The organism is Klebsiella sp. WP3-W18-ESBL-02 (assembly GCF_014168815.1).
Classification (GTDB): Bacteria; Pseudomonadota; Gammaproteobacteria; order Enterobacterales; family Enterobacteriaceae; genus Kluyvera; species Kluyvera ascorbata_B.
Genome location: NZ_AP021972.1, coordinates 1492077 through 1953449, shown reverse-complemented (window position 1 = coordinate 1953449; position 461373 = coordinate 1492077). Strand labels below are relative to the sequence as shown.

The 461373-nt window shown below is 55.0% G+C and carries 391 protein-coding genes, 12 tRNA genes, 4 pseudogenes, 1 riboswitch and 1 other annotated feature (1 of these 409 cut by a window edge); of the genes and pseudogenes, 146 read left to right on the top strand and 261 right to left on the bottom strand.

Annotated elements, in window-relative coordinates; translation table 11 throughout:
- Window positions 1–8: 8 nt before the first annotated feature.
- Window positions 9–98 (bottom strand) — tRNA-Ser (locus H7R56_RS09140).
- A 92-nt stretch (window positions 99–190) separates the two neighbouring features.
- Here H7R56_RS09140 and mtfA point away from each other — a divergent pair.
- From mtfA to H7R56_RS09125, 3 genes are all read left to right on the top strand, one after another.
- Complete coding sequence (mtfA, locus tag H7R56_RS09135) at window positions 191–985, top strand: DgsA anti-repressor MtfA (RefSeq protein WP_106930001.1); 795 nt, start codon at window positions 191–193, stop codon at window positions 983–985.
- Between the two features lie 100 nt (window positions 986–1085).
- A tRNA-Asn gene (locus H7R56_RS09130) sits at window positions 1086–1161 on the top strand.
- A gap of 139 nt (window positions 1162–1300) precedes the next feature.
- A complete protein-coding gene (locus tag H7R56_RS09125; RefSeq protein WP_106930003.1) occupies window positions 1301–2413 on the top strand; it encodes a PD-(D/E)XK nuclease family protein in 1113 nt (370 codons plus the stop codon).
- A gap of 15 nt (window positions 2414–2428) precedes the next feature.
- Here H7R56_RS09125 and cbl read toward each other — a convergent pair whose 3' ends face one another.
- Both cbl and nac read right to left on the bottom strand, forming a co-directional pair.
- Window positions 2429–3379, bottom strand: a complete 951-nt coding sequence (gene cbl, locus H7R56_RS09120) for an HTH-type transcriptional regulator Cbl (protein WP_106930005.1) — start codon at window positions 3377–3379, stop codon at window positions 2429–2431.
- 102 nt (window positions 3380–3481) lie between these two features.
- On the bottom strand, window positions 3482–4399 hold the full coding sequence (gene nac, locus H7R56_RS09115; protein WP_106930007.1) for a nitrogen assimilation transcriptional regulator NAC: 918 nt from the start codon (window positions 4397–4399) through the stop codon (window positions 3482–3484).
- 307 nt (window positions 4400–4706) lie between these two features.
- On the opposite strand from nac, the gene H7R56_RS09110 reads away from it, so the two are divergent.
- Window positions 4707–4782 (top strand) — tRNA-Asn (locus H7R56_RS09110).
- Between the two features lie 50 nt (window positions 4783–4832).
- Here the strand turns inward: H7R56_RS09110 and H7R56_RS09105 are convergent.
- A complete protein-coding gene (locus H7R56_RS09105) occupies window positions 4833–6167 on the bottom strand; it encodes an aminotransferase-like domain-containing protein (RefSeq protein ID WP_106930018.1) in 1335 nt (444 codons plus the stop codon).
- Between the two features lie 87 nt (window positions 6168–6254).
- On the opposite strand from H7R56_RS09105, the gene H7R56_RS09100 reads away from it, so the two are divergent.
- Window positions 6255–7136 (top strand): DMT family transporter, encoded by an 882-nt coding sequence (locus tag H7R56_RS09100; RefSeq protein WP_106930016.1) that lies wholly within the window; start codon window positions 6255–6257, stop codon window positions 7134–7136.
- A gap of 22 nt (window positions 7137–7158) precedes the next feature.
- Here the strand turns inward: H7R56_RS09100 and H7R56_RS09095 are convergent, their stop codons facing one another.
- From H7R56_RS09095 to ldtA, 3 genes are all read right to left on the bottom strand, one after another.
- Window positions 7159–8100, bottom strand: a complete 942-nt coding sequence (locus H7R56_RS09095; protein WP_106930014.1) for a Gfo/Idh/MocA family protein — start codon at window positions 8098–8100, stop codon at window positions 7159–7161.
- On the bottom strand, window positions 8097–9077 hold the full coding sequence (locus H7R56_RS09090; RefSeq protein ID WP_181358040.1) for a Gfo/Idh/MocA family protein: 981 nt from the start codon (window positions 9075–9077) through the stop codon (window positions 8097–8099). Before H7R56_RS09090 ends, H7R56_RS09095 begins: the two co-directional genes overlap by 4 nt.
- Before the next feature lie 98 nt (window positions 9078–9175).
- The gene (gene ldtA, locus H7R56_RS09085; protein WP_106930010.1) at window positions 9176–10108 is read right to left on the bottom strand and encodes a L,D-transpeptidase; all 933 of its coding nucleotides are present in this window, start codon (window positions 10106–10108) and stop codon (window positions 9176–9178) included.
- 194 nt (window positions 10109–10302) lie between these two features.
- Here ldtA and H7R56_RS09080 point away from each other — a divergent pair, with 194 nt between their 5' ends.
- Window positions 10303–11751 carry an AMP nucleosidase gene (locus tag H7R56_RS09080; RefSeq protein ID WP_106930009.1) on the top strand — a complete coding sequence of 483 codons (1449 nt, stop codon included), beginning with the start codon at window positions 10303–10305 and terminating at the stop codon, window positions 11749–11751.
- An 84-nt stretch (window positions 11752–11835) separates the two neighbouring features.
- Here the strand turns inward: H7R56_RS09080 and H7R56_RS09075 are convergent.
- From H7R56_RS09075 to H7R56_RS28035, 3 genes are all read right to left on the bottom strand, one after another.
- Window positions 11836–11911 (bottom strand) — tRNA-Asn (locus tag H7R56_RS09075).
- Between the two features lie 141 nt (window positions 11912–12052).
- The gene (locus H7R56_RS09070; protein ID WP_106930020.1) at window positions 12053–13519 is read right to left on the bottom strand and encodes an EmmdR/YeeO family multidrug/toxin efflux MATE transporter; all 1467 of its coding nucleotides are present in this window, start codon (window positions 13517–13519) and stop codon (window positions 12053–12055) included.
- Window positions 13495–13674 carry a DUF5951 family protein gene (locus tag H7R56_RS28035; protein ID WP_219906275.1) on the bottom strand — a complete coding sequence of 60 codons (180 nt, stop codon included), beginning with the start codon at window positions 13672–13674 and terminating at the stop codon, window positions 13495–13497. Before H7R56_RS28035 ends, H7R56_RS09070 begins: the two co-directional genes overlap by 25 nt.
- Before the next feature lie 6 nt (window positions 13675–13680).
- Between H7R56_RS28035 and H7R56_RS09065 the strand changes: the two genes are divergently transcribed.
- A tRNA-Asn gene (locus H7R56_RS09065) sits at window positions 13681–13756 on the top strand.
- A gap of 118 nt (window positions 13757–13874) precedes the next feature.
- Here H7R56_RS09065 and cobT read toward each other — a convergent pair.
- From cobT to dacD, 6 genes are all read right to left on the bottom strand, one after another.
- Window positions 13875–14927, bottom strand: coding sequence for a nicotinate-nucleotide--dimethylbenzimidazole phosphoribosyltransferase (gene cobT, locus H7R56_RS09060; protein WP_182928584.1), 1053 nt, complete (start codon window positions 14925–14927; stop codon window positions 13875–13877).
- A 25-nt stretch (window positions 14928–14952) separates the two neighbouring features.
- Window positions 14953–15693, bottom strand: coding sequence for an adenosylcobinamide-GDP ribazoletransferase (gene cobS, locus H7R56_RS09055; protein ID WP_106930024.1), 741 nt, complete (start codon window positions 15691–15693; stop codon window positions 14953–14955).
- Window positions 15690–16235, bottom strand: coding sequence for a bifunctional adenosylcobinamide kinase/adenosylcobinamide-phosphate guanylyltransferase (gene cobU, locus H7R56_RS09050; RefSeq protein ID WP_106930067.1), 546 nt, complete (start codon window positions 16233–16235; stop codon window positions 15690–15692). The genes cobS and cobU overlap by 4 nt, the downstream gene beginning before the upstream one ends.
- A gap of 198 nt (window positions 16236–16433) precedes the next feature.
- The gene (locus H7R56_RS09045) at window positions 16434–16754 is read right to left on the bottom strand and encodes a DUF496 family protein (protein WP_106930025.1); all 321 of its coding nucleotides are present in this window, start codon (window positions 16752–16754) and stop codon (window positions 16434–16436) included.
- Between the two features lie 200 nt (window positions 16755–16954).
- Window positions 16955–18013 (bottom strand): FUSC family protein, encoded by a 1059-nt coding sequence (locus H7R56_RS09040; protein ID WP_106930069.1) that lies wholly within the window; start codon window positions 18011–18013, stop codon window positions 16955–16957.
- 98 nt (window positions 18014–18111) lie between these two features.
- Window positions 18112–19278 carry a serine-type D-Ala-D-Ala carboxypeptidase DacD gene (gene dacD, locus H7R56_RS09035; RefSeq protein ID WP_106930027.1) on the bottom strand — a complete coding sequence of 389 codons (1167 nt, stop codon included), beginning with the start codon at window positions 19276–19278 and terminating at the stop codon, window positions 18112–18114.
- A 214-nt stretch (window positions 19279–19492) separates the two neighbouring features.
- On the opposite strand from dacD, the gene sbcB reads away from it, so the two are divergent.
- A complete protein-coding gene (gene sbcB, locus H7R56_RS09030) occupies window positions 19493–20917 on the top strand; it encodes an exodeoxyribonuclease I (RefSeq protein WP_106930029.1) in 1425 nt (474 codons plus the stop codon).
- Between the two features lie 101 nt (window positions 20918–21018).
- Here the strand turns inward: sbcB and tsuB are convergent, their stop codons facing one another.
- The 4 genes from tsuB to H7R56_RS09010 all read right to left on the bottom strand — a co-directional run bounded on the left by tsuB (window position 21019) and on the right by H7R56_RS09010 (window position 25025).
- A complete protein-coding gene (gene tsuB / locus H7R56_RS09025; protein WP_106930031.1) occupies window positions 21019–21243 on the bottom strand; it encodes a thiosulfate utilization sulfurtransferase TsuB/YeeD in 225 nt (74 codons plus the stop codon).
- Window positions 21244–21253: 10 nt separating this feature from the next.
- Entirely contained in the window at window positions 21254–22309 is a 1056-nt protein-coding gene (gene tsuA, locus H7R56_RS09020; protein WP_106930071.1) for a thiosulfate utilization transporter TsuA/YeeE, read from the bottom strand.
- A gap of 189 nt (window positions 22310–22498) precedes the next feature.
- Window positions 22499–23857 (bottom strand): putrescine/proton symporter PlaP, encoded by a 1359-nt coding sequence (gene plaP, locus H7R56_RS09015; protein ID WP_106930033.1) that lies wholly within the window; start codon window positions 23855–23857, stop codon window positions 22499–22501.
- 346 nt (window positions 23858–24203) lie between these two features.
- Entirely contained in the window at window positions 24204–25025 is an 822-nt protein-coding gene (locus tag H7R56_RS09010; protein WP_106930035.1) for an SDR family oxidoreductase, read from the bottom strand.
- Between the two features lie 178 nt (window positions 25026–25203).
- On the opposite strand from H7R56_RS09010, the gene hisL reads away from it, so the two are divergent.
- The 10 genes from hisL to H7R56_RS08960 all read left to right on the top strand — a co-directional run bounded on the left by hisL (window position 25204) and on the right by H7R56_RS08960 (window position 33676).
- Window positions 25204–25254, top strand: coding sequence for a his operon leader peptide (hisL, locus tag H7R56_RS09005; RefSeq protein WP_071594744.1), 51 nt, complete (start codon window positions 25204–25206; stop codon window positions 25252–25254).
- Window positions 25230–25351, top strand: a sequence feature (His leader region). (Overlaps the previous gene by 25 nt.)
- Window positions 25352–25385: 34 nt before the next feature.
- Window positions 25386–26285: an ATP phosphoribosyltransferase gene (gene hisG / locus H7R56_RS09000; RefSeq protein ID WP_106930037.1), complete on the top strand. Its 900-nt coding sequence runs from the start codon at window positions 25386–25388 to the stop codon at window positions 26283–26285.
- A gap of 127 nt (window positions 26286–26412) precedes the next feature.
- Window positions 26413–27717, top strand: a complete 1305-nt coding sequence (gene hisD, locus H7R56_RS08995) for a histidinol dehydrogenase (protein ID WP_106930039.1) — start codon at window positions 26413–26415, stop codon at window positions 27715–27717.
- Window positions 27714–28775 (top strand): histidinol-phosphate transaminase, encoded by a 1062-nt coding sequence (hisC, locus tag H7R56_RS08990; protein ID WP_106930041.1) that lies wholly within the window; start codon window positions 27714–27716, stop codon window positions 28773–28775. The genes hisD and hisC overlap by 4 nt, the downstream gene beginning before the upstream one ends.
- Entirely contained in the window at window positions 28772–29839 is a 1068-nt protein-coding gene (hisB, locus tag H7R56_RS08985; RefSeq protein WP_106930043.1) for a bifunctional histidinol-phosphatase/imidazoleglycerol-phosphate dehydratase HisB, read from the top strand. The genes hisC and hisB overlap by 4 nt, the downstream gene beginning before the upstream one ends.
- The gene (hisH, locus tag H7R56_RS08980) at window positions 29839–30429 is read left to right on the top strand and encodes an imidazole glycerol phosphate synthase subunit HisH (RefSeq protein WP_106930045.1); all 591 of its coding nucleotides are present in this window, start codon (window positions 29839–29841) and stop codon (window positions 30427–30429) included. Before hisB ends, hisH begins: the two co-directional genes overlap by 1 nt.
- Entirely contained in the window at window positions 30429–31166 is a 738-nt protein-coding gene (gene hisA, locus H7R56_RS08975; protein ID WP_106930047.1) for a 1-(5-phosphoribosyl)-5-[(5-phosphoribosylamino)methylideneamino]imidazole-4-carboxamide isomerase, read from the top strand. Before hisH ends, hisA begins: the two co-directional genes overlap by 1 nt.
- Entirely contained in the window at window positions 31148–31924 is a 777-nt protein-coding gene (hisF, locus tag H7R56_RS08970; RefSeq protein WP_106930049.1) for an imidazole glycerol phosphate synthase subunit HisF, read from the top strand. Before hisA ends, hisF begins: the two co-directional genes overlap by 19 nt.
- Window positions 31918–32517, top strand: a complete 600-nt coding sequence (gene hisIE / locus H7R56_RS08965) for a bifunctional phosphoribosyl-AMP cyclohydrolase/phosphoribosyl-ATP diphosphatase HisIE (protein ID WP_106930051.1) — start codon at window positions 31918–31920, stop codon at window positions 32515–32517. The genes hisF and hisIE overlap by 7 nt, the downstream gene beginning before the upstream one ends.
- Window positions 32518–32671: 154 nt before the next feature.
- Window positions 32672–33676, top strand: coding sequence for an NAD-dependent epimerase (locus H7R56_RS08960; protein WP_182928583.1), 1005 nt, complete (start codon window positions 32672–32674; stop codon window positions 33674–33676).
- Window positions 33677–33757: 81 nt separating this feature from the next.
- On the opposite strand, the gene ugd is transcribed toward H7R56_RS08960, so the two are convergent.
- The 38 genes from ugd to H7R56_RS08770 form a co-directional block, all read right to left on the bottom strand.
- The gene (ugd, locus tag H7R56_RS08955) at window positions 33758–34924 is read right to left on the bottom strand and encodes a UDP-glucose 6-dehydrogenase (RefSeq protein ID WP_106930055.1); all 1167 of its coding nucleotides are present in this window, start codon (window positions 34922–34924) and stop codon (window positions 33758–33760) included.
- 208 nt (window positions 34925–35132) lie between these two features.
- Window positions 35133–36539: an NADP-dependent phosphogluconate dehydrogenase gene (gene gndA, locus H7R56_RS08950; RefSeq protein ID WP_106930057.1), complete on the bottom strand. Its 1407-nt coding sequence runs from the start codon at window positions 36537–36539 to the stop codon at window positions 35133–35135.
- A 110-nt stretch (window positions 36540–36649) separates the two neighbouring features.
- Window positions 36650–37063: a divergent PAP2 family protein gene (locus H7R56_RS08945; protein ID WP_106930059.1), complete on the bottom strand. Its 414-nt coding sequence runs from the start codon at window positions 37061–37063 to the stop codon at window positions 36650–36652.
- A 31-nt stretch (window positions 37064–37094) separates the two neighbouring features.
- A complete protein-coding gene (locus H7R56_RS08940; protein ID WP_182928582.1) occupies window positions 37095–37946 on the bottom strand; it encodes a decaprenyl-phosphate phosphoribosyltransferase in 852 nt (283 codons plus the stop codon).
- Window positions 37946–39067 carry a glycosyltransferase family 4 protein gene (locus H7R56_RS08935; RefSeq protein ID WP_106929577.1) on the bottom strand — a complete coding sequence of 374 codons (1122 nt, stop codon included), beginning with the start codon at window positions 39065–39067 and terminating at the stop codon, window positions 37946–37948. The genes H7R56_RS08940 and H7R56_RS08935 overlap by 1 nt, the downstream gene beginning before the upstream one ends.
- Before the next feature lie 7 nt (window positions 39068–39074).
- Window positions 39075–39443: an EamA family transporter gene (locus tag H7R56_RS08930; RefSeq protein ID WP_106929575.1), complete on the bottom strand. Its 369-nt coding sequence runs from the start codon at window positions 39441–39443 to the stop codon at window positions 39075–39077.
- 18 nt (window positions 39444–39461) lie between these two features.
- A complete protein-coding gene (locus H7R56_RS08925) occupies window positions 39462–41615 on the bottom strand; it encodes a hypothetical protein (RefSeq protein WP_182928581.1) in 2154 nt (717 codons plus the stop codon).
- Window positions 41616–41702: 87 nt separating this feature from the next.
- Window positions 41703–42830 carry a glycosyltransferase family 4 protein gene (locus tag H7R56_RS08920; RefSeq protein WP_106929570.1) on the bottom strand — a complete coding sequence of 376 codons (1128 nt, stop codon included), beginning with the start codon at window positions 42828–42830 and terminating at the stop codon, window positions 41703–41705.
- A gap of 5 nt (window positions 42831–42835) precedes the next feature.
- Window positions 42836–43972: a glycosyltransferase family 4 protein gene (locus H7R56_RS08915; RefSeq protein WP_106929568.1), complete on the bottom strand. Its 1137-nt coding sequence runs from the start codon at window positions 43970–43972 to the stop codon at window positions 42836–42838.
- Window positions 43972–44868: a GDP-mannose 4,6-dehydratase gene (locus tag H7R56_RS08910; RefSeq protein ID WP_106929566.1), complete on the bottom strand. Its 897-nt coding sequence runs from the start codon at window positions 44866–44868 to the stop codon at window positions 43972–43974. Before H7R56_RS08910 ends, H7R56_RS08915 begins: the two co-directional genes overlap by 1 nt.
- Window positions 44868–45902 (bottom strand): GDP-mannose 4,6-dehydratase, encoded by a 1035-nt coding sequence (gene gmd, locus H7R56_RS08905; RefSeq protein ID WP_106929564.1) that lies wholly within the window; start codon window positions 45900–45902, stop codon window positions 44868–44870. The genes H7R56_RS08910 and gmd (H7R56_RS08905) overlap by 1 nt, the downstream gene beginning before the upstream one ends.
- A gap of 136 nt (window positions 45903–46038) precedes the next feature.
- A complete protein-coding gene (locus tag H7R56_RS08900; protein WP_106929562.1) occupies window positions 46039–48528 on the bottom strand; it encodes a glycosyltransferase family 4 protein in 2490 nt (829 codons plus the stop codon).
- 10 nt (window positions 48529–48538) lie between these two features.
- On the bottom strand, window positions 48539–50476 hold the full coding sequence (locus tag H7R56_RS08895; RefSeq protein ID WP_106929560.1) for a methyltransferase domain-containing protein: 1938 nt from the start codon (window positions 50474–50476) through the stop codon (window positions 48539–48541).
- 20 nt (window positions 50477–50496) lie between these two features.
- Window positions 50497–51834 (bottom strand): ABC transporter ATP-binding protein, encoded by a 1338-nt coding sequence (locus H7R56_RS08890; RefSeq protein WP_106929558.1) that lies wholly within the window; start codon window positions 51832–51834, stop codon window positions 50497–50499.
- Between the two features lies 1 nt (window position 51835).
- Window positions 51836–52621, bottom strand: a complete 786-nt coding sequence (locus H7R56_RS08885; RefSeq protein WP_106929556.1) for an ABC transporter permease — start codon at window positions 52619–52621, stop codon at window positions 51836–51838.
- A 12-nt stretch (window positions 52622–52633) separates the two neighbouring features.
- The gene (gene cpsG, locus H7R56_RS08880) at window positions 52634–54007 is read right to left on the bottom strand and encodes a phosphomannomutase CpsG (RefSeq protein ID WP_106929554.1); all 1374 of its coding nucleotides are present in this window, start codon (window positions 54005–54007) and stop codon (window positions 52634–52636) included.
- A gap of 22 nt (window positions 54008–54029) precedes the next feature.
- Complete coding sequence (locus tag H7R56_RS08875) at window positions 54030–55445, bottom strand: mannose-1-phosphate guanylyltransferase/mannose-6-phosphate isomerase (RefSeq protein ID WP_106929552.1); 1416 nt, start codon at window positions 55443–55445, stop codon at window positions 54030–54032.
- Window positions 55446–55772: 327 nt separating this feature from the next.
- Window positions 55773–56666: a UTP--glucose-1-phosphate uridylyltransferase GalF gene (gene galF, locus H7R56_RS08870; protein WP_106929550.1), complete on the bottom strand. Its 894-nt coding sequence runs from the start codon at window positions 56664–56666 to the stop codon at window positions 55773–55775.
- 133 nt (window positions 56667–56799) lie between these two features.
- Entirely contained in the window at window positions 56800–58197 is a 1398-nt protein-coding gene (gene wcaM / locus H7R56_RS08865; protein WP_106929548.1) for a colanic acid biosynthesis protein WcaM, read from the bottom strand.
- Between the two features lie 9 nt (window positions 58198–58206).
- Complete coding sequence (wcaL, locus tag H7R56_RS08860; RefSeq protein ID WP_106929546.1) at window positions 58207–59430, bottom strand: colanic acid biosynthesis glycosyltransferase WcaL; 1224 nt, start codon at window positions 59428–59430, stop codon at window positions 58207–58209.
- Window positions 59427–60707, bottom strand: coding sequence for a colanic acid biosynthesis pyruvyl transferase WcaK (wcaK, locus tag H7R56_RS08855; protein ID WP_106929544.1), 1281 nt, complete (start codon window positions 60705–60707; stop codon window positions 59427–59429). Before wcaK ends, wcaL begins: the two co-directional genes overlap by 4 nt.
- Window positions 60708–60737: 30 nt before the next feature.
- Complete coding sequence (locus H7R56_RS08850) at window positions 60738–62219, bottom strand: MOP flippase family protein (RefSeq protein ID WP_106929542.1); 1482 nt, start codon at window positions 62217–62219, stop codon at window positions 60738–60740.
- Window positions 62220–62228: 9 nt separating this feature from the next.
- Window positions 62229–63623 carry an undecaprenyl-phosphate glucose phosphotransferase gene (wcaJ, locus tag H7R56_RS08845; RefSeq protein WP_106929540.1) on the bottom strand — a complete coding sequence of 465 codons (1395 nt, stop codon included), beginning with the start codon at window positions 63621–63623 and terminating at the stop codon, window positions 62229–62231.
- Between the two features lie 115 nt (window positions 63624–63738).
- Window positions 63739–65109: a colanic acid biosynthesis phosphomannomutase CpsG gene (gene cpsG / locus H7R56_RS08840; protein WP_106929538.1), complete on the bottom strand. Its 1371-nt coding sequence runs from the start codon at window positions 65107–65109 to the stop codon at window positions 63739–63741.
- Window positions 65110–65213: 104 nt separating this feature from the next.
- Window positions 65214–66653: a mannose-1-phosphate guanylyltransferase/mannose-6-phosphate isomerase gene (locus H7R56_RS08835; protein WP_106929536.1), complete on the bottom strand. Its 1440-nt coding sequence runs from the start codon at window positions 66651–66653 to the stop codon at window positions 65214–65216.
- Window positions 66654–66655: 2 nt separating this feature from the next.
- Complete coding sequence (locus H7R56_RS08830) at window positions 66656–67879, bottom strand: WcaI family glycosyltransferase (RefSeq protein WP_106929534.1); 1224 nt, start codon at window positions 67877–67879, stop codon at window positions 66656–66658.
- A complete protein-coding gene (locus H7R56_RS08825; protein ID WP_106929532.1) occupies window positions 67876–68355 on the bottom strand; it encodes a GDP-mannose mannosyl hydrolase in 480 nt (159 codons plus the stop codon). Before H7R56_RS08825 ends, H7R56_RS08830 begins: the two co-directional genes overlap by 4 nt.
- Window positions 68355–69323 (bottom strand): GDP-L-fucose synthase, encoded by a 969-nt coding sequence (fcl, locus tag H7R56_RS08820; RefSeq protein ID WP_106929530.1) that lies wholly within the window; start codon window positions 69321–69323, stop codon window positions 68355–68357. The genes H7R56_RS08825 and fcl overlap by 1 nt, the downstream gene beginning before the upstream one ends.
- A gap of 2 nt (window positions 69324–69325) precedes the next feature.
- A complete protein-coding gene (gene gmd / locus H7R56_RS08815) occupies window positions 69326–70447 on the bottom strand; it encodes a GDP-mannose 4,6-dehydratase (RefSeq protein ID WP_106929528.1) in 1122 nt (373 codons plus the stop codon).
- A gap of 24 nt (window positions 70448–70471) precedes the next feature.
- Window positions 70472–71026, bottom strand: a complete 555-nt coding sequence (gene wcaF, locus H7R56_RS08810; RefSeq protein ID WP_106929527.1) for a colanic acid biosynthesis acetyltransferase WcaF — start codon at window positions 71024–71026, stop codon at window positions 70472–70474.
- 9 nt (window positions 71027–71035) lie between these two features.
- Window positions 71036–71782 carry a colanic acid biosynthesis glycosyltransferase WcaE gene (wcaE, locus tag H7R56_RS08805; protein WP_106929525.1) on the bottom strand — a complete coding sequence of 249 codons (747 nt, stop codon included), beginning with the start codon at window positions 71780–71782 and terminating at the stop codon, window positions 71036–71038.
- An 8-nt stretch (window positions 71783–71790) separates the two neighbouring features.
- Window positions 71791–73014: a colanic acid polymerase WcaD gene (gene wcaD / locus H7R56_RS08800; protein ID WP_106929523.1), complete on the bottom strand. Its 1224-nt coding sequence runs from the start codon at window positions 73012–73014 to the stop codon at window positions 71791–71793.
- Complete coding sequence (wcaC, locus tag H7R56_RS08795) at window positions 72989–74206, bottom strand: colanic acid biosynthesis glycosyltransferase WcaC (RefSeq protein ID WP_106929521.1); 1218 nt, start codon at window positions 74204–74206, stop codon at window positions 72989–72991. Before wcaC ends, wcaD begins: the two co-directional genes overlap by 26 nt.
- Window positions 74203–74694 (bottom strand): colanic acid biosynthesis acetyltransferase WcaB, encoded by a 492-nt coding sequence (gene wcaB, locus H7R56_RS08790; protein ID WP_106929519.1) that lies wholly within the window; start codon window positions 74692–74694, stop codon window positions 74203–74205. Before wcaB ends, wcaC begins: the two co-directional genes overlap by 4 nt.
- The gene (gene wcaA / locus H7R56_RS08785; RefSeq protein ID WP_106929517.1) at window positions 74694–75536 is read right to left on the bottom strand and encodes a colanic acid biosynthesis glycosyltransferase WcaA; all 843 of its coding nucleotides are present in this window, start codon (window positions 75534–75536) and stop codon (window positions 74694–74696) included. Before wcaA ends, wcaB begins: the two co-directional genes overlap by 1 nt.
- A 90-nt stretch (window positions 75537–75626) precedes the next feature.
- Window positions 75627–77789 carry a tyrosine-protein kinase Wzc gene (gene wzc / locus H7R56_RS08780; RefSeq protein WP_106929515.1) on the bottom strand — a complete coding sequence of 721 codons (2163 nt, stop codon included), beginning with the start codon at window positions 77787–77789 and terminating at the stop codon, window positions 75627–75629.
- Between the two features lie 2 nt (window positions 77790–77791).
- The gene (gene wzb / locus H7R56_RS08775; protein ID WP_106929513.1) at window positions 77792–78235 is read right to left on the bottom strand and encodes a low molecular weight protein-tyrosine-phosphatase Wzb; all 444 of its coding nucleotides are present in this window, start codon (window positions 78233–78235) and stop codon (window positions 77792–77794) included.
- A 5-nt stretch (window positions 78236–78240) separates the two neighbouring features.
- Window positions 78241–79374: a polysaccharide export protein gene (locus H7R56_RS08770; RefSeq protein ID WP_106929511.1), complete on the bottom strand. Its 1134-nt coding sequence runs from the start codon at window positions 79372–79374 to the stop codon at window positions 78241–78243.
- Between the two features lie 641 nt (window positions 79375–80015).
- On the opposite strand from H7R56_RS08770, the gene H7R56_RS08765 reads away from it, so the two are divergent.
- A complete protein-coding gene (locus H7R56_RS08765; protein WP_106929509.1) occupies window positions 80016–81596 on the top strand; it encodes a TerC family protein in 1581 nt (526 codons plus the stop codon).
- A gap of 57 nt (window positions 81597–81653) precedes the next feature.
- Here H7R56_RS08765 and asmA read toward each other — a convergent pair whose 3' ends face one another.
- The 3 genes from asmA to udk all read right to left on the bottom strand — a co-directional run bounded on the left by asmA (window position 81654) and on the right by udk (window position 84831).
- Complete coding sequence (gene asmA / locus H7R56_RS08760) at window positions 81654–83504, bottom strand: outer membrane assembly protein AsmA (protein ID WP_106929507.1); 1851 nt, start codon at window positions 83502–83504, stop codon at window positions 81654–81656.
- A gap of 26 nt (window positions 83505–83530) precedes the next feature.
- A complete protein-coding gene (gene dcd / locus H7R56_RS08755) occupies window positions 83531–84112 on the bottom strand; it encodes a dCTP deaminase (protein ID WP_106929505.1) in 582 nt (193 codons plus the stop codon).
- 77 nt (window positions 84113–84189) lie between these two features.
- The gene (udk, locus tag H7R56_RS08750) at window positions 84190–84831 is read right to left on the bottom strand and encodes a uridine kinase (RefSeq protein ID WP_106929504.1); all 642 of its coding nucleotides are present in this window, start codon (window positions 84829–84831) and stop codon (window positions 84190–84192) included.
- A 353-nt stretch (window positions 84832–85184) separates the two neighbouring features.
- Here udk and H7R56_RS08745 point away from each other — a divergent pair, with 353 nt between their 5' ends.
- The gene (locus H7R56_RS08745; protein ID WP_182928580.1) at window positions 85185–87455 is read left to right on the top strand and encodes a PAS domain S-box protein; all 2271 of its coding nucleotides are present in this window, start codon (window positions 85185–85187) and stop codon (window positions 87453–87455) included.
- On the opposite strand, the gene alkA is transcribed toward H7R56_RS08745, so the two are convergent.
- On the bottom strand, window positions 87407–88249 hold the full coding sequence (gene alkA / locus H7R56_RS08740) for a DNA-3-methyladenine glycosylase 2 (protein WP_106929500.1): 843 nt from the start codon (window positions 88247–88249) through the stop codon (window positions 87407–87409). The two genes, H7R56_RS08745 and alkA, sit on opposite strands and share 49 nt — an antisense overlap.
- A 148-nt stretch (window positions 88250–88397) precedes the next feature.
- On the opposite strand from alkA, the gene yegD reads away from it, so the two are divergent.
- The gene (yegD, locus tag H7R56_RS08735; RefSeq protein WP_182928682.1) at window positions 88398–89750 is read left to right on the top strand and encodes a molecular chaperone; all 1353 of its coding nucleotides are present in this window, start codon (window positions 88398–88400) and stop codon (window positions 89748–89750) included.
- 82 nt (window positions 89751–89832) lie between these two features.
- Here yegD and H7R56_RS28030 read toward each other — a convergent pair whose 3' ends face one another.
- Window positions 89833–89892 carry a type I toxin-antitoxin system Ibs family toxin gene (locus tag H7R56_RS28030; protein WP_106929583.1) on the bottom strand — a complete coding sequence of 20 codons (60 nt, stop codon included), beginning with the start codon at window positions 89890–89892 and terminating at the stop codon, window positions 89833–89835.
- A gap of 252 nt (window positions 89893–90144) precedes the next feature.
- Here H7R56_RS28030 and H7R56_RS08725 point away from each other — a divergent pair, with 252 nt between their 5' ends.
- From H7R56_RS08725 to yegS, 10 genes are all read left to right on the top strand, one after another.
- A complete protein-coding gene (locus H7R56_RS08725) occupies window positions 90145–91404 on the top strand; it encodes an MdtA/MuxA family multidrug efflux RND transporter periplasmic adaptor subunit (RefSeq protein ID WP_182928579.1) in 1260 nt (419 codons plus the stop codon).
- Window positions 91404–94526, top strand: coding sequence for an MdtB/MuxB family multidrug efflux RND transporter permease subunit (locus H7R56_RS08720; RefSeq protein WP_106929497.1), 3123 nt, complete (start codon window positions 91404–91406; stop codon window positions 94524–94526). The genes H7R56_RS08725 and H7R56_RS08720 overlap by 1 nt, the downstream gene beginning before the upstream one ends.
- Window positions 94527–97604, top strand: a complete 3078-nt coding sequence (mdtC, locus tag H7R56_RS08715) for a multidrug efflux RND transporter permease subunit MdtC (protein ID WP_106929495.1) — start codon at window positions 94527–94529, stop codon at window positions 97602–97604. It abuts the gene before it with no gap.
- 2 nt (window positions 97605–97606) lie between these two features.
- Window positions 97607–99019, top strand: a complete 1413-nt coding sequence (locus H7R56_RS08710; protein ID WP_106929493.1) for an MFS transporter — start codon at window positions 97607–97609, stop codon at window positions 99017–99019.
- Between the two features lie 3 nt (window positions 99020–99022).
- Complete coding sequence (gene baeS, locus H7R56_RS08705; protein ID WP_106929491.1) at window positions 99023–100489, top strand: envelope stress sensor histidine kinase BaeS; 1467 nt, start codon at window positions 99023–99025, stop codon at window positions 100487–100489.
- Window positions 100486–101208 (top strand): envelope stress response regulator BaeR, encoded by a 723-nt coding sequence (baeR, locus tag H7R56_RS08700; protein ID WP_106929489.1) that lies wholly within the window; start codon window positions 100486–100488, stop codon window positions 101206–101208. Before baeS ends, baeR begins: the two co-directional genes overlap by 4 nt.
- 122 nt (window positions 101209–101330) lie before the next feature.
- Window positions 101331–101663 carry a YegP family protein gene (locus H7R56_RS08695; protein ID WP_106929487.1) on the top strand — a complete coding sequence of 111 codons (333 nt, stop codon included), beginning with the start codon at window positions 101331–101333 and terminating at the stop codon, window positions 101661–101663.
- 153 nt (window positions 101664–101816) lie between these two features.
- On the top strand, window positions 101817–103178 hold the full coding sequence (gene yegQ / locus H7R56_RS08690) for a prephenate-dependent tRNA uridine(34) hydroxylase TrhP (RefSeq protein WP_106929485.1): 1362 nt from the start codon (window positions 101817–101819) through the stop codon (window positions 103176–103178).
- Between the two features lie 220 nt (window positions 103179–103398).
- Entirely contained in the window at window positions 103399–104430 is a 1032-nt protein-coding gene (locus tag H7R56_RS08685) for an IS630-like element ISEc33 family transposase (RefSeq protein ID WP_032425611.1), read from the top strand.
- Between the two features lie 145 nt (window positions 104431–104575).
- Window positions 104576–105475 carry a lipid kinase YegS gene (yegS, locus tag H7R56_RS08680; protein ID WP_106929483.1) on the top strand — a complete coding sequence of 300 codons (900 nt, stop codon included), beginning with the start codon at window positions 104576–104578 and terminating at the stop codon, window positions 105473–105475.
- Here yegS and H7R56_RS08675 read toward each other — a convergent pair.
- From H7R56_RS08675 to H7R56_RS08620, 12 genes are all read right to left on the bottom strand, one after another.
- A complete protein-coding gene (locus tag H7R56_RS08675; RefSeq protein ID WP_223878959.1) occupies window positions 105472–106761 on the bottom strand; it encodes an ABC transporter substrate-binding protein in 1290 nt (429 codons plus the stop codon). The two genes, yegS and H7R56_RS08675, sit on opposite strands and share 4 nt — an antisense overlap.
- Before the next feature lie 119 nt (window positions 106762–106880).
- Window positions 106881–107654, bottom strand: coding sequence for an ABC transporter ATP-binding protein (locus H7R56_RS08670; RefSeq protein ID WP_106929481.1), 774 nt, complete (start codon window positions 107652–107654; stop codon window positions 106881–106883).
- A 10-nt stretch (window positions 107655–107664) separates the two neighbouring features.
- Window positions 107665–108531 (bottom strand): ABC transporter ATP-binding protein, encoded by an 867-nt coding sequence (locus H7R56_RS08665; RefSeq protein WP_106929479.1) that lies wholly within the window; start codon window positions 108529–108531, stop codon window positions 107665–107667.
- Window positions 108503–109408 carry an ABC transporter permease gene (locus H7R56_RS08660; protein WP_106929477.1) on the bottom strand — a complete coding sequence of 302 codons (906 nt, stop codon included), beginning with the start codon at window positions 109406–109408 and terminating at the stop codon, window positions 108503–108505. The genes H7R56_RS08665 and H7R56_RS08660 overlap by 29 nt, the downstream gene beginning before the upstream one ends.
- The gene (locus tag H7R56_RS08655; protein WP_182928578.1) at window positions 109405–110442 is read right to left on the bottom strand and encodes an ABC transporter permease; all 1038 of its coding nucleotides are present in this window, start codon (window positions 110440–110442) and stop codon (window positions 109405–109407) included. The genes H7R56_RS08660 and H7R56_RS08655 overlap by 4 nt, the downstream gene beginning before the upstream one ends.
- A complete protein-coding gene (locus H7R56_RS08650; protein ID WP_106929473.1) occupies window positions 110439–112061 on the bottom strand; it encodes an ABC transporter substrate-binding protein in 1623 nt (540 codons plus the stop codon). Before H7R56_RS08650 ends, H7R56_RS08655 begins: the two co-directional genes overlap by 4 nt.
- 118 nt (window positions 112062–112179) lie before the next feature.
- Window positions 112180–113334 carry a mandelate racemase family protein gene (locus H7R56_RS08645; protein WP_106929471.1) on the bottom strand — a complete coding sequence of 385 codons (1155 nt, stop codon included), beginning with the start codon at window positions 113332–113334 and terminating at the stop codon, window positions 112180–112182.
- 268 nt (window positions 113335–113602) lie between these two features.
- Window positions 113603–114655 (bottom strand): class I fructose-bisphosphate aldolase, encoded by a 1053-nt coding sequence (fbaB, locus tag H7R56_RS08640; RefSeq protein ID WP_106929469.1) that lies wholly within the window; start codon window positions 114653–114655, stop codon window positions 113603–113605.
- Between the two features lie 145 nt (window positions 114656–114800).
- A complete protein-coding gene (gene thiD / locus H7R56_RS08635; protein WP_106929467.1) occupies window positions 114801–115601 on the bottom strand; it encodes a bifunctional hydroxymethylpyrimidine kinase/phosphomethylpyrimidine kinase in 801 nt (266 codons plus the stop codon).
- Window positions 115598–116383: a hydroxyethylthiazole kinase gene (gene thiM, locus H7R56_RS08630; protein WP_106929465.1), complete on the bottom strand. Its 786-nt coding sequence runs from the start codon at window positions 116381–116383 to the stop codon at window positions 115598–115600. The genes thiD and thiM overlap by 4 nt, the downstream gene beginning before the upstream one ends.
- Window positions 116384–116417: 34 nt before the next feature.
- A riboswitch (TPP riboswitch) is annotated at window positions 116418–116514 on the bottom strand.
- Window positions 116515–116762: 248 nt separating this feature from the next.
- On the bottom strand, window positions 116763–118109 hold the full coding sequence (locus H7R56_RS08625) for a sensor domain-containing protein (RefSeq protein ID WP_106929463.1): 1347 nt from the start codon (window positions 118107–118109) through the stop codon (window positions 116763–116765).
- Between the two features lie 323 nt (window positions 118110–118432).
- Window positions 118433–119392: a LysR family transcriptional regulator gene (locus tag H7R56_RS08620; protein WP_106929461.1), complete on the bottom strand. Its 960-nt coding sequence runs from the start codon at window positions 119390–119392 to the stop codon at window positions 118433–118435.
- A 127-nt stretch (window positions 119393–119519) separates the two neighbouring features.
- Here H7R56_RS08620 and H7R56_RS08615 point away from each other — a divergent pair, with 127 nt between their 5' ends.
- The 3 genes from H7R56_RS08615 to speG all read left to right on the top strand — a co-directional run bounded on the left by H7R56_RS08615 (window position 119520) and on the right by speG (window position 123403).
- Window positions 119520–121301 carry an adenine deaminase gene (locus tag H7R56_RS08615; protein WP_106929459.1) on the top strand — a complete coding sequence of 594 codons (1782 nt, stop codon included), beginning with the start codon at window positions 119520–119522 and terminating at the stop codon, window positions 121299–121301.
- 18 nt (window positions 121302–121319) lie between these two features.
- Window positions 121320–122663 carry an NCS2 family permease gene (locus H7R56_RS08610; protein WP_106929457.1) on the top strand — a complete coding sequence of 448 codons (1344 nt, stop codon included), beginning with the start codon at window positions 121320–121322 and terminating at the stop codon, window positions 122661–122663.
- A 182-nt stretch (window positions 122664–122845) separates the two neighbouring features.
- The gene (gene speG, locus H7R56_RS08605; protein ID WP_106929455.1) at window positions 122846–123403 is read left to right on the top strand and encodes a spermidine N1-acetyltransferase; all 558 of its coding nucleotides are present in this window, start codon (window positions 122846–122848) and stop codon (window positions 123401–123403) included.
- Window positions 123404–123519: 116 nt separating this feature from the next.
- On the opposite strand, the gene H7R56_RS08600 is transcribed toward speG, so the two are convergent.
- Window positions 123520–124425: a LysR family transcriptional regulator gene (locus tag H7R56_RS08600; RefSeq protein ID WP_106929453.1), complete on the bottom strand. Its 906-nt coding sequence runs from the start codon at window positions 124423–124425 to the stop codon at window positions 123520–123522.
- A 157-nt stretch (window positions 124426–124582) separates the two neighbouring features.
- Between H7R56_RS08600 and H7R56_RS08595 the strand changes: the two genes are divergently transcribed.
- A complete protein-coding gene (locus H7R56_RS08595; protein WP_106929451.1) occupies window positions 124583–124900 on the top strand; it encodes an RcnB family protein in 318 nt (105 codons plus the stop codon).
- A 42-nt stretch (window positions 124901–124942) separates the two neighbouring features.
- Here the strand turns inward: H7R56_RS08595 and H7R56_RS08590 are convergent, their stop codons facing one another.
- On the bottom strand, window positions 124943–125269 hold the full coding sequence (locus H7R56_RS08590; RefSeq protein WP_106929449.1) for a hypothetical protein: 327 nt from the start codon (window positions 125267–125269) through the stop codon (window positions 124943–124945).
- A gap of 286 nt (window positions 125270–125555) precedes the next feature.
- Window positions 125556–126665: an iron-sulfur cluster carrier protein ApbC gene (gene apbC, locus H7R56_RS08585; RefSeq protein WP_106929447.1), complete on the bottom strand. Its 1110-nt coding sequence runs from the start codon at window positions 126663–126665 to the stop codon at window positions 125556–125558.
- A 137-nt stretch (window positions 126666–126802) separates the two neighbouring features.
- Here apbC and metG point away from each other — a divergent pair, with 137 nt between their 5' ends.
- Window positions 126803–128836: a methionine--tRNA ligase gene (metG, locus tag H7R56_RS08580; RefSeq protein WP_106929445.1), complete on the top strand. Its 2034-nt coding sequence runs from the start codon at window positions 126803–126805 to the stop codon at window positions 128834–128836.
- A gap of 181 nt (window positions 128837–129017) precedes the next feature.
- Complete coding sequence (locus H7R56_RS08575; protein ID WP_181358033.1) at window positions 129018–129431, top strand: DUF1307 domain-containing protein; 414 nt, start codon at window positions 129018–129020, stop codon at window positions 129429–129431.
- Between the two features lie 143 nt (window positions 129432–129574).
- On the opposite strand, the gene H7R56_RS08570 is transcribed toward H7R56_RS08575, so the two are convergent.
- From H7R56_RS08570 to H7R56_RS08560, 3 genes are read right to left on the bottom strand one after another with little or no spacing between them, the layout of a single operon-like run.
- The gene (locus H7R56_RS08570; protein WP_106929442.1) at window positions 129575–130045 is read right to left on the bottom strand and encodes a YehS family protein; all 471 of its coding nucleotides are present in this window, start codon (window positions 130043–130045) and stop codon (window positions 129575–129577) included.
- Window positions 130046–130096: 51 nt separating this feature from the next.
- Entirely contained in the window at window positions 130097–130816 is a 720-nt protein-coding gene (gene btsR, locus H7R56_RS08565) for a two-component system response regulator BtsR (protein ID WP_106929440.1), read from the bottom strand.
- Window positions 130813–132498, bottom strand: a complete 1686-nt coding sequence (locus H7R56_RS08560) for a sensor histidine kinase (protein WP_106929438.1) — start codon at window positions 132496–132498, stop codon at window positions 130813–130815. Before H7R56_RS08560 ends, btsR begins: the two co-directional genes overlap by 4 nt.
- A gap of 210 nt (window positions 132499–132708) precedes the next feature.
- Here H7R56_RS08560 and H7R56_RS08555 point away from each other — a divergent pair, with 210 nt between their 5' ends.
- Both H7R56_RS08555 and H7R56_RS08550 read left to right on the top strand, forming a co-directional pair.
- Window positions 132709–133428, top strand: a complete 720-nt coding sequence (locus H7R56_RS08555) for a MerR family transcriptional regulator (protein WP_106929436.1) — start codon at window positions 132709–132711, stop codon at window positions 133426–133428.
- Between the two features lie 59 nt (window positions 133429–133487).
- On the top strand, window positions 133488–133601 hold the full coding sequence (locus tag H7R56_RS08550; protein WP_074398756.1) for a protein YohO: 114 nt from the start codon (window positions 133488–133490) through the stop codon (window positions 133599–133601).
- Here the strand turns inward: H7R56_RS08550 and H7R56_RS08545 are convergent.
- The 7 genes from H7R56_RS08545 to H7R56_RS08515 form a co-directional block, all read right to left on the bottom strand.
- Window positions 133576–134313 carry an ABC transporter permease gene (locus H7R56_RS08545; RefSeq protein WP_106929434.1) on the bottom strand — a complete coding sequence of 246 codons (738 nt, stop codon included), beginning with the start codon at window positions 134311–134313 and terminating at the stop codon, window positions 133576–133578. The two genes, H7R56_RS08550 and H7R56_RS08545, sit on opposite strands and share 26 nt — an antisense overlap.
- Window positions 134297–135244: an ABC transporter ATP-binding protein gene (locus H7R56_RS08540; RefSeq protein ID WP_106929432.1), complete on the bottom strand. Its 948-nt coding sequence runs from the start codon at window positions 135242–135244 to the stop codon at window positions 134297–134299. Before H7R56_RS08540 ends, H7R56_RS08545 begins: the two co-directional genes overlap by 17 nt.
- On the bottom strand, window positions 135237–136391 hold the full coding sequence (locus tag H7R56_RS08535) for an ABC transporter permease (RefSeq protein ID WP_106929430.1): 1155 nt from the start codon (window positions 136389–136391) through the stop codon (window positions 135237–135239). Before H7R56_RS08535 ends, H7R56_RS08540 begins: the two co-directional genes overlap by 8 nt.
- 12 nt (window positions 136392–136403) lie before the next feature.
- Window positions 136404–137315 carry a glycine betaine ABC transporter substrate-binding protein OsmF gene (locus H7R56_RS08530; protein ID WP_182928577.1) on the bottom strand — a complete coding sequence of 304 codons (912 nt, stop codon included), beginning with the start codon at window positions 137313–137315 and terminating at the stop codon, window positions 136404–136406.
- Window positions 137316–137383: 68 nt separating this feature from the next.
- Complete coding sequence (locus H7R56_RS08525; RefSeq protein WP_106929426.1) at window positions 137384–138619, bottom strand: MFS transporter; 1236 nt, start codon at window positions 138617–138619, stop codon at window positions 137384–137386.
- A gap of 83 nt (window positions 138620–138702) precedes the next feature.
- A complete protein-coding gene (locus H7R56_RS08520; RefSeq protein ID WP_106929424.1) occupies window positions 138703–140265 on the bottom strand; it encodes an MFS transporter in 1563 nt (520 codons plus the stop codon).
- Between the two features lie 61 nt (window positions 140266–140326).
- The gene (locus H7R56_RS08515) at window positions 140327–141667 is read right to left on the bottom strand and encodes a glycoside hydrolase family 28 protein (protein WP_106929422.1); all 1341 of its coding nucleotides are present in this window, start codon (window positions 141665–141667) and stop codon (window positions 140327–140329) included.
- A 1042-nt stretch (window positions 141668–142709) separates the two neighbouring features.
- On the opposite strand from H7R56_RS08515, the gene H7R56_RS08510 reads away from it, so the two are divergent.
- Window positions 142710–145376 carry an autotransporter outer membrane beta-barrel domain-containing protein gene (locus H7R56_RS08510; protein WP_182928576.1) on the top strand — a complete coding sequence of 889 codons (2667 nt, stop codon included), beginning with the start codon at window positions 142710–142712 and terminating at the stop codon, window positions 145374–145376.
- Window positions 145377–145469: 93 nt separating this feature from the next.
- Here H7R56_RS08510 and bglX read toward each other — a convergent pair whose 3' ends face one another.
- A complete protein-coding gene (gene bglX / locus H7R56_RS08505; RefSeq protein ID WP_106924432.1) occupies window positions 145470–147767 on the bottom strand; it encodes a beta-glucosidase BglX in 2298 nt (765 codons plus the stop codon).
- Between the two features lie 199 nt (window positions 147768–147966).
- Between bglX and dld the strand changes: the two genes are divergently transcribed.
- Window positions 147967–149688 (top strand): D-lactate dehydrogenase, encoded by a 1722-nt coding sequence (gene dld / locus H7R56_RS08500; protein ID WP_106924431.1) that lies wholly within the window; start codon window positions 147967–147969, stop codon window positions 149686–149688.
- Window positions 149689–149820: 132 nt separating this feature from the next.
- Window positions 149821–150375, top strand: coding sequence for a GNAT family N-acetyltransferase (locus H7R56_RS08495; protein ID WP_106924430.1), 555 nt, complete (start codon window positions 149821–149823; stop codon window positions 150373–150375).
- Between the two features lie 7 nt (window positions 150376–150382).
- On the opposite strand, the gene pbpG is transcribed toward H7R56_RS08495, so the two are convergent.
- A complete protein-coding gene (pbpG, locus tag H7R56_RS08490) occupies window positions 150383–151336 on the bottom strand; it encodes a D-alanyl-D-alanine endopeptidase (protein WP_106924429.1) in 954 nt (317 codons plus the stop codon).
- A gap of 179 nt (window positions 151337–151515) precedes the next feature.
- The gene (locus H7R56_RS08485) at window positions 151516–152103 is read right to left on the bottom strand and encodes a Yip1 family protein (RefSeq protein ID WP_106924428.1); all 588 of its coding nucleotides are present in this window, start codon (window positions 152101–152103) and stop codon (window positions 151516–151518) included.
- 153 nt (window positions 152104–152256) lie between these two features.
- On the opposite strand from H7R56_RS08485, the gene H7R56_RS08480 reads away from it, so the two are divergent.
- Entirely contained in the window at window positions 152257–152829 is a 573-nt protein-coding gene (locus H7R56_RS08480; protein ID WP_106924427.1) for a DedA family protein, read from the top strand.
- Window positions 152830–152906: 77 nt separating this feature from the next.
- Here the strand turns inward: H7R56_RS08480 and H7R56_RS08475 are convergent, their stop codons facing one another.
- On the bottom strand, window positions 152907–153563 hold the full coding sequence (locus tag H7R56_RS08475) for an oligogalacturonate-specific porin KdgM family protein (RefSeq protein WP_106924426.1): 657 nt from the start codon (window positions 153561–153563) through the stop codon (window positions 152907–152909).
- Window positions 153564–153922: 359 nt separating this feature from the next.
- Window positions 153923–155362 (bottom strand): multidrug resistance outer membrane protein MdtQ, encoded by a 1440-nt coding sequence (gene mdtQ, locus H7R56_RS08470; RefSeq protein ID WP_106924425.1) that lies wholly within the window; start codon window positions 155360–155362, stop codon window positions 153923–153925.
- 131 nt (window positions 155363–155493) lie between these two features.
- Here mdtQ and H7R56_RS08465 point away from each other — a divergent pair, with 131 nt between their 5' ends.
- A complete protein-coding gene (locus H7R56_RS08465) occupies window positions 155494–156228 on the top strand; it encodes a class I SAM-dependent methyltransferase (protein WP_106924424.1) in 735 nt (244 codons plus the stop codon).
- A gap of 103 nt (window positions 156229–156331) precedes the next feature.
- Here the strand turns inward: H7R56_RS08465 and H7R56_RS08460 are convergent, their stop codons facing one another.
- The 4 genes and pseudogenes from H7R56_RS08460 to dusC form a co-directional block, all read right to left on the bottom strand.
- Window positions 156332–157726 (bottom strand): glycoside hydrolase family 1 protein, encoded by a 1395-nt coding sequence (locus H7R56_RS08460; protein ID WP_106924423.1) that lies wholly within the window; start codon window positions 157724–157726, stop codon window positions 156332–156334.
- 15 nt (window positions 157727–157741) lie between these two features.
- Window positions 157742–159680: pseudogene (bglF, locus tag H7R56_RS08455) on the bottom strand (PTS beta-glucoside transporter subunit IIABC).
- A 26-nt stretch (window positions 159681–159706) separates the two neighbouring features.
- Window positions 159707–160540: a transcriptional antiterminator BglG gene (gene bglG, locus H7R56_RS08450; RefSeq protein WP_106924421.1), complete on the bottom strand. Its 834-nt coding sequence runs from the start codon at window positions 160538–160540 to the stop codon at window positions 159707–159709.
- A gap of 155 nt (window positions 160541–160695) precedes the next feature.
- A complete protein-coding gene (gene dusC / locus H7R56_RS08445; protein WP_106924420.1) occupies window positions 160696–161634 on the bottom strand; it encodes a tRNA dihydrouridine(16) synthase DusC in 939 nt (312 codons plus the stop codon).
- Window positions 161635–161734: 100 nt separating this feature from the next.
- On the opposite strand from dusC, the gene H7R56_RS08440 reads away from it, so the two are divergent.
- On the top strand, window positions 161735–163126 hold the full coding sequence (locus tag H7R56_RS08440) for a M24 family metallopeptidase (protein ID WP_106924419.1): 1392 nt from the start codon (window positions 161735–161737) through the stop codon (window positions 163124–163126).
- 171 nt (window positions 163127–163297) lie between these two features.
- On the opposite strand, the gene H7R56_RS08435 is transcribed toward H7R56_RS08440, so the two are convergent.
- Genes H7R56_RS08435 through H7R56_RS08415 form a run of 5 tightly spaced genes read right to left on the bottom strand, consistent with a single transcriptional unit; the run spans window position 163298 to window position 168279 of the window.
- Entirely contained in the window at window positions 163298–164491 is a 1194-nt protein-coding gene (locus H7R56_RS08435; protein ID WP_106924418.1) for a 3-hydroxybenzoate 6-monooxygenase, read from the bottom strand.
- Window positions 164492–164510: 19 nt separating this feature from the next.
- Window positions 164511–165155 carry a maleylacetoacetate isomerase gene (gene maiA, locus H7R56_RS08430; RefSeq protein ID WP_106924417.1) on the bottom strand — a complete coding sequence of 215 codons (645 nt, stop codon included), beginning with the start codon at window positions 165153–165155 and terminating at the stop codon, window positions 164511–164513.
- An 8-nt stretch (window positions 165156–165163) separates the two neighbouring features.
- A complete protein-coding gene (locus H7R56_RS08425; RefSeq protein WP_106924416.1) occupies window positions 165164–165865 on the bottom strand; it encodes a fumarylacetoacetate hydrolase family protein in 702 nt (233 codons plus the stop codon).
- 15 nt (window positions 165866–165880) lie between these two features.
- Window positions 165881–166909, bottom strand: coding sequence for a gentisate 1,2-dioxygenase (gene gtdA / locus H7R56_RS08420; protein WP_106924415.1), 1029 nt, complete (start codon window positions 166907–166909; stop codon window positions 165881–165883).
- Between the two features lie 11 nt (window positions 166910–166920).
- Complete coding sequence (locus tag H7R56_RS08415; protein WP_106924414.1) at window positions 166921–168279, bottom strand: 3-hydroxybenzoate transporter MhbT; 1359 nt, start codon at window positions 168277–168279, stop codon at window positions 166921–166923.
- A gap of 172 nt (window positions 168280–168451) precedes the next feature.
- Between H7R56_RS08415 and H7R56_RS08410 the strand changes: the two genes are divergently transcribed.
- The 7 genes from H7R56_RS08410 to preA all read left to right on the top strand — a co-directional run bounded on the left by H7R56_RS08410 (window position 168452) and on the right by preA (window position 175398).
- Entirely contained in the window at window positions 168452–169375 is a 924-nt protein-coding gene (locus H7R56_RS08410) for a LysR substrate-binding domain-containing protein (protein ID WP_106924413.1), read from the top strand.
- A gap of 124 nt (window positions 169376–169499) precedes the next feature.
- Complete coding sequence (locus tag H7R56_RS08405) at window positions 169500–169898, top strand: CidA/LrgA family protein (RefSeq protein WP_106924412.1); 399 nt, start codon at window positions 169500–169502, stop codon at window positions 169896–169898.
- Entirely contained in the window at window positions 169898–170593 is a 696-nt protein-coding gene (locus H7R56_RS08400; protein ID WP_106924411.1) for a CidB/LrgB family autolysis modulator, read from the top strand. The genes H7R56_RS08405 and H7R56_RS08400 overlap by 1 nt, the downstream gene beginning before the upstream one ends.
- Window positions 170594–170722: 129 nt before the next feature.
- On the top strand, window positions 170723–171607 hold the full coding sequence (gene cdd / locus H7R56_RS08395) for a cytidine deaminase (RefSeq protein WP_106924410.1): 885 nt from the start codon (window positions 170723–170725) through the stop codon (window positions 171605–171607).
- A gap of 196 nt (window positions 171608–171803) precedes the next feature.
- A complete protein-coding gene (gene sanA, locus H7R56_RS08390; RefSeq protein ID WP_106924409.1) occupies window positions 171804–172538 on the top strand; it encodes an outer membrane permeability protein SanA in 735 nt (244 codons plus the stop codon).
- A 389-nt stretch (window positions 172539–172927) separates the two neighbouring features.
- Complete coding sequence (locus H7R56_RS08385; protein ID WP_106924408.1) at window positions 172928–174160, top strand: NAD(P)-dependent oxidoreductase; 1233 nt, start codon at window positions 172928–172930, stop codon at window positions 174158–174160.
- Between the two features lie 2 nt (window positions 174161–174162).
- Entirely contained in the window at window positions 174163–175398 is a 1236-nt protein-coding gene (gene preA, locus H7R56_RS08380) for an NAD-dependent dihydropyrimidine dehydrogenase subunit PreA (protein WP_106924407.1), read from the top strand.
- A gap of 75 nt (window positions 175399–175473) precedes the next feature.
- Here the strand turns inward: preA and mglC are convergent, their stop codons facing one another.
- The 7 genes from mglC to H7R56_RS08345 all read right to left on the bottom strand — a co-directional run bounded on the left by mglC (window position 175474) and on the right by H7R56_RS08345 (window position 183660).
- Window positions 175474–176484, bottom strand: coding sequence for a galactose/methyl galactoside ABC transporter permease MglC (mglC, locus tag H7R56_RS08375; RefSeq protein ID WP_106924406.1), 1011 nt, complete (start codon window positions 176482–176484; stop codon window positions 175474–175476).
- A 15-nt stretch (window positions 176485–176499) separates the two neighbouring features.
- Window positions 176500–178020, bottom strand: coding sequence for a galactose/methyl galactoside ABC transporter ATP-binding protein MglA (gene mglA / locus H7R56_RS08370; RefSeq protein ID WP_106924405.1), 1521 nt, complete (start codon window positions 178018–178020; stop codon window positions 176500–176502).
- Between the two features lie 74 nt (window positions 178021–178094).
- Window positions 178095–179093 carry a galactose/glucose ABC transporter substrate-binding protein MglB gene (mglB, locus tag H7R56_RS08365; protein ID WP_106924404.1) on the bottom strand — a complete coding sequence of 333 codons (999 nt, stop codon included), beginning with the start codon at window positions 179091–179093 and terminating at the stop codon, window positions 178095–178097.
- 291 nt (window positions 179094–179384) lie between these two features.
- Complete coding sequence (gene galS / locus H7R56_RS08360) at window positions 179385–180407, bottom strand: HTH-type transcriptional regulator GalS (protein ID WP_106924403.1); 1023 nt, start codon at window positions 180405–180407, stop codon at window positions 179385–179387.
- Window positions 180408–180564: 157 nt separating this feature from the next.
- Entirely contained in the window at window positions 180565–181722 is a 1158-nt protein-coding gene (yeiB, locus tag H7R56_RS08355; RefSeq protein ID WP_182928575.1) for a DUF418 domain-containing protein YeiB, read from the bottom strand.
- 20 nt (window positions 181723–181742) lie between these two features.
- The gene (gene folE / locus H7R56_RS08350) at window positions 181743–182411 is read right to left on the bottom strand and encodes a GTP cyclohydrolase I FolE (RefSeq protein WP_106924401.1); all 669 of its coding nucleotides are present in this window, start codon (window positions 182409–182411) and stop codon (window positions 181743–181745) included.
- A gap of 115 nt (window positions 182412–182526) precedes the next feature.
- Complete coding sequence (locus H7R56_RS08345) at window positions 182527–183660, bottom strand: YbfB/YjiJ family MFS transporter (protein ID WP_106924447.1); 1134 nt, start codon at window positions 183658–183660, stop codon at window positions 182527–182529.
- Between the two features lie 138 nt (window positions 183661–183798).
- On the opposite strand from H7R56_RS08345, the gene fghA reads away from it, so the two are divergent.
- Window positions 183799–184635: an S-formylglutathione hydrolase gene (fghA, locus tag H7R56_RS08340; protein WP_106924400.1), complete on the top strand. Its 837-nt coding sequence runs from the start codon at window positions 183799–183801 to the stop codon at window positions 184633–184635.
- Between the two features lie 82 nt (window positions 184636–184717).
- On the opposite strand, the gene H7R56_RS08335 is transcribed toward fghA, so the two are convergent.
- Window positions 184718–185596, bottom strand: a complete 879-nt coding sequence (locus H7R56_RS08335) for an AraC family transcriptional regulator (protein WP_197974893.1) — start codon at window positions 185594–185596, stop codon at window positions 184718–184720.
- A 186-nt stretch (window positions 185597–185782) separates the two neighbouring features.
- Between H7R56_RS08335 and H7R56_RS08330 the strand changes: the two genes are divergently transcribed.
- From H7R56_RS08330 to H7R56_RS08320, 3 genes are read left to right on the top strand one after another with little or no spacing between them, the layout of a single operon-like run.
- Window positions 185783–187564, top strand: coding sequence for a DUF2264 domain-containing protein (locus tag H7R56_RS08330; RefSeq protein ID WP_106924399.1), 1782 nt, complete (start codon window positions 185783–185785; stop codon window positions 187562–187564).
- 31 nt (window positions 187565–187595) lie between these two features.
- Window positions 187596–188861, top strand: coding sequence for an oligosaccharide MFS transporter (locus H7R56_RS08325; RefSeq protein WP_106924398.1), 1266 nt, complete (start codon window positions 187596–187598; stop codon window positions 188859–188861).
- A gap of 17 nt (window positions 188862–188878) precedes the next feature.
- Window positions 188879–190072 carry a glycoside hydrolase family 88 protein gene (locus H7R56_RS08320; RefSeq protein WP_181357952.1) on the top strand — a complete coding sequence of 398 codons (1194 nt, stop codon included), beginning with the start codon at window positions 188879–188881 and terminating at the stop codon, window positions 190070–190072.
- A 101-nt stretch (window positions 190073–190173) separates the two neighbouring features.
- On the opposite strand, the gene cirA is transcribed toward H7R56_RS08320, so the two are convergent.
- On the bottom strand, window positions 190174–192141 hold the full coding sequence (cirA, locus tag H7R56_RS08315; RefSeq protein WP_106924397.1) for a catecholate siderophore receptor CirA: 1968 nt from the start codon (window positions 192139–192141) through the stop codon (window positions 190174–190176).
- A 303-nt stretch (window positions 192142–192444) separates the two neighbouring features.
- Window positions 192445–193914, bottom strand: coding sequence for an amino acid permease (locus tag H7R56_RS08310; protein WP_106924396.1), 1470 nt, complete (start codon window positions 193912–193914; stop codon window positions 192445–192447).
- A 126-nt stretch (window positions 193915–194040) separates the two neighbouring features.
- Here H7R56_RS08310 and H7R56_RS08305 point away from each other — a divergent pair, with 126 nt between their 5' ends.
- Entirely contained in the window at window positions 194041–194601 is a 561-nt protein-coding gene (locus tag H7R56_RS08305) for a hypothetical protein (RefSeq protein WP_106924395.1), read from the top strand.
- Window positions 194601–195113 carry a hypothetical protein gene (locus H7R56_RS08300; protein ID WP_223878895.1) on the top strand — a complete coding sequence of 171 codons (513 nt, stop codon included), beginning with the start codon at window positions 194601–194603 and terminating at the stop codon, window positions 195111–195113. Before H7R56_RS08305 ends, H7R56_RS08300 begins: the two co-directional genes overlap by 1 nt.
- Here H7R56_RS08300 and yieE read toward each other — a convergent pair.
- On the bottom strand, window positions 195073–195939 hold the full coding sequence (yieE, locus tag H7R56_RS08295; protein WP_106924394.1) for a DNA-binding transcriptional regulator YeiE: 867 nt from the start codon (window positions 195937–195939) through the stop codon (window positions 195073–195075). The two genes, H7R56_RS08300 and yieE, sit on opposite strands and share 41 nt — an antisense overlap.
- Before the next feature lie 118 nt (window positions 195940–196057).
- Here yieE and H7R56_RS08290 point away from each other — a divergent pair, with 118 nt between their 5' ends.
- Window positions 196058–197110 (top strand): YeiH family protein, encoded by a 1053-nt coding sequence (locus H7R56_RS08290; RefSeq protein ID WP_106924393.1) that lies wholly within the window; start codon window positions 196058–196060, stop codon window positions 197108–197110.
- A 140-nt stretch (window positions 197111–197250) separates the two neighbouring features.
- On the top strand, window positions 197251–198108 hold the full coding sequence (gene nfo / locus H7R56_RS08285; protein ID WP_106924392.1) for a deoxyribonuclease IV: 858 nt from the start codon (window positions 197251–197253) through the stop codon (window positions 198106–198108).
- 104 nt (window positions 198109–198212) lie between these two features.
- On the opposite strand, the gene fruA is transcribed toward nfo, so the two are convergent.
- Genes fruA through fruB form a run of 3 tightly spaced genes read right to left on the bottom strand, consistent with a single transcriptional unit; the run spans window position 198213 to window position 201986 of the window.
- Window positions 198213–199901 carry a PTS fructose transporter subunit IIBC gene (gene fruA, locus H7R56_RS08280; protein WP_106924391.1) on the bottom strand — a complete coding sequence of 563 codons (1689 nt, stop codon included), beginning with the start codon at window positions 199899–199901 and terminating at the stop codon, window positions 198213–198215.
- A gap of 15 nt (window positions 199902–199916) precedes the next feature.
- On the bottom strand, window positions 199917–200855 hold the full coding sequence (gene fruK, locus H7R56_RS08275) for a 1-phosphofructokinase (protein WP_106924390.1): 939 nt from the start codon (window positions 200853–200855) through the stop codon (window positions 199917–199919).
- Window positions 200856–201986: a fused PTS fructose transporter subunit IIA/HPr protein gene (gene fruB, locus H7R56_RS08270; protein WP_106924389.1), complete on the bottom strand. Its 1131-nt coding sequence runs from the start codon at window positions 201984–201986 to the stop codon at window positions 200856–200858.
- Window positions 201987–202348: 362 nt separating this feature from the next.
- On the opposite strand from fruB, the gene setB reads away from it, so the two are divergent.
- Window positions 202349–203530, top strand: a complete 1182-nt coding sequence (gene setB / locus H7R56_RS08265) for a sugar efflux transporter SetB (RefSeq protein WP_106924388.1) — start codon at window positions 202349–202351, stop codon at window positions 203528–203530.
- On the opposite strand, the gene H7R56_RS08260 is transcribed toward setB, so the two are convergent.
- Window positions 203527–203781 carry a YkgJ family cysteine cluster protein gene (locus tag H7R56_RS08260; RefSeq protein ID WP_106924387.1) on the bottom strand — a complete coding sequence of 85 codons (255 nt, stop codon included), beginning with the start codon at window positions 203779–203781 and terminating at the stop codon, window positions 203527–203529. The genes setB and H7R56_RS08260 overlap by 4 nt on opposite strands.
- Before the next feature lie 153 nt (window positions 203782–203934).
- Between H7R56_RS08260 and yeiP the strand changes: the two genes are divergently transcribed.
- Entirely contained in the window at window positions 203935–204507 is a 573-nt protein-coding gene (gene yeiP / locus H7R56_RS08255; RefSeq protein WP_106924386.1) for an elongation factor P-like protein YeiP, read from the top strand.
- A 195-nt stretch (window positions 204508–204702) separates the two neighbouring features.
- On the opposite strand, the gene uxuA is transcribed toward yeiP, so the two are convergent.
- Window positions 204703–205893, bottom strand: a complete 1191-nt coding sequence (gene uxuA / locus H7R56_RS08250; RefSeq protein WP_106924385.1) for a mannonate dehydratase — start codon at window positions 205891–205893, stop codon at window positions 204703–204705.
- A 205-nt stretch (window positions 205894–206098) separates the two neighbouring features.
- Between uxuA and H7R56_RS08245 the strand changes: the two genes are divergently transcribed.
- The 9 genes from H7R56_RS08245 (at window position 206099) to yejF (ending at window position 217716) form a co-directional block, all read left to right on the top strand.
- Window positions 206099–207565, top strand: a complete 1467-nt coding sequence (locus tag H7R56_RS08245; RefSeq protein WP_106924384.1) for a mannitol dehydrogenase family protein — start codon at window positions 206099–206101, stop codon at window positions 207563–207565.
- A 119-nt stretch (window positions 207566–207684) separates the two neighbouring features.
- Window positions 207685–208662: a CobW family GTP-binding protein gene (locus H7R56_RS08240; RefSeq protein WP_106924383.1), complete on the top strand. Its 978-nt coding sequence runs from the start codon at window positions 207685–207687 to the stop codon at window positions 208660–208662.
- Between the two features lie 44 nt (window positions 208663–208706).
- Window positions 208707–209423 (top strand): phosphatase PAP2 family protein, encoded by a 717-nt coding sequence (locus H7R56_RS08235; protein ID WP_181357951.1) that lies wholly within the window; start codon window positions 208707–208709, stop codon window positions 209421–209423.
- 419 nt (window positions 209424–209842) lie between these two features.
- A complete protein-coding gene (gene mepS, locus H7R56_RS08230; RefSeq protein ID WP_106924382.1) occupies window positions 209843–210415 on the top strand; it encodes a bifunctional murein DD-endopeptidase/murein LD-carboxypeptidase in 573 nt (190 codons plus the stop codon).
- Window positions 210416–210538: 123 nt separating this feature from the next.
- On the top strand, window positions 210539–212104 hold the full coding sequence (locus tag H7R56_RS08225; RefSeq protein WP_106924381.1) for a cyclic di-GMP phosphodiesterase: 1566 nt from the start codon (window positions 210539–210541) through the stop codon (window positions 212102–212104).
- A gap of 71 nt (window positions 212105–212175) precedes the next feature.
- The gene (locus tag H7R56_RS08220) at window positions 212176–213999 is read left to right on the top strand and encodes an extracellular solute-binding protein (RefSeq protein ID WP_106924442.1); all 1824 of its coding nucleotides are present in this window, start codon (window positions 212176–212178) and stop codon (window positions 213997–213999) included.
- A 9-nt stretch (window positions 214000–214008) separates the two neighbouring features.
- Window positions 214009–215100, top strand: a complete 1092-nt coding sequence (locus H7R56_RS08215) for a microcin C ABC transporter permease YejB (protein ID WP_106924380.1) — start codon at window positions 214009–214011, stop codon at window positions 215098–215100.
- Between the two features lie 2 nt (window positions 215101–215102).
- Window positions 215103–216125: a microcin C ABC transporter permease gene (locus tag H7R56_RS08210; protein WP_106924379.1), complete on the top strand. Its 1023-nt coding sequence runs from the start codon at window positions 215103–215105 to the stop codon at window positions 216123–216125.
- 1 nt (window position 216126) lies between these two features.
- Window positions 216127–217716 (top strand): microcin C ABC transporter ATP-binding protein YejF, encoded by a 1590-nt coding sequence (gene yejF, locus H7R56_RS08205; protein ID WP_106924378.1) that lies wholly within the window; start codon window positions 216127–216129, stop codon window positions 217714–217716.
- A gap of 3 nt (window positions 217717–217719) precedes the next feature.
- Here yejF and H7R56_RS08200 read toward each other — a convergent pair whose 3' ends face one another.
- From H7R56_RS08200 to rsuA, 3 genes are all read right to left on the bottom strand, one after another.
- The gene (locus H7R56_RS08200; protein WP_106924377.1) at window positions 217720–218061 is read right to left on the bottom strand and encodes a YejG family protein; all 342 of its coding nucleotides are present in this window, start codon (window positions 218059–218061) and stop codon (window positions 217720–217722) included.
- Between the two features lie 316 nt (window positions 218062–218377).
- Window positions 218378–219574, bottom strand: a complete 1197-nt coding sequence (locus tag H7R56_RS08195) for a Bcr/CflA family multidrug efflux MFS transporter (protein WP_106924376.1) — start codon at window positions 219572–219574, stop codon at window positions 218378–218380.
- A gap of 21 nt (window positions 219575–219595) precedes the next feature.
- Entirely contained in the window at window positions 219596–220303 is a 708-nt protein-coding gene (gene rsuA / locus H7R56_RS08190; RefSeq protein WP_106924375.1) for a 16S rRNA pseudouridine(516) synthase RsuA, read from the bottom strand.
- A gap of 152 nt (window positions 220304–220455) precedes the next feature.
- Between rsuA and H7R56_RS08185 the strand changes: the two genes are divergently transcribed.
- Window positions 220456–222213: a DEAD/DEAH box helicase gene (locus H7R56_RS08185; protein ID WP_106924374.1), complete on the top strand. Its 1758-nt coding sequence runs from the start codon at window positions 220456–220458 to the stop codon at window positions 222211–222213.
- On the opposite strand, the gene H7R56_RS08180 is transcribed toward H7R56_RS08185, so the two are convergent.
- A complete protein-coding gene (locus H7R56_RS08180) occupies window positions 222210–222743 on the bottom strand; it encodes a lipocalin family protein (RefSeq protein WP_106924373.1) in 534 nt (177 codons plus the stop codon). The genes H7R56_RS08185 and H7R56_RS08180 overlap by 4 nt on opposite strands.
- A 228-nt stretch (window positions 222744–222971) precedes the next feature.
- On the opposite strand from H7R56_RS08180, the gene rplY reads away from it, so the two are divergent.
- Window positions 222972–223256, top strand: a complete 285-nt coding sequence (gene rplY, locus H7R56_RS08175) for a 50S ribosomal protein L25 (RefSeq protein WP_106924372.1) — start codon at window positions 222972–222974, stop codon at window positions 223254–223256.
- A gap of 52 nt (window positions 223257–223308) precedes the next feature.
- Here the strand turns inward: rplY and H7R56_RS08170 are convergent, their stop codons facing one another.
- Together H7R56_RS08170 and yejK are read right to left on the bottom strand one after the other, a co-directional pair.
- Window positions 223309–225270: a glycosyl hydrolase family 28 protein gene (locus H7R56_RS08170; protein WP_106924371.1), complete on the bottom strand. Its 1962-nt coding sequence runs from the start codon at window positions 225268–225270 to the stop codon at window positions 223309–223311.
- A gap of 278 nt (window positions 225271–225548) precedes the next feature.
- A complete protein-coding gene (gene yejK / locus H7R56_RS08165) occupies window positions 225549–226556 on the bottom strand; it encodes a nucleoid-associated protein YejK (RefSeq protein WP_106924370.1) in 1008 nt (335 codons plus the stop codon).
- Between the two features lie 184 nt (window positions 226557–226740).
- Here yejK and H7R56_RS08160 point away from each other — a divergent pair, with 184 nt between their 5' ends.
- The 3 genes from H7R56_RS08160 (at window position 226741) to H7R56_RS08150 (ending at window position 228894) form a co-directional block, all read left to right on the top strand.
- Window positions 226741–226968 carry a YejL family protein gene (locus H7R56_RS08160; RefSeq protein WP_106924369.1) on the top strand — a complete coding sequence of 76 codons (228 nt, stop codon included), beginning with the start codon at window positions 226741–226743 and terminating at the stop codon, window positions 226966–226968.
- A gap of 18 nt (window positions 226969–226986) precedes the next feature.
- The gene (gene yejM / locus H7R56_RS08155) at window positions 226987–228741 is read left to right on the top strand and encodes an LPS biosynthesis-modulating metalloenzyme YejM (protein WP_106924368.1); all 1755 of its coding nucleotides are present in this window, start codon (window positions 226987–226989) and stop codon (window positions 228739–228741) included.
- Between the two features lie 76 nt (window positions 228742–228817).
- A tRNA-Pro gene (locus tag H7R56_RS08150) sits at window positions 228818–228894 on the top strand.
- Between the two features lie 162 nt (window positions 228895–229056).
- Here H7R56_RS08150 and H7R56_RS08145 read toward each other — a convergent pair.
- The gene (locus H7R56_RS08145; protein WP_106924367.1) at window positions 229057–229440 is read right to left on the bottom strand and encodes a hypothetical protein; all 384 of its coding nucleotides are present in this window, start codon (window positions 229438–229440) and stop codon (window positions 229057–229059) included.
- Window positions 229440–230009 carry a hypothetical protein gene (locus H7R56_RS08140; protein ID WP_106924366.1) on the bottom strand — a complete coding sequence of 190 codons (570 nt, stop codon included), beginning with the start codon at window positions 230007–230009 and terminating at the stop codon, window positions 229440–229442. Before H7R56_RS08140 ends, H7R56_RS08145 begins: the two co-directional genes overlap by 1 nt.
- 607 nt (window positions 230010–230616) lie before the next feature.
- On the opposite strand from H7R56_RS08140, the gene eco reads away from it, so the two are divergent.
- Window positions 230617–231108, top strand: coding sequence for a serine protease inhibitor ecotin (gene eco, locus H7R56_RS08135; protein WP_182928574.1), 492 nt, complete (start codon window positions 230617–230619; stop codon window positions 231106–231108).
- Window positions 231109–231208: 100 nt separating this feature from the next.
- Here the strand turns inward: eco and mqo are convergent, their stop codons facing one another.
- Window positions 231209–232861: a malate dehydrogenase (quinone) gene (mqo, locus tag H7R56_RS08130; RefSeq protein ID WP_106924364.1), complete on the bottom strand. Its 1653-nt coding sequence runs from the start codon at window positions 232859–232861 to the stop codon at window positions 231209–231211.
- 330 nt (window positions 232862–233191) lie between these two features.
- Here mqo and H7R56_RS08125 point away from each other — a divergent pair, with 330 nt between their 5' ends.
- Window positions 233192–234352: a SulP family inorganic anion transporter gene (locus H7R56_RS08125; protein ID WP_182928681.1), complete on the top strand. Its 1161-nt coding sequence runs from the start codon at window positions 233192–233194 to the stop codon at window positions 234350–234352.
- Here the strand turns inward: H7R56_RS08125 and mgtE are convergent.
- From mgtE to H7R56_RS08095, 6 genes and pseudogenes are all read right to left on the bottom strand, one after another.
- On the bottom strand, window positions 234315–235751 hold the full coding sequence (gene mgtE, locus H7R56_RS08120; protein ID WP_106924362.1) for a magnesium transporter: 1437 nt from the start codon (window positions 235749–235751) through the stop codon (window positions 234315–234317). The genes H7R56_RS08125 and mgtE overlap by 38 nt on opposite strands.
- 129 nt (window positions 235752–235880) lie before the next feature.
- Window positions 235881–237524: a multidrug ABC transporter permease/ATP-binding protein gene (locus tag H7R56_RS08115; RefSeq protein WP_106924361.1), complete on the bottom strand. Its 1644-nt coding sequence runs from the start codon at window positions 237522–237524 to the stop codon at window positions 235881–235883.
- Window positions 237525–237608: 84 nt separating this feature from the next.
- A complete protein-coding gene (gene alkB / locus H7R56_RS08110) occupies window positions 237609–238250 on the bottom strand; it encodes a DNA oxidative demethylase AlkB (RefSeq protein ID WP_106924360.1) in 642 nt (213 codons plus the stop codon).
- Window positions 238244–239311, bottom strand: coding sequence for a bifunctional DNA-binding transcriptional regulator/O6-methylguanine-DNA methyltransferase Ada (gene ada, locus H7R56_RS08105; protein WP_106924359.1), 1068 nt, complete (start codon window positions 239309–239311; stop codon window positions 238244–238246). The genes alkB and ada overlap by 7 nt, the downstream gene beginning before the upstream one ends.
- A gap of 73 nt (window positions 239312–239384) precedes the next feature.
- Entirely contained in the window at window positions 239385–240437 is a 1053-nt protein-coding gene (apbE, locus tag H7R56_RS08100) for an FAD:protein FMN transferase ApbE (protein ID WP_106924358.1), read from the bottom strand.
- Window positions 240438–240539: 102 nt separating this feature from the next.
- Window positions 240540–241709 (bottom strand): annotated as a pseudogene (locus tag H7R56_RS08095) (porin OmpC).
- An 835-nt stretch (window positions 241710–242544) separates the two neighbouring features.
- Between H7R56_RS08095 and rcsD the strand changes: the two are divergent.
- Window positions 242545–245220, top strand: a complete 2676-nt coding sequence (gene rcsD, locus H7R56_RS08090) for a phosphotransferase RcsD (RefSeq protein WP_106924354.1) — start codon at window positions 242545–242547, stop codon at window positions 245218–245220.
- Between the two features lie 15 nt (window positions 245221–245235).
- Window positions 245236–245886 carry a response regulator transcription factor RcsB gene (gene rcsB, locus H7R56_RS08085; RefSeq protein WP_064544005.1) on the top strand — a complete coding sequence of 217 codons (651 nt, stop codon included), beginning with the start codon at window positions 245236–245238 and terminating at the stop codon, window positions 245884–245886.
- 101 nt (window positions 245887–245987) lie between these two features.
- On the opposite strand, the gene rcsC is transcribed toward rcsB, so the two are convergent.
- The gene (rcsC, locus tag H7R56_RS08080; RefSeq protein ID WP_182928573.1) at window positions 245988–248834 is read right to left on the bottom strand and encodes a two-component system sensor histidine kinase RcsC; all 2847 of its coding nucleotides are present in this window, start codon (window positions 248832–248834) and stop codon (window positions 245988–245990) included.
- Between the two features lie 125 nt (window positions 248835–248959).
- Window positions 248960–251596, bottom strand: a complete 2637-nt coding sequence (gene gyrA, locus H7R56_RS08075) for a DNA topoisomerase (ATP-hydrolyzing) subunit A (protein ID WP_182928572.1) — start codon at window positions 251594–251596, stop codon at window positions 248960–248962.
- Window positions 251597–251757: 161 nt separating this feature from the next.
- Here gyrA and ubiG point away from each other — a divergent pair, with 161 nt between their 5' ends.
- The 7 genes from ubiG (at window position 251758) to glpC (ending at window position 261067) form a co-directional block, all read left to right on the top strand.
- Entirely contained in the window at window positions 251758–252486 is a 729-nt protein-coding gene (ubiG, locus tag H7R56_RS08070) for a bifunctional 2-polyprenyl-6-hydroxyphenol methylase/3-demethylubiquinol 3-O-methyltransferase UbiG (RefSeq protein ID WP_106924351.1), read from the top strand.
- 470 nt (window positions 252487–252956) lie between these two features.
- Window positions 252957–255242 (top strand): class 1a ribonucleoside-diphosphate reductase subunit alpha, encoded by a 2286-nt coding sequence (nrdA, locus tag H7R56_RS08065; RefSeq protein WP_106924350.1) that lies wholly within the window; start codon window positions 252957–252959, stop codon window positions 255240–255242.
- 149 nt (window positions 255243–255391) lie between these two features.
- The gene (gene nrdB / locus H7R56_RS08060; RefSeq protein WP_106924349.1) at window positions 255392–256522 is read left to right on the top strand and encodes a class Ia ribonucleoside-diphosphate reductase subunit beta; all 1131 of its coding nucleotides are present in this window, start codon (window positions 255392–255394) and stop codon (window positions 256520–256522) included.
- A gap of 1 nt (window position 256523) precedes the next feature.
- The gene (gene yfaE, locus H7R56_RS08055; protein WP_106924348.1) at window positions 256524–256778 is read left to right on the top strand and encodes a class I ribonucleotide reductase maintenance protein YfaE; all 255 of its coding nucleotides are present in this window, start codon (window positions 256524–256526) and stop codon (window positions 256776–256778) included.
- Window positions 256779–256996: 218 nt separating this feature from the next.
- Window positions 256997–258625 carry an anaerobic glycerol-3-phosphate dehydrogenase subunit A gene (glpA, locus tag H7R56_RS08050; protein WP_106924347.1) on the top strand — a complete coding sequence of 543 codons (1629 nt, stop codon included), beginning with the start codon at window positions 256997–256999 and terminating at the stop codon, window positions 258623–258625.
- A complete protein-coding gene (glpB, locus tag H7R56_RS08045) occupies window positions 258615–259874 on the top strand; it encodes a glycerol-3-phosphate dehydrogenase subunit GlpB (protein ID WP_106924346.1) in 1260 nt (419 codons plus the stop codon). The genes glpA and glpB overlap by 11 nt, the downstream gene beginning before the upstream one ends.
- A complete protein-coding gene (gene glpC / locus H7R56_RS08040) occupies window positions 259871–261067 on the top strand; it encodes an anaerobic glycerol-3-phosphate dehydrogenase subunit GlpC (protein ID WP_106924345.1) in 1197 nt (398 codons plus the stop codon). Before glpB ends, glpC begins: the two co-directional genes overlap by 4 nt.
- Window positions 261068–261131: 64 nt before the next feature.
- Here glpC and H7R56_RS08035 read toward each other — a convergent pair whose 3' ends face one another.
- From H7R56_RS08035 to H7R56_RS07995, 9 genes are all read right to left on the bottom strand, one after another.
- Window positions 261132–262328, bottom strand: coding sequence for a nicotinamide mononucleotide deamidase-related protein YfaY (locus H7R56_RS08035; protein WP_106924344.1), 1197 nt, complete (start codon window positions 262326–262328; stop codon window positions 261132–261134).
- A gap of 165 nt (window positions 262329–262493) precedes the next feature.
- Window positions 262494–263036, bottom strand: a complete 543-nt coding sequence (locus H7R56_RS08030) for a YfaZ family outer membrane protein (RefSeq protein ID WP_106924343.1) — start codon at window positions 263034–263036, stop codon at window positions 262494–262496.
- A 174-nt stretch (window positions 263037–263210) separates the two neighbouring features.
- Window positions 263211–264572, bottom strand: coding sequence for an o-succinylbenzoate--CoA ligase (gene menE, locus H7R56_RS08025; protein WP_106924342.1), 1362 nt, complete (start codon window positions 264570–264572; stop codon window positions 263211–263213).
- Window positions 264569–265534, bottom strand: a complete 966-nt coding sequence (menC, locus tag H7R56_RS08020) for an o-succinylbenzoate synthase (protein ID WP_106924341.1) — start codon at window positions 265532–265534, stop codon at window positions 264569–264571. Before menC ends, menE begins: the two co-directional genes overlap by 4 nt.
- The gene (gene menB / locus H7R56_RS08015; protein WP_106924340.1) at window positions 265534–266391 is read right to left on the bottom strand and encodes a 1,4-dihydroxy-2-naphthoyl-CoA synthase; all 858 of its coding nucleotides are present in this window, start codon (window positions 266389–266391) and stop codon (window positions 265534–265536) included. The genes menC and menB overlap by 1 nt, the downstream gene beginning before the upstream one ends.
- Window positions 266392–266399: 8 nt before the next feature.
- Entirely contained in the window at window positions 266400–267167 is a 768-nt protein-coding gene (gene menH, locus H7R56_RS08010) for a 2-succinyl-6-hydroxy-2,4-cyclohexadiene-1-carboxylate synthase (protein WP_106924339.1), read from the bottom strand.
- Entirely contained in the window at window positions 267164–268834 is a 1671-nt protein-coding gene (gene menD, locus H7R56_RS08005; RefSeq protein WP_106924338.1) for a 2-succinyl-5-enolpyruvyl-6-hydroxy-3-cyclohexene-1-carboxylic-acid synthase, read from the bottom strand. The genes menH and menD overlap by 4 nt, the downstream gene beginning before the upstream one ends.
- Window positions 268835–268913: 79 nt before the next feature.
- Window positions 268914–270206: an isochorismate synthase MenF gene (gene menF / locus H7R56_RS08000; protein WP_106924337.1), complete on the bottom strand. Its 1293-nt coding sequence runs from the start codon at window positions 270204–270206 to the stop codon at window positions 268914–268916.
- Window positions 270207–270353: 147 nt separating this feature from the next.
- Window positions 270354–270815 (bottom strand): GNAT family N-acetyltransferase, encoded by a 462-nt coding sequence (locus H7R56_RS07995; protein WP_106924336.1) that lies wholly within the window; start codon window positions 270813–270815, stop codon window positions 270354–270356.
- Between the two features lie 44 nt (window positions 270816–270859).
- Here H7R56_RS07995 and rbn point away from each other — a divergent pair, with 44 nt between their 5' ends.
- On the top strand, window positions 270860–271780 hold the full coding sequence (gene rbn / locus H7R56_RS07990; RefSeq protein WP_106924335.1) for a ribonuclease BN: 921 nt from the start codon (window positions 270860–270862) through the stop codon (window positions 271778–271780).
- A gap of 63 nt (window positions 271781–271843) precedes the next feature.
- Window positions 271844–272836 carry a chemotaxis protein gene (locus H7R56_RS07985; RefSeq protein ID WP_182928571.1) on the top strand — a complete coding sequence of 331 codons (993 nt, stop codon included), beginning with the start codon at window positions 271844–271846 and terminating at the stop codon, window positions 272834–272836.
- 20 nt (window positions 272837–272856) lie between these two features.
- On the opposite strand, the gene H7R56_RS07980 is transcribed toward H7R56_RS07985, so the two are convergent.
- The 6 genes from H7R56_RS07980 to H7R56_RS07955 form a co-directional block, all read right to left on the bottom strand.
- On the bottom strand, window positions 272857–274299 hold the full coding sequence (locus H7R56_RS07980; protein WP_106924333.1) for an alpha/beta hydrolase: 1443 nt from the start codon (window positions 274297–274299) through the stop codon (window positions 272857–272859).
- 148 nt (window positions 274300–274447) lie between these two features.
- The gene (locus tag H7R56_RS07975; RefSeq protein WP_106924332.1) at window positions 274448–275782 is read right to left on the bottom strand and encodes an HlyD family type I secretion periplasmic adaptor subunit; all 1335 of its coding nucleotides are present in this window, start codon (window positions 275780–275782) and stop codon (window positions 274448–274450) included.
- Window positions 275779–277551 carry a type I secretion system permease/ATPase gene (locus tag H7R56_RS07970; RefSeq protein ID WP_182928570.1) on the bottom strand — a complete coding sequence of 591 codons (1773 nt, stop codon included), beginning with the start codon at window positions 277549–277551 and terminating at the stop codon, window positions 275779–275781. The genes H7R56_RS07975 and H7R56_RS07970 overlap by 4 nt, the downstream gene beginning before the upstream one ends.
- 54 nt (window positions 277552–277605) lie before the next feature.
- On the bottom strand, window positions 277606–283038 hold the full coding sequence (locus H7R56_RS07965; RefSeq protein ID WP_106924330.1) for a peroxidase family protein: 5433 nt from the start codon (window positions 283036–283038) through the stop codon (window positions 277606–277608).
- Between the two features lie 638 nt (window positions 283039–283676).
- Window positions 283677–284525, bottom strand: a complete 849-nt coding sequence (locus H7R56_RS07960; protein ID WP_106924329.1) for a fumarylacetoacetate hydrolase family protein — start codon at window positions 284523–284525, stop codon at window positions 283677–283679.
- Between the two features lie 111 nt (window positions 284526–284636).
- Complete coding sequence (locus H7R56_RS07955) at window positions 284637–285542, bottom strand: LysR family transcriptional regulator (protein ID WP_106924328.1); 906 nt, start codon at window positions 285540–285542, stop codon at window positions 284637–284639.
- Between the two features lie 174 nt (window positions 285543–285716).
- Between H7R56_RS07955 and H7R56_RS07950 the strand changes: the two genes are divergently transcribed.
- Complete coding sequence (locus tag H7R56_RS07950; protein ID WP_106924327.1) at window positions 285717–286466, top strand: SDR family NAD(P)-dependent oxidoreductase; 750 nt, start codon at window positions 285717–285719, stop codon at window positions 286464–286466.
- Between the two features lie 52 nt (window positions 286467–286518).
- On the opposite strand, the gene H7R56_RS07945 is transcribed toward H7R56_RS07950, so the two are convergent.
- From H7R56_RS07945 to H7R56_RS07925, 5 genes are all read right to left on the bottom strand, one after another.
- Window positions 286519–287706 (bottom strand): MDR family MFS transporter, encoded by a 1188-nt coding sequence (locus tag H7R56_RS07945; protein WP_182928680.1) that lies wholly within the window; start codon window positions 287704–287706, stop codon window positions 286519–286521.
- A gap of 60 nt (window positions 287707–287766) precedes the next feature.
- Window positions 287767–288528 (bottom strand): siderophore ABC transporter ATP-binding protein EitC, encoded by a 762-nt coding sequence (locus H7R56_RS07940; protein ID WP_106924325.1) that lies wholly within the window; start codon window positions 288526–288528, stop codon window positions 287767–287769.
- A complete protein-coding gene (locus tag H7R56_RS07935; RefSeq protein WP_106924324.1) occupies window positions 288528–289565 on the bottom strand; it encodes a FecCD family ABC transporter permease in 1038 nt (345 codons plus the stop codon). The genes H7R56_RS07940 and H7R56_RS07935 overlap by 1 nt, the downstream gene beginning before the upstream one ends.
- A complete protein-coding gene (locus H7R56_RS07930; RefSeq protein ID WP_106924323.1) occupies window positions 289565–290563 on the bottom strand; it encodes a siderophore ABC transporter substrate-binding protein EitA in 999 nt (332 codons plus the stop codon). The genes H7R56_RS07935 and H7R56_RS07930 overlap by 1 nt, the downstream gene beginning before the upstream one ends.
- A 158-nt stretch (window positions 290564–290721) precedes the next feature.
- Window positions 290722–291594, bottom strand: a complete 873-nt coding sequence (locus H7R56_RS07925) for a LysR family transcriptional regulator (RefSeq protein WP_106924322.1) — start codon at window positions 291592–291594, stop codon at window positions 290722–290724.
- 132 nt (window positions 291595–291726) lie between these two features.
- Between H7R56_RS07925 and H7R56_RS07920 the strand changes: the two genes are divergently transcribed.
- A complete protein-coding gene (locus tag H7R56_RS07920; protein WP_106924321.1) occupies window positions 291727–292713 on the top strand; it encodes a zinc-binding dehydrogenase in 987 nt (328 codons plus the stop codon).
- A 42-nt stretch (window positions 292714–292755) separates the two neighbouring features.
- Here H7R56_RS07920 and H7R56_RS07915 read toward each other — a convergent pair whose 3' ends face one another.
- Complete coding sequence (locus H7R56_RS07915; RefSeq protein WP_106924320.1) at window positions 292756–293643, bottom strand: LysR family transcriptional regulator; 888 nt, start codon at window positions 293641–293643, stop codon at window positions 292756–292758.
- Window positions 293644–293807: 164 nt separating this feature from the next.
- Between H7R56_RS07915 and H7R56_RS07910 the strand changes: the two genes are divergently transcribed.
- Complete coding sequence (locus tag H7R56_RS07910; RefSeq protein ID WP_106924319.1) at window positions 293808–294659, top strand: Vmh family MBL fold metallo-hydrolase; 852 nt, start codon at window positions 293808–293810, stop codon at window positions 294657–294659.
- 101 nt (window positions 294660–294760) lie between these two features.
- Here H7R56_RS07910 and H7R56_RS07905 read toward each other — a convergent pair whose 3' ends face one another.
- On the bottom strand, window positions 294761–295936 hold the full coding sequence (locus H7R56_RS07905) for an MFS transporter (RefSeq protein ID WP_106924318.1): 1176 nt from the start codon (window positions 295934–295936) through the stop codon (window positions 294761–294763).
- An 81-nt stretch (window positions 295937–296017) separates the two neighbouring features.
- Between H7R56_RS07905 and H7R56_RS07900 the strand changes: the two genes are divergently transcribed.
- On the top strand, window positions 296018–296518 hold the full coding sequence (locus H7R56_RS07900; RefSeq protein WP_106924317.1) for an Lrp/AsnC family transcriptional regulator: 501 nt from the start codon (window positions 296018–296020) through the stop codon (window positions 296516–296518).
- Window positions 296519–296981: 463 nt separating this feature from the next.
- Here H7R56_RS07900 and H7R56_RS07895 read toward each other — a convergent pair whose 3' ends face one another.
- The 6 genes from H7R56_RS07895 to H7R56_RS07870 form a co-directional block, all read right to left on the bottom strand.
- On the bottom strand, window positions 296982–297959 hold the full coding sequence (locus H7R56_RS07895; RefSeq protein WP_106924316.1) for an ABC transporter ATP-binding protein: 978 nt from the start codon (window positions 297957–297959) through the stop codon (window positions 296982–296984).
- Window positions 297956–298936 (bottom strand): ABC transporter ATP-binding protein, encoded by a 981-nt coding sequence (locus H7R56_RS07890; protein WP_106924315.1) that lies wholly within the window; start codon window positions 298934–298936, stop codon window positions 297956–297958. The genes H7R56_RS07895 and H7R56_RS07890 overlap by 4 nt, the downstream gene beginning before the upstream one ends.
- Window positions 298933–299880, bottom strand: coding sequence for an oligopeptide ABC transporter permease (gene opp4C / locus H7R56_RS07885; RefSeq protein ID WP_181357950.1), 948 nt, complete (start codon window positions 299878–299880; stop codon window positions 298933–298935). The genes H7R56_RS07890 and opp4C overlap by 4 nt, the downstream gene beginning before the upstream one ends.
- Window positions 299880–300839 carry an ABC transporter permease gene (locus H7R56_RS07880; RefSeq protein WP_106924314.1) on the bottom strand — a complete coding sequence of 320 codons (960 nt, stop codon included), beginning with the start codon at window positions 300837–300839 and terminating at the stop codon, window positions 299880–299882. Before H7R56_RS07880 ends, opp4C begins: the two co-directional genes overlap by 1 nt.
- Window positions 300840–300884: 45 nt before the next feature.
- Window positions 300885–302510, bottom strand: coding sequence for an ABC transporter substrate-binding protein (locus H7R56_RS07875; RefSeq protein ID WP_223878898.1), 1626 nt, complete (start codon window positions 302508–302510; stop codon window positions 300885–300887).
- Between the two features lie 382 nt (window positions 302511–302892).
- Complete coding sequence (locus H7R56_RS07870; protein WP_106924312.1) at window positions 302893–303666, bottom strand: AraC family transcriptional regulator; 774 nt, start codon at window positions 303664–303666, stop codon at window positions 302893–302895.
- Window positions 303667–303785: 119 nt separating this feature from the next.
- On the opposite strand from H7R56_RS07870, the gene H7R56_RS07865 reads away from it, so the two are divergent.
- Window positions 303786–304511, top strand: coding sequence for a type 1 glutamine amidotransferase (locus H7R56_RS07865; protein ID WP_106924311.1), 726 nt, complete (start codon window positions 303786–303788; stop codon window positions 304509–304511).
- Between the two features lie 461 nt (window positions 304512–304972).
- Window positions 304973–305722 carry a glycosyltransferase family 2 protein gene (locus tag H7R56_RS07860; protein WP_181357948.1) on the top strand — a complete coding sequence of 250 codons (750 nt, stop codon included), beginning with the start codon at window positions 304973–304975 and terminating at the stop codon, window positions 305720–305722.
- 22 nt (window positions 305723–305744) lie between these two features.
- Here the strand turns inward: H7R56_RS07860 and H7R56_RS07855 are convergent, their stop codons facing one another.
- The 4 genes from H7R56_RS07855 to H7R56_RS07840 are packed head-to-tail and all read right to left on the bottom strand — an operon-like array spanning window position 305745 to window position 308682.
- The gene (locus tag H7R56_RS07855) at window positions 305745–306929 is read right to left on the bottom strand and encodes an aminotransferase class III-fold pyridoxal phosphate-dependent enzyme (protein WP_106924309.1); all 1185 of its coding nucleotides are present in this window, start codon (window positions 306927–306929) and stop codon (window positions 305745–305747) included.
- An 18-nt stretch (window positions 306930–306947) separates the two neighbouring features.
- A complete protein-coding gene (locus H7R56_RS07850; RefSeq protein WP_223878897.1) occupies window positions 306948–307802 on the bottom strand; it encodes a radical SAM protein in 855 nt (284 codons plus the stop codon).
- A 5-nt stretch (window positions 307803–307807) separates the two neighbouring features.
- Complete coding sequence (locus tag H7R56_RS07845) at window positions 307808–308278, bottom strand: NlpC/P60 family protein (protein WP_106924307.1); 471 nt, start codon at window positions 308276–308278, stop codon at window positions 307808–307810.
- Entirely contained in the window at window positions 308275–308682 is a 408-nt protein-coding gene (locus H7R56_RS07840) for a hypothetical protein (protein ID WP_182928569.1), read from the bottom strand. The genes H7R56_RS07845 and H7R56_RS07840 overlap by 4 nt, the downstream gene beginning before the upstream one ends.
- 156 nt (window positions 308683–308838) lie before the next feature.
- On the opposite strand from H7R56_RS07840, the gene H7R56_RS07835 reads away from it, so the two are divergent.
- A complete protein-coding gene (locus H7R56_RS07835) occupies window positions 308839–309678 on the top strand; it encodes a hypothetical protein (protein ID WP_146145685.1) in 840 nt (279 codons plus the stop codon).
- 480 nt (window positions 309679–310158) lie between these two features.
- Here the strand turns inward: H7R56_RS07835 and H7R56_RS07830 are convergent, their stop codons facing one another.
- Window positions 310159–310575, bottom strand: coding sequence for a transporter (locus H7R56_RS07830; protein WP_106924305.1), 417 nt, complete (start codon window positions 310573–310575; stop codon window positions 310159–310161).
- A 300-nt stretch (window positions 310576–310875) separates the two neighbouring features.
- On the opposite strand from H7R56_RS07830, the gene H7R56_RS07825 reads away from it, so the two are divergent.
- Both H7R56_RS07825 and H7R56_RS07820 read left to right on the top strand, forming a co-directional pair.
- Window positions 310876–311580: a response regulator gene (locus H7R56_RS07825; RefSeq protein WP_106924304.1), complete on the top strand. Its 705-nt coding sequence runs from the start codon at window positions 310876–310878 to the stop codon at window positions 311578–311580.
- Complete coding sequence (locus tag H7R56_RS07820) at window positions 311577–312659, top strand: ATP-binding protein (protein ID WP_106924303.1); 1083 nt, start codon at window positions 311577–311579, stop codon at window positions 312657–312659. The genes H7R56_RS07825 and H7R56_RS07820 overlap by 4 nt, the downstream gene beginning before the upstream one ends.
- Here H7R56_RS07820 and H7R56_RS07815 read toward each other — a convergent pair.
- Together H7R56_RS07815 and H7R56_RS07810 are read right to left on the bottom strand one after the other, a co-directional pair.
- On the bottom strand, window positions 312652–313566 hold the full coding sequence (locus H7R56_RS07815; RefSeq protein WP_106924302.1) for an ATP-grasp fold amidoligase family protein: 915 nt from the start codon (window positions 313564–313566) through the stop codon (window positions 312652–312654). The two genes, H7R56_RS07820 and H7R56_RS07815, sit on opposite strands and share 8 nt — an antisense overlap.
- Before the next feature lie 163 nt (window positions 313567–313729).
- The gene (locus H7R56_RS07810) at window positions 313730–314686 is read right to left on the bottom strand and encodes a LysR family transcriptional regulator (RefSeq protein ID WP_223878893.1); all 957 of its coding nucleotides are present in this window, start codon (window positions 314684–314686) and stop codon (window positions 313730–313732) included.
- A 52-nt stretch (window positions 314687–314738) separates the two neighbouring features.
- On the opposite strand from H7R56_RS07810, the gene H7R56_RS07805 reads away from it, so the two are divergent.
- Entirely contained in the window at window positions 314739–315488 is a 750-nt protein-coding gene (locus tag H7R56_RS07805) for a pirin family protein (RefSeq protein ID WP_106924301.1), read from the top strand.
- Window positions 315489–315573: 85 nt separating this feature from the next.
- Here H7R56_RS07805 and H7R56_RS07800 read toward each other — a convergent pair whose 3' ends face one another.
- The 11 genes from H7R56_RS07800 to H7R56_RS07750 all read right to left on the bottom strand — a co-directional run bounded on the left by H7R56_RS07800 (window position 315574) and on the right by H7R56_RS07750 (window position 323892).
- Complete coding sequence (locus H7R56_RS07800; protein WP_106924300.1) at window positions 315574–316533, bottom strand: YbgA family protein; 960 nt, start codon at window positions 316531–316533, stop codon at window positions 315574–315576.
- A gap of 13 nt (window positions 316534–316546) precedes the next feature.
- The gene (locus H7R56_RS07795; RefSeq protein WP_106924299.1) at window positions 316547–317077 is read right to left on the bottom strand and encodes a DUF3833 domain-containing protein; all 531 of its coding nucleotides are present in this window, start codon (window positions 317075–317077) and stop codon (window positions 316547–316549) included.
- The gene (locus H7R56_RS07790; protein WP_182928568.1) at window positions 317074–317598 is read right to left on the bottom strand and encodes a hypothetical protein; all 525 of its coding nucleotides are present in this window, start codon (window positions 317596–317598) and stop codon (window positions 317074–317076) included. Before H7R56_RS07790 ends, H7R56_RS07795 begins: the two co-directional genes overlap by 4 nt.
- Window positions 317595–318080, bottom strand: coding sequence for a DUF2878 domain-containing protein (locus tag H7R56_RS07785; protein ID WP_106924297.1), 486 nt, complete (start codon window positions 318078–318080; stop codon window positions 317595–317597). Before H7R56_RS07785 ends, H7R56_RS07790 begins: the two co-directional genes overlap by 4 nt.
- Complete coding sequence (locus H7R56_RS07780; RefSeq protein WP_106924296.1) at window positions 318077–319297, bottom strand: SAM-dependent methyltransferase; 1221 nt, start codon at window positions 319295–319297, stop codon at window positions 318077–318079. Before H7R56_RS07780 ends, H7R56_RS07785 begins: the two co-directional genes overlap by 4 nt.
- Window positions 319294–320016 (bottom strand): DUF1365 domain-containing protein, encoded by a 723-nt coding sequence (locus H7R56_RS07775; RefSeq protein ID WP_106924295.1) that lies wholly within the window; start codon window positions 320014–320016, stop codon window positions 319294–319296. Before H7R56_RS07775 ends, H7R56_RS07780 begins: the two co-directional genes overlap by 4 nt.
- The gene (locus H7R56_RS07770) at window positions 320016–321272 is read right to left on the bottom strand and encodes an NAD(P)/FAD-dependent oxidoreductase (protein ID WP_106924294.1); all 1257 of its coding nucleotides are present in this window, start codon (window positions 321270–321272) and stop codon (window positions 320016–320018) included. The genes H7R56_RS07775 and H7R56_RS07770 overlap by 1 nt, the downstream gene beginning before the upstream one ends.
- Window positions 321269–321988, bottom strand: a complete 720-nt coding sequence (locus tag H7R56_RS07765; protein ID WP_106924293.1) for an SDR family NAD(P)-dependent oxidoreductase — start codon at window positions 321986–321988, stop codon at window positions 321269–321271. The genes H7R56_RS07770 and H7R56_RS07765 overlap by 4 nt, the downstream gene beginning before the upstream one ends.
- Window positions 321985–322419 carry a nuclear transport factor 2 family protein gene (locus H7R56_RS07760; RefSeq protein ID WP_106924292.1) on the bottom strand — a complete coding sequence of 145 codons (435 nt, stop codon included), beginning with the start codon at window positions 322417–322419 and terminating at the stop codon, window positions 321985–321987. The genes H7R56_RS07765 and H7R56_RS07760 overlap by 4 nt, the downstream gene beginning before the upstream one ends.
- A 210-nt stretch (window positions 322420–322629) precedes the next feature.
- Window positions 322630–323358 (bottom strand): MerR family transcriptional regulator, encoded by a 729-nt coding sequence (locus H7R56_RS07755; RefSeq protein WP_106924291.1) that lies wholly within the window; start codon window positions 323356–323358, stop codon window positions 322630–322632.
- Window positions 323359–323460: 102 nt separating this feature from the next.
- Window positions 323461–323892 (bottom strand): organic hydroperoxide resistance protein, encoded by a 432-nt coding sequence (locus H7R56_RS07750; RefSeq protein ID WP_106924290.1) that lies wholly within the window; start codon window positions 323890–323892, stop codon window positions 323461–323463.
- A 140-nt stretch (window positions 323893–324032) separates the two neighbouring features.
- Between H7R56_RS07750 and H7R56_RS07745 the strand changes: the two genes are divergently transcribed.
- Window positions 324033–324512 (top strand): MarR family winged helix-turn-helix transcriptional regulator, encoded by a 480-nt coding sequence (locus H7R56_RS07745; protein ID WP_106924289.1) that lies wholly within the window; start codon window positions 324033–324035, stop codon window positions 324510–324512.
- A 42-nt stretch (window positions 324513–324554) separates the two neighbouring features.
- Here H7R56_RS07745 and H7R56_RS07740 read toward each other — a convergent pair whose 3' ends face one another.
- The 4 genes from H7R56_RS07740 to H7R56_RS07725 form a co-directional block, all read right to left on the bottom strand.
- Window positions 324555–329087 carry an AIDA repeat-containing protein gene (locus H7R56_RS07740; RefSeq protein ID WP_182928567.1) on the bottom strand — a complete coding sequence of 1511 codons (4533 nt, stop codon included), beginning with the start codon at window positions 329085–329087 and terminating at the stop codon, window positions 324555–324557.
- A gap of 77 nt (window positions 329088–329164) precedes the next feature.
- On the bottom strand, window positions 329165–330394 hold the full coding sequence (locus H7R56_RS07735) for an autotransporter strand-loop-strand O-heptosyltransferase (RefSeq protein ID WP_106924288.1): 1230 nt from the start codon (window positions 330392–330394) through the stop codon (window positions 329165–329167).
- A gap of 278 nt (window positions 330395–330672) precedes the next feature.
- On the bottom strand, window positions 330673–332457 hold the full coding sequence (locus H7R56_RS07730) for a diguanylate cyclase (RefSeq protein WP_106924287.1): 1785 nt from the start codon (window positions 332455–332457) through the stop codon (window positions 330673–330675).
- A gap of 115 nt (window positions 332458–332572) precedes the next feature.
- A complete protein-coding gene (locus tag H7R56_RS07725) occupies window positions 332573–333682 on the bottom strand; it encodes an AI-2E family transporter (RefSeq protein WP_106924286.1) in 1110 nt (369 codons plus the stop codon).
- 229 nt (window positions 333683–333911) lie between these two features.
- Between H7R56_RS07725 and H7R56_RS07720 the strand changes: the two genes are divergently transcribed.
- Complete coding sequence (locus H7R56_RS07720; RefSeq protein ID WP_106924285.1) at window positions 333912–334883, top strand: DUF1852 domain-containing protein; 972 nt, start codon at window positions 333912–333914, stop codon at window positions 334881–334883.
- 27 nt (window positions 334884–334910) lie between these two features.
- Window positions 334911–335942: a methionine synthase gene (locus H7R56_RS07715; protein WP_106924284.1), complete on the top strand. Its 1032-nt coding sequence runs from the start codon at window positions 334911–334913 to the stop codon at window positions 335940–335942.
- Window positions 335943–335990: 48 nt separating this feature from the next.
- On the opposite strand, the gene H7R56_RS07710 is transcribed toward H7R56_RS07715, so the two are convergent.
- From H7R56_RS07710 to lrhA, 15 genes are all read right to left on the bottom strand, one after another.
- Window positions 335991–336386 (bottom strand): VOC family protein, encoded by a 396-nt coding sequence (locus H7R56_RS07710; RefSeq protein WP_106924283.1) that lies wholly within the window; start codon window positions 336384–336386, stop codon window positions 335991–335993.
- Between the two features lie 101 nt (window positions 336387–336487).
- Window positions 336488–337945, bottom strand: coding sequence for an NADH-quinone oxidoreductase subunit NuoN (nuoN, locus tag H7R56_RS07705; protein WP_106924282.1), 1458 nt, complete (start codon window positions 337943–337945; stop codon window positions 336488–336490).
- Between the two features lie 6 nt (window positions 337946–337951).
- Complete coding sequence (gene nuoM / locus H7R56_RS07700; protein WP_182928566.1) at window positions 337952–339481, bottom strand: NADH-quinone oxidoreductase subunit M; 1530 nt, start codon at window positions 339479–339481, stop codon at window positions 337952–337954.
- 100 nt (window positions 339482–339581) lie between these two features.
- Complete coding sequence (gene nuoL, locus H7R56_RS07695; protein WP_106924280.1) at window positions 339582–341423, bottom strand: NADH-quinone oxidoreductase subunit L; 1842 nt, start codon at window positions 341421–341423, stop codon at window positions 339582–339584.
- Window positions 341420–341722 carry an NADH-quinone oxidoreductase subunit NuoK gene (gene nuoK, locus H7R56_RS07690; RefSeq protein ID WP_035892477.1) on the bottom strand — a complete coding sequence of 101 codons (303 nt, stop codon included), beginning with the start codon at window positions 341720–341722 and terminating at the stop codon, window positions 341420–341422. Before nuoK ends, nuoL begins: the two co-directional genes overlap by 4 nt.
- Window positions 341719–342273, bottom strand: a complete 555-nt coding sequence (gene nuoJ / locus H7R56_RS07685; RefSeq protein ID WP_106924279.1) for an NADH-quinone oxidoreductase subunit J — start codon at window positions 342271–342273, stop codon at window positions 341719–341721. Before nuoJ ends, nuoK begins: the two co-directional genes overlap by 4 nt.
- 11 nt (window positions 342274–342284) lie before the next feature.
- Window positions 342285–342827: an NADH-quinone oxidoreductase subunit NuoI gene (nuoI, locus tag H7R56_RS07680; protein ID WP_106924278.1), complete on the bottom strand. Its 543-nt coding sequence runs from the start codon at window positions 342825–342827 to the stop codon at window positions 342285–342287.
- Window positions 342828–342840: 13 nt separating this feature from the next.
- Window positions 342841–343818: an NADH-quinone oxidoreductase subunit NuoH gene (gene nuoH, locus H7R56_RS07675; protein WP_035892479.1), complete on the bottom strand. Its 978-nt coding sequence runs from the start codon at window positions 343816–343818 to the stop codon at window positions 342841–342843.
- Complete coding sequence (nuoG, locus tag H7R56_RS07670; RefSeq protein WP_106924277.1) at window positions 343815–346541, bottom strand: NADH-quinone oxidoreductase subunit NuoG; 2727 nt, start codon at window positions 346539–346541, stop codon at window positions 343815–343817. The genes nuoH and nuoG overlap by 4 nt, the downstream gene beginning before the upstream one ends.
- Window positions 346542–346573: 32 nt before the next feature.
- The gene (gene nuoF, locus H7R56_RS07665) at window positions 346574–347911 is read right to left on the bottom strand and encodes an NADH-quinone oxidoreductase subunit NuoF (RefSeq protein WP_182928565.1); all 1338 of its coding nucleotides are present in this window, start codon (window positions 347909–347911) and stop codon (window positions 346574–346576) included.
- Window positions 347911–348411 (bottom strand): NADH-quinone oxidoreductase subunit NuoE, encoded by a 501-nt coding sequence (gene nuoE / locus H7R56_RS07660; protein ID WP_002913160.1) that lies wholly within the window; start codon window positions 348409–348411, stop codon window positions 347911–347913. Before nuoE ends, nuoF begins: the two co-directional genes overlap by 1 nt.
- A 2-nt stretch (window positions 348412–348413) precedes the next feature.
- Window positions 348414–350219: an NADH-quinone oxidoreductase subunit C/D gene (gene nuoC, locus H7R56_RS07655; RefSeq protein WP_182928564.1), complete on the bottom strand. Its 1806-nt coding sequence runs from the start codon at window positions 350217–350219 to the stop codon at window positions 348414–348416.
- A 93-nt stretch (window positions 350220–350312) separates the two neighbouring features.
- Complete coding sequence (gene nuoB / locus H7R56_RS07650) at window positions 350313–350987, bottom strand: NADH-quinone oxidoreductase subunit NuoB (RefSeq protein ID WP_002913178.1); 675 nt, start codon at window positions 350985–350987, stop codon at window positions 350313–350315.
- 15 nt (window positions 350988–351002) lie between these two features.
- The gene (nuoA, locus tag H7R56_RS07645; RefSeq protein WP_106924274.1) at window positions 351003–351449 is read right to left on the bottom strand and encodes an NADH-quinone oxidoreductase subunit NuoA; all 447 of its coding nucleotides are present in this window, start codon (window positions 351447–351449) and stop codon (window positions 351003–351005) included.
- A 625-nt stretch (window positions 351450–352074) separates the two neighbouring features.
- Window positions 352075–353016 (bottom strand): transcriptional regulator LrhA, encoded by a 942-nt coding sequence (lrhA, locus tag H7R56_RS07640; RefSeq protein ID WP_106924273.1) that lies wholly within the window; start codon window positions 353014–353016, stop codon window positions 352075–352077.
- 196 nt (window positions 353017–353212) lie between these two features.
- On the opposite strand from lrhA, the gene H7R56_RS07635 reads away from it, so the two are divergent.
- The 3 genes from H7R56_RS07635 to yfbR all read left to right on the top strand — a co-directional run bounded on the left by H7R56_RS07635 (window position 353213) and on the right by yfbR (window position 356680).
- A complete protein-coding gene (locus H7R56_RS07635; RefSeq protein ID WP_000019402.1) occupies window positions 353213–354193 on the top strand; it encodes an IS5-like element IS5 family transposase in 981 nt (326 codons plus the stop codon).
- A 586-nt stretch (window positions 354194–354779) separates the two neighbouring features.
- On the top strand, window positions 354780–355997 hold the full coding sequence (gene alaA / locus H7R56_RS07630; RefSeq protein WP_106924272.1) for an alanine transaminase AlaA: 1218 nt from the start codon (window positions 354780–354782) through the stop codon (window positions 355995–355997).
- A gap of 83 nt (window positions 355998–356080) precedes the next feature.
- Window positions 356081–356680 carry a 5'-deoxynucleotidase gene (gene yfbR, locus H7R56_RS07625; RefSeq protein WP_106924271.1) on the top strand — a complete coding sequence of 200 codons (600 nt, stop codon included), beginning with the start codon at window positions 356081–356083 and terminating at the stop codon, window positions 356678–356680.
- A gap of 108 nt (window positions 356681–356788) precedes the next feature.
- Here yfbR and H7R56_RS07620 read toward each other — a convergent pair whose 3' ends face one another.
- The 4 genes from H7R56_RS07620 to yfbV all read right to left on the bottom strand — a co-directional run bounded on the left by H7R56_RS07620 (window position 356789) and on the right by yfbV (window position 360427).
- A complete protein-coding gene (locus tag H7R56_RS07620; protein WP_106924270.1) occupies window positions 356789–358621 on the bottom strand; it encodes an SLC13 family permease in 1833 nt (610 codons plus the stop codon).
- 102 nt (window positions 358622–358723) lie between these two features.
- Window positions 358724–359383 carry a sugar phosphatase gene (locus H7R56_RS07615; protein WP_106924439.1) on the bottom strand — a complete coding sequence of 220 codons (660 nt, stop codon included), beginning with the start codon at window positions 359381–359383 and terminating at the stop codon, window positions 358724–358726.
- A gap of 11 nt (window positions 359384–359394) precedes the next feature.
- A complete protein-coding gene (locus tag H7R56_RS07610) occupies window positions 359395–359889 on the bottom strand; it encodes a YfbU family protein (protein WP_035892491.1) in 495 nt (164 codons plus the stop codon).
- Window positions 359890–359971: 82 nt separating this feature from the next.
- Window positions 359972–360427, bottom strand: a complete 456-nt coding sequence (gene yfbV / locus H7R56_RS07605) for a terminus macrodomain insulation protein YfbV (protein ID WP_106924269.1) — start codon at window positions 360425–360427, stop codon at window positions 359972–359974.
- 335 nt (window positions 360428–360762) lie between these two features.
- On the opposite strand from yfbV, the gene ackA reads away from it, so the two are divergent.
- Both ackA and pta read left to right on the top strand, forming a co-directional pair.
- On the top strand, window positions 360763–361965 hold the full coding sequence (gene ackA / locus H7R56_RS07600) for an acetate kinase (protein WP_106924268.1): 1203 nt from the start codon (window positions 360763–360765) through the stop codon (window positions 361963–361965).
- A gap of 77 nt (window positions 361966–362042) precedes the next feature.
- Entirely contained in the window at window positions 362043–364187 is a 2145-nt protein-coding gene (gene pta, locus H7R56_RS07595; RefSeq protein WP_106924267.1) for a phosphate acetyltransferase, read from the top strand.
- Between the two features lie 93 nt (window positions 364188–364280).
- Here pta and yfcD read toward each other — a convergent pair whose 3' ends face one another.
- The 4 genes and pseudogenes from yfcD to H7R56_RS07575 form a co-directional block, all read right to left on the bottom strand.
- The gene (gene yfcD / locus H7R56_RS07590; protein ID WP_106924266.1) at window positions 364281–364832 is read right to left on the bottom strand and encodes an NUDIX hydrolase YfcD; all 552 of its coding nucleotides are present in this window, start codon (window positions 364830–364832) and stop codon (window positions 364281–364283) included.
- Window positions 364833–364889: 57 nt separating this feature from the next.
- Window positions 364890–365441, bottom strand: a complete 552-nt coding sequence (gene yfcE / locus H7R56_RS07585; RefSeq protein WP_106924265.1) for a phosphodiesterase — start codon at window positions 365439–365441, stop codon at window positions 364890–364892.
- 56 nt (window positions 365442–365497) lie between these two features.
- The gene (gene yfcF / locus H7R56_RS07580) at window positions 365498–366142 is read right to left on the bottom strand and encodes a glutathione transferase (RefSeq protein WP_106924264.1); all 645 of its coding nucleotides are present in this window, start codon (window positions 366140–366142) and stop codon (window positions 365498–365500) included.
- Between the two features lie 125 nt (window positions 366143–366267).
- Window positions 366268–367686: pseudogene (locus H7R56_RS07575) on the bottom strand (aldehyde dehydrogenase family protein).
- Between the two features lie 103 nt (window positions 367687–367789).
- Here H7R56_RS07575 and H7R56_RS07570 point away from each other — a divergent pair.
- From H7R56_RS07570 to H7R56_RS07545, 6 genes are all read left to right on the top strand, one after another.
- The gene (locus H7R56_RS07570; RefSeq protein ID WP_106924263.1) at window positions 367790–368698 is read left to right on the top strand and encodes a LysR family transcriptional regulator; all 909 of its coding nucleotides are present in this window, start codon (window positions 367790–367792) and stop codon (window positions 368696–368698) included.
- A 54-nt stretch (window positions 368699–368752) separates the two neighbouring features.
- Window positions 368753–369115, top strand: a complete 363-nt coding sequence (gene folX, locus H7R56_RS07565) for a dihydroneopterin triphosphate 2'-epimerase (protein ID WP_106924262.1) — start codon at window positions 368753–368755, stop codon at window positions 369113–369115.
- A 21-nt stretch (window positions 369116–369136) separates the two neighbouring features.
- Complete coding sequence (locus H7R56_RS07560; RefSeq protein WP_106924261.1) at window positions 369137–370033, top strand: TIGR01777 family oxidoreductase; 897 nt, start codon at window positions 369137–369139, stop codon at window positions 370031–370033.
- Window positions 370034–370255: 222 nt separating this feature from the next.
- Window positions 370256–370486: a hypothetical protein gene (locus H7R56_RS07555; RefSeq protein WP_106924260.1), complete on the top strand. Its 231-nt coding sequence runs from the start codon at window positions 370256–370258 to the stop codon at window positions 370484–370486.
- 17 nt (window positions 370487–370503) lie between these two features.
- On the top strand, window positions 370504–371061 hold the full coding sequence (locus H7R56_RS07550) for a helix-turn-helix transcriptional regulator (protein ID WP_106924259.1): 558 nt from the start codon (window positions 370504–370506) through the stop codon (window positions 371059–371061).
- A gap of 67 nt (window positions 371062–371128) precedes the next feature.
- On the top strand, window positions 371129–371674 hold the full coding sequence (locus H7R56_RS07545) for a GNAT family N-acetyltransferase (RefSeq protein WP_106924258.1): 546 nt from the start codon (window positions 371129–371131) through the stop codon (window positions 371672–371674).
- Here H7R56_RS07545 and nhaC read toward each other — a convergent pair.
- The 9 genes from nhaC to H7R56_RS07500 all read right to left on the bottom strand — a co-directional run bounded on the left by nhaC (window position 371662) and on the right by H7R56_RS07500 (window position 380437).
- Window positions 371662–373083: a Na+/H+ antiporter NhaC gene (nhaC, locus tag H7R56_RS07540; RefSeq protein WP_106924257.1), complete on the bottom strand. Its 1422-nt coding sequence runs from the start codon at window positions 373081–373083 to the stop codon at window positions 371662–371664. The two genes, H7R56_RS07545 and nhaC, sit on opposite strands and share 13 nt — an antisense overlap.
- Window positions 373080–374297 (bottom strand): trans-sulfuration enzyme family protein, encoded by a 1218-nt coding sequence (locus H7R56_RS07535; protein WP_106924256.1) that lies wholly within the window; start codon window positions 374295–374297, stop codon window positions 373080–373082. The genes nhaC and H7R56_RS07535 overlap by 4 nt, the downstream gene beginning before the upstream one ends.
- A 201-nt stretch (window positions 374298–374498) precedes the next feature.
- Entirely contained in the window at window positions 374499–375272 is a 774-nt protein-coding gene (gene hisP / locus H7R56_RS07530; protein WP_106924255.1) for a histidine ABC transporter ATP-binding protein HisP, read from the bottom strand.
- A 7-nt stretch (window positions 375273–375279) separates the two neighbouring features.
- Window positions 375280–375996, bottom strand: coding sequence for an ABC transporter permease (locus H7R56_RS07525; protein ID WP_106924254.1), 717 nt, complete (start codon window positions 375994–375996; stop codon window positions 375280–375282).
- Window positions 375993–376679 carry a histidine ABC transporter permease HisQ gene (locus H7R56_RS07520; protein ID WP_106924253.1) on the bottom strand — a complete coding sequence of 229 codons (687 nt, stop codon included), beginning with the start codon at window positions 376677–376679 and terminating at the stop codon, window positions 375993–375995. Before H7R56_RS07520 ends, H7R56_RS07525 begins: the two co-directional genes overlap by 4 nt.
- A 64-nt stretch (window positions 376680–376743) precedes the next feature.
- Window positions 376744–377526, bottom strand: coding sequence for a histidine ABC transporter substrate-binding protein HisJ (gene hisJ / locus H7R56_RS07515; protein ID WP_106924252.1), 783 nt, complete (start codon window positions 377524–377526; stop codon window positions 376744–376746).
- A gap of 222 nt (window positions 377527–377748) precedes the next feature.
- Window positions 377749–378531 carry a lysine/arginine/ornithine ABC transporter substrate-binding protein ArgT gene (gene argT / locus H7R56_RS07510; RefSeq protein ID WP_106924251.1) on the bottom strand — a complete coding sequence of 261 codons (783 nt, stop codon included), beginning with the start codon at window positions 378529–378531 and terminating at the stop codon, window positions 377749–377751.
- A gap of 281 nt (window positions 378532–378812) precedes the next feature.
- Window positions 378813–379382 (bottom strand): UbiX family flavin prenyltransferase, encoded by a 570-nt coding sequence (locus tag H7R56_RS07505; RefSeq protein WP_106924250.1) that lies wholly within the window; start codon window positions 379380–379382, stop codon window positions 378813–378815.
- Between the two features lie 41 nt (window positions 379383–379423).
- Window positions 379424–380437 (bottom strand): LacI family DNA-binding transcriptional regulator, encoded by a 1014-nt coding sequence (locus H7R56_RS07500; protein WP_182928563.1) that lies wholly within the window; start codon window positions 380435–380437, stop codon window positions 379424–379426.
- 345 nt (window positions 380438–380782) lie between these two features.
- Here H7R56_RS07500 and H7R56_RS07495 point away from each other — a divergent pair, with 345 nt between their 5' ends.
- Together H7R56_RS07495 and H7R56_RS07490 are read left to right on the top strand one after the other, a co-directional pair.
- Window positions 380783–382186 (top strand): MFS transporter, encoded by a 1404-nt coding sequence (locus tag H7R56_RS07495; protein ID WP_106924249.1) that lies wholly within the window; start codon window positions 380783–380785, stop codon window positions 382184–382186.
- 7 nt (window positions 382187–382193) lie between these two features.
- Window positions 382194–384155: a glycoside hydrolase family 127 protein gene (locus H7R56_RS07490; RefSeq protein WP_106924248.1), complete on the top strand. Its 1962-nt coding sequence runs from the start codon at window positions 382194–382196 to the stop codon at window positions 384153–384155.
- 103 nt (window positions 384156–384258) lie between these two features.
- On the opposite strand, the gene purF is transcribed toward H7R56_RS07490, so the two are convergent.
- From purF to pdxB, 9 genes are all read right to left on the bottom strand, one after another.
- Window positions 384259–385776, bottom strand: coding sequence for an amidophosphoribosyltransferase (gene purF / locus H7R56_RS07485; RefSeq protein ID WP_106924247.1), 1518 nt, complete (start codon window positions 385774–385776; stop codon window positions 384259–384261).
- 33 nt (window positions 385777–385809) lie between these two features.
- Entirely contained in the window at window positions 385810–386298 is a 489-nt protein-coding gene (gene cvpA / locus H7R56_RS07480) for a colicin V production protein (RefSeq protein WP_106924246.1), read from the bottom strand.
- 279 nt (window positions 386299–386577) lie between these two features.
- The gene (dedD, locus tag H7R56_RS07475) at window positions 386578–387252 is read right to left on the bottom strand and encodes a cell division protein DedD (RefSeq protein WP_106924245.1); all 675 of its coding nucleotides are present in this window, start codon (window positions 387250–387252) and stop codon (window positions 386578–386580) included.
- The gene (gene folC, locus H7R56_RS07470) at window positions 387242–388510 is read right to left on the bottom strand and encodes a bifunctional tetrahydrofolate synthase/dihydrofolate synthase (RefSeq protein ID WP_106924244.1); all 1269 of its coding nucleotides are present in this window, start codon (window positions 388508–388510) and stop codon (window positions 387242–387244) included. Before folC ends, dedD begins: the two co-directional genes overlap by 11 nt.
- Window positions 388511–388580: 70 nt before the next feature.
- Window positions 388581–389495, bottom strand: a complete 915-nt coding sequence (accD, locus tag H7R56_RS07465) for an acetyl-CoA carboxylase, carboxyltransferase subunit beta (protein ID WP_106924243.1) — start codon at window positions 389493–389495, stop codon at window positions 388581–388583.
- 196 nt (window positions 389496–389691) lie between these two features.
- Entirely contained in the window at window positions 389692–390351 is a 660-nt protein-coding gene (locus H7R56_RS07460) for a DedA family protein (protein WP_106924242.1), read from the bottom strand.
- Window positions 390352–390375: 24 nt separating this feature from the next.
- A complete protein-coding gene (truA, locus tag H7R56_RS07455) occupies window positions 390376–391188 on the bottom strand; it encodes a tRNA pseudouridine(38-40) synthase TruA (RefSeq protein ID WP_106924241.1) in 813 nt (270 codons plus the stop codon).
- A complete protein-coding gene (locus tag H7R56_RS07450) occupies window positions 391188–392201 on the bottom strand; it encodes an aspartate-semialdehyde dehydrogenase (protein ID WP_106924240.1) in 1014 nt (337 codons plus the stop codon). The genes truA and H7R56_RS07450 overlap by 1 nt, the downstream gene beginning before the upstream one ends.
- Window positions 392202–392264: 63 nt before the next feature.
- Window positions 392265–393392: a 4-phosphoerythronate dehydrogenase PdxB gene (gene pdxB, locus H7R56_RS07445; RefSeq protein WP_182928562.1), complete on the bottom strand. Its 1128-nt coding sequence runs from the start codon at window positions 393390–393392 to the stop codon at window positions 392265–392267.
- Between the two features lie 108 nt (window positions 393393–393500).
- Between pdxB and flk the strand changes: the two genes are divergently transcribed.
- Complete coding sequence (gene flk, locus H7R56_RS07440) at window positions 393501–394517, top strand: flagella biosynthesis regulator Flk (protein WP_106924238.1); 1017 nt, start codon at window positions 393501–393503, stop codon at window positions 394515–394517.
- Here flk and H7R56_RS07435 read toward each other — a convergent pair.
- The 3 genes from H7R56_RS07435 to H7R56_RS07425 form a co-directional block, all read right to left on the bottom strand.
- The gene (locus H7R56_RS07435; protein WP_106924237.1) at window positions 394497–395306 is read right to left on the bottom strand and encodes a Cof-type HAD-IIB family hydrolase; all 810 of its coding nucleotides are present in this window, start codon (window positions 395304–395306) and stop codon (window positions 394497–394499) included. The genes flk and H7R56_RS07435 overlap by 21 nt on opposite strands.
- Window positions 395307–395382: 76 nt before the next feature.
- Entirely contained in the window at window positions 395383–396714 is a 1332-nt protein-coding gene (locus H7R56_RS07430) for a PTS sugar transporter subunit IIC (RefSeq protein ID WP_106924236.1), read from the bottom strand.
- A 39-nt stretch (window positions 396715–396753) separates the two neighbouring features.
- On the bottom strand, window positions 396754–397062 hold the full coding sequence (locus tag H7R56_RS07425) for a PTS sugar transporter subunit IIB (RefSeq protein WP_106924235.1): 309 nt from the start codon (window positions 397060–397062) through the stop codon (window positions 396754–396756).
- Between the two features lie 195 nt (window positions 397063–397257).
- Here H7R56_RS07425 and H7R56_RS07420 point away from each other — a divergent pair, with 195 nt between their 5' ends.
- On the top strand, window positions 397258–397995 hold the full coding sequence (locus H7R56_RS07420; RefSeq protein ID WP_106924234.1) for a GntR family transcriptional regulator: 738 nt from the start codon (window positions 397258–397260) through the stop codon (window positions 397993–397995).
- 3 nt (window positions 397996–397998) lie between these two features.
- Here the strand turns inward: H7R56_RS07420 and H7R56_RS07415 are convergent, their stop codons facing one another.
- Window positions 397999–399174 (bottom strand): MFS transporter, encoded by a 1176-nt coding sequence (locus H7R56_RS07415; protein WP_106924233.1) that lies wholly within the window; start codon window positions 399172–399174, stop codon window positions 397999–398001.
- Window positions 399175–399383: 209 nt separating this feature from the next.
- On the bottom strand, window positions 399384–400595 hold the full coding sequence (gene fabB, locus H7R56_RS07410; protein ID WP_035895077.1) for a beta-ketoacyl-ACP synthase I: 1212 nt from the start codon (window positions 400593–400595) through the stop codon (window positions 399384–399386).
- Window positions 400596–400755: 160 nt separating this feature from the next.
- Between fabB and mnmC the strand changes: the two genes are divergently transcribed.
- On the top strand, window positions 400756–402756 hold the full coding sequence (gene mnmC, locus H7R56_RS07405; RefSeq protein WP_106924232.1) for a bifunctional tRNA (5-methylaminomethyl-2-thiouridine)(34)-methyltransferase MnmC2/FAD-dependent 5-carboxymethylaminomethyl-2-thiouridine(34) oxidoreductase MnmC1: 2001 nt from the start codon (window positions 400756–400758) through the stop codon (window positions 402754–402756).
- Window positions 402757–402796: 40 nt separating this feature from the next.
- On the opposite strand, the gene H7R56_RS07400 is transcribed toward mnmC, so the two are convergent.
- The 6 genes from H7R56_RS07400 to prmB are packed head-to-tail and all read right to left on the bottom strand — an operon-like array spanning window position 402797 to window position 407343.
- Window positions 402797–403072: a YfcL family protein gene (locus H7R56_RS07400; RefSeq protein ID WP_106924231.1), complete on the bottom strand. Its 276-nt coding sequence runs from the start codon at window positions 403070–403072 to the stop codon at window positions 402797–402799.
- A gap of 26 nt (window positions 403073–403098) precedes the next feature.
- Complete coding sequence (locus H7R56_RS07395; RefSeq protein ID WP_106924230.1) at window positions 403099–403644, bottom strand: elongation factor P hydroxylase; 546 nt, start codon at window positions 403642–403644, stop codon at window positions 403099–403101.
- Complete coding sequence (locus H7R56_RS07390) at window positions 403644–404453, bottom strand: sulfite exporter TauE/SafE family protein (RefSeq protein WP_106924229.1); 810 nt, start codon at window positions 404451–404453, stop codon at window positions 403644–403646. Before H7R56_RS07390 ends, H7R56_RS07395 begins: the two co-directional genes overlap by 1 nt.
- Window positions 404453–405277 carry a penicillin-insensitive murein endopeptidase gene (mepA, locus tag H7R56_RS07385; RefSeq protein WP_106924228.1) on the bottom strand — a complete coding sequence of 275 codons (825 nt, stop codon included), beginning with the start codon at window positions 405275–405277 and terminating at the stop codon, window positions 404453–404455. Before mepA ends, H7R56_RS07390 begins: the two co-directional genes overlap by 1 nt.
- A gap of 2 nt (window positions 405278–405279) precedes the next feature.
- Window positions 405280–406365 (bottom strand): chorismate synthase, encoded by a 1086-nt coding sequence (gene aroC / locus H7R56_RS07380; RefSeq protein WP_106924227.1) that lies wholly within the window; start codon window positions 406363–406365, stop codon window positions 405280–405282.
- Between the two features lie 45 nt (window positions 406366–406410).
- A complete protein-coding gene (gene prmB / locus H7R56_RS07375) occupies window positions 406411–407343 on the bottom strand; it encodes a 50S ribosomal protein L3 N(5)-glutamine methyltransferase (protein ID WP_106924437.1) in 933 nt (310 codons plus the stop codon).
- Between the two features lie 164 nt (window positions 407344–407507).
- On the opposite strand from prmB, the gene smrB reads away from it, so the two are divergent.
- A complete protein-coding gene (smrB, locus tag H7R56_RS07370) occupies window positions 407508–408059 on the top strand; it encodes an endonuclease SmrB (RefSeq protein ID WP_106924226.1) in 552 nt (183 codons plus the stop codon).
- A gap of 144 nt (window positions 408060–408203) precedes the next feature.
- On the opposite strand, the gene sixA is transcribed toward smrB, so the two are convergent.
- The 4 genes from sixA to H7R56_RS07350 form a co-directional block, all read right to left on the bottom strand.
- The gene (gene sixA / locus H7R56_RS07365) at window positions 408204–408689 is read right to left on the bottom strand and encodes a phosphohistidine phosphatase SixA (protein WP_106924225.1); all 486 of its coding nucleotides are present in this window, start codon (window positions 408687–408689) and stop codon (window positions 408204–408206) included.
- Window positions 408690–408876: 187 nt separating this feature from the next.
- On the bottom strand, window positions 408877–411021 hold the full coding sequence (gene fadJ, locus H7R56_RS07360; RefSeq protein ID WP_374956729.1) for a fatty acid oxidation complex subunit alpha FadJ: 2145 nt from the start codon (window positions 411019–411021) through the stop codon (window positions 408877–408879).
- 8 nt (window positions 411022–411029) lie between these two features.
- A complete protein-coding gene (gene fadI, locus H7R56_RS07355; protein WP_106924223.1) occupies window positions 411030–412340 on the bottom strand; it encodes an acetyl-CoA C-acyltransferase FadI in 1311 nt (436 codons plus the stop codon).
- Between the two features lie 185 nt (window positions 412341–412525).
- Window positions 412526–412810, bottom strand: coding sequence for a YfcZ/YiiS family protein (locus tag H7R56_RS07350; protein ID WP_106924222.1), 285 nt, complete (start codon window positions 412808–412810; stop codon window positions 412526–412528).
- A gap of 372 nt (window positions 412811–413182) precedes the next feature.
- Here H7R56_RS07350 and fadL point away from each other — a divergent pair, with 372 nt between their 5' ends.
- Entirely contained in the window at window positions 413183–414499 is a 1317-nt protein-coding gene (fadL, locus tag H7R56_RS07345; RefSeq protein ID WP_181357947.1) for a long-chain fatty acid transporter FadL, read from the top strand.
- A gap of 62 nt (window positions 414500–414561) precedes the next feature.
- Here fadL and mlaA read toward each other — a convergent pair whose 3' ends face one another.
- The gene (gene mlaA / locus H7R56_RS07340) at window positions 414562–415317 is read right to left on the bottom strand and encodes a phospholipid-binding lipoprotein MlaA (protein ID WP_106924220.1); all 756 of its coding nucleotides are present in this window, start codon (window positions 415315–415317) and stop codon (window positions 414562–414564) included.
- A gap of 285 nt (window positions 415318–415602) precedes the next feature.
- Between mlaA and H7R56_RS07335 the strand changes: the two genes are divergently transcribed.
- Together H7R56_RS07335 and H7R56_RS07330 are read left to right on the top strand one after the other, a co-directional pair.
- The gene (locus H7R56_RS07335; RefSeq protein ID WP_106924219.1) at window positions 415603–416511 is read left to right on the top strand and encodes a formate/nitrite transporter family protein; all 909 of its coding nucleotides are present in this window, start codon (window positions 415603–415605) and stop codon (window positions 416509–416511) included.
- Window positions 416512–416586: 75 nt separating this feature from the next.
- Window positions 416587–416661, top strand: a tRNA-Arg gene (locus tag H7R56_RS07330).
- 349 nt (window positions 416662–417010) lie between these two features.
- On the opposite strand, the gene H7R56_RS07325 is transcribed toward H7R56_RS07330, so the two are convergent.
- The 3 genes from H7R56_RS07325 to H7R56_RS07315 form a co-directional block, all read right to left on the bottom strand.
- On the bottom strand, window positions 417011–417397 hold the full coding sequence (locus tag H7R56_RS07325) for a hypothetical protein (protein WP_106924218.1): 387 nt from the start codon (window positions 417395–417397) through the stop codon (window positions 417011–417013).
- Between the two features lie 313 nt (window positions 417398–417710).
- Entirely contained in the window at window positions 417711–419855 is a 2145-nt protein-coding gene (gene pqqU, locus H7R56_RS07320; RefSeq protein WP_106924217.1) for a TonB-dependent receptor PqqU, read from the bottom strand.
- Window positions 419856–419924: 69 nt separating this feature from the next.
- Window positions 419925–421352, bottom strand: coding sequence for a glucose/sorbosone family PQQ-dependent dehydrogenase (locus tag H7R56_RS07315; protein ID WP_106924216.1), 1428 nt, complete (start codon window positions 421350–421352; stop codon window positions 419925–419927).
- Between the two features lie 705 nt (window positions 421353–422057).
- Here H7R56_RS07315 and H7R56_RS07310 point away from each other — a divergent pair.
- Window positions 422058–423584, top strand: coding sequence for an EAL domain-containing protein (locus H7R56_RS07310; protein WP_106924215.1), 1527 nt, complete (start codon window positions 422058–422060; stop codon window positions 423582–423584).
- A 65-nt stretch (window positions 423585–423649) separates the two neighbouring features.
- Here H7R56_RS07310 and yedF read toward each other — a convergent pair whose 3' ends face one another.
- From yedF to H7R56_RS07295, 3 genes are all read right to left on the bottom strand, one after another.
- A complete protein-coding gene (gene yedF, locus H7R56_RS07305) occupies window positions 423650–423883 on the bottom strand; it encodes a sulfurtransferase-like selenium metabolism protein YedF (protein WP_106924214.1) in 234 nt (77 codons plus the stop codon).
- Complete coding sequence (gene yedE, locus H7R56_RS07300; RefSeq protein WP_106924213.1) at window positions 423880–425100, bottom strand: selenium metabolism membrane protein YedE/FdhT; 1221 nt, start codon at window positions 425098–425100, stop codon at window positions 423880–423882. Before yedE ends, yedF begins: the two co-directional genes overlap by 4 nt.
- 213 nt (window positions 425101–425313) lie before the next feature.
- Window positions 425314–426699, bottom strand: a complete 1386-nt coding sequence (locus H7R56_RS07295; RefSeq protein ID WP_106924212.1) for a diguanylate cyclase — start codon at window positions 426697–426699, stop codon at window positions 425314–425316.
- A gap of 178 nt (window positions 426700–426877) precedes the next feature.
- Here H7R56_RS07295 and H7R56_RS07290 point away from each other — a divergent pair, with 178 nt between their 5' ends.
- On the top strand, window positions 426878–427354 hold the full coding sequence (locus tag H7R56_RS07290; RefSeq protein WP_106924211.1) for a WbuC family cupin fold metalloprotein: 477 nt from the start codon (window positions 426878–426880) through the stop codon (window positions 427352–427354).
- A 56-nt stretch (window positions 427355–427410) separates the two neighbouring features.
- Here the strand turns inward: H7R56_RS07290 and H7R56_RS07285 are convergent, their stop codons facing one another.
- Both H7R56_RS07285 and H7R56_RS07280 read right to left on the bottom strand, forming a co-directional pair.
- Window positions 427411–427749, bottom strand: a complete 339-nt coding sequence (locus H7R56_RS07285) for a hypothetical protein (protein WP_106924210.1) — start codon at window positions 427747–427749, stop codon at window positions 427411–427413.
- A 561-nt stretch (window positions 427750–428310) separates the two neighbouring features.
- Window positions 428311–428940 (bottom strand): helix-turn-helix transcriptional regulator, encoded by a 630-nt coding sequence (locus H7R56_RS07280; protein ID WP_182928561.1) that lies wholly within the window; start codon window positions 428938–428940, stop codon window positions 428311–428313.
- Between the two features lie 479 nt (window positions 428941–429419).
- On the opposite strand from H7R56_RS07280, the gene H7R56_RS07275 reads away from it, so the two are divergent.
- Window positions 429420–430445, top strand: a complete 1026-nt coding sequence (locus H7R56_RS07275; protein ID WP_040118421.1) for an IS630 family transposase — start codon at window positions 429420–429422, stop codon at window positions 430443–430445.
- Between the two features lie 56 nt (window positions 430446–430501).
- On the opposite strand, the gene H7R56_RS07270 is transcribed toward H7R56_RS07275, so the two are convergent.
- A complete protein-coding gene (locus H7R56_RS07270; protein WP_106924209.1) occupies window positions 430502–431377 on the bottom strand; it encodes an extended-spectrum class A beta-lactamase CTX-M-213 in 876 nt (291 codons plus the stop codon).
- Window positions 431378–431885: 508 nt separating this feature from the next.
- Here H7R56_RS07270 and ypdK point away from each other — a divergent pair.
- The gene (gene ypdK, locus H7R56_RS07265; RefSeq protein WP_100249902.1) at window positions 431886–431957 is read left to right on the top strand and encodes a membrane protein YpdK; all 72 of its coding nucleotides are present in this window, start codon (window positions 431886–431888) and stop codon (window positions 431955–431957) included.
- A gap of 64 nt (window positions 431958–432021) precedes the next feature.
- Here the strand turns inward: ypdK and alaC are convergent, their stop codons facing one another.
- Window positions 432022–433248, bottom strand: a complete 1227-nt coding sequence (gene alaC / locus H7R56_RS07260; protein WP_106924208.1) for an alanine transaminase — start codon at window positions 433246–433248, stop codon at window positions 432022–432024.
- Window positions 433249–433637: 389 nt separating this feature from the next.
- On the opposite strand from alaC, the gene H7R56_RS07255 reads away from it, so the two are divergent.
- The 3 genes from H7R56_RS07255 to H7R56_RS07245 are packed head-to-tail and all read left to right on the top strand — an operon-like array spanning window position 433638 to window position 436406.
- On the top strand, window positions 433638–435335 hold the full coding sequence (locus tag H7R56_RS07255; RefSeq protein ID WP_106924207.1) for a sensor histidine kinase: 1698 nt from the start codon (window positions 433638–433640) through the stop codon (window positions 435333–435335).
- Window positions 435336–435347: 12 nt separating this feature from the next.
- Entirely contained in the window at window positions 435348–436082 is a 735-nt protein-coding gene (locus H7R56_RS07250; RefSeq protein ID WP_106924206.1) for a LytR/AlgR family response regulator transcription factor, read from the top strand.
- 57 nt (window positions 436083–436139) lie between these two features.
- The gene (locus H7R56_RS07245) at window positions 436140–436406 is read left to right on the top strand and encodes a hypothetical protein (protein ID WP_106924205.1); all 267 of its coding nucleotides are present in this window, start codon (window positions 436140–436142) and stop codon (window positions 436404–436406) included.
- 50 nt (window positions 436407–436456) lie between these two features.
- Here H7R56_RS07245 and glk read toward each other — a convergent pair whose 3' ends face one another.
- Window positions 436457–437422, bottom strand: a complete 966-nt coding sequence (gene glk, locus H7R56_RS07240) for a glucokinase (RefSeq protein WP_106924204.1) — start codon at window positions 437420–437422, stop codon at window positions 436457–436459.
- Window positions 437423–437667: 245 nt separating this feature from the next.
- Between glk and H7R56_RS07235 the strand changes: the two genes are divergently transcribed.
- Complete coding sequence (locus tag H7R56_RS07235) at window positions 437668–438906, top strand: ion channel protein (protein ID WP_106924203.1); 1239 nt, start codon at window positions 437668–437670, stop codon at window positions 438904–438906.
- Here the strand turns inward: H7R56_RS07235 and H7R56_RS07230 are convergent.
- The gene (locus H7R56_RS07230; protein ID WP_106924202.1) at window positions 438903–440561 is read right to left on the bottom strand and encodes an alpha-keto acid decarboxylase family protein; all 1659 of its coding nucleotides are present in this window, start codon (window positions 440559–440561) and stop codon (window positions 438903–438905) included. The genes H7R56_RS07235 and H7R56_RS07230 overlap by 4 nt on opposite strands.
- A gap of 173 nt (window positions 440562–440734) precedes the next feature.
- Here H7R56_RS07230 and mgrA point away from each other — a divergent pair, with 173 nt between their 5' ends.
- From mgrA to H7R56_RS07205, 5 genes are all read left to right on the top strand, one after another.
- Entirely contained in the window at window positions 440735–441733 is a 999-nt protein-coding gene (gene mgrA / locus H7R56_RS07225; RefSeq protein ID WP_106924201.1) for an L-glyceraldehyde 3-phosphate reductase, read from the top strand.
- Window positions 441734–441858: 125 nt separating this feature from the next.
- On the top strand, window positions 441859–442179 hold the full coding sequence (locus H7R56_RS07220; protein ID WP_106924200.1) for a DUF2502 domain-containing protein: 321 nt from the start codon (window positions 441859–441861) through the stop codon (window positions 442177–442179).
- Between the two features lie 209 nt (window positions 442180–442388).
- Window positions 442389–443948 (top strand): PTS transporter subunit EIIC, encoded by a 1560-nt coding sequence (locus tag H7R56_RS07215; RefSeq protein ID WP_106924199.1) that lies wholly within the window; start codon window positions 442389–442391, stop codon window positions 443946–443948.
- A gap of 17 nt (window positions 443949–443965) precedes the next feature.
- Window positions 443966–445318: a class-II fumarase/aspartase family protein gene (locus tag H7R56_RS07210; RefSeq protein ID WP_106924198.1), complete on the top strand. Its 1353-nt coding sequence runs from the start codon at window positions 443966–443968 to the stop codon at window positions 445316–445318.
- Window positions 445311–446522, top strand: a complete 1212-nt coding sequence (locus H7R56_RS07205) for an N-acetylglucosamine-6-phosphate deacetylase (protein ID WP_106924197.1) — start codon at window positions 445311–445313, stop codon at window positions 446520–446522. The genes H7R56_RS07210 and H7R56_RS07205 overlap by 8 nt, the downstream gene beginning before the upstream one ends.
- Here H7R56_RS07205 and H7R56_RS07200 read toward each other — a convergent pair.
- Both H7R56_RS07200 and H7R56_RS07195 read right to left on the bottom strand, forming a co-directional pair.
- Complete coding sequence (locus tag H7R56_RS07200) at window positions 446515–448062, bottom strand: BglG family transcription antiterminator (protein WP_106924196.1); 1548 nt, start codon at window positions 448060–448062, stop codon at window positions 446515–446517. The two genes, H7R56_RS07205 and H7R56_RS07200, sit on opposite strands and share 8 nt — an antisense overlap.
- Before the next feature lie 90 nt (window positions 448063–448152).
- Window positions 448153–449388 carry an Nramp family divalent metal transporter gene (locus H7R56_RS07195; protein WP_106924195.1) on the bottom strand — a complete coding sequence of 412 codons (1236 nt, stop codon included), beginning with the start codon at window positions 449386–449388 and terminating at the stop codon, window positions 448153–448155.
- Between the two features lie 334 nt (window positions 449389–449722).
- On the opposite strand from H7R56_RS07195, the gene nupC reads away from it, so the two are divergent.
- On the top strand, window positions 449723–450925 hold the full coding sequence (nupC, locus tag H7R56_RS07190; protein ID WP_106924194.1) for a nucleoside permease NupC: 1203 nt from the start codon (window positions 449723–449725) through the stop codon (window positions 450923–450925).
- A gap of 35 nt (window positions 450926–450960) precedes the next feature.
- Here the strand turns inward: nupC and H7R56_RS07185 are convergent, their stop codons facing one another.
- Entirely contained in the window at window positions 450961–453162 is a 2202-nt protein-coding gene (locus H7R56_RS07185) for a sensor domain-containing phosphodiesterase (protein ID WP_106924193.1), read from the bottom strand.
- A gap of 186 nt (window positions 453163–453348) precedes the next feature.
- Window positions 453349–453424 (bottom strand) — tRNA-Ala (locus tag H7R56_RS07180).
- A gap of 216 nt (window positions 453425–453640) precedes the next feature.
- Here H7R56_RS07180 and H7R56_RS07175 point away from each other — a divergent pair.
- Window positions 453641–453988, top strand: coding sequence for a YfeC-like transcriptional regulator (locus H7R56_RS07175; RefSeq protein WP_106924192.1), 348 nt, complete (start codon window positions 453641–453643; stop codon window positions 453986–453988).
- A gap of 9 nt (window positions 453989–453997) precedes the next feature.
- Entirely contained in the window at window positions 453998–454393 is a 396-nt protein-coding gene (locus H7R56_RS07170) for a YfeC-like transcriptional regulator (protein ID WP_106924191.1), read from the top strand.
- Between the two features lie 41 nt (window positions 454394–454434).
- Here the strand turns inward: H7R56_RS07170 and gltX are convergent, their stop codons facing one another.
- On the bottom strand, window positions 454435–455850 hold the full coding sequence (gene gltX, locus H7R56_RS07165; RefSeq protein WP_106924190.1) for a glutamate--tRNA ligase: 1416 nt from the start codon (window positions 455848–455850) through the stop codon (window positions 454435–454437).
- Between the two features lie 247 nt (window positions 455851–456097).
- On the opposite strand from gltX, the gene H7R56_RS07160 reads away from it, so the two are divergent.
- The 4 genes from H7R56_RS07160 (at window position 456098) to H7R56_RS07145 (ending at window position 456497) form a co-directional block, all read left to right on the top strand.
- Window positions 456098–456173 (top strand) — tRNA-Val (locus H7R56_RS07160).
- Window positions 456174–456219: 46 nt separating this feature from the next.
- Window positions 456220–456295, top strand: a tRNA-Val gene (locus H7R56_RS07155).
- Window positions 456296–456341: 46 nt separating this feature from the next.
- A tRNA-Val gene (locus tag H7R56_RS07150) sits at window positions 456342–456417 on the top strand.
- A 4-nt stretch (window positions 456418–456421) separates the two neighbouring features.
- A tRNA-Lys gene (locus H7R56_RS07145) sits at window positions 456422–456497 on the top strand.
- 219 nt (window positions 456498–456716) lie between these two features.
- Here the strand turns inward: H7R56_RS07145 and H7R56_RS07140 are convergent.
- Entirely contained in the window at window positions 456717–457610 is an 894-nt protein-coding gene (locus tag H7R56_RS07140) for a LysR family transcriptional regulator (RefSeq protein WP_106924189.1), read from the bottom strand.
- Between the two features lie 105 nt (window positions 457611–457715).
- On the opposite strand from H7R56_RS07140, the gene H7R56_RS07135 reads away from it, so the two are divergent.
- The 3 genes from H7R56_RS07135 (at window position 457716) to H7R56_RS07125 (ending at window position 459863) form a co-directional block, all read left to right on the top strand.
- Window positions 457716–458696, top strand: coding sequence for an IS5-like element IS5 family transposase (locus tag H7R56_RS07135; protein WP_000019402.1), 981 nt, complete (start codon window positions 457716–457718; stop codon window positions 458694–458696).
- A 99-nt stretch (window positions 458697–458795) separates the two neighbouring features.
- Entirely contained in the window at window positions 458796–459440 is a 645-nt protein-coding gene (locus tag H7R56_RS07130; RefSeq protein WP_264991543.1) for a nucleoside-specific channel-forming Tsx family protein, read from the top strand.
- A gap of 81 nt (window positions 459441–459521) precedes the next feature.
- Entirely contained in the window at window positions 459522–459863 is a 342-nt protein-coding gene (locus H7R56_RS07125; RefSeq protein ID WP_106924184.1) for a FlxA-like family protein, read from the top strand.
- On the opposite strand, the pseudogene H7R56_RS07120 reads toward H7R56_RS07125, so the two are convergent.
- Window positions 459854–460780: pseudogene (locus tag H7R56_RS07120) on the bottom strand (LysR family transcriptional regulator). The gene H7R56_RS07125 and the pseudogene H7R56_RS07120 overlap by 10 nt on opposite strands.
- 89 nt (window positions 460781–460869) lie before the next feature.
- Between H7R56_RS07120 and H7R56_RS07115 the strand changes: the two are divergent.
- A protein-coding gene (locus H7R56_RS07115) for a bile acid:sodium symporter family protein (protein ID WP_106924182.1) crosses the window boundary here: on the top strand, window positions 460870–461373 show its 5' portion. 486 nt of this gene lie beyond the right edge of the window; 504 of the gene's 990 nt are visible here — the first part of the coding sequence; it begins with the start codon at window positions 460870–460872; the stop codon falls past the right edge of the window.

Below are 461373 nucleotides of genomic sequence, written 5' to 3'. Positions count from 1 at the left end.
TTGAATAGTGGCGGAGAGAGGGGGATTTGAACCCCCGGTAGAGTTGCCCCTACTCTAGTTTTCGAGACTAGTCCGTTCAGCCGCTCCGGCATCTCTCCGTTTTGTGGTTGCCATCATGCCAGGTATTTTGGCATTTTAACAGACCCAGTCTCTTCAATTGCGTTCAAGTGACGAGTTTACGAGCAAAACGATGATTAAATGGCCCTGGAAAGCGAGTGACACAGCCGAAAAAGCAGACATGCCGTGGGCGCAGGCCCTGGCGATTCCTCTGTTAGCTAATCTGTCCGCCGACGAACAGGTGAAGCTGGTTCAGCTTGCCGATCGCTTTTTACAGCAAAAGCGGATGGTCTTTTTACAGGGCCTCAGCGTAGAGCCCGTTACCGAAGCGCGCATCGCGCTGCTGTTCTGTCTGCCCGTTATGGAGCTTGGGCTGGAGTGGCTCGACGGCTTCCATGAAATTCTTATCTACCCTGCCCCATTCGTGGTTGACGACGAATGGGAAGACGATATTGGCCTGGTCCATAGTCAAAGGGTGGTGCAATCTGGCCAGAGCTGGCAGCAGGGGCCAATTGTGCTCAACTGGCTTGATATTCAGGACTCATTTGACGCTTCCGGCTTTAACCTGATCGTTCACGAAGTGGCGCATAAGCTCGATACCCGCAACGGCGATCGCGCCAGCGGCGTGCCGTTTATCCCACTGCGCGAAGTGGCCGGCTGGGAGCACGACCTGCACGCCGCGATGAACAACATCCAGGATGAGATCGATCTGGTCGGGGAAAACGCGGCCAGCATCGATGCCTACGCCGCCACCGACCCGGCGGAATGCTTCGCGGTGCTGTCTGAATACTTTTTCAGCGCCCCTGAACTTTTCGCCCCACGCTTTCCGGCGCTATGGCAGCGTTTCTGCACGTTCTACCGTCAGGACCCCCTGCAGCGGTTGCGCGATAACGGCCAGCAGGATGAAAATCAGCCTGTAGTACACTAAAACGGCAGTCTGCGCTAAATTCAGCCAATTGAATCAGCGAGTTAAATTTAGTGTTGACACAATTATCCGTGCCCAGTACTATGCGCCTCGTTCACACGATTCCTCTGTAGTTCAGTCGGTAGAACGGCGGACTGTTAATCCGTATGTCACTGGTTCGAGTCCAGTCAGAGGAGCCAAATTTAAAAAAGCCTGCTTTCGAGCAGGCTTTTTGCTTTTCATCTTTCTGCATCAATTTTTATCTTTCCGCACTTTCCCCACACGCGTAACATCACATTCTGGCTTACCAGAAAATCTGTCCAATCAGGATGTTATTGCATGGATATTTTAACCGATGCTTTCTTTCAACAGCTCGATGCGCTCAAGCCCGAAGAGGCCAAAGAGCACAATTTTTTCAGCATCGGCGGCGCGGGTTATTTCGAGAACCCCACTTCCAGCCTGCTGGCACTGTTTATGGGAATGCATGAAGATATTCCGCCCTGGCTTCTCAAGGCGCTGATGGTCTGCCTGAAGGTGGAGGCGGATATTGACCAGCTGGACGTCACCTCACTGACGGTAAGCCGTGAAGCGCGCACAACCGAAGGTAATTTTCTTGATATCGTGGTCTATCATCAGGATTTTATTATCGGTATCGAGCACAAAACTATCTCCGCGATTAATAACCCCTTCTGTAGCTACGAGCGTCATCTGCAGAATCTGGCAGACAATAGCCAGACAATCTATCGCTGTATCCTTGCCCCAGACGCCCTACCCTGTAAGCCGGTTGAGCGCTGGCCTCTGCTGCGCTATTCGCAACTGCTGTCATCCGCCAGAAACCGGCTCGGTCATGAACTTGCCGGGCTTCCCTTGAGTAAATGGCACATTTTCTACACTGAGTTTCTCAACCACCTTCATACCCTCAGCGGGGCCGATAGCACCATGACGATGAACCATGAAAATCAGACCTTCGTAGACGAGCATTTCGTCCAACTTCTGAGAGCCAAAAACCTGCTCAATGACTTCGAGTCGGCGATGGTAGAAGAGGCAAAGAATACGCTGTTGACGCTGCTGCCAGACACGCACATCGCGCACAGCATTAACAATTGGCGCTATGACTATAAAGCGATTCACCTCTACCCTGAATGCTGGGGCTCAACCTATCTTTCGCTGGTCTATTACCCTGATAAACGTACGGGCCGTATTCGCTACTATCTCAATGGCAGAATCAACGTGCGTGACCACGCCGATTTGCCTTGCGTACATCAATGGCTGATCGACAATGCCCTTCAGCCCGCTTTTCTCCCCTCGGCAAATAAAGCGGACCGGGAGATCAAGCTCAACGGTAAAGAACTGCTTATCTCATTTGGCACGCCGGACGGCACGCTGGACTCTGCAAAGCGCCTGATGGCAGAAATAGTCGACTTTATCAGCACGACGCTCAAGCAGAAATAACGCGTCGCCGTGGCGCTAAATCTGGTAATCCAGCACCGTTTCTTCCAGCTCCATGGCCTGGCGCTTAATCTCTTCCAGCGATAGCCCGGCGTTGCACAGCTCAATAAACCGCCAGACATAATTGCGCTGCAGCTGCCCGCGTTTGAGCCCCAGCCAGACCGTATTGGCATCGAAGAGATGGTGCGTATCCAGCCTCACGAGGTTGGCCGATTCCTGCCTATCGCCCGATTGCTCGGCCACAAGACCGATCCCCAGCCCCAGCTCGACGTATGTTTTAATGACGTCAGAGTCCTGCGCGCTCAGCACGATATCGGGAGCCAGACCTTTACGATTAAACGCCTCATCAATACGCGAACGCCCGGTGATACCCTGCCGGTAGGTAATCAGCGGCCAGCGGGCGATGGCCTCAAGCGTCAGCGGCGTGGTCTGCGTCAGCGGATGATCGGTCGGAACCAGCAGGCTGTGATGCCAGCGGAACCACGGGAAGGCCACCAGCGTGGCGTCGTTGCTGAGCCGCTCGCTGGCGATGCCGATATCGGCACCGCCGCTGTGCAGCAGCGCATCGATCTCCTGCGGCGTGCCCTGAATAAGCTCCAGGCGCACGTCGGGGAAAATTTCGCGGAAGGCTTTAATGACCGGCGGCAGACTATAACGTGCCTGGGTATGGGTGGTGGCGATGGTCAACACGCCGGAAGCATCATTGGTAAAGAGATCGGCCAGACGGCGCACGTTGCTGGCCTCATTCAGAATACGTTCAGCAATCACCAGCAGGGCTTTGCCTGGTTCGGTCATGCCTAATAAACGCTTGCCGCGACGAATGAAGATTTCAATGCCTAACTCTTCTTCAAGCTCGCGAATATGACGGCTTACGCCAGACTGCGATGTATAAAGCATATTGGCAACTTCGGTCAGGTTGTAATCCTGCCGTGCCGCTTCGCGAATAATTTTAAGTTGCTGGAAGTTCACGCGTCACCCCGATTCAGTCAGATATGACGCTATTGTTAAAGTCTGTTGAACCGACAAACAAATAATAAAAACCAGCAACATATACCTGAATGGAATATAAGCTTAGCTAACGAGCTGCAATTCACGGTTATCCAGCATCGGACGACTCACCAGCGACATCAGAATTTCCTTCACCGCCTGCGCCTGCGGAGACAGCTGCCCACGAGCCGATACGTTCAGCGACAGAGGCAGGCTCATCGACGGCGTGGTGATCCGCGCCATCCAGCCATTTGCCGCGCTGCACAGTGAACGCGCCGCTGACTCCGGCAGCACGGTAACGCCCATACCGCTGGCAATCGCCGCAGTCAGCGTTGAAATCGACTCAATCTCACCAATGATTTTCGCCGTCAGTCGGCGCAGGGAAAATGCTTCATCGACGCGAGCGCGCACGGCGCTATAGTCGCGGGGTAAAAACAGATTCATTTCCGCAACGGCGGTCAGGTCTACGCTCTGCCCCGGACAGTCGCGCGTACCGACCAGATAAAGATCCTCTTTGAGCAGCGGCTGGCTCACGATCCCGGCCAGCGGTGCCCGATCGTACAGCACCGCCATATCGAGCTGGCTATTGAGCAGCTTGTCGTTTAGCACGGTGCCGCTATTTTCATGCAGATACACCAGCACCTCCGGCAGTTCGTTACGCACCGCCTGCAGCAACGGCATGGTGATTGACGAAGCCGCCGTGCCCGGCGCAAGGCCGATAGACACGGTGCCGCTCAGAGTCTGCCCGACATTATTCACCGCCAGCTGCGCCTGCTCACACTGGCGCAGAATGGTACGGGCATGGGTATACAGCACCTTCCCGGCCTCCGTCGGCGTTACGCCGCGCTTGGTACGAATCAACAGCTGCTGATCGAGTTCACCCTCCAGGGTCGCGACCTGCTGGCTCAGCGCAGGCTGCGCGATATGCAACACTTCAGCCGCCTGAGTCAGGCTGCCGATATCGACGATTTTCACGAAGTATTTCAGTCGTCTTAAGTTCATTTTTGCCTCCGGTACGAGATCCACTGCCACGCTGGCGTTAAGTAATCGGAGGAGTTGCAAGATGCTTGCCAGTTTTTAAAAACGTGTTAAACCCAGTGAAACCTATTGCTGAAGCCCTTTTTTCGCCCAGTCAGAAGATTGCCGTATGCCCCATAAGGGGTAAATCTGCACTTTCACGGTGCAAAGCGCGGCGAAAATAATCAATTGGCGCACAATTGCTGAAATTGTCAGCAAACGAACAGATTTACGCTTTTCCCCCTTTGACAAGCCGGTAGGACATCGATAATATGCGCCCCGTTCACACGATTCCTCTGTAGTTCAGTCGGTAGAACGGCGGACTGTTAATCCGTATGTCACTGGTTCGAGTCCAGTCAGAGGAGCCAAATTTAAAAAGCCTGCTTTCGAGCAGGCTTTTTGCTTTTCGACTTTCCCTTCACCGACTCTGTTCATATTCAATGGTTTCACGCACCGCGATCATCGCGGCACGCAGCTGCGCTATCGATACCGAGCCTAACGCCACGCGAATTGCCTGCGGGATAGCCGTTGAAACGCAAAACGGTTCGGCGGTTGAAACTGAAATTTGCTTGTCCATCAGCATCCTGGCCACCCGGTCCGCCCGCCCCTCTTCTGCCAGTGGGATCCAGATATACCAGGAATTCGGGTGACTCACCGACGGTAACGCCCCCAGGCACTCGCGAGCAATACGCTGGCGCAGTCGCGCATCCCGCCGCTTCTGCGTTGCCAGGCGCGCAACGGTACCGTTCTCGATCCACCGACAGATCAGCGCCGTTATGAGCGAAGGCGTGTTCCATACGGTGGCACGAATGGCGCGTTCCAGCCCTTGCCGATAGGCGGCGGGGCATACCACTACCCCAACCCGCAGCCCGGTCGCGACATCTTTTGAAAAGCCGCTGACGTAGACCGTGCGTTCCGGCGCATAACAGGCCAGCGGTCGCGGCGGTTGGGTCACCAGATAGGCGTAGGCAGCATCTTCAATGATCAGCAAATCGTGCGCGCGGGCAATAGACGCCAGACGCTGCCGCTGGCGAGCGCTCAGCACCCACCCTAACGGATTGTGCAACGTCGGCATCGCATAAATAGCGCGAATATGACGACGCTGGCACAGGCTGGCCAGTGCGTCAAAATCAGGCCCCTCGTCCAGCGTCGGGATAGCGAGCAGCTCAAGCTGGTACAGCGCGGCCAACGCCTTGAAGCCGGGATAGGTCAACGCGTCTACCGCCACCACGTCGCCAGGGCGCAGCAACCCCATCACCGCCACGGCCAGCCCGTGCTGAGCGCCGTTGACGATCAGCACATTTTCCGGCTGCGTTGCCAGACCGCTGACGCGTAAATGCCGGGCGATAATCTCCCGCTCTGCCGCTCTACCCGCATGCGGCTGGTAGCGCAGATGTGATTCAATATCCCCCTCGGCGGCAAGCTGCCGTAGCCCTTCACGCAGCTGCTCGCCCTGGCCGGGGAGCGATGGATAGTTAAAGTTAAGATCCAGCACGTCGGCCGCGATCGCCTGCTGATCGATGCCGTGCCCAGCCGCCAACGCAATCTCACGCACAAAGGTACCGCGCCCGGTCTCACCGCTGACCAGCCCCATCCCCTCCAGCTCGGCATAAACCCGGGTTGCCGTCGCCAGCGAAATACGGTGTTCAGCGGCCAGCCGCCGATGCGTGGGGAGTCGGGTTCCCGCCGTCAGTTGACCGCTGCAGATCGCTCGCGCGTAATCGTCAACAAGGGTTTTATAGCGCGCCTTCATGCAATGTATCCATGACAATAATTTGATTGTATCAGATAGGAAAAACTACCATCGCCGCCACAATGACACAACGCTAAGGGGCGTGAGATGGAGACTGAAAAGCGAAATACACCTATCACCACCGGGTGGTTCAACGGCCTACTCGGGGTCATGATTTTTAGCGGCTCACTGCCGGCAACGCGGGTGGCTGTGCTGGAAATGGATCCGTTCTTTCTCACCTTTTTACGCGCCTCTATCGCCGGACTACTGGCCGTGACGCTGCTTCAGAGCTTTCGTCAGCCGCGCCCGAACGCCGGGCACATTATACCCCTGCTGACGGTATCATTTGGGGTGATCATCGGATTTCCGCTGCTTACCGCGCTCGCGCTACGCTACATCACCGCCGCCCACTCGATTGTCTTCATCGGGCTGCTGCCGCTGGCTACGGCAATTTTTGGCGTACTGCGCGGCGGCGAGCGACCTCGCGCGGCGTTCTGGATATTTTCGCTGTTCGGCAGCCTGTTGGTCGCCGGTTTTGCCCTGTCACAAAGCGCTTCGCTGTCATTCACAGGAGATATGTTGATGCTTGCCGCTGTTGCGGTCTGTGGCCTTGGCTACGCGGAAGGAGCAACCTTAACCCGCGAACTGGGTAGCTGGCAGGCGATCAGCTGGTCGCTGACGCTATCGCTGCCGTTCATGCTGGTTGCTACCTTTATTTACTGGCCCACCACCTTTGCAGCCTACACCCTGCCCACCTGGCTGGCGCTGGGCTACGTGTCGCTATTCAGCATGTTGATAGGTTTTATTTTATGGTACAAGGGGCTGGCGGCCGGGGGCATCGCCGCCGTGGGGCAGCTACAGCTACTGCAACCCTTTTTTGGCCTCGCGCTTTCCGCCGGGCTGATTCATGAGACGGTCAATCCGCAAATGTTTTGGGTCACCCTCGGCGTCATTTTGTGCGTTGTGTGTTCACGGCGGTTTGCCCGATAAAACCATACCGGGCAACCCTCGGCTACAGCGCGGCGCGAATCTGATCCAGCACCTGCATATTGCGCACCGTTTCCGTCAGCGGAATCAACCGCGATGGCTGATTGAGCACTGCGCTGGAGAAATGGCGAATCTCTGCCTGATAGCGATCGGACTCGCTAACCGGCAGCTCGCGTACGCCTTCGGCGGTATGCAGATGCAGCGCGCCGGCGTCATCAAGGAACGGTTTATCGATGATCAGCATCCCTTTACTGCCGATGATTTCCGCATAATTGCGACCAAAAGCGTTGAATCCGCAATGAATATTGGCAATCAGGCCGTCATCATACTGCAAAAGCGCCGAAAGATTGGTGTCCACCCCCTGCTCGGTTTCGCACAGCGCTCGCACCTGCGTCGGCAAGCGCCCGGTCACCATGCCGACAAAGTTCACCGGGTAGCAGCCCACATCGTACAGCGCGCCGCCGCCGAGCGTTGGCTGCATCTTAATGGTGTTAGGGCGATCGAGCAGGAAACGGAACGACACGTTAATATGGCGAAGCTCGCCCAGTACCCCGCTCTCCAGCACCTGTTTGATCACCCGCACGCGGTCGGTGTACTGATACATAAAGGCTTCCATCAGCAAACGATTATGCTGTATCGCCGCCTGCTGCATCTCCTGCGCTTCCGCCGCATTCAGCCCAATCGGTTTTTCGCACAGCACGTGCTTACCTGCCGCCAGCGCGCGAATAACCCACTCCTTATGCAGCGAATTGGGCAGAGGAATATAGACGGCCTGAATGGCCGGGTCCGCCAACAGCGCGGCATAGTCGCCGTAGTTCTGCGCCCACTCACCGGTCGGAAGTTCCGCCTGGTTACGCGAGGCGACGCCATACAGCCGCGCGTTCTCCGCGCGGGTAATCGCCGGAATAATCGAATTTTTGGCAATACGGGCGTAGCCCAGTACCCCCCAGTTCACCACGTCACTCATTCCACTCTCCTTTTATAAATCTGCAACACCAGCTCGGTTGCCCGACGCGCGTCGCGGCCGCTGCACAGCGGAGCCGCGCCGCTGACCACCGCGTTGGCGAAATCGCGCAGGATAGCCTGGTGACCGAAGGTATCGGTGACCACGGCGCTGTGCGCCCCTTCGCTACGGGTTTCCGGCAAGCCCTCACTCGGGTTATCAATGCCGTCAATATACCATTGGGTGATGCGGTCATCTGTAACGGTGAAGGAACCCTTTTCACAGGAAAACTCCAGGCGCGCAGAAAAGCCGGGACGTGCACAGGTGGAGGCGACGAATGTCCCGATCATGCCATCGGCGTGGCGAAATATCGCCGCGCCGTGATCCTCGGCTTCCATCTGATGCGCGAAGGTCGCCAGTTCGCTGGTGACGCTTACAGGCATGCCGAAGAGCCAGAGATAGTTATCGATATGGTGTGCGCCCTGCTGAATAAACACGCCCCCGCCATCGATCGCGTATCCCCCGCGATAGTCAGCGCTGTCGTAATAGGCCTGATCGCGCCAGAAGCGGCACGAGACATCCACCGAATAACGTTTTCCCAACGCCCCGCTTTCCAGTAGCGCCTTGAGGGCCATGTTATCGGGCCGCGTCCGCCGTTGATACGCAACGGCCAGCACCACGCCCGCTGCTTCGGCGCTGGCAATCATACGATCGGCGGCGGACAAGGTTATCTCGAGAGGCTTCTCCACCAGCACGTGTTTTCCCGCCTCAGCAGCCTGGATTGCGCTCTGATGATGCAGGCCATTAGGCGTCGCCACGATGACCGCGTCATAGTCACGATCAACGGCGGACAGATCGGGCCAACACGGTAGATCGCCCGCGGCCTGCGGCGTTCTGCCGCGGCGAGAGATACAGCCGACAATGGTGGAGCCCTCAATATGCTCCACGGCACGCAGGTAGGTATTGCTGATATTTCCGCTACCAACGATGACGTATTTCATGGCGTTCCTCATAATAAAAAAACCCGCAGTGCAGCAATGCGGGTCAGTGAAGGGCTTTGGCGAGCAACAGGCGGGCTTTTTCGTTTCATCAAAACGGGTTACAGCGTGGCGTGCGAAGCGCTGATATTCACCGGCATCCCGGAGCGTCGATCCAGAACCGCCTGTGCCCGGCTCACGTCCACGCCTGCCTGTTGGGTAAAACTACGCAATGCAGGCGTCATCGGCAACGGAACTTTGTTATCGGATTCAAATTCTGTGCGGTTGCGCGACAATGGCTCGTGCGCCTCCACCCAGCGGCTACCGTCCGGCTCGGTGGTATATTTCACCGGCTGATCGATAATTTGCACCCGCGTCCCCACCGGCACATTGTCAAACAGGTATTTAATATCGTCGTTGCGCAGGCGAATACAGCCCTGACTGACGCGCAGTCCGATCCCGAAATTCGCGTTAGTGCCATGAATGGCATAAAGCCGCCCAATATAAATCGCGTACAGCCCCATCGGGTTATCGGGCCCGGCGGGAACGAACGCGGGCAGACTTTCACCGCGTTTAGCATATTCACGGCGGGTGTTGGCGGTCGGAGTCCAGCTTGGGGCTTCCTGCTTACGCTCAACGGCGGTGACCCAGTTACGCGGCGTCTCTCGCCCGGCCTGGCCAATCCCAATCGGTAGCACCTCCACGGTATGACTACCCGGCGGGTAGTAATAGAGACGCATTTCAGCAACGTTAACCACGATCCCCTGGCGCACGGTATCAGGCAAAATGAGCTGCTGTGGGATCGTCAGCGTCGAGCCTGATTTCGGCAGGAATACGTCCACGCCGGGATTGGCCTCCAGCATATTACTCAGCCCCTGCCCATACTGCGCAGCAAAGGATTCCAGCGGCAGGCGGTTATCCGCCGGTACCGTGATGTGCAGCGTGCTGCCCACTAAGCGACTCCCTTCCGGAGGCAATGGATAAGTCACAGCCAGTACGCTTTGGCTAGCCATCAGCAGCATCAGCGCGCATAAACGTTTTCTACGAGGTCCCATGTCCCTTTCCTCATTCACGGCAGATATCGGTTAATTATAGCTTTTTTCCCCCGCCGCGCCGCAAAAGCCTTCTCACGGCAGGAATATGGTTAAAGGTTAATCAGTTGTTATAAGTGAGCGGCCTGGCGCTTTTGTTTCATCAGCCGCTGACATACTATCGGGAAAAGCCGCAGACCTGACACAAGGAGCGAACGATGAGTAACACGGGCGTGAGTCTGACCCCAGAGCAGGCGCTGGAAAAACTCCAGTCGCTGTACGATCAATCGGTAAGTGCATTACGTGACGCGATTCGTCTGTTTATTGACCATCGCTCGCTGCCCAGCGCCGAGGCGCGGGCCAACGGACTTTTTGTCTATCCTCAGCTTTCCGTCTCCTGGAGCGGCTGCGCGCACAAGGCGCAGAAAACGCGCGCCTTCGGCCGATTTACCCACTCAGGCTGCTACACCACAACCATCACTCATCCAGCGCTGTTCCGCGGCTATCTGCTGGAGCAATTATCATTACTGTATGAAGACTACGACGCGCATATCGAAGTAGGCCTGTCGCAGCATGAGATCCCCTACCCTTACGTTATTGACGGCCTGAATCTCGATCGCTCCATGAGCGCCGATCTGACCCGCGTTTTCCCGACGACTGAACTCTCGCAGATTGGCGATGAAACGGCGGACGGCTTAACCCACGCCACCGAGTTTTACCCGCTGTCGCACTTCGATGCCCGCCGCGTAGACTTCTCGCTGGCGCGTCTGCGCCACTACACCGGGACGCCGGTCGAGCACTTCCAGCCGTTTGTGCTGTTTACCAACTATACCCGCTACGTCGATGAATTTGTGCGCTGGGGCTGTAGCCAGATCCTCGACCCGGACAGCCCATATGTCTCCCTTTCCTGCGCCGGGGGGATCTGGATCACCGCCGATACCGAAGCGCCAGAAGAGGCGATCTCCGACCTGGCGTGGAAGAAACATCAGATGCCGGCCTGGCACCTGATGACCAAAGAGGGTCAGGGGATTACGCTTATCAATATTGGCGTAGGCCCTTCTAATGCCAAAAACATCTGCGATCACCTGGCAGTGCTGCGCCCGGATGTCTGGCTGATGATTGGTCACTGTGGCGGTCTGCGTGAAAGCCAGTCTATCGGCGATTATGTGCTGGCGCACGCCTATCTGCGTGATGACCATGTCCTTAATGCCGTGCTGCCGCCGGATATCCCGATCCCCAGCATTGCAGAAGTACAGCGCGCGCTGTACGACGCCACCAAGCAGGTCAGCGGGATGCCGGGAGAAGAAGTCAAACAGCGTCTGCGTACCGGTACGGTCGTGACGACCGACGACCGCAACTGGGAGCTGCGCTACTCGGCTTCCGCGCTGCGCTTCAACCTCAGCCGCGCGGTGGCTATTGATATGGAGAGTGCAACCATTGCCGCACAGGGTTATCGCTTCCGCGTACCCTACGGCACGCTGCTGTGCGTGTCAGATAAGCCGCTGCACGGCGAGATCAAGCTGCCCGGTCAGGCCAACCGTTTCTATGAGGGTGCAATTTCCGAACACCTGCAAATTGGCATTCGCGCCATTGATCTGCTGCGCGCAGAGGGCGATCGCCTGCATTCACGTAAGCTGCGGACCTTTAACGAACCGCCTTTCCGCTAAATACTGCCCCCGGTCACGCGACGCCGGGGATTTTCCTGAACGCAGGAAAGCAAAAAGCCTGCTCGAAAGCAGGCTTTTTAAATTTGGCTCCTCTGACTGGACTCGAACCAGTGACATACGGATTAACAGTCCGCCGTTCTACCGACTGAACTACAGAGGAATCGTGTGAACGAGGCGCATATTATCGGGGTGCCCCGTGGTTGTCAAAGCCTGATTTGCAGAAAATTACGCGTTTGCTGATTTAATCTGCAATCAGGTTGAAAACTGACTTTTTTTGCCGATTTTCACCGCAATCAGGCGGTTATGCGGCATCCTCTTTCTTCGCTGGCGCATATTTCCACGCCCAGCGCCCGGTAATCAGACGGCGATAGAACAGCGCGGCGCGGGTAGCCCAGTCGAGGAACATCCCCATCCAGACGCCGACGACCCCCCATCCCAGCACGATACCCAACACGTAGCCCACCACCACGCGACAGCCCCACATGCTCAGCATAGACACCCACATCGCAAAGCGTACGTCCCGAGCACCTTTAAAACCGGCTGGCAGCACCCACGAAGCAGCCCAGATAGGCATAAAAGCAGCGTTCATCCACAGCAGGATTTTCACCACGTCTTTAACATCCTGCTCATGGGTATAGAACGAGGCAAACAGTCCGGCAAACGGTGCGGTTCCCCATGCAATCACCGTGAGCACAATCGTCGACATCCAGAATACATGGCGCAGCTGCCGTTCCGCCTGCGCCAGTTGGCCGGTACCAAGACGTTTACCGGTAATAATGGTCGACGCTGAGCCCAGCGCGTTACCCGGCAGGTTAATCAATGCCGCCACCGAGAAAGCGATAAAGTTACCGGCGATAACGTCAGTCCCCATCCCGGCGACGAACATTTGCGTCAGCAGCTTGCCGCTGTTAAACAGCACCGACTCTACGCTCGCCGGAATGCCAATGCCCATGACCTCCCAGATGATGGCGAAGTTCAGGGGTTTGAAGTAGCTTTTAAGCGGAATGCGCAACGCCGGATTAAAGCCGACCATCAGCACGTAGATAGTCACCACCGCGCCGATATAGCGCGAAATCGTCAGCCCCAGCCCGGCTCCGGCGAACCCCAGGCCATCCCAGCCAAAGGCCCCGTAAATCAGCACGCTGCTGATCATAATGTTCAGGATATTCATGCCGCCGTTTATCATCAGCGGGATCTTGGTGTTTCCCGCACCACGCAGCGCACCGCTGCCAATCAAGGCAATCGCCGCCGCCGGGTAGCTCAACACGGTCAGTTCAAGGTAGGTTAACGCCAGCGCTTTCACTTCCGGCGTGGCATCTCCGGCCACAATATTGATAATTTCCGCGCCGAAATAGTGAATCACCGCCGCCAGCACGATGGCGAACAAGGTCATGATGACCAGCGACTGACGCGCCGCCGCCCGCGCCTTGCGCCGGTCGCGTCGGCCCAGGCTGAAGGCCACCACCACCGTGGTCCCAAGGTCAATCGCGGCGAAGAACGCCATGATCACCATATTGAAGCTGTCGGCCAGGCCCACGCCGGCCATCGCTTCTTTGCCTAACCAACTGACGAGGAATGTACTCAGTACACCCATCAGTAAAACGCAGGTATTTTCCAGAAAGATGGGCACAGCAAGGGGGGTGATTTCACGCCAGAAGAGAACTCGATAACTTTTGCGTTTTTTATACCAGGGCGTGCGTGAGACGGCCTGGCGAAGCACGGCGGTGACGTTCAAAATGGGCCTTAGTTCTGAAAGTTGAAACTCCATTTCAAATGATGAGGGAGAAACCGCGTTCCTGCAAAACATTTTTCCTTAATTTTTGTCTGCAATGGCGACAAATTGTTGATGGAATAGGCAACTGCACCACAAAGCGTGAATTGGGGTTTGACAAAAGTTTTTTCGCCGCTAAGATACGACTCCACAACGATTCCTCTGTAGTTCAGTCGGTAGAACGGCGGACTGTTAATCCGTATGTCACTGGTTCGAGTCCAGTCAGAGGAGCCAAATCTGAAGATCCCGCTTAAGGAAACTTAAGCGGGATTTTTGTTTTTGTGGTTCAGACGCCCGAAAATGAGCAACGGCCAGAATAGCTGCGCCGACAGGCGTCGGCGCAATGACGTTCTTAAACCGGCAGGACGATATTACTGCCCGCCAGCGTGCCCATGCGGTTATACATCGTGCAGGCGGACTCAACAATATACATCGCCATCGCCGCGCCGCTGCCTTCCCCCAAGCGCATATCCATATGTAAATACGGCTCCAGCGCCAGATGCGTCAGCGCAATGCGCGCCCCTTTCTCGGCGGAGAAGTGCGAAGGAATCAAATACGGCTTCACGCCCGGCGCAATCCGGCAGGCTGCCAGCGCCGATGCGTAAGAAAGGAAACCGTCCAGCACGACCGGTAGGCCACAGGAGGCCGCGCCGAGCATCACGCCGGTCATACCCAGCAGATCGTAGCCGCCCACTTTCGCCAGCACGTCGAGACCGTCATCGGCATCCGGTTGGTTTGCAGCGATAGCGCGGCGCACCACGTCAACTTTATTCGCCAACTGCGCCTGCGGCAGGTTCGCGCCGACGCCAACCACCGCCTCTGGTTCACTGCCGGTCAGTACGCTGACCACGGCCGCCGCTGGCGTTGTATTTGCCATCCCCAGTTCACCCACGCCGAACAAAGTAACGCCCTGCTCCGCCAGAGTGCGGGTATAGTCAATCGCAGCCATCAGGACGGTCTGTGCCTGTTCTGCGCTCATGGCTGGCCCGCGGGCAATATTGCCGCTGCTGCGCGCCACCTTCATCTCCACCAGTCCTGGGATAGGGTCAGCATCAATGCCCACGTCAATCACGTGCACCTCAGCCCCCGCCTGAGCGGCCAGCACGCAGACGCCGGTATTGTGTCGGGTCATATTAACCGCCTGAATCGCCGTAACCACCTGAGGCGAAACGGCAACCCCCTCATGCCAGACGCCGTGATCGGCACACATAACAAGCATGGCTTTCCTGGCGACATGTGGCGTGCCGCGCAGACCCGGCATCCCCGCCAGCTGTACCGCCAGCGCTTCCAGCCGCCCCAGACTGCCCGTTGGTTTTAAGAGCCCATCAATATGCTGCTGCGCATGCGCCATGGCGGCGCTGTCGACGTCAGGAATAGCCGCCAGTCGTGAAGTCAGTGTTTGCATTATCTCTTTCCGGTTAATCGCTGGCTTACAGGAGCGCCAGCAAGAAAATCACTTCGCCCAGTTCAATTGCCGCGCCCAGGGTGTCTCCGGTCTGCCCTCCCAGCGTGCGCTTGAGCAGCAGCCCCAGGATAAAGACGCCGATAAACGCCACCAGCAACGCAAGCAGACCGTGCATGCCTAACAGGGCAGCTACCAGCGCAGCGCCGATAACTAGGGTAACCCAGGTCTGACGGAAGGTGATTTTACCGATGAACAGGTTACCCAGCCCCTCTTCACGCGCGTAGCGATGACGGTACATCATCAACACCGAAGCAGAACGGCCGGCAATACAGGCACCGGCCATCGCCGCCAGCATCGGCGTGTCGCGCAGGGCCAGTTCGCTCACCGCCAGCACTTTCGCCAGCAGCACAAAAATCAGCGCCAGGCCACCGTGGGTGCCCAGGCGGCTGTCGCGCATGATTTCTAACATCTTTTCGCGGCGACGGGCGGAGAAAACACCGTCACAGGTATCGGCCAGACCATCGAGATGAAAGCCTCCGGTCAGCAGGGCCAGCGTCAACACGGCAAAGAAAGCCGCCAGCGGAATCCCGCACCAGGCCTGTACAATCACAAAGACCAGGCCGCTCAGCGCGCCGAGCAGCAACCCGATAACGGGAAAGGTCAGCACACCACTGACATAGCGATCCAGATCCAGCCCCTGCGACCAGCGCTGTGGCACCGGCAGACGGCTCATAAAAGAGAGTGTGGCGAAAAACAGTCGGCTCATTTTATTTTGACTCCAATCCCTGATACCACCAGCCAGACGTCGTCCGCCGCCTGTGCCAGCTTTTGATTCACGCGCCCAGCAATATCGCGAAAATGCCGGGCCAGACGATTCTCGGGCACAATGCCCATCCCCACTTCATTAGTGACCAGCACCACCGGCGACGGACAGCGTTCGCAAGCAGCAATCAGCGCGTCAATTTCAGCGCTGACCTCAGCCTCAAGGGCGGCAAAATCCCAACGTTCGATAGCTTGTGCATCACCAGAGGCAAATAAAATATTGGTGATAAGCGTCGTGATGCATTCCAGCAAAATGGCTTCGTTGGGATCGTTGTGCGGGGTAATGATGTCGGCAAGGTGCTGCCAGCGTTCTTCCGTACGCCAGTGCGCGGGGCGGCTATCCCGGTGGTGCTGAATACGCTCGGCCATCTCGGCGTCAAAAATTTGCGAGGTGGCGATATAACAAACCTGAGGATACTGGCTGAGTAACGATTCAGCGTGACGGCTCTTGCCGCTGCGCGCGCCGCCGGTCACCAGCATCATGATTGCGCTTCCTGATGTTGCTGCATTGTTCGCGAGTTCCTTTGATATCAATACGTTCCCACATAACTGTGGCTTATATATCAAACAGAGAGCTTTATACTCCGCATTGCTCGCAATGTCACTGAGGTTGTATCGGCGGGAAGAGGAAGGACGGTATTCAGGGGGCCAGGTGACGGCAGCGCCGCCACCTGAGAACGACGGTTACTCGCTTTTCTGCTCGCCCATCACTTTCAGTTTTTTAGAGATGTCGCGGCGTTCTTTGGACAGCTCGGCATTTTTGATGATGTAGTCATCAACGCGATCTTCGTAGTCGCCCTTCATGCTGGCAATGATGCCCTGAATAGCTTCAACGCTCATGCCCGGTTTGATGTAGTCGCTGAGGTTGTCCAGCAGCAGGACGCGCTTCTGGTTGTCACGGATCTTTTTCTCTACGTCCTGGATTTCGCGCTGCAGCTTGTTCTTACGACGGAACAAACGCACAAACTCCAGTACGTCCTGAAACGAAGGTTTCGTGGTTTCCATTTTTATACCCCTGATAGTTGAGAGTCGGATTCGTTAAAACAACGGCTACACGATAAGGTACACATTACTGATATGCCCTTCAACCGGTAAGATTTATGCGCCGCCGTTGTCGCAAACATTCTTTTTTGCTTTGGCTTCATCATAACCCTAAAGCGTGCTGAATCGAAACAACCAGACGCAAAACCGCGCGCATCTGTCTTTTATTTACGCAAAGCGCGGCACATCAGACTCGACAGCAGCTCCAGCTGGCGGGCAAGCTCCATGCTCAGCCAGACGTAGCCGTGAATCGGCGTTTCCGCCAGATTCTCGCCCGGGTGCTCCTTCACCAGCTGGCGCAGCTCCGCCACAATGTCGTTCAGCTTTTCGCTATTGGCTTTGATTGGCCGCGGGTTACCCTCATACAGCGCATGGGCAATCGCCAGCAGCGTTTGCTGGGTCATCATCTGCGTTTCCCGCAGCGTATGAGCGTTCAGCATCAGCAAATGGCTTGGGCGGGTCGCCCAGTGGGCGTTGATTTGCAGCTCCAGCATGCAGACAAGGTTACGGCTGACGGTCTGGATGGCTTCGAAGATACCTTTATGAATATGCGTTTCTTTGCTGGCAGGCGTAATCAGCCCGCGCATTTTCACCACATCGTTAAGCACCGTTTGCAGATGTTTTTCCAGCCGCGGCCGCTCTATCAGGTTCGGCGACAAACCCGCCTGGTAGATCCGATTAAACTGCGTCACAAACGTCGCCATCTGGATGCGCCAGTGAATAAACGCCCGCTGCGGATAAATACCGGTAAACAGCATAGCCAGCAGACAGCCGAAAATGACGTCGCCGCTTCGCCAGAGCGCGGTAGTAATGTCGCCAGGCGGAGCCCCAACCACCACGCCCAGGGTGATACCAATCAGCAGAGCCTGATAGGGCTTTTTGCCTAGCGCCAGCCAGCCGCACAGGAACATCGCGGCCGCACACCAGATAATCATCAGCGGCAACGAGATAAGCTCCAGCTTGAGCGCCACCAGCCCCAGCGCCGAGCCAAGAATGGTGCCGCCAATACGCTGAAACGCGCGCGGTACCACGTTGCCCCAGAAGGAGATAGGCCCCATCACGACGACCAGGGTAATCAGCGGCCAGGAGCCTTCGGGGATCCCCGCCAGGCGGACGATGATAAACGCCAGCGCGAATGCCAGCGCAATGCGCGCGCCGTGCACGGTACGATAGTGGCGATAGAGACGAATTTCAAAAGGGCTGAGTGACTTATCCGGGCGCACACCCATTCTCCAACAAAATGAAAGGCTGAATTGTAACGATTCTGCCCTTAGGCGACTACAGCGAGATAAAAACGCCCCACTTTGTGGGGCGATCGTCATTACACTTTATGGTGCAGATAGTCACTCAGACGGGAGAAGATTCCGCCTTTATCGACGCTTTCCAGCGTCACCAACGGCCACTGCGCGACCACTTTATCGCGGTCGAGCAGTTGAATTTCCCCCACCCGCTGATGCGCAGCAATAGGCGCTTCGAGCTCTTTTTTATCCAGCACGTATTTGGCTTTGATATTGGGTACTTCGGCCTTAGGCAGCGCGAGCCAGAAGTCCTGATCCGTACCCAAATCGATCTTCTCTTTGTCGCCGTACCAGATACGCTCGGTACCGACTTTTTTACCGCTGTGCAGAATCTGCACGGTGTCAAAATTCTGTTGTCCCCAGCGCAACAGCGTGCGCGCCTGGTCTTCGCGGCCTTTTGGGCTATCGGCGCCCATCACTACGGCAATCAGGCGACGTTGGCCATCGACCGCAGAAGCGATCAGATTGAACCCGGCGCCGGAGGTGTGGCCGGTTTTCAGGCCGTCGATATGCATGGTTTTTTCCCACAGCAGGCCGTTACGGTTCTGCTGGGTAATGCCGTTCCACGTCAGGCTCTTTTCGCTGTACATGTGGTAGAACTCGGGCTCGCCGTGAATGATGGCGCGTGAGAGAACGGCCAGATCGTAAGCCGAACTGTGCTGGCCCGGCGCATCCAGGCCGTGAACGGTTTCAAAATGAGTGTCGCGCAGGTTTAGCTTTTGCACATAATCATTCATCATTTTGACAAACTGCGGCTGGCCTCCGGCCACGTAGTCCGCCAGCGCCACGCAGGCATCGTTGCCGGAATCGACGATCAGGCCGCGGCTCAGATCGCGCACCGACACGCGATCGCCGGCTTTCAGAAACATCAGCGAGGAGCCATCAAACACCGGGTTTCCGGCCGCCCACGCATCGCGACCGACGGTGACGATATCATCAGGCGTAATACGATGGCTATCGATCGCGCGATCGACCACGTAGCCGGTCATCAGCTTGGTCAGGCTGGCGGGATTGCGCTGCTGATGTTCATTACCTGCGGTTAAAATTTGCCCGGTTGTGTAATCCATAAGAACCCAAGCGCCGGCTTTAATGGCTGGTGGGGTGACGGAAGGCATTGCGACGTTGTCGGCAAACGCACAAGAAACGCTCGAAGCGAGCAAAGATACGGCAACAAGAAAACGGGCTTTCAACGGTACATCCTCAACTTATACAAATTCGTCGTCCTTTTTACGGAACTTCGCGCTTCCTGGCTGGCATAAATTGCAAGAAAATATGACATAACGCTATTTACGCATTAAAAAATACGCTGCGCGGCCGGTTCCAGAATTCGCCGCCGCCCTTCTGATGCTCGGCGAAATCGTTTACCATGAGCATTCAATGCCATACACGGACACAGTAAACGCTATGCAAGAGACCTCCAGCGCGCCGGGATTCCTGTTTCACGACTACGAAACCTTTGGAACCAGCCCTTCCCTCGACAGACCCGCGCAGTTCGCCGCTATCCGTACCGATAAAGACTTTACTATCATCGGTGAGCCAGAGGTCTTTTACTGTAAACCTGCGGACGATTATCTGCCGCAGCCAGAAGCGGTGCTGATTACCGGCATTACGCCGCAGGAGGCGCGTGCGAAAGGGGAAAATGAGGCCGCATTTGCCAAACGCATCCACGACATTTTCACCGTGCCGGATACCTGCGTGGTGGGCTACAACAACGTCCGCTTCGATGATGAAGTGACGCGCAATATCTTCTATCGTAACTTTTACGACCCCTATGCCTGGAGCTGGCAGAATCGCAACTCGCGCTGGGACCTTCTTGATGTGATGCGCGCCTGCTACGCCCTCCGCCCGGACGGCATCAACTGGCCGGAAAACGAGGACGGCCTCCCGAGTTTTCGTCTGGAGCACCTGACCAAAGCCAACGGTATTGAGCACAGTAACGCCCACGATGCGATGGCGGATGTTTATGCCACTATCGCCATGGCAAAGCTGGTAAAAACGCAGCAGCCGAAGCTGTTCGACTACCTGTATGCCTACCGCGGCAAGAACAAGCTGATCACGCTGATTGACGTGCCGCAAATGAAGCCGCTGGTTCATGTTTCTGGCATGTTCGGCGCATGGCGTGGCAATACCAGTTGGGTCGCGCCGCTGGCCTGGCATCCGGATAACCGTAATGCGGTGATTATGGTCGATCTGGCAGGCGACATAAGCCCGCTGCTGACGCTGGACGCCGATGCGCTACGCGAACGGTTATATACCGCCAAAGCCGATCTCGGCGACAATGTGCCGGTGCCGATTAAACTGGTGCACCTGAACAAATGTCCGATACTGGCGCAGGCGAATACTCTGCGACCGGAAGACGCCGATCGCCTGGGCATCAACCGCCAGCACTGCCTGGATAACCTCAAGCTGCTGCGCGACAACCCGCTGGTACGTGAGAAAGTGGTCGCCATTTTTGCCGAGGCAGAGCCATTTGTTCCGTCGGACAACGTCGATGCGCAGCTCTACAACGGTTTCTTTAGCGATGCCGACCGCGCAGCGATGAAAATTGTACTGGAAACCGAGCCGCGTAACCTGCCGGCGCTGGATATCACTTTCGCCGACAAACGAATTGAAAAACTGCTCTTTAACTTCCGGGCGCGCAACTTCCCCGGCACGCTTGATGAGACCGAGCAGCAGCGTTGGTTGGAGCACCGCCGACAGATTTTTACGCCGGAATTTTTACACGCCTATGCTCAGGAGCTGGAGACGCTGTACGGTCAGTATGAAGGAAATAACGAGAAGCTGACTTTGTTGAAGGCGCTGTATCAATACGCGCAGGAGATAGTGTAAGCACTGACTGGTAGGCGTAGCGCCATCAGGCGCTACAGCGCCGCTTGCCGGATAAGAGCGTTGGCATATTCGACAAGCGGCATCACGTTATGCTGATAGCATTATTTCTGTACGGTAATCGTCCACGCCGCATCGCCGGACTGCTGATAGTCGGTCACCGTAAACCCCTCTTCTGCCGCCCACTGTGGGATGGCCTCCGTCGCCTGAGTACAGTCAAATTCAATGACCAGTTGGTCGCCGCGGGACAGCTCCGCCATCGCCGCTTTCGCTTCAATTAACGGGAACGGGCAAACCTGCGTGACAACATCCAGTTTCTTAATAACCATTTTCTACTCCTTAAGCCGCTGCGGTTTTCAGCTTAGCTTTCCGCTGCGGGCGAACATACAACATCCACGACGCAGACCACACGCCGAGGATCATAAATACCAGGCCAATCCAGCCCTGCCAGGTCATCATCGCGGTCATCACCAGACCATTACCGATGGAACAACCGCCAGCAATGCTTGCGCCAAAGCCCATCAGGACACCGCCACCGGCGCTACGCAGCGTGGTGCTGGCGTCCGCGGCGCGAACGCGAAACTCACGGCTGGCTTTTGCGGCAATAAACGAACCGATAAAGATACCCAGCACCAGGAAGACGCCCCAGTTGAGGAACTTCGCATTGCCGCCGACCAGAAACTGCAGAATATTGGCCGTCGGTGAGGTGATCCCCAGGCCAAACATACGGCCGGTGGCTTCGCTCAACGGCCAGGCCAGCAGCGCAATCAGGCCAATCAGCACGGCCGTTACGAACGGATGCCAGCGTTTTTCAAACAGAATATGCGCCAGCCCGCGGCGGCGCGGCGGCAGCGAGGCCACCTTTAGCTTCGGCTTACGCAGTTCTTTACGTACCAGCCACAGCGTCACCACCACCAGCAGCGCAATCATCGGCCACACGGAAATATTGAGGGTTTCGGCAATACCGTTGTGGGCCGTCGTGTGCTGGCCAAGAAAGGCGTTCAGCCCCGCCGCATGTGGAGAACGCATGACCGCACTCATAACCATATAGGTCACCAGAGCAATCCAACTGCCGATCAGCCCTTCCCCGGCGCGATACCAGGTGCCGGTAGCGCAGCCGCCCGCATAGACGATACCCATACCGAAAACAAAGCCGCCAACTACCGTGCCCAGCCACGGGAATGCTCCGGCATCGTACTGCACCAGCCCAAGCTGAATGAGCGAGAAAACGCCGATACTCTGGATACAGATAGCAATCAGCAGCGCATAAAACATACGGTTATTTTTGGCGATATACATGTCGCGAAAGCCGCCCGTCAGACAGAAACGACCGCGCTGCATAACGAATCCCAGTAAGGCCCCGCAAATTATTCCGCTTATTATCATGTGCAACATAAGAATCAATTAACTCAATATAATCAGGTCTGAAATTATTCCTGACCGAGCCTGACCGCACCAATAACCAAAAGCTCTATATTATTACCGGTGGTTATTAATGAAGTTTTTTTTAGTCGCTCATGACATGAAAGCAAAAAAAAACCGGAGGCCCAGGCCTCCGGTTTTGCAACCATCGTTTTAATTCAGTTATGCAACATCTTCGTACTGCGGAACCGGGTTACGGAAGCTTTTGGTCACACAGGCCAGGTAAATCAGGCCGATACCGGCCCAGATCAGGCCCAGAACCATTGAGCTCTCTTCCAGGTTCACCCACAGTGCGCCAACGGTCAGCGCGCCGCAGATCGGCAGGAACAGGTACTGGAAGTGATCTTTCAGCGTCTTGTTACGCTTCTCACGGATCCAGAACTGAGAAATCACGGACAGGTTGACGAAGGTGAACGCCACCAGCGCACCGAAGTTAATCAGCGCGGTTGCCATCACCAGGTCGAAGTTAATCGCCAGCAGCGCAATCGCCCCCACCAGGATGATGTTCATCGCCGGCGTACGCCAGGTCGGATGCACGTAACCGAAGAAGCTTTTCGGGAACACGCCGTCACGGCCCATCACGTACATCAGGCGCGCCACGCCAGCGTGCGCCGCCATACCGGAAGCCAGCACGGTGATGGTCGAGAAGATCAGCGCGCCAACCTGGAAGGCTTTACCCGCCACGTACAGCATGATTTCTGGCTGTGAGGCGTCCGGATCTTTAAAACGAGAGATATCCGGGAAGTACAGCTGCAGGAAATAGGTGGAGAAGATGAAGATCATGCCACCAATCAGCGCCGTCAGGAAGATAGCACGCGGAATCACACGCTCAGCGTCTTTGGTTTCTTCAGACAGGTTGCTGATACCGTCAAAGCCGGTAAACGAGAAGCACAGAATCGTTGCCCCGGTAATCATCGGGATCACGTGTGCGTCACCCGACCAGAATGGACGGTTGCTTGCCAGCGTACCGGCACCTTCGCCGTGCGCCACACCATAGATAACCATGCCCAGAATGACGGCAATCAGCACCACCTGGAACAACACGATAACGGTGTTGAAGTTGGCGACAGATTTAATGCTGCGCAGGTTAAACGCGGTCATAAAGGCCACCAGTGCAATGACGAATACCCATGACGGAATCGACGGCACCAGCGCTTCAAAATAGATTTTTGCCAGCAGGATGTTGATCATCGGCGCGAACAGATAGTCGAGCAGAGAAGACCAACCCACCATAAAGCCAACGGTCGGGCTAATGGATTTCTGGGCATAAGTGTAGGCAGAGCCCGCCGACGGATAGCGGCGTACCAGCTTACCATAGCTCAGGGCAGTGAACAGAATCGCCACCAGAGCGAAAGCATAAGCTGTTGGCACATGACCGTCGGTCATGCCAGATACGATACCGAACGTATCAAACAGCGTCATCGGCTGCATATAGGCAAGGCCCATCATAACAACCGGAATAAGCGTAAGCGTTTTACGTAATTCCACGCGAGAGGTGTTTGGAGTAATGTTATGCGACACGGTTAGTCCCCTTGACGGCGATAGCCGGTGCAAAATTGAAAAATTGCCCCATTTTTTTTCTGTTTCCTCAGCGACAACGACTGTCGTTTTTTAAGTAAGTATCTATCCGGTACGAAGCCCGGCCTCTTTTATTTGATGGTTGTTTTGATGTAAAAAAATAACCGACGCGGCAAGCACGTCGGTTAATCTCAATTTTTTACATTCGGCACATTTTGCCCCAATCGGTAGCAAAAATACAAGCCGCTGAAAGCAAGATCGCAGCACTAACTCATCTAAATGTCTGATAATTCAGCAACTGCTGAATTATAAATCTCATCTATAGCACTATTTGCTAAAACAACGGCGATTATTCCATCGGCATACGCAGCGGGTCCGGATACTGATACTCAAACCCCAGCTCACGGCAGATAAGATTACCGTCGATAATTTTGCCTTTTCCTTTGCCGCTATCGCTAAAGACCGGTACCGCCAGCCCCAGTTCACGCGCCATTTGCGGATAGAAAATACCGCGCGCCGGATGTAAAGGAGCACAAATGTTATAAATGTGTCCCCCCTTCGGCGCCTGTAATAAAAGCGTAATAGCGGAGATCACATCTTCCAGATGCACCAGATTGACACCCTGTTGGCCGTCCGGCGCCGACTTCCCGGCAAAGAACCGTCCCGGATGTCGACCCGGTCCCACCAGCCCAGCCAGACGCAGAATATCAACGGACGTCCCTGGAAGTTGATGCAGCCAGTCTTCCAGCTCTTTCAGCACGCTGCCGCTGGCGGTGACCGGTTCACGCGGCGTGCTCTCTTTCACCATGCCTTCTTCTTTACCGTACACGGACGTCGAACTGGTAAAGATGATACGCGGAATATGATACGCCAGCGCGGAATCCACAATCTCCTGCACCGCCTGATGATAGAAATCTTCACCCGGCCCGCTACGGCGCGCCGGTAGCGTAATCACCAGCGCATCCACGTTCATTAACGCGTCGAGATCGTCCGCCTCGCACACCAGCTGCGGATCAAGCCGCAGCGGATAGCTATCAATGCCGCACATACGGGCCGCCTCAACGCCATCGGCGGTTGTTTTGCTACCGGTTACCTGCCAGCCGCGCGCCATCAACGACAGCGCCAGCGGCATACCCAGCCACCCTAAACCGACAATTGCCACCTTCTTCATTGCGCTATCTCCTGATTCCTACTGCACTCCTCTATTAAGGCTACGCCACCGGGCGAAAACTGACAATTTATAGTGGCAACATGAATTGATTTAATGAATGAAAAAAGCGCTTGCACTCAACGACAAAAGTGGTTTAGGTTAAAAGACATCAAGTGAATAGTCATTCAACGAGAAATTTATGAGCCGCGTTCAATTTAAACACCACCATCATCACCATCACCCTGACTAGTCTTTCAGGCGATGTGTGCTGGGAGACATTCAGATCTTCCAGTGGTGCATGAACGCAAGAGAGCCCCCGGAAGATCATCTTCCGGGGGCTTTTTTTTGAACCAAATTCAGCAGGGTAATGAGGAATACAGAATGTTAGATAACAGCCGTTTACGCATAGCTATTCAGAAATCAGGCCGTCTTAGCGACGATTCACGCGAATTACTGGCCCGTTGTGGCATTAAAATTAATCTCCACACCCAGCGCCTGATTGCGATGGCGGAAAATATGCCTATCGATATTCTGCGCGTCCGTGACGACGATATCCCGGGTCTGATTATGGATGGCGTGGTCGACCTCGGCATCATCGGCGAAAACGTGCTGGAAGAAGAACTGCTGAGCCGCCGCGCGCAGGGCGAAGACCCGCGCTACTTTACCCTGCGTCGTCTTGACTTCGGCGGCTGCCGTCTGTCGCTGGCTACCCCAGCAGATGAAGCATGGGACGGCCCGGCAGCGCTCGACGGCAAACGTATCGCCACCTCTTACCCACACCTGCTCAAGCGTTACCTCGATCAGAAAGGCATTAGTTTTAAATCCTGTCTGCTGAATGGTTCTGTCGAAGTGGCTCCGCGCGCGGGCCTGGCCGACGCCATTTGTGACCTGGTCTCAACCGGTGCGACGCTGGAAGCCAACGGCCTGCGTGAAGTGGAAGTGATGTTCCGCTCCAAGGCCTGCCTGATTCAGCGCGACGGCGAAATGAGCGAGGCGAAACAGCAGCTGATTGACCGCCTGCTGACCCGTATTCAGGGCGTCATTCAGGCCCGTGAATCAAAATACATCATGATGCATGCACCGACCGAACGTCTGGACGAAGTGATTGCACTGCTGCCGGGCGCTGAACGCCCAACGATTCTGCCGCTGGCGGGCGATCAGCAGCGCGTCGCCATGCACATGGTGAGCAGCGAAACCCTGTTCTGGGAAACCATGGAAAAACTCAAATCCCTGGGGGCCAGCTCAATTCTGGTGCTGCCGATTGAGAAAATGATGGAGTGATCGGCTGCCTGATGGCGCTGCGCTTATCAGGCCTACAAGTATTGTCACACGCATTAATACTACGGCCCCTGTAGGCCGGATAAGGCACCGCCGCCATCCGGCATGGCCCCATGATGGAGTAACGACTTTGAGCTTCAATACCCTGATTGACTGGAATAGCTATAGCCCCGAAGAACAGCAGACGCTGCTAATGCGCCCGGCCATCTCCGCCTCTGACAGCATCACGCGTACGGTGGCCGAGATCCTTGAGAACGTCAAAAGCAACGGCGACAAGGCCCTGCGTGAATACAGCGCAAAATTTGATAAAACGGAAGTCGCCGCACTGCGCGTCTCCGAGGATGAAATTCAGCAGGCAGGCGCGCGTCTGAGCGACGAGCTGAAGCAAGCCATGCAGGCGGCGGTGCGCAATATTGATACCTTCCACAACGCGCAGATTCTGCCGCCGGTGGATATAGAAACCCAGCCGGGCGTGCGCTGCCAGCAGGTTACCCGCCCAATCGCGTCCGTGGGTCTCTATATTCCTGGCGGTTCAGCCCCGCTGTTTTCAACGGTGTTAATGCTGGCTACCCCGGCACGTATTGCCGGCTGTAAAAAGGTGGTGCTCTGCTCACCGCCGCCAATTGCCGATGAAATTCTCTATGCGGCGCAGCTGTGCGGCGTTAAAGAGGTGTTCAACGTCGGCGGCGCGCAGGCGATTGCCGCGCTGGCGCTGGGCACCGAGTCCATCGCTAAAGTGGACAAAATCTTCGGTCCAGGCAACGCCTACGTCACCGAAGCAAAACGCCAGGTGAGTCAGCGTCTCGACGGCGCGGCAATTGATATGCCCGCGGGCCCGTCGGAAGTGCTGGTTATCGCCGACAGCGGCGCGACCCCGGACTTTGTCGCCTCGGACCTGCTTTCACAGGCCGAACACGGCCCGGATTCACAGGTTATTCTGTTAACCCCGGACGCAAAACTTGCCGCCGACGTGGCCGACGCGGTAGAACGCCAGCTCGCCGAGCTGTCCCGCGCCGATACCGCGCGCCAGGCGCTCTCCGCCAGCCGTTTGATCGTCGCCCGCGATCTGGCGCAGTGTGTGGAAATTTCGAATGCCTACGGCCCGGAGCACCTGATTATTCAGACCCGCAACGCCCGCGACCTGGTTGATGAAATCACCAGCGCCGGTTCGGTGTTCCTCGGCGACTGGTCGCCAGAATCCGCCGGTGACTACGCCTCGGGGACCAACCACGTTCTGCCGACCTATGGCTACACCGCAACCTGCTCCAGCCTGGGGCTGGCCGATTTCCAGAAACGGATGACCGTGCAGGAACTGTCGCGCGAAGGTTTTAGCGCCCTCGCCTCCACCATTGAAACGTTGGCCACCGCCGAACGGCTGACCGCCCACAAAAACGCCGTCACCCTACGCGTCAACGCCCTGAAGGAGCAAGCATGAGCATCGAACAGTTAGCCCGCGACAACGTTCGCGCCCTGACCCCCTATCAGTCGGCCCGCCGTCTGGGCGGTAAAGGCGACGTGTGGCTGAATGCCAACGAATTCCCAACAGCAGTACCGTTTGAGCTCAGCCAGCAGACGCTGAACCGCTACCCGGAATGCCAGCCCAAAGCGGTCATTGAGAACTACGCCGCCTACGCAGGCGTGAAGCCGCAGCAGGTGCTGGTTAGCCGCGGTGCCGATGAAGGCATCGAGCTGCTGGTGCGCGCTTTTTGCGAACCGGGCCGCGACGCGGTGCTGTTTTGCCCCCCCACCTACGGCATGTACAGCGTCAGCGCGGAAACCATCGGCGTTGAGTGCCGCACCGTACCAGCGAAAGCCGATTGGCAGTTGGATCTTCCGGCCATTGCCGACAGCCTGAACAACGTCAAAGTGGTATACGTGTGCAGCCCGAACAACCCAACCGGGCAGATTATCAACCCGCAGGACTTTCGTACGCTGCTGGAGATGACCCGCGATAAAGCGCTGGTCGTCGCCGACGAGGCCTATATTGAGTTTTGCCCGCAGGCCACGCTCGCCGGCTGGCTGGCGGAGTATCCAAATCTGGTTATTCTGCGCACGCTGTCGAAAGCCTTTGCGCTGGCAGGGCTGCGCTGCGGCTTCACGTTGGCGAATGAAGACGTGATTGCGCTGCTGCTGAAAGTGATTGCCCCCTACCCGCTTTCTACCCCGGTTGCCGATATCGCGGCCCAGGCGCTTAGCGCGCAGGGCATCGCCGCGATGCGCCAGCGAGTGGCGCAGATCCTTGAGGAGCGCGAATATCTGGTCACCGCCCTGCGCACCATTGATTGCGTCGAGCAGGTATTCGATTCCGAGACCAATTACGTACTGGTACGGATGAAAGCCTCAACCAGCGTATTTAAATCTTTATGGGATCAAGGCATTATCTTACGTGACCAGAATAAACAACCTTCTTTAAGCGGCTGTTTGCGCATCACTATCGGCACTCGAGCAGAGAGCCAGCGCGTGATTGACGCTTTGAAAGCGGAGACCGTATGACCCAGAAGTTTCTCTTTATCGATCGCGATGGCACCCTGATTTCCGAGCCGCCGAGCGACTATCAGGTAGACCGTTTTGATAAACTGGCCTTCGAGCCGGACGTGATTCCCGAGCTGTTGAAGCTGCAAAAGGCGGGCTACAAGCTGGTGATGATTACCAATCAGGACGGGCTGGGCACCGCCAGTTTCCCGCAGGACGATTTTGACGGCCCGCATAACCTGATGATGCAGATATTTACGTCACAGGGCGTCGCGTTCGACGATGTCCTGATCTGCCCGCATCTGCCGGCCGATAACTGCGCGTGCCGGAAGCCGAAAACGCAGTTGGTCACCGCCTGGCTGGCCGATGGCGTGATGGACACCGCCAACAGCTATGTTATCGGCGACCGCGCCACCGACGTCGAGCTGGCCAATAACATGGGTATCACCGGCCTGCGCTACCACCGTGACACCCTGAACTGGGCGGCCATTGGCGAGCAGTTGACCCGCCGCGATCGCTACGCGCGCATCGAACGTAATACCCGCGAGACCCAGATTGACGTGGAAGTCTGGCTGGACCGCGAAGGCGGCAGCAAGATCAACACCGGCGTTGGTTTCTTCGATCATATGCTCGATCAGATTGCCACCCACGGCGGCTTCCGCATGAACATTACCGTGAAAGGCGATCTGTATATCGACGATCACCACACGGTTGAAGATACCGGCCTGGCGCTGGGCGAAGCGCTGAAGGCGGCGCTGGGCGACAAGCGGGGCATCAACCGTTTCGGTTTTGTGCTGCCGATGGACGAATGCCTGGCGCGCTGCGCGCTGGATATCTCCGGTCGGCCACACCTTGAATATAAAGCCGAATTTACCTATCAGCGCGTAGGCGATCTGAGCACCGAAATGATCGAGCACTTCTTCCGCTCGCTCTCCTATGCGATGGGCATCACCCTGCACCTGAAAACCAAAGGCAAAAACGATCACCACCGCGTGGAAAGCCTGTTTAAAGTCTTTGGCCGCACGCTGCGCCAGGCCATTCGCGTGGACGGCAATACCCTTCCCTCCTCGAAAGGAGTGCTGTGATGAACGTGGTTGTGCTTGATACCGGCTGTGCCAACCTTCACTCGGTGAAGGCGGCAATTGCCCGCCACGGCTACGAGCCGGTGGTAAGCCGCGATCCGGACGTCGTCCTGCGCGCGGACAAACTGTTCCTGCCGGGCGTTGGCACCGCGCAGGCCGCCATGGATCAGATTCGTGAACGCGACCTGGCGGATTTGATCAAAGCCTGCACTCAGCCGGTGCTCGGCATTTGCCTTGGAATGCAGCTACTGGGCCGCCGCAGCGAAGAAACCCACGGCGTCGACATGCTGGGGATTATTGACCAGGACGTGCCGAAAATGACCGATTTCGGCCTGCCGCTGCCGCACATGGGCTGGAACCGCGTTTATCCGAAGGCGGGCGATCGCCTGTTCCGCGGCATTGAGGACGGCGCGTATTTCTACTTCGTGCACAGCTACGCGATGCCGGTCAATGAAAATACCATCGCCCAGTGCCATTACGGTGAACCGTTCACCGCGGCGGTACAAAAAGATAACTTTTACGGCGTCCAGTTCCACCCGGAACGTTCGGGCACCGCGGGCGCACAGCTGCTGAAAAATTTCCTGGAGATGTGATGATCATTCCGGCTTTAGATTTGATTAACGGCACCGTAGTACGCCTGCACCAGGGCGATTACGGTCAGCAGCGCGACTACGGTACCGATCCGCTGCCGCGTCTTCAGGACTATGCGGCCCAGGGCGCAGAAGTGCTGCATCTGGTCGATTTAACCGGCGCCAAAGACCCGGCGCAGCGGCAGATTCCGCTGCTGAAAACGCTGGTTGCTGGCGTGAACGTGCCGGTGCAAGTAGGCGGCGGCGTACGTACAGAAGAAGACGTCGCCGCGCTGCTTGATGCCGGCGTCGCGCGCGTGGTGGTAGGTTCGACGGCGGTGAAATCGCCGGAGATCGTGAAGGGCTGGTTTAAGCGCTTTGGCGCGGAACATCTGGTGCTGGCGCTGGACGTGCGAATTGATGAAAACGGCGCAAAACAGGTGGCGGTAAGCGGCTGGCAGGAAAATTCCGGTGTGACGCTGGAGGAACTGGTGGAAACCTATCTGCCGGTAGGTTTACAGCACGTGCTGTGCACCGATATTTCGCGCGACGGTACGCTGGCGGGCTCTAACGTCTCGCTGTATGAAGAAGTCTGCGCTCGCTACCCGCAGGTGGCGTTTCAGTCCTCCGGCGGCATTGGCGATCTCAACGATATCGCCGCCCTGCGCGGTACCGGCGTGCGCGGCGTGATCGTCGGTCGCGCGCTGTTGGAAGGTAAATTCAACGTAACGGAGGCCATCCAATGCTGGCAAAACGGATAATTCCTTGTCTCGACGTACGTGATGGCCAGGTGGTTAAAGGCGTGCAATTCCGCAATCACGAAATCATTGGCGATATCGTGCCGCTGGCCAAACGCTACGCCGATGAAGGCGCGGATGAGCTGGTGTTTTACGATATTACCGCTTCCAGCGACGGCCGCGTGGTGGATAAAAGCTGGGTTTCTCGCGTCGCCGAAGTCATTGATATTCCGTTCTGCGTCGCTGGCGGCATTAAGTCCATCGACGATGCGGCGCGCATTCTCTCCTTTGGTGCGGATAAAATTTCCATCAACTCCCCGGCACTGGCCGACCCGGAGCTGATTACGCGCCTGGCAGATCGCTTTGGCGTGCAGTGCATCGTGGTGGGTATTGATACCTGGTATGACGCCGACAGCGGAAAATATCACGTCAATCAGTACACCGGCGATGAGAGCCGCACGCGCGTCACCCAGTGGGAAACGCTGGACTGGGTACAGGAAGTGCAGAAACGCGGCGCAGGTGAAATCGTCCTCAATATGATGAACCAGGACGGCGTGCGCAACGGCTACGATCTGGAACAGTTGAAAAAAGTGCGCGAGGTTTGTCGCGTGCCGCTTATCGCCTCCGGCGGCGCGGGCACCATGGAGCACTTCCTGGAAGCCTTCCGTGATGCCGATGTTGATGGTGCGTTGGCGGCTTCGGTATTCCACAAACAGATTATTAATATTGGTGAACTAAAAGCGTACCTGGCAGCTCAGGGCGTGGAGATTCGGGTATGTTAACTGAGCAATTAGACTGGCAAAAAACCGACGGACTGATGCCCGCCATTATCCAACACGCGGTATCCGGCGAAGTGCTGATGCTGGGCTATATGAATCAAGAAGCGCTGGCTAAAACGCAGGAAACGGGCAAAGTCACCTTTTTCTCGCGCACCAAGCAGCGCCTGTGGACCAAAGGTGAAACGTCCGGCCACTTCCTGAACGTGGTCAGCATGGCGCCAGACTGTGACAACGATACCCTGTTGATTCTGGTCAACCCAATTGGCCCGACCTGCCATAAAGGCACATCCAGCTGCTTCGGCGACACCAGCCACCAATGGCTGTTCCTGTACCAGCTGGAACAGCTGCTGGCCGAGCGGAAAACCGCTGACCCGGCCAGTTCCTATACGGCAAAACTGTATGCCAGCGGAACAAAGCGTATCGCGCAGAAAGTGGGTGAAGAAGGCGTCGAGACTGCGCTCGCTGCGACGGTACACGATAAGTTTGAGCTGAAAAATGAAGCGTCGGATTTAATGTATCACCTGCTGGTGCTGCTGCAGGATCAGGAACTGGATTTGACGACGGTGATTGAGAATTTGCGCGAGCGTCATCAGTAACCCCTCCCCCCGAACCCGGCCATCGTGCCGGGTTTTATCTTTAGTCTTCCTTCCGATAACCTTAATGACAGATAACGATTATATTTTTCAGCGCGCAGACGGTATGATCGCGCCAGAAAAAGACGTTCGCACTGAATGAGTTTTAAGGAATGCTATGAAATATTTGGTCACCGGTGCCGCTGGGTTCATCGGTTTTCACGTCTCCAGACGCCTGCTTGCCACGGGCCATCAGGTTGTTGGTATTGATAACCTGAACGATTACTACGACGTTAGCCTGAAGCAGGCGCGTCTGGATCTGCTGCAATCCGCAGATTTTCGTTTTGTGAAGCTGGATCTCGATGATAACGCCGGCATGGCCGCGCTGTTTGCCGACGCCCGATTCGATCGTGTGATTCATCTGGCCGCTCAGGCGGGCGTTCGCTATTCGCTGGAAAACCCACACGCCTATGCGCAGGCTAACCTCATAGGCCACCTCAACGTACTGGAAGGTTGTCGGCACAACAAGGTGCAGCATCTGCTGTACGCCTCCTTCAGCTCGGTGTATGGACTGAACCGCAAAATGCCGTTCTCTACCGATGACAGCGTCGATCACCCGGTTTCCCTGTATGCCGCCACCAAAAAGGCCAACGAGCTGATGGCGCACACATACTCCCATCTCTACGGTTTGCCGACCACCGGGCTGCGTTTCTTCACCGTGTATGGCCCGTGGGGGCGCCCGGATATGGCGCTATTCAAATTTACCAAAGCGATGCTCGAAGGGAAAAGCATCGACGTCTACAACTACGGCAAGATGAAGCGTGACTTTACCTACATTGACGACATCGCCGAAGCGATTATCCGTCTGCAGGATGTGATCCCAGAAGCTAACGATCAATGGAGTGTGGAAACCGGCTCTCCGGCGACCAGCTCCGCGCCGTATCGCATCTATAACATTGGCAACAGCTCGCCGGTGGAACTGATGGACTACATCACGGCGCTGGAAGACGCGCTGGGAATTGAAGCACAAAAGAATATGATGCCGATGCAGGCGGGAGACGTGCTGGAAACCAGCGCAGAGACGCAGCCGCTGTACGATCTGGTGGGCTTCCGCCCGCAGACGTCGGTAAAAGACGGCGTGAAGCAATTCGTGGATTGGTATCGTCAATTTTATAACGTATAAAGAAAAGCCCTCATCGTGAGGGCTTTTTCTCTTATCGCCCGGCAGGCAATGTGCCGCCGGGAACCACACGGTAACTCACGTTTAATCGTTACCAAACAAATCGCGGGTATACACCTTCTCTTCCACGTCCGCCAGCTCTTGCGCCATACGGTTGGAAATAATCACATCGGCTTCCTGCTTAAAGGCGTCAAGGTCGCGCACCACGCGGGAGTTAAAGAACTCGTCTTCTTTCATCACCGGTTCATAAATGATCACCGGGATCCCTTTCGCCTTAATACGCTTCATGATCCCCTGAATCGAGGACGCGCGGAAGTTGTCTGAACCGGACTTCATGATCAGACGATACACGCCCACCACCTTCGGCTTACGCGCGAGGATGGAATCGGCGATAAAGTCTTTACGCGTGCGGTTGGCATCAACGATGGCACCAATGATGTTATTCGGCACCGATTCATAGTTAGCCAGCAGCTGCTTGGTATCCTTCGGCAAGCAATAGCCGCCGTAGCCAAATGACGGGTTGTTGTAGTGGTTGCCGATGCGTGGATCCAGGCATACCCCTTCAATTATCTGCCGTGAGTTAAGCCCCAGGCTTTCGGCATAGCTGTCGAGTTCGTTAAAGTAAGCGACGCGCAGTGCCAGGTAAGTATTGGCGAACAGCTTGATGGCTTCCGCTTCGGTAGAGTCAGTAAACAGCGTTGGGATATCTTTCTTCACCGCCCCTTCCTGCAGCAGCGCAGCAAACCGCTCCGCACGTTCGGAACGCTCGCCGATTACGATGCGCGACGGGTGCAGGTTGTCGTACAGCGCGCGGCCTTCTCGCAGGAACTCCGGCGAAAAGAAGATATTGTCGATCCCCAGCTGTTCTTTAATCGTATTTGTAAATCCCACCGGAATGGTGGATTTAATGACCATCACCGCATTCGAGTTGATTGCAACCACGTCGCGGATAACAGACTCAACGCTTGAGGTGTTGAAATAGTTGGTCTTCGGATCGTAATCGGTAGGCGTGGCGATGATAACAAAGTCGGCATCGCGGTAGGCGTCATGCTTGTCAGTCGTTGCGCGGAAATTCAGCGGTCGGGTCGCCAGATATTCTTCGATCTCTTTATCGACAATCGGCGATTTCTTTTGATTCAGCATGTCGACCTTTTCCTGAACGATATCCAGGGCTACCACTTCATGGTGCTGGGCGATCAGAATGCCGTTCGACAGGCCTACGTAACCTGTTCCTGAGATAGTTATCTTCATTCTTTCTGTAACTTCTTCCGGTTAAACATTTGAAGGTGAACGCATCACCACCGTAAGACCCAACGTTTTCGTTTCGGATCGGCGTGAGCTCAGTATATCGTGAATTACTGCAACAACGCCTATCAGACCTGACTGAATGCTGTTTTCAGACAATAAAAAAGCCCGGAGGTGCGCTCCGGGCCTGAGTTTAGCGGTTGGCTATTTCAGATTAATCCAGCCATTCGGTGTGGAACACACCTTCTTTATCAGTACGTTTATAGGTATGCGCACCGAAGTAATCACGCTGAGCCTGAATCAGGTTGGCTGGCAGTACCGCAGAGCGGTAGCTGTCATAGTAGGCCACGGCCGCAGAGAACGTTGGTACCGGAATACCGTTCTGAACCGCGTAAGCCACGACATCACGCAGCGCCTGCTGGTATTCGTCGGCGATATTCTTGAAGTAAGGCGCCAGCAGCAGGTTAGCGATGCCTTTGTTTTCTGCATAGGCGTCGGTGATTTTCTGCAGGAACTGTGCACGAATAATGCAGCCCGCGCGGAAGATCTTCGCGATTTCGCCGTAGTTCAGATCCCAGTTGTATTCGTCAGACGCTGCGCGCAGCTGTGAGAAGCCCTGCGCATAGGAGACGATTTTGCCAAGGTACAGCGCGCGACGCACTTTCTCAACGAACTCAGCTTTATCGCCAGCCAGTTTTGCCTGCGGGCCGGACAGCACTTTAGATGCTGCAACGCGCTGGTCTTTCAGGGAGGAGATATAGCGCGCGAAGACGGATTCGGTGATCAGGGACAGCGGTTCGCCCAGGTCCAGAGAGCTCTGGCTGGTCCATTTACCGGTACCTTTGTTTGCGGCTTCGTCCAGGATCACATCGACAAGGTATTTACCCTCTTCATCTTTTTTGGTGAAGATGTCTTTGGTGATGTCGATCAGGTAGCTGCTCAGCTCACCTGCGTTCCATTCGGTGAAGGTGGTTGCCAGCTCTTCGTTAGACAGGTTCAGACCGCCTTTCAGCAGAGAATAGGCTTCAGCAATCAGCTGCATATCGCCATACTCAATACCGTTGTGAACCATTTTCACGTAATGACCCGCGCCGTCAGCGCCGATGTAAGTCACGCACGGTTCGCCATCTTCCGCTACCGCAGCGATTTTGGTCAGAATCGGCGCAACCAGTTCGTACGCTTCTTTCTGACCGCCAGGCATGATAGACGGGCCCTTCAGCGCGCCCTCTTCACCGCCGGACACGCCCGTACCGATGAAGTTAAAGCCTTCAGCAGACAGCTCACGGTTACGGCGAATGGTGTCCTGGAAGAAGGTGTTACCGCCATCAATAATGATGTCGCCTTTATCCAGATACGGCTTCAGGGAATCGATGGCCGCATCAGTGCCAGCGCCCGCTTTCACCATCAACAGGATACGACGCGGGGTTTCAAGAGATTCTACGAACTCTTTGACCGTGTAGTGAGGAACCAGGTTCTTGCCCGGGTTCTCAGCGACAACTTCTTCGGTTTTTTCACGGGAGCGGTTGAAGATAGAGACGCTATAACCACGGCTTTCGATGTTGAGCGCAAGGTTGCGCCCCATCACTGCCATACCGACAACACCGATTTGTTGCTTGGACATTACATACTCCTGATTAACGGTAATAACCTGACTGTATCATAGCAATTTACACTTACTATACAATCACGGCAATCTAAACGGCACATTAAGACACATGAGGATATTTACATTTAAATATGGTGGTTAATAATTAAGTGCATTATATAGCCGATAAATACGCCAACAAAAATACCACCTACAAGTTCCCACTTTGTATGGCCGATTCTCTCTCGCAATTGCGCGGATTTATCAATATGGTTGATGGCCTGAGCCTGTTTCCCTATTTGACGACGAAGACTATTTGCATCTAGCATAACTATGAATGCGAAAGTAATTGCAAGACCAAAAATAGGGTTGTCAATTCCGTTTTGGAACCCTATTAATGAGGCCATACTTGTTACGATAGATGTATGATTACTAGGAAAACCACCATAGCCAACATTTTTAAAAGCAAATTGTTTTTCTCTGATACTATTCGTAATAAACTTTATGATCCCTGTAAAAAACCAGGCAACAAAAGGAGTAATGCAGTAGCCAAATTCCATAGAATCACTCATTGAAGAATTAATAAAACAGTTAATGCGGATATAGAACGTATAGACTCAGAATCAGCCATATAAATACTGTCACCAAAAGCAATTTATCTTCATATAATACATCCGTGGGTGACTCTCCACCTTCTAGCTGCTCAACCACGTACCAATACCGGTATAAACCGAATAGTACTAACGGTATTGAAATTACCAGTTCTTCTTTTGCTGACATAACAAAGAGACTATAGAAAATAACAGTACCAGTTGCCGACATTTCTGCATATTTATCAATTAACGATATGGAGTATTTATCTAAAACATTTCGGCTTTCACTTCCCGCTTGAGATAATTCTTGCCTACGTTTAATAGATGCAAGATAGAGAGCAAGACACAGTGTAGTCACGAACATCCATGATGACAATGGAACATTGAGTGCGACTGCACCAGCATAGACACGTAAAACAAACCCTATAGAGATGCAGAATATGTCTATGACAGGTTGATGCTTGAGATAATAGCTGTAGAAAACATTTAATATAATATAAGAAAAAATCACATAGAAAACATGCAAATTAATGAAGGCGTTAGCTATTAAACACATGTAAATAATAACAAGAAGAATAATCGCGCCAGACTTAGAAACATCACCTGCAGCCAATGGCCGTTTTTTTGATTTGATCGGGTGTAGTCTATCCTTTTCTATATCATTAAGGTCATTAAGAATATAAACAGCAGAGGAAGCGATACAAAATAAAAAGAACGCCTGCAATGAACTATTTATTGCTTGAATATGAAGGAAACCACCCGAGAAAATAAGTGGTATCAACACAAAACAGTTTTTTATCCATTGTTTCGGGCCAATCAGTTTAACTAGCCCTATAATTTTCGTGCTCATTACTCAGTCTCACATGAAAGAAATAAATGCTCAAACTTATCTATTGTATTTTGTAGTGAGTAAAGTTCAATTGTTTTTTCTATGCCTTTGTTCTTATCAATATTTGAATTCAATAGAGTATAAAGTGCTTCAGTAATCGAATTTGCATCACGAGGTTCTACAATAGCACCCATTCCGGTCAATATTACAGGTTGACGAACACCAGGCATGTTTGATGCAATAGCGGGAATACCTAACATCATCGCTTCTACCTGAACGATACCAAATGCTTCAAAAGGGTTAACTGATGGTAAAGCAAAGACATCAATCGATGCATAAAAATCGTTCAATTCAGCATCATCTAAGAAACCTAATAATTTTATTCTACTATCATTACCTAGCTTAGATTTAACGCGTTCAATTACTGAACCACCTGCAATGTTTGAAAAATCACCGGCGATCAATAAACGGGCCTCAGGATTGTTAAATCGTCGAAAACCATCAACTAAATATTCAATGCCCTTTTCTTCTACGATCCGGCCAAGGAATCCGACGTGCATTCCATCGCCATCTCTGAAAGTTGGCGAGCCAGATGGGCGTAGATGGCATGTTGGAGGTATTACAACACGCTTATCTTCAATGTAATCTACAATTCGAGATGAATTTATATAGTCATCACTACTAACAGTTATAAATTTGGAGTATTTTATACATTTTTTAGTGGAAAAATCCATGATAAAATTCTGTAATCTCCCCATTAATGTCGGAGGCAGACTAACATCACACTGATAAGTAGTAACAACCGGACATGAAGCAAATTTTGCAATAATACCAGCTTCGAGCATTGGGCTGTGAATATTAATTAGCTTTGATGTTTTTGATACCCGGGCAACTGTAGAAATCAAAGATGGACTAATAACACCTTTACCAATTTTTAAAATAACGGGGGTTCTAATGACCTCTACCCCGTTAATAAACTCATGTAACATTAATTCCTTTGTATGCTGGGTAGCAATAACAGCAACTGTTTTCCCTCGTTTAACAAGTTCTTCAGCCAGATCCCGTGCAACATTAGTTAACCCGCTAACATAAGGATAATAATAAGTCAGGACAAAAGTTACATCATATTTTTTATTAACCATATGAACCTCAATTCTGCGCAACAAGTATCACACCAAAAACAATAACAAAAATACCGACCCACCTTAAAACAGAAACATGCTCATGAAGTAAAAATACAGCTAATAAAGCAGATATGACGTAGGTAAGTGATAATGCAGGTTGTAATAATGTTAATGGCATGGTTCTCAACAACCATATCCATATCGCCGCAGGAATAGCATAGAGAATAATGCCAAGCATCAGCAAGGGATTTATCAGTATATTATAAATTAAATTAAAAACATTCCCAGTTAAGTCCTGAGGCATTTTAATAGCACCCCATTTCATAAATAACGAACCGAGAGAGCCCATAATAACACCCACTGCAACTAAAGCCCAATTAAATAGAGGATACATTTATTTTCCCTTGAAATATTATTGACATTTGGATGCATGGATGGATTTAATTCCGTACGACAAATACCGATCGTCAGAAGACATGTTTAGGTCTTTCGGCGATTTAACTTCCCCATCAGCAGTAATATATACCTCAGGGAACTCAGATGAGATTGGAACCGTGATATTTAGGGTTTCGCCATCATGGTAATTATAAGTTTTTTCATGGCTACCTACCCTGATATGGATAATATGATTTGTTCCCATACCTTCGAATCTTCGTACGACATCAAAACTTGCAGTCCGAGAGCAACTAGTATCGAATTTGATACTGGCATTTTTGCCGATCCATGCCCCCCATCCTTCCTGATTAGAAAAGCCATTAAGTTGGAAATTTTCATAATAATCTGGTGATATCCGTTTTATCGCGTAAGTATTATTTTTAAAGATAACATCGTCATGAGTTCCTAATGATTCAGTCAGAACTAATTTCAGCTTTGCTTCCGATTTATATTTCTCGTAAACATCTTTTAAATTATAAATATACCCCCCAGCCTGTAACGAGGGTGCAAAGATGACAGGTCGACCATTTAAAAAATAACTAATCCAACGACTTTTCATAAAACCGAAATCGCCTAGATTGTCTTCCACCAAAAGAATATCATCTCTTGTGTTATTTAATGAGGAACCAAGTGAGACAATATCACGCGAAAGATGTTTTACGCTCGATATACGAATTGACTCAGTGAGCGTTTTACTAAATCCATAACCCATGCCGAATACTAAGATAATAACAGCTGATAGATCCACCCATCTGCATTTATCTTCATTCTTTCTTTTATGTTTACCTAACGAACAATATACAAAGCATGAAAGAAGAACCATTAGAGGAAGTGAAATAAATTCAACAGCCTTAACTGCACCGTATGGGTAATTTTTTAAGTACATAGCACCATAAATTAATAGAGATGACAGAAGTACAGGTAATATTGTTTTCTTCTGATTACTATCAACTCTGAATATTCCATACAGAATAGAAAGAGAGAATAACACCAATAATATTTTTTGGTACCAATGATCATCACTAGAAATATATAGAGTTGAGATAAAAAATATCCCATTATATACATTCAGCAAATCAAAAAGACCGGGATATTGATTATTACCTTCATTAACGGCACTTGAGGTAGTGATGAATGTATTAATTGCATCATAAGTACCAAATGGAGCCAAGCAAACAACCAGTAGTGCAATCAATAAATTAAATTTAATTATATAAATAAAATTCTTATGTATAAACAAATGAATACCCAAGAATATAATTATTGATGGGATTGCAACAGATAGTAATTCAGGGTACGTAGAAAGAAGAGTTGCGAATAACAACCCAGTAATAAAGCAATCGACCCCATAACGCCCTGAATTAATTGATTTAGTATAGAAATAATATCCTAAACCAAAAAATACCATTCCCCATAGGGTAGCATAGTTACCATTAGCCCAGACGTATAGCATCGATGGCGATATCGATACAACCGCGCCGACCAATAACAATAAATAATAATGCTTTTCTTTTGTATTAACAAATGCACATGCTGCACTTACTAAAAGTAATGCCGCAAGCGCGAAAACCAGAGGATAGCTCTGATATACCTCAAATCGAGTTAGTGTTGAAAAGAACACAAGCACGAGTTCACTACCAATTCTTGGAAGTGAATCAAAAGTCACTGCCGTGGTAGCTGCGAGATAATCGAATATGGAAGAAGAAACCCGAGCATTTACTGAATAATCTTGAAGCCTAAGGGCTCGAAAAATATACCATAAATCATCATGATTCCCTGTCCCCTCGAGTGGAACCAAATCCTTTATGATATAAAGACCATATACTCTAGGCAAAATAACGAAAAGAGATAACACGACGGCAAATATTAGAACTGGCTTTTTATTGTTATTAGCAAAATAGGAATTTATTGCTAAAAATAATAACACACAGCCAACAATGTAACTCGCAACGCTGCCGTTTAAAAATTGAACCAATACATGCATCGCACACACAGATAATGCCAGCATGACAGTAACTCGAACCGGAGTTTCAACGAATCCATTATCAATGGATATGTTACTAAAAACAAAACTTGAACGATAAAGAATGAAAATGACAATTAAAAAAAGAACAGAACTGATAATTTCCATTAACAAACCCATATGAAGAATAAAATATTAGCAACTTTCTAAAACCAATAATATTTGTTATATTTTGAGAAAAACAACACGTTAAGGCTATTTATTTTCACTATCTATAAGTAATGAACGATATAAATCATTATATCTTTCTGCCATTCGTTCCGCTGTAAATAAGGCTTCGAAACGAGCTCGAGCATTCTTACCATACTTTGTTGCTAACTGTTTATCTTCCCAAAGTGTCAACATTGCATCATGTAAAGCCGTACTATCTGAAGGCGGTATTACAATACCTGTTTGATTATTCTGATTAATATAACTTGTACCTGTGCCTATCTCACAGGAGATTAATGGTTTCCCGTACATTGCTCCTTCAAGTAAAGTTATACCGAAAGCTTCAGAGCGCAAATGTGATGGAAAAACCACACTAAAACAAAGTTGCAATAATGCCGCTTTATCTTTGTCTGGTAGTGCACCAACAAAGTGAACGTTCGGCAGTGATAATCCTTCCGCCTGGGCTTTCAATTCTTTTTCGATCACACCAGAACCCACTATCACGATCGGTAATGATGTATTATGCGCGGCATTAAGTAGTGTATGTAGTCCTTTATAATAACGGAACGCACCTATAAATAGGAAGAAATCTTTGCCAACCTTATTTTCCCAGAATTGAAGCCTATCATTATCTTCTCTAAGATAGGGGCGCTCATCTAAACCATATGGTATAACCTGAACCTTGTCTTTGTATTTCTGAAGCACATAGCTAGTTTCTGCATAATTTGGCGACGCTGCGACAATACAGTCCACTGAATCCAAAAAATGCTCCATAAGAGGAGTATACAAACGTAAAATAGACTTCTGTTTAACTATATCAGAATGATAACTCAAAATTGTAGGTTTTTTTACGCCACAAATAAAGTGAAGCATATCCATAAATGGAAAAGGAAAATGATAATGAATAATATCAGCCTTCTCAACCAAAGATTTAAATGTTTTGATACAGGAAAGTGAAAATGGCGTTGAGGCTATCTCAAAATCCGTTTTACTGTAAAAAACATGTTGATTGCCAATAGTATCGTCCTTACTATTACCGCGCCTACTAAGTGATAAAACCGTTGATTCTATATTGAATGATATACTCGACTCGCTCAGTTGATAAATAACTTGCTCAATACCACCAAATGTATCTGGGTAATATGTTTTATAAAAATGTAGTACTTTCAACATTACTTTTATCTAACCTGTTTGTATGCTGCAATCGTCTCCGCCGCGCATCTTTCCCATGAGAACTTACCTGCATGTATTTTCCCGAGTTCTACGGCATGCAACTGCCAGACATCGTCATCAAGACTTTTTATAATTAAACTTGTTAATGTTTCAACATCCATAGCATCACACATTAATGCGCCCGGCCCTGCAACTTCCGGAAGTGAAGAACTATCTGAACAGACTACCGGTGTGCCAGAGGCCATTGCCTCTAAGACAGGTAGTCCAAAACCCTCATACAGCGATGGAAACAAGAAACTTACAGCTCCGGCATAAAGAGCAGGCAAATCTGAAGAAGCGGTAAAGCCAAGATACCTAAGCCAACCTTCTCGCTCGCCTTTTTCGAAACGAAAATGAAGATTTTCACTTCTCCAACCTTTGAAGCCACTGATCACTAACGGAGTCTGTTGCCTGCGCTTGAGTGGTATTCGCTCATACGCATCAAGCAAAGTAGAAATATTTTTTCTTGGTTCGATCGAACCCATAAATAAAGTATACTGCTTGAACTTCAGGTTAAATTTATTAAGTATGGGCTCAATAGTTTCTTTTTTATATGGCCTAAATTGATCGCTGCAAGCCAACTTTGCTGTAAAGACTTTTTTTTCAGATAAATTAAAAAAATTAATCAGCTCATTTCTTGTAAAATCAGAATCTGAAATTATTACTTCCGCACGTTTTATTGTTTGCAACAATTCTTTTTGCATATAGCGAACACGTTCAGGCGGGTGACAATGAGGCAAAGTAAAAACAGATAAATCGTGAAAGGTAACCACACAATTATCTACCCTGGGAGGAAGGTAGAAATTCGGCCCATGATAAATAGCATCTTTATGCTTTCTTAAAACATTCGTCTTTAACCACGGTGCCGAAACCCGATATATTTCAGAAGCCAAGCGATTTTTTTTTAGATATTGCTTAATGCCATCTGTGCTGAGACTTGACTCACGCGCAACAGGGAGTTGCGTTGTTAATTTATGCGCACGTAAAAAGCAAAGTTCGGATATATCTTGGCTGCGGGAAAGGCATTTAGCCAACTCGAAAGCATAACGACCAATTCCGGTCAACGGATATTTAATTGCATCGGTTCCAAATATAACTTTCATTAATCACTTTCCAGCATCCAGCGCAAGGTATCTTCAAGCGGAGGGACATTCCAGTCAGGAATAAATGACTGAAGTTTTGTTGTGTCACCACACAGAGTTTTTACTTCATTATGACGAACAAAAGCTTGATTAACACGAATATCTATATGCTGACCAGTAATCTTCTCACATAGCTCGATCACTTTTCGTAAAGAGTAAGTGCGGCCAGAACAAATATTAATAATTTCACCATAAGGTCTAGCTGCTAATAGTCTCACATAGGCCTGGCTAAGAGCTCGAACATCAGTAAAATCTCGCCAAACGTCAATATTTCCCAACTCTATAGTTGGTGATTTATTTTTAAAATGCTTAACAATTTTTGGCAACAGAAAATTATCAGCCTGCCCTACTCCGGTATAATTAAATGGCCGAGTAATAAATATAGGTAAACGGTCCATCCATAAACGAGACATATACTCCATGCCGAGTTTACTTACTGCATAGTCATTTGCAGGGTTTGCCGGTGTGTTCTCATTCAACCGCCCCCCAAGGCTATTACCATAAATATTGGCACTACTAGAGAGGAGAATACCATCTAATTCAGAATGACTAGTACACAATGCTTGCAGCAGATTTCGCGTGCCTAATAAATTTATATTATAAAATCCATCTGCATCTCCATGCCCAACATAGGCTATTGCCGCCAGGTGAATAACTACATTTGGTTTTATTTGTTTAATAACATTTGTTAGCCCAGAAATATCAGTTAAATCAACCTGGAAATAATCTAGCTGGTTAGAAGGCGTAGAGCCAAGACCGAATACCCGATATCCGGCAGCGGATAATTCCGCTGCCACATAGCGGCCGGTAAATCCATTGAGTCCTGTGACCAGGGCATGTTTTCCGGCGGTAAACATCAGTACGTCGATCCTTGCTGGTTACGGCGTAAGTCAGCATCAACCATCATTTGACATAATTGTTCCAGTGAAGTTTGAGGTTCCCAACCAAGAATTTCTTTCGCTTTAGCGGGATTGCCAATCAACAAATCGACTTCAGCAGGTCGGAAAAATTTAGGATTTACGCGGACTAAGGTCTTTCCTGTAGCAACATCAATCCCAATCTCCTGTTCATCCTTACCTTCAAATCGTAAAGTGTAACCAGCAGCTTTAAAAGCCATACTAACGAAGTCACGGACCGTTTCCGTGCGATTAGTAGCCAGTACAAAAGTATCTGGTTTTTCAGCCTGAAGAATACGCCACATCCCTTCCACATATTCTTTTGCGTATCCCCAATCACGTTTGGCATCCATATTGCCCAGCTCAAGAACATCCAACATTCCAAGTTTAATTTTGGCTACCGAATCAGTGATCTTACGAGTAACAAATTCCTGGCCTCGTAATGGGGATTCATGATTAAAGAGAATACCGCTAGATGCAAAAATATCGTAACTTTCTCGATAGTTTACTGTCATCCAGTGCGCATATAATTTTGCCACCCCGTAAGGGCTTCGTGGATAAAACGGAGTATCTTCTTTCTGAGGCACTGCTTGGACTAAGCCAAACATCTCTGAAGTCGACGCCTGATAGTAGCGAGCCTTAGGATTAACAATACGAATAGCCTCCAGTAGATTAACTGGGCCAATTCCTGTGATTTCTGCAGTGGTGATCGGCTGATCAAAGGAAACACCTACGAAACTCTGTGCGGCTAGGTTATATACTTCAGAAGCGGCAGTAGTTTGAAGTAGACGAATGCTTGCTGAAAGATCAGTTAAGTCATATTCAACGAGGGATAAATTAGGGTCATTTTTGATACCTAACTCCTCAATTCGCCAAAAATTAACAGAACTCGTACGACGATAAGTTCCATATACTTTATAACCTTTGCTTAATAGTAACTCAGCCAGGTACGCCCCATCTTGTCCAGTGATACCAGTAATAATTGCAGACTTCATTATATTGACCTTTAATTAAAACAAATTAGACTTTAGCAAGCAGAGATTATATCAACCTTTATGTTGCTTTTCCAGATTAGCGACATAATACCATGAATGAATCATGTCGATACACGAGAGTGCTAGCATTGTTAGCTTAGCTTATTAATGGCAATTTACTCAGAAGTTGCTCGACACTCTGACGCCAAGTCAACCATTTAACATCAATTGATTTAGGATGCTTATCACATTGGTACAGTGAATACCATTCAATAATCGCCTGACTAATATCATTAGGATTTTCACCCTTGAAATAATATGCATGCGAACCGACTACTTCTCTAAAAACAGGAATGTCCCTGATGATAAGAGGTATATTCTTTTGAGCAGCTTCGATCAATGGAAGGCCAAAACCTTCACCTTTTGATGCAAAAATCAACGCGCATGATTTAGTATAAATTAATTCAAGATATTCATCACTTATATCTTGAAGCCAGAATAAATGTTTGTTGTACTCAGAACTGGTATTAATTTTTGATACTAGATCCTCAACATTCCACCCTTGTTTGCCGATGATACATAATTGGAATTGATGGCCATCAGCCCAAAGTTTATTGAATGCTGCAAGCGTCTGTTCATGCCCTTTTCTTGGCTCTAATGTACCTACCATTAGGAACGTAGGTAATTCTTCCATTTTTTTTATAAACATGGTTGCAGAATCTGGGAGACCACTTGATGGCATGCTACCATCAATGTCTGCACCTAAGTGGAAGCTAGAAACTTTAATAAATGGGTTAATATATTTTTGCTGGTTTTGGAGCCAATTTCGAGTTTCATTGGCAACACTTTCGGATATGCAGATAAGTTGATCACCATGAGCAGCAATACCTTCCAACCATGAGGGGAATGCAAGCCTTATACTTTCAGCACACCATTCAGGATGAAGAATAGGTAAAATATCGTAAACAATAAAATTGACATTCACACCTACTTTTCTTATTTCATCAATTTCAGGAAGAATAGCAGGGAACAAATGGGCAGTAAGATCGGCAACTAGCAGAATATCATCTTTCGTAAATAATACTGCTTTATCCTCAGTTTCATTAACACCGAAGCTTCTGGCTTTATATTTATTCGCATAGCGGTAACATTCACCTATAGTGTAGTACACAGGATGAATGTTGTAACCTTCAATTTGCATTGCCATTAGTTGACTAAGGATACTGCGTGAAACGCGTTGAATTCCTGTTTTAGCATCATGGTGAACCAATACAGATATATCAACCAACAATTTACGTTTGTGCATCCTATAGTTATTTCGCACAAGCGACCATGCAAATTTCAAATAATCCTGTTTGGATACACCAGATGATATTTCAAGTGAATTAATAAAATCATCAAAGATAAAACCTTTGCTTGACGAAGTTTTATTATTAACAAGTTTTGCCATCGTATCAATAGCACGCGTTGCCGATAAATCCCAAGAAAATTTAATAACTTGAGTTTCAGCATTTGCTTTAAGTTGTTCATAGAAATTGCTATCAGTCAGAGCCTTAGCAATCTTATTTGACATATCCTCAGGATTTGTAGGATCAAACATTGCCTGATCCCACCCCATTACCTCAGGCAAACTTGTTGTATTTGAGCTCAATGTTGCTGCACCACACTTCATTGCCTCTAATGGTGGCAAGCCGAATCCTTCATGAAGAGATGGGAAAACAAAAAGAGTACATAGATTATATATTGCAATAAGTTCATCATCACTTAGGTAACCGGTAAAAATTAATGATGATTCGACTACTCCGTTATCCTTTGCTAAATCGATGATCTGTTGCTTCTCAGCAGAATTTACGTTATAAGCCAAAACAAGTTGGTAATTATTTCGCAAAGTCTCCGGTAATTTACTGTAAGCAATTACCATCGTCTCGATATTCTTTCTAGGTTCCATCATAGCGAGAGCAAGAATAAATTTCTTCGGCAATTTAAGTTTGTTTATCAAACCTGAGAAATATTCATCTGTCGAAGCTATTTTTCTGAATGAATCGCTGGCAGCAGACGATATATTTGTTACTTTCTCAGCTGGAATTCCAGTATGAATAATTGCTTCTTGTCGAGACGACTCAGATATGGCAAGTAGCCCATCTGAACCCGCTAGCTCCGCTAATTTATTCATATAAAACTGTTCAAAAACTGGATCGCACAAATATCGTTCTTTGTTAAGAAGTGGAATTAGATCGTAACAAATTACAAATGTCTTCCAGTCAGTACTTTTAGATATATTTACTGTAAAATTATCTGTAAAACCTTCAAAGAAACTACTTACCAGAACAATATCTGGGGAAATATTCTCGATTGCCAGCTCACGACACTGCTGAGTTAATTTTGAACGATAGAGATTATTTTTATCACGATTTGCGGTCGGGCTAACTCCTGAAAAAATATAACACTCATGCTCAGGAAGAATGTCACATAGCTTAGACTTGACTTCGTTGATATTATTAATTGGATATAGTCCATTAATAAGAACACTGATGCGGTGCTCTCCCCTATTAAGGATTATCGCACGAGTAAGTTCTAATGTATAACGACCGATACCCCGGCTTTTACTTTCTGACTGTAATCCCTGGACATCAATTAGAATATGCAAAATAGTATCCTCAATTATTTTTTTTAATCATTTTATGAATTTTTGCAACTTCCTCAGGTACCAACTCAGAACTGTTTAATTGAGCATTAATTTTGCTATCTAACCAAACGTCTGAATCTTCGGTATTTATTAAAACTGGAAACATTCGACGATATATTTTGAAAGCTAAGTTGTACGTCCCAGTTTTATACAGTATTTTACGGGTGAAATTTTTTAAATTGTGGTTAGCCTGAAATACTTTAGCAACTTTAAGTAACAATCGCTTAACCAAATGTTTAATTCTTTTTTTTAACCCGTGCTGTCTTAATAATTTTAATTGTGTACTAATATAACGGAATGGTTTTATTATTTTCAGCTTAGAGATATTAATAAGTGCAGAATTTAGGCGTTGTAAAGATGAATATTGCTCTTTAACGTTTAGTAATTCTTGTCGCAATGCTGCAATTTGCCTAAAACTCTCCTCAGAAGTTGCTGATAAGTGGTCGACTCGTTCACTATTAATGAGACCTAAATTTTGCATATCGATGGCAAGTTGTTCCTGGGCTACAACCCATAATTCTGCACCCGTTATGCTTGCTGAAAAGTTTGGTAAAGTATGCCTTATTTCAAATAATTCAGCTACCAAAGCAAAATTCCAGTCTTCCACTGGTTTACGCCATAATTCCCCCAACCAATTTTGATATAACGGAGGAAGCGTGAATGGGTTTATATAGCCTTTACGCCAAATAACCTTTTTATCAGTGTGATTCTGAATGATTTCATTAATAAAAACAAAGAAAGAAAGAATGGGATCATATGGCCAGCCACAATCTTTTTTCTTTTCTGAAATAGAACCATAATCAATCAATCGATAACAATCATTACTACTATCATAAATAATATTCCAAGTACGGATATCATCATGATATAGGCCTTCATTTTCTAATATAACAAGCTCCGCTAATATATCTTTTAAAACTTTCTCAATATTAACATTATGTTTTTCAGCCAAAAGTTCACATAATAGTGAACCCTGAATACGCTCCATAGCCAACCAGCCATCATGCCTATTTATTTTACTTTCTATAAGCTGCGGAGCCTTAAACGCGGCAGGTGGTTTGCTAAGAAATTCCGCTTCATGCATAATCTCAGTTCGATTTCTTTTACTTTGGAAGGTTTCAACACCTCCTCTAGTTGGGAAAGTACATTTTTTACAGACAAATGAATCACCAAAATAGTAACGTCTGGTACCCTCATGTGGCACACTATCACTCATATTATGTGGTGCTTTGCGCCATGAATTAAATGTTCCTACAAAGTTATCCAGAACTACTCGCTTGTTACTGATGACGTACATTGGCCTGTTTATCATTGAAAGATGAGTTTCAAATTCGCCAATTAAACGATAAAAGGAACAGTAATCAATAAGGTCAGCCGGATTTTCAGGTAATGAGTTTCCCCAGTAAAGCGGCTCTTCACGTAAAGCCAGCTCCATAATAATAATTTCTGTGCAATCGCCCAAATGTTTGAGCCATTGCTTCACCTGTTCAAGTCCATGTTCATGAACAATATGATGGAAAACACTTAAACCTATTACGAGATCGTAGTCATTTACATTCGATGTTTTAATAATATCTTCAATGCGTCCAACTTCAAAAGTACATTTATACGTTGGATTTTCTGCAGCCAAAGCTTGGCAGACCTTAATATTAGCGGGCAAGAAATCCACACCACGGACGGTTGCCCCTAACGCGGCAAGACTTAAACTAAAAAAGCCTTGAGCACAGCCTAAGTCGAGAACTCGCAATGGTCTCCCGAGCACTTTTTCTAGTTTGCAGTATTGTTCAGTAATTAAACCTAAACGAACGTTGCAGTCTCGTGAAGATGCATCTGCCCATTTATTATGACCATAAATAGTCTGGTAAATTTCTGGCAGTTGTGAAACTAGATACTCTAAATCGGTATTCATAACCTAATTACATCTCCGGCTTAATTACAACAAGAAAAAGAAGATTTTAGGTCGACAACACCCCAGAACTCCATCTTCTTGTTGATATGCAAAATAATCGAATCATAACGACGGTCTAGAGGAACCATTTCCCCCCGGGGATCTCCGGCAGAAACCCCAAATGACAGCATATAATCTCCGCTGTTTAAATTGAGAGGGAAACTGAACTTAAATATTTTTACGTCACCGCGTTGTACTGAGCAGCTTTCACGACCTGATGATGCAAGAAATGAATTCGTTCCATATAGAAATAATCCATCAAGTGTCTTAATCAAAATACCCGGTACAACATTATCAAATGACTCATCAAAAATAACTTTTATAATGAAATCAGTATGCTGATTACTTTCAATACTAGTGGGGTAATATTTATTGTTTACTCGGATTATATAGTCGATAATTCTAGCCCCGCCCTGACCCCAGCGGTATTCCTCCGGGCGATATCCGATGCGCGTATGGTATAGATCCGCTACCCCAGCAGGATCAAATTCATTAAAATCTGATTCAGCCTTTTGCGATTCAGCCTTTTGCGATTCAGCCTTTTGTGATTCAATCCTCGGTGATTCAGATAAATCAAGATTTGAATCATCAGACTTTCCAAATAATTCATCCATATAGCGATTTGTCACGTCTCGAGATGAACCATCTAGTTCAATATGCCCGTTTTTCAGGAAGATACCCCTATCACAGTGTCGAACAATATCACTTGCACTGTGAGAAACAAGCAGAAGCGTGGTACCTGCCTTTTTGAACTCAGCTATCCTCGCAAAACATTTAGCCTGAAATCGAGAATCACCTACCGATAATGCTTCATCAACGATTAAAATATCAGGTCTGGATGCAGTAGCAACTGCAAACGCAAGACGCATTTGCATGCCGCTGGAATACACACGTACAGGCTGGTCGATGTAATGTCCAATATCAGCAAATGCCTCAATCTCGGGCATAAGTTGCGTAACTTGGTATCGAGTCAATCCCATCATAAGGCCAGACATATACACATTTTGACGGCCAGTAAAATCCGGGTGAAAACCCATGCCAAGTTCTAATAATGCCGCAACGCGCCCAACGGTAGTTATTGATCCTTCAGTCGGTTGCGTAGTCCCTGTCAACAGTTTTAAAAGCGTGCTTTTTCCTGCGCCATTGACCCCAACAATCCCCACTGACTCACCGGGATTAATCGTGAACGAAATATCTTTAAGAACCCACTTTTTTGAGTGTAGTACCCGATTCCCCGGGCCTAGTTTCTCAACTAATCGCTTCCATTTGGAATTATAGTATTTATATGCTTTCCCGACATTACTTACAATTATACTCATGTCAAATCTCGTCAACAATATCAGCCGAATGTTTTCTAAAAATCTTCCATGCAAATATAAAAATTAACGCAGAGACAACTCCAACAGGAAGTATTTTTAGCCAATCAGGTTGTTGCTGAAAAAGAAGAATTTGTTGATAGGCTTCGATTAGAACAGCCATTGGGTTCAGGATTAATAATTTCCTTGCCCAATCTGGTATGATATTACTTACATAAACAATAGGAGTAAACCAAAACCAGAATTGTGTTAGTATAATAATAAACTGCCCAATATCACGAACAAAGACATTCATCACCCCCAATAACATGCCTAAACCTACAGTGAAAATCATTTGTATAAATAGGACAGGGATGATTGATAGTATCACCCAGCCGGGAAAACTACCTGTAGCAACCAAGAAAATAAGAAATAAAGAGAATATAATTAGAAAATTTAGAAATGCAGATGCTGAAACAATAATAGGCAAACATATTTTAGGAAAATTTATTTTCTTTAAAATATTCGAATTATTGATGAATACATTAACTAAATTTGTTAAAGTTTCGGAAAAAAGTCCCCATGTCAAAACTCCTGAGCAAAGGTATATGCTATATGCATACTGCCCTCCACCTCCTGAAAATTTTGCCCTCATCAATTCTGAAAATATAAGTGTATATACCGATATCATTGCAATTGGTTGTAAAACTAACCATGCAGCACCTAAAAAACTGGTTTGATAGCGAGATTGAAAATCCCTTTTTATGCTATCAATAATAAAGCCGCGATATCGATAGATTGCGGAAAACATTGATGTCACAGATCACTCGCTCAATAATGTTAGTATTTCATTAGTTTTGGTTTGCATCAATTGTGCATCCGCTTTCGATTCTACATTAAGCCTAACCACTGGCTCTGTGTTTGACGTTCGGACATTAAAACGCCAATCATTGTATTCAATGCTTACGCCATCAGTAGTATCAACAACGATGGAATTTGGTTCATATTTCTGTCGGATAAGATCAATAACACGATCTGCGTTTTCGAGTTTGCGATTGATCTCACCAGATGCAGGAAATGCCTGCATGCGTGAAGATACTAAATCTGACAAAGACTGATTCATGACACACAACATTTCAGCAACTAGTAACCATGGAATCATGCCACTGTCGCAATACGCAAAATCGCGGAAGTAATGATGAGCACTCATTTCACCTCCATAAATTGCATCCTCTTTGCGCATGCGTTCTTTAATAAATGCGTGACCAGTTTTCGACATTACAGGAATACCACCAGCCTTCTTAACAATATCAATTGTATTCCATGTTAGACGTGGGTCATGAATTATCTTAGCCCCGGGTTCTTTTTTTAAGAAAGCTTCTCCTAATAAACCAACAATATAGTAACCTTCAATAAATTGGCCTTCACCGTCAAACAGGAAGCAACGATCGAAATCACCATCAAATGCAATACCAAAATCAGCATTATTATCTTTCACTGCATCAGAGGTATCCTGTCGACATTCAGGTAAGAGAGGGTTAGGTATTCCATTAGGAAAAGTACCATCGGGCTGATGGTGGACCTTAATAAAGGTTACGGGAATCCTGGCATCATTGAAGCGTTTTTCAATTGCATCAATAACATGACCTGCTGCTCCGTTTCCGGAATTGACCACTAGTTTCATTGGGCGAGTGAAATTTGCAAAATCAATGTAACCCATTAAGTGATCAACATATGCATCCAGAATTGAGATGTGCTTATAGCTGCCACGCTGATGAGGTATCACTTCAGAGAAATTATTAGCCTCAGCGAGACGCTGTACATCGCGCAGGCCAGTATCTCCACTGATTGGTTTTGCGTTTTCACGAACAAGTTTCATCCCATTGTAATCCATTGGATTATGGCTTGCAGTGACCTCAATACCACCATCGATGCCCAGATGGAAGGTTGCAAAATATATCTCCTCAGTACCACTTAAGCCGATATCAATTACATCCGTACCCGCATCCATCAGGCCGTTCGCCAGTGCGGTTTTAAGACTTTCGCTGGTTAAACGCACATCGCCACCAACAACAATAGTTTTTGGCTTTAAAAATTCACCGTATGCACGACCAATACGATATGCAATATCTTCATTTAATTCTTCACCTAATTTTCCACGGATGTCATAGGCTTTAAAACAAGTTAATGTAGACATAAACCTCAATTACCTTAAAATATTAGCAACGACCATATTGGTCTTTAATACGAATAATGTCATCATCGCCCAAATAAGAACCGGACTGAATTTCGAGTAATTCTAATGGTATTTTGCCTGGATTCTCGAGACGATGGTGTGCCCCAATAGGAATAAAGGTGGACTGGTTTTCAGTTAACAAGAATTTTTGGTCTTTAATTGTAACTTCACCGGTCCCGGATAATACGACCCAGTGTTCAGTACGATGGTGGTGCATTTGCATCGAAAAAGCCGCACCGGGTTTGACCGTAATTCGGTTTACATTAAAACGCTCGGTCTGAACAACGACATCGCACCGTCCCCATGGGCGATAAATTTCACGGTGGCGTTTATATTCACTACGGCAATTCGCTTTTAAATACTCAACAACTTTTTTAACATCCTGAACCTGATTTTTATCTACAACTAACACTGCATCTTTTGTATTTATGATAACCAGATTATCTACACCTACAGCTGCAACGAGTTTTTCATCAGTATTGATGTAGCAGTTATTCGCATTATGAAGATATGTGTCACCTGTAAGTACATTTCCCTTACTATCCTTAGGACTCACTTCCCAAAGTGCGGACCAGGAACCAACATCACTCCATTCAGCATCCAAACCGACAACAACTGCATCGGTCGTTTTTTCCATTACGGCGTAATCGATCGAATCATCAGGGCACGCAATAAAAAGCTCTTTATCAATTTTGATAAACTCATCGCCATCCTTTCCTTTCTTAATTGCCGCTTTGCAAGCATTAAGAATGTCAGGGCGGAATTTCTCTAGTTCTTCGAGATAGCGTTTGGCGCGGAACATAAACATACCACTGTTCCAATAATATTCCCCTGAGGCAACGTATTCTTCAGCGGTTTCTTTATTGGGTTTTTCAACAAAACGACTAACCTGGTACGCTACATCATTATTAATGACTTCTTGCTGGCCACGCTGGATGTATCCATAACCGGTTTCAGCGCCAGTCGGTACAATACCAAACGTCACTAGTTGTCCACGATTAGCGAATGTTAATGCTGATTCAACCGCCTGATGAAACGCTGCTTTATTATTAATGATGTGATCGGCAGCTAAAACCAGGAGTATTGGATCCTCATTTGTCGTAATTGCATTCAACGCGGCTAATGCGATTGCCGGTGCTGTATTTCTACCCACAGGTTCTAAGATGATATTCTGCGATAACTTATTGAGTTGTCGTAACTGCTCTGCCACCAGAAAACGGTGTTCTTCGTTACAGATAACCACAGGTTCCAGGGCATCAACATCGTCCAGGCGGAGTACCGTTTCCTGAAGCATTGATTGTTTTCCGTACAAGCGCAGAAACTGCTTCGGGTACAGCTCTCGTGACATCGGCCACAAACGACTACCGGTACCACCGGCCATAATCACTGGAAGTAACATTTTAATTCCTTAATATTTCACAGCTATCTGAACTGCAGCTCACGAGAAATGGGCACGCTACCGCCCCTGGCTCAACAGCTACCAGAACACTAGAATTTTTGAAATGTATTGTAACTCTGACGATTTTATCACTAAGCTAAAATACGTCGTTGATTGTCATCTGATTTTGTATGAAATGTCGTCAACTTACGTCATTAAATGACAAACTAACATGATTTGCTTGTTACTAATTAAAAACGGCAGTTACATCCCTTGCTAATTAGAATCTGGCTAAGAATGTCCACCACCGTTATTTTTATTCGCAGCTAATTTTACCTTCGAGGCATCTTATTTCACGAGTAAAGCCTCAATCGACTTCCTGAACTTCGCCCCTTCCTTCAAATTCCGCAGCCCATACTGCACAAACGCCTGCATATACCCCATCTTCTTGCCGCAGTCGTAGCTCTCGCCCGTCATCAGCATGGCATCAACAGACTGTTTCTTCGCCAGCTCGGCGATAGCGTCCGTCAGTTGAATACGGCCCCACGCCCCCGGAACGGTCTTCGCCAGCTCCGGCCAGATATCGGCAGACAGCACATAGCGGCCCACGGCCATCAGATCAGAGTCCAGCTCCTGCGGCTGATCGGGTTTTTCAATAAAATCAACGATACGGCTAACTTTACCCTCTGACTCCAGCGGATCTTTCGTTTTGATCACAGAATACTCAGAGAGATCGCCCGGCATGCGTTTTGCCAGCACCTGGCTACGCCCGGTCTCGTTAAAACGCGCGACCATCGCGGCGAGGTTATAGCGAAGCGGATCTGCGCTCGCGCTATCCAGCACAATATCCGGCAGCACAACCACAAACGGATTGTCCCCGACAATCGGGTGCGCACAGAGGATCGAGTGGCCCAGGCCCAGCGGCTGTGCCTGACGTACGTTCATAATAGTCACGCCAGGAGGACAGATAGACTGAACTTCAGCCAGCAGCTGGCGCTTAACGCGCTGCTCGAGCAGGGCTTCCAGTTCATACGAGGTGTCGAAGTGGTTTTCCACCGAGTTTTTCGATGCATGTGTGACCAGAACGATTTCTTTGATCCCTGCAGCAACCACTTCGTCGACGATGTACTGTATCATCGGTTTATCGACAATCGGCAGCATCTCTTTAGGGATGGCCTTCGTGGCGGGTAGCATATTCATACCCAATCCCGCTACCGGAATGACTGCTTTCAAATTAACCATTATCTTGTCCACCTATATTCGGTTGATGAATTATAGCGATTAAACATGTTTAATCCACTCTGTTTTGTCATAGTACTGATTTGGGTAGGGAAGATCCCTGGATGTAATCTGAGAATTCAGTGGATTAAGGCGTTCAACGGCGCGGCAGTGCGAAATTCAGCCGCTCGGTGTTGACAACATGCTGGTCGATAAGGTCTATATCCGCCGACGGCTGCCCCTTCTCGTTAACGGCATTGATGTGGGCCAGTGACAGCAGCGTATCCTGCTTCGCCATAAATTTCCCTCGCACATCCTGACGTAAGTCAAAGTTGAGCCTCAGCGCCGGCCCGCGCTTTGAGTCCTGCATCACATTGATATTACGCAGGAAAATATGCTGAGGTTTGTTGTGAATCTCCAGCGACGCGCGTTTCATGGTCAGATTGGTGAGAGAGACGAACGAGGGGTTATTGCCTGAAGAGATTTGTATGCCCCGCAGGTTGTTAGCCAGCAGACTGTTGTCCAGCTGTATATTATTCAAGCGGAAGTTTTGTGGTATCGACAAATAGTTACCTTTGATAACACCATAGCCAATTAGCATTCCCGCGCTATTAACCATATCAACACCATCAATAACGAAATTATCACATCCATAGATCGCCACCGTGGCGTTATCTATTCCCGCCTGCTTACTGAAGTCTGGCGTAATATTGCTGGCCTTCACGTTGCGAATAATAAAATGCTTACCGTTTTCGACGTGTATCAGCTGGCGACAGTGGCTGCCGGTGATGTTGGCGACGACAAAGTTCTTCACCGCCTGCTCTTCCGGATAGCCGTTGTCGTAGGTGCTGCCAGCAAGACCAATGCCAATACCCCAGTTCACCTTGCCGTTGGTACAGTCGATATGGTCAATCACGTGATCGGAAATGAGGATATTGCGGTCGTTGATCGCCACATTCCACTCAATGGCATCGCCCTGTAAGTAGCTAAAGCGGCAATGGGTGATGTTCACATCCAGCCACTGGTTATGGTAGCCCTGGCGCAGGATGCCGTAATTAGCCCGCGTGATGGTCAGGCTGGTGAGCGTCAGGTTGCGCAGCGTGTTTTTCTCTTTGCCGCCAATAAAAATCTGCGCTACCGGCCCATAGCCGCTCATCGTAAGCCCGGCAACGGTGCAATCGCCGCCGCGGATATCCAGCGTGATGTTATAAAGACTCGCCTCGCCGCTGCCGATCACCTGGCAGCCTTTTTGCAGGATAAAGCGCCCTCGCCCATTGCCCTTCAGCGCGCCGGCAATGGCCAGCGTCTTCCCCGGCGGCAAAGTTATCGCCGTATTAATGTTATCGCAGACAACCTCTGAAGGAACGCTGACGATATCGGCGGCGCTGAAAGCCGCGTTAAACGCGCGGATCCAGTCACCGTCATGCACAAAGTCGCGAATATCCGCCGTAGTGCGCTTCTCAGCCGCCCGGGCGCTCTTCCCCGAGAGCACCGGCAGCGCTGCGGCAAGCGTTGCGCCTGCGGTCAAAAAATAACGTCGGGTTAAGGTATGCATCGCCCCTCCTCAACAAAGCGTATGCAGCAGGCTGGCAAGCTGCCGGTTGATAACCTGCTGGTTAAATTCAGTTTCCACTTTAGCCCGCGCGCGCGTCAGCACCGGCTGAAGGCTATGGGTATCCATATGCCCTAACGCCTGCAGTTTATCGGCCAGCGCCTGCGCATCATTCTCCGCCACCAGCCAGCCGGAATGGCCGGAATCAATCAGCTCCGGGATACCGCTGTGTTCAGTCGACAACACCGGGATGCCCACCGCCATTGCCTCCATCAGTGCCACCGGAATACCCTCCATGTCGCCGTCAGCACCGGTCACCGAAGGCAGCAGAAAGACATCCGCGGCATCCAGCATCGCTTTAACCTCATGGCTTGGCTTGAACCCGGGCATCTCAACCCGGTCTTCCAGCTGGTACTGCTCGATTAAAGTGCGCAGACGCCGCTCCCACGGCCCGATGCCCAGAATGCAGTAGCGAAAATTCACGCCCCGCGCTTTAAGCTGGCGGCAGGCTTCAATCGCCACGTGCAGCCCCTTTTTCTCGGTTAAGCGGGCGACAGAGATAATCTGCAGGCGCTCATCCGGTGCTTTCAGCGGCCTTAGCGAAAAGCGATCCATATTGACGCCCATCCGCGAAACGCTGATTTTCTCCTCCGGGCAGCCCATCGCCCGCAGGCGCTCCGCCCACAGCTGGCTGATGGGCAGCATCATGTCGCCGCGGCGAAACAGCTGCTGATACTCGCCGGCGTAATGGTTTAAAACCTCACGGCTCGAAATATCAATGCCGTGAAACACGGTAGCGATCTTGCCGCGAATGACGCCCAGTTCACGTAGCTTCGCCGCCGTGACGCCCGCAGGACCAAAATGTGCGATAAACACATCGGCGATATACGGCTGCGGCGTGCGGCTACATATAGAAGAAAGAATCAGATTGCGCGCTTCCTGCCCATACCGACGCACATTTAACGCCCGCCATACGGCAGGGCGATGCAGCCCTCGCAGAGTGCCGCACGCCCGGTAACACAGTTTCTCGCGCGCCGTCGGCGGCTCATCCTGTAGCCAGCGGACTTTGTCCGCCAGCCGATACTGGGTGTAGGCAGCATGCGTATTATTCAGGTCGCCTTTTTGCAAGGCGACGATCTCCACCTCATAGCCCATCTCAATAAAAGCCACGATCTGGTTTAAGACAAACGTCTCTGACGAGAGGGGGAATTTCAGCAGGAAGAAGCTGACTTTCATCGGCCCTCCCGGATACGGTTGAGCACGGACTCAATCATCGCAAAGCCTTTCTGCCGCTCGCCTTCCACCGCCGCAGTAACTTTCTCGCCCAGCGCCGGAAGCTGGTTCAGCATGTCAGCCACCACGCCCTGCATGGATCCATCCAGCAGATGACGAATATCAATAGCCATCTCCGGCATGCCTAGCTGCTGCATAATCCCGGCGGATTTGTGCTCGTAGTTAATCGCAATCGCCGGCGTGCCAAAGTTCATCGAAATAATCGCCGAATGCAGACGGGTACCGATGGTCAGTTCGCAGGAAGCCAGGATCTTGCCGATTTCCACATCGTTCAGTTCATCCATCGCAATATGGAAGTGCTCACGGTTGTTCACGTACTGCGCCATACGCAATGCAACCATGCGATCATCGCGGTTGTAGCGGTCGATACTGGTACAGGTCGAGAGCGCCAGCACCTGATAGCCATCGGCGATTATCCGGTTTACCACCTCGGCGAACGCTTTCTCATAGGCCTGTTGGGTGGTGCCCAGACGCTTATCAAATGGCTCAAGTTCGCGCAGGGTAATCGCCACGGTTTTACGCTGAGCGGTCAGGTTCAGCCAGTGCTGCACCGCATAGTCTGGCGTAAAGCTGTCATTGCGATGTTCCACCAGCCAGGCGGTGTCTACGCCCTGCTCCACTTTGCGGGTATCAATCTGTGCTTTAGCCATCAGCTCCCGGCTTACCGTCTCACGCAGGATCAGCGCATTGGTGCGGCCAAAAACATAGTTCGCCAGTTGGTTAAAGTCCGGATTCTGGAAAGGGCCGACGCTGTGGCCAATCATATAGATGGGTTTGTTTGCCATAAACGCGCACAGCGGGTACTCAAAGTGGGTCAGCCCGTAGAGGTCGACATAGTTCGACCCGCCCACCTGGATAATGGCGTCATAGTTGTCAAGGAAACGCACAAACTCATGGAACTCCGGGGCAATCTCAAAATTGCGCAGCTTACCTTCACCTGTCACCTTCGCCAGCAGGATCTTGTGCTGGAAACGACGGCGCAGCACCTTCTTCACCCGTCCGCTCATGCCCCCCACCGCCTGCTGCTTCTGGCTCAGCTGATACAGCGGGTCAGCGATAATCTCACGCCCTTGCAGCCAGGAGGAACTGATCGGGAAACGGCTCATCACGTCCATCTCCACGTCCGGTTGCTGGCGAAGTATGGCGTCAAGCAGGCCACGCATAATGGCGCTATCGCCACGGTTGCCGCAGGTGTGGTTTCCCAAAATAAGTAATTTCATCATGGCCTCATCAAAAGGGGTTCAAGCAAATCAATCAGGAACGCGTAATAACGTTTTCAGTTTTCCGCTCCGACAGAGCGGTCTTTTAAGTTCAAGCAACAAGCTGTCACGCGACAGCATGATGACCAGCACGAAGCTCGCCACGCCCGCCAGCACCTGTAAGGCCAGCAGCGCCGAAAGCGAAACGCTGCCCTCAAGCCCCCGGCCCACCGCATAGCTGGTTATCAGCGTTGGCAAAGAGAGGCGGAACGGTAGCCACAGGCTCAGCAGGTAATCCCGGTATCCCGGCCCCAGCACCGGTTTAATCATCACGAAGTAGCTGAGGATGGTATTGATGATTTGTACCAGCAGGAAGCCGAGCGTCACCCCCATGGCGCCGCCAAGCTGGCCGCCGATAATCACCGCGGGAATAAACAGGAAGGTTTTGAAGATGTTGAATTTAAAGCTGATGTCTACCCGCGCTTTTGCCATCAACAGCGAACCAATAGGATTCCCCACCGAGCGCAGCAGCCCCACTATGCACAGCAGTTGAAGGATGGGCACGATGTGCGCCCATTTCTCACCAAACGCCAGCGGCACAAAGTTATTGCTGACCACCATCAGCCCCAGCAGCGCCGGGAAGTTGATAATCCCCACCACCGACAGCAGCTTGTAGAAGTTCACCCGCAGCTTATCGGTATCGTCCTGAATCTTGGCAAATGCCGGGAACAGCACGCGGGTGATGATCGGATTGAGCTTCATCGGCGGCACCACCGCCACGTTGTACGCCAGGTTATAGCCCCCCGCGACGCTGGCGCCAAGAATACGCGCCAGGGTCAACGTCGAAAGGTTAGTGTTGACGTAGTTGATGATGCTGTCAGCCGTCAGCCACGCGCCAAAACGCAGGTTCGGCATCACCGAGGCCAGCGAAAAATGCAGGCCCGGGCGGTAGATTTTGCGGCCAAAATAGCCAAACAGCAGTGTACGTACGGCGCTGTTCACCAGGTAACCCAGGATCGCCGTCATCGCCAGCGGCCAGAAACAGGCGCTAACGACCGTAAAGGTAAAGCCAGACAGCACCGCCGCCGTCTCAATGGAGCCAATTTTGTTGAACTCCAGCTCTTTTTGCATCAACGCGCGGAACTGCTGCCCGTGGGGGATCACCACAAACGCCAGCGACAGCGTCTTAATCAACGGTGCCAGGTCCGGGTTATGCAGCAGGCGGGCGATGGTATCGCTTAACAGAAATACTGCCACAAACACAACAATCCCCAGCCCCACGTTCAGCCAGTAGAGCGTCGTCAACTCAAGCTGACTGATTTCCTTGCGCTGAATAATCGAGTTGGCAATGCCAAAATCCGACAGCGTGTCCGCCAGCGCGATAATCACCAGCGACACGGTCAGCAGGCCAAACTGGTGGCCATCGAACAAGCGTGCCAGCACGGTCATCTGCGCCAGCCCCAGGCCAATAATCACCACCGTCGCCATCGCCGACCACTTCGCGCCGTTGAGGGTTTTCTGTCTCAGGCTCATGTCACGTCCTCAATAGGCAGCTTTGTTGACAAAGCCTTTAAACACCGTCAGGAAAACAATCCTGATATCGAGCCACAGGCTCCACTCGCGGATGTATTCAAGGTCGAACTCCACCCGTTTTTCCATTTTTTCCAGGGTATCGGTTTCCCCGCGCCAGCCGTTGATCTGCGCCCAACCGGTAATGCCGGGCTTCACTTTGTGGCGCAGCATGTAGCCTTCAATCAGCTGACGGTACTGCTCGTTATGCGCCACCGCGTGTGGGCGTGGGCCAACGATGGACATACCGCCGGTGAGTACGTTGATAAACTGCGGCAGTTCATCCAGCGAAGTACGGCGCAGGAAGTTGCCTACGCGGGTCACGCGCGGGTCGTTTTGCGTCGCCTGCTTAACCACCTTGTCGTTCTCCATCACCCGCATGGAGCGAAACTTCCACACTTTGATGGGCTTACCGTCCATGCCGTAGCGAGTCTGGCGGAAGATAATCGGCCCCGGCGAGCTCAGCTTCACCGCCAGCGCAATGCAGGCCAGCGCGGGCGAAATCAGCAGCAGAATGCACAGCGCCAGGACAATATCCTCCAGCCGCTTGATGAGGCGGTTCACGCCGGACAGCGGCGTGTCGTACAGCGGTACCAGCGGAATACCGTTCACCACCTCAACCCGTGAATGCAGAATGTTGAAGGTGAAGACGTCGGGGATCAGCAGCACTGAGCAGGTGGTATCGGCCAGATCGCGCACCAGATGCTTAATCTGGCACTCTTCCTGCATCGCCATCGAGATATAAACGTTGTGGATTTTGCCGCTACGCGCGTCGTCGCGCAGCTGCGCCAGGTTGCCCATCCAGTCGGCATTCACGCCGCCCGGCTTCGCATCGTAATAGCTGCCAATCACCTCGTAGCCCAGCCACGGCTGATTGCGGAAGCTCTCCAGCAGCGCCTGCCCTTCCGGCAGATCGCCCGCCACCGCGACATAGCGGGTGTTATAGCCACGGTGGCGTAGCACCCCCGCGCCGTAGCGAATAAACACCCGGCTGGCCAGCATGCCGATGGTGCTCAGCAGGTACCACGCCAGCCACATGCCGAAGTTGGTATTAAAATCATCGTTAAAGGCCAGCAGCCCGGCGGCAAACACCAGACTCAGCGTCCAGTTTTGCAGCAGCAGCAGCAGTTCGGTCGTCATGCGCACGCCGCGCCACGAACGGTAGAAATCGGTAATGCCGCCAATCATCTGGAAAACGACCAGCGTCACCAGCGCCATCAGCAGATGCAGGTACAAGAACGGCAGCGCGACGGCTTTGCACACCAGCCACAGGCCACCCAGCATGATGGTGATGTCAGAAAAACGCTGCACCATGGAGATTAACGATGCATTCGTTTTAGCTCGTTCGCGCTTTTTTAGAGTCGTCATCGTTGGTCCTATTCGTCATTTTCCCCTCACCCTGCTCCTCTCCCCAAAAGGGAGAAGGAATAGTCGGCTTTCTCCTTCGCCCCATTGGGGAGAGGGTCGGAGTGAGGGGCAATAATTACTGATTAAGCAGCGCCAGAATGTCCTGCGTTCGCGCCTGCATCAGCGGCGTATTCCCGCGGGACTCCACGTTCAGGCGCACCACCGGCTCGGTGTTGGAGGAGCGCAGGTTGAAGCGCCAGTCGGCAAACGCCAGGCTGATACCGTCGGTGCGGTCAATTTCCAGCGCGCTGCCGGCAAAATGCGCTTCGACGCGGGCGATGGCTTCCGACGGTGCCACCAGTTGGCTGTTGATTTCACCGCTGGCCGGAAACGCCGCCATGCGATCGCGTACCAGCTCGCCGAGGGTTTTGCCCTTCAGGCACAGCAGCTCGCTCACCAGCAGCCATGGGATCATGCCGCTGTCGCAGTAGGCAAAGTCGCGGAAGTAGTGATGGGCGCTCATCTCGCCGCCGTACACTGCGTCGTCCTGTCGCATGCGTTCTTTAATAAAGGCGTGGCCGGTCTTCGACATGACCGGCGTACCGCCCGCCGCCGTGACCACATCCACGGTGTTCCACGACAGTCGCGGGTCGTGAATGATCCGTGCGCCGGGGTGCTTCTCCAGAAACGCTTCCGCCAGCAGGCCAACAATGTAATAGCCCTCAATAAACTGCCCTTTTTCGTCAAACAGGAAGCAGCGGTCGAAATCACCGTCAAAAGCGATGCCCATATCGGCGCCGTACTTAATCACCGCCTCGCGGGTATCGGCGCGGCATTCCGGCAGCAGTGGATTAGGAATGCCGTGCGGGAAGGTGCCATCCGGCGTGTTGTGTACTTTTATCAGGCTTACCGGCACGTTGAGTGCAGCGAAGCGCGCCTCCAGCGCATCAATCACCGGGCCCGCCGCACCGTTGCCGGAATTCACCACCAGCTTGAGCGGGGTGAGATTCTTAACGTCGATATAGCCCAGCAGGTGATCAATGTAGGCATCCCGCAGATCGATTTTGCGATAGCTGCCACGCGCGGCAGGGTTCACTGGCGGAAAGTCGTTGGCCTCCGCCAGGCGCTGCACGTTGCGCAGGCCGGTATCTCCGCTGATCGGGCGCGCGCCCTCGCGCACCAGCTTCATCCCGTTGTAATCCATAGGGTTATGGCTGGCGGTGACTTCAATGCCGCCGTCAATGCCAAGGTGGAAGGTGGCAAAGTAAATCTCTTCGGTGCCGGACAGGCCAATATCCAGCACGTCGACGCCCGCATCACGCAGGCCGTTAGCCAGCGCCAGCTTCAGCGCTTCGCTGGTCAGGCGCACGTCACCGCCCAGCACGATCGTTTGCGGTTTCAGGTATTCACCGTAGGCGCGACCAATGCGCCAGGCGATGTCTTCATTCAGCTCTTCGCCAAGCTTGCCGCGGATGTCGTAGGCTTTAAAACAGGTTAATTTTTTCATGTTGTACCTTTTGTAGGTAATAGAGCACCTGTCCAACCGTATAAATGGACATAAACTTAATTAACTATTCTGGAGAAGATGAAAAACTATTTAATCAAATTTAATTACAGATAATCACTCGTGGAAAATCTTACAATATCATCTTCTTCAAGATATGTTCCTGAACGAACTTCAATCATTTCAAGGGGTACTTTACCCGGATTAAGAAGACAATGAGCCGTTCCCTGTGGGATATAAATAGATTGGTTCTCACATAATAAATGGGTACTACTATTAATAGTTACCTCTGCTGTACCCGCCACAATAATCCAATGCTCTGCACGATGATGATGCATCCGCATTTCAAAGCCACTTCCAGGTTTAACTGTGATTCGTTTAACCTGGTAGCGATTTCCATCATCTATCGAGTCATATTTGCCCCAAGGGCGATAAACCTCACGGTGAATATGATGCTCATTTCTGCCTTCAGCTTTGATTCTTTCAACGATCTTTTTTACATCCTGAACTTCGCTTTTGTTGGCAATCAATACGGCATCTTTCGTTTGTACAACAATGAGATCTTTCACCCCTACGGTCGTTACCAAACCAGACTCAGCATATACATAGCTATTTTCGGTGTTATGGCTGATCACATCGCCGTGCTGGACATTGCCCTCAGAGTCATGATGGCTAATTGCCCAAAGGGACGACCATGAGCCGACATCGCTCCATCCCACGTTCATAGGCAACACCACAGCATCACTCGTTTTTTCCATAACGGCATAATCGATTGATTCATCAGGGCACATCTCAAAAGCCATTTTATCCACGCGGATAAAGTCATTATCAATTTCGGCGTTAGCCACGGCCTCCTGGCATGCCTGTAAAATATCCGGTCGATATTTTTCCAACTCCTCCAGATAACGCCTGGCCTGGAATAAAAACATACCGCTATTCCAATAGTAATTTCCACTTGACAGGTATCTTTCTGCCGTTTTCTGATCGGGTTTTTCAACAAAAGCCGCAACATCAAACGCTACAGAATCCACGTTTATTTCTGTACTATTAACATCGCCACGAAGAATATATCCATATCCTGTTTCAGGGGCATCTGGAACTATGCCAAAGGTAACTAATTTACCATTTTCAGCCAATGGAATTGCAGAGTTCACTGCGTCCTGAAATGCTTTTCGTTCCTCCACAACATGGTCTGCTGCAAGAACAAGCAGCAATGGGTTATGGTCAGGTTCGTTTTTACACGCTATCAATGCGGCTAAAGCAATAGCTGGAGCAGTATTACGAGCTGCTGGCTCAAGAATCACATTTCCGGTTAATTGGCCTACATTCTGTAATTGCTCCGCAGCAATAAAACGGTGTTTTTCATTACAAATAACAAACGGTGGTACGCAGTCTAATCCATGCAGTCGACCGATCGTCGATTGAAGCATAGACCCCTCGCCATTAATGCTTAAAAATTGCTTGGGATATAGCGTTCTGGATAATGGCCATAATCGACTCCCGGAACCACCAGCAATGATAATTGGATAAAGTTTATTCTGATTCATAATCATTCCTGCATATCCGAAATAAATTTATTAAGAATGCTTTCCTTATCGAAGGCATTCTCTGCATAGGCTTGAGCGACAGTATTATTTACAGGGTATTTCAATGCCAATTCGATACCGTGGATCAACGCGTCAACGGATTCTGGTTCTACGCACACCGCAATACCGGGATGTTTTTGACAAAGGAGTCCAAGTTCAGTGTCTGATTCTGCAGTAATCACAGAATTACCGCCAACAGCTAAAATATTGGTCAATTTCGAAGGTAACACGGCATCAGCAGCACCTCGCCGCTGAATAATCAAATGGCAATCCGCCATTTTAAGTAATGCGGGTAAAAATTCATAAGGTTGTAGCGGATAGAATTTAACATTTGTCAATTCACGATCAGCAACCATTTTTTCAATTTTATTTTTACCGCCTCCTTCACCAACAATAACAAATACCCACGGTGTATCCAGCTTACGCGCAGCAGCCTCAACGATAATTTCCATACCCTGTTTTTCGCCGATATTTCCAGAATAAAGAATTATCTTTTTATTTTTTGGAAGATTAAGCTGTTGCCTCATTGATTCAATATCGGTTGAACAAACCTGACGGAAGCGCGAAACCTCAGTCCAATTAGGAAAGAAAATGATTTTGTCTTGCGGCACACCTTTATCTTGTGCCTTTCTCATCATGGCATGAGAGATAGTTGAAATATAATCGACGCCAAGTAAACCAGTACGTTCAAACGCGCTGGCAAGACGTGCCATATTTCCTGTCTTTCTCTTTCCTGAAAATCGCAGTCCGATCATCGCGTCAACCTCATAATCCTGAATATGTAATAAGGTTTTCGCGCCCGTTAGCTTAGCCAGAAGACGCATCCCCGGAGTACAAAACAACGTTGGTATGACGCCGATAATCAAGTCAGGTTTCCAGCCTCGTTGTGCCAGTAATGGGAAGATGCTGCTTACTGCAAAACTGCTGAGATGTAACATCCGCTTCAGCATTGTTAGCTTTTTCGGGACATAAATCGGGCATCTCCAGACAATAGAATCGCCTTCCTCGCGACGATACTGCCATGAAGAATACGCCTGATGTACACGCCACTCTGGATAATAAGGCGGGGCTGTAATAACACGTACATCATGCCCTTTATTTACCATCCATTCGACCATCTCCCCGGTATACTTGCCGATCCCAGTAAGTTCCGGTGAATAATTGATGCCATACACAAGAATCTTCATAGTCCAAATACCTGATGCTGAAGATTTTTATCAAAATAGGCCCGCGTATTCTCATGAACGTTCTCATCGGTAAGCAACTCTGCGGCAGTCATCCACCGCCATGAATCATGCTGACCCGACGGAAAGTACCTCTGTCCGGTATTAATTTTAAGACGAAAGCCAAGCACAATATAATGAGTAGTAAACTCAGAAGAAGAAAAATTATCATTATAAAAATGCTGCCATACCCCAAAAAAATTTCCATCTAAAATAGAAAATCTTTGATTTAATTCCTCTTCGGCAAGACGAGTGAAGGCAAAACTTAGATCTTCATCTTTTAACACTCTACCGCCAGGAACAAACCAATACCCTTGAGCAGGTCTATTTTTTCTTCGGCCAACAAGAAATTCTCCTTGTTCATTTTCAAGAATAAAATCAATTGAAATAAGAGGGGTTTTACTGACAACCTGTGAAAACTCTTCTGGATTAAGAAACATTACTCCCCCCTGAATTGATGCTGATTATCAAGGAACCATCGGTAGGTTAAGATGAGCCCCTGTTCAAGAGCAATCTCATGATGCCAACCCAATTTTCTAAGACGGCTAACATCAAGTAGTTTACGTGGCGTGCCATCAGGCTTAGAAGGATCAAATTTAATTTCACCTTGAAATCCTACTACTTTCGCAATGGTGTCCGCGAGTTCGCGGATCGTACAATCTTCGCCAGTGCCAACATTTACATGTGACAACATCGGATTTGTTTGTTCCTGCCAAACTTCATCATCAAGTTCCATAACGTGAATACTTGCTGCCGCCATATCGTCAACATGCAAAAATTCACGCATTGGTTTTCCACTTCCCCAAACCACCACGGTCTTATCGTTACGGTACACCGCGTCATGAAAACGACGTAATAGTGCAGGAATCACATGAGAATTATGTAAGTGGAAGTTATCATTTTGCCCATACAGATTTGTTGGCATCACCGAGCGATAATCTCGACCATATTGGCGATTGTATGATTCACATAATTTTATCCCGGCAATTTTAGCAATTGCATAAGGCTCATTTGTGGGTTCTAACGTTCCTTGTAGAAGTTCGCTCTCCTTGATCGGCTGCTCCGCAAATTTAGGATAAATACATGAAGAACCAAGAAAAAGAAGTTTCTGAACATTAAAACTATGCGCCGCATGGATAATATTATTTTCCATCATCATATTTTCATAGATGAAATCTGACGGATAAGTATTATTAGCCATAATCCCACCCACCTTTGCCGCTGCAAGGTATATTTCATCCAACTGTTCGCTCGCGAAAAACTCATTCACAGCGCGGGTATCCAATAGATTAAGTTGCTCACGACTGCGTACAACAAGCTCTATATCTTCACGTTCAGAAAGTTGTCGATAAATAGCAGATCCCACCATGCCGCGATGACCAGCGATATAAACACGTTTCTTATTCATAATCAGCTCCCTACCGCAATCGCAACGTCATAACCATGTGACTTTAAGAGTGAGTATTTCTTCGCCGCCTCAAGATCCTTAGCCACCATTTCAGACACCATTTCCTGCACGGTCGTTTCCGGCTTCCAGCCCAGCTTCTCATGCGCTTTGGTTGGGTCGCCGAGCAGGGTTTCCACTTCCGCCGGACGGAAGTAGCGTGGATCGACCGCCACCATCACATCACCCGGCTTCACGCCCGGCGCATCATGGCCAGTCACGGAAACCACGATGCCTTTCTCTTCAACGCCCTTCCCTTCGAAGCGCAGTTTGATGCCCAGCTGAGCCGCCGCCATTTCGACAAACTGACGTACCGAATACTGCACGCCGGTGGCAATCACGAAATCTTCCGGATGGTCCTGCTGCAGCATCATCCACTGCATTTTGACGTAGTCTTTCGCGTGGCCCCAGTCACGCAGGGAATCCATGTTGCCGAGGTACAGACACTTCTCCAGACCCTGAGCAATGTTGGCAATCGCGCGGGTGATTTTGCGGGTGACGAAGGTTTCGCCGCGGCGCGAAGATTCATGGTTAAACAGAATGCCGTTACAGGCGTACATGCCGTAGGATTCACGGTAGTTGACGGTGATCCAGTAGGCATACAGTTTGGCCACGGCATACGGCGAGCGCGGATAAAACGGCGTGGTCTCTTTCTGCGGAATTTCCTGCACCAGGCCATACAGCTCAGAGGTTGACGCCTGATAGAAACGGGTTTTCTTCTCCAGCCCCAGGAAGCGAATCGCCTCCAGCAGGCGCAGCGTTCCCATGGCATCCACATCGGCAGTATATTCCGGAGACTCGAACGACACGGCGACGTGGCTCATCGCCCCGAGGTTATAGACTTCATCCGGCTGTACTTCTTGCAAAATACGCGTCAGGTTGGAGCTGTCGGTTAAATCGCCGTAGTGCAGATGGAACTTCGGATTACTGCTGTGCGGATCCTGATAGATGTGATCGACACGTTCGGTATTAAAGGAGGAAGCACGGCGCTTGATCCCGTGAACTTCATAGCCTTTCTCCAGCAGCAGTTCCGCCAGATAAGAACCGTCTTGCCCCGTTACGCCGGTAATAAGTGCAACTTTTGACATGCTATTTTCCTCAATTTGTCCCGTTTAGGGATTCACTTTCTCTACGCGCTCACGCGTAACCACTGCGGGATTGCCACGGCAAATCGTATTTGCCGGTAGCGATTTAAATACACTGCTGCGGGCACCGACGATCGTGCCATGGCCAATCGTTATACCGGGTGCGACAAAAACATCCGTTGCCAGCCAGCATTTTTCACCGACCACAATTGGCGCAGCGTTAATATCAAAATGCGCGCTTTGATAATCATGACTGCCGGTGCATAAATAACATTTTTGCGATACGACCGAATTCGCCCCAAGGGTAATGTTCCCAAGGGTATATAACACCGCGTCATCCCCCACCCAGGCGTAATCACCAATGGTTAATTTCCACGGATAGGTAATTTTCACCGACGGGCGAATCACTACGTTTTTTCCTATTTTCGCGCCAAACAGGCGTAATAAAAATGCACGCCAGCGATACAGAATCTGTGGCGACCACGCAAATAATGTTGCCTGTACCGCCCACCAGATTTGAACTTTAATGCCCCCGGCACCGCGAAAACCTTTCGGTACTGAAAATCCTGATAATTCCTGCATCCTGACCCCTTATGCTTTGTGATATAAGGCTTTGGTTTTACCGGTCGTGCGCAGGCGTAATAAATATGATAATTCCGTCAACAGCGTCGGCATTCGCAATATATCGCGCTGTACCTTTTTGGCATCCTGGCACAGTTGCATATTATTCGTGGTGGAAACACCGCCCATGGAAAATTCGGACACCAGCCCTTTAATACGCTTAAAGGTATAGCCTGATTTATACATCCGGGCAGCCAGCGCATAGTCAGAAGAAACGCGGTACTGCACATCGTACGGATAATGTTGTAAGCCACGCAGCGGGAAGAAAATCGCCTGATGGCTCGCCGGTAGGCTGTGATAAATGTACCAGCCGCGCTTTGCGCTGCGCCGGATACGATGACCGTCGCCGAAGTCCAGCATCGCGTCGCCGAGGTACATCGCATCATCGTTTTTAGCGCGCAGCTGGCGGACAAACTGCGAAACGTCAGGATGGAAACTGTCGCCGGAGTTCAGGAACAGAACAAACTTGCCCTGCGCCATGCGGATGCCTTTATTCATCGCATCGTACAGCCCTTTATCCGGCTCGCTGATGTAGCGTAATCGGTACTGGCCATTGCGTTTCTCAAGAAATTCCGCCGTCCCGTCCTGTGAGCCGCCGTCGACGACAATCCACTCAAAGGTGAGGCTCGGATCGTTCGCCAGATGCGCCAGCGAACGCCAGGTTTTGACCACTCCGTCTACGTTACGAAACGCCACGGTTACCACGCTCAACAACATGTTTCACCTCATCGACTGTCGGCAATATTCAGCGCTTTACGCAGAATAAAAGGACAAACAATTAAAAATGCATATTCCGGGCTAAATATCGAACCGGTAAAAAACAACGATATCGGCGTAAAAAGATACAGCTGCACAGAAAAATTACGATTATTCCCAAATGCGTTAATGAACATTTTAAAGACGTAATATAGATAACCGGCAGTTAATACCACAGCAAACCAGGAAAAATAAATCATTAACAGATACAAACCATTGTCTATGGTTTTACCGACATCCGCACCGTTAAATATTCCGAATGATGCCACATATTCGTAAAGTGAACCAAAACGCACAACCCCATCAACGCTGGTTAATGAATAGCCGACCATCACCAGCGGACCTATAATACGATAATATGACGATGAGCCTTCCGTACCCAAATCGCCAATACGTTCCGCAATATACGGGAACGCAAATACCAGGCCGATAAAAAACGCCCCTAATGAGATAATCGCCAGCGGCAACTTTTTCTTAATCGCCTCTTTGTTCAGATACTGAAAAGCCCACTCAAGCAGGTAAAACAGAATAAATGTCATTACCCCTGAAAAGGACCCGGAAAGAATTATCCCTGCCATAATCATAGCATCAGACTTTGGCGTTTTGATACCAAACTGTTTGATGCAGAGCCAAATTGAGATTAATGCCAGAGCGAAGAATGCGGGTTCAAAATATAGCGCAGTGGTTCGCTTTCCGCCGAATTTGATAAAATTCAGAACATAGCTATTGCTGTAAATAAGATATTTGGAAATTGTCGCAATCAGGCTGCTGCCGCCGGTTAAAATAATCTGCGCCATCTCCAGCGCCGCCAGCATCACCACCAGGGTAATCACCACGTAAAAGAAGCGCAGAATTTTGCGGTGGTTATGCGGTGAAATGGTTTTAAAGCGAATGCTCCAGACCATACCGATGATAATCACGATATAGACAAACAGCATCGTCGACGTGACGTACTTACCGGGATCCAGCGATTGGCCAAAGGCGTAGTTGAACAGCGTGAGCGCGACGCCGATACCAAGGGCAATCATCAGCTTTTTGAGATTGATGCGCTCAACAAACAGCAGCAGCAGCGCCGGCAGAAAGGTCACGATGGTAATCGGGAAACTTTCCCCGAGCTGTGCCAGCTTGACGTTGACCAGCAAGTAAATAAGCGGCAGCAGCAGATAGCTACAGACTCTGATAGAACGAGACATATTCCTCCAGCATCTGTTGTCCGCTATAGGCCTTGCGGCTGCGCGCGCTAAAGTTTTCCAGTGACGTGCCAAAGATGGATTCGGCGATCTCCGCTTTCGGCTGCTGCACCAGCGTCAGTACGTCGGTCTCATCCACCGTTCGGCCACCGGATTTCGCCAGCACCTCTTTTGCCGCCTCGCTGTGGGTGGCAATCACCGGCACGCCGATGGACAGTGCTTCGCACAGAATCAGCGGGTAGTTATCCACCCGCGAACTGAACAGCAGTGCGTCCAGTGGATTCAGTTCACTCATTAGCTGACGCTTATCGGTCAGAAAGCCGTGGTTCACCACGTTACTGCCGGAAAACGGCGAGAATTTGCCGAAGGTATGCACCTCGACCTTGTCGCCAAGGGCGATGATGTCACGCACCAGCTGCTGGTTCGTTTTACCGTCATAACGCAGATCGTGGGCCACCACGGCGATTTTAGGACGCGATGAATGGCGTTTTACCGGCGTCAGCTCGGCCAGAATGGCCTCAGTGGCAACATCGATACCGTTATTAATAATCTGGCAGCGCCCGATACCGTAGAGGCCGTTAAATGCATCGGCAACGTGCTGGCTGGGCGAAATAAAGCGGCAGCCGAGCGCCAGCATCTGGCGGAATAGCCGGCGTTTTTCCTCTACCTGCTGATGCGCACGGTCGACCTTCACCGGCGGATAGTTGCCGAGCGTCGGGCACTTCTGACAGCCGGTTTTCCAGCCATCACAGCCATCGGTAAACGCGCAGCGCCCCGTAACGCTCCAGTGATCGTGCAACGTCCAGATAAGCGTGACATCGCGTTTATGCGCCCTCAACCGGGTGCAGAAGTTCACCACCTCCGCCAGATTCAGCCAGTAGCTGTGCATCACGTGAAAATGCAGCACCACCGGCCCTTCGATTTCGCTCACCTGGCGATACAGATTGTTCAGGTTGCCGAACAGATCGCGGTTAAACAAACGGAACAGCGCCAGGTTCGCCATCGACGTTAGTCGCCCGGTCTGCTTGACCACCTGCGGATAACAATCGTGGCTCACGCTCTTTTTGCCGCCCTTGCCGTAACCGTAGATAAATTTCGACGCCAGCCCCTGGCGCAGCGCGCGCTGATGCAAATCCAGCGCTACGCCCGCCGCACCGCCTTCGGCCAGGCGGACGTTAAATTGCATAATTTTCATTTGATGACCTTGACTCGCGCTTTTTCGCCGGTAACCAGCGCGTGGTCGGGAATGTCGTCCAGCACGACGCTCCCCGCGCCAATAGTGACGTGATTGCCAACGGTGATGCCACCAATGATGACCACGTTGGCCCCCAGCTCGACGCCGTTGCCGAGCGTCGGACAGGCCAGGCTTCCCGGACCTCGATTGCCGAGGGTGACGCCATGGCGGATGGTGAAATCGTCGCCGGCCACGACGTTTTTATTGATAACCACCGCGTAGCCATGGTGGATGGTGAAACGTCGGCCGATGGTCGCTGCCGCCTGAATTTCGTAACCAAACACACATTCGGTTATCAGCCGATACAGCACCAGCACCGGCGCGGCCCACAGGTTGTTGAGGATGTTTTTTTTGCGCCACACCGAGCAAAAGTGGGCGATGCGATAGGCGATAACCATGCCGCACGGGCGCAGGCTCCAGCCGTTTGCGCGTAAATCTTCCAGTAGCATTATTTACTCCGCAGTCCGTCAACCCAGCGCTTTCCGTTACGTACCGACAGCAGCGTCAAAAACGTTTTCCATGTCATGCGTTTATTACGAATCTGATACAGCGTAAACAGCTGATATTTCTTGCTGGCGCGGTCAAACCTGGCTTTGTGTTTGCGGTAGAAACGGAAGTAGCCCGAGAACTTCTTCGGCGATGAGGTAATCTGCATTTCGCCGTGATTAATGTGCAAAATCTGCGTTGCCGCTTCAATTTTCCACGGCTCACCGTAGGCCATGACCATGCGCAGAAAGATGTCATAGTCCTGCGCCGCCTTGAGTTCGGTATCAAAAAGGCTCTCTTTAAAACGCCAGGCCCAGCTAAACACCTGATTACCGACGATGTTGCGCTTATAGAACAGCTGACGGGAGAACGGCGACTTGGGGTACAGCGGCAGGCTGGCCGGCTGCGAGTAAACTTCGCCTTCGCAGACGTAGTCATTGGCATATAAAAACGCGTGATTCATCAGCTGATGCTTATGCTCAAGGAACAGCGACAGTCGGTTCGGCGTCCACTCATCGTCGTCGTCGATGCCGGTAATAAACTGCCCTTTGGCCTGCAAAATTGCCTGATTGCGCACCGCGCAGGCGCCGCTGTTAATAGCGTTACGCGTATACTGCACGCGGCTATCGTTTAGCCCGTCAACGTATTGCTGGAGCTGCTCATACTGGCTGGAACAATCATCGACGATAATCATTTCCCAATGGGGGTAGTCCTGACGGAGAACAGATTTGATGGCGCGAATCGCCAGCTGCTGTCGGTTCCAGGTCGGCATATAGATAGAGATCAACGGGTTGTCTATTGTCATGGTATATCCCTGAATAGGCAGTTGAGCGGTTATTCCCCTCACCCAGGCCCTCCCTCCACAGGGGTAAGGGTCGGGATGAGAGGGAAAAGACTATTTCGAATCCGACTGATACTCATACTCGTAGTAGCCGTAATCCTGATAACCGGTGGCACGGCGGAAGATCGAGTTAAGAATCACCCCTTTGACGACAATGCCGTTTTGCTCAAAGCGGCTCAGGCTGGTCTCCACCTCTTTCAGCGTGTTTACCGCGTAGCGCGTCACCATCAGCGTGGTGCCCGCATGGCGGCCCACGATAGCGGCATCGGTTACGGCAAGAATCGGTGGGGTATCAATCAGCACCAGGTCGTAGTTCGCACTCGCCCATTTCAGCAGTTCGCTAAAACGCTCGGCCATCAGCAGTTCAGACGGATTCGGCGGGATCTGTCCACGCGGCACGAGGTCAAGATTTGTGACCGCGGTTTTCTTCACGCAGTGCTCAATCGCCGTTTTGCCCACCAGCACCTCTGAAAGGCCGTTATCATTAGCGGTGCCAAGCAGCTCGTGGGCGTACCCTTTACGCATATCGCAGTCGATCATCAGTACCCGTTTATGGGTCTGGCTAATGACCGCCGCCAGGTTGGCGCAGACGAAGGTTTTACCGATAGACGGGCTGACCCCGGTCATCATCAGCACGTTGTTAGACGCCTGCATCATGGCGAAATGCAGACTGGTACGCAGGCTGCGGATGGCCTCAATCGCCAGATCGGTCGGGTTGCCCACCGCCAGCAGTTGGCTTTGTTTGTAGCGCTTCACGCCGTTCACGCTTTTGACGCTATCGCGCGATTTCTGCCATTCCGACAGCGGGATGCTCGCATAGACGTTGATACCGCGCTCTTCCAGCGTCTGCGGGCTTTCAATCCCTCGGTTAAACAACGAGCGCAGCAGTACGCCGACAATCGACAACATCAGGCCGAGAATAATACTGCCCAGAACGATCAGCGCTTTCTTCGGCTTCACAACCCCCGGCTGAGCGATCGCCGGATCGACGATGCGCACATCGCCGACGGTGCTGGCGCGGGTAATTTTCAACTCCTGCTGTTTATTCAGCAGCTGCATATAAACCTGTTGACCAGACTCGACGTCGCGGGTCAGGCGTACGATTTCCTGCTGGGTTTTCGGCATTGCCGTCACCCGTTTGCTCAGCTTCGCCTTTTCTTCTTCCAGCGCACGGCGCTTTTCCAGCAAAGTACGGTAGGCCGGGTGAATACGGGTATAAAGCTTGGAGATTTCCGCTTCGCGGAAGGTCAGTTCGTTCAGTTGGGCATCGATGTTAACCATCGAGTCCAGCACCGACTTCGCCTCCAGCGGCAGGTCAACGGAGTCTTTCTGCTGACGGTAGGCGTTGAGCTTGTTCTCCGCGACATCCAGCTGACTGCGCACCTGCGGCAGCTGGACTTCAAGGAACTCGAGACTTTTGGCCGCTTCTTCCGATTTACGTGCCACGTTTTGCGCGACATAGTTATGGGCGATGGTGTTGAGGATGTCGCGGATCCGATCCTTATCCTCCCCCACCATCGTCAGCGTCAACACGCCGGAATCTTTGCCATCTTCCGTCACGCTCAGGCTGTTTTGCAGCGTGTTAATCATCCCCAGCGTGGAGTACTTAGTGACGGTAAAACGCGCGCCCTCACGGGCGGTAATCCCGGCGACTACCAGCGATACACCATCTTTATTTAACGCTTCCCCCACTTTGCCCTCTGCGCTAAAGCCGTCATCATTGCTCAAGCGGTAGGCGGTGGGGCTCAGGACTTCCAGCGTAAACGTGCTGTCGGCCATCGCGACCGGACGATTGAAGGTCGTGACTTTCACCGTCTCATTCTGGCGTCCCATCAACCGCTCCCACCCGGCCCCGATGACAGGCAAGGTGTTCTTGCTGACTGCGATGTCCAGATCCAGATCGTCAACGGTTTTGCCCAGCACCAGGCGGGAGGTAATCATCTGGATTTCCGCCTCAGAGGCCGGGGGTTTGCTGGTCAGCGCGTTGCTGATATCCTGCACCAGCGCGCTGCCCTGATTTTGTTCAATACGCACCAGCGCATCGGCGCTGTAAATCGGCGTCGCGAACAGGGTGTAGATAATCGCCGCCACGGCAAACGCCGCGGTAACGCCAATAACCCACCACTTTCCCTCAACAACGGTGCCCACCAGGCGGCCAATATCAATCTCATCACCGCCCGAAGCCGGCGGACTTATCTGTTTTACTTTATCTGTCATGGTTATCCCTGCTGAGCTTTCAGTGCCTGCGCCCACTGGCTGGCAGACCTGTCGAGTAACTGGTACACCGCTTCAAACGCCTCCAGGCTTTTGCGATACGGATCGGGAATTTCGCGTTCGTTATCCCAATGCCCAAACAGCATCACTTTGCCGCGCATCTCGGGCGCCATTTCATGCAGGGTGGCAACGTGACGTTTCTCCATCGCCAGAATCAGATCGTAATCCCGACACATGCGCCCGGAGAGCTGCCGCGCACGGTGCCCCTCAAGTGAAACCGCATGTCCGGCAGCAACGCTGGCGGCACGCTCATCCGCCGCTTTGCCCACCAGCGCCCCCAGCCCCGCCGACTCGATGGTCATCGTCGGCAGATGACGGCGCAACAAGCGTTCCGCCGTCGGGGAACGGCAGATGTTCCCCACGCACACCACAAGAATTTTGTTAAACATGATGGTTACCAGGTATGAATGTCTTTCGCCGTGTCGGTCATGTAGCGAACGCCACTGATGGTCGGCAACAGTTGGTTGATCAGACGGTTCCAGCGGGCAACCGGTGCGGTCGTGACGTAAACCACGTCGTAAGGCTGCAGCACAAAGTTGGTCGCCATCACCAGCGAGGTCGCATCGGACATATCAAGCTGATAAATATTGGCCATTTTGCCGCCGTTACCCGCTTTGGTTGGACGAATCACGAAGATGCCGCTGGCGTCGGAGGTGGTCAGGTCGATCCCCTCGGCCTGGCCAAGCGCTTCGGTGAGCGTCATGCCGCTGAAGTCCATTTTGAGCGTGCTCTGTTTTTTCACTTCGCCCATCACGAAGACTTTCAGATCATCGTTGCGCGGGACGAACAGAATATCGCCCGGGTAAAGCAGCCGGTTCTGGCTCAGATCGCCGTTTTGCATCAGCGCCTGTACCGAGATGCGCTGCTCTTTGCCGTCATGCGTCAACACCACGTTGCGCCAGTCCGCCAGCTCGCTCAGTCCGCCCGCGGCGTTAAGCGCATCCAGTACGGTCAGCGGTACGTTGGTGATCGCCTGCTGTCCGGACTTGTTCACCTGCCCGGAGACATACACCTTTTGCGAGCGGAAGGCGGCAACGTTCACATCCACCTGAGGATCGGTAATGTAGGCGGCGAGACGTTGGGTGATGGTCTGACGAATTTCCGCCAGCGTGCGGCCTTTAACCTGCACCTTGCCAATGTAGGGATAGAAAATAGTGCCATCCGGCTGTACCCAGTTGCCGGTGTCGCTGGAACTACGATACTGCCCCGCCGGCGTCGTCAGCTCGGGGTGATCCCAGACGGTGACGTTCAGCACGTCGCCGGAGCCTACGCGGTACTGGTAATTGCTTAACTCCTGATCCAGCGACATGTTCGGCTGCGCGACGTTGGGACGCGGGCGTAATTGTTCAATCAGGCGCGGGGTCAGCGGATAAACATTCACCATCCGGCCAATGTCATAATCAGCATCCTGCTGCTTAATCACATCTTTTCCGTAGGTAGACATATTGCTGCCGGGAAGGATGGTGCAGCCACTCATCAAGGTTACCGACACCAATAATGGCATCAATTTTAGTTTGGATTTCATCATTGATTATTTATCACTTTGGCAGAAAATTATCCTGTGCGAATTAAATTAATCCGTACTCTTTGATTACCTTTAAATCCACGATGCCGATATTCCCCATGAAATGTAATTGGCATATATCCTAAAAAGACAGGGATTCATCCGCAGGCTATTGACAGAATAATTCAGGCTTTGCGTCACGCCTTCAGGCACGCTACCGCCCTTGGCTTCCAGCTACCAATTCACATAAAATTCATATTGTTATAGAAAGCACGGTCATTGCGAAATGAGCAGAAAATATTCCTGGATATATAATTACAGGAATTATCTCATCCGCATGACTATTTTATGCCGTACGTAAATGATTATTCCATTCAGCGTCGGAAGAATTGTTGCAGCTAAGTGAATAGCAGGCAAGGTTACCGCTGCTTAAAAAATATTTTTAAGAATAATATTAAGACCTAATAACGTTGAAGTTTTAGGATTTTCTTTATATTGACAATATAGGCTATTTATCTTTTTCGTTATTTATTTTAATTCAATTCAGCCGATTATTTTCGTCATATCCATAAGGTTTATCGTGATAAATCACCGGCAGACGTTGCATTTTGCCGCGGCTTTATCCATGATCAAATCGTCTTGTAACATAAGGTTTTAACCAACGTATGGAATGGATTGCCGATCCCTCTATTTGGGCGGGACTCGTGACGCTGGTCGTCATTGAGCTGGTTCTCGGAATTGATAATCTGGTGTTTATCGCCATCCTGGCGGAAAAACTGCCGCCTGCCCAGCGCGACCGGGCGCGCGTCACCGGGCTGATGCTGGCGATGGTCATGCGCCTTCTGCTTCTGGCCTCTATTTCGTGGCTGGTCACCCTCACCAAGCCGCTGTTTAGCCTCCGCGACTTCACCTTCAGCGCTCGCGATCTGATTATGCTGGTCGGCGGCTTCTTCCTGCTGTTTAAGGCTACGGTGGAGCTCAACGAGCGTCTGGAAGGCAAAGACAGCGATAGTCCAACGCAGCGGCGCGGAGCACGTTTCTGGCCGGTCGTTTTGCAAATTGTGGTGCTGGATGCGGTCTTCTCGCTCGATTCGGTGATCACCGCCGTCGGGATGGTTGACCATCTGGCGGTCATGATGGCTGCGGTCATTATCGCCATCAGCCTGATGCTGCTGGCCAGCAAGGCGCTGACCCGCTTTGTGAACAGCCACCCCACTATCGTTATTTTGTGCCTGAGCTTCCTGCTGATGATCGGCTTTAGCCTGGTCGCGGAAGGCTTCGGCGTCATCATTCCGAAAGGCTACCTGTACGCTGCGATTGGTTTCTCGGTGATGATCGAGTTTCTCAACCAGCTGGCAATCTTCAACCGACGCCGCTTCCTGAGCGCCAATCAGTCGCTGCGCAGCCGCACCACCGATGCGGTGCTGCGTTTATTAAGCGGCAAAAAAGAGGATGCTGAACTGGATGCTGGCACCGCATCGCTGCTGGTCGATCAGGATGACCAGCAGGTCTTTGACCCGCAGGAACGACGGATGATTGAGCGCGTGCTCAATCTCAATCAGCGCACCGTCAGCAGTATTATGACCTCGCGCCATGATATTGAGCATATCGACCTTAGCGCCCCGGAAAGCGACATTCGCGCCCTGCTGGAAAAAAACCAGCATACGCGTCTGGTGGTCACCGGCGGCGAAGATGAAGAAGACCTGCTCGGTGTGGTGCACGTTATCGATCTGCTGCAGCAGTCGCTGCGCGGCGAACCGCTGGATCTGCGCGTATTAATCCGCCAGCCGCTGGTCTTCCCGGAAGCGCTGCCGCTGCTGTCGGCGCTGGAGCAGTTCCGCAACGCGCGGACCCACTTCGCCTTTGTGGTGGATGAGTTCGGTTCCGTTGAAGGGGTGGTCACCTTAAGCGACGTGACGGAAACCATTGCTGGCAATCTGCCTAACGAGGCGGAGGAGATTGACGCCCGCCACGATATTCAGAAAAATGCCGACGGCAGCTGGACGGCCAACGGCCACATGCCGCTGGAAGACCTGGTGCAGTATGTGCCGTTGCCGCTGGATGAAAAGCGCGAGTATCACACCATTGCCGGGCTGCTCATGGAGCATCTGCAGCGCATTCCTAAAGCCGGCGAAGAGGTACAGATTGGCCGGTGGACGCTGAAAACCTTACAGGTTGAGAGCCACAGGGTGCAAAAAGTCCAGATTATCCCGCAGCCGCAGGAAGAGTGGGATTACGAAGTGTAAAGTGCGTTTCCGGCGTCGCGCGGTTGAACGCTGCGACGCCGGGTTAACGGCAGCGGGTTAAGGCTGATTTAACAGCTGTTTGACGTCCTTACCGGACTGCGTATTTTTATTACGCTCCGCCCAATCATTTAAGCGGCGTTTCGCTTCGTTTTGCAGCTGGCGACGCAGAATTTGATCAACCTGCAGGCTGTAATTTAGCGCCTCCCACTTACCGTAAACGCGCAGTGGGATGGCCGTCGATTTCAGAATATCGATGAGTCGGCCCTGACCCTGCCAGCCGTCAACAACCTGAATACCAAACTGCATGTCACCTTCTTCTTTCACCAGATTGAGCGTCCCTTTACCGGTTAACTGAATCAGCGACGATTTGCCCTGCAGGTTATTGAGCGTCAGCACGCCGTTATCGAGATCGATGTCGGTGCTCATTTCATCCAGACGCGTAGCGTTGTCATCGTTCTCCTGCGCGCGCACGTCGGTGCTGCGCTCAACGGCCTGCTGCACCAGCTGCTGGAAGTTCAGCCCCTCGGTGCGGGTATTTTTCATCTCAAGGTTCGCCTGCCCCTGCCAGTCGCGGCGGAAGTGGTTGGCATCAATCACCGAACCGGAGAAGTCCCCTGCCAGCGACATTTTACCGGTCATGTTAATGGCGTAATTAAAGGCCTTTAACAGGCTGCCGATTTCAATATTATCGAGCTTCGGCTGGAACGTCGCCTGCGGCGTACCGTCGCGGGCGTCCAGCGTGCCCGGCAGCGAAATCTGCCCGCCGGCCAGCGAACCTTCAAGCTGGGAAACACGCAGCAGACCGCGCTGGTTATCCGCCTGGATAGCCACATCGCTGAACGGCAGACCGCGCCAGATAACCTGTTTGGCCACCATGGACAGCGTACCGCTGAACCCGGTTAAACCGCTGTAAGGCGGTACATTGACGCCGTTGGCAATCACCGGACGCGGCAGCTTCGGCGCCGACTGCGCCTGCTGCGCGCCGCCGCCACTGCCGCTGAAGATATCGGCCCGCACCAGCAGATTATCGAGATTAAGCTTGTCAGACTGCAGTTTCAGCGACCAAACCGGCGCGTCGCCGAGCACCACGCTGCCCTCGCCTGCCAGCGAGCTGTCGTTGGCCGTCATATTCAGCGCGCTGAAGCTCAGCATCTTGCTGGCTTCCTGCCAGCTGGCATTAACGCTGCCGCTGCCGCTGATACCCTGCGACGGGAGATCGGCGCCCTGCAGCTGCCAGCTGATTTGCGACAGTTGGGCCTCAAGACTTTGCGGATAGTTGCCGGCCTGAACCTGAGCGGAGAAATTAAGGGATAAATCACGCTGGTCGCGATTAATGCGACCGGAGAAATCGACGCTCGCCTGGTGATGGGCATCTTGCTCCATTTGCAGGCGGATATCGCGCACGGTGATCTGCTCGTCATCCTCATGCTGGAACACCAGCACGCTATCAACAACCTGCAGCCCGGCAACATCAAACGACCAGCCGCGCTCGCCCGGCTCCTGCGGCAGCGTGGTGCCTTGCGGTGCCACCGGTGCGTTTTGGTCGCGAATAGCTTCGGTTTGCGGCGTTAGCTGCACCACCGCACCTTTCAACATCACCTGCTTCACCTGCAGCTGATGTGAAAGCAACGGCAGCAGCGCCACGTCAAGACGCATGTTATCAGCGCGCACCAGCGGCGCGCTGGCGCCGGGCGCGGTAAGGGCCATCCGGCCGGCCAGAATGCTCAGCCGCGGCCAGACGTGCCAGCGCAGGCCGCCCTCAAGCTGCAGCTGGTATCCGCTGCGCTCGGCCACCTGCTTCACCATATAGCTGCGGAAGTCGTTAGGATTGACCAGCAGCACCAGCGATGACAGGCCGGCAACCAGTACCACCAGCAGAATCATCAGCGTCGTTAATATTCTTCTCATGGCACCCTCACCCGCGTTGCGCTGGTTCAGTCTTTATCAATACGACTGGCAACCGCACCCTGCTGATCGCGATATTTAGCGTCTTCACGACGGTTATACGGGCGATCCGCCGGACCCGACAGCGGTTCGAAGCTCAGCGCGCCAATCAGCATTCCCGGACGCAGCGCCAGCGGCAGCTTGCCGGAGTTGTAGAATTCAAGCACGATGCAGCCCGACCAGCCGGGATCGATGCGGTGCGCGGTGACGTGCACCATCAGCCCCAGACGCGCCAGCGAGGAACGGCCGTCAAGCCAGCCCACCAGATCCGCCGGCAGCGTCACCGACTCCAGCGTGACCGCCAGCGCCAGTTCACCCGGATGCAGGTAGAAGGCATCGCCTTCGGCCAGCACAATCTCTTCGCTCATTACGCGATCCAGCGCCGCGCTAACTTCCGCCTTCGGCCCGCTTAAATCAATATAGGCGGCGGTATGGCCGCTGAAGGTGCGAAACTTGTTGCCTAACCGCACGTCAACGGTGGCACCATTGATACGCTCAATCGGCGGACGCGGGTTAATCGCCAGTCGGCCTTCATCCAGCCAGGCTTCTATATCTCGGTCACACAGACGCATATCACTCTCCTTTTGTACGACTGCCCTCTTCCATCACGGTTAAGGGCCCTTATTGCACGTTACACAATTCGTGTGAGTTATTCAAAAAACTGGCTAATTTTCGCTTTCAGAATGTCGATAGCAATACGGTTTTTGCCGCCGCGCGGAACGATGATATCGGCATACTGCTTCGACGGTTCGATAAACTGCAGGAACATCGGGCGTACCGTTTTCTGATATTGCGCCATCACCGAGTCCATCGAGCGACCACGCTCGTTAACATCGCGCTTGATGCGGCGCATCAGGCAGATATCCAGCGGCGTATCAACGAAAATGGAGAAGTTCATCTCTTCGCGCAGACGCGCGTCGGTCAGCAGCAGGATCCCCTCAAGGATGATCACTTTTTTCGGTTCGATGTGGATCGTTTCCTGCGTGCGGGTGTGGTCAACGTAGCTGTAAACCGGCAGTTCAATAGGGTTGCCGCGTTTCAGCGTTTGCAGATGCTGAAACAGCAGGCTGTGGTCCATCGCGTTCGGGTGGTCGTAGTTGGTTTTAACCCGCTCTTCCATGGACAGATGACTTTGGTCTTTGTAATAGCTGTCTTCAGGAATGACACCAATGTGCTCATCGCCCACCTGCTCGCGCAGTTCGCGATACAGCGTACTAGCAATAAGACTTTTACCTGAAGCCGATGCGCCGGCAATGCCTACAATGACGCACTGATGAGACTTATCAGTCATAAATTTTGCGACCCGATTAACCTGGATGATAGGAAGGACGGCACGAATAGACAATATTATTCAAGAGGAAACGATCTGAATAGACACGTGTATCAGCGCCAAACGCGGCAATTATAGGGATTTCGTCGCAACGATACCAGTCGAATGCATCGATCGGTGATGACAAAAGATGAAACGTCCGCGCGTCGGTTTCTGCTGCGCAAGACATTGATGAAATTAATATTACGGATGTAACTAATTGACGATTATTGTCAATTAGTGTCACAGATCTGATAAATAGCGCTAAAGTTGTTGCATAATCGGCACTCATCTCGGCATGGCCGGAGAGCGGTTGCCTCCGGAAAACAGTGGTAATGAAGAAAGAAACCAGCTTTATCCCTCTCCTCCCCGCCTCGCGGCAACGCACGTTGCAGATACTGTTTGGTCTGACTGTCGTGACGTTTTTATTCACCCTGTTTTCACTGTCGTTAATGCGCGTACCCAACGAGCTCTCGCCGGTCTGGTTCCCAACGGCCATCATGACGGCGGCGTTCTACCGTTTTAACAGCACGCTGTGGCCCTGTATTGGCATCGCTGGCGTACTGGGGATCATCGCCGCTACCGCCGTTGATGGCCCTGCACAGGTCGGGCTGTTTTATCCGCTGGCAAATCTGATGGAGGCGCTGGTGGGTGCGCTACTGCTGCGCCGCTGGCTGGTGGATGATAATCCGCTGAAAAATTTAGCCGACTGGACGCAAATGGCGATTGCCGCGGCGCTGATTCCCCCGTTCCTGGGCGGCATCCTGGTCGCCAGTTGGACGCCCGGCGACAACGCTTTCCAGACCCTGGTAGTGTGGATGCTGTCGGACGCCGCCGGTGCGCTGGCGCTGGTGCCGCTGGGGCTACTGATCCGCCCGGATTATTTCCAGCGCTATCGCAACCGCACGCTGCTGGCATCAACCCTACTGACCGCCATCCTCACGCTGGCACTAAGCGTGATTGCCATGCTGTACATGCCCTGGCCGTTCACCTTCATTATGGTGCTGATGATGTGGAGCGCAGTGCGGCTACCGCGCATTGAAGCCTTCCTGATTTTTCTGCTGACCATTATGACGGTATTGACGCTCTCTGCGCAGCACCCGTTGGTGCAGGAGATCATCGTAAACACACTTAACAGCTACCGGTTAAGCAATATGCTGGGGCTGCCGTTCCTGATGGTGCTGCTGCCTACCGGCGTGATGAGTATCGCCATGTACGCGGTGTACAGCGAGCGACGCCGTATTACGGAAAGCGAAACCCGTTTTCGCAACGCGATGGAATACTCGGCGGTCGGTATGGCGGTGGTCGACGCCTATGGTCAGTGGCTACAGGTGAATAAAGCGCTGGGCGTCTTTCTGGGTTACACCCCGGACGAGCTGCATCACATGACCTTCCAGCAGGTCACCTGGCCGGAAGATTTACCGCAGGACCTGGTACAGTTAGACCGTCTGGTGCGCGGTGAAATTGAGAGCTATTCGCTGGAAAAACGCTACCGCACGCGTCAGGGTGAAGCGGTCTGGGCGCTGCTGGCGGTCTCGCTGGTACGCAACAACGACGGTACGCCGCTGTACTTTATCCAGCAGATTGAAGACATCAACGACTTGAAAAAAAGCCGCGAGGCCAACAAGCGCCTGATGGCAGAGATTACCCACAACAACGAAGCGCTGTTCCAGGAAAAAGAGCGACTGCACATTACGCTGGATTCCATTCGTGAAGCAGTGATCAGTACCGACAGCCAGCAGAACATCACCTTTATGAACCCGGTCGCCGAGAAAATCAGCGGCTGGTCGCAGGCGGAAGCCCAGGGAAAATCGCTGCGCGAGGTGCTGAATATTACCTTTGGCGATAAGGGGCCGTCGCTGGAAAATCTGTACAGCGACGAAAACCTCGATAGCGATATCGAACTGAATAAAGTGCTGCATAACCGCTACGGAGGCAGCTTCGATATTCACCACAGCATGACGCCGCTCAGCACCCAGGAAGGCGAGCATATTGGTTTTGTGCTGGTTATCCAGGACGTAACCGAGTCACGCCGCCTGCTGCGTCAGCTGAGCTATAACGCCAGTCACGATGCGCTGACCGGCCTGCCCAACCGTTCAAGCTTCGAAAGCCAGCTTAAAGCGCTGCTGACGGCGCTACCGGGCGGCCACCAATCGCACGCGTTGATCATGCTGGATCTCGACTTCTTCAAGGCGGTCAACGACAGCGCTGGCCACGCCGCCGGTGATGCCCTGCTGCATGAAATCGCCGGGCTGATGCGCTCACAGCTGCGGCCGAGCGATATTCTGGCACGCCTCGGCGGCGATGAGTTCGGCTTTATTTTGCGCCACTGCTCTACCGAGCAGGCGCTGAATGCAACCGAGCGCATTGTTGAAGCCATCAAACATTACGAGTTTACCTGGGCCGGCCGTCGGCACCGCATCGGCGCCAGTGCCGGACTGACGTTGATCCATGAGCACAACGCTCAGTTGGCCGACGTGCTTGTGCAGGCCGATTCCGCCTGCTATGCCTCGAAGCATAACGGCCGCGGCATCGTGACGGTGTACAGCCCGCCGCGTCAGGTCGGCGACCAGCCGTCTGCATACCAGATATGCAATAACGCGTAGGAGCGCCACGGCTGCCAGCGCTCGGCGTAGCGGCGAATCTGCGCGGGCGTCATACCGGGAAAGCGCTGTTTAATCAGATAATCGTCCGGCAGGAAAATATCCTGCGCCTGCCAACCGCGCAGCGCAAAGTAGTTTGCAGTCCAGCGGCCGATTCCCGGGTACTGCTGGAGCGCACGAAGCGCCTGCTCGACATCATCCGGCAGGGTCAGCGGCAGTTCGCCGCTGGCCGCCGCGCGGGCAAAATGGATTAGCGCTTCAGCGCGCTTGAGCGGCATTCCCAGCGCCTTCAGCGCCAGTGGGTCACCCGCCGCCAGCCGCTCCGGTGTAGGAAATAAAGCAAAGCCGTCCGTCTGCGCCAGCGGTTCGCCGTACAGCGCCACCACTTTTGCCGCCAGCCGCGCGGCCATTTTCACGCTCACCAGTTGGCCAAGAATCGCCCTCACGCCCTGCTCGAAGGCATCAAATGCGCCGGGCAAGCGCAGCCCCGGCCTCCCTGCCGCCAGCGCCCCCAGCGCGCGCTGCACCTGCTGCGGATCGCAGTGCAAATCCAGCAGCCTCGTGACGCCTGCTAAGGCCTCGTCCGCCACCGGCAGCAGCCCGGCGGACAGCGTCACCCGAAGCCGTTGCTGCACGTCGTCCGGCGTCATGGTGATAAGCCCACAATGTGGCCCGCAGCGCCAGCTACGGGTATAGCTGTGCGCATGAAAATGCTCGATTCCCGCAACGGCACGCGCCTGTAAAAAACCAAACATCCAGCGCCAGTCGTACGGCGCTCGCCAGGGCAGTTCAAACATCGAGTCTCCTTATCTTAAGACAACGGGCGTAGCGTGACAGCATAGCCGCTAATCAACGCGAAAACCTTGCTTTCATATTCCAGTTGCCGCCATCCCCACATTCCGCTAAAGTCGCCCCCCTTTCTTCACTGGCATGGGGATGATTGACGTGTTTATTGGTTTTGACTACGGGACGGCGAACTGCTCTATCGCCGTGATGCAGGACGGCGCGCCGCGCATGCTGATGATGGAGAACGGCAGCACCCTGCTGCCGTCGATGCTGTCAGCGCCGACCCGCGAAGCGGTCAGCGAATGGCTGTATCGCCATCATCAGGTACCGGCCACGGGCGATGAAACCCTGGCCCTGCTGCGCCGCGCGATGAACTACAACCGCGATGAAGATATCGACGTCCTGAGCAACAGCGTGCAGTTTGGCCTGGCATCGCTCAAACAGTATATCGATGACCCGGAAGAGGTGTACTTCGTGAAGTCACCGAAATCCTTCCTCGGCGCCAGCGGCCTGAAGCCGCAGCAGGTTGCCGTTTTCGAAGATTTAGTGTGTTCGATGATGCTGCATATTCGCCAGCAGGCGCAGTCGCAGCTGCAGGATACCATCGAGCAGGCGGTGATTGGCCGCCCGATTAACTTCCAGGGGCTGGGCGGCGATGAAGCCAACGCGCAGGCGGTAGGTATTCTGCAGCGTGCGGCGAAACGCGCCGGTTTCCGCGACGTGGTTTTCCAGTATGAGCCAGTAGCTGCCGGGCTGGATTTTGAAGCCAGCCTCAGCGAGGAAAAACGGGTGCTGGTGGTGGATATCGGCGGCGGGACAACCGACTGCTCGGTGCTGCTGATGGGGCCGCAGTGGCGCGCCCGTCACGACCGCGAGCAGAGCCTGCTCGGCCACAGCGGCTGCCGCGTTGGCGGTAACGATCTGGATATCGCGCTGGCGTTCAAAAGCCTGATGCCGCTGCTCGGCATGGGCGGCGAAACGGAAAAAGGCATCGCCCTGCCGATCCTGCCGTGGTGGAACGCGGTCGCGATTAACGACGTGCCGGCGCAAACCGACTTCTACAGCGCCGCCAACGGCCGCCTGCTGCGCGATCTGGCGCGTGACGCCCGCGACGCCGATAAAGTCGCGCTGCTCTATAAAGTGTGGCAGCAGCGGTTAAGCTACCGTCTGGTGCGTAGCGCGGAAGAGAGCAAAATTGCATTGTCCGAAAGCGAACACATCGCAACCTCACTGCCGTTTATCAGCGATGAACTGGCGACCGCCATCAGCCAGGACGGTCTTGAAACGGCGCTGAACCAGCCGCTGACCCGCATTCTTGAGCAGGTACAGCTGGCGCTGGAAAACAGCAGCGAAAAACCGGACGTCATCTACTTAACCGGCGGCAGCGCCCGCTCGCCGCTGATTAAGAAAGCGCTGGCCCAACAGCTGCCCGGCATTCCGATTGCCGGCGGCGACGATTTTGGCTCGGTAACCGCCGGTCTGGCACGCTGGGCGCAGGTGGTCTTCGCCTGATGGTTCGCCGTTGACTTCGTTGTTTTTTCGACCTATGGTAAAGGAATGAGGGTAAGGGAGGATTTCTCCTCCCCCTGGTGTCTTAGTAAGCCGGTAAGCTAATCACTAAGAGTATCACCAGTATGATGAAGTACCTCATCATAACCCTTTCCTTATAAAAGGCCCCTTCGTCAGGAGGGGCTTTCCTGTTTTAGCGCCCTGCTAAACGCCGCCGACGGTAGCACGTGCGGCGGCGGCGCGGTTTTTCATCGTTGGGGATTGCGAGGCGGCTCGTAAAGCTGACGCGATTCAGACGATTCCTTCCGTCTTTCATATTTCCTCCATTTTTTCTGAGCGTTCCGTTACTAAACTAGTATCATTTCGTGGAATGATTCAGGACGAGACACGTATAACAATGAAAGGCAGTCATAAGATTCGCTGGCGAGTAGCGCTGGCCGTGCTGGTAGTGGCCGCTGGGGCGATAGGCATCTGGCATTTCAGCAGCAATTCCGACACTTCAGGCGCAGCGAAACCGGCAGGGGCCGCCCCGGCCGGTGGTGGACGTCACGGCGGGCGTTTTGGCGGCGCACTCGCGCCGGTACAGGCCGCAACCGCCACCAGCGAAGCCGTTCCGCGCTACCTCAGCGGGCTGGGTACCATTACGGCCGCCAACACCGTGACCGTGCGTAGCCGCGTCGACGGGCAGCTCAAAGCCATTCACTTCCAGGAAGGCCAGCAGGTCAAAGCCGGCGATCTGCTGGCAGAAATCGATCCTAGTCAGTTTAAAGTCGCGCTCGCTCAGGCGCAGGGTCAGTTGGCTAAAGACAAAGCAACGCTGGCCAACGCGCGCCGCGATCTGGCCCGCTATCAGCAGCTGGCAAAAACCAACCTGGTTTCGCGCCAGGAGCTGGATACCCAGCAGTCGCTGGTCAGCGAAACCGAAGGTACGATTAAGGCCGACGAAGCCGCCGTCGCCAGCGCGCAGCTGCAGCTTGACTGGAGCCGTATCACCGCACCGATCGACGGCCGCGTAGGTCTGAAACAGGTCGATATCGGCAACCAGATCTCCAGCGGCGACACCACCGGCATCGTGGTGCTGACGCAAACGCACCCTATCGATCTGGTCTTCACCCTGCCGGAAAATGATATCGCAACCGTCGTGGCGGCACAAAAAGCCGGGCAAACGCTGGCGGTGGAAGCGTGGGATCGCACCAACAAACGCAAACTCAGCGACGGCACGCTGCTGAGCCTCGACAACCAGATTGACGCCACCACCGGCACCATCAAGCTGAAAGCGCGTTTTAACAACCAGGACGATGCCCTGTTCCCGAACCAGTTTGTTAACGCCCGTATGCTGGTCGATACCCAGCAAAATGCGGTGGTAATCCCTGCCGCTGCGCTGCAAATGGGTAACGATGGCCACTTTGTCTGGGTGCTGAACAGCGACAACAAGGTCAGCAAACACACCGTGACGCCGGGGATTCAGGATAGCCAGAAAGTGGTCGTCGACGCCGGGCTCTCCGCGGGCGATCGCGTGGTGACCGACGGTATTGACCGCTTAACCGAAGGTGCGAAAGTGGAAGTCGTTACCGCCCACGATGCCGCTACCGCCAATGCGGAGAAACCGGCCGCCGCCGAGGGCCGCTCTGCGGGCCATAAAGGAGCGCGTGGCTGATGCAAGTATTACCGCCGAGCAATACTGGCGGCCCATCCCGCCTGTTTATTATGCGCCCGGTCGCCACCACCCTGCTGATGGTGGCGATCCTGCTGGCCGGGATCATCGGCTACCGTTTCCTGCCCGTTTCCGCGCTGCCGGAAGTGGACTATCCGACCATTCAGGTCGTCACCCTGTATCCGGGCGCCAGCCCGGATGTGGTGACGTCGGCGATTACCGCGCCGCTTGAGCGTCAGTTTGGCCAGATGTCCGGCCTCAAGCAGATGTCGTCGCAGAGCTCCGGCGGCGCATCGGTCGTCACCCTTCAGTTCCAGCTGACGCTCCCGCTGGACGTCGCCGAGCAGGAAGTGCAGGCGGCGATTAACGCCGCCACCAACCTGTTGCCGAGCGATCTGCCTAATCCACCGGTTTACAGCAAGGTCAACCCGGCGGATCCGCCGATAATGACCCTCGCCGTCACCTCGTCCGCCACGCCGATGACGGAAGTGGAAGATATGGTGGAAACCCGCGTAGCGCAGAAAATCTCCCAGGTCTCCGGCGTCGGGCTGGTCACGCTGGCGGGCGGCCAACGTCCGGCGGTGCGCGTGAAGCTCAACGCTCAGGCCATTGCCGCACTGGGGCTGACCAGCGAAGATATTCGCACCGCCATCACCAGCGCCAACGTCAACTCCGCAAAAGGCAGCCTCGACGGCCCGGCGCGCGCGGTAACGCTTTCGGCAAACGATCAGATGCAGTCCGCGCAGGAATACCGTCAGCTGATCGTCGCCTATAAAAACGGCGCGCCAATTCGCCTTGGCGACGTAGCGACCATTGAGCAAGGTGCAGAGAATACCTGGCTTGGCGCGTGGGCCAATAAAAAACAGGCCATCGTGATGAACGTGCAACGTCAGCCGGGCGCGAATATCATCTCGACCGCGGACAGCATTCGTCAGATGCTGCCGCAGCTGACCGAAAGTTTGCCGAAATCAGTCAACGTTGAGGTGCTCTCTGACCGCACCACCAACATTCGCGCTTCAGTGTCCGACACGCAGTTCGAACTGATGCTGGCGATTGCGCTGGTGGTCATGATTATTTATCTGTTCCTGCGTAACGTCCCGGCGACGATCATTCCCGGGGTCGCCGTACCGCTGTCGCTGGTCGGCACGTTTGCGGTCATGGTGTTTCTCGACTTCTCTATCAACAACCTGACGTTAATGGCGCTGACTATCGCCACCGGCTTCGTGGTCGATGATGCGATTGTGGTTATCGAGAACATCTCACGCTATATCGAAAAGGGCGAGAAACCGATGGCCGCGGCGCTGAAAGGCGCGGGCGAGATTGGCTTTACCATCATCTCACTGACCTTCTCCCTGATCGCAGTGCTGATCCCGCTGCTGTTTATGGGCGATATTGTCGGTCGTCTGTTCCGTGAATTTGCTGTCACTCTCGCGGTGGCGATACTGATATCCGCGGTGGTGTCGTTAACCCTGACGCCGATGATGTGCGCAAGGATGCTGAGCCACGAATCACTGCGCAAACAGAATCGGTTCTCACGCGCCAGCGAGCGATTCTTTGACCGGGTGATTGCCGTCTACGGCCATCTGCTGGCGCGCGTACTCAACCATCCATGGCTGACGCTGAGCGTAGCGCTGGGCACGCTGGCGCTGTCGGTTATCCTGTGGATAACGATTCCCAAAGGCTTTTTCCCGATTCAGGATAACGGCATTATCCAGGGGACCCTACAAGCGCCGCAGTCGGTTTCATTCGCCAGCATGGCGCAACGTCAGCAAACGGTGGCTGACGCCATTTTGAAAGACCCGGCGGTAGAAAGTCTGACCTCCTTTGTGGGCGTCGACGGCACCAACCCGGCGCTAAACAGCGCACGTCTGCAAATTAACCTCAAACCGCTCAGCGAACGCGATGACCGCGTTCAGACGGTCATCGGCCGCCTGCAGCAATCGGTTGACCGCATTCCCGGGGTCGAGCTGTATTTACAGCCGACGCAGGATTTAACCATCGACACCACCGTCAGCCGCACCCAGTACCAGTTTACGCTGCAGGCCAATTCGCTGGACGCGCTGAGCGAGTGGGTTCCGCAGCTGATGGCCGAACTGCAGACGCTGCCGCAGCTTTCCGACGTCAGCAGCGACTGGCAGGACAAAGGGCTGGTCGCCTACGTTAACGTTGACCGCGACAGCGCCAGCCGTCTCGGCATTTCAATGGCCGACGTCGACAACGCGTTGTACAACGCCTTTGGCCAGCGGCTGATTTCAACCATTTACACCCAGGCCAACCAGTACCGCGTGGTGCTGGAGCATGACACCCGCGCAACGCCGGGGCTGGCGGCGCTGGATAACGTGCGCCTGACCAGCAGCGACGGCGGCATCGTACCGCTGACCGCCATTGCTAAGGTTGAGCAGCGCTTTGCGCCGCTGTCGATCAATCATCTCGATCAGTTCCCGGTGACCACCATCTCGTTCAACGTGCCGGATAACTATTCGCTGGGTGACGCGGTGCAGGCAATCATGGACTCGGAGAAAACGCTGAATTTCCCGGCCGATATCCGCACCGAGTTCCAGGGCAGCACCCTCGCCTTCCAGTCGGCGCTCAGCAGCACCGTCTGGCTGGTGGTTGCGGCGGTCGTCGCGATGTACATTGTGCTGGGCGTACTGTATGAAAGCTTTATTCACCCGATCACCATTCTCTCGACCCTGCCGACGGCAGGCGTCGGCGCCCTGCTGGCGCTGATGATTGCGGGCAACGAGCTGGACGTGATCGCCATCATCGGGATAATTCTGTTGATCGGCATCGTGAAGAAAAACGCAATCATGATGATCGACTTTGCGCTCGCCGCCGAACGCGAACAAGGGATGGCGCCGCGAGAAGCTATCTATCAGGCCTGCCTGCTGCGTTTTCGCCCTATTCTGATGACCACGCTGGCCGCCCTGCTCGGCGCACTGCCGCTGATGCTGAGTACCGGCGTCGGCGCCGAACTGCGTCGCCCGTTGGGGATCGGTATGGTCGGCGGGCTGCTGGTTAGCCAGGTGCTGACGCTGTTCACCACGCCGGTTATCTACCTGCTGTTCGATCGTCTGTCGCTGTACCTGAAAAGCCGATTCCCGCACCGTGAAGAGGAAGCGTAAGTGAAATTTTTTGCGCTCTTCATTTACCGCCCGGTAGCGACGATTTTGATTTCCGTCGCCATCACGCTGTGCGGCGTGCTGGGCTTTCGTCTACTGCCGGTCGCGCCGCTGCCGCAAGTCGATTTCCCGGTGATAATGGTCAGCGCCTCGCTGCCGGGGGCCTCGCCGGAAACCATGGCCTCGTCCGTCGCCACGCCGCTGGAGCGGTCGTTGGGGCGTATTGCGGGCGTGAACGAAATGACCTCCAGCAGTTCGCTGGGCAGCACGCGAATCATTCTGGAATTTAATTTCGACCGCGACATCAACGGCGCTGCGCGTGACGTGCAGGCGGCGATCAACGCCGCGCAAAACCTGCTGCCGAGCGGCATGCCGAGCCGTCCGACCTACCGCAAGGCCAATCCGTCAGATTCGCCGATTATGATCCTGACGCTGACCTCGGACACCTACTCGCAGGGCGAACTGTACGATTTCGCTTCCACCCAATTGGCGCAAAGCATCGCGCAGATTGACGGCGTCGGCGATGTAGACGTTGGCGGTAGCTCGTTGCCCGCCGTTCGCGTCGACCTCAATCCGCAGGCGCTGTTTAACCAGGGCGTGTCGCTGGATGCGGTACGCACCGCCATCAGCAACGCTAACGTGCGCAAGCCGCAGGGGGCCATTGACGACAGTACCCAGCGTTGGCAGGTGCAAACCAACGATGAGCTGAAAAAAGCGGCCGAATATCAGCCGCTGATTGTGCACTATAACAACGGCGCAGCGGTGCGTCTGGGCGACGTGGCAACGGTCAGCGACTCGGTACAGGATGTGCGCAACGCCGGGATGACCAACGCCAAACCGGCCATTCTGCTGATGATCCGCAAGCTGCCGGAAGCCAATATTATCGACACCGTTGACCGGATCCGCGCCGAGCTGCCGGAACTTCAGCAGACCATTCCGGCGGCCATTGACCTGCAAATCGCTCAGGACCGTTCCCCGACCATTCGCGCCTCACTCGAAGAAGTGGAACAGACGCTGGTGATTTCGGTGGCGCTGGTGATTCTGGTGGTGTTCCTGTTCCTGCGATCCGGCCGCGCGACGCTGATTCCGGCGGTCGCGGTACCGGTGTCGCTTATCGGCACCTTCGCCGCCATGTACCTTTGCGGCTTTAGCCTCAACAACCTGTCCCTGATGGCGCTGACCATCGCCACCGGCTTTGTGGTGGATGATGCCATCGTGGTGCTGGAGAACATTTCCCGCCACCTGGAAGCGGGCATGAAACCGCTACAGGCAGCGCTGCAGGGTAGCCGTGAAGTCGGCTTTACCGTGCTGTCGATGAGCGTGTCGCTGGTGGCGGTGTTCCTGCCGCTGCTGCTGATGGGCGGCCTGCCCGGCAGGCTGCTGCGTGAGTTTGCCGTGACGCTGTCGGTCGCGATCGGGATTTCGCTCGCCGTCTCGCTGACCCTCACGCCGATGATGTGCGGCTGGATGCTGAAATCCAGCCGAGCGCATACCCCTAACCGTAACAAAGGCATCGGCCGCCTGCTGATTGCCATGCAGCGCGGCTATGCCAAATCGCTGCACTGGGTGCTGGCGCACGCCCGGCTGGTGGGCGTCGTGTTCCTTGCCACCATCGCGCTGAACATATGGCTGTACATCTCAATCCCCAAAACCTTTTTCCCGGAGCAGGATACCGGCGTACTGATGGGCGGCATTCAGGCCGACCAGAGCATCTCTTTCCAGGCGATGCGCGGTAAGCTTCAGGATTTTATGAAAATTATCCGTGAGGATCCGGCGGTAGATAACGTCACCGGCTTTACCGGCGGCTCGCGCGTGAACAGCGGCATGATGTTTATCACCCTCAAACCGCGCGACGTACGTCAGGCATCGGCGCAGCAGATTATCGATCGGCTGCGTAAAAAGCTCGCCAAAGAGCCGGGCGCGAACCTGTTCTTAATGGCGGTACAGGATATCCGCGTCGGCGGCCGTCAGGCCAACGCCAGCTACCAGTACACGCTGCTGTCGGACGATCTTAGCGCCCTGCGCGAATGGGAGCCTAAGATCCGCAAAGCGCTGGCCGCGCTGCCGGAACTGGCGGACGTCAACTCGGATCAGCAGGACAACGGCGCGGAAATGGACCTGGTCTACGATCGGGAAACGATGTCGCGGCTGGGCATCAGCGTGGAAGCCGCCAACAGCCTGCTGAACAACGCCTTCGGTCAGCGACAGATATCCACTATCTATCAGCCGTTGAACCAGTACAAAGTGGTGATGGAGGTCGACCCGGTCTATACCCAGGACGTCAGCGCGCTGGATAAAATGTTTGTCATCAACGGCGAAGGCAAAGCGATCCCGCTGTCCTACTTTGCTAAATGGCAGCCGGCAAACGCCCCGCTGTCGGTTAACCACCAGGGGCTGTCAGCAGCCTCAACCGTTTCCTTCAACCTGCCGACCGGGAAATCGCTGTCAGAAGCCAGCGATGCGATTAACCGTACCATGACGCAGCTTGGCGTCCCCTCAACGGTTCGCGGTTCGTTTGCCGGGACGGCGCAGGTGTTCCAGGATACGATGAACTCGCAGGTGATCCTGATTATCGCCGCCATTGCCACGGTCTATATCGTGCTGGGTATTCTGTACGAAAGCTACGTCCACCCGCTGACCATTCTCTCTACCCTGCCCTCGGCTGGCGTCGGGGCGCTGCTGGCGCTGGAGCTGTTCAATGCCCCGTTCAGCCTAATTGCCTTAATCGGGATCATGCTATTAATTGGCATTGTGAAGAAAAACGCCATCATGATGGTCGACTTCGCCCTTGAGGCGCAGCGAAACGGCAATCTGCCGCCGGAGCAGGCGATATTCCAGGCCTGCCTGCTGCGTTTCCGCCCGATTATGATGACCACGCTGGCGGCGCTGTTTGGCGCACTGCCGCTGGTGCTCTCGGGGGGCGATGGTTCAGAACTGCGCCAGCCGCTGGGGATTACGATCGTCGGTGGGCTGGCGATGAGCCAGCTGTTAACGCTCTATACCACGCCGGTGGTATATCTGTTCTTCGATCGTCTGCGTCTGCGTTTTTCACGTCAACCCCGACAATCGGCAACGGAATAACCATGACTGAGCTCCCGGCTAACGTACGCTGGCAACTGTGGATCGTGGCGTTTGGCTTTTTTATGCAATCGCTGGACACCACCATCGTGAACACCGCCCTCCCCTCAATGGCCCTGAGCCTGGGGGAGAGCCCGCTGCACATGCACATGGTGGTGGTTGCCTACGTGCTGACCGTCGCCGTTATGCTGCCAGCCAGCGGCTGGTTGGCTGACCGGGTTGGCGTGCGCAATATTTTCTTCACCGCCATCATCCTCTTTACCCTGGGGTCACTGTTCTGCTCGCTCGCCGGGACGCTCAACGAGCTGGTGATGGCTCGCGTGCTGCAGGGGATCGGCGGGGCAATGATGGTCCCCGTCGGCAGGCTAACGGTGATGAAAATCGTCCCGCGCGAGCAGTACATGGCGGCAATGACCTTCGTCACCCTTCCCGGACAGATTGGCCCGCTGCTGGGGCCAGCGCTGGGCGGGATACTGGTCGAGTATGCCTCATGGCACTGGATTTTCCTGATCAACATCCCAGTCGGCATCGTCGGCTGTATCGCAACTCTGATGCTGATGCCCAACTACACCGTGCAGACGCGGCGCTTCGATCTGTCCGGTTTTATCGTGCTGGCGCTGGGCATGGCCACCTTAACCCTCGCGCTCGACGGCCAAAAGGGGCTGGGCATTTCACCGTGGATGATGGCCGCGCTGGTCGGCGTTGGTCTGGCATCCATCCTGATCTATCTGTGGCACGCACGGGGCAACGACAGCGCGCTGTTTAGCCTCAAGCTGTTTCATACCCCCACCTTCTCTTTAGGGCTGGCGGGCAGCTTCGTCGGCCGTATCGGCAGCGGCATGCTGCCGTTTATGACGCCGGTATTTCTGCAAATTGGCCTCGGCTTCACCCCGTTCCACGCCGGCTTGATGATGATCCCAATGGTGCTAGGCAGCATGGGGATGAAACGTATCGTCGTGCAGGTGGTTAACCACTTCGGCTATCGCCACGTGCTGGTTGTTGCCACCCTCGGGCTGTCGCTAATCAGCCTGCTGTTTATGTTTACCGCGCTGGCAGGCTGGTACTACGCCCTACCGGTCGTGCTGTTTATTCAGGGAATGGTGAACTCCAGCCGTTTCTCGTCAATGAATACCCTGACGCTGAAAGACCTGCCGGACGACCATGCCAGCAGCGGCAACAGCCTGCTGTCGATGATAATGCAGCTGTCGATGAGTATCGGCGTAACCCTCGCCGGGCTCCTGCTGGGAATGTTTGGCCAGCAGCACATCGCCATCGGCAGCGCGGCGACGCATCACGTCTTTATGTACACCTATCTTTGTATGGCCATCATTATTGCGCTTCCCGCTCTCGTCTTCGCGCGCGTGCCGGACGACACCAGCAAAAACGTGGTTATTGCCCGACGCAAACTGAAGGAGTAGACCGTGAAATTATGGCGCCCGGGTATCTCCGGCAAACTGTTTCTCGTCATTTTAACCACCTGTATCGTGCTGCTTATCAGCATGCACTGGGCCGTGCGTGTTAGCTTCGAGCGCGGCTTTATTGACTACATTAAGCGCGGCAACGAGCAGCGGCTGCAGCTGCTGAGCGACGCGCTGGCGGAACAGTACGCGCTGCACGGAAACTGGCGTTTTTTACGCAATAACGACCGCTTCGTGTTCCAGATCCTGCGCTCCTTCGAGCACGATAACGGTGAAGATCGTATGCCGCCAGGCCCTCCCGGCCCCGACGGCGGGCCTGACCGCGCGCCCGATCGCGGCGGCCCGGATCGCGGGGGTATGCCGCCCCACGGCTGGCGAACACAGTTTTGGGTTGTCGATCAAAAAGCCCGCGTACTGGTCGGCCCGCGTGAAGCGGTGCCGATTGACGGCACCCGGCGCGGTATTATTGTCAACGGCGCTGAAGTCGGTGCGGTGATCGCTTCGCCGGTAGAACGCCTGACCCGCAACACGGATATTAACTTCGATCGCCAGCAGCGGCGTACCAGCTGGCTTATCGTCGGCCTGGCCACGCTGCTCGCGGCGCTGGCCACCTTCCCGCTGGCGCGCGGTCTGCTCGCGCCGGTGCGGCGGCTGGTTGAAGGCACCCACAAGCTGGCTGCGGGCGATTTTTCTACCCGCGTTCCGGTCAGCAGCGGTGATGAACTGGGCAAGCTGGCGCAGGATTTTAACCGCCTCGCCAGCACGCTGGAAAAAAACCAGCAGATGCGTCGGGACCTGATGGCCGACATATCCCACGAGCTGCGCACGCCGCTGGCGGTACTGCGCGGCGAACTGGAGGCAATTCAGGACGGCGTGCGCAAATTCACCCCGGAATCGGTCACCTCGCTACAGGCTGAAGTCGCGACGCTGACCAAGCTGGTGGACGATCTCCACCAGCTTTCGATGTCCGACGAAGGTGCGCTGGCCTACCAGAAAGCGCCTGTCGATATCATTGCGCTGGTTGAAATTGCCGCTGACGCCTTCCGCGAGCGTCTGGCCAGTCGTGGGCTCACGCTCAATCTGGCACTGGCAGAAAACGCCACCGTCTTTGGCGATCCGGATCGCCTGATGCAGCTGTTTAATAACCTGCTGGAAAACAGTCTGCGCTACACCGACAGCGGTGGGCAGGTACAGATTCGCAGCGAGCTGCTGGCGCAAAGCATCGTGCTGGAATTTGCCGACAGCAGCCCCGGCGTCAGCGATGAACAGCTAAGCCGACTTTGTGAACGCTTTTACCGCACCGAAGGCTCGCGCAACCGCGCCAGCGGCGGATCCGGCCTGGGGCTGGCTATCTGCGCGAATATTGTTGCCGCCCACGGCGGCCAGCTCCACGTCGGACATTCGCCTTTTGGCGGGGTTAGCATTAAAGTAGAATTACCGCTGGAACGCGTAATACCGAGAGAAATATGACCGAGTTACCGATTGATGAAAACGCCCCACGCATTCTGATCGTTGAAGATGAACCCAAGCTGGGGCAGTTGCTCATCGACTATTTACTGGCAGCCAATTATGCGCCAACGCTGATTAACCACGGTGATAAAGTGCTGCCGTACGTGCGCCAGACGCCGCCGGACCTGATCCTGCTGGATTTAATGCTGCCAGGCACCGACGGCCTGACGCTGTGCCGCGAGATCCGTCGCTTCTCCGAGGTCCCGATTGTCATGGTGACCGCCAAAATTGAAGAGATCGACCGCCTGCTGGGTTTAGAAATCGGCGCCGACGATTACATCTGCAAACCGTACAGCCCGCGCGAAGTGGTGGCACGCGTGAAGACCATTCTGCGCCGCTGCCGGCCGCGTCAGGAGCTGCAGGCGCTGGACGAACAGAGCCCGCTGGTGGTGGACGAAACACGCTTCCAGGCCTCATGGCGCGAGCGACTGCTGGATCTTACTCCCGCCGAATTCCGTCTGCTGAAAACGCTGTCGCAGGAGCCGGGCAAAGTGTTCTCGCGCGAACAGCTGCTCAATCACCTGTACGATGACTACCGCGTCGTGACCGACCGAACCATCGACAGCCATATCAAAAACCTCAGGCGCAAGCTGGAGTCGCTGGACGCCGAACAGTCGTTTATTCGCGCTGTCTATGGCGTAGGCTACCGCTGGGAAGCCGACGCCTGCCGTATGGCCTAACCGCTAAGAGCGGCACGTCTGCGCCGCTCTCGTTTTTCCCCGCTCGCATCTTCGCCAATATCTCCCATACTCATACTGTCAGTCGATACGTTTAACGAATGCAATCTAATCAAGGAGTCACCATGGCTGGTTGGTTTGAATTAAGCAAAAGCAGCAACGATCAGTTCCGATTTGTTCTGAAAGCGGGAAACGGGGAGATTATCCTGACCAGCGAGCTCTATACCACCCGAGCCGCGGCGGAAAAAGGCATCGCCTCCGTGCGCGTGAATAGCCCGCTGGACGCGCATTACGAGAAGAAAACGGCCACTAACGGTAAATTTCACTTCAACCTCAAGGCGGGCAACCACCAGGTCATTGGCACCAGCCAGCTGTATGCCACCGAGCAGTCGCGCGATAAGGGCATCGCGTCGGTAAAAACCAACGGTGCCAGCGAAACCGTGAAAGATAATACCTGACGGCTCCACCACCGCCGGGCGGTCTGCGACGGCCACCCGGCGCTTTACCTCGCCCCGCCACAGCGCTACAATGCCCGCCCTTAAAGTGGGGACACTCCCCAACTCGTCGCATCAGGTGCGGCGAATCTGACCTGTCATCAGAACGAGAAAATCATGTTTAAACCGGAACTCCTTTCCCCGGCGGGAACGCTGAAAAATATGCGTTACGCTTTCGCTTACGGCGCCGATGCAGTCTACGCGGGTCAACCGCGCTACTCGCTGCGCGTACGTAACAACGAATTCAATCACGAAAATTTACAGCTCGGCATCAACGAAGCCCACGCGCTGGGTAAAAAATTCTACGTCGTGGTGAACATCGCGCCGCACAACGCCAAGCTGAAAACCTTTATTCGTGACCTGAAGCCGGTAGTGGATATGGGGCCGGATGCGCTGATTATGTCCGATCCGGGGCTTATCATGCTGGTGCGAGAACACTTCCCGGAGATGGACATTCACCTGTCGGTACAGGCGAACGCCGTCAACTGGGCCACGGTGAAGTTCTGGAAACAAATGGGATTAACCCGCGTGATCCTCTCGCGCGAACTGTCGCTGGAAGAAATTGAAGAAATTCGCAGCCAGGTTCCGGACATGGAGATTGAAATCTTCGTTCACGGCGCGCTGTGCATGGCCTATTCCGGCCGCTGCCTGCTGTCTGGTTACATCAACAAACGCGATCCTAACCAGGGTACCTGCACCAACGCCTGCCGCTGGGAATACAACGTGCAGGAAGGCAAAGAAGACGACGTGGGCAACATCGTCCACAAATACGAACCGATTCCGGTGCAAAACGTCGAACCGACCCTCGGCCTCGGCGCGCCAACCGATCAGGTCTTTATGATTGAGGAAGCTAAACGTCCCGGCGAGTACATGACCGCTTTCGAAGACGAACACGGCACCTACATCATGAACTCCAAAGATCTGCGCGCCATCGCCCACGTTGAGCGTTTGACCCAGATGGGCGTCCATTCGCTGAAAATCGAAGGCCGCACCAAATCCTTCTACTACTGCGCGCGCACCGCCCAGGTGTACCGCAAGGCCATCGACGACGCGGCCGCTGGCAAACCGTTCGACACCAGCCTGCTGGAAACGCTGGAAGGCCTTGCCCACCGTGGTTACACCGAAGGGTTCCTGCGTCGCCACACCCATGACGACTATCAGAACTATGAGTACGGCTACTCCGTTTCCGAGCGTCAGCAGTTCGTCGGCGAATTTACCGGCGAGCGTAAAGGCAACCTGGCCGCCGTGGCGGTGAAAAACAAATTCCTGATCGGTGACAGTCTGGAGCTGATGACCCCACAGGGCAACGTCAACTTCACGCTTGAGCATATGGAAAACGCCAAAGGTGAGACGATGCCGGTCGCGCCGGGCGATGGTCACACCGTATGGTTACCCGTGCCGGAAGATATGGCGCTGGAGTATGGCCTGCTGATGCGTAATTTCTCAGGACAATCCACTCGTAATCCGCATAGCAGCTAGTACATTTATATTGTTTTTCAATAGCAAGGATTCTTAGAAATGGATCACAGACGGAATTATCGATTATCGATACTATTCTCTCGCTGAAAAACATAACCCATAAATGCTAGCTGTACCTAAATAGATGCGCGGAATAGTAGATCACTGAAAGGGAACTCAGCCCGGATTGTGCGATCTGATCAATCGCCAAACCAACCAAAACCACCAACCGGACTGAGCGATGCCGATCATAGCACCAATACCCCGTGGCGAACGACGCCTGATGCAGAAAGCTATTCATAAAACGCGCGATAAAAATCATGCCCGCAGACTCACGGCCATGCTGATGCTTCATCGGGGTGAACGGGTCAGCGATGTTGCCAGAACTCTCTGTTGTGCTCGTTCATCCGTTGGTCGCTGGATTAACTGGTTTACGCACTCAGGTATTGAAGGCCTGAAATCCTTACCCGCAGGGCGCTCCCGACGCTGGCCTTTTGAACATATCTGCACCCTGTTACGTGAGCTGATAAAGCATTCTCCCGGCGATTTTGGTTATCAACGTTCACGCTGGAGCACCGAATTACTGGCATTAAAAATCAATGAGATAACCGGTTGCCAGTTACATGCAGGAACCGTTCGCCGCTGGTTGCCATCTGCGGGGCTTGTATGGCGCAGGGCCGCGCCAACTCTGCGTATCCGTGACCCACATAAAGATGAAAAGATGGCGGTAATCCACAAAGCGCTGGATGAATGCAGCGCAGAGCATCCGGTATTTTATGAAGATGAAGTGGATATCCACCTTAATCCTAAAATCGGTGCGGACTGGCAGTTGCGCGGACAGCAGAAACGGGTAGTGACGCCGGGGCAGAACGAAAAATACTATCTGGCCGGCGCACTGCACAGTGGCACGGGTAAAGTCAGCTACGTGGGCGGCAACAGCAAAAGTTCAGCGCTGTTTATCGCTCTGCTGAAGCACCTGAAAGCCACTTACCGGCGGGCGAAAACAATCACGCTGATCGTTGATAACTACATTATCCATAAAAGCCGCGAAACACAGCGCTGGTTGAAAGCAAATCCCAAGTTCAGGGTAATTTACCAGCCGGTTTACTCGCCGTGGGTGAATCATGTGGAACGGCTATGGCAGGCACTTCATGACACGATAACCCGTAATCATCAGTGCCGCTCAATGTGGCAGTTACTGAAAAAGGTCCGCCATTTTATGGAAACCGCCAGCCCATTCCCCGGAGGAAAACATGGTCAGGCAAAAGTGTAGCGGTATTAGGCGCAGCTATTTAGGAACCACCTCCTTAGCCTGTGTAATCTCCCTTACACGGGCTTATTTTTTGCCCTTCCCTCCTAAAGCACACTGCCGTTTCCTTTGTTACACTCTTTGCATACCCCCTAAAGAGGTACCAAGGATGTCAGATTTTCCAGCAAGTTTACTGATACTTAACGGTAAAAGTGCCGATAACCCCGAGCTGCGCAAAGCGGTGACTCTGCTGCGCGACGAGGGCATTGTGATTCACGTGCGCGTCACCTGGGAGAAAGGCGACGCCGTACGCTATGTCGACGAAGCGGTGGCGCTTGAGGTGGCTACGGTGATTGCCGGCGGCGGCGATGGCACCATCAATGAAGTCGCAACGGCGTTGATCCACTGCGAGAGCAACGCGGTTCCCGCGCTGGGGATATTACCGCTTGGCACCGCCAATGATTTTGCCACCAGCGTGAATATTCCTGATGATTTAGCCAACGCCCTCAAGCTGGCAATTGCCGGGCGCGACGTCCCGGTGGATATTGCCCAGGTCAACCATAAAACCTGCTTTATCAATATGGCGACCGGCGGCTTCGGTACGCGTATCACCACGGAAACCCCGGAGAAACTGAAGGCAGCGCTGGGCGGCGTATCGTATCTGATTCACGGACTGATGCGCATGGATACCCTGAAACCGGACCGCTGTGAAATTCGCGGCGAGAACTTTAGCTGGCAAGGTGATGCGCTGGTTATTGGCATCGGTAACGGACGCCAGGCGGGAGGCGGCCAGCAGCTGTGCCCGGAGGCATTAATCGACGATGGGCTGCTGCATCTGCGTATTTTTACCGGTGAAGAGCTGCTGCCGGCGCTGTTTAACACGCTGGCCAGCAGCGATGGCAAAGAGAATCTGGTGGACAGCGTCTCGCCGTGGTTCGAAGTCACCGCACCGCATGAAATGACCTTTAACCTCGACGGCGAGCCGCTGAGCGGGACCGCCTTCCGGATGGAAATTTTGCCGGCGGCGCTGCGCTGCCGCCTGCCGCCGGACTGCCCGCTGCTGCGTTAACGCATTGCGCGTTTTAAGATTCGCTCAGACTGACGCTTGAAATCCGCCGCCGCTTCGGCGACGGATTTCTTGCCGTAGTCAATAGATTGCAGCGCGCTATCAAATTCCTGCACCAGCTGCGGATCTTCCAGATACGGCGACACGCCGACCTTCGCCGGTAGCGACAGCGCGAGCTTGATGCCAGCAACCGAAGGGTCTTTGTCGTTGATCACGCCAGATGCGGTCAGGGTCTCCGCGCCGCTTTTGCTCAGCGGCACGCCGCGCTCCAGCCCCAGCAGCGTCACGCCCTCTTTGCTGTTGAGCAGGAAGTTAATCAGCTTCGCCGCCGCCTGCGGGTGTTGTGTGGTTTTGCCAATCGACAGCATCATCGACGGTTTCATAAACAGCCCCGCGTCGGTGGCCCCAGGCAGCATGGGATAGCTCCCCAGCTCCAGTTTCGCGGGCGGTTTCAGGTTATCAGAATATTTGGTCACGGCGGTGTTCCACATATACACCCCGCCCCATTCGCCCTCGATCCACGGCTTCATCTCGTACATGTTGCCCTTGCCAAATGAGGCGTAATACTTCATGTCCGGAATAACATGATTATCGATAAGCGTTTTATACAGCTGGAAAAACTCCACCCACTGCGCGTCGCTGTAGGTAAACTTTTTGCTCTGTTCATCGATGGCCGGGATGTTGTACTTCTGCACCATATACGAATTGAGCAGCGCCAGCACGCCGAGGCTCTCCGGGGCAACCGGGTAGTACTGTTTGCCCAGCTTGCTCGCAAAGGTTTTCCCGGCGTGCATCAGCTCATCCCAGTTTTGCGGATAGCCTAAACCGGCTTTTTTCCAGGTCTGGTCGTTGTAATAGAAAATACGAGCGGTCATGGCGACGGGAATCCCGTTCAGTTTGCCCTTCACCGTCACCGGCTGAAGGTCTTTGGCGGTGAACTGGTCGAGACCAATTTCCGCTTTTACCTTGTTGAGATCGTAAAAGCCGTTACCGTCTTTCGAGAACAGCGTCAGCCAGTTCCAGTTGGTCTGCATGACGTCCGGCTCGGTGCCGCCCGCCAGCTGCGTGGTCAGGCGCGAGGTGTGGCCGTCCCAGCCGGTGTATTCCGCTTTCACGTTAATATCCGGATGCTGCTGATGAAAAGCTTCCAGCGCTTTTAAGGTCACCTGATGGCGACTGTTACCGCCCCACCACGACATGCGCAGGTCGACGGTTTCCGCTGCTACTGCGGAAGCGGTACAGGCACAAAGCACGAGCGGTAGAGCAATACGGAAAGAATTATTATGCATATTATTGATTTCCCAGAGGAAAATTGATCGGGTAGACCGGATAAGGCGTCCACGCCGCCATCCGGCACCTGCATCGGGCTGCCCGATGGCGCTACGCTTATCGGGCCTACAACATCCGGTTAATACGCCGCGACTTCGCGCGCCATTTCGCGCGTGTACTGGCGGCTGGCGTTCACCAGCATCTGCGTGTATGGCGTTTTCGCCTCGCCGTTCACCAACGCGTCAACGGTCAGCGTTTCGAGAATTTTGCCGTACTGCATCACCGCAACCTTCTGGCACAAATGGGCGATCACGCCCAGATCGTGAGTAACCATCAGGTAGGTCAGATTCGACTCTTTTTGCAGCTCCGCCAGCAGATTGAGGATTTCCGCCTGCACCGACACATCCAGCGCCGACGTGGGTTCATCCAACAGCAGCACCTGCGGCTCAAGGATCAGCGCGCGGGCAATCGCCACGCGCTGTCGCTGGCCGCCAGAGAGCTGGTGCGGATAGCGGTCGCGAAACGCCCGGTTCAGCCCGACTCTATCCAGCAGCGTGTTAATCCGCCGATCGCGCTCGCCGATGCCGTGAATCTGTAGCGGCTCTTCGAGAATATCGCCGATGGTATGACGCGGATGCAGCGAACCGTACGGGTCCTGAAACACCATCTGTACCTTACGGCAGCGTTGGCGGCTGATGGCGTGTTCCAACGGCTGACCATGAATGGTCAGTTCACCCTGCCAGTGGTTAAACAGCCCGGCCAGGCACTTCAGCACCGTGGTTTTCCCGGAGCCTGACTCCCCCACCAGCCCGTAAATCTCACCGGGCCTGACGTGAAAATTGACGTCGTACAGCACCTGGTTGCGCTTCTCGCCTTCGCCAAACGCCAGGTTCAGATTCTTCACTTCAATCATGATGCGCTCCTTAGTCCGTCAGCCAGCAGGCCTGACGCTGCAAAACCGGTAAGACCGGGCGACGACTGTGCATATCCGGCAGCGCGCTGATCAGGCCCTGCGTGTATGGGTGCTGCGCGCGGTCGAGATCGCAGGCGGCGATGGACTCCACCACCCGTCCGGCGTACATCACCAGCACGCGGTCGCAAAAGCTGCGTACCAGGTTGATATCGTGGCTGATAAAAATCAGCCCCAGCCCGCGCGATTTAACCAGATCATCCAGCAGGCCCAGCACCTGCAAACGCACCGAGACGTCCAGCGCGGAGGTCGGTTCATCGGCGATCACCAGCTCAGGGTCGGTAATCAGCATCATGGCAATCATAATGCGCTGCCCCTGACCGCCAGAAATCTCGTGCGGATAGAGCCCGTAAACGCGCTCGGGATCGCGAATGCGCACCACGTCCAGCATCTCCAGCGCTTTGGCCTTCGCCTCCGTTTTATGCCCCGGATGGTGCGTCAGCCAGGCTTCCGCTATCTGGTCGCCTACCCGCACTACCGGGTTCAGCGAATATTTCGGGTCCTGCATAATCATCGAAATACGCTTACCGCGGATGGTGCGCATCTGCGCTTCGCTGGCGTTGAGCAGGTCAATATCGCCAAACTGCATCTGGCTGGCGTCAATGCGCGCCTTTTTCGGGTGCAGGTGCAGCAGCGCGCGCCCGACGGTGGATTTGCCGGAGCCGGATTCGCCGACAATCGCCAGCTTCTCTCGCCCCAACTGGAAGGAGACGCCGCGTACCGCATGGGTAACCGCGCTGCCGTTAACGAATTTGACGTTTAAATCGCGCACGTCGAGCAGCGGTGCAGCGTTATTCGCTGCGAGGATCGAGGATGTCACGTAGGCCATCTCCTAAGAAGTTGAACGCAAGACTGTTGATCAGAATCGCCAGCCCCGGAATCGTCACCACCCACCAGCACTCCATCATGTAGGTGCGGCCGCTGGAGATCATCGCCCCCCATTCAGGCTCCGGCGGCTGCGCGCCCAGGCCAAGGAAGCCGAGACCGGCGGCGGTCAGGATGATCCCCGCCATGTTCATGGTGATACGGATAATCACCGATGGCAGGCACAGCGGCACAATGTGACGCCACAGCACCCGCGCCGGAGACGCGCCCTGTAAACGCACGGCGGAGATAAAATCCGCCTGACGCAGCGACAGCGTTTCGGCACGCGCCAGTCGCGCAATCGGCGGCCAGGCGGTGAGCGTAATGGCAATCACCACGTGCTCCAGCCCTGGGCCTAAGGCGGCGACAAACGCCAGCGCCAGCACCAGGCTTGGGAAAGAGATGAAAATGTCGGTGACGCGCATCAGCACCATATCGACCTTACCGCCGAAGTAGCCCGCGCAGACGCCGAGCAGCAGCCCCAGCGGGCCGACGGTGACCGACACCAGCAGCACGATGTACAGCGTGATGCGCGAGCCGTAGACCAGGCGGCTGAAAATATCGCGGCCAAACTCATCGGTACCAAACCAGTGCTGGGCGTTTGGCGCGGTGAGCGCATTGTTTAAGTCCTGCACCAGCGGGTTATAGGGGGCGATAAGCGGCGCGAAAATCGCCACCACCAGCAGCAGGAAAATAATCCCGCCACCAATCGCCGTCAGCGGATTGCGCGCCATCTTGCCGATAAACCCGCCGGCCCGCGCCAGCGCACGCAGCAGCCGCTGGCGGCCTTCACCGGACGCGCCTGAAAGAGAAGTATCCAGAGAAACCGTCATGATTTTGTCCTCGGATCGAAGAATTGATACAGCATGTCGGAGAGCAGGTTGAGCATCACGAAGATCACCCCTACCAGCAGTACGCAGCCCATCACCGCGTTCATATCACCCAGCAGCAGGCTGCCGGTGAGATAGGAGCCAAACCCGGGCCAGGAGAAGACGGTTTCAATCAATACCGCCCCTTCCAGCAGCGAGCCGTAGGCCAGCGCCACCACCGTCAGCAGCTGCACGAGAATGTTGCGAAACGCATGATTCCAAATCACCTGCCGCTCGGTTAAACCCTTCACTCGTGCGGTGATGATGAACTCCTGCGACAGCTGCGCCAGCATAGAGCTGCGGGTCATACGGCTGATGTAGGCCAGCGAATGGAAGCCGAGCAGCGCGGCGGGCAGAACCAGGTGGTTAATCGCGTTCCAGAACACCTCGCTGTTACCCGCCAGCAGCGCATCGACGGTCATGAGTCCGGTACGACGCGGCACAATGCCGTCCAGCCCCAGATCCACGCGCCCGGCGCCGCCGACCCAACCCAGCCAGGCGTAGAACACCAGCAGCCCCATCATCCCCACCCAGAAGATGGGGGTAGAGTAGCCGGCGAGGCTGATAATACGCACCACGTAGTCGGAAAGGCTGTTGCGACGCGCCGCCGCCAGTACGCCCAGCGGAATACCAAGACCCGCGCCGACGATAATCGCCATCGTTGCCAGCTCCATGGTCGCGGGGAAGACGCGAATAATATCGTCGATAACCGGTTTACCGGTCAGCAGCGCATTGCCCAGATCGCCGTGCAGCAGGTTGACAAAGTAAATGCCAAACTGGGTCATGAGCGACTGGTCGAATCCCAGCTGGTGATAGACCTGCTGGTAAGTACTTTGGTCAGCGTCCGGGCCGACAATCGCCAGCACCGGGTCAATCGGCATCACGCGGCCAATAAAGAACGTCAGCAGCAGCAGGCCAAACAGCGTCACCGCCACCTGCATCAACCGTTTTGAGAAGCGCCGGGTCCGGGAGCCGGGCGCAAGAATAGCCGTACTCATCCTTTATCTCCTTCGCTAACTTTGTAGACATCTCGCAGGAACGTGGTGGCCGATGGGTGCGGTTGGTAGTCTTTCACTTCATTGCGCACCACCACCGAATCCACCATCTGCGACACCGGGATCATCGCCGGGATCAGCGAATCAAAACGGGTTTGAATCGCCTGATAATCGGCAATCTGTTTTTGTGGGTCACGCTCCAGCAGCGCGCCGTCGATCATCTCGTTGAGCGGTTTGTCGTAGAAACCGGTGCGCCAGCCCTGGAAGTTGGTGAGCTTCGCCGCATCGCTGTTGTCCGGGTTGTACACCAGCGCGCGCAGGCTGGAGTGCGGGTGCGGCTCCATGCCGCTGCCGCCGCGCCCCACCAGCATGTCGAACTTGCGTTCACGCATCGCACCGTAAATCTGGTTACCGGTGCCGGTGATGATTTTGGCCTTAATGCCCGCCTGCATCAGCGTCGACTGCACGGCAATGGCAATGTTGAGGAACGGCTGATCGGCCAGCACCCGCAGGGTGGTGTCAAAACCGTCCGGGTATCCTGCCTCCGCCAGCAGCTTTTTGGCTTTTGCCAGATCGAAGGTGTAGCCAGGATCCGGCAGCGTTGACGGCATCCCGGCTTTAATCGGCCGCTGGTGCAATACGCCGTAGCCCGGCATCAGCGCTTTGTTAATACCCTGATAATCAATCAGGTAGCGCACGGCTTCACGTACTTTGGGATTGGCGAAGTGCGCCTCTTTCATGCTCATCGACACGTAATACATGGTGCCGCGTTGTACCGCATCGACGGTGAGCTGTGGGTCTTTACGCAGAGCGTTGATATCCGACACCGCCATATTGTTAGCGATGTCGAGATCGCCTTTTTCAATCATCAGACGCAGGGTCTGCGACTCCTGGAAGTGGCGCAGCACCACGCGGCTCATCTTCGGCTCGCCGCGCCAGTAGTCCGGGTTACGCTTCATGCGCAGCACGTCTTTCGCCTGCCAGGTTTCCAGCGTAAACGGCCCCGATCCGGCTTCGTGCGTGGTCAGCCATTTGTTGCCCCAGTCGTTATCCTGTTCGTGACTCTGTACGGTTTTACTGTCGAGCACGCCCAGGTTGCCGAGCGCGCCCAGCGAGTAAATCACCAGCTGCGGATCGTTATCCTTCGGCAGGACAATCTGCACCGTATAGTCGTCCGGCGCGGTCACCTGCTTGTCGACGTTCTTTTTGCTAAAGCCGTAGGATTTCCACACCGATGCCTGAGCGAGGTTGAGGTGCAAAATACGCCGCATCGACCACACCACGTCGGCGGCGGTCAGCGGGTTTCCGGAGTGGAACTTGACGTTGTTATGCAGATGAAAAGTCAGCGTTTTGCCGTCCGGACTGATATCCCAGGATTTGGCGAGTGCCGGTTTAACGTTGGTCAACTGCTGAGGATCCAGTTCCACCAGCGAGTCATAGAGATTCACCACAATACCGACCACCTCGTTACCGGTCATCGCGGCCGGGTCGAGGGTCAGCAGGTTATTCATGTTCATGCCAATGATGAGCTGGTCCGGCGGCGTTTTAGCCAACGCCGCCCCGCTCCCCATCGTCATGGAGAGCGCGAGCAAACACGCTCCCAGTAAGGAGGATTTTTTCATATCTCTATTTGCCTGTACTGTAGGGTACATGTTGCCGGATGGCGGCGTTTACGCCTTATCCGGCCTACCGGGCCGTAGGCCCGATAAGCGCAGCGCCATCGGGCATTTATTGTTTTATTCAGTCGTGGCTGACGGTATTGGCTTCGATATAGTCAAAATTGATGTCTTCGCCCAGTCCGGGGCGTTGTGACAAATGCACAAATCCATCGGCATCCATCGGGTCGATGATGCTGTTCAGGTAAGCGGCTGGCTGGTCGTAGTCGAGGAACGGGTGCAGCAGGCCGCGTTCGTACCAGCGGCAGTTCCGAATCGCCCCCACCGCCGCCAGGCTTGCCGCGCCGTTGCCGTGGACTTCGCAGTCCATGCCAAACGACTCTGCCAGCGCCGCCACCTTCATGGTTGGCGTGATGCCACCCACGCCATTGGCGCCCGCACGCAGAATGTCGCACGCGCCCGCTTTCACCCAGTCGGCGCGGCTGTGATGTTTACCGCCGAAGCTTTCCGGGCCGATAATCGGAATCGACAGATTCTCCGCCAGCCACGCGTAGGACGACATGCTGTCTTCTTCCATCGGCTCTTCAAACCACGCGAAGTTGAGTTTCTCCAGCTCTTTACCGATCCATAGCGCCTCGGTACGGCTGTACCAGTGATAACCGTCGATCATCAGGTCAATATCCGGGCCGACCGCTTCACGCACTGCCGCACAGGCTTTGATATCCATTTTCGGGTTCGGCGCAAAGGAGACCGGCGGCATCCAGGTGTGCAGCTTAATGGCCTTATAGCCGCGAGCGACCAGGGTTTCAGCAAATGCCGCATACTCTTCCGGGGTAGAGAGACCGCCTTCTAAGTCATCGCCGCACATGGTGCTGCCGTAGGCCGGCACCTTATCGCGATAGCCGCCGAGCAGTTTATACACCGGCACGTTGAGCTTGCGCCCAATCAGGTCCCACAGCGCCTGTTCAACAAACGACAGCGCGCGTTCGGTCAACTGATGGGCGCTGCCGCGCTGCCAGTGCACCAGATCCTGCCAGATGCGCTCACGGTTGAACGGGTCCTGGCCGACCAGCACTTTACGGAAGAAGGTATTCACCACAAACGGGCGCACAATTTCCGGCGGCGCGAACGAGTAGCCTTGGCTGCCATCATCGGCGGTAATGGTCAGCATCGCCATTTTTGCCATGCTTTCCGGCCCCGGATGGGAGTGCCCGGCGCTGTCGGAGACGCGGCGGGTAGGATGCTGGAAAACGGTGACATTTACAGATTCAATTTTCATTATGTGTCCTTAGTACAACATTCGAAATGGCGCTTTTTGCACCACAATCCTGTGTCCAACACTTATCCGATAAATCGGTTCCAGGGAATTGAAAAGGCGTTTCATGACTAATCTAAGCACAAAATATCAGCCCTTCCACGGACAAATTCCGCTAACACCGGGCTGTTTTTTGGGCATGCGCACAATGAGGCGTGACGTTTTTCACAAAAGGAGAGAGAAGTGTGAAGGGGATCGTCCTCCGTTCCCGGACGGGAACGGAGGACAAATATTACGCGAAGGTAATTTTGCTATCGAGGTAAACATCCTGCACGGCGTTAATCAGCTGTACGCCGTCGGCCATCGACTTTTTAAACGCTTTACGGCCCAGGATTAAGCCCATGCCGCCTGCGCGTTTATTGATCACCGCCGTACGCACCGCGTCAGACAGATCGGTTTCGCCACCAGCAGCGCCGCCAGAGTTAATCAGCCCCGCGCGGCCCATATAGCAGTTCGCCAACTGGTACCGCACCAGGTCAATCGGGTTCTCGCTGGTCAGCTTGCTGTACACGCGATCGTCGGTATAGCCGAAGTTAACGGCTTTATAGCCACCGTTATTCTCGGCCATCTTCTGCTTCACGATATCCGCACCAATCGTGGCCGCCAGATGGTTGGCCTGACCGGTCAGGTCGGCAGAGACGTGATAGTCGACGCCGTCTTTCTTAAACGCCGGATTACGCAGATAGGCCCACAGCACCGTCACCAGTCCCAGCTCGTGCGCACGCTCAAAGGCGGCAGAAATCTCTTCAATCTGGCGGCGCGACTCTTCCGAGCCAAAATAGATGGTTGCCCCAACGGCCACCGCCCCCATATTGAACGCCTGCTCAACGCTGGCGTACAGCGTTTGATCGAAGGTGTTCGGGTAGCTCAGGGTTTCGTTGTGGTTAAGTTTGACCAGGAACGGAATACGGTGCGCGTAGCGGCGAGACACCGACGCCAGCACGCCGTAGGTGGAGGCCACGCAGTTACAGCCGGCTTCAATCGCCAGCTCAACGATATTTTTCGGGTCAAAATAGAGCGGGTTGGCGGCAAATGAGGCCCCGGCCGAGTGTTCGACGCCCTGATCTACCGGCAGAATCGACAGATAGCCCGTTCCGGCTAAACGGCCGGTGTTGTAGAGCGTCTGCATGTTTCGCAATACGGCTGGCGGGCGGTTATTGTCTATCATCACCCGATCAACGTAGTCGTGGCCGGGCAGATAGAGCTGGTCGGCTGGAATGGTCATACAACGATGCTGTAAAAGGCTGTCGGCATCTTTGCCAAGCAACTGCGCAATATCAGTCATAGCTATGCTCCCGTAAGCGCCGACATCATGTCGGCTGGATGTCCTGCTCAACTTTTTTGAGCAGGATAAGCCTGGTACCGGGGGCGTAGAATGTCCAACTTTTGTCGGTTTTAGCACGCGCGCGGCTGGCACGCGGACGGGACAGCTACCACCATTCGTGGAAGTGGTGAACCGGACCAATCCCCTCGCCGACCTCCAGCGTATCGGCCTGCGCCAGCGCTTTCGACAGCCAGCCCTTCGCCACCGGCACCGTCTCCTGCCAGCTGGCGTAACGCGGTCTTAACGCTGCCAGCGCCGCCGATAGCGTACAGCCGGTGCCGTGGGTATTTTTGGTGTCCACGCGCGGCGCGGTAAAGCGCATTTCGCCGTCAGCGGTGAACAGCCAGTCCGGGCTTTCGGCATCGTCCAGGTGGCCGCCTTTCATCAGCACTGCTTCACAGCCCAACGCCCGCAGCGCGCGCCCCTGTTCCAGCATCTCCAGTTCATTGCGCGCGTGCGGCGCGCCGAGCAGCGCCGCCGCCTCCGGCAGGTTTGGCGTAATCAGCGCAACCTGCGGCAGCAGGCGCTGGCGCAGAGTCGCGACCGCCGACGCCGACAGCAGCGGATCGCCGCTTTTCGCCAGCATCACCGTGTCCAGCACCACGTTCTGGATACGATAGCGCTGTAAACGCTCGGCCACCGCTTCAACGATGTCGGTCTCGGCCAGCATGCCGATTTTGGTGGTGTCGATACGCACATCGCTGAATACGGAATCCAGCTGCGCGGCGACAAAGTCAGGTTCTATCCGGTAGACTGACTGCACGCCGCGGGTATTTTGCGCCACCAGCGCGGTCATCACCGAGCAGCCGTAGGCCCCCAGCGCCGAGAAGGTTTTCAGATCGGCCTGAACGCCCGCGCCGCCGCTTGGGTCCGTGCCCGCAATCGTCAATGCGTTGATACGTTTCATGCCGCCACCTCCCCGTGCATCGCGTACAGCGCGTCAAGGAAAGCCGGGGTAAAACTCCCCGGACCGCGGCCCTCTGCCGCGCGTTGCCCGGCGTGTTTCATCAGCAGGCAGGCGCCCGCCACGTTGAGCAGGCGATCGCCCGGCAGCGCGCAGCTGGCCGCAACAACCGCCGACAGTGCGCAGCCGGTGCCGACGATACGCGTCATCAGCGCCGCCCCGCCGTTCGCCGCCAGCGTGCGCTCGCCGTCGGTGATGTAATCCACCTCGCCGGTCACCGCCACAATCGCCCCGCTTTCTCGCGCCAGCTTCTGCGCCGCAGGCAGCGCGGCGGCAGCGGTATCGGTGGTATCGACCCCGCGCCCGCCCAGGCTCTCACCGGCCAGCGCCCGGATTTCGGAGGCGTTCCCACGAATGGCCGACGGCGTCAGGCGCAGCAGTTCGCGGCAGAAATCGCTGCGTAACGTCAGCGCCCCCACCGCCACCGGATCCAGCGTCCACGGCGTTTCTGCGCGATTGGCACTGTCAACCGCTGCGCGCATCGCCAGCGCACGCGAGTGGGTTAAGGTGCCCACGTTAACCAACAGCGCGCCGGCAAGCGCGGCAAACTGCGCGGCCTCTCCGGCATCAATAACCATCGCGGGAGATGCCCCCACGGCCAGGAGGACATTCGCCGTGAAGGTTTGCACGACGTCATTCGTCATACAGTGAACAAGGGGGGCATGCTGGTGAAGAAGAGAAGCGGTGTGCGCAGATTGCGCGGAATTAAGCAGGTCAACGTGCATGGTTTGCTCCTGCCATAACGCGAAGAAGCAATGGCCGGTCGGCCTCTGACTTCCCTACGCTGGCATTATCCAGATCAGGTGGTACGGGTATTTCTCAGCCTTCGCAAGGAAGGGCACCCCGAGTCATTCAAATCAATTGATTACGATTAACAGACTGTTAATCGCCGCGCAGAATAATGCCAGCAGGCAGCCGGACAAACAAGCCCAATAACCCGCTGGCAGTCAGACAGAGCGCATCGCGACGAGACACCCAAACGCCGCCAGGGCGAAAACGACCGGCGCATTTCATCGGGCCTATTTTGCAGCAAACGCGCGGAGGTCAGATATCTTCGCTGCGCCCCATTTAACACAACCCATTGATTTATTAATAAAGTAAAAATCATTTTCCATCAGGACGCTTTGCTTTTTTCGCCAGATACATCGCTTTATCGGCATAATCGAGCAGCTGACGTTCGTTGGTACCCTGTTCAGGATAGTGCGCAATGCCAATACTCGGGACAATCGCCAAACGGTGCTCTCCCAGCACAAAAGGAGAAGCGAAAGCCTCAACAATTTTTTCTGCCACCGCGAAAGCGTCGTCCGGCAACGCGCTGTTCTCAATCAAAATCACAAACTCATCGCCGCCGATACGCGCAACGGTATCGGATTTCACGACGCAGCGCGTCAGGCGGTCCGCGGCGGCTTGCAGGAGTAAATCCCCTATCCCGTGGCCCAGGGTGTCGTTAACCTGCTTAAATTTATCGAGATCGATATACAGCAGCGACAAATGCCCCCCTTCACGGCGCGCGGTAGCAAGCGCAGCCCTAAGGCGATCGAACAAAAGGCTACGGTTTGGCAGGTCGGTCAGCTGATCGAACTGTGCCATATGCTGTAACCGAGCCTGCATCTGCTGACGCTCAATAACCGTCGCAATCTGCGTCGACACAAACTGCAATAGCTCCTGGTCCTGTTCGTTATAGCGTACGCCGTCCGGGTAGCTTTTGACGACCAGAACACCGATGGTGCCTTTCTGTGACTTAAGCGGAACCCCAAGCCAGCAGGATGGATTCAGGCCAAACGAAATGCGCAGTTCTTCATGGCGGCCCGCCATTCTCTCGGGCGTCAGCAGTAGCGGTTGACCCGTTTGAATCACCTCCGCGTAAAATGTCCCGGGAATAAGCGTAAACGGCGCGGGTATTTCCTGAAACGCATCCACGTGATACGGGAAGGTCAGTTGGCCCGTTTGCGGGTCGTAAAGCGTGACCGAAAAATTATCGACGGGAAGCAGCGTACCGACGATCTCATGGATACGCTGAAATAGCTTGAGTAAATCTTCAGCCGTGTGTGCCGCTTCAGAAATAGCGTACAGTGCGGATTGTAATGATTCAGAGCGTTTGCGTTCGGTAATATCCCGCGCAACGCCAATGCGTAATTGATTAGCCGGGGACCAGCGTGCCGACCACATAATATTGACGGTCTGGCCATTTTTATGCACATAGCGGTTTTCAAAATGGAACTGCGGGCGGCCAGCCATGATTTCTACTACTGAATTTCGTGTTAATTCTCGATCTTCCGGTAGCATCATATCGAACATGTTTTTGCCGATGAGTTCTTGCGGCGTATAGCCAAAAATACGTTCACATGACGCGCTTGCATAAACAATGTTAGCGTGGGCATCTACTGCAAAAACAGCATCCAGCATGAGATCGATAAAACTGCTCAACGGCGCGTGAGGATTCGATTCCATAGAGAAAGTCAGGCCTGAATATAAGAGTGAGTGCGACTACATTAGAGTTCCGTCGCCCATTAGCACTACACTAAAGGTTAAAGATAGTACAACTTCAGGCTGATTTACAATCAAAAAGAGGCGTGTGGCGCGTGTTAAAAGAAGGGGCATATCGGCATTCGCAATAACAAGGAGATTGCCGATCGCTAAAAAAGAATCAGCGGCGAACTAACCCCCTGCTGCCGGGCGGCCCAGGAATAATCTTCCGTCATTATTCTCTTTATTTCACCGCCCGCTCTCCCCTCGTTTCTGATGATGATACGGCGAATTAACGGCCATGTTATTCAAGAGATAATTTGCTTTCCCGCCGCCCCGGGTAATTCCCCGCTGCTTTCGCGAAGCTGTTTCAGCAACAGGGCAAAGCAGGACTCAATCAGCGGCGGCAGCGCCTGCGACCCGCGCATCAGCGCCACCGTACGGGTTAAGGCCGGCTGCTGAAGCTGCGCAACTTTGAGCACAGGATCCTGCAAATGGGTGGTGTAAAGCTGTGGCAGAATCGCCACCGCCAGCCGCGAGCGCACCAGGCCATACAGCGTTTCAATATAGTCCACCTGATAGCGCGTATTCAGCGTCAGGCGCTGGCTTTCCACCAGCGCGCCGACCAGCCGCTGCACGTTTCCTTTTGAGAACACCGCGATATCGTTTCCAGCCAGCAGCTTCCACGGCAGGTGTGGCTGACCGGCCAGCGGATCGTCGGCATGGACGACCGCCACCAGCGGGTCTTCGCGCAGCGGGAACACCTGTAAATCTTTCGGCAACGAGCTATCGATGGCCCCGACGCCAAAGTCAATCTGGCCGCTGAGCAAATCGCTGACCATGGCATCGTTGGTGCGGTCGTGAAACTCAACGCGCAGGCGCGGGAAGGCCTGCGCCAGGAGGCTGGGCAGCATCGGAAACAGCAGCGAGCTCACCGAGGGCACCAGGCCAATACGCACCGTGCCATCACCGCCAGCCGCAACAATTTGCTGCATATCCTGAAACGCGGCCTGCGCAACGCTCAACACCCGCTGGGCGTGGGGTAATATGGCCGCGCCCAGCTCGGTCAGCGTCACCGACGACGCGGTGCGGTTTACCAGCTTGCCGCCCAGCACCGCTTCCGTCTGCCGCAGCGCGCTGCTGAGCGCGGGCTGGCTTATCGCCAGGCGGTTGGCGGTATCGGTAAAATGGCGCAGCTGCGCCAGCGTCACAAAATACTGGAGTTGTTTGAGCGAAAGCGCGGGTAGCCGCTGCCAGGGTTCGGTCATGTTGTTGTGCTCACCGGTGACGATCACGCAGAATAAGCCAAAGTTATCAGGTGATAAATTTAATCATCTGGGCAAACGTTTGCACTGCCCCTAAAGTAGCGCCCATTATCCCTGTGCCGGAGTTGTTATGTCCAGCAATGCTGAAAACCGCCGCCGCGCCGTCCAGGCCGCGCGCGGGGAAGTTCCCTTCGATCTGCTGCTGACCGACGCCAGCGTCGTCGATATGGCGACCGGCGAGATTCGCGAAGCCGACGTGGGTATCGTCGGCGAGATGATTGCCAGCGTCCACCCGCGCGGCAGCCGTCGCGACGCGCTCGAACGCCACGCTCTGCCCGGCGTATTTCTCTCACCCGGTCTGATGGACACGCATGTCCACCTGGAAAGCTCCCACCTGCCGCCGGAACGCTATGCCGAAATCGTATTGGCGCAGGGCACCACTGCCGTCTTCTGGGACCCGCATGAACTGGCCAACGTGCTGGGCGTGGCGGGCGTGCGCTATGCCGTAGAGGCTAGCCGCCATCTGCCGCTGCAGGTGATGGTGGCCGCGCCGTCCAGCGTGCCGTCGACGCCGGGGCTGGAAATGTCGGGTGCCGAGTTTGCCGGGGCCGAGATGGACACCATGCTCGGTTGGCCGGAAGTGCGCGGCGTGGCGGAGGTGATGGATATGCACGGCGTCCTGCACGGCAGCTGTCGTATGCAGGAAATTGTGCAAGCGGGGCTAAACAGCGGCAAGCTGATTGAAGGCCACGCCCGCGGGCTGAGCGGCGCCGATCTGCAGGCCTATCTGGCCGCTGGCGTCACCTCAGACCATGAATTGACTTCCGCCGATGACGCGCTGGAAAAGCTGCGTGCCGGTCTGACGCTGGAAATTCGCGGCTCGCACCCGTACCTGCTGCCCGATATCGTTAATGCGCTGAAAACGCTGCCGCATCTTTCCTCGCAGATCACCGTGTGCACCGACGACGTGCCGCCGGACATGCTGCTGGAAAAAGGCGGTATCATCGCCCTGCTGAATCTGCTGATTGAACACGGTCTTCCGGCAACCGACGCCCTGCGTTTTGCTACGCTGAACGCCGCCATTCGCCTCCAGCGCAACGATCTGGGGCTGATTGCCGCCGGTCGCCGTGCGGACCTGGTGGTCTTTGATTCGCTGGATACGCTCTGTGCGCGCGCCGTTTATGTCGCCGGGAAACAGATCGCCCGCGACGGCAAGCTGCTGGCGCCGATCGACGCCGCGCCGGGCGTCACGCCGCCGCGTGATACCCTGCGCCTTACCCCACTCAGCGCCGATGATTTTGCGCTACGGGTCGGCAATATTCGCCACGGCGTTGCCCGGCTGCGCCATATTCGCGGCGCGCGTTTTACCCAATGGGGTGAAGTGGACGTTGAAATCCGTGACGGCCAGGTACAGCTGCCGAGTGGGTTTAGTCTGATTTGGGTAAAACACCGCCATGGCCGTCATGAAGCGACGCCGCAGATTGCGTTGCTCGAAGGCTGGGGTGAACTGCGCGGCGCGATTGCCACCAGCTATTCACACGACTCACATAACCTGGTGGTGCTGGGGCGTCATCCTGACGATATGGCGCTGGCGGCCAATCAGCTGATTGCCTCCGGCGGCGGCATGGCGCTGGCGCAAAACGGCGGCATTCTGGCCCACGTGGCGATGCCGATAGCCGGGATGCTGTCAGACAAACCCGCCGACGTGCTGGCCGCTGAGTTTCGCCAACTGCGCGACCTCAGCGCGCAGGTCGCCGACTGGGAGCCGCCGTATCGCGTGTTTAAAGCGATTGAGGGCACCTGTCTGGCCTGCAACGCCGGACCGCATTTGACCGATTTAGGGCTGACCGACGGCACCACGCGACAGATTGTCGATCCGGTTATTTCGTCACAACACACAACACAACAATAAACATGGGAGCGCCACACAATGGCCGATAATACCCTTCAATCGCCAACCGCAAGCAGTTGGCTGGAGCGACGCTTTGCGTTGCATTCCCGCGGCAGTTCGCTGCGTACTGAGTGCCTGGCGGGCATCACCGGTTTTCTCGCCGCCTCCTATCTTCTGGTCGTGATTCCTGGCCTGCTGGCCGTGGGCGGTATGGATAAAGGCGCCGCGACTACCGGCACCATTCTGGTCTTCGTTGGCGGTACGCTGCTGATGGCATTTTACGCCAACCTACCGTTTATCGTTGGGCCGGGCATCGGGGGATCGGTGCTGGTCGGCGTCACGCTGGCGGGCAGCGAAGGCATTGGCTGGCAGATTGGCCTCGGCATTGCCTGCTGGTCGGGTATTCTCTTCTTTCTGCTCACCAAATTCGGCCTGCGTGAAGTGGTCACCCGTTCGGTGCCGCAGTCAATAAAACTGGGGCTCACCGCGTCAATCGGTCTGTTTGTGGCGGTGCTCGGCTTCCGTAACGCCGGGCTAGTGCTGGCAAATGCCAAAACTAACTCGCTGATGCTGGGCGATTTTATGGCACCGGGTGCCCTGGTGGCGCTGTGCGGCCTGTTTCTGGCTATTGCACTCCAGGCGCGACGCATTCCTGGCGCGATTTTATGGGCAATTCTGTTCGCCACCCTGGTGGGTATCCCGGTAGGCGTAACGCGCCTGCCAACCCACTTTATCGATATGCCGCACTCGCTGGCACCGGTGCTCGGTCACGTCGATATGCTGGGCGCGCTGAATATTGCGTTCCTGCCGTTCCTGTTCGTTTTCTTCGCCTCGGAATTCTTCTCCACCATGGGCACCACCCTTGCGGTAGGCGGCGAAGCCGGGCTGCTGGATGAAGAAGGCAATATGCCGCATATTAACCGCCCGTTTATGGTTGACTCCATTGCGGCCGCCATCGGCCCGTGGCTTGGCATTCCGGCGGCTACCGCGCTGATTGAATCCTCCGCTGCCGCCGAAGCGGGCGGAAAAACCGGGCTGACGGCGCTGTCGGCTGCAGTGATGTTCCTGCTGATGCTGCTGTTCACTCCGGTGGCGTTGATGATCCCGAAAGAAGCCACCGCGCCAGCGTTGATTCTGATTGGCCTGAACATGTTCAGCGGCCTGCGTAAGGTTGATCTGGCGAACTTCACCGACGGGCTGCCGGTGCTGATGATGGTGATGATCACGCTGATTGCCAACAGCTTTGGTACCGGCATCGCCGGTGGGCTGCTGTTCTATATCGTGATTAAAGCGATTGCCGGTAAATGGCGTGAAATCCCGGTGGGCCTGTGGATTCTGGCAATACCGCTGGTGTACTACTTTGCGACGCTGGTGAAGCACTAGTCTATTGCCCCCATCAGGCGAGCGTGACACGCACGCCTGATGGGGAGCACAGATATCACGAAAATAAGGCCACGCCTCCGCTGATTTGGGTCACTGAATTGATTGTAATTTTTTTCAAATCTTGATGACGCCCACCGCAAGCAGATAATATATTTTCAGTTTACAAAGAGGCTGAAAATATTATGCCAGAACAATCAGACATTAAACTAAGACCCCTTGAACGCGAAGATTTGCGCTTTGTCCACCAACTTGATAATAACGCCAGCGTAATGCGCTACTGGTTCGAAGAACCCTATGAAGCCTTTGTTGAGCTAAGCGATCTTTACGATAAACACATCCACGATCAGAGCGAGCGTCGTTTTGTTATTTCGTTTAATGGTAATAATGCGGGCCTGGTAGAGCTGGTTGAAATAAACCATATTCATCGACGCGCCGAGTTTCAAATTATCATTTCACCGGAATATCAGGGCAAAGGCCTGGCAACCCGCGCCGCTAAGCTGGCAATGGACTACGGCTTTACCGTCCTGAACCTCTATAAGCTCTACCTGATTGTGGATAAAGAGAATGCTAAAGCCATTCATATTTATCGTAAGCTTGGTTTTATCCAGGAAGGCGAGTTAATACATGAATTTTTCGTTAACGGTGAGTACCGCAACACGATACGTATGTGTATTTTCCAGCATCAATATTTAGAAAAGAATAAATCAACGGGCGGATTGCTGAAACCAACGGCGCAATGATAGCGAGTATCCTGGCACCGTATCGTTGATCTCAACGACCCGCACCGTCGCGGCTGGCGGCGCGGGCTCATCGGACGATGATTACCGTAGCGCAACGGCGGGTAACCCCGCCGCCCTTACACCGCGTTCAGCGTATCAACGCAGCGCGCTTTCACCTCTTCATAAAGCAACCTCACCGCAGCTGAGAGCTGTTTGCGATGCGGGCAGATCATATTCAGCGGTACCCGATCGCCCAGATATTCCGGCAGCAGCACCTGCAAACGCCCGGCCTGCAGATCGTCTTTTACGTCCAGCGCCGATTTAAACGCAACGCCCTCGCCGGCCACCGCCAGACGGCGGATCACTTCGGCGTCATCGCTGGTAATATTTCCGCACACCTGCACGCTGTGCTCTACGCCATCGCGGTGGAGCGGCCATCGGTCGAACGGTCGCCCGCGCAGCACGTAGGTTAACGCATTGCATTTTTCGAGATCGGCCAGCGTTTTTGGCTCGCCGTGACGGGCAATCCACGCGGGAGAGGCCACCAGCACGCGACGGTTATCGGGCGCAACCGGCAGTGAAACAAACGACGCATCATCGTTGTCGCCGTAGCGGAACGCAATATCCACCGGGTCTTTAAAAACGTCGGTCAGGTGATCGGAAAACAGAATGCGCAGCCGCAGCGCCGGATGACGGGTGCGGAACTGGCGAAAGACCTCCAGCAGCAGATTACGTCCAAGATCGGACGGCACGGCAATTTGCAGCGTGCCGCTGACTTCATCGTTTGGCGTCGTGAGCTGCTGAAGCCCGTTTTGCAGCGCATCGAGCATTTGCAGCGCGTACGGCAGCCAGGTTTCGCCTTCCACCGTCAGGCGCAGGCTACGGGTGGAGCGGGCAAACAGGCGCGTGTTGAGCGCCGTTTCCAGACGCTTAATCGCCGAACTCACCTGCGCCGGTGGGATACCGGCTTCGCGCGCGGCGTCGCTAAAGCTGCTCAGCGCCGCCGCGCGAACGAATAATGATAAATCTTCCAGCCTGAACATGGCGGTTCCTCAAAAATTGGGCGGCCAGGATAAACCTCAAAACGAACATCACCGCGGTTTGCTTACATTTTTTAAGAAAGCAGCGCTTGCCATTCGGCCCACGCATCAGGAATCATACGGAGCTGCAATTTTATATCCAGGATAATGTGGGGATAGTATGCGTAAAACAAAAATGATGCTTCTGGGCGTGCTGCTGGCAACGGCGAGCGCGGCATGGGCGGCACCGGCCACCGGCATCAAACAGTATGAATTAAAAGAGTTCACCGCAGATTTCACGCAATTTAAAATTGGCGACAACGCCCCTGCGATGTATCTCACGCCAGAGTACAACATCAAGCAGTGGCAGTTGCGTAATCTGCCCGCGCCGGATGCCGGCACGCGCTGGACGTACATGGGCGGCAACTATGTTCAGATCGGCGAAACGGACGGCAAAATCAGCAAAATTTTCGACGGCGAGATTTTCTATCACCGCTAAGCAAAAGCCAGCGGGTATTTCACCGCTGGCCCTTCCCTTACGCTAGCAATAATGTACGCCGTGCGGTGCCATATTATTCATCGTGTTTTCCACTGCCAGCTTTTCATATAACAGCAATATTCCCAGCATTAAATCGCCGCCGCTGCGTAACAGATCGTCCGGCGCAATAGAACGGTTTTCACTGGCAAGCTCTTCCAGGTGATCGACCATGTCACGGTATTCAGCGTAAATATTGATAGGCAGCGCGCCGTCGGCAATGTGTTCGCGGCAGTAGCGGAGCGCATCGGCAGATTTTTCAGGCAGCGTGCGGTTTTGCATCAGCAACACCAGCAGCTCACGAAGCGTTATCATCAGCATATTATTATCCATATCGCTCTCCATTATTGAATCAATAATTATCACGAATAGTCGCCAGCTCTATTTATTTATACCTCTCGTTGGGTAATAAAAGATAACCTCCCATAGCGCATGCGAAAAAACAATGTTATTAAATTGTTTACTTGATTAACATCAAGATAACGCAGCGAGCTGAATCCACGGGAAAAATAACATATAAAAAGTGAATTAAATGAAGGGGGATAATAAATAAGGCTGTGCTGAAAAGAGGCTTCATAATATCGTGCGGCAGCGGACCGCCGCACGGGAATATCAGTGCTTACACTGCGCGGAAGGCAATTTCGCTCGGGATCACTTCACCCTGCCAGTAAAGCTGCGCCGCAACGCGCCCCGCCAGCTGACGATAGATTTCGGTGAACTCGCTGTCCGGACGCGCGACGACCGTTGGCGTGCCGTTATCGAGGTCTTCACGCAGGTTGATGTGCAGCGGCATCTGGCCAAGCAGCTGAGTATGGTATTTCTCTGCCAGCTTCTCGGCGCCGCCGGTACCAAAGATAGGCTCGTGGTGACCACAGTTGCTGCAAATATGCATGCTCATGTTTTCCACGATGCCCAGCACCGGCACTTCCACCTTCTCAAACATGACGATGCCTTTTTTAGCATCGATCAGCGCGATGTCCTGCGGCGTGGTGACCACAACGGCCCCGGTCACCGGAATGTTCTGCGCCAGCGTCAGCTGGATGTCGCCGGTGCCCGGCGGCATATCGAGCACAAGATAGTCGAGATCCGGCCACATGGTCTCTTGCAGCATCTGCATCAGCGCCTTGCTGGCCATCGGGCCGCGCCACACCATGGCGTTGTCGTCAGTGACCAGATAACCAATGGAGTTGGTGGCCAGGCCATGGGCCATAATCGGCGCCATGTGGGTGCCGTCCGGCGAAGTCGGACGCTGGTTTTCCGCGCCCAGCATGTTCGGGATAGACGGGCCGTAGATGTCGGCATCGAGGATGCCCACTTTCGCCCCTTCCGCGGCCAGCGCCAGCGCCAGGTTCACGGCAGTGGACGATTTTCCCACCCCGCCTTTGCCCGAGCTGACGGCAATAATGTTTTTCACGCCGTTAACGCCCGGCTGATTTTTCACGCGCTTCAGCGTGGCGATGCTGTGCGACAGCTTCCAGTCGATGGCTTTCGCCCCGGTCACCCGCAGCAGTTCAGCGCTGGTCTGCTCTTTTAATTCTTCAAAAGCGCTGTGCCAGACAAACGGCATCTGCAGTTCAATGTGCACGGTGTCGTCAAGCCAGGCGACGTGGTGCAGCGCTTTCAGCGTCGTTAAGTTGTGCTTCAGGGTGGGGTGCTGGAAGTTTGCCAGCGTGCCGGCCACCATGGCACGTAGACGTTCAGGTGATTTGGCCTGGGATTCTGAGTTCATCCCGACTCCTTTGTTGTTTTAACATGCTTTCAGTACGCCTAAGTCTACCACAGGTACGGTCAAGCATGTATGGCGCCTCCCCTACCCTTTTGGTAATATCAAAACCCCTTTTTACAACTGAAGAAGTAAAATCCACTATGACTCAAGTCGCGAAGAAAATTCTGGTAACGTGCGCGCTGCCGTACGCCAACGGCTCAATCCACCTCGGCCATATGCTGGAGCACATCCAGGCTGATGTCTGGGTCCGTTACCAGCGAATGCGCGGCCACGAGGTTAACTTCATCTGCGCGGACGACGCCCACGGCACGCCGATCATGCTGAAAGCCCAGCAGTTAGGCATTACGCCGGAGCAGATGATTGCCGAAATGAGTCAGGAGCATCAGACTGATTTTGCAGGCTTTAACATCAGCTACGACAACTACCACTCGACGCACAGCGACGAGAACCGCGAGCTGTCCGAGCTGATTTACGGCCGCCTGAAAGAGAACGGTTTTATTAAAAACCGCACCATCTCTCAGCTGTACGATCCGGAAAAAGGCATGTTCCTGCCGGACCGTTTCGTCAAAGGCACCTGCCCGAAATGTAAATCACCGGATCAATACGGCGATAACTGCGAAGTATGCGGCGCGACCTACAGCCCGACCGAGCTTATCGAGCCGAAATCCGTCGTCTCTGGCGCGACCCCGGTGATGCGCGAGTCTGAGCACTTCTTCTTTGACCTGCCGTCCTTCAGCGAAATGCTGCAGGCATGGACCCGCAGCGGCGCGCTGCAGGAGCAGGTGGCGAACAAAATGCAGGAATGGTTTGAATCCGGCCTGCAGCAGTGGGATATCTCCCGCGATGCGCCGTACTTCGGTTTTGAAATCCCGAACGCGCCGGGCAAATATTTCTACGTCTGGCTGGACGCGCCGATTGGCTACATGGGCTCCTTCAAGAACCTGTGCGACAAACGCGGCGACACCACCAGCTTCGATGAATACTGGAAGAAAGACTCTACCGCCGAGCTGTATCACTTTATCGGCAAAGATATCGTCTACTTCCACAGCCTGTTCTGGCCTGCCATGCTGGAAGGCAGCAACTTCCGTAAGCCGACCAACCTGTTCGTGCACGGCTACGTGACGGTGAACGGCGCGAAGATGTCCAAGTCTCGCGGCACCTTTATTAAAGCCAGCACCTGGCTCAAACACTTCGATGCCGACAGCCTGCGCTACTACTACACCGCGAAGCTCTCTTCCCGCATCGACGACATCGACCTGAACCTGGAAGATTTCATCCAGCGCGTCAACGCCGATATCGTGAACAAAGTGGTGAACCTGGCTTCCCGTAACGCTGGCTTTATCGCTAAGCGTTTCGACGGCGTGCTGTCCGCTGAACTGGCTGACCCAGAGCTGTACAAAACCTTCACCGACGCGGCAACCAGCATTGGCGAAGCGTGGGACAGCCGTGAATTCGGTAAAGCGATTCGTGAAATCATGGCGCTGGCCGACGTCGCTAACCGCTACGTTGACGAGCAGGCACCGTGGGTTGTCGCTAAACAGGAAGGCCGCGATGCCGACCTGCAGGCTATCTGTACCATGGGCCTGAATATGTTCCGCGTGCTGATGACCTGGCTGAAGCCGGTGCTGCCGGAGCTGGCCGCGCGTACCGAAGCGTTCCTTAACACCGAGCTGAGCTGGGATGCGATCAACGCGCCGCTGGTGGGTCATAAGATCAACACCTTCAAAGCGCTGTATAACCGTATTGAAATGAAACAGGTGGAAGCGCTGGTGGAAGCGTCTAAAGAAGAAGTGAAAGCAGCCGCAGCCCCGGCTACCGGCCCGCTGGCGGATGATCCAATCCAGGAAACCATCACCTTTGATGATTTCGCCAAAGTTGACCTGCGCGTGGCTCTGATTGAAAACGCCGAGTTCGTGGAAGGTTCCGACAAGCTGCTGCGCCTGACGCTGGATCTCGGCGGCGAGAAGCGTAACGTCTTCTCCGGCATCCGCTCTGCTTACCCGGACCCACAGCCGTTGATTGGCCGCCTGACCGTGATGGTGGCCAACCTGGCACCGCGTAAAATGCGCTTCGGCATCTCGGAAGGGATGGTGATGGCCGCAGGCCCTGGCGGCAAAGATATCTTCCTGTTAAGCCCGGATGACGGTGCGCAACCAGGCCAGCAGGTGAAATAAACTGCATAAAAAAACGCTGCTTCGGCAGCGTTTTTTATTTATGAATTCTGAAAAAATCCACCTTTATGCCTTTTTTGTTCCGCCCAAAATTACCGCAATGTAGTATCTGATATCTCTCAATTCCTCTATTACCGAACACAAAATGCGCACTAAAAATATAATACCGATGGTAACAGCCATCATGATGATACTGACCTGTCTGTGCGGGTGCGACAACGCCGAAAAAAAGAAGGTTTTTATAAACAAGATCAATAAGGTAGAAATAACCACCACATTTATTTATAAGGGAGATAAAGTACTCAAGCAGATATCAAAAAATAGAATGTATTATTCCGATACCCCGGGTAAGACGAAAGAAGCATTCGAAAAAGACATGAGCCCAATGCAGCAGGAATATCGAAAAATAAAAGGATTAGAGGACGCAATCGTGTATTTCGATACTTATGCTGAAGAGACCGTCACGATGAATATCGATGAGCTCGATTTTGATATGCTGAAGAAAGTAACGGGCATCAGCACAACGGGCACCAGGGGATTAAGCATGAAAAAGACGCAGGAGCAATTTGAAGCATCCGGATTCACAGAAGTAAAATAGGAGCGCGATCGGGTCTTTATGACAACGACCGCAGCACCCGCATTTGTAAAATCGCAGGCCGGATAAGGCACCGCCGCCATCCGGCAGCAACGTGCGCCGGAATGCCTGATGGCGCTTCGCTTCTCAGGCCTACGAAGGCGGCGTTATGATTTTACCGCGTGCTCGCGAATCGCCAGACCGCGCAGGAAATAGCGCAGGAACTGGTCGCCGCATTCGCGGAAGTTTTTGTGGTCAGGGGCGCGCATCATGGCGGTGATTTCCGGCATAGAGACGCGGAACTGCTGCTGAGTCAGGATAGCCAGAATATCGTCGGTTTTCAGCGCAAACGCGATACGCAGTTTCTTCAGCATGATGTTGTTGTTAATACGGCGTTCTACCGCCAGCGCCGGCGCAGACTCGTCGCGACCGCGCTTTTCGTAAATCAGGCCGTTCAGGAAGCACGACAGCATAATATCAGGGCACCGTACGAAGCCTTCTTCATCCTCTTTGCGCAGCCACGGCGTCAGCTGTTCAGCGGTGACTTCGGCTTCGCCCAGCGCGAAAATGCGCACCAGATCGTTGTTGTTCATTTTCAGGATGTAGCGGACGCTGCGTAAAATATCGTTACTGACCATAGTGCCTTCGACGGTGGTGATGAAAAAATTTGATGGCTGATTCTACACGAATTACAGCCCCAGCGCCTCTTTCAGGGTCTTTAAATAGCGCCGGCTCACCGGCACCGTCTGCCCGTTGCGCAGCAGCAGTTCGGCCTGGCCGTTGTCTTCCAGACGAATTTCCTTCAGATGCGCCATGTTCACCAGATGCTGGCGATGGCAGCGGATGAGCGGCGTTCGGCTCTCCAGCGTGCGTAGCGTCAGCTCGGTAAACCCTTCTTTTCCTTCGCCGCTGGTGACGTACACCCCGCTCATCCGACTGCTGACAAAGGCCACATCATCCATTTGCAGCAGATAAATGCGGCTATGCCCGGTGCAGGGAATAAACTTCAACGCCTGCTTGCTCTCGCCGAGCAGCGACACATCCTGCGCCGCGCGCTCCTGGCGCAGGCGAGCGAGCGTTTTCTCGAGTCGTTTTTCTTCGATGGGCTTGAGCAAATAGTCAAAGGCATGTTCTTCAAAGGCTTTTACCGCATATTCGTCAAAAGCGGTCAGAAACACGATATAAGGCCGGTGTTCCGGGTCGAGCATCCCAACCATCTCCAGCCCGCTGATGCGCGGCATCTGGATATCCAGGAACAGCACATCCGGGTGCAGCCGGTGTACCGCGCCGATGGCCTCAACCGCGTTGGCACATTCGCCGACAATCTCCAGATCCTGCTGGGTTTGCAGCAGCACGCGCAGGTTCTCCCGCGCCAGCGGTTCATCATCGACAATCAGCACTTTAATCATGCACTCTCCTCCAGAGGTAACCGCAGGGTAACACGGGTAAAACGGTCCGGCTCGCAGGCCACCGAAATGCCGCACTCGTCGCCAAAGCGCATTTTCAGCCGCTTATCAACCAGACTCATGCCCAGCCCGCTGGACTGTGCGTTGGGCAGATACAGCCCGGCATTATCTTCAATCTCCAGCACCAGATGCTGCCCCTGCTGGCTCGCGCGCAGGGTAATTTCCCCCACGTCCATCAGTTGCGAAGTCCCGTGCTTAATGGCGTTCTCGACGATCGGTTGCAGGGTGAAGGCCGGAAGCTGGTGGTGGGCCAGCGCATCAGGAATCGCCAGGTGCACCTGCAGCCGCGACTGAAAACGCGCTTTTTCAATTTGCAGGTAGGCGTTCACATGCTCAATCTCGTCGGCCAGGGTGACAATTTCCGACGGCCGTTTGAGGTTCTTGCGAAAAAAGGTCGACAGATACTGCACCAGTTGGCTGGCCTGTTCGCTGTCACGGCGAATCACCGCCTTCAGCGTATTCAGGGCGTTAAACAGAAAATGCGGATTGACCTGCGCGTGCAGCAGTTTAATTTCCGATTGTGTCAGCAGTGCTTTCTGCCGCTCGTACTGCCCGGCCAGAATCTGCGCCGACAGCAGTTGGGCAATGCCTTCGCCAAGGGTTCGGTTGATGGAGCTGAACAGCCGATTTTTGGCTTCATACAGCTTAATGGTGCCGATGACCCGCTGATTCTCGCCGCGCAGCGGGATCACCAGCGTCGAGCCAAGCTTACAGTTGGGGTGAATCGAGCAGCGGTACGGCACTTCGTTACCGTCGGCGTACACCACCTCGCCGGTTTCAATCGTTTTCTGCGTATAGCGCGAGGAAATCGGCTTGCCGGGCAGATGGTGATCTTCACCAATGCCGGTAAAGGCGAGCAGCTTTTCACGATCGGTGATCGCCACCGCACCGATATCCAGCTCCTGGATCAGCACCTGCGCCACCTTCATGCTGTTTTCTTCGTTAAACCCTTTACGCAAAATACCCTCGGTAGAGGCCGCCAGCTTCAGGGCGGTTGCGGAAAACGCCGACGTATATTTTTCAAACATCGCCCGTTTATCCAACAGGATGCGCATAAACAGCGCCGCGCCCACGGTATTCGTCACCATCATCGGGGCGGCGATACTTTGCACCAGGTGTAGCGCATCCTCAAACGGGCGCGCAATCAGCAGGATGATAAGCATCTGCACCAGCTCGGCCACCAGGGTAATCGCCCCCGCCGTTAACGGGCTGAAAACCTTATCCGGGCGGCCGCGACGAATGAGAAAACTGTGCACCAGCCCACCCAGCAGCCCCTCGACCATCGTCGAAATCATACAGCTGAGCGCCGTCATCCCGCCCATCGAATAGCGATGCAGACCGCCGGTCAACCCGACCAGCCCACCGACCACCGGGCCGCCGAGCAGGCCGCCCATGACCGCGCCAATGGCACGCGTGTTGGCGATAGAGTCTTCGATATGGAGGCCGAAATAGGTACCGAGAATACAAAAAATCGAGAACGTGACATAACACAGCAGCTTGTGCGGCAGGCGGACGGTGACCTGCATCAGGGGAATAAATAGCCGCGTTTTGCTCATCAGCCAGGCGATGACCAGGAAAACGCACATCTGCTGAAGCAGCAGCAACACCAGATTAAACTCGTACATACCCAAACACCACAGCTGAAATAAAACTGCGTAACATACACATACTCGGCATAACTTTCTTTGAAACCTGGCAAAAAAAGTGCAAAAAAAGCGACCGATCACATTTTATCCACTTTCCATCGCCGAAAAGTGAATAAAAAACGACCGCTGCAGGTCACGACGGCAAACCCCGTCTAAAGTTAAATGGGGGACCGCATGCCGGAGGACAAGATGGCGCTTTACACAATAGGCGAAGTGGCTCAGCTTTGTGATATCAACCCGGTTACGCTGCGCGCCTGGCAGCGACGCTACGCGCTCTTAAAGCCGCAGCGCACGGACGGCGGCCATCGCCTGTTTAACGACGACGATATCGACCGCATTCGCGAGATCCAGCGCTGGATTGAAACCGGCGTTCAGGTAAGCAAGGTGAAAAGTCTGCTCAGCGAACCGGCCGACGGCTGGCGAGAGCAGCAGGAGACGGCGCTGCGCGACCTGCGTAATGGCAATCTCCAGCACCTGCGTCAGTGGGTTAAGGATCTGCGTCGAAGCCACGGCGCCCGCACGCTGGTCGATAACCTCTTTACCCCACTGCGCCAGCGCCTGCAAAGCGCGCAATTAACGCTCCCCACCCTACTTGGCCTGCTCGACGGCGTGCTGATCAATGATATTGCGCTGAGCCTTGCTTCCGCGCGGCGAAAATCCGGGCCGCAGGCGCTGGTGGTGGGCTGGAATATCACCGACGTTACCCGACTGTGGCTGGAAGGCTGGGTTGCCTGTGAACAAGGCTGGCGCGTTGACGTGCTGGCGCACCCGCTGGCGCAGATCCAGCCTGAACTGTTCCCTGGACAGACGCTGTTAATCTGGTGCGGCGCAGCCCCCAGCGCCCATCAGCAGCAGCAGTTGGCGCGCTGGCAGGAAGACGGCGTGGCCTTCGCACTTCCTGCCAATTAATCGTTCGTTAACAGCTGCGCTTCGCGGTATAATCTTTTGGTTAACAAAAGGAGTACACAATGAAGTCAGCTAAATTTGCCGCGATCGTTCTTTTTGCCCTGATGGCTATCAGCGGTATCGGTGGCGTGATGCTCGCCGGCTATTCGTTTATTGTGCGCGGCGGTGTCGGCTGAGACGCAGACTTATCCGCTCAAAGACGCGGTCGACGATAATCGCCGCCAGCGCCACCAGCATTGCCCCCTGAATCACATAGGCCGTGTTAAACCCACTCAGGCCGATGATTATCGGTGTGCCTAACGTATTGGCCCCTACCGTTGATGCAATGGTTGCGGTACCGATATTGACGATAACCGAAGTTCGTATTCCCGCGACGATCACCGGTGCCGCCAACGGCAGTTCTACCTGACGCAGACGCTGACCGCCCGTCATCCCGATGCCTTCTGCGACGCGCAGTGCGCCAGCTGGCACGGCCGCCAGCCCGGCCAGCGTGCCTTGCAGAACCGGTAAAATACCGTAGAGCGTTAGCGCCACGATTGCCGGTTTCTCGCCAAATCCCATCACCGGTACCGCCAGCGCCAGCACGGCCACGGGGGGAAAGGTTTGCCCCATCGCCGCCAGCGTTTCCACCAGCGGGCGAAACTCACGACCGGCCGGTCGGGTCACCAGTATGCCGGCGCTGACGCCTACCCCAATCGCCATCAGACTGGAGAGCAGAACCAGTTCGCCATGCGCCAGCGTCAGCGCCATAAAACTGGCCTGCTGATAGAGCGGACGCGGCTGCTCGGGAAACAGCGAATGCAGCAGCGGCTCGCTGTACGGCAGACCGAGCAACAAACCGATAAACAGCACCATCAGCCACAGCAGGGGATCACGAAACGCGCGCATCGGCCGACTCCTCGCGCAAAAGATCGGCAAAATGCAGCGCGCCGTAAGACTCCCCCGCCGCATTACTGACCGGCAACACCGTACGCCGCTGGACCATAAAGCCCGACAGCGCATCGCGCAGCGAGAGCGAATCGGCAATCGCCTCTCCCTGCGCGCGTTCACCGTGGCGCACATAGTCTGCCACCTGGCGTAATGACAGCAGGCGGACGCCCAGTTCGCTGCGGCCAAAAAAGGTGCGTACAAACGCATTGCCCGGCGCGCCGAGCATCTGCAGCGGCGTCCCCTGCTGCACCACCTCGCCGCCATCCAGCAGGATCAGGTTATCCGCCAGGCGCAGCGCTTCATCAATATCGTGCGTGACCAGCACAATGGTGCGCCCAAACAGTTGGTGAATACGGCGCATCTCTTGCTGTAGGGCGCTGCGGGTGACCGGATCGAGCGCGCCGAATGGTTCATCCATCAGCAGCACGTCCGGATCGCCGGCCAGCGCCCGCGCGACGCCGACGCGCTGTTGTTGGCCGCCGGACAGCTGATGCGGATAGCGGGCTCGCAGCGCGACGTCGAGCCCGAGCAGCGCCATCAGTTCGTCGATACGCGCGTTTATCCTTGCCTGCGGCCATTTCAACAGCTGCGGAACGGTAGCGATGTTCTGCGCCACCGTCCAGTGCGGGAACAGGCCAATCGACTGAATGGCGTATCCCATGCGGCGGCGCAGCGCCAGCAGCGGCTGCTGACGGATGTCCTGACCGGCGAAACGGATCGTCCCGCTGTCCGGTTCGACCAGCCGGTTAATCATCTTCAGCAGCGTCGATTTCCCCGAACCCGAGGTACCAATCAGCACAGAGAACGCGCCTTCCTCCAGCCGCAGGGTCAGATCCTTCACGGCCGGATGCTCGCCGAACGTTTTATTTACCTGCGAAAATTCAATCACCGGCTTCTCCTTGTAGTAGAGTCGCCGCCAGGTTCAGCAGCGCGTCGATGACCACGGCCAGAGCGACGACCGGGATGACGCCCAGCAGCACCAGATCCAGCGCGCTACTGAGCAGCCCCTGGAACACCAGCGCACCGAAACCGCCCGCACCGATCAGCGCCGCCACTACCGCCATCCCCACCGTTTGTACCACGACCACCCGCAGGCTGCGCAATAGCACCGGCAGCGCCAGCGGCAACTGCACACGCAGGAAGGTTTGCCCGCGGCTCATCCCCATCGCGGCGGCGCTTTCCAGCACCTGCGGCGAGACCTGCTGCATCCCAGCCACCACGCCACGCACCAGCGGCAGCAGCGCATACAGCACCAACGCAATCAGCGCAGGCGTGAGCCCGGTGCCCGCGATACCCAGCGTCGCCAGCCACGGGAAACGCTGCACCAATCCGGCCAGCGGCGCGATCAGCACGCCAAACAGCGCCACGGAGGGAATGGTTTGAATGATATTGAGTAGCGTGAAGACGCCAGACTGCCGACGCGGGTTCCGCCAGCACATCAGGCCCAACGGCACGCCAATCAGCAGCGCGGGCAACAGCGTGCCCCACAACAGCGTGAGGTGCTGGTATAGCGCATCGTTAAAGGTTTCCCGGCGGTTGGCGTATTCTTTCAGCAGCGACAGCCCGTCCAGCGCCCCGCTCCACAACAGCCAGCACGGCAGCAGCCACAGCTGTACATTCAGCAGCCAGCGCCACGGCACGCGGGGCGTCAGGCGACGAATAGCTTCGCTGCAGATGAGCAATATCAGCAATAGCCCTAACCACAGCCCGCTGCCCGGCGAAGTCCGCGCCAGCGCGCCGCCATTTTGCGCCAGACGCTCGGCCGCTGCCCCCGCCGTCCACAGCAGCAGCGTAAAGCAGGCCTGCCCCAGCAACAGAATCAACAGGCTGGAAAGACGTCCGGGAAGCCAGCAGAGGACCCAGAAAGCCAGCGGTACCGCCAGCAGGAACAGCGGCGAGAATGACCAGATTTGCCACAGCCACAGGCCGTTGCCCGACACCAGCCGGTTCGGGGCAAAATTGGCAAACGGCAGCGCGGCGGCGGCCAGCAGCATCAGCGTCAGCAGCGCCACCACGCGATGAGAACAACGAGACATGAGAATAACCGGTTACTTCACCCAGCCTTTTTCCTTCAGATAGCCTGCCGCAACGCTTTTGGCATCCAGCCCTTCTACCGCAATTTTCGCATTCAGCGTTTGCAGGGTTTTCTCATCCAGGCTGGCAAACACCGGCTGAAGCCATTTCGCCATATCCGGGTTGGCTTTGAGTACCGCCTCACGTACCACCGGCGTAGGCGCGTAGATCGGCTGCACGCCTTTCGGATCGCTGAGCGTTTGTAGCCCCAGCGCCGCCACCGGGCCGTCGGTACCGTAGGCCATCGCCGCGTTAACGCCGGAGGTTTGCTGAGCAGCCGCTTTGAGGGTTACCGCCGTATCGCCGCCCGCCAGCGACAGCAGCTGATTCTGATTCAGCTTAAAATCATAGGCTTTTTCAAACGCGGGCAGCGCGTCCGGACGCTCGATAAACTCCGCCGAGGCTGCCAGCTTGAAGCTGCCTCCCGCCTTCAGGTAGCGGCTCAGGTCGGCCAGTGAGGTGAGCTTATTTTTGTCCGCCACGTCCTGGCGAACGGCCAGGGTCCAGGTGTTATTCGCGGGGGCCGGCGTCAGCCAGATAAGATGGTTTTTCTCGGCGTCGAGCATTTTCACCTTCTCGTACCCGGCCTGGGCATTTTTCCATGCCGGGTCGTTTTCATCTTTGAAGAAGAAAGCGCCGTTGCCGGTGTATTCCGGGTAGATATCCAGCTCGCCGGAGGTTACCGCTCCCCGCACGGCCGGCGTGGTGCCGAGCTGAATTTTATTCACGGTTTTGACGCCGTGGCTTTCCAGGACCTGCAAAATTAAGTTGCCCAGCAGCGCGCCTTCGGTATCAATTTTTGACCCGACCTTCACCGGCTCGGCGGCCAGTGACGGCAGACTTACCGCCGCCAGCAGCGCCAGCGTCCATCCCCTTGCAATCGTCATACGCGTTCCTCTTATTTGCGCTCAATTAACAGGCGCTTAAGCAAAAAGCGTAGACGAAAATAGAACATTCAGCCCTGTTCCGGCATTTTTAACGGCAGGGTGAGTAAGCTGGCGGCAAAATACAGCAGCGCAATCACCCATAGCGTTCCTTCCACACCGAGCGGGTTAACGCACAACGTAACAATAAGCGGGCCGACAAAATTGCTGAGGCCGGATCCAAGATTCAGGCAGGAAATAGCCGCGCCCTTATTTTCCGGCAACAGTGATGGAATCAGTGCGCTGAGGGGGCCAAATGCGCCCAGACCGATAGCGTAAATCGCCAGCGCGACGATCAACGCCGCGCTGCTGTGGCCAAACAGCACCGGCGCGTAGCACACCGCCAGCGCCGCCAGCCCGCATAGCGTACCGGCAAACCACACCACCGTGTTACGCCAGCCGATGGTATCGCCCAGCCAGCCGAAGAAGTAGTTAGCGAAGATGTTTACCACGTTGACCAGGCCCCAGATGGTCAGCCACTCTTCAATGCTAAAGCCAAAGCGTGGCAGATATACCGGCATCAGGATCACCAGCGAAAATTTGCCAATATCGTTGATGGTTTTTACGACCACTGCGAGGCGCATTTTCGGTTCGCGCGCCAGCACCACGATACCTTCCACCAGCGCCTGTCCCACCGCCTGTCCTTGCTGCCACTGGGGCTTGTCACGGTTGAGGATCAGCGCGCAGCCGCAGCCTGCCAGCACGAAAACAAAGCCTGACAGCAGCGTGGTGGTCTCGCCTAATCGGGGGATCATAAAGCCGGAAAACCACGGCCCGACGATGGTCATACCAACGCCAAAGGCTATCCAGAACCAGGAAACGGCGCGCCCGAGAATACGGCTTTCGCAGCGCTGGTTAATCCACACCAGAAACGAATAAGCAAACAGCGGATAGGCCATTCCGCGCACCGCGTAGCTCACCATCATCAGCGGGTAGTTGCCGTCGGGCAGTGCGACGAAAATAAACGGCAGCGAGCCCACGAAATAAAGCAGCGTTGCCAGCCACATCAGACGGCGTACGCCCAGCACGCCTGCGCCAATGCCGGAAAACCAGGAGACGGCCGCCACGCACAGGCCAAAAACGGAAGACAGCAGGCTGATGTGCACCGCATCAAGACCGCGCTGCTGTAGCAACGATGCCAGCCAGCTCTGTTCGATAGTGGCTCCGGTGATAAACAGGAAAACGCCGACGAACCCCCATACCAGCTCGCGCGGCAGACCCAGGCGCGCCCAGACTCCCTGTTGAATATATAAACTTTGATCGGTCATGTCCGTTACCCAAAAAAACGTCCCGGCCGAAGCCGGGCAAGCCCTCTTATTTTCCCCAGCGGTGCCGCACCGCCGGGGCGCGGTTATGCGTTTTTCAACTGCGCGGATTGCTGCTGTTTCTCCCGCAGCAGGCTGCGGTTAACGTGGCCCACGGTGTTATCACCCCAGCAGTGGTCATACGGCATCCCGGTCAGGCTTTCGATGACCGCTTTGGTCTCTGCGGTGACGGTCGCTTTGCTGCCGCCCTGTTTCAGGCGCGCCACTTCCTCGTTCAACACCGCATGGGTGCGGCTGTTGACCTTAAACTGGAAGGCGGACCAGATGCCCCACAGCGTCAGCGCGACCGGCAGAATAATCATGATGCCGAGGATCATGTTGATTGCCGACTGCGGCTGACTGCTGTGGCCGGTAATAAAGCCGGACATTTGCAGCGCCACGCCCACCAGGAAAATGGACAGCGCCTGTGACGCTTTACGCAGCAGGCTCATAAAGCCCGCGAAGATACCTTCACGACGGTTACAGGTCAGAATTTCATCCACGTCGGCAACGAAGGTGTAGTTGTTCCATGGAATGGAATAGATACCGCCGCGCGCCAGACCGGCTACGCCCGCCGCCAGATACAGCAGCGCCATACTGGTGGAGCCGTAGAGGTAGGTCACGGCGAACAGTACAAAGGCCACCAGCGCCATCAGCGCCTGGGTGGCGAACGCGCGGGACGGCGAATAGCGCAGCGTCAGCCAGGTTGCGACGCCCACGCCAAAGAATTGCAGGCCGTTGATGACGCTCAGCAGGTTACTGGCCACCACCGACGAGGTTGCCAGAGCAAAGACCACGAAGTAGGTAAAGACCGAGTTGAAAATATCCTGCGCGACCGAGCCGCCCAGGTACATCCCCAGATGCGAACGGAAGGTTTTAATCTTCAGCGTAGAAACAAAGTCGTAATAGATATCGAACAGGCGTTTACCCAGCGGCTGCTTCTCTTCGCTGGCGACGCTGCGTTCGCTCTGCTCGATTTCCTCAAGAGAACGCTCCCAGGTGCCGAAGTACACGAAGAACAGCACCACCATAAAGGCAACGGTGAAAATCGCCCCGGCGTAGAAGAACGAGATAGCGGAGTCAGAGCCGAAGTACGCCAGCAGACGCCCCGGCAGGAACGCAGCGGTAAAGCCGGCGAACTGGGCGATATACATACGCGCGCTGGTCAGCTTCGAACGTTTGGTGAAATCGTTGGTCATCTCCGCCGACAGCGTGTCGTAAGGGATTAAAATCATCGAGTAGACAATTTCGAACAGAATATAGACCAGCAGGTACATCCAGTAGTTGAATCCCTGCACCCACAGCAGGCTATAAACCGCGACCAGCGGAATACTCAACAGCAGAAAGAAGCGGCGACGGCCAAAGCGGCGACCGAGGCGCGTTTTATGGAAGTTATCGGAAATATACCCCATGCATGGGCACATGATGACGTCAACAATACGCGCCACCGCAAACAGCGAGCCAGCTTCAATCGGCGTCAGGCCGCAGAAGGTGGTCAGGAAGAACAGCAGCCAGGCGCTCACCAGCGTAAACGCGCCCGAGCCGATAACATCCGCAAGGCCATAGCAGATGTAGTTGTGGAGTTTTATCTCCCGCACTTTTTTTATCATTTTCCATCCCCTTGAACAGTACAAAACGGCGGGGCCAGGGCCACGCCGTCATCAAATAGACTCAGGCGTCGGCGTTGTCCTGCACGATGGCGTGCGTGTTCCAGCCCGCGGGCAGCGGCACAGGTCGACGAATGCGCAGATCGATCAGCGTCAGTTCGTCTACGCCGCGGGCGTACACCGCCGGTAGCCCTCCCGGATAGCGCTCAACGCCCCAGGCGCGCCCGGTTTGCGGATTGACGCGATAGGCGTTATCCAGCCCCATGCCGGTTGGGCTTGCCGGGTTGCACGGCGGGCGAATGTCGTAGCACCCCTGTTCGTCAGACGGCCCGGACAGCTGGTGCAAGGCCAGTCCGTTAAAGGTGACGCGGCGAATCTCCCCTGCCGTTTCGCTGTGCAGGTTGATTGCGCCTTCGCTCGCGCCGGAAAGCTGGCTGAAGGTGATGTCTTCGATGCTGCCCGGAGGAACCTGCGGGTCACGATGGCGCACAGAGATAAACACCGGATCGGCTTTTCCCCAGTGGCACGGGTGGCCGTGGCGACAGTCAAAAAGGATGTTGCTGAAGATCATCTGGCTGAAACGGCCGCCGTCGCGGGAAACGAGGCCAATGCCGCGATTGGACTCAAAGATGGAGCAGTTATGCACAGCGATATGGCTGATATCGGCAAAGGTTTCAGTGCCAATTTTGATGGCGCAGCTTTTTGAGCGGATCAGGCAGTTGCTGACCACCACGTGGCGAGTCGGCTGCTGTAGCGCCGCCGGTTTGCGGGTGGTTTTAATGCAGATACCGTCGTCGGCGGCGCTGAAATAGCTGTCGCTGATATGCACGTGCTGGCAGCTGTCGATATCCAGCGCGTCGGTGTTCGACAGCGCCAGATCGTTATCAATCGTCAGGTTCTGAATGAATACCTGATTGCAGCTCACCAGGTGCGCTGTCCACATCGGCGAATTGCTGAGGGTGATATCGCGAATACGCACCTGCTGGCAGCCTTCCAGGACCAGCATGCGCGGGCGCTGGGTTTTCGGCTGGCGATAGCCCTGGGCATCGGCACGGGTAGCGAACCAGGCGTCAGCCCCGCCGTCCAGGCAACCTTCACCGCTGAGGGTTATATGGTGGCGATCGCGCGCATAAATCAGCGCCATGCGCGACAGTTCGGCCACCGTCTGGGTTAACGCCGCCGGATAGTCTGCGTCGTTCGGGCTCGCCAGCAGCCGCGCGCCGGCTTCAAGGTGCAGAGTAAAGTTGGACGGCAAAACAAGCGTGCCGGTCAGCCAATCGCCCGGCGATACCACCAGCGTGCCGCCGCCCGCACGGTCGATTTCATCAATCAGCTGCTGCAGTTGGGCGGTGAGCGGCGTTTTACCGCTGCGATCGAGTGAGGTGTTATGCAGTGAAATCTTCATGTGGCTACCTGCGAATGTTGAGATAGCTGCATTTAACGCAGATTCCACGCTTCTCTCGTGGAGCAGAAGCGGGCTTTTTTACGTATTAGTGAATGGTGTCACGGCGGATATGGCGGCTTCGGACGGGTTTTGAACCCGCGCACAAAACGTGGTGGCCCGGGTTTAGCGATAAGTGAAGTTCGTCACAGAACACGCGACATCAGGAGCGATAAACGGGCCGTTTCGCGCAGACTTCGCCACAGCAGAAAGAAAATGGTGACAGGGAGCACAAAATGGCGCGAAAACGGGCGTTGGGGGATTGCCCCTCCCCCTGAGCCTCTCTCGGGACCGGGGTATGCGGTGTGTTCGCACACGCTCCGAGGCGCGCCCGCAGAATGCTCAGGGCAAACAGCGATCGTTCCAACGATAACCCCACCAGCAAAAAGAACCTAACGAGAATATGAATAACACCGGCCAGGCTATCGCAAATGAAATCGCAGTATATTATTTTCAAAAAGCCTTGCCGGTTATACGCCATAAAGCAACGCTGAAAATACGAGCCCCCGGATAGCAGGAATACCCTTACCGATACATGAGAAGTATTTTCAATAATCATAAAGCCATATGACACTCGCAGTCGCAGAGCGCTCCTCCGAATGAATTACGCAATAAAACCCACAGAAAAACATTATTCTCAATGGTTGTCGTAAAAATCCTAACAACGCTTTTAGTAAAACGCATTTTTACTTTTATCATATTGTTTTATAAGCATTTTTAATAAAAACAAAAACACGCCAGAATTGATAAAAATATATTATTGAGAAAAATACAAATAATATAAATAGACTTAAAAATGCATCAATTTACTCGCCGTCGTCACGCGTTGACACCCCCTGACATTGGTTGTATACATTGCTTCAAAGGAACTCATTACTCATTGTTGTAATACCAGCAGATATTTATCCATTAAATAGCTGTGGGGCTGGCTTTGGTTCTCATTAATTCATCAGCAATTAATTATCTATCAACCAACAGTCAGCGTCTTTAAGGAAGAGGTGCGCAGATGAACAACACAAAGAGATACATCGATAAAAAAACTTTTTTTAAAAGGACCGCGCTGAGCATTGCTGTTGCTCTCATCTCAGTAGGAAGCCACATTCCTGTTGCTTATTCTGACTCAGTACTGGATTACGATAACGTCCTTTACTTTTACGGTGGAACACCGTTGAGCAGCTATGATACCGTAAATATTACCGTCTCTGGGTCTGGAACCGTCCAGCCGCTAGCGGGATTTGGCGCTTATCTGCAGACTAATGGCGCAAATACCTACTTGCTAAACAACGTTACGATTAGCACCACTGGGTCAGCCGCCGATGCGATCAGGGGCAACAGTGAAGCCATATACTTCAGGGCCAAAAACCTCACCATTACCACCACGGGTTCATCCGCCGACGGGATAAACGTCGCGTCTGATTTTAACAATAATTATGACTCTCTGGTTTATGTGACAGAGTCGGCCAACATTTCGGTGAAAGATGGCGTCGCCGTCAGAGCCAATAACTTCCAGAACGCCGGGGCAAACAGCATTATTATCCTGGCGGGCAGTAATGTCATTAAGGTGACGGGCACCGGCAGCGCATCTAACACTAGCGACAGCAAAGGTTATGCCGTCTATGCCGGTAACCGAAATACGGATACTAACGGCATCGGTATTATGGATATTCTTAAGGGAAAAAATAATAACACCTTAGGAAACTCCTACGTCTTCATCGGCAAGAACTCTGAAATATCCACGGCGACTAGCGCGGGCCATGCCGTCTATGCCAACAAAGGTGGGCTGATCCAGTTAGGCGATGGTGTCGATATTTCGACTACCGGTGCCAACGCTTACGCCATTTATGCTTCCACCGAACAGCAGGGTACTTATACCGATAACGTACGCCCAGGTAGCGTCTACCTGGAGGGCGGTGCAAAACTGAGAGCCGCCAACAGCGCCAATGTTATCCAGGCCAAAGGGGTGGGTTCCATTATTTCCAGCCAATCCCTTGCGGTGCCGGTCATCGCTGATGATTACAACAGATTGGATAGGCTCAATATCGACAGAACCGCCCTGTCTGACACCGAAGGGGTTTTTGATATTGAAGGCAATATTGACGCCACCAGCGGCGGCACGGTTGCGCTGAATATGTCTGATACCTCCCGTTTTTTAGGCTCTTCCAGCGTCGATGCGGCATCAACGGTCAATCTCAACATCATGGGTAGCGACAGTCTGTGGACAATGACGAAGGATTCAACGTTAACCAACCTGACGCTGGATAGCGCCACGCTGCTATTCCAGGCGCCGGGCAGCGGCGATCCGTTAACGCCGAAAACGCTCACCGTGTACGGTAACTATGTAGGTAACGGCGGGCTGCTGGTGCTCAACACGGTGCTGGGGGATGATAATTCCTTAACCGATAAGCTGATCGTACAGGGAGATACCTCCGGGACGACTCGGGTGGCCATCAATAACGCCGGCGGTAGCGGTGATAAAACCATTACAGGGATTGAAGTGATTCACGTCGATGGTCTCTCTGACGGCGAGTTTGTGCAGTCCGGGCGTATTGTTGCCGGGAGTTATGACTACGCCCTGCAGCGTGGAGAGAGAACGCAGTCCGCTAACTGGTATCTGCTTAATGCCGCGGCCCCGATCGTTGAGCCAGAGCCGACCCCCGACCCCGCTGCGGAAGTTCCCATCGTCAACCCGGAACAGCCTACCATGCGTCCGGAAAGCGGAGCCTATATTGCCAACCTCGCAGCCGCTAACTCGATGTTTAACACCCGCCTGCACGATCGTTTGGGCGATACCCAGTACATCGACCGGTTGACCGGTGAAGAGAAAGTCACCAGCATGTGGCTGCGAAACATTGGCGGTCACACCCGCTTTAAAGATTCCAGCGGCCAGTCGAGTACCCAAAGTAACCGCTATGTCCTGCAGCTTGGCGGGGATATTGCGCAGTGGAGCACCAACGGGCTGGATCGCTGGCATCTGGGGTTGATGGCAGGCTACGGCAACAGTCAGAGCAATACCCGCTCTAACGTCACCCGTTATCACTCCCGTGGGCAGGTGACCGGCTATAGCGTCGGGCTTTATGGAACCTGGTACGCGAATGAAGCCGACAAAACCGGAACCTACGTGGATACCTGGTTCCTCTATAACTGGTTTAATAACAAAGTCTATGGGCAACAGCTCGCCACGGAGAAGTACGACTCTGATGGGATCACCGCGTCCATCGAAGGCGGCTACAGCTACCTGATGGGCGAACGTAGCGACGGCCGCTCGACCTACTGGATCCAGCCTAAAGCACAGTTAACATGGATGGACGTGCAGGCCGATACTCACACCGAAGCCAACGGCACGCGGGTGAAAGGTAAAAACGACGGTAATCTGCAAACGCGTCTCGGCGTAAAAGCCTTTATTAAAGGGCATAACGCCATTGACGACGGCAAGAACCGCGAGTTTCAGCCCTTTGTTGAAGCCAACTGGATTTATAACAGCCAGTCGTATGGCGTCGCAATGAATGGCGTCTATAACTACCAGGCCGGGACGCGCAACATTGGCGAACTGAAGGCTGGGGTCGAAGGGCAACTGGGGAATAATTTGCATATCTGGGGCAACGTTGCCCAGCAGATCGGGGATAAAGGCTACAGCGATACACAAGGTATGTTAGGTATCAAATACGCTTTCTAAGCACGCCAGATGACGCTCATCGGTCGCCCCCCCGATGAGCGGTCGCTGAACTTCTCCGCCTCCGCGGAGAAGTTCACGACATCAAGATCACGCTTACAACAGCTCGAACTCACCCTGCTTAACGCGCGCAGAATCCACGCCAATAAAGACATTGAACTTGCCCGGCTCAGCGGCGTACTTCATCTGCTGGTTCCAGAACTTCAGCGCCTCTACGTCAATCGGGAAGCTCACGGTCTGGGTCTCACCCGGCTTGAGGGTCACCTTCTCAAAGCCCTTCAGCTGTTTCACCGGGCGGCTCATTGACGCCGTCACATCCTGCAGATACAGCTGAATCACCGTCGCCCCTTCGCGCTTGCCGGTGTTGGTCACCTGCACGCTGGCGGTGACCCGGCCGTCCGGCTTCATGCTCGGCGCGGACATTTTCACGTCAGAAACCGAGAAGGTGGTGTAGCTCAGACCGTAACCAAACGGATACAGCGGGCCGTTGGCTTCGTCAAAGTAACGCGAGGTGTACTTGTTCGGCTTGTCGGCATTGTACGGACGCCCGGTGTTGAGGTGGCTGTAGTACTGCGGAATCTGCCCCACGGAGCGCGGGAACGACATCGGCAGTTTACCGGAGGGGTTGTAGTCGCCAAACAGCACGTCGGCAATGGCATTACCGCCTTCGGTACCGGCGAACCAGGTTTCCAGAATGGCGTCAGCCTGGCGGTCCTCATTCACCAGCGTCAGCGGGCGACCGTTCATCAGCACCAGCACCAGCGGCTTGCCGGTAGCTTTCAGCGCGGCTATCAGATCCTGCTGGCTTTTCGGAATCGAGATTTCAGTGCGGCTGGACGCTTCATGGGCCATGCCCTGCGCTTCCCCCACCACCGCAACCACCACATCAGATTGTTTGGCGGCGTTGACCGCTTCGTCAATCATCGCCTGCGGCGAACGTGGGTCGACCTTCACCGCTTCTTCATACAGATTCAGGAAATCGATGATGCCTTTGTCGGCGGTGACGTTTGCGCCTTTGGCGTACAGCACTTTGCCTTCGCCGCCCATCACATTTTTAATGCCGCTCAGCACGGTCACCGACTGACCGGCGACGCCGGCGGCAGACCAGCTCCCCATCACGTCACGCTGGCTGTCGGCCAACGGGCCAACCACCGCGACGGTAGCGTTTTTCTTCAGCGGCAGAGTGTCCAGACGGTTTTTCAGCAGCACCAGGCTCTGGCGCGCCACCTCACGGGCCTCGGCGCGATGCAAACGGCTTTCGGCGTTGGTATCCTGCGGGTCTGAGTCTTTTGGCCCTAAGTGGCTGTAGGGGTCGTTAAACAGCCCCATATCATATTTCACGTTCAGCACATGCCGCGCGGCGTCGTCGAGCTCGGCCATCGTCACTTTGCCCGCCTTCACCAGCCCCGGCAGGTACTTGCTGTAGTACTCGTCGCTCATGCTCATATCAATGCCGGCCTTCAGCGCCACGCGTACGGCATCTTCCGGGTCGGCGGCAACGCCATGTTTAATCAGCTCTTTAATCGCCCCGTGATCGGAGACCGTGATGCCTTTAAAGCCCCACTGGTCGCGCAGCACGTCTTTCAGCAGCCAGGCATCGGAGGTGGCCGGGGTGCCGTTCAGCGAGTTTAAGCCGATCATCACCGCGCCGCTGCCCGCATCCAGCCCCGCTTTATACGGCGGCATATAGTCGTTGAACAGACGCTGCGGGCTCATATCGACGGTGTTGTACTCCTTACCGCCTTCCACCGCGCCATAGGCGGCGAAGTGTTTAACGCTGGTCATCACCGAATAGCGATCTGCGGGACTTTTCCCCTGCATCGCTTCCACCATGGTTTCACCCATGATGGAGGTTAAATAGGTATCTTCACCGAATCCTTCTGAGGCGCGGCCCCAGCGCGGATCGCGCGAGACATCAACCATCGGCGCCCAGGTCATGTTCAGGCCATCGTCGGCGGCTTCATAGGCCGACACGCGACCGACGGTTTTCACCGCATCAAGGTTAAACGTTGAGGCCAGGCCGAGGCTAATCGGGAAGACGGTGCGCTGGCCGTGCACCACATCGTAGGCAAAGAACAGCGGAATCTTCAGGCGGCTGAGCGACATCACCTGATCCTGCATCGCACGGATATCCTGACGGGTGACGGTATTGAAAATCGCCCCTACCTGGCCGTCTTTAATCATGTCGCGGATAGCCTCTTTCGGGTTATCCGGCCCGACGCTAATCAGGCGCAGCTGACCGATTTTTTCATCGACCGTCATTTTTTTCAGCAGCTCGGTCACAAACGCGTCCCGCGCCTGCGGCGTCAACGGATGGTTGCCGAACAGATCCTCCGCCAGAGCGGGTTGTAGCGCCAGGCTCACGGCGACGCCAACAGAAAATAACCATTTCATATTTTTGTAGTCTCTTTTATCCATGCCGGGTAGAGCGGCTGAGAGTCGATGAAAAACCGCAGTTTGCCATAAAGTTAAAGGAGCGGGGTAAAGAAAGCCAAGGTTATTCTCTGATTTTTAGAAACATTCACTCCCCCAATGATCATACAAAGCGCTATTCTTAGAGACGACAAATTTGCCCCACCACAAGGAGTGGAAAATGGCTGCTCAAACCACAACCGATAATAATGCCCTGATTAACGAACTCTCCCGTCTGGTTGGTCACGCTCACCTGCTGACCGACCCGGCGAAAACCGCCCGCTATCGCAAGGGCTTCCGCTCCGGCAACGGCGAAGCGCTGGCCGTGGTCTTCCCCGGTTCGCTGCTGGAACTGTGGCGGGTGCTGAACGCCTGCGTCAATGCGGATAAAATTATTCTGATGCAGGCTGCTAACACCGGTCTGACCGAAGGTTCAACGCCTAGCGGCAACGACTACGATCGCGATATCGTGATTATCAGCACCCTGCGTCTCGATAAGCTGCACCTGCTGGACAAAGGCGAGCAGGTGCTGGCATGGCCGGGCACCACGCTCTATTCGCTGGAAAAAGCGCTCAAACCGTTGGGCCGCGAGCCACACTCGGTCATTGGTTCTTCCTGCATCGGGGCGTCGGTCATCGGCGGGATCTGCAACAACTCTGGCGGTTCTCTGGTCCAACGCGGCCCGGCCTATACCGAGATGTCGCTGTTTGCCCGCATTGACGAAAACGGCAAGCTGACGCTGGTTAACCATCTGGGTATCGATCTGGGCACAACGCCAGAGCAGATCCTCAGCAAGCTTGATGACGATCGCGTGAAGGACAGCGATGTACAGCACGACGGACGCCACGCTCACGATCACGACTACGTCAACCGCGTACGCGACGTCAACGCCGATACACCGGCACGCTATAATGCCGATCCGGACCGTCTGTTTGAGTCTTCCGGGTGTGCGGGCAAGCTGGCGGTTTTCGCCGCGCGTCTTGATACCTTCCCGGCAGAAAAACGCCAGCAGGTATTCTACATTGGCACCAACCAGCCGGATGTGCTGACCGAAATCCGCCGTCATATTCTCGCCGAGTTTAACAACCTGCCGGTGGCGGGCGAGTATATGCACCGCGATATCTACGATATTGCTGAGCAGTACGGCAAAGACACCTTCCTGATGATTGATAAGCTCGGCACCGACAAAATGCCGTTCTTCTTCACCCTGAAAGGCCGTACCGATGCCATGCTGGAAAAAGTGTCGCTGTTCAAACCGCACTTTACCGACCGCTTTATGCAGAAGCTGGGCCACGCGTTCCCGGCGCACCTGCCGGAGCGCATGAAAACCTGGCGCGATAAGTACGAACATCATCTGCTGCTGAAAATGTCGGGCGACGGCATTGATGAAGCCAAGGCATGGCTGGTGGAATACTTTAAACAGGCCGAAGGTGATTTCTTCGTTTGTACGCCGGAAGAAGGCAGTAAAGCGTTCCTGCACCGCTTCGCCGCGGCAGGCGCGGCTATTCGCTACCAGGCGGTGCACGCCGACGACGTTGAGGATATCCTGGCGCTGGATATCGCGCTGCGTCGTAACGACACCGAGTGGTTTGAGCATTTACCGCCGGAGATCGATAGCCAACTGGTGCATAAGCTCTACTACGGCCACTTTATGTGCCACGTTTTCCATCAGGATTATATTGTCAAAAAAGGCGTCGATGCCCACGCGCTAAAAGAACAAATGCTGGCACTGCTGCGCGAGCGCGGCGCACAGTATCCGGCGGAGCATAACGTTGGCCATCTGTACGAAGCCGATGACAATCTCAAACGCCACTATCGCGAAAACGATCCGACCAATAGTATGAACCCGGGGATCGGTAAAACCAGCAAGTTGAAAAACTGGGGCGAAAAAACCGACGCATGATGTGAGGTAGCTCGAAACCTGTAGGCCGGATAAGCGCAGCGCCATCCGGCAATATGCCGCTGAGTGCCGGATGGCGCTGCGCTTATCCGGCCTGCGGTCCGGGCAACACGGTTAACCATAAGGAATTCAATGATGTCTACGCTTGATGTCACCTGCAACGCCGATATTGAAATCCGCAACGCGCAGGCCGACGATGTTCAGGCTATTGCCGCGCTGTATGCCTGGCACGTCCTCAATGGGCGCGCCTCATTTGAAGAAGTCCCGCCGTCCATCGATGAAATGCAGCAGCGGATGCTGCATATCCAGGAGCAGGGGCTTCCCTGGCTGGTGGCGCTCTATCGCGGTGAAATTGTCGGCTACTGCTATGCCAGCCCCTACCGCCCTCGCCCGGCCTATCGCTACACGCTGGAAGAGTCTATCTACATTGATACCAGCATGACCGCCCACGGTATCGGTAGCCGCCTGCTCGCGGCGCTGATTGCAGTATGCGAACAGGGCCCGTGGCGGCAAATGCTGGCGGTGATCGGCGACGGCAATAACAATACCGGCTCGCTGCGCCTGCATAAAAAACACGGTTTTGAAGTGGTCGGTCAGCTGCGAAGCGTCGGCTACAAGATGGGGGACTGGCGGGATACGGTTATTATGCAACGCCCACTCAACGATGGTGACTGGACGTTGCCGGAATAAAGAGAACTTAATCGTCCTGGGTGGTCTGCCCGCTACGCTGGGCTTTCGCGATGTCGCCTTCCACCTGGGCCTCTTTCTGCTTTTTATAGCTCAGGGCCGCGGCCGGTACCGGCATCACCTTCCCGGTTTCAACCCAGGTACGCAGACGGCTGGCGTCGGCAAAGTGGGTATATTTGCCGAACGCATCCATCACCACCATCGCCACCGGGCGCTTGTTCATGACGGTGCGCATCACCAGGCAGTGGCCTGCCGCATTAGTAAAGCCGGTTTTCGTCAGCTGGATGCTCCAGTTATCGCGATACACCAGATGGTTGGTGTTGCGGAACGGCAGCGTATAGGCAGGACGAGCAAAGGTGGCGGTGTCTTCTTTCGTCGTGCTCAGTTGACCAATCAGCGGATACTGTTTGGTGGCAATCAGCAGCTTCGTCAGATCGCGCGCGGTGGAGACGTTATGAATCGACAACCCCGTCGGCTCAACGTAGCGGGTGCGGGTCATACCCAGCGCCTTCGCTTTGGCATTCATGGCGCGGATAAACGCATCATAGCCGCCCGGATAATGGTGCGCGAGGCTCGCGGCGGCGCGGTTCTCAGAGGACATCAGCGCCAGCAGCAGCATATTTTTACGGCTAATCTGGCTGTTGAGGCGCACGCGGGAGTAGATCCCTTTCATCTCCGGCGTGTGGCTGATATCGACAGTCAGCATTTCATCCAGCGGCAGGTGTGCGTCCAGCACCACCATCGCCGTCATCAGCTTGGTGATTGACGCCATCGGTCGCACCAGATCGGGCTGGTTGGCATAAATGACTTTATTCGTTTCAAGATCGACAATCATCGCGCTACCGGAGGCAATTTCCGGCTGCGAAGCCACGGCGGAGACGGCGGTTTTAGCACTCGCCTGAGGCGCAAAAGGCACAGCCAGCACGAAAGCAAGGCTGAGCAGGGAAACGCGAAATTTCTGCATGGTGAGTATTCTGGTGGTTATTTATGCACATTATCATAGACAGCCGCTTTGCCCTAAACGATTGCGAAGCGGAACAGCCCATCATAGCGCGTAGAACGCGGCATCTACCAGAAAATAATGGTGAACAAATGCTGCATTGCTGACGTAATTAAATTCACATCAGCAATGCATATAGGCACTCAGAACAGCCGGTAGCCGTAGCCCCACAGCACCACGGTCAGCGCCAGCAGCACCTCCAGCACCAGCACGCCGATGGCGAGGGTTGAACTGGCAAAACTGAGCCCCTCTTCTCTATCGATATTCAGGAAGGTGGGAATGCCGACGTACAGCAGATATCCGGTGTAGAACAGCGCCACCGTACCGACCAGCGCACACAGCCACACCAGCGGGTAGAGCGCCACGATGCCGCTCAGGAAGATGGGCGTCGCAACGTAGCCAGCAAACACCATACAGCGCTTGAGCGACGGACGTTGCGGATAGTTGCGCGCCATCCACCAGATAACGCGCCCCATCACCGCGACGCCAACCAGCATCAGCGCATAAAACAGTACCGCCATGCCCAGGCCGGTCATCAGCGACAGCCGGACCACGTTACCGTCGCCAAAATTCCAGCCCAGCTGAGTGGTGCCAATAAACGCGCAGACCACTGGAATGGCCGCCATGACCAGCACATGATGCACGTAGTGGTGAGAAACGGTTTCGTTCTCGCTACGGATAACATGCATTTCTTTATCAGGGTGGGAGAACAGTCCCCATACATGGTTCATAACGCCTCCTCTGCACGGCTTCGTACCACGTTGCTGTAAGTATAATTCACAGCAATGATTATTTTATGTACAACGCAAAAAATAGCGGGCCCTGCAATCTCGCCGTGAGGGTGTATGATGAATAGTATGATGTTGTAAGGAGTGAGTGTTTGTATGGATATCAATAACCTGATTTCCCATTATGGCTACGCCGCGTTAATTATCGGCAGCATGGCGGAAGGCGAAACGATTACGCTGCTAGGCGGTGTGGCTGCCCATCAGGGGCTGCTGAAATTTCCGCTGGTGGTGATCTCCGTGGCGCTGGGCGGCATGATTGGCGATCAGGTGCTGTATCTGTTGGGCAGAAAGTTCGGCGGGCGACTGCTGAGGCGCTTCTCGCGCCACCGGGCACGAATTCGTAAGGCGCAGAGGCTGATTAAGAACCACCCCTATCTGTTCGTGATCGGTACCCGCTTTATGTACGGCTTTCGCGTCATCGGCCCGCTGCTGATTGGCGCCAGCGGCCTGCCTCCGAAAATTTTTCTGCCGCTGAATATCTTTGGCGCAGTGGTGTGGGCGCTGCTGTTTACGACCCTTGGTTATCTGGGTGGCGAGGCAATAGGCCCGTGGCTTCACCATCTTGATAAACACCTGAAGCATCTCATCTGGCTGGCGCTGGCGATTGTGCTGGTGGTCGCCGCACGCTGGTGGTTCAAACGGCGTGAGGCGAAAAAGCCGCAGGAATAAGGATACCCGGCCCGGCGTTCACACCGCCGGGCACTGTCCGGAGTGGGCGGTACGCGCCTCGTCCGGGGGCATCAGCATCAGAAGGAGTATTGAACCCCTACGCGGTAACGCGTCTGGCGGTCTTCCTCGGTGCTGCTGACGGAGACGTTGCCAATTTGCGCATAGGGCTTCCAGTTTTTATCAATGCTGTAGGCCACTTTGAAATCCAGTTCGTAATCGTCTTTTCCGTTGTCATAGCGATTATAATCCTGGCTCTTTTTATACAGATAATTGCCCTCAAACGCCCACGGCCCGGTTTTATAGCCTAGCCACAGATCGCCACGGTTAATATGCTCATCGTCTTTATCCGCCGAGGTATCACGGGCATATTCATAGCGATAGCGGGCCGCAATATAAAAACCGCCTTCGAAATTATACTGCCCTCGAATATAGGGTTTATAGATCGCCTTCGATGACGATGTTTCCAACGCAAAGCCGGGTTGAATCGCAATATTCGGCATGGCGTTAAACTGATAGCTAACGACATATTCATCGCCATTATCAACAACATCATTAAAGGCTTTATCCGAATGCTCGCCGCCCGACTTGGTTTTGGCCTCCACCGAGAAGCCAAAGCCGTTACCAAAACGATGAGAGATCAGCACCCTGTCTTTCTGGCCCTGCGAGGTGTCGGTATATTCATGGCGCAGGTCAATGGTAACCGCACTTGCCGATGCGCTAACCAGCGCCAGCATTCCAAAGGTTATTAATTTTTTCACGCAATCGTCCTCTGCTTTTTGTTAATAAAAATCAGTGAGGAACTGGCTGTAATATTTAAAAAGCAAATGTAATTATCAATAAATATACATTAAAACCAAAAAGATATTATTTTTCTGGGGAGCGATATTAGGGGGCGTGTAGACAGGTGTCATGCATTTAAAGATAAATACGTGATCGCAGGCATATTTTAATTCAAGCGCTATCGTTATTTTTAATTAAAATAAAAATTAGATTTTGAGAAAATATATTAGCGATTAATACTATTTAATCTGAATATTTGTTTTTCATTTTCCCCCTGCAAACGAAATGCAGGGGGAAGCGAACGCCGGGAGCCTTACTTTTCGTTGACGTGATAACCGCCACCCAGCGCCGAGGTTAGCTGGATGCTGGCATCAAGCCACTGGCCGTGCAGGCGTAACGCATTAATACGCTCCTGTAGCACCGGCAGCTTCGCCAGGCTGACCTTCGAACCCGGAATAATCCCGGCGTTCATCCGCGCCTGCGCCAGGTTAACCACCCGCATGGCGTCTTTCTCCACCTGCGCCTGCCGCTGGCTTTTCGCCATCAGCGTTTCCACCTGGCTGGCGGTTTTTGCCACCTGGTTTACCGCATCAACCACCGCTTTGTTGTATTTCGCCACCGACAGACCATTCTGCGCGCTGGCGATATCCAGATTGGCGTTTAACCGGCCGCTGTCAAAAATCGGTAGCGTCAGCCCGGCCGTCACGCCCATCTGATTCGCCGAGTGGCGGAACAGATCGCTTAAGTGCAGCGCATCCTGTTGCAGGAACGCCATCAGATTGATATCGGGATAGAACGCCGCTTTTGCCGCGTCGATTTCGCTCAGCGAAGCCTCGATATACCAGTGTGCGGCCTGCAGATCCGGACGGCGGGCTAACAGCTCATAGCCCAGCCGGGACGGCATTTTGCTGGCCACGGCGGGCAGCGTAGCCGGACGCAGGTTCAGCGGCTGGCTCTGGGCGTTGGTTAAGGCCATAAGCCGGGCCTCAATCTCTTTCATATTGCCTTCAACGTCGGCCAGCTGCTGATCGGTTTTACCCACGTTAATGTCGTTTTCCGCCCCTTCAGCGGAGTCGGTGATGCCATGCTCATACAACGAGGTGTCAACGCTGACAATCGTATTCTGTTCGCTTTTTACCTGCTCCAGCACGCCGTGAATGGCCGCTTCGGTCTGCCACTGCCAGTACAGACGAGCCACGCTGCTGGCCAGCAGCTCGCGGGTCTGCGCCAGCTCGGCCACCTGCGCCTTCACTTCCCCAATGCGTGCTTGCACTTCGGCGCGGTTTTTTCCCCACAGGTCAAGATCCCAACCGGCGGTCAGGCCAAAGGTGCCGTTGGTGTACCACGGGCCGGTATTGCCGTCGGTATCGGTAGCAAACGGCCCCATCAGACCTTCCGCCGACATTTTCTGTCGTTCGAGATCGGCACCGAAATCGACTTCCGGCCCCAGCGCCGATTTCGACATCCGCGCCTGCGCTTCCGCAAGCTTGATGCGCTGTTCAGCAATCTGCATATCCGGAGCATTCGCCAACGCGCGACGAATCAAGTTATTGAGCTGGGCATCATGATAGTCTTGCCACCACTGACTCTGCGGCCAGCCGTTCTTCAGCGCCGCGGGTAAGGTCGTTGTCACCTGTGAAGCCGGCATCTGCGGCGTCATCGGGTTGCCAATATCATGCGAAGGGGCGCAGCCCGCCAGCGCGAGGAGCAGGGTCAAGCCAGACAGCGCGCGTGTTTTCAGAGTCAGGTTCATGAGATACGTCGGTTAAACACAGAGGCGGCTATCATAAATTAAATGATCGCCTTCCTTTTAGTAACGCGTGTGGGAACACAGACGGACACACTTAACGACAGCCACAAACATTTCGCCTTCAGGGAGTGAACATGAGTCAGAATATTTACGACGACCCGCAGTTTTTTGCCGGTTATGCCACGCTCGACCGTTCGGTCAAGGGGCTGGACGGCGCGCCGGAATGGCCCGCGATACAGGATATGCTGCCGTCGCTCGCCGGTTTACGGGTTGTCGATCTCGGCTGCGGCTACGGCTGGTTTTGCCGCTGGGCGCGCGATCAGGGCGCCGCTAAGGCCACCGGATACGATCTCTCCAGCCTTATGCTGGAGCGGGCGCGGGAGATGACCGACGGCGCAGACATTGAATACCGTTGTGAAGATTTGCAGACCCTCACGCTTGCCGCTAACAGCTGCGATATGGTGTACAGCTCGCTGGCGCTGCACTATTTGCCTCATATTACCCCGCTGCTCACCTGCGTTTATCAGGCTCTGACGCCGGGTGGTACACTGCTATTTTCCGCAGAACACCCTATCTATACCGCCCCGCTCAAGCAAGGTTGGCAGGAAGATGAACAGGGGCAGAAAAGCTGGCCGGTTAGCCATTATCAGCAGGAAGGCGAGCGTATCAGCAATTGGTTTGCCGACGGCGTGAAGAAGCAGCACCGGACGCTTGGCAGTTGGATCAACGCGCTGGTGGCCGCCGGATTTGTGATTGAATACCTGAATGAATGGGGACCAACGGCAGCGCAGATTGCCGTTAACCCAGCGCTGGGTGAAGAGAAAGAGCGGCCGATGATTTTTATTCTGCGCGCGCGTAAGCCAGCGTGAATTGGGAGGATTGCCGGATGGTGGCTACGCCTTATCCGGCCTACCAGAGGTGGGGATGCTTTTAGGCCGGATAAGCAAGCGCCATCCGGCAATTCACCGAGGCTTACGCTTTCAAGCTCGCGCCGTTGGTCGCAATCACCTCTTTATACCAGCCAAAGCTTTTTTTCTTACTGCGCGCCAGCGTGCCCGTACCATCATCATGGCGGTCGACGTAAATAAAGCCATAGCGTTTAGATATTTCCGCTTTTGACGCGCTAACCAGATCGATAGGCCCCCAACTGGTAAAGCCCATCAGCTCAACGCCGTCTTCAATCGCTTCGCGCGCCTGCACCAGATGATCGTTCAGGTAGCTAATGCGGTAGTCATCATGAATACTGCCGTCGGCGTCCACGCTATCCTTCGCCCCCAGGCCATTTTCCACGATGAACAGCGGTTTTTGATAACGATCCCACAGCACGTTCAGCAGCGTGCGCAGGCCTAGCGGGTCGATCTGCCAGCCCCACTCCGAGCTGGCCAGATGAGGGTTTGGCACCATGTTGAGGATATTGCCGCGCGCCTTCTGATTCAACGCTTCATCAGCGGTGACGCAGCCGGTCATATAGTAGCTGAAAGAGATGAAATCAACGGTGGAGCGCAGCGCTTCACGGTCGGCGTCGGTAATCGCCAGCGTAATGCCGCTATCGCGCAATTCCCGCAGCATATAGCCCGGATAAGCGCCGCGGCATTGGACGTCACCAAAGAACATCCAGCTACGATTTTCCTGCAATGTTTTAAAGACGTCTTCCGGTTTACAGCTCAGCGGATACACCAGTCCGCCCAGCAACATATTGCCGATTTTACCTTCCAGCACGATCTCATGGCAGGCTTTGACCGCGAGCGCGCTAGCCACCAGCTGATGATGGATGGCCTGGTACACCTCCCCTTTGCTACTGCCCGTCGGCAGGCCGACCCCGGTCATTGGCGCATGCAGCGACATGTTGATTTCGTTAAAGGTCAGCCACAGCTTCACTTTGCCTTTATAGCGCTCAAACACGGTACGTGCATAGCGCTCAAAGAAGCCAATCACCTGACGGTTGCCCCAGCCGCCGTAGTTTTTTACCAGCGCCCACGGCATTTCATAGTGCGACAGCGTCACCAGCGGCGTGATGTTGTATTTTGCCATTTCATCAAACAGTTTGTCGTAGAAGGCCAGCCCGGCCTCATTCGGCTGCGCGTCGTCGCCGTTCGGATAGATACGCGTCCAGGCAATGGACACGCGCAGGCAGTTAAAGCCCATTTCAGCGAACAGTGCGATATCTTCCGGGTAGCGATGGTAGAAATCGATAGCCACATCTTTCAGCGCGCTGTCACCCTCCACCCGTTCAACCACCTCACCAAACACGCCGTGCGGCTGCACATCGGAGGTGGACAGTCCTTTCCCCTCCTCCAGATATGCGCCCTCAATCTGGTTTGCAGCGGTGGCGCCGCCCCAAAGAAACGTCTGCGGGAATGTTTTCATCTCTCTCTCCTGTGATTAATGCGTAAGGGTCAGCAGCGGCTGGCCGGCCTGAACGGCGCTGCCGGCAACGATTTCCAGCCCCGGATAGTCGTCGCTGTTGCTGATAAGAATGGGCGTCACCAGATCGTAACCGGCGTCGAGAATTTGCTGGCGGTCGAAGGTTAAAAGCAGATCGCCCGCCTGAATTTTGTCCCCTTCCTGGACGTGCGCGGTAAACGGCGCGCCGTCGAGTTTGACGGTATCAATACCGACGTGGATAAGCAGTTCAATACCGCTGTCGCTTTGCAGCCCAATGGCGTGTCTGGTCTGGAAAATCGAGGCCACTTCACCGCTAAACGGAGCCATCACCTTGCCCTCGCTGGGAATGATGGCCACACCTTTACCCAGCAGACCGCTGGCAAACGTGGTGTCGGGTACCTGCTCCAACGCCAGTACGGTGCCGCTCATAGGGGCCAGCACATCCTTTTCCGTGGCCATCGCGACCGCGACCGGCGCGGCGGCGCTGCGCGGCAGCCCGGCAAAAAAGGTCAGCGCACAGGCGACAATAAAGGCTACCGCGGTGCCGATGAGCCCGCCCCAGACGCTGGCATCAATGCCGCCCGGTGGAATCATCTGCGCCGGGAAAAAGATATTGGGCAGACCGAACGAGAAGGCATAGCTATTACTGAACGCGGTAATGGCCCCGCCGAGCGCACCGGCTACGCAGCCGAAGATAAACGGGCGGCGCAGCGGCAGCGTCAGGCCGTAGATCGCCGGTTCGGTAATACCAAACAACCCGGCAGAAAACGCCGACCCTGCCAGCACTTTCTGGCGCACGTCGCGGGTTGCCAGAAAGATCCCCAACACGGCACCCACCTGTGCCAGCACCGCCGGCAGAACGATCGGCAGCATCGAGTCATGGCCGAGCACGGTCATGTTGTTGATCATCAGCGGCACCAGCCCCCAGTGCAGACCAAAGATCACGCAGACCTGCCATAACCCTCCCAGCACCGCCCCAGCCAGCCACGGCGCGACCACATAGATAATCTGGTAACCGTTCGCCAGCATATGGCTAAGCCAGGTCGCCACCGGGCCAATGATCAGGAAAGTCAGCGGAACGACAATGGCCAGGCAAATGGCCGGGGTAAAGAAATTTTTCATCGCCGAAGGCAACAGATCGTTGCTACGTCGCTCAATCCAACAGCTGACCCAGGCAGCAAGAATGATAGGGATCACCGACGAGCTGTAGTTGATAAACGTCACCGGTATACCGAGGAAATACTCCGCCGTCGCCCCCGGGGCCTGGGCCGCTTCAAAGGCCTGTATCATCAGCGGATGCGTTAGCGCGCCGCCAATAACCATGGTAATAAACGGGTTGCCGCCAAATTTTTTCCCCGCGGTATAACCGAGAAACAGCGGGAAGAAGAAGAACAGCGCGTCGCTGGCGGCAAACCAGATTTTATACGTCGCCTGCTCCGGGCTTAGCCAGCCGCACGCCAGCGCCAGCGCCAGCAGCCCTTTCAGCAGACCGGTGGCCGCCATCACACCGATAAACGGTGCAAAAATACCGGAGACGATGTCGATAAGCTGGCCCAGCAGCGACGTTTTCTCCCCCTTTTCCGCAACCGGTTCGCTGTCATCGGTGATTCCAGCCTCATGGCGCACCGCCTGCCAGACATCATGAACGTGATTACCAATCACCACCTGAAACTGGCCGCCGCTCTCGACCACCATGATCACCCCAGGGTGCGCCTTCAGGGCCTCGGCATCGGCTCTGCCGCTCTCTTTCAATTTAAAACGCAGCCGTGTGGCACAGTGAACCAGACTCACAATATTCTCTTTGCCGCCGACGTGGCGGAGAATATCCTGCGCGAGTGCTTTGTATTTCATGCTGTATTCCTTGACCGGGTATAAAAAACAAAAAAACCCGAGCACGCCGCCGGGTAGCGTCGCGCTCAGGTTTTGCCTGCGTAATGCAGTAACAATCCAGTTTTAAAGGGGTTAACGCCCCTCTTTTCTCACCCGTTCAATATGAATGGCGAGAAACATAATCTCTTCCGTCGTCAGCGCACGCTGATAGCCGTTTTGCAAATGCAGCGCCACCGTTTCCGCGCACTTCCACGCCTTGGGATAATTGTCTTTCACCGCGCTATGCAGCTCCGCGTCGTCATCCTCTACTACCGTGCGCGTCAGCATTCGCTGGGCGAAAAACTTAAGATGAGTCACAAAGCGCTGGTAGCTTAATGACTCTTCGTTGTACTCAAGATGCAGCTGATACTTCACCAGCTGGAGAATCTCCTGCATCACTCGGGTGACGTGCATCACCTCAGGCATTTCGCTATTAAGCTGCGCGGTCACCAGATGCAGGGCAATAAAACCGGCTTCATCCTCCGCCAGCGACACGCCCAGGCGCTGCGCAATCAGCGCACGCGCTTCCTGGCCGAGCGCAAACTCTTTCGGGTATAGCCGTCGGATCTCCCACAGCAGCACGTTACGCAAGGCTACGCCCTTTTTCTGCCGCTCAATGGCGAAGTGGCAATGGTCGGTCAGCGTGATATACACGCTTTCCTGCAGCTTGCCGAGCCGTTCGCGCGCCCGTTCGATAATCCGGTCGCAGGTGGTCATCACCTCAAGCGGTATCTGACTGAGTAGTTCACTTAAACGCCCCACCAGCTCATCGCTCTGCAGGGCAAAAATTTTCTCGATTTTCGACTCATCCAGTGAATCGCCGACGCGTTTCTGAAAGGCCAGCCCTCGCCCCATCACCACCTGCTCACGCCGGTGTTCATCCAGAACCACCACCACATTATTATTAAGTACTTTGGCGATCTGCATTTACGAACCCCAGAAACAAAAAAACCTGACTTCTGACAAAGGTCAGATAATCAGGTTTTGCCTGCCGTAGCAGTAACAATCGGCTACGAGTATTTCATTTAAAAGTGGATTGACTCAATAGCGCAGAGAGAAAATTGTGATGCCGATCGGATAGTTTATCCGCGCCAATCGTTGATAACCCGAGCAATCAGCCGCGATTCTTGCAGCGCGCGCACGGCGGTAAACAGCTCAGAGGCCTCGGCGTACTCTTTGCGCAGGTAGCCCAACCACTGTTTGATGCGCGCCACGTGATACAGCCCGGTGTCGCCCTGTTTTTCCAGGCGAGTGTACTTTTGCAGCAGTTCTACCACCTGCGGCCACGGTAGACGCGGCGCGTTATATTTGATGACCCGGCTTAAATTCGGCACGTTTAGCGCACCGCGGCCAATCATCACCGCGTCGCAGCCGGTCACGGCCATGCACGCCTGCGCGCTGTCATAATCCCAGATTTCGCCGTTAGCAATCACCGGAATCGACAGACGCTGACGGATGTCTGCGATCGCCTGCCAGTTAATGCGCTCGGCCTTATAGCCGTCTTCTTTGGTGCGCCCGTGCACCGCCAGTTCAGTGGCCCCCGCCTGCTGTACCGCATCGGCAATTTCAAACTGCCGGGCGCCGCTGTCCCAGCCGAGGCGCACTTTCACCGTCACCGGCAGGTGCGCAGGCACCGCCGCGCGCATCGCCTTCGCCCCCTGGTAGATAAGCTCCGGGTCTTTGAGCAACGTCGCCCCGCCGCCGCTGCCGTTAACCGTTTTCGACGGGCAGCCACAGTTGAGATCCACGCCCCACGATCCCAGCTCCACGGCGCGCGCGGCGTTCTCCGCCAGCCACGCAGGGTATTGCCCTAAAAGCTGAATGCGTACGCGGGTGCCGGAAGGAGTACGGCTGGCGTTATGCAGCTCGGGGCACAGCTTATAAAACGATTTTACCGGCAATAGCTGATCCACCACGCGCAGGAATTCGGTGATGCACAGATCGTAATCATTCACTTCAGTCAGCAGCTCGCGCACTAATGAGTCGAGCACGCCTTCCATCGGCGCCAGTAAAACACGCATATTGTTATCCGGAAAAAAAAGAGGCGCTATGGTAACGTCTCTGCATCCAGCTTTCCACTGCCAGGAATGCGCCAATTATTGACACATCAGGAGGTGAATCATGAAGTCCAGGGATATCCAGCTAAAGACCATCCAGCCGCCGCGCGGATTCAGCGATGTACCGCCGGTTATGCTGACCGATGCCACCCTGCTTGAGCGCAAAAATAAGCTGCTCGAACGGATGCAGGAAGAACGCTTCGATGCGCTGGTGATTTACGCTGATAAAGAACACGGCGGTAACTTTGAGTACCTGACCGGGTTTATTCCGCGCTTTGAGGAAGGGCTGCTGGTGCTGCATAAGTCCGGGCACGCCACCGCCATCCTCGGCAATGAAAACCTGAAGATGGCCGCCCATTCGCGCATTCCGGTCACGTTGAAGCACTGCCCGCTGTTCTCGCTGCCCAATCAACCAATGGACAACGAAAAACCGCTGGCGCAGCTGTTCAGCGAAACGGGGCTGAGCGCGATGTCAAAAGTGGGGCTGGCGGGCTGGAAGATGTTTACCGCCACCGGCAGCGATAACGCTAAGCTCTTCGATCTGCCGTGGTTTATCGTCGAGGCGATAAAACAAAGCACGCACGCGGATCTGGTCAACGCAGCGCATCTGTTTATTCGCGGTGATAAAGGGGCGAGAACGGTCAATAACGCCAACGAAATCGCCCATTATGAGTACGGCGCTAACCTCGCCTCCCGCTGCATGCTGGCGGCGCTGGATGCCGTTGAACCGGGCGTGCGTGAGGTCGAACTGGGCGCCCTGCTCGCCGCCGAAGGGCAAGCGCCATCGGTGGTCACCATCGCCGCAGCCGGGCAGCGTTTCGAGAAAGCCAACCTTTATCCTTCGTGGAAAAAGGTCGAACGAGGACAGCCGTTGTCGATGACTACCGGGTTTAAGGGCGGGCTCTCCAGCCGTACCGGGTTCGTGATTGCCGATAAGAACGAACTGCCGGAAAACCAGCGTGATTATCTGGCGCGCGTGGTGAAGCCCTATTTTGGCGCCGTGGCGACGTGGCTCGAAAATATCAGCGTTGGGATGCCGGGCGGCGAGCTGTACGATTTAGTCGAGCGCGCGCTGCCAAAAGCTCAATACGGCTGGCACCTGAATCCGGGGCACCTGAGCGCGGATGAGGAGTGGATGTCATCGCCAATCTACCCTGGCTCGAGCGAGACGCTGAAAAGCGGCATGGTGATGCAGATTGATATTATTCCCTCGGTGCCGGGGTATACCGGAACCAGCGCGGAAGAGAGCGTGGCGCTGGCCGACGCAACGCTACGCCAGCAGATAGCACAGGAGTATCCAGCACTGTGGGCACGCATCGAGGCGCGGCGGGGCTATATTCGCGAGACGCTGAATATTGCATTAAGCGATGACGTCCTGCCGTTGTCGAATGCGGTGGGATATTTACGACCCTTTATGCTGGCCAAAGATAAAGCGCTGGTGATGCAGGCCGGATAAGGCAATGCCGTCATCCGGCAATCTGCGCGAGTGGTGCCTGATGGCGCTGCGCTTATCTGGCCTACGGAATATCCGGCCGCACGCGACCATGCAGGCCGGATAAGGCTACGCCGTCATCCGGCAATGTGCGCAGCTTATCAGGCCAACAGGATCTGTCTTCACTACGCTAAATTAACGCGGTTGCAGGCAGTTATCCTCTTTCCAGCCGTACAGCCACTCGATGCCGCGATAGAACTCGTCCTGGGTTTTACCTTTCCACAGCAGGTTACGCACCTGGCGTTCAACCCCTGCCGCGTGGTACAGACGCCCCATTTCACGCGTAGACCACACGATGCGCGCCGTACGCGGAATACGTACCGACTCATACAGCGCAAACGCTCGGGCGGCATCGCCGTCGCATTCGGTCAGCGCTTTGCCTAAGGTCACCGCATCTTCCAGCGCCATACAGGCACCCTGCGCCATATACTGCGCTACCGGATGCGCGGAGTCGCCCACCAGCGTGATGCGATCGTTGCCCCATTTCTCTACCGGCTCACGATCGGCGGTAGACCAACGGCGCCAGGTGGTCGATTTATCCAGCATCTGACGAGGACGCGGGTGAATGCCTTTAAAGTACGACAACACCTCTTCTTTGCTCCCGTCGCGTACGCCCCACTCTTCCGTTTCACGGCTGTGGAAGGTCACCACGAGGTTGTACTGCTTACCACCGCGCAGCGGGTAATGAACCAGATGGCAGTGCGGGCCAGCCCACAGCACCGGCGCGTTGATGCGCAGGTCTTCCGGCATATCCTCACGCTCAACCACGGCGCGATAGACCACGTGCCCGGTCACGCGCGGCGTGTCGCTGAGCAGACTCTGACGCACCACCGACTTCACGCCGTCGCAGCCGATCAGAATATCAGCCGTCCAGCTGTTGCCTTTATCATCAAACACGGTGACATCGTCCGCCGTCTGGCGGATATCCGTCACATGGGTCGAGGTGCGATATTTCACGCCAGGGTGCTGTAGCGCCGCTTCCCAAACGGTGGCATGAATATCCACGCGGTGAATAACCGCATACGGGCCGCCGAAATGGTCACGGAATGCCTGACCCGTTTCGATACTAATCACTTCTTCACCGTTGACCGCATCCATCATGGTGATGTGATCGGTAAAGACCGCACGTTGACGGGCGACCTCACCGACTCCCAGGCTGTCGAGCGCCGAAAACGCATTTGGCCCTAACTGGATCCCGGCACCGATTTCGCCGATTTCATGCGCCTGCTCCAGCAGCATCACCTGAATGCCCTGGCGCGCCAGCGACAGCGCGGTAGCCGCACCGCCGATACCGCCGCCGACAATAATTGCACGCGTTACTTTAGCCATCATAATTCTCCTTCTCAGACTACGCCGGGATTTTGTCCTGCTGGTTTTCAGGGGCCGCGGCGATAAACGCCGGCAGCGCGGTACAGGCATCATAGACCGCTTTACAGCGCGGGAACCCGCTCAGATCGCAGCCCATACGCTCAGCGTTAGCCCACTGCGGCACCAGGCAGCAGTCGGCTAGCGTCGGCGAATCGCCCACGCAAAACGCCCCTGAATGGCTACGGCGCAGCAGCTGTTCCACTGCGCTTAGCCCCTGCTGGATCCAGTGTGCATACCAGCGTTTTTTCTCTTCTTCACTGACCTTCAGCTCATCGCTGAGGTAGCGCAATACGCGCATGTTGTTGATGGGATGGATGTCGCAGCAAATGGCGTACACCACTTCCAACACGCGCATGCGCTGTGGATCGTTCGCCGGTAGCAGCGGCGTCTGCGGGAAATGTCTGTCCAGCCAGTCAATAATCGCCAGCGATTGCCCCAGCGATTCACCGTCGTCGGTGACAAGCGCCGGTACCAGCCCCACCGGGTTGAGGCGTCGGTACTCCAGCGCGTTCTGCTGGCCAATACGAATGTTGACGCCCACCGTCTGATGGTCAATGCCCTTCAGCGCCAGCGCAATGCGCACGCGGTAAGAGGCCGAACTATTAAAAAAACTGTACAGCTTCATCGCTCACCTCAAACAATTTTCACCGTGATTGGCGTTAAACCTTCCACGTTACCGGTGATGGTTTCGCCCTTCACCACGGCGCCAACGCCTTCCGGCGTACCGGTGAAGATCAGATCGCCCGGCTGCAGTTCGAAGAAGCCAGACAGGTAGCTGATGGTTTCTTTGACGTCCCAGATCAGATGCTCAATATCGCTGCGCTGACGGTCTTCGCCATCAACCTGCAGCCAGATTGGCGCTTTTTCCAGAGACGGCGCATCGGCTACTTTGTGCAGCGGTGCAATCGGGGCAGAGAGGTCAAAGGCTTTGCCGATTTCCCACGGGCGGCCCATCTGGCGCATTTCCATCTGGCGATCGCGGCGGGTCATATCCAGACCGGTGGCGTAGCCCCAGATGTACTCTTCCGCTTTCTCCAGCGGGATATCGCTGCCTTTTTTACCAATCGCGACGACCAGTTCAATTTCATAGTGATAGTTGTCGGTCTGCGCCGGGTAGGCCAGGTTCAGCGTTTCACCCGCCGCAACCGGCACCACGGCATCTGCCGGTTTACAGAAGAAGAACGGCGGCTCGCGATCCGGATCAAAGCCCATTTCACGGGCGTGCGCAGCATAGTTACGGCCAACGCAGTAAACGCGGCGTACCGGGAACTGCTCATCGCTGCCCACAACCGGAATCGCCACCGGCGCCTGAGGTTCAAATACGTATTTGCTCATCTTTCTTCTCCTGAATTAATAACGCGCTTCGCGGAACAGTCCCAGGGCTTCCTGGACAGGTCTATCCGAGAAACTGAATAACACGGTCTCTTCTGGCGTGTTGAACGACACGCTGTGCCAGGTCGGCACGACAAAAATATCTTTCGCTTTAAAGCTGAAGGTCTGCTCGCCAATGGTCACCTCACCGCTGCCCTCCACCACGTGGTAAATGGTGCTGTCGGTGGTGCGCGCCTGACGCGACTGGAAGCCTTTCGGCAGCAGCTGCAGGAAGGCCCCCATCGACGGCATCGGATAGCCGCCGGTGACCGGGTTGACGTAGCGCATCTTATAACCGTCCCATTCATCGGCCTCGCCCATACGGGTCAGGTCATGCAGGGCATCGCGGCTGCGGTCATAGCGATAGTTGAAAATAGGCGATGAGTTGCCAACCTGGTGGCGCAGCGGCAGCATGTTGGCCGCGTAGCGCGGCAGATAGTCGCCTTCTTTACGCGTGACCGGCTGCTGATCCTCCGGGTAGTCTTCGGCGAAGCCGCAGCCAAGGTAGTTCACCAGCGGCAGATCCAGGCCATCCAGCCAGATAACCGGTTCTGAACCCGGGTTGCCGTGATCGTGCCAGCGCCACTGCGGGGTCAGGATAAAGTCGCCCGGGCTCATCTGAGTGCGTTCGCCGTCGACGGCGGTAAACGCGCCGTGGCCTTCAACCACAAAGCGCAGCGCCGACTGGTTATGGCGGTGACTCGGGGCGACTTCACCCGGCATGATCAGCTGTAAACCCGCGTACAGCGACGAGGTAATGGATGACTGGCCGCGCAGGCCGGGGTTTTCCAGCACCAACACGCGGCGTACCGCCTCTTTTGCGCCAATCAGGTTGCCGCTTTCCAGCAGCAGCGGGCGAATTTCCTGATAGTTCCAGTAGGCCGGCGCGCAGTTAGCATTTGGCGTTTTAGGCACCAGGTGATGCAGCGACTCCCACAGCGGCGTCAGGTTTTGCCCTGAAATGTGCTGATAGAACTGCTGGCGATCGTGTTTTACGTCCGAGGTCATTATTATTCTCCTTAACTTTTCACCGCGCCCATCACAGGCTGCGATTCGGGTACTCGGGAAGGTCGGCGTACGACCAGCGTCAGCAGCGTAAGCATGACGGCGCTAACGGCGGCCGGTACGGCGATAACAAAAAACAGGGTGTCGAATGAGAAGTTCATCGCCATCATCATGCCGCCGGAGACGGAGCCGACGATGGCGCCGCAGCGGCCGACGGCGTTAGACCAGCTCACGCCGGTGGCGCGGCTTTGTGTGGGGTACAGCGTGGCGGTCAGCGCATTAAGCCCAACCTGCGATCCGCTGATACCGATACCGGTGCCAAATATCGCCAGCGCCATCATCCACAGGCCGTTTTCACTCAGGCCAATCATGACGATACACACCGCGCCCAGCGCATAGCTGACGGCCAGCACCCAGAAGGGATTGAATTTATCCATCAGCACGCCCAGCATCAGCGCCCCTAGCGTACCGCCAACCTGGAAGGCTGCGGTAACCCAGGAGGCATGCTGCAAATCGATGCCGCGATGGTTCAGCAGCGTCGGCATCCAGCTGGAAAGCAGATAGATGATCAGCAGACTCATAAAGAACACCACCCACAGCATCAGCGTGATGGTGAGCTGACGCCCGGCAAACAGCTGGCTGATGCTGCCTTTCTGGGTAGCTGCCGGTTCGTCGAGCCAGAATTCAGTCTCTTCATAACGCTCGCCGGTCATTGCGCTCACGGTGCGGGTAATCTGCGCCTGTGGACGCTGGCGGCGAACCAGCCAGCGCGGCGATTCCGGCAATGCGGCCAACAGCCCGAAGAACAAGACCAGCGGCAGCACGCCGCCCAGCACCAGAATGCCGTGCCAGCCAATCACCGCCACCAGCTGCGCGCTGACGATACCGCCCAACGCCGAGCCGAGAGTAAAACCGCAGAACATCAGGGTAACCAACGCGCCGCGACGGCGTGTAGGCAGGTATTCAGAGGTCATGGTGATGGTATTCGGCATCGCACCGCCAAGGCCGAGACCGGTTAAGAAGCGCAGGACAATCAACGCTTCCAGATTCGGCGAGAAGGCTGACAGCAGGCTAAAGAGGCCAAACAGCGCCACGCAGCATTCGATAACGCGTTTGCGCCCGAAGCGGTCGGACATCGGCCCGCACAGCAGCGCGCCAGCGGTTAAGCCCAGCAGACCTGCGCCAAAGAGCGGCGCCAGGTCAGCGGCAGTCAACTGCCAGTGGTCGCGTATTGCTGGAGCGATAAAGCCGATGGCGGCGGTGTCAAAACCGTCCATCATCACCACCAGAAAACAGCAAATGATGACGCGCCACTGCATCGCGCCGATAGGGGCGGCGTCGATTAGCGCCTGAAGTTCACGTCGTTGCGTCATAGGGAAGGCCTCGAAAATGCAGGTTATCCATTTATTCGCCGTTCGCGCGTCTGGCCCGAACGGCACAGGGTAAGATGTTTCTTTTTTTGCTTTTATGTTGCTATTTTGTGATAAGAGAAATGAGTTGTACAATGGCATTTCATGCCTAACCATAACCTGGAGGTTATATCTGATGGCAGACTGGACGCAGAAACTGAAGCTACATCATTTGCATATTCTGGTGGCGCTCGGCGAGCAGGGAAATCTGACCCAGGTGGCGAAGATGATGCACATCACCCAGCCTGCGCTGTCGAAATGGCTCACCCAATTTGAAGAGGAGCTGGGTCTGACGCTGTTCGAACGGCACAGCAAAGGGCTGCGTCCATCGGAAGGCGGTAAACTGCTGCTTCAGCACGCCCAGCGGTTGATCAACGATATCGAGCGTTCACAGTTTGAGATGGAGCGATTTAAGCAAGGAGGGCTGGTCGGCAGCCTGAAAATTGGCTGCTCGCCGGTGGCAACCGACTGCGTCTCCCACGCCATTTTCCCGCTGCTGGCCGAAATGCCGACGCTGCATCTCAATATCGAAGAGAAAGTCATGACCCCGCTGCTGCACGATTTGCAGTCGGGCGTGGTGGACGTGGTGGTCGGGCGCATCGGCGGCCGGGCGCTGGAGCTGCCGTTAAACTACGAAGTGCTGTACACCGAGCCGGTATGTTTTGTCTCACGTCCCGACCATCCGCTGGCGCGCCTTCCTCGTCTGGGTTGGAACGACCTGGCGCCGTGGCGCTGGATTGTCTGGCCGAACGGAACGCCTATCCGCCAAAGTATTGACAACGCGCTGGTAGAAAACGGCGTCATGCTGCCGGAAAATACGATTGAATCGGCATCGATGAACGTGAGCGTCAACCTGCTGCAAAGCAGCGATATGATCTCTATTCTGTCTTTGCGTCTCGCCGAGCGCTACCAAAGTCAGGGGCAGCTGTCGATTCTGGCGCTGCCGCGCATTGAGCAGAAAGGCAGCGTTGGCGTATTCTGGCGTAAGAAGGATCTACCGTCGCTGGCGCTGAGCCGTTTTCTCCACTATTTATCGCACCCGGTACAAAGCGAGAGCTAGCCCCTTGCACTGGGCCTGATGTTCCGCGTGTCTATATCAGGTATGCTCAGATTTCATGATGTGATCGGTAGCACATTTTAGGGTTTAATTGTATGATGAATGCATTCCACCAAAGGTGAATCCCATGCTCAAATCACTGAATCTTATCTGGCAATACCTGCGTGCATTCGTGCTGATTTACGCCTGTCTTTATGCCGGAATTTTCGTTTCATCGCTGCTGCCGATTACCATTCCCGGCAGCATAATCGGCATGCTTATTCTTTTCGTCCTGCTGGCGCTCCAGGTTCTGCCCGCCAAATGGGTTAACCCCGGCTGCTATGTGTTAATTCGCTACATGGCGCTGCTGTTTGTCCCGATTGGCGTAGGCGTCATGCAGTACTTTACCCTGCTAAAAGCTCAGTTTGGCCCGGTCGTAATCTCCTGCACCATCAGTACGCTGGTGGTGCTGGTGGTGGTGAGCTGGAGCTCACATCTGGTGCACGGTGAACGTAAAGTCGTTGGGCAAGAAGAGGCGGATAAATAATGTTGCATTATATCTGGTGGTCCCTGCCGCTAACCCTGGTCGTGTTCTTTGCCGCTCGCCGGCTGGGCGCACGCTTTAAAATGCCGCTGCTCAACCCGCTGCTGGTGTCGATGGTGGTGATCATTCCGTTCCTGATGCTGACCGGCATTCCGTACGATCGCTACTTTAAAGGCAGCGAAGTGCTGAACGACCTGCTGCAACCGGCGGTGGTGGCCCTCGCCTATCCGCTCTATGAACAGCTGCACCAGATTCGCGCCCGCTGGAAATCTATCATCACCATCTGCTTTATCGGTAGCGCGGTGGCCATGATTACCGGGACTTCGGTCGCGCTGATGATGGGCGCATCACCGCAAATCGCGGCGTCTATTCTGCCAAAATCCGTCACCACGCCGATTGCAATGGCGGTCAGCGGCAGCATCGGCGGGATTCCCGCCATCAGCGCCGTGTGCGTGATTTACGTCGGGATCCTCGGCGCAGTATTTGGCCATACCCTGCTCAACCTGATGCGTATCACCACGAAAGCCTCGCGCGGACTGTCAATGGGTACCGCATCGCACGCGCTGGGGACCGCACGCTGTGCAGAGATGGACTATCAGGAAGGCGCATTCAGTTCGCTGGCACTGGTTATCTGCGGGATTATCACCTCGCTGATTGCCCCGTTCCTGTTCCCGATCATTCTGTCGGTGGTGGGATAAAACGAGACAAATCACACATTTTCAAATGCAATTACATACGTTGCATTAACAATGAGATATTGATCACTAATTGAAGCGTTCGTGCCCCGTACACTACCATTCCATTACAACGTTACGAGGCACAACGCCATGCACCCACGTTTTCAATCTGCTTTTACGCAACTGGCGGCAGATCTGCAGACCGCTATCGCCCCGCTGTTAGCCGATCCGCACTTTCCTGCTCTGCTGACCGCCGAGCAGGTCTCTTCGCTGCAAAAGGCGACGGGGCTGGACGAAGACGCGCTCGCTTTCGCGCTCCTGCCGCTGTCTGCAGCCTGCGCCCGCGCGGACCTCTCCCATTTTAACGTCGGCGCGATTGCCCGCGGCGTCAGCGGCACCTGGTACTTCGGCGGCAACATGGAGTTTCTCGGTGCCACCATGCAACAAACGGTTCACGCTGAACAAAGCGCCATCAGCCACGCCTGGCTGCGCGGCGAAAAAGCGCTGCAGGCCATTACCGTTAACTACACGCCGTGCGGCCACTGCCGTCAGTTTATGAACGAGCTGAACAGCGGGCTGTCGTTGCGTATTAACCTGCCAGGCCGTCAGCCGCATACGCTGAAAGACTACCTGCCGGATGCGTTCGGGCCAAAAGATCTCGATATCAAAACGCTGCTGATGGATGAGCAGGATCACGGCTATCCGCTTGAAGGCGATGCGCTGGCACAGGCTGCTATTCAGGCCGCTAACCACAGCCACACCCCGTACAGTCAAGCGCCTTCCGGCGTAGCGCTGGCGCTGCGTGATGGTACGATTTTCAGCGGCAGCTATGCAGAAAACGCGGCGTTTAACCCAACGCTGCCGCCGCTGCAGGGCGCACTAAACCTGCTGAGCCTGAACGGCTACGACTACCCGGATATCCAGCGTGCCGTTCTGGCCGAACGCGCCGATGCGCCGCTGATTCAGTGGGATGCCACCGCCGCGACGCTGAAAGCGCTGGGCTGCCACAATATCGATCGCGTGCTGTTAGGTTAACGATGTAGGCCTGATAAGCGTAGCGCTATCAGGCGAACTGGAGCAGATTGCCGGATGGCGGCTTTGCCTTATCCGGCCTACAAACGGCAATCCGTCTCCGTTGTCTAATTTCCCCGCAATTAAACGATGGTTTCTTGCTCTTGCCCGACGGGTACAGTAGCCTGATGTCTCCCTCGTCGACTATTGAGCCAAGTGAATGTTAAAGCGTGTGTTATACAGCCTGTTAGTCCTGTGCGGCCTGCTGCTGTTGACCGTGCTGGGTCTTGACCGTTGGATGAGCTGGAAAACCGCACCCTATATTTACGACGAGCTTCAGGATCTTCCCTACCGCCAGGTGGGCGTGGTGCTCGGCACCGCGAAGTATTATCGCACCGGCGTTATCAATCAGTACTACCGCTACCGCATTCAGGGCGCGCTCAACGCCTATAACAGCGGCAAGGTTAACTATCTGCTGCTGAGCGGTGACAACGCGCTGCAAAGCTACAACGAGCCGATGACCATGCGCCGCGACCTGATTAAAGCCGGCGTTGCGCCGGAAGATATCGTGCTGGATTACGCCGGTTTCCGCACGCTCGATTCCATTGTGCGCACGCGTAAGGTGTTCGATACCAACGATTTCATTATCATCACCCAACGTTTCCACTGCGAGCGCGCGCTGTTTATTGCACTGCATATGGGGATTCAGGCGCAGTGCTACGCCGTGCCGTCGCCGAAGGATATGTGGAGCGTACGTCTGCGCGAATTTGGCGCCCGCTTCGGCGCGCTGGCCGATCTGTATCTTTTCAAACGCGAACCGCGCTTCTTAGGCCCGCTGATTCCCATTCCGGCCCAGCAGGAAGTCCCCGAAGATGCGCAGGGCTACCCGGCGGTGACGCCGGATCAAATGCTGGAGCTACAGAAGAAGAAATCCGCCGCTAAGGTTGATGAGTGATATCGGTGTCACACATCACGTAAAATGCGAATAACGCGCGATCTCAGGTACGTAGCTTGTCTTTATCGTGTTTGCTGCCGGAGGCCATTCTGATGATGCCGTCGATTGGCTTTAAATTGATGACAGACAAACTGGCACGGTGGGACAGCTATGAATGCGCAAAATAAAACAGAGTAAACCTCCGCTTCAGATAAATTTCTCTAATGGATTCTCATTGCGCAAACAGTTCCTATTTGCATCTTATGTATTCCTGCTATCTCCGAAAAAACACAGTATAAATAGGGCTATTTGTGAATGCTTTCACAGACCCCTCCCCTTCATCCGCTTAGCCTGCCAGTAGTTGTTTCACTTTATTTGCCTTAATTAAACTAATCATTAAGGGAGCCATCATGTCACAACACGAATATCAGGCTGAGCTGATTCCCGCCTTTACGCCGCTATTGGCGATCAAAGAAGCTTCCCGCTGCCTGCTGTGCCACGACGCGCCGTGCAGTCAGTCTTGTCCGGCGGAAACTGACCCGGGCAAGTTCATTCGTTCAGTCTATTTCCGCAACATTAAGGGCGCAGCCGAAACCATTCGGGAAAATAATGCGTTAGGGGCCGTGTGTGCACGAGTCTGCCCAACGGAAAAGCTGTGCCAGCAGGGCTGCTCGCGCTCGGGAATCGATACACCGATTGATATCGGCCGCCTGCAGCGTTTTGTCACCGATTTTGAGCAGCAAACGGCAATGCAGATTTACCAGCCGGGCCGTAAGGATAAAGGCAAAGTCGCCATTATTGGCGCGGGCCCTGCCGGATTACAGGCCAGCGTGACGCTCACCAATTTGGGTTATGACGTTACCCTGTTCGAAAAAGAAGCCCAGCCGGGCGGCTGGCTGCGGCACGGCATTCCGGAATTTCGCCTGCCGCAAAAGGTCCTGGATACTGAAATTGCGCGCATCAGCGAAATGGGCGTGACGATTCGCTGTGGCTGCGAGGTTGGCAAAAACCTGACGCTCGCCGAGCTAAAAACCGACTACCGCGCCGTACTGCTGACCGTTGGGATGTCCAAAGGCTCGACGCTGCCGCTGTTTAACGACGCCAGCCAGGTCGAAATTGCCGTCGACTTTCTCCAGCATGCTCGTACCTCTGGCGGCAACATCAGCGTACCGCAAAGCGCGCTGATTGTCGGCGGCGGCGACGTGGCGATGGACGTGGCCAGCACGTTGAAAATACTCGGCTGCCCGTCCGTCACCTGCGTAGCGCGCGAAGAGATGGCCGAATTCCCGGCAAGTGATAAAGAGTTCACTACCACCCAGGCACTAGGCGTGTCAATTATTGATGGCTTTACGCCTGTCGCCGTGACGGGCAACAACGTCACGTTCCAGCACGTTCGCCTGCCCGGCGAGCTGACGCTGACGGCAGAACGTATTTATCTCGCCGTGGGTCAACACGCCGAATTAGAGGCCTTTGCGGGGATTCAGGCGCAGCGCAATATCGTGGAAACGCACGACTACCAGACCCGCGATCCTCAGCTGTTCGCCGCGGGCGATATCGTCAAGGGAGATAAAACCGTCGTCTACGCCGTGAAGACCGGGAAAGAAGCCGCTCAGGCCATTCATCACTATTTAGAGGAGGCATGAACATGTTAACTAAAGATCTGTCGGTCACCTTCTGTGGCGTCAAATTCCCTAATCCGTTCTGTCTCTCGTCTTCACCGGTAGGCAACTGCTACGACATGTGCGCCAAGGCCTATGACAGCGGCTGGGGCGGTATCGTGTTTAAAACTATCGGCTTCTTTATTGCCAATGAAGTCTCCCCACGCTTCGATCATTTAACCAAAGAAGACACCGGGTTTATCGGCTTTAAAAACATGGAGCAGATTGCCGAACACCCGCTGGCGGAAAACCTGGCGGCGATCCGCCAGCTCAAGCAGGACTATCCCGATAAAGTGCTGATCGCCTCGATCATGGGCGAAAATGAACAGCAGTGGCAGGATCTGGCGAAACTCGTCGAAGAAGCCGGTGCCGACATGATCGAATGTAACTTCTCATGCCCGCAGATGACCTCCCACGCGATGGGCAGCGACGTCGGGCAAAGCCCGGAGCTGGTAGAGAAATACTGCCGGGCGGTGAAGCGCGGCTCTTCTCTGCCCATGCTGGCCAAAATGACGCCAAACATCGGCGATATGTGCGAAGTGGCGCTGGCGGCCAAACGCGGCGGTGCCGACGGTATTGCGACCATCAACACCGTTAAATCGATTACCAATATCGACCTCAATCGAAAAATCGGTATGCCGGTGGTCAACGGCAAATCCAGCGTCTCCGGGTATTCCGGCAAGGCCGTGAAGCCGATTGCGCTGCGCTTCATTCAGCAGCTACGCACTCACCCCGAACTGAAGGACTTCCCTATCAGCGGGATCGGCGGGATTGAAACCTGGGAAGACGCCGCCGAGTTTTTACTGCTGGGCGCAGCGACGCTGCAGGTCACGACCGGCATCATGCAGTACGGCTATCGTATCGTCGAAGATATGATAAGCGGCCTCTCCCACTACCTTCACGATCAGGGCTTCCATTCGCTTGATGAGATGATTGGCCTTGCCAACCACAACATCGTACCGGCCGAAGACCTTGACCGCAGCTATATCGTCTACCCGCATATTCATCAGGAAAAATGCGTCGGCTGCGGCCGCTGCTATATCTCCTGCTACGACGGTGGGCATCAGGCGATGGAGTGGAATGAGGAGACCCGCACGCCACATTGCAATACCGAAAAATGCGTCGGCTGCCTGCTCTGTGGACACGTCTGCCCGGTGGCCTGCATTAGTCTTGGGGAGATAGCCTTTAAACCGGGTGAAAAAGCGCACGCCGTCGCGCTTTAATCCCTTCGACCTGGTCTGCAAAATCAAAAGCCCGGCTTTTTTCGCCGGGCTTTTCTTATGTTTCTCTTGCTACGCTTATTTCTTACGTGCGTATTTCAGGGAGTCCAGCGCCACGGCGAAGATAATGATCCCGCCCTTGATGATGTACTGCCAGTAAGGGTTCACGCCGATATAGGTGAGGCCGTAGTTGATAACGGTGAAGATAATGACACCGGTCACTACGCCCAGCACGGTACCTACGCCGCCGCTGAACGATACCCCGCCGACCACGCAGGCCGCAATCGCATCCAGTTCATACATAAAGCCAAGGTTGTTGGTCGCCGAGCCGATACGGCCCGCTTCCAGCATCCCGCCGAAGGCATAGAACACGCCGGACAGCGCATAAATCACCAGCAGGTTCAGCGCCACGTTAACGCCGGAAACTTTCGCTGCTTCCGGGTTGCCGCCGATGGCGAAAATATTTTTACCAAAGCGGGTTTTGTTCCACAGGATCCACACAAAACCAACGGCGATCAGCGCGTAGAAGGTGATGTAGGATAAGCGGAAGCTCCCCAACGCAATAAAGCCCTGCGTGAAGGTGGAGAAGCCGCTGTCAAAGCCGGAAATTGGCGATGCGCCCACGAAGTCATAGTACAGGGAGTTAATACCGTACACGATGATCATGGTACCCAACGTGGTGATAAACGGCGTCACGTTCAGATAAGCAATGATAATACCGTTAATCAGACCAATCACCGCGCCAATGGCGCAAACGATCAGGATAACCACGAAGATAGGCATGGTCGCCATCTCCGGGAATACCTTATTGGCATTCTCCATCGACTGTAACAGCGTCGCCGCAATAACCGCCGCCAGACCCACCTGGCGACCCGCCGACAGGTCGGTACCCTGGGTCACAATCAGCCCCGCCACGCCCAGCGCAATGATAATACGTACCGAAGACTGGGTCAGAATGTTACTGAGGTTCAGCAAACTCAGGAACGTTGGGTCCTGGATAATAATAATGGCCAACAGAACCAAAAGAACGACGTAAATACCGCCATCTTTGAGATAGGTCAGAAAGCTTTTTTTATTTAACGCACTCATGTCGAGCCCCTGCGATTAAAGGTGCAATGACGCAAGACGGAGAATTTCGTTTTGCGTTGTTGTTTTTGTTTCTACAATACCGGCAACCAGGCCATTACTCATGACAAGGATGCGGTCAGTAATACCCAGTAGCTCAGGCATTTCTGAAGAAATAATAATGATCCCTTTATCTTTCTTCGCCAGCTCAGCGATCAGTTGATAAATTTCAAATTTCGCGCCAACGTCAATACCGCGGGTGGGTTCATCGAGCATCAGAATTTCTGGTTGAGTCAATAACCAGCGGCCAATAATAACCTTCTGCTGGTTACCGCCCGATAGTGAACCAATCTGAGTATGGTGCCCCGGCGTTTTCACGCGCATAGAGTCAATAACCCACTGGGTGTCGCTCTTCATGCGCGAATTATCCAGCAGGCCAATTTTGTTTTTATAGCTCTTAATATTTGAAATTAATGAGTTAAAACCGATATCAAGATAAGCGTAAATCCCGGTTGAACGACGTTCTTCGGTCACCAGGGCGAAACCGTTATTAATGGCTTCATTGGCGTTATGGTTGTTGATTTTCTTCCCGTGCAGTGTAATGGTGCCGGAAGATTTCTCACGGACGCCAAACAGCGTTTCCACGATATCGGTACGCTTGGCGCCCACCAGCCCGGCAATCCCGAGAATCTCGCCTTTGCGCAGCTGGAACGAGACGTCGCGAATCGACGGCTGACGCAGCGAGGTCAGGTGCTGAACATCGAGAATCACCTCACCCGGCTTATTCTGGCGATCGGGGAAGCGCTGGTTCAGCGAACGGCCCACCATCATGGCGATAATCTTGTCCATATCCAGCCCTTCCAGCGGCTGGGTGGCGATCCACTGCCCGTCGCGCAGAACGGTAATTTCATCACACAGCTGGAAGATTTCTTCCATCTTGTGGGAGATATAGACAATGCCACAACCGCGATCTTTCAGCTTACGGATAATGGTGAACAGATGGTTCACCTCTTTCTCCGTCAGCGATGAGGTTGGCTCATCCATAATCACGATTTTCGCGTTATAGGAGAAGGCCTTGGCGATTTCAATCATCTGCATCTGTGAGACGGATAACGTGCCCACGCGGGCGCGCGGGTCAATATCAATATCCAGCTCATCAAAGATGGCTTTGGTATCACGGTACATTTTGTCCTGATCGACAAACACGCCTTTGGTGGGGTAACGCCCCAGCCACATGTTATCCATCACGGAACGCTGTAATACCAGGTTAAGCTCCTGGTGCACCATCGAAATGCCGTTTTCCAGCGCCTCTTTGGCAGAATGGAAATCAATTTCTTTACCCTGGAAGAGAATACTGCCGGAATCTTTTTGGTAGATCCCAAATAGGCATTTTAATAACGTTGATTTGCCCGCACCGTTCTCACCCATTAATGCATGGATAGAGTGCGGGCGAACTTTCAGGTTAACATTATCGAGTGCTTTTACGCCCGGAAATGACTTGTTGATCTGGCTCATTTCCAACAAGAATTCGCCAGACGGCTCTCTATTATTGTTGTCCATATATATACCTGGCTGCGATAATTCTGCGTCAGTATTTTTGGGGCGCACGGACGTACGCCCCATATATTTAAAGATTACTTACCGGTGAATTGGCTAAGGTTGTCTTTATCTACGCCAACGTAAGGTACGCGGACGATTTTGTTTTCGATTTTCCAGTTAGTACCGTCAGCGGCACCTTTGCCTTCAGCCAGGTTTTTCGCCAGATCGAAGGTGGCTTTCGCCTGGTTGTTAGCATCGTTCAGCACGGTACCGGCCATCGCACCGGATTTCACCAGCGCCAGCGCTTCTGGCAGGGCATCCACGCCGAATACCGGGATGGAAGATTTGTTGTGCGCCTTCAGCGCTTCTACTGCACCCATTGCCATCGCATCGTTGTTAGCGATAACCACTTCAATTTTGTTGGCGTTCGGGCCGGACAGCCAGGCGTCCATTTTGTCTTTAGCCTGAGCGGTATCCCACATGGCGGTATCCAGCTGCAGCTGTTGGGTTTTCAGACCTTTGTCATTCAGCTCTTTGATAACATAGGTGGTACGCGCTTCAGCATCCGGATGGCCCGGTTCGCCTTTCAGCAGCACGAACTGAATCTGACCGTCTTTGTTCAGGTCCCAGTTCGGGTTTGCCGCCCAGTGTTTAGCAATCAGGTCGCCCTGGATAATGCCGGATTCTTTGGAGTCGGTGCCCACATAAAACGCTTTGTCATAGCTATCCAGCGCTTTACGAGAAGGTTCTTTGTTGAAGAAAACGATCGGCACGTTCTGGCCGCGCGCTTTTTCAATGACCGTACCCGCAGCCGCCGGGTCAACCAGGTTAATCGCCAGCGCTTTCACGCCTTTTGCCAGCAGAACGTCAATCTGATCGTTCTGTTTGGACTGGTCGTTCTGGGAGTCGTTCATCAGCAGCTGAACGTCCGGGGCGGACTTGCCGTCTTTCTCAATCGCCTTGCGCACAACGGACATGAAGTTGTCGTCGTATTTATAAATCGTCACACCGATACGCGTATCGGCAGCGTGCGCTGCGGCACCGAAAAACATGCTGGCCATCAGAGCAGACAGGGTTAACACCTTCTTATTCATGGTATCTCCGGTTTTATTATGCAGGGTAGTACGGGTGAAAATAGTCGGCGGGCATGGTTAATGGAATGTTACCACCCGACGAAATTCACTGATAAAAATTTGTTCTTCCGTGTTGAGTAACAATCCAGGTTACGATTAAAACTGTTTTTGCAGCCGTTCAACGCGATTAAAAGTGATTAATCACCGTTACATCATGTTTCAGTCTGGTAAACGCTGCCACTATAGCCACGGCGATGTTAACAATCTGTGAATTTACTCACAGATTGAAAACGGTTACATCGGTTTAACACTTTAGTTCGTGATGGGATGCACAAATTGCCGCTGAGCGACCGAATGACGGCGTACCAGGGTCGGCATAAAGCAGTGCGTCGCATCGGCATCGAGCTTGCCCGCCGCCCCCAGCAATGCCAGTTCTGTGGCCTGTTTCGCCATTGAAACAATGGGATAGCGCACGGTAGTTAACTGTGGATCGGTGTAACGCGCGATGGGAATGTCGTCAAAACCAATCACTGAAACCTGTTGCGGCACCGCAATGCCGTTGTCTTTAAGCGCGCTTAGCGCACCGGCAGCCATGCTATCGTTGTAAGCAAACACCGCCGTTAACCCGGCGTTGCGTCCCAGCAGTTCAACCATTGCCGCTTCACCGCCCTGCATATCCGGCGTGCCGGTACCCACCCAGCTCTCGGGCCCAACAATGCCCTGCTCCAGCAGCGCCCGCGACCAGCCTTCCCGCCGCAGGTCGTCATCTTCGATATGGTGGCTGGACGCCAGGTACCCGATACGTTGATGGCCATGATTGAGCAACATCCGCGTGCCCATCAGCGCGCCACTCACGTTATCCAGGCACACGCAGCGATGCGCGTAGCCGGGAACAAGACGGTTGATAAGCACCATGCCGGGCATCTGCGCCATGAATTCACTGATTTCACGGTCGCTCAGCGCTTTCGAATGCACTATCAGCGCGCTACAGCGCTGGCGGATGAGCACCTCAATGGCATTACGCTCTTTATCTGCCTCATGGTAGCTGTTACCAATCAGCACATTTTTGTGATGCTGCTGGGCCACCGTATCAACGGCTTTGACCAGCGCACCGAAGAAGGCGTCGGAGACATCCATAACCACCACACCGATGGTGTCGCTCACCTGGGTCGCCAGCGCCTGGGCGTTGGCATTAGGCCGATAGCCCAGCGCGGCAACCGCTTTCATCACCGTATCCCGGGTGTCCTGACTCACCAGCGCGCTATTGTTCAGCACCCGCGAAACGGTGGCGACGGATACCCCCGCCTGGCGGGCGACATCACGAATGGTGACCATACTCACCGCCCGGTAGACTCTTACTGCTGTACACGTGACACCTCCTGGGTCCATCAAGAAGCGCTATTCTGGCAGCGAGTTTGCGGCAACTACGTGAGGGAGTTCACACGTCTGGAAACGGTTACATCCATTTTGTTAATGGTTGTGATCTTGATCGTTATCTAAATGTGTTGCGGAAGGAAACGCCTGCGGCTTTTGCCGTCAGCTGTCGCCACAGCCACTCCACCGGCCCCTGACGGAAACGGCGCAGCCACAGCAGCGAAAAGGCAAGGTTGACCAGCCAGACCGGAACCACAAACGCCAGCAGCATCAGGCGGTCAAAGTCCATAAACAGGCCGAAATGGTAGAACAACGTGGTGCAGATAAGGGTTTGTAGCAGATAGTTAGTGAGCGCCATACGCCCTACGCAGGTCACTGCGGCAGTCAGCTTAAATCGGCTAATTTGTGGCCAATAACCGTAGGCCAACGCCGCATAGCCGAGCGTCTGAAGCGGCGCGCTGATTTCACGCGGGGCCTGCAGCAGGAAAGCGCACCAGCGGTAGTCCCAGCCAAGATGCCACTGTAACGCAATGGACGGCAGATTAATCAGCACGCCGAGCGTAATGCACACCGCCGCGCAGCGGCGATAGTGGCGCGGGCTGAACTGCCCTTTCAGCCAGCCGCAGCGCATCAGCGCGGCGCCCATCAGCATCATCCCCGCCAGCTGCCAACCGTACTGTGCACCCAGCGCCAGCAGGTTTGCCGATAGCATATCGGCGCGGTTTCGGAAGGCTTCAACGCCACCGTTCAGCTTCCAGTAGTGTTCGTAAAGCAGGCTTGACGCATCCGGCAGCCACGAGCGGCTTTGCCCGTTATCGGCAATCAGCCCCAGCAGGATAAGCACCGCAACGCCCACGGCGTACAGCATCACGCCGGTATTAAACAGCGCCTTCACTTCACCGGCATCGCGCACCAGACGCCAGCAAATCAGCCCCACCAGCGCATAGGCCAGCAGAATGTCGCCGTCCCAGAATAGCAGCGCGTGTATAAACCCAAGTAGAGCCAGCAGCGTTAAACGACTTTGGATCCAACGCGAACCGCGCGGCAGCAGAAGCTGTAGTCCTGCGCCAAATAGCAGCGCAAACAGCGTGAGGAATTTAACCTGCGCGAAAAGGTCAAGAACAGCCCACGTCCAGGCATCGCGCGAGGTGACCTCACCGTACCAGGCCGGGTTAAGGTAAGCCGCCTTCGGTAAACCGAAGGCGCTGATATTGAGCAGCAGAATTCCGAGTATGGCAACGCCACGAATAAAATCCAGCGTGACGTTACGCTCCATCTACCGACTCCGTTTACCGATTAGTTGTGGTGACGCACCGCGCGCAAGAACTCCTGGCGGGTATTCTGGCTGGACTTGAACAGGCCGCCGAGTGATGTCGTGGTGGTGGCACTGGTCGCATCACGAATACCGCGCGCCTTCACGCAGTAGTGCACCGCATCGATGGACACCGCCACGTTGTTGGTGCCAAGCAGCGTTTGCAGCGCGGTCAGAATTTGCTGCGTCAAACGCTCCTGCACCTGAGGGCGCTGGGCAAAGAACTGCACAATGCGGTTGATTTTCGACAAACCGATCACCGAATCTTTCGGGATATAGGCCACGGTCGCTTTACCGTCAATGGTGACAAAATGGTGTTCGCAGGTACTGGTCAGGGTGATATCGCGCACCGTCACCATTTCATCGACCTTCATTTTGTTCTCAATGACGGTAATTTTCGGGAAATTCGCGTAATCGAGGCCCGAGAAAATTTCGTTTACATACATTTTTGCTATGCGATGCGGCGTTTCCATCAGGCTGTCATCACTCAGATCGAGATTCAGCAGCTGCATGATCTCAGTCATATGTCCAGCAATCAGGCGCTTACGGGTTTCATTATCCATTTCGCGCACCGGTGGGCGCAGCGGGGTTTCCAGACCACGGGCGACCAGCGCTTCGTGGACCAGGACCGCTTCTTTACTTAGTGATGACATAGTGTTTCTCCTGCAGGTGTGGCGCTTTGCTTTTATTGGTGCAAAGTTTGCACTCATTGTGCGTGAGGCGACGCACAGAATCCAGTCTTCGGCGCGATAATTATTGCAATCGTTCTTATCTTTCGGGCTGCGGACGCCAGACCAGCATCCCGCCAATCAGCAGGGCCACGGCGGCGATGCCCAGCGCCGGTTCCAGGCGCTGCGTCAGCCAGGTTGAGAGCGCCGACGTCATCGGCCCCACCAGTTGACCAATGGCGTAGCCGGTGGTTAAGAGCCCGGCCATATAACGCGTATGATGCGGAGCCAGCTCCCGCCCGAACAGCAGCGACAGCTGAACCGCCGCCAGGAAGCCGCCGCCAACCAGCAGCGCGCCGACGACCAGGCCGCTCATTCCCGGCAGCAGCCAGGCAGCGAGCACACCCGCCCCCTGTAGCCACAAGACGATGGCCAACCGCTGATGGCTGTGGCCAAAGCGGCGCATCGCAATGCTCAGCGCAATTCCCGTCGCCCCGGCCAGCCCAAAAACCGGCCAGATAAACTGGGCAAACAGACTGTCTGGAAAACGCTGGCTGGCCAGTTGTGACAAGAACGTTGCAGGTAAAATATAGCCGAAACCGGCCAGGCTGTAGCTCCAGACCAGCCGCCGTAAAGGCGTCGTGAGCGTCAGGGGTGGCGGCTGCTCGCCGCTGCGATGCAGCTCACCGGGACGCGGAAACCAGCGCGCGACCATGACCACCAGCAGCAGCGCCAGCACGCCATAGAGCTGCCAGCCCGCAGCGGCGCTCAGCGACTGGGCGTGAATAAAGACACCGAGCAGCCCGCTGATGGCGATCCCGGCCCCCGGCCCGGCAAACACCGCCGCGCTGAGCCCCGGCCGGGCATAATGCGCCAGCCGTTCATTGACCCACGCTGCCGTTAGCACCATCCCCCAGCCGCTCATGCAGCCGATGACAAAGCGCAGCGCACCGTGTAACCAGGCGTTATCCGCCAGCGCGGAGAAAAAGGTCAGCGCGACAGCGCCAATAATGCCCAGATACAGCCGCGCTTCAACGCCGCGACCGGCGCGCATCGCATCCCAGGCCCCGACCAGATAGCCCAGATAGTTCAACGCCGCCACCAGCCCGGCGCTGGTCAGCGTCAGCTGGCCTTCGGCAATCATCAGCGGCACCTGAGGCGTAAAGGCAAAACGCCCTATCCCCACCGTCGTCACCAGCACCAGAAAGCCGCTGAGCGCAATTCGTACCGGCATGAACGCCTCAAATGTAAAATTAAAGTTATCTTTATGATGCAACATGTGAAGCATGTGCGGAAGTGAAAGTTACTCACCGACGATGAATTATCTGTATGATGACATTATTAATTCTGACCAAAACCGCGAGGAGCCCGCATGGAAATGCTTGAAGAGCACCGCTGTTATGGCGGCTGGCAGCAGCGCTGGCAGCACCATTCCACCACGCTGAACTGCCCGATGACGTTGAGTCTGTTTTTGCCGCCAGAAGGAAAAAAGACGCCGCCGCCGGTGCTGTACTGGCTGTCCGGCCTGACCTGCAACGATGAGAACTTCACCACCAAAGCGGGCGCGCAGCGCATCGCCGCCGAGCTGGGTATTGTTCTGGTGATGCCGGATACCAGCCCACGCGGCGAAGGCGTAGCCAACGATCCGGGCTACGATCTGGGCCAGGGCGCCGGTTTTTATCTCAACGCCAGCGAAGCCCCCTGGGCGGCCCACTTCCGCATGTACGATTACCTGCGCGACGAGCTGCCGGCGCTGATTCAGGCGCAGTTTAACGTCAGCGATCGCTGCGCCATCAGCGGCCATTCCATGGGCGGCCACGGTGCGCTCATGCTGGCGCTGAAGAACCCAGGTAAATACTGTAGCGCGTCGGCCTTTGCGCCGATCGTCAACCCGTGCCGGGTACCGTGGGGGCAGAAAGCGTTTAATGCCTATCTGGGGGATGACGTTACTCGCTGGAAAGAATGGGACAGCACCGAGCTGCTGCTGGCAAGCCAGGTAGAACATGCCATCCCGATGTTGATTGATCAGGGCGATAACGATCAATTCCTCGCCGATCAACTGCAGCCTGCGGTCTTTGCCGAAGCCGCGCGGCAGAAAGACTGGCCGCTGACCCTACGCATTCAGCCGGGTTACGACCACAGCTATTACTTTATTGCTTCGTTTATTGAAGATCACCTGCGCTTCCACGCCGAACACCTCTTCAAGTAGGCCGGATAAGGTGCTCGCGCCGCCATCCGGCAATGCCTGCCTGATGGCGCTGCGCTTATCAGGCCTACAGATCATCCCCCAATCACATCGCTTCCATTTCCGGCAACGTATACGGATACGCCTTGCGGTACTGCAACGGCGTTTTGCCCATATTCTTGCGAAAGCAGGTAATAAACCACGCGTACTCGGTGAAACCGACCCGTTCGGCAATATCCCGCACCGAATGCTGTGAATGCAGCAATAACTCGCAGGCCTGGCGAATACGCCGCATCATTAAATACGCCTGGATAGTTCCGCCGGTTTCATCGTGAAAACGCCGGGAAGTGTGCCCGCGTGAGCACCCCATCACCGCTGCGATGTCCTCCAGCGAACAGCGCTCGTGGTAGTGGTTTTCCAACCAGCGGATGATTGTCGACGAGAAGGTATTATGCCCGGCCGCTTGCTCCTGCTGTGGCAACAGGCTAATCAGCTGCATGATCAGAAAGGCGCTGTCGCTGGTGCTCCAGCTGGCATCCTGAGTCAACGTTTCAAAGCGCTGTAGCAGCGTTTCAATCACCGGGTGCAGGTCGCCGACATCGAACACCCGCGCCTTCTCACCTCGCCCGCACAGCTGGCGCAACAGCATCTGCTGGCGGGGAAAATCGCGCAACCACGGCTCCAGCAGCAGCGGGTTAAAGTGAAGGGTCGTCCGATGGTAGACGTTGCGCTCGTCCTGCTCGACGTACACCTTATGTAGCTTACCGGGCGGGAAAATAAATAAACGCCCCGGTTTCACCGTGTACTGCTGATGTTCCAATAGCGCGATCCCCACCCCGCGCGATACGCAGAGAATTTCCGCACACTGGTGCCAATGGTAGTAGTTGGCGGGCATATTCTGCATACGATTGAAATAAATAGACTTATCGTTGAGATGTATCTGTTCAAGCCAGGTTGTGTCTTCCGTTTGCCGGGAATGTGCCACCGCGTCCGCCTCGTATGTTAATAAACTTAAACTTTCATCATCGGAATAAAACTTCCACGGCAAAATACGCCAAAAATTATTTTAAATTACCTGACGTACGCAAAAGTACGAGCACTATCACATTTGTTGCCCGTCGCAAATTCCTATTATTCGTCCGCCATCAACAGACTGAAACGGGATTTCACTATGCGGACGAAACAAGAATACAGTGCGTTACTACAGGGTTGGATTGCGGCGGCAGTTCCCCATCTGTCGGCCGACTGCACGCGCCTTCATGCCGGCGACACCGCCGCCCAGTATCCGGACACGGTGGCCGGTATGGAGGGAGTTATTCGTCTGCTGTGGGGAGCATTTCCGCTGGTTAGCGGCGGTACGACGCCGCCATGGTATGCGCAATTGGTGACCGGCGTCCGTCACGGCTGCGATCCGCAGCACCCCGGATACTGGGGCGATGTTGGTGACAACGACCAGCGCTGCGTCGAGATGGCGGCATTCGGTCTCGGGCTGGCGCTGCCGGACAGCGGGCTATGGCAGGCGCTGTCTGCCACAGAACAGGACAATCTGGTTCGCTGGCTGAGCCAAAGCGCCGAGGTCGCCGTGCCGGATAACAACTGGCACTTTTTCCCGGTATTGATTCAACTGGGACTCAAATGCGTCGGGCGCGGCTATGATATGGCGGTGATCAACCGTCATCTCGACGCCATCGAACCCTTCTGGCTCGGCAACGGCTGGTACTGCGACGGCCACGGTAAGCCGCGCGACTACTACATTTCCAGCGCGTTTCACTTCTACGGCCTCATCTACAGCCACTTTATGCAGGATGTCGACCCGGAGCGCTGCCTGCGCTATCGTCAGCGCGCCCAGCGCTTTGCGCAGGACTACCGTTACTACTTCACCACCGACGGTGCGGCCATTCCCTTCGGTCGCAGCTTGACCTATCGGTTTGTCCAGGTCGCCTTCTGGAGCGCCGTCGCCTTTACCGAACTGGATGTTTTTACGCCCGGCGTGGTCAAGGGATTGATTCTACGTCACCTGGATTACTGGCAGACGCAGCCGTTTATCGGCGCCGACGGGCTGTTTTCGATTGGCTACGCCTACCCGAATCTGATTATGGCCGAAGATTATAACAGCCCCGGATCCCCCTACTGGGCGCTGAAAGCCATGCTGATTCTGGCTCTGCCGGAGGAGAGTCGATTCTGGCGCGCGGAATGTGAGCCGATGCCCGCACTTGACGTGCACCACCCTATCCCGGAGGCCGGGCAAATTGTGGTGCACAGCGACGGCGGCCGCCACGCGTGGATGCTCATGTCCGGTCAGTTCGACAAAAATAACTTTGTGAACTTCGAGCAGAAGTACAGCAAATTCGCCTATTCCAGCCACTTCGGCTTCACTCTGGAGCGCGGACGCTACGGGCTCAACCACGCCGCGGTGGATTCGATGCTGCTGTTCAGCGCAGGAGACGACTACTATCGCGGCCGCCGCGCATGCGACAGCGCGGAAGTCACCGGGGACTGGGTGCGCAGCGAATGGCGACCATGGCCTGACGTTATCGTCACCAGTTGGCTGATGGCGCAGGAAAACGGTCACATTCGCGTTCACCGCATCATGACACCTCGAAATCTGCAATGCGTTGAGGGGGGATTCGCCGTCAATCACCACCACCTGCGCAGCCGTCTTTGCTACGGCGATGCGGTAACGCTGGAAACGCGCTATGACTACAGCCGGCTGGTCAATCTGTGCGGCAATCGCCGTGCAAGTACCGTGACGACCCCACCCAACAGCAACCTGCTGTTTGCGGCACCGGCCGATATTCCCTGCTTGACCACACAGCTGGAAGCGGGCACCGGCTGGCTGGCCTGCTACGTCAGCGCCGACCCAGGCGCGGTACGCCCCATGCCCGATGATCTGACTTTTGACCTTGCAACCTCGCAGTTAACCGTGAACGGCAAAACGCTCACGTTGAAATAACCCTGACCTCTGATTCGCGGCGGAGACCGTTATGACTACACCCATTCAGTCGACTCGTTCGGCATACATCAAGCTAAGTCTGTTTGTTTTTCTTTTTACCTTTACCTGGGCGGCCAGCTTCGGCCTGTACGCTATATGGCTCGGCGACAAGGCCGGGCTGGACGCCGTAGACATTGGCACCGTTTTCGCGGTGAACGGCGTCTTCGCGGTGGTCATCAAGCCGGTATACGGCTTCATCATGGACAAAATCGGCATGAAGAAGCACCTGCTCTATTTTGTCTGCATCGTCTCTGCGCTGATGGCGCCCTTTTACATCTGGATCTACCTGCCGCTGCTGCAAAGTCATTTTATTAGCGGGATGATCGTCGGCGCACTGTTCTTCAGCCTCGGCTGGTACGCGGGGGTCGCGGCAGAAGAGTCCTACGTTGACCGCTTCAGCCGCCTCTACAATATGGAGTTCGGCCGCATCCGCATGTGGGCGGCGCTCGGCTGGGCCACCGCGTCGTCATTTTCCGGCTTCCTGTATAACATTTCGCCGAAAATCAACTTCGCCATCAGCAGCGTATCGGCGCTGTGTATGTTTGCCGTGCTGCTGACGCTGAAGGTGGACCACTTCGGCCAGGAAGAGAACAGCGTCCTGTCAAAAGATAAGATTGTGATTACGGATGTACTGCACCTGCTGGCGAACCGTAAGTTCTGGATGTTTGCGCTCTATATCGCGGGCGTGGCGTGGATGATGTTCATCGCCGAGCAGCAGTTCTCGCGCTACTTCGTCACCTTCTTTGCCACCAAAGAAGAAGGCAACGCGATGTTCGGCTACATGAGTACCGCCCAGTCCGCCGCCGAATTCTTCGGCATGATGCTGGTGCCGGCGATAATTAACCGCATTGGCGCTAAACAGGGAATGCTGCTCACCGGGCTGGTCATCAGCGTGCGTCTTATTATCTCCGGCCTGACCAACGATCCGCTGATTATCTGCCTGGTGAAACCGCTGTACGGTATTGAAATCGCGCTGATTCTGGTGTCGGTCTTTAAGTATATCGCCGAGCATTTCGATAAACGCGTGAACGCCACCATGTACCTGCTGGGCTACCAGGCGATGATTTACGTCGGTTCCATCGTCGTTGCGCCACCGGCAGGCTACGCCTACCAGACCATCGGCTTTGAGCATACCTATCTGATTATGGGCATTATCGCCCTGGTCTTTACCGGCGTTTCGGCCCTCACCCTTTCAGCCTGCTACAGCCACAAAAAGAGCGCTGTAGGTCAGGAAATCAAACATCAAGCACTTAATTAATACGGGAAAATGACCGCATGACGTCTGAAATGATCAATAAAGAACCGCTTACCCCCTGTCGGCTTCAGCCTGGTGAACGCGACGCGCTAAGCCAAAAAATTGGCGGGATAATGCCCACACTGCTGGCGGCAATTGACAGCAACGCGCACTATTTTGGCCAGCGCTTCCCCGATGCGGCCTGTGAAAAAGGGGTCTACCCCATCATCGACAATATTGAGTGGACCACCAGCTTCTGGACCGGGCAGCTGTGGCTGGCCTACGAGTGGACCGGGCAGCCGCGCTACCGCTCGCTGGCAGAACAGCATATTCACTCGTTCGGCCAGCGGATCATCAACCGCGATCATACTAACCACCACGATCTGGGCTTTCTCTACAGCCTGTCATGCGTGGCGGGGCAACGGGTGACCGGCAACCGCGAAGCGGGTTATATCGCGCTGCTGGCCGCCGATGCGCTGATGGAGCGCTATAACGAAAAGGCCGGGATCATTCAGGCATGGGGCGAGCTGAACAACCCTGAACAACAGGGGCGCATGATCATCGACTGCAATATGAACCTACCGTTGCTGTATGAAGCCACGCGCGCCAGCGGCGATCCGCGCTATGCCAACGCAGCCAAACAGCATATCGATCGCGCGCGCCGCTACATCGTGCGTGAAGATGGTTCTACCTTCCATACCTGGTATATGGATGTCGAAACCGGCGAGCCGCGCTTTGGCAATACGCATCAGGGCTTCTCCGACGATTCATGCTGGGCACGCGGCCAGGCGTGGGGCGTGTACGGTTTTCTGCTGAACTATCTGCACACCGGCGACGATCGCCTGCTGGCGCTCAGCCAGACGCTGGCAAATTACTACCTGAATCGCCTGCCGGAGGATCTGATCTGCTACTGGGATCTGGCGCTCACCGATCCCGCCAGCGAACGCGATAGCTCGGCGGCAGCGATTGTCGCCTGCGCGCTGCTTGAGCTGGTGAAACATCTGCCGGCCACGCATCCGGATAAAGAGAGCTACGAAACCCTGGCGCTGCGCATGATTAATCGCATGATCGATGAATACGTTAACCGCGAACATACCCCAGGTCAGGGTTTGCTGAAGCATTCGGTGTACTATTTCAAAGGCGGCATTGGGGTGAACGAGTGCTGTAGTTGGGGGGATTACTTCCTGATGGAAGCGATAACGCGCGCGGTACAGAACTGGCGCAGCTACTGGTAATCAAACAGCCCGATGGCGCTACGCACATCGGGCCTACGCGTTCGCGTAACATTGTCGGCCGGGTAAGCGCCTGCGCCACCCGGCACCACCATGATGACGCTTTAGAAGCGGTAATCTACCGCCATAAAGTACCGGCGTCCGTCCTCGTTATAGCTGTAGTCGTCACGCGACAGATCCTTATCCCCAAGGTTAAGCACGCCCGCACGCAGCTTCACGTTTTTCGTCGCCTGCCATGCTCCGCCGAGATCCCAGGTGGTGTAGCCGCCCGGCGTTTTCGACGTACTGCTCACCGCACGCTGCTTGCCGGTGTAGCTCGCCGCCAGATAGAACGACCAGTCCTGTAGCGGCGTCCAGTCAACGCGCCCGTTACCCGTATGGAACGGCAGCTCCTGTAGCGGTTTATCGTCACCGTTGCTCAGATCGCGACCGTCGTTGTAGGTGTAGTTCAGCGTCATTTTCCACTGCTCGCCAAACGGCACTTTCAGCTCGGTTTCCACCCCACGAATACGCGCTTTATTCACGTTGTAGTACGCAAACACCGGTACGCCATTTTTAAAACCGACAAAGTTCGGATAACCCGGCGCAGCGTTTTTATCACTTGTACGGTTAACGCTTATCATATCGTCGATATCATTCTGGAAAGTGGTCACACTTCCCTGCACGCCGTCCAGCCAGCCTTCATCCCCCTGGTAGTAAAGACCGATTTCAAAGCTTTCGCTGGTTTCCGGCTTCAGGTCCGGGCTGCCGACAATACGGCAGCTGCCGCGGCAGGAATTAGAGGTCCAGTCCGGGCTTAGCTGAAGCAACGATGGCGCTTTAAACGCGGTCGCCCAGCCCCCTTTTACCGTCAACGTATCGGTGGCGTTATACACCAGATACGCGCGCGGGCTCCAGTGATCGCCATAGGTTTCATGGTCATCCATACGGATCCCGGTCGTCAGCGCCAGCGGTTCAAAAATCCGCCATTCATCCTCAAGGAACAGCGCGTACTGGCTAGCAGAAGTTTTCGTACTGGTGCTTCCCGTCAGATTGACCGGATCGGTCAGCTTATCGTAGCGCCATTCGCCGCCGAAGGTGACCAGTTGGTTAATCACGCCCAGCGGCAGCACGTATTTGCCGTCGATGGCATTGCTTTCTGAGGTAATTTCACTGGTGTTGCCCGGGTTCTTATTAACGACTTTCTCGCCGTAGTACTTCAGCTCGCTGTTGCCGATATCCCAGCGGCCGTTGTGGCTCAACGAGTAGTTCTGACGTTCCAGACGGTTACGGTCGAGCGAGTCAGACTCACGATCCTGGCGATCAAAACCATACCCGGCGGTAATATCGTTGTTTTCATTCGGCGTCCAGGCGAATTCGACGTTGCCGTCGCGGCTGGTGTAGCCCTCAATACGCGGCGTTTCGCCGGTGGTGCTGGAGCGAGAAGCCTGCTGATCGTCCTTCTCACGTTTTGACAGGCTGCCGAACGCCTTCACGCCCAGTACGCCGTCCACCAGCGGGCCGGAGGTAAAGAACTGACCATTCCAGGTATCGCCGCGGTCGCGATGTTCCTGAATTGTCGTATCGGCAGTGAGCGTTCCCGTCCACTTCGTACCGATCTTTTTCGTGATGATATTGACCACCCCGCCCAAGGCGTCGGAGCCGTACAGCGAGGACATCGGCCCGCGCACCACTTCAATGCGTTCAATGGCGTCAACCGGGATCCAGTTCAGGTCAAAGTCGTTATGGCGGAAGACGGCGTTACGTGAATTCACGCGCTTGCCGTCAATCAGGATCAGGGTATAGCTGCTGCTCAGCCCACGAATGCTGACGCCCTTACGGTTATCCCCCTCATTGGTAAGCTGAACGCCCGGCACTTCTTTCAGCACATCTTTCAGGTTCTGCACCGGTTTACGCTGCAAATCCTGCTGGGTAATAACGCTGATACTGGCGGGTGCATCCTTTACGCTTTGCTCGGTGGCGGCCGCCGTCACGACCATGATTTCATTATCCTCTGCCGCGCACACCGGCAGCGCCAGGGACATGACGGACGCGCACAGCCCGCCCCGAACGATGGGGTTTAACCTAAACATTTCCATTCTCCATGAGGTGAATACTCAATTAAAACAAAGGGTCTTGCTCACAAATGCTGCTTAATGCCGCTGACCGGCGGCCTGTTTTTTTATGCAGATGTGGCTGGTCCTTCGGCATTTATCTCACCGAGAAAAGGAAGTGGCTTCATCTTTTTGTATGGGTTGTGATGATAAAGGTAATGATAACGATTATCAATTAAGGTTATTTAAAGTTATGTCAAGAAGTAACAATTAATAAACATTCAGGCATAAAAAAGCCTCTCCGAAGAGAGGCTTTATTGGCAATCAGGTCGCTCACTCGCGTTACTGCTTAAAGCGTTCCGGGAAGTGCATTTCGCTGTAGCGGACAAAGTGCGTCCCGCGGCTCAGCTTATAACCAAACCAGATGACCAGGAACAGCGGGATACCGATATAGGTTGCCGCCACGCCGCCCCAGTCGATGGTGTCGGCGAGGAACGCTTCATAGTTCTGACCCAGGGTAATGATCAGGCACAGCACGAAGGCAAAGATCGGCCCCAGCGGGAAGAACCCGGAACGGTACGGCAGGTTATTAATATCGTGCCCCTGCATCACGTAACCGCGACGGAAGCGATAATGGCTAATCGCAATCCCCAGCCAGGCAATAAAGCCGGTCATCCCGGAGGTATTCAGCAGCCACAGGTACACGGTCTGGTTACCAAACATTGAGGTCAGGAAGCAAAGCCCGGCAATCACGGTAGTGGCATACAGCGCGTTGCGCGGCACACCGCCACGGGACAGCTTAGCGAAGATACGCGGCGCTTTGCCATCGCAGGCCAGGGTGTACAGCATACGGGTAGAGGCATACATCCCGGAGTTACCCGCCGAGAGCACCGCCGTCAGAATAACCGCGTTCATAATAGCCGCCGCAGACAGCAGGCCCGCGTGCTCGAACACCAGGGTGAACGGGCTGACGGAAATATCTTTCACGTCGTTACGCAGCAGGCTGGGATCGGTGTACGGAATAATCAGGCTGATAATCAGAATCGCAAACACGTAGAACAGCAGGATACGCCAGAACACCTGACGCACCGCGCGCGGAATGTTCTTCTCCGGATCTTCAGATTCACCCGCCGCGATACCAATCAGCTCGGTTCCCTGGAAGGAGAAACCGACGATCATCGCCACGCCAATCATTGCCGACAAACCACCGGCAAACGGCGCATCGCCGGTTGTCCAGTTGCTCCAGCCGACCGGCTGCGCGCCCTTGAAGATGCCGAGGATCATCATGATACCGACGATGATGAAGATGATAACGGTGGCGACTTTAATCAGCGAGAACCAGTATTCCGCTTCACCGAAGCCTTTCACCGAGATGTAGTTCAGCAGGAAGATGACGCACAGGAACATCGCGCTCCAGATCCAGCCCGGCGTGTCCGGGAACCACCAGCTCATGACCAGCTGTGCGGCCACAAGGTCGACGGCAATGGTCACCGCCCAGTTGTACCAGTAGTTCCAGCCCAGCGCGAAGCCGAAGCCTTCCTCCACATAGTTCTGACCGTAGGTCGCGAAGGAGCCGGATACCGGCATATACGCCGCCAGCTCGCCCAGACTGGTCATCAGGAAGTACACCATCAGGCCAATCAGAATATAGGAAAACAGCGCGCCGCCCGGGCCCGCCTGAGAAATGGTTGCGCCGGACGCAACAAACAGGCCTGTACCGATAGATCCGCCAATGGCGATCATCGTCAGGTGACGCGCCTTGAGTTCGCGGCGTAGCGCGGGCGCTTGTGTGGTTTTCGTTTCGGAACCCATGTGAAAATGCTATCCATCCAAAAAATGAGGCGCGATTGTAGCAGACGAAGCCGGCAGATCACGGTAGAAATGCGCTGTTATAAGAGACCTTCATGATTTCCTCTGGATTATTAGTAAAGGACAAAAATGCGATTCGCACAAATTGGCGTACAAAGAGCGAAGGTATTACGCAAAATCGCGGTGGCGAACAAGAAGGATTGGATAATGAAACGCAAAGGCCTGCGTAAAGATAAGCACGCATCGACGCTCAATGTTCTTTTCACCCTCATGTTAGGCTTGTTTTTCGTCGGCGTCGGGCTTTTCCAGACCCTCTGGGCGATCGATGATTGGTATTTCAGGCCAGACTATATTACCGATGATACGGGATCCGTCTTTGCCGGTTCGTTATTTATTGGATTGATCATTATCATCTTCGTCGCCAGCAGCTACATACCTGACGAGTGCGCCGGTGAACGCTTCGCTAAATGGGCGGTTCTCTTTTGCCTGGGCATGGCGCCGCTGTGGTCAATCGGTGTTTGTGTTCTGCGCTACCAGACAATCGCCCAATATAAAACGCCTCAATTCGGTGTTTGTTACAGCCGTAGCCGCGGCCATCGAACTTACATGTACGTCAAAAACAGTGATTGGTGTCAGCATTTTGGCCGTACCGTTTTGACGCCTTCGCCGACCGTGGTACGGAGTGACTGATGCGCAAACCGACCGCGTCGACGGTGATGGAGGGCACGCCGAACTGGCAAGTCTATCTCGGGGTCGTCGTTTTCTTGCCGATGCTGACGGGTTACTCGCTGTACCTGGCGTACGGCTATATTTCGCAACTTTGGCTCTTTCCTATGCCGGACTTCTGGTCGCAAAGCATGCTCGAAGCTAGCATCGCCTGCTGCGGACCCGCCCTACTCCTGTTCACCATACTGGGTAATCTTAAGCTTTTGTTTTCGATTACCCTGCCCATTCCTCTCGTCCAACGAATCTTGACGCCCATCGCATGGCTTACGCTTACGTTATTGCTGACAGCAAATGCGCTCATCCTGCTCCTTCACATCAGCTATTTCAGCCCGGATCGTTACATTCGCTGCTGGGAGCCGTTTCCTGTCGGGACGTGGTATTACGCCAGAACCGCCGGAATCTGCGCACAGCACGGACTGGCCCCCGTGCAGTTTCTTAACATTCACAGTAGTGCAAAAAACGTTTCAGCGCGTTAGAAAGATGCTTCTGCCGATGATGAATACGCCACAGCGTGCGGCTCAACGTCGGCAGCGGAACAGGCACCTCGACCAGCGTACCTGCCGCCAGCTGCTCGGCAATCACCCGGCGTGAAAGGCAGCTAATGCCCAGGTCGTGACGCACCGCGTGCTTGATAGCTTCGGAATTCCCCAGCTCCATCCCCATCTGGAACTGCGGCAGATGCGAAAGCAGCAGGTAGTCGACAATTTCGCGCGTACCGGAACCCTTCTCACGCAGGATCCACGGCGCCATCGCCAGCTTATCGAGCGTGATTTCGCCCAGCAGCCAGGCGCTGTGCGGCGCTGAAAATACCACCAGTTCATCTTCCAGCCACGGCTCGGCGATGATATCCGCCGAATGGCAAGGCCCTTCAATCAAACCGATATCGACGCGGAAATCGGCCACCGCGTTGATCACGTCCTGACTATTACCGACGCTCAGCTCCAGCGGCAGCGTGGGAAAATCTTTGCGGTAGCGGGCAATCACCCCCGGCAGGATGTAATTGCCAATCGTACTGCTGGCATAGACGCGAATCGCCCCGTTATCTTCGCGAAACAGCTGTTCAATTTCGCCCGCCTGCTCCAGCAGCGCCAGCGCACGCGGATACAGCAGACGCCCATGCTCATTCACCACCAGTCGTTTACCAACCCGATCGAAAAGCTGAACCCCGAGCTGACCTTCCAGGTCAGTCAAGGCCGCGCTGACTGCCGATTGTGACAGCGCCAGCATCTGCGAAGCCTGGGTGGTGGACCCGCTTTTCAGCACTTCTGCAAAAACTTCGAGCTGTCGTAGCGTGATATGCATAGTTTCCCGGCCCGTCAGAGCCGCCCTTACCAGTTATTACGATTAATTATAAATATATAATCAATTTTATTTTTAAACCACTCGGGCGTAACCTTTTTACCAGACAAAGGAGAGGGTTATGACACAAGTCACCTTACAGACACACCATCATCGTAGTATCACACACTTTATCCCTGGGCTTGCGCTCAGCGCCGTCATCACCGGCGCGGCAATCTGGGCAGGCAGCGTGCCGGCTATCGCCGGTGCGGGGATGAGCGCCCTGACGCTGGCTATTCTGTTTGGGATGGTCATAGGTAACACCGTCTACCCAAAAATCTGGCAGTCCTGCGACGGGGGCGTGCTCTTTGCCAAGCAGCACCTGCTGCGTCTGGGGATTATTTTGTACGGCTTTCGCCTGACGTTCTCGCAGATTGCTGACGTCGGCGTCAGCGGCATCATCATTGACGTACTGACGCTTTCCAGCACTTTCTTTATCGCCTGTTGGTTAGGGCAGAAGGTCTTTGGCCTGGATAAACAGACCAGCTGGCTTATCGGCGCAGGCAGCAGTATCTGTGGTGCCGCCGCGGTGCTGGCGACCGAGCCGGTCGTCAAAGCCGAGGCCAGCAAAGTCACGGTCGCCGTCGCGACGGTAGTCATTTTTGGTACGCTGGCGATTTTCCTCTACCCGGCGATGTATCCGCTGCTGGCGCACTGGTTTAGCCCGGAAACCTACGGCATTTATATTGGCTCCACCATGCACGAAGTTGCTCAGGTGGTCGCGGCCGGTCATGCTATCAACCCGGACGCTGAAAATGCGGCAGTTATCGCCAAAATGCTGCGCGTCATGATGCTGGCTCCGTTCCTGCTGTTTATGGCCGCACGCGTTAAACAGCTGGCCCCGGCGAACGCCGAGCAGAAAAGTAAAATCACCATTCCGTGGTTTGCCATTCTGTTTATCGTGGTGGCGATTTTCAACTCGTTCCACCTGCTACCGGAAAGCCTGGTGCAAATGCTGATTACGCTCGACACCGTCATGCTGGCGATGGCGATGGCGGCTCTGGGTGTCACCACCCACGTCAGCGCGCTGAAAAAAGCCGGTGCAAAACCGCTGCTGATGGCGCTGGTGCTGTTTATCTGGCTGATTGTTGGCGGCGGCGCGATTAACCTCGCTATCCATAGCGTGATGGCATAATCGAACACGACGCTCCCCGCTTAACCCGCTATACTCACCCCTTTTGAGTATGGCGGGTTTTTCTCGTCATATTTCAAGTTGCAGACGCGTCGTTGTCTCTTGCCACCTTCCTGCAACTCGAACTCTTTAGGGAACCCATGATGAAATACATCGGAGCGCACGTCAGCGCCGCTGGCGGCCTGGCAAACGCCGCAATTCGGGCCGCTGAAATCGAAGCCACCGCCTTCGCCCTGTTCACCAAAAATCAGCGCCAGTGGCGCGCCGCGCCGCTGACCCCCGAGGTTATCGACGACTTCAAAGCCGCCTGTGAAAAATACCACTACACCCCGGCGCAAATTTTGCCACACGACAGCTATCTGATTAACCTTGGCCACCCGGTTGAAGAGGCGCTGGAGAAATCACGCGAGGCTTTTATTGATGAGCTGACGCGCTGTCAGCAGCTGGGGCTGACGTTGCTGAACTTCCATCCCGGCAGCCATCTGCTGCAAATTGATGAAGATAAATGTCTGGCGCGCATTGCCGAATCTATCAATATCGCGCTGGCGCAGACCGAAGGCGTGACGGCAGTCATTGAGAACACCGCCGGTCAGGGCAGCAACCTCGGCTTTAAGTTTGAACATCTGGCCGCCATCATCGATGGCGTAGAGGATAAATCCCGCGTTGGCGTCTGCATCGACACCTGCCACGCATTTGCCGCCGGTTACGACCTGCGCACCCCCGAGGCCTGCGCGGAAACATTCGCTGAGTTCGAGCGCACTGTCGGTTTTAACTATCTGCGCGGTATGCACCTGAATGATGCCAAAAGTGAATTTGGTAGCCGCGTTGACCGCCACCATAGCCTGGGTGAAGGTAACATCGGCCACGATGCGTTCCGCTTTATCATGCAGGACAACCGTTTTGACGGTATCCCGCTGATTCTGGAAACCATCAACCCGGATATCTGGGCAGAAGAGATTGCCTGGCTGAAGGCACAGCAGACCGAGTCTGCCGCCGCCTGATTGCCCGGTGGCGTCACATTTACCGGGCCTACGGGTAGGCGCAGCCGCCATCAGGTATAAAAAAAGGGCCGAATCCTCGGCCCTTTTTCACGTTTTTCGAACGCTTACGCTTTCGCCGCGACCTCACCTTCCGGGCGCTTCAGCACCGCGTAAGACAGGCCCGCCACCAGCGTACCGACGACAATCGCCACCAGATAGCCCAGCACCGGCGTGATCGCGCCAGGAATCAGCAGCACAAACAGACCACCGTGCGGTGCCATCAGTTTCGCGCCAACCAGCATCGAGATAGCGCCGGTTACCGCGCCGCCAACGATGCAGCAAGGCAGAACGCGCATCGGGTCACGAGCGGCGAACGGAATCGCCCCTTCAGAGATAAAGCACAGACCCAGAACCAGCGCCGCTTTGCCCCCTTCACGTTGACCTTTATCGAATTTGTTACGCGCAACCAGCGTTGCAATCCCCATTGCCAGCGGCGGAACCATACCGGCCGCCATGATGGCTGCCATCGGCGCATAGGTTTGCGTAGACAGCAGGCCAACGCCGAAAGCGTATGCCGCTTTGTTAACCGGACCACCCATATCGGTACACATCATCGCCCCCAGAATTGCGCCCAGCAGGACCGCGTTCGCGGTGCCCATGGTCTGCAACCAGTGGGTCAGCCAGTTCAGCAGCGCGGCGACCGGTGTGCCGATCAGGTAGATCATCGCCAGACCCACGATCAGGCTGGAAACCAGCGGAATGATCAGGATCGGCTTCAGCGCTTCCATGCTCGGCGGCAGCTTCAGCTTGGTGCTAATCAGCTTCGCCACGTAACCGGCCAGGAAACCGGCAATGATACCGCCGATAAAACCGGAGCCGCCGCTTACCGCCAGCATACCGCCGATGAGACCTGGGGTCAGACCCGGACGGTCAGCAATGGAGAAGGCAATAAAGCCCGCCAGCACCGGCACCATCAGCGCAAAGGCTGAACCGCCGCCAATCTGCATCAGCGCAGCGGCCAGCGTCCCTTTCACTTCAAATGCTTTGATCCCGAATGCGAAGGACAGCGCAATACACAGGCCGCCCGCAACCACCATCGGCAGCATGTAGGATACGCCGGTCAGCAGGTGGCGATAAGCGCCGCCGCCGCTCTCTTTTTTCGCCGAATCGGCCGGCGTTTTGCTCTGGCCTGAAGGCTGGTACGGCTTGGCCTCGACTATCGCTTTATCCAGCTCCTGCGCCGTTTTCTTCAGCGCCAGGCCGGTTGTTGTACGGTACATCGGTTTACCGGCAAACTTCGCCAGATCCACTTCGATATCCGCCGCCACGATAACCAGGTCAGCCTGCTCAACTTCTTCCGGCGTGATAGCATTGCCCGCGCCCACGGAGCCACGGGTTTCTACTTTCACCCACAGACCGCGTTTTTTAGCTTCGGTTTCAATGGCTTCTGCTGCCATAAAGGTGTGCGCAACGCCGGTTGGACATGCCGTTACCGCCACGATGCGTTTGACCGCCCCGGTCGCCGTCGGCTCAGCCTGCGTCGGCGCTTCGTACGGCAGCGCGTGGGCTTTGGCTTCGCTCAGGAACAGCTCCGGATGAGAGACCGCGCGGTTGATGTCGCCAAGATAAACCTGTTTGCCCGCCAGCGCCGTGTCGGCCGGCAGAGCGGAGCCCAGCACGATCGCCAGTTCAGCATCGTTCGGGTTATCAATTAACTCCAGGCGCGCTTTTTGCGCCGCCGCGCCCAGCAGGGTCTTCGCCATATAAGCACGAGCCTGTCCGAGTTTGGCATCGATAATCAGCAGCGTTTTCATACGCCTCTCCTGCTGTTAGTTAAAGGGTTTCAGGTCGACGCGCGCCATCATCGCGGCCAACTGGGTACGATCGGTAATCCCGACGTTGCTCTGGCTTACCGCCAGCGCGGCAACCGCCGTCGCCAGGCGCAGGGTATGCTCGCTGGACTCGCGCATCAGCAGGCCGTAAATCAGACCGCCAACCATCGAATCCCCCGCCCCTACGGTGCTGACCACTTCCATTGAAGGCGGCTTAGCAATCCACTCGCCGGAAGCGTTCACCCACAGCGCACCTTCCGCGCCGAGCGAAATCACCACGTGGGCGATGCCCTGCTCACGCAGCGCGTGGGCAGCTTCAATCACGTCTTTCATTTCAGGCAGCTTGCGGCCAGCCCAGATTTCCAGCTCGCGACGGTTTGGCTTCACCAGCCACGGCGCGGCTTTCAGGCCCGCCACCAGCGCTTCACGGCTGCTGTCGAAAATGATGCACGGGCACTGACTGCGCAGACGCGTCATCCAATCGGTGAACGCTTCCGGGCTAACGCCCGCCGGCAGGCTGCCGCTGACGCAGACCATATCGAACTGACCCAGCCAGCTCAGGGAATCGTTAACGAAACGCTCCCAGTCCGCCGGCGTCACTTCAAAGCCAGAGAAGTTAAAGTCGGTCACCTCACCGTCTTTCTCGGTCAGCTTCACGTTAATACGCGTACGGCCCTGCACCACCTGGAAGCGGTTGGCAATGCCCAGTTCGCTGAACAGCTGCTGAAAACCGTCCTGGTTATCTTTACCCAGGAAGCCGCCAACGGTCACGTCGATGCCCAAATCTTTCAGCACTCTGGCCACGTTGATGCCTTTACCCGCCGCGTGCAGCCCGGTGGTGCGAACCAGGTTCACTTCGCCACGCTCGATTTCTGGCGTGAACCCTACCAAATCATAGGCCGGGTTTAAGGTAATTGTGGCTACTCTTCTGCTCATTTATGCGCCCTCCCCGAGGCCTGAAGCGATGGCTTCGCCGATGGCGTCCAGCGCCTGACGAGCATCATCACCCTGCGCGGTAAACCGCAGGCGATGACCTTTCTTAACACCCAGCGCCACCACTTTCATCAGGCTGCGGCCGTTAGCCGGTTTACCGCTGCCGTCCAGGTTGGTGACGGTGATGTCGCTGCTAAATTGTTTAATGGTATTGACCAGCATGGTGCCCGGGCGGGCGTGCAGGCCGTGTTCGTTACGAATAACAAATTCTTCGCTCAGCACGTCGTCAGCCGCCGCATCATCGCTGGTCAGCAACGCTAACAGCGTGGCCGCGTCAGCCTTCAGCAGACGTTCAGCTTTGTTGTCCAGCAGCAGGTTGACTAGACGGTTCAGCACGGCCGTTGGCTGCGCATCGGTCATGGCGACGGTAATCAGCACAGATGCCGCTGCTTCACCAACGGTAAACGGCTCGGCCGCACGGCTGACCGCGATAGCGCTGCGCAGGTTGCCTTCAGCGCTGTCGCTCAGCCAGATGCCCTGACCCAGGTTCAGCGGGCGATCGTTGATCACCTTCGCGACAAAATTCGCATCGACGGCGCCGGCTTCTTTTAAACGTGCTGCGTTCAGCGCCTGCAGCGTGACCAGATCGCTTGCCGCGACGTCCAGCGACAGCATGTCGTTGTCCAGCTTCAGCGCTTCGCTCTGTTTTTCCCCCATCAGCAGGGCACGCAACTCTTCGGCGGTCGTCGCGGTTTTCAGCTGTTCAGCCACCGCGTCATCGCTCAGCACATGCGTCAGCTGACGCAGCAGGCCAAGATGCTCGTCGGAGCTGGCGGCAATACCAATGGCGACATAGGCGGTCTGCCCTTCCCCCCAGGTAACGCCCTGCGGGAACTGATAAACCTGAACGCCGGTTTTCAACACCTGATCGCGAGTATCGGTCGTGCCGTGCGGAATGGCGATGCCGTTACCCAAGAACGTGGAGGTTTGTTGCTCACGCGCCAGCATGCCGGCGACGTAACCGTCAGCGACGTTGCCCGCGCTGACCAGCGCAGCGGCAACCTGCCGAATAGCCTCTTCTTTATTCGCGGCCTGCTGGCCGGGATGAATATCCTGAACAGTTAACTGGAACATGGTTCCCCTCGCTCGCTGAATTGAATCGATTCAGCTTTTGTGAGACAAAATCGCCGTACTCCGCGGGACAGATGCTGAAGACGACGCTGAAACGTTTCAATAATTTTGTGCCTTTCTTAATCAGCCTGCAAGTTCTGCTGACATTTTGATTGCATAAATTAGATCTACAGCACATTTCATTAGCATTCACGCCACATTTGCTGAAGCGAGATGATGCTCCCATCAACCACTTCAGCATGATGTAAGCTGGTTTTTTGAAATGCTTTTTTAATTTTTCGTGCCAAATTTGATTCAGGTGACTGTTCATCTTCTGAGCCGCGGCGTAAACTCGCCGCCTCTCCTACAGTGACCGATAAAACAACATGCAAAACAGTACCGCCGCCGCCCCACGGCGATCGTTTGATTTCACGTCCTCATCCTTCCTGATTGTCGCATTTTTGACCGGTATCGCCGGTGCGCTGCAAACGCCCACGCTGAGCCTGTTTCTCAGCAACGAAGTCCACGTTCGTCCGGCGATGGTCGGCTTCTTTTTTACCGGCAGCGCGGTTATTGGTATTTTTGTCAGCCAGTTTCTCGCCTCATGGTCCGACAAGCGCGGCGATCGCAAAAATTTGATTGTGTTCTGCTGCCTGCTTGGGGTGCTGGCCTGCGCGCTGTTCGCCTGGAACCGCAACTACTTTATTCTGCTGTTTGTCGGCGTGTTCCTGAGCAGCTTCGGTTCTACCGCTAACCCACAGATGTTTGCACTGGCGCGTGAGCACGCCGATAAAACCGGTCGCGAAGCGGTCATGTTCAGCTCCATTATGCGTGCGCAGGTGTCGCTGGCGTGGGTGATCGGGCCCCCGCTGGCCTATGCGCTGGCGATGGGGTTCGGCTTCACGGTGATGTATCTGTCGGCGGCGGCAGCGTTTGTGGTTTGCGGCGCCATGGTCTGGCTGTTTCTCCCCACCATGCGCAAAGAAACAACCGCCATCGGCGGCGCTATTCAGGCTCCGCGCACCAATCGTAAAGACGCGCTGCTGCTGTTTGTCATTTGTACCCTGATGTGGGGGACTAACAGCCTCTATATTATTAATATGCCGCTGTACATCATCAACGAACTGCACCTGCCGGAGAAGTTAGCAGGAATCATGATGGGCACCGCCGCAGGGCTGGAAATTCCGACGATGTTGATTGCTGGCTACTTTGCTAAGCGATTGGGCAAGCGCTTTCTGATGCGCGTTGCCGCCGTGGCGGGCCTCTTCTTCTATGTCGGTATGCTGACCTTCAACAGCCCGACGCTGCTGCTCGCTATGCAGCTATTAAACGCGGTGTATATCGGTATTCTCGGCGGGATTGGTATGCTCTATTTCCAGGATCTGATGCCAGGCCAGGCGGGCTCTGCTACCACGCTGTACGCCAACACCTCACGCGTCGGCTGGATTATTGCCGGTTCACTCGCGGGCATCGTGGCCGAAATCTGGAACTATCACACCGTGTTCTGGATTGCGCTGGTCCTGTGTGCCGCAACAATCGTCTGTCTGATGCGGATTAAAGACGTCTAAGGCGCGGTCAGCGCCTCAAGATGCAGTAACCAGGTCATCGCCTCTTCACGGTTTGCGCCGCACATATCGCGCGCGGGCTGCAGCCCGGCACAGACCTTCGGGCGCAGAGGCGAGCCAAAGATTTTGCAGCGCTGGCGTTCGTCCAACTGCACGCAGGGCGTATTGGCCGGTTTGCCGTTGGGCATGCCGGGAATAGGGCTGGTAATAGAAGGAGCAGTGCAGCAAGCCCCGCAGTCCGGACGACACTCCATCAAGGCTCTCTGTTCTGGTGTAGAGGTGGATGCGGCGCACAGTACCACCTTTTAGTCAGAGATAGCAAAAGCCTTTAATTCCGCTTGCCTGAAACGCCCGGCACGAGTACTTTTACGCGATATTTTAGACCCCTTATTCACAGGATAATTGCAATGCCAAGAGCGAACGAAATTAAGAAAGGAATGGTGCTGAATTACAACGGCAAGCTGCTGATTGTAAAAAATATTGATATTCAGTCACCGAGCGCCCGCGGCGCCGCAACGCTGTACAAAATGCGTTTTTCCGATGTCAGCACCGGCCTGAAAGTAGAAGAGCGCTTTAAAGGCGATGATATGGTCGATACCGTCACCCTGAACCGTCGCTTCGTCGATTTCTCTTATATCGACGGTAACGAATACGTGTTCATGGATAAAGAAGACTATACCCCGTACATCTTCTCCCACGACCAGATTGCGGAAGAACTGCAGTTTATCCCGGAAGGCGGAATGCCGGACATGCAGGTGCTGCTGTGGGATGGCCAGGTGCTGGCGCTTGAGCTGCCGCAGACCGTAGACCTGGAAATTGTCGAGACCGCACCGGGCATTAAAGGCGCTTCCGCCAGTTCCCGTACAAAACCGGCTACCCTGACCACCGGTCTGGTTGTCCAGGTACCTGAATACCTGACTTCCGGTGAGAAAATCCGCATCCATATCGAAGAAAAACGCTATATGGGCCGCGCGGACTAACCGCTGATTCTTGCACAATAAAGAAAAAGGACAGCCTGGCAGGCTGTCCTTTTTTATGCGTGTCGTATTTCCCCTCACCCCGATCCTCCCCCGATGGGCGAGGAAGAAAATCGCACGCTGCGCGCCTCGAGGCCCAAGGACACAGCGGCGATTCACTCCCCTCAGAGGGAGAGAATCAGGACAGGGAAATCGCGTTTACAGCAGGTCACGGAACTTGGTCATTTTCAGCGCCAGCTCAACGCCGCGCACTTCCGCCAGACCTTTCAGGCGACCAATCGCCGAGTAGCCCGGGTTGGTTTTCTTCTTCAGATCGTCCAGCATCTGGTGACCGTGGTCAGGACGCATCGGAATCGGACGCAGATCGCCGGCTTTCTTACGACGCTGCTCTTCGGTGAGGATCGCGTCAACCACCGCCACCATGTTCACGTCGCCCTGCAGGTGGGCCGCTTCGTGGAAGGTTTTCGGGTTATCTTCACGGCAGGTGGAGCGCAGGTGCGTGAAGTGAATACGGTCGCCGAAGGTTTCGATCATTTTCACCAGGTCGTTATCCGCGCGCACGCCGTAAGAACCGGTGCACATGGTGAAACCGTTGTTGATGCTGTTAACGGTTTCTTTCAGCCACTGCATATCTTCAATGGTAGACACAATGCGCGGCAGGCCGAGGATCGGACGCGGCGGATCGTCAGGGTGAACCGCCAGGCGCACGCCCACTTCTTCCGCAACCGGCACGATCGCCCGCAGGAAGACAGCCATATTTTCACGCAGCTGATCTTTGCTGATGTGGTCATACTCCGCCAGACGCGCGCGGAACTGGTCAAGGGTATAGCCCTCTTCCGCTCCCGGCAGACCGGCGATGATGTTGCGGGTCAGCTTGGTGACGTCCGCTTCGCTCATGGCGTTGAAGTATTCCAGCGCCTGACGCTGCTCTTCCGCAGAGTAGTCCGCTTCAGCGCCTTCGCGCTTGAGGATGTGCAGTTCAAAGGCCGCGAAGGCAATCTGGTCGAAACGCAGCGCTTTCGAACCGTCTTCCAGCGTGTACTCAAGGTCGGTACGCGTCCAGTCGAGAATGGGCATAAAGTTGTAGCACACGGTATCAATACCGCATTCCGCCAGGTTACGGATGCTCTGCTGATAGTTAGCAATCCAGGTCTGGTACTGACCAGAACCGGTTTTGATGTCTTCGTGAACCGGGATACTTTCAACAACGGACCAGGTCAGCCCTTTTTCAGCCAGCATCGCCTGACGCTGTTTAATTTCTTCAACCGGCCATACCTGACCGTTCGGAATGTGGTGCAATGCGGTCACTACACCGGTTGCGCCAGCCTGACGCACATCATCAAGAGATACCGGATCGTTCGGGCCGTACCAACGCCAGGTTTGTTCCATTGCCTCTACCTCTAAAGTTGTTATACCAATAAAATCACCGTTAATGACGACTACCATACATGTTTATTCTAAACCGTCAAATAATCCGCCTGGATTGATTGATCCAGCTCACAGTAACGGGATAAATACGGCACACCAATTCAATTTGTTGTCATATAACTTTACACTGCGCAGGTTAATTAATCGTTAATTGGATGTGTAAACAATGAAGACTATCGCCTCGTGCCCCCTCCCTGACAGCGTGCAGCGCCCACAATATGATAGACAAAGGCTGCGTTCGCGGATTGTGCACTTTGGTTTTGGCGCCTTTCACCGCGCGCACCAGGCGCTGTTAACCGACCGGGTACTCAACCAGCACGGCGGCGATTGGGGCATCTGCGAAATCAGCCTGTTTAGCGGCGATGTCCTGATGAGTCAGCTGCGTCAGCAGGATCATTTGTTTACCGTGATGGAAAAAAGCGCGGCGGGTAACCAGCCGATTATTATCGGCGCGGTCCATGAGTGCCTGAACGCAAAGCTGGATTCACTCGCCGCCATTATCGAAAAATTCTGCGAACCCCAGGTGGCAATCGTCTCGCTGACCATTACCGAAAAAGGGTATTGCCTCGATCCGGCCACCGGCCATCTCGATTTCACCCAGCCGCGCATCGTGCACGATCTGCAATCGCCGGACGAACCGCATTCCGCGCCGGGGATCCTCGTTGAAGCGCTGCACCGTCGCCGCGCGCGCGGCCTGCCGGCGTTTACCGTGCTTTCCTGCGACAACATTCCGGATAACGGCCACGTCGTCAAAAACGCCGTGCTGGATATGGCGACCCGCCGCGATCCGCAGCTGGCGAGCTGGATTGCTGAACACGTCAGCTTCCCCGGCACCATGGTCGATCGTATCGTCCCGGCGGCCACCGACGCCTCACTGGCTGAAATCACCCGCGAACTTGGCGTTGAAGATCCCTGCGCTATCAGCTGCGAACCGTTTATTCAGTGGGTAATTGAAGACAACTTCGTCGCCGGTCGCCCCGACTGGGGTAGCGTCGGCGCGCAAATGGTCGACAACGTGCTGCCGTGGGAAGAGATGAAGCTGCGTATGCTCAACGGCAGCCACTCCTTCCTTGCCTATCTGGGCTATCTGGCGGATTACGCGCACATCAGCGACTGTATGCAGGACGCGTCCTATCGCCGCGCCGCACGCCACCTGATGATGGCCGAACAGGCCCCCACGCTGAGCATTTCCGGCGTCGATCTCGGCGCCTACGCCGATAGCCTGATCGACCGCTTCAGCAACCCGGCGTTGCAGCATCGCACCTGGCAGATAGCCATGGACGGTAGCCAAAAACTGCCGCAGCGTCTGCTTGACGGTATTCGTATTCACCTGAAAAACGGCAGCCGTTGGCCGCTGCTGGCGCTGGGCGTTGCTGGCTGGATGCGCTACGTCAGCGGTATTGACGATGCGGGCGAGCCAATAGATGTGCGCGATCCGCTGGCGGAAAAAATTCGCGGCATCGTTGCCAACAGCGATGACGAAAGCCGGGTTGCCGCACTGCTGACGCTCCAGGAAGTTTTCGGCAGCGACCTGCCGGCCAATCCAGTGTTTGTGCAAGCCGTTGAACAAGCATGGCAAAGCCTGGTCCACGAAGGCGCACGCCAGGCAGTGCTGACGGCGCTGAACCGTTAACATTTCCTGCCATAACGCGGGCCGATTTTCACGTGGCCCGCTTCTCCCCTTCTCTTTTCATCCCGTTTTCGTCAGGATAGAGTGATCTCGTTAACACTTTTTCTTATCCCGGAGCTCTCGTGACGAAAACCAATCTGATCACCGGCTTTCTCGGCAGCGGTAAAACCACCTCGATTCTGCATCTGCTGGCACATAAACCCGCCGATGAAAAATGGGCCGTGCTGGTCAATGAATTTGGCGAAGTCGGTATCGACGGCGCACTGCTGGCCAACAGTGGCGCATTGCTGAAAGAGATCCCCGGTGGCTGCATGTGCTGCGTCAACGGCCTGCCGATGCAGGTAGGATTAAACACGCTGCTGCGCCAGGGCAAACCGGATCGTCTGCTGATTGAGCCCACGGGTCTGGGTCACCCGAAGCAGATCCTCGATCTGCTGACCGCCCCGGTGTACGAGCCATGGATCGACCTGCGCGCCACGCTGTGTGTGGTAGACCCGCGCCAGCTTCTGGATGAAAAGATCTTGCATAACGAAAACTTCCGCGATCAGCTGGCGGCGGCTGACATCATCGTCAGCAACAAAGCCGACCGCGCAACGGCAGAAAGCCAGCGGGCAATGGCCGACTGGTGGCAGCATAACGGCAGCACGCGCCTGCACGTGGAAGCGACGCAGGGCAATATTGATGTTGCTCTGCTTGATACCCCGCGCCACAACCTGACCGAGCTGCGCGCCAGCGCCGCCCATGCGCATTCACATCCCTCGAACAAAGGTCTGGCCGCCTTAAGCCTGCCGGCGCACCAGCGCTGGCGTCGCAGCGTCAATGAGGGCCAGGGCTACTATGCCTGCGGCTGGATTTTTGATGCCGACACCACTTTTGATACCATCGGCCTGCTCGAATGGGCGCGGCTGGCTCCGGTCGCCAGGCTGAAAGCGGTGATGCGTATTCCTGAGGGCCTGGTGCGTATTAACCGCCAGGGGGCCGATCTGCATATTGAAACGCAGAATGTCGCTCCGCCCGACAGCCGAATCGAGCTCATTCACGACGCGCAGTGCGACTGGAATGCACTACAATCCGCGCTGTTGAAACTTCGTTTAGGGTAATGCCGCTAAGGTTTCCTGCGAGATTAACTGCGGTGAATTTGATAATGCGAACACGTTTTCCCTTGATTTTGTTACTGAACGCCGCCGGCGTGGCGTTATTTATGTCCTGGTATCTGCCTGCCAATCACGGGTTGTGGTCGACCGCGGACCTGGCTATTTTTCAATTATTTAATCAAGGGTTAACGCCGGATAACCTCGGCTATGCGTGGTTTTTAGCCATTATTAACAACCGCGCGTTCGACGGCTGTTCGCTGCTGGCAATGGGCTGCCTGATGCTGAGCTTCTGGGTTAAAGAAAACGGCGAAGGCCGTCGACGTATCGTCATTATTGGCCTGGTCATGCTGCTGGCGGCGGTAATCATTAATCAGCTGGCCCAGCATCTGATGCCGGTCACCCGTAGCAGCCCATCGGTTTCCGTCCCCGGCGTACACCGCGTCAGCGATTTTATTGCCTTCTCCACCAAAGACGGTTCACGCGACAGTTTCCCCGGCGACCACGGAATGATGCTGCTGATATTTGCCACCTTCATGTGGCGCTATTTTGGTCGTAAAGCGTTCGCTATTTCACTGGTTATTTTTGTGGTTTTCGCTTTCCCGCGCGTAATGATCGGCGCCCACTGGTTTACCGATATCGCCGTCGGCTCGCTCACCGCCGTACTGATTGGCGTACCGTGGGTGTTAATGACGCCATTAAGCGATACCCTCATTTCGCTATTTGAGCGAAATTTACCCAATTTCGCCAAACTGAAATTAGGTCACTAAATAACCATTGTGTCTGACACAGCAAAGAGAGGGCCACGGCCCTCTTTTTCATTTCTTATATATTTTTTATCAATGTAATCTTCCGGTCACAATATTCACCAGAATAATGAATGAGTTGCCCATTTTCTGTCCACTGCAGGCGTTTTTTTACCCATTCACAAATTTTAACTTTGTGTATCACTATTTCTTATAAAAAATAGGGCAAAAGCGCTCGCAATGCCGCTTTCGTTAAGGTAATCTCATTCGCGTTTGTCGCTTCGAAGGGCAATTATTGCGTTCTTAAATTAAAGTTTGTGCGCTGCGCCACAAAACTGAATTCAAAGAATTGTCTCATTGATTGCGTGTATTTAGTCTCAGACGCGTTTGGCATTTTTTATAACGGCTACGGTCGTTAAGGACTTCAAGGGAAAACAACGAAAATGGTCAAATCTCAGCCGATTTTGAGATATATCTTGCGAGCGATTCCAGCAGTAGCAGTTGCGGTTCTGCTTTCTGCCTGTAGTTCAACCGGTAATACCGCAAAGAATATGCATTCTGAGACGCTTGGTGTGGGTAGCGGTGATACCTCTTCACTGCAAGCCTCTCAGGATGAATTTGAAAGTATGGTGCGTAACCTCGACGTGAAATCACGTCTGATGGAGCAATACGCAGGCTGGAAAGGCGTCCGTTACCGTCTGGGTGGCGACACCAAACGCGGCATCGACTGCTCCAGCTTCGTCCAGCGCACCTTCCGCGAACAGTTTGGTTTAGAGCTGCCGCGCTCCACCTGGGAGCAGCAGGAAACGGGCAAATCCGTTTCGCGCAGTCAGCTTCGTACCGGTGACTTAGTACTGTTCCGCGCAGGCTCAACCGGCCGTCACGTTGGTATTTATATTGGTAACAACCAGTTCGTTCATGCATCCACCAGCAGCGGTGTGACCATTTCCAGCATGAATGAGCCATACTGGAACAAGCGTTACAACGAAGCTCGCCGCGTGTTGAGCCGTTCGTAATGGCCCTTACCGCCGGTTTCCCTTGGCTGGCGGTAAGCATAAAAAAAGCACTGCTCTGGCAGTGCTTTTTTTATGCTTCATCAGTATTCTTTTCTTTAGAGTTCCGTAGCATAGAGAAGTTGCATGTTTACCCGTTACTCATCAATTAACCGCCGAATTGTATTCACCAGCATTATTGCTGGGCTACTGATTGCCCTGGTTGCCGGGGTGGCGCAGTTTTCTATTTTTCATCATCGCCGTTCCGAGCAGTTTGATACTACCATCTCAAGCCTGCAAAACTACCTGAACAGCTATTTCAGCCAAATCCTCGTCACCATCGATTCACTCCAGCCGCTCACGGTGAACGCCTGTGAAGAGGTCTCTTCAGAACTGACCGCCCGGGCCGCCTTTAGTATGAACGTGCGCGCCTTTCTGCTGGTAAAAAACCACGTCGCCTACTGTTCCTCTGCGACCGGTCCGATGTCGATGCCGCTTAAGGATCTGGTTCCGGATCTCGACCTGAGCAAAAACCACGTGATGGGGATCCTCTCCGGCACGCCGATGATGCCGACCACTCCGGCCTTTGTGCTGTGGGTCAAAAGCCCGCTGCTGGAAAATCGCGGTGTTTTCGCCTCAATTAACGCCAACTTAATGCCGTGGGTGCTCTACTCATCGAAACAAACGCCCTACAACGGCGTGGCACTGGTGGTGAACGGTAAGACGGCCATTTCCACGTTTAGCAGCAAACCTATCGCGTTGAGCGAAATTACCGATACCCCGGTTCGGCACGTGAAAATCAAGGGCGTCCCGCTGGAAGTGTATCTGTACAGCAACGCCTCCAGCACCGATAACTCGCTGTATGCCCTGCTATTAGGTCTGGCCTGTGGGCTGATTGGCGGCATGCTGTGCTTCTATATCCTGACCATCCGCTCGCGGCCGGGAAAAGAGATTCTTTCCGCCATTAAGCATCGCCAGTTTTACGTGGTTTATCAGCCGGTCGTGAATGCTAAAAATCAGCAGATTGGCGGCGTCGAGGCGCTGATGCGCTGGTCACACCCAACGGCGGGCAATATTCCGCCGGATGCTTTTATCAGCTTTGCCGAAGCGCAGAACCTGATTGTGCCCCTGACACAGCATCTGTTCGAGCTGATTGCCGCCGATGCGCAGACGCTAAAAGACATTCTGCCGCCGGGAGCCAAACTGGGTATCAACATCGCGCCGGGGCATCTGCACGCCGAGAGCTTCCAGCAGGATATACGCAAGCTGTCGGCCAGCCTGCCGGATAACTACTTCCAGCTGGTACTGGAGATTACCGAACGCGACATGCTGCACCAGGAAAAGGCGATGAGCCTGTTTTCCTGGCTGCGCAGTGAAGGCATTGAAGTGGCAATTGATGATTTCGGCACCGGCCACAGCGCCCTCATCTACCTTGAGCGCTTTACCCTCGATTACCTGAAAATCGACCGCGGTTTTGTGAGCGCAATTGGTCGCGAGACCATTACGTCCCCGGTACTCGATGCCGTGCTGACGCTAACCCGGAGGCTGAATATTGTCACCGTGGCCGAAGGGGTTGAAACCGAAGAACAGGCCGCGTGGCTGCGGGACCACGGCGTCGATTACCTCCAGGGCTACCTGATAAGCCGCCCGCTGGCGCTCAACGACCTGATGGCGGAATACCGTAAGCCCGCAAAGTATTTCACACAAGATTGACGGTCTATTAAGATTTCGTGATAAAAGGTGTGTTCAATCAAGCTGTTTCATCGCGGGGTGCCCCTATTGTGATCGTAGCGCGTATCTGTTTTGCCCTGCTGCTGTGCGCTTTCTCGACGCAGGCGCAGGCGCAGGCGATAAAAGAAAGCTTCGCGTTTGCGGTGATCGGCGAGCCGAAATACCCTATCGACTTCCATCATTTCGATTACGTCAATCCCGCGGCACCGAAGGGGGGAAACGTCACGCTGGCGGCCATCGGCACCTTCGATAACTTTAACCGTTACGCTCTGCGCGGCAATGCCGCCGTCCGTACCGAATCGCTGTACGATGCGCTATACACCACCTCTGACGACGAGCCGGGTAGCTACTACCCGCTGGTTGCCGAGCATGCACGCTATGCCGATGATTTTTCGTGGGTGGAGCTGACGCTTAACCCGCGCGCACGTTTTCATGACGGCAGCCCGATAACCGCCCGCGATGTCGCGTTCACCTTCCAGAAATTCATGGCGGAAGGCGTACCGCAGTTTCGGCTGATCTATAAAGGCACCACCGTTAAAGCGATTGCCCCGCTCACCGTGCGTATTGTGCTGGCAAAACCCGGCAAAGAGGACATGCTGGGGCTGTTTACCCTGCCCATCCTACCGGAAGCGTTCTGGAAAGATCATAAACTGAGCGATCCCTTGAGCACGCCGCCGCTGGCCAGCGGCCCCTACCGTATCAGCGGTTGGAAAATGGGGCAGTATATTATTTACTCCCGCGTGAAAGATTATTGGGGTGCCGATTTAGCGGTAAACCGCGGGCGCTGGAATTTTGACTCGCTGCGCTACGATTATTATCTCGACGATAACGTCGCGTTCGAAGCCTTTAAGGCAGGTGCCTACGATGTACGCACCGAAAGCAGCGCCAAAAACTGGGCAACCCGCTATATCGGCAAAAACTTCGCCAGCGGCTATATCGTCAAGAATGAACAGAAAAACGATGCTGCACAGGATACCCGCTGGCTGGCGTTTAATATCCAGCGTCCCGTATTCGCCGACCGGCGAGTGCGCCAGGCGGTAAGCATGGCGTTTGATTTTGAGTGGATGAACAAAGCGTTGTTCTACAACGCCTACAGCCGCCCCAATAGCTATTTTCAGAACACCGAATACGCCGCCCGCGGCTACCCGACCGCCGACGAGTTAATCCTGCTGGGGCCGCTTAAAGACGCGCTGCCGCCGGAGGTATTCAGCGCTATTTATCAGCCACCCACCTCACGCGGCGATGGTTTCGATCGCCAAAACCTGCTGCAAGCAGGACAGTTGTTGAACGAGGCGGGCTGGGTGCTGAAAGGCCAACAGCGGGTCAACGAAAAAACCGGCCAGCCCCTGCGTTTTGAGCTGCTGCTGCCGTCCGGCGGTAACGACCAGTGGGTGATGCCATTCCAGCATAATTTACAGCGCCTGGGCATTACGATGGATGTCCGCCAGACCGATATCTCGCAGGTCACTAACCGCATGCGTAGCCGCGACTACGACATGATGCCACGGCTATGGCGAGCGATGCCGTGGCCCAGTGGGGATTTACAGATTTCGTGGTCATCAGCCTATATCAACTCGTCCTACAACGCCCCCGGCGTCGCCAGCCCGGCGATCGACAGCCTGATTGACCAGATCATCCGCTGGCAGGGTAACAAGCAAAAGCTGGTGCCGCTTGGCCGCGCGCTTGACCGAGTGTTAACCTGGAACTATTACATGCTGCCGATGTGGTATATGTCGGGCAGCCGCACCGCCTACTGGGATAAGTTCGCCTACCCGGCCGTACATCCGCTGTATAACGCCGGCATCGATGCCCCCGGCTTCGACACCTGGTGGTATGACGTCAATAAAGCGGCGCGTCTGCCCGCCTCCCGACGCTAAGGAGAGAACATGGCCGCCTATTTGGTACGTCGACTGCTGCTGATTATCCCAACCCTGTGGGCCATCATCACGCTGAACTTCTTTATTGTGCAAATCGCCCCCGGCGGCCCGGTCGATCAGGCCATTGCCGCAGTAGAGTTTGGTCAGCAGGGCAGCCTGCCCGGCGGCGGAGGCGGTATGGGCGGCGGCCAGTCGCGCGCGGGGGTCAGCAATATTGCCGAAAGCCAGTATCGTGGCGGCCGCGGCCTCGACCCTGAAGTGATTGCTGAAATCACCCAGCGCTACGGCTTTGATAAACCGCTGCACGAGCGTTACTTCAAGATGCTCGGTGACTATCTGCGCTTCGATTTTGGCAACAGCCTGTTCCGCAATGCCTCAGTGATGCAACTGATGAAAGAGAGCCTGCCGGTATCGGTGACGCTGGGGCTCTGGAGCACCTTGATCATCTACCTGGTCTCGATACCGCTCGGCATCCGCAAAGCGGTGTATAACGGTAGCCGCTTCGATATCTGGAGCAGTACCGGGATTATTATCGGCTACGCCATTCCGGCGTTTCTGTTCGCCATCGTCCTGATCGTGTTGTTCGCTGGCGGCAGCTACTACGATATTTTCCCGCTGCGTGGGCTGGTGTCGGCGAATTTCGCTACTCTGCCGTGGTATCAGAAAATCACCGACTATCTTTGGCACATTACGCTACCGGTGCTGGCAACGGTCATCGGCGGCTTTGCCGCGCTGACCATGCTGACCAAGAACGCTTTTCTTGATGAAATCCGCAAGCAGTACGTGGTCACGGCACGGGCGAAAGGCGTCAGCGAGCGGCAAATTCTGTGGAAGCACATCTTTCGCAACGCCATGCTGCTGGTGATCGCTGGCTTCCCCGCGACCTTTATCAGCATGTTCTTCACCGGTTCGTTGCTGATTGAGGTGATGTTCTCGCTGAACGGCCTGGGTCTGCTGGGCTATGAGGCGACCGTCTCACGCGATTATCCGGTCATGTTCGGCACGCTGTATATCTTTACTCTGATAGGCCTGCTGCTGAATATCGTCAGTGACATCAGCTATACGCTGGTCGATCCCCGTATTGATTTTGAGGGCCGCTAGTCATGACCCTAAGCTCCGTTAATCAGGCACGCTGGGCGCGCTTTTGCCACAACCGCCGTGGCTACTGGTCGCTGTGGATTTTTCTGGCACTCTTTATCTGCAGCCTGTGTGCAGAGCTGATCGCCAACGATCGGCCGCTGCTGGTGAGCTATCAGGGCAGCCTGTATACACCGGTATTGAAAACCTACAGTGAAAAAACCTTCGGCGGCGCGTTTGCCACTGCCGCCGACTACCAGGATCCGTGGCTCCAGCAGCGTCTGGCGCAAAACGGCTGGGTGCTGTGGGCCCCGGTGCGTTTTGGCGCCAGCAGCATTAACTACGCCACCACGACCCCCTTCCCGTCGCCGCCGTCGCGGCAGAACTGGCTGGGCACCGACGCCAATGGTCGCGACGTGCTGGCGCGCATTCTGTACGGAACCCGTATCTCGCTGCTGTTTGGTCTGATTCTGACCGTCTGCTCCAGCGTCATGGGCGTGCTCGTCGGCGCGATTCAGGGCTACTATGGCGGGCGCGTCGACCTCTGGGGCCAGCGTTTTATTGAGGTATGGTCGGGAATGCCGACGCTGTTTCTGATAATCCTGCTATCAAGCGTCGTACAGCCCAACTTCTGGTGGCTGTTGGCCATCACCGTGCTGTTCGGCTGGATGTCGCTGGTTGGGGTAGTGCGGGCGGAGTTTTTGCGTACCCGTAACTTCGACTATATCCGCGCGGCCCAGGCGCTGGGCGTGGGCGACCGCAGTATTATCCTGCGCCATATGCTGCCCAATGCGATGGTCGCCACCCTGACCTTTATTCCGTTTATTCTCTGTAGCTCCATTACCACCCTCACCTCGCTGGATTTTCTCGGCTTTGGGCTGCCGCTCGGCTCGCCTTCATTGGGTGAACTGCTGTTACAGGGCAAAAATAATCTACAGGCCCCCTGGCTTGGGATCGCCGGTTTTCTTTGCGTCGCCGTCCTGCTGTCGCTGCTGATTTTTATCGGTGAAGCGGTGCGCGATGCCTTCGATCCTTCTAAGGCGGTATAAGATGCAGCAGCCACTTCTGGAAATCGACAACCTTTCTATCGCCTTTCGCCAGCAGGGTGTGACCACCACCGTCGTCGAGCAGCTCTCGCTGTCGCTGAACGCCGGTGAAACGCTGGCGCTGGTCGGTGAATCGGGTTCAGGGAAAAGCGTCTCGGCGCTGTCCATTCTGCGCCTGCTACCGGAGCCACCGGTCAGCTATCCGACCGGTGATATCCGCTTTGCCGGCGAGTCGCTGCTCCATGCCAGCCCGCAAACCCTGCGCGGGGTGCGCGGAAACCGCATCGCCATGATCTTCCAGGAACCGATGGTGTCGTTAAATCCGCTGCACACGCTGGAAAAACAGCTCGGCGAGGTGCTGTCGCTGCACCGAGGGATGCGTAAAGAGGCAGCGCGCGGCGAAATTCTCGACTGCCTGGAGCGCGTTGGCATCCGTCATGCTTTAAAACGGCTGGCGGACTACCCGCACCAGCTTTCCGGCGGCGAACGTCAGCGGGTAATGATTGCCATGGCCCTTCTCACCCGCCCGGAGCTGCTGATTGCCGATGAGCCCACCACCGCGCTGGACGTTTCGGTACAGGCGCAAATTCTTCAGCTGCTGCGCGAGCTGCGCGCGGAGCTCAATATGGGGCTATTGTTCATTACGCATAACCTGAGCATCGTGCGCAAATTGGCCGACCGGGTGGCGGTGATGCAGCACGGACGCTGCGTTGAACAAAACGCATCAACGGCGCTGTTCGCAGCCCCCCAGCATCCGTACACCCGCAGGCTGCTCGACAGCGAGCCCACCGGCGAGCCCTGCGCCCTTCCCCCGGACGCCGTGCCGCTACTCGAAGTGAATCAGCTCAGCGTGGCATTTCCTGTGCGTAAAGGCATTCTACGGCGGATCGTTGACCAGAATCAGGTGGTGAAAAACCTGAGCTTTACTCTGCGAGCCGGTGAAACGCTGGGTCTGGTAGGGGAATCGGGTTCAGGTAAAAGTACGACCGGGCTGGCGCTGCTGCGGCTGATTGCTTCTCAGGGTGAGATTCGCTTCGCCGGTGAAGCCCTTCAGGGGCGCAATCGCCAGCAGATGCTACCGCTACGCCATCGTATTCAGGTGGTATTTCAGGACCCCAATTCGTCGCTCAACCCGCGGCTGACCGCGCTACAGATTATTGAGGAAGGTCTGCGGGTGCACCAGCCGTCGCTGTCGTCGGCCGAACGCGAACAGCAGGTTATCCACGTCATGCAGGAAGTGGGGTTAGATCCCGACACCCGCCAGCGCTACCCGGCGGCTTTTTCCGGCGGGCAACGGCAGCGCATCGCCATCGCGCGGGCGCTAATCCTCAAACCGCAGCTGATCGTGCTGGACGAACCCACCTCATCGCTCGATCGCACCGTTCAGTCACAGATCCTGGCGCTGCTCAAGGCGTTACAGGAAAAGCATGGTCTGGCCTATATCTTTATCAGCCACGATTTGCAGGTTGTCCGATCGCTGTGCCACCAGGTCATCGTGTTGCGGCAGGGAGAGGTTGTCGAGCAGGGTGAATGTCGGCGCGTTTTTACCGAACCCAGGCAGGCGTATACGCGTCAGCTCATCGCGCTGAGCTGACGGTTAAAACGGATTGTTACCGGAAAACGGCTCAGCAATGGCGACGCCAAAGTTTTTCAGACGGCAGGTCGCGGCAAATTCGTCCTGGCGCTTCACAAACAGGCACGGCTCGCCTTCGCACTCCAGCACGGAGCAGTCGACGGAGATATCCGTGAGCGCCTGGCTAAGCGAGTGCATCACCGGCCAGGCGCTGTCGCCGTCCGGACTTAAAAGCTTGAGCGCCACCAGCGCGTTTTCGCCCGCCGTGCCATTTTGCGGAATCGGTTCAACTTTGGAACCTGCAAAACCCGCAGACCAGCGATAGTCCTGCGGCAGTCGATGTACGATTGATAGCTGTAATGTCATTACGTTCTTTCCCCGGAAGCAACAGTGCTTCACAATTATTTCACATCCATATTAACACATTGTTGACAAATCGTCCTGCATCCAGCAAAAAAACGCCTGCATTCAACATTCTTCTTACGACATCATTCGGTGTACTGATGCATTTGCGCGCTATATGTACCCGTATCTGTGATCTAACGCAATCTTTTTATCTACAACAATGTGACTTTTTACATTAATGGATTTTACATAAAAGAAACATTACACCCCAGCGGCAATGCAATTTCTGTTGATATGTATCAACAAAGGGGCGTATTTCGCCCCTGCAAAAAGCTGACTAGTGCGACGCTTTGCGCGGTCGACTGGCGTAGAGATAGAAGAGGATGGAACAGGAGGCGCAGAGCGCAATGGAAATGAGCATCGGCCAGGCGGTGGTAAAGGTGGCCATCGACAGCAGCGCACCCACAATGGCGCCGATACCGAAGCGGAAGGTGCCAGCCAGCGAAGAGGCCGTACCGGCCATATGCGGAAACTCATCAAGAATGACCGCCATGGCGTTAGAAGAAACCATCGACACGCAGCCGATAAACGCCGCAATCCCCAGCACCAGCGACCAGAAGCCGACGTCCAGCAGCGCGGTGACCACCATCCAGATAGCCATCGCAAACTGAATCAGCAGCCCGGCGCGGAACATCCATAGCGCCCCCACCCGGCGGACGAAGCGGCTGTTGATCGTGGTAGTAATAAAGAGGAAAACGATGTTCAGCGCGAAATAATAGCCAAAGTGCTGCGGCGAAACGTGGTTCAACTCGATGTAAACAAACGGCCCGGCGCTCAGGAACGAGAACATTGCCGCAAAGCTAAAGCCGCTAGCCAGCATGTACGCCAGCACCCGCTTGTGGCGGAACAGCGAAGCAAAGTTGCCGAGCGTGGTGCTTAGGCGAAACGGCTGACGCCGCTCAACCGGCAGCGTTTCATCGATAAAGAAGTAGATCATCGCCGACGCCAGCAGCGCCGCTAACGCCAGAATCCAGAAGATTGCATGCCAGCTAAACCACACCAGTACCGCACCGCCGACCATCGGCGCCACCAGCGGCGCGATGGTGGTCACCAGCATGACAAACGACATCATGCGCGAGAACTCTTCTTTTGGATAAATATCGCGCATCAGGGCGTTTATCACCACGCTTGCCGCTGCCGCCGCCAGACCGTGGAAGAAACGCGTGGTGATGAGGTAGTCGATTGTCGGTGCTAGCGCACAGGCCACCGCCGCCGCGGCAAAGATCAGCGTGCCGCCGAGGATCACCGGCTTGCGTCCCAGGCTATCGGCCATCGGGCCATACAGCAACTGGCCAAGCGCAAAGCCGAGAATATAGGTGCTGAGGGTCATCTGCGCGCTGCCGGCCGGAACGCCAAACTGCGCGGAAATGACCGGCAGCGCCGGAAGGTACATGTCGATCGACAGCGGCATTAACATGGCCAGAAGGCCAAGAATAAAAACAATCTTTAACGACGAGCGCGGCCTGGACGTCACAATCTACCTCTAATGAGTGGGTTAGCGCATTGGGGCGCCAACGCTGGCGATTTCTTCTGCGGTTAATGGGCGGTATTCCCCTGGCTCCAGCGTGGGGTCGAGGGCTATCTCGCCGATGCGTTCACGATGCAGCCCTACGACGTGGTTGCCCACGGCGGCAAACATCCGTTTTACCTGGTGGTAACGGCCTTCGCTGATGGTCAGACGCACTTCAGTAGGCGTCACCACTTCCAGCACGGCGGGTTTGGTGAGATCTTTTTCATTGTGCAGCTGCACACCTTTGGCAAACTGCGCGGCGGTATCATCGCTTACCGGGTTTTCCAGCGTCACCAGATAGGTTTTTTCGCAGTGGTGACGCGGCGAGGTGATGCGATGAGACCATTGACCGTCGTCGGTCATCAGCACCAGCCCGGTCGTGTCGATATCCAGACGCCCCGCAGCATGCAGCTTGTGCGCTACCGGTTCATCAAGGAAATACAGCACCGTCGGGTGATCCGGATCTTCGGTTGAGCAGACATAGCCCTGAGGCTTGTTGAGCATAAAATAGCGCGGGCCGCTCTGCTGCGTCAGCGAATTGCCTTCATAGGCCACGCTATGTTCGGGTTGCAGTTTGAAGGCGGTATCGCGTACCACTTCGTCATCAACGGTCACGTGGTGCCCGCGGATCAAACGCCCGGCAATAGCACGGCTGACGCCGAGTTGCTGAGCGATAAACTTATCAAGTCGCATGAAGTATTTTTAGCCTGTAATAGTGCCGGGTGCCGGACGAAACGTCCGCAAAAGGAGTAGTAACAATCGTTAAGTATAACGGGCTTGTTATCCCACTCAAGCGAAAAGATTCATGGCATACTATTTGGCTATTAAGGACTAACATCACGGCAATGACTTTTACACTACGTCCCTATCAACAGGAAGCGGTTGACGCCACCCTGGCCTACTTTCGCCGCCATACCGAACCTGCGGTTATCGTGCTCCCCACCGGCGCAGGCAAAAGTCTGGTCATCGCCGAGCTGGCGCGGCTGGCGCGCGGCCGCGTTCTGGTGCTGGCTCACGTGAAAGAGCTGGTCGCACAGAACCATGCCAAATACTGCGCGCTCGGGCTGGAAGCCGATATTTATGCCGCCGGGCTGAAACGCAAAGAGAGTCACGGTAAGGTGGTTTTTGGCAGCGTACAGTCCGTAGCGCGAAATCTTGACCATTTTCAGGGGGAGTTTTCGCTGCTGATCGTCGACGAATGCCACCGCATCAGCGACGACGACGATAGTCAGTACCAGCAAATCCTCGGCCACCTGCAAAAGGTCAATCCGCAGATCCGCCTGCTCGGACTCACGGCAACGCCCTTCCGCCTCGGCAAAGGCTGGATTTATCAGTTCCACTATCATGGTATGGTGCGCGGCGATAAAAATGCCCTGTTCCGTGACTGTATCTACGAGCTGCCGCTACGCTACATGATAAAGCACGGCTACCTGACGCCGCCGGAACGGCTGGACATGCCGGTCGTGCAGTACGATTTCAGCCGCCTGCAGGCCAACAGCAATGGCCTGTTTAGCGAGGCGGATCTCAACCGTGAACTCAAACAGCAGCAGCGCATCACGCCGCACATTATTAGCCAGATAGAAGAGTTCGCACAGACGCGCAAAGGGGTGATGATCTTCGCCGCCACCGTTGAACACGCCCGGGAAATCACCGGCCTGCTGCCCGCCGATGATGCCGCGCTGATCACCGGCGAAACGCCGGGGCCGCAGCGCGACAGCCTGATTGAGGCGTTTAAAAACCAGCGGTTCCGCTACCTGGTGAACGTCGCGGTCCTGACGACCGGCTTTGATGCGCCGCACGTCGATCTGATTGCTATCCTGCGCCCAACGGAATCGATCAGTCTGTATCAACAGATTGTCGGCCGCGGCCTGCGGCTGGCACCGGGGAAAACGGACTGTCTGATTCTGGATTACGCCGGCAACCCACACGACCTGTACGCCCCGGAAGTGGGGGCACCCAAAGGTAAAAGCGATAACGTGCCGGTACAGGTATTCTGCCCTGGCTGCGGCTTTGCCAATACCTTCTGGGGCAAAATGACCGCCGACGGCACGCTCATTGAGCATTTTGGCCGCCGCTGCCAGGGCTGGCTTGAGGATGATGAAGGCCACCGCGAGCAGTGCGACTACCGCTTCCGCTTTAAAAACTGCCCGCAGTGTAACGCCGAGAACGATATTGCCGCCCGCCGCTGTCGCAAGTGCGACACCGTACTGGTGGACCCGGACGATATGCTGAAGGCGGCGCTGAAGCTAAAAGACGCGCTGGTGCTGCGCTGTAGCGGCATGGTGTTACAGGACGGGATGGACGAAAAAGGTGGCTGGCTGAAAATCACCTATTACGACGAAGATGGTGCCGACGTCAGCGAACGCTTCCGCCTGCACACACCCGCACAGAAAACGGCGTTTGAGCAGCTGTTTATTCGCCCGCATACCCGTACGCCCGGCGTACCGCTGCGCTGGATAACGCCCGCCGATATCCTCAGCCAGCAGGCTCTGCTGCGGGCACCGGATTTTGTCGTCGCCCGCAAAAAAGGCCCCTACTGGCAGGTGCGGGAAAAGATCTTCGACTATGAAGGGCGCTACCGCCGGGCCAACGAACTACGCTAGCTGTGCGTTTGCTTCACCCACACCAAGCGATCGACAGCAAAACCGAGGCCGCGGGCAATGTTCAGGTAATTCTGACGTACCTGCGGCGGCAGCGTCGGCGTGCGCGACAGAATCCACAGATAGTCGCGGTTGGGCCCGCTGACCAGCGCATATTGGTATTCATCATCCAACGCAATCACGTTGTAGCCACCGTAGAACGGACCAAAGAAGGAAACCTTCAGCGCTGCCGTCGTGGGCTCACCGGTAAAATACGCCTTCCCTTCACTCAGCTTCCACTCGCCTTTCTGCGGGTCGAAGCCGCGGTTGGCGACAGAAATCCCGCCGTCGGCCCGTTTGCCATAGGTTGCATTAACCTGCTCCAATCCCCGTTCAAAGCGGTTCTCCAGGCGAGCAATCTCATACCACTTGCCCAGATAACGGCTGGCGTCAAAATCATTAATGGGCGTGACGCCTTTCGGCGGCGTCGGCGAGCGGCAGGCCACCAGCGCCAAAGAAATAGCCACCCCCGTCACGATGGGCCATATTCTCATGTCTCCTCCTGTCAAAAATGGCTCGCCTTAAGTGTAGAGGATAGAAAAGCCGCGTGGTCAAATTCAGACAAGGGAGCGAGCCCTGGCGTAACGCCCTCTTCCCGGTGAGGTTTTCATTGCCCGCCCGGGGAATCGAAGCTATAATGCCGCCCGCTTTCACATCCGTGAAGCAGATCATTTGCCTGCTGCTGGGTCGCCTGTAGCAGGATTAATCAAGAGAGCTATTCAATGTTTACTATCGAAGCACAAGCACGTAAAGAGCAGGGTAAGGGTGCGAGCCGCCGCCTGCGCGCAGCTAACAAGTTCCCGGCTATCATTTATGGTGGCGAAGCAGCTCCGGTTGCTATCGAACTGGACCACGACAAGCTGTGGAACCTGCAGAACAACGCTGAATTTTACAGCGAAGTTCTGACCATCGTTGTTGATGGTAAAGAAGAAAAAGTTAAAGCTCAGGCGGTGCAGCGTCACCCGTTCAAGCCGAAACTGTCTCACATCGACTTCGTACGCGCTTAATCGCTAACGAATCTACGTGATGAAAGAACGGCTCCTTATGGGAGCCGTTTTTTTACTTCGATGCGGCATCCCGCACAATCTTCTCCGTACCTGTCGCCGATATCACGGCATCATTCACGCCGTCTTTCAGCGTAATTCCGCTCACCTGCGCAAAGTTCCACGCTTTCCCGGCAGGATCGAAAGTGACCTGCGTAAACTGACTGTCTCGCAGGAAGCTAATATTGCTCGCCTGGGTATGGCGAAACTTCACGTTGTGGAACGCAATATCCTGATGATAAGCATCGCGCGCATAGGTAATGCCGTACGCTTGCGTCATTTCCTGCGCGGTCATGCCGTCAACCAGAATACTTTTCTTCGCTGCCGTACCGTCCACGGAGACGTTTTCCACGGTCACGTTGCGGAACTGCGCAGGCTCGGCCGCTGGCGTGGTGTCGTTAACATCCGCGCTGTATTTAATAGTGAAAATAAAGGGTTCTTTCGCCAGGTCTTTCATGGCGTTATTACGGAATACCACCTCACGTGCGCCGCCGCCGTAATAAGGGCGACTTTTCATGCGCAGGCCGATATCGGTCAGGTACATCACGTTATCTTCGGCGATAATTTTTTCTATCCACGCGCCGGTATGACTACCGGTTACCACTGCGCCGTGCGCTTTGCGGAAATAGTTGTTAAAGATCCACGCGCCGCTTTGCGCCTTCTGAGCAAAAGTTTCCACGCCTTTCCCGTAGCCCGCGGCGAAATTCATGCCGTCATCGCCGGTATCAAAGAAGTTGTTAAACACCAGGCCATGCTGACTGTTGCCCAGCTCAATGCCGTCGGCGTTATTACCGTCGAAAGTTTTATGGCTAAGCGCATTGAAGGCGAGATTCTCCGACTCCAGCACCATAATGCCGTGGAAGGCCGGATTCAGGATGGTAAGACCTTCCAGATAAAGATTGCGCACGCCGCGCAGCGTCATCAGGCTAGAACGACGGTTTTTATACGCGCTATCGCGGTCCATACCTTCCGCTACCGCCTGCTCGGTCTGATTTTTTGCCAGTACGCCATCTTCCCCGACTTTCTTCGCATTGCTGGCGCGATACTGCGGCAGGGTATTGCCCAGTTCATCCACTATCGATTCCGCCCCGCCCGCCTTCACGCCGCGCGTCCAGCCGTTGCCATCAACGGTACCCTTACCGACCAGACGAATATTCTGGAAGGTTCCCGCATGCGAGCTACCGCGATCGTTCGCTTCCAGTGCGTTAATCAGCGACGGTGGGCGCTTCGGCAACGGATTATCGGTGTAGGGATAGAGGAAATAACCTTTGCTCATCGGGTAGTCTGCCGGATTATCCGAGCCTAGCAGGGTTGCCCCTTCGGCGATTTCCAGCGTCATGTCGCTGTGCAGGAACAGGGCGCCGGTTTTAAAGACGCCATCGCGAATCGTCACCTTACACCCCTGGGGATAAGCAGCAAGCGTGCAGCTGTCGATCGCCTTTTGTAACGCCGTCGTGTTCAGCGTTTTGCCATCGCCTATCGCCCCCACGCTTTTCACATCAATCACGTGCGGTGTTTTGGTCGTACGCAGCGTTATTGGCTGGCTGTCAGCAGACTCTTTTCCATCGGCATAGACGGCGCGAACCGTGAAGCGATACTGCGTATCGGCCTTCAGGCCATCGGCGGTGAAACTGCGCAGATCCACCTTTTGCTGCCAGCCGTCATCCAGCGTTTGGTAAAAATTATCAATGTAGGGTTTAGCCGGCGAGTAAACGTCCTGGTTATCCCGCACGCTGCCCACAAACGTCCCGTCGCGGTAGATATGGTAATCGACCACCTTTTCTGCCTCGGCGAGCGGCTTTTCCCATACCAACACCGCGTGCGTATCATCGGCGGAGAGTACCGGCGACTGGACATTCTGTGGGGCCGCAGATCCCTCGCGCTGTGCCGCAGCGCTATTATCACAGCCGCTGAGCGCACCAGCGAAGACGATCGCCAAGGCTAACGCGATCCGGGAGTGTCTGAAGGTATTGTGCATGTTTAATTATCCTCTCAGTTACCCGCGGCATCAGGCAAAAAATACCGCGGCCATAGGCCGTTCTTTGCTAAAACGGCCCTCCTTTTATCGAATCAAAATAACTTTGCATATAAAATGAAACGCATTTTTATTTATTTTGTTAAGAAATAACTGAGAGTGAGGTCAAAATTCAACCCGTTAAGGCGCGGTGTGATAGCAGAATTGCGAGTGGGGTCACTCAAGATACGCGAATGCGGGGATAGACAGAGCCCGCAGCAGTGCGTGCGGGCTCTGAGGGGTTAACTCTTGCCTGAGGTCCGGCGCTGTAGCTGGTCGCGCAGGTTTGGAGGCGTGCCTTTAATGGTCAGCGTGTCGGTCGCAGGGTCCCAGAAAATACGCTCACCCAGCAGCATGGCGTCGAAGTTAATCGTCAGGCCGCCGCCGCTGCCGGCAAATTTAGTCAGCTGACGCAGCGTGCTGCGATCCGCCGGGAAGCTCTCTTCCAGCTCGTAGCCTTTTTCGGCGGTAAACTCGCTGAAGCTCACTTCACTCACGCCAGACAGCTCTTTAGACAGCGATTCCAGCTCGATTTCTTCCCCAGCCTGCAGTTGTTCGTTGCAGTAGGCGTAAACCTGCTGACGCACGTTCTGACGTTCGTTTTTATCCAGCTCCGCTTCAGCGGCAAAATCGTCCAGCGCCTGCAGCAGGCCACGGTTCTGCACCTTGGCGTTAAGGCCCTCGCTGGCGCCGAGGAAGTCCATAAAGAAGTCGGCAACTTTGCGGCCGACGCGGCCTTTGAGGAAGGTCAGATAGCGGGTTGACTCCGGATTAGTTTCCCACTCGGTTAAATCAATACGCGCCACGATATCCGCGTGGTTAATGTCCAGGTAGTGGGTCGCGCTGATATCCAGCTGTTCGTTAACGCGCATACTGCTCAGGTTATTGAGCACCGCCACCAGCAGGTATTCCACCGCCAGATAACGATAGTGGCAAAACAGCACGATGCCGCCGTCGGCAAACGGATACTTCGCCAGTTCGTCACGCAGACGGCCGGTGGCCGCACGGCTGAACGCCAGGAAGTCTTCCTCGCCCTGACGCTGCAGTTTCAGCGCCTGCGCCAGCTCGCTTTCTTCAGTAAACAGGCCGTAGGCCTTGTTCTTTGCGCTGTACACCCGATGCAACTCTGCCATCATTTCTTCAACCGGCGCGGTTGGCTCCAGCAGCGTGTCGCGCAGCACCACGTCAAGGTTTTGCTCGTCGCGTTTGACGAGCTGATGCAAAGCAATCTGGTCGATATCCAGACTCATGTTAAACTCTCCTTAATGATCGGGTGTATTCAACCACCCCCGATGTCACTGTGCAACACGCAACTTTACCGAGGTCGCGGCAGTATAATGCGCAAAGGATAACGCGTTACGCCGAAAAAAAGCGGAAAAAATGCTGCTGCTACGGTAATATACTGCCCTTTAATGAACAGACAGATTTCGATTTATGCCACAACAATCCCGCTATAGTGATGAACACGTAGAACAGCTGCTGAGCGAGCTGGCTAACGTGCTGGAACAACATAAAGCCCCGACCGACCTTTCGCTGATGGTTCTGGGTAATATGGTGACCAACCTGATTAACAGCAGCGTAGCTCCGGCTCAACGCCAGGCTATCGCACGTTCTTTTGCCCAGGCGCTGCAATCTTCCATTGATAGCGATCCTGCGCACTAAGGGTACAAGCAACAGTTTATGGTGACACATCGTCAGCCCTATCGAGAAAAAGTCTCCCAGATGGTTAGCTGGGGGCACTGGTTCGCCCTGTTCAACATGCTGTTGGCCATGGTGCTCGGTAGCCGCTATCTGTTTGTTGCCGACTGGCCGACAACGCTGGCCGGACGCGTTTTCTCCTACATCAGCCTTGTCGGGCACTTCAGCTTTCTGGTGTTCTCTGCCTACCTGCTGATACTGTTCCCCCTGACCTTTGTCGTCATGTCCCAGCGCCTGATGCGCTTCTTGTCCGCCATTCTGGCGACGGCGGGCATGACGCTGCTGCTTATCGATAGCGAGGTCTTTACCCGCTTCCACCTGCACCTTAATCCGGTGGTGTGGGAGCTGGTGATCAACCCCGATCAAAACGAGACGGCCCGCGACTGGCAGCTCATGTTTATCAGCGTGCCGGTTATCCTGCTCGTAGAAATGCTCTTTGCAACCTGGAGCTGGCAGAAGCTACGCAGCCTGACGCGCCGCCGCCACTATGCGCGCCCGGTGGCATGGTTCTTCTTTGCGTCCTTTATTGCCTCGCACGTGATGTATATCTGGGCGGATGCGAACTTCTATCGCCCGATTACCATGCAGCGCGCTAACCTGCCGCTTTCCTATCCGATGACGGCCCGCCGCTTCCTGGAAAAACACGGTCTGCTCGACGCCCAGGACTACCAGCGCCGTCTGGTTGAACAGGGCGATCCTGAAGCCGTCACCGTACAATATCCGCTTAGCGATCTGCGCTTCCGCGATATGGGTGCCGGGCAGAACGTACTGCTGATTACCGTCGATGGCCTGAACTACTCACGGTTCGAAAAACAGATGCCATCGCTGGCGCATTTTGCCCACGATAACGTCAACTTTACCCAACATATGAGCGCCGGGAATACCGCCGATAACGGTCTCTTCGGACTGTTCTACGGTATTTCACCAACCTACATGGATGGCGTCCTGGCCGCGCGTATTCCCGCGGCGCTGATCAGCGCGCTGAACCAGCAGGGCTACCAGCTGGGGCTGTTCTCTTCCGACGGTTTTGAAAGCCCGATTTATCGTCAGGCGCTGCTGTCCGACTTCTCGCTGCCGCCGGGCAAAGCGCAGAACGATACGCAAACGGCGAACCAGTGGATTAACTGGCTGAAGAACAATGCCCAGGATGAGAACCGCTGGTTCTCGTGGGTATCGTTTAACGGCACCAGCGTCAGTAACGCGCAGGCAACCGATCAGCAGTACGGCCGCGCGGCCGCCCAGGTTGATGAACAAATTAGCCGCGTGCTGGACGCCCTGCGTGACTCAGGCAAGCTGAAGGATACGGTCGTCATTATTACCGCTGGCCACGGCGTCGCGCTGAACGGGCAGAATAATAGCTTCGAGTGGTCACGCGCGCAGCTTCAGGTTCCGCTGGTCATCCACTGGCCGGGCACACCGGCGCAGCGCATTGGTTTGCTGACCAACCATAAAGATATTATGACGACGCTGATGCAGCGCCTGCTGCACGTCAGTACGTCGGCCAACGAATACTCGCAGGGGCAGGACCTGTTCAGCGCAGCTCGCCGTCATAACTGGGTCACCTCAGCGGATAACGACTCGCTGGCCATTACGACCCCGACGATGAGCGTGGTGCTCGATCGTAACGGTCACTATAAAACCTGGACCGCCGAAGGCGAGCGCGTGCGTGACCAGAAAGCGCAGCTCAGCCTGCTGTTACAGGTGTTAACAGAGGAAAAACGCTTTATCGCTAACTGATTGATTAATTATGAATCAATCGGCAAGCCGACGACTTGCAATCAGCGATAAAAGCGGTAGTATGGCCTTCATGCGTCGGCACGTAGCGCAGCCTGGTAGCGCACCGTCATGGGGTGTCGGGGGTCGGAGGTTCAAATCCTCTCGTGCCGACCAAAAAGTCAAAAAAAACCAGCCATCATGGCTGGTTTTTTTATGCCTGATCTTCAGGCTTAACGTGTATGCGTCATTAACCATGCAATCGCAATACAGCCAATTGCAAATATCAATACCAGACACAGCAGCGCTAAAATATAGAGTATTTTTCTGAACATTGTTTTATTGACTAAAAGGGAGAATCTGCGCATTCACCACCTGGTAATCTTTATTTTTATCAATGACGACTCTAATCATCCATTTCCCTTTAACATAATCGCTTTCGCCATAAGGCTGATACTTATGGTTTAATAAATAATCCAGAGCAACGTTAGCACGCATTCCTAATATTGTTTCGGCATCCCCCCGGACTTCACCAATGGCAACTGGCTTAGCTTTTGCAGCAGCCGCCTGATTCTGCGCTTTGGTTTTGTGAATATCACAGCCGTGCCCATCATTCATTTGCGTACAGCCAAATTTATCCAGCTGTTTGCGATATCCCTCGCTGATGGCCTGCGCGGTGAATGTGACGGAGAGAATAAGACCAGCTAAAATTATTTTTTTCATTACCAATGACCTCGGGAACCTGATTGAGCAGCGCCGCCGCCGATATGATTATCACCACCTAAACCATGCGCACTAGTAGAATTAGCCGCATTATTTCCACCGTTGCCCGTACCGTGTTCAACGCCGGAATTCATCCCGCCATGGTCGCCCCCTCTTCTTAACGGCTGATTGAATGCGCCATTGAAGGGTACCGCAACCTGAGCGTCAGGGGGGAGCGAACCCGCCTTCACAATGCCGTTTGGGGTCTGAATTAAAGCCTCAGAATGCAGGCTGGAGACGGCAACGTTGATAGTCCCAGGGTTTATCTGCGGCGTCAGATTTAAATGACCTTTCACGCCATAGTGATTAACTTGTTGAGCATGGAGCAGCGCCTGCTGCATTTGGTAGCCTTTTATTTGTTGTGCGGTCAATTCACTTTCAGTGACGCCGCGCCACACGCTACCATCCGACATTTTTACAGAATAAGAACCATCCTGAGCCTCATTGACGACCTCACTATGACTAAAATCTACCGTCGCAGAAACAGACGCAGAAATAAAAGAGAGAACAACAATTAACTTTTTCACCATTTAACCTTTAACTATGACAACAAACCATATCAAATAAAACGCCTACCCTTTCGGATAGCGATAATGCTTTTTTAAAATTATTAATATTTATCGGTTACTGATTAAAACCAGCTTACCTTTTACTAACAACGTTGGTCAGATATCAATGTAAAAACAATAAATATGGCCAACTCGTTAACAACCCACATACATCAACATCAAACGCATTAATACGTAAAACGAGCATGGCGATTCCGCGCAGATAAATATCGCGCTCATGTTCGGTAATGCAAATGACGTAGGCGCGGCAATGTAGCAATATGTGCTGTGATACACCAATGAAACTTTTTCACGGTGCAACTATCTCTTTTTTTGATCGGGGATATCATCGACTATGATGATTTATGCAGAGGAATTTATTTTATGGATATTTTCTCAGCTCACCGTCAGCGGCATCGACGTGCGCAACAGGTAAGGCCCCTTGCCCGCCAATGAGATAAAAAACCAAGCATAAGGCAGAAATCGATATATAGAACTATTCCTAATGCAAAATTTGGTAAAAGACGATTATCATTCATCCCAGGAATGATATTATCTCCCGGTTGCAAACTGATAAAAAGGATGAACAGTGAAAAACGCACATAAGCTTGCCGCATCATTACTCGCCATCGCCTGCGTCTCCAGCAGCGCGTGGGCTGCTGAACAGCCGCTGGAAAAAATTGCCCCTTACCCGCAGGCTGAGAAAGGCATGAAGCGCCAGGTGATTCAGCTACCGGCGCAGAAAGATGAGTCTGCCTATAAGGTAGAACTGTTGATTGGTAAAACGCTGGAAGTCGACTGCAACCAACATCGCCTGGGCGGCGAACTGGAAAGCAAAACGCTGGAAGGCTGGGGCTACGACTATTACGTAGTTGAAAAAATCAGCGGCCCGGCGTCAACCATGATGGCCTGCCCGAACCAGGAAAAAACCAAGAAATTCATCACCGCTTCGCTAGGCGATGACGCTATGCTGCGCTACAACAGCAAGCTGCCGATCGTGGTCTACGCGCCAGAGAATGTCGAAGTCAAATATCGCATCTGGCAGGCTCAGGAAACGGTGCATAACGCCGAAGTGCGTTAATCTCCCCCTGACGGGCTTGAGGTGACAATAAAAAAACCGGCATTCGCCGGTTTTTTTATCTCTCGTGACCAGAAATTACGCCGCGGGTCATGTTCATACCTTACAGCGCAATATCCGCAATCTCTTTCACCGGTACCGCCTTCGGCGCGGTCTGAACGGCCGGGACAGGATCCGCCTCGCGAACGCCTTCATGACGCAGGCCCAGCACTTCACTGGTATAGGCCAGCGTTTTATCAATCAGATGCGGATTCTCAGTTAACGTTGAGCCATAGGTTGGCACAACCTGGCGAATCTTCGTCTGCCACTCTGCGGTCTGCATTTTATCCTTAAACACTTTTTCCATCAGCTCAAGCATTATCGGCGCAGCGGTCGACGCCCCCGGCGATGCGCCGAGCAGTGCGGCAACGGTCCCTTCATCGTCGCTGACAACTTCAGTCCCCAGACGCAGCACGCCGCCAATCCGCGCGTCACGTTTGATTATCTGCACACGCTGGCCCGCCTGCCACAGGCGCCAGTCCTGTTTTTTCGCCATCGGATAGTAGGCACGCAGCGCCGCATGGCGGTCCTTATCTTTCTGTAGCACCTGGCTGACCAGATATTTAACCAGATCGAAGTTATCCAGCCCGACGTTAAGCATCGGCAGAATGTTGGATTTATTGGTCGAGGCCAGCAGGTCCCACAGCGATCCATTTTTCAGAAAACGCGTTGAGAAGGTCGCGAATGGCCCAAACAACACCACGCGCTTACCATCAATAATACGGGTATCAATGTGCGGCACCGACATTGGCGGCGCACCAACATCAGCCTGACCATAAACTTTCGCCAGGTGATGGTTCACCACGTCCGGGTTTTCGCACACCAGGAACTGGCCGCCAACCGGGAAACCCGCGTACTCTTTGGCCTGTGGAATTTTGGTCTGCTGCAGCAGTTTCAACGCAGCACCGCCCGCACCAATAAAGATAAACTTCGCCTTAATGGTGCGTTTCTCATGGCTATTGTTGGCATCAGATACCGTCACGCTCCAGCTGTTATCGGCGTTACGACGGAAACGACGCACCACGGTGTTCAGCTGTAGGGAAAAGCGATCGCGCTTTTTCAGTGCGTTGATCAGCTGGCGGGTAATTTCGCCATAGTTGACGTCAGTGCCGGCTTCGGTACGAGTCGCCGCAATTTTCTGCTGCGGATCGCGTCCTTCCATCACCAGCGGAGCCCACGCCTTGATCTGCTCGTGGTCTTCGGAATAGCGCATGCCGTTAAACAGCGGGCTCTTCTGCAGCGCGCGATAGCGGGCGCGCAGGAAATTAACGTTGTCATCGCCCCACACAAAGCTCATGTGCGGCACGGTATTAATAAAACTTTTCGGCTGCGTCAGCACGCCTCGCGTCACCTGGTGGGCCCAGAATTGACGCGAGATCTGGAAGGCTTCGTTGATATCAATGGCTTTTTCGATGCTGACGGAGCCGTCCGCTTTTTGTGGGGTATAGTTGAGTTCCATCAGCGCCGAATGCCCGGTTCCGGCGTTGTTCCAGCCGTTTGAGCTCTCTTCCGCCACGCTCTCCATCTGCTCAACCATGGTAATCGACCAGTCTGGCTCCAGTTCCTCCAGCCATGTACCCAGCGTAGCGCTCATAATTCCGCCACCGATCAGCAATACATCTGTCTCATGCACCGCACGAGTCTTCGCCTTATTCGCCACAGAAGTCTTCTCGGTACCCGATTTCTGTGAGTTGGGTACAGCTATGTTTTTTTTCATCGTAGGGGGCCTTACTTGACTTTCGAGTTGTTACACGCAGGTAAAAACATCCGTACAGTTACGTTACCACCAGGGCGAGTAAATTTAAATATTGTTTAAAATTTAAGTTGAGTTTTGAGATCTGTTATTAAAATGTTTAATAAATGTGTACAAAAAATGAGATTTGGTACTAGTAGAATGTGACGGGAAGCGGTATTATTCTCCCCTTTGTGATGGTACGCACGCAAGCTGTGGCTTATAGAAAACCGGCCATCGATAACCTGCGAACACCCTATGTCAAACACCTCATCCCTGAGCGTTCTGCGCTCACCGTCGCTGTTTACGCGCGAAGTGCTCGCTGGCGTCATCACCGCGCTGGCATTAATTCCTGAAGTGATCTCGTTTTCGGTCATTGCCGGCGTTGACCCCAAGGTCAGCCTGATAGCCTCGGTCGTCCTGTGCCTGAGTATGTCGTTTCTCGGCGGCCGCCCGGCGATGGTCACTGCTGCCGCGGGCTCAGTGGCGCTGGTGATCGGCCCGATGGTGCATGCGCACGGCGTGGCGTACATTCTACCGGCGGTGCTGCTGGCTGGCATCATTCAAATTTTATTTGCCCTTTGCGGTATGGCGAAGCTGATGCGTTTTATCCCGCATGCGGTGATGACCGGCTTCGTGAATGCGCTGGGCATTCTGATCTTTTTTGCTCAGGTTCCGCACTTCTGGAGTCGGAATCCGCTTATCGTTGCGCTGTTTGCCGCCACGATGCTTATCGTCCTGTGGCTACCGCGCGTGATGAAAAGCATCCCTTCCCCACTGGTCGCCATCGCGCTGCTGACTCTGTTTACCGTCACCAGCGGGCAAATCCTGCCAACCGTCGGTGATGAAGGCTCAATGAGCGGCGGCCTGCCGGGTCTGACTCAGTGGCAGGTACCGTTGGACCTCAACACCCTGAAAATTATCTGGCCCTGCGCCCTGAGCATCGCTTTCGTCGGGCTGATGGAATCGCTGCTGACCGCTAAACTGGTGGACGATCTCAGCGCGACACCGTCAAACAAAACGCGGGAAAGCGCCGGTCTGGGCATCGCTAATATCCTGGCCGGCTGCTACGGCGGTATTGCCGGCTGCGCCATGATCGGTCAGACCATCGTTAACGTTGAAATGGGGAGAGCCCGCAGCCGAATGTCCACCGTTGCGGCGGCGCTGGTGCTGTTGCTGCTGGTCACCGCGCTCAGCGAAGTGATGGCAAAAATACCGATGTCGGTGCTGGCTGGCATTATGGTGATTGTGGCATTTAAGACGTTCAACTGGCCAAGCCTCCAGCCGGCGTCGCTGAAGCGGACGCCGTGGCCGGAAACGCTGGTGATGCTGGTGACCGTCGCGGCGATGGTCAGTACCGGAAACCTGGCCATTGGCGTGCTGGCCGGTATTATAATGATGGTGCTGGTGCCCGCACGCCTGAAACAGCGGGCGAAGCTTAAAGCAGAAACACCGTCGCCAGCCCCAGAAAAATAAAGAACCCGCCGGTATCGGTGATGGCGGTAATCATCACGCTCGAGCCGACCGCCGGGTCGCGCCCGAGCTTCGCCATGATCATCGGGATCAACACCCCCATGATTGAGGCCACCAGCAGGTTAAGGATCATCGCCAGCGTCATCACGCCGCCGAGCGCCAGATCGTCGTACAACAGCCAGGTGACGGTGCCCATAATGCCGCCCCAGACGATACCGTTAATCAGCGCGACTCCCATTTCACGCAGGATCAGAAACGAAAAGTTCCCCGGCTGAATATGCTGAAGGGCCAATGCACGAACGATCATTGTGATGGTCTGGTTACCGGTATTACCGCCTATCCCAGCAACAATCGGCATCAACGACGCCAGCGCCACCAGCTGAGAAATGGTGTGTTCAAAACCGTCAATCACCCGCGAGGCAATAAACGCCGTACACAGGTTAATCGCCAGCCACGCCCAGCGGGTTTTTACCGCTTTGGTCACTGGCGCAAAGACATCTTCCTCGCTGCTCAGACCGCCCATTCGACGCAGGTCGCTGTCGGTTTCCTCATACACGACGTCAACGATCTCATCGATGGTCAGACGCCCCATCAGCTTGCCATGGGTATCAATGACCGCGGCGCTGATCAGGTTGTCACGTTCGAAGGTACGGGCAACAATTTCCGATTTTTCTTCCGGGTGAAAAGCCACCGGATCGGGCTCCATCACCTCGTGAACGTGTTTATCGGCCGAGTTGAGCAAAATTGTTTTCAGCTCCAGCTCGCCAATCAGGGTCTGATCGCGCTGCACGACGAACAGTTTATCGGTGTTTTCCGGCATTTTGCCCAACCGACGCAGGAAGCGCTGTACCGAGGCCAACGTGACGTCCGGGCGAATAGTGATCACCTCGAACTCCATAATTGACCCCACCTGGTCGTGGGCATAGTTCATTACCTGATGCACACGCGCGCGTTCCGCTGGCGACATCGACGCCAGCAGACGTCCGGTCAGGTCACGCGGCAGGTGCTGCACCAGGTAGATTTGTTCGTCAATATCCAGCGTTTGCAGTGCATCGAGCAACGCCCGGTCGCTCATATCTTCAATGAGGTCGTCCCAGACGTTCTCCGATGCTTCCAGCAGCACTTTCCCGCGGCGGTCATCTTCGACCATATTCCACAGCGCATGGCGTTCTTCGGACGGCAGCGCTTCCAGCGTATCGGCAAGATCCGGCGGCGGCAGATGCGCCACCAGCGCGCCGACTTCCGCCAGGTCGTCAGCCAGCGTGCCTTCATCGTACTGCTCTGCAAGCGTCAGCTTGCCCAGCAGCGCGGAAGTGACGGCTTTATCGGTGGTTAACAGCCAAATCAGGCGCTGACGCTCTTCATCACGCAAACGGGCGCTGTTCTTTTTCAACAGTGGCATGAATAATCCTTATTCGTGGGACATCGCCCGGACGGATCGCCGGGCGAATTAAGCATAGCGCGCAGAGATGTAAAAAAGTTTAAACGGGCCGTTCGGACGCTGAAAAAAGCGGCAGAACGGTTAAAAAAATCAGGCGGTACGAGCCACCGCGTCGCGGGAAGCCCGCTCGCGCTCCTCGCCGACCAGCTCACTGAGCTGACCGTTGCGCATTTCCAGCAACCGGTCGGCGTGAATAAAGTAATGGTCGTCGTGGCTGATGGCGAAAATCGTTTTCCCCATCTGCTGCATTAACGGCAGCAATACCTGATAGAACTCGCGGCGGAAATGCGGATCCTGATCGGCGGCCCATTCATCAAGCATAATGATGTCGCGCTCTTCCGCCAGCGCCAGCAGCAGCGCCACGCGTTTCTTCTGTCCTTTGGACAGCTTCAGGTCAAGAATGCGCCCGCCTTCCAGCGCCACTTTATGTGTCATCTGCAGCTGAGCCAGCCATTTATCGACCAGCGCCGGATCGGCAACCTGGCCTTCCGGCCCCAGCAGTTGATCAAACAGCCAGACGTCGGTGAATACCGCCGAGAACAGCTTCCGGTAGTCTTCCGGTTTATCGGCCGCCAGCGGCTGGCCGTCCAGCAGGATCTGCCCGGACACCGGCTGATAAAGTCCGGTCAACAGCATCGCCAGCGTCGACTTGCCGCTGCCGTTACCACCAATCAAGAACACCAGCTCACCGCGCTTGAGCGTCAGATTCAGCGGACCCACCGCAAACGTGTTGTCTTCATAGTGGAAAGTGACGTCACGCAGTTCTAGCGTCTGCCAGTTCGGGTGGGCCGTGGGCTGCGGGAAGGACTCCCTGAACGGCGCCAGCGCGAACTTATTCAGCTTGTTAAAGGCCACCTGTGCGCTCAGCAGCGTAGGCAACGCCCCCACCGCCGACAACAGCGGCGTGCGCAGGAACAGCAGCGTCAGTGAATAAGTGGCAGCGACGTTGGTATCGGCCCAGCCGAGACTGTTCGCCATCCAGAACACCAGGCCAATGGCGCCCAGCATCATAATGTTCGACCAGTTAACAGCGCTCAGGTGGAACGTGTCGGCGCGCACAATATGATGACGATAGTCCTGAGCATTCGGCGTGAATTTTTTCTCAAACACGTACTCCGCGCGTTCACGATTGAGGGTCAGCTCTTTGCGCCCTTCCAGCACCGTCTGATAATCGTTATACAGCCGGTCTTCGGTTTCGCGCAGCGTCGCCATATGGCGATACACCCGCGCCACCAGCATGAAGCCGCCCCAGATGGTCAGCGCCATCCACAGCGCGGTGATCAGCAGCATTTTCGTCGACAGCATGGCCAGGTAGGCCGCCGAGCCAACGGTCAGGATAATGCCCTGCACCAGCTCCGGCAGGCGCACAAAGGCAATGGTGATGGCACGGATATCGCTGGTCAGGCCTGCCAGCAGCGAGGCGCTGCCGAGCTTCTCTACGCGCTCGACCTGCGTGTCGAGGATCCGTTTGATAAACTCGCGGCGCAGGCGATAGACAAAATGGTGGCCCAGGGTCGTCAGCGCGAGCTGCGAGCCCAGGGTGACCGCCATCAGCAGCAACAGCAGGCCGAGAAATTCTGGCAGTACGGCGAGCGTCGTGTCGACCGTCTCAATCAGACGTACGTTGATGAAGGCGATAAGCCCGATACCGAGTGCGGCGCTCAGCAGGCTCAGGGCGATAACGCCGATAAAGGGCCAGCGATACTGACGCCAGACAAGTAACAGAAGTTCCATAACAGCAACCAGAGCAATCAAAACAGCCTGCAGTGTAAACTGCTGAGCTACCACATCAAGAATAATTCTTATTTTTATTCGTTATCATGCGGCGCGGCGGAAGGTCAGGTTATAGCGCCACGGTCCAACCTGCGGATGACAACCTTCTTTCAGCGGCAGAATCGCGTGATAGAACAGCCGTGATTCACCGCCCCACACCACCACGTCACCGTGCTCGAGCAGCACCCGTCGCAGCGGATCGCTGCGCCGTAAGCCGCCAAACTGAAACACGGCGGGCAGCCCAAGCGAGACCGAGACGATCGGTGCATCCAGGCGCGCTTCGTCTTTATCCTGGTGCAGCGACAATTTGGCCCCCGGCTGATAGCGGTTAATCAGGCAAGCGTCCGGGTCAAAGCCTCGGTAACCGGCGCGTTCCGCCGCCGCCTGTGCAAGCTGGCGAAAGCACGCGGGCATCGCCGGCCAGGATCGGCCGCTGAGCGGATCGACCGACGCATAACAGTAGCCATGGCGATCGGTGCTCCAGCCTAGCGGCCCGCAGTTAGTCATCGCCACCGACATGGTGTAACCGCCCGGCGTCACCATATGGCGAAACGGCGAGACGGCGGCCACCTGTTCAATCGCAGCTAACAATACCGTGCTGTGCTCGCGCGCCAGCCGACGCACAATCATCGCGCCGGGTGCCAGCGGCTCTGACCATGGCGTCTCTTCGGCAAATAAATCTAACATTCCCCCTCCTCAGCTTTTTCCCGCTGCAACAGCCGGGCTTTGCGCGTCGCCCCCCAGCGGTAGCCTGACAGACTGCCGTCGCCGCGAACGACCCGGTGACAGGGCACCAGAATGGCCAGCCGATTGGCCGCACAGGCGCTGGCAACCGCACGCACCGCTTTGGGCCTGCCGATAGCGGCCGCTACCTGCTGGTAGCTTCGGGTTTCACCGGCAGGAATCGCGCGCAGCGCCTGCCAGACCTGCTGCTGAAACGCGGTGCCGCGAATATCCAGCGGCAGGTTGAGCGCCGCAGCATGAGGCTCAAGGCTGGCAATCACGGCACGGGTTTGCTCGCTGACCAGCGCATCGCCCTCCAGCAGCTCGGCGGCAGGAAAACTGTGCTGTAGTTCGGCCAGCAGCCCGGCATCATCATCGCCAAGCAGTACGGCGCACACGCCGCGCTCGCTCAGCGCGACCAGGCAGCGCCCCAGTGAACACTCACCGACGGTATAGTGAATCTGCGCCGCTTTGCCACCCTGACGTCGCGCGCGCGCCGTCATTCCCAGCAGTGCATCGGCATGGCGATAGTAACTGCTGCTTGACGGAAACCCTGCGGCCAGCACCGCCTGCGTGACCGGCTCCCCCTCACGCAGGGCCTCGCGCAGCCGGTTCGCCCGCCAGGCCTGCTGCCAGGCTTTTGGCGTCAGACCGGTTATGGACTTAAATAAGCGATGAAAGTGGTATGGGCTAACCGCCACAGCCTGTGCCAGCGCCTCAAGCGTGACCGGGCTGTCCTGCTCCAGCAGCCGACAGGCGCGGGCCACTTTGGCTATATTTTGCTGTTCAGGAGAAAGGCGGTCGGGCTGGCAGCGTTTGCAGGGGCGGAAGCCGCCCGCCAGCGCGGCGCTGGCGTCGCGATAGAAACGTACGTTCTGGCGCAGCGCATGGCGCGCGCGGCAGGACGGACGGCAAAAGATACCGGTGGTCAGTACGGCAAACACGAACTGACCGTCGGCCTGAACATCGCGATCGAGAACCGCCTGCCAGCGCGCCTCGTCGGTATAGAGAGAATGAATAGTCATTGCGGGCTCCTCCTCTTAGTGTAATCGTCACCGTGCCAGAAAGGAGGCATTAAAAAACCCGCAATCTTGCTTTTTAATTTTTGCCGCTGACCAGGAAAGCGCGGAACTGTGGTGACATCCAGGTGGTGAAACCGTCGCCTTCTTTCATAATCATATACACAGCCAGCCCCTGCTCGCGCACCACCTGCTGGGCCTTTTCGGTACCCAGCACCATCAGGCCAGTATCCCAGCCATCGGCTTCCAGCGCGGTCGGCGCGATCACGGTGACGGACACCAGCTTGTGAGTAATCGGCCGCCCGGTTTGCGGGTCGATTACGTGTGAGATCCGCTGGCCGTCAAGCTCGTAATAGTTGCGGTAGCTTCCGGAGGTGCTGATACCGTGGCCGTTAATATCGACGATCGCCTGGACCGCGTTCTCACGGTCGGTCGGTTTCTGAATAGCCACGCGCCACGGCTGACCGTCGCCGTTCATCCCACGGCTCACCAGCGCCCCACCAACGGAGACCAGATAACGCGAGATGCCTTCTTCCGCCATCAGGCGCGCCAGATGATCGGCGGCGTAACCCTCGCCTACGGTAGAGAGATCGACGTACAGATCCGGGATCGATTTTTGTAAATACTGCCGATCCGCGCGGTTGATCACCGTCAGTTTGTCCAGCCCGGTGCGCGCTTTAGCGGCGTCAATCTGCGTCTGGGTCGGCGTACTCACCGGCTGTTTATCCGGACCAAAGCCCCAGAGGTTGACCAGCGGGCCAACGGTGATATCCATTGCGCCAGCGGTTTTACGCCCGATACGCAGTGATTCCGTCACGATATCGGCCATGGCTTCGCTCACCGGCCACGGCGTCGTGCTCTGCGAGTGGTTGAAGCGCATCAGCGCCGAGTCGTTCTTCCAGGTCGACAACAGACGGTCATCGCCGTCCAGCTGCGTCTGCACCTTGTTGCGCAGCGCTTCGGCCCGGTCTTTATCAATCCCCACCACGCTCACCCGCCAGAAGGTGCCCATGGTTTTCCCTTCCAGTACGGTCGCCGTCACTTTTGGCGCAGCCGGCTCGCTGGCGTTATCGCAGCCCGTCAGTACTATTGCGACGCTCAATAGCGCCATGCGTAAAAAAGTCATTTCCATCCGTTATTACCCTCCTGCAATCGGCGCAAGAGTACACTAATTTGTGGTGTTCAGGCATAAAAAAAGGGGCCAAAGGCCCCTTATGCAACGGTGTTATCAGTATTAGAACTGGTAAACCATACCCAGTGCAACAACGTTGTCGGTAGAGATACCGGCTGACTGAGTGAAGTCGTTTTTGTCCAGCAGGTTGATTTTGTAGTCAACGTAGGTGGACATGTTTTTGTTGAAGTAGTAAGTCGCGCCCAGGTCGATGTATTTCAGCAGATCCTGGTCACCGTAGTTCACTACGCCGTTATTGATGTTTTTACCTTTAGACTGCAGGTAAGCAATGGACGGACGCAGACCGAAGTCGAACTGGTACTGTGCAACCACTTCAAAGTTCTGTGCTTTGTCAGCAAAACCGTAAACGCCAGCGTTCGGGGAACCACCGAAACGAGTTGCGTTGTAGGTCTGGGTGTACTACGTTGCCAGATAGACGTTGTTCGCGTCATATTTCAGGCCAGCAGAGTAGGTTTCAGCGCGATCGCCGCTACCGTAGATTTTGCTGGTGCTAGTCACGTTACCAGCAGCATCGGTGGTGTTGAAGGTGCTGGTGTTCTGCTCAGTAGTACGTTTGGAGGAGGAGATTGCACCACCAACGCTGAAGCCTGCACCGATATCATAAGTGATAGAACCGCCGAAACCGTCGCCGTTCTGTTTCAGAGCCTGACGACCGTTAGCCGTTGCGCCTTCACCTGATACGCTGCCGTTTTTACCCTGATACTGCAGAGCAAAGTTCAGACCGTCAACCAGACCGAAGAAGTCGGTGTTACGGTAGGTTGCAACGCCGTTCGCACGGAATTGCATGAAGTTGTCAGAACCGTAGGTGTCGCCGCCGAATTCCGGCAGAACGTCGGTCCAGGAGGTCACGTCGTAAACAACGCCGTAGTTACGACCGTAGTCGAAAGAACCAGCGTCAGCAACACGGATACCCGCGAAGCCTACACGGGTCCTGGCCTGGTCAGAAGAACCTTCAGTGTTGTTCGCCTGAACGTTGTATTCCCACTGGCCGTAACCGGTCAGCTGGTCGTTAACCTGAGTTTCGCCTTTGAAGCCCAGACGAACGTAGGATTGGTCGCCGTCAGAACCGTTGTCGCTGGAGAAGTAGTGCAGGCCATCGACTTTACCGTACAGATCTAATTTGTTGCCATCTTTGTTATAAATTTCAGCCGCATTTGCTGCGCCCGCTACCAGCAGAGCCGGTACCAGGAGGGACAGTACTTTAACTTTCATGTTATTAACCCTCTGTTATATATATATGCCTTTATATATGCCACTGCTTACTGATTAACCCTCATTAATCAGTCGGCAGACCCATTGTGCTGTAAAAACAGGAATAATCCAATAAGAATATGATACGAAAACCCTTGAAATGTTTCATTTATCCATATAGATGTTTCAAAATGTAAAACTTACGGAACTTTTACAAGCACAAAAAGCCAGGAAAAATAGCACTAAAAATCAAAAAGCAAACAGAAATATACATTAAATCAATGAGTTGAAAATCATCAAAGTTATAGCACTGAATGGTAAAACAAAACCTTCACCCACAACTAAAATAGTCAGCGCTATCATCATTAACTTTATTTATTACCGTCATTCAGTTCTGAATGTCTGTTTACCCCTATTTCAACCGGATGCTTCGCATCCGGTTTTTTTTACCCTTCTTTACACAAACTGAATCAAACTGTGCTACCTCGCCTAAATTGTAACGACTATTAACTAATCGATTCGCATCAAAAAAAACAATATCGCCTACCGATGAAAATTAATATCTTGTTAATTAGTGCTATTTTTCTTAATGTTTGGTAAATAATTGTACAATAACGGCCTGTTTGTACACATTCCGCACAATATTGAATTTTCCCATCGGCGGAATAATACCGTTGATATTTTTCTGGCTCAGCGCCAGGCCCCTCTCCCCACGACGATTTTGCCGCGTTGATGCATCCAGGCAGATTTTTTGTATATACTGCCAGCAGAACAAAGCAGGGTTTACACGCCTCAATGCGCTATAAGCTTGAGCATATCCTCATTCAGATGCCGTTATGATGGGTTACACACGCCAATGAGTCAGTCCGACAAGATGAGCCCGACGAAATTTTCCCTGCTCCCAGGGAGCATCACCCGTTTCTTCCTTCTTATGATCATTGTCCTGCTGGTGACGATGGGCGTGATGATTCAAAGCGCGGTCAACGCGTGGCTAAAAGATAAGAGCTATCAGATTGTTGATATGACGCATGCGGTCCATAAACGAATTGAGACCTGGCGCTACACGACCTGGCAAATCTACGACAATATCGCCGCCGCCAGCACCAGCGCCACGCCGGCCGAAGGTTTACAGGAGACCCGCCTCAAGCAGGACGTCTATTACCTTGAGAAGCCAAGACGTAAAACCGAGGCGCTGATTTTCGGCTCTCATGACAGCGCAACGCTCGATATCACCCAGCGCATGTCAACCTATCTGGATACCCTATGGGGCGCGGAAAACGTACCGTGGTCCATGTACTACCTTAACGGCCAGGACAACAGCCTGATCCTGATTTCAACGCTGCCACTCAAAGATCTCTCCTCCGGTTTTAAGGAGTCGACCGTCGGCAGTATCGTCGATTCACGACGCGCCGAGATGCTCCAGCAGGCCAACACGCTGGACGAACGAGAGACTTTCTCAACCCTGCGCCGACTGGCATGGCAGAACGGCCGCTACTTCACCCTGCGCACCACCTTTAACCAGCCGGGGCATCTGGCGACCGTCGTCGCCTTCGACCTGCCGATTAACGACCTGGTGCCGCCAACCATGTCGCTGGACAGCTTCCGCCTGGAGCCGGACCCGGCACAGAACGCCCAGCGCAGCCAGGATAAAGATCCCAGCGACAGCGTGGCCATCAACTTTAATAGCTCGCGCATTGAGATCACCTCAGCGCTGAACTCCACCGGCATGCGCCTGGTGTGGCAGGTGCCGTTCGGCACGCTGCTGCTGGACACCTTCCAGAACATCATGCTGCCGCTGCTGCTGAATATCGGCCTGCTGGCGCTGGCGTTGTTTGGCTACTCCACCTTCCGTAACCTGCCGACGCGCGGCAGCGCCAGCAGCATGCCCTCCAGCGGCACCAACAACGAATTACGGGTGCTCAGGGCCATTAATGAAGAGATTGTTTCACTATTACCGCTGGGGCTGCTGGTGCACGACCAGGAGTCTAACCGTACAATAATCAGCAATAAAATTGCCGACCACCTGCTGCCGCACCTCAACTTGCAGAACATCACCAGCATGGCGGACCAGCATCAAGGCGTCATTCAGGCCACCATCAACAACGAACTGTATGAAATTCGCCAGTTCCGCAGCCAGGTTTCGCCGCGCACGCAGATATTCATCATTCGCGACCAGGATCGTGAAATTCTGGTGAATAAAAAACTCAAGCAGGCGCAGCGCCTGTACGAGAAAAACCAGCAGGGCCGCGCGGCATTTATGCAGAACATCAGCGATACGCTGAAGCAGCCGATTAAGGCGCTGGCCAATGAAGCCAGCCGCATCGACACGCCGGACAGCCAGAAGCTGGCCAACCATGCCGATCTTCTGGTGCGCCTGGTGGATGAAATCCAGCTGGCGAACATGCTGGAAAACGACAGCTGGAAAGGCACCTCCTCGCAGTTCTCACTGCAAGAGCTGATTGATGAAGTGGTGCCGGAAGTGCTGCCCTCGATCAAACGCAAAGGGCTACAGCTGCTTATCAACAACCAGGTCCCGGCCAAAGAACAGCGCCACGGCGACCGCGACGCGCTGCGCCGCATCCTTCTGCTGCTGATTCAGTATGCCGTCACCACTACGCAAATCGGCAAAATTACCCTTGAAGTGAGCGCCGATGAGTCGGCGGAAGAGCGTTTAACCTTCCGCATCCTCGACACCGGTAACGGCGTGTCGCACGGCGAAATAGACAACCTGCATTTCCCGTATCTCAACGACACGCAGTCGGACCGCTACGGGAAGGCTAACGCCCTCACCTTCTGGCTGTGCGATCAGCTGGCACGCAAGCTGGGCGGGCACTTAAACATTAAAGCGCGGGAATCGCTGGGCACCCGCTACACGCTGCACGTGAAAATGGCGGTACGCGAAGAAGATGCCGAGTCAGAAGAGCAGCTGCTCGACGACGTTGTGGCGATGATTGATATCACCTCCAATGAAATCCGCAACATCGTGACTCGCCAGCTGGAAAGCTGGGGGGCAACCTGCATCAGCCCCGACGAGCGTGCAACAAGTCAAGAATTTGATCTGTTTTTAACGGATAATCCGTCTAATCTTACTGCTTCCGGCTTGCTTTTAAGCGATGATGAAGCCGGAGTTCGTAAAATTGGCCCCGGCCAGCTGCGCGTTAACTTTAATATGAGTAACGCCATGCAGGATGCCGTGCTCCAGCTGATTGAAGAACAGCTGGCGCAGGAAGAAGTCACGGAGTCGCCGTTGGGGGGCGATGAAAACGCTGAGCTTCACGCCAGCGGTTATTATGCGCTGTTTGTTGATACGGTACCGGAAGATGTTAGCAGGCTGTATACTGAATCTGCGGCAAAGGACTTTGCTGCACTGGCACAGACAGCTCACCGCCTTAAGGGTGTGTTTGCCATGCTAAATCTGGTACCTGGCAAGCAGTTATGTGAAACGCTTGAACATCTTATTCGAGAGAAAGATGCATCCAGCATAGAAAAATACATCAGCGACATTGACGCCTACGTCAAGAGCTTGCTGTAGCAAGGTAGCCTTTACATGAACAATATGAACGTAATTATTGCCGATGACCATCCGATTGTGCTGTTCGGGATTCGTAAATCTCTGGAACAGATTGAATGGGTAAATGTTGTCGGTGAATTTGAAGACTCCACCGCGCTAATTAACAATTTACCCAAACTTGATGCCCACGTACTGATTACCGATCTCTCCATGCCTGGAGACAAGTACGGCGATGGTATTACGTTAATTAAGTATATTAAGCGCCATTTCCCAGGGCTGGCGATTATCGTACTGACCATGAATAACAACCCGGCGATTCTCAGCGCCGTGCTGGATCTCGATATCGAAGGGATCGTGCTGAAACAGGGCGCGCCGACCGATCTGCCTAAGGCGCTGGCTGCGCTGCAGAAAGGCAAAAAATTCACCCCGGAAAGCGTCTCTCGCCTGCTGGAGAAAATCAGCGCCGGCGGCTACGGTGACAAACGTCTGTCGCCAAAAGAGAGCGAAGTACTGCGCCTGTTCGCTGAAGGTTTCCTGGTGACCGAGATTGCCAAGAAGCTGAACCGCAGCATCAAAACCATCAGCAGCCAGAAAAAATCGGCGATGATGAAACTGGGCGTGGAAAACGACATCGCGCTGCTGAACTACCTCTCCTCCGTGACGCTGTCGCCGTCAGACAAAGACTAAGCATTGCTGCACATCGGGCCTGCATTCCGTAGGCCCGATAAGCGCAGCGCCATCGGGCAAACCTGCACCCAGCGCCGGATGGCGGCGTTGCCTTATCCGGCCTATTCCCGCGCTTTACGCACCCTTGCGGCATAAACCGTTAATGTCTGTTTGAGCACATCCAGCGTAACCGGCTTCGACAGACAGCTGTCCATGCCCGACTCCAGGCAGCGCTGCTTCTCTTCGGCCAGCGCATTCGCCGTCACGCCCACCACCGGCAGGGTCAGCCCCAGCTGGCGGATGCGCTGCGTCAGACGGTAGCCGTCCATATTCGGCATGTTCACATCGCTCAGCACGATATCAATGTGGTTCTTGCTCAGCACGTTCAGCGCGTCGACGCCATCATTAGCGGTTTTGCATTGATAGCCCAACGATCCCAGCTGATCGGCCAACAGACGGCGGTAGATCGGATGATCGTCGACGACCAGGATCATCATATCGTCGTTGCTGTCCGCCGGCGCTTCATGCGCCGCCTGCAGCTCAGCCGCGTCGCCGGTTTCTACCTTCACGCGATAAATACGGCCCAGCAGGGTCATCAACTCATGCGGCGACACAATACTGTGCACCCACTGCCCGGGCTCGAATTCCTGCGGAATACCGATATGCCGGCGGCAGAAGACGACCGCCGCCCGGCCAGCCCAAGGCTGCGACAGGGTATCATCGGCGATCAGCAGATCGTCCGGCCCCGGCGTCTCGCCGCCATAATTGCGCACGTCGATACCGTGGAAAGAGAGCAGCGTATGAATAAAGTCGGCAAGCGAGGCGTTGCGCACCGCCAGCCAGCAGCGGATCTTCGCCAGCCCGTCAATCTCGAGCGGCATCTGCGGCTGTTCACCGTACAGCGGAATGCGCAGCGTAAACTGGCTACCCATGCCCGGCTCGGTATCAACGGCGATGTCGCCATCCATCATATTGACCAGCTTTTCACAAATCGCCAGCCCCAGCCCCGTGCCCTGGAAATTACGCTGCACGCCGGTACCGACCTGGAAGAACGGGTCAAACAGGCGCACCACCTCTTTACCCGGAATGCCCACGCCGGTATCACGAATGCTGATGCTCAGGTAGTACCCTTCCCGCTTCAGGTGCAATACGATGCAGCCGATGTCGGTGAACTTAATCGCGTTGCTGAGCAGGTTAGAAATAACCTGCTGAAGGCGCATCGGATCGCCCATCAGCTTCATCGGCACGTCTGGTTCGATAAAGCAGTACATCCCGAGCTGCTTTCTGACCACCAGCGGTAGGTAGTTGGCGGTAATATGGTTCATCACCTCTTTAGGCGAGAACTCGCGCGGCTCAATTTTCAGCTGTTCGGATTCAATCTTCGAGAAGTCGAGAATGTCGCTGATGATCTTCAGCAGCAGGCCGGAGGAGTTGTTCATCGCCGTCACCAGACGGTCGACCCCCTTCGGCAGCTCTTTGGTTTGCAGCAGATCGAGGTTACCGATAATCCCGTACAGCGGCGTGCGCAGCTCATGGCTGACCGTCGCCAGGAACATCGATTTTGACTGGCTGGCCTGCTCGGCCGCCTGCGCCATCTCCTGCAGCGACTCTTCCATTTTGACGCGGGAACTCACGTCCACCAGCACGCAGATCGCCACGTTTTCATTACGATAGCGCGAATGCACAAAGCTGATTTGCAGGTTGGTATTGTTGCTGGTCAGCACATCAACGAAGTTGACCTGTTGACCGCAGATGATCTGCGTGAGCCGCTGACGGTCTTCGTGGGTCAGCATGTTCAGATAGTTATGCGCCAGCTCATTACTGAGGATATTCGTACCGTCCTGGGTGCGAAGAATACAAATTCCCACCGGCGCCGAGGCGACAATCTTGCGGTTAAACTGTTCGTGCTCTTCCAGGCGCAGCGCGTCGGACTCCGCGGGTAAGAAGATACGCCGCTCGTACATCCGCGCCATGGTAAACAGCGCAATGCCGGTGAGTACGTTCAGCAACAGCGCGTTGAGCACCAGAATACGAATACGCTCCAGCACGGCGTCCAGCGGCACCGAATAAACGATGCTCAGCGACGACGGCGCCAGCGTCTTTTTCAGCACCAGTTCACGGTAGCCTGCGGTGTAACCAAACCACAGACGCTCCTGCATCCCCCGCGCGCTGATGCGCAGACGGCTGTCCGGCCCGGCCAGTGAGATCAGCGTATTACCGTTTTCATCCAGAATAGACACCCCCATCGGCATACTGCCTGGGGTAAAGAAGTTTTCCGCGCGAATCGTTTGTTCCACGCCCAGCAGCGCCTGCAGACGATTAGCCAGATAGACCGGGGTCAGCGCATAGAAATAGCCCACGCTCTGGCGCGGCCCCTGTCCCACCCAAAACAAGTTGCCGCCGCGATCGTCCTGCGGCGCATTACGGTAATCAACAATCCGCTGGTGCAGCTCTTTCAGCGCTTCGGTGCGCTCAACCGGCATTTCGCGCAGGCCAAAATTGGCCATGCAAAGATTATCGCTGCCCACCAGGAACACGCGGTTAAGATCATAGGCGGCCGAGAAATTTTCGCGCCAGTAGCGCAGGAACCAGGCCAGCGACTCCAGCGGCCCGCGCCAGGTGGTGTCGAGCGCGCCACAGTCAGAATCGGAGAACAGCGGTTCAAAGTCCGGTACGTCAGAAGTGTCTTTTAATGCGCCGGCCGGCATGACGCCGTTGGCGGCGGTTAAGCGGTTTTCCGCAATGTACTTCAGCTCCTTAATAACATCGGAGGTTCGCTGAAAGTAGCGCTGCGCCTGATCGGAGTTAAGGTTAAATTCCTGACGAATTTCCGACTCTTTCTGATGCAGAGCATTCACGATGTAGAACACGGAAATCAGCGCGATAAGCAGCCAAAGCAGCAGCGCCAGAGCCCGAAACAGGTAGCGTGAGACTTTCAGCGTTGTGCGGAAGGAGACAAGATATTTCAAGTTGGCGAAACTCCGCCGTCAATGGCTAACAGGATGTGGTTAAGGTAGCGGGAAAAGGCCTTTGCCGCAATGTTAATGAAAAAAGGGCCGGTATTCACCGGCCCTTTCACTACGATATTTGACGATTACTCGTCAGCGTCGTCCGCGACATCATCTTCGCTGTCGGTTTCCGGCGCGATTTCATCATCACCTTCCGCCACGCTACCGTCGATAGCGTCCAGCTCTTCGTCGTCAACCGGCTCGGCCACGCGCTGCAGGCCCACCACGTTTTCATCTTCCGCTGTACGGATGAGGATAACGCCCTGGGTGTTACGCCCGACCACGCTGACTTCCGACACGCGGGTACGCACCAGCGTACCCGCGTCGGTGATCATCATGATCTGGTCACAGTCGTCGACCTGTACCGCGCCCACCACGGAGCCGTTACGCTCGGTGACTTTGATAGAGATAACGCCCTGCGTCGCACGCGACTTGGTCGGATACTCTTCAGCAGCGGTACGTTTACCGTAGCCGTTCTGAGTGACGGTCAGGATTGCACCTTCGCCGCGCGGAATAATCAGCGATACCACGCTGTCGTTTTCCGCCAGCTTGATACCGCGTACGCCGGTCGCAGTACGACCCATGGCGCGAACGGCATCTTCTTTAAAGCGCACCACTTTACCGGCGGCGGAGAACAGCATGACTTCATCTTTACCTGCGGTCAGGTCTACGCCAATCAGTTCGTCGCCTTCGTTCAGGTTCACCGCGATAATACCGGCGGAACGCGGACGGCTGAACTCGGTCAGCGCCGTTTTCTTCACGGTACCGCTGGCGGTTGCCATAAAGACGTTCACGCCCTCTTCGTACTCGCGTACCGGCAGGATGGCGGTGATACGTTCGTTCGCTTCCAGCGGCAGCAGGTTGACGATCGGACGGCCACGCGCGCCGCGGCTGGCTTCCGGCAACTGATAAACCTTCATCCAGTACAGACGGCCCCGGCTGGAGAAGCACAGGATGGTGTCATGGGTGTTGGCCACCAGCAGACGGTCAATAAAGTCTTCTTCTTTAATACGCGCTGCTGACTTACCTTTACCGCCACGACGCTGAGCTTCGTAATCGGTTAACGGCTGATATTTGACGTAACCCTGGTGAGACAAGGTCACAACAACATCTTCCTGGCTAATCAGGTCTTCGATATTAATGTCGGCACTGTTGGCGGTGATTTCGGTACGGCGGGCGTCGCCGAACTGTTCGCGAATCAGCCCCAGCTCTTCGCGGATCACTTCCATCAGACGCTCGGCGCTGCCCAGAATATGCAGCAGTTCAGCAATCTGTTCCAGCAGCTCTTTGTATTCGTCGAGCAGTTTTTCATGCTCAAGGCCGGTCAGTTTCTGCAAACGCAGATCCAGAATCGCCTGCGCCTGCTGTTCAGTCAGGTAGTATTTACCGTCGCGAACGCCAAACTCAGGTTCCAGCCATTCCGGACGCGCGGCGTCGTCGCCCGCACGTTCCAGCATCGCCGCGACGTTGCCCAGTTCCCACGGCTGCGCCACCAGGCCCGCTTTCGCTTCAGCCGGGGTCGGAGCACGACGGATCAGTTCAATGATCGGGTCGATATTCGCCAGCGCAACCGCCAGCGCTTCCAGAATGTGCGCACGATCGCGCGCTTTACGCAGTTCGAAAATGGTACGGCGAGTCACCACTTCACGACGGTGACGCACGAACGCGGCAATAATATCTTTCAGGTTCATGATCTTCGGCTGACCATGGTGCAGCGCAACCATGTTGATACCGAAGGAAACCTGCAGCTGAGTCTGGGAGTAGAGGTTGTTGAGAACCACTTCGCCCACCGCGTCGCGTTTCACTTCAATCACGATGCGCATCCCGTCTTTATCAGACTCGTCGCGCAGCGCGCTGATGCCTTCAACGCGTTTGTCTTTGACCAGCTCGGCGATTTTCTCGATCAGGCGCGCTTTGTTCACCTGATACGGAATTTCGTGCACGATGATGGTTTCACGACCGGTTTTGGCGTCGGCTTCCACTTCCGCGCGCGCGCGGATATACACTTTACCGCGGCCGGTGCGATAGGCTTCTTCAATCCCGCGGCGGCCGTTGATGATGGCGGCAGTCGGGAAATCCGGGCCAGGAATGTGTTCCATCAGGCCTTCGATGGTGATGTCTTCGTTGTCGACATACGCCAGACAGCCGTTGATCACTTCCGTCAGGTTATGCGGCGGAATGTTGGTTGCCATACCTACGGCAATACCGGAAGAACCGTTGACCAGCAGGTTAGGAATTTTGGTCGGCATGACGTCTGGAATTTTTTCCGTACCGTCATAGTTGTCCACAAAGTCTACCGTCTCTTTTTCGAGATCGGCCATCAGCTCATGAGCGATTTTCGCCAGACGGATTTCCGTGTAACGCATTGCCGCCGCGGAGTCGCCGTCGATGGAACCGAAGTTCCCCTGGCCGTCCACCAGCATGTAGCGCAGCGAGAACGGCTGGGCCATACGAACAATGGTGTCATATACCGCGGAGTCGCCGTGCGGGTGGTATTTACCGATCACGTCACCCACGACACGGGCTGATTTTTTATAGGCTTTGTTCCAGTCATTGCCCAATACGTTCATGGCGTAAAGTACGCGACGGTGTACCGGCTTCAGGCCATCTCGGACATCCGGCAGCGCACGGCCAACAATGACCGACATCGCGTAATCCAGATAAGAGTTTTTAAGCTCTTCCTCAATGTTGACCGGTGTAATTTCTCTCGCAAGGTCGCTCATCTAACCGCTATCCCTCTACTGTATTCCCGGATTCAAAGGTCGCAAATTATAACACATTAGCGTAAAGACAGGTAAACCCATTAGCACCTGCCGGACGCTTTATTCGCGCGTCGGTACTGATATACTCGCAGGCAATAATGAAATAAGGAGCAGGAACACCCATGAATGCCGAAAAAGCTGCGGTAGCGCATAACGTTGACCACGAAGAAATCGCCAAATTCGAGGCCGTCGCATCACGCTGGTGGGATCTGGAAGGGGAATTTAAGCCCCTGCACCGCATTAACCCGCTGCGCTTAGGCTACATCGCCGAACGTTCCGGCGGCCTGTTCGGTAAGAAAGTGCTGGACGTTGGCTGCGGCGGAGGCATCCTGGCAGAAAGCATGGCCCGCGAAGGTGCCACGGTGACCGGCCTGGATATGGGCTTTGAGCCGTTACAGGTGGCGAAACTCCACGCGCTGGAAACCGGTATTCAGGTCGAATACGTACAGGAGACAGTAGAAGAACACGCAGCGAAGCACGCCGGGCAATATGACGTCGTCACCTGCATGGAAATGCTGGAACACGTCCCGGACCCACAGTCGGTGGTAAAAGCCTGCGCCCGGTTGGTCAAACCCGGCGGCCAGGTCTTCTTCTCCACGCTCAACCGCAACGGTAAATCCTGGCTGATGGCGGTGGTCGGCGCGGAATACATTCTGCGCATGGTGCCCAAAGGTACGCACGACGTGAAAAAATTCATCAAGCCTGCCGAACTGCTCAGTTGGGTTGATCGGACCGTGCTCAAAGAGCGCCATATGATTGGCCTGCACTACAACCCGATAACCAATAGCTTCAAGCTGGCACCGGGCGTTGATGTTAACTATATGCTGCACACTACCGCCAAAAGCGAGTAAGCCGCTGATGACGCTGGCCCGCAGGCCGGATAAGGCGCAGCGCCGCCATCCGGCGCAGCGCCGACGTTCAACGCCTGATGGCGCTTCGCTTATCAGGCCTGCAAACCTATCGGCCCTACCAATCATTGGTATTGCCACTGCGGCAAAATTGCGCTGCATCATATAGCGCAATTTTTCCCTTCGCCGAAGAAATCAGCACTCGATCAAATTTTCATTTTTTTTTGCGCATTATTGACATCCCCGCCAGCCCTTATGCGCCGTGGACTTCGCGTTTTTCACCCTTTATCAACCTCAATTTAACGTCAAAATCAACCCTTGTACTCAAAAGAATCCAGACTAGAATACTCACCATATAGCGTTTAATTAATCAACGAACCCCTACATGTAGTATTTATCCACAGGTTTTACTACAACCGGCATTGTGGATAAATCAGGGGATATTTTCCTTTTCACGGACAGGTAACAATCACATGAATCAGAGTCTGCTGGTGACGAAGCGTGACGGCCGCACAGAGCGCATTAACCTCGACAAAATTCATCGCGTGCTGGATTGGGCAGCGGAAGGGCTGCATAACGTCTCGATTTCTCAGGTCGAGCTGCGTTCACACATCCAGTTCTACGACGGAATTAAAACATCTGATATTCATGAAACGATTATCAAAGCAGCCGCAGATCTGATCTCCCGCGAAGCACCAGACTACCAGTACCTGGCCGCACGCCTGGCGGTATTCCACCTGCGTAAAAAAGCCTACGGCCAGTTCGAGCCGCCGGCGCTGTTCGACCACGTCAAACACATGGTCAATCTGGGTAAATACGACAATCATCTGCTGGAAGACTATACGGAAGAAGAGTTCAAGCAGATGGACTCGTTTATCGTTCACGACCGTGACATGACCTTCTCCTACGCGGCAGTTAAGCAGCTTGAAGGTAAATACCTGGTACAGAACCGTGTGACCGGCGAAATCTACGAGAGCGCGCAGTTCCTGTATATTCTGGTCGCGGCCTGCCTGTTCTCCAACTACCCGCGTGAAACCCGCCTGAGCTACGTGAAGCGCTTCTACGATGCGGTTTCCACGTTCAAGATTTCTCTGCCTACGCCGATTATGTCCGGCGTACGTACCCCGACCCGTCAGTTCAGCTCCTGCGTCCTGATCGAGTGCGGCGACAGCCTGGATTCCATTAACGCCACCTCCAGCGCGATTGTGAAATACGTTTCCCAGCGCGCCGGTATCGGTATCAACGCCGGTCGCATTCGTGCACTGGGTAGCCCGATTCGCGGCGGTGAAGCGTTCCACACCGGCTGTATTCCGTTCTATAAGCACTTCCAGACGGCGGTAAAATCCTGCTCTCAGGGCGGCGTACGCGGTGGTGCGGCCACCCTGTTCTACCCAATGTGGCACCTGGAAGTCGAAAGCCTGCTGGTCCTGAAAAACAACCGCGGCGTCGAAGGTAACCGCGTGCGTCACATGGACTACGGCGTACAGATCAACAAACTGATGTACACCCGACTGTTGAAAGGTGGCGACATCACGCTGTTCAGCCCATCCGACGTCCCGGGGCTGTATGATGCATTCTTTGCCGACCAGGACGAGTTTGAGCGCCTGTACGTACAATATGAAAACGACGACAGCATCCGCAAACAGCGCGTTAAAGCGGTCGAGCTTTTCTCGCTGATGATGCAGGAACGCGCCTCTACCGGCCGTATCTACATCCAGAACGTTGACCATTGCAACACCCACAGCCCGTTCGATCCGGCTATTGCGCCGGTGCGCCAGTCTAACCTGTGCCTGGAAATCGCGCTGCCGACCAAACCGCTGGACGACGTGAACGACGAAAACGGCGAAATCGCGCTGTGTACGCTGTCCGCGTTCAACCTGGGGGCCATCAACAGCCTCGACGAGCTGGAAGAGCTGGCAATACTGGCAGTGCGCGCGCTGGACGCCCTGCTCGACTACCAGGACTACCCGATCAAAGCCGCAGAGCGCGGTGCGATGGGTCGTCGTACGCTTGGCATTGGCGTTATCAACTACGCCTACTGGCTGGCGAAAAACGGTAAACGTTACTCCGATGGCAGCGCTAACAACCTGACGCACCAGACTTTCGAAGCCATTCAGTACTACCTGCTGAAGGCCTCTAACGAGCTGGCGAAAGAACAAGGCGCCTGCCCGTGGTTCAACGAAACCACCTATGCGCAGGGTATTCTGCCGATCGATACCTATAAGAAAGACCTGGATGCGATTACCAACGAACCGCTGCACCTCGACTGGGAAGCGCTGCGTCAGTCCATTACGACCCACGGCCTGCGTAACTCTACGCTCTCTGCACTGATGCCGTCCGAGACCTCTTCGCAGATCTCCAACGCCACCAACGGCATCGAACCGCCGCGCGGCTACGTGAGCATCAAAGCGTCGAAAGACGGTATTCTGCGCCAGGTCGTGCCGGACTACGAGCATCTGGGTAACGCCTACGAGCTGCTGTGGGAAATGCCGAACAACGACGGCTATCTGCAGCTGGTGGGGATTATGCAGAAGTTTATCGACCAGGCCATTTCCGCCAACACCAACTATGACCCGACGCGCTTCCCGTCAGGCAAAGTACCGATGCAGCAGCTGCTTAAAGACCTGCTGACGGCCTATAAGTTTGGCGTGAAAACCCTGTACTATCAAAACACCCGCGACGGTGCGGAAGATGCTCAGGATGACCTGGTGCCGTCCATTCAGGATGACGGCTGCGAAAGCGGCGCCTGTAAGATCTAATAACGATTGCCGGGCAGCGATACGCTGACCCGGCCTTTGATTTCCGTACCGACGAAAACCTTATTCGGTGTACGGATTTTTTTGCGATGATATTGTAAGCAGGTAAGTAACCGCCATCCGGCATTACTCTCCAGACAGGATTGACATCAATGGCATACACCACTTTTTCACAGACGAAAAACGATCAGCTCAAAGAGCCGATGTTCTTTGGCCAGCCGGTCAACGTGGCACGCTACGACCAGCAGAAATATGACATCTTCGAAAAGCTGATTGAAAAACAGCTCTCCTTCTTCTGGCGTCCGGAAGAAGTGGACGTGTCCCGCGATCGCATCGACTACCAGGCGCTGCCGGAACACGAAAAGCACATTTTCATCAGCAACCTGAAGTATCAGACCCTGCTGGACTCCATTCAGGGCCGTAGCCCGAACGTGGCGCTGCTGCCGCTGATTTCCATTCCTGAGCTGGAAACCTGGGTGGAAACGTGGGCGTTTTCTGAAACCATCCACTCGCGATCTTACACCCACATTATCCGCAACATCGTCAACGATCCGGCGATTGTGTTTGATGACATCGTCACCAACGAACAGATTCAGAAACGCGCAGAAGGCATTTCCAGCTACTATGACGAGCTGATCGAAATGACCAGCTACTGGCATCTGCTGGGCGAAGGCACCCACAGCGTCAACGGCAAAACCGTGACCGTGAACCTGCGCGAGCTGAAAAAGAAACTCTACATCTGCCTGATGAGCGTGAACGCGCTTGAAGCCATCCGCTTCTACGTCAGCTTCGCCTGCTCTTTCGCTTTCGCCGAGCGCGAACTGATGGAAGGCAACGCCAAAATCATCCGCCTGATCGCGCGCGATGAAGCCCTGCACCTGACCGGTACCCAGCACATGCTGAACCTGCTGCGCAGCGGCACCGATGACCCGGAGATGGCGGAGATTGCTGAAGAGTGCAAGCAAGAATGCTACGACCTGTTCGTTCAGGCCGCTCAGCAGGAAAAAGAGTGGGCAGACTACCTGTTCCGCGACGGCTCGATGATTGGCCTGAACAAAGACATTCTGTGCCAGTATGTTGAATACATTACCAACATCCGTATGCAGGCGGTCGGCCTGGATCTACCGTTCCAGACCCGCTCCAACCCGATCCCGTGGATCAACACCTGGCTGGTCTCTGATAACGTACAGGTAGCACCGCAGGAAGTGGAAGTCAGCTCATACCTGGTCGGTCAGATTGACTCGGAAGTTGATACCGACGATCTCAGCAACTTCCAGCTGTAAGATGAGCCGGGTTTTTCTGCGCATCACCGGCACGCGTCTGCTGTGCCAGGATGAACATCCGTCCCTACTGGCGGCGCTGGAGTCCCACAACGTTGAGGTGGAATATCAGTGCCGTGAAGGCTACTGCGGCTCCTGCCGCACGCGGCTGGTATCGGGCCAGGTTGACTGGCTGACCGAGCCGCTGGCCTTTATCCAGCCGGATGAAATTTTGCCCTGCTGCTGCCGGGCAAAAGGCGATATTGAAATCGAGATGTAACGGTTAGTGCACGACATACCTCTTCGCTAATGGCGCCGATAAACGGCGCTTTTTCTTTTCTGCGCCAACACGCCGCCGCGCGCCCAGCCGGCAGAAGTCGACTCAGACCCCAAAATGCGCGATTCTGTTTTCGATTAACGCGCGAATATGTTCGATATCAAACAATTCTCCATAATGATGTGACTTAATGTAATGAAAACGAACATTGAGGACACACTATGGACAGCGCCTCTGTATCTGAATTCGACGTTATTATCATCGGCGGCGGCGCCACCGGCGCCGGGATCGCCCGCGACTGTGCCCTGCGCGGGCTGAAGGCGGCGCTGGTAGAGCGTTTTGATATCGCCACCGGCGCCACTGGACGCAATCACGGTCTGCTGCACAGCGGCGCGCGCTACGCGGTGACCGACGGCGAGTCGGCGCGCGAATGCATCAGCGAAAACCAGATCCTGCGCCGGATTGCCCGCCACTGCATTGAGCCCACCAGCGGCCTGTTCATCACGCTGCCGGAAGACGATCTGCACTATCAACGTCCCTTTATCGAGGCCTGTCTGGCCGCCGGTATTCAGGCTGAAGCCATCGACCCGCAGCTCGCCAGGCGCATGGAACCCTCGGTTAACCCGGCGCTGACCGGGGCGGTGCGCGTGCCGGACGGCACCGTCGATCCGTTCCGCCTCACCGCCGCCAACATGCTTGATGCGCGTGAACACGGCGCAACCATCCTGACCGCTCACGAAGTCACGGGGCTTATCCGTCGCGGCGACCGGGTAGAGGGCGTCAAGCTGGTCGATCGCACCACCGCCGAACAACGTGAGCTGCGCGCGCCCGTGGTGGTCAACGCCGCCGGGATCTGGGGCCAGCGCATCGCCGAATATGCCGATTTACGCATCCGCATGTTTCCAGCCAAAGGCTCGCTGCTGATTTTCGAAAACCGCCTCAACCAGCACGTTATCAACCGCTGCCGCCCTCCCGCCGACGCCGATATTCTGGTGCCCGGCGATACCATCTCACTGATTGGCACGACCTCCACACACATTGACTATCGTGATATCGATCGCTGCCGGGTCACACCTGATGAGGTTGACATTCTGCTGCGAGAAGGCGAGAAGCTGGCGCCCCGTATGGCACATACGCGCATTCTCCGCGCCTACTGCGGCGTACGGCCGCTGGTGGCGAGCGACAACGATCCCAGCGGGCGCAACGTCAGCCGCGGCATTGTCCTGCTGGACCACGCTGAGCGCGATGGGCTGGAAGGCTTTATCACCATTACCGGCGGCAAGCTGATGACCTATCGCCTGATGGCGGAGTGGGCCACCGACGCCGTCTGCCGAAAATTGCGCCACAGCCGCCCCTGCTCAACCGCCGACACGCCGCTGCCCGGTTCTCAGGAGACCGCCGAGAAAACGCTGCAGCGCATGATCTCCCTGCCCGCGCCGCTCCGCGGTTCTGCGGTCTATCGGCACGGCGACCGTACCCCGGAGTGGCTCGGCAACAGCCGCCTGCACCGCAGCGTGGTGTGCGAATGCGAAGCCGTCACCGCCGGTGAAGTGCAGTACGCGGTGGAAAATCTGGCGGTTAATAATCTGCTGGATCTGCGTCGCCGTACGCGCGTCGGCATGGGGACCTGCCAGGGAGAACTGTGCGCCTGTCGGGCGAGCGGCCTGCTGCACCGTTATCAGGTGACCACCGCCGCCCAGTCGCTGGCGCAGCTTTCTGACTTTCTTAACGAGCGCTGGAAAGGCGTCCAGCCGATTGCCTGGGGCGATGCGCTGCGCGAAAGCGAACTCACGCGCTGGGTGTACCAGGGTCTGTGTGGCCTGGACAAGGAGGACAACCATGAGATTTGATAGCGTTATCATCGGCGGCGGGCTCGCCGGACTGCTGTGCGGGCTACGGCTACAGCAAGCAGGGCTACGCTGTGTCATTGTCAGCCGCGGCCAGAGCGCGCTGCATTTCTCCTCCGGGTCGCTGGATCTGCTCGGCGCCCTGCCCGATGGCCAGCGCGTAGACGATCCCGTCAGCGGCCTTATCGCGCTCGCCGAGGCATCACCGCAACACCCTTATGCGCTTCTCGGTGCCGATAACGTGCTGCGCTATGCGCAACATGCGCAAACGCTGCTGGCTTCCTGTGGTCTGAATATGCAGGGCTCCAGCACGCAAACGCACCAGCGCGTAACGCCGCTTGGCACCCTGCGTGATGCCTGGCTCAGCCCGCCGGATATTCCCGTCACACCGCTGCCTACCGGCGCCATTCGCGTGGTCGGCATCAGCGGTTTTCTCGATTTCCAGCCGCACCTCGCGGCGGCCTCTTTGCAGCAACAGGGGCTGACGGCTGATACCGCCGAAATCGATCTCCCCGAGCTGGACGTGCTGCGCGATAACCCAACCGAGTTTCGCGCCGCCAATATCGCCAGGGTGCTGGACGAAAAAGCACACTGGCAGACGCTGTATCAGGCGCTGCTGCCGCTGTGCGAGGGGCACGATGCCTTGCTGCTTCCCGCCGTTTTTGGCCTGCGCGATACCGCGCTATTCGACTGGCTTAACGCCAGCCTGCCCTGCCCGCTATTTTTACTGCCTACGCTGCCGCCTTCGGTGCCCGGTATGCGTTTGCACGCCGCACTACAGCGGCAGTTCGTCAGCCTTGGCGGTATCTGGATGGCGGGGGATGAAGTCGTGCGCGTCAGCCACGCTGACGGTAACGTTGACGCCGTCTGGACGCGTAACCACGGCGATATTCCGCTGCGCCCACGCTACGCCGTACTGGCCAGCGGCAGCTTTTTCAGCAACGGGCTGATCGCCGGGCGCGAGGGTATCCGCGAATCGATTTTGGGGCTGGATATCCAGCAACCCACGCCGCGCGCGGCGTGGTATCACGATAATTTCTTCGCGCCGCAGCCGTGGCAACAGTCCGGCGTCATCGTGGATGACGCCCTGCGCCCGGCGCAACGTGGCGTCACCTTTACTAATCTGTTTGCCATCGGTTCCGTTCTGGGCGGCTATGATCCTATTGCCCAAGGGTGCGGCGGCGGCGTCTGCGCGGCCACCGCCCTGCACGCTGCGGAGCGGATTATCGCGGCGGTGGGAGGCCAACCATGAGCCAGAACAGCTTTGAAAACTGCATCAAATGTACCGTCTGCACCACCGTCTGCCCGGTGAGCCGCGTCAACCCACGCTACCCCGGGCCAAAACAGGCCGGGCCGGACGGCGAACGGCTGCGGCGCAAAGACAGCCGCCTCTACGACGACGCGCTGAAATACTGTATTAACTGCAAGCGCTGTGAAGTGGCCTGCCCTTCCGACGTGAAAATCGGCGATATTATTCAGCACGCCCGCGCCGACTACGGTCAGCAAAAGCCGGGAGTGCGTGACGCAATCCTCAGCCATACCGATCTGATGGGCAGCCTGTCGACGCCGTTTGCGCCGCTGGTTAACGCCGCCACCGGCCTCAAACCGGTACGTCAGCTGCTGGACACCGCGCTGAAAATCGACCACCGCCGCAGCCTGCCTAAATACGCCTTCGGCACCTTTCGCCGTCGCTACCGGCACATTGCCGAACGGCAGACGCAGTTCGCCGAGCAGGTGGCATTTTTTCACGGCTGCTACGTTAACTACAACCACCCGCAGCTGGGGCTCGATCTGATTACCGTTCTCAACGCCATGGGCGTAGGCGTGCAGCTATTAAGCAAAGAGAAATGCTGCGGGGTGCCGCTGATTGCTAACGGCTTCTTCGACAAAGCGCGGCAACAGGCGCAAAGCAACGTGGCGTCGCTACGCGAAGCCATTGAAGACAAGCAACTGCCGGTGTTAGCGACCTCGTCGACCTGCACCTTTACGCTGCGCGATGAGTATCCGCATCTGTTAAATGTCGATAACCACGGGCTCCGTGAGAGCATTGAGCTCGCAACGCGCTGGCTATGGCGAAAATTGGACGAGGGCGCCGCGCTGGCATTAAAGCCGCTGCCGCTTAAGGTGGTGTATCACACGCCGTGCCACATGGAGAAAATGGGCTGGTCGCTGTATACGCTGGAACTGCTGCGCCGTATCCCGGGTCTGGAGCTGCAGGTTCTCGAATCGCAATGCTGCGGCATCGCCGGAACCTACGGCTTCAAAAGTGAGAACTACCCTACCTCACAGGCGATAGGCGCGCCGCTGTTCGCACAAATTGAAGCCAGCGGCGCCGATCTGGTGGTGACGGATTGCGAAACCTGCAAATGGCAGATTGAGATGTCCACCAGCAAGCGCTGTGAACATCCCATCACCCTGCTGGCGCAGGCGATTTCGCGTGATTGAGCCTGGTGCCCGCGATGTGCCGGGTGGCGCTGCGCTTACCCGGCCTGCATTCCGCATCCGACGTCTAGAGTACCAGCGAATCGACGACGTTAATCCAGCCGTGCTCGCTGGCAACCGGTTTGCCGTGCAGCCAGCGGCGCAGCATGTTCAGCGCCATCATGGCGCACACTTCCTGGCGTATCGCTAAACCGTGTCGCGTATTGCTGAACTTCACCTGCAGCGCGTGGGTGCCTTCCGCCGTCGAGAGCGCAAAATTAATGTGCTCGCTCTCCAGTCCGCTGACCGCCAGAGCCAGCCCGGCAAAGTGATTAACGCGGCGCTCGGCGGCCCAGCGCGCGGTCTGCGCCAGGGTTTCATCCTGCGGCGGCACCACTTCACTGGCCAGCAGCGGCGCATCGGCGCGGGAGAGCTGTAGCGCAATCAGCCCGCTGGTGAACTGCTCGCTCAGCGTCAGGCTCAGCTGTTTTTCTTTCAGCACGCGGGCCAACTGCGCGGGCAGCCCCTCGGTACCTTCAAAAATCAGGCTTTCCCCGGCCACTTTCTGTACCTCTGGCCACAGTGCCAGCATCGCCTCGCGATGCTCCGACGGGCCGGTCAGCTTCAGTTCAATAATCGGCATGGAAGAGCGGTAGCCCATCGTCACGCCCGGCGGCAAATCAAGATGCTGCAAACTTTGGGCGAGGTCGCTTTCCGAGCGGCCAAAGGTGGTGAGTCGTAGACACACCGGCGGCTCACCAACCGGGTAACGCTGGCGGATGCGCGGCAGAATTTCACGTTCCACCATGACTTTAAATTCCGACGGCACGCCCGGCGTGAAGAACATAAGACAGCGGTTGAGCTTCACGGCGAAGCCGCAGGCGGTGCCCACCGGGTTATCAATCAGCTCCGCGCTGGCCGGGATTTCCGCCTGCTTGCGGTTGCTGGGTGCCATCACGCGGCCGCGCTCGCTGAAAAATCGCTCCATAAACGCCAGCCACTCTTCATGCATAACCAGCGATTCCCCTTTGGCGGTCGCCGCCGCCAGCGCGCTGAGATCGTCGCTGGTCGGCCCCAGACCACCGTTCACGATGAGAATATCAGCCTGCGTGCTGCGTTCGCGCAGAATCGCCACCAGATCATCCAGGTTATCGCCTACGGTATTGCGGCGGGACAGCGGAATACCCTGCTGGAAACAAAAATCAGCCAGCCAGGCCGCATTCGTATCGACGATCTGTCCCGATAAGACTTCGTCACCGGTGGACAGCATCTCAACCGTTATCATCACTTTCTCCATTAAAAAGAGGACGATTAACTATACACAAAATCATTCGAGTTACATCACAAAACGCGCCTGCGTTTTGACCTGAAGGGGGAGAAGTGAATCACGCAAACGGAGGATTTAAGAGGGAAAAAAGGGGCGCAGCGGTAGCCGCTGCGCCGGGGAGGATCAGAACGCTGCGCTTACGCCGACGTACGGGCCATCGGCCACGGCGTTGTCGCGGTTGCCGTCTTTGCCGGCAAGGTTCAGGTAGCGATAGCCTGCTTCGATGCTGATCGGGCGCATCAGGGTGTATCGCGCGCCGGCGTTCGCTTCGGTATAGCTGTCGATACCGCTGGACAGCGAGTCCGGAGAATAATAGTACTCGCCGAACAGACGCAGGCTGTCGCCGATTTTCCACTGCAGGCCGCCGCCCACCGCTGCCGCATAGCCGGAATCGCCCGCTTTCGGATCGGTGTAAATACCTTTACCGCCCACGGTTGCCAGGAACGGACCCAGCGGGATATTCAGCCCCAGGCCCAAACCGGCGACATCACCGTCGTCATCGTTGTGCGTCCAGTTACCGGTTAACGCCAGGCCCGACGTTTCGGTGCCCATGCCAAAACCCAGGTTGGTATATTCTTTACCCGCCTGGCCGCTAATACTGATAGCACTCGCTGACGCAGAGACAAACATCAGCCCCGCCAGACTCAATAACACGCTCTTTTTCATCTTCATCCTTTCACGCAAAGCAAAAATAAATCCCACAAACCGCTGAATTGTACTGCGTTAAACCGCGGTTTCAATCTACGAAATAGGCAATAATCGCCGCGATTGTAACGAATTACGACTCATACATCCGCAAAAATAATGAATTAAATTAACAAAATAAACACAGGATATGATTTATGCGGCAAACTTCGCGGCAACCCAGAGACTGAGCTGATGACGAGAAACTTTTATCCCGCTCCCTTTCATCGTTTCGGGCAGCCGTAGCCAGCGGCAGGGCTGCTGAAAACCGGCCAGTTTATCTTTGGCCCATGCGGCCAGCGCAGGCAAGTCCAGCGCGGCTTCACCGTCCACTACCGCCACCGGACGCTGGCCAAACTCGGCGTCGTCCACCGGCACGATAAACACCTGATTGACCGCTGGGTGCTGGGCAATAACGCGCTCAACCGCTTCCGGCTGAACACCTTCACCGCCGCTGAAAAACAGGTTATCCAGCCGTCCTATTACCCGCAGGCGGCCATCATGCAGCTCACCGCGGTCGCGAGTCGCGAACCACCCCTCGGCATTAACCAGCGGCACGAGCGCACCGTCACGCCAGTAGCCCGCCGCCATGCTGGTCGCACGGAGCCAGATTTCGCCCTCAACCAGCCGCATCTCGCGGCCGGGCAGCGGCGTACCCACGTCATCGCCGCCGTTGGCCTCGCGGGCACAAACGGTCGACGCAAACTCGGTCAGGCCGTAGCCGCAGAAGGTGCGGATCCCCCGAGCGGCTGCCTGTTCCGTCAACGCCGCAGGAATCGCCGCGCCGCCTAATAACACCGCCTTGAGCGAGAGCGGCTGCCGGTCGTTAAACAGCCGCCACAGCTGCGTAGGCACCAGAGAAGCATGCGTGCAGCCTGACAGCGCATCGGCCAGCGGGCGTTCACTCACCGCCATCTGCGCACCGGCAAACAGCCAGCGCCAGAAGATCCCCTGCCCGGACACGTGGAACAACGGCAGCGACAGCAGCCAGCAATCGCCTTCGCTAAACGGCATCAGGCTCAGCACGCCTTCCGCACTCGCCAGATGCGCGGCGCAGCGGTGAACCGCCGCTTTTGGCAGCCCGGTCGAGCCGGAGGTCAGCGTCATGGAGGCCAGCCGTTCAGCCTGCCAGCCAACATCGTGGTACTGGCGCGCGCTACGCAGCCGCAGCACAGGCAAATCGTAGTGCGCCTCGCCGTCGAGATTAAGCACATGGCTGAGGGTCAGCCCCGGCAGCAGTTCACTGACCAGAGACGCGGGCAGACGCGGGTTGAGCGGTAAAATGCGGGCGCCGCACTGGAGCAGCGCCAGCCAGGCCAGCACCGCCTGAGGATGGTTGCGGGCGCACAGCGCCACGCCGTCCCCTGCCCTGACACCCTGTGCCTGCAAACCGGCGGCCAGCGAGTCAACGCGCTGGCACAGCGTGGACCAGCTCAGCGTCTCGTCATCAAAACGCAGCGCCGCCGCCGCGCCGCGCTGCGCGCACCAGTGACGCCACGGCCAGTTTGTGAAGGTCACAGCAGCGGCTCCATATCCTCAATCGCACCGCACGGCAGCGCGCTGTGCGGCCAGCAGCGAATCAGCTGGGTCTGCATCAAATCCAGCGTATCGAGACCCGGTACGGTCTGCGGCGTCAGCCAGGCCGCGATACGCGCCAGCTGCGTGAGGCCAAGGCTGGACTCCAGCGAAGAGCTGATAACCGCCGTCAGGCCCAGCGCATGGGCGGCCGCCACCTGCGCTTTCACCCGCGCCAGGCTGCCGGTCAGCGTCGGTTTAATCACCACCGCCCGCAGCCCCGGCTCGGCTTCAAAGCGAAAATCCGCCTCGCGCAGGCTTTCATCCCAGGCAATGGCGATGCCGGTTTCCTGCGCAAAGGCGCGCGAATCCTCGCGGGTTTTACACGGCTCTTCAAGAAAAGCGATGCGCGCGCGATGCGCCGGGTCAACGTATTTAGCGAACTGCTGCGCCTTCAGCGGCGTCCAGGCGCGATTGGCGTCAAGACGCAGCGTCAGCTCCGGAATGGCTTCCAGCAGCAGATTCACCACCATGCCATCGCGAACCGCTTCGTACAGACCCACTTTCACTTTGGCGACTTTCTCACCAGGCATCTCAGCAAGCTTGAGCACCAGTTCATCAGGGTCGCCGGTACACAGCGGCGCGGCGCGAAAATCCGCTTCCTGCGGCAGTTCATCGTTGATTTCGGCCAGTGCGCAACTGATACCAAACGCCACGGAGGGCATCTCAGGCAGCGGCGCGGCGTCATCCTGACGCCACGCGTTTGTCCAGGCCAGCAGCGCCGACTGCGCGTCGTCCAGCGTTTCGTGGCTGAAGCCCGGCAGCGGGGACACTTCGCCCCAGCCGTCACGCTCGCCGTCACGCAGGTAGACGAACAGCCCGTCGCGGGTTTTCAGCCGCCGCTCGCGCAGAACCACGCCCGCGTCCATCGGGATCTGCCAGCGGTAAACCTGGGCGCGACGCATTACGGGTTCCGTTTAAATTTGCTGAAGTCAGGCTGGCGTTTCTGGTTGAAGGCGTTACGACCTTCCTGACCTTCTTCGGTCATATAGAACAGCATAGTGGCGTTGCCCGCCAGCTCCTGCAGACCCGCCTGACCGTCACAGTCGGCATTCAACGCGGCTTTCAGGCAGCGCAGCGCCATCGGGCTGTTTTGCAGCATTTCGCGACACCAGCGAACGGTTTCTTTTTCCAGATCCGCCAGCGGTACCACGGTGTTCACCAGGCCCATATCCAGCGCCGCTTTGGCGTCGTACTGGCGGCACAGGAACCAGATTTCACGCGCTTTTTTCTGACCCACGATACGCGCCATGTAAGAAGCGCCCCAGCCGCCGTCAAAGGAACCGACTTTCGGGCCGGTCTGGCCGAAGATGGCGTTATCGGCCGCAATGGTCAGGTCGCACATCATGTGCAGCACATGGCCGCCGCCGATGGAGTAACCCGCCACCATCGCCACAACCGGTTTCGGGCAGGTGCGGATCTGGCGCTGGAAGTCGAGCACGTTCAGGTGATGTACGCCGCTGTCGTCCTGGTAGCCGCCGTAGTCGCCGCGCACCTTCTGGTCACCGCCGGCACAGAAAGCTTTATCGCCTTCGCCGGTTAAGATAATCACGCCAATATTGTCGTCATAGCGCGCATCGGCCAGCGCCTGGATCATCTCTTTCACCGTCAGCGGGCGAAACGCGTTGCGTACCTGCGGGCGGTTAATGGTGATTTTGGCAATGCCGTCAGCGGATTTTTGATAGCGAATGTCGGTAAAACCTTCGGAACAGTCGTGCCATTCGGCCGGGGCGTACAGCATAGCTTCATCAGGATAAATCATAGCGAGTCCTATAAGTTAGCAGGCAAAATCTGCGCCAGACACGCCGCCACGTCCGCGGGATTTTCCCGGTGTGCGTTGTGTCCGGCATCACGAATAATATGGCAAGGCCGCGCAAGCGATTCGGCAATAGCACGAAACTTACGATCGCGTTCGCCACAAAGAAAGTGGAATGGGAAAGCGCAGGTTTGCAGCGCAGGCCGCAAATCGTCCTGCACCGCCAGCGAGGTGGCCAGCAGCATTGCCGCCAGCGCCACGCCGTTGTTTTCTTGTCGCAGCGCCACCAGAGCGTCGCGCTGTACGGCGGTCAGGCTGGCAAACACCGGCTGCTGATACCAGGCGTTAAACACCGTCGCCAGCGGCTGCTGGGCAAAGCGTTTCGCCCACCGCTGGTCGTTTTTCCAGCGTTCGGCGCGCTCGGCATCATCGGCGAGCCCGGGATGACCGCCTTCGACGATGACGCCTGCCAGGCCTGTCGGGTGCGAACAGCAGGCATAGTGCATCGCCACCCGGCCGCCCAGCGAGTACCCTACCAGCCAGTAGTTGAGTATGTTGTAACTCAGCAGCGTTGCCGTGAGCCATTTGTCCATGTCAGCGAAGCCGCCTATCTGCACATTGTCCGAGCCGCCGTGTCCGGGAAGGTCAATATACAGGCGGTTTAGCGCGCTGAAGCGCTCACCCACAGGACGCCATTCGTGGCGATCGCCAGAAAAACCGTGCAAAAAGACCAGCCACGGCTGCGCGGGGTCGCCACGCTCGGCGACGGCATGGAGGATCATAGTTGGCTCACCTGCGCCAGCAGCTGCTGTAGCGTTTGTGCCCCGTCGGTGTCGTTCACCACCAGTTCAATCACCGTCGTCGCCGGTGCGCGCCAGGCCGCGCCGAGCGCCGACTCCAGCTCACTCCAGCTCTGCGGCTGATGGTAGTTCAGACCAAACATTTTCGCCGCGTGTTCAAAATGAACGTTCTGCGGCATAGCGTAAAAGCGCTCGCGCTCTTCCACTGGCGTGGGGAGCAGGGAGAAAATCTGCCCGCCGTTGTTGTTCACCACAATCAGTACCATCGGCGCCGAGACCTGGCGCAGCAGCGCCAGACCGTTAAGATCGTACAACGCGGAAAGATCGCCGACGATCGCCAGCGTTGGCCGCGCGCTGGCTCGCTGCACGCCCGCAGCCGTGGAAATCAGCCCATCGATACCGCTGGCGCCGCGATTGCTGTAGACCGGGTACCCCGCGGGCAGCTGGCCTAAAGCGTCAATCAGGCGCACCACGAGACTGTTGCCGACAAACAGCTGCCCCTGTTGCGGAAGATAACGATGAATACGGTGCGCCAGCTGCGCCTCGCCGAAGCGGTCGCCGTGCGCGGCAACCGTCTGCCAGGCCTGCGCGGAGATAGCAGGAATCACGGTGGCCCACGGCGCGCGTTTTTCCGCCGGATGCTGTTCCAGCCAGCGCTCAATGTTGCATACCAGACGACGCCCGCGATGGTGCGCCGGATCCAGACGGCCCGTAAGCGAGTCCACCAGCCAGTACTCATCCGGCTCGCAGGCAAGCTGCCATTGCAGTACGCGTTTACCGGTCAGGCTGCTGCCGATTTGCACCACGATCTGCGCCTGACGCAGCTCGTTCACCGCCGCCGGGTTGCCCAGCCAGAGATCGGCGCAGGGCAGCGGCTGCCCGGTTTGCGACAGCACGTCGCCAATCAGCGGCCAGCCCAGGGTTTTCGCCCACTCGGCCACCTGCTTGCCTTCTTCGGCGCTCATGCGCCCGGCCACCACCACACCGCGCTTCTGTCGCCAGAAGAACCAGTCGCGCTGGGCCGCGCTTTCCTGATGCAGCGCCTCGCGCAGCCAGGGTTTTTCCCCCTGCCACCAGTTTCCCAGCGCCTGCTGCCAGGCAAGGCCGGTTTCATCCATGTCGCCGTACAGCGGCTCGGCAAACGGGCAGTTAATATGCACGCCGCCGGCGTGTAGCGCTCCCAGCGCATCGTCAACCACCGATACCAGCCAGCGAGCAGGGATGTCCTGACTCGGGCGCGGCAGCGAAACGGTATGCGACGGGTGTGAGGCAAACATCCCCGGCTGGCGAATAGCCTGATTTGCGCCGCAGTCAATCAGCTCCGGCGGGCGGTCGGCGGTCAGCAGAATAATTTTTTCACCGGTCAGGCCCGCTTCAATGAGCGCCGGATAGAGGTTCGCCACGGCAGTCCCCGAGGTGACGATCACCGCGACCGGCGCTCGGCTCACCTTCGCCAGCCCCAGCGCCAGGTGCCCAAGGCCGCGTTCATCGAAATGGGTATGATGGATAAAGGCGCGGTTTTCCGCCGCCGCCAGGGTGAGCGGTGTTGAACGTGACCCGGGCGCGATGCAAACGTGCCGCACGCCGTGACGGGTTAATGCTTCCAGAATCACCGCCGCCCAGCGTCGGTTAAATGCGCTTACTGACATGAAATTGTCCGGTATCAAAGATTGCGGCTCAGTATAAATACTACGACAACGTAGGATTTTGATATGAGTCGGTAATGTTCTATTCAGAGAACAACAATGAGCGCAGCCCTGCCGCTTTATTTTCGATTTCCTGCCACTCCTGCTCCGGGTCGGAACCGTCGACAATCCCGGCACCTGCGTACAGGCGTACCGTTCGGTCTTCAACTTTCGCCGATCGCAGCGTGACGCAAAATTCGCTCTGCTGACGAGAAAGATAGCCCGCGGAGCCAGCGTACGCTTCACGGGTAAACGGCTCAAAGCGCTCAATAAACGCCAGCGCTGCCGCGCGCGGCAGCCCGGCAACCGCCGCCGTTGGCTGGAGCTGCAGCAAACACAGCGCGTCGTCCGGCCGCGTGAGCGTCGCCTGGATGCGGCGACGTAAATGCTGCACCTTGCGCAGGCGTACAATTTCGGCAGGCAACACGTCCAGCGCTTGCGTTACGTCCTGCAAACGCTGGCAGATATCGTCAACGACCAGGCCGTTTTCGCGCTGATTTTTATCGTCGCGCATTAGCCAGTCGCCGAGCCGCTGCGCCACCGTCGGGTCGTCGTGCGCCGCCACGGTACCGGCCAGCGCCTCGGTCAGCAGATCAACGCCGCGCCGACGGAACAGGCGCTCCGGCGACGAGCCGAGAAACGCCCGCCGCGCATCAAACGCCATAAAGAAATGATAGCAAGAGAAATTGACCCGGCGACTTGCCGCCATCAGCGCCCCCGCGTCCGGCGCATGGGTGAAGGTGAGATCCGTGGCCCGGGCCAGTACCACTTTGGTAAACTCGCCGTGACGAATCGCCTCGGTCGCCTGCGAAATCAGCCGGCACCAGCCCTCTTTACCCGGGCGATGGGTTTCGCTCTCCTGACGCAGGGTTAAGGCCGCGCTCGCGTGGTGGTCCGTGAGCAATGCCAGGCACGCCCGCGCCAGCGCCGCATCCTGCGCCAGCGAGACGTCGCTGCACACATTCAGTCGCAGCACCGCCCGTCCCGCTTCGCGCCGCCACTCCAGGCGGGGTAAAAACAGCGAGCCCTCGGTCGGCGTGAAGGCGTTAATGCCGCAAACGCGCACATCGTCACGCGCCTGCATCGCCAGAAAATCATTGGCCTGAGTCAGCGAGGAGAAGACGCGTACCGCGCCCAGCGCGGCGATCTCTTCTTTGCCGCTGCGCTGCTGCCAGTAAAACTGCGGCCAGACCGCCTGACCATTGAGCCAGGCGAGCGGATCGAAGGCATCGTTCAGGGGGAAAGCGACTTCAAGGATTCGCGTGCCGGGCAACGCGGGAAAATCGTCTGCCAGACGCGCTGACAGGCTTTGTAGCGCCGCTAAGATTGACAGCACGCAAACCTCCCTATCATAAAAACCACATAGTATAAGGGGTACTACCCATAAATTGCAGTACCCACGATTAGGGAGCGGGCGGGTATCAAGGCAATATCGCACTGAAAAGCAACGGACTTTGCCTTTTACTATAGCGGGAATTGGCGGCTATGCGCGGGTCACCTCACGCGCCATACCGACGTGCGGAATGCCGTCTTCGTCATACACATCGGTGACGGCGACAAAACCAAACTGAGCGTAAAAGTCACGCAGGTGTGCCTGGGCACCGAGATACAGCGCGCGCTGCGGCCAGCGTTGCAGGCAAGCGTCGACGGCGCGGGCCATCAGCTGATGCCCCAGCCGCTCGCCGCGAACGTCAGCACTGACGATCACCCGGCCGACAGTCACCGGTTCGAGCGTTTCTTCACTCACCAGAATGCGCGCGTAGGCCACCAGCCTGTCGTCCTTCCAGCCCAGCAGATGGCGGTTCTCGCCGACCAGATCGTCGCCGTCGACATCAAGATACGGGCAGGTTTGCTCCACCACAAACACTTCACAACGCAGCTTTAGCAGCGCATACAGCGCCGGGACGGTTAATTCAGAATGGTGCAAATCTTGCCAGCAAATCATGGTAGGCTCCTTAGACCTTTTTTTACCGCCAGGGGCGCGGCGCTATGCAATTGACTTTTTTAGGCACTTCCGCGGGTGTGCCAACGCGTACTCGCAACGTAACAGCAATGCTGCTGAATCTGCAACACCCCACGCAGCCGGGACTGTGGCTTTTCGACTGCGGCGAAGGAACCCAGCACCAGTTGCTGCATACGGCGTTCAACCCGGGAAAAATTGAGCGGATTTTTATCAGCCACCTGCACGGCGATCATCTTTTCGGCCTGCCAGGGCTGATTTGCAGCCGCTCGATGGCCGGTAGCGCCCAGCCGCTGACGCTATATGGCCCGAAAGGGCTCGCTGAGTTTGTCGACGCTACGCTGCGGCTAAGCGGCTCATGGACCGATTTCCCGTTGGACGTGGTGGAAATCAGCGCCGGTGAGATTCTGGACGATGGTCTGCGCAAAGTGACCGCCTACCCGCTCAATCATCCGGTCGAGTGCTACGGCTTTCGCGTGGAAGAGCACGACAAGCCCGGCGCGCTGGACGCCAGGCGGCTGATTGCCGACGGCGTGCCCTCCGGCCCGCTGTTCCAGAAGCTTAAAGCGGGCGAACGCGTCACGCTGGCAGACGGCCGGATTATCGACGGCGCCCATTATCTTGCGCCGGCAACACCCGGCAAGAAAATCGCTATTTTTGGCGATACCGCCCCCTGCGATGCGGCGCTGGCGCTGGCCCGTGACGTCGATCTGATGGTTCATGAAGCCACGCTGGAGGCCGCGATGGCGGAAAAAGCCAATAGTCGCGGCCATTCGTCGAGTGAACAAACCGCACAGCTGGCGCGAGCGGCTAACGCCAAACGGCTGATCGTCACTCACGTCAGCTCGCGATACGATGCCGAAGGCTGCCGCCGCCTGCTGGCCGAGTGCCGACATATTTTCCCGGACTGCGAGCTGGCCGACGATTTCGCCACCTTCACGCTGGCATAACGTTTTGTCTCACGGTGCCGATAACTGCGTTATTGAGTTCACGCTTTATACGCTGAGGGCACCATGGATAATTTCCAGAAAGAGATCGACGACAGGGCTAATTTGACCCTGTCCAACCGTTTTGAGCTGCTGCTGTTCCGCCTGGGCAAAGCCTCACAGAGCGACGCCTCGGAGCTGTACGGTATCAACGTGTTTAAGCTGCGCGAAATCGTCCCGATGCCGAGCTTCACCCGCCCCGCAGGCATCAAGCCGCCGCTGATGGGGATGGTGAACATTCGCGATCAGATTATCCCGGTTATCGATCTCGCCGCCGTCGCCGGCTGCACCCCCAGCAACGGGCTGAATATCTTGCTGATCACCGAATATGCCCGCAGCGTGCAGGCCTTCGCCGTCGAGTCGGTAGAGAATATCACCCGCCTCGACTGGACGCAGATTCACACCGCCGAAAAAGCGGTAAACGGCAAGTACATTACCAGCATCGCCTGCCTGGACGATCACCAGGAGAGCAACAACCTCGCGATGGTTATCGACGTGGAGCAGATTCTTTACGACATCACCCCGTCAAATCACGATCTGCACGCGAAAGAGCTCAATCCGCGCAAATTCAATATTAAGCCGGGCGCAACCGCCATTGTGGCTGAAGATTCCAAAGTGGCGCGCGCGATGCTCGAAAAAGGGCTGAAGGCCATGGATATCCCGGCGCAGCTGCACGTCACCGGTAAAGAAGCGTGGGAGAAAATTGAGCATATCGCCCAGCAGGCGGCGCAAGAAGGTGTGCCGGTAAGCGACAAAATCGCCCTCGTGCTGACCGACCTTGAAATGCCGGAAATGGACGGTTTTACCCTGACCCGCAAGATTAAAACCGACCCGCGTCTGCGCAATATTCCGGTGGTGATCCACTCGTCGCTGTCGGGGAATGCCAATGAGGACCACATCCGCAAGGTGAACGCCGACGGCTACGTGACAAAATTTGAGATTAACGAGCTGGCCTCGGTGATTGAGCAGGTGCTAAAGGCACCGGGCGGTAAAACCGACGGCGCGCTGCACGCGGTGTAATCCCCCGTGCCGCAGGCCGCTTAACGGGCAATGGTCCGATCGATACGGCCTATCATGTACGGGAAGAAGGGGTTGGACGACATGCGCATCAGGGCATCCAGTTCAACCACCATCGCCCCGCGTTCGCCGCGCGCGGCCACGGTCCCCAGGCTAATACCATACTGATTGCGCGGCTGAGGCTCGCGACCGTACAGGGAATCCGTCACCGGGAACGGCAGCGCAATATGCGAAAGCGAGTAAACATCGCGCGGATAATCAATGCCCAGCGGCGCCACGCGCGCATTCATCTGCCCGGCCTCGGTGGTGCGGGCCTCGGTTTGGGTGGTGGTAGGCTCAACGTTCGCCACAACGGTCACGCCGTATTGACGCGGCGGCGCGGGCAGCAGCCGTGAAAGCGCCGCACTGGATGACGCGCGCAGCAGCGGCGTCACGGTCGCGGCCTGGTTAAGGTCAAACAGCACCAGCTCGCTGCCGTTGGCAGTAAGCCGCTCGTATAAGCCGGTCAGCACCGCGTCACTGCTGACCGTCGAATCCATCACCGACTGGAAGGTCAAAATCGGCGGCAGCGCGCTCAGCTTATGCTGTCGCGCCCCTGCCGCTATTTGCTTTTGCAACGCCTGGGTGAGCGCATACGACTGACGTGCGGCGTTGACCGGGAACGAATTATATTTGAACGGGTTATACTCAGGGACAATGCCGAGCCACGCCGCTTTTGCAAACGCCGGGAAGACCGCCGGCCAACCGGCAACGCCGGCAAAACGGGCGAACGACGTAATGCCGATCATCGGCGAAATCAGGACCACCTGCTGCGGCCTGTCCAGCGTCGGGTCATCCAACGCATCCAGTGCATATTTCATCGCCAGCGCCCCGCCGTTGGAGTAACCCACCAGATGCAGCGGGCGATCCTTACCGCTCAGCGCCTTCGCTTCTCTTACCGCCAGCCGCGTAGCGGCCAGCCAGTCCTGCCACGCCACATCCGTTAACGCCCCGGGTACCGTGCCGTGCGCGGGCAGACGAATGGCCACGGCCACGTAGCCCAGTTGCTGATAGTGCATCGCAATATGTCGCATGCTGTAGGGCGTATCGGTTAGCCCATGCAGCAAGACCACCGCACCTTTTGGCTGCCCCTGCGGCTTCAGAACGACAGAACGGTTCCAGTCCATGGAAAAATGACCGGGATAAAGCGGGCTTTGCGCAAAATAGCGGTTAAACGACGCCTGCTGGCTGGCGGGCAATTTGTCGGTTACGTTGGCGCGAACGTCAGCGAAAAGCCGATTTTCCGCGCGGATGTAGCCGTCCCAGGTTGTATTATCGATGGCCGGAGCCTGCATGTCGTGCGGCACAAAGGTATGCCACAGCTGGAGAGGCGGTTTGCTTTGAATGTCGTAAATCCGCGTCCCCAGCACGCCGAGCAGCACAAAAACAACAAATAAAACCATGCGCTTAGTCCATTTCACCAGCATGACGTTGACGCAGCTCCTTAGGGTATTGGGTATTCTGGCTGGCCAACAGAGGCCAGCTTGAGTCAGTGGGTAATAGGGTATTACAAACCAAGAAGGTCGGCCTGAAAAATTCGCCAACCTTCTGAGGAATGCCAGACAGCAATCGCGCTCAGATCTCTTTAAACGCCATCTCAAGCCGGGCCATTAGCGGTTTAAACAGATAGCTCAGGAATGTCCTTTCGCCCGTTTTGATGGTGACGCTGGCCGGCATCCCGGCCTTAATTTTATGGTCACGCAGCAAACGCACCCCCTCAGGTAACACCTGAACTTCAGCCAGGTAATAAGGTTGTTGCGTTACTTTGTCGGTCAGGCGATCGGCGGAAACCGTCAATACCCGAGCCGGTACAGAAGGCAGCAAAGCATGGTTTAGCGCGGGGAATAGCACATCGACAGTGAGCCCCGGCGCCAGTTTATCAATCGCATGCACCGGGATTTTGGCATCAATTTGCAACGGCTGACCGGCGGCGACAATGTCCATTAAACGTTCCCCCGGCTGAATCACCCCGCCAACGGTGCTGACCTTCACATCCAGCACAATACCGTCAATAGGAGAACGAATCACCGTGTTATCCCGTTCATGCCGGGTTGACTGCAGCTCATCTTCCAGCATCGCAACCTCTTTTTGCTTAAGCATTAATTCGGACTCCACTTCCCGCAAATACTGATGTTGCACCTGATAGGCCTTGATTCTCATCTCATTTTGCTGCGACTTTAACTTGGCGATATTGAGAATATCCTCTGATACGGTACTGGATATTTCTGCGGCCTCACGTTCCAGTACCATGAGCTGTGCTTTAGGGTAGTAATTTTTCTCACTGAGCGCCCGAACGGCGCCCAATTCTTTATTGATTAGCGTGAACTGACGTTCGCGATAGCCTTTTATTTTATTGAGGTTCTCCGTCTGCCCGGCCAGGCCATCCAGCGTCTCCTCAATCATTGATATCTCATCCTGCACATTTTTCCGGCGAGTTAAAAAGAGCTTCGCCTGCAGCTGCTGACTTTCCAGCAGGCGTTTATTGCCAGCAAAATGCTTGAGCAGCGACGGACTGAACGTGATGTGATCCGCCCCCGTCCTTTCCGCCAGTAAACGATCCTCGCTGGTTTTCGCCGAAATATACTGCGCGCTTAAGGCGCTGTAGCGCATGTCCAGCTGCAACGTATCCAGGCGCATCAGGACCTGATTTTTTTTCACCACATCACCTTCTTTCATGTAGATATCCGTTACCCGCCCTCCGCTGAGATGCTGAATAGTTTTGCGATTATTCGACACCGTGACGGTACCATCAGCCACCACCCCGGCATCTAAAGGCGCTTTGACGGCCCATAATAAAAAACCGCCTACCGCAATCACGATAACGACCAGACCTTTAATGAGCGGCGGCCAGATATTGGTATCGATAGTGTCGGTTTCCGGCATGGCAGACGCTTTCGGTTTACTTTTCATGATAAGGCCTCGCGAGGGGCGTCATTGAGGGTCTGCACAACGGGATTGTCTGCCGTCGCGGCTTCGGTAGCGGAGACGGATTTCAGAATATTGGCCTGACGTAAATTGGCGAATACCTGCTCACGCGGACCGAATGCCTGCATCGTCCCCTCGTTAATTAGCAGCACTTTGTTCACAACGCCGAGCAGAGTTGGGCGATGAGAGATCAGCGCGACCGTTTGCCCGTGCTCGCGCAGCGCGATAATCGCCTTGATTAACGCCATCTCACCGGCATCATCAAGGTTGGCATTGGGTTCATCAAGAACAATAAAAGCCGGATTATTAAACACCGCTCGCGCCAGACCGATACGCTGGCGCTGACCGCCGGACAGCTGGTAACCATTAGCGCCCAGAGGGGTGTCGTAGCCCTGAGGCAGGCGTAAAATCATGTCATGGACGCCAGCGAGCATGGCTGCGGCAACGATCGGCGGGCTGTCGGTATGGCTAAAGCGGGCGATATTTTCGGCAATCGTCCCTTCGAACAATTCAACATCCTGCGGCAGGTAGCCGATAGAGGGGCCAAGCAATATTTTGTCCCACTGGCAAATGTCCGCCCCGTCAATCCGTACTTTTCCACTCAGCGTCTGCCATACGCCAACCATGAGCTTAGCCAGCGAACTCTTTCCGGAAGCGGAAGGCCCGATAATCCCCAGCACCTCACCTTGTTCGAGTTGGAAAGAAATGTTGCGCAGCGTGGCGATTTTTTGCCCGGGAGGCGCGGCGAAGACCCCTTCAACGCTAATCGTGCCTTTCGGGGTGGGAAGGTTCATTTTCTCTGGCGGGGCCGGATAATCGCGCAATAATGCGGTTAACTGCTTCCAGGCGCTGCGGAACTGCACAAACTGCTTCCAACTGCTGATAACCTGTTCCACCGGGCTCAGCACGCGCCCCAGGATGATCGATGCGGCAATCATCAGCCCCGGGGTGATCTCCCCGGCGATCACCAACAACGCGCCAACGCCCAACGATATAGATTGCAAAAGTACGCGGACAAAACGGCTCAGGCTGCTGTATACCGCCGATCTATCGGCAATGTAGGTTTGTAAAATCATCACCTTACTGTGGCCTTCTAGCCAATGCTGCTTCAGGGAAGCCAGCATTCCCATGGCTTCAATAGCATCGGCATTTTGTAACTGCTTATTAAGCCTGCTGCTGTTATTCACGCTGAGCATATTCGCCTGTTGAATCGGATTTTTCGTCGACAATTCGGTTAATAACGTCAGGAAAAATAAAATAATAATCCCCGCGAGTGACAGATAACCTAATATGGGGTGAACCAGAAAAGCGACCAGTAAATAAAAAGGTGTCCAGGGGATATCCAGTAAGGCAAATAAGCTATTGCCTGCCAGCACCTGGCGAATTTGAGCCAGATCGTTTAGCGCCTGCGCCGGATTGTTATCACCGGTCGCAATTTTACGCTTAAACGTGGCGTTAAAGACCAACTGATTCAGCTTCACATCCAGGCGGTTGCCGAGCCGGGTCATGACGCTGGAACGCGCGAATTCGATCATCCCAATGACGCAGTATAACCCAATGATTAACAACGTTAGCATGAATAATGTTGTGGTGTTCTGGCTGGCCAGAACACGATCGTACACTTGTAGCATATAAATTGCCGGCGCCAGCATAAGCATATTGATGACACTGCCAAAAAACAGCAGCACAATAAATGCAGGTCGGGTTCCTTTCAGAGCATTTTTCAATTCTGTGGACTTATACTGGCGCGGCATAGTTTACTCCTTATTAAACCAATAAGGTTGTGCTGTTATTACGGCGTTGATGAATTAACCCAGCTGGAAATCATTCAGCTGGATCGAATTAACCGCAGTATTCAACAACGTGATTTTGTCTCCGTTAGTGAAGCTCAGGACCGTTGACGTTCCGCTCGCCGCAATACTGACGTTGCTGGCAAAGTTCGCCGCCGTCAGCCCCCGACCCTGCAGGCTGATCAGATCCTGCCCCTGGTTCGGGTTGCTGTCGAAGTCGGTAATGATGTCCTGGCCAAAGTTAAGGCCGAAAATAAAGAAGTCATTCCCCCCGCCCCCGGAGAGGGTATCATTGCCGCTGCCGCCGTTCAGACGGTCAACGCCGTTGCCGCCCGTAATGATGTTGTTCAGTGCGTTACCCGTACCGGTAAAGCCGCCGGTCCCGGTGAATGCCAGCACTTCAACATTGTCGCTCAGCGTGTAGGTATTCAGGCTGGTTCTGACGGTATCATTGCCGCCATTCACCGCCTCTATCACCCTATCCCCTACATTATCAACAATATAAATATCATTACCGGCCCCACCCGTCAGGGTATCAGCACCCACGCCACCGTTCAGACTATCGTTGCCATTGCCGCCCAGCAGCGTATCGTTACCCGCCAGACCCGACAGGGTATCGTCACCGTCCATCCCGTTCAGCGTGTCGTTGCCGCTGCCGCCGGTCATGGTGTTTGCCAACGCGTTCCCGACGCCGTTAAAGTTCCCCGAGCCGGTAAAGATCAGGTTTTCAACGTTATCGGCCATCACGTAGCTGTTGAGAGAAACCGAGACGGTGTCCGTTCCGCCATTCACGCCCTCAACCACCACATCCCCCAGGTTATCAACGGTGTAGCTATCGTTACCGGTACCGCCGGTCATCTGGTCGGCACCCGCGCCGCCGTTGAGGGTGTCATTGCCGGCTCCGCCGAGCAAAATATCATCACCAGCCAGGCCGGACAGGGTATCGTTACCGTTGCCTCCGTCGAGATAATCACTGCCGTTGGTACCGACGAGCGTCGTTGCGCCGTTACCGCCCACCAGCATATTGCCGACAGTCTGGGTCGACGCAGAGGTCAGTACAACGGAAGGGTTTCCTTCGTCATCGGTCACGGTCACCACAACCCGCAGATTACGGTCCACCGTCAGTAACGTTGGGCTATAGGTGGCGGCCGTAGCCCCCACAATATTGATAAAGCCGAACAGCGTGCTCATTTGCCATTGGTAGCGGAAGTTGTTGCCGTTGGTCAGGCCATCGCCATCGGTGATCCCCGAAACATCGGCCGTCAGCGTCATGTTCCTGGTTGGAGTCAGATCGCTTATCACCGGCAGACCACGGGTCGGAAGATCGCGTGGCCCAACGGCGCTGGTGGCCGCCGAGATCAGCGTTTCGGCATCGCCCATCCGGTCGGTAAAGCTGGCAACCACCCGCAGCTGGGCGCCTGACAAATTATTGCCCACCCGGAATTCGGTCCCCGTCGCCTGGTCTCGCCACTGCCCGCCGATCAGCGCCTGCCAGGTATAAACGATCGGTAAATTACTCACCAGACCGTTACCATCCTGCACATCGGAAGCACTCACGCGCAGCAGATCGCCTGCCGCAGGTGCCGTGTTGTTAATATCGACGTTGCCCGTGGCTTTTTGCGCCGTCACCCACAGCTGTGTGCCATCACCGAACTCCAGCTTCTCGATATTAAGCAGGCGGTCGACGCCGTCACCGTCAGGTAAATTAGCCGATACCGTGGCATGATTGACCGTCAGGCTGCCATCCGGATTACGGGTAAACAGGTAGTTGCCGTTAACGTCGCGGTAGAGCGCAAGGTCAATTTCCCCTTTATTACCGTCGTTGAGGATTTCACGCACAGTATGGAGCTGACCGGGGTTCAACGTGCCGTTAAGCAGTTCAGCCTTGATGTCATTCATACTGTCGACGCTTTTAATCACCGCCCCCAGTTTATCTCTGACCTCAATGCGCACATTCAACCAGGCATCACCATCGATAATGTCATCCCCCGCTTTCCCCATAATGCGGTCACTGCCGCCGCCGCCGAGCAGAATATCGGCGCCATTATCCGGGTTAAGCACCACGCCATTGACCGCATTGTTGATGAGATTGCTGCCGACCACTTTGTCCAGACCGTTTATCCGCGCAACGCCGTCGAGGGTAAGGTTGTTGGACAGCGGCGTCCCCTGTACCGGCGCCGTGCCGATGGGCGCATCGGTACCAATTAACAGATCGTTAAATTTCCAGCCTGATAACCCTTCGACCAGGTCGAAGCGATCGCGCAGAATAAACTCCTGCTGATTGACGAAGATCGGAATACCCAGGTCGGAATTCGCCGCGTTCGGGTCACCTTTATGAATCGCCCAGTCGAAGCCCGCCATCCCGTTGTTACGCTGGATCCCTGCGCCCTGGACCATGATATCGTCGCCGGCCTCGCCGTCGTAGTCGGTATCATTCCCCTGGCCATTCAGCACATCATGGCCCACGATGGTGCTGTTAAAGAACAGCTCGGAATTTTCACCGGCCAGGGTATCGAAGCCATCCCCGCCTTCGATCCAGTCATCGCCTTCGTTGCCCATCAGCATATCGCCGCCGGAGCCACCGAGGATAAAGTCATCATCCAGGCCGCCGAACACCTCCTGCGCATCTTCGCCCACCACGATAAAATCCTTACCGCTGCCGCCGAAGCTCAGGTCGTTGCCGTTACCGCTGAAGATAACGTCGTTGCCCGCATCGCCGTGAAGGAAGTCCGCGCCGCCAACCGGGGTACCGGTGTCGGTAATAATGTCATCCCCATCGCCGCCGTGGACAGTATCCGCCTCATCGCCGCCATCCAGCCGGTCATTCCCTGCGTCTCCCCACAGGCTGTCGATACCTTTACCGCCTATCAGGGTGTCGTTGCCCGCAGATCCGCCCAGCACCACATGGCCATCGCCGGAGTATTTGAGGTAGGCACCATCCGCTTTGCCGTCACCGTCAACATCCGCACCGGCCGCTTTACGGACGACTAATGGCGTCAGAAGGTCTTTTAAGCGATCTCCCCAGAGAGGGTCCGCGCCGACCTGCACCGCCTTGTTCACTTCCAGCGTGTGATCGGGGGTCATAAACAGTTTTGCATGGACGTGAGAGGAACCTTCATCACCCAGATCGCTGTTACGCATGACCAGGGCGGCGAACGAGTTGGCCTCCAGTTGGTTAAGCATGTTTAGCCCCTGAGTTCGACTCAGGTAATAGAAACGGTCGCCGTCCTGTAGCATTTCCATTTGGGTTTCAAAGACAAAGTTGAACGTAGAGCCCAACATGCCGCCGAATTCCATTTTGCGTTCCGCCAGGCCGCCGATCCAGAAATCGACCTTGTTCAGCCCGCTCTCTTTGTTGGCCCATACGCCGGTACTGTTAAAGAAGTCAAAGGCGTCAGCACGGCTAGCGTCGGCATCAGGGCCGAACAGCAGAAACTCAACGGCCGCGCGTTTTGCCTCGATGGTGGTGGCGTTAAGAATCAACTCATGCTGACCATAGGCGGCAATAAAGTTGAGGATCGAGGCCGTATTTTTTAAATGCGCCGCAAAATCTGCCCAGCTGGTATACGGTTTTAATTCGCTATTACCGGTGAGCGTATAAAACTGATCGCGGGCCTGGTTGAGCGTCGGCATAAAAGTGTCGCGGCCGCGAGCAATATTGAGTGCGCCGAGATCGAGCGGCAAACCAACCAGATTATTACGCAGCGCGCCGGTGAGAAACTCATCAATTTCGTTTCCCACCTGGCGGGTCATACCACGGACAATGGCCCCGATGGCCGCATTATTATCCATGGAACCATTGTTATCGAACGCCAGTGGATTAAGAAACGCCTGAATAAGCCCCAGATTGTCACTTTGCATATCGATGCCCGTTCTGTCGACGGTCTCCGTCAGCATCGAGTGACCAAAGCGGTAAACGACGTGGGCAAACTCAGCAAAAATAGCCGGGTTAATATCGGCCGTGTTCGAGAAGACGAAGGGGTCAACCGCAGGCTGTACGGCACGCGCAAACTCTTCAAAGACGAGGTGCTGATACTGCATCTCGGTGGTGAATCGTCCCGCCTGGAACAAATATTCCCCGTTCCAGACCAGCGTGCTGGTATCCGCCGGAATGGCGGTGATTTCATGTCCTGGCATCAGCCATTGGTTAACCAGCCCTACATCACCTGACGCCAGCAGCGTGGTTTTGTACTGCTCAACCAGGCGGTTATGTTCATCATGGAAAACCGAGTGCACCGCAGTTAAGCCAATGTTTTCATTGCCACGCCCATCGCCGGTAATGAAGTGACGATCGAGCAGTTCGTTATCGTAGGTTCCCGCTTCCATCGTGCCATTAATGACATTATCCGCATCCGGCGCCAGTATCTTAACGCCATCAACCGTGACAAATTTAGGCACCGCAGTGTGCGCAATATCGTCAAGGAAGGCATGGCCGGTGCGCAACGTGTCCGCAGGCAACAGTCCTCCGTTGGCTTCAACCAGACCATGCAGGGTAACAATCTGGACTTTTCCGCCATCGCTCAATATCAGGTTTCCGTAACGGTCGGTTGCCAGCAGCGGCACGTTGGAAATATCCGCATCCGTCAGCTGGATACCGAGGTACTGCAGCGCATGCGCCTTCACTTCGCCCCAGGTCGCAATCCCATGAGCACCGTCCAGCAGTTGGCCCGTAGGCTCCGGCTTACCGTCAATAAAAGTGTATTCCCGCAGGAATATCTGATGCGATGGATGAGAGGTATAGGTCTGGTTTTGGTCGATCCACGGCGTGGTGGTATTGACCGTATTCAGCGTTGCGTCGACTTTCGCCCGGGTGAGGATCATGAAATTTGCCGCGCCCGGGGCCGTGCTATAGAGCGGGTCATCGGGCATCAACGGGATAAACACGATCCCATTTCCGGCTTTCGGAATCAGATCCAGACCGTGGTCAAAGAACTGCCCAAAGAAGGTCATCCAGCCGTTAAAGGCCGGAGATAAACCAATGTCCGGCGAGAGATTCGGAATCGACAAACTGCCGTTCACGCTCCCGCCGCCGCCGGGAGCATCCGCAAGACCCGCGGCCGCTTCGACCGCAGCAGGGTTGTTCGTACTCTGATCGGAGATAATATTGCTAATCATACGCGGGTCAGCATCGTTCACCACGGCGTTCGGGCCCGATGCCAGCAGGTATTGCGCTAAGGTGGGATCGTTGCGGATAGCCTCCAGATCCAGCGGAACGAGTCTTGGCATCGTCTGGTCGGCAGAGCCAAACAGCTCCTGACCGGGTAACAGATTGTTCCATGACCCATCAACGGTGCGTATTCCATACGGGAGCAGCGGATCGCCGACAAGCGCGGTGAGCTTATCGCCGTCGATACTGCCATCCGCATTGTTAGCCGATTCGGAGAGTTTGATCTGCTTGAGAATAAACGCCAGGTCATGTAGCGTAACCGTAAAATCATATTGTGCGGCCATACGTCATTACCTCAAAATTGAATCGCAATTAACATTCGTTTTTTATTAACGAACGTTCGGGCAATTACATTCCATCTTGCTGAATTAGCTATCGAATGGCGGTTGCATAGATATCCTCCGGGCAACGTTGTTGATGACACGCACGTCCCCGAATGACAGACGCGGGGCCGCGCTGGCGATAAAGGTTAATCACGATGCTGGAGGAAATAATAAAATGACAGCCGAATACCGCTACGCCGAGAATGCATAGGGGGATGCTAAAAAAAATAAAATGGGGGCGATGACAATCGTTAGAAAATCTTAATGATTATTTAAATATGTTAGTGAATGTAACGATTTTGTCATGATAAAACTATGGCATGCTGAAAGTCGCTTTCAATAATACTTTAGATTGATTTTCATTTAAATTTGTCACTGTAAAAACAGCAAGTTAAACAAGGCGTAAGCGCTGGCTTTAATATTGAGCGTATTGATAACAATAGGTTGTAGATGACGAAAATATCTGGTGCGGGTAAACCGACACACAACTTTCTTCCTCAGTCATAAAACCGATGCGGAGAAGGTAAAAACGGCCGTCAGCAGTCTGCGCTCCAACGGCTAGCCTTTTCCTCCCCACACCGTCTGAACCGCCGGCAATATTATCCAGGGTATTTGACTAAGCGCTGCTTCAGCTCGCCAATGCCTTCTATGTGAGTAGACAGCACGTCTCCCTCTTTTAGCCACACTGGCGCCGGTTTCATCCCCATCGCAACCCCTGGAGGTGTCCCCGTCGCAATAATATCTCCGGGATTCAGCGTCATATAACGGCTTAAATACGCGACAATTTCTGCAACAGGGAAAATCATCTGCCGAGTATGACTGTCCTGGCGGACCTGACCGTTGACCTCAAGCCAGATACGCAGATTTTGCGGGTCGGTGATTTCATCCGCGGTGACCAGGTAAGGGCCTAATGGGCCGAAGGTATCAAAGCTCTTACCCTTATCCCACTGTGAAGACTGAAACTGGAAAGTACGCTCGGAAATATCATTTACCACACAGTAACCCGCTATATAATCAAACGCTTGCTCCTGAGGGATAAATTTTGCTTGTTTACCAATAATAATACCCAATTCAGCCTCCCAGTCGAGTTGACTGGAATGAGGAGGAATGAATATATCGTCATGCGGCCCACAGATTGAACCTGGTGATTTAAAGAATACTACCGGCTCCTGCGGAATGGGCATACCGGCTTCTTGAGCATGATCCCGGTAATTTAATCCTATGGCGATAAATTTCGAAGGTGTGGCAATTGGCGCGCCAATCCGTACTGATTTATCGATTAATTCCAGGTTTTCCGGATCCAGTTGGCGAATAGCATCAAGACATTTCCGATCAAGCGTTTGGTGGTCAATATCATCCATCAAAAAAGACAGATCGCGGATATTTCCGTTATTATCTATCAGCCCCGGCTTTTCTTTACCCACGTCACCATAACGACATAGTTTCATATTTACCCCTGCTCATTTCGCCTGTTTTAAACTGTCCTCATTATAATACCTTGATATTCATTTGCTCATTATCTTTGCTGATAACCATTATATTTAATTATTATACCTTTGCTATTCCTTCAACGCCGCAGGAAAAACATCGCTAAGCCATTCAATAAACACCCGCAGGCGCGAAGGCAGATGCCGGTTATGCGCATAGACGACGTGGAACGGATACGGCGCCGGACGCCATGGGCTGAGTATCTCCACCAGCGTTCCGCTGGCCAGCGCGTGTCGCAAAGAGTAGGTAAAGGTCTGCACAATGCCTAACCCGGCTTCGGCGGCGGCAATATGCGCATTGCTCTCGTTAATCCCGAGGTGATGCTCCGTTTTAATCTCGGTGACAACACCGTTACGTAGAAAGCGGAATGGAAACGCTCTGCCGCTGGCGGGCGACAGATAGCTGACGAGACGATGCCCGTTCTTGAGCTCATCGGGAGAGGCCGGTACACCGTAGCGCTTGAGATAGCCCGGCGTGGCGCAGGTGATTAACGGCGACGCGCCGATTTTTCGGGCGATAAGCGTCGAGTCATCCATCGGCCCGCCGCGGATAGCGCAATCAAGATTACCGCCGATCAGGTCCGCCGGACGGTCAGCCACCGCCAGATCGAGACGAATATCCGGGTAGCGCGACATAAAATCGGCCAGCAACGGAACGAGAACATCGCGCGCGGTCGAGCCGCCAATCGCGATGCGCAGATGACCCTTGATGGTTGCCGGCGCGGTCTTAAACGACGCGTCAATCTCATCCAGATCCCGCAGCACGCTCAACGCTTTCTCGTAGTATTCCTGCCCTTCCGGCGTAACGGTTATGCGCCGCGTAGTGCGTTGTAGCAGGCGCGCGCCAAGATGCGATTCCAGCTGCTGGATCGTTTTGCTGATGGTGGCATTGGGCATGTTCAGCGAATCCGCGGCACGCGTAAAACTGTTGGCTTCAACGACCCGGGTAAACACTTTAAGCGCTAAAAATCGATCCATTATGCCCCTTTATCACCCGCGATTATTCACTCACGTAAACAGTGTTTTTCACTTTCGCACATTTTTCTCCCCCCGGCGATGGCGGTAGAGTAGCCCCCGTAGTGAGCAGCCTGGTTATCGCTGTAAGTCGATGACTCAATTGGCATATTTATACTTTAGTTAAGGAAATGCGTCATGAGTAAAAAACTTTCTGGAAAGATAGCGTTAGTCACCGGCGGCAGCACCGGGATTGGTCTGGCAGCGGCGAAAGCGCTGGCGGAACAGGGCGCACGCGTTTATATCACCGGCCGCCGTCGGGAAGAGCTGGACGCGGCGGTCGCTGAAATTGGCACCGCAGCAACCGGCATTCGCGCCGATGCCTCGGCGCTGAGCGACCTGGATACCGTCTTTTCCACCATTGCCAGCGAATCAGGTCGTCTGGACATTCTGTTCGCCAACGCCGGCGGCGGCGACATGATGCCGCTGGGTGCCATCACCGAAGAGCATTTTGATCGTATTTTTGGCACTAACGTGCGCGGCGTGCTGTTTACCGTGCAGAAAGCCTTGCCGCTGTTAAGCAACGGCGCGTCGGTGATTCTGACCGGCTCGACGGCAGCGGTAAAAGGTACCGCCAATTTCAGCGTCTACAGCGCCAGTAAAGCCGCAGTGCGCAGCCTGGTGCGCTCCTGGGCAATGGATCTGAAGGATCGCGGCGTGCGTATCAATGTGGTCAGCCCGGGGCCCATTCGCACCCCAGGGCTCGGCGGGCTGGTGCCCGATGAACATCGCCAGGGGCTGTTCGATGCGCTGGCCGCCGAGGTGCCGCTTGGCCGTCTGGGCGAGCCGGAGGAAGTCGCCAAAACCGTCGTCTTCCTCGCGTCGGATGACGCGAGCTTTATTAACGCGGCGGAAATTTACGTCGACGGCGGATTAGCGCAAATCTAAGCCCCTTTCTCGTTGCCATTTTGACTGCAGGCCCGTCCTTAACGCCGGGCCTTCAGCGATTGGGCAGCGGGCGGCAAATCAGCACCATGGCCAGCGCGCTGCAGAGCGGAAACAGCGCCAGCAGCAGCCACGGATAAATCGCCTGCACCGACGGGACCAGCGCCGCATCCAGCAGGTGACCAAAGGCTAAATTCCCCACCAGCACCGCCACGCCGCCGGCCGTCGCGAGCGCGCCATAGTGTGCGCCCAGCGTCGAATCGTCGGCAAAACACGGGATCAAATCCTTGGCCGCCGGCACCAGCAGCATTTGCCCCAACGTCAGCAGCGTGACCAGACAGATGGCGGGCACAAAACGCAGCCCCCCTTCCGGCGGCACGCTGGCGGCAAACATCGCCACGCTGGCAAAGGCGGCAGACAACAGTAAAAAACCCACCGGCAGAATGCGGACCGCGCCAACTCTGCGGGCGAAACGCGCCAGCGGCAGCTGAAAGGCAATAATCAGCACCGAGGCGAGCATAAACAGCGGCCCGAGATCTTTCTCACTGCCGCCGGCGCGTTGAATCTCTATCGGCAGCGCCAGGTAGAGCTGGTTATAGCTCAGCAGCCACGAACTGTAGGCAATAATAAAGGCGACAAAACGCGGCTGACGAAACGTGGTCCACCACGGCAGCACGTTGAGCGGCCGCCTTTTCTGCTGCGCCAACGGCAGACAAAAAAAGAGCACCACCAGCGCGACGACAAAGACCCCGGCCCCCATCAGCGCCACCTGGCGGAATCCCAGCCCCGTCAGCAGCGCGCCCGCTGCGGGCCCCAGCACCGCACCCAGTTCACCGCATACGGCGAACAGCGCGAACCACTCGGCGCGGCTGCGTTTGCCGCTCGCCTCGCTCTGGGTCCCCGCCCTGGCCAGCAGCGCTTCAATCGACGGTGAGAACAGCGCGCCGCCGACGCCGGTGAGACATGCCCCCACAATAATGGGCCACAGCGATTCGCCAAAGGCCAACAGCAGATAGCCCACCACGCGAATCACACAGCCGCAGAGGATGACCGCGCGCGCGCCGAAGCGATCGGAGAGCGCACCGCCGACAATAAACATGCCCTGCTGCGAGAACGTACGCAGCCCCAGAATCAGCCCGATAAGGCCGCCGGAGAGCAGCATATCGTCGCGAAGGAATATCGCCAGAAACGGGACGACCGCGTAAAAGCCAATATTGAAAATGAACTGGCTGCCCAGTAACACGGGCGGCCAGAGCTTAACCGCAGGGCGCAGGGAAAATGACAGCATCACAATCGCCCGGCGTTAAACGATAAAGTGAATGTGTTTTTTGCCATGGAACCGGGAGATCTCAATTTTCGTTTTCACCCGGAAAACGTCCCACAGCAGCGTTTCAGTGAGAATATCCTGCGGCGTACCGGTCGCCACAATTTGCCCTTTCTGCATCACGATCAGTGAGTCACAGAACATGGCGGCGTGATTGAGATCGTGGATGGCGACAATGCTGGTGACCGGCAGCTCGCTAATCAGTTGCATCAGCTGCATCTGGTGATGAATATCGAGGTGGTTAGTCGGTTCATCCAGCAGGATTTCCGTCGGCGTCTGCGCCAGCGCGCGGGCAATATGCACCCGCTGGCGCTCCCCCCCGGACAGGCTCAGCCACCCCTGATCGCTTTTTTCCAGCATATCAACCCGCTGCAGCGCTGCGGTGACGGTTTCGTCGTCGTGGGTACTCCAGTTCGAAAACGGAGAATGGTGCGGAATTCGCCCCAGCTTGACCACGTCGCGCACGCGCATATTGGCATCGGTCATGCCGTGTTGTTCAACAAAGGCTACCCGGCGAGCAAGCTGCTTTTTGCCGATCCGCGCCATATCTTTCCCGTCCAGCGTCACGCTACCCGCATCCGGGCGACGCAGGCCCGCAAGGATGCGCAGCAACGAGGATTTACCGCAGCCGTTAGGGCCAAGCAGGCCAACGGTTTCGCCGCGAACGGCGCTTAACGACACCCCATTCACGATAACCTTTTTACCCACCTTCCAGGTGATATTGTCCGCAGAGATGCTCATCACTTAGTCCTTGAACGGTAGATAATCACGGCAAAGAAAGGCACGCCGACCAGCGCCGTGACTACGCCCACCGGCAGGCTTTGTGGCGCAATCAGCAGGCGCGAGGCGATATCCGCCAGCACCATCAGAATCGCCCCGGCCAGCGCGCAGGCAATCAGCAGCGTGCGGTGCAGCGGGCCAAAAAAGAAGCGCATCACGTGTGGCACCACCAGCCCGACAAAGCCTATCGAACCGGCCATACTGACGATCGTCGCGGTAATCAGCGCGGTGGTGGTAAACAGGATCAGCCGCACCCAGGGCACGGCAATCCCCAGCGAGGCGGCGGCATCATCACCAAAGGTAAAAGCATCCAGCGCGCGGGAGTAGTAAAGGCAGACGGCCAGCCCGACCAGCACCACGACCAGCACCAGTTGAAACTCCGGCCAGCGCACGCCGCTAAAACTGCCCAGCAGCCAGAACATGACATCGCGGGCCTGCTGCGCGCTGGCCGACGTGCTGATGGTGTAGGCGGTGATGGCATTAAACAGTTGAGAGGCCGCAACGCCGGCCAGAATAGTCCGTTCGTTACCGCCGCGCGCGCCGTTGGTTAAAAAGGCCACGAAGGCAAAGGCGGCAAACGCACCGGCAAAGGCGCCAGCCGACAGGGAAACCGCACCGGTCCCGACGCCCAGTACCACGACCGACACCGCCCCCGTTGACGCGCCGGCGGAAACGCCCAGTACGTAAGGCTCCGCCAGCGCATTCTTCAGCAAGCTTTGCAGCACCGCGCCGCAAATCGCCAGCCCAGCGCCACAGCAGGCCGCCACCAGCGCACGGCTGAGACGGAAGTCCCAAATCACGCTTTCATAGATGCGGTTGAGCGGGACATCGGTCAGCCCGAGCTTATTGCCAATCGCGTAAAAAACGCTTTCCAGCGGGATCGACAGCTCGCCGACGCTAACGCCAACGGCAATGACCAGCAAAAGCAGGCACAAAGAAAGCAGGCACGAGGAGGTCAAAAACAACCCCTGGCGCGATTGCAGCACGGTTGCGGTCATTAATTCAGCCCCAGCTTTCTCAGCTGTTCACCCACCTGTTCAGCGCCGTAGAGGGTTCTGATGGTCGGGTTCATCGCCTGGCCGTCCATCACCACGATATGGCCTTTTTTCACCGCGTCCAGCTGGCTGACGGCCGGGTCACTTTTGAGGAATTTAATTTTCTCCTCCGCGTTATCCAGCGCCCAGCGGTTGCGGTCAAGGCTGGAAACCACGATCACATCCGGATTTGCCGCGATAATACTTTCCCAGCTCACCGTCGGCCATTCGGTTTCAGAGGTAATGGCGTTATGCCCGCCCAGCACGTTAGCAATAAAGCCGGAGGCGCTATTTTTACCACCGACGTAGGCATCGGCAGAAGGCGATGCGCTAGAGAACCAGAAGACGAAGGAGAGATCTTTTTTATGCTTGCCGAACTCTGCGCGCAGGTCGTTTTCACGTTTTTTGAAATCGGCAACAACCGCAGCACCCTTCTCCTGGACATTAAATATCGTGGCAAAATCTTCAATCTCTTTATAGAGATAGGTCATATCCCACAGTTTCTGACGGCTACCGTACATGTCGCCGGCGGCCTTTTTAGTCGCACACATTCCGGGGGACAAATAGCTGTTTACGCCCACGGTCGCAAAATCTTCGCGTTTAGCGACCTTGCTTTCCGGGCCCAATAACAGCGGCAGCTGCGCGGCAACAAAGTCCGGATTTTGCGCCAGGACGGATTCCAGCGTCGGAATTTCCACCGTCAGTAGCTTGATTTTTTCATTCTGCTCCGCCAGCGATGGCAGTACCCGGGTTGGCCAGAATGCGCTGGCGACGACATTTTTTTGCAGCCCCAGCAGCAGCAGAATTTCCACGGTATTTTGCCCCAGCGCCACCACGCGCTGTGGCGCCTGGGTAAACGTCTCTTTATACCCGCAGTTTTCGATGGTCAAAGGATAGCTCGTTGCCAGAGCAGAACTGATTGACGCCAGCACCATGCCTAACGCGCAGAGGGTCTTTTTCATTAACGCTATCCTTCATTAAAATTATTGTGGGAAATATTGCAGGCGATTTTTTAATGTAAATGAAACTCATTACTGAGGCCGAGTTTTATACAATGACCGATATAACGTGTCAATGAGAGATGGTGGCGGACGAAACGCCCGCCAGACGAGCGCGCGAGTTAGCTCAGATTCGCCGTAAAGCGGCTGCAAAAATCGAGATAGGCGCGTATGGCCGGAGCCGGATAATGCTGGGGGGGATAAACCAGATGAATGTGCTGCTCGGGTAAGGGATAGTCCTCAAGAAGGCCGACCAACCGCCCCTGCGCGATATCCTCATTCACCATAAACGGCGGCAGTTCGCTGATAACATCCCCGCTCAACACGCGCTGGTAGAGATGCGCATAGTCATTGGTCATCAGTATCGCCGCAGGATGAACGGTTTCACCACCGAGGGACCAGACGCTTGGCCGCCAGGCGCTGGCATTCCACACCGCGCAGGGATAGCGGCTCAAATCAGCGGGTGACTGCGGCCGCCCGTATCGCTCAACTAACGAAGGTGCCGCGACCAGCTGATGCCGCCAGGAAATAACCCGTTTGGCGACCATCGTTTCGTGTTCAATCGCCCCGACCCTTAGCGCCACATCAATGCCGTCGGCAACGAGATCGACACGGCGTTCGGTGGTTTGCACAAATAGCCGAATCCCCGGATAGCGCTGCTGGAACTGCGCCAGCAGCTCCCACCAGACAGTCATTGCCGGGGGGATTGATAAGCGTAAATAGCCGCTAATCTGCCGCTCATCATGCTGGCTTGCCAGCTGTGCGCCCTTGAGGATATCGACCCCGGCGCTGGCCTGCTGATAAAAATGCATCCCCGCCACCGTGAGCTTAACGCCGCGTACGGAGCGCTCGATAAGCTGGAGATTAAGTGAATCCTCCAGCGCGCGTACCCGCCGGCTTAAGGTGGGCAGCGGGATCCCCGACTGCTGTGCCGCTTTACTCAGGCTGCCTGCGCGCACCACGTACACAAACATCTCCACGGCGTTCAAATCCATATTCACAACCTCTCATTAATGGAATATTTGTTCTCATATAACGCCATATTGCAATCGTTAATGAAAGGCTATTGTTTGTGCAGACGGTTAATAACCGTTCCGACTCACCGACTCACCGAACTGGAGCACATCATGAAAGCATATGTTATTGAACGTACCGGCGGGCCAGAAGTATTAACGCTGCGCGACATTGACAGCGTAAAACCGCAGGCCAATGAGGTTCGCATCCGGGTACGCGCTTTTGGCCTCAACAAAGCGGAAGCCTACCTGCGCACCGGGAAAATGGGGCCGATTGATGCCCCCCGCGTGCCCGGCATCGAAGCCGTTGGTGAGGTGATTGAAGACCCGGCCGGCGTTTTCCATCCGGGCCAGCGCGTCGCCACGCTGATGGGCGGAATGCAGTTCGATCGTCACGGCAGCTATGCCGAAGAAGTGACGGTACTGCGCAGCAACGTTATTGACCTCGACGATGCGCCGCTAAGCTGGGCGGAGCTGGCAGCCTTACCGCAGGCGTTTTTAACCGCATGGGGCGCGCTGGATCACAGCCTTCACATCCAGGCTGGGCAGACGCTGCTTATTCGTGGTGCAACCTCCACGGTGGGCCTGGCCGCAACCAGCTATGCGCAGCACGCGGGGCTGACGGTGATTGCGACAACACGTCGCACAGAACATACCGCCGCTTTACGGCAGGCCGGGGCGAGCGAAGTGGTGATTGATGACGGCAACATCGGCGCTCAGCTGAAATCACGCTACGGCCAGGGGATTGACGCCGCGCTGGAAATTGTTGGCGCGTCGACGTTACCTGACACCGCCAGCGCGCTGCGCCCCTTCGGGCATCTGACCACCATCGGCCTGCTGGGTGGCGCGCCGATACTCAACCAGTTTAATTTGATGAGCGATTTGCCACCGGCGGTCAGCGTGAACTTCTTCCCGAGCCAGCTCTTTGGTACGCCAGCCCTGCCCCTTACCGCCTCCCCTCTGGCGCGGATTGCAGGCGATATTGCCAAAGGTAAGATGCATAAACTGGCGACCCGAGTCTGTTCATTTGATGACGTTCCGCAGGCGCACCAATGGCTGGACAACGCGCGGGAACCCAGCAAAATTGTGGTGGTCCTGTAGCCAACGGCGCGTGTCGCCCCAATAGATGCGGTAACCGCGCGTCTATTGGGGTGGCAGCCCCAGGCTTTGCTTCACGGCGTCCAGAAACAGCCCAAGCGCAGCGTGCTGATGATCGCGGGACTGATAGAGCCCATAAATCCCCAGCGGCTGCGGTTCAAACTGCGCCAGCACCTGCACCAGCCTTCCACTTTGCAGCCCCGCTCGCGCTTCAATTTCAGGCACCATCGCCAGCCCTACGTCCGCAACTGCCATATCACACAGCAGTGATGAGATACCGGCGCTGAAGTTGCCCCCCACCGCCACCGACATCACGCCGTTTTGCCGATCGCGAAAGGACCAGGACTGCCCGGAAAAACGGCTGTAGTGCAGGCAATTATGCTGGGCAAGATCGCCTGGCGTGGCGGGGATACCGTTGTTAGCCAGGTATGCCGGTGAGGCACACAAGACGGACCGGCAGGCCCCCAGATAGCGCGCAATCGCACCGGGTTCAGGCTGATTGGTTATCCGAATCGCCAGATCGATGCGCTCGCCCACCAGGCTGACGGGATGGTTATTGATATCCACCTCGATACGCAGCGCGGGATACTGACGCAGAAAAGGCGGAATCACCGGCCCCAGCAAATGCGTCGCCGTAAAGTGGGCGCAGGCGATGCGCAGCGTGCCCGACGGCGTGACGCGCGTCGCGTCACCTTCAATCCCCTGAGACAGCTGCACCAACTGGCGCGTTTTCTCCAGCGTTTTCTCCCCTGCCGGGGTAATGGACAGCCGCCGGGTTGAGCGGTGAATCAGCCGCGCACCGGCCCACTTTTCCATCTCGTCAAGATAGCGGCTGACCATCGGGCGGGAGATGCCCAACGAACGCGCCGCCGCGCTCAGGCTACCAAGCTCGCAAATACGATTGTAGGTGATTGCTGCCATGATCCTGTCCATTGCATCTCCATTTGATCGTTTTATGAAACTCAGCATGTATTGTTTCAGGAATTCTTAGTGAAGTACAAATCCGTAGAATGAAGCACAGCATTTCGTGCCAGGCTTGACTGAATGATTCCGGTTCAGCCAGCCCGTAACCTTCGGATAAGACACTAAGGATCACCATGAATATCAAGCCTCTCTCACTCATTATCTCGCTGGCCGCCGCGCCGGCCTTTGCCGCCCCGCTGCACCTTGATGTCTATAACCCGCAGGAAAAAGGCATTTTCCCGGTGTCGTCCACGCTGGTTTCCGGTCCAAAAGAAGCGGTGCTGTTTGATGCTCAGTTCAGCGTCAAAGACGGTGAAAAACTGGTGAAAATGATCAAAGACAGCGGCAAAACGCTCAAAGAAATCGTGATTACCTCCGGCGATCCGGATTTTTATTTTGGCCTTGAGCCGCTGGTGAAGGCGTTCCCGCAGGCCAAAGTGGTGGCATCACCGGCGGTGGTGGAACATATCAAAGCGACGAAGGACGCTAAGCTGGCGTTCTGGGGGCCGCAGATGAAAGACGGCAAGCCGGACAGCATTATCGTGCCGCAGGCCACCCACGCCACGCGCTTCACCGTAGACGGTGAGCCGCTGGAGCTGAAACACGCGGGCGAGTATGCCGCGTACGTCTGGATCCCGGCGAACAAAGCCATTCTGGGCGGTACCGGTATTGCCTCCGGCATTCATGTGTGGACGGCGGATACCCAGACGAAGGCGATTCGCCAGGGCTGGATGCAGGTGCTGAGCGAAATGCAGGCGCTAAAGCCGCAACAGGTGATTCCGGGGCATTATCTGGGCGAGCGCCCGGCAAACGATGGGGCCATTACCTTTACCCAACGCTACCTGCAAACCTTTGAGCAGGCGCTGAAAGACCACAAAGGATCGGCCGAGGTGATTGCGGCCATGAAGGCGGCGTATCCGAACCTTGCCGATGAGAGCTCGCTTGAGCTGAGTGCGAAGGTCAATACGCACGAAATGAAGTGGTAAGGTAAGCCACGACCGTCTCTCTCACCGCCGCGACGGATGCGCGGCGGTGATTTGTGGTGCGCATCCTCCTCAGTGTACTGAGCGACGATGCTTCCATGTGGTTAACATGATTCCGCCTTCAGCGAATAGGGTTTACGCGCGCACTGCCAGGCCAGCAGCGCCAGACCCAGCGCAATAAAGGACAGTATCGCCCCCGCCCAGTTCGGTGAGACGAGGCCAAATCCGGCGGCAATGGTCGCACCACCGGCCCACGCGCCCAACGCATTGCCCAGATTAAACATGCCGATATTGACAGAGGCCGCCATCGTTGGCGCCCCAGCGTGGCTGGCACGGTCCATGACCAGTTTCTGAATCGGAGAAACGGTAGCAAAACCAAATGCCGCCATCAGGAACACGCAAACACCGGCAACCAGCGGGTTCTCAACGCCAGCCCAGAAGACCAGCAGAACGCCCCCTTGTGCGGCCAGCGTGATAAAAAGCGTGCCAAACAGCGAGCGATCGGCAAAGCGCCCCCCCAGCCAGTTTCCCACGGCCAGGCCAAGCCCAAAGAGCACCATCAGCCCCGCGACGCCAGCGGGTGATAACCCAGCGACTTCGATCATCATCGGAGCAATATAGGTAATAGAGGTAAAGAAGGCCGCGGGCCCGAAAACGGTAATCCCCATGACCAGCAGAACCTGGGGATCAACAAACGCTCGCAGTTCAGCCTTCAGCGCAATACCCGGTCCTTTTTTTATGTCGGGCACAAACAGCGCGATGCTGGCTATCGTCAACAGACCAATTCCCGCAATTCCCCAGAATACCATTCGCCAGCTAAAGGCCTGAGCAAGCCAGGTGCCAGCGGGCACGCCAAGCAGATTCGCGAGGGTTAACCCGGAAAACATCAAGGCAATTGCGCTGGCCTGGCGCCCGGGCGCAACCAGCGAGGCCGCGATAATCGACCCAATGCCAAAAAAGGCGCCGTGGTTGAAGGAGGTAATGACGCGCCCGACGACGGCCACCGACAGCGTAGGTGCCATAGCGGTGATGATGTTACCAAGAGTGAAAATGACCGCCAGCGCTATCAGCATGGTCTTACGCGGTACGCGAGACCCCACCACTGTCATAAGCGGTGCCCCGATAAAAACGCCGAGTGCATAAGACGTTGCCATTAATCCAGCCGAAGGGATGCTGACGTCGAAGCCGCGGGCAATCTGAGGGAGAATGCCGGCAATCACGAATTCCGTCAGACCAATCCCGAAGGCCCCCACGGCGAGGGCAAAAAGTGCGATAGGCATTGCAACTCCATTACTGATCATTGATTAATAAAATTAGGTGAAGGAAAGTATATTCATAGTTTTATTCTGAGAGTTAACCAAATGAACGAACCAGATAAAGAAAAAAATGGTATCAGGCAGACACGGCATAAACCGGCCGATCTAGATAATATTGACCGAAAAATATTAGGTGCGCTGGCAGAAGATGCCGGGCGTAGCTACACCGAGCTCAGCGAAATCGTGAACCTTTCCGCCCCTGCGGTACACGATCGCGTGAAGAAGTTAAAACGTGATGGCGTGATAAAAGGCACGGTGGCGGTACTGGATGGCTGCAAGCTGGGCCGCACGCTATTAACGTTTCTGGTGATTGATACCAGCAGCTATGAAGCCACGCGCGCACTTTTGCAGTTCACCCATCGGCATGAAGTTGAGGAGTTGCACACTGTCGCAGGTGACGGATGCGTGCTGATGAAAATACGCGCAGCAGATACCGAATCGCTGGAGACTTTCCTGATTGAAGTTCAGAGCGTAGAAGGCGTGCGTTCCGTCCGCAGCTATATCGCCCTCTCCACGTTTCTGGAACGCGGCCCATCGCCTGACTAAAACTGAGGGCAGGAAGGAATGTCGCCTGCTTGAGGTGGTCAGCGACCGTTTGCTCATCGTCGAATCAGCTTTTTACAAGGCAGGAGCCCGGAGGACTGAGGATGTCTATTTCCGAAAGCAAGATAATTTAATGCTTTCCATCAAACCTGAGCGGGCGACAGAGAAGCGCAAAGAAGTGACAGAAATCCTTAATGCTTAGATTCACAAATGTCATTTAGTTTTCCGAGTCGCCTTTATCGGCAATCTTATTCGTATACCACTCCATCACCAACATCAAAGCATAAGACGCCTGGCGAGGTCTGGAGCAAGGACCGCAGTAGCCTTTGTTCAGTGATTCTTTTAGGTGATTCTTTACACCAGGATTGGAATCCTATACTTAACTATCCACCTGTACAGATGGACGTCTACGTTACCAGCACTGAGCTGACGGCTACATACGGCGCCGGGTTTACGCTTACCTGTTTTATTGCATCGACGCCACCCAGTGGCACGCCACCTGATGGCCAGGGTGCACTTCACGCAGTGCCGGAATTTCAGTGCGGCAGCGTTCCGTTGCCTGCGGGCAGCGGGAAGAGAAACGGCAACCGGAGGGCGGGCGTGACGGATCGGGAATTTCCCCCTGCACCACCGCCACGGGTTCGCTTTCAGGATCGAGCGTTGGCACCGCCGCGAGCAGCGCCTGGGTATAGGGGTGCAGCGGCTGACTGAACAGCGCATCGCGACTGGCAGTTTCCACCAGTTTCCCCAGGTACATCACCGCTACGTCATCACACAAATGCTCCACGACACCGAGATCGTGGGAGATAAACAGGAAGGTGACGCCATGGTCATCGCGCAAGTCGGAGAACAGATTAATGATTTGCGCCTGAATGGAGACATCCAGCGCCGAGATCGGTTCGTCGGCGATAATAAAATCCGGGTTGAGGATCAGGGCGCGGGCAATGCCGATGCGCTGGCGCTGGCCACCGGAGAACTCATGGGGAAAACGATGGTAATGTTGCGGCGCCAGGCCACAGATTTTCATTACCTTCAGCACGTTATCGCGTAGTTCCGCTTTGCTGCACAGCTTGTGTTCCAGCATCGCTTCGCCAATCGCATCGCCAATGCGAATACGCGGGTTCAGCGAGCTGTACGGATCCTGAAACACCAGTTGGATTTTCGGGCGCAGCGCGCGCATTTGTTTCGGCGTCAGATCCTGCAACACTTGACCGCGATACTTCACACTACCCGCCGTTTTGTCATACAGCCCCAGCAGCGTGCGTCCGACGGTGGTTTTACCGCTGCCGGATTCGCCTACCAGGCCAAAAATAGTGCCGGGTCGAATATTAAAACTGATACCGTCCACGGCGCGCAGTTGACCGGTTTCCTGACCAAACAGCCCGTCGCGCAGCGGGAAATACTTTTTCAGACCATCCACTTCAATCACATATTGTTGGCTCATGCGACCGACTCCGCTAACTCACTGTGAATACATGCGGCTTGCCGCGTTTGACCGATCAACGACGGAATGCCTGCGCGGCACTGCGACGTGGCACGTTCACAGCGATCGTAGAACGCACAGTACGGCGGCAGTTCGGCCAGATCCGGCACCTGGCCGGGAATCGAATAGAGGCGTCGTCGGCGCTCGCCGGGAACAGGACGCGACGCGATCAGCCCTTTGGTGTAAGGGTGCAGCGGGTTACGCAGCACATCAGCAGTAGGGCCTTGCTCAACGATGCGCCCGGCGTACATCACGACAATGTGTTCCGCCATCTGCGCGATAACGCCCAAATCGTGGGTGATCAGCATCAGCGCCATCTGCTGCGCCCGTGCCTGGTCGCGCAGTAAGCGCAGGATTTGCGCCTGCACGGTCACATCCAGCGCCGTAGTGGGCTCGTCGGCAATCAGCAGTTTCGGCTGACAGCTTAGCGCCATGGCAATCATGATGCGCTGCAACATGCCGCCGGAAAGCTGATGCGGATAGCAGTTCATCAGGCTCTCCGCTCGCGCCAACCCGACATCGGCAATCCTTTGCGTCGCGTGCTCCCAGGCCGCTTTGGGGGTTTCGCCACGATGGCGAATCAGCGGTTCGCAAAGCTGCTCGCCGATGGTCAGCACCGGATTGAGCGCGGTCATCGGCTCCTGAAAGATCATCGCTAACTGGTTACCGCGCAGATCGGCCATTTTCGACGGCTTCAGGCGCAGCAGATCGGTGCCCTGAAAGCGGATTTCTCCGCCGTCGATCCGCGCAACCTGCGGCGGTAACAGCCCCATCAGCGACATGGCGGTAACGCTTTTGCCGCAGCCAGATTCCCCCACCACGCCGATGGTTTGCCCAGCCTGAATGGCAAAGGAGACATCCTGTACCGCGCGCACACGCCCCTGCTCGCTGGCGAAGGAGATGGATACGTTGTTAAAGGTCATTAGCGGTTCGCTCATTTCAGACTCCGTTTCATCTTTGGATCCAACGCATCGCGCAGGCCATCACCTAGCACGTTAATGGCGATGACGGTCAGAAAAATGGCGATACCCGGCGGCATCCATAGCCACGGACGACGCTGAAAGTCAATCAGGCTATTGGCCGCGTCCATCATGTTGCCCCATGAGGGCGTTGGCGGTACGACGCCAAGGCCGAGGTAGCTGAGCGCAGACTCCATCAGAATGGCGTTGGCCACCGCCATCGTCGCCATCACCACCAGAATGGGAATGGTGTTCGGCAACAGATGACCGAACAGGCGTCGGCGCGAAGAGAGGCCCAACACCTGCGTCGCCAGCATAAAATCGCGTTCGCGCAGCGAGAGAATTTGCCCGCGCACCAGCCGCGCCAACTTCGGCCACTCCAGCAGACTGAGCATGACCACCACCATGTAGATGCGTGAATCGGACGAGAAATCGAGCTCTGACAACATCGCTCCGGCGACAATCAGCAGCGGCAGGCTGGGAATCGTCATCACCAGATCCGCGAGGCGCATAATCAGTTTGTCCGTCCAGCCGCCGACATAACCGGATACCGCGCCCAACAGGTAGCCCAGCGCCACCGAAAGCAGCATGGTCAGAAGACCAATAATCAGCGAGATACGCCCGGCCAGCAGCAAGCGGGTATAAATATCGCGGCCAAGAAAATCGGTACCCAGCCAGTGCGCTGCGCCCGGCGGTTTGTTGATCATCAGTGCATCCGTGACATCATCTTTCCACGGCGACCACAGCGGCCCGAGTACGCACCAGAGGGTCATGACCCCCAGCAGAACCAGACACAGCATCGCCAGATGATTGTGGCGCAGCGCTTTCCACGCCTGGCGCCACGGAGACGGCGTGGCCTGCGCCAGCGCCGGGATTTCCGCCTTGCGCAGACGGCGATTCGTTGAGAAAAGGGAGCCTAACATCACGACCTCACGCGAATGCGCGGGTCGGCCCACGCGTACAGCACATCGGCAATCAGGTTGCCAATAATGGTTAATACCGCCAGAAACAGGGTAAACCCCATCAGCACCGGATAATCTCGGGCGGCCAGCGAATCAATATGAATATGCCCCGCGCCCGGCCAGTTAAACACCTTTTCAGTGATGATCGCGCCGGAAAATAGCCCAGGCAGCTCAAAACCGAGCAAGGTGATGATCGGCAGCAGCGCATTACGCAGCGCGTGTTTGAAGATCACGGTACGTTCGCGCAGCCCTTTAGCGCGCGCGGTGCGGATAAAATCCATCTTCACCACGTCCAGCATACTGGCACGGAAGTAGCGAGTCAGGCTACCCGCCTGCAACATCACCAGCGCCATGACCGGCAACACCAGATGCGCCGCAACCTGCATAACCCACGCCCAGCCGCTATCATCGCTGCCGGTGTTGGTCATGCCGCCTACTGGCAACCAGTGCAGATCGACCGCGAACCACTTAATCAGCAACAGGCAGAGGAAGAAGGTCGGGAAAGACATGGCGGCGAACACCGCCACGCTCACCAGATGATCGAACAGCGAATTGGGTTTCAGCGCCGAAGCAATGCCCACCGCCAGACCAATGCCCCAGTAAAACACCAGCGCAACGCTTGCCAGCAGGAACGAGTTCCAGATGTACTGGTTAAGTAGCTGGCTCACCGGGATTTGGTATTGCAGCGAGAACCCCAAATCGCCGCGCAGCAGCTGGCCAAGCCAGTGCAGATAGCGGGTGAAGAGCGGTTGATCGAGTCCATAGATAGCTTTCAATTCGGCGGCGCGGGCGACCGTGAGGGTAATGTTACCGTCAATAAAGTCGCCCGGCGTTTTCGCGAACAGCATAAAAATAATCAGTGATGCGAGCAGCAGCATTGGCAGAGTTTGCAGCAGTCGCCTGAGGATAAAATTTCGCATAGCTTTCTCATGACAACTGCCGGGGCTTCCCGGCAGTTGTGGGTGTTACTTGACGACTTTCACATCCGGCAGACTACCGGTCAGGCCGTTGTAGATATCTGGCTTAAAGCCGGTGACGCGCGCGCTGCTGGCCGACAAAATCGCTCGGTTACCCAGCAGAATCGCCGGTGGATCGTCCGCCAGCACTTTATACAGCTGGTGATAAATCGGTTTGCGTTTTTCCACATCCAGCACCGCATTGCCTTCGTTGATCAGCTTATCAACCTGCGGATTGTTATAGCCGGACTCTTTCGCTTCCGTGCTGTAGTAGTCCCATACGCCATCATGCGGATCGTTGAGCGTGCTGGTGCTGAAAGAGGCCAGATCATAGTTGCCTGCTTTACGCTGAGCCATCAGGGCGTTGAAATCCACCACCTGCGGTTTCAGCAGCACGCCAATCTGCTGCCAGTTCTCTTTGGCGATAGGGATCAGCGCATCGTTCAGCACTTTCTTGCTCACCAGCAGCGTCAGCTCCAGACGTTTACCCTCCTTCACCCGGATGCCATCCGGCCCCGTTTTCCAGCCTGCCTCATCAAGCAGTTTCTTCGCCTGCGCCGGGTCGAATTTGTATGGATTCACACCGTCGGTGTTATACGCCCATGAAATCGGGGCAATCGGTTCAATCGCCACTTTGCCGTAACCCTGATAAACCACATCAATCAGCTTCTGGCGGTCAAGGCCATAAATCAGCGCCTGGCGGACTTTCACGTCCTGCAACGCCGGGCGATGCACGTTGAATTCTACTTTGCTGTAGTCGCTGGAGCCGTACAGGTTGATATTGGCAAAGCCCAGCAGTTTCAGTTGTTCAATATCATCCGGCCGCGAAGTAAACGCGTCATAATCGGTTTCGCCGGTCTGGAACAACTGGAAGTTGGTGGATGGGTTGGTTACGCGGTAGATAAAGCGCGGCGTCGGCGGCGTACCCCGGTAGAAATGAGTGTTGGCGTGGAAACGAATCTCCTGGCCTGGAATGTATTTTTCATAGACATACGGCCCGTTACCCAGCGGTTTGCCGTGCAATGTGCGCAGATAATCGAGGTTGCCGCGCTGATACTCTTTCCCGTAATACGCTTTCGACAGTATCGGGCCGCCGATTTTCGCCAGGGTTGTCGCGCCAGGCTGCGTGGTGGTGACCTGCACGGTCAGCGGGTCGATCGCTTTCAGGCCGCTGACGCTGTCGGCTGTCCCGGCTTTATATTCCGCGCCGCCCACAATGTTGGCGAGGGTGATGTCGGTATCACCATCATATTTCGGGTCATACAGCACGGTCAGGGTAAACACCACGTCTTCGGCGGTCAGCGGCGAGCCGTCGCTGAAGGTCAGATTCGGGCGTAGCTTAATGGTATAGACCTTGTTGTCCGGACTGACCTTCCAGCTTTCCGCCAGGCCGGGCACCAGATTGCCGTGGCTGTCCCAGTCGATCAGGCGTGAGAAAATCACGTTGGTGACGTTTTCATCCCAACCGTTCACGAAGAAATAGGGGTTAAAAATCCCCTGCGGTTCAGAGATACCCGCCACTACCGTGTCTTTACGCAGCTTTGCCGCCGCCGGGATCTGGCTGGCGTCTGTCGCTGGCGTAATCCCTTCTTTTAAGACTGCCTCGGCAAACGATGCAGAAGAGAAAGCCACCATGCTGCTAAGAAGGGCAATTTTGAGGGCAAGGGTAAAGCGTGTGGGTTTTGTTTTTAGGCGGGTCAGTACGCTGGACAAAATCGCTACCTCATCAAATGATTGCGTGAAATTTACAAATCATGACGAACGATAAGAGCCGCACCTCGCCCTGTCTAACAATGAAAATGCATGGCTTATAACGAATCATCCTTAGCTAATTTATGGTAAATCAATGCGTAATTTCAGCTAAGGAAGATGAGGCATCACACGGGGGTCAGGGTCAACAAATCGACATGGCTCACTGGGCGTTGTGTCGAATACTGAGGGCCGGGCAATAAGTTTAGTTAAGGCACGCTAAGTGAGCTGAAGGTCCGCTGTGAGCGAGGTGCGGACATTGAAAAGATTAAGGCAAAAAATCGCGCGGTGTTGAGCCCAGAATGAACCGAAAAGCGGCTGTAAATGATGCGGGGCATGAGAAACCCAGCTGGTAAGCAACCTGTTTGATTGGGATACCATTCGCGAGAAGATCTAACGAAGCACAAATTCTGGCTCTCTGCTTCCACGTTCTATAACTGAAGCCAGTATCCTTAATGAACAATCGAGAAAATGTACGTTCAGACATGGCTGCTATAAAAGCAAGCTCGCTCAACGATGCTTCCCAGCGCTGATTAACCAGCAACTCTCTGGCCGCACTGAATAACCGCTCATCATGCGGCATTGGAAGCTCCGTAGTTAAAGGTGGAGCCTCGCTGAGGATTTCCAGAAGCAACAGAGCCATTTTCCGTTGACTCGGTCTGTGGTAATCCTCACTGAAAAGCCCTGCTATCAGCTCTTTCACCAATGCCGTAGCAGTAATGACATGCACCTGGTTACTCTTCGTAAAGTTTGTACATTCAGCGATAAGGCTGCTACTGAAATAAACAGCCCGTAGGTCTGTTTGTGAAAGCAGGTTGTAACTATGGATGTGAAGAGGCGGTAGCCATAATGCACGCTGAGGAGGGATAACCCAGCGGTCACCCTCTGTTTCAACCAGCATCACCCCTCTGGATGCAAATAGTAACTGCCCCTCAACATGATGATGGGGAGGGTCTGCCTCTCCACGTTGATAGCTTATCGCTGTGCTTGACCAGCCTGTTTCTTCATCATGTCTTGGCGCTTTATCTATACTACCTGGCATTTCAGATTTAGCTCCTGCAATTATCATATCGAAGTTGGAACCACCCGGAGTATAGCCCTACTGGATGGGTGAGCTATTCCTAATTCTGATTTTCATAGTTATTACAGGAGCATATCCTAATGCGAGTACACTTTATCGTACATGAAAGTTTTGAAGCACCAGGGGCTTATGAGACCTGGGCAACAAATCGAGGTCATGATGTGACTTACTCACGTGTTTATGCAGGCGATGAGCTGCCAGCAGGCACCGAAGACATCGATTTCCTGATCGTTATGGGCGGTCCGCAAGATCCAGTCACTACTCTGGAAGAATGCCCGCACTTTAATTCCAAAGGTGAACAAGCGTTAATTGCTTCTGCGGTTCAAACAGGTAAAGCCGTGATCGGTATTTGCCTCGGCTCACAGCTAATCGGTGAAGCGCTGGACGCGCCGTTCGCTCACAGCCCTGAAAAAGAAATTGGTAAGTTCCCGATTACACTGACTGAAGATGGCTGCAAGGATGAAATGTTCTCTCACTTTACGAAAATACTTGAAGTGGGTCACTGGCATAACGACATGCCAGGTCTGACCCCGGAAGCAAAAATTATCGCTTTTAGCGAAGGCTGTCCGCGCCAGATCGTTTCTTATTCAGACCGCGTCTTTGGTTTCCAGTGCCACATGGAGCTAACCCTGGAAGTTGTTGAACTGCTAATCGCTCATTCTGAAAAAGACCTGAGCTGTGCTGCAAAATACCGTTTTGTTAACACTCCTGAACAACTCCGGACGCACGATTATAGCGAAATGAACCAAGTACTTTTTGGCTTCCTGGATAAGTTGGAAGCACATTACAAATCAGTTCAAAAATAATCTAATGCCCGGTGTGTGTACTTGCCACCGGGCATTAGTCTCAACTTCCGCTCCTGGCACGGAGCTGACCGCCAGAAGCGCCGCGAGGTCGGCTATGAGCACAGGCTGTGTGAAAACATTTTTGTTCGCATCAGTGGCCAAAAACAGAACTGAAAACTGCGTCCCTACGTAAAATTCGACTCTGCTAACCAGTCGTTCGGTTTCAGATTTTGTATAGCCTCACGAACTTCATTTTTGGTCAGAGTTTTCACACAGCCTGAGCGAAAAACGGAAGTGGGTGTTAGTCTACCAACTGGTTAAATAACTATTGTTGATTTAATTGTGCAGAGATGGATTGATTTCGTGAGAAATAGCATCAATCTTTTGAAACGATATACTTAAAAGGAAATTAAAACATCAGCATTAAATTGATAGGAACTCCCAACTAGATATTTCTCTATAATATGCATTATAATTCGAAAATGGAAATCATTAGGTGCTATATTAAAATATCCCTTAACAAATCGAACCCAAATGTCCTTTGTTTACTTCCAGTTCGTAATGGTGAACAACATTTACTTTCTTACTTTGAAAATGTCAGGCAATTCACTAATGGAATCATTGCATTAGATGATGGAAGTATAGATGGGACAATCAAGTTATTGAATGAAGAGCCACTTGTTCTGGAGGTTATATCTCATCCAAAACGAGATAGTTACGCTGGGCGGGATGATTCATATAACCGCCAAAAATTGCTAAACGCAAGTGCGAAATACAAACCTAAGTGGATTTTATGGCTTGATGCAGATGAGCTCATAGCTCCGTGTGACATCCCACTCGTGCATAAATTAATCGATGATATAGCTGTTTCAGGAAATGCCTATGCATTCGAAGTGCTGAGAATGGTAGTGGATCTTGAACATTTTGATCTACACAAATTATGGGTATATCGGTTTTTTCACTACCAAAAAGAGCAGTACCTGCCACAATCTAGACTTCATTTCGATCCAATCCCAACTGATATCCCCGAGACACATCAATTTAGAACAATAATAAGAATTCTGCACAAAGGGAGCATGACTGCTGATGATCGACGCTTGCGTTTTCGTAAATATAAAGAGGCTGATCCTAAATTAGTTTGGCAATCATCATACATTAATTTATTAAAGCCCACTGGGTATTTGTGGAAATTACGACCCTATATCACTGAAGAAATATTAATTTTACCTTAGAGTAGTAAATTCTGGATAGTTATTACAAATGTACACCATATATCTCTATGATTGTCTGAATAACAATAGATAACGCCTCCATCAATTTATTTGGATCTGTTGTCAATACAGGTGTAATCATTAGTTGTTCTCCATTAGATGACATTACAGCAAATATTGAACGTTGACGTAAAATATGAACTAGTGAGCTTAATTGTTTAGTTTTATTTGATATCAATTTGGAAATATCTATAGCCATAGATAGACCACTACCATGTAAATTTAGCATTACTCCATATTTTTTACAGCATTCATCGAAATGCTGAGTTATAGCTTTCCCTAATTCATTAGCACGAATTTGAAGTTGGGCATCTCTATGAAAAGAAATTGTTGATAAAGCAGCGGCACATGCCGAAGCTGTGCCTCCGTATGTAGATGTAAATAAAAACTCATCATAGTATGATCGTAATTCCGTTGAAATTAGCGCTACAGATAACGGATAAAGGCCATTAGTAAGAGCCTTTCCAAATGTAACTACATGAGGCTTAATTCTATATTTCTCAAATGAACAAAAATAGCCTGTTCGATTAATACCTGTACCAATTTCATCACAAATAATTAAGAAGCCTTGCTCCTGGGAGAGTTGATAAAGAATGTCTATAAATTTATCAGAGATCACACGACATCCAAAGTTCGTAAGAATCGTTTCAAAAACCACAGCGCAGATACTTTCCTCACAAGACAATATATTTCTTATAACCTCAATGGCTTCCTCAGAATCTGGGACAGGTAATATATATCGTTTGTTTTCGATATCTAATGACTCAAGATGAGATACCGAATAACCTGTCGCTAATGCAGCGCCAAGAGTTCCTCCATGATAAGCACCATCTATGCAAGCTACTCCGGATTTTCCTGTAACCAATCGAGCAAATTTAAGTGCATTATCAATCGCTTCACTACCGCTACATGAATAAATAGGAAAATAACCGGGTAGAAGAGAATTTAGCTGTAGTGTTAATTCTAATTGGTTAGACTCTGTACACCAGGGCGGATTGTAAGATAATGGCTGAATCCTTGTTATCCAATCATTAAAAATAATTGGATTATTCCACCCAGCATTCATAACATTCCAACCAGATGTAAGATCGTAGTACCATTGTCCAAAGTTGTCGATCACTCGATCATTATCAGCGCCGGCAAGGATTGTTCTATTTTTCAATATCATAAGAAAATTTCAGCTTCATTAATCATCGATATCCCCTTCCGCTTTTAAGCAATTTTTGCAATGTTCAACGGCGTTACGGCCTTGATGCATAAGTCTTGCCCTGAACAAACGGCCTCTTTCTATAATCGCATCCACTTCTTCTTGGAAGATGTTCCCTATCACACCATTACTATTGAATGAAAGCATACATATATGTACGTCACCTTGTGTAGTGATGCACATTGCATTACCAGCCCAAAAGCATGGCCCCTGAGGGAATTTATTTGAATTAAAAAATTTCTCTTGCCCAAATTTATCAATTGGTGAAACCCTAGTCCATATGTCGCACTTTCTGGATAAAGTTACTAGTTCAACATCATAAATTGCATTTCGTCTATAACTGATTTCATAAATACCAACCTTTAATTGCTTTTGGGGATTAGACTCTCGAGCATCGAGCAACCGATGCAAACCATCCAAGGTTGATCTCCATGTTCCTTTCCCCCTATTTTCTTCATGAAGAGTTTCCCCTCCACCATCAATAGATACGTAGGCAAGATCATTTGGTGATGATGATTCGACAATCTTTTTACACATTGCAGAAGTCAAAAGAAGGCCATTAGTATGAAATTCAATAGGAACGTTAGGAGCAATCGAATTTCTAACAGTTAAAAAATCCGTAAAATATCTATTAAGCAAAGGCTCACCGCGCCAGTTTAAATGAAGTTTTTCTATAATCAATTCAGTTTCCATCAGTTTTTTTAGTAGGAGTGAATAGTTCGAAATTGACAATTGCGCTCGCGAGTGAGTTTCTTTTGTATAGCAATCCCTGCAAGAGAGATTGCATGAAGAGGATACATCTAACCATATCCAAAGTCTGGAATTGTTTATCATATTCATTATATTAAACCAATCCAGTTTATTTTTCTTGATATACTATGGCAACCATCTAAAGCATCATTAATTTCACGCCATTGCTTATCCCAAATAACCGTCGAGCTTGGATTGACATGGATTACTTTTCCGGCTGATGTTGATGACCATATCCATGTCCCATCCAAGATGCGGACTGCAGCATGCTCATATATACCATCTTCATCCCAGTCAAAAAAAACCAGTACGCATAAATCCAAAAATGAAGAGTGATCTAAAGGTACTGTAATATCTTTGAATCCATGAGCTAATTGGTCCGCAGTCATCCATGGCAACTCTCTCACGGATTTTTTTAAGCAAATACGAATGGCTCGGAGTAGTAAACTTGAACAATCGATGCCTGTCATACCTCTCCCTCCATATTTATATGGTACATCAACGGTATTGATAATTATTTTCTGAAAACGTTTCTCCAAATGAGAAAATTCATTAATCATACAAATTTTTGAATACCAGAAACAAGAATAACTCGCTGGTTAAACTCATTGATTTTAAAATAGGATAATGGACCAATAATCATGGTACCTACAATGATGTCGTATTCATAGTTGACAGTTGGCCACCAGGGAGGGATGCATAACATAGCTTCTAGGCCGTCATTGACTATAACACCATTTACATCTATTTCAGAAATAGTTACAACAGAGGGAACTCCAGGTTTTAACCTACCAGATATATTAACCTTCTCCTTTCCCAAATGCATTTCACCGCTAACTCCAGTACGGTTTGCTTTCTGGACCACAAATTTGGCCATGGTAATATCAAATGGGAGTTGTTTTATGTCAGAATCATGAATCGAAAAAGATAATTCCCATGTTCCGGTAATGCGAATAGCAGCCACTATAGTCTCCTCAGAAGAAGGTAACTGACTCAACGAAATAGAAAATTTTTCTTTTTGGCTCAAATTGAAAATTATGCTTATGATTAATGTAGACGATAGTTTTACTTCACGCAAATTGGTTGATGTTCGTCATGATGTGGAGGTTAAATCAACGAGATGTCTTCTACTATTATATTGTGCCCACAACCGCCAGCAAGCTCCCTTCTTTGGGCCATTAATGCAGCAGGTAAGATTTTTAATGTAACAGTATCAGGTGATGTAACGGAAGAAAATCTTCCTGTAGGGTGGGTTGCTGAGCGTATCAGTGCCTCTCTAAATGGGTATGTCTGGGTCATTGCAAGTGACATCTCACGCACAAAATATGCCATCTTGTGTAAAAGAGTAAAAGAAACAACATGGAGTTACGTTATACCCTTGCAAGCTTCAGCAGAAATTACGCAATCAAAATTTGGCCTTTGGATACTTTCGAAAGATCATTTAACTCTAGTAGACATAGACGGTAACACCCGCTGTTCTCATCGTTTAGTTATCAAAGCTTCCGACGTATGCGAAAGTGTGGATGGCTCTTTATGGTTAATTGGAGGAAAAGTCCGCCATGGTGGTTGGTCCATACAACGCTTACCTCCGGGAAATGATCATTGGTTTGAATTTCCAGAACCTGTAGCTACGGTTCGTGTGTCTTGTGCTCCAGATGGTACGGCTTGGGCTACAAATTCAAAAGGGCAAGTATGGAGAATTCATCCTGATGGCCCTGGGCACTTTACCGAGTGTGGACAACATGCGTCTTGCAGAAAATGTTTAAAATCGCCAGCAACACAAAATATAATACTGGTCAGTGTTGGGGCGGATGGGCAAGTTTGGGGATTGAGCAACAAACAAGTTCCTGATGGTAATCAAATTATACGACTTATCATCGGAACTAAAATGATTGTCGAGTTGCCGCAGTCCATCGGTGCTGTACATATTGCCGCTAGTACAATGGCAGCAGAATTATGATAATACGTTTATTAATTGCACATGTAATAATTATATATCGTAATATGTGTAACTTCCGCTTCTGGCACAAAGCCGTCAGCACAGTCGGCGATCGATCCCACCAAGTAAGAGCGAACATTTTGCCGCCCCCTCAACTGAACCAACGCCTCGCTCAGAGACGCCAGGATGCACATACCCACTCTTACCCTCCGACAAACGCTTTAAAGCATCCGTCACATCGCATATGCAAGCGTCCGCATAACTTCAGCGAAGCATGGTTATAGTCCGCAGCCCAGGCATATAATGTCTTGCACCTGTTTGATTAAATCAATAACCAAACCATGCGGTTTATTAGTACATGTTTGATAGTGGTTCTTGCTACATCTTCCGGATTGGAATAGAGCGGGAAAGTTGCAAATGTCTTCTTTCCATGTAGGAATACACGTCTCCGAATCTGCTTTATTGCTTCATCCTGCATTCACGTCATCAAAAATCAGAAACTCAAATCATCCTGATCACTAAATGCATAGGCGTTGCACAAAAAAAGAACAGCGCAAAGCACTCATAATAAAAAATAAAATCATTAAACCCCGGCATAATATTTAAACAAAGATTAAAAACAAAAACACTCTGCATAAATACCAACACCATCCCCAATGTAATACCGATAAAATATTTTAGCGCCCCCGCCCTTCTTTGAGTCATAAAAGCGAAAAACGCTGCCATGGTCAAAACAGGAATGAATGGTGAGGAGAGTATGGTTGTAGATACCTTTTCACCAATAGAGTGAATAAGATAAAGCCAACAATATAATATGCACCATGAAATAAAAACAAATAAAAATAATGCCATAAAATTCTCACGGCGCACGTCAATCACAACCATCCCCCCTGCATGACGATATATTTTCTTCACCATTAAACGTTCTCTTGCTTTGATAAATGGTGGTTACAATACTCATCTTCCCTGTCTTGGTTACTCATCATAACTACACAATGTTGACTGTTCATTTCAGAAATGTGTAGCCAGTATGGAGAAGCGGATAATTAACCTGCACGAATAATAAAAATATCGCCATGAACCATTTTAAAACAATCCGGTCAGAGTGTACTCATCTTAAAAATTGATAGAGATTATTGATTAAGCCATCTTTAAAATGACGGTAAACGTTTTTTCAAGGTAAAATGCACTCAATTCATCGGTACTGTGGAAGTCAACATGAACAAAAACAATCTGATTATCGTCGCTGAAGACGATGATGATATCGCCGCCATACTGATAGGCTATTTGCACAAGGCAGGCATGCTAACCTTAAGAGCTGAAGATGGCGAGAAGGCTGTCAATCTTACCCGTCTTCACAAACCCGACCTCCTGTTATTGGATATTCACCTGCCCATATATGATGGCTGGAATGTTTTAACCACGTTGAGAAAGGAAACCAATATTCCCGTCATTATGGTGACCGCGCTGGATCAAGACGTTGATAAACTGATGGGCCTGCGACTTGGGGCTGACGATTATGTGATAAAACCCTTTAATCCATCCGAAGTTGTTGCCAGAGTTGAAGCCGTACTTCGCAGGACCCAATCGAACGCCGAGGTTACGCCTTCAAGGCCTGTAAGAACGCCTTTCGTGACCATTTTTCCTGACGAATTTTACGTTGAAATCACCGTACAAGGTCAGGTTTCCGCCCCCGTATTGACGACAACTGAATTTAAGCTTCTAACCTATTTAGCCAGAAATCCGAGGAAAGTGTGTTCGCGCGAAGAACTACTCGATGCATGTTTGCCCGAAGGGGATTCGCTGGATCGTACCGTCGACAGCCATATGAGTAAACTGCGCAAGAAACTTGAACATGCCGGACTTAAAGGCGTTCCTGAAAGCATCAGAGGGTTAGGCTATCGCCTGGGTGATAATAAATGAAGAAAGAATCAATTCTAAGTCGCCAGATACTGACACATATGCTGTTGCTGACATTCATTATTATTGCCATCGTTATACTCGGTACCTCCTTATTCTATAGCTTTTTGATTGACTACCTACCGGGGGGGACAAGCGCCGCGAATGACGATAACATGACCTTACTTGATTGGATGTGGATTCTAATCGCTTCAATCATCAGTCTGGCCGTTTCTCTTTTTTTTACCGTAAAACTGTCTGCCAGAATATTAAAGCCCTTAAATGCCGTAGCATATAGCCTGAAACAAATCTCGCAAGGAAACCTTAGCGCAAGAGCCGCGAGTAGCCATTCCCAGCTCGGTGAGATGAATCAACTGGTCAACGATTTTAATGAGATGGCGGAAAAATTACAGACGCTGGATACCCAGCGCAATTTATGGAATGCCGCAATCGCCCATGAACTTCGGACCCCTGTAACGATTTTACGTGGAAGGCTTCAGGGATTAGTTGAGGGGGTATTCGAACCGGAACCCGCTCTGTTCAAAAACCTTCTTAAACAAACCGAAGGCCTGACCAATTTGATTGAGGATCTTCGTGTTGTCAGTTCTTCCGGAGGGGCTAAATACACGCTGATACTCAGTGACGTTGATCTTGAGGCGACAATCTCGAATGCACTGGATACCTTTTTGCCGGACTTTGCAGCGAAAAAATTCAAAATCATAACCGAACTACAGTCCCAGCACAGTCTCTGCGATCCTCTACGTATTATCCAGTGTCTGACCGTACTCTTTGACAACGCCTTAAAATATTCCGTTCCGCAAACGCTTTTAATCAAGAATGGGATCATCGGGAACGATCATTTTATAATCGTACAGGATGAAGGGCCAGGGATCCCTGAAGCGTTCCAGAGATCCTTATTCCAGCCTTTTCAACGAGGAGAATACGCCAAAAGCAGTCATCCAGAGGGATGGGGTTTAGGACTCTCGGTAGTACAAGCAATTATGCGTGCCCATGGCGGAAACGTAACCTACAGCTTAACACCAGAAAACGGCTCAACGTTCAAGCTATCGTGGCCTGTTCAAGGGGTAAACAGGCTCAATTGAGCCTGTTGTTAGCCAGAGACAAATCCCACAGACTCCCGAGTTTAGCATCCCATATTGCTGGTGTGATTTTCAGTTTGCCTCTTTTAGGACTTAATGTTATTTCACTAAAATAGACATCTCTTCCTTTTAGCATAAGATCGACGCGGCAATACTCTATTTCGTTTGCTAACGCCTGAGCAGCAATAACTGATTTGTTCAATGAAGGTGGCTCCTTAATCGGGATCGGCGTGTTGGGATATTCCATCTGAAAAGGTTGCAAATTCCACGAACGGTCATAGACATTGATGAACCCGCAGCCATTATCATCAGTAAAATCAGCTTCAATAAAGCAGGCCACACCATGAAAACAGTGTATTCTTAACATTTCCGGGGTGACATTCCTGTCCTGATTAGTGAATAAATCAAGGTATCTCTCGCAGAGAATGACGGGGGTAATATTTTTATATTGCCACTCTCTGGTTGTGTAGTACATATTCTTTTTAAGTGCTAGTTTCAACCTATTCCTTGCTCTATCGAAGTCAAAGCTTGCCTTATCCTTACATATAATCACACTGCCGCTATCATGATTGCATTTTAAGACAAATTTAGCAGGGAGTTTATCAAAATTTATATCTTCTACGCGCGGGTAAACACCAATTAATGGGATGACATTAACTAAGTTCGTGCATCTTTCTACGTATTCCCTGACGGCAAACTTGTCCGCAAGCATGGTATAGAATGGGTTGTGTTCGAATACCATTCGATGACAAATCTTCTCATTAAGTGTTAATGGGTTATAGAGATCGGCGTCACCGCCCGATATTTTATTAAGTCTGGATGTATGAAAAGAAACGTCTGTAGATAAATACGCCCTGCACTTCCTGAAAAAATACTCAATATATTTAACGTGATAATTTATTTTATTCATCAATCCTCCTGCTCAGAATCGTTATTCTTGCAGAGGATTATTGATTTATATTGCACAAATGATTGAGTGTATATGGAGAGGCGAATCTGTCGTCATCTCCATATTGATGGTTTCGTGTCTTAATTTATCCTAATCGCCGATCGCGGTAAGCCCATTCAAGGTTTCACCCTTCCGCCCGGCCCCCACTCTCTCCCGCCCCCGCCAACGCGTCGCGCAAATACTGCATCAACACGGTCACCCGCACGGGGGTAAACTGACGCGAGGGCCGCACGATTGACAGCGGCAGCGGCGGCGGCGCGTAGCGTTCAAGCACCGGGACGAGCGCGCCGCCGCGCAGCGCGTCTTCGACGATATACCACGGTAACATCGCAATCCCCATGCCCTGAATGGCGGCTTCGCGCAGCACATCGCCATTATTCGCGGCCAAAGGCACCCGGGCATCCAGCTCTTGTTCGCCGCTGGCCAGCGCCCACTCGTTGCGGGTGGAGAGAAAGGAATAATGCAAACACTGGTGGTGCTTTAATTCCGCCGGTGACGCCGGCCTGCCGTGGGTTTTCAGGTACTCTGGCGAAGCGCAATACAGGCGCGGCATCATGGCGATGGGCAAACTGACCAACGACGAATCCTGTAATTCACCGATGCGTAAAGACAGATCGATACCTTCATTGAGCAGATCGCTGACGCGGTCTTCGAGCTGTAATGTCACCGTAATCTGCGGGTATGTTTTCAGAAACGCCGGCAGCAGCGGGGCGAGCTTCTGGGTGCCAAAACTTACCGGCGCACCGAGCCGAATAATGCCGCTGTAGGTTTCCTGCGCACAGTTAAGCCGCTCTTCTGCCTGCTCGAGCGCGCCTAAAATCCCTAAAACGTCCTGATAGAATTGTTGCCCGCTGGGCGTTAAATCAAGCTGGCGAGTGGTGCGATTGATAAGCTTCACGCTTAACGCCGCTTCCAGAGCGGAAACCCGGCGGCTGATGGCCGCGCTGCTGGTATCAAGCTGGATGGCAGCATTATTAAAGCTGCCGCTTTCAACCACGGCGACAAAGCTGCGAAGTGAGATGAGGTCGTATTCTTTCATTTTGCGTAATGGTGTCTTACCTGAGCCCTGATTTATCTGCATCCATCCCCTGCCTATGATACGTGCATCAGAACAACATTGAGGATCATCTGTTATGGCTAGTCATTATCGTAAAAAAGGCGCGGAACTGCTGCATTATCTGCCAGCCAGTGAATATCATCCAGCGAACACCTATTTTCATTTTTCATTCGCGAACTATTACGACCCTGAAAACATGCATTACGGCGTGCTGCGGGTGGTAAACGATGATGATGTTAAACCACACAGCGGCTTCGATCGCCATCCGCATAAGGATATGGAAATCGTCAGCTATCTGGTGAAAGGCAACCTGACCCACTGGGACAGCGCAACGCAGGTCGAAGACGTGCTAAGCCGTGGGCATGTGCAGACGGTCACCGCAGGCAACGGCGTGTGGCACTCGGAGCTGAACAACCATGATGACTGGTGTCGCTTCCTGCAAATCTGGATTCTGCCGCCCAAACAAGGTCTGGAAGTGCGTTATGAAAACCATAAATTCACCGATCAGGATCGCGAGAACAAGCTGCTGCATATCGTCGGCAGCCTGCAAAATGAAGACGATGCCCCGCTGCATCTGAATCAGGATGTGAATATGTTTGTCAGCGAACTGACCGAGAGCGATGCAGAAGTCACCTATGAGCTTAAAGCCGGTCGCCAGGCCTACATCAACAGCATTGAAGACAGCGTCAATGTCGGCGGTATTGTGACCCTGGATGAACGTGATTCACTGGAAGTCGTCGGGCCAATGACCCTGACCTTCAAGGCGAAAGACAAACACGCGCACTTTATTATTATTGAAATGGCCGAATGGGCTGACGAACAATAGGCCGTTCAACGCCATAGCCGAAACGCGCCACCTTTTTAAGGCGGCGCGTTTTTTTCTGCCCGCGGCCAGCGGTAGGGAATGGCCCTTAATTTACCGTCAGCCGTAGCGCCAGATCCTGCGGATAGGGGTCGAAGTAATTCTGCGTCAGCAGGTAGCCGTCCGGGTATTCCGCAAGATAGTGCTTCAGCAGGGTCATCGGGGCGAGAATCGGCAGCAGCCCCGCCCGATAGTTCAGAATAACCTCACGCAGCTCTCCCCGCTGACGCATCGTTAGCTGATGGCGAAAATACCCCTGAATATGCATCAAGACATTGGTGTGGTTTTTACGTGAAGCAGGCTTCTTAAGGATCGCCATCAGCTTGTCACGATAGGTCACAAAGAAGGCCTCCAGATCCTCCCACTGGTGCAGCGTCGCGACAAACGGGCCAATTTCGCGATAGCCCGCCTGATGATGCGCCAGCAGCTGCAGTTTATAGCGGCTATGAAAATCCAGCAGAGCCCGGCGGGTCAGGCCGTTTTTACGCAGCGTATTGAGTTCATGCAGCGCAAACACCCGTTCGACGAAATTTTCGCGCAGCAGCGGATCGTGCAGTCGTCCGTCTTCTTCCACCGGCAGCCAGGGATATTTCGCCAGCAGCGCGGCGGTAAACAGACCAACGCCTTCTTTACGTCCCCGGTTTCCCTTTTCGTCATACAACCGCACCCGCTCCATACCGCAGCTGGGGGATTTGGCGCAGACGATAAATCCCGACAGTTCGCCCAGCCCGGACAGGTACTCGTCGCAAAAAGCGTGCATTTTTTCGCTGACATCATCATCAGGCGCGTGGCTGAAGCGCATACGGATATCGCCTGCCGTCGTTTGTACCAGCCGCAGCGCCGGTCGCGGGACCGGCAGGCCGATGGCCATCTCCGGGCAAATGGGCCGGAAGGCCACCCAGTGCGCCAGCTTGTCCATCACAAAGTCCGTCCGTTTATGCCCGCCGTCGAAGCGGACGGCCGCGCCGGTTAAGCAGCCGCTGATGCCTATAACAGGTTGCGTGTTCATGGGCGCCTCCTCGCTACTGCGCTTTACGGGAGAAGAACAGCGTCACCGTCCCCACGGTGAGGCCAAATTTCTTCATCTCAGTTTTATTGAATAAATGTTTGCCGTCCTGGAGGTACATCCAGTCGTCAAAATGCAATAGCCAGGTTCTGCCGCTGGCTTTCACATTCATGCTGTAATGCCAGTTGAAGGCATTGCCTGCCGATTTACCCGTTGCCACGCCGTCAATATCACCCGCAGTGCCCTCATAGCGGTCAGCGCTAAGACGACGGATATGCCACACCCGCTGCTGCTTTTCGCCATCGTCATACACAAACCGTTCGTTGAGGGTCAGGGTCTCGCCAACCACATCGCCGTTGATTTCAACGTGGAAGCGGCGAAGCTGCTTACCGCTGCGATCCTGCACCATCCCCCAGGCCTCCGTTTCCCCCTGGAAGTAATGAAAAATATCCAGCACCGGCTGCTGCTGGCGGTAATCGGCAACGTCGCTGCTACAGCCGGTGAGTTGCATCATCAGCGGCAGGCATAGGGTCAATAAACGTTTCATTTTTTACCTCCGGTGAGCTGCTGACGCAGCTCGGGATATTGCGTGCGGGGTCCCAGCCAGATGGCGAGGAAATTTTCGCTAAAATCAGCCGACTGCGGTTTCCCGAGCGGTATAAAGCGCGGCGCGCTCGCGGATGCGCGATACCAGAACTGCCCCTGCTTTGCGGTCAATACAAAGGCCAACTGCGCCCCTGGCGCGACGTCCGGCCATAAATCCGCAAGCATGCGTAGCCAGGCCCCGCTCTGCGCTTCGCGTGTAAGAATCCCCTGCGCCTGCCACTGCTCACGCGTGGCGTCGACAAGCGCCTCCCGGTCGATATTGCGTTGATACGTGATAATCAGCGCCTGATTTTGCCATTGCCCGCGGTAGTGCCCGTCGAGCGTGAGCAACTGGGAGGTGTAGACCGTAAACGGTCCCCACGTCAGCGTCGCCTCCCCTGCTTTGCGCCAGCTTAACCAGTCAGCGGCAACGGCAGGCGTTGCAACGAGTAGCCACAGCAGTAACAGCACGACAGATTTCATTGCCGTTTCCCCATCAGGATGTGAAACGCCAGCATGAGCGCCAGCCACCCGGCCGCCATTGCGCCCATAACAACCGGCACAGGCTGTACAAAGGTCATCGCACCCAGCTGCGCGCCCGCCAGGTAGGCGACCGGGCCACCGCAGGTTGCTATCAGCGCCAGCACCCATCCCGGCAGGGTGGTGGAATAGGTCAAACGCGTCCAGACGGCAGCGAACATCAGCCACAGCGCCATCAGCCACAGCGGCAACGGCGCGGCACCCTGAAAGTGAATCAGCCCCGACAGCCCCCACAATACATCTAACCCGCCGCCCGCCACGGCCAGCAGCAGGGCATACAAACGGTAGGCCGACGGCAGCAGAATGCAGGCCAGGATGGCCAGCGCCAGCCATAATAGCTGGCCGCGCTCGCGAAACATCACCACCAGCAGCCAGTAAAGGTCGAAGCCAATGGCCAGCAAAAAGAGCGAAAAATGACGTTTCATACCCGCTCTGCCGTTAGCTGCACCACGCTGATGGTGCGGGCCTTAAATCCGGCCTCACAGTAGCCAAAGTAGTAAAGCCACATCCGGCGGAAGCGCTCGTCAAACCCCAGTTTTTCAATCTCCTGCCAGGCGTGGATAAACCGCTGCCGCCAGTGGGCCAGCGTCCGGGCGTAATCGGGTCCCATATCAAACAGGTTGCGTACCACGAAATCGGTGTGGCGCGTCATCAGTTCGCTCATTGCCGTAATGCTGGGTAAAAATCCGCCGGGGAAGATATAGCGCTGAATAAAGTCAACGCTTTTGCTGTAGTCGCGATAGCGCTGATCCTGAATAGTGATGGCCTGAATCACCATTTTGCCGCCGGGGCGTAAACGCGCCTGGCAGGTGCGAAAGAAGGCAGGCAGGTAGCGTTGCCCCACCGCTTCAATCATCTCTACCGACACCAGTTTGTCGTACTGACCGGTGAGATCACGGTAATCACACAGCAGAACCTCAACCTGCCCCTGTAGCCCCGCGCGGTGAATACGCGTGCGGGCCCACGCAAACTGTTCTTGCGACAGCGTGGTGGTGGTGACGCGGCAGCCGTAGTGACGCGCGGCGTACTCCGCCAGCGCCCCCCAACCGGTGCCAATCTCCAGCAAATGATCGCCCGGCGTTAGCGCCAGCTGTTCACACAGCCGCGCCATTTTAGCCTGCTGCGCGACGCTCAAATCCTGATCGTCGGCGCTAAACAGCGCGCTGGAATAGAGTAAATCCTCATCAAGGAAATGCGCGTAAAAGGTATTGCCCAGGTCGTAATGCGCGGCAATATTGTCCCGCGCCTGCTGGCGATGGTTGCGCCGGGTCCAGTGGCGCAGGCGTTCAACGGGCCGCCCCAGCAGACGAAAACCACGCTCCAGCCGCTCAAGCAGCTGGCTATTGGCGGCAAAGAGCTCGAGCAATACGGTGAGGTTATGGGTTTCCCACTCACCATCCATCCAGCTTTCAGCCACGGCCAGGCTACCGCCGGTCAACGCACGCCAGTAAACCTTCGGCGAGAGGATCTCCACCTCGGCGCGTAATGCCGCAGCCGCCTCGCCAAAATGAAAGGTCTGCGCCCCTTCCCGCACCGTCAGCGAGCCGCCGCTGAGGCCGCTCAACAGGCGAAACAGCAGCCATCGCGCAGCTCGCACGTTGCGCGGAATGTCGGGTTCAAGCGCAAAGACGGGTTCGGTCATGATCGTTTACTCCTGCTGGCGGGATGGGCGTGAAGCGGCACACGCTTTAGCCAAAGCTTCAGCGCCTGCCAGTAAATAGCGAGTACGGTTTTCAGCGTCATCAACGGGATGCGCCACTGCAGCGTGCGCAGATTGGGTGGCGTCAGCGGTTCGCGTTTGAGCATCAGCGTGGCATCAAAGATCTTCGCGGCCTGATGATTTTCAATATGCATATGCAGCGTGCTGCCCGGCGGGTTGAATCGCCAGTGGTACACCATATCCATCGGGTTAAACGGCGACACGTGGAAGGTTTTTGCCAACGGCTGCGGCGTTACGGCATTAACGGCATAGTAGTGACGCTCATTCCACGGGGTGTTGCGTACCTCCGCCAGCACCCAGCGCAGAGTCCCGGCACGGTCGTAGCAGTAGTAGAAGTTGACCGGGTTAAAATGAAAGCCGAAATAGCGCAGTTGGGTCAGCAGCATCACCCGGCCATCGGGGCGCTCGCCGGTCAGGCAGGCGAGCCTATCCAGCGCCGCCGCTTTGAGCGGCGTGCCCAGCGGGTAATCGACATCATAGAAAGCCGCAGCGGCGAAGCGATTGCGGCGCACGCCGGCATCGGCAATCCGCGTCAGCTCATCCAGGTCGAGCCAGGCCATAAACACCTGATAGCTAAACTGGTGCGCCGTCGGCTGAAGCCGGCGATGGCGTAACACGCCCTGATACAGGCAGCTGTTCATCAGGTGCCCTCCTGCGCGGCGATGCCGTGCACCACATCCAGCGCGCTGCGTACCCCATCTTCATGGAACCCGTTGTACCAGTAGGCGCCGCAGAACCAGCTGCGATGCTGGCCGTTTATCTCATCACGTCGGGCCTGCGCCTGCCAGCTCTGCGGGTTAAACAACGGGTGTTCATACACGAAGCGCTGCCAGACGTAGCGCGCGTCAATCGGGGCATCCGGGTTGAGCGTAACGCAGAACAGCGGACTGCCTTCAGGCAGCCCCTGCAAAATATTCATGTTATAGGTTACGCAGGCGCTGGCCTGCTCTTGCCCACTCAGGCGATAGTTCCAGCTTGCCCAGGCGCGTTCGCGTACCGGTAGCCAGCGACGGTCGCTGTGCAGCACCACCTCGTTGCGCTGCCAGCCAATAGCGCCCAGCACGTCATGCTCGGCGGGGGTGGCATCGCCCAGCATCGCCAACGCCTGCCCGGAATGACAGGCGAAGATCGCGTGGTCAAAATCCTGCGCCGCGTCGGCGGCGTAAACCGTCACGCGGTTTTCGTCGCGCATCACGCGCTGTACCGGCGTATTCAGGCGCAACGTCAGACGCTCGCCAAGCTGAGCCAGCATCGCGCGGATATACTCCCGCGAGCCGCCGGGGACCACGTACCACTGCGGGCGGTGGGTGATATCCAGCAGGCCATGGTGCTCAAAGAAACGTAAGAACAGCGGCAGCGGAAAACGGCGCATTTCCTGTAAGGATGACGACCAGATCGCCGCGCCCATCGGCAGAATATAATGGCGAGCAAAAAAGGCGCTGAAGCCATGCCGATCGAGAAACGTTTGCAGCGTGGCCTGTGCATCAACGTTGTGCAATGCCTGCTTCGCCAGGCGATTAAAGCGGACTATTTCTTTTAGCAGCCCCCAGAATACCGGGTTCACCAGGTTACGACGCTGGGCAAACAGCGAAGTGAGCGTATGGCCGTTGTACTCCATGCCGCTGTGCGGGTTATGCACCGAGAAACTCATCTGCGTTTTTTGCCCCTGGATACCCAGCTCGCTCAGCAGCCCCATAAACCGTGGGTAGGTTCGGTCGTTGTAAACGATAAAGCCGGTATCAATGGCGTATTGCCCCTGCGGCGTGGCGACATCTACCGTGGCGGTATGCCCACCGACGGTCGCCGCCGACTCAAACAACGTCACCTGATGATGCCCGGCCAGACGCCAGGCGCAGGTCAGCCCGGCAATGCCGCTGCCGATAATCGCGATCTTCATGAGCGCACCATCCTGCGCAACAGGCTGCGCTGTAAACAAGAAGGCATGGCAGCCAGCACGCGCAGGGCTGCGCCAAACCCCGCCGGGAAGACAATGTGATTTTTGCCTTTAGTCAGGCCGCGGCGAATGGCTTTGACCGCCTGTTCAACGCTGACCTGCCCCGGCATCGGGAAATCATTTTTGCGGGTTAAGGGGGTGTCCACAAACCCCGGAGAGACCAGCGTGACGGCAATACCTTTTGGCGCCCAATCCAAACGCAGGCTGTTGGCAAACCACGTCAGGGCCGCTTTGGATGCGCCATACGCCTCCGCGCGCGGGAACGGCAGCCAGTGCGCCATCGAACTCACCAGCACCACGCGGCTGCCGGAAATCAGCTGCGGCTGTAGCACGTCAAGGCAGTTTACCGGCCCCTGAAAGTTGGTGGTCATGACCCGTTCAACCCGTTCGGCGTCGACCTGACCGTGGTCGAGATATTCGCAGGTCCCGGCACACAGGATCGCCATATCGGGGTAGCACTCCGCGAGCGCCTGGCGACAGGCGTCCCTGTCTGTCATGTCAAACGCACGTACGCTGATATTGGCGCTGTACTGACGCAGCATGTCCAGCCGCCCCGCGTCGCGGCCGCAGGCGATAACGTAATAACCGTCATCGGCCCAGGATTTGGCGAGCCCGGCACCAATACCGGAGCTGGCACCGGTGATGAGGACAGTCATCATGCTCGCACCCTCCTTTTCACGCCACGAACCGCCCAGCCTAACAGCGGCAGATGTTCATAAAGCATTTCACCGGCGTCATAGTAGTCGCGCTGGCGAAGCACCTTTTCCCCGTGAATATCAACAATCGAGCACCCCGGCAGTATGAGCGTCTCACCGCCGGCGATACGCGGGTGCGACCAGTGCATGGTCCACGACACTGCAAAACGCAGGCCGTGATGCAACGGGGCATCAATGGAAAAGCGACAGGATTCAACGTTAGCCAGCAGATGGGTGAAGTAGCGGTGGATGGCGAGCATCCCCTTATGCTCGCCAAACGGATCGACAAGCGTGGCATTCGCGTCGTACAGCGCGCTTAGCGCCGAAGGCGGCTGGGTGTCCAGACGGGCGTAGTAGTCAACAAACCGGTCAATGACGGATGGTATTGTGCTCATGAATTCTACCCCGAGTCGTCAGCACGTCGCGTTGTCGCATACTTAAAACTTACACAAATACTTTTATTTGTCCAAGTTTTGGATTAAATATTTTTAATAACCAAATATAATCAATAAATTACAAAAACCACGCCGATGCATTAATTTGGCGTGAATATGAAAAAAAACCACCGCGAGGGTGGTTTTCAAAGGAAGCGTGCAACAAGGGCGTTAGAGCGAGATAACCTCGAGAGAATTAACCTGCTGCTGCCAGAGGTCTATTTGTTTCTGGCGGGCAGCGGTGAGCTTGCCGCTGGTAACCAGCAGCCATTTGCGTTCCGGGAAGATTTCCGGTGCCAGCGTAGTCGGAGGCTGGGGAAGAACATCGATACGATGCCCCTGGCCGGTGCGGCGCAGCGCCTCAAGCCAGATCTCGCAGGGGTCGGTGAGATGCCAGCCGGTAATCAGGTAGTTATCGCCCGGCGCGCGTTTATCCCCTTCCAGGCAAAACGAGGTGTAAGAGAGGATGATCCCATCAAGAATTTCACGCAGCGTCATCATCGTCGGTACGTTAGCCGAGACCTTGCTGCGCAGCGGGCGCAATACTTCAGTCACCAGTTCCGGGCGAGGATACTCGCGGCCAGCGTCGTAAATCTGCTGACGTAGCGACTCAATTTTGCCGTCTTTCAGGCGCTGCAGCATACTTTCCTGTAGGGTAAGCCAGTTATTGGTCCGCCGCGCGCCGGGGCGCGCCAGCAGCGGTTTGACCTGGCTGACGGGGACGCCCTTTTTGACCCAGTCGAGAATTTTCAGCGCCTGCTGGATGTCGTCGTCGCTGTACAGACGATGCCCGCCGTCGGTGCGTTCAGGCTTGAGAAGGCCGTAACGACGCTGCCAGGCGCGAAGCGTTGTCGCGTTAATCCCGCAAAGCCGCGCAAATTCACCAATGGAGTAAGACATACCGAACACCCGATCGCCAACGATACTCTCAATATACTACGAATCGCGCCGGGCGAAAAAACAGATACCCCTATCGTCATTCATAGGGATATCCGCGGTGCATCAAATATCAAACGTCTCCACGACGCTGACATGGAGGCGAACAGCAATATTGCCGCGCGTCGCATTGGAATAAGGACAGACCTCGTGGCCCTTCTTGACCAGCTCAATGGCCGCATTTTTGTCCAGGCCGCGGACTTCCACGTCCAAATCAATATCCAGGGCAAAGCCGCCCTGCGCGTTTTGCCCAATCCCCACGGCACAGGACGTTCGGGTCGCGACGCCGGTCAGCTTCTGCTGCTGGGCAATGTGGATCAGTGCGTTATCGAAGCAGGCCGCATAGCCCATCGCAAACAGCTGCTCAGGGTTAGCGCCCTCTTTTCCACTCTCATTGGTGAAGCTTACCAAATCCAGCGCGAAGGAGCCGTCGTCCAGCGCCACATGACCATCACGACCGCCGACTGAAGTTGCACGGGTTTTATAAAAGATTTTCATAGCAGTAGCCCTTTTCCAATGAGTTATATCGAATGCGATTTAATCTGATGATAAGGATATCGTGAAACGGTTCCGTGTCAATCCATCTGGCAAAAAAAATCGCATGCGATATAATTTCAGGGAATTTTCAGGGGTCACTTATGAACGACAACAACGCGGTCCACCCGTTTGAGCACGGCGATTTTCCAAAACTGGAGGATTTTCTCTGTTTTGCTACCTACACGACCAATCTCGCCTTCGGTAAGGCTTATCAGCCTTATCTGGCCGAACTGGGGTTAACCTACTCGCAGTGGATTACGCTGCTGGCACTGGCGGAAGAAGACGGTCAGACGGTGAATCAGCTCGGTGAGAAGCTCTTTTTAGCGTCCAGCACCCTCACGCCGCTGCTAAAAAATCTCGAAAAAAAGGGCATCGTGATTCGTCAGCGCTCAAAAGAAGACGAACGCAAGGTGCATATTTTGCTGACCGAGGAAGGCCGGGCGCTGCATAAAGCCAGCCGCCGCTGCATGGATGTTTTTTATTCACTGGGGCTGACGCTGGAAGAAGTTCAGGTGCTGCAAAAAGCGATCGTTAAGGTGCGCGATAATTTGCTGCAGGCGGGGAACAGCGATAATCATTAAAGCATGACGTCGGGACCGTTCGCCCGACGTCTTGCTCCTTAATTAACGGAACGACACGCCCAGATTCACCAGACCGTAGTAGCCACCCGCTTCGCTACCGTGCAGTGATTCAGACCAACCGCCCTGCACGCCCAGCGTCACGTTCTGACGAATGCGCGCATTCACGCCACCGTTCAGCCCTACGCTGGTGCCAGACAGGTTACTGCGGAACGATGCGTCAGACGCTGACACGCCTGGCGCCGACGCCGTGAATCCGCTGTGCCCGCCAAACGACTGCGTCACCGATGGTGTCACCCACCATGCCAGTTTTGCCTTCGCGTCCTGCTGTGTGCCCACCTTCAGACCCGCCCGCACCGACTGCTGACGGCTGTCGCGCCAGCTAAGCGCGGCGACCTCGTCCTGACCGTCGTTCAGGTTGACCCCCTGCACCGTATACTGGAGCTGCGGTTCCAGCGCCAGAGCCGGGCTGACGGAGAACGACTGCCCTATTTCCGCAGAGGCCAGCCAGCCCGTACCGTGAGTAGAGAGACGAGTGTTGTCATTAGAGGACGCGCTCAGGCTATGACGGCTGGCCTGCAATACGCCTTCCACGTGCAGACCGTCATGGCTACGGCCCGAGAGGTACGCACCGCCCGTGTACACCGTATCCCGATCCGTACCCGCATGGGCGCTACCGATATCGCGCCATACGTCACTGCGCAGCAGACCGGTGGCACCGTAAACACCCGCGCGCCAGTCGGCGTTCGCGCCGTCAAGTTGCCACAGATCGCCGCCTAACTGGAGGAAACTGTAGGTGCCGCTGCTTTCCGGCACGCTTGCGCCCGTGAGGCTACCGCTGTCAGGGTGGCTCAGCTTACCGGCCGCCACGCGTCCCCAAATGCGACTGTCCGGCGCATAGCGGAAGCGGGTATCTGACGAGCCCGCCACCAGGCGGTCATAGTCCATTGACAGCACCGGCATCGCCGCATAGCTCCACATCGCCGCGCGGTAGTTTACCGGCCCCGTTGACGCGGAGGCTTGCCCCGGCTGAACCTGCTGCGAAGTCAGGTACCAGCTCTGGTCGCCATTTCGATACAGACTGTAAGCGTAAGCGCCCGCCACCAGCGGCTGTTTAAGGCTGAATGCCCCCGTGCCAGTGGTGGCACCGTTGATGGCCTGAACGACGGCAATGCCGTTGCCGGTGGTCTGTGCGCCCAGCCCGCCGCGGTTAAGCACGCGCAAACCGGTGCTGCCGGTGGCACTGCCGCCGTCGATCACCACTTTATCTATCGGTGAACTGCTGTCGCCCGCCACGGTATTGAGCGTGATGGTGCCGCCGTTACCAATAAGGTTGGTTGCGGTAAGCGTGTGCGGCGTGAAGGTGCCCTGGGACGGCACAAACACAATGTTACCGGCGTTGGTCAGGTTGTCCACCAGCGAGTCGCCGGTGATGTTCCAGGTACTGCTGCTGTCAATCGTCACGTCCGTCGGGTCAATAATCCCCGTCAGGGTGGCGCTGTTAATCAGCGAGAGTGAGGTACCGGCCAGAGCAATAATATCCGTAGTGGCCAACAGCCCGTCCATCACCAGCGAACCGGCATTGAGGTTGACCTGCGACTGGCTCAGCGAGCCGCCCAGCGTCAGCGTACCGGTGCCGTTTTTGGTCAACTGACCGCTGCCGGTGAGGTTGGTGTTCAATGAGGCGCTGGTGCTGGTGTCGTAGGTGGTGATGCCTTCGTTCACAAAGCTGTTATTGGCCAGCGTCAGGATAGCGCCTTCGGCGATATTCAGCAGCCCCCCCGCCGCCACGGTGGTATCCGATGCCACCCCGCCACGGCTGACCGACAGCGAACCACCGCTGTTGATTGTCGCCTGCAACGCCGTGCCGCCGCTGAATACGGATAATGCCCCGTTCGCATTCACGATGGTACCCTGCGCGACGCCGTAGACGTTTTCGCTACCGCCGGCATTCACTACCGTGCCGTGAGAGATATCGCCTGATTTTACGGTCAGCGCGCCGCCGTTCTCCAGCAGCACATTATTCGCCTGACCGCCGCTGACAGAAAATGCACCGAGCGCATTGGTACCGGCGATCGCAGCACGGGTACTGGCCTGTAAAGCCGCGCCTGCGGCCTGGAACACGCCCGAAGCGTTGCCACCATCAGCAACAGCAATCACGCCGCCAGCGTTGACCGTCGGCCCGGTTGCTACGCCGCCGGAAAAGACGCTGAGCGTACCGCCCGAATTCACGCTCGCGCTATTGAGTGCCCCGCCGCTGCTGACCACCGCCCATCCGTTGTCACTCACGCTTGTCGCCGTGGCCACCGCGCCATTGTTAATATATTGCACCCCGCCGGAAACCACGGTGGAGGTCACGGTGCTGCCAGAAAGGACGTACATGGCGCCGCCGGAATTGACGGCAGTACGCAGTGCCGTACCGCCGCTGGCAACGTTCACTACACCGAGGTTAACCGTGGTGTCAGAGGCGGTCCCGCCGCTGTAAATGTACTGCCCACCGCCCGAGGTCACGACCGTTGAAGTGGCATTGCCATAGACGGTCTGAATGCCTCCGGACAACGTAGTCGATGACGCAGACCCGCCCACGGCAACATACTGTGAAGCCCCCGCGCTGACCGTGGTCGATGACGTGACGCCGCCATAATTGACGTATTCCGATCCGCCAGCCTTCACGACTGAAGATGTTGTGCGCCCCCCATTCTGGACATATAACGTACCGCTGTTAATCACCGACGAGATCGCCGAACCGTAGTTGTTCAGGGTTCCATAGCCGTTAACGGTGGTCCCGGAAGCGATGCCGCCGCCCATGATGTACTGCGTGCCGCCCGAAACGAGCGTGGCGCTGGTTGAGCCCCCCGAATACACCTGTTCATAGCCGCCGGCCTGAACCGTGGTGCTGACCGCAGACCCGCCGTTAAGGACGTCTTGTATACCGCCATAGCCAAGTACGCTACCCGTGGCATCCCCACCGGCTTCCACAAACAACCGGCCGCCATTTTCCAGCAGCACATTGCTTGCATGCCCGCCGCTGACGGAGAATCCCCCGAGGGCGTTCGTTCCGCTTACGGTTGCGCCCGTATAGGTTTGCAGCGCGCCACCGGAGGATTGCGCGACCGTCGACGCGGAACCATTGTCATAGACCACCAGCATACCGCCCGCTTCAATGGCGGTGCCCATCGCCGAACCGCCGTTGCTGACGTACTGCGCGCCGCCTTGTCTGATGACGGTATCGGAGGCGCTGTGGCCGGTTTCGACAAACATCGCGCCGCCATTTTCCAGCAGCACGTTGTGAGCATGGCCGCTGCTAACAGAAAACGCGCCCAGCACGTTAGTCCCGCTCACGGTGGCGCCGGTATTAATTTGCAGCGCACCGCCTGACAGCTGCGAAATACTGTCTGCAAAGCCGCCATTATAAACTCTGAGTGCGCCACCGGAATTGACGGTAGTGCTGACGGCGGATCCACCGCTGTTAACATAAGCGGTACCGCCCCAGTTAACGATCGTGTCGGATGCCTGATTCCCGGACATAACCTGTACGAAGCCGCCGTTTTCAAGCAGCAGATTTTCAGCCAGCCCGTTACTGACCGAAAAAGCACCGAGCGCATGGGTTCCACTGACGGTCGCCCCGGTATAGACCTGCAGCGCGCCGCCTGAAGACTGGCTCACGCTGCTTGCCGTGCCGCCATTAGTCACGGTCAGCGTGCCGCCAGCCCGGAGTGTGGTACTGACCGCCGAGTGGGTATTTTCCACATACAGGAAACCACCGTTTTCCAGCAGGACGTTGCTTGCCGTCCCCCCGCTGACGGAAAATCCGCCCAGGGTGTTTGTGCCGCTTACCGTTGCACCGGTATAAGTCTGCAGTGCGCCGCCGGCGGACTGCACAACCTGTGTTGCCGTCCCGCCATCATCGACCCGCAGCGCCCCGCCTGACCGCAATGTGGTGTTAACGGCTGATTGTGCGTTCGCCACATACAGAATCCCGCCATTTTCCAACAGCAAATGACTGGCTACCCCATTGCTGACGGTAAATCCACCGAGCGCATTGGTGCCACTGAGGGTGGCATTGGCATAAGTCTGCAGGGCGCCGCCCGAAGCCTGGCTGATACCGGACGCATTCCCGCCAGCGGCAACGTTAAGAAAACCGCCGGAATTCAACGTGGTGCTGGTTGCCGTGCCGCCATTGTTGACGTTCAGATGGCCGCCAGAATTCACGACGGTGTTCGCGGCCGCGCCGCCGTTATTGACGTTAATCACCGGCGGATAATAACCGTAAAATAACTCGCCGCCGACGTTGCTACTGCTCGCCAGGCCGCCGCTGTTGACATTGAGCGTTCCCCCGCTTGACACGGAGGCGCTGGTCGCCGTATCCCCGACGTTAAGCGTCAGAGGGGTGTAATAGGTCACCTCTGAACCACTGTACGTCTCCGCTGCGGCGGTGCCGGCTAAGCCCAATAGTATCAGCGCCCCGGCGACGTTTTTCACCGCCAGCGGCGGACGCCCGCCGCTTCCCGCCTTCTCTGATGTCACTATCCACGCCTGGCGTGCTGCACTCCAGACGATCCTGTACGCTCTGTTCATACCCTGCCTCTTCGTTTTTTTTATTGTTTTCCGGTGCAGGTGCTGCTCCGGATGTCACTTCTGCTGTGTGGCGCTATTTACTCACCGCGCAGCTGCGCGTGGAGCCGGTCAGCCACGCCGCTGACCTGTTTTCCGGTGATCAGACGGGTGCACTCGTACTGACGTTCCGTGCCTTTATGGCGCGGGCACCAGAAAAAGTCTTTATGATCAAAGGTCTCATGCAGGCTGTCCCAGCAGCCGTTGCAGCCGTGGCTGCTGAACACGCGCCAGGGGGTGTAAAACTCGGCGTTCGGCAGGCTGAAGCCGCTAATCAGCACCACCGGTATTTTTGCCGCCCAGGCAAGCCACGACAGCCCGCTGGCCAGGCCGATAAAGAAGCTGGCGTGGCGAAGCAGATCAACCCGCGCCTGCAGCGGCAGGGCCCCGGTGAAGTCTTCTGCGCCGTAGGGGATGTGGTTCCAGACGAAGCCGTGCCCGGTGGTGGGCTCACGGTCAATACACAGCACCCGATAGCCAAGCGATTTCAGGTGGGCCACCACCTCCGTCCAGCCGTGGCCGTTGTTCCAGAACTTGGCCTGGCAGGTCGACTGCACGGCGATGCAAACGTAGGGCTGCTCAATGGTGCGCGGCGCGCTGAGATTAAGACGAGGCGGTGCTTCCGTGGGGTCAACCCCAAGGATGTACCCCGCGATGCGGTGAAAGCCGACCTGACGAAAATCGATGGGCTGATGCGTATCATTACCGCCAAAAAACAGCCCCACGCGGTAGGTCGCATAAGGCGCCCTCTGCCGGACGGCATCCGGCGGCGAAAAGTGAATATCCGGATACTGGGCTTCCAGCAGCGCAATGATGTTAGGCGCCATAGAACACTCAAGTCGGCAGCCATGCAGCAGGCGGAAGCGCTCCGCGTAGTGGAACCAGCCCAGCAGGTCGCCCAGCGTGCCGGTGGGAAAGGAGATCAGCACGTCGCGACCTTCGAGATTAAGCGCTTCATCCAGCAGCAACGCGTTATCTTCCGCGCGCCAGACCTGAAGGCGAAAACGAACAAAGTATTTCTTTGCCGAAGTGACCCAGCCCGCGCCGGTTTCGCAGCGAAACAGAATGTTGCCGGAATCGTCATCGAGCAGCACAACCCGCCATCGCCCTTCGGGCAACAGTAAGCGCGCGCCGTCGTTGAAGTCGTAAAAAATGCCGCACGGCCCGGCAATAGCTGGCCTTTCAGGCGGAAGAACAAACGGATAAGAGGCCGCTTCAGCGGGCGCGGAAAATGAGGCCGTAACATCAGTGGCAGGTATTGATTCGGGCATAGCATTTTCCCATTGTGAATGTCTCAAAGAGTGAAGAGCGCAGGGCAATCGTCGACGTGGCGTCGCTTCTCTTTTCATGAGCTCATTCGGACGGCGAAAAAGATAAGGCGGGCCTTATTCCATTTCAGCTATCCGGGTTATCGGAAGGGAAAAGGAATTCATTAGAGGGCAAGAAAGAAATATCAGCCGCGCCTGATACGGGCCGTTTTATCGTGGGTGAAGGCAGGATAGCTTCGGCAGGGTGAGGACCAATAACGATATCAGCAGGATGCCCGCCCTCACCCTGCTTCCAGCATGCCAAAACTCACAATCCGCGCCCGGCCCAGCTCTTTTGCGCGATACAGCGCAACGTCGGCGGCACGCAGCAAATTGTCGCTCTGCACATGTTCGGGATAGCTGGCAACGCCAATCGAGACATCCACATGGCCGATATCGGTACCAGCGAAGCGCAGCGCCATTTCGCGTACGCCGTTATAAATATCGGTCGCCACCCGGCTTGCGTCTTCTTCATCCATGTTGCTGAGCAGTACCAGAAACTCTTCACCTCCATAGCGGAAGGCTGTCCCACTGTCGCGCACCACGCGCTGAATAATCGCCGCAACGCTTTTAATCACGGCATCGCCCGCTTCGTGGCCAAAGCGGTCGTTGATGAGCTTAAAGTGGTCGATATCAATCATCAGGCAGCTTAGCGGCTCCTGGCTGCGCATCGCGTGGCCCAACAGCGTCCCCAGCGTGTCGTCGAGATGGTGGCGGTTACGCAGCCCGGTGAGCGGGTCATAGAGCGCTTTTTCCAGCAGCGCGTCGCGCAGCCGCTGGTTGGCGAACGCCAGGCCGAGCGCCTCCGCCATCAGCTCGAGATAGGCGCGCCACGGGACGGTTTCCTCGCTGACATTCTGGAAAGACAGCAGGCCAATCGCCTCACCCTGCGCAATCAGCGGCACGCATAGCGTATGGTTAAGACAGGATCCCGGCAGATGGTAACAACCAATATCCGGTTCACCGTGCACCGGCGGATGGCTCTGCCCACGCCGCACGGCCCAGCATTCATCCGGATGGAAAGGCGTTGGCGCCCCCTGCGGAGAAAGCCATTCCGCCACGCAGCGCATTTGCCAGGGCTCCCGGTCAAGGATGAACAGCCGCCCGGACACGCCCGGCGCGATGTTTGGCGCGAACAGTTCCGCCACCTTAACCACATCGTCAAAATTCTCGCAGCCCTGGAGCCGTTGGGTCATACGCGCCAGCAGTTCGCGTATCGCCCAGCTGGCGTCGCGCTCCTTCTCCAGCCGCTGGCGTATCAGCCCGTTCTCGCGAAAAATGCGGATGGCCTGCGCCATATCGCCAATTTCATCAATCTGATTAAAGTTGGGCGGTTCGACGGCGTAATCCTGCGACGCCAGCCGGTGGATGACATCGCTCAGACGCTCGACGGGCCGGAGCACCCGGCGCTTCAGAATAAAGCCCAGCACAAACAGGAACAGCAGCGCCGTCAGCCCGACCATCACCTCAGACAGCGTACGCAGCGTGCGGGAAGCCTGGGTCGCATCATCAATAGCGTTGCGCGCGCGATTGTCGAGCAGCTGGCGAAAATGGTCGATACGCTCCTGCGCGCGATCCAGCTCCTGTTCATAAATCTTGCTGTACAGCAGCGCCATCGCATGTGAGGTGTCGCCCTGCGCCATGCTGTTGAGCGCCGTCTGCTGCTCGTCCTGGAGCGCATCCACAATCAGCACGCCTTCGTGCAGCAGGGCCAGCTCCTCCTCCGTCGCACCAGCATCCTTGAGTTTAGACAGCCGCTGTTCAACGTTTTTCAGCCGCGTTTCCCTCTGGCGATATTCCTTCAGCAGGTCCGGGTCTTTGCTGACCACATACAGCCGCGCAAGGTCGGACTGCGCCCAGGCATCGTTGTCCACTTCGTCGGTCAGTTGGTCAAACACCTGGCGCTGCGCCACCGCCTGGCGTTCGTGATTATCCGCGTTAGAGGCCATCAGCATGACAATGCCGGAGGCGATTGTCAGGCACACCGTCGCGCCGTAAGCCCAGTTTGTTATTGTGGCAATTCTCACCGGAGGGTTCCTTCTGCGACGAATAATGAATTAGCATCATTGAAATTATAGGAAACGCCCATTTTCACGTGGCAATAAAAAAGCGGCCATAGCCGCTTTTGTTATCGTCATCCCATTATGCTTCCGGGGGATTTTTGCCTTCCGCAATAAACTCTTCGTCCAGACCTTCAACGTTGCCCGCGTGGTCGCGCCCGGAAAACAGGTTCCAGCAGGCGAGGAACAGCGCGGCAATCAGCGGCCCAATCACAAAACCGTTAATACCGTAGATTTCCATACCGCCGATGGTGGTGATAAGAATCAGGTAATCCGGCATTTTGGTATCTTTGCCCACCAGCAGCGGGCGAAGAATATTGTCCACCAGCCCGACAATAATCACGAAGAAGCCAACGATAAACAGCCCCTGCCAAAGCTGCCCCGTGGAGAACAGGAAGATAGCCGCGGGCACCCAGATAATGGCCGATCCAACGGCAGGCACCAGCGAGAGAAACGCCATCAGCGCGCCCCACAGAACGCTGCCGTCGATATCAACAATGGCAAAGGCGATACCGCCGAGCGTCCCCTGCACCACCGCAACTACCGCCGTGCCCTTGACCGTGGCCCGCGTCACGCCAACAAATTTGGCAAACAGGTGCTGCTTCACGAAATCGGTCAGCGGCAGTGAATCCAGAATGCGGGTCACCAGATACGGGCCATCTTTGAGCAGGAAGAACAGCAGATAGAGCATGATACCGAAGCTGATGGCGAAACCGAACGTCCCCTTACCAATCAGAAACGCGCTGCCGGCAAGATACTGCCCGCCCTGCAGGGCCAATTCGGACAATTTTTTCTGGATCTGCGCCACATTATCCAGGTTGTGTTCGACCAGGAAGCCCCTCGCCCAGCGCGGCAGATGCGAGAAAATACTGGCGATCGTCTCCGGGAACCGCGCGTTGTTTTGCTGAAGCTTGGTGTACACCACGTTCAGCTCCAGCGCCAGCGACGACAGAATGGCCATCAGCGGGATAAAGACAATCAGGCAGATGATCACAATGGTCACCAGCGACGCCAGGCCATTGCGATCGCCCATCATGCTGCGCAGCTTATTTTTCACCGGGTTAAACACCACGGTAAGGATAGCCGCCCACAAAATGGCGGAGAAATAAGGTGAAAGGATATCGAAAAATGCCCAGGTAACGAGGGCCAGAATGAAAATGAAAAAGCCTTTGGTCAAGCCGTTAAATCGCATTGGTGCGTCCTGTTGCGGGAAATCTTTGTCGACTATAGGTGCGTTTGCCCCGATTTACCAGGTTAGCGCATCACCGACGCAACATGAAAATAGCTCATGTTCAATGAAATTAACTCGCTTTCTCTCCCCGTACGGCTCTGGCATAAATTACACCATGTTAACTTATTGACAACATGAAAACGGTTCACAGGCTCAGTTTTCACGTCAGAACTCAGGATGCAACGTCGCTATGAATACAGATTTCACCTTTGCCATTACGCGCAGCCGTTTTGATGAAAACTATAATCCGTCAGAAAACACGCGCATTACCACCAACTTTGCCAATCTGGCGCGGGGTGAGAACCGTCAGCAGAATTTACGCAATACGCTAATCATGATCGACAATCGCTTTAATACGTTAGCGCATTGGGATAATCCGCAAGGCGATCGTTATGCCGTCGAGCTGGATATCATTTCCGTAGAAATGAAGATTGCGGGCAGCGCTTTCCCGGCAATCGAGATCCTGCAAACCAATATTATTGATAAAAAGACCAACGAACGCATTGCGGGCCTCGCCGGCAACAACTTCTCGTCTTATGTGCGCGACTATGACTTTAGCGTCTTATTGTTAGGCCACAATAAAGACCGCGAGCAGTTTAGCCTGCCAGCACATTTTGGCGATCTGCACGGCAATATCTTCAAGCATTTCGTGCAGTCTGCAGAATACCGCGCGCAGTTTAAAAAGCCGCCGGTAATCTGCCTGAGCGTATCGAACAAAAACGCCTATCAGCGTACCGGCAACCAGCACCCGGTGCTCGGCATCGAATACCAGCAGCACGGAACGTCATTAACCGAAACGTACTTCAGCAAGATGGGCCTGCAGGTGCGCTACTTTATGCCCAAAAACAGCGCCGCCCCGCTGGCCTTCTTCTTTACCGGCGATTTGCTGGGCGATTACAGCGATCTTGAGCTGATTGGCACCATCGCCACCATGGAAACCTTCCAGAAGATTTATCGCCCGGAGATTTATAACGCCAACTCGGCGGCAGGCCTGCACTATCAGCCGAACCTGAGCCACGAGGATCATTCGTTAACCAAAATTGTTTACGACCGGGAAGAGCGCAGCCGTCTGGCGATTGAACAGGGCAAGTTTACCGAAGAGCATTTCATTAAACCGTACAAGAAAATTCTTGAGCAATGGTCTGCTAACTACGCACGTTAATTTAATCAAAATAAAGGTTATCTACTTATGAAAACATTGCTCCCGACTTCAACGGCTGGCAGCTTACCGAAACCGTCCTGGCTTGCGCAGCCGGAAACGCTGTGGTCGCCGTGGAAATTACAGAACGAAGAGCTGATTCTCGGCAAACAGGATGCGCTGCGTTTATCGCTGGACGACCAGCTGCGCGCGGGCATTGATATTGTCAGCGACGGCGAGCAAACCCGTCAGCACTTTGTTACCACGTTTATTGAGCACCTCAGCGGCGTGGATTTTGAAAAACGCGAAGTGGTGAAAATTCGTAATCGCTATGACGCCAGCGTGCCCACGGTGGTTGGCGCCGTCGAGCGTAAAAAACCGGTGTTCGTGGATGACGCGCGCTATTTACGTCAGCTCACCAAGCAGCCGATAAAATGGGCGCTGCCGGGGCCGATGACCATGATCGATACCCTTTACGACGCCCACTACAAAAGCCGCGAAAAGCTGGCGTGGGAATTTGCCAAAATCCTCAACCAGGAAGCCCGCGAGCTGGAAGCCGCCGGCGTCGATATTATCCAGTTTGACGAGCCGGCGTTTAACGTTTTCTTCGATGAGGTCAACGACTGGGGCATCGCAGCCTTAGAGCGGGCGATTGAAGGGCTGAAATGCGAAACGGCCGTGCACATCTGCTACGGCTACGGCATTAAAGCCAACACCGACTGGAAAAAGACGCTGGGCAGCGAGTGGCGTCAATACGAAGAAGCGTTTCCGAAGCTGCAGGCATCGAATATCGATATCATCTCGCTGGAGTGCCATAACTCCCGCGTACCGATGGATCTGCTGGCGCTGATTCGCGGCAAGAAGGTGATGGTCGGCGCAATTGATGTCGCCAACCACGCCGTCGAGACGCCGGAGGAAGTCGCCGATACCCTACGCAAAGCCCTGCAGTTCGTTGATGCCGATAAACTCTACCCATCAACCAACTGCGGCATGGCACCGCTGCCGCGCCACGTGGCCCAGGGCAAGCTGAATGCGCTCAGCGCGGGGGCGGAGATCATTCGCCGGGAACTGACGGCGAAATAACGTCACAAGACACAGGCGATCGCCAGGATCGCCTGTCAGTTACGCAGGCTACGCGTTCTGATACAGATCCCAGCGGTTGCCATACAGATCTTCAAACACCACCACCGTACCATACTCCTCCTCCCGCGGCGCTTCGCAAAAATGCACACCTTTGGCCTTCATCGCATGGTAATCGCGCCAGAAATCATCGGTCTGCAGAAACAGAAATACTCTCCCGCCGCACTGATTACCGATAAAACCCTGCTGCCGTTCGTTAGACGCGCGCGCCAGCAAAAGGTTACAGTCGCTTTCCGGGTTGGGTGATACCACCACCCAGCGTTTTCCCGGCTGCGGCGTATCTTCAATCAGCGTGAACCCCAGTTTGTCCGTGTAGTACTCAATCGCGCGGTCGTAGTCGTCAACCACAATGGCGATGTGCCCCAGGCACCTTTTTTGCGTTCTCATTCGCTGCTCCGTTCAGATTCATACGCCGTATACCCTACACGCTTTCAGGCATAAAAAAACCGCCGATAAATCGGCGGTTCTTCACATCATCAGCAGGAACATTACATCAGCGGCATCGCCATCTGCACAATGCTAATCAGCGGCTGCGGATAAATACCCAGCACCAGCACCAGCAGTGCGGAGATCAGCACCACGATACCGCCCGCGCTGTACTGCCAGTTAGACGGCGCATCGCGGCCCGGCTGCTGCGGCGCGCTGAGATACAGGCTGACGGCCACGCGCAGGTAGTAGTAAAGGCCAATCGCGGAACCAACGACTACCGCGCCGACCAGCCACCACAGGTGTGCCTGCACGCCGACGGCCAGTACGTAGAACTTACCGATAAAGCCAAGGGTCATCGGAATACCGGCCAGCGACAGCATCATCACCGTCATCACCGCCGCCAGAATCGGGCGATTCCAGAACAGGCCACGGTAGGAGTACAGCGAGTCAGCATCCGGGCCACGGTACGGGCTGGACATCAGGCTCACCACGCCGAAAGCGCCGAGGCTGCTGAACAGATAACCGGCCAGATACACGCCTACAGTTTCCATCGACATCTCGCCGCTGTGCAGCGCAATCAGCGCCACCAGCAGGTAGCCGAGGTGAGAGATAGACGAGTAGCCGAGCAGACGCTTGATGTTGGTCTGGCTGAGCGCCATCAGGTTACCGAAGATGATGGAAGCGAAGGCAATCAGGCCCAGCACCACGCGTACCGCTTCGCTGTCGCCGACCGGGGCGTACAGGAACAGACGCATCACCACGCCAAAAATGGCAATCTTGCTGGCGGTTGCCAGGAAGGTTGACACCGGCGCAGGGGCACCCTGATAGACGTCCGGCGTCCACAGGTGGAACGGCACCAGCGAGAGCTTGAAGCCCAGGCCCACGATCATCATGCCCAGCCCCGCCAGCAGCAGCGGTTCGTGCAGCATGTTATCACTGAGGCTCTTGCCGAGCGCCAGGAAGGAGAGATCGCCAGACTGCGCGTACAGCAGCGCCATACCGAACAGCAGGAAGGACGAAGCCGCCGCTGACAGAATGGTGTACTTGATGCTCGCTTCCAGAGAACGCTTCTGTCGGAAGGCATAGCCAATCAGGCCGAACAGCGGCAGTGAAATCAGCTCAATACCGAGGAACAGCGCCGCCAGGTGGTTGGCGTTCGCCAGCAGAATGCCGCCGAGCGCGGCAATCAGCACCAGCAGGTAGAACTCTTCCTTGTTATCGGTATAGCCCTCAAGCCACGGATAAGCGAACGTACAGGTGGCAAGGCTCGCCAGCAGCACCAGCCCGGTGTAGAGCATTGCGTAACCGTCAACGCGCATCAGCGGCGTGACGTCCATGGCGCCCGCCTGGCCAACAAACCAGAGCGAAACCAGCGCGGCGTTAAGCCCAATGACCGACAGCGTGGCATTGAGGAAGTGATTGCGTCGCCACGCAATGGAGAGCATCACAACCACCACCGTCAAGCCGACGATCAGCAGCGGTAACAGCGCGATCAGTTGTTGTGGAGTTATTGTCATGGCGAATTACGGCCTTGTAGTTGAAACAGAATTAACAAACCACTGCTGGATGTTGCTCATCGCAGAATGTGACGTGTCCAGAATAGGCTGCGGGTAGAAGCCCAGCAGAACCAGAAGCACGACCAGTAACAGAACGATAAACAGCTCGCGCAGCGACATCCCTGGCAGCTCTTTTGCCGCGATTTCGCTCTTCGCTTTGCCGAAGTATGCCCGGTGCAGCATCGCCAGCGAGTACACGGAGGCAAACACCAGACCGAAGGTAGAAATCACCGTAATCACCGGCACGACATGGTAGCTGCCGAACAGGATCATAAATTCACCGACGAAGTTACCGGTACCCGGCATCCCCAGCGTCGCCACCGCGAAGAACATCGACAGCGCCGGCAGCCACTTAATTTTGCCCCACAGGCCGCCCATCTGGCGCATGTCGCGGGTATGCAGACGTTCGTACAGCTGGCCGCACAGAATGAACAGACCGGCCGCAGACAGCCCGTGCGCGATCATCTGAATCACCGCCCCCTGGTACGCCAGCTGGCTACCGGTATAGATAGCAATCAGTACGAAGCCCATGTGGGAAACGGAGGTGTAGGCAATCAGGCGTTTAATGTCGTACTGGGTAAACGCCATCCACGCGCCGTAGAAGATACCGATCACACCCAGCCACATCGCGATAGGCGCGAACTCGGCGGAGGCGTTCGGGAACAGCGGCAGCGCAAAGCGCAGCAGACCGTAGGCCGCGGTTTTCAGCAGAATCCCCGCCAGGTCAACGGAACCCGCGGTCGGTGCCTGAGAGTGCGCGTCCGGCAGCCAGCCGTGCAGCGGCACAACCGGCATTTTCACCGCGAAGGCGATGAAGAAGCCGAGCATCAGCAGGTATTCCACGCCGTGCGACATTGGGGTTTTCAGCAGGTCCTGATAGTTGAAGGTCCACACGCCGGTCGCGTTATGGTGCACGAACACCAGCGCCAGGATGGCAATCAGCATCACCAGACCGCTCGCTTGGGTATAGATGAAGAACTTGGTGGCCGCCGTGATACGCGTTTTACCGTCAGAGGCTTTATGCCCCCACAGCGCGATCAGGAAGTACATCGGCACCAGCATCATCTCCCAGAAGAAGAAGAACAGGAACATGTCGATGGCGAGGAACACGCCGATTACGCCGCCCAGGATCCACATCAGGTTGAGGTGGAAGAAGCCCTGGTATTTTTCGATTTCGCGCCAGGAACAGAGCACCGCCAGCACGCCGAGCAGGCCGGTCAGCACCACCATCAGCAGCGACAGACCGTCGATAGCCAGATGGATAGTAATGCCAAAGCGCGGGATCCACGGCAGAATAAACTCAGACTGCCACTGCGGCAGACCGGCGGATTGCGTGAGTGAGTAGCCGCCCTGCAGCCACAGCTGCAGGCCAAGCGCGAGCGTCAGTCCCATGGTGACCAGCGCAATCCAGCGCGGCATCTTCACGCCGAAGCGTTCGGTCTGCCAGCAGAGAAAACCGCCGATAAAGGGAATCAGTATTAGCCAGGGTAATAACATGGCAGTTCATTTCCTTATTCATCTATCCGGTAGCGCATCGCCCGCCGGAACAGGAAAACAGCACGACATTTTCATGGGGAGGAAAATCCTCCCCAACGAATTAACGCAACACCATCAACAGCGCCAGCACCACGACGGCACCAATGCTCATTGACGCGACATACCAGCGCAGATAGCCGTTCGCACTCAGCACCAGACCTTTACCCGCCAGGCGAGAAAGGATGGCCGGAATGTTCATCAGCGCATTCAGCGGGTCACTCTTCAGCAGCCAGGCGATGCCCAGGAACGGTTTCACAAACACTTTGTCGTACAACCAGTCAAAGCCCCAGGCGTTGTACCACCAGGTGCCCAACAGACGGCCCGGCGCGCTGTTGGCAATCGCGGTGACCAGGCTACGTTGGCCCAGCCACAGCCATGCGGCAATCAGGATACCGGCAATCGCCACCACGCCGGAGGTGATTTCCAGCGTCAGCACGCGGCCATGTTCCAGCTCGGTCGTGGCCGGCAATACGCCGTGCAGCGGCGGCACAATCAGTGCGCCAATAAAGGTCGACAGGATCATCAGCACAATCAGCGGCAGATGATGGGTAATCCCCTTCCCTGCGTGCGCGTGGATCTGCTCTTTACCGTGGAAGACGATGAAGATCATACGGAAGGTATAGAGCGAGGTCATGAATGCACCGACCAGGCCCGCAACCATCAGATTGATATGACCGTTGGCCATCGCACCGGCGAGGATTTCGTCTTTACTGAAGAAGCCCGCGGTAATCAGCGGCAGCGCGGAGAGCGCGGCACCACCGACCAGGAAGCAGGCATACACCAGCGGAATCGACTTACGCAGGCCACCCATCTTGAAGATGTTCTGTTCGTGATGGCAGGCCAGAATCACCGAGCCGGACGCCAGGAACAGTAGCGCTTTGAAGAACGCGTGAGTCATCAGATGGAAAATCGCCGCATCCCACGCCTGTACGCCAAGCGCCAGGAACATGTAGCCAATCTGGCTCATGGTGGAGTAGGCCAGCACGCGTTTGATATCGGTCTGCACCAGCGCGGCAAAGCCCGCCAGCACCAGGGTAATCGCCCCGACAATCCCGACCAGATGCAGCACTTCCGGCGTCAGCAGGAACAGACCGTGAGTACGGGCAATCAGGTACACGCCCGCGGTCACCATGGTCGCTGCGTGGATCAGCGCAGAAACCGGCGTTGGGCCCGCCATCGCATCCGCAAGCCAGGTCTGCAGCGGCAGCTGCGCGGATTTACCGACCGCACCGCCCAGCAGCATCAGGGTTGCCCACATCAGCATGTCGTTGCCTGCGGCAAAGTGCGCCGGCGCCAGTTCAACCATTTCGCGGAAGTTCAGCGTGCCCAGCTCGTTGTAGAGAATGAACAGCGCGAACGCCAGGAAGACGTCACCGACGCGGGTGACAACGAAGGCTTTCATCGCCGCAGCGCCGTTCTTCGGATCGGTGTAGTAGAAACCGATCAGCAGATAGGAGCACAGGCCCACGCCTTCCCAGCCTAAGTACATCAGCAGCAGGTTATCGGACAGCACCAGGACAACCATGCTGGCGATAAACAGGTTGGTGTAGGCGAAGAAGCGGGAGTAGCCCTCTTCACCGCGCATATACCAGGAGGCGAACATGTGGATCAGGAAGCCCACGCCGGTAACCACGGAAAGCATGGTCAGCGACAGGCCGTCCAGCACCAGGCTGAAGCCAATGTTAAAGTCGCCGACGGACATCCACGTCCACAGCGGCAGGCTGAACGCCTGCTTGCCGTTGGCAAAGAAGTCTACCCCGACAAAGGCGGTCACCAGCGCGGCCAGGCCAATCGACCCGACGCCAACGGTGGCGGAGAGGTTTTCCGACCAGCGCCCGCGGGAGAAAGCCAGCAGCACAAAGCCAATCAATGGCAAAATAATGGTTAAGGCAAGCATGTTCATCCGCGCAACTCACTTACTGAATCGATGTTCAGGTTCTGGCGGCGACGATGGAGCTGCAGCAGCAGCGCCAGGCCAATACTCGCTTCCGCAGCCGCGAGGGTAATGGCGAGGATATACATCACCTGACCGTCGGTCTGGCCCCAGTAGCTGCCGGCGACCACGAAGGCCAGCGCGGCGGCGTTAATCATGATTTCCAGCCCAATCAGCATAAACAGCAGGTTGCGACGGATAACCAGACCGGTTAAACCCAGCACGAATAAAATCGCCGCGAGGATCAGCCCATGTTGTAAAGGAATCATGCGTGTTCCTCCGTTTTCCTTTTCGCGCTATCGTTCGAACGATTGCTCAGCACTTCGCCTGCGCGATCTTCACGACCGATATGGAAGGCCACAACCAGGCCCGCCAGCAGCAGCATCGACGCCAGTTCCACCGCCAGTACGTACGGCCCGAACAGCGCAATACCGACGTCTTTCGCGCTGATGGCGTTGCCATCAATGCCCTGGTCATTCAGGCCGAGGATGGCGTACACCATCACAGCCAGCAGCACGGCGGAAAGAATCGCCGGGCCAATCCAGATTTGCGGCTTCAGCCACTGACGTTCCTGAGCGATTTCCGCACCGCCCAGGTTCAGCATCATCACCACGAAGACGAACAGCACCATGATGGCGCCCGCGTAAACGATGATCTCCAGCGCACCGGCGAAATACGCCCCCAGCGAGAAGAACACCCCGGCAATCGCCAGCAGCGAGATAATCAGATACAGCAGCGCGTGTACCGGGTTAGTGTGCGTAATCACTCGCAGCGTCGCGAGGACAGCAACAAGGCCACAGATATAAAAAGCGAATTCCATTGCCCCTCTCCTTACGGTAACAGGCTCTTGACGTCGATAGGCTTGGCTTCGTTCTCTGCTTCGCCTTTATCTTTGCCGTCGATTGCCATACCCGCCATCCGGTAGAAGTTATATTCCGGGTATTTGCCCGGACCGGAAATCAGCAGATCCTCTTTTTCGTACACCAGATCCTGACGCTTGTATTCGCCCAGTTCAAAATCCGGGGTCAACTGAATCGCCGTGGTCGGGCACGCTTCTTCGCACAGGCCGCAGAAAATGCAGCGTGAGAAGTTGATGCGGAAAAACTCCGGATACCAGCGACCGTCTTTGGTCTCCGCTTTTTGCAGAGAGATACAGCCTACCGGGCAGGCTACCGCACACAGGTTACAGGCAACGCAGCGCTCTTCGCCGTCCGGATCGCGCGTCAGCACGATACGGCCACGGTAGCGCGGCGGCAGGTAGACCGGCTCTTCCGGGTACATTTGCGTTTCGCGTTTGGCGAACGCATGCAGGCCGATCATCCAGATACTGCGTACCTGGGTGCCGAAGCCTACGATTAATTCTTTTAAGGTCATGGTCTATAGCCCCTTATGGCTGCTGCCAGAGAATGACAGCCGCCGTTACCAGCAAGTTGATGAGCGTCAGCGGCAGGCACACTTTCCAGCCGAAGGACATTACCTGGTCATAACGAGGACGCGGTAACGACGCACGAATCAAAATGAACATCATCATAAAGAACGCGGTTTTCAGCGCGAACCAGATGAATGGCGGTAAGAACGGGCCTTGCCAGCCACCGAAGAACAGCGTCACGATCAGCGCTGACACGGTGACGATACCGATGTATTCGCCTACGAAGAACAGACCGAATTTCATACCGGAATATTCAATGTGATAGCCATCGGCCAGCTCCTGCTCGGCTTCCGGTTGGTCAAACGGGTGACGGTGACACACCGCCACGCCCGCAATCGCAAAGGTAATGAAGCCGAAGAACTGAGGAATGACGTTCCACAGGTGCGCCTGGTTATTGACGATGTCGGTCATGTTGAATGAACCGGCCTGCGCCACTACGCCCATCAGAGACAGGCCCAGGAACACTTCGTAGCTCAGGGTCTGCGCAGACGCACGCATCGCACCCAGCAGGGAGTATTTGTTGTTGCTCGACCAACCGGCGAACAGCACCGCGTAGACCGCCAGACCCGCCATCATCAGGAAGAACAGAATCCCGATGTTCAGGTCGGCGACCACCCAGCTTGGGCTGACCGGCACAATGGCGAAGGCCAGCAGCAGCGAGGTGAAGGCGATAACCGGTGCCAGCGTAAAGATCATACGGTCCGTAAATTTCGGGACCCAGTCCTCTTTAAAGAACATTTTGATCATATCGGCAACGAGCTGGAGCGAACCGCCCCAGCCTACGCGGTTTGGCCCGTAGCGGTTCTGGAACAGGCCCAGAAGGCGACGTTCGCCAAAGCTCATGAACGCCCCGCAGGTGACAACCACCAGCAGAATCACCACGGCTTTAACGATGCTGAGGAGGATCTCAATCAGATCCGGCGTTAACCAACTCATGCTTTTGCCTCCTGCAGATTATCAAGGCGCCCGCCCGCCATCACCGGCGCAATGCCCGGCATGCCCATCGGCAGACCGACCTGCCCCGCCGCCAGACCTTCAGAAATAATCAGCGGCAGGCTGATTGTCTGTCCGTCATAGCTAAAGGCAATGCGTGCGCCCGCGTTGACGCCAAGCTTCGCGGCGTCCGCCGGGTTAAGCTTGATGTACGGCTGCGGCATGCGGCTCTGGAAGACCGGAGAACGCTGGGACATTTCGTCACTACCGAACAGATGGTAGTAAGGTGCAATACGCCAGCTGCCTTCCTGCGCCTGGAAACTTTCCGGCACGGCGCTGAAGAACGCCAGACCGCTTTCGGAAGCTTCAATCAGACGTACGCCCGGGTCGCCGTGGCGCAGTTTACCGCCCACTTCAGCCTGGAACTTGTTCCATGCCTGCGGGGAGTTCCAGCCCGGTGCCCATGCGAATGGGATCTGCGAGCGCGGCGCGCCCGGCTGGTTGTTCCCTTCCATCGAGAAGGCGAACATGGTGTCTTTATCCTGCGGCTGACGCGGTTCGTGCACGCTGATGTTTGCGCGCATTGCCGTACGACCGCTGTAGCGGTGCGGTTCACGCGCCAGCTTCTGACCGCGAATACGGAAGCTTGCGTCCGGCGCGGCGTCTTTAATACCCGCCAGCTGAGGCAGCTTTTCCACCACCGCATCGATCACGTGGTCGAGCTGCGTCCAGTCCACTTCGCGGCTCTGCACGGTGCTGTGCAGCGAGTGCAGCCAGCGCCAGCTTTCCAGCATCACGGTTTTGCTGTCGTAGTACGCCGGGTCATACACCTGGAAGAAGCGCTGCGCGCGGCCTTCGTTGTTGATGACCGTACCGTCGCTTTCCGCGAAGCTTGCTGCGGAGAGCACCAGGTGCGCTTTATCCATAATCGCGGTGCGCTGATGGTCAATGACCATCACCAGCGGCGCTTTAGAAAGCGCAGCGTCAACGCGCGCAGCGGAAGCATGGCGGTGCAGATCGTTCTCCAGCACCACTACCGCATCGGCTGCGCCGGACTCCAGCTCGCTCAACGCCGCTTCCAGAGAACCGCCGCCAATCATGCCCAGACCGATGCTGTTCACCGCGCGGGCAATCATGGTAACCCCCACGTCGGCGCCGCGGCCTTTCAGCGCTTTAGCCACGTTGGCTGCGGCCTGAATAATTTCCGCGCTTCCGGCGTTGGTACCGGAAATAATCAGCGGTTTCTTCGCTCCCGCCAGCGCCTGCACGATCACGTCGATCTTGCCCTGCAGATCGCGATCCAGACCTTCAACGGCCGGGGCGCTGTTATCCAGCGCGTGCGCGATAGCAAAGCCCAGGCGCGCCTGGTCTTCCACCGGTGCGCGATAGGTCCACGCCGCAATGTCATCCAGACGAGTATCGTCAACGTTGGTCACAAACAGCGGATGTTTTGCGCGCTGGCCAATGTTGAGGATGGCCGCAATCTGCCAGTCAGCCACTTTTTGCGCTGCCGCCATTTCACGCGCTTTACCTTTGACCGCCTGGCGAACCGCCAGCGCTGCGCGCGCGCCGGTCTGGGTTAAATCTTCACCCAACACCAGCACCGCATCATACGTTTCAATTTCGCGCAGCGCCGGGGTATGAATACCGCCTTCGCGCAGCACTTTCAGTACCAGCTGCAGACGTTCCTGCTCGCTCTGGGCAATACCGGTATAGAAGTTTTCCGCTCCAACCAGCTCGCGCAGCGCGAAGTTGCTTTCGATGCTGGCGCGCGGGGAGCCGATACCGATAACCTTTTTCGACTGGCGCAGAATATCCGCCGCACCCTGCATCGCCTGTTCGGCGTTGAGCATAATCAGGTCATCGCCACGGCGCTGAACCGGCTGACGCGGACGGTCTTTCAGGTTCACATAGCCATAGCCGAAACGACCGCGATCGCACAGGAAGTAGTGGTTCACGGTGCCGTTGTAGCGGTTTTCGATACGACGCAGTTCGCCGTAGCGTTCGCCCGGGCTGGTGTTACAGCCCAACGAGCACTGCTGGCAGATGCTTGGCGCAAACTGCATGTCCCACTTACGGTTGTAGCGCTCGGAGTGGGTTTTATCGGTAAATACGCCGGTCGGGCAAATTTCGACCAGGTTACCGGAGAATTCGCTCTCCAGGGTGCCGTCTTCCGGACGCCCGAAGTAGACGTTGTCGTGCGCGCCGTAGACGCCCAGATCGGTGCCGTCAGCGTAGTCTTTGTAGTAACGCACGCAGCGGTAACAGGCGATGCAGCGGTTCATTTCGTGAGAGATGAACGGCCCCAGGTCCTGGTTACGGTGGGTACGTTTCGTAAAGCGATAGCGACGGAAGCTATGGCCGGTCATCACGGTCATATCCTGGAGGTGGCAGTTGCCGCCCTCTTCACAGACCGGACAGTCGTGCGGGTGGTTGGTCATCAGCCACTCCACCACGCTTTCACGGAACTGCTTCGCTTCTGCGTCGTCGATAGAAATAAAGGTGCCGTCAGATGCCGGCGTCATGCAGGACATCACCAGGCGACCACGCGTGTCTTCCGCGTTTTGATATTGCTTCACCGCACACTGGCGGCAAGCACCGACGCTGCCCAGCGCCGGGTGCCAGCAAAAGTATGGAATATCAAGGCCCAGAGAGAGACATGCCTGTAACAGGTTGTCCGCTCCGTTAACCTCGTATTCTTTGCCGTCTACATGAATCGTAGCCATTAGCGTGCTTCCAAAATAAATAAATCTTTAGATTACCAGCGCGTCTTAAGCAGGTTCGGCTGAATCCCGTTGATTGCATGGGTATTGCTGAACTGCTGCTTAATGCCTGCCTCGAATTCGTCGCGGAAATACTTAATGGCGCTCTGCAGCGGCTCAACCGCACCAGGCGCATGCGCGCAGAAGGTTTTACCCGGCCCTAAGAATCGACACAGTTGCTCAAGCGTCTCGATATCGCCAGGCTGGCCTTCACCCTTTTCAAGGGCGCGCAGAATTTTCACGCTCCACGGCAGGCCGTCGCGGCACGGCGTACACCAACCGCAGGACTCACGGGCGAAGAACTCTTCCAGGTTACGCACCAGCGACACCATGCCAATCTCGTGGTCGACGGCCATCGCCAGCGCCGTCCCCAGACGGCTGCCCGCTTTACCGATGCTTTCGAATTCCATCGGCAGGTCAAGGTGCGCTTCGGTCAGGAAGTCGGTCCCCGCGCCGCCTGGCTGCCAGGCTTTGAACTTCAGGCCATCGCGCATGCCGCCCGCGTAGTCTTCGAGAATTTCACGCGCCGTCGTGCCGAACGGCAGCTCCCACAGCCCCGGGTTTTTCACGCGGCCGGAGAAGCCCATCAGCTTGGTACCGGCATCTTTGCTTTTCGAGATGTTCTGGTACCACTCGACGCCGTTAGCCAGAATCGCCGGAACGTTACACAGCGTTTCGACGTTGTTGACGCAGGTCGGTTTGCCCCATACGCCGGAGCTTGCCGGGAACGGCGGCTTGGAGCGCGGGTTGGCGCGGCGGCCTTCGAGGGAGTTAATCAGCGCGGTTTCTTCACCGCAGATATAACGCCCGGCGCCGGTGTGCACGAACAGCTCGAAGTCAAAGCCGGTGCCGAGAATGTTCTTCCCGAGCAGGCCCGCTTCGGTGGCTTCCGCAATGGCACTACGCAGATGCTGCGCCGCTTCAATATATTCCCCACGCAGGAAGATGTAGCCGCGGTACGCCTTCAGGGCAAACGCGGAGATCAGCATGCCTTCCACCAGCAGGTGCGGCAGCTGTTCCATCAGCAGGCGGTCTTTGTAGGTACCCGGCTCCATTTCATCGGCGTTACACAGCAGGTAACGGATATTCATGGATTCGTCTTTCGGCATCAGGCTCCACTTCAGACCGGTGGAAAAGCCCGCGCCGCCGCGCCCTTTCAGGCCAGCGTCTTTTACCTGGTTGACGATCTCGTCCGGCGCCATCCCGGTGAGCGCTTTTCGCGCCCCGGCATAGCCGTTTTTCGCCTGATACTCTTCCAGCCACACCGGCTGCTTGTCGTCACGAAGACGCCAGGTCAGCGGATGGGTTTCGGGAGTCAGAATAATATTCTTCATTATTTATACTGCTCCAGCAGGTCAGGAATGGCTTCCGGCGTCAGATGGCTGTGAGTGTCCTCATCAATCATCATGGTCGGCCCCTTGTCGCAGTTGCCCAGGCAGCAGGTCGGCAGCAGCGTGAAGCGACCATCAAAGGTGGTTTGACCCGGTTTGATGTTCAGCTTCTTCTCGATTGCCGCCTGAATACCCTGGTAACCGGTAATGTGGCACACCACGCTGTCGCAGTAGCGAATCACGTGACGACCGACCGGCTGGCGGAAAATCTGGCTGTAGAACGTCGCCACGCCTTCGACGTCGCTCGCCGGAATACCCAGCACGTCGGCAATAGCGTAAATGGCGCCGTCCGGTACCCAGCCGCGCTGTTTCTGAACGATTTTCAGCGCTTCAATGGACGCCGCACGCGGGTCTTCGTAGTGGTGCTTCTCGTGCTCAATGGCTTCACGCTCTGCCGCACTCAGCTCAAAAGCCTCGGTTTGTGGTTGTTGATTCTCGTGCATAATTAGCGGTCCACGTCTGACATAACAAAATCAATACTACCCAGGTAGACGATAAGGTCTGATACCAGGCTGCCACGGATCGCCGACGGAATCTGCTGCAAGTGCGCATAGCTCGGCGTACGGATACGGGTGCGGTAGCTCATGGTGCTGCCGTCGCTGGTCAGGTAGTAACTGTTAATACCCTTGGTCGCTTCCACCATCTGGAAGGACTCCTGCGCCGGCATAACCGGGCCCCAGGAAACCTGCAGGAAGTGGGTGATCAGGGTTTCAATGTGCTGCAGCGTGCGCTCTTTCGGCGGCGGCGTGGTCAGCGGGTGATCCGCTTTGAACGGGCCTTCCGGCATGTTGTCGAGGCACTGCTGAAGAATGCGCAGACTCTGGCGCAGCTCTTCCACTTTCAGCATCACGCGGGTGTAGCAGTCAGAAACGCCACCGCCGGTCGGGATTTCAAAGTCGAAGTTTTCATAGCCAGAATACGGACGCCATTTACGCACGTCGAAGCCGATACCGGTGGCGCGCAGGCCAGCACCGGTGGTGCCCCACTCCAGCGCTTCTTTTGCGGTATAAGCCGCAACGCCGACGGAGCGGCCTTTCAGAATGGTGTTACGCAGCGCGGCTTTCTCGTAGGAGTCCAGACGCTTCGGCATCCACTCGAGGAATTCACGCAGCAGACGATCCCAGCCGCGCGGCAGGTCGTGCGCCACGCCGCCGATACGGAACCAGGCCGGGTGCATACGGAAACCGGTAATCGCTTCGACCAGATCATAGATTTTCTGACGGTCGGTAAAGGCGAAGAAGACCGGCGTCATCGCGCCGACGTCCTGAATAAACGTCGAAATGTACAGCAGGTGGCTGTTGATGCGGAACAGTTCGGAGAGCATCACGCGAATAACGTTTACGCGGTCCGGCACGGTGATCCCGGCCAGTTTTTCTACCGTCAGCACGTACGGCATTTCGTTCACGCAGCCGCCGAGGTACTCGATACGGTCGGTGTACGGAATGTAGCTGTGCCAGGACTGACGCTCGCCCATCTTCTCGGCACCACGGTGGTGATAGCCGATGTCCGGTACGCAGTCGACAATCTCTTCGCCATCAAGCTGCAGAATAATACGGAATGCACCGTGCGCAGACGGGTGGTTCGGGCCGAGGTTGAGGAACATGAAGTCCTCGTTTTCGGTCCCGCGCTTCATGCCCCACTCTTCCGGTTTGAAGGTCAGCGCTTCCATTTCCAGATCCTGCTTGGCTTTGGTCAGCTCAAACGGGTCGAATTCGGTGGCGCGCGCCGGGTAGTCTTTACGCAGCGGGTGGCCTTCCCAGGTCGACGGCATCATGATGCGGCGCAGGTTAGGGTGGCCGTTGAAGGTAATGCCGAACATTTCCCAGGTTTCACGCTCGTACCAGTTGGCGTTCGGGAAAAGTTTGGTCAGCGTTGGCACGTTCAGGTCGTTTTCAGACAAAGCCACCTTGAGCATGATATCGCGATTGCGGTCTATTGAGATCAGGTGGTAGAAAACGGAAAAGTCCGCGGCCGGTAAACCGTCGCGGTGGGTACGTAAGCGTTCATCCATGCCGTGCAGGTCAAACAGCATCACATAAGGCTTCGGCAACTTCTTGAGGAAGTCGACGATCTCCAGCAGCTGCTCGCGCTTAACCCAAACGACAGGAACCCCGGTGCGGGTGGCCTGAACGGTAAATGCATCCGGCCCAAAACGGTTGCGCAGTTCGCCGATGACCGGATCATCAAGGTGATCGCGGGTTTGCCATGCGGCCGCTTCTTGCGCGGTTAAATCGGTCATATTGTTCACCATTGCAAAAGGTCCGTGGTGACTGCCGGAGGTGGCCTTCGCGCTGTTGTATGTTGATTTGCGAAGTCAAAAGATGCCACCGCCCGCAGGCGCAAATTAAATCTCGTCTGGCGTGCGCAGATTCGTCACTGCAATGCGTTCGCCGCGTTTACGCTCGCGTTCCGACTGCATATTGGCGCGGTACACGCCCTGATCGCCAACGACCCATGACAGCGGGCGACGTTCTTTACCGATGGACTCCTGCAACAGCATCAGCGCCTGCATATAGGCTTCTGGACGCGGCGGGCAGCCCGGAATATACACGTCAACCGGGATAAACTTATCGACGCCTTGCACCACGGAATAGATATCGTACATGCCGCCGGAGTTGGCGCAGGCACCCATCGAGATAACCCACTTCGGTTCCAGCATCTGGTCATACAGGCGCTGAATGACCGGGGCCATTTTGGTAAAGCAGGTACCGGCCACCACCATCAGGTCAGCCTGACGCGGGGAAGCGCGCAGTACTTCCGCACCAAAACGCGCAACGTCATGCACCGCAGTGAATGACGTCACCATTTCTACGTAGCAGCAAGAAAGGCCGAAGTTGTAGGGCCAGATTGAGTTCTTACGACCCCAGTTGACCATGTCGTGCAGCGCGTGTTCGAGTTTCCCCATGTACACGCTTTTGTTCACCTCTTGCTCCAGGGGGTCGGTCACGATCTCCTGCTTTTGCAGAGGGTAACGGTCGTTCTCACCGTTAGGATCTATGCGGGTGAGCGTATAATCCATCTTATTGCCTCGCTTTTACTGCGTATTACGGTTAGTGACGCTGTCGTTTTCCGGGTTTACCAGCGTGCGGCGAGAACGCGCAGGCGTCCAATCGAGCGCGCCAATGCGAACGAGGTAAACCAGACCGGCCAGCAGCACAAATATGAAAATGGCGGCTTCGATAAAGCCAACCCAACCGCTCTCGCGAATGGACGTTGACCAGGCGTACAGGTAAAGCGCTTCGACGTCGAAGATGACGAAGAACATGGCGACCAGATAGAACTTGGCCGACAGGCGCAGTCGTGCGGAGCCAACGGAGTCGATGCCCGATTCAAACGGGGTGTTTTTGCTACGCGCGCGCGCGCGACCGCCAAGGTACCAGCCGCCGATGAGCATCAGGCAGCAGAGGCCAATGGCAATGATCAGAAAGATAGCGAATGCCCAGTGATGAGCGATGATTTCAGTGGATGTTGACATACGCAAAGCTTACCAAATTAGTAGCTTACCCTGCTCTGCTCTTACCGGCAGATGGACGCTACATCGATTCATGGGGAGGATTAAAAAACCTACAAACAGCCCAATTGGAACGCCAGACCGCAAAATGTTGAGGTTTTTTACTCCTTTCTATAACCTTTTGTCAACTTTAACAAAAGTTTCCTCACATTAATTTACATCAAAGTCATTTCATTAACATTACGTGCCCTTTGATTCTATTCACCTCAGTAGACCTTAAGGTTTATCGGTTGGTGAATCGTGTCCGTTTTGTAGCAATGACAGGAATTACCCCTCTATTTTGACAGGAATTACTAACGATTCCTCCCCCCCATGAGGGGTATTTTCTTGATCTAAGACACGCTTTTGTTAATTCGCCCTGTAAAACGGCAACAATCTATCCGTTTTTTTAACATTAGCAGGAGATATGGCATTGCGTTTGCCATGGGTAGGTATGAATAGAAAAATAATTCTAATTACATGATTATTATCACATTAATAAATTTATTTTTTCGGTCCTGGCGAAAAAACGCAAAAAAAGAACCGCAAACTGGTTTTATATCGTCTACGATTCTTTTTTGCACTTACATTTTGTTACTACTTTTCAACCGGAATGTTAATCAATGTCCCTTTCAAATATAAGGGGATTATCTCCCTCTTCCGGCGTATACACACCCGTCTGTGGCCAGGCGTCGTGCCGCGGTTCTTGCGACTCAAAAATCATCTGCGCTAGCTCGTTGCCGCTTTCCGCGTTATAGCTCAGCATGTATTCGGTTTCCGGCAGATCCGGCATCCCTTCCCCTTTCCCCAACGCGCGCAGATCGGGGCTCATCATTTCTACCGGGCGCGCCGTCACGCCAAGCCCAGCCTTCACCGCCGCGCGAACGGCCGAGAGCGACGACGCAACGTAGGCTAAACGCCACGGCATTCCGGCGGCATCAAGCGTCTTGAGGATGGTGTCGCGGAACGGGCTTGGATCGTCGAGCAGCACCAGAGGCATCGGCTCTTCGGGGCGCAGCGTAAACTCCGCAGCACAGTACCAAAGCGTAGGCGAGGTCCGCAGTACCGTCGAGGCAAAACCTTCCAGCGGGTGCGACGTTAACGCCAGGTCCACTTCTTGATTCTTAAGCATATCGGCCATCACGCAGTGACGTTTTACCCGCACGTCAAGCGCCAGCTTAGGATACGCCGAGCTAATGCGGTTTAATAAAAACGGCAGAATGGTGTCCGCAGATTCGTCGGATGACCCCAGCGTCAGTTGACCCTGTAGCGGGTTAAACATTAGCGACGTGCATGCTTCATCGTTAAATCGCAGAATTTTTCGCGCATAGCCCAGCAGTTGAATACCGTGCTCCGTTAACAGCTTATTTCGCCCATGACGGGCAAAAAGCTCCTTTCCTACCAGCTGCTCCAGGCGCTGCATCTGCTGGCTTACGGCGGATTGGGTACGGCACACCGCGGCAGCAGCGGCGGCAAAGGTGCTCAGATCGGCAACAGCAACAAAGGTTCTCAGCAGATCGAGGTCGAGATTCAGTATCGGACGATTAGCATTTATCATATTAATCCACTTACAGGTGCGGAAACCGACCTGCCTTATTGATGCTGCACTCAAAAATTTCAGGCTAATCCTTTAAACATCTTTCACCAATCTCTGACGAATGACTGCCCGACGAGTGTCAGTATTAAGGAAGGTGCGAACAAGTCCCTGATATGAGATCATGTTTGTCATCTGGAGCCATGGAACAGGGTTCATCATGAGTCATCAACTCACCTTCGCCGACAGTGAATTCAGCAGTAAGCGCCGTCAGACCAGAAAAGAGATTTTCTTGTCCCGCATGGAGCAGATTCTGCCATGGCAAAACATGGTGGAAGTCATCGAGCCGTTTTACCCCAAGGCTGGTAATGGCCGGCGACCTTATCCGCTGGAAACCATGCTACGCATTCACTGCATGCAGCATTGGTACAACCTGAGCGATGGCGCGATGGAAGATGCTCTGTACGAAATCGCCTCCATGCGTCTGTTTGCCCGGTTATCCCTGGATAGCGCCTTGCCTGACCGCACCACCATCATGAATTTCCGCCACCTGCTGGAGCAGCATCAACTGGCCCGCCAATTGTTCAAGACCATCAATCGCTGGCTGGCCGAAGCAGGCGTCATGATGACTCAAGGCACCTTGGTCGATGCCACCATCATTGAGGCACCCAGCTCGACCAAGAACAAAGAGCAGCAACGCGATCCGGAGATGCATCAGACCAAGAAAGGCAATCAGTGGCACTTTGGCATGAAGGCCCACATTGGTGTCGATGCCAAGAGTGGCCTGACCCACAGCCTGGTCACCACCGCGGCCAACGAGCATGACCTCAATCAGCTGGGTAATCTGCTTCATGGAGAGGAGCAATTTGTCTCAGCCGATGCCGGCTACCAAGGGGCGCCACAGCGCGAGGAGCTGGCCGAGGTGGATGTGGACTGGCTGATCGCCGAGCGCCCCGGCAAGGTAAGAACCTTGAAACAGCATCCACGCAAGAACAAAACGGCCATCAACATCGAATACATGAAAGCCAGCATCCGGGCCAAGGTGGAGCACCCATTTCGCATCATCAAGCGACAGTTCGGCTTCGTGAAAGCCAGATACAAGGGGTTGCTGAAAAACGATAACCAACTGGCGATGTTATTCACGCTGGCCAACCTGTTTCGGGCGGACCAAATGATACGTCAGTGGGAGAGATCTCACTAAAAACTGGGAATAACGCCTTAAATGGCGAAGAAACGGTCTAAATAGGCTGATTCAAGGCATTTACGGGAGAAAAAATCGGCTCAAACATGAAGAAATGAAATGGCTGAGTCAGCCGAGAAGAATTTCCCCGCTTATTCGCACCTTCCCTAACAAATCACATTCATTACTTTTCAAAATATAAAAAAATATTAATCTTTGCGAAGAGTCACCATTAACATCAGCTTCACAAAAATGGGTATCATGCCTAATCCTTATTTGCTGAGATTTTATTTAAAATTAAAATCGTTGAAGGATGATTAAAGTATATCCAGGCAAATGAATCTTAAGCTAAATCATTTCTTTTTTATCAGACGTAAACACCACACCTAGACCAGATAGCGGTAGATTGAACTGCAAAGCAATAAATTAACAAAAGATCGCACAAAGAGACACGTCATTCCTTAGTAAAAAACATTGTCCCGGCATCAAGGAATGAACGAAATCTTCTACTGCTAACCCTTCAAAACGACGGGGATGGGGAGTACATTGTTCGGTGCTGACTTCCACGGCAGGGAGTGGCGATAACAGCTAAAAAGGTCAAAGATTCATGTCCCCCATCGAAAAATCCAGCAAGTTAGACAACGTTTGTTACGACATTCGTGGCCCGGTTCTTAAAGAGGCCAAACGCCTTGAAGAAGAAGGCAACAAGGTTCTTAAACTGAATATCGGCAACCCGGCTCCTTTCGGGTTTGACGCGCCGGATGAAATTCTGGTCGACGTGATCCGCAACCTGCCGACGGCGCAGGGCTACTGCGACTCCAAAGGCCTTTACTCCGCGCGTAAAGCGATCATGCAGCACTACCAGGCGCGCGGCATGCGCGACGTGACGGTAGAAGATATTTACATTGGCAACGGCGTTTCCGAGCTTATCGTGCAGGCCATGCAGGCGCTGCTCAACAGCGGTGACGAAATGCTGGTGCCGGCTCCCGACTACCCGCTGTGGACAGCGGCGGTGTCGTTATCCAGCGGTAAAGCGGTGCACTATCTGTGCGACGAGTCCGCCGACTGGTTCCCGGATCTCGACGATATCCGGGCCAAAATCACGCCGCGCACCCGCGGTATCGTGATCATCAACCCGAACAACCCGACCGGCGCGGTGTACTCGAAAGAGTTGCTGATGGAGATCGTGGAAATTGCCCGCGAGCACAACCTGATCATCTTTGCCGACGAAATCTACGACAAGATCCTGTATGACGCCGCGCAGCACCATTCGATCGCCGCGCTGGCGCCGGATCTGCTGACCGTGACCTTTAACGGCCTGTCCAAAACCTACCGCGTCGCTGGCTTCCGTCAGGGCTGGATGGTGCTGAACGGGCCAAAGAAACACGCCAAAGGCTATATTGAAGGGCTGGAAATGTTGGCTTCAATGCGCCTGTGCGCCAACGTTCCGGCGCAGCACGCCATCCAGACCGCGCTCGGTGGCTATCAAAGCATCAGCGAGTTTATTACGCCCGGCGGGCGTCTGTACGAACAGCGCAACCGCGCATGGGAGCTGATCAACGAGATCCCGGGCGTTTCCTGCGTCAAACCGCAGGGCGCGCTGTATATGTTCCCGAAAATAGACGCGAAACGTTTTAATATCCACGACGATCAGCGCATGGTGCTGGACTTCCTGCTCCAGGAGAAAGTGCTGCTGGTTCAGGGCACCGCCTTCAACTGGCCGTGGCCGGATCACGTGCGTATCGTTACCCTGCCGCGTGAAGACGATCTGGAAATGGCCATCACCCGCTTTGGCCGCTTCCTGTCGGGTTATCACCAGCTGTAATCGTGTCCAGGCCGTCGGCATTTGCATCCGACGGCCATCTCTGCGCACAATGCCTTTACCACAGTTACTGCGTAAGGGTCGCTATGAATCAGAGTCATTTTTTTGCCCACCTTTCCCGCCTGAAGTTAATTAATCGCTGGCCGCTGATGCGCAACGTGCGCACCGAAAACGTCTCTGAACACAGCCTCCAGGTCGCAATGGTCGCCCATGCGCTTGCCGCCATTAAAAATCGCAAATTTAACGGCCAGGTCAACGCAGAACGTATTGCCCTGCTGGCGATGTACCACGACGCTTCTGAAGTGTTGACCGGCGATCTTCCTACGCCGGTGAAGTACTTCAATTCGCAGATTGCCCAGGAGTACAAGGCGATAGAAAAAATTGCCCAGCAGAAGCTGATTGAAATGGTGCCGGAGGAGCTGCGCGATATTTTTGCGCCGCTGATCGATGAGCATCAAAGCAGCGACGAAGAGAAAGCAATCGTCAAGCAGGCCGATGCGCTGTGCGCTTATCTGAAGTGTCTGGAAGAGCTGTCGGCCGGCAACAATGAATTTCTGCTGGCCAAAGGTCGTCTGGAGAAAACGCTGGCTTCACGGCGCAGCGAAGAGATGGACTACTTTATGGCGGTGTTCGTGCCAAGCTTCCATCTTTCGCTGGATGAAATAAGTCAGGATTCACCGCTGTAACGCCTCCGGATGGCGCTGCGCTTATCCGGCCTACAGGAAGTGAACCGTAGGCCGGATAAGGCGTTTACGCCGCCATCCGGCATTGCGCGCCTGCCCCTGCGAAAATCGTCAGAACGGGAACAGAATCGGCACCAGCACGACGCAGATAATCATCACCAGCACGGTAAACGGCACGCCTATTTTGACGAAGTCGCTGAAGCTGTATTTCCCCGGTCCCAGAACCAGCGTATTCACCGGCGATGAAACCGGCGTCATAAAGGCCGCCGAAGCGGCCATGGCGACGATCATCGCAAACGGATACGGCGAGACGCCCATCGATTTCGCCGTTGCCAGCGCAATCGGCGCCATCAGGACCGCGGTCGCGGTGTTAGAGATAAACAGGCCAATCGCGGCGCACATCACAAACAGACAGCCCAGCATCAGGTAAGGCCCCTGCCCGCCGCCGATATCCATCAGCCCTTTCACCACCAGATCAACGCCGCCGGTTTTTTGCAGCGCCAGCGCAAACGGCATCATGCCGACGATCAAAATGATGCTCGGCCAGTGAATCGATTTATAGGCGCTTTGAGCATCAATGCAGCGGAATTTGCCCATCAGCAGGCAGGCAATAATCGCCGCAATCGGGTTAGGTATTTCGTCGGTCAGCATCAGCGCCACCATCAACACCAGGCAGAAAATCGCGTGCGGGGCCTGGCTGTGGGCGGGTGAAGCATCGCTGACTTCAACCGGCAGGTTAAGCACGACGAAGTCACGACCGTTTTGCGCCAGATGGCTTATCTGCTTCCAGTTTCCCACCACCAGAACGATATCGCCCAGCTGCAGGGATTCATCGACCACCGAGCCGTCCAGCGCCTCGCCGTCGCGCTTCATGCCTACCACGTTGAGGCCGTAGCGGGTACGGAAGCCCATCTCACGAATGGTTTTGCCAATCAGCTCAGACTCCGGGATAAGCGAGACTTCTGCCATCCCCACGTCCAGCGCCTGATCGGAGAAATACTCGCCGCGCAGCACCATCGGCTCCAGCATTTGCTCGGAACAGAACTGACGCAGGTCGATTTCGGCGGCGGACATGTCAATCAACAGCACGTCGCGGGCGCGGAATTCCGATACCCCGTTAACATTGACGATCACCCGGCGGAAACGCCGCCAGCGCTCGACCCCGATAATGTTAGCACCGTAGCGCTCGCGCAGCTTCATATCGTCCAGACGCTGGCCGATCATCGGCGAGCCGGGGCGAATGGCCAGCCGACGGGCGCGACCGGTTAACCGGTATTCTTTGATTAAATCACGGAAGGTGCTGCGCTTGCGCCCATCGCGCGGCTGGCTGCTGTCGTCGCCCTTGAGCATAAAGCGCATCACCAGCATATAGAGGATACCGAACACCAGCACCACCAGGCCTATCGGCGTGACGCTGAAGAAGCCAAAGCCCTCCAGCCCTTCGCGAATAAGCTCACTGTTGATAACCAGGTTTGGCGGCGTGGCCACCAGCGTCATCATGCCGCTGATAAGACCGGCAAAACTCAGCGGCATCATCAGCCGCGATGGCGAGATATTCATGCGCGCCGAAACGCTTAGCACCACAGGAATAAAGATAGCGACAACGCCGGTCGAACTCATAAATGCCCCGAGTCCGGCGACGGTCAGCATCAGAAATACCAGCATTTTGGTTTCGCTGTTGCCCGCCACCTGCACCAGCCAGGAGCCCATCTTGGTTGCAACCCCGGTGCGGACCAGGCCGTCGCCGATAATAAACAGCGCGGCAATCAAAATAACGTTAGGGTCGCTAAAACCAGAAAAGGCTTCACTAAGGCTAAGCGTGCCGCTGAGCACGAAAGCCACGATAATGCCCAGCGCGATCGCATCCATGCGCACCTTGCCGGTAGCAAAAAGCACCACCGCAATCGCCAGCAGACAGAGCACCCAAATCAGTTCACCGTTCACAGCACATCCTTGTCATCAAATAAGCGGTAAGTTGTTCAAGTAAAAAGCCGTTAACCATAGTGACAGAAAAAAGCCCCAGCAATGTGGGGCTAAATCATAAGATCATGCATTCTGCGAGACGTTGACCAACCCGCTCGGCAGTTTTTCCACACGAAGCGACGCCAGCGTCGATAGCACAAAGTCAACCTGCCGCAGTTCCAGCGTTCCCGTGGGTACGTTCACCGCCGCCACGCGACAGCCTGCTGCCAGGCCAGACTGTACCCCCGCAGGCGCATCTTCAACCACCAGACAGCTCTGCGGCGCCAGCCCCAGTCGCTCGGCACCCAGCAGGTAGGCATCGGGCTGCGGCTTACCCCGCTTCACCTGCTCGGCGGTGACAAACACCGCCGGCATCGGCAGACCGGCCGCACGATGGCGAGCATGTGCCACCGGAATCGATCCGGAAGTGACAATCGCCCATGGAATATGCTGCGCATCGAGCTGGTTCAGCAGCGCCAGCGCGCCGGGCAGCGCGCTGATACCGTCAAGATCGGTGGCTTCTATCTGCTCAAGACGCAGGAATTCCGCCTGAATTTCCGCTTCTGATTTACCCGGCATAAAGTGACGTAGCGTGGTGATGGCCTGCTTGCCATGGATAAAATCCAGCACCGCGTCAGGACTGACGCCGTAGCTTTCGGCCCAGAAACGCCAGGAACGTTCCACCACCGCCAGTGAATCTACCAGCGTACCGTCTAAATCAAACAGGAACCCCTTACACTGCACGGCGGCCTCCATCAGGCATTGATGATCTGATTAATTTCGTTGCTGCTCAGGTGATACTGGCGCGGGCAACCGTGCCAGACGTTCAGCATACGCTGGTATTTGTCCCACATCGGCGTCTGGGCGTTGAAACCGTGGGTGCCGGCATCAAAGTGGGTATAGCGGCCTTCCACGTTCACCATAAAGCGCACGTAGCCAAGGAAACGCGCTTCGGTCGCGGCGTCAAAGCCCAGGAAGGTCACGCGGCGTTCATCAATGGTGTCGGCATCTTTCAGGTTGGTCCAGGAAACGTGCAGCGCGTGGTACATTTCCATAATGTCGATAACGATGCGGCAGGTCTCTTCTTTGAGCTCCCCGAATTCCCTGTCCAGTTCACGCATCTGCAATCCATAACCACGTTCAATAATGGTTTGCAGGCGGCGGTAGCGCTCAGCGTTGTCGGGATCAAGCATAGTCATCATTTTGTACTGATTAGACAAAATCAGACGTTGAGCATGGGTCATTTCCATTTTTCGACTCCTGTTGCGCGTTGCGGCAAAAAAAAAAGACACAAAGTTTGTGTCTTCTTTTATATGCGTTTTTCGCTATCAATTACAAATCATCGAGGAAAGTTTTATCCAGTTGTTTGAAGGCGCGCTTAAGCGTGTCAGCCAGCGCCTGGTAATCAGGCTTACCTTCGACCGGCGACAGCGCCTGCCCGGCTTCCTGTAATTTGCCGCGCACTTCGTAGAACCACTGCAGCGTTGACGGCGGCAGCGGCGTCACGGAACGCTTGCCTAGCCACCACAAACCCTGCATCGGCAGGCTGAGGGCGAACAGCGCGGTCGCTACCGCCGGGCCGAGCTGACCGCCGAGCGCGATTTGCCAGCAGAGCGTAAATATGGCCAGCGGCGGCATGAAACGGATCGCATGGCGCGTCGCGCGAATCACACGGTTCTCAACAAACACCGGCGCAAGACGTTTTTCCAGCGGCCACGTCTTTGCATAGTGCTGCCCCCGGCTAAACAAACTGAAAAAACTGACCGGGCGTTGCTCGGGAGTCGACATGGCTTACCTCAACTTCACGTATAAAATTTAAAATATTTTTTAAAACAACAACTGCGTATGACATCGTTCAAAAAATTTTGGCATACACCCTGCAATCGGGTATTCTGTGCCAGCCTGAGATAGCGCGATCCTATACGCTCCGGCATATCAAATTATCGCATATTCTGCCATTGGCGGAAAATTATGCAAAATGACTTAGAATCAATATGTATTTCTTAGATCATGCCTGAAAAGTGTTCCGGGCATGATGTTAATCATAAATGTCGATGTCATCCTGCGCTACGCTTATGACTCTTTGACGTTTTTTTAGCCACGTATCATAAATAGGTACTTCCATGTCGAGTAAGTTAGTACTGGTTCTGAACTGCGGTAGCTCCTCACTGAAATTTGCCATCATCGATGCAGTCAACGGTGAAGAGTACCTCTCTGGTTTAGCCGAATGTTTCCATCTTCCAGAAGCACGTATCAAGTGGAAAATGGACGGCGGTAAACAAGAAGCGGCTTTAGGTGCAGGCGCCGCTCACAGTGAAGCGCTGAACTTCATCGTTAATACAATTCTGGCACAAAAACCAGAACTGTCTGCTCAGCTGACCGCGATCGGCCACCGTATCGTACACGGCGGCGAGAAGTACACCAGCTCCGTTGTGATCGACGAATCCGTTATCCAGGGTATCAAAGACTCTGCGTCCTTCGCACCGCTGCACAACCCGGCTCACCTGATCGGTATCGCTGAAGCGCTGAAATCCTTCCCTAACCTGAAAGACAAGAACGTTGCCGTGTTCGACACCGCGTTCCATCAGACCATGCCGGAAGAATCTTACCTTTATGCTCTGCCGTACAGCCTGTACAAAGAGCACGGCATCCGTCGCTATGGCGCGCACGGCACCAGCCACTTCTATGTGACTCAGGAAGCCGCTAAAGTACTGAACAAGCCGGTTGAAGAAGTGAACATCATCACTTGTCACCTGGGCAACGGCGGTTCTGTTTCCGCTATCCGTAACGGTAAATGCGTTGATACCTCCATGGGTCTGACCCCGCTGGAAGGTCTGGTGATGGGTACCCGCTCTGGCGACATCGACCCGGCAATCATTTTCCACCTGCATGACACTCTGGGTATGAGCATCGACCAGATCAACAAGATGCTGACCAAAGAGTCCGGTCTGCTGGGTCTGACCGAAGTCACCAGCGACTGCCGTTATGTAGAAGATAACTACAAAGAAAAAGCGGACGCTAAACGTGCAATGGACGTTTACTGCCACCGTCTGGCGAAATACATCGGCTCTTACACTGCGCTGATGGAAGGTCGTCTGGACGCCGTTATCTTCACCGGCGGCATCGGTGAAAACGCTGCAATGGTGCGCGAACTGTCCCTGGGTAAACTGGGCGTTCTGGGCTTCGAAGTTGATCACGAACGTAACCTGGCTGCCCGTTTCGGCAAGTCTGGCTTCATCAACAAAGAAGGCACCCGTCCTGCCATCGTTATCCCGACCAACGAAGAGCTGGTCATTGCACAAGACGCCAACCGTCTGACTGCCTGATATCACACCGCCAGCCTAGCTGGCGGTGCTGTTTTGTATCCCGCCCAAAACCGGCGGTAAACGAAAGAGGATAAACCGTGTCCCGTATTATTATGCTGATCCCTACCGGAACCAGCGTCGGCCTGACCAGCGTCAGCCTTGGCGTTATCCGTGCTATGGAACGCAAAGGCGTTCGTCTGAGCGTCTTTAAGCCAATCGCTCAGCCGCGCACCGGTGGCGATGCACCTGACCAGACGACCACTATCGTTCGCGCTAACTCATCTACCACCACGGCAGCTGAACCGCTGAAGATGAGCCACGTAGAAGCCCTGCTCTCCAGCAATCAGAAAGATGTGCTGATGGAAGAGATCATCGCTAACTACCACGCGAACACCAAAGATGCAGAAGTGGTTCTGGTTGAAGGCCTGGTCCCGACCCGTAAGCACCAGTTCGCGCAGTCTCTGAACTACGAAATCGCCAAAACGCTGAACGCAGAAATCGTCTTCGTGATGTCTCAGGGTACCGACACCCCAGAGCAACTGAACGAGCGCATTGAACTGACTCGCAACAGCTTCGGCGGCGCGAAAAACACCAACATCACCGGCGTCATCGTTAACAAACTGAACGCACCGGTTGATGAACAGGGCCGTACTCGTCCGGATCTGTCTGAAATTTTTGACGACTCTTCCAAAGCGCAGGTCGTTAAAATCGACGCTGAACAGCTGAAAAGCACCAGCGCAATGCCAATCCTGGGCGCGGTACCGTGGAGCTTCGATCTGATCGCCACCCGCGCTATCGACATGGCACGCCACCTGAACGCGACCGTGATTAACGAAGGCGACATCAACACCCGCCGCGTGAAATCCGTCACCTTCTGTGCACGTAGCATTCCGCACATGCTGGAACACTTCCGTGCAGGTTCCCTGCTGGTGACCTCCGCAGACCGTCCGGACGTGCTGGTTGCCGCCTGCCTGGCCGCCATGAACGGCGTAGAAATCGGTGCCCTGCTGCTGACCGGCGGCTACGACATGGATCCGCGCATCAGCAAGCTGTGCGAACGTGCATTCGCTACCGGCCTGCCGGTATTCATGGTGAACACCAACACCTGGCAGACCTCTCTGAGCCTGCAGAGCTTCAACCTGGAAGTGCCGGTTGATGACCGCGAGCGCATCGAGAAAGTTCAGGAATACGTGGCTAACTTTATCAACCCAGAATGGATTGATTCCCTGACCGCGACCTCTGAACACAGCCGTCGTCTGTCTCCGCCGGCATTCCGCTACCAGCTGACCGAGCTGGCGCGTAAAGCAGGCAAACGCGTTGTTCTGCCGGAAGGCGACGAACCGCGTACCGTTAAAGCCGCTGCCATCTGTGCCGAACGTGGTATCGCCACCTGCGTACTGCTGGGTAACCCGGATGAAATCAACCGCGTTGCGGCGTCTCAGGGCGTTGAACTGGGCGCTGGCGTTGAAATCGTTGACCCGGAAGTGGTTCGCGAAAGCTACGTGGCTCGCCTGGTCGAACTGCGTAAGAACAAAGGCATGACCGAAACCGTTGCCCGCGAACAGCTGGAAGACAACGTGGTTCTCGGTACCCTGATGCTGGAACAGGACGACGTTGACGGTCTGGTTTCCGGTGCCGTTCACACTACGGCGAACACCATTCGTCCGCCGCTGCAGCTGATCAAAACCGCGCCGGGCAGCTCTCTGGTGTCCTCCGTGTTCTTCATGCTGCTGCCGGAACAGGTTTACGTTTACGGTGACTGCGCGATCAACCCGGATCCAACTGCAGAGCAGCTGGCAGAAATCGCTATTCAGTCCGCTGAATCCGCGATTGCTTTCGGTATCGAACCGCGCGTGGCGATGCTGTCCTACTCCACCGGTACCTCTGGTGCAGGTAGCGACGTAGAGAAAGTACGTGAAGCGACTCGTCTGGCACAGGAAAAACGTCCTGACCTGATGATCGACGGCCCGCTGCAGTACGATGCTGCCGTTATGGCTGACGTTGCGAAATCCAAAGCGCCGAACTCTCCGGTTGCCGGTCGCGCTACCGTGTTCATCTTCCCGGATCTGAACACCGGTAACACCACCTACAAAGCGGTACAGCGTTCTGCCGACCTGATCTCCATCGGGCCGATGCTGCAGGGTATGCGCAAGCCGGTGAACGACCTGTCCCGTGGCGCGCTGGTAGACGATATCGTCTACACCATCGCTCTGACCGCGATTCAGTCTTCACAGCAGGGCTAATCCTTCTGCCGCCCGTTCGCGGGCGGTTTAGGGCAAAAAAAATCCGGAAGCGGGAAACCGTTCCGGATTTTTTATATCTGTAGCAGAGCGACATTATTCGTCGTCTGCGTCTTCCTCTGCATGGGTTTCGTTGTTTGCGTTGCGGGTCATCCACAGCGCCAGCGCCTTCAGCGAGTCATCGGTAAACTCATCGCAACGCGCGGTGATCTCTTCCGGCGTCATCCAGCGTACGCCGCTGACTTCTTCTTCCTGCAGGGCAAACGGCCCGTGGGAGACGCAGCTAAACAGGCTTCCCCAGACGCGACAGTTTTTATCTTCAAAGTAGAACTGCCCGTGATCGGCGAACGGTACGCCAGCAATGCCTAATTCTTCTTCTGCCTCGCGGCGGGCTGAGTCCAGCAGCGTTTCATCAGCCTGAACAACACCCCCAGCGGTGGCGTCCAGCATACCCGGCTGGTAGTCTTTTGTTTCGGTGCGGCGTTGCACCAGAATTTTGCCCATACCATCATGCACGACGATATAGGTTGCCCGGTGACGCAGGCACTGCGCGCGCATCTGTTCACGGCTCGCCTGCGCGATGACCTCATTGTCCTCGTTGACAATATCGACCCATTCCGTGCTTGCCAAATGATTCTGCTCGACCATCCGAAAACCTTACCTTGAAAGCGCTCTTTATGGCGCGTTTTATGATTGATGGGTAACTTACGGGTTAATAGCAACCTCTGCAATAACCTGTTGATCATTGAGTGTCAAAACGTGCAATTTATGACCATCAAGCAGCCCATAGCTGGCAGCGAAACCGCCCTTGGGAATGCTAACCGAACCGGGGTTAAATAAGAATATCTGTTCATGCTTTTCTGCCACCGGCAGATGCGTATGTCCAAAAACAAACACATCACCGGCTGCCAGCGGCGGCAGGTTACCGGGGTGATAAAGATGCCCGTGGGTCAAAAACAGACGCTGATGTTCGGTAAGGACCTGCTGCCACGGCGCGCTAAGGGGAAACTGCAGCAGCATCTGATCAACTTCGCTATCGCAGTTACCGCGCACGGCAATAATCCGCTCCGCAACGCTATTGAGACGCTCGGCAACCTGCGCGGGCGCATAGCCATCGGGTAAGGCGTTGCGCGGCCCGTGATTGAGTACATCGCCCAAAATAACCAACCAGCGTGCACCGCTCTCGTGAAAACGGGCCAGCACTTTCTCAGCGGCCGGTAGCGAGCCGTGAATATCCGATGCAAACATCAGCTTCATTAATCAAATCTCCCACGATGATAACCCTGTTATCATAATGGATTCTCTCGTTTTTTTCAGCCTGCGCGTTTGGCCGAGAGCGCAACATAGCGCTGTACCGACGCCCTCTGCCACTGGAAGGCAGCGTAATCCGCCAGCGCCTCCGGCACATCGTCGCCGTTGAACACCAGACGGTTGAGCATCAGCGCCAGGTCAGTATCGGCCAGACACCACTCGCCAAACAGATTAGGACGCCCGTGGGCAAGCAGCGCACTGGCGGTGTCAAACAGTTTAGCTGCGCTTTTGCGTCCTGCGTCCGTCAGCGGCGCTTTTTTCTCACCGGCAAAGATAACCGACGTCGGACGTTCTTCGCGTATCGGCATCAGGTCGCTGCGTAACCACGCCTGGATCTGTCGTGCACGGGCGCGTTTTTGCAGATCGTGAGGGTACAAACGCTCCCACTGCGGCGGCGCGAAGCGTTCATCAAGGAATTCGGTAATGGCGGAGGATTCGCTGAGCTCAAACCCTTCAAGCTCAAGCAGCGGCACGCGGCGGGTCGCCGAATAGCCGCGCCAGCCCGGCTGGAGGTGCTCGCCGAGGTCAAGGTTAACGGTCTTTAGCGTAAACGCCAGCCCCTTCTCCTGCAGGGCAACGTAGACGGACATCACGTAGGGTGAGAAAAAATCGGAATCAGACCAAAGCGTTATCACAGGCTGGCTCATAGCGTCCTCAATCACGGGCAGGAGATGCACGAACGATGGACGCAGAACGCGTCCATCCAACATAGCTGTCAACATAGCCTGTCTGGCAGGTGATGTCACTTGTCCGCAACATGAGGATTTTGCAATCAGCCGACCACCAGCGTTTTCGGCTCAAGATAGGCCTGCATGCCCCATTTTCCCATCTCGCGGCCCAGCCCTGACTGCTTCATGCCGCCAAACGGCGCCAGCGGTTCATGCTCAAGGGTATTGACCATCACGCGGCCGGATTCAATCCGCAGCGCCAGCGCCTCGCCTCGTTCCCGTGAGCCGCTTAATACCATCGCGTTCAGGCCATACTCGGTATCGTTGGCAATCGTCAGCGCTTGTGCCTCGTCGCGATAAGGGATCAGTACCAGCACCGGCCCAAAGATCTCTTCGCGGGCAATACGCATCTGGTTGTTCACATCGGTGAAAATGGTCGGCTTCACGTACCAGCCTTTTTGCTGTCCCGCGACGCGCCCTTCGCCACCAACCAGAATCCGCGCGCCCTCCTGCTGACCTAACTGAATATAGCCCTGCACCCGCAGCCACTGTTTCTGGCTGACCATCGGGCCAATCACGGTCTTACTATCACGCGGGTCGCCGGTGGTGAACCCGGTCATCGCCTCGATAAATGCCTGCTCAAACTCAGCCTGACGGGAGGCGGGAACCAAAATACGCGTCCCGGCGATGCACGCCTGCCCGCTATTCATAAACCCAGCTTCCAGCGCCAGATGTACCGCCACCTTCACATCCACATCATCGAGGATCACGGTCGGCGATTTGCCGCCCAGTTCCAGCGTGACGCGCTTAAGCGTGCGGGCACCGCTTTCCACAATGTGTTTGCCCACCGCCGTCGAGCCGGTAAAGGAGATTTTGGCGATGTCCGGATGGTGATTGATCGTTTCCCCCACCACGTCTCCCCGCCCGGTGACAATGTTAAACACGCCAGCTGGAATATGCGCGGCGTGCAGAGCCTCAGTCACAATCTGCGTCTGCCAGGCGCTCATTTCGCTCGGTTTGATAACCGCGGTACAGCCGGAAGCCATCGCGGTCGCCAGCTTATTGCAGATAAAACCGGCATCGCTGTTCCACGGCGTAATCAGCCCGGCGACACCGACCGGCGTCATCACTACTTTGGCGCGGCCAACCTGTTCTTCGAAGCTAAATTGCTTAAGCGCATCGATGGCGCAGCGAATCGTCTGAGCCGGCCAGGACGCCATCCAGTGTGCACGTACCGATGGCGCACCGTACTCGGTGACCAGCGCTTCCAGCAGATCGGCTTCTCGCGCCTATACGGCCAGGTACATTCTCTCCAGCACCACAATACGCTCTTCACGGGTCGTCTGCGACCAGGCCGGGAACGCGGCTTTCGCAGCGGCAATAGCGCGCAGGGTGTCCTCTTCATCCGCCAGTCGCACCTCGCCAATCACGGTTTCGGTTGCAGGGTTAAACAGCTCAAAAAGCTCACTACCGTGTGGGGTAACAAACTCGCCGTTGATGTAAATCTGGTTGATGTGCAGCATGATTCGGTCCTCTCATCGTGGGATGCCGTGGAGTATAGGAGCCGCGCATCGTAACGATAAGAGGGTATAATATGGACGACCTGTCACGAAAATCGGAACAATCATGCACCGCAGCGGCCTTACCGAACTTGAAATCGTCCTTGCCGTCACCCGCCAGCAGAGCTTTCGCGCCGCGGCGCGCGAGTTAGGGATGTCGGCGACCGCCGTCAGCAATGCCGTTGCCGGGCTGGAATCGCGGCTTAACGTCCGGCTTTTTAACCGCACCACCCGCAGCGTGGCGCTCACGGAACAGGGCCAGCGCTACGTGGCGCGCATCGCTCCGGCCCTGGCGGAAATACAACGCGCCGCCGAGGAGATTGCCGCCGAACCGGGAAACCCGACGGGGACGCTGCGCATCAACGCGCCGCGCGAATGCGTTTCACTGCTGTTCCAACTGTTTGATACTTATCTGCAACGCTACCCGCAGATGCGCCTGGATATCACCACCGAGTCACGGCTTATCGACATCGTGTCAGAGGGATTTGACGCGGGTATCCGCCTTGCCGAGTCCGTCCCGCAGGATATGATTGCCGTCGCACTGACGCCGGATGCGCGCATGCTGATTGTCGGCTCACCGGACTACTTCAAACGCCACGGTACGCCCGTCTCGCCAGACGATCTCCAGCAGCATCAGAGCATCGGTATGCGCATGTCCCACGGCGGCGTTTACCACTGGGAACTGGAGCGCCATCAGCAGAAATTTACCGTCAATATTCCAGCGCGAATTATCGTCAGCGAAATGCAGGCCATTCACCGTGCCGCGCTGGCTGGACTGGGGCTGGCGTTTATTTCAGAATGGTTTATTCAGGACGAACTCCGCAGCGGCAAACTTATCAGCGTTTTGGATGAGTGGTGCCCAACCTTTGGCGGCCTGCGCCTTTATTATCCGGGGCACCGACATGTGCTACCGGCGCTACGCGCGTTTGTTGAACTGGCGCACGAACTGAACGCGCGCCAGACCCTGCCGCGATAAAGATGCTTTAGTGTATGATGCACTGGAAAACAAAAATTAAGGAGAACACCTGCAATGTCTCAATCCGACGCTGTCATTCGCATCAAAAACCTGCGCCTGCGTACCTTCATCGGCATTAAGGAAGAAGAGATCGCCAACCGCCAGGACATCGTTATCAACGTGGAAATTCGCTACCCGGCGGACAAGTCGCGCAGCAGCGAAGATATCAACGATGCGCTGAACTACCGCACCATTACCAAAAACATCATTCGCCACGTTGAAAATAACCGTTTCTCTTTACTGGAAAAATTAACGCAGGATGTGCTCGATATCGCACGCGAACATCACTGGGTCACTTATGCTGAAGTGGAGATCGATAAACTTCACGCGCTGCGCTATGCCGATTCAGTATCCATCACCCTGAGCTGGCAACGCTAAGCGCTCCCTGTGGGAGGTGGCATGAAAATTCTGCTAACCGGCGGCACCGGGCTGATCGGCCGCCATTTAATTCCGCGTTTACTGGCGCTCGGCCACGCGGTTTGCGTGGTGACCCGCTCTGCGGATAAAGCCCGGCAAATGCTTGATGCCCGCGTTGAGATCTGGCCAGGGCTTGAGAAGCCGTCCAGCCTCGACGGCATTGACGCGGTGATTAACCTCGCCGGTGAGCCCATTGCCGACAAACGCTGGACCGCGGCACAAAAGCAGAAATTATGCGATAGCCGTTGGGCCATCACCCAGCGCATCAGCGATCTCATTCAGGCGAGCCAGACGCCACCCTCGGTGCTGATTTCCGGTTCAGCAACCGGCTACTACGGCGATCTTGGCGAAGTGGTGGTCACCGAAGAAGAGCCGCCGCACAACGAATTCACCCACAAGCTGTGCGCCCGCTGGGAACAAATTGCCAGCAGCGCGCAGAGCGAGCGTACCCGCGTATGCCTGCTGCGCACCGGCGTTGTTCTGGCCCCAAAAGGCGGTATTCTTGGCAAAATGGTGCCGCCATTTAAGCTCGGCCTCGGCGGCCCGATAGGTAGCGGCAGGCAATATCTGGCGTGGATCCATATCGACGATATGGTCAACGGTATTCTCTGGCTGCTGGATAACGATTTACGCGGACCTTTCAACATGGTTTCACCTTACCCGGTGCGCAACGAGCAATTTTCTCATGCCCTTGGTCAGGCACTGAATCGCCCGGCAATTCTTCGCGTTCCCGCTACCGTTATACGCCTGCTGATGGGCGAATCCTCGGTGCTGGTGCTGGGCGGTCAGCGCGCGCTCCCCAAACGGCTGGAGGCCGCCGGGTTCGCGTTTCGCTGGTACGATTTGGACGAAGCGCTGGGCGATATTCTCGCCCATTAAGTTTTCATACGACGGTGATGGCGCCCGGCTATCACCGCCCTTCCCCCACTTCTGGAATTCGCCACGCATTTCGGCCATCGAACGCATCTCCCTCTGATACAAACGTGAAGCCGATTCCAACGCGTTACCTCTGGCTTTGTCATAACAGGCCAATGCGCATTTTTGCATCAGCTTACCGTTGACATTCGTCAACAAAATATCAATACTCTGCGGGAACCACTGATGAAGGAACATCCAGATAAACATATCAGGGCGGCCATTGATTACGCGCTAAAGCACGGCTGGTTGTTTATCGCTGGCGGTAAAAGTGCCCACTGTTTTGGCCGTTTGCAGTGCGGTACGGCCGAGCACCGCGATCATATGATGAGCATATGGTCGACACCTGCCGTTCCGCTACATCACGCGCGGCAAATCATGCGCATGGTCGAGAGCTGTCAGCCCAGAAATTCGTAGAACAAGGGAGAAACAAAATGCCATTATTTAACTTCACGCTGACGCTTTCAGGCGTCAGCCGCAGCACGCCAAATCTTGAAGATGCGCTTTATCATGCGCATTGCGATGATGCCCTGATCTGCTTTTCCGGGACGGCGGTCTATCTTGATTTCGACCGGGAAAGTGACACATTAGAGCAGGCTATTCTTTCTGCTATTCGAGATATTGAATCCGCCCCCTTGCTCAATGCGCGGGTCGAATCGGTTGATTCAACCCTGGTTGGGCTTAGCGACATTGCCGAACTCACCGGCGTTTCCCGGCAGGCAATTTCACTGCTTAAAGACGGGGCTCGCGGTGGTGGTCAGTTTCCTGCGCCCATTCAGCGCGTAAAGGGTAACTCCCCACTCTGGCGCTGGCAGACAGTCGTGCAATGGCTGGTAACAGAGGGCCGCATCGCTGAGACTTCGCCGATGGTTGCCCATGCCCGCACGCTGGATAGCCTCAACCTGGCACTACAGCTTCGCGCCTCTCAGGAGAGCAAAACGGTGCTGCACTATTTCCAGCATCTGGAACACAAGACCGCCTTCAGTGGCTAATTCCGTGCCAATCCCTCTCTTCCGGTGCTAGAGTACAGCCTCAGATTTGGCTTAATGGCATAGGAAAATGGCAATCCTCACCACCCGGCGACTACGACTTTCTCCGTTTAATAAAAGCGACTGGCCCTTCTTTCTTCAGCTGCGACAAAACCATGAGGTCATGCAGTTTATGGGGGAAGTACTGGACGAAGCGGCGATAGGTGCAATTTTTTCCCGACGCTGCAATTCCCCCGCGATCTTTGTTATCCGCGATGAAAACGGTACGCCGCTTGGCGATATAGGGCTGCAAATCAGCAGTAAAAACCCCCATGAGGCGGATGTTGGCTATGCGCTGCTGCCGGAAGCTCAGGGTCAGGGTTTTGCCAGCGAGGCGCTCTGTGCAATATGCGATTTTGGCTTCCAACGGCTTGGGCTGTGGGCGATTAACGCCTGGGTATTGGGCGATAATCACGCGTCGGCGCGGCTGCTGGAAAAGCACGGTTTTATCCGCACGCAGGTGCTGACAAAAGCCTATCGGCTGAACGGCAAAGATTACGATGATTGGGTATATCGGCTGGAGGAACAGACCTGGATGATACTGTCCAGGCCCGAAAACATGGGTTACTCAACGTAGCGTGTCCCAAAACGACTCCATCTTGCCAAAAACGCATACATCAGCGCCAGCGCAAAACAGCTCAAATTAAAAAATGTCCACGGAAGATAGTCCAGCGTCGCCACGCCCAACGTTTTTGCCATAAACATGCCGGAAATCGTCCACGGGAAAAGACCTTCCAGCAAGGTCGCCCCCGACTCCATAGCCCGTGACATGTTGACCCGATGCAGCTTGTGCCGATCATAGCAGGGGTCATACATACTTTTGACCAGAAAAAAGCTAATCACCGCGTTGCCCGTACAAGCCACTAGCAGTGTGCTTGAGAAGAGCGTTGCCAGGATGACGCGCGTAACGGAACTCAACTTCTTCACAAGTCGCTGTAGTACCACATTAAGCCCTCCTGATGCCTCCAGCGCGGAGGCGAACAAAAATGCGCATAACATGACCACAATGGGGCTGACGATGGAATAAATGCCGCCACGGTTGAGTAAAACAGTAAGATTTGTTGCAACGTCGGGATCGCGGGCAATCGTGGAAAATGGCGTAAGCATGCTGTTTTTAAATCCATTAATGGCCGCTTGCACCATATCAGGCCAACTCACTGGCTGGAAAATGCCCCCCAGGAGAAGTGCAAAAAATAAAGAAGCGACCAGAACCACCGTGGTGTCCCACTTCCGCAATGCCCCCACGAAAACCAACAAAGCCGGCAGCAAGCAGAGGGGATTAAGCCAGAACAGTTGCTGCAATGCCTCCCGCATCACGCTGATATTGTCGATCTGTTCGTTCAACGGCGCTAAATCCTGCCCCACCCACCAGAAGCCTGCGCAGGCAAAAATAAACGCTGGCAGCGACGTATACATCATATTGCGAATGCTTTGCCACAGTTCTACGCCTGCCGCCATTGCGGCCATATTGGTGGTATCCGATAACGGCGAGAGCTTATCGCCAAAATAGGAACCGGAGATAATGGCCCCCGCGGTTACCGCCAGGGAAACGTTCATCGCAGACGAAACCGCAATCAGCGCCACACCGATCGTCCCCGCCGTTCCCCAGGAGGTGCCGGTAAACAGGGAAATGCATACCGTTACCAGAAAAGCCGTCAAATAGAGATAATGGGGACTCACCATGTCCAGCCCGTACAGCACCATCAGCGGAATGGTGCCTGATACAATCCAGCAGCCAATCAGCATACCAATTGACAACAGAATCAGCATAGCTGGAACGGCATCTTTAATTTTCTCCATAAACAGTGAAACAATATCCTTCCAACGCGCACCATAAAAATACGCGTAGCCAGCGGTCGTAAGCGTCACCATTATTAATACAAACTCAACCGGATAACCCAAAATACCAACGCCGGCGAGAAAAAATATAAAAATGATGAATAAAATAATTAATGCCGAAGGAAACGAAGGCTGCCGAATAGTCATATTGGCATCCTTAATGCCTTAAAAGCATTATCGAGATCGTTAATTAATATCGACACCGGCTCCTGACCGATGGAAAGACGAATAAGCCCCCGAGAGATACCCGACTCATCCAGCGCAGCCTGGTTATATCCACGATTGGGCGAAATAATCAGACTTTCATAGCCACCCCAGCTACACCCCACTTTAAATACCCTGCAGGCATCAATAAAGCGCTTCACATCATGAAAATCCGCGTGTTTTAACTCGAAGCTAAAGAGCCCGGAAAATCCGCTCATCTGACGCCGAATAATCTCTTTTTCCTGCGGCGATGCCAGCCATGGATGGCGAATATTTTCCACATCATCACGACGGTTCAGCCACTCGAGCACGGCAATGGCATTTTGCTGATGCGCCTGCATGCGGATCGGTAAAGTTCGTAATCCCCGCAATAACAGCCACGCGCTGAATGGCGCCAACACGCCGCCTAATAGCTGATGGGAAAAATCGCGGATTGGTTCCATCAACTCAGCGCAAGTAATCACCGCCCCGGCCAGAATATCGCTGTGCCCGGCAAGGTATTTGGTACAGGAATGAATCACAATATCAAAGCCAAGGCTCAACGGCTTCTGGTACAGCGGCGTCGGCCAGGTGTTGTCAATAGCCGTGATAATGCCATGGTGAGACGCCAGGCTGGCTATCGCACGTAAATCTACCACCTTCATGGTCATGGTGCCCGGCGACTCCGTGTAAATCATGCGCGTGTTGGGCTTAATTTTTTGCGCAATAAGCGCCACGTCACCATCCGGTACAACATCAAATTGAATACCGTATTTATGCGCTAGCGCTTTCACCAGCTCCACGGCAGGCCCATAGACTTGATTGACCAGTAAAATGTGATCGCCATGATTTAAATGGCCGATAATCACCGCGCTAATGGCCCCCATTCCAGATGCAAAACAGCGTGCGCTTTCTCCACCTTCCAGCCGAGCCAGCCTTTCCTCTGCCATCTGCACGGTGGGATTCAGACCACGGCTATAAATGTAACGCCGGGTTTCTTGCTGCATATCATCACAATACTGCTGATAGTTAGCCTGCACAAATAGGCTGGTCTGGATGATTGGCGGTGCTACCGCGCCAAAATAAGCCTCATGATTTTCATTAATACCGGAACAAGTTACATAATCTTCTGGCGAAACATTTCCATTATTCAGCAACAAACTTTCGTAACGTGTCATCGTTATTTCCCTTTACTGTGCGTGTTTCGGGAAATACTAATCCTCGCAACTATTAAAACCTTTATCTTATTGCCATTAATAATTTAAGTACGGCATACACAAAAAGAATCGCCTCTTGGCGATCACACAAAACCCATATAAAATATGATTAAATTAAATAAGTACAATTAAAAACAAAGCCGGGGTTAACCGGCTTTATTTTTATTTCAGCGCGCCGCTGAGAAACTGCTGCAAACGCGGGCTCTGCGGGTTACCGAATACGGCTTCCGGATTGCCCTCTTCCTCAATTTTGCCCTGATGCAGGAAAATCACGTGCGATGAAACGTGGCGGGCAAAGCCCATTTCGTGCGTCACCACCACCATCGTTTTCCCTTCTTCAGCCAGCTGCTGCATAATGCGCAACACCTCACCCACCAGCTCCGGGTCAAGCGCTGAAGTCGGTTCATCAAACAGCAGCACTTCCGGCTCCATCGCCAGGGCGCGAGCAATGGACACGCGCTGCTGTTGGCCGCCGGACAGGTGTACCGGGTATTTCTCCTGCTGACGTTCGTCGATGCCCACCTTCGCCAGGTATTTCACCGCGCGATCGCGCGCTTCCTGCTTGCTGAGGCCCAGCACCTGGATCGGCGCTTCCATGACGTTCTCCAGCACCGTCATATGGCTCCACAGATTGAAATGCTGGAATACCATGGTCAGGCGAGTACGCAGGAGGCGCAGCTGGTTTTTATCCGCGACCTTGAGCTGACCGTCGCTATCGCGGACCAGGCCAATATTCTGCCCGTTAACGATAATCGTGCCTTCGCTCGGCTTTTCGAGAAAGTTAATGCAGCGCAGGAACGTACTTTTGCCCGAGCCCGACGAACCGATAATGCTAATGACGTCGCCAGCGTTAGCTTTCAGCGAAACGCCTTTCAGCACCTCATGCTCGCCGTAGCGTTTATGCAGATCGATTACGTTTAGTTTTTTATCAGCCATCATGTTCTCAGTGCGTAGAAGTCGGTTTCATATGTTTTAGCCAGCGCTTTTCCGCTTTACGGAACAGGCGAATCAGCACATACGAGATAATCAAATAGAGCACGGCGGCAATGCCAAAAGCGGTAAACGGCTGATAGGTTGCCGAGTTGATATCGCGGGCGATCTTCAGCAAGTCAGGAACGGTGGCGGTAAACGCCAGCGCCGTCGAGTGCAGCATCAGGATCACTTCGTTGCTGTAAGCCGGTAGCGCAATACGCAGCGCCGACGGCAGAATAATGCAGCGGTAAAGCTTAAACGACGAGAAACCATAGGCTCGCGCCGCCTCAACCTCCCCCGCGGGCACAGAACGAATCGCCCCGGCGAAAATCTCGGTGGTATAGGCACAGGTATTGAGCGTGAGCGCCAGCACCGTACAGTTCAGGCCGCTGCGGAAAAAGGCGTTTAGCAGCTCAGTACCTTTCACGATTTCCAGCGTATACATCCCGGAATAGAACACCAGCAGCTGCACATACAGCGGCGTCCCGCGGAAAATATAGGTAAACAACCACACCGGAAACTTAATATATTTATTGCTGGAAACCCGAGCAATCGCGAGGAACAGCGCCATAATGCCGCCCATCACGACCGACAGCACCAGCAGCCATAGAGTGATAGCCACGCCGGTGAAACGATAGCCGTCGCTCCACAGCAGCGCTTTCCAGTACTCCTGAATAATCTCAATCACAGATCGGCCCTCTTCACGCCTACGGAGTAGCGGCGTTCGAGCAGCAGCAGTACGCCATTGGAAACGGTGGTAAACAGCAGATATATCACCCCGCAAACAATGGCGAAGTAGAACGGCTCCCAGGTGCTTTTACCGGCAAGCTGGGTCGCCTTGACCACATCTTCCAGCCCCAGCAGCGACACCAGCGCGGTCGCCTTGAGGATCACCTGCCAGTTATTGCCTATCCCCGGCAGCGCGTAACGCATCATGGCCGGAAATAAAATGCGCCGAAAAGTTTGCCCGCTGGTAAATCCAAAGGCGGTCGCGGCTTCGATGTGCCCTTTCGGCACCGCCATAAAGGCACCGCGAAAAGTTTCGGTGAAATAAGCGCCGTAGATAAAACCGAGCGTAATGATACCGGCGATCATCGGGTCGATATCAAACTGATCGACGCCGAGTGAATCGGTGATCACGTTCAGCACCATCTGCAGCCCGTAGAAAATCAGCAGCATCAGCACTAAATCGGGCACCCCACGAATCAGCGTGGTGTAACCCTCAAAAATTAACGCCAGCACGCGATTTCGGGAGAGCTTAGCTCCCGCGCCAACCAACCCAATAAGCACGGCCAGAACCACCGAGCTGACGGCCAGCTCAAGGGTGACAAGAGCGCCCTGAAAAATTACCTGTGAAAACCCGTACAGCATGCTGCCAGTCCTGTCTTGACGCCCGTCGCTCTGTGCGTGCAAAGCGACGGGTTACTAGTGATGATTACTCGCCGTAAACGTTAAAATCGAAGTATTTCTTCGCCAGCTTGTCGTAGGTGCCATCGGCACGCATTTCAGCAAACGCCTTGTTCAGCGCGTTCAGCAGTTCAGTGTCGCCTTTACGCAGGCCCATACCGGTACCGACGCCGAACAGCTTCTCGTCTTTAATCGACGGGCCGCCGAACTGGTAGTCTTTACCGATAGGCTGCTTCAGGAAGCCTTCGCTCGCCGCCACTTCGTCCTGGAACGCGGCATCGATACGGCCAGCGGTCAGGTCAGAGTAGATGTTGTCCTGGCCCTGGTAGGAGACAATTTCGATGCCTTTTGGCGCCCAGTGCTCGTTACCGTAGGTTTCCTGGGTCGTTCCCTGCAATACGCCGACGCGCTTACCTTTCAGCGTGGCGATATCCGGCGTAATCGGAGAACCTTTTTTCACCACCAGGCGCGAATCGGCCGCATAAAGTTTGTCGGTAAAGGCGATTTCCTGCTGACGTTTTTCAGTGATCGACAGCGATGACATGATGGCATCGATTTTCTTCGCTTTCAGCGAGGGGATCAGGGCATCCAGCGGGTTCTCAACGAAGGTACATTGTGCCTGGATGCGCTTACACAGCTCTTTGGCCAGATCAATGTCAAAACCCACTAATTCGCCCTGGGCATTTTTTGACTCGAACGGTGCGTACGTTGGGTCAGTACCAATGCGCACTTTTTGCGGAATTGCTGCAAATGCGCTCGATGCAGAAGCAAGCGCCAGAACCAGAGAAAGAGATAACGCCAGTTTTTTCATAATCATCCTCAACAGACAGTAATTCTTGTGGGTTTTTTAGAAATTATCTGAGCGGTTATCGTGCCATCTTTCGGCCCATCAAGGCAAAGCATTCTGCCCTTTCGGCTGGCATTTTTCTCATTAAAAATGCTTAATTATGCAACTGCGCGCAACTTTCGAGCAAAAAATGCACCACCGTGGTGCATGGCGATTTATCTGCACCACGATGACACACCCGGCGGATTAATCGCCGTAGACGTTAAAGTTGAAGTACTTCTTCGCCATTTTGTCGTAGGTGCCATCGGCGCGCAGTTCGGCCAACGCCTTATCCAGCGCGGCCTTCAGCTCTACGTCATCTTTACGCAGGCCAACGCCCGTCCCGTCGCCAAAGAATTTTTTGTCCTTCACCGATGGGCCCGCAAAGTCAAACGTTTTGCCCGCTGGCTGCTTGAGGAAGCCTTCACTGGCGGCCACCTCATCCTGGAACGCGGCGTCAAGACGCCCGGCGGCCAGATCGGAGTAAATCAGATCCTGGTTCTGGTAGGCCACCACGTCGACGCCTTTACTGCGCCAGTTTTCATTGGCGTAGGCTTCCTGGGTAGAACCCTGAAGAACGCCGATGTGTTTACCCTTCAGCGCGTCCAGCGTGGGTTTAATTGCCGAACCTTTGGCGGCAATCAGGCGTGAGTCAGCGGCATACAGTTTGTTAGAGAAGGCTATCTCCTGCTGACGTTTTTCCGTGATGGACAATGAAGAAATGATGGCATCGATTTTCTTCGCTTTCAGCGAAGGGATCAGCGCATCGAAATCGCTTCCCACCCACGTACACTTGATGCTTGCACGTTTGCACATTTCGTTGCCCAGATCGATATCAAAGCCGATAAAATCGCCTTTGGCATCTTTCGATGAGAACGGTGCGTAGGTGGTGTCGGTACCGATGCGAATGCTCTGCGGCAGTGCGGCAAAGACGCTGGCAGCGCTGCTGAGACCCAGCAGCAGAGAGAGAGCAAGAACCGTCTTCTTCATACGTTCCCCTATTAAATCGTGATGTTGTTAACTGCGATATCGTTATGTTGTGTTGTGTCTGCAAACCTGACTCTGCATCTTTTGTGCCAAACCTTTCGCCGACGAGCTAAATGGCGTTAAATTTGTTAACAAAAGGATAAGAAAAGGTAAACACAGACGAAGATATCAGCCGCTGCGTATAAATCGAGCACAAAAATGCAATCGGGATGATTTAATCGCGAGGATTTGATCGGCGTTGCAGAATTGCCCTGAAACAGGGCAAAAGAGACATCATGAGCGCATCAGGCGCCCGACCAGCGGGTAAACAGATCGTCCGGTAGGGTGATATCAAACTGATCGAGCACCCGGTTCACGGTCTGATTGATGACGTCATCCAGCGTTTGCGGGCGATGATAGAACGCGGGCACCGGCGGCATAATTATCGCCCCCATTTCCGCTGCCTGCGTCATCAGCCGCAGATGGCCGAGATGCAGCGGCGTTTCGCGCACGCACAGCACCAGCGGCCTACGCTCTTTGAGCACCACATCGGCAGCGCGCGTCAGCAGACCATCGGTGTAGCTGTTCACAATCCCGGAAAGGCTTTTAATAGAGCATGGCAAAATCGCCATCCCTGCCGTTTTGAAGGAGCCAGAAGAAATACTGGCGGCAATATCGCGGGAATCGTGTACGACATCGGCCAATGTTTGAACGTCGCGCAGGGAAAGCGATGTTTCCAGCGCCAGCGTCTGGCGGGCTGCCTGGCTCATCACCAGATGCGTTTCGACGCCCGGCAGGGCGCGTAGCACCTCAAGCAGGCGTACGCCGTAAATGGCGCCGCTGGCGCCGGAGATTCCAATGATGAGTCGCTTCACGTTGACCGCCCTTTTTCTCTACTGGCGCCAACTTTGCCGGATTATGGAGCCAGACGCAACTGTGACGCACTGGCGTGAGTTACCGAACTTTCGCGCTCTATTAGCCGAACCGGCAGCAACAGGTTTCGTTCGCTCTCATCGCTGAGCAGAAGCTGGAAAGCATCGCGCCCCAGTTCGCGTTTATCGACCGCCACCGTCGAAAGCGGCGGATGCGCCCAGGCGGCAGCGTCAATATCGTCAAAACCCACAATCGCCACGTCTTGCGGTACGCGGATACCCCGGCGCGCGCACTCACGCATCGCCACCAGCGCCGCCACGTCGTTATAGGCGAAAATGGCATCCGGCGGCTGCGCTAGCCCCAACAGCTGCGACATCCCTTCCACCAGCGCCTGTTCGATATCTTTTACCGGCGGCACCTCGATACGGTACGCCGATGGCAGCGCCAGACCGGCGTCAAATAACGCCTGCTGGTAGCCCTCAACGCGCTGGCGAATACTGTAATGGCGTTGCGAAGTCCCCAGAAAGGCGATACGCGTTCTCCCTTGCGCCAGAAGATGGCGCGTCGCGACAAAGCCCCCGTGGAAGTTATCCGGATTCACGCAGGGAAAATCGGCCGCCCACAGGTCGACCAGCGCCACCGGCAGCGCGGCCTGCCGCAGCTCGGCCAGCACTTCAGGTTCGAGATACCCGGCACAGATTAGCGCATCTGGCTGATGCAGATGAATAAGATCCGCCACCCTGTCCTGCGGGCCAATCGGCTGGAAGCTCATGGCGACCTCATTCTCACGGCAGGCGTCTGCCACGCCGAGCATAACCGTGGAATAAAACGGCAGCGCGCTGGCAATGTTGTGCTCGCGGTGCAGCAAAAAAAGCAGCCGCTTAATACGCCCGTTGCGTAGACGGCTGAAGTCATACCCTGCTTCCTGCGCCATCGTCAGGATACGCTGGCGTGTCTCATCGCTCAGCCCTGGCTGCCCTTTCAGCGCCCGAGAAACCGCCGCAATCGAGACGCCGCAGGCGCTGGCAATGTCTTTAATTCGGGTCTTCTTCGTCATGCTTTTGCTTACCTTCTTCACCGCCAGACCGAACAAAGAGTATCCCCTACCACCAACGAGCTGACAATCCTAAGTTTTATTTTTACTAAACATATTAAAAAGAACACTGAGAACTAATGCTACATTCTCCAATACCTCCTGCATTACAGCCAATAAAAGAGATCAAAATCACCATTTATAATTAATTTATAGTAAAAATAAGATCAATTTCACTCTTTAAAAATCACGTTGTATACGAAAAACGCGCTCAAGCCCTATCCTCATCGCCGTTAGTTATTTACTAAAAATTCGTCAGAGATACGCCGTAATGACTTTTTGAATCATCACCCTGATCGAGGATTGGTTATGACCGTTGCTGATAACCTGAATACCGATGTACAGAACGTTGATGCGGGAGAGACGCTGTCTACCCGCGAAAAGATAGGCTATGGATTAGGCGATGCCGGCGGGCATTGCATCTCGGATTTAATCAGCGGATTTCTCCTTTTTTTCTACACCGATATCTTTGGCCTCAGTCCGGCCATCGTTGGTGCGATGTTTTTTGTCCTGCGTATTTTCGACGCCGTTTCCGACCCGGTAATGGGCGTGATCGCCGACCGCACGCGCAGCCGCTGGGGGCGTTTTCGCCCCTGGCAGCTGTGGACGGCGGTACCGCTCGCCGTCATTGGTATCCTGACATTTACCGTACCGGATATGGGGCCTAACGCGAAAATAGCCTGGGCTTTCGGTACCTACTTTCTGATATCGATTGGCTATACCGCGAACAACGTCCCTTACTGTGCGCTGATTAACGCGATCACCAATCGCCACGATCAGGTGATGTCCTGCCAGTCCTGGCGCTTTGTGCTCAGCGGCGTAGCCGGTTTTCTCGTCTCTGTTGGCCTGCCGTGGATGGTTGAGTTTTTCGGTAACGGTAACCTGGCCAAGGGCTACCAGTACGGCGTCACCGTGCTGTGCACGATAGGCATGATCATGTTCCTGCTGTGCTTCTTCTGGGTAAAAGAGCGGGTGCCGCTGTCGCTAGCAGGCAATTTCACCCTGCGCGAACACCTGAAAGGACTGCGCAAAAACGATCAGTTACTGATGATGCTGGTGATGTCGTTCCTGCTGGTGAACATTCTGTGCATCCGCGGCGGCGGCTATATGTACTTTATTTCCTACGTGCTCCAGGGTGGCGCCGGCTACATGTCGCTCTTCTTCGGCATTCTGACGCTTTCCGGGATTGCCGGCGCGGTGATCGTCAACCCGCTCTCCCGCCGCATGGATATGGTGCGCCTCTACTACTGGACGAACCTTGTTCTGGTCGCTTTTGGCGTGGGCATGTACTTCCTCCCTGCGGGGCAGCACTATCAGACGCTATGGCTGGTTTGCATAGCCGTAAATAGCGTCATTCAAGGCTTCACCCTGCCGCTGCACTTCTCGATTATGGCCTTCGCCGACGACTACGGCGAATGGAAAACCGGCGTGCGTTCATCAGGGATGAACTTCGCCTTTAACCTCTTTTTCATCAAGCTCTCCTGGGCCTCTTCCGGCGGCATCATCAGTCTGATCCTGATCATGGTGGCCTACCAGCCAGGGCTGGAAAACCAGACCGCAGCGTCCATTCAGGGTATCACCCTGCTGCAAAGCATCGTACCGGCGCTGTTCCACCTCGCGCTGGCGCTGTGCCTGCTGAAGTGCCGACTTAACGGCACAATGATGCAACGTATTTCTACCGACCTTCGCCAAAGACATTCACACATTTCCTGAGGTAAACATGATGCAGTCTGATGTGATTGAAGCCGATCTGAACCGTATTACCATCACCGACCCGTTTCTGGGCGAATACCAGCGGTTGATTCGCGACGTGGTGATCCCTTACCAGTGGGAAGCGCTGAACGATAACATTCCCGAAGCCGAACCCAGCCACGCGCTGGCTAACTATCGCATTGCCGCCGGGCTGGAGCCCGGCGAATTTTACGGGATGGTGTTCCAGGATAGTGACGTCACCAAATGGCTGGAGGCCGTCGCCTGGTCGCTGAGCCAGAAGCCGGATAGCGAACTTGAGCAAACCGCCGATGCCGTGATTGAACTGCTGGCACAGGCGCAGTGCGAAGACGGCTATCTCAACACCTGGTATACCGTGAAAGAACCGGGGCTACGCTGGACCAACGTGGCCGAATGCCACGAAATGTACTGTGCAGGGCACCTGTTCGAAGCGGCGGTGGCGTTCTTCAACGCCACCGGTAAGCGCCGCCTGCTGGAGATAGCCTGCCGTTTTGCCGATCATATTGATACCGTTTTTGGCCCGAACGATGGCCAGCTGCGCGGCTATCCCGGGCATCCTGAAATCGAGCTGGCGTTGATGCGTTTGTATGAAGTCACCCGGGAGCCTCGTTACCAGGCGCTGGCGCGCTTTTTCCTCGAAGAACGCGGCCAGCAGCCGTACTACTACGATATTGAGTTTGAAAAGCGTGGCGGCACCTGGCACTGGGACAACTGGGGCGAGGCATGGATGGTGAAGGATAAAGCCTACACCCACGCGCACAAACCGCTCGCAGAGCAGAACGAAGCGGTCGGCCACGCGGTACGCTCGGTATACCTGATGACCGGCCTGGCGCACCTCGCCCGCCTGACTCATGATGAAGAAAAGCGCCAGACCTGTCTGCGCATCTGGAACAATATGGTACAACGTCGGATGTACATCACCGGCGGTATCGGTTCACAGGGCATCGGCGAAGCCTTCACCAGCGACTACGATCTGCCAAACGACACCGCCTACGGCGAGAGCTGCGCCTCCATCGGTCTGATGATGTTCGCCCGACGCATGCTGGAGATGGAGGGAGACGCCCACTACGCCGAGGTCATGGAGCGCGCGTTTTACAATACGGTGCTTGGCGGCATGGCGCTGGACGGCAAACACTTTTTCTACGTGAACCCGTTAGAGACTCACCCGAAGAGCATTCCACACAACCATATTTACGACCACATTAAGCCGGTACGCCAGCGCTGGTTCGGCTGCGCCTGCTGCCCGCCGAATATCGCCCGCACGCTCGTCGCTATCGGCCACTACCTCTTTACCCCGCGCCAGGACGCGCTGTTTATCAACTTCTATGCCGGAAGCGAAGCACAGTTTACGGTTAATGGCCGGGCGCTGGCGCTGAAAATAGAGGGCAACTACCCGTGGGATGAGCAGGTCACGATTCGCTTCAGCCAACCGCAGGCGGTCGAGCATACGCTCGCGCTACGCCTGCCGGAATGGTGTGAAGCGCCGCAGGTGCGGGTGAACGGAAACGCCGCGCAGGGTGACATCATCAAAGGCTATCTGCATCTGCATCGTCAATGGCAGGAAGGCGACGTGGTAACGCTGCATCTGCCGATGACCATCCGCCGCGTCTATGCTAACTCGCGGGTGCGTCACGCTGCCGGTAAAGTGGCGATTCAGCGCGGGCCGTTGGTTTACTGCCTGGAAGAAGCGGATAACGGCGCGGAGTTGCACAACCTGTCGCTGCCGAAAACGGCGACCTTTCGCGAGATTCAGGGCGTCGGCGTGCTGAAAGGCAAAGTGCTGCTACAGGCGGAAGGGCTACGCGTGTTGACGGCTCAGGAGAATAAGCCGCTGTACAGCTTTGATAATCGTCAGACGGCGGTTGAGAAGCAGATGCTGACCTTTATTCCGTGGTTTAGCTGGGCCAACCGTGGCGAGGGCGAAATGCGGATTTGGGTCGACGAGGCATAACCATAAAAAAAGCCGGACGGCGGCTATGCCTTATCCGGCCTACAACGATGGTGGACTGTAGGCCGGATAAGACGCGATGCGTCGCCATCCGGCATGTCCTGATTTACCCTTCGTTATGCATCTCTAAATTCTCAACTTCATTCTGCAGCTGGACGGCTTTCGCATCGTCGTTGCGCAGTGAATCGAGGAAGTCGAGATAGGTCTGGTCAACGTCTTTGGTCACATAGACACCGTTGAACACCGAGCATTCGAACTGCTGGATATCCGGGTTCTCTGCGCGTACCGCGTCGATAAGATCGTTCAGATCCTGGAAAATAAGGCCGTCCGCGCCGATGATCTGGCGAATTTCGTCCACTTCACGCCCGTGGGCGATCAGCTCATTGGCCGTCGGCATATCAATACCGTAGACGTTCGGGAAACGAATTTCCGGCGCCGCAGAGGCCAGATAGACCTTCTTCGCACCGGCTTCACGCGCCATCTCGATAATCTGCTCGGACGTGGTGCCACGCACGATAGAGTCATCAACCAGCAGCACGTTCTTATCACGGAACTCAGCGCGGTTGGCGTTCAGCTTGCGGCGCACGGACTTACGACGCAGTTGCTGCCCCGGCATGATAAAGGTACGGCCAACGTAGCGATTCTTCACGAAGCCCTGACGGTACGGTTTGCCCAGGATACGAGCAATTTCCAGCGCGATGTCGCAGGACGTTTCCGGAATAGGGATCACGACGTCAATATCCAGATCTTCCCACTCGCGCGCAATCTTCTCGCCAAGCTTGGTGCCCATATTCACGCGGGCGCTGTAGACGGAGATTTTGTCGATGAAGGAATCCGGACGCGCGAAGTAAACGTATTCGAACAGGCACGGGTTGCTGACCGGGTTGTCGGCGCACTGGCGGGTAAACAGCTGCCCCTTCTCGGTGATGTAAATCGCTTCCCCTGGCGCAACGTCGCGCAGGAATTCAAAGCCGAGTGTATCCAGCGCCACGCTTTCGGAGGCCACCATATACTCGGTACGGCCATCGCCCACATCGCGTTTGCCCAGCACCAGCGGACGGATGCCGTTCGGGTCGCGGAAGGCAACCATGCCGTGGCCGATAATCATCGCCACGCAGGCGTAGGCGCCGCGGATCTGGCGGTTCGTCGCGGCGATAGCGGCGAAAATGTTATCAGCTTCCAGCGGATAATGGCGGAAGTTATCCAGCTCGCTGGCAAAGATATTGAGCAGGATTTCAGAATCGGAGGTGGTGTTGATGTGACGGCGTTTTTCTTCAAACAGCTTCTGACGTAACTCGTGCGCATTGGTCAGATTACCGTTGTGCGCCAGCGTAATACCGTACGGCGAGTTCACGTAGAAAGGCTGAGCCTCAGAGGCGCTGGAGCTGCCCGCCGTTGGGTAACGCACGTGGCCAATACCCATATTGCCCTGCATACGCTGCATGTGGCGGGCTTCAAAGACATCGCTCACCAGACCGTTCGCCTTACGCAGGCGGAAGCAGTTGTTGGCATCAATGGTGATGATGCCAGCGGCATCCTGTCCACGGTGCTGCAGCACCGTTAGCGCATCATAAATCGACTGGTTTACCGGCATAACACCGGCGATACCGACAATACCGCACATACGTCTTTTCCTCGTTCAGCAACGACCCAAAGCTTATACTTTGGGCAAGAAACTTGACGAGCTTTGAAGGTATTCAAAAAACCATCTGATAACCGGTGAAAAATAGGGAATAAACTGCGACTGCTGCCAGTCTTCGCTCTTTGCCATGCCGGTAAAGGTGTCGAGGAAGAACAGGATAGCGGCAATAATCAGCACCCCGCGCAGCGCGCCGAAGCAGATCCCCAATACCCTGTCGGTACCCGATAAACCGGTCTTCTCCACCAGTTGGCCTATCACGTAGTTGACGATAGCGCCGACGATGAGCGTCGCGATAAACAGCGCCGCAATAGCAATCCCATTTCGAACCCGTTCGTCTTCAAAGCCCGTAAACCAGATAGACAGATCGTTGTAGTAATGGCTGGCTACGTAAAATGCACAGCCCCACGTCACCAACGATAGCGCTTCGCGAACGAAGCCACGGATAAGACTCACCAGGCAAGAAAAGCCCAGTACCGCGATAATGGCGTAATCAATCCAGACCATATATGTCCCACGATTCTACGCCCTGTCATCCAGTTCGGGCGCATTCTAACAGAAAAAGAAAACGTTTGCGTAGGGATTTCCTTCCCAGGCATAAATAAAAAATGGCGCTGAAAAAACATTCAACGCCATCGTTTTTCTGGTCGTTTTCGGCGTTGTCCGGCCCCTCACCCCGACCCTCTCCCCAAAGGGGCGAGAGAGAAAATGGGTGCGAAACCTACCAACGATGCCCTAAGGTCCCTTCTCCCAAAGGAGAGAGAGTGAGGGAAAAAGCCCCACGTCTTAGTTCGGCGTATACCCCATCACCACCCCACTCAGCCCCGACAGCTGCTTCAGCTCACCGAGCGAACCTTTCAGCTTATCTTTCGAGGCGTCCGGGCCAACCAGAATGCGGGTAATTTTACCCTGAACTGGCGTCGAAGGCGACGTATAGGCGTGATAACCTGCGCCGCGCAGGCTGGCCACAATTTCGTTCACCTTATCGGCGTTCTTCAACGCGCCAAGCTGCACCACGTAAGCCTTGCCCACCGGCGCAGCCTTCTCTTCAGGTGCCGCTTTCGGCGGCGCGGTAACAGCCACCTGTTCCGTTACCGGCTGCGGTTTCGGCTTCGGTTTTTCGACCGGCTTCGGTTTCGGCAGTTCGGCGGCCGGCGGGATCTGCTCGAGATCGCCGTTACCGTTCACCGCCAGACGGCTGGAATCAAGCGACGGTGCCGCCGCATCGCCCGCGCGTACCTCTTCCGCGGCGCCTTCCGGCGGCTGAGCAGGCAGCGCCTGCGTTGCCGTCGGCAGCATATCCGGCTCATCGCGATCGCCGGGCTTAGGCACCAGCGGAATGGCCGCAAATTCATCCTGATAATGCTTTTTTTGCCCGTCAAGCAGCCCTGGCAGCACAATGCCCCCCAGCGCGACCAACACTATCGTCCCGACAAGACGGTTTTGAAACTTACTTGCCACCGGCTCTCCCCGCGTCCAATACTTCCATCACGTGCGCTACCGTGTGGAACGAACCACACACCAGCACCGTATCTTCCGGCATGGCATCGGCCATCGCCGCATGCCACGCCTGCGCCACGCTGCCATACACGGCACCCGCGCGCAAATGCGCGCGCAGCTGTTCCGCCGTCGCGCCGCGCGGCCCTTCCAGCGGCGCACAGTACCAGCTGTCGACCACGCTTTCCAGACACGCCAGCGTGCCGGCAATGTCCTTATCATGCAGCATACCAATAACCGCCAGCACTCGCCCGGTTTTCGGCAGGGATTTGAGACGCCCGGCAAGGTAGCCTGCGGCATGCGGGTTATGCGCAACGTCGAGAATCACCCGCGGCGCGTACTGGATAGTCTGAAAACGCCCCGGCAGGATCGCGCTGGCGATGCCTTCACGAATCGCCTGCTCGCTCACCGCAAGCCCGCTGGCGCGCAGCGCAGCCAGCGCGGTGGCGGCATTCGGCTGCGGCACGTTAGGCAGCGGCAGATTGCGCAGTTCGCCCTGTGCGTCGCTAAAGGTCCAGCTTTCCGCCTCTACGCTATAGCGCCAGTCCACGTCACGCTGCAGCAGCAATGCACCCTTTTCGCGCGCCACGTCAGCAATCGTCTGCGGCATCTCCGGCTCGCCGACGACCGCCGGCCGCCCACCGCGGAACACCCCCGCTTTCTCACGGCCGATGCTTTCACGGTCCGGTCCCAGCCAGTCGGTGTGGTCCAGCGCAATGCTGGTCACTACGGCAACGTTAGCATCGACGATGTTAGTCGCATCCAGTCGCCCGCCCAGGCCGACTTCCAGAATGGCCACATCAACCTGTTGCTGCTTGAACAGCCACAGCGCAGACAGCGTGCCGTATTCAAAATAGGTGAGCGATGTTTCGCCGCGCGCCGCTTCAATCGCGGCGAATGATGCCGTATGCGCGCTTTCCGCCAGCTCTTCCCCCTGCACGCGCACGCGCTCGGTATAGCGTACCAGGTGCGGCGAACTGTACACGCCCACTTTATAGCCGGCGGCCATCAGGATGGTTTCCAGCGTCCGGCAGGTGGTGCCTTTGCCGTTGGTGCCCGCGACGGTAAAGACGAACGGCGCCGGTTGCAGCACGTCGAGCGACCCTGCGACCTTGCTGACGCGCGCCAGTCCGAGGTCGATGGTTTTTGAATGGAGGTTTTCCAGATAAGAAAGCCACGTAGCCAGGGGCGACGTGGCCTGAGGAATAGAATGTTTTTCCATGATGCCCGCAACTTTCAACGGTGAATAATAGCAAAAAGGGCAGCGCCACCCGGCCCTGCCCTTTACATCATCAGGCCTCTGGCGCCTGATCCGGTACCGGCGGCACCACCACGCTTTCGCGCGGCGCGTCCGGGTTCGGCGCCGGGAGATTCATCAGCTTCGCCAGAATGCTGGCCAGCTTCAGTCGCATTTCCGGGCGACGCACGATCATGTCGATCGCGCCCTTCTCGATGAGAAACTCACTGCGCTGGAAACCCGGCGGCAGTTTTTCACGCACGGTCTGTTCGATAACACGCGGACCGGCAAAACCGATCAGTGCTTTCGGTTCAGCAATGTTCAGATCGCCCAGCATCGCAAAACTTGCGGAAACGCCGCCCATGGTCGGGTCGGTCAGCACGGAAATATACGGCAAGCCGCGTTCCTGCATTTTCGCCAGCGCAGCGGAGGTTTTCGCCATCTGCATCAGGGACATCAGCGCTTCCTGCATGCGCGCACCGCCGGAGGCAGAGAAGCAGATCAGCGGACAGTTGTCTTCCAGCGCCTGCTCAACGGCACGCACAAAGCGCGCGCCCACGACAGAACCCATTGAACCGCCCATAAAGGAAAATTCAAAGGCCGCGGCGACAACCGGCATATCATGCAGGGTACCCTTCATGACCACCAGCGCGTCTTTCTCACCCGTCTCTTTCTGCGCGGATGCCAGACGGTCTTTATACTTTTTAGAGTCACGGAACTTCAGCACGTCTTTCGGCTCAAGTTCACTGCCCAGTTCTACCAGGGACCCTTCATCCAACAAGCTATGCAGGCGATTACGCGCTGACATACGCATGTGGTGATCGCACTTCGGGCAAACCTCGAGGTTACGCTCCAGCTCGGCGCGATACAAAACCTGACCACAGCTATCGCACTTGGTCCATACCCCTTCCGGGATGCTCGCCTTGCGGGTAGGTGTGATGTTGCTTTTAATTCGTTCAATCCAGCTCATTGATAACCTTTCTGCCTGAACCTGGTCGATGCCAGTTTTGCCATTAAGGGGGCGCGCATAATGCCACTTTTCCCCTTCATAGACCATGAATGTTGCACATTAAAACATAACAGCCCGAAACTTGGCATAAAAAAGTGGTCGAACCGCGAAACATGTCGTAACAGGGCACGGCTGAATCGTGCCCCGCTTGCGCGCGTTATTTTGCCCGTTTTGCCGCTGCGCGGCGGTGGCGAATCACTTCAATAACGCCCGGTAATACGGACAGCACGATGATAGCGACAATCAGCAGCTTCAGGTTTTCCTGAACTACCGGCAGGTCGCCGAACAGATAGCCCGCGTAGGTAAACAGCAGCACCCACAGCAGCGCGCCCGCCACGTTATAGAGCGCAAAATGACGATAGGACATGTGGCCCATTCCCGCCACAAAAGGCGCAAATGTTCTGACGATCGGCACAAATCGCGCCAGAATAATGGTTTTCCCACCATGTTTATCGTAGAAGGCATGGGTCTTATCCAGGTAGCTACGGCGAAAGATCTTCGAGTTCGGGTTGCTGAAGAGCTTCTCACCGAACAAGCGTCCAATGGTGTAGTTTACCGCATCGCCGACAATCGCAGCGATCACCATCAGTACCACCATGACGTGTACGTTGATGTCGTTGGTCGGCAGCGCGGAGAGCGCCCCAGCAACGAACAGCAGCGAATCGCCGGGCAGGAAAGGCGTCACTACCAGCCCCGTTTCGCAGAACAGAATCAGGAACAGAATAGCGTAAACCCAGACGCCGTACTGCGCGACCAGCTCCGCCAGGTGCACATCAATGTGCAGGATAAAATCAATCAAAAAACGGATGAGATCCATATTGTTTAGCCCCAAATGACTACGTTAGTCCGCCAGGAATAGCGGGCCCATCGGCACGGAAGGGAGCGCAAAGTGTGCGGGGTAATCCACCGCCACCAGATACAGCCCTTCCGCTTTCGCCGTTGCTGCGGCAAGCGTCCTGTCTTTTGCCGCCAGCAGTTCTGCAATCCAGCTCTCCGGCTGGTTTCCTGCGCCAACTTCCATCAGGCTGCCAACAATATTCCTTACCATGTGGTGCACAAAGGCGTTCGCTTTGATGTCCACAACAATATAAGCGCCGTAGCGGGTCACGTTGATATGCATGACGTTACGCCACGGCGTGCGCGACTGGCACTGCACCGCCCGAAATGAGGTGAAGTCATTCTCGCCCAGCAGGCTTTGCGCCGCGCGGTGCATCCGCTCAGCATCCAGGGGTTGGTGATAATGCGTCACCCCCTGACCCAGCACCGCCGGACGCAGACGGTGGTTATAAATCACATAGCGGTAGCGGCGCGCCGTCGCGCTGAAACGCGCATGAAAATCGTCGGGCACAGCTTTCACCCAACGCACCGCAATGTCACCAGGTAAATTCGCATTTACGCCCAGCGTCCACGCCGCGTCTTTACGCACGGCGTGAGTTTCAAAGTGCACCACCTGCCCGGTACCGTGAACGCCCGCGTCGGTACGCCCGGCGCAGAAGACGTTTATCGGCTCATTGGCCACCTGCGAGAGGGCTTTTTCAAGTTTTTCCTGCACGCTGCGCACTTCGTTTTGCCGCTGCCAGCCGTAATATTTGCTGCCGTCGTACTCAATGCCCAGCGCAATTCGATAGACCGGCAGTTGCTCCATTTCAGACATCAGTACAGATACTCCAGCACCAGCTTCTCGGCCGTTTTCACCGCCATCAACGCGCCGCCAAAGCGGACGTTATCGGCCACCGACCAGAACTGTACCTGCTCAGGCATACCGTAATCGTTGCGCACACAGCCTACCGACAGATGCGCGCTGCCGGTCGCGTCGCCAACCTGCGTCGGGAATTCCCCCGCTTCCGACAGCACAATATCTTCGCCGCGCGCAAAGGCGTCTCGCGCCTCTTCCGCCGACAGCGGACGCATGGCTTCAAATGTCACCATCTGCGCGTGGCCGTAGAACACCGGCGACTGAATGCAACTGGCGGAAATCATCAGCCCTTCATCCTGCATAATCTTACGCACCTGATCGACAATACGGCGTTCATCACGCACGTTGCCCTCGCGGTCCGGCAGCATCGGCAGCATGTTGAAGGCCAGCTGACGACCGAAGAAATCATCTTCGTCGATAGGAATGCCGTTCAGCAGCTTAGCGCTCTGCCCGGCCAGCGCGTCGACGGCTTTTTTACCGTGCGCAGAGGCGGAAATCAGGCTGGTCACGTTGATGCGCGACAGGCCACCGTCATCAATCAGCGGCTTCAGCGCCGCCAGCAGTTGGCTGGTCTGGCTGTCTGCCACGGCGATGACGTTACGGTTACGATAGTCAGCCAGCACAAACGGGTTCACTTCCGGTACCACCAGCGGCACGTCCGGTTCCAGGGCAAACAGACCGCTAAGGTCGATAACCAGACAACCGGAATTAGTCGCTTCTTCTATATAGGTGGCACTCGCCTCCATACCGGCGACAAAGAACGCCAGCTGCGCCTGCGTCCAGTCAAATTCCGCCGCATCCTGCACTCTGACCGATTTACCGTTGAAACGCAGATGTTCGCCCGCGCTGTCGGCGCGCGCCAGCGCATAGATATCACCCACCGGGAACTGACGTTCAGCAAGGGTTTCAAGCAGGGCTTCGCCTACGGCGCCGGTTGCGCCCAGGATGGCAATATTCCAGCCTTCAGACATGGTGATTTACTCCAGAAAAAAAGCGACCCTGCCGGAGTATCCGGCAGAGGTATTAAGAAGACATTAACAATGTACGGCGTTAAACCCGAGTTTTTGCAGCAGCTCGGCCGCCTCGGCATCATCACACTCCACGGTTAATGATGACCATTCGCGACGCTCAAGGTAATTTTTGCGCAGCTTGTCAAACTCACCCGGGATCCCCGCGACTTTTCGCAGCGGCGCGTCATCGCGGCGCACATCATACACCAAATGCACCAGTCTTTTCAGCGTAGGCTGATCGAGCGGACCGTGCAGGCTGATGTGGCCAAATTCCGGCGCCGGCAGCAGCGATGAGAGCGCCACTTCCTGCGGTTGGCCGATAAACTGGCTGTAGGCTTCGAACACCTGGGTCGTACCGCGCGCTTTGCCCTCGAGCGTGTAGCCCGCAATGTGCGATGTCCCCAGATCGACTTTGTCCAGCAGCGCCAGGTTGAGGTCCGGCTCGGGCTCCCAAACGTCGAGCACTACGCTCAGCTTCTGCCCCTCTTCAAGACATTTCAGCAGCGCGGCGTTATCCACCACCGGGCCACGGCAGGCGTTGATCAAAATCGCGCCCGGCTTCAGGCGACGAATCAGCGCCTCGTCGGCCAGATGCAACGATTTATACGGGCCGTCTTTATACAGCGGCGTGTGGAAGGTCAGTACGTCAGCCAGCGCCACCAGTTCCTCCAGCGGGAGGAAATCGCCCGCGTCGCCGTTATCGGCGCGCGGCGGATCGCAGAGCAGCGTTTTGATACCCAGCGCCGCAAGACGTTTTTGCAGACGGCCGCCGACATTCCCCACGCCGACAATGCCCACGGTACGGTCAGTCAGCGCAAACCCATCGCGCTCGGCCAGCATCAGTAGCGCCGAGAAGACATATTCTACGACCGCGATGGCATTACAGCCCGGCGCGGCGGAGAAACCGATCCCTGCCTGTTTCAACCATGTCTGATCGACATGGTCGGTGCCCGCCGTCGCGGTGCCGACAAATTTGATCGCTTTGTCGCCCAGCAGCGCTTCGTTCACCTTCGTCACGGAACGCACCATCAGGGCATCGGCATCGGTTAACGCCTCGGTCGGGATCGGTCGACCGGGAACGGCGGTAACGTCGCCCAGACGGCTAAAAAGTTCGCGGGCGTAGGGCATATTTTCATCAACAAGGATTTTCACGGTTCAGTACCTGTCTGAGAACGAGAGTAAACCGGGGAAGTGTGCCATAATCTCGCCGCCAGGCATACTTACGCCGGGCATCAGTACTGCAATTGGAAAGGATGAATCATGACGCAACCCATTTCAGGTATGCCCGCGCGCCCTCCGGGGGCCGGCACAACGCCCCTCTCCCCTGCGGGAGAACAGCCGTTGAGTACCCAACAGCGTACGGTGCTGGAACGACTGATCACGCGCTTAATCGCAATGACCTCACAGCAGAATGCCGAGGTTTGGGCGGGCGTGAAGCACGATCTGGGGCTGAAAAACGATACCCCGCTGCAGGCGCGCCACTTTCCCGCCGCCGAGCAGAATCTTAATCAGCGAATCGGCGCTGCCGAACAAAAGCTGAGCACGCGCCAGACGCTATCGCAGCTGACCGAGCTGCTAGGCCAGGGGAATAATCGTCAGGCCGTCAGCGACTACATCCGCCAGCAGTATGGGCAAACCGCCCTTAGCCAACTGACCCCGCAGCAGTTAAAAAACGTGCTGCAGCTGTTACAGCAAAATCAGCTGTCGATTCCGCAGCCGCAGCAGCGGCCGGCCACTGACAGACCGCTCCTGCCGGCCGAGCACAACACGCTGAACCAGCTGGTCACCAAGCTCTCCGCCGCCACAGGGGATTCCAACAAGCTCATCTGGCAATCACTACTGGAACTTTCCGGCGTGAAATCCGGTGACCCGCTGCCGGCGAAACATTTCAACGCGCTGGTCACTCTGCTGCAGGCGAGGCTGACGCTGAGTACGCATCCCGCGCCCACGCTTAACGTCCTGCAGGCTGCGCTCAAGCAGCCGCTGGAGCCACAGGAAGGGCAGCTGCTGCGCGATGTCGCCCAGCAAAACTGGAACGCAACGCCGCAAACGGTGCTAACGCCGGTACAGGTGCAGGAACTGCTGAACCTATTGTTCCTCAAACGCATCGAGCGCGAGCGCGTAGCCCATGCGTACACGCTGGAAGCGCGCGACCTTCAGCCTATTTACGCGCCGTTTGCCCCGGTCATGACTACGCTCAAATCGCTGTCGGCACGCCCGGGTCTGGCAGCCGTCGTGCTGGTGGTTGTCGCCCTGCTACTGTGGCTGCTGCTGTAGATTTAGTATCTGCGCAATGGTTGTCATCACCGCGTCTTCTTCATTGCTGCCGGTGATATACCGCGCGGCCTGTTTGGTTTCGTCAAAGGCGTTACGCATGGCGAAACTCCAGGCGGCGCGCGTCATCAGCTCGATATCATTCAGGCCATCGCCGAACACCATCGTCTCGTCTTTGCTTACCCCCAGCATGCGCTGCAACATCTCCACCGTGTGCCCCTTGTGAACGCCGGCGTCGGCAATATCAATCCACGCGTCTTCCGAAACCACGATATAGGCTTTATCAAAGAACTCAGCCAGGCGCGGTTTGATCTGCGGGCAGCGACCTTTGATATCAAACAGCGAGATTTTAACAAAATCATGCTCCACCGCGTTAAAGTCGTCTATCAGCACCACGTGCGCATAAGACATTTTGACTTTTGCCAGCATTTCCGGCGCAATCGATGCTTTAACATAGGCGCCGTTGGACGTACAGGCGATGATGACGGCTTCGCTGTTCACCGCTTCAAGCGTGGCAATCATCTCCCGACCCAGCGCGTTTTTAATCGGTGATTGATAGACATACTCACCGCCGTGCTTAATGCGCGTGGCGCTATCGCCAAGGATCCAGAAATCCCTCACCTGTTCGCCAAACAGCTCCTCCACCCGCTCACACTGCTTACCGGTGCACAGCGCAAAGGCCACGCCCTGCTGCTGCATCAGTGATTTAATCTGCGTAAAACGTTGGCGGTTGTAATCGCCGCTGCGGTTTAAGAAGGTCCCGTCGAGATCGGTAATAATCAGCTTAATCATGCATTCTCCTTGAAGAGGATAGCCCGCGTTCGCCGAACGCGGGCCGGGGACAAGCAGAACGGCGTGGGCAAAGGCGTTACGCGCCTTCTTCCGCAGCCGCAGACATATTCACTTTGTTCGCGGCAATCACGAACGGCAGGTAGATAAGCGTCGCAACCGCCAGACACAGCACGCCAACAAACAGCGCCATCCAGTTACCGCCGGTGCCGAAGAAGGCTATCAGCGGGCCCGGCGTCGTCCACGGTACCGCGTAGGCAATCGGCGGGATAATCTCCAGCGTGATAAAGAAGTAGCCAATCAGCGCGTTCACAAACGGCACCAGGATAAACGGAATTACCAGAATCGGGTTCAGCACGATCGGCAGACCAAACATGACCGGCTCGTTGATATTGAACAGCCCCGGCACAAAGGCCATTTTCGCCAGGTCACGGTAATCTTTACGGCGAGAAGCTATAAAAATGGCCAGCAGCAGGCCCAGCGTCATCCCCGAACCACCGCAGTTAGCGAAAGCATCGTTGATGCCGGTCCAGGTGATCGGGTACGGCGCACCCCAGGTCGAGCCGTGAGAGGCGGCGTATGACAGATTTTCCAGATTCGCTTCCGAGAAAATCGTTTCGCGAATCGCGGCTACGGTATTTGGCCCGTGAATACCCAGAATCCACAGGAAGTTGGCCACCAGCCCCAGAATCAGCACGGTGAAGATGTTAGTTCCCATATCCTTCAGCGGTGCCTGGATCAGGGTGTAGATCAGATCGTTCAGCCCGTTCGGCGAGATTTTGGACAGCAGGAAGTTCAGCACCGAGAAGAAGATCATCACGAAGAAGATCGGCAGCAGCACCTTGAAAGAGCGCGCAACCGCTGGCGGCACCGCCGCTGGCATGTTGATCGTCACCTTCGGATTGCGCGCCAGTCGACAGAAAATTTCGCTCGACAGCAGCGCCACGATCACCGCCACAAACAGCCCCTGCGGCCCCAGATATTTGGTGGTCAGGTAGGCCTGGCCATCGATAATCACATAGGGGGTATACACCACAAAGAATGCGCCAATCGCCGTCAGGCCGCACAGCAGGTCGTCCTGCTGATAGCTGATCGCCATATTGCGCGCCACAAGGAAGGTAATCAGCACAGCCATAATATTGACCGAACCATTCATCACTGGCGTAAATATTTGCTGGGCATCGGCAAGATTAGGAAACAGCGTGCCAAGGTGTAATATACTGGCAATAAAACCGTCCGGCGACAGGATGGCAAAGTTGATAAGAATAATCAGCGAACTGGCCATCACAATCGGGAATGATAAAATAAATGCATCGCGAATGGCCGAAACGTGTATCTGAGAATTCAATTTAATCGCTACGGGAACGAGGATTTTTTCCATCCCTCGTTCAAATGAATTCATAAACCCCATAATGGTCCCTTAATTTTTTGGAAAAGTTAATTTGAATTATTAATGGAATAACCGTAGCGCCTGTTCTAAAACGGCCTTACCGTCCATCTGGCCGTAGCTTTTCATATCAATAACCGCAACCGGCATTTTCCCCTGAGCAATCGCTTCGATTTCCCGCTGTTGAAAACGGACCTGCGGGCCTAATAAAACCACGTCAACTTCCTGCTTTTTTATCTGCTCTTTGGCTTCGGAAATCGCCAGCGCATAAATCGTCGCGGTAATATTTTCCGCCTCCGCATGTTCACGCATTTTTTTTACCAGCATACTGGTCGACATCCCTGCTGCGCATACCAATAATATATTTTTCATCCAACGTCCTTTTTAAAAACCGAGCCTTAATTGACGATCACTTTAATAATTGTTAATTTCCGTAACCTGTATTCCGATCACAGTTACCCACGCCCAAGATGTTCAATAATCGTGAGATACATGAACGTGTTTAGCAAAAATCATGGAAATAGATTGATAACTATTTGTTTAAAAAGGATTTAAGGAGGTTCAAAAGTGGTATACCAGAACGTCATCAACCTGCTAAAAAACAGATTAAATAGCGCGAGCTACAATATTGGCGATCTTCTGCCGTCGGAAAAAGAGCTGGCAGAATTATATGGTGTATCGCGTAATACCTTACGCAAGGCGCTCAAAGCGCTGGAAGAGGAAGGGATGATTGAGCGACGACACGGCTCGGGCACCTATTTACGTAACAAGCACTTTCAGGCCTCAGTAACCCATCTCGACAGCTTTACCGAAATCGCCCGCAACGAAGGCAAAACCCCGACCAGCCAGATTCTCAAATTCGAGCTCCAGCGCGCCTCTGACGACATCGCGACCCACCTGCGGGTCGGCCACGGTGAGCCGGTGTATTATGCCAGGCGGCTACGTTTTATCGACAATATTGCCATGCAGATGGAAGAGACCTGGCTGTCCGCCAGCCGTTTCCCGGACCTGACGATTGCCCATATGAAAAACTCGAAATTCTCGTACCTCGAGAATGAATGCGGCGTGAAGATCCTCGGCTGCTATGAATCTATCCAGCCGATACTGCCATCAGCCGAGGTGGCAAAGCTGTTGCACATCAGCACACTAGACCCGATTATTCGCATGCAAACCCAGGCAGTAGACGAGCAGCAACACCCTATTGATTACTCGATTCTCTACACTAATATGTTCGAATTTCAGGTGAAGTATTTTCTGCCGCGTAAAGCGGCGACCGGCCCACGGGAAATGCGGGCCGATCAATAACCGCTATTTACGGAACGACCAAAGCGTCACGACAATCCCCAGCACGGCGGAAATAGCCCCGCCGAGGAACACCGACGGATAGCCGAACGAGGTGGCCAGCATCCCCGCCAGCGGCCCGGAAACGCCGAGCGCAATATCCTGGAAAGCCGCATAGCCGCCGAGCGCCGTTCCACGCACCTGCTGCGGCACGCGCTTGACCACTTCTACGCCCAGCGCCGGGAAAATAAGCGAACAGCCCGCACCGGTCAGCGCCGCGCCGGCCAGCGCAAACCACGCATCGGGCGCCTGCCACAGCAGCAGCAGTCCCACGGCCTCCACCAGCAGCGAGCCAACGGCGACCTTTACGCCGCCCAGGCGATCGGGCATCCAGCCAAACAGAATACGCACCAGCACGAACGTGCCGCCGAATGCCGTCAGCGTGAAACCTGCCATCGACCAGCCTTTGCTCATAAAGTAGAGCGACACGAAGGTACCAATCACCGCGAAGCCCACGCCCTGCAGCGCCAGCCCCACACCGGCCTTCCAGATAAGTCCAATAACGCTGAACAGCGACGGACGTTCGCCCGCCAGCGCCGCGACCTTGCGCACCGAGCCGTTAAACGCCCAGGCCAACAGCGGCAGCATCATCGTCACCCCAGCCAACACCGCAAAACCGTAGCGGTTGTTGATATACAGCCCAAGTGGTGCCCCTGCGGCCAGCGCGCCAAATATCGCCATTCCGTTCCAGGACATCACCTTACCGGACTGCTTTGGCCCCACCAGCCCCATCCCCCATGTCAGGGTACCGGTTAACAGCTGGCTTTCACCAAAACCCAGGATCAAGCGCCCGACGATCAGCAGGCCAAATTTGACCATCGCATCCACCGGCAGCAGCGCCGCACCAAGCCAGGCGGCCCCGGCAAACGCGCAGGCGGCCATCCCCTGCAGCGCCGAGCGTTTACCGCCATACTGATCAGCCAATCGTCCGGCGTAGCCACGCGTCAGAACGGTAGCAAAGAACTGAATGCCCACGGCAATGCCCACCATCGTGTTGCCGTAGCCCAATTCCTGATGCACAAATAGCGGAATGACCGGCAGCGGAATGCCGACGGTGAGATAGGTCAGAAACACCGCAAACGCGATGCGAAATAACGACCCGTTCGAAGAAGATGTTGGTTCACTTTGAGTTACTGCTGTCATGCTTTACTCCAGAATGCTGAGTAAGGCGAGGTGCTGTAGCCACGCCCCCTCTACCTGATCATCAGGATTAAGGTGCGTTGGTTGACGTTGAACGCTTACGCATTATCGTGATGATAATGTTGAGCCGCGAGTTTGCCTGTTCTTTCCGTCCGTTGTCAACGCATAAAAAAAAGGAGCCCCGGGGGCTCCTTTTTCCATTCAATGTGAAATTACAGCTTACGCATCACCAGGGTGGCGTTGGTGCCGCCGAAGCCAAAGCTGTTGGACATGACGGTAGTCAGTTCACGCTCGGTCGGTTCGGTCACGATGTTCAGACCAGCGGCCTGCTCGTCCATCTCATCGATGTTAATGCTTGGCGCGATAAAGCCGTGTTCAAGCATCAGCAGAGAGTAGATAGCTTCCTGTACGCCAGCGGCGCCCAGAGAGTGGCCGGTCATGGCTTTGGTTGCAGAAATTGCCGGGCTGTTGTCGCCAAACACTTCCTGAATAGCGCCCAGTTCTTTCACGTCACCTACCGGGGTAGAAGTGCCGTGGGAGTTCAGGTAGTCGATTGGGGTATCAACGCCGTGCATTGCCATCTTCATGCAGCGCACTGCACCTTCACCGGATGGAGCAACCATATCTGCGCCATCGGAGGTTGCGCCGTAGCCAACGATTTCTGCATAGATATGCGCACCGCGCGCCAGCGCGTGTTCCAGTTCTTCAACCACAACCATACCGCCGCCGCCAGCGATGATGAAACCATCACGGTGTGCGTCATAGGTACGGGATGCTTTTTCTGGCGTGTCGTTGTATTTGGTGGACAGTGCGCCCATCGCGTCGAACTCACAGGCCATTTCCCAGCCCAGCTCTTCGCCGCCGCCAGCAAAAACGATGTCCTGTTTGCCCAGCTGAATCTGTTCAACCGCGTTGCCGATGCAGTGTGCGGAGGTTGCACACGCGGAGCTGATGGAGTAGTTCACACCGTGAATTTTGAACGGCGTTGCCAGGCACGCGGAAACCGCAGAGCCCATCGCTTTGGTTACCACATACGGGCCAACCGCTTTCAGGCCACGCGGGCTACGCATGGCGTCTGCACCGAATACCTGCGCTTTCGAAGAGCCGCCGGAACCGGCAATCAGGCCCACACGCGGGTTGTTCTGGTAATCTTCTGCCTTCAGGCCGGAGTCTTCAACCGCCTGCTGCATAGAGAGATAAGCGTAGATAGAGGCATCGTTCATGAAACGGACCACTTTGCGATCGATAAGACCCGTGGTGTCCAGTTTGACGTTACCCCATACGTGGCTACGCATACCAGAATCTTTGAACTCTTGAGAGAAAGTGATCCCCGAGCGTCCTTCACGCAGGGATGCCAGGACTTCCTGCTGGTTGCTACCGATGCTGGAAACGATACCCAGGCCAGTAATCACTGCACGTTTCATTCAATACCTCTGTAAGTCATCACTATTTTAAAGTTTCGAGTCGCAAGATAGCGTACACTTGTACGCCGAACAAGTCCGATCAGCAATTTTATGCAGAAATTTGCGCCTGCGGGCACGCATCGTTAAGATCGGCAGACTCCTTGCCGCGCGAGTAACTTACGTGAAACATAACGCCATACAATCCGCCAACCTCGAATTTAACAGTGAGGGTACACCTGTTTCCCGAGATTTTGACGACGTCTATTTCTCCAACGACAACGGTCTGGAAGAGACCCGCTACGTTTTCCTCGGCGGTAACCAGATAGAGGTACGTTTCCCGCAACATCCGCATCCGCTTTTCGTGGTAGCGGAAAGCGGCTTTGGCACCGGCCTCAATTTCCTGACGCTGTGGCAGGCCTTCGACGCATTCCGCCGTCAGCATCCCGATGCTACGCTACAAAGATTACATTTCGTCAGTTTTGAAAAGTACCCACTGAAAGCCGAAGACCTGCGTCTGGCCCACCAGCACTGGCCAGAACTGGCAACCTGGGCCGAGCAGCTTCAGGCGCAGTGGCCTCTGCCGCTGGCGGGCTGTCACCGCCTGTTGCTTGATGACGGTCGCGTGACGCTGGATCTGTGGTTCGGCGACATCAATGCGCTCACGGATACCCTCGACGACAGCTTTAACCAGCAGGTTGACGCCTGGTTCCTCGACGGCTTTGCGCCATCGAAAAACCCGGACATGTGGACGCCGACGCTGTTTGCCGCCATGGCGCGTACCGCGCGGCCGGGCGGCACGCTCGCGACCTTTACCTCCGCAGGCTTTGTGCGTCGCGGGCTACAGGAAGCGGGCTTTACTATGCGTAAAAGCAAAGGCTTTGGGCGCAAGCGTGAAATGCTGATCGGTGAAATGCGTGAGCCGCTGCCGAATGCTGCGCGCGCGCCGTGGTTTGCCCGCACCGGCAGCCAGGTACGCGAAGCGGCTATTATCGGCGGCGGCATCGCCAGCGCCCTGCTCTCGCTGGCGCTGTTGCGCCGCGGCTGGTCGGTCACGCTGTATTGCGCAGACGATGAGCCGGCTCAGGGAGCCTCCGGCAATCGCCAGGGCGCGCTTTATCCACTGCTGAGCGCGCATGATGCCGCGCTGGCGCAGTTCTTCCCGGCGGCGTTTCTGTATGCCCGCCGGCTGTACGATGCGCTGCCGGTGGCTTTCGATCATCAGTGGTGCGGCGTCACGCAGCTGGGGTGGGATGAAAAAAGCGCGCAGAAAATTGCCCAAATGCTGACGCTCGACCTTCCCGCCGATATCGCGCGAGCGGTCAGCGCGCAGGCCGTGCGGGACAGCATCGGCCTGGAGACCGGCTGCGGAGGCATTCAGTATCCGCTCGGCGGCTGGCTTTGCCCGGCTCAGCTCACCGCTGGCGCTTTGGCGCTGGCCCGCAAGCAGGGGCTTAACGCCCACGTTGGCAAAACGCTCAGCGCATTGGCCCGTGAGGAATCCGGCTGGCAGCTGACGTTTAGCGACGGACAAACGGCCACCGCCCCCTGCGTGGTGCTGGCAAACGGTCACAATATCAATCAATTTACGCAAACCGAGACGCTTCCGGTGTACGCCGCCGGCGGCCAGGTGAGCCATATCCCAACCAGCGACAGCCTGGCGAAACTGAACCAGGTCTTGTGCTATGACGGCTACCTGACCCCACAGAACCCGCAGAATCAGCAGCACTGCATTGGCGCCAGCTATCATCGCGGAGCGCGAGAAATGGCGTTTAATGCTGAAGACCAGCAGCATAATCGTCAGCGCTTGATTGACTGCTTCCCGCAGGAAACATGGCCGCTGGAGGTCGACGTTAGCGCTAACGACGCCCGCTGTGGCGTTCGCTGTGCCACGCGCGATCATCTGCCGATGGTCGGTAACGTGCCGGACTACGCCGCCACGCTCGCCGGATATGCCACGCTGCACGAAAGTCCGGAAACGGCGATTTCGGCCCCGGTGTATCCTGAGCTGTTTATGCTGGGGGGGCTGGGGTCGCGCGGGCTGTGTACTGCGCCGTTAAGCGCCGAAGTGCTGGCAGCACAGATGAGCAATGAACCGCTGCCGCTTGACGCGACTACGCTGGCGGGGCTCAATCCAAACCGATTATGGGTGCGAAAACTGCTGAAGGGAAAAGCGGTAAAATAACGCAGAACGTTTGCCCGGCAGCGATACCGGGCAAATGCGCTTAGCGGGCGGCCTGCTGGTACAGGTTGTCCCACATGGCTTTGACCAGCGCCTGGTCGCGCGGCGTCAGTTCACCGGCACCAATAGCCGTTTCCAGGCTCTGCGTCACGTTGCGATACAGGGCATCGGCAGAATGCGCTTCGCTTTCTTCAAGCTCGGCAACCGCCAGCGTCAGGTGGCCGCGCAGATAACCGCTGGCAAACAGCTCATCATCGCTGGCGTGCTCCACCATCTCATCAATTAACGCCAGAATGCGTGCTTCAAACTCCGCGATCATCTTCTTTCCTCTTTCTGTAACATGGCTTAGAGATCCTCAGGCCATGGGAAGTGTTCCGCCGTTAGGGTCGGCGTCTGATAATAATCTTGTAATGCCTTGATAAATTTTGCCGGACGCGGCGGGATGCCCTCTTTCAGATAGGTCATGACCTGCGCATGCACGCGTCGCTGAAACACGATGCGGTCCGGCTCGAAATCGCCTTCCAGGTTGTCGCAGCTGACGTTAAACGGAAAGCCCGCCGCCACGCAAAACAGCCAGTCAAACGCCTGCGGTTTCACTTCGACGTCTTCAAACTGCCCTTGAGTCTCGGCGTCGCGCCCATCCGGACAGTACCAGTAGCCAAAATCGACCTGCTCGCGGCGCGCCTTCCCGGCGATGCACCAGTGGGAAATTTCGTGCAGCGCGCTGGCAAAAAAGCCGTGGGCGAAAACGATACGGTTGTAAGGAACCTCGTCGTCTGCCGGAAGATAGATGGGTTCATCATCGCCTTTAATCAGACGAGTATTAAACTCATCGGCGAAGCAGCTATCAAAGAGCGTTACCAGCTGCTGGTAATCATGCGTTTTGGTCATTAATGCATCCCTAACCACTGAAGGATTTCCTGTCCATGGCTGTCATAGAGCAGCTTGGCGCTCATCACCGCGGAGACCACGACGATCATCGGGCGGATCAGCGCTTGCCCCTTACTCAACACTAAGCGCGAGCCCATGCGCGCGCCAAAAAACTGGCCAATCATCATCACAAAGCCGGTCGCCCAGATAACTTTGCCGCCAATGATAAACAGCAAAAGACCACCGACGTTCGAGGTCGCGTTCAACACCTTGGCGTGCGCGGTGGATTTGGCAAGGTTAAAGCCCATCAACGTCACAAACGCCAGCGCATAAAACGAACCCGCACCGGGGCCGAAGAAGCCATCGTAAAAGCCTACGCAGCCGCCAGCAACCAACGCAAACGGCAGGCCGTACAGACGGCGCTGGCGATCGGCTTCACCCAGCTTTGGCATCAGCAGAAAGTAAAGACCAATGCTGATAACCAGAATGGGCAGGATCTGGCGCAGAATATCGGACTGCACGTGCTGCACCAGCAGCGCACCGGTCATTGAGCCAATGAAGGTCATCAGGATATTCAGCTTCTGATCGGCCAGATTCACCACTTTGCGGCGCACAAAATAGAGTGATGCGGAGAGTGAGCCGCCGCAGGCCTGTAATTTGTTGGTTGCCAGCGCCTGCGCGGGCGGCATGCCCGCTGCCATCAGCGCCGGGACGGTCAGCAAACCGCCGCCGCCGGCCAGTGAATCAATAAAGCCAGCCAGAATGGCAATAAAGAACAGCGCCACCAGCATGAGCGGCTCGACCATAAATAACGCGGAAAAACTGTCCATCAGAGTACGTGTTCATCCAGTAGCGCCTGGCAGGAAGGCGGCAACGGTGGAGGCGTCTTCTTCACAGGTTTGGTGGTGCCAGGTTTTGGCGGTTCGAACCAGCTTTGCAGCTCAGCGCCGCAGCCGTCACCCGCAGGCGGCGGCGCCTGCTCTTCACATTCTAAGCTGTTAGCCGGGCACTTCAGCCGCACGTGCATATGCGCACGGTGCTGGAACCACGGGCGCACTTTATGCAACCAGTCGCGATCGTTGCCCGCTTCCAGGCACAGCTGCTGCTTGATGGCCGGGTTGACGAAAATTCGCGTCACGTCGCGGTCTTCCGCCGCCAGCTTAATCAGTTGGCCAATTTCCGGTTTCCACAGCGTCGGCACAACGCGCTTGCCGTCGGCGCTCACCAAATCCAGCGCCTGCGGTTTCAGCAGCTGTGCTGAACTCCAGCGCGTCTTCGGGAGCTGCAGGAAAATATCGACATCCAGACCACTCTGGTGGCTGGCGTGTCCGCCGTTAAAGCGCCCGCCTGCGGGCATACCCATATCGCCAATCAGCATCGTGCCCATACCCAACTGCTGCACCTGGCCGCCAAGCCGCTGGATAAACTGCACCAGATCCGGGTGGCCAAAATAGCGGCGCTGATCGGTACGCATCACCTGATAGGTGTCAGACTGGAGCGGCAGCGCCTGCGCGCCGACGATACAGCCGTTGGCAAATGCCCCGATAGACTGGGCGCTGCCGGCGATAGGTTGAGTGATTTTCTGCCACGGCGTTGCCGCCAGCGAGGTGCCGCTGGCAAGCAGAGCCAGCAGCGCTATAACGGTTTTTTTCATGTTTACCAGCGTGGAATTGACGTCGTCACATCGGCGTTCTGCGCCCGTTGGCGCATAAAATGATCCATCAGGACAATAGCCAGCATCGCTTCGGCGATCGGCACAGCGCGGATGCCAACACAAGGATCGTGGCGACCTTTGGTGATCATCTCAACTTCCTCGCCAAAGCGGTCGATCGTCTTACCCGGCACGGTGATACTTGATGTCGGTTTCAGCGCAATATTGGCCACAATCTGTTGGCCGCTGCTGATGCCGCCCAAAATACCGCCCGCGTGGTTGCTCTGGAAACCGGCTTTGGTGATTTCATCGCGGTTTTCACTGCCGCGCAGTTTCACCACCTCAAAGCCATCGCCAATCTCTACGCCTTTTACCGCGTTGATGCTCATCAGCGCATGGGCAATATCGGCGTCCAGGCGATCGAATACCGGTTCACCGAGACCCGGCGGGACGCCATCGGCCACGACGGTGACTTTAGCGCCAATTGAGTCGCCTTCTTTTTTGAGGCCGCGCATCAGCTCGTCTAAGGCCTCAATTTTGTCCGGATCCGGGCAGAAGAACGGGTTTTGTTCAACCTGATCCCAGTCCTTAATCGCCAGCGGAATGTCGCCCATCTGAGTCAGACAGCCGCGAATAACGATACCAAACTTCTCGGCAAGGAATTTCTTGGCGATCGCCCCGGCGGCCACGCGCATCGCCGTTTCACGCGCAGAAGAACGCCCACCGCCGCGATAGTCGCGCAGCCCATATTTCTGCTCGTAGGTGTAGTCGGCATGCCCCGGGCGGAAAACGTCTTTAATCGCGCCGTAATCCTGAGAGCGCTGATCGGTGTTTTCAATCAGCAGGCCAATACTGGTGCCGGTGGTCACGCCTTCAAAGACACCGGAGAGGATTTTCACCTGATCCGGCTCGCGGCGTTGCGTGGTGTAGCGCGATGTCCCCGGGCGACGACGATCGAGGTCGTGCTGAAGATCGGCTTCGGTTAACGGAATGCCGGGCGGCACGCCGTCAACGATGCAGCCCAGCGCCAGGCCGTGCGACTCGCCAAAGGTGGTTACGCGAAAGAGTTGTCCAATTGTATTTCCTGCCATCACGACTCCGTTATCGTTGTTCTGCGTTATTGCGTGCTGGATAAATCAGTCTTTGTACTGCGCGAAATGATGCTGCGCGGCTTCAAGCTGCGCTTTGGTCAGCATAAAGACGCCGTCACCGCCGTTGTCAAACTCGAGCCAGGTGAACGGGACATCCGGATATTGGTCCATCAGATGTACCATGCTGTTACCCACTTCACAAATCAGAATGCCGTCGTCGGTGAGATAATCCGGCGCGCAGCCTAAGATACGACGGGTCAGGTGCAGGCCGTCCGAGCCGGAAGCCAGGCCCAGCTCCGGTTCATGGCGATACTCCGACGGCAGGTCAGACATATCTTCTTCATCAACGTAAGGCGGGTTGGTCACGATCAGATCGTATTGCAGCTGCGGCGCGTCACGGAACAGATCGGAGCGAATCGGCGTGACATGATGAATCATACCGTGCTCTTCGATGTTGTATTCGGTAACGGCCAGCGCGTCCACCGAAACATCAATCGCGTCGACTTCCGCTTCCGGGAAGGCATAGGCGCAGGCGATAGCAATGCAGCCGCTGCCGGTGCACATATCGAGAATATGCTGTGGACGATGATTAATCAGGCCGGCGAAGCGATTGTTAATCAGCTCACCAATCGGCGAACGCGGCACCAGAACGCGATCGTCAACGTAGAATTCGTGACCGCAGAACCAGGCTTTGTTCGTCAGGTAGGCGACCGGGATACGCTCGTTGACGCGGCGAATAACGCGCTCAACGATCAGCTGTTTTTCGCTGGTGGTCAGACGCGCGTTGCGCATATCTTCCGGAATATCCAGCGGTAAATACAGGGTCGGCAGAACCAGTTGAACGGCCTCGTCCCACGGGTTGTCGGTGCCGTGCCCGTACCAGATTTCGGCCGCGCTAAAGCGGCTTACCGCCCAGCGCAGCATGTCCTGAATGGTGTGCAGTTCATTGACTGCTTCTTCAACAAAAATCTTATCCACGTTGTCCTCCAGGGCATGCGTCGGGGTAAATTCGGCGGCTAGTTTGCCATGAAGACGGCGATAAATCAGCATTCTTGCGTAGGGCGCGGGGAAAAAAGCGTTTTCGCTGCAGGAAGCACGCTGAAAAGGTAAACTAGGGGAAAAGGCGAATTTGAGAAGAATTGATGAAAAACAAAAACTCACTGAGCGAGGAGGATCAGGCACTCTTCCAGCAGCTGATGACCGGCACGCGTAAAATCAAGCAGGATACGATCGTTCATCGCCCGCAGCGTAAGAAAATCAGCGAAGTGCCACCAAAGCGGCTATTGCAGGAACAGGCGGACAATAGCCACTACTTTTCCGATGAGTTCCAGCCGTTGCTCAACACCAACGGTCCGGTGAAATACGTGCGCCAGGACGTCAGTCATTTTGAGCTGAAGAAGCTGCGCCGCGGCGACTACTCGCCGGAGCTGTTCCTCGATCTGCATGGGTTAACCCAAACGCAGGCCAAACAAGAGCTGGGCGCGCTGATTGCCGCCTGCCGCCGGGAGCATGTGTTCTGCGCCTGCGTCATGCACGGCCACGGTAAGCACATTCTCAAACAGCAAACGCCGCTCTGGCTGGCGCAGCACCCGCACGTTATGGCGTTCCATCAGGCATCGAAAGAGTACGGCGGTGACGCCGCGCTACTGGTGCTGATTGAAGTGGAAGAGTGGCTGCCGCCGGAGCTGCCGTAAGACGCGATGTCGGCCGGATAAAGCAACGTCGCTATGCGGCGTTCTGCGCCCGGTTGCCTGATGGCGCTACGCTTATCAGGCCTACAGGCATCAGACCAACGGGGAGTCAGGCATTACCCGGCCAGTTAGCCGGGTAATCAGCGGTTAGATCGCTTTCGCCATTTTCAGATTGCACGGGCTCATTTGCCAGTTCAGGACGCCCTGTCCGTTTGCGTCGAGGGTGACGCAGGCAATGGCTGAGGTCGTGAACATCGGCGGGACTTCGCCAGGACACAGTTCGGCAACCAGATAACCGACCAGCGGCAGGTGCGAAATCACCAGTACCGATGATGTGCCTTCGTTCGCCAGAGCCTGGAGATAGGCGCTAACCAGACCGATATCACCGCACGGCGTTAGCTCGGGCAGAACATCCACTTCTTTTGGCAGGTTCATGCACTCCCCTACCACTTCCAGCGTCTGCTCCGCACGCAGATAAGGGCTCACCAGAACGCGACCGATATCCACTTTTTGGTCTTTCAACCAGGTTGCCATCTGACGAGATTCATCACAACCACAGCCGGTGAGAGGACGAACCGAGTCACTGGCTGCATCGAGGGCAGCGTCGCCGTGACGCATAATAAACACTTGCATATTGCACCGCTTTTGTTAACCAGAAGCACCAGCGTCACCCCGAAGGTGACGCGGTAGCCGGGCATTGTGCCTTATCCATTCACTGAATGAAACGCTGATTTTTACCTTACTGGCGTAAGTATAGTCAACATCTGTTTACAAAATAGCCAGAAACCTTGCGATTCATCAGGGTTCACTGACTTTGACATCAGCGCGTGGAATCCGTTTCATCACCAGGCCAAAAGGTCTCCCCGCGTTCCGCACGCTGCATCAGCGCATCGCACGGCATAAAGCGTGGGCCATACTGGCTGGCCAATCGTTGCAGTCGGGCAACCACTTCACCCGCCCCCAGTGAATCCATATAGCGGAGCGGGCCACCGAGGAACGGTGGGAAACCAATGCCAAATACTGCCCCAATGTCGCCGTCGCGCGCGCTGCGGACAATGTTCTCATCCACGCAGCGTGCCGCTTCGTTGAGCATCAGCATCACGCAGCGTTCGGCAATGTGTTCGGCCGAGCAGCGGGCGTTACGCGCCGACATGCCCGGCAAAGCGTAAACGGCAGTATCAACTTGTTTCTTGCTTGTACGCCCTTTTGCGGCATAAAGATAGAAACCCCGGCCATTTTTTCTGCCTTTGCGATCGTCATTCAAAATTGCCTGAATCAGCGTTGCAGGCGCGCTAAAACGTTCCCCGTAGGCCGCTTCCAGCACCGGAAGAATTTTGGTGCCGGTATCAATGCCTACTTCATCCAGCAACTGAATCGGCCCGACCGGGAATCCAAATTTAACCAACGCATTATCAATATCTTCCACGCGCTCGCCGTCGACCAGCATGCGCATGGCTTCGGCAATGTATGGCGCCAGAATGCGGTTAACGTAAAAACCGGCTTTATCCGCGACCACAATCGGCGTTTTTCCCTGTTTCTTCGCGAGCTTCACGGTAGTGGCAATCGTCTGCTCTGACGTGCCCACATGGGGGATAACCTCCACCAGCGGCATTTTTTCAACCGGGCTGAAAAAATGCAGACCGATCACCTGCTCAGGCCGCTGCGCATGGGCAGCAATATCGCCAATGGGCAAAGAAGAGGTATTAGACGCAAAAATGGTGTGCGGCGCGCAGTACTGTTCAATTTCGCCAACCATTTTTTGTTTGAGCGCAAGATCTTCAAATACCGCTTCAATCACCAGATCGCGATGGGCAAACCCTCGGTAGTCGGTACTGCCGGAAATCAACGCCAGCTGCGCATCTCGCTCGGCGGGTTTCATGTGACGACGGCGCACCTTTTGCTCCAGCTGATCCCAGCTGTACTTCAGCGCATGGTTAATACCGTTGGCGTTAATATCTTTGATTCGCACCGGTAGCTTACCTTTAATCGCCGTCACATAGGCAATACCACCGCCCATCAGGCCACCGCCTAATACGCCGACCGAACGCAGCGGGCCTGCCTCAACGCGAGCGCCGGGATCCTTTTTAATATCGGTGCTGGCAAAGAAAATGCTGCGCAGTGCGCGCGACTGCGGCGTCATCGCCAGTTCGCCAAAGGCACGGGCTTCGGCTTCGTAGCCGCTGCTGGCGCCATGGGCCAGACCGGTTTCAATAACCTGCAAAATTTTATCCGCCGCCGGATAGTTGCCCTGCGTTTTCTGTGCCGTTTTCTTTGCCGCCATGCTGAACAGCAGGTGACGACCCAGTGGCCCCGCCAGAATACGCTCGCGCACCGGCAGGCGGCGATGTTCATGGCGCGCTTTACGCGCATATTCAGCGGCGGCGTCCAGCAGAATCGAGTGCGGAACCACTTCATCCACCAGCCCTGCTTTCAAGGCCTGACGGGCGCGCAGCTGTTTTCCGGTCAGGATCATGTCCAGCGCAGTACTGACGCCAATCAGGCGCGGCAAACGCTGAGTACCGCCCGATCCCGGCAGCAGGCCGAGCTGAACTTCCGGCAGGCCGAGCACCGTACGGCTGTCGTCGGAGCAGATGCGCGCATGGCAGGCCAGCGCCAGCTCCAGGCCGCCGCCAAGGCAGGCACCGTGGATGGCCGCGACCACCGGGACTGATAGCCCCTGAATTTCCGCCATCACCTGTTGTCCCTGACGCGCCAGCGATTCGGCTTCCTGCGCGCTTTTGCAGCGACCAATCATGTTAATGTCGGCCCCGGCGATAAAGTTATCGGGCTTCGCAGAGATAAACACCACGCCCTGCAGCGCTTTGTTATCGCGAATTTGCCGGAGGATAGCGCGCACCTGGCCGCCAAACTCGGCTTTCAGGGTGTTCATCTTTTCATCAGGCACATCAATCGTCACCACCGCCACGTTGTCCGGGCGCACGGTAAAGGTAAATGCGGATTTCATCGCTTCCATTATTCAGCCTCCAGTACCATCGCTGCACCTAATCCGCCCGCCGCACAGGCGGTCACCAGCCCAAAGCCGCCGCCGCGACGGCGCAGTTCATGGAGCGTTTGGGTTATCATGCGCGCACCGGTTGCGGCAAACGGATGGCCGTAGGCGATAGATCCCCCCAGCACGTTGAATTTGCTCTCCTCCACTTCGCCGGTGGCCTGGCTGCGGCCCAGCACCTCGCGAGCGAAATTATCGCTCGCCAGACATTGAATATTGGCCAGCGTCTGCGCGGCAAATGCTTCATGCATATCGATAAGCGTCAGGTCGGCGAACGTTAGCCCGGCGCGATCCAGCGCCAGCGGCGTTGACCAGGCCGGGCCCAGCAGCATGTCCTGCCAGACGTCAATGGCGGTAAAGGCGTAGCTACGCAGATAGCCCAGCGGCGTCAGCCCCAGTTCTTTGGCGCGGGATTCGGTCATCAAGATCACCGCCGCTGCACCGTCGGTCAGCGGCGTACTGTTAGCCGCCGTTACGGTGCCGTGCTGACGGTCAAATGCCGGACGCAGTTTGGCGTAGTCCGCCAGCGTAGAGTTCGCGCGGATATTGTTGTCCTGCTCAAGTGGATTACGGTACGGCGGCGCGTAGGCCGTCATCACCTCGTCGTTCAATTTGCCCGCCGCCCAGGCCTGAGCCGCCAGCAGATGCGAGCGGTTTGCCAGCGCATCCTGCTGTTCGCGAGTAATACCGTAGGTTTTTGCCATCTGCTCGGCGGTGTCCCCCATGCGCAGCCCGGTAGAATACTCGGCTACCGCTGGCGGCACCGGCATCAGGTCGCGCAGACGCAGACGGGAAAAGAGCTTCAGCTTTTGCCCCAGCGTGCGGGCTTTGTTGGCATCCACCAGGGTACGCGCCAGCTTTTTGCTGACGCCAATCGGCAGTACGGAAGAGGAGTCGGCGCCGCCGGCGATGCCCGCACGAATCGTGCCTGCCATCAGACTTTCGGCGACGTTAGCAACGGCCTGGAAACTGGTGGCGCAGGCGCGGCTGACGCTGTACGCGTCAGTATGCACGTTCATGCCGGTACCCAGCACAATTTCACGGGCAATGTTGGGTGCGGCCGGCATCTGGACCACCTGACCGAACACCAGTTGTTCAATGACCTCGGGGGGAATTTCGCTACGTGCCAGCATTTCGCCCACCACCATTTTACCTAAATCAACGGCGAGAACGCCGTGATAGGCGGTAGCCTGACGGGCAAACGGGGTACGTAACCCACTGACAATAGCAATGCGATCGCCCTGGCGGGTGATAAGCGGTAACGCCTGACTCATAACTCTCCCCTGTTATCGGAAATCGACCAAGTGGTCTGACCTGATAACATTCTTAACTAATTTTTTACACTTAGCCAATCGGAGAGAGGGAAAATTGCGAGCTAAAACACACTGAGCGATAAAGAAAACGCCCCCGCAGCGTGAGCAACGAGGGCGTGAGCAGAAAGGTCATTCGCCTGGGGCGATTAACGCAGGCCCAGCTGGAAAATCAGGGTTTCGGCTTCACAAGCGAAGACAAAGTCGATATCCAGCTGCACGCCGCCTTCAACGTCTTTGAAGTTTGCGGTAATTTTGCACGGCTCGGACTCAACGCCGCGCGCTTTTTCCGTCAGCGCTGCCAGGGTTTCTTCTGCATCAGCGCGGTTAGCAAAAACGCGGCTGTAAGATGCGGTGCAGTCGGAGTTGTCCATGATGGTACCAACGTCCATGCAGCAGCAAACCGGGGTTTCATCAGCACTACATTTACTCATTGTAGATTTCCTCTGTTTTGCGCACTCAAGGTGCCAGATAAACGATGTGCTTATTTTACGCCCGCCCGTTGCACGCCTCCAGTCGATAATGTGACGAAAGCCGATAAGTGACCGAAATCACAATTAAAAATGATCTAAAACAAATTTCTCACTTCTCCGCCTTTGACCATCCCCGCATTTTTGCCAACCAGATCTCGTTTCAAACAACATCTTAGAAAAAATTAATAAACAATATTGCAACATACCAGCTGGTCAGACCTATACTCTCGTCACTGGTCTGATTTCTCTGTCGTAGTCCAGCCCCTACACTTCGCGCTTCTGTTACTACATGTAACATTGTTTGTATAAAAATAACTCAATGAGGTTATGGTCATGAGCCAGAAAACCCGTTACACGAAGTCTGCTCTTGCTGTCGCAGTGGCACTTGTTTCAACCCAAGCCTGGTCAGCGGGCTTCCAGCTTAATGAATTTTCGTCTTCTGGTCTGGGCCGTGCCTATTCTGGTGAAGGCGCTATCGCCGACGATGCGGGTAACGCCAGCCGTAACCCGGCGCTGATTATGATGTTCGATCGCCCTGCATTTTCTGCCGGTGCGGTTTACATCGATCCTGACGTCAATATTACCGGCAAGTCTCCGGCCACCGGCCGCAGTACCGATGCCGATAACATTGCACCGACCGCGTGGGTTCCTAACGCGCACTTTGTCATGCCGATTAACGAACAGTTTGGTTGGGGTGCGTCTGTTACCTCCAACTACGGCCTGGCAACGGAATTCAACAATAACTACGCGGCCGGCATGTACGGCGGTAAAACCGACCTGCAGACCGTTAACCTGAACCTGAGCGGCGCATACCGTCTGAGCAGCAACTGGAGCTTCGGCCTGGGCTTTGACGCCGTCTATGCGAAAGCCAAAATTGAGCGTTATGCTGGCGAAACCAGCCTGATGTTCCCTGGTGCGACCGGGAAAGCGGTCGGCATTACCGGCGCAGACTCGCAGGTTGCGCATCTGAAAGGCGATGAGTGGGGCTATGGCTGGAACGCAGGTATCCTGTACGAACTGGATAAAAACAACCGTTGGGGCCTGACCTACCGCTCTGAAGTCAAAATTGACTTCGACGGCGACTACAAGAGCTCCATCACCACCCGCGGTAACCAGCTCTTCGCCGCTCGCGGCATTACCGGTCTGCCTTACGGCACCGACGGCAGAACCATCGGCGGTTCTCTGACGCTGAACCTGCCAGAAATGTGGGAAATTTCCGGTTATAACCGCATCGCGCCGCAGTGGGCTATCCACTACAGCATGGCTTACACCAGTTGGAGTCAGTTCCAGGAGCTGAAAGCCACCGGTTCTAACGGTCAGGAACTGTTCTATAAAGACGAGAGCTTTAAAGACGCCTACCGTATCGCACTGGGTACGACCTATTACTACGACAAGAACTGGACCTTCCGTACCGGTATTGCGTTTGATGATAGCCCGGTTCCGGCCAACCATCGCTCAATCTCCATTCCGGACCAGGACCGTTTCTGGCTGAGCGCCGGTACCACCTATGCGTTTAACGACGATGCTTCCATCGACGTGGGCGCATCTTACATGCACGGCCAGAGCGTTACCGTGCAGGAAGGCAACTACACCTTCAAATCTGAAGGTAAAGCCTGGCTGTTCGGTACCAACTTCAACTATCGCTTCTGATAGCTTGTCGGCATAAAAAAGGGGGGAACATCGGTTCCCCCCTTTTTATTGCCATCGATTCGTTACTCAGAATCGATATCTTTTAAATCGTCCTGAATCGCCTGCGCGTTCGGGTTTTCCGCTGGCTTCAGCTTGCCGCCGTTGGCGATAAAGTCGTGCTGCTGGAAGTAGGCTTCACGCACCATAATGTACGGATCGGAAGACTGACGCAGCAGGCCATCGGAGTCGAGGAGCTGCGCGCGCGTTTCCACCCCTTCGACCATCCACTTGCCGATAGACATCGGCCAGGTCAGCCATGAGAGCACTGGATAGGTGGTATCGACCATATCGCCGCCGTCGTCACGCAGCGTAAAGCTGCCGTAGAACGGAAGCTGCAGATACGGGCCATAGCCTACGCCGTAGCTCCCCAGCGTACTGCCGAAACGGTGCGGTTGAACACGCTGCAGTTTCGGGTTTGCAATACCGGCAACATCAATAAAGCCGCCCATACCGAGAAGGGTGTTCAGGAAGAATCGGGTGAAGTGGACCATCCCCTGGTACGGGTCGCCCTGCAGGAAGGAGTTGACCATGATGGCAGGCTCTTCCAGGTTACTGGTGAAGTTACCCAGGCCATTACGCGCCGGCTGCGGAACATAGTCGCGCCACGCCACGGCCACCGGACGCACAACGTACGGATCCAGCACATTAAAGTTGAAGCTGTACATGGTACGGTTAAAACCTTCAAACGGGTCAGAGCGCCCCTGCTGTTCAGTACTGGAACTTGCACAGCCCACCAGCAGTGTTGTTCCGAGCGCAAGCGCCGACAGGCGAAGCTTCATAAATATCTCCCTGGTGATTATGGCCATCACTGATTGCCATCCATGACGGAACCTGGTCGTGTCCGCCTGTTTAGGTGTAAGTGATTGTAACAGCACGCCGACAATGTCTGTATAGCCAATTTCGTTGATCTGATCATAGCCTGGTAAACACCACACTGCGGCGCCTATATTCTAACGGCCCCAAAAAAACAAATATTACCATTTTTGCACTTTCAGAATATATCTACCTCACCGCCTACCGATAGCCGCTACGCTTTAGCGATACCCTTCTTTTTCAGGATCGCCATGATGGATGACCTCAAAGTAGAAAGCGAAGAAAAGCTGAGCGGAGAAAAAATCGAAGTGGATGAGGAACGCCTTCCCTCCCGCGCCATGGCGATTCATGAGCACATTCGTCAGGAAGGCGAAAAAGAGCTGGAGCGCGATGCCATGGCGCTGCTGTGGTCGGCCATTGCCGCCGGCTTGTCGATGGGCGCATCGCTGCTGGCAAAGGGGATTTTCCACGTTGAGCTGACGGGCGTGCCGGGCGGCTTTTTACTCGAGAACCTCGGCTATACCTTCGGCTTTATTATCGTAATTATGGCGCGCCAGCAGCTGTTTACCGAAAACACCGTTACCGCCGTATTGCCGGTGATGCAAAACCTGACAATGAGCAATATCGGCCTGCTGCTGCGCCTTTGGGGCGTGGTGCTGCTCGGCAACCTTATTGGTACCGCCGTCGCCGCGTGGGCATTTGAATATATGCCCATATTTAATGAAGAGACGCGCGATGCTTTTATCAAGATTGGCCTGGATGTCATGAAAAACAGCCCGACGGAAATGTTTGCCAATGCGATTATTTCCGGCTGGCTCATTGCCACAATGGTGTGGATGTTCCCGGCCGCCGGCGCGGCTAAAATCGTGGTGATTATCCTGATGACCTGGCTTATCGCGCTCGGCGATACCACCCACATAGTGGTCGGTTCCGTAGAGATACTCTATCTGGTATTCAACGGTACGCTGCACTGGAGCGACTTTTTCTGGCCTTTCGCCCTCCCCACGCTGGCGGGCAATATCGTTGGCGGCACGTTTATCTTTGCTCTCATGAGCCACGCGCAAATTCGCAACGACATGAGCACCAAACGCAAGCAAGAGGCGCGTTTACGGTCGATGCATGACGCCAAAGAACACAAACATGAGGAAAAACAGCACTAAATGGCGACTGTTTAACCAGTCAGGCGGCACCGCACTTACCCCAGCGGGCAAAAAACGCTATACTCGTGCCGCTTCGTCCCCTTAGTTAAATGGATATAACGAGCCCCTCCTAAGGGCTAGTTGCAGGTTCGATTCCTGCAGGGGACACCATCGCCCCTCTTCAAAAATCCGCCGATCTGCGCAATGAATATCCAACTCAATCCACAAAAGCGCCGATTCGCCTTTGTGCCTGAACGCTGTTAACGATGTGCGATTACCCAATCTCAGGCAAACAGCGTTCCACGCCATAGCATACATAGAGAAAAAGAAGGAAGGATGGCGGGACGTGGGAGAGATCGGCAGCAACACGGTTAATCGCTGCGCAATGCGGTATGACGATGAGGCCGGTATGCCCTAAAAATGAAAGATTACCGCCAGTGCCTGGCCAATATGTTCGGCAGCACGGAAATGCCCAGGCTCTGCGCAGTTATCCAGCCCCTCCACCAGCGTCAGGCGGCGGTCAGGACACCGATGAGCAATCTGAACAATAGATAAAAATATCCTCATTAATATCATCAACCCTTCCGGTATCGGCACTTAATATCTGGTCAATATGAAATCGGTCGCTATTGTGAGAGGCTTTATGTCGGGAGCTTATCAGGGCAAATTCTTTATACTTGTTGATGATGATAAAGCTTCGTTTGCCTTTGTGGCTTTCAGGGAAAATTTCCCCATCAACCCCATTTTTTAAAAGATATGCAACATTATTAGCGCCAACGGGCAACGGCGTGATATCACATTGAATTTTATCATTATCGTTACCAATCAACCGTCTCGTTTTTTCCGCGAGGATAAAATCAATTGTTATTTTTGTTACACGATTTAATGAAAGATGATGAATAGCCATATGTCAAACCCTCTCCAGTGAGGCACCGTAAGAGTATATACCTGTTAATATAAAATACCTATTTCTCGACAGATATCACCGGCCGACAAGGCATTGCCTGAAATTAATAGGTACTAATTAAGAAATAGTGAAAACGAATTTCCTGTATGTCGTAAAATGTGGCCGCATCTATTTAACACGTCTCAAACAAGTATTTATATTTTCATACAAAAGCGTTGCCATAAAAACGCAGGACCAGGGATCAACGCCTATCCCATCGCCTTTACCCGCTGCCGGAGCCTCACCTCAATGGCACTCTCCGGCAGCCGTATTGTTACAGTGAATCAAACTGGTAGCTGACCGATAGCCCAACGCCATAGTTACGGCCCGGCGCCGGTTCATAATAGCGTCCGTTGCTCTCGTTGACGATAACAGAGCCGACGTAGCGCTTATCAAACAGGTTATCAACGCGCGTATAGAGGTCGACGGTCCAGTTATCTACCACATATTTATAGCCGGTATTCAGTGCCGTCACCGTATAGGCTGGAGCCTGCTCGCTATTGGCATCGTTGACCTGAATATCGCTCATATAGCGGACTTCAGCGCCAGCGTACCATCCCTCTTCCGGCACCCAGCCAAAGGAGGCATAGGCGCTATTACGTGCAATCCCCGGGATCCGATTGCCGCTCTGAATAGCATCGCCGGCGTTTTCACGGTAGGTCGCATCCAGCAGCGTCCACGCCAGTTTGGCGCGCCAGGCGGGCGCAAATTGCTGATCCCATCCCAGTTCGACCCCGCGGCGGCGCGTCTTGCCCGCGTTCTGATAGGACGTACGGCCATTGTCGCTGGCGGCAACGACAATTTCATTTTTCGTGTCCGTATTGAAGACGCTCAGGCTCGCCATCCCGGTGCCCACCTGCCATTTACTGCCTGCTTCAACGGTGGTGTTAGTGGCCGGTTGCAGAGCAAAGTTAAGCCCGGACTGACCATCGGGACGATAGGACAGCTCGTTAATGGTCGGCGTTTCAAACCCCCTCCCGGCAGAGAGGTAAACGTTCCACTGCGGCGTCATGGCATACTTCAGCGCTGCCGCCGGAAGCCACTTGTGATAGCTCGCTTCGCCGCTATCATCACCATTTTTACCTACAACATAACGATCGTTGGAATCAAACCATACCGAGCTATAGCGCGCCCCGGCGTCCAGCCCCAGGGCTGAGGTGAGCTGCCAGTGCGTTTGAATGTAGGGATCGAGGTTCCACATCAGGTTACGTTCGTTACGTCGCATATCACCTTTGGTGCCGAGATCGTAAACGCCGTTCTGATAAACAAAGTTCTCATAGCCTTTGCGCTGTTCGGTCATCGTCTCGTAATCAAGGCCGGTGGTGATGGCGTAAGGGATAAAACCGCTGTCATCGTGGTGTGTCCAGCGCGTATCAATCCCCTGATACCGACGCGTCAGATCGATAACCCCGCCGGGGTGAGATTCGCTGCGCTGCTGAACGAAATAGGGAATAGACTGATACTGGACCGTTTCACGGATGCCAGCCCAGGTCATCACGCTAAGATCGTCGCGATCGCTGAGCCCCTGCTGATAGCGCAGGCCAGCCTGAGTCTGTTTGACCGTTTTGCGCGTACGGTACTGCTCACCACGCGGCGCCTGGGCTGGGTTGTCCTTCCATTCTGCGCGGGTTAATCCGCCCGGGTCGTCGGCGGTGATATCAACGCTGTTGAGTTGCAGCGTCAGGTTGCCGGTGTCGTTCAGCTTGACGCCCAGTTTCGCATTCAGCAAATTTTTATGCGCGGCGCTATTATCGCGAAAACCATGGGTCGAGAAGCGGCTGCTGGAGACCGTATAATTGACGTCGCCCGCCTGAGTACCATCGCCAGACGCGCCGCTCGCCTTAAGCCCGGTTCGCCAGCTACCAAAACTGCCGTAATAATTGCTGCTTTCAAGGGTCGTCGGCTGGCGGCCGGTTTCAGTTTCGACATTCACCACCCCGCCGGATGCGTTACCATACAGCGCAGAGAACGGCCCTCGAAGCACGTCAACGTGTTCAATGGAGCCGATATCGATGTTGGATAATTGCCCTTGCCCGTCAGGCATGGTTGCCGGAATACCATCAACGTAGAGCCGCAGACCGCGAATACCGAAAGTCGAACGCGCGCCGAAGCCGCGGATGGACATCTGTAAATCCTGAGCAAAATTCTGTCGGTTTTGGATCTGCAGGCCGGGCACGTCGGCCAAACCCTCCGACAGGTTTATGCGCGGTGCGGCATGGCGCATATCATCACCGTAATCAACGGCGACGGCCGCCGGCGTATCCAGCGCGGACAGCCCTCCATCGGCTGCCGCACTGACGATCATGGTTTGTTCTCCAGCAGAGCTGGCGTCTGAAGAGGCCGTTTGCGCGTAGGCGCAGGAAACCGGGGCCAGGGCGACGGCGGTCGCCAGCCGGGAAAGCTGCAGAGTTAATTTCATGTAGACGTATTGCTATCGAAGGGAAAGGAAATCTGGCGAATACCCTGCGGGTATTCGCCAGTGAGTCGGTTACTTGCCGGTATATTCGAAGACGATAATCGAACCTGGATTGCTCAGGTTATGCGTCGGATGGTTAGACTCATCCATCACGTTACCGAAGTTATCGGTCGCCACGAAGAGCTTACGCGTATCCGGGCTGACGACGACCATGCGGTAGCGGTTAGCGGTGTGGAAGTATTTTGCCACATCACCCTGCACGTTTTTCTTATCGGCATTCAGCAGCACGCGATACAGCGAGCCATTTTTCATTGAGCTCACGATAAGCGAGTTGCGCCAGCTTTTAATCACGCCGTCCGCCGGGTAGTAAGTGACGCTGGACGGTGCGATAGTCGGCCAGCAAATATAGGCTGAATCGCCGCTGCAGCTGGCATCGCTGTAGCTGTAGCCCTGACGGACCGTGAAGAAGGTTTTGATCGGCGCTTTAAAGTCGTCGGCTTTCCATTCGGTTTCTTTCTGTACAGGAACCCCGGCTGGAATATGGTTCGGATCCCATTTCAGCGACGGGCAATTTTCTGCTTTGGAATAGTTCGCATAGACGTAAGCCTGATCGTCCTGGAAACCTGCAACGTGCGGCCAACCGTAGTTGCCGCCGGGCTCAAGGATATTCAGCTCATCATCCGATGAAGGCCCCTGCTCGGAGGAATAAAGCGTATTGCCAACGAAGACCAGTCCCTGCGGGTTACGGTGACCATAGGTAAACAGGTGACTTTTAATGCCGTGGATCACCGGGTTATCTTCCGGAATTGAGCCGTCAATATTCAGGCGCAACACTTTACCGGCATAAGCGGAATAGTCTTTATTTTTCAGTTCGGCTTCAGTCGGAATACGCTGGGCATCGATCGGTTTGCAGAAATTAGCGCCCTGATTATGTCCTTGTTCACCAATGGTGTAATAAAGTTTACCGTCAGGTCCAAAACGCAGGCGTCCACCGTTGTGATCGTTTCCTGCCGGGAAGCCGGCAAGAATTTCTTTTTCATTCCCCAGTTTTTGGGTTTTTTCGTCATATTCCAGACGGACAATTTTGGCGTGTTCCTGATCCCCGTCCATATAGGTATAAGCGGTATAGACGTAATTATTGCCGCCGGCTTTCATAAATTCAGGCGATAACGCCAGGCCGAGTACGCCTTCATGCTGCGGGCCAATATGCACACCGCTCAGCGTAATCGCGACTTTTTTCTCACCGGTTTTGGGGTTAATACGATCGATAGCAGCAGCTTTACGTTCAGTGACCCACAGGTAGCCATCCGGGCCCCATACCATATCCCACGGCGCATCAAGACCGCTGACCAGCACGTGTGCAGAGAAAGGTTCTGCCGTCTGGACTTCAGGATGTTTAGCTGAGTCGGCGTGCGTCGTTTTTGCTGCATAGGAAACGCCACACAGGGCAATGGATAACGCGACAGCCTGGCTAATGCGTTTTGTTCGAGTATTAAACATTATTCACTCCATACCATATGAAATAATCTCATCATTTCTGAGATTACCGGGATAGAACAACTATTGTCGTCTCGAAATATTTTGTCAAATTATGAAAAGTTTTCTTAAAAGTTATCGTAAGTAACATACTATGGGTAAAATTTAATTTAGCAAAAAATACTGTCAATAAACCCAGTGCTTTATCAATAAACTTAAGGCAAATTAAACCCTCTCACACAAAACCATAGATATTACCTATCATCATTTTTTTCTACTCTATTTTTTTAATGAAGTTGTTTAATTTTTTTTGTGCTTCTTTCACGCATAAAAAATGCCCAAAATGAATATACTTACCAGCAGGCAAAAAAATCGGCGCTATTGTTTTACCTTTGTTTTAATCATTAACATTTTATCAATCTGTCATCTGATACTGAATCATAGCGGCCAACAGCCCTCCCCGCTCTTCTTTTGGCTAAAATTACATCAGCCCCAGCGAATAGCACTCAGCCTATTTCAAAATACTCTGCCGTTTTGTTGAACAATATAATGACCGATGTAACTATTTTCAGTTTAATGCTAATCACGATAATTAATTGAAGATGATGTCTTCGTTTATGGTGTAACAAATAATTACCCAAAATCCTATAAATCACATAATAAAACCATGTTACTCTTACTCGCGTTAAAAACTTGCTGATATAAGTTTCCCCATCGGAGTTTTATTAAATGGATTTTGCCGTTAAAAGGATGTACATGCCGTTAATTGTTGCATGCTGCATTTTCACATTTTTAGTTTGCATGCTATTTATTCAGGCAGGCCATATTGTCAGCATAGAAAAAAAGCGTAAGGCGGAGTCCGTTCTGGATTATGCTGAAAGCATCCTGGATGAGGCCCGGTTGGCGGCACAAGAAATGTCCGGACTTGTAGAAAGTACTTGTACTGAGTTAATCAAAAATGAACTGGATAATATTGTTGCAGGCTACCCACATTTGCACTCGATGGTTATTACCGGCCCAAAAGGGATAAGGTGTTCCTCCCTGAGCGGTGAATTTCTACCCGGCGCCGCCCACAGAAATACGGCAACTCAAGCCCTTGCTCTGCATACTTTCCATGATCCTGGAAATCGCCATACTCAACCCCTTCTGGTTAAAACATTCCACGGTCACAACGGCATGATATTAGATATCGCCATCAGCGGTATTTTTTTGAAAAATAATCTGAAAACGGATGCTGCAGGATATCCTCTGTATCTTCAGATTGGCGACATGCAGCTTAGCGCCAGCGGCGAGATTTCGCCGGTAAAATCCGTTGGCCACAGCCTGCATCACAGCTCCAGTAAAGAAAGCTCACTATCAATATTCTACAGTTCCGCGCTGGGGCTATCGCTGCTCAGCGCATTATTGATGTTTCCGTTTACGCTATCGGCATCTTTAATACTATCAATACTGTCGGGTTTGGCTTATTACCTGATTATAAAAAAGACAAATACTCCCGGAAATGACCTATTAGCCGCCATTAAAAATGGTGACATAAAAACGTTCTATCAGCCGATAGTCAATGCTGCTGACGGTGAGATTGTGGGTTTTGAAGCACTGTGCCGCTGGTATCACCCGTCAGAAGGTATTATTTCACCGAACCTCTTCATTCCCATGGCCGAAAAAAGCGGGTTGATCGTACGTTTAACGCAATATCAACTCAACCAGATTAGCCGCGATCTCATCACACTTTCGCCGGGCATGAACCGTCCTTTTCATATCAGCGTGAATTTTAGCCAACGCCACTGTGCCGCAGGTACCTTTATTCATGACTGTAAGGCTTTTATACGTAAGATCGCCACCTTCAAAGTAACGCTGATTATTGAAATTACCGAGCGCCATCCCATGCTATTCACCGATGTACAAATGAAAAAATTTGCATGGTTAAAACAAAATGGGGTCCAATTATCGCTGGATGATTTCGGCACCGGTTACTCTAATCTTGAGTATATTTCAGAATTGATACCCGATTATCTGAAAATAGACCGAATGTTCGTAAATTCTATCGGCAGCGGCAATACTGTTCTATTGGACTGCGTGACGGAAATGGTCGACAAGCTCGGTATTAAAGCGATTGCCGAAGGTGTAGAGAATATCAGTCAGGCAAGATATCTCCAGGACCGTGGCGTACAGTATCAGCAAGGTTATTATTGGTATCATCCGATGGATTTTACGACTTTATTGCAAACGCTCTCAGGAAAAACACGTCAACGGTAGACGCCTTCTCTGTGGTGACCCACCGCTGCCATCTTGCCGCCCTATCGGGCGGCAAGGCTGACCGCTTATTTTTGGATCAAATAGCGGATCGTCGGACCATCTTGCTGGATATCCAGCACGGTATAGCCATGGTTGCGAGCATCTAGCGGAATATTATTGATCGACTGCGGGCAGTCGCTGACAACTTCCAGAATCTCCCCTTTTTTCAACTGTGGCATCGCTTCCAGCGTTGCCACTGCCGGATACGGGCAGGGCTCACCCACCATATCAAGACGGTAATCCGGTACGATAGTACTCATGCATTCTCCTTCGTCACAACGCCCGTCGCCGTGCGCGTTAACTCACGCCGGAAGAAACGTTTCTCCCAGCCAATAATCAGCAAAAGAGCGGCCAGCAGCAGCGCGTAGGTGACCAGCAGACCGCCCAACGGGCCAAAGGTCGTCAGCAGGTTCACTTTATCCCAATGGGTGGCCAGCGATGGCGCAAGATCGTCCCAGAAATAGGCCAGAATTGTCGACCCGAGGACGTTGCCAAGCCCAACCCACCAGTAGTGCACCTGCCCTTCTACGGCCCGATACATCCAGCCGGTTTCACAGCCACCGGCCAGCACGATGCCGAAACCGAACAGCAGCCCGCCGATGACCGCATTCGGGCCCGCCCACATAATTTTCGGCGCAACGCCGAGCTGGACATAGCTAAAGATACCAATGGCACTCGCCGCCATACCAAAGATGATCGCTTTTGCCATTTGGGTGCGGCCGGTGATCCACAGATCGCGGAAAGCAGAGGTAAAGCAAATTTGCGCACGTTCAATCAGCAGGCCAAACCCCACGCCAAACAGCATGGCCAGCCCAAGCTTCGGATGATCGAACGCGGTCAGCAGCGCCCAGCCCAGCATGCCGATAAACACCAGCATTCCCAGACGAAAGCGGCGACGCGCGCGGTCGGGCTGCTGAGTGAGCGGTGAAGCCGCTGAGACTTTCTGAATATTGACCGGAATACGGAATAGCGGCAGCAGGGTAAAGCGCGCGCCGAACCACGAGCCAAGCGCGGTCGCCAGCGCAAAGAACCAGGCATGAAGCGAGAACTGCGGGATCCCGGTGAAGAAGGCTGCCAGATTACAGCCCATCGCCAGTCGCGCGCCAAAGCCGGCAATCATACCGCCAACAATGGCCTGAAAAATGCGAATACGGCTACGCGGCAAACGCAGCTTGACGTTATTGGCCCACAGCGCCGCCGCAAAACAGCCGCCGAACATGCCCATAATCATCATACCGTCAACGCGGGTTAACGGTGTTCCTTCAAGACCAATCAGCTTGTAATAACCCCAGGTTTCACTGTGAACGCCAACCAGCTGTAATAGCTGCCCGCCCCAACGCGTAAATTCGCCGGTGACGGCCCAGAATGTGCCGGTAATACCAAAATAGTAGGTTGAGAGAATCCCTGCGGCGATAACCGCCGGGACAGGCGACCAGAATTTGATCAGATATGCCTGTTTAAAATGTTGCCATGTCATGAATGTGAGCCTCTGAACTCAGAAGGTATATTGTGCGCAGGTGGCGGCACAGAAGCGCTGAATTATAGCGGCTGTCGATGACAGAATAATTGAAAAAACAAGAAAAGGTCGATTCGATCAATTTGAAGAGATACGGGTGAAATAAGCCTTAATTTAAAGGGGGCTTTCACCCGTGCTGATGCGTATCGCCAGGGGCCTCTTTACGCGTATGCGCTATGGCTGGCTCGCCTGCCATAATTCAACGCAGTTGCGGCCACGTTTTTTGGCCTGATACAGCGCCTGATCGGCCTGTTGAATCAGACGTTCGTAGTCAGGGTGGCCGGTAAACATCGCCGCACCGATCGACAAAGAGAGCGGAATATCATTGCCGTCGGGGGCAGCAATTTTTGTTTTTTCAACGCGGCTACGAATACGCTCCGCGGTACGTAAAGTATCAATCTGGCTCGCTTCCGTCAGCACGATAACAAACTCATCGCCGCCATAGCGGAAAACGTAATCGTTGCTGCGTACGTTGTCATAAAAGACCTGCGATACTTTGCGTAAAATCTCATCCCCTGTACTGTGCCCCCACGTATCATTGATTTGTTTAAACTTATCAACATCAATAACCAGTACCGACAGCGGAGTGCTAACGCGATTGGCGTGAGAGATTTCGCGCTTAAAAATAGTCGGCATAAAGCGCCGGTTCAGCAGCTTAGTTAATACGTCCACGCCAACTTCATGACGCGAGACTTCTTCAAACAGTTCGCGCAGCAGCGCGATGATTTGCGACACCGAGCTGCGCAGCTGCAATAAGAACTTATTGCGCTGGGCTTTATCATCGATAGGGGGGGTGGCGGCGTTAATCGCATGAATCACACCGTCAAAATCCTGCATCAGACGCGCAATATGCCCGACTTCCGCAATACCGCTAAAATAGTGGCGGCCTTTATGATTAAACCACAGACCAAAATCCGACTGGTTCAACGGCAGGCTGTTCCCCAGGTCGGCATCCAGCACCACCTTGTAGATAATGTCGATTTCCCAGGCCAACAGAGTCGCAATCTGCCGCTCTTTTTCTTCTTCGGCATTTTCCAGCAATGAGAACATGCGGTAATTCTCATCCTCTTTGGCCTGGCTGTTTTCGCTGAAGGAAAAGGTCCGCGACATGACTTCCATCGCCAGGTCGATGCTGTGAATCGAGAAATGATAAATCTGCAGCTTATCTGCCGAAGGCTGTGAACCGTGAATGATGACCGGATAGAGAATTTTCTTTAATACCCGAAAACCCATTTCAACCACTTCCACCGGAATACCGATGCGGGCATGCACTTCTGCCACCGCGTGCTGCATCTTCAGCAGGCGATCGATATCCGCCACTTCGCAGGACAGAACTTCCACAATCCATTTTTCCAGCGCGCGTTTTAGCTGCCGCTCTACCTGCTCGTTACTCAGAAACTCTTCGGCATGAGGGTCGAGCAGCACCGTTTTATAGAATTCGGCGCTCAGCGCCTGCGCGCTGTCTGCCGCGATCTCTGCCGCCTGCTGTCGAATGTGAGGTTCAGTTTGCTCAAGCAGCAATAGCCACTCGCTTTTCATTCTTTGTAGATACATCTGCACGGGCAACATCCTCACAATATAAAATCATTAACAATCGAATAACTTGTTCAACAACTATGGCCTGAGTTGCGATAAGACACAAGATGCTACGCCGCAGACTCCCCCTTCACTTGCTCGCCGCGTTCTGGCAATCTGGCCGCCTTGCGACTTCGCAGATTCATCAATAAGGCCACGCCGAATGAAACAGATTACCCGCGACGATATGCACCAACAAAGCGCCGCCGCCGCACAGTCACCTCGCCTGCGTGCGCATCGCAATTTCCACCCGCAGCTGAGCGACCCCGTACAACGGCTGGCCATCGCCATGGAGCCAGGAACCTACGTGCGCCCGCACCGCCATCCGCATACCTTTGAACTGCTGCTGCCACTGAGCGGACGGTTCGTGGTGCTTAATTTTGATGACCAGGGTACGGTGACTGAGCGCGCGGTGCTGGGCGAATCCTGTACGGTGCTGGAAATGGCGCCCGGCACCTGGCATGCGGTGCTGTCGCTGGATAACGGTGGGATCATTTTTGAAGTCAAACAAGGGGCTTATCAGCCCGTCGCCGAAGAAGACTACGCGCCATGGGCTCCGGCGGAAGGAGAAGCCGGTACGGCAGAGCTGATGGCGTGGTATGCGCAGGCGCAAATTGGCGATCGCCGCGCGGCGAGCTAACCGTCGGCCAAAAAAGCCCGCGAGCGCTCGCGGGCTAATCATTCAGTCAACCTCGTTCAGCGCAGACCCAGATGTTCTCTATTTCTTTGCTGAATATACTCTTCCGTAGCGGCCAAGCCATTAATGCGGCCAAACGCAGCCAGTAGATAGACCACCGCCGATTGCTGTAACGTCATTTTGTCCCGCTCGTCTACCACACCGCTCGCCAGGCTCCACGTGCTGGCCGCCTGCTGGCAAAGCGTGCTGACGGACTCCGGAGACAAATATTTTCGTTCATCAATCTCTTGTAATAACCTGCGAAATGCCGCGTCACGCTGGGCCTCCTCGCCGTGGTCGAAAATGATATCCATAATAGCATCCATCATGATGCGCAACTCTTCAGCGTAAATAGTCATAGCGTTCTCGATACGGCAGCACAGTCAACCTTTATAGAAACCGGCGAAGTGGTTTCAATGGTGGTGGGGCCATTGAGAGTGATGGTAGCGACCTCATTAGCATTATTTACCGGAGCGTTCGCACGCCCCCTATTCCTGCTGCTTTGATATTGGTCTGATGGTTTACCGTCACGTTATTATCTCTGCCGGCACGTTCCCGACCAGGGTTAATACCGTCGGCTAACCAGCCTGAAGTATTAACGGTCAGATCGTTAAATTTATCGTTTTCGCCAATCAAATACAGACTCCCGTTTTTCAGCCCACCTGAAGCTCCCCCTGTCGCCCTGGTGGTAATAATTGCCTTATCGTACGTAGCGGGTAAAATCCTGACCGTTACCGTTTACAGAGCCGTAGTAATAAACTGTATAGTTCGCATTGAACGTATTCTCTTGCACGGGGCTGCAAACGCTAAAATCCGGCAACATGCGTATTCAACCGCTTTATGCATTAATATTTAACTGTAGGCCCTTCTCACGGCAAAGTGATAACAATGAAAAGGGCCATCAATCAGTTTAAAATCGCTTATAACGAATGTGAGAATCGGAAAAGGGTATTGATATCGGCCCCCATTTTCTTTTCCGCACGGCGCTTTGCAGCATAGATAGTACGAATATCGACATTGAGTTCATCAGCCAGTTGCAGACAACCGTCTCCGGAAATCAATGCGCTTAAGACAGCAAACTCCAGTTCAGAGAGTGACTCTCCGCCAAAGAAGGCGTCGCGCTGATAGATAAATCTCTTTTTTAACTTTTCACAGGCCAGCGTCAGCCGATCTTGCTGATAGATAACAAGAAAAATATCTTTAGAATGCTTAAACCAGTAATTAGCCAATGGTTTAAGGTATTTATCACAAACGATAACAATTTTTAATTTCGTTTCAATTAAATAATCTATCCAACGTTCGTTAGTAAAAAAACGCAAATGGCTGATAGAAAAATCGACAAAAATACAGCCTAAATATAGATTATTATAATTTTGTTTGAGGAGCCCCTCCATAATCCCCAGAGAAAAATAGCCACTCCCTTCTGGCCAGGTACAAATACAATAGTCCTGGCAAAACGAAACGCGCAATGAGGCATTTGGTTTTAATTCACATTGAGAAGGGCAACTCATACAGTTGATTCTTCCGTAATCATAAATTAGTGACTTCATTGTCCCCCTCCTTATCCATGATCGAATAATTTCACTGCCATAAAATGATGTCAATATTCTTTTGGAGGCCCAATAACTCTATTGGCCGGATTAAAACAATATTCTTACAAGCCATCCAAAGGGTGGAAAAACAACCATGCGGAAATAAAGAGGAAAAACAGTGGAAGAATAACTTCCGGCGGAAACAATGAGAAAACTGCGAATGTAAATCAGATAATTACAATAAAAAGAATGAGTCATGTGACTAATCACAATGAAGACTATTCAAAATAAAATAATTTACTTCCATTACTTTGCGGATTTGTTTTTTGGGGGAGGTAATACTTTTGACTTAAAAAGGTCTTAAGGCCATCGAAAAGAATGATATTAATAATCATACAAAAAGCTGAAGATGTATATCAAGAAAAGCTTTTACGGATATATACCCGTGATCATTGAAGACGCTTGATTTTTCAGCAACAGGAGATCATGCTGTCCCCATGAAAATCTTTATCACTGACCAACAAAAAGCTGAACTTGAGCGTCTTCATGACTCCAGTCGTGATAAGCGCGTTTGCGATCGCATTAAAGCCATTCTTCTGGCCTCCGAGGGCTGGAGTTCGGCCATGATCGCTCAGGCTTTACGCCTGCATCAGACTACTGTTGACCACCATATCAGCGAGTTTCTGAACAAAGGCAAGCTGAAGCCCGAAAATGGCGGCTCAGACAGCAAACTCAGCGCTGAACAAACGGCTTTTTTAATCAGCCACTTATCCGACAATTTATTTTACCATACCCGTGATATTGTCGCGTTTGTCGCGCGGACATGGAACATCGTTTTCAGCATTCCGGGAATGAATAAGTGGCTGCACCGGAACGGCTTCACCTATAAAAAACCGTCAGGCGTCCCGCATAAATTCAGTGAAGAGAAACAAAAGCAATTCATTGAATATTATGAGGAACTCAAAGCCACCGCAGGTGATGAACCGGTTCTTTTTATTGATGCTGTCCATCCGACTCAGGCCACCAAAATAGGTTATGGCTGGATACGTAAAGGCCAGAGAAAAGCGGTAAAAACAACAGGTAGTCGTACACGGCTGAATATCATGGGGGCGCTGAATCTGAAGGCCCCGGAACATCCGCTAATCTGCGAATATAAAACGGTTAATGAATACAACGTATCTCGTTTTTTCAATGAGATACGTAAAATTTATCCAGATTATCAGCAGAAAGTTCATGTTATTCTGGATGGTGCTGGTTATCACCGTTCACAGTTAGTGAAAGACTGGGCGGAGGTGGTAAATATAAAACTTCATTACCTCCCGCCGTACAGCCCGAACCTGAATCCGATAGAACGAATGTGGAAGTTAATGAACGAACATGCCCGGAATAACCGCTACTTCAGCAACAGCAGGGAGTTCAGGGATGCAATATCTGAATTTTTCAGCCATACGTTACCGGGGATAGCGGGTTTTCTGACGTCCCGAATTAACGATCATTTTCAGGTGCTCAAACCTGCATCTTGAGGTTTATTGGGTATATAAATAGAAAGTGGGGCACCGTAGCGCCCCATTATTGAGAGTTACAGCCCTTCGGCGATGATTCTCGCCGCTGAAGCCAGCACATCGCGGCGGCTCTCTGCGTTCTGTTGCGGCTGGGTAAAATAGGTCACCAGAACCAGCGGCGCACGACCCTGCGGCCAGATCACCGCAATATCATTGGTGGTGCCGTAGTCGCCGCTGCCGGTCTTATCACCCACAGTCCACGACGTCGGTAAGCCGGCCCGAATGCTGGCTGCGCCGGTCGTATTGCCTTTGAGCCACGTCACCAACTGCGCCCGCTGGGTTTCGCCCAGCGCATGACCCAGCGTAAGCTGACGCAACGTCTGCGCCATCGCCCGCGGCGTGGTGGTGTCTCTCGGGTCGCCGGGAATGGCGGTATTCAGCGTAGGTTCAGTGCGATCCAGACGAAACGTCTCATCGCCGATCTCGCGGGCAAAAGCCGTCACGCCTCCCGGGCCACCGAGCTGGGCAATCAATTTGTTCATGGCGGTATTGTCGCTGTACTGCAACGCGGCCGCGCTCAGTTCTGCCAGCGTCATTGTGCCGTTGACGTGTTTTTCGGCAATCGGATTGTAGTTAACCAGATCGGCAGGCTTGATCTCGACAGGCTGATTAAGCAGCTGCTTTTGCGTTTCACTCTGCTTAAGCACCGCCGCGGCCGCCATAACTTTACTGGTACTGCACATTGGAAAGCGTTCATCACCGCGATAAAGCACCTGCGTATTATCTTCGGTATCGATGAGCGCGACGCCCAGCCGCCCTCCGCTGCTTTTCTCCAGCGCCGCCAGCTTTTGCTGCACCGCACTCGTCTGCGCATAAAGCGGCGCGCTGCCCAGCAGCAGCGGAATGCACGCCGCCGCCGCGAACATCATCCGTTGCATTCTCTTTGTCACCATCTCAAACTCCCAATACGGTCAATCCGTGTTACATCAGTATTCATTAAAAGGTCGAACTGAAAAGCAAAACGCCGCGATTTTTCTGTCGCGCCTCGCCGTGAATCACTCGGGCACGCGAGATGACAGCTAAAACGACAAGCGCAGGATGATAACCCACCGTTAAGGAAACAGCAGAAACGTATTTTCGGATTATCGCCAGAAAAATAGACGTAAAATCAATGGGGTTAAAGACCCAAAAGACGCGTCGCCAGAACGAAATTTATTACCGTATGAAATTAAAGTGTCGTCGAATCACGACAGTCGTAAGTAACTAAAAATTAATAAAAAAATCCCTCTTGTTTCCCTCATTTTTTAGGCGTACATTAGCGCCATCTGGAGCACAACAGCACAGAATTCTGAGGTGATGCCAACCGCGAAAGACGTCCGTTTTTTTCGTCGGTTGTTACCAACTCGCAGTAACACCACCGTTCATGAATGCGTAGAAACCGAATACGCGGAGAGATGAGTCGTGAAATATTTCTTTATGGGCATTTCCTTTATGGTCATCGTTTTTGCCGGTACATTTGCCCTGATGATCTAGCTGATAAAAATGCAAAGAAAACAGGAGCCATTCGGCTCCTGTTTGCATTTCTACGCACGGGACATTACCCGGCAGGCTTATGCTCTGACGGCAGCAGGCCGTCGGCGCGGAACATGGCTTTAATCCCACGAACGGCCTGTCGAATACGGTCGCGATTCTCTATCAAGGCAAAGCGCACGTGAGTGTCACCGTAGTCGCCAAAACCGATACCCGGCGAAACGCACACTTTGGCCTCTTGCAGCAGCTTCTTCGCAAACTCCAGCGATCCCATCGCCGCATACTGATCGGGAATTTTAGCCCAAACGTACATCGACGCCTTCGGCATCTCCACCATCCAGCCCGCTTCATGTAGCCCTTTCACCAGCACGTCACGGCGACGCTTATACTGTGCGGCAATATCGCGCACGCACTGCTGATCCCCTTCTAACGCGGCAATTGCCGCCACCTGCAGCGGGGTAAAGGTACCGTAGTCGTGATAGCTCTTAATCCGCGCCAGCGCGTTGACCAGCGTTTTATTACCCACCATAAAGCCGATGCGCCAGCCCGCCATGTTATAGCTTTTCGACAGCGTAAAGAACTCGACCGCAACGTCGCGGGCGCCCGGTACCTGCATGATTGACGGAGCCTTCCAGCCGTCGTAAACGATATCAGCGTAGGCCAGGTCGTGAACGACCAGCACATCGTAACGTTTCGCCAGCGCCACAACCTTCTCAAAAAACTCGAGCTCAACGCACTGGGCGGTAGGATTGGACGGGAAGCCCAGGATCATCATCTTTGGCTTCGGATAGCTTTCACGAATTGCGCGCTCAAGCTCGTTGAAAAAGTCGACGCCTTCCACCAGCGGCACGGAGCGCACCTGAGCGCCGGCGATCACCGCGCCGTAAATATGAATCGGGTAGCTGGGATTCGGGACCAGAACCGTATCGCCATGATCGAGGGTTGCCAGCATCAGGTGCGCCAGCCCCTCTTTTGAACCAATGGTGACGATCGCTTCACTTTCCGGGTCAATCTCCACGTCATAGCGTTCCTGGTACCAGCGTGAAATAGCGCGACGCAGGCGCGGGATGCCGCGTGAAGTGGAATAGCCGTGCGTATCAGGGCGCTGGGCCACGGTGCACAGCTTTTCGACAATGTGCGGCGGCGTGGCGCCGTCCGGGTTCCCCATGCTGAAATCGATAATATCTTCGCCGCGCCGACGCGCAGCCATCTTCAGTTCAGCGGTAATGTTAAAAACGTACGGGGGTAAGCGATCGATACGCGTGAAACGGCGTTCAGGACTGGATTCAGCCATAGGTTCCTCAGGATTACGTTAGCGCCCGAACCGTTCGAGCGACGCTGCCACCGATGTGGCATGAACAGAAAATAACCTGAATAAAATGGCCCTGTCGAGGGGGTAAGTAAAAAAATGTTACGCGATATAAAAGGGGAACGCTTTGAAACAGAATGCTTTCAATCGCGGCGGGTATCGCTCAAAACAGAACAAAATAATAACAATATGTTTTCCATTGGTTTTCTTTTCTCGCGCGTAACGCAGGCAAAATTTCGCGATCTCTTCTCGTTGAATGCCTTTGGCTATCAATCCCCTTTTAAAATTAAGGTTTATCCCTATTCTGCGTACCGCTGGTCATCTGCCGCCGGGTTACTTATCATAAGATTTTACTGAAATCATTCGGCGCCCCCATGCACGAAATATTCGATATGCTGCTCGCGGTCTACGATCGGGCCGCGTTAATGCTGATTTGCCTTTTTTTCCTGATCCGCATCCGTCTGTTCCGCGAACTGCTGCACAAAACCGCCCACACGCCGAAAGAGCTGCTGGCGGTCACGGTCATTTTCTCGCTGTTCGCTATTTTCAGCACCTGGTCCGGCGTGCCGGTGGAGGGCTCGCTGGTTAACGTGCGCATCATCGCGGTCATGTCGGGCGGGATCCTTTTCGGCCCGTGGGTTGGCGCTATCGTGGGGATGATTGCCGGGATCCACCGCTACATGATTGACGCCGGCGGCGTCACCGCCGTGCCGTGTTTTATCACCAGTATTATTGCCGGGATCCTGTCGGGGCTGATTAACCGCCGGGTGCCAAAAGAGCTGCACTGGAAGGTGGGGATTCTGGGCGGTATGCTGTGCGAAACGCTGACCATGATTCTGGTTATCGTATGGGCTCCGAGCATCGCGCTCGGCGTCGATATTGTGTCGAAAATCGGCATTCCGATGATCGCCGGCAGCGTCTGTATCGGCTTTATCGTCCTGCTGGTGCAGAGCGTTGAGGGTGAAAAAGAAGCCAGCGCCGCACGCCAGGCCAAGCTAGCGCTGGATATTGCGAACAAAACGCTGCCGCTGTTTCGCCAGATCAACAGCGATACCCTGCGACAGATTTGCGACATCATTCGCCAGGATATCCACGCCGATGCGGTGGCCATCACCAATACCGAACGGGTGCTGGCCTACGTGGGCGTGGGGGAAGATAACTACCACAACAACGACGACTCCATCAGCCCGACCACCCGCCAGGCGATTAACAGCGGTGAAATCGTGATTAAAAACAACGATGAAGCCTACCGCACGCCGGAAATTCACTCGATGCTGGTGATTCCGTTATCGGAGAAAGGCGTCATCACCGGGACGCTCAAAATCTACTACTGCCACGCGCACCAGATCACTTCATCGTTACAGGAGATGGCCATCGGCCTGTCGCAAATTATTTCCACCCAGCTTGAAGTGTCGCGCGCCGAGCAGCTACGCGAAATGGCAAATAAGGCAGAGCTGCGCGCGCTGCAAAGCAAGATTAATCCTCATTTCCTGTTTAACGCGCTGAACGCCATTTCGTCATCTATCCGCCTCAATCCGGACACCGCAAGGCAGCTGATTTTTAATCTGTCGCGCTATCTGCGCTATAACATTGAATTAAAAGACGATGAGCAGATTGATATTCGCCGCGAGCTGTACCAGATAAAGGACTATATCGCCATTGAGCAGGCCCGCTTCGGCGATAAGCTGACGGTTATCTACGATATTGACGACGAAGTGAACTGTCTGATCCCCAGTCTGCTGATCCAGCCGCTGGTGGAAAATGCCATCGTACACGGTATCCAGCGCAGCAAAGGCAAAGGCGTCGTGACTATCAGCATCACCGAGTCCGGCAACCGCGTGCGTATCAGCGTGCGTGATACCGGCCCGGGTATTGACCCGATGGTCGTGGCGCGCGTGGAAGCCAACGAAATGCCGGGCAATAAAATCGGCCTGCTTAACGTCCATCACCGGGTCAAGCTGCTGTACGGCGAAGGGTTGCACATTCGCCGCCTCGACCCGGGAACGGAAATTGCGTTCTATATTCCTAACCAGCGCACGCCCGTCCCGGCGGCCGCCACATTACTGCCCTAACGCGGAGGACATATGAAAGTCATCATTGTGGAAGATGAATTCCTGGCGCAACAGGAGCTGACCTGGCTGATTCAACAGCACAGCCAGATGGAGATAGTCGGGACCTTTGACGACGGCCTGGACGTGCTGAAGTTCTTGCAGCACAACAAAGTGGACGCCATTTTTCTCGACATCAACATTCCCTCTCTGGACGGCGTGCTGCTGGCGCAGAACATCAACCAGTTTGCCCACAAGCCGTTTATTGTGTTTATTACCGCGTGGAAGGAACACGCGGTAGAGGCCTTCGAGCTGGAGGCATTCGACTATATTCTCAAACCGTATCAGGAGTCGCGCATCGTTAGCATGCTGCAAAAGCTGGAATCGGCCTGGCAGCAGCAGGCGGGCAGCAGTCTCAACACGGGCAGCGCGGCGCGCGAAAATGACACCATCAACCTGATTAAAGATGAGCGCATCATCGTGACGCCGATTAACGACATTTATTACGCCGAAGCGCACGAGAAAATGACCTTTGTCTACACCAAGCGCGAGTCATACGTGATGCCGATGAACATCACCGAATTTTGCAGCAAGTTGCCGGGCAGCCATTTCTTTCGCTGCCACCGCTCATTCTGCGTGAATCTGAATAAAATTCGCGAAATAGAGCCGTGGTTTAATAACACCTACATTCTGCGCCTGCGCGATCTGGAGTTCCAGGTGCCGGTCAGCCGCAGCAAGGTGAAAGAGTTCCGGCAGATAATGCATCTGTAGTGCCCAGGTTGCCGCTAAAGCAGGGGGTATGCGCGTCAAAAATTAGGGAGCGAACGAATGAAAATCTCACTTAAACTTGAGGATGGCAGCACGCAGGCACTGGATGTCGCCACCGTGACAATAACCCTCAGCAACGGCGAAACGTTGGAAATCAGCGCCGAAAATAGCCGACGCCCGGCGCATCTTTGCGAGGGGATTACCGTCTGGGGAGGAAAAATGCCAACAGAGCAGGATTCGCTTGAGGAGCTGAAAGCATCAACGCGCGCGCTGGGTATTTACCCGCTGGCCGCCAACACGCTGCACCTGTTTCCGCTCAAAAAATAGCGCCGGCTGGCGCACGCGTATCACCCCGCGTGCGCCGCACGGCGGCGGGATTACAGCACCTGGCCCAGGGTCTGGCGCAGATGCGCGCCGGAACCCAGCAGGCCCGGATTATCATGCACAATCAGGTATACCGGGATCGGATGCACATAATCTTTGAAACGACCTTTGTCCTCAAACCCGCCGCGGAAACCGGAGGCTTTAAAGAACTCCAGGAAACGCGGCACGATACCGCCCGCGATGTATACGCCGCCAAAGGTGCCCAGCGTTAACGCCAGGTTACCGCCGAAGCGCCCCATGATGACGCAGAACAGCGACAGCGCGCGACGGCAGTCGGTGCAGCTATCGGCGAGCGCGCGTTCGGTAATGTCTTTCGGCTGATAGTTTTCCGGCAGTCGGTTATCAGACTTCACGATGGCCCGGTACAGATTCACCAGCCCCGGTCCAGAGAGCACGCGCTCGGCGGAGACGTGGCCAATTTCTTCGCGCAGCACTTCGAGGATAATCCCCTCTTCTTCGCTGTTTGGCGAAAAATCAACGTGCCCACCTTCACCCGGCAGGCTCACCCAGCGCTTATCGACATGCACCAGATGCGCAACGCCAAGCCCGGTGCCCGCGCCGTACACGGCAATAGGCTTACCTTCTACCGGCTCGCTGCCGCCGAACTGGATCAGATGCTCTTTTTTCAGCATCGGGATTGCCATCGACACTGCGGTGAAATCATTGATGATTTCCAGATGCGCAAACCCGAGGTTCTTTTTCATCTCGGCGATAGAGAATTGCCAGGTATGGTTGGTCATCGCCACCCAGTCACCGGTGATAGGGCAGGCAATCGCGATACAGCCGTCTTCGACCGACACGTTATGCTCGTCGAGATAGACGCGGACAACGGCTTCCAGGCTGGGGTAATCCAGGCCGGAATAGGTCTTCGCCTGAGAAATCTCTCCGCTGGCAACATCGCACAATGCCAGACGCGCATTGGTGCCCCCCACATCCCCCACTAAAGCAAACTTTGTCATTCCGTTACGGCTCCGCTAAAGTCAGAATAAATCTTTGCCACACTGTAAATTCAAGGCGCGTTAACAACAACGACGTTTGCGTGAGCGCCCCTGGATTATCGATCCAGGTCACATTTTTTGCGTATTTTTTAGCAGGTATAGAACGGGATAATCTGTAGGGCCGTATCGTTTCAGCCTCATTTACACTGAACGTCAACGGCGGACAATGCAAAGTCGTCCCAGCATTTAGCCAAAAGGATATAAACATGCTCCACCCGCGAGCCCGAACGATGTTGCTGCTCTCCATCCCTGCGGTCTTGATTGGCATCGCCTCCAGCCTGATTCTGATAGTGGTGATGAAAATCGCTGCACTGCTCCAGCAGGTGCTGTGGAGCAGCCTGCCCACCGCCTTCGGCATGGACATAACCTCGCCGCTATGGATTATCCTGATGCTAACGCTCACCGGCGTCGCCGTGGGGCTGGTCATTCGCTATAGTCCGGGCCATGCCGGTCCGGATCCGGCCTGCGAGCCGCTGATCGGCGCTGCCGTACCCGCAGCGCACCTGCCCGGGCTGCTGATCGCCCTGATCCTCGGCCTGGCCGGCGGCGTGAGCCTGGGGCCAGAGCATCCGATTATGTCAGTCAATATTGCGCTGGCCGTGACGCTGGGAGCGCGCTTTTTCCCACGCGTCAGCTCGCTCGACTGGACGATTCTCGCCGCCGCCGGAACCATCGGCGCGCTGTTCGGCACGCCGGTCGCCGCAGCTCTGATCTTCTCTCAGACCCTCACCAGCAGCAACGATGCTCCGCTATGGGATCGCCTTTTTGCCCCACTGCTGGCCGCGGCCGCCGGGGCATTGACCACCGGCCTGTTTTTCCAACCGCATTTTTCGCTCGCCATTGAGCACTATCAGACGATGCGCATCGTCGATATCTTCAGCGGCGCGATTGTCACCCTCTTTGCTATCGCCATCGGTATGGTCGCGGTCTGGTGTCTGCCGCATCTCCACGCCCTGATGCATCGCCTGAAGCATCCGGTGCTCATCCTCGGGGCGGGCGGTTTACTTTTGGGGGTCATTGGCACTCTCGGCGGCCCTATCACGTTGTTTAAAGGGCTGGATGAAATGCAGCGCCTGACGGGCGGGCTGGACTTTGACGCGGGCGACTACCTGCTGTTCGCCCTGTGTAAACTGGCTGCGCTGGTGGTGGCTGCCGCCTGTGGCTTCCGCGGCGGGCGTATCTTCCCGGCGGTCTTTGTTGCCGTCGCGCTGGGCTTGATGCTGCACGCGCACGTTGAAGCCGTACCGGCGGCCATTACCGTCTCGTGCGCCATTCTTGGGCTGGTGCTGGTAGTGACGCGCGATGCCTGGCTCAGCCTGTTTATGGCCGCCGTGGTGGTACCGGACACCACCCTGCTGCCGCTGCTGTGTATCGTGATGCTCCCCGCCTGGCTGCTGCTGGCGGGGAAACCCACAATGATGGTACCGCGCAGACGCAAAGATTAACGGCCGCTGTTGCGCGCTTCCAGCGCGTCGGTGACCGCTTTGAGCAGCGGCGGGATGTCCATTTTAGGCAGCATCACCTCCAGCAGCGTCAGCCTGTCGCCGTGTGCAGCGCGCGTCAGCGCATCATTTAGCTGCGTCACGTTGCTCACCTTCGCGCATTCGGCCTGGCAGTCGAGGTTAAGCGCCTGCGGCAGCTGGGTCCAGTTCCACAGGCTGATATCGTTATACCGCTGTTCCGGCCCGTGGATCGCCCGCTCGACGGTGTAGCCTTCGTTATTCAACAGCAGAATCAGCGGCCGCTGGTCGTCGCGCAGCATGGAGCTCAGCTCCTGGACGGTGAGCTGCGCCGCGCCGTCGCCCACCACCAGCACCACGCGCCTTTTCGGCCGCGCCGTTTGCGCGCCAAATGCGGCGGGCAGCGTAAACCCAATCGATCCCCACAGCGGCTGCACAATGACGCTAGCGCCCACCGGCAACGTCAGCGCAGCGATGCCAAAGGCCGCCGTTCCTTGGTCACCCAACAGAATATCGTGCGGCTGAAGGTGTTTTTGCAGCGTTTGCCAGAAACGGCGCTGGGTTAAGGCGCCGCTCTCCTGCGCCACGGGCGCTGATGCCCGCAACGGAGAGGTTTGCCATGGCACGAGCGTATCGCTCAACGTCATCAGCGCCTTCATCGCCGACAGCATCCCGATACCGCTAAACCAGCGCTGGCCCACTCGTGCGGCAAACGGCTGTATTTCAATCGATTTTTCGACTGCAATTCGGTGAGTAAACCCGGCGGTAATGGTGTCGGTAAAACAGGTGCCGATGCAAAGAATCGCCTCCGCATCCTCAATCGCTTCACGGGTCTGCGGCAGGCTTGCTCCGCCGCTATACGTTCCCACAAATCCCGGTTGCTGTTCGTTAAACAGCCCCTTCCCCATCAGCAACGTAGCGTGCGGAATCGGCCGCGCGGCCATCCACTGGTTGAGCATCGGCTGAAGCCCAAAGCGCAGCGCCAGCACATCCGCCAGTAACGAAACCCGCTGACGCCCTTCCAGCAGCTTGCGTGCGCAATCGACAAACGCGCTTAACTGCGCCGGATCCGGCTCCGCCACCGCCGCGCTGAGAGCGTTTACAGGACGCGATGTCGTCAGCGCGGCCACATCGGCAGGCAACAGCAGGTAACCCGGTCGACGCTGCTGAATGACGGCCTGCAGCACGCGGTCGATCTCCTGGCAAGCGTTGCGGGCAGTCAGTACGCCCTGCGCCACGGAAATCGGCGCACTCATCTGGCGGAAGTGGTCAAAATCGCCATCGCCCAGCGTATGGTGCAGGCACTCGCGGCGCTGCTGCGCACCGGTACAGGGTGCCCCCACGATATGCAGCAACGGCACATATTCGGCAAAGCTGCCCGCCACGCCGTTCAGCGCGCTGATTTCCCCTACGCCGTAGGTCGTGAGCAACGCACCGCAGCCCTGCATCCGCGCATAGCCATCGGCGGCGTAGGCGGCATTCAGTTCATTAGTACAGCCCACCCAGCGAAGGGTACGGTGGGCAATGACATGGTCGAGAAACTGGAGATTATAGTCCCCCGGAACGCCAAACAGGTGGTCGACGCCGCAGTCGGCAAGGCGGTCAAGCAGATAATCTGCCACGGTATAGGACGCTGTCATCGTACAACTCCTTCAGCCGGTGATTTCTTTTGAGTATTGAAGAAGTGTTAACCCTGTCCAGTATTGATAAGAAAGTCGTCTGGAAAGCAAATTTTACAGATTTCAGCAGTGTACGAGCTAATGGACATTCGCTAGTGTAAGCGTATACACAAACGGAAATTCCGGAGGACACAATGGTTTATCAGGCAAATCCCGCGCGTTATGAAACCATGACGTTTCAGCGCTGCGGTAACAGCGGCCTCAAGCTTCCCGCCGTTTCGCTGGGGCTGTGGCACAATTTCGGCGATGAAACGCGGGTAGAAAACAGCCGTCAGCTACTGCGCCACGCGTTCGATCTTGGCATCACCCATTTTGATCTCGCCAACAACTACGGGCCGCCTCCCGGCTCGGCAGAGAGCAACTTCGGCCGTATTCTGCGCGAAGACTTTCTCCCCTATCGCGACGAGCTGATTATTTCCAGCAAAGCGGGCTACACCATGTGGGAAGGCCCCTACGGTGATTGGGGCTCGCGTAAGTATCTGATTTCAAGCCTCGACCAGAGCCTTAAGCGGATGGGACTTGAGTATGTTGATATTTTCTATCACCACCGCCCGGACCCGGAGACGCCGCTTGTGGAAACCATGCGCGCGCTGGATCATCTCGTTCGCCAGGGGAAAGCGCTGTACGTTGGGCTTTCCAACTACCCAGCGGAACTTGCGCGTCAGGCCATTGCGATCCTGAACGATCTGGGCACGCCGTGCCTTATCCACCAGCCCAAATATTCCATGCTGGAACGCGGCGCGGAAAACGGGCTGCTGACGGTGCTGGAGCAAGAGGGCGTCGGTTGCATTGCGTTCTCACCGCTGGCCGGTGGACAGTTAACCGACCGCTATCTGCACGGCATCCCGGCTGATTCTCGTGCCGCCAGCGGCAGCGTATTCCTTAAGCCAGAACAGCTAACCGACAGCAAGCTCGACGCCGTGCGTCGCCTGAACGCACTGGCGGAAAAACGCGGGCAGAAACTGTCGCAGATGGCGCTGGCATGGGTGCTGCGCCAGCAGGCGGTGACCTCGGTATTGATTGGCGCGAGCAAGGTGGCGCAGCTGGAGGATGCAGTGAATATGCTGGCAAACCGCCATTTCAGCGCCGAAGAGTGCGCAGAAATTGACGCCATTTTGCACAGTATAAAATAACAGCGATTTTAGCAAAAAATGCTCTCTCCTGGCGGTTTAAGAGTTAACCCAATAATTCTGGTGTTTACCGAATTGTAATATTGCGTTAACAGGCCTTTCTGGCCACGATCGTATAGGAGAGAAGTATGTTCAGGTCACTGATTCTGGCGGCAGTGTTGTTAGCATCGGCCCCGATGTTTGCTAATGCTGGTGAAATCACCCTGCTGCCATCCATAAAATTACAAATTGGCGATCGCGATAATTACGGTAACTACTGGGATGGCGGCCGCTGGCGCGATCGTGATTACTGGCATAAGCACTGGTATCGCCACGATAACGGCTGGCACCGCGGCTGGGACAACCGTAAAGCGTACGATCGCGGCTATCGTGACGGCTGGGGCGATCGCGATGACCGTCGCGGCCCGGGGCGCGGACATGGTCACGGCCATGGCCACGGGCACCGTTAATCTGGCAGCCAATCCATGATATCAATGCCGGCGCGGCCCTTCGAGCTGCGTCGGCTTCTCCTCCTCGTCATCGTTACCGTAATGAAATAAACGCCCTTCGGCTCTTTTATGGGCAAATCCTGCGCTTCTTATTTCTCAGCATTTGCCCTTGAGCAAAAAAATCCTGCCAGTATCTTATCGTCAAGATATTTCACGTCAGGATTAACATCATGAATGCTAATTTTAAAAATGAAATTCAGACATTCGGTCGTTCACTTCTGTTACCTATCGCCGTACTCGCGCCCGTTGGAATGATCATGGGAATTAGTTCGGCGCTTGGCCAGAGCTATATGATCGAGAAACTGCCCTTCTTAGGTAATGATATTTTCAAGGCCGTTTTATCCTCTCTGGGTTTAATCAGCAGCGTCGTTTTTAATAATATCCCATTATTATTTGCGATGGGCGTGGCCTACGGCATGTCAAAAAAAGAAAAGGGAATTGCAGTATTTGCCTCGGTGGTCGCTTATCTGACCCTGCTTATTGCCATGCACGTGCATCTGAAGCTGGCGGGGACGCTGGCGAAAAGCGATCTTTCGTTAGTCGGACAGGGGATGGTACTGGGCGTACAAACGCTGAAGATCGAAGCGCTGGGCGGCATTATCGCCGGTTTGCTGGCAGCAAAAATTACCGACCGCTTCTACCGTCTGCAGCTTCCGCTCGCGTTTGCCTTCTTCAGCGGTAAAAAATCGGTGGCTATCCTGGCGATCGCCTTCGCGATCCCGGTCGGTCTGATCATTCCGTTTATCTGGGATCTGTTTACCGCAGGTATGCGCGCCGTATCGACCATCATGATGGCCCCGGATATTGGCGCAGGCATCTACATGACGCTAAACCGCCTGCTGATTCCGTTCGGTCTGCATCATGTGCTGAGCTCGACGGTGCGCTTCACCGCGGCCGGTGGCACTTATCTGATTGACGGTCAAACCTACGTTGGCATTTTGCCCGCGATGAATAAGATCCTCTTTGAGCTTGGGCCATCGCATCCAGCCTGGAAAGAGTACATGCCCACCCTCACCAGCTATCTCGCCTCCTCCCAGATGCTGACCACGCTATTCCGCGTGCCGGCTATTGGCCTGGCGATGTATCACATGGCTTATTTTAAGAATAAGAAATTTGCCAAAGGGATGATTCTGACGGTTGTGCTCACGGCCATGCTTGGAAATATCACCGAGCCGCTGGAGTTCTCCTTCCTGTTTATTGCGCCGAAGCTGTTTATTGTCTATGCGGTGCTGTGCGGTCTACTCACTATTCCGCTGCAAATGCTGGACGTTTCCATCGGCTATATTCGCGGTACCATTTTTGACTTTGGCATTTTCGGCCTGATGTACGAGAACACACATTGGGTTAGTTTAATTCTCCTGGGCATTGTGAACTTCGTTGTCTTTTATTTCGTGTTCCGCTTTGCGATTAGTAAGTTTGATATTAAAACGCCGGGACGCGAAAGTGAAATTGCTGACAGCACCCTGCTGAATAATAAGGAATACGATAAGGTCGCCGCCATGGTCATTGATGGACTCGGCGGGCGGGACAATATCAAGCGCGTCGAAAACTGCGTTTCTCGTCTGCGTATCGATTTGCAGGATCAAAAGAAAATCAACATGGACGTGCTCAAAGAATCCGGTTCTCTGGGGACCTTTATCCCCTCAAGTAACCATGTCCATGTGGTCTTTGGCCCACACGTTGAATTTGTTCGCAATGCGGTCGACGACCGTCTTGTCGGCGCCAAATAAGCAACCAGGAGGCGAAAATGCGCGCACTGTATGACTCCAAAAGTAAAACGATTGATGACCGTGGAATGAAAACCCTGCTCGGCCAGCAGGCGCGGGTGCAGTCCTGGCTGGACGTCGAGGCCGCGCTGGCGCTGGCGCAGGCCGAGCACGGAATGATTCCCGCACAGGCAGCGGAGAATATTGCCGCAAACTGCCGTGTCGAGAATATCGACCTGGTCGAAATGGAGCGCCTGCTGCGCGAAATTGGCCACGGCTTCGTGCCGGTGATTAAAGTGCTCATCAAAGCCTGCGACAGCGAAAGCGGTAAGTATGTCCATTACGGCGTGACCACGCAGAATATTCAGCAAACCGCCCAGCTGTATCTGGCGAAGCAATTTAATGCCGTGCTGCAATGCTTTCTCAACGATATTCTGCACAACCTGGCCAGCATGGCCCGCGAACATCACGCCACGCTGATGGCCGGGCGCACCCATGGAAAGCACGCACTGCCCATCACCTGGGGATACAAGGCCGCCGTGTGGATTGACGAGCTGCTGAGCGCGCGGGAGCGGATGCAGGAGGCCGAAAAACGCGTCTTTACCGTGATGATGGGCGGCGCCGTTGGCGCTTTCCATGCGACGGGCGAAACCGGCCGCCGGGTGCAGGAAAGCGTTGCACAAAAGCTCGGAATGCGGGCCATGGCAATCCCTTCTCGCAACTCACGCGTGTATCGCACCGAGTACATCAGCAATCTTTGCCTGCTCGCCACGACCCTGCACAAAATTGCCGAAGAGGTTTATCAGACCTCCAGCGAAGAGTTTGGTGAAGTGTCTGAAGCCTTCACCAAAGGCACCGTGGGCAGCAGCACGATGCCGCAGAAGGTTAATCCGAAGCTGGCAAAAGGGATCATCGCCAACGCGCAAAAGCTCTACTCCGTGCATACCTCCTGCCTGTACGTCAGCCCGCGGCCGTTTGAAGCGGACAGTTCGGCCTATTTTATTTTCGACGGAAATATTCAGGAGAGCATGGAATGCATCGCCGAGATAGTGATGCGCGCCGAAGAGCTCACCCGAACGCTGGTCATCAACGCCGATCGTATGCAACAGAACGTACAGCTGACGCACGGCCTGATTAACAGCGAAAAAATCATGATGCATCTGGTCGAAAAGCTGGGTAAAGACGCCGCTCACGAACGCGTATACCAGTTGGCGATGCGCAGCACGCATGAAGGTATCCCCTACGGTGAAGTCCTGCGTCACGATCCGGTCATTCGTCAGAACTTCAGCGATGCGGAGATCGATGCGCTTATTGACCCCGCGCACTACATTGGGCTGTGCTCAGAGATGGCGCTTGAAACCGCCGCGCGCGTACTGGAGGCCAAAGGTGACTGACCCCCTGCTGTCGTTTGCCAGCGAACGCATCGTCACCCCGGATGGGATCCGCGCCGGCTATCTGCACGTCAGCGGCGGAAAAATTGTCGGTATGGATGACGTGCCGCGTGGAGACGTCATCGATTACCGTGACGCTATGCTGATGCCAGGCTTTGTCGATATTCACGTACACGGCTGGGGCCGAGGCTCCTTTGCCTGGAAAGGCGAGACTCGCTCGCTGCGCGCCATGAGCCAGGACCTGGTGCACGCGGGGGTGACCGCCTGGCTTGCCACATCCGCCACCCAGCCGGAAGACTTTTTGCTGACCAGCCTGGCCAACGCCGCGGCCTGGATAGCACAGGCAACGCCCATTGACGGCGCGGAGGCGGTGGGCATCCACATGGAAGGCCCCTACATTAACCCTAAATTTATCGGTATGCAGCGTCTGGACTGCGTTCAGCCTCCGAGCATTGCCGGTTTTGAACGCTATCAGCAGGCGGCAGGCGGCCATGTGCGCCTGATGACGCTGGCGCCTGAATTGCCCGGAGCGCTGGATCTGATTCGCCATTTGCACCAGGCCGGTGTCACCATCTCAGCAGGCCACACCGACGCGACTTTTGACGAAATTGGCCTGGCCATCGACGCGGGGCTGAATCATTTTACCCATGCATTCAGCGCCATGCGTGGGTTACACCACCGTGAGCCCGGCGTGGTCGGCGCGCTGATGTATTACGAAGACACCTTTGCCGAAGTTGCCAAGCAGAGCGGTATTACCCTACGTCCGGAGGTGTTCGATATTCTCTACCGGCTGAAAAAGGATCGTCGGCTGGTCATGATGAGTGACTGTCTGGGCTACGTCGATTTTCCGGAAGGCTTCGAGTTTCACCACTATTTACGCCAGGAAACCTTTCGCATCCGCCAGCACGCGCTGGAGATCACCAACGGCCACGGCTGTACGCGCACGATTCATGCCGAGGACTGGCCGGCCGTTTGTACGCTGGAGATGAGTTTCCTTGATTCGGTGAAGAATGTGGTCAAACGGCTGGAGCACGGCTGGGTATCAGCGGCACAGGTTGCCTGCCTCAACCCGGCAATCCTGGCCGGCGTAGCCGACAGAAAGGGCAGCCTTAGCGTCGGTAAGGATGCCGATATTCTGGTGCTGGATGCCGAGGAAACGCTGCGTGAAGTGTGGTGCCGGGGCGTTCGTCAGCCGCAGGTTAAATAAACACATCACCGTACTGTTGCTCGAGAAAGCGCTTCAAAGCCTGCGGGCTCATTCCCTGTACCTGCTGCACGAACGCGTCAGCAGGTATTTTTTTGCGTGCCGGGCTTAATCCCTGCTCACGCAACAGCTGGAAATCATCCTGCGTCAGGTAGAAATTCACTTTCACATACGCCAGCTGAGCATGACGCAAATGGCTGGCAATTTTATTGGTAAACGCAATCAGCAGGTCGAACGGCTGCTGCTGCAGTTGAGCAAGTTCATTGATATTGACGCAGCCGAGAATATCAATGTGAAACCGGGAAAGCAGCACTTCTTTGAAATAGCCGACTTTGCTTTCCGAGGAGTTAGTCACAATGATCACCCGCTTTTTAGCGTCACTAACGACCCGATTCTTTAACTCATGTTTTTTAATGATCAGGACCAGCGTCGCCAGATGAATCGGTGAGAATGACGTCTGCCAGCCGCGCTCAATCTTCTCCAGCGACCGCTGCACGAGGTGCCACAGATCAGGGTAACGACGCTGAACATCATGCAGTTTTTTATCATCAAACCAGAGGTGCAGTTTGTTCTGGATAATGGCCGCGTAGAGAAAATGGTAAATTTCTTCAAACCAGGCATCGTGGTTATATATCGCTGCGTTCAGCCCGCGAGACATGACTTCACAGGCCTGTTTCACATGAGGAATCAGCCGGGAGTCGTACAGCGTAAAGGGCCGCCAGGTAAAGGTTAGCGAGGCAATAAGCATATCCAGCGCGGTATTTTCATCGCGATCGGCCAGCACTCCGTAGGCATAGGTCGTCAAAAAGGTGGTGGCTGAACTATCGGTCATGCGCAGCCCGCGCTTCATTCGCTGCAGCGCGAGGCTAAGGTAAACCAACAAATACTTTCGCCCGTTGTAGCCAAGCCGCGTCATCGGGCTGACCAGCCGCTCATAGTACTCAGCCGCCAGGGTAATTTCATGCGCGCAGCCGTGGAGAAATTGTTCAGCAATGGAGCGGTTGATCGGTTCGTTAGCCTGATGCGCGATCAGCCGGTTTCCCTCACCTATCTCAACGGTTTTGAGAATCGACATGCAGGCAGCCAGGCGCAGGCGAAATTCGTCGCCCACCAGCTGTGAACCTTTGCGCGGAATGCTCAGCAGCGTTAGCCCGCTCTCCTGTACCCGGCTGAGCATCAGCGGGTTATCGTTTTTCACCGTCCCTGCGCTAACGTTGAATTTTTTATAGTACTCGTTTTTATTGACGACATCGTTCAGACACAGCGCAACGAAAAGATCCTGGACTCGCTCCTCGCCGGTGGTGAGATAGCGGTTAAAACGTACGCGCTGTAAAAACTGAATATACTCGCTGTAACCAATACGGGTGGTAATGAATGGATTATCAAGGTGAATCTGAACCTCTTCCGGCAGCAGTTCATTCAGCTCTTTCATGGTGCGTTTGAGCGTGGAGAGGGTTTTGCCAAAGCGTAGCACCGCGCGATCGACCGCCAGCGGGCTGTTATCCTGCAGATATTTTAAAAAGGAGAGATCAAAAGAGTTCATTAGCGTTCGCTGCTGTTTGGCGCAAAGCCCAGCTTAGCGAAAAAACCGCTGGCAAACCGTGACCTGTAGCGGGTCACGGTAAGCGGAACGTTAATTAAACAGTGTGCCTATCAGCAGCCAGCCGTTGAGCGCCACCACGACGGCCACAATGGCCCAGCCAATGCGCTTAATCCAGCGGGTATTCACCAGTTCCCCCATCAGCTTGCCGTCGCTGGTAAAAATCAGCAGCGGCACCAGTGCCAGCGCAATACCGAAACTGAGCAGTACCTGACTCATCACCAGAATTCGCGTCGGGTCCAGCCCCATCAGGATGACGATAAACGAAGGTAACATGGTGATGGTCCGTCGGAACCACAGGGGGATGTGGAAGCGAATAAAGCCCTGCATGACAACCTGTCCGGCCAGCGTGCCCACGACCGTAGACGATAAGCCGGCGGCAATCAGGCTAAGACCAAAAATCGTTGCCGCCGCGTGACTCAGCAGGGGTTCCAGCGTTAAATAGGCCTGATCGAGATCGGTAATACCGGTATGCCCGTGGAAGTGGAACGCCGCCGCAGCGGTGGCCATCATCGCCAGATTGACGAAACCAGCGATGGTCATAGCGATGGCAACATCCCAGCGCGTGGCCTGGTAGCGCTCTTTGGCGGTGCCGCCGTGCAGATGCTGAGTCAGCGAGGAATGCAAATAAATCACGTGCGGCATGATGGTCGCCCCCAGCACGCCCGCCGCCAGGTAGACCGCCTCGCCGTTCGGCAGCGATGGCAGAATCATGCCTTTGGCCAGCGGCCCCAGCGCGGGCTGAGAGAAAATCAGCTCCACAATATACGCCGCTGCGACGAACAGCAGCAGACCACCAATCACTTTTTCCAGCGGTTTTTGCCCGCGACGCTGCAGCATCAGAATCAGGAAGGTGGCGATACCGGTCAATACCGCGCCTTGTAAAAGAGAAATGCCGAGGATCAGCTTAAAGCCGATCGCAGCGCCGATAAATTCGGCCAGATCGGTCGCCATGGCGATAATTTCCGCCTGTACCCAGTAAAACCACACGACCGGACGCGGATAATGGTCACGAATCTGCTCTGCGAGGTTTTTGCCGGTCGCAATGCCAAGCTTCGCTGACAGCACCTGAATCAGCATCGCCATCAGGTTTGCCCAGACCACCACCCACAGCAGCTGGTAGCCGAAGCTGGCGCCCGCCTGAATATTGGTCGCAAAATTACCCGGATCGATATAGCCGATCGCGGCAATAAATGCCGGCCCCATCAGCGCGAGTCGCATACGGCGCGCGGTGCGACAACGATTTGTTTCAATCCGACTGTTTGTCATTCTCTGCCTCAAAAACATAGCCTTTGCTATGTTTTAAGCTAACACAATGAGAATGATTATCAAGTTCATTTGGGAAGGTGATAATGATTACTCTGATAGCCGGAACCAATAGCCAGACTGGAGGTTAGGAAGGTTTGGTATACGCTTTACAAGAGAGTAGTACAACATGGAAACTTTTCATACATTTACTTAACATCACAAAAATGCATGGTTGATCACTAATTTTGAGTTTGCTCACAGGTTCTGAATATAGTGAGAGACAGATCTCGTTTTATTTAACTGTGTTACATAGAATGTGCACGAAAATTTAACCCGCCTCATGTTTGGAGCAAATATGGACCGCGTCTTGCATTTTATTCTCGCGCTCGTGGTGGTTGGGATTCTGGCCCTGCTGGTCAGTTCCAACCGCAAACAGATTCGCATTCGTTACGTTATCCAGCTACTGGTCATTGAAGTGCTGCTGGCATGGTTCTTCCTGAACTCCGATATCGGTCTGGGTTTTGTAAGAGGCTTCTCCGAGATGTTCGAAAAACTTCTCGGCTTTGCTAACGAAGGGACCAACTTCGTCTTTGGTAGCATGAACGACAAAGGTCTGGCGTTCTTCTTCCTGAAGGTCCTGTGCCCTATCGTCTTCATCTCCGCGCTGATCGGTATTCTGCAGCATATCCGCATCCTGCCGATTATCATTCGCGCCATTGGTACCGTGCTGTCTAAAGTCAACGGTATGGGCAAACTGGAGTCGTTCAACGCCGTCAGCTCTCTGATTCTGGGCCAGTCTGAAAACTTCATCGCCTATAAAGACATCCTGGGTAAAATGTCCCGCAACCGCATGTACACCATGGCGGCCACGGCGATGTCTACCGTTTCCATGTCTATCGTTGGCGCCTACATGACCATGCTGGAGCCGAAGTATGTTGTTGCGGCGCTGGTACTGAACATGTTCAGCACCTTTATCGTACTGTCGCTGATCAACCCGTACCGCGTGGATGCCAGCGAAGAAAACATTCAGATGTCCAACCTGCACGAAGGCCAGAGCTTCTTCGAAATGCTGGGTGAATACATTCTGGCAGGCTTCAAAGTTGCGATTATCGTTGCTGCTATGCTGATCGGCTTCATCGCCCTGATCGCCGCCCTGAACGCCCTGTTCGCGACCGTCACCGGTTGGTTCGGCTACAGCATCTCCTTCCAGGGTATTCTGGGCTACATCTTCTATCCGGTTGCCTGGATCATGGGTGTACCGGCTAGCGAATCCCTGCAGGTCGGCAGCATTATGGCCACCAAGCTGGTATCCAACGAATTCGTTGCGATGATGGATCTGCAGAAAATTGCCGCAGACCTCTCTCCGCGCGCGGTGGGCATCATCTCCGTCTTCCTGGTGTCCTTCGCCAACTTCTCTTCCATCGGTATCATTGCGGGTGCGATTAAAGGCCTGAACGAAGAGCAGGGCAACGTGGTGTCCCGCTTCGGCCTGAAGCTGGTTTACGGTTCTACGCTGGTGAGCGTGCTGTCTGCTTCTATCGCCGCGCTGGTGCTGTAACGCGACGCTTGAGCATCACAGGGCCTGTAACGTTGTTACAGGCCTTTTTTTTTGTTTTCAAGCTGCCACAGCGGGCGAGGTTTATCAATCAGGTACCCCTGCATGTAGTGCACGCCAAGGCGCGACAGCAGCGCTTGCTGCTCTTCTGTTTCCACATACTCTGCCACCACCGACAGATTGCGCACCTTCGCCAGCTCGCAAATAGAACGGATGATCATTGCGTCCATCGGGTTATTCAGAACATCACGCACGAAGCAGCCGTCAATCTTGATGATATCGGCTTCCAGACGCTTCAGGCGTTCATAGTTGGCGTAGCCGGTGCCGAAGTCATCAATCGCAATCAGGCAACCAAACTGGCGCAGCTGCTGGATGTTGGCCACGCTAACGTCAGAATTAGAGAAAGCCTGCTCTTCGGTAATCTCAATAATGATGCGCTTCACGTCGACGCGATAGCGGCGGAACAGCGCGATGATTTCAGCCGCGCTGCCCTTCTGCATAAGCGTGTAGGGCATCAAATTTACCGAGAAGCTCATTCCCGGAAGATCGTCGAGCGAGCTGAACAAATACTCGAGCACCTGCATATCAAAGCGCTTGCTGAGGTTGAACTGGGCCAGCACGGGAATAAACTTATCCGGCGTCACAACCCCGCTGGCGTCGACGAGACGGCTTAAAATTTCGTAATACCCTTCCCCCGACGGCTTTCTGATCGGCTGGGCGTAGAGGACAAAGCCGCCCCAGTCCAGCGCGTTTTTAACCCGATTCAACAACACCACCCGTTCGCTATTCTGATCGAAGGCTTCAACGTGGCCGTTATCCAGCTTCAGTATTTGGTTTCCCTCATCGGCCTGCTCCACCAGCCAGCTCAGCTGGCCCAGCAGATGGTGCAAGTTTTTATCCCGGGGATGCACCGGCGACCAGGAAATGGCGTACTCAAGGTTCAGCACCGCATTGTTCCAATGGATTTCCTTGTTACTCAGAAAATCAATCAGATGATTCAGTCGCGCTTTGGTATCCGGGCCGTTCAGCACCAGAAGCAGCTCATTGCCCGGCAGCTGGAACAGCTTTTCTTCATGGCATAAGAGCGGCTGTAAAACCTGAGTAATGCTGCGTTTGCACTGAATACGCATAGTCATGCCGTAGTGGCGGCTGAGAAAATCCAGGTTGCCGATATGCAAGCAACAGATGCTGACGGAACCCGCTCGCGGTTTCATCATGTATTCTTCCAGCGCGCGCAGGTTCGGCAGGCCGGTTATCGGATCCTGCATGGCCTGAGCCTGCCACATTGACTGCAGCCTCTGGCTGCGGTGGTAGACCTGTAGCAGATAGAGCAGACATACCGTAAAGGAGATCAGCGATGAGAGTATGAAGGCCAGAGAGTACTGGGTCTGTATGCCGTGAAGGAAGTTTTTGTTGTACATCACCAACAGGAAGGCGGACACCGTCCAGGTCAACACAACCAGGGGATAGGCCAACTGGCTGATGCCAAAAGAGAAAAAGATAAATATGGCCGGTACCAGATAACCCGCAAAATAATAGTCGCCGAACGGCGCACACAGGAATACCAACATTCCGACCAGGCTAATAAACCAGCAAGTAATAAATATCCTATTCCTGAGATCGGTATAGCAAACAATATTCCTGCGCCAGAATGATCTGGCATAGCGCGGGTTGAGGCACATTCTGAATGGATAATAAAAAAGGCGTGTAAAAATCAGCGATGCGCAAACCAGCCCTTGTATATCAACGATAGTATAAATAACTGATGTTATATTAAAATAACTGTACATTAATTCCGGGATAAAAATTATCTCGCCGGTAACATACATCAAAATCTTGGCCATTATCGGGGCAGAAAAGCCTAACAAAAAGACATTCAAGCCGATGTTTTTTATAGGAATTCCATGCCTCCACCGACGACCTAGAGAATAGCGTAAAATAAGGCAACAAAGGCAAACTGCGGCCAACTGACAGAATAGCAATGTTAATGAATAAAAAGGGGATAAATGCAGTTGCCAATAGTTAGTAACGGTAAAGCCAAGCGCTAGTGGCGCAATAGCATGGCGACCAAAAAGCATAATCAGGGCAATCATTACGCCTAGTGGTAGCCAGGCCAGATATACAGAATGCCCGTCATAAAATGCGGTTGGGGAGATATATCTGGATAATGGAATAGCCACCAGGCTCATTATCAGAGCCAAGCAGAATTTCCTAAGTGGGGTACTCCTGATGACCGTCATGCGTATCTGCCGATATCCTTTATCGTACGTAGTTTGACTCTTTGAATATTAGGGGCGCGAATTTATTGGCGCAAGCGTAAGCGATGAAATCCTGATCTGTACCGGTCTTTTAAAAGAGGAACGCTGTATTTTTGTACATACAGGAGATAAAAAAAACCCCCGCCATCAGGCGAGGGTTTCAAATTTTGGTGGAGCTAAGCGGGATCGAACCGCTGACCTCTTGCATGCCATGCAAGCGCTCTCCCAGCTGAGCTATAGCCCCAACGTAAAGCTGTCGTGTTGACGGGCGGCATAATATGAATTCCCTCGCACAGTGTCAACGGCAAAATTCGCTAACAGCATCTAACCGCTGAAAAAGCAGACAAACGGGCCGTTTTCCACGCTCGCTCGCAAACAGGAGTTATCCGTGTCACGTTTTCATATAAAACGATGCTATAACATGAACCTGTAATTCCCACACAGCAACTCAGGAAATAGCATGCTCAAGGAACGAATGACGCCGGAGGAGATCGCCCACCTGACGGGCTATAGCCGCCAGACCATCAACAAATGGGTACGAAAAGAAGGCTGGAAAACATCTCCCCGCCCTGGCGTTCAGGGCGGCAAAGCCAGACTTGTACACGTTGACGAGGACGTCGTTGAGTTCATCCATAGCGCTCAGCGCGCCGCAGAGACCACCGCCCCCTACGCAACCGACAATCCTTTCCATACGCTGCTGCTCACGCTGGTAGATGAAATGACCGAGTCGGAACAGAAACAGCTGACCTCGCTGCTGCTTCGGGAAGGGATCAGCGGTTTATTACAACGTTTAGAAATTCGTGGTTAAGCCCTCGTGATGAAAACACTTCCCGCCAAAATGTCGACTGAAGAGCTGGCCGAACGCACCGGTATGACCCGGCAGACCATCAATCGCTGGATTCGCGAACAAGGCTGGCGCACCGAACCGATACCGGGCATTAAAGGCGGCCGCGCGCGGCTGATTTTTATGAGCCAGGAAGTGCGGGACTATCTTGCCAATATTCCCGCACTGCGCCACATGATGGCGACCAACCAGATAGATGAGCCCACGCCCGGCTACAGCGCAAAAGCATCCGAGGTGGTGTGGCAGCAGATTGCCGACGTGCTGCAAAATATGACGCCGGTGGAACAACAGCGTCTGCACCGGCTGCTAGCGCGTGAAGGAATATGCGGATTTCTGTCGCGACTCGGGTTGAGCGACAACGAGACGTAAAAAAAGCGGGTTTCCCCGCTTTTTTTGTGCCCGAAGGTCTCTTACTGCTGGCTTTCACGCTCGGCGATAAAGCCCAGAGCCTTATTGATACGCTCAATACTGCGAGACTGACCGATAGCATGTACGGTCACATCCAGCGCAGGAGACTGGCCAGCCCCGGTGACAGCAACGCGCAGCGGCATGCCCACTTTACCCATCCCCACTTCCAGCTCATCGGCCGTCGCCTGAATGGCATGGTGCACGTTTTCCGCCGTCCACTCGGTGATAGCGGCAATTTTGTCGCGCACCACTTCCAGCGGCTGACGAGCAACCGGACGCAGGTGTTTTTTCGCCGCATCGGCATCAAATTCGCTGAAGTCTTCATAGAAGTAACGGCAGCTCTGCGCCATCTCTTTGAGCGTTTTGCAGCGCTCGCCGAGCAGTTTCACCAGCTCGCACAGCTGCGGGCCAACGCGGGTATCAATATTTTCCTGCTCAATGTGCCACTGCAGATGCGTTGCCACATATTCCGGTGCCAGCGTATTGATATAGTGATGGTTCAGCCACTGCAGTTTTTCGGTGTTAAACGCACTAGCCGATTTGCTGACCGCATTCAGAGAGAAGAATTCAATCATCTCTTCACGGCTGAAGATTTCCTGATCGCCATGGGACCAGCCCAGGCGCACCAGATAGTTCAGCAGCGCTTCCGGCAGGTAGCCGTCATCACGATATTGCATCACGCTTACCGCGCCGTGACGTTTAGACAGTTTTTTGCCGTCGTCGCCGTTGATCATTGAAACATGCGCATACATCGGCACCGGCGCATTCAGCGCTTTAAGGATGTTGATTTGGCGCGGGGTGTTGTTGATATGATCTTCACCACGGATCACGTGGGTGATTTCCATATCCCAGTCATCGACGACAACGCAGAAGTTGTAGGTCGGAGAGCCGTCGGTACGACGGATGATCAGATCGTCCAGTTCCTGGTTGCTGAACTCGATCGGCCCACGGATCTGGTCGTCAAAAATAACAGACCCTTCCTGCGGGTTAGCAAAACGCACGACGCACGGTTCATCAGCGGCATGATGCTCATGACCATGGCGGCAGCGGCCGTCATAACGCGGCTTCTCGCCTTTTGCCATCTGCTCTTCACGCAGGGCGTCCAGACGCTCTTTAGAGCAATAGCATTTATACGCCGTGCCCGCTTCCAGCATTTCGTCAATCACCGCATTGTAGCGATCGAAACGTTTAGTCTGGTAGTACGGGCCTTCATCCCACTCCAGATTCAGCCAGTTCATACCATCCATAATGGCTTCAATGGCTTCCGGGGTTGAGCGCTCAAGATCGGTGTCTTCAATACGCAGCACAAACTCACCGTCGTGGTTACGTGCAAAAAGCCAGGAATAAAGAGCAGTACGAGCACCGCCGACGTGCAGATAGCCGGTCGGGCTAGGCGCGAAGCGAGTTTTGATTTTCATGAAATGGCCTTACGTTTATAAAGATGCCGACAACCGGCAAATCCTGGAAATAAAAGTGGGCAATATTCTATCACTCCCATTCGGTTGTTCCCACCGCAAGCGCATGCTTTGCATTTTTTGCATACAATTCATACAACATAGCGTATTTAGCGATCGCATTGATTAATTTTACGACGAACGAACAAATTCTTTAGAAAAGGCGTTGACTCATTTTCAACTCTCCCTATAATGCGACTCCACACAGCGGGGGTGATTAGCTCAGCTGGGAGAGCACCTCCCTTACAAGGAGGGGGTCGGCGGTTCGATCCCGTCATCACCCACCAACTACTTTATGTAGTCTCCGCCGTGTAAAGCAAGAAATTGAGAAGTGGGTGATTAGCTCAGCTGGGAGAGCACCTCCCTTACAAGGAGGGGGTCGGCGGTTCGATCCCGTCATCACCCACCACTTTCTCGCCAGCTGGATTTCTTGTTAAAATGTGAAGTACCGAAGTGGGTGATTAGCTCAGCTGGGAGAGCACCTCCCTTACAAGGAGGGGGTCGGCGGTTCGATCCCGTCATCACCCACCACTTCGGGTCGTTAGCTCAGTTGGTAGAGCAGTTGACTTTTAATCAATTGGTCGCAGGTTCGAATCCTGCACGACCCACCAATGTAAAAAAGCGCCCTAAAGGCTCTTTTTTGCTATCTGCGATATAAACGATTCGAACCTGCTGCAGGTTCGGTGTTGAGCGCAGCGAAACAACGGAGCCGTTTACGGCGACGGCCCGAAGGGCGAGCGAAGCGAGTCATCCTGCACGACCCACCAATGTAAAAAAGCGCCCTAAAGGCGCTTTTTTGCTATCTGCGATTTACCCGCAATTATCAGCGATTAACAACCTTCCTGCATAAATGTTGCAATCAGCTTGCTCAGCACAGGCGTAACCTGCTGATGCTCATACACCAGGTAGAGATCTGCCGCTATCCGCTCTTCCAGCGGCCGAAACACCACGCCGGGCCAGTTCATTTGTGCATAGCTGTCAGCCATTAATGTAATCCCCATCCCCATGCTGATCATCGCCAGCACCGTTTGCGGTTCGACCACTTCACGAACGATCATTGGGGTAAAGCCCGCTTTCTGACAGACAATCTGCAAAAAGGCCCAATCGGAATGCACCGACGGCAGCGTCACGAAATACTCATTGCGCAGGGCGTCTAACGGAACGCGATCGCAGGCTGCCAGGGCATGATCCTCCGGCATCGCTACCAGGAACGATGCTTCATACAGGCGCTGGGCAGAAAAGCGCTCTGGCAATGCCGTCGCCATCCGCCAGATCCCGGCGTCCAGCTCGCGCCTCTCCAGCAGTGCCATTTGCAGCCCCGGCGACTTTTCACGGAATATCACATCAACGTTGGGGTTTTCCTTTAAAAACCGATGCATCATCGGCCGCATGCGCCCCCACATCGCCGTGCCTACCACGCCCAGTTCAATTCGCCCAGACTCGCCGCGACCAATCTTTTCAACCCGTGCCAGCGCCTGATTGGTGCTTTCGATTAAGCGTCGTGACTCCTCCATCAGCACCTTGCCGGCGTGCGTGAGCGCTACGCTGCGAGAATGCCGCACAAACAGTAGCGTACCGAGCTGCTGTTCAAGCTCTTTGATATGAATACTGAGCGGAGGCTGCGACATATTTAAACGCACTGCGGCTCGGCCAAAATGTAGCTCTTCCGCCACGGCGATAAAATAGCGTAATAATTTAAGATCGATACGGTGCTCACGTCCCATCACTATTACGCTCCATAATGGCTATTCGAAGGATTAAGGAAGGTGCGAACAAGTCCCTGATATGAGATCATGTTTGTCATCTGGAGCCATGGAACAGGGTTCATCATGAGTCATCAACTCACCTTCGCCGACAGTGAATTCAGCAGTAAGCGCCGTCAGACCAGAAAAGAGATTTTCTTGTCCCGCATGGAGCAGATTCTGCCATGGCAAAACATGGTGGAAGTCATCGAGCCGTTTTACCCCAAGGCTGGTAATGGCCGGCGACCTTATCCGCTGGAAACCATGCTACGCATTCACTGCATGCAGCATTGGTACAACCTGAGCGATGGCGCGATGGAAGATGCTCTGTACGAAATCGCCTCCATGCGTCTGTTTGCCCGGTTATCCCTGGATAGCGCCTTGCCTGACCGCACCACCATCATGAATTTCCGCCACCTGCTGGAGCAGCATCAACTGGCCCGCCAATTGTTCAAGACCATCAATCGCTGGCTGGCCGAAGCAGGCGTCATGATGACTCAAGGCACCTTGGTCGATGCCACCATCATTGAGGCACCCAGCTCGACCAAGAACAAAGAGCAGCAACGCGATCCGGAGATGCATCAGACCAAGAAAGGCAATCAGTGGCACTTTGGCATGAAGGCCCACATTGGTGTCGATGCCAAGAGTGGCCTGACCCACAGCCTGGTCACCACCGCGGCCAACGAGCATGACCTCAATCAGCTGGGTAATCTGCTTCATGGAGAGGAGCAATTTGTCTCAGCCGATGCCGGCTACCAAGGGGCGCCACAGCGCGAGGAGCTGGCCGAGGTGGATGTGGACTGGCTGATCGCCGAGCGCCCCGGCAAGGTAAGAACCTTGAAACAGCATCCACGCAAGAACAAAACGGCCATCAACATCGAATACATGAAAGCCAGCATCCGGGCCAAGGTGGAGCACCCATTTCGCATCATCAAGCGACAGTTCGGCTTCGTGAAAGCCAGATACAAGGGGTTGCTGAAAAACGATAACCAACTGGCGATGTTATTCACGCTGGCCAACCTGTTTCGGGCGGACCAAATGATACGTCAGTGGGAGAGATCTCACTAAAAACTGGGAATAACGCCTTAAATGGCGAAGAAACGGTCTAAATAGGCTGATTCAAGGCATTTACGGGAGAAAAAATCGGCTCAAACATGAAGAAATGAAATGGCTGAGTCAGCCGAGAAGAATTTCCCCGCTTATTCGCACCTTCCCTATCTTGAACTGGAAGGCGGCGCCAATTTCAGCTGGGGCGAAATGTACGGTTTCTTCGATTGGGAAAATTTTTATAACAACCGTCACGATAAACCCGGCAGCGAACAACGCTATACGTTTAAAAACACCAACCGCATTTATCTGGGCGATACCGGGCTGAATCTCTATCTCCACGCCTACGGGACCTATGGCTCACCGAACCGGGTCAATTTCCACGATGATATGTTCCTCTACGGCCTTGGCTACAACTTTACCGGCAACGGTTATTGGTTTAAGCCGTTTATTGCTAAACGCTATACCGATCAGACCTACTACACCGGTGATAATGGCTACGTGGCCGGGTGGGTTGCCGGGTACAGCTTTATGCTCGGCCATGAGAAATTCACCGTCACCAACTGGAACGAATACGAATTTGATCGGGATCCAAGCTATGCGGCCGGTAACGGCGGTAAGGAAGGGCTGAACGGCGCGCTGGCGGTATGGTGGAACGCAACAGCCCATCTGACCACCGGTATTCAATACCGCTACGCGGACGATAAGCTCGGCGAAAGCTGGTATCAGGACGCTATCATCTACTCGGTAAAATTCAATTTCTAATGCTCAAATGCGGGAAGCAATGCTCAAGCTTCCCACTAGCAGGCCGATATTGGTTATATTTCCCTTTATAAGGCCTCGATCATGACCACTATCAGCACAACTTCCATCGCAGCGCTGAAAGCCACTACCAGCTCCGCCGCGCCGGAAGGTAACGATGCCGCATCGCAGATGGCGCGTATCACCCAACAGATTGTGAAGCTCACCCAGCAGCTAAAAGAAATCGCCGACGGCAGCGGGAGCACCGAAGAAAAACAAAAGCGGGCGGAAATGATTCAGGAGCAGATTACCATGCTGGAAGCACAGCTGGCGCAGCTGCAGCGCCAGCAGGCGGAAAAGGAACAAGAAAAACAGGAAGCCTCTGCCGCCCCCGTCACCGGCATCAATAAGCCCAGCGACGACCGTCAAATCGATATCTATATCTGATACAGCGGCTCCTGAGCGCGGTTATCCATCAGCAGCTGGCTCTGCTCACGCACCACGTCCCACAGCGCCTGGGCGGCCGTCGAGAGCGAGCGATTTTTTCGCCGCGCCAGCATCAGCTGACGCTCTACCCCTGGGGTCAGTCGCTTCACAACCAGCGGGCTCCCCTCAGGTAACGGCAGCGCCAGCGCGGGGATAATGCTAATACCAATACCGGCGGTCACCATCGGGAACAGCGTTGCCGGGTGGCCAATTTCCTGCACGATATCGGCTTCAATATCATGCAGGCGCAGCGCGGCATCAATCAGCATTCGGCTGCCCGAGGCGTAGTCCTGCAGCACCAGCTTCGCCCCCTGTAGCGCCTGCCAGCTCACGCTCGGCAGCCCAGCAAACGGATGATCGCCGCGGCACAACAGGAAAAACGGTTCCGACAGCACGGCTTCGCACTGTAAATCCCCCACAACGCCCGGATCGATAACGATGCCAAAATCCACCTCGCCCTGGCGGATGCTCTCCAGTACCCACTGCTGCGGTCGGTCATGCAGCACAAAGCGAATATCCGGATAGCGGCGATTGCTTTGGGCAATGCATTGCGGAATAAGATGCGCCGAGATGGTCTGGCTTGCCGCCACACGCACCGTCCCGCTAAGCTGCTGACCAATACGCCCGGCTTCACGCAGCGTGCTATGCAGCTCATCCAGCAGGCGCTCAAGCCGCTACGCCAGCTGCTGCCCCGCTTCGGTTAGCACCACTTCGCGCGTGGTGCGGTCGAGCAGACGCACGCCGGTCTGATGCTCCAGTTCCTTTACGCTATGGCTAACCGCCGACTGGCTGAGGCCAATGATCTCCCCCGCCCGACTAAAGCTTTTCGCCTGCGCAACCGTCACAAACACCTTTAACTGCCGAAGAGAGTAATTCATCTTTTTTATTCATTAATGGATGCAATAAATCAATTTTATTTCTCAACAATAAAAAAGCAAAATAGCATCATCGATCTTCAGGAGTCTTTATGAAACTTTTCCGCATTTTAGATCCGTTTACGCTTACTCTTATCGCCGTCGTCCTGCTCGCCACCTTCTTTCCCGCGCGCGGCGATTTCGTACCATTTTTCGAGAATTTAACCACCGCCGCCATCGCGCTGCTGTTCTTCATGCACGGTGCCAAGCTATCGCGTGAATCAATTATTGCCGGCGGCAGCCACTGGCGACTGCACCTGTGGGTGATGTGCAGTACGTTTGTGGTCTTCCCGGTGCTCGGCGTACTGTTCGCCTGGTGGGCGCCCATTAACGTCGATCCGGCACTCTATTCAGGCTTCCTGTACCTCTGCATACTGCCTGCAACCGTGCAATCGGCCATCGCTTTCACGTCCCTGGCGGGCGGTAACGTAGCTGCCGCCGTCTGTTCTGCGTCCGCCTCTAGTCTGCTGGGGATTTTCCTGTCGCCGCTATTGGTTGGCCTGGTGATGAATGTTCACGGCGCCGGCGGCAGTCTCGAGCAGGTGGGCAAAATTATG

Coding starts and splice junctions, on each gene's coding strand:
- mtfA (WP_106930001.1), top strand. CDS start 191: ATGATTAAATGGCCCTGGAAAGCGAGTGACACAGCCGAAAAAGCAGAC.
- H7R56_RS09125 (WP_106930003.1), top strand. CDS start 1,301: ATGGATATTTTAACCGATGCTTTCTTTCAACAGCTCGATGCGCTCAAG.
- nac (WP_106930007.1), bottom strand. CDS start 4,399: ATGAACTTAAGACGACTGAAATACTTCGTGAAAATCGTCGATATCGGC.
- H7R56_RS09105 (WP_106930018.1), bottom strand. CDS start 6,167: ATGAAGGCGCGCTATAAAACCCTTGTTGACGATTACGCGCGAGCGATC.
- H7R56_RS09100 (WP_106930016.1), top strand. CDS start 6,255: ATGGAGACTGAAAAGCGAAATACACCTATCACCACCGGGTGGTTCAAC.
- H7R56_RS09095 (WP_106930014.1), bottom strand. CDS start 8,100: ATGAGTGACGTGGTGAACTGGGGGGTACTGGGCTACGCCCGTATTGCC.
- H7R56_RS09090 (WP_181358040.1), bottom strand. CDS start 9,077: ATGAAATACGTCATCGTTGGTAGCGGAAATATCAGCAATACCTACCTG.
- ldtA (WP_106930010.1), bottom strand. CDS start 10,108: ATGGGACCTCGTAGAAAACGTTTATGCGCGCTGATGCTGCTGATGGCT.
- H7R56_RS09080 (WP_106930009.1), top strand. CDS start 10,303: ATGAGTAACACGGGCGTGAGTCTGACCCCAGAGCAGGCGCTGGAAAAA.
- H7R56_RS09070 (WP_106930020.1), bottom strand. CDS start 13,519: ATGGAGTTTCAACTTTCAGAACTAAGGCCCATTTTGAACGTCACCGCC.
- cobT (WP_182928584.1), bottom strand. CDS start 14,927: ATGCAAACACTGACTTCACGACTGGCGGCTATTCCTGACGTCGACAGC.
- cobS (WP_106930024.1), bottom strand. CDS start 15,693: ATGAGCCGACTGTTTTTCGCCACACTCTCTTTTATGAGCCGTCTGCCG.
- H7R56_RS09045 (WP_106930025.1), bottom strand. CDS start 16,754: ATGGAAACCACGAAACCTTCGTTTCAGGACGTACTGGAGTTTGTGCGT.
- sbcB (WP_106930029.1), top strand. CDS start 19,493: ATGCAAGAGACCTCCAGCGCGCCGGGATTCCTGTTTCACGACTACGAA.
- tsuB (WP_106930031.1), bottom strand. CDS start 21,243: ATGGTTATTAAGAAACTGGATGTTGTCACGCAGGTTTGCCCGTTCCCG.
- tsuA (WP_106930071.1), bottom strand. CDS start 22,309: ATGTTGCACATGATAATAAGCGGAATAATTTGCGGGGCCTTACTGGGA.
- H7R56_RS09010 (WP_106930035.1), bottom strand. CDS start 25,025: ATGAAGAAGGTGGCAATTGTCGGTTTAGGGTGGCTGGGTATGCCGCTG.
- hisG (WP_106930037.1), top strand. CDS start 25,386: ATGTTAGATAACAGCCGTTTACGCATAGCTATTCAGAAATCAGGCCGT.
- hisC (WP_106930041.1), top strand. CDS start 27,714: ATGAGCATCGAACAGTTAGCCCGCGACAACGTTCGCGCCCTGACCCCC.
- hisB (WP_106930043.1), top strand. CDS start 28,772: ATGACCCAGAAGTTTCTCTTTATCGATCGCGATGGCACCCTGATTTCC.
- hisH (WP_106930045.1), top strand. CDS start 29,839: ATGAACGTGGTTGTGCTTGATACCGGCTGTGCCAACCTTCACTCGGTG.
- hisA (WP_106930047.1), top strand. CDS start 30,429: ATGATCATTCCGGCTTTAGATTTGATTAACGGCACCGTAGTACGCCTG.
- hisF (WP_106930049.1), top strand. CDS start 31,148: ATGCTGGCAAAACGGATAATTCCTTGTCTCGACGTACGTGATGGCCAG.
- hisIE (WP_106930051.1), top strand. CDS start 31,918: ATGTTAACTGAGCAATTAGACTGGCAAAAAACCGACGGACTGATGCCC.
- H7R56_RS08960 (WP_182928583.1), top strand. CDS start 32,672: ATGAAATATTTGGTCACCGGTGCCGCTGGGTTCATCGGTTTTCACGTC.
- ugd (WP_106930055.1), bottom strand. CDS start 34,924: ATGAAGATAACTATCTCAGGAACAGGTTACGTAGGCCTGTCGAACGGC.
- gndA (WP_106930057.1), bottom strand. CDS start 36,539: ATGTCCAAGCAACAAATCGGTGTTGTCGGTATGGCAGTGATGGGGCGC.
- H7R56_RS08945 (WP_106930059.1), bottom strand. CDS start 37,063: ATGGAATTTGGCTACTGCATTACTCCTTTTGTTGCCTGGTTTTTTACA.
- H7R56_RS08940 (WP_182928582.1), bottom strand. CDS start 37,946: ATGAGCACGAAAATTATAGGGCTAGTTAAACTGATTGGCCCGAAACAA.
- H7R56_RS08935 (WP_106929577.1), bottom strand. CDS start 39,067: ATGGTTAATAAAAAATATGATGTAACTTTTGTCCTGACTTATTATTAT.
- H7R56_RS08930 (WP_106929575.1), bottom strand. CDS start 39,443: ATGTATCCTCTATTTAATTGGGCTTTAGTTGCAGTGGGTGTTATTATG.
- H7R56_RS08925 (WP_182928581.1), bottom strand. CDS start 41,615: ATGGAAATTATCAGTTCTGTTCTTTTTTTAATTGTCATTTTCATTCTT.
- H7R56_RS08920 (WP_106929570.1), bottom strand. CDS start 42,830: ATGTTGAAAGTACTACATTTTTATAAAACATATTACCCAGATACATTT.
- H7R56_RS08915 (WP_106929568.1), bottom strand. CDS start 43,972: ATGAAAGTTATATTTGGAACCGATGCAATTAAATATCCGTTGACCGGA.
- H7R56_RS08910 (WP_106929566.1), bottom strand. CDS start 44,868: ATGTTTACCGCCGGAAAACATGCCCTGGTCACAGGACTCAATGGATTT.
- gmd (WP_106929564.1), bottom strand. CDS start 45,902: ATGAAGTCTGCAATTATTACTGGTATCACTGGACAAGATGGGGCGTAC.
- H7R56_RS08895 (WP_106929560.1), bottom strand. CDS start 50,476: ATGAATACCGATTTAGAGTATCTAGTTTCACAACTGCCAGAAATTTAC.
- H7R56_RS08890 (WP_106929558.1), bottom strand. CDS start 51,834: ATGAGTATAATTGTAAGTAATGTCGGGAAAGCATATAAATACTATAAT.
- H7R56_RS08885 (WP_106929556.1), bottom strand. CDS start 52,621: ATGTTTTCCGCAATCTATCGATATCGCGGCTTTATTATTGATAGCATA.
- cpsG (WP_106929554.1), bottom strand. CDS start 54,007: ATGTCTACATTAACTTGTTTTAAAGCCTATGACATCCGTGGAAAATTA.
- H7R56_RS08875 (WP_106929552.1), bottom strand. CDS start 55,445: ATGTTACTTCCAGTGATTATGGCCGGTGGTACCGGTAGTCGTTTGTGG.
- galF (WP_106929550.1), bottom strand. CDS start 56,666: ATGGTTAATTTGAAAGCAGTCATTCCGGTAGCGGGATTGGGTATGAAT.
- wcaM (WP_106929548.1), bottom strand. CDS start 58,197: ATGCATACCTTAACCCGACGTTATTTTTTGACCGCAGGCGCAACGCTT.
- wcaL (WP_106929546.1), bottom strand. CDS start 59,430: ATGAAAGTCAGCTTCTTCCTGCTGAAATTCCCCCTCTCGTCAGAGACG.
- wcaK (WP_106929544.1), bottom strand. CDS start 60,707: ATGAAATTACTTATTTTGGGAAACCACACCTGCGGCAACCGTGGCGAT.
- H7R56_RS08850 (WP_106929542.1), bottom strand. CDS start 62,219: ATGAGCCTGAGACAGAAAACCCTCAACGGCGCGAAGTGGTCGGCGATG.
- wcaJ (WP_106929540.1), bottom strand. CDS start 63,623: ATGACGACTCTAAAAAAGCGCGAACGAGCTAAAACGAATGCATCGTTA.
- cpsG (WP_106929538.1), bottom strand. CDS start 65,109: ATGAAAAAATTAACCTGTTTTAAAGCCTACGACATCCGCGGCAAGCTT.
- H7R56_RS08835 (WP_106929536.1), bottom strand. CDS start 66,653: ATGAATCAGAATAAACTTTATCCAATTATCATTGCTGGTGGTTCCGGG.
- H7R56_RS08830 (WP_106929534.1), bottom strand. CDS start 67,879: ATGAAGATTCTTGTGTATGGCATCAATTATTCACCGGAACTTACTGGG.
- H7R56_RS08825 (WP_106929532.1), bottom strand. CDS start 68,355: ATGTTTCTTAATCCAGAAGAGTTTTCACAGGTTGTCAGTAAAACCCCT.
- fcl (WP_106929530.1), bottom strand. CDS start 69,323: ATGAATAAGAAACGTGTTTATATCGCTGGTCATCGCGGCATGGTGGGA.
- gmd (WP_106929528.1), bottom strand. CDS start 70,447: ATGTCAAAAGTTGCACTTATTACCGGCGTAACGGGGCAAGACGGTTCT.
- wcaF (WP_106929527.1), bottom strand. CDS start 71,026: ATGCAGGAATTATCAGGATTTTCAGTACCGAAAGGTTTTCGCGGTGCC.
- wcaE (WP_106929525.1), bottom strand. CDS start 71,782: ATGTTGTTGAGCGTGGTAACCGTGGCGTTTCGTAACGTAGACGGAGTG.
- wcaD (WP_106929523.1), bottom strand. CDS start 73,014: ATGTCTCGTTCTATCAGAGTCTGTAGCTATCTGCTGCTGCCGCTTATT.
- wcaC (WP_106929521.1), bottom strand. CDS start 74,206: ATGAAAATTATGCAATTTAACGTCCGCCTGGCCGAAGGCGGTGCGGCG.
- wcaB (WP_106929519.1), bottom strand. CDS start 74,694: ATGCTACTGGAAGATTTACGCGCAAACGGCTGGAGCCTGCGCCCGTGC.
- wcaA (WP_106929517.1), bottom strand. CDS start 75,536: ATGACAATAGACAACCCGTTGATCTCTATCTATATGCCGACCTGGAAC.
- wzc (WP_106929515.1), bottom strand. CDS start 77,789: ATGACAGATAAAGTAAAACAGATAAGTCCGCCGGCTTCGGGCGGTGAT.
- wzb (WP_106929513.1), bottom strand. CDS start 78,235: ATGTTTAACAAAATTCTTGTGGTGTGCGTGGGGAACATCTGCCGTTCC.
- H7R56_RS08770 (WP_106929511.1), bottom strand. CDS start 79,374: ATGATGAAATCCAAACTAAAATTGATGCCATTATTGGTGTCGGTAACC.
- H7R56_RS08765 (WP_106929509.1), top strand. CDS start 80,016: ATGGAATGGATTGCCGATCCCTCTATTTGGGCGGGACTCGTGACGCTG.
- asmA (WP_106929507.1), bottom strand. CDS start 83,504: ATGAGAAGAATATTAACGACGCTGATGATTCTGCTGGTGGTACTGGTT.
- dcd (WP_106929505.1), bottom strand. CDS start 84,112: ATGCGTCTGTGTGACCGAGATATAGAAGCCTGGCTGGATGAAGGCCGA.
- udk (WP_106929504.1), bottom strand. CDS start 84,831: ATGACTGATAAGTCTCATCAGTGCGTCATTGTAGGCATTGCCGGCGCA.
- H7R56_RS08745 (WP_182928580.1), top strand. CDS start 85,185: ATGAAGAAAGAAACCAGCTTTATCCCTCTCCTCCCCGCCTCGCGGCAA.
- alkA (WP_106929500.1), bottom strand. CDS start 88,249: ATGTTTGAACTGCCCTGGCGAGCGCCGTACGACTGGCGCTGGATGTTT.
- H7R56_RS08725 (WP_182928579.1), top strand. CDS start 90,145: ATGAAAGGCAGTCATAAGATTCGCTGGCGAGTAGCGCTGGCCGTGCTG.
- H7R56_RS08720 (WP_106929497.1), top strand. CDS start 91,404: ATGCAAGTATTACCGCCGAGCAATACTGGCGGCCCATCCCGCCTGTTT.
- H7R56_RS08710 (WP_106929493.1), top strand. CDS start 97,607: ATGACTGAGCTCCCGGCTAACGTACGCTGGCAACTGTGGATCGTGGCG.
- baeR (WP_106929489.1), top strand. CDS start 100,486: ATGACCGAGTTACCGATTGATGAAAACGCCCCACGCATTCTGATCGTT.
- H7R56_RS08695 (WP_106929487.1), top strand. CDS start 101,331: ATGGCTGGTTGGTTTGAATTAAGCAAAAGCAGCAACGATCAGTTCCGA.
- yegQ (WP_106929485.1), top strand. CDS start 101,817: ATGTTTAAACCGGAACTCCTTTCCCCGGCGGGAACGCTGAAAAATATG.
- H7R56_RS08685 (WP_032425611.1), top strand. CDS start 103,399: ATGCCGATCATAGCACCAATACCCCGTGGCGAACGACGCCTGATGCAG.
- yegS (WP_106929483.1), top strand. CDS start 104,576: ATGTCAGATTTTCCAGCAAGTTTACTGATACTTAACGGTAAAAGTGCC.
- H7R56_RS08675 (WP_223878959.1), bottom strand. CDS start 106,761: ATGCATAATAATTCTTTCCGTATTGCTCTACCGCTCGTGCTTTGTGCC.
- H7R56_RS08670 (WP_106929481.1), bottom strand. CDS start 107,654: ATGATTGAAGTGAAGAATCTGAACCTGGCGTTTGGCGAAGGCGAGAAG.
- H7R56_RS08660 (WP_106929477.1), bottom strand. CDS start 109,408: ATGACGGTTTCTCTGGATACTTCTCTTTCAGGCGCGTCCGGTGAAGGC.
- H7R56_RS08655 (WP_182928578.1), bottom strand. CDS start 110,442: ATGAGTACGGCTATTCTTGCGCCCGGCTCCCGGACCCGGCGCTTCTCA.
- H7R56_RS08650 (WP_106929473.1), bottom strand. CDS start 112,061: ATGAAAAAATCCTCCTTACTGGGAGCGTGTTTGCTCGCGCTCTCCATG.
- H7R56_RS08645 (WP_106929471.1), bottom strand. CDS start 113,334: ATGAAAATTGAATCTGTAAATGTCACCGTTTTCCAGCATCCTACCCGC.
- fbaB (WP_106929469.1), bottom strand. CDS start 114,655: ATGACTGATATTGCGCAGTTGCTTGGCAAAGATGCCGACAGCCTTTTA.
- thiD (WP_106929467.1), bottom strand. CDS start 115,601: ATGAAACGTATCAACGCATTGACGATTGCGGGCACGGACCCAAGCGGC.
- thiM (WP_106929465.1), bottom strand. CDS start 116,383: ATGCACGTTGACCTGCTTAATTCCGCGCAATCTGCGCACACCGCTTCT.
- H7R56_RS08625 (WP_106929463.1), bottom strand. CDS start 118,109: ATGGAATCGAATCCTCACGCGCCGTTGAGCAGTTTTATCGATCTCATG.
- H7R56_RS08620 (WP_106929461.1), bottom strand. CDS start 119,392: ATGACCGAACCCTGGCAGCGGCTACCCGCGCTTTCGCTCAAACAACTC.
- H7R56_RS08615 (WP_106929459.1), top strand. CDS start 119,520: ATGTCCAGCAATGCTGAAAACCGCCGCCGCGCCGTCCAGGCCGCGCGC.
- H7R56_RS08610 (WP_106929457.1), top strand. CDS start 121,320: ATGGCCGATAATACCCTTCAATCGCCAACCGCAAGCAGTTGGCTGGAG.
- speG (WP_106929455.1), top strand. CDS start 122,846: ATGCCAGAACAATCAGACATTAAACTAAGACCCCTTGAACGCGAAGAT.
- H7R56_RS08600 (WP_106929453.1), bottom strand. CDS start 124,425: ATGTTCAGGCTGGAAGATTTATCATTATTCGTTCGCGCGGCGGCGCTG.
- H7R56_RS08595 (WP_106929451.1), top strand. CDS start 124,583: ATGCGTAAAACAAAAATGATGCTTCTGGGCGTGCTGCTGGCAACGGCG.
- H7R56_RS08590 (WP_106929449.1), bottom strand. CDS start 125,269: ATGGATAATAATATGCTGATGATAACGCTTCGTGAGCTGCTGGTGTTG.
- apbC (WP_106929447.1), bottom strand. CDS start 126,665: ATGAACTCAGAATCCCAGGCCAAATCACCTGAACGTCTACGTGCCATG.
- metG (WP_106929445.1), top strand. CDS start 126,803: ATGACTCAAGTCGCGAAGAAAATTCTGGTAACGTGCGCGCTGCCGTAC.
- H7R56_RS08575 (WP_181358033.1), top strand. CDS start 129,018: ATGATGATACTGACCTGTCTGTGCGGGTGCGACAACGCCGAAAAAAAG.
- H7R56_RS08570 (WP_106929442.1), bottom strand. CDS start 130,045: ATGGTCAGTAACGATATTTTACGCAGCGTCCGCTACATCCTGAAAATG.
- btsR (WP_106929440.1), bottom strand. CDS start 130,816: ATGATTAAAGTGCTGATTGTCGATGATGAACCGCTGGCGCGGGAGAAC.
- H7R56_RS08560 (WP_106929438.1), bottom strand. CDS start 132,498: ATGTACGAGTTTAATCTGGTGTTGCTGCTGCTTCAGCAGATGTGCGTT.
- H7R56_RS08555 (WP_106929436.1), top strand. CDS start 132,709: ATGGCGCTTTACACAATAGGCGAAGTGGCTCAGCTTTGTGATATCAAC.
- H7R56_RS08550 (WP_074398756.1), top strand. CDS start 133,488: ATGAAGTCAGCTAAATTTGCCGCGATCGTTCTTTTTGCCCTGATGGCT.
- H7R56_RS08545 (WP_106929434.1), bottom strand. CDS start 134,313: ATGCGCGCGTTTCGTGATCCCCTGCTGTGGCTGATGGTGCTGTTTATC.
- H7R56_RS08535 (WP_106929430.1), bottom strand. CDS start 136,391: ATGTCTCGTTGTTCTCATCGCGTGGTGGCGCTGCTGACGCTGATGCTG.
- H7R56_RS08530 (WP_182928577.1), bottom strand. CDS start 137,315: ATGACGATTGCAAGGGGATGGACGCTGGCGCTGCTGGCGGCGGTAAGT.
- H7R56_RS08525 (WP_106929426.1), bottom strand. CDS start 138,619: ATGACCGATCAAAGTTTATATATTCAACAGGGAGTCTGGGCGCGCCTG.
- H7R56_RS08520 (WP_106929424.1), bottom strand. CDS start 140,265: ATGATAAAAAAAGTGCGGGAGATAAAACTCCACAACTACATCTGCTAT.
- H7R56_RS08515 (WP_106929422.1), bottom strand. CDS start 141,667: ATGAAGATTTCACTGCATAACACCTCACTCGATCGCAGCGGTAAAACG.
- H7R56_RS08510 (WP_182928576.1), top strand. CDS start 142,710: ATGAACAACACAAAGAGATACATCGATAAAAAAACTTTTTTTAAAAGG.
- bglX (WP_106924432.1), bottom strand. CDS start 147,767: ATGAAATGGTTATTTTCTGTTGGCGTCGCCGTGAGCCTGGCGCTACAA.
- dld (WP_106924431.1), top strand. CDS start 147,967: ATGGCTGCTCAAACCACAACCGATAATAATGCCCTGATTAACGAACTC.
- H7R56_RS08495 (WP_106924430.1), top strand. CDS start 149,821: ATGTCTACGCTTGATGTCACCTGCAACGCCGATATTGAAATCCGCAAC.
- pbpG (WP_106924429.1), bottom strand. CDS start 151,336: ATGCAGAAATTTCGCGTTTCCCTGCTCAGCCTTGCTTTCGTGCTGGCT.
- H7R56_RS08485 (WP_106924428.1), bottom strand. CDS start 152,103: ATGAACCATGTATGGGGACTGTTCTCCCACCCTGATAAAGAAATGCAT.
- H7R56_RS08480 (WP_106924427.1), top strand. CDS start 152,257: ATGGATATCAATAACCTGATTTCCCATTATGGCTACGCCGCGTTAATT.
- H7R56_RS08475 (WP_106924426.1), bottom strand. CDS start 153,563: ATGCTGGCGCTGGTTAGCGCATCGGCAAGTGCGGTTACCATTGACCTG.
- mdtQ (WP_106924425.1), bottom strand. CDS start 155,362: ATGAACCTGACTCTGAAAACACGCGCGCTGTCTGGCTTGACCCTGCTC.
- H7R56_RS08465 (WP_106924424.1), top strand. CDS start 155,494: ATGAGTCAGAATATTTACGACGACCCGCAGTTTTTTGCCGGTTATGCC.
- H7R56_RS08460 (WP_106924423.1), bottom strand. CDS start 157,726: ATGAAAACATTCCCGCAGACGTTTCTTTGGGGCGGCGCCACCGCTGCA.
- bglG (WP_106924421.1), bottom strand. CDS start 160,540: ATGCAGATCGCCAAAGTACTTAATAATAATGTGGTGGTGGTTCTGGAT.
- dusC (WP_106924420.1), bottom strand. CDS start 161,634: ATGCGTGTTTTACTGGCGCCGATGGAAGGCGTGCTCGACTCATTAGTG.
- H7R56_RS08440 (WP_106924419.1), top strand. CDS start 161,735: ATGAAGTCCAGGGATATCCAGCTAAAGACCATCCAGCCGCCGCGCGGA.
- H7R56_RS08435 (WP_106924418.1), bottom strand. CDS start 164,491: ATGGCTAAAGTAACGCGTGCAATTATTGTCGGCGGCGGTATCGGCGGT.
- maiA (WP_106924417.1), bottom strand. CDS start 165,155: ATGAAGCTGTACAGTTTTTTTAATAGTTCGGCCTCTTACCGCGTGCGC.
- H7R56_RS08425 (WP_106924416.1), bottom strand. CDS start 165,865: ATGAGCAAATACGTATTTGAACCTCAGGCGCCGGTGGCGATTCCGGTT.
- gtdA (WP_106924415.1), bottom strand. CDS start 166,909: ATGACCTCGGACGTAAAACACGATCGCCAGCAGTTCTATCAGCACATT.
- H7R56_RS08415 (WP_106924414.1), bottom strand. CDS start 168,279: ATGACGCAACGACGTGAACTTCAGGCGCTAATCGACGCCGCCCCTATC.
- H7R56_RS08410 (WP_106924413.1), top strand. CDS start 168,452: ATGGCAGACTGGACGCAGAAACTGAAGCTACATCATTTGCATATTCTG.
- H7R56_RS08405 (WP_106924412.1), top strand. CDS start 169,500: ATGCTCAAATCACTGAATCTTATCTGGCAATACCTGCGTGCATTCGTG.
- H7R56_RS08400 (WP_106924411.1), top strand. CDS start 169,898: ATGTTGCATTATATCTGGTGGTCCCTGCCGCTAACCCTGGTCGTGTTC.
- cdd (WP_106924410.1), top strand. CDS start 170,723: ATGCACCCACGTTTTCAATCTGCTTTTACGCAACTGGCGGCAGATCTG.
- sanA (WP_106924409.1), top strand. CDS start 171,804: ATGTTAAAGCGTGTGTTATACAGCCTGTTAGTCCTGTGCGGCCTGCTG.
- H7R56_RS08385 (WP_106924408.1), top strand. CDS start 172,928: ATGTCACAACACGAATATCAGGCTGAGCTGATTCCCGCCTTTACGCCG.
- preA (WP_106924407.1), top strand. CDS start 174,163: ATGTTAACTAAAGATCTGTCGGTCACCTTCTGTGGCGTCAAATTCCCT.
- mglC (WP_106924406.1), bottom strand. CDS start 176,484: ATGAGTGCGTTAAATAAAAAAAGCTTTCTGACCTATCTCAAAGATGGC.
- mglA (WP_106924405.1), bottom strand. CDS start 178,020: ATGGACAACAATAATAGAGAGCCGTCTGGCGAATTCTTGTTGGAAATG.
- mglB (WP_106924404.1), bottom strand. CDS start 179,093: ATGAATAAGAAGGTGTTAACCCTGTCTGCTCTGATGGCCAGCATGTTT.
- galS (WP_106924403.1), bottom strand. CDS start 180,407: ATGGTCACCATTCGTGATGTCGCCCGCCAGGCGGGGGTATCCGTCGCC.
- yeiB (WP_182928575.1), bottom strand. CDS start 181,722: ATGGAGCGTAACGTCACGCTGGATTTTATTCGTGGCGTTGCCATACTC.
- folE (WP_106924401.1), bottom strand. CDS start 182,411: ATGTCATCACTAAGTAAAGAAGCGGTCCTGGTCCACGAAGCGCTGGTC.
- H7R56_RS08345 (WP_106924447.1), bottom strand. CDS start 183,660: ATGCCGGTACGAATTGCGCTCAGCGGCTTTCTGGTGCTGGTGACGACG.
- fghA (WP_106924400.1), top strand. CDS start 183,799: ATGGAAATGCTTGAAGAGCACCGCTGTTATGGCGGCTGGCAGCAGCGC.
- H7R56_RS08330 (WP_106924399.1), top strand. CDS start 185,783: ATGCGGACGAAACAAGAATACAGTGCGTTACTACAGGGTTGGATTGCG.
- H7R56_RS08325 (WP_106924398.1), top strand. CDS start 187,596: ATGACTACACCCATTCAGTCGACTCGTTCGGCATACATCAAGCTAAGT.
- H7R56_RS08320 (WP_181357952.1), top strand. CDS start 188,879: ATGACGTCTGAAATGATCAATAAAGAACCGCTTACCCCCTGTCGGCTT.
- cirA (WP_106924397.1), bottom strand. CDS start 192,141: ATGTTTAGGTTAAACCCCATCGTTCGGGGCGGGCTGTGCGCGTCCGTC.
- H7R56_RS08310 (WP_106924396.1), bottom strand. CDS start 193,914: ATGGGTTCCGAAACGAAAACCACACAAGCGCCCGCGCTACGCCGCGAA.
- H7R56_RS08305 (WP_106924395.1), top strand. CDS start 194,041: ATGCGATTCGCACAAATTGGCGTACAAAGAGCGAAGGTATTACGCAAA.
- H7R56_RS08300 (WP_223878895.1), top strand. CDS start 194,601: ATGCGCAAACCGACCGCGTCGACGGTGATGGAGGGCACGCCGAACTGG.
- yieE (WP_106924394.1), bottom strand. CDS start 195,939: ATGCATATCACGCTACGACAGCTCGAAGTTTTTGCAGAAGTGCTGAAA.
- H7R56_RS08290 (WP_106924393.1), top strand. CDS start 196,058: ATGACACAAGTCACCTTACAGACACACCATCATCGTAGTATCACACAC.
- nfo (WP_106924392.1), top strand. CDS start 197,251: ATGAAATACATCGGAGCGCACGTCAGCGCCGCTGGCGGCCTGGCAAAC.
- fruA (WP_106924391.1), bottom strand. CDS start 199,901: ATGAAAACGCTGCTGATTATCGATGCCAAACTCGGACAGGCTCGTGCT.
- fruK (WP_106924390.1), bottom strand. CDS start 200,855: ATGAGCAGAAGAGTAGCCACAATTACCTTAAACCCGGCCTATGATTTG.
- fruB (WP_106924389.1), bottom strand. CDS start 201,986: ATGTTCCAGTTAACTGTTCAGGATATTCATCCCGGCCAGCAGGCCGCG.
- setB (WP_106924388.1), top strand. CDS start 202,349: ATGCAAAACAGTACCGCCGCCGCCCCACGGCGATCGTTTGATTTCACG.
- H7R56_RS08260 (WP_106924387.1), bottom strand. CDS start 203,781: ATGGAGTGTCGTCCGGACTGCGGGGCTTGCTGCACTGCTCCTTCTATT.
- yeiP (WP_106924386.1), top strand. CDS start 203,935: ATGCCAAGAGCGAACGAAATTAAGAAAGGAATGGTGCTGAATTACAAC.
- uxuA (WP_106924385.1), bottom strand. CDS start 205,893: ATGGAACAAACCTGGCGTTGGTACGGCCCGAACGATCCGGTATCTCTT.
- H7R56_RS08245 (WP_106924384.1), top strand. CDS start 206,099: ATGAAGACTATCGCCTCGTGCCCCCTCCCTGACAGCGTGCAGCGCCCA.
- H7R56_RS08235 (WP_181357951.1), top strand. CDS start 208,707: ATGCGAACACGTTTTCCCTTGATTTTGTTACTGAACGCCGCCGGCGTG.
- mepS (WP_106924382.1), top strand. CDS start 209,843: ATGGTCAAATCTCAGCCGATTTTGAGATATATCTTGCGAGCGATTCCA.
- H7R56_RS08225 (WP_106924381.1), top strand. CDS start 210,539: ATGTTTACCCGTTACTCATCAATTAACCGCCGAATTGTATTCACCAGC.
- H7R56_RS08215 (WP_106924380.1), top strand. CDS start 214,009: ATGGCCGCCTATTTGGTACGTCGACTGCTGCTGATTATCCCAACCCTG.
- H7R56_RS08210 (WP_106924379.1), top strand. CDS start 215,103: ATGACCCTAAGCTCCGTTAATCAGGCACGCTGGGCGCGCTTTTGCCAC.
- yejF (WP_106924378.1), top strand. CDS start 216,127: ATGCAGCAGCCACTTCTGGAAATCGACAACCTTTCTATCGCCTTTCGC.
- H7R56_RS08200 (WP_106924377.1), bottom strand. CDS start 218,061: ATGACATTACAGCTATCAATCGTACATCGACTGCCGCAGGACTATCGC.
- rsuA (WP_106924375.1), bottom strand. CDS start 220,303: ATGCGACTTGATAAGTTTATCGCTCAGCAACTCGGCGTCAGCCGTGCT.
- H7R56_RS08185 (WP_106924374.1), top strand. CDS start 220,456: ATGACTTTTACACTACGTCCCTATCAACAGGAAGCGGTTGACGCCACC.
- H7R56_RS08180 (WP_106924373.1), bottom strand. CDS start 222,743: ATGAGAATATGGCCCATCGTGACGGGGGTGGCTATTTCTTTGGCGCTG.
- rplY (WP_106924372.1), top strand. CDS start 222,972: ATGTTTACTATCGAAGCACAAGCACGTAAAGAGCAGGGTAAGGGTGCG.
- H7R56_RS08170 (WP_106924371.1), bottom strand. CDS start 225,270: ATGCACAATACCTTCAGACACTCCCGGATCGCGTTAGCCTTGGCGATC.
- yejK (WP_106924370.1), bottom strand. CDS start 226,556: ATGAGTCTGGATATCGACCAGATTGCTTTGCATCAGCTCGTCAAACGC.
- H7R56_RS08160 (WP_106924369.1), top strand. CDS start 226,741: ATGCCACAACAATCCCGCTATAGTGATGAACACGTAGAACAGCTGCTG.
- yejM (WP_106924368.1), top strand. CDS start 226,987: ATGGTGACACATCGTCAGCCCTATCGAGAAAAAGTCTCCCAGATGGTT.
- H7R56_RS08145 (WP_106924367.1), bottom strand. CDS start 229,440: ATGAAAAAAATAATTTTAGCTGGTCTTATTCTCTCCGTCACATTCACC.
- H7R56_RS08140 (WP_106924366.1), bottom strand. CDS start 230,009: ATGGTGAAAAAGTTAATTGTTGTTCTCTCTTTTATTTCTGCGTCTGTT.
- mqo (WP_106924364.1), bottom strand. CDS start 232,861: ATGAAAAAAAACATAGCTGTACCCAACTCACAGAAATCGGGTACCGAG.
- mgtE (WP_106924362.1), bottom strand. CDS start 235,751: ATGCCACTGTTGAAAAAGAACAGCGCCCGTTTGCGTGATGAAGAGCGT.
- H7R56_RS08115 (WP_106924361.1), bottom strand. CDS start 237,524: ATGGAACTTCTGTTACTTGTCTGGCGTCAGTATCGCTGGCCCTTTATC.
- alkB (WP_106924360.1), bottom strand. CDS start 238,250: ATGTTAGATTTATTTGCCGAAGAGACGCCATGGTCAGAGCCGCTGGCA.
- ada (WP_106924359.1), bottom strand. CDS start 239,311: ATGACTATTCATTCTCTCTATACCGACGAGGCGCGCTGGCAGGCGGTT.
- apbE (WP_106924358.1), bottom strand. CDS start 240,437: ATGGAAATGACTTTTTTACGCATGGCGCTATTGAGCGTCGCAATAGTA.
- rcsD (WP_106924354.1), top strand. CDS start 242,545: ATGAGTCAGTCCGACAAGATGAGCCCGACGAAATTTTCCCTGCTCCCA.
- rcsB (WP_064544005.1), top strand. CDS start 245,236: ATGAACAATATGAACGTAATTATTGCCGATGACCATCCGATTGTGCTG.
- gyrA (WP_182928572.1), bottom strand. CDS start 251,596: ATGAGCGACCTTGCGAGAGAAATTACACCGGTCAACATTGAGGAAGAG.
- ubiG (WP_106924351.1), top strand. CDS start 251,758: ATGAATGCCGAAAAAGCTGCGGTAGCGCATAACGTTGACCACGAAGAA.
- nrdA (WP_106924350.1), top strand. CDS start 252,957: ATGAATCAGAGTCTGCTGGTGACGAAGCGTGACGGCCGCACAGAGCGC.
- nrdB (WP_106924349.1), top strand. CDS start 255,392: ATGGCATACACCACTTTTTCACAGACGAAAAACGATCAGCTCAAAGAG.
- yfaE (WP_106924348.1), top strand. CDS start 256,524: ATGAGCCGGGTTTTTCTGCGCATCACCGGCACGCGTCTGCTGTGCCAG.
- glpA (WP_106924347.1), top strand. CDS start 256,997: ATGGACAGCGCCTCTGTATCTGAATTCGACGTTATTATCATCGGCGGC.
- glpB (WP_106924346.1), top strand. CDS start 258,615: ATGAGATTTGATAGCGTTATCATCGGCGGCGGGCTCGCCGGACTGCTG.
- glpC (WP_106924345.1), top strand. CDS start 259,871: ATGAGCCAGAACAGCTTTGAAAACTGCATCAAATGTACCGTCTGCACC.
- H7R56_RS08035 (WP_106924344.1), bottom strand. CDS start 262,328: ATGATAACGGTTGAGATGCTGTCCACCGGTGACGAAGTCTTATCGGGA.
- H7R56_RS08030 (WP_106924343.1), bottom strand. CDS start 263,036: ATGAAAAAGAGCGTGTTATTGAGTCTGGCGGGGCTGATGTTTGTCTCT.
- menC (WP_106924341.1), bottom strand. CDS start 265,534: ATGCGTCGCGCCCAGGTTTACCGCTGGCAGATCCCGATGGACGCGGGC.
- menB (WP_106924340.1), bottom strand. CDS start 266,391: ATGATTTATCCTGATGAAGCTATGCTGTACGCCCCGGCCGAATGGCAC.
- menH (WP_106924339.1), bottom strand. CDS start 267,167: ATGATCCTCCATGCCGTCGCCGAGCGTGGCGACCCCGCGCAGCCGTGG.
- menD (WP_106924338.1), bottom strand. CDS start 268,834: ATGTCAGTAAGCGCATTTAACCGACGCTGGGCGGCGGTGATTCTGGAA.
- H7R56_RS07995 (WP_106924336.1), bottom strand. CDS start 270,815: ATGATTTGCTGGCAAGATTTGCACCATTCTGAATTAACCGTCCCGGCG.
- rbn (WP_106924335.1), top strand. CDS start 270,860: ATGCAATTGACTTTTTTAGGCACTTCCGCGGGTGTGCCAACGCGTACT.
- H7R56_RS07985 (WP_182928571.1), top strand. CDS start 271,844: ATGGATAATTTCCAGAAAGAGATCGACGACAGGGCTAATTTGACCCTG.
- H7R56_RS07980 (WP_106924333.1), bottom strand. CDS start 274,299: ATGCTGGTGAAATGGACTAAGCGCATGGTTTTATTTGTTGTTTTTGTG.
- H7R56_RS07975 (WP_106924332.1), bottom strand. CDS start 275,782: ATGAAAAGTAAACCGAAAGCGTCTGCCATGCCGGAAACCGACACTATC.
- H7R56_RS07970 (WP_182928570.1), bottom strand. CDS start 277,551: ATGCCGCGCCAGTATAAGTCCACAGAATTGAAAAATGCTCTGAAAGGA.
- H7R56_RS07965 (WP_106924330.1), bottom strand. CDS start 283,038: ATGGCCGCACAATATGATTTTACGGTTACGCTACATGACCTGGCGTTT.
- H7R56_RS07960 (WP_106924329.1), bottom strand. CDS start 284,525: ATGAAACTATGTCGTTATGGTGACGTGGGTAAAGAAAAGCCGGGGCTG.
- H7R56_RS07955 (WP_106924328.1), bottom strand. CDS start 285,542: ATGGATCGATTTTTAGCGCTTAAAGTGTTTACCCGGGTCGTTGAAGCC.
- H7R56_RS07950 (WP_106924327.1), top strand. CDS start 285,717: ATGAGTAAAAAACTTTCTGGAAAGATAGCGTTAGTCACCGGCGGCAGC.
- H7R56_RS07940 (WP_106924325.1), bottom strand. CDS start 288,528: ATGAGCATCTCTGCGGACAATATCACCTGGAAGGTGGGTAAAAAGGTT.
- H7R56_RS07935 (WP_106924324.1), bottom strand. CDS start 289,565: ATGACCGCAACCGTGCTGCAATCGCGCCAGGGGTTGTTTTTGACCTCC.
- H7R56_RS07930 (WP_106924323.1), bottom strand. CDS start 290,563: ATGAAAAAGACCCTCTGCGCGTTAGGCATGGTGCTGGCGTCAATCAGT.
- H7R56_RS07925 (WP_106924322.1), bottom strand. CDS start 291,594: ATGGATTTGAACGCCGTGGAGATGTTTGTGTACGTGGTGCGCGCAGGC.
- H7R56_RS07920 (WP_106924321.1), top strand. CDS start 291,727: ATGAAAGCATATGTTATTGAACGTACCGGCGGGCCAGAAGTATTAACG.
- H7R56_RS07915 (WP_106924320.1), bottom strand. CDS start 293,643: ATGGACAGGATCATGGCAGCAATCACCTACAATCGTATTTGCGAGCTT.
- H7R56_RS07910 (WP_106924319.1), top strand. CDS start 293,808: ATGAATATCAAGCCTCTCTCACTCATTATCTCGCTGGCCGCCGCGCCG.
- H7R56_RS07905 (WP_106924318.1), bottom strand. CDS start 295,936: ATGCCTATCGCACTTTTTGCCCTCGCCGTGGGGGCCTTCGGGATTGGT.
- H7R56_RS07900 (WP_106924317.1), top strand. CDS start 296,018: ATGAACGAACCAGATAAAGAAAAAAATGGTATCAGGCAGACACGGCAT.
- H7R56_RS07895 (WP_106924316.1), bottom strand. CDS start 297,959: ATGAGCCAACAATATGTGATTGAAGTGGATGGTCTGAAAAAGTATTTC.
- H7R56_RS07890 (WP_106924315.1), bottom strand. CDS start 298,936: ATGAGCGAACCGCTAATGACCTTTAACAACGTATCCATCTCCTTCGCC.
- opp4C (WP_181357950.1), bottom strand. CDS start 299,880: ATGTTAGGCTCCCTTTTCTCAACGAATCGCCGTCTGCGCAAGGCGGAA.
- H7R56_RS07880 (WP_106924314.1), bottom strand. CDS start 300,839: ATGCGAAATTTTATCCTCAGGCGACTGCTGCAAACTCTGCCAATGCTG.
- H7R56_RS07875 (WP_223878898.1), bottom strand. CDS start 302,510: ATGGTGGCTTTCTCTTCTGCATCGTTTGCCGAGGCAGTCTTAAAAGAA.
- H7R56_RS07870 (WP_106924312.1), bottom strand. CDS start 303,666: ATGCCAGGTAGTATAGATAAAGCGCCAAGACATGATGAAGAAACAGGC.
- H7R56_RS07865 (WP_106924311.1), top strand. CDS start 303,786: ATGCGAGTACACTTTATCGTACATGAAAGTTTTGAAGCACCAGGGGCT.
- H7R56_RS07860 (WP_181357948.1), top strand. CDS start 304,973: ATGGAAATCATTAGGTGCTATATTAAAATATCCCTTAACAAATCGAAC.
- H7R56_RS07855 (WP_106924309.1), bottom strand. CDS start 306,929: ATGATATTGAAAAATAGAACAATCCTTGCCGGCGCTGATAATGATCGA.
- H7R56_RS07850 (WP_223878897.1), bottom strand. CDS start 307,802: ATGATAAACAATTCCAGACTTTGGATATGGTTAGATGTATCCTCTTCA.
- H7R56_RS07845 (WP_106924307.1), bottom strand. CDS start 308,278: ATGATTAATGAATTTTCTCATTTGGAGAAACGTTTTCAGAAAATAATT.
- H7R56_RS07835 (WP_146145685.1), top strand. CDS start 308,839: ATGTCTTCTACTATTATATTGTGCCCACAACCGCCAGCAAGCTCCCTT.
- H7R56_RS07830 (WP_106924305.1), bottom strand. CDS start 310,575: ATGGTGAAGAAAATATATCGTCATGCAGGGGGGATGGTTGTGATTGAC.
- H7R56_RS07825 (WP_106924304.1), top strand. CDS start 310,876: ATGAACAAAAACAATCTGATTATCGTCGCTGAAGACGATGATGATATC.
- H7R56_RS07820 (WP_106924303.1), top strand. CDS start 311,577: ATGAAGAAAGAATCAATTCTAAGTCGCCAGATACTGACACATATGCTG.
- H7R56_RS07815 (WP_106924302.1), bottom strand. CDS start 313,566: ATGAATAAAATAAATTATCACGTTAAATATATTGAGTATTTTTTCAGG.
- H7R56_RS07810 (WP_223878893.1), bottom strand. CDS start 314,686: ATGCAGATAAATCAGGGCTCAGGTAAGACACCATTACGCAAAATGAAA.
- H7R56_RS07805 (WP_106924301.1), top strand. CDS start 314,739: ATGGCTAGTCATTATCGTAAAAAAGGCGCGGAACTGCTGCATTATCTG.
- H7R56_RS07800 (WP_106924300.1), bottom strand. CDS start 316,533: ATGAACACGCAACCTGTTATAGGCATCAGCGGCTGCTTAACCGGCGCG.
- H7R56_RS07795 (WP_106924299.1), bottom strand. CDS start 317,077: ATGAAACGTTTATTGACCCTATGCCTGCCGCTGATGATGCAACTCACC.
- H7R56_RS07790 (WP_182928568.1), bottom strand. CDS start 317,598: ATGAAATCTGTCGTGCTGTTACTGCTGTGGCTACTCGTTGCAACGCCT.
- H7R56_RS07785 (WP_106924297.1), bottom strand. CDS start 318,080: ATGAAACGTCATTTTTCGCTCTTTTTGCTGGCCATTGGCTTCGACCTT.
- H7R56_RS07780 (WP_106924296.1), bottom strand. CDS start 319,297: ATGACCGAACCCGTCTTTGCGCTTGAACCCGACATTCCGCGCAACGTG.
- H7R56_RS07775 (WP_106924295.1), bottom strand. CDS start 320,016: ATGAACAGCTGCCTGTATCAGGGCGTGTTACGCCATCGCCGGCTTCAG.
- H7R56_RS07770 (WP_106924294.1), bottom strand. CDS start 321,272: ATGAAGATCGCGATTATCGGCAGCGGCATTGCCGGGCTGACCTGCGCC.
- H7R56_RS07765 (WP_106924293.1), bottom strand. CDS start 321,988: ATGATGACTGTCCTCATCACCGGTGCCAGCTCCGGTATTGGTGCCGGG.
- H7R56_RS07760 (WP_106924292.1), bottom strand. CDS start 322,419: ATGAGCACAATACCATCCGTCATTGACCGGTTTGTTGACTACTACGCC.
- H7R56_RS07755 (WP_106924291.1), bottom strand. CDS start 323,358: ATGTCTTACTCCATTGGTGAATTTGCGCGGCTTTGCGGGATTAACGCG.
- H7R56_RS07750 (WP_106924290.1), bottom strand. CDS start 323,892: ATGAAAATCTTTTATAAAACCCGTGCAACTTCAGTCGGCGGTCGTGAT.
- H7R56_RS07745 (WP_106924289.1), top strand. CDS start 324,033: ATGAACGACAACAACGCGGTCCACCCGTTTGAGCACGGCGATTTTCCA.
- H7R56_RS07740 (WP_182928567.1), bottom strand. CDS start 329,087: ATGAACAGAGCGTACAGGATCGTCTGGAGTGCAGCACGCCAGGCGTGG.
- H7R56_RS07735 (WP_106924288.1), bottom strand. CDS start 330,394: ATGCCCGAATCAATACCTGCCACTGATGTTACGGCCTCATTTTCCGCG.
- H7R56_RS07725 (WP_106924286.1), bottom strand. CDS start 333,682: ATGCGATTTAACGGCTTGACCAAAGGCTTTTTCATTTTCATTCTGGCC.
- H7R56_RS07720 (WP_106924285.1), top strand. CDS start 333,912: ATGAATACAGATTTCACCTTTGCCATTACGCGCAGCCGTTTTGATGAA.
- H7R56_RS07715 (WP_106924284.1), top strand. CDS start 334,911: ATGAAAACATTGCTCCCGACTTCAACGGCTGGCAGCTTACCGAAACCG.
- H7R56_RS07710 (WP_106924283.1), bottom strand. CDS start 336,386: ATGAGAACGCAAAAAAGGTGCCTGGGGCACATCGCCATTGTGGTTGAC.
- nuoN (WP_106924282.1), bottom strand. CDS start 337,945: ATGACAATAACTCCACAACAACTGATCGCGCTGTTACCGCTGCTGATC.
- nuoM (WP_182928566.1), bottom strand. CDS start 339,481: ATGTTATTACCCTGGCTAATACTGATTCCCTTTATCGGCGGTTTTCTC.
- nuoL (WP_106924280.1), bottom strand. CDS start 341,423: ATGAACATGCTTGCCTTAACCATTATTTTGCCATTGATTGGCTTTGTG.
- nuoK (WP_035892477.1), bottom strand. CDS start 341,722: ATGATTCCTTTACAACATGGGCTGATCCTCGCGGCGATTTTATTCGTG.
- nuoJ (WP_106924279.1), bottom strand. CDS start 342,273: ATGGAATTCGCTTTTTATATCTGTGGCCTTGTTGCTGTCCTCGCGACG.
- nuoI (WP_106924278.1), bottom strand. CDS start 342,827: ATGACCTTAAAAGAATTAATCGTAGGCTTCGGCACCCAGGTACGCAGT.
- nuoH (WP_035892479.1), bottom strand. CDS start 343,818: ATGAGTTGGTTAACGCCGGATCTGATTGAGATCCTCCTCAGCATCGTT.
- nuoG (WP_106924277.1), bottom strand. CDS start 346,541: ATGGCTACGATTCATGTAGACGGCAAAGAATACGAGGTTAACGGAGCG.
- nuoF (WP_182928565.1), bottom strand. CDS start 347,911: ATGAAGAATATTATTCTGACTCCCGAAACCCATCCGCTGACCTGGCGT.
- nuoE (WP_002913160.1), bottom strand. CDS start 348,411: ATGCACGAGAATCAACAACCACAAACCGAGGCTTTTGAGCTGAGTGCG.
- nuoC (WP_182928564.1), bottom strand. CDS start 350,219: ATGGTGAACAATATGACCGATTTAACCGCGCAAGAAGCGGCCGCATGG.
- nuoB (WP_002913178.1), bottom strand. CDS start 350,987: ATGGATTATACGCTCACCCGCATAGATCCTAACGGTGAGAACGACCGT.
- lrhA (WP_106924273.1), bottom strand. CDS start 353,016: ATGATAAATGCTAATCGTCCGATACTGAATCTCGACCTCGATCTGCTG.
- H7R56_RS07635 (WP_000019402.1), top strand. CDS start 353,213: ATGAGTCATCAACTCACCTTCGCCGACAGTGAATTCAGCAGTAAGCGC.
- alaA (WP_106924272.1), top strand. CDS start 354,780: ATGTCCCCCATCGAAAAATCCAGCAAGTTAGACAACGTTTGTTACGAC.
- yfbR (WP_106924271.1), top strand. CDS start 356,081: ATGAATCAGAGTCATTTTTTTGCCCACCTTTCCCGCCTGAAGTTAATT.
- H7R56_RS07610 (WP_035892491.1), bottom strand. CDS start 359,889: ATGGAAATGACCCATGCTCAACGTCTGATTTTGTCTAATCAGTACAAA.
- yfbV (WP_106924269.1), bottom strand. CDS start 360,427: ATGTCGACTCCCGAGCAACGCCCGGTCAGTTTTTTCAGTTTGTTTAGC.
- ackA (WP_106924268.1), top strand. CDS start 360,763: ATGTCGAGTAAGTTAGTACTGGTTCTGAACTGCGGTAGCTCCTCACTG.
- yfcD (WP_106924266.1), bottom strand. CDS start 364,832: ATGGTCGAGCAGAATCATTTGGCAAGCACGGAATGGGTCGATATTGTC.
- yfcE (WP_106924265.1), bottom strand. CDS start 365,441: ATGAAGCTGATGTTTGCATCGGATATTCACGGCTCGCTACCGGCCGCT.
- yfcF (WP_106924264.1), bottom strand. CDS start 366,142: ATGAGCCAGCCTGTGATAACGCTTTGGTCTGATTCCGATTTTTTCTCA.
- H7R56_RS07570 (WP_106924263.1), top strand. CDS start 367,790: ATGCACCGCAGCGGCCTTACCGAACTTGAAATCGTCCTTGCCGTCACC.
- folX (WP_106924262.1), top strand. CDS start 368,753: ATGTCTCAATCCGACGCTGTCATTCGCATCAAAAACCTGCGCCTGCGT.
- H7R56_RS07560 (WP_106924261.1), top strand. CDS start 369,137: ATGAAAATTCTGCTAACCGGCGGCACCGGGCTGATCGGCCGCCATTTA.
- H7R56_RS07555 (WP_106924260.1), top strand. CDS start 370,256: ATGAAGGAACATCCAGATAAACATATCAGGGCGGCCATTGATTACGCG.
- H7R56_RS07550 (WP_106924259.1), top strand. CDS start 370,504: ATGCCATTATTTAACTTCACGCTGACGCTTTCAGGCGTCAGCCGCAGC.
- H7R56_RS07545 (WP_106924258.1), top strand. CDS start 371,129: ATGGCAATCCTCACCACCCGGCGACTACGACTTTCTCCGTTTAATAAA.
- nhaC (WP_106924257.1), bottom strand. CDS start 373,083: ATGACTATTCGGCAGCCTTCGTTTCCTTCGGCATTAATTATTTTATTC.
- H7R56_RS07535 (WP_106924256.1), bottom strand. CDS start 374,297: ATGACACGTTACGAAAGTTTGTTGCTGAATAATGGAAATGTTTCGCCA.
- hisP (WP_106924255.1), bottom strand. CDS start 375,272: ATGGCTGATAAAAAACTAAACGTAATCGATCTGCATAAACGCTACGGC.
- H7R56_RS07520 (WP_106924253.1), bottom strand. CDS start 376,679: ATGCTGTACGGGTTTTCACAGGTAATTTTTCAGGGCGCTCTTGTCACC.
- hisJ (WP_106924252.1), bottom strand. CDS start 377,526: ATGAAAAAACTGGCGTTATCTCTTTCTCTGGTTCTGGCGCTTGCTTCT.
- argT (WP_106924251.1), bottom strand. CDS start 378,531: ATGAAGAAGACGGTTCTTGCTCTCTCTCTGCTGCTGGGTCTCAGCAGC.
- H7R56_RS07500 (WP_182928563.1), bottom strand. CDS start 380,437: ATGACGAAGAAGACCCGAATTAAAGACATTGCCAGCGCCTGCGGCGTC.
- H7R56_RS07495 (WP_106924249.1), top strand. CDS start 380,783: ATGACCGTTGCTGATAACCTGAATACCGATGTACAGAACGTTGATGCG.
- H7R56_RS07490 (WP_106924248.1), top strand. CDS start 382,194: ATGATGCAGTCTGATGTGATTGAAGCCGATCTGAACCGTATTACCATC.
- purF (WP_106924247.1), bottom strand. CDS start 385,776: ATGTGCGGTATTGTCGGTATCGCCGGTGTTATGCCGGTAAACCAGTCG.
- cvpA (WP_106924246.1), bottom strand. CDS start 386,298: ATGGTCTGGATTGATTACGCCATTATCGCGGTACTGGGCTTTTCTTGC.
- folC (WP_106924244.1), bottom strand. CDS start 388,510: ATGGAAAAACATTCTATTCCTCAGGCCACGTCGCCCCTGGCTACGTGG.
- accD (WP_106924243.1), bottom strand. CDS start 389,495: ATGAGCTGGATTGAACGAATTAAAAGCAACATCACACCTACCCGCAAG.
- H7R56_RS07460 (WP_106924242.1), bottom strand. CDS start 390,351: ATGGATCTCATCCGTTTTTTGATTGATTTTATCCTGCACATTGATGTG.
- truA (WP_106924241.1), bottom strand. CDS start 391,188: ATGTCTGAAATGGAGCAACTGCCGGTCTATCGAATTGCGCTGGGCATT.
- H7R56_RS07450 (WP_106924240.1), bottom strand. CDS start 392,201: ATGTCTGAAGGCTGGAATATTGCCATCCTGGGCGCAACCGGCGCCGTA.
- flk (WP_106924238.1), top strand. CDS start 393,501: ATGACGCAACCCATTTCAGGTATGCCCGCGCGCCCTCCGGGGGCCGGC.
- H7R56_RS07435 (WP_106924237.1), bottom strand. CDS start 395,306: ATGATTAAGCTGATTATTACCGATCTCGACGGGACCTTCTTAAACCGC.
- H7R56_RS07430 (WP_106924236.1), bottom strand. CDS start 396,714: ATGGGGTTTATGAATTCATTTGAACGAGGGATGGAAAAAATCCTCGTT.
- H7R56_RS07425 (WP_106924235.1), bottom strand. CDS start 397,062: ATGAAAAATATATTATTGGTATGCGCAGCAGGGATGTCGACCAGTATG.
- H7R56_RS07415 (WP_106924233.1), bottom strand. CDS start 399,174: ATGACAGCAGTAACTCAAAGTGAACCAACATCTTCTTCGAACGGGTCG.
- fabB (WP_035895077.1), bottom strand. CDS start 400,595: ATGAAACGTGCAGTGATTACTGGCCTGGGTATCGTTTCCAGCATCGGT.
- H7R56_RS07400 (WP_106924231.1), bottom strand. CDS start 403,072: ATGATCGCGGAGTTTGAAGCACGCATTCTGGCGTTAATTGATGAGATG.
- H7R56_RS07395 (WP_106924230.1), bottom strand. CDS start 403,644: ATGACCAAAACGCATGATTACCAGCAGCTGGTAACGCTCTTTGATAGC.
- H7R56_RS07390 (WP_106924229.1), bottom strand. CDS start 404,453: ATGGACAGTTTTTCCGCGTTATTTATGGTCGAGCCGCTCATGCTGGTG.
- mepA (WP_106924228.1), bottom strand. CDS start 405,277: ATGAAAAAAACCGTTATAGCGCTGCTGGCTCTGCTTGCCAGCGGCACC.
- aroC (WP_106924227.1), bottom strand. CDS start 406,365: ATGGCAGGAAATACAATTGGACAACTCTTTCGCGTAACCACCTTTGGC.
- smrB (WP_106924226.1), top strand. CDS start 407,508: ATGAAAAACAAAAACTCACTGAGCGAGGAGGATCAGGCACTCTTCCAG.
- sixA (WP_106924225.1), bottom strand. CDS start 408,689: ATGCAAGTGTTTATTATGCGTCACGGCGACGCTGCCCTCGATGCAGCC.
- fadJ (WP_374956729.1), bottom strand. CDS start 411,021: ATGAAATCCGCATTTACCTTTACCGTGCGCCCGGACAACGTGGCGGTG.
- fadI (WP_106924223.1), bottom strand. CDS start 412,340: ATGAGTCAGGCGTTACCGCTTATCACCCGCCAGGGCGATCGCATTGCT.
- H7R56_RS07350 (WP_106924222.1), bottom strand. CDS start 412,810: ATGAGTAAATGTAGTGCTGATGAAACCCCGGTTTGCTGCTGCATGGAC.
- fadL (WP_181357947.1), top strand. CDS start 413,183: ATGAGCCAGAAAACCCGTTACACGAAGTCTGCTCTTGCTGTCGCAGTG.
- mlaA (WP_106924220.1), bottom strand. CDS start 415,317: ATGAAGCTTCGCCTGTCGGCGCTTGCGCTCGGAACAACACTGCTGGTG.
- H7R56_RS07335 (WP_106924219.1), top strand. CDS start 415,603: ATGATGGATGACCTCAAAGTAGAAAGCGAAGAAAAGCTGAGCGGAGAA.
- H7R56_RS07325 (WP_106924218.1), bottom strand. CDS start 417,397: ATGGCTATTCATCATCTTTCATTAAATCGTGTAACAAAAATAACAATT.
- pqqU (WP_106924217.1), bottom strand. CDS start 419,855: ATGAAATTAACTCTGCAGCTTTCCCGGCTGGCGACCGCCGTCGCCCTG.
- H7R56_RS07315 (WP_106924216.1), bottom strand. CDS start 421,352: ATGTTTAATACTCGAACAAAACGCATTAGCCAGGCTGTCGCGTTATCC.
- H7R56_RS07310 (WP_106924215.1), top strand. CDS start 422,058: ATGGATTTTGCCGTTAAAAGGATGTACATGCCGTTAATTGTTGCATGC.
- yedF (WP_106924214.1), bottom strand. CDS start 423,883: ATGAGTACTATCGTACCGGATTACCGTCTTGATATGGTGGGTGAGCCC.
- yedE (WP_106924213.1), bottom strand. CDS start 425,100: ATGACATGGCAACATTTTAAACAGGCATATCTGATCAAATTCTGGTCG.
- H7R56_RS07290 (WP_106924211.1), top strand. CDS start 426,878: ATGAAACAGATTACCCGCGACGATATGCACCAACAAAGCGCCGCCGCC.
- H7R56_RS07285 (WP_106924210.1), bottom strand. CDS start 427,749: ATGACTATTTACGCTGAAGAGTTGCGCATCATGATGGATGCTATTATG.
- H7R56_RS07280 (WP_182928561.1), bottom strand. CDS start 428,940: ATGAAGTCACTAATTTATGATTACGGAAGAATCAACTGTATGAGTTGC.
- H7R56_RS07275 (WP_040118421.1), top strand. CDS start 429,420: ATGAAAATCTTTATCACTGACCAACAAAAAGCTGAACTTGAGCGTCTT.
- H7R56_RS07270 (WP_106924209.1), bottom strand. CDS start 431,377: ATGGTGACAAAGAGAATGCAACGGATGATGTTCGCGGCGGCGGCGTGC.
- alaC (WP_106924208.1), bottom strand. CDS start 433,248: ATGGCTGAATCCAGTCCTGAACGCCGTTTCACGCGTATCGATCGCTTA.
- H7R56_RS07255 (WP_106924207.1), top strand. CDS start 433,638: ATGCACGAAATATTCGATATGCTGCTCGCGGTCTACGATCGGGCCGCG.
- H7R56_RS07250 (WP_106924206.1), top strand. CDS start 435,348: ATGAAAGTCATCATTGTGGAAGATGAATTCCTGGCGCAACAGGAGCTG.
- H7R56_RS07245 (WP_106924205.1), top strand. CDS start 436,140: ATGAAAATCTCACTTAAACTTGAGGATGGCAGCACGCAGGCACTGGAT.
- glk (WP_106924204.1), bottom strand. CDS start 437,422: ATGACAAAGTTTGCTTTAGTGGGGGATGTGGGGGGCACCAATGCGCGT.
- H7R56_RS07235 (WP_106924203.1), top strand. CDS start 437,668: ATGCTCCACCCGCGAGCCCGAACGATGTTGCTGCTCTCCATCCCTGCG.
- H7R56_RS07230 (WP_106924202.1), bottom strand. CDS start 440,561: ATGACAGCGTCCTATACCGTGGCAGATTATCTGCTTGACCGCCTTGCC.
- mgrA (WP_106924201.1), top strand. CDS start 440,735: ATGGTTTATCAGGCAAATCCCGCGCGTTATGAAACCATGACGTTTCAG.
- H7R56_RS07220 (WP_106924200.1), top strand. CDS start 441,859: ATGTTCAGGTCACTGATTCTGGCGGCAGTGTTGTTAGCATCGGCCCCG.
- H7R56_RS07215 (WP_106924199.1), top strand. CDS start 442,389: ATGAATGCTAATTTTAAAAATGAAATTCAGACATTCGGTCGTTCACTT.
- H7R56_RS07210 (WP_106924198.1), top strand. CDS start 443,966: ATGCGCGCACTGTATGACTCCAAAAGTAAAACGATTGATGACCGTGGA.
- H7R56_RS07200 (WP_106924196.1), bottom strand. CDS start 448,062: ATGAACTCTTTTGATCTCTCCTTTTTAAAATATCTGCAGGATAACAGC.
- H7R56_RS07195 (WP_106924195.1), bottom strand. CDS start 449,388: ATGACAAACAGTCGGATTGAAACAAATCGTTGTCGCACCGCGCGCCGT.
- nupC (WP_106924194.1), top strand. CDS start 449,723: ATGGACCGCGTCTTGCATTTTATTCTCGCGCTCGTGGTGGTTGGGATT.
- H7R56_RS07185 (WP_106924193.1), bottom strand. CDS start 453,162: ATGACGGTCATCAGGAGTACCCCACTTAGGAAATTCTGCTTGGCTCTG.
- H7R56_RS07175 (WP_106924192.1), top strand. CDS start 453,641: ATGCTCAAGGAACGAATGACGCCGGAGGAGATCGCCCACCTGACGGGC.
- H7R56_RS07170 (WP_106924191.1), top strand. CDS start 453,998: ATGAAAACACTTCCCGCCAAAATGTCGACTGAAGAGCTGGCCGAACGC.
- gltX (WP_106924190.1), bottom strand. CDS start 455,850: ATGAAAATCAAAACTCGCTTCGCGCCTAGCCCGACCGGCTATCTGCAC.
- H7R56_RS07140 (WP_106924189.1), bottom strand. CDS start 457,610: ATGGGACGTGAGCACCGTATCGATCTTAAATTATTACGCTATTTTATC.
- H7R56_RS07135 (WP_000019402.1), top strand. CDS start 457,716: ATGAGTCATCAACTCACCTTCGCCGACAGTGAATTCAGCAGTAAGCGC.
- H7R56_RS07130 (WP_264991543.1), top strand. CDS start 458,796: ATGGCTGAGTCAGCCGAGAAGAATTTCCCCGCTTATTCGCACCTTCCC.
- H7R56_RS07125 (WP_106924184.1), top strand. CDS start 459,522: ATGACCACTATCAGCACAACTTCCATCGCAGCGCTGAAAGCCACTACC.